At 32.0% G+C, this 461,373-nt stretch carries 428 protein-coding genes, 3 tRNA genes and 4 pseudogenes (2 of these 435 cut by a window edge); 209 read left to right on the top strand and 226 right to left on the bottom strand.

The features are described from left to right. A protein-coding gene (locus A5893_RS07895) for a class I SAM-dependent methyltransferase (protein WP_068821991.1) crosses the window boundary here: on the top strand, positions 1-264 show its 3' portion. It extends 429 nt beyond the left edge of the window; the window shows 264 of its 693 coding nt (coding positions 430-693); the start codon falls outside the window, past its left edge; its stop codon occupies positions 262-264. Positions 265-268: 4 nt separating this feature from the next. On the opposite strand, the gene A5893_RS07890 is transcribed toward A5893_RS07895, so the two are convergent. The 13 genes from A5893_RS07890 to A5893_RS07825 all read right to left on the bottom strand — a co-directional run bounded on the left by A5893_RS07890 (position 269) and on the right by A5893_RS07825 (position 13,672). Then, entirely contained in the window at positions 269-1,630 is a 1,362-nt protein-coding gene (locus tag A5893_RS07890; protein ID WP_068821990.1) for a GH1 family beta-glucosidase, read from the bottom strand. Positions 1,631-1,842: 212 nt separating this feature from the next. Continuing rightward, positions 1,843-2,187, bottom strand: a complete 345-nt coding sequence (locus A5893_RS07885; protein WP_068821989.1) for a HepT-like ribonuclease domain-containing protein — start codon at positions 2,185-2,187, stop codon at positions 1,843-1,845. After that, a complete protein-coding gene (locus A5893_RS07880; RefSeq protein WP_068821988.1) occupies positions 2,180-2,476 on the bottom strand; it encodes a nucleotidyltransferase family protein in 297 nt (98 codons plus the stop codon). Before A5893_RS07880 ends, A5893_RS07885 begins: the two co-directional genes overlap by 8 nt. Positions 2,477-2,508: 32 nt before the next feature. Continuing rightward, positions 2,509-3,375, bottom strand: coding sequence for an aldose 1-epimerase family protein (locus tag A5893_RS07875; protein WP_068821987.1), 867 nt, complete (start codon positions 3,373-3,375; stop codon positions 2,509-2,511). Positions 3,376-3,380: 5 nt separating this feature from the next. Then, positions 3,381-4,391 carry a 3'-5' exonuclease gene (locus A5893_RS07870; RefSeq protein ID WP_068821986.1) on the bottom strand — a complete coding sequence of 337 codons (1,011 nt, stop codon included), beginning with the start codon at positions 4,389-4,391 and terminating at the stop codon, positions 3,381-3,383. A 337-nt stretch (positions 4,392-4,728) separates the two neighbouring features. Further along, complete coding sequence (locus A5893_RS07860) at positions 4,729-5,340, bottom strand: redoxin domain-containing protein (protein ID WP_157687522.1); 612 nt, start codon at positions 5,338-5,340, stop codon at positions 4,729-4,731. Further along, positions 5,330-5,956 (bottom strand): thioredoxin family protein, encoded by a 627-nt coding sequence (locus A5893_RS07855; protein ID WP_068821983.1) that lies wholly within the window; start codon positions 5,954-5,956, stop codon positions 5,330-5,332. The genes A5893_RS07860 and A5893_RS07855 overlap by 11 nt, the downstream gene beginning before the upstream one ends. Before the next feature lie 2 nt (positions 5,957-5,958). Continuing rightward, on the bottom strand, positions 5,959-6,441 hold the full coding sequence (locus A5893_RS07850) for a TlpA disulfide reductase family protein (protein ID WP_068821982.1): 483 nt from the start codon (positions 6,439-6,441) through the stop codon (positions 5,959-5,961). Positions 6,442-6,485: 44 nt separating this feature from the next. Next, positions 6,486-7,022 (bottom strand): C40 family peptidase, encoded by a 537-nt coding sequence (locus A5893_RS07845; RefSeq protein WP_068821981.1) that lies wholly within the window; start codon positions 7,020-7,022, stop codon positions 6,486-6,488. A 109-nt stretch (positions 7,023-7,131) separates the two neighbouring features. Then, positions 7,132-10,515: an efflux RND transporter permease subunit gene (locus A5893_RS07840; RefSeq protein ID WP_068821980.1), complete on the bottom strand. Its 3,384-nt coding sequence runs from the start codon at positions 10,513-10,515 to the stop codon at positions 7,132-7,134. A 39-nt stretch (positions 10,516-10,554) separates the two neighbouring features. Further along, positions 10,555-11,646 carry an efflux RND transporter periplasmic adaptor subunit gene (locus A5893_RS07835; protein WP_068821979.1) on the bottom strand — a complete coding sequence of 364 codons (1,092 nt, stop codon included), beginning with the start codon at positions 11,644-11,646 and terminating at the stop codon, positions 10,555-10,557. 26 nt (positions 11,647-11,672) lie between these two features. Further along, positions 11,673-13,013, bottom strand: coding sequence for a TolC family protein (locus tag A5893_RS07830; protein WP_068821978.1), 1,341 nt, complete (start codon positions 13,011-13,013; stop codon positions 11,673-11,675). Then, positions 13,013-13,672, bottom strand: a complete 660-nt coding sequence (locus tag A5893_RS07825) for a TetR/AcrR family transcriptional regulator (RefSeq protein ID WP_068821977.1) — start codon at positions 13,670-13,672, stop codon at positions 13,013-13,015. The genes A5893_RS07830 and A5893_RS07825 overlap by 1 nt, the downstream gene beginning before the upstream one ends. Positions 13,673-13,808: 136 nt before the next feature. Here A5893_RS07825 and purB point away from each other — a divergent pair, with 136 nt between their 5' ends. Both purB and A5893_RS07815 read left to right on the top strand, forming a co-directional pair. Then, a complete protein-coding gene (gene purB / locus A5893_RS07820; RefSeq protein ID WP_068821976.1) occupies positions 13,809-15,152 on the top strand; it encodes an adenylosuccinate lyase in 1,344 nt (447 codons plus the stop codon). A gap of 81 nt (positions 15,153-15,233) precedes the next feature. Continuing rightward, positions 15,234-15,785, top strand: a complete 552-nt coding sequence (locus A5893_RS07815) for a NifU family protein (protein WP_068821975.1) — start codon at positions 15,234-15,236, stop codon at positions 15,783-15,785. 45 nt (positions 15,786-15,830) lie between these two features. On the opposite strand, the gene A5893_RS07810 is transcribed toward A5893_RS07815, so the two are convergent. From A5893_RS07810 to mce, 8 genes are all read right to left on the bottom strand, one after another. Continuing rightward, positions 15,831-16,172, bottom strand: coding sequence for a helix-turn-helix domain-containing protein (locus A5893_RS07810; protein WP_068821974.1), 342 nt, complete (start codon positions 16,170-16,172; stop codon positions 15,831-15,833). A gap of 61 nt (positions 16,173-16,233) precedes the next feature. After that, a complete protein-coding gene (locus tag A5893_RS07805; RefSeq protein ID WP_068821973.1) occupies positions 16,234-17,598 on the bottom strand; it encodes a UDP-N-acetylmuramate--L-alanine ligase in 1,365 nt (454 codons plus the stop codon). 6 nt (positions 17,599-17,604) lie between these two features. Continuing rightward, the gene (gene prmA, locus A5893_RS07800; RefSeq protein WP_068821972.1) at positions 17,605-18,441 is read right to left on the bottom strand and encodes a 50S ribosomal protein L11 methyltransferase; all 837 of its coding nucleotides are present in this window, start codon (positions 18,439-18,441) and stop codon (positions 17,605-17,607) included. A gap of 207 nt (positions 18,442-18,648) precedes the next feature. After that, positions 18,649-19,419 (bottom strand): triose-phosphate isomerase, encoded by a 771-nt coding sequence (tpiA, locus tag A5893_RS07795; RefSeq protein WP_068822120.1) that lies wholly within the window; start codon positions 19,417-19,419, stop codon positions 18,649-18,651. A gap of 10 nt (positions 19,420-19,429) precedes the next feature. Next, a complete protein-coding gene (locus tag A5893_RS07790) occupies positions 19,430-20,605 on the bottom strand; it encodes a GlmU family protein (RefSeq protein WP_068821971.1) in 1,176 nt (391 codons plus the stop codon). A gap of 69 nt (positions 20,606-20,674) precedes the next feature. Further along, the gene (locus A5893_RS07785; RefSeq protein ID WP_068821970.1) at positions 20,675-20,923 is read right to left on the bottom strand and encodes a type B 50S ribosomal protein L31; all 249 of its coding nucleotides are present in this window, start codon (positions 20,921-20,923) and stop codon (positions 20,675-20,677) included. A gap of 77 nt (positions 20,924-21,000) precedes the next feature. Further along, the gene (locus A5893_RS07780; RefSeq protein ID WP_068821969.1) at positions 21,001-21,687 is read right to left on the bottom strand and encodes a GAF domain-containing protein; all 687 of its coding nucleotides are present in this window, start codon (positions 21,685-21,687) and stop codon (positions 21,001-21,003) included. Positions 21,688-21,692: 5 nt separating this feature from the next. Further along, positions 21,693-22,097 (bottom strand): methylmalonyl-CoA epimerase, encoded by a 405-nt coding sequence (gene mce / locus A5893_RS07775; protein WP_068821968.1) that lies wholly within the window; start codon positions 22,095-22,097, stop codon positions 21,693-21,695. 118 nt (positions 22,098-22,215) lie between these two features. On the opposite strand from mce, the gene A5893_RS07770 reads away from it, so the two are divergent. From A5893_RS07770 to A5893_RS07745, 7 genes are all read left to right on the top strand, one after another. Then, positions 22,216-23,427 carry an IscS subfamily cysteine desulfurase gene (locus A5893_RS07770; protein WP_068822119.1) on the top strand — a complete coding sequence of 404 codons (1,212 nt, stop codon included), beginning with the start codon at positions 22,216-22,218 and terminating at the stop codon, positions 23,425-23,427. Between the two features lie 133 nt (positions 23,428-23,560). Continuing rightward, positions 23,561-23,974 (top strand): Fe-S cluster assembly scaffold IscU, encoded by a 414-nt coding sequence (iscU, locus tag A5893_RS07765; protein ID WP_068821967.1) that lies wholly within the window; start codon positions 23,561-23,563, stop codon positions 23,972-23,974. A gap of 82 nt (positions 23,975-24,056) precedes the next feature. Continuing rightward, entirely contained in the window at positions 24,057-24,383 is a 327-nt protein-coding gene (locus A5893_RS07760) for a HesB/IscA family protein (RefSeq protein ID WP_068821966.1), read from the top strand. A gap of 118 nt (positions 24,384-24,501) precedes the next feature. Continuing rightward, positions 24,502-26,415 carry an AMP-dependent synthetase/ligase gene (locus tag A5893_RS07755; protein WP_068821965.1) on the top strand — a complete coding sequence of 638 codons (1,914 nt, stop codon included), beginning with the start codon at positions 24,502-24,504 and terminating at the stop codon, positions 26,413-26,415. A gap of 219 nt (positions 26,416-26,634) precedes the next feature. After that, positions 26,635-27,774: an MFS transporter gene (locus tag A5893_RS07750; RefSeq protein WP_068821964.1), complete on the top strand. Its 1,140-nt coding sequence runs from the start codon at positions 26,635-26,637 to the stop codon at positions 27,772-27,774. Positions 27,775-27,783: 9 nt separating this feature from the next. Beyond that, positions 27,784-28,044, top strand: a complete 261-nt coding sequence (locus tag A5893_RS18245) for a DUF480 domain-containing protein (RefSeq protein ID WP_317040586.1) — start codon at positions 27,784-27,786, stop codon at positions 28,042-28,044. Beyond that, entirely contained in the window at positions 27,998-28,438 is a 441-nt protein-coding gene (locus tag A5893_RS07745; protein WP_317040585.1) for a DUF480 domain-containing protein, read from the top strand. Before A5893_RS18245 ends, A5893_RS07745 begins: the two co-directional genes overlap by 47 nt. On the opposite strand, the gene A5893_RS07740 is transcribed toward A5893_RS07745, so the two are convergent. Both A5893_RS07740 and A5893_RS07735 read right to left on the bottom strand, forming a co-directional pair. Continuing rightward, positions 28,435-28,737 carry a type II toxin-antitoxin system RelE/ParE family toxin gene (locus A5893_RS07740; RefSeq protein WP_068821963.1) on the bottom strand — a complete coding sequence of 101 codons (303 nt, stop codon included), beginning with the start codon at positions 28,735-28,737 and terminating at the stop codon, positions 28,435-28,437. The two genes, A5893_RS07745 and A5893_RS07740, sit on opposite strands and share 4 nt — an antisense overlap. Next, positions 28,722-28,955 carry a hypothetical protein gene (locus A5893_RS07735; protein WP_068821962.1) on the bottom strand — a complete coding sequence of 78 codons (234 nt, stop codon included), beginning with the start codon at positions 28,953-28,955 and terminating at the stop codon, positions 28,722-28,724. The genes A5893_RS07740 and A5893_RS07735 overlap by 16 nt, the downstream gene beginning before the upstream one ends. A 76-nt stretch (positions 28,956-29,031) precedes the next feature. Between A5893_RS07735 and A5893_RS07730 the strand changes: the two genes are divergently transcribed. After that, on the top strand, positions 29,032-29,778 hold the full coding sequence (locus A5893_RS07730) for a hypothetical protein (RefSeq protein ID WP_068821961.1): 747 nt from the start codon (positions 29,032-29,034) through the stop codon (positions 29,776-29,778). 64 nt (positions 29,779-29,842) lie between these two features. Here A5893_RS07730 and A5893_RS07725 read toward each other — a convergent pair whose 3' ends face one another. From A5893_RS07725 to A5893_RS07715, 3 genes are all read right to left on the bottom strand, one after another. Beyond that, entirely contained in the window at positions 29,843-30,826 is a 984-nt protein-coding gene (locus A5893_RS07725; protein WP_068821960.1) for an acyl-ACP desaturase, read from the bottom strand. A gap of 115 nt (positions 30,827-30,941) precedes the next feature. After that, positions 30,942-31,280 carry a DoxX family protein gene (locus A5893_RS07720; RefSeq protein WP_068821959.1) on the bottom strand — a complete coding sequence of 113 codons (339 nt, stop codon included), beginning with the start codon at positions 31,278-31,280 and terminating at the stop codon, positions 30,942-30,944. 313 nt (positions 31,281-31,593) lie between these two features. Further along, positions 31,594-32,616: a quinone-dependent dihydroorotate dehydrogenase gene (locus tag A5893_RS07715; protein ID WP_068821958.1), complete on the bottom strand. Its 1,023-nt coding sequence runs from the start codon at positions 32,614-32,616 to the stop codon at positions 31,594-31,596. A gap of 73 nt (positions 32,617-32,689) precedes the next feature. Between A5893_RS07715 and A5893_RS07710 the strand changes: the two genes are divergently transcribed. Continuing rightward, positions 32,690-33,151 carry a DUF4126 family protein gene (locus A5893_RS07710; RefSeq protein ID WP_157687521.1) on the top strand — a complete coding sequence of 154 codons (462 nt, stop codon included), beginning with the start codon at positions 32,690-32,692 and terminating at the stop codon, positions 33,149-33,151. Positions 33,152-33,183: 32 nt separating this feature from the next. Next, positions 33,184-33,348 carry a hypothetical protein gene (locus tag A5893_RS17690; protein WP_157687520.1) on the top strand — a complete coding sequence of 55 codons (165 nt, stop codon included), beginning with the start codon at positions 33,184-33,186 and terminating at the stop codon, positions 33,346-33,348. A 73-nt stretch (positions 33,349-33,421) separates the two neighbouring features. Here A5893_RS17690 and A5893_RS07705 read toward each other — a convergent pair whose 3' ends face one another. Next, positions 33,422-35,125 carry a DUF4394 domain-containing protein gene (locus A5893_RS07705; RefSeq protein WP_232456822.1) on the bottom strand — a complete coding sequence of 568 codons (1,704 nt, stop codon included), beginning with the start codon at positions 35,123-35,125 and terminating at the stop codon, positions 33,422-33,424. Positions 35,126-35,154: 29 nt separating this feature from the next. Next, on the bottom strand, positions 35,155-38,475 hold the full coding sequence (locus tag A5893_RS07700) for a TonB-dependent receptor (RefSeq protein ID WP_068821956.1): 3,321 nt from the start codon (positions 38,473-38,475) through the stop codon (positions 35,155-35,157). A gap of 199 nt (positions 38,476-38,674) precedes the next feature. On the opposite strand from A5893_RS07700, the pseudogene A5893_RS18060 reads away from it, so the two are divergent. The 4 genes and pseudogenes from A5893_RS18060 to A5893_RS07685 form a co-directional block, all read left to right on the top strand. After that, positions 38,675-39,582 (top strand): annotated as a pseudogene (locus A5893_RS18060) (FAD-dependent oxidoreductase); the annotation flags it as partial. 162 nt (positions 39,583-39,744) lie between these two features. Next, positions 39,745-40,062, top strand: coding sequence for an NAD(P)/FAD-dependent oxidoreductase (locus A5893_RS18295; protein WP_232456830.1), 318 nt, complete (start codon positions 39,745-39,747; stop codon positions 40,060-40,062). A gap of 147 nt (positions 40,063-40,209) precedes the next feature. Beyond that, complete coding sequence (locus A5893_RS17835) at positions 40,210-40,797, top strand: nucleotidyltransferase domain-containing protein (RefSeq protein WP_068821955.1); 588 nt, start codon at positions 40,210-40,212, stop codon at positions 40,795-40,797. Then, on the top strand, positions 40,790-41,134 hold the full coding sequence (locus tag A5893_RS07685) for a HepT-like ribonuclease domain-containing protein (RefSeq protein ID WP_068821954.1): 345 nt from the start codon (positions 40,790-40,792) through the stop codon (positions 41,132-41,134). Before A5893_RS17835 ends, A5893_RS07685 begins: the two co-directional genes overlap by 8 nt. Here A5893_RS07685 and A5893_RS07680 read toward each other — a convergent pair. From A5893_RS07680 to ubiE, 19 genes are all read right to left on the bottom strand, one after another. Next, positions 41,124-42,095, bottom strand: a complete 972-nt coding sequence (locus tag A5893_RS07680) for a YpdA family putative bacillithiol disulfide reductase (RefSeq protein ID WP_068821953.1) — start codon at positions 42,093-42,095, stop codon at positions 41,124-41,126. The two genes, A5893_RS07685 and A5893_RS07680, sit on opposite strands and share 11 nt — an antisense overlap. A gap of 153 nt (positions 42,096-42,248) precedes the next feature. Continuing rightward, positions 42,249-42,491 (bottom strand): Fe-S cluster assembly protein IscX, encoded by a 243-nt coding sequence (gene iscX, locus A5893_RS07675; RefSeq protein ID WP_068821952.1) that lies wholly within the window; start codon positions 42,489-42,491, stop codon positions 42,249-42,251. A gap of 10 nt (positions 42,492-42,501) precedes the next feature. Continuing rightward, positions 42,502-42,834, bottom strand: coding sequence for a 2Fe-2S iron-sulfur cluster-binding protein (locus tag A5893_RS07670; RefSeq protein WP_068821951.1), 333 nt, complete (start codon positions 42,832-42,834; stop codon positions 42,502-42,504). 20 nt (positions 42,835-42,854) lie between these two features. After that, positions 42,855-43,646 (bottom strand): Rossmann-like and DUF2520 domain-containing protein, encoded by a 792-nt coding sequence (locus A5893_RS07665; RefSeq protein ID WP_068821950.1) that lies wholly within the window; start codon positions 43,644-43,646, stop codon positions 42,855-42,857. Further along, on the bottom strand, positions 43,643-46,087 hold the full coding sequence (locus A5893_RS07660; protein ID WP_068821949.1) for a heme lyase CcmF/NrfE family subunit: 2,445 nt from the start codon (positions 46,085-46,087) through the stop codon (positions 43,643-43,645). The genes A5893_RS07665 and A5893_RS07660 overlap by 4 nt, the downstream gene beginning before the upstream one ends. Before the next feature lie 8 nt (positions 46,088-46,095). Further along, entirely contained in the window at positions 46,096-46,509 is a 414-nt protein-coding gene (locus A5893_RS07655; protein WP_068821948.1) for a cytochrome c maturation protein CcmE domain-containing protein, read from the bottom strand. A 212-nt stretch (positions 46,510-46,721) separates the two neighbouring features. Continuing rightward, positions 46,722-47,528 carry a glutamate racemase gene (gene murI, locus A5893_RS07650; protein WP_068821947.1) on the bottom strand — a complete coding sequence of 269 codons (807 nt, stop codon included), beginning with the start codon at positions 47,526-47,528 and terminating at the stop codon, positions 46,722-46,724. A 231-nt stretch (positions 47,529-47,759) separates the two neighbouring features. Beyond that, entirely contained in the window at positions 47,760-48,272 is a 513-nt protein-coding gene (locus A5893_RS07645) for an OmpH family outer membrane protein (RefSeq protein WP_068822117.1), read from the bottom strand. A 52-nt stretch (positions 48,273-48,324) separates the two neighbouring features. Continuing rightward, positions 48,325-48,852, bottom strand: coding sequence for an OmpH family outer membrane protein (locus A5893_RS07640; protein ID WP_068821946.1), 528 nt, complete (start codon positions 48,850-48,852; stop codon positions 48,325-48,327). 27 nt (positions 48,853-48,879) lie between these two features. Further along, positions 48,880-51,396 carry an outer membrane protein assembly factor BamA gene (gene bamA / locus A5893_RS07635; protein WP_068821945.1) on the bottom strand — a complete coding sequence of 839 codons (2,517 nt, stop codon included), beginning with the start codon at positions 51,394-51,396 and terminating at the stop codon, positions 48,880-48,882. Positions 51,397-51,456: 60 nt separating this feature from the next. Continuing rightward, entirely contained in the window at positions 51,457-52,197 is a 741-nt protein-coding gene (locus A5893_RS07630; RefSeq protein WP_068821944.1) for an isoprenyl transferase, read from the bottom strand. Between the two features lie 22 nt (positions 52,198-52,219). Beyond that, entirely contained in the window at positions 52,220-53,008 is a 789-nt protein-coding gene (gene porG, locus A5893_RS07625) for a type IX secretion system protein PorG (protein ID WP_068821943.1), read from the bottom strand. A 9-nt stretch (positions 53,009-53,017) separates the two neighbouring features. Beyond that, positions 53,018-53,899, bottom strand: coding sequence for an NAD kinase (locus tag A5893_RS07620; RefSeq protein ID WP_068821942.1), 882 nt, complete (start codon positions 53,897-53,899; stop codon positions 53,018-53,020). 9 nt (positions 53,900-53,908) lie between these two features. Beyond that, on the bottom strand, positions 53,909-54,571 hold the full coding sequence (locus tag A5893_RS07615) for a CBS domain-containing protein (RefSeq protein ID WP_068821941.1): 663 nt from the start codon (positions 54,569-54,571) through the stop codon (positions 53,909-53,911). After that, the gene (locus A5893_RS07610; protein WP_068821940.1) at positions 54,571-55,332 is read right to left on the bottom strand and encodes an alpha/beta fold hydrolase; all 762 of its coding nucleotides are present in this window, start codon (positions 55,330-55,332) and stop codon (positions 54,571-54,573) included. The genes A5893_RS07615 and A5893_RS07610 overlap by 1 nt, the downstream gene beginning before the upstream one ends. Before the next feature lie 123 nt (positions 55,333-55,455). Further along, positions 55,456-55,902: a GatB/YqeY domain-containing protein gene (locus A5893_RS07605; protein ID WP_068821939.1), complete on the bottom strand. Its 447-nt coding sequence runs from the start codon at positions 55,900-55,902 to the stop codon at positions 55,456-55,458. 122 nt (positions 55,903-56,024) lie between these two features. Then, positions 56,025-56,792: an SDR family NAD(P)-dependent oxidoreductase gene (locus tag A5893_RS07600; protein ID WP_068821938.1), complete on the bottom strand. Its 768-nt coding sequence runs from the start codon at positions 56,790-56,792 to the stop codon at positions 56,025-56,027. Positions 56,793-57,071: 279 nt separating this feature from the next. After that, positions 57,072-57,833: a type IX secretion/gliding motility protein PorT/SprT gene (gene porT, locus A5893_RS07595; protein ID WP_068821937.1), complete on the bottom strand. Its 762-nt coding sequence runs from the start codon at positions 57,831-57,833 to the stop codon at positions 57,072-57,074. After that, positions 57,830-58,561, bottom strand: a complete 732-nt coding sequence (gene ubiE, locus A5893_RS07590) for a bifunctional demethylmenaquinone methyltransferase/2-methoxy-6-polyprenyl-1,4-benzoquinol methylase UbiE (RefSeq protein ID WP_068821936.1) — start codon at positions 58,559-58,561, stop codon at positions 57,830-57,832. The genes porT and ubiE overlap by 4 nt, the downstream gene beginning before the upstream one ends. Before the next feature lie 357 nt (positions 58,562-58,918). On the opposite strand from ubiE, the gene A5893_RS07585 reads away from it, so the two are divergent. Beyond that, positions 58,919-60,751, top strand: coding sequence for a hypothetical protein (locus tag A5893_RS07585; protein WP_068821935.1), 1,833 nt, complete (start codon positions 58,919-58,921; stop codon positions 60,749-60,751). 62 nt (positions 60,752-60,813) lie between these two features. On the opposite strand, the gene A5893_RS07580 is transcribed toward A5893_RS07585, so the two are convergent. The 10 genes from A5893_RS07580 to A5893_RS07535 form a co-directional block, all read right to left on the bottom strand. Beyond that, on the bottom strand, positions 60,814-61,872 hold the full coding sequence (locus tag A5893_RS07580; protein ID WP_068821934.1) for a cytochrome-c peroxidase: 1,059 nt from the start codon (positions 61,870-61,872) through the stop codon (positions 60,814-60,816). Positions 61,873-62,171: 299 nt separating this feature from the next. Beyond that, the gene (locus tag A5893_RS07575; protein ID WP_068821933.1) at positions 62,172-63,578 is read right to left on the bottom strand and encodes a sialate O-acetylesterase; all 1,407 of its coding nucleotides are present in this window, start codon (positions 63,576-63,578) and stop codon (positions 62,172-62,174) included. 331 nt (positions 63,579-63,909) lie between these two features. After that, positions 63,910-65,166: an erythromycin esterase family protein gene (locus A5893_RS07570; RefSeq protein ID WP_068821932.1), complete on the bottom strand. Its 1,257-nt coding sequence runs from the start codon at positions 65,164-65,166 to the stop codon at positions 63,910-63,912. A gap of 127 nt (positions 65,167-65,293) precedes the next feature. Further along, positions 65,294-66,721 (bottom strand): arylsulfatase B, encoded by a 1,428-nt coding sequence (locus A5893_RS07565; protein WP_068821931.1) that lies wholly within the window; start codon positions 66,719-66,721, stop codon positions 65,294-65,296. Between the two features lie 581 nt (positions 66,722-67,302). Continuing rightward, positions 67,303-67,767, bottom strand: a complete 465-nt coding sequence (locus A5893_RS07560; protein ID WP_068821930.1) for a hypothetical protein — start codon at positions 67,765-67,767, stop codon at positions 67,303-67,305. A 357-nt stretch (positions 67,768-68,124) separates the two neighbouring features. Continuing rightward, complete coding sequence (locus tag A5893_RS07555) at positions 68,125-69,915, bottom strand: acyl-CoA dehydrogenase family protein (protein ID WP_068821929.1); 1,791 nt, start codon at positions 69,913-69,915, stop codon at positions 68,125-68,127. Positions 69,916-70,034: 119 nt separating this feature from the next. After that, positions 70,035-71,210 (bottom strand): acetyl-CoA C-acyltransferase, encoded by a 1,176-nt coding sequence (locus tag A5893_RS07550; RefSeq protein ID WP_068821928.1) that lies wholly within the window; start codon positions 71,208-71,210, stop codon positions 70,035-70,037. Between the two features lie 206 nt (positions 71,211-71,416). Further along, on the bottom strand, positions 71,417-71,770 hold the full coding sequence (locus A5893_RS07545; protein ID WP_068821927.1) for a four helix bundle protein: 354 nt from the start codon (positions 71,768-71,770) through the stop codon (positions 71,417-71,419). 63 nt (positions 71,771-71,833) lie between these two features. Continuing rightward, positions 71,834-74,239, bottom strand: a complete 2,406-nt coding sequence (locus tag A5893_RS07540; protein ID WP_068821926.1) for a 3-hydroxyacyl-CoA dehydrogenase/enoyl-CoA hydratase family protein — start codon at positions 74,237-74,239, stop codon at positions 71,834-71,836. Between the two features lie 14 nt (positions 74,240-74,253). After that, positions 74,254-74,685: a MarR family winged helix-turn-helix transcriptional regulator gene (locus A5893_RS07535; protein ID WP_068821925.1), complete on the bottom strand. Its 432-nt coding sequence runs from the start codon at positions 74,683-74,685 to the stop codon at positions 74,254-74,256. 169 nt (positions 74,686-74,854) lie between these two features. Between A5893_RS07535 and A5893_RS07530 the strand changes: the two genes are divergently transcribed. From A5893_RS07530 to A5893_RS07505, 6 genes are all read left to right on the top strand, one after another. Beyond that, entirely contained in the window at positions 74,855-76,321 is a 1,467-nt protein-coding gene (locus A5893_RS07530) for an ATP-binding protein (RefSeq protein WP_068821924.1), read from the top strand. 16 nt (positions 76,322-76,337) lie between these two features. Next, positions 76,338-79,901 (top strand): response regulator, encoded by a 3,564-nt coding sequence (locus A5893_RS07525; RefSeq protein WP_068821923.1) that lies wholly within the window; start codon positions 76,338-76,340, stop codon positions 79,899-79,901. Positions 79,902-79,903: 2 nt separating this feature from the next. Continuing rightward, a complete protein-coding gene (locus tag A5893_RS07520; protein ID WP_317040584.1) occupies positions 79,904-80,197 on the top strand; it encodes a response regulator in 294 nt (97 codons plus the stop codon). Positions 80,198-80,276: 79 nt separating this feature from the next. Then, entirely contained in the window at positions 80,277-81,101 is an 825-nt protein-coding gene (locus tag A5893_RS07515; RefSeq protein WP_068821922.1) for a CheR family methyltransferase, read from the top strand. Continuing rightward, on the top strand, positions 81,083-81,661 hold the full coding sequence (locus A5893_RS07510) for a chemotaxis protein CheB (RefSeq protein WP_068821921.1): 579 nt from the start codon (positions 81,083-81,085) through the stop codon (positions 81,659-81,661). Before A5893_RS07515 ends, A5893_RS07510 begins: the two co-directional genes overlap by 19 nt. A 12-nt stretch (positions 81,662-81,673) precedes the next feature. After that, positions 81,674-82,036, top strand: coding sequence for a response regulator (locus A5893_RS07505; RefSeq protein WP_068821920.1), 363 nt, complete (start codon positions 81,674-81,676; stop codon positions 82,034-82,036). Here the strand turns inward: A5893_RS07505 and A5893_RS07500 are convergent. The 3 genes from A5893_RS07500 to folP are packed head-to-tail and all read right to left on the bottom strand — an operon-like array spanning position 82,033 to position 84,440. Next, positions 82,033-82,701 carry a metallophosphoesterase gene (locus tag A5893_RS07500; protein ID WP_068821919.1) on the bottom strand — a complete coding sequence of 223 codons (669 nt, stop codon included), beginning with the start codon at positions 82,699-82,701 and terminating at the stop codon, positions 82,033-82,035. The two genes, A5893_RS07505 and A5893_RS07500, sit on opposite strands and share 4 nt — an antisense overlap. A gap of 54 nt (positions 82,702-82,755) precedes the next feature. Further along, positions 82,756-83,547: a diadenylate cyclase CdaA gene (gene cdaA, locus A5893_RS07495; protein ID WP_068821918.1), complete on the bottom strand. Its 792-nt coding sequence runs from the start codon at positions 83,545-83,547 to the stop codon at positions 82,756-82,758. A 35-nt stretch (positions 83,548-83,582) separates the two neighbouring features. Further along, on the bottom strand, positions 83,583-84,440 hold the full coding sequence (folP, locus tag A5893_RS07490) for a dihydropteroate synthase (RefSeq protein WP_068821917.1): 858 nt from the start codon (positions 84,438-84,440) through the stop codon (positions 83,583-83,585). 55 nt (positions 84,441-84,495) lie between these two features. On the opposite strand from folP, the gene A5893_RS07485 reads away from it, so the two are divergent. From A5893_RS07485 to A5893_RS07465, 5 genes are all read left to right on the top strand, one after another. Further along, positions 84,496-85,038: a DUF1599 domain-containing protein gene (locus A5893_RS07485; protein WP_068821916.1), complete on the top strand. Its 543-nt coding sequence runs from the start codon at positions 84,496-84,498 to the stop codon at positions 85,036-85,038. Position 85,039: 1 nt separating this feature from the next. Next, positions 85,040-86,200, top strand: a complete 1,161-nt coding sequence (locus tag A5893_RS07480; protein WP_068821915.1) for a BT_3928 family protein — start codon at positions 85,040-85,042, stop codon at positions 86,198-86,200. Further along, positions 86,200-87,255: an ABC transporter permease gene (locus tag A5893_RS07475; RefSeq protein WP_068821914.1), complete on the top strand. Its 1,056-nt coding sequence runs from the start codon at positions 86,200-86,202 to the stop codon at positions 87,253-87,255. The genes A5893_RS07480 and A5893_RS07475 overlap by 1 nt, the downstream gene beginning before the upstream one ends. A gap of 61 nt (positions 87,256-87,316) precedes the next feature. Beyond that, a complete protein-coding gene (locus A5893_RS07470) occupies positions 87,317-88,705 on the top strand; it encodes a DASH family cryptochrome (protein ID WP_068821913.1) in 1,389 nt (462 codons plus the stop codon). A 45-nt stretch (positions 88,706-88,750) separates the two neighbouring features. Beyond that, the gene (locus A5893_RS07465) at positions 88,751-89,275 is read left to right on the top strand and encodes a shikimate kinase (protein WP_082911366.1); all 525 of its coding nucleotides are present in this window, start codon (positions 88,751-88,753) and stop codon (positions 89,273-89,275) included. 44 nt (positions 89,276-89,319) lie between these two features. Here the strand turns inward: A5893_RS07465 and A5893_RS07460 are convergent, their stop codons facing one another. From A5893_RS07460 to A5893_RS07425, 8 genes are all read right to left on the bottom strand, one after another. Beyond that, positions 89,320-89,829, bottom strand: a complete 510-nt coding sequence (locus A5893_RS07460) for a phosphoribosyltransferase family protein (protein ID WP_068821912.1) — start codon at positions 89,827-89,829, stop codon at positions 89,320-89,322. Positions 89,830-89,971: 142 nt separating this feature from the next. Beyond that, positions 89,972-93,733: a S8 family serine peptidase gene (locus tag A5893_RS07455; protein WP_068821911.1), complete on the bottom strand. Its 3,762-nt coding sequence runs from the start codon at positions 93,731-93,733 to the stop codon at positions 89,972-89,974. A 107-nt stretch (positions 93,734-93,840) separates the two neighbouring features. Then, positions 93,841-94,692: an N-acetylglucosamine kinase gene (locus A5893_RS07450; RefSeq protein WP_068821910.1), complete on the bottom strand. Its 852-nt coding sequence runs from the start codon at positions 94,690-94,692 to the stop codon at positions 93,841-93,843. After that, positions 94,692-95,084, bottom strand: a complete 393-nt coding sequence (locus A5893_RS07445) for a response regulator (RefSeq protein ID WP_068821909.1) — start codon at positions 95,082-95,084, stop codon at positions 94,692-94,694. The genes A5893_RS07450 and A5893_RS07445 overlap by 1 nt, the downstream gene beginning before the upstream one ends. A 59-nt stretch (positions 95,085-95,143) precedes the next feature. After that, positions 95,144-96,454, bottom strand: coding sequence for a TolC family protein (locus A5893_RS07440; protein ID WP_068821908.1), 1,311 nt, complete (start codon positions 96,452-96,454; stop codon positions 95,144-95,146). A gap of 2 nt (positions 96,455-96,456) precedes the next feature. Further along, positions 96,457-99,555 carry an efflux RND transporter permease subunit gene (locus A5893_RS07435; protein WP_068821907.1) on the bottom strand — a complete coding sequence of 1,033 codons (3,099 nt, stop codon included), beginning with the start codon at positions 99,553-99,555 and terminating at the stop codon, positions 96,457-96,459. Positions 99,556-99,560: 5 nt separating this feature from the next. Beyond that, positions 99,561-100,634, bottom strand: a complete 1,074-nt coding sequence (locus tag A5893_RS07430) for an efflux RND transporter periplasmic adaptor subunit (RefSeq protein ID WP_068821906.1) — start codon at positions 100,632-100,634, stop codon at positions 99,561-99,563. Further along, a complete protein-coding gene (locus tag A5893_RS07425; protein WP_068821905.1) occupies positions 100,631-101,116 on the bottom strand; it encodes a MarR family winged helix-turn-helix transcriptional regulator in 486 nt (161 codons plus the stop codon). Before A5893_RS07425 ends, A5893_RS07430 begins: the two co-directional genes overlap by 4 nt. Before the next feature lie 158 nt (positions 101,117-101,274). Between A5893_RS07425 and A5893_RS07420 the strand changes: the two genes are divergently transcribed. The 3 genes from A5893_RS07420 to A5893_RS07410 all read left to right on the top strand — a co-directional run bounded on the left by A5893_RS07420 (position 101,275) and on the right by A5893_RS07410 (position 104,671). Continuing rightward, the gene (locus A5893_RS07420; protein WP_082911365.1) at positions 101,275-103,005 is read left to right on the top strand and encodes a M61 family metallopeptidase; all 1,731 of its coding nucleotides are present in this window, start codon (positions 101,275-101,277) and stop codon (positions 103,003-103,005) included. A gap of 81 nt (positions 103,006-103,086) precedes the next feature. Next, positions 103,087-104,037: a hypothetical protein gene (locus A5893_RS07415; RefSeq protein ID WP_068821903.1), complete on the top strand. Its 951-nt coding sequence runs from the start codon at positions 103,087-103,089 to the stop codon at positions 104,035-104,037. 139 nt (positions 104,038-104,176) lie between these two features. Next, complete coding sequence (locus tag A5893_RS07410) at positions 104,177-104,671, top strand: VOC family protein (RefSeq protein WP_068821902.1); 495 nt, start codon at positions 104,177-104,179, stop codon at positions 104,669-104,671. A 7-nt stretch (positions 104,672-104,678) separates the two neighbouring features. Here the strand turns inward: A5893_RS07410 and A5893_RS07405 are convergent, their stop codons facing one another. The 3 genes from A5893_RS07405 to folB form a co-directional block, all read right to left on the bottom strand. Then, the gene (locus tag A5893_RS07405; RefSeq protein WP_068821901.1) at positions 104,679-105,044 is read right to left on the bottom strand and encodes a methionine-R-sulfoxide reductase; all 366 of its coding nucleotides are present in this window, start codon (positions 105,042-105,044) and stop codon (positions 104,679-104,681) included. Positions 105,045-105,091: 47 nt separating this feature from the next. Next, on the bottom strand, positions 105,092-105,442 hold the full coding sequence (locus A5893_RS07400; protein ID WP_068821900.1) for a septal ring lytic transglycosylase RlpA family protein: 351 nt from the start codon (positions 105,440-105,442) through the stop codon (positions 105,092-105,094). Between the two features lie 167 nt (positions 105,443-105,609). Further along, positions 105,610-105,975, bottom strand: coding sequence for a dihydroneopterin aldolase (gene folB, locus A5893_RS07395; protein WP_068821899.1), 366 nt, complete (start codon positions 105,973-105,975; stop codon positions 105,610-105,612). Positions 105,976-106,258: 283 nt separating this feature from the next. Here folB and A5893_RS07390 point away from each other — a divergent pair, with 283 nt between their 5' ends. The 6 genes from A5893_RS07390 to A5893_RS18290 all read left to right on the top strand — a co-directional run bounded on the left by A5893_RS07390 (position 106,259) and on the right by A5893_RS18290 (position 109,765). Then, a complete protein-coding gene (locus A5893_RS07390; RefSeq protein WP_068821898.1) occupies positions 106,259-107,464 on the top strand; it encodes an acyl-CoA dehydrogenase family protein in 1,206 nt (401 codons plus the stop codon). Between the two features lie 21 nt (positions 107,465-107,485). Further along, complete coding sequence (locus A5893_RS07385; protein WP_068821897.1) at positions 107,486-108,295, top strand: hypothetical protein; 810 nt, start codon at positions 107,486-107,488, stop codon at positions 108,293-108,295. 82 nt (positions 108,296-108,377) lie between these two features. Further along, positions 108,378-108,590: a DUF3185 family protein gene (locus tag A5893_RS07380; protein WP_068821896.1), complete on the top strand. Its 213-nt coding sequence runs from the start codon at positions 108,378-108,380 to the stop codon at positions 108,588-108,590. 185 nt (positions 108,591-108,775) lie between these two features. After that, positions 108,776-109,165: an SRPBCC domain-containing protein gene (locus tag A5893_RS07375; RefSeq protein WP_068821895.1), complete on the top strand. Its 390-nt coding sequence runs from the start codon at positions 108,776-108,778 to the stop codon at positions 109,163-109,165. Positions 109,166-109,247: 82 nt separating this feature from the next. Continuing rightward, entirely contained in the window at positions 109,248-109,484 is a 237-nt protein-coding gene (locus A5893_RS07370; protein WP_068821894.1) for a hypothetical protein, read from the top strand. Continuing rightward, positions 109,469-109,765 carry a type II toxin-antitoxin system RelE/ParE family toxin gene (locus A5893_RS18290; protein ID WP_068821893.1) on the top strand — a complete coding sequence of 99 codons (297 nt, stop codon included), beginning with the start codon at positions 109,469-109,471 and terminating at the stop codon, positions 109,763-109,765. Before A5893_RS07370 ends, A5893_RS18290 begins: the two co-directional genes overlap by 16 nt. A gap of 5 nt (positions 109,766-109,770) precedes the next feature. On the opposite strand, the gene A5893_RS07360 is transcribed toward A5893_RS18290, so the two are convergent. The 11 genes from A5893_RS07360 to A5893_RS07310 form a co-directional block, all read right to left on the bottom strand. Then, positions 109,771-110,775 carry a glycosyltransferase gene (locus A5893_RS07360; RefSeq protein WP_068821892.1) on the bottom strand — a complete coding sequence of 335 codons (1,005 nt, stop codon included), beginning with the start codon at positions 110,773-110,775 and terminating at the stop codon, positions 109,771-109,773. After that, a complete protein-coding gene (gene lysA, locus A5893_RS07355) occupies positions 110,756-111,958 on the bottom strand; it encodes a diaminopimelate decarboxylase (protein WP_068822115.1) in 1,203 nt (400 codons plus the stop codon). Before lysA ends, A5893_RS07360 begins: the two co-directional genes overlap by 20 nt. 12 nt (positions 111,959-111,970) lie before the next feature. Next, entirely contained in the window at positions 111,971-113,284 is a 1,314-nt protein-coding gene (locus A5893_RS07350; protein WP_068821891.1) for an aspartate kinase, read from the bottom strand. A gap of 304 nt (positions 113,285-113,588) precedes the next feature. After that, the gene (locus A5893_RS07345) at positions 113,589-115,025 is read right to left on the bottom strand and encodes a Glu/Leu/Phe/Val family dehydrogenase (protein WP_068821890.1); all 1,437 of its coding nucleotides are present in this window, start codon (positions 115,023-115,025) and stop codon (positions 113,589-113,591) included. 154 nt (positions 115,026-115,179) lie between these two features. Beyond that, positions 115,180-115,386, bottom strand: coding sequence for a CcmD family protein (locus A5893_RS07340; RefSeq protein WP_068821889.1), 207 nt, complete (start codon positions 115,384-115,386; stop codon positions 115,180-115,182). Beyond that, positions 115,386-116,051, bottom strand: a complete 666-nt coding sequence (ccsA, locus tag A5893_RS07335; protein WP_068821888.1) for a cytochrome c biogenesis protein CcsA — start codon at positions 116,049-116,051, stop codon at positions 115,386-115,388. Before ccsA ends, A5893_RS07340 begins: the two co-directional genes overlap by 1 nt. A 13-nt stretch (positions 116,052-116,064) precedes the next feature. Then, complete coding sequence (locus A5893_RS07330) at positions 116,065-116,724, bottom strand: heme exporter protein CcmB (protein ID WP_068821887.1); 660 nt, start codon at positions 116,722-116,724, stop codon at positions 116,065-116,067. Between the two features lie 37 nt (positions 116,725-116,761). Further along, a complete protein-coding gene (locus tag A5893_RS07325) occupies positions 116,762-117,304 on the bottom strand; it encodes a transposase (RefSeq protein ID WP_068821886.1) in 543 nt (180 codons plus the stop codon). A gap of 88 nt (positions 117,305-117,392) precedes the next feature. Then, positions 117,393-117,725: a gliding motility protein GldC gene (gene gldC, locus A5893_RS07320; RefSeq protein ID WP_068821885.1), complete on the bottom strand. Its 333-nt coding sequence runs from the start codon at positions 117,723-117,725 to the stop codon at positions 117,393-117,395. 43 nt (positions 117,726-117,768) lie between these two features. Continuing rightward, a complete protein-coding gene (locus tag A5893_RS07315; RefSeq protein WP_068822114.1) occupies positions 117,769-118,035 on the bottom strand; it encodes a hypothetical protein in 267 nt (88 codons plus the stop codon). A gap of 4 nt (positions 118,036-118,039) precedes the next feature. Beyond that, positions 118,040-119,371: a DEAD/DEAH box helicase gene (locus A5893_RS07310; RefSeq protein ID WP_068821884.1), complete on the bottom strand. Its 1,332-nt coding sequence runs from the start codon at positions 119,369-119,371 to the stop codon at positions 118,040-118,042. A 229-nt stretch (positions 119,372-119,600) separates the two neighbouring features. On the opposite strand from A5893_RS07310, the gene A5893_RS07305 reads away from it, so the two are divergent. The 4 genes from A5893_RS07305 (at position 119,601) to pbpC (ending at position 126,420) form a co-directional block, all read left to right on the top strand. Next, the gene (locus A5893_RS07305; RefSeq protein WP_068821883.1) at positions 119,601-120,935 is read left to right on the top strand and encodes a dihydroorotase; all 1,335 of its coding nucleotides are present in this window, start codon (positions 119,601-119,603) and stop codon (positions 120,933-120,935) included. 76 nt (positions 120,936-121,011) lie between these two features. Then, positions 121,012-122,850: a Fe-S protein assembly chaperone HscA gene (gene hscA / locus A5893_RS07300; protein WP_068821882.1), complete on the top strand. Its 1,839-nt coding sequence runs from the start codon at positions 121,012-121,014 to the stop codon at positions 122,848-122,850. 326 nt (positions 122,851-123,176) lie between these two features. Further along, complete coding sequence (locus A5893_RS07295) at positions 123,177-123,740, top strand: hypothetical protein (protein ID WP_157687514.1); 564 nt, start codon at positions 123,177-123,179, stop codon at positions 123,738-123,740. Positions 123,741-124,095: 355 nt separating this feature from the next. After that, positions 124,096-126,420: a penicillin-binding protein 1C gene (gene pbpC, locus A5893_RS07290; protein WP_232456821.1), complete on the top strand. Its 2,325-nt coding sequence runs from the start codon at positions 124,096-124,098 to the stop codon at positions 126,418-126,420. 51 nt (positions 126,421-126,471) lie between these two features. Here the strand turns inward: pbpC and A5893_RS07285 are convergent, their stop codons facing one another. Together A5893_RS07285 and A5893_RS07280 are read right to left on the bottom strand one after the other, a co-directional pair. Next, entirely contained in the window at positions 126,472-127,020 is a 549-nt protein-coding gene (locus A5893_RS07285; RefSeq protein WP_068821880.1) for a DUF5606 family protein, read from the bottom strand. A gap of 10 nt (positions 127,021-127,030) precedes the next feature. Then, a complete protein-coding gene (locus A5893_RS07280; RefSeq protein WP_068821879.1) occupies positions 127,031-127,492 on the bottom strand; it encodes a peptidylprolyl isomerase in 462 nt (153 codons plus the stop codon). A 159-nt stretch (positions 127,493-127,651) separates the two neighbouring features. Here A5893_RS07280 and A5893_RS07275 point away from each other — a divergent pair. Continuing rightward, positions 127,652-128,832: pseudogene (locus tag A5893_RS07275) on the top strand (asparagine synthetase B). A 44-nt stretch (positions 128,833-128,876) separates the two neighbouring features. Next, positions 128,877-129,068 (top strand): hypothetical protein, encoded by a 192-nt coding sequence (locus tag A5893_RS07270; protein ID WP_068821878.1) that lies wholly within the window; start codon positions 128,877-128,879, stop codon positions 129,066-129,068. A gap of 6 nt (positions 129,069-129,074) precedes the next feature. Here A5893_RS07270 and A5893_RS07265 read toward each other — a convergent pair whose 3' ends face one another. Continuing rightward, positions 129,075-131,366, bottom strand: coding sequence for an efflux RND transporter permease subunit (locus A5893_RS07265; RefSeq protein ID WP_068821877.1), 2,292 nt, complete (start codon positions 131,364-131,366; stop codon positions 129,075-129,077). Between the two features lie 82 nt (positions 131,367-131,448). Here A5893_RS07265 and porZ point away from each other — a divergent pair, with 82 nt between their 5' ends. After that, positions 131,449-133,707 carry a type IX secretion system anionic LPS delivery protein PorZ gene (porZ, locus tag A5893_RS07260; protein ID WP_068821876.1) on the top strand — a complete coding sequence of 753 codons (2,259 nt, stop codon included), beginning with the start codon at positions 131,449-131,451 and terminating at the stop codon, positions 133,705-133,707. Next, the gene (gene recO, locus A5893_RS07255; protein WP_068821875.1) at positions 133,708-134,430 is read left to right on the top strand and encodes a DNA repair protein RecO; all 723 of its coding nucleotides are present in this window, start codon (positions 133,708-133,710) and stop codon (positions 134,428-134,430) included. 67 nt (positions 134,431-134,497) lie between these two features. On the opposite strand, the gene A5893_RS07250 is transcribed toward recO, so the two are convergent. Genes A5893_RS07250 through A5893_RS07235 form a run of 4 tightly spaced genes read right to left on the bottom strand, consistent with a single transcriptional unit; the run spans position 134,498 to position 139,505 of the window. Beyond that, on the bottom strand, positions 134,498-136,531 hold the full coding sequence (locus tag A5893_RS07250; protein ID WP_068821874.1) for an OmpA family protein: 2,034 nt from the start codon (positions 136,529-136,531) through the stop codon (positions 134,498-134,500). Between the two features lie 3 nt (positions 136,532-136,534). Beyond that, on the bottom strand, positions 136,535-137,518 hold the full coding sequence (locus A5893_RS07245) for a PorP/SprF family type IX secretion system membrane protein (protein ID WP_068821873.1): 984 nt from the start codon (positions 137,516-137,518) through the stop codon (positions 136,535-136,537). After that, positions 137,511-138,737, bottom strand: a complete 1,227-nt coding sequence (locus A5893_RS07240) for a gliding motility-associated C-terminal domain-containing protein (RefSeq protein ID WP_068821872.1) — start codon at positions 138,735-138,737, stop codon at positions 137,511-137,513. The genes A5893_RS07245 and A5893_RS07240 overlap by 8 nt, the downstream gene beginning before the upstream one ends. A gap of 9 nt (positions 138,738-138,746) precedes the next feature. After that, positions 138,747-139,505 (bottom strand): hypothetical protein, encoded by a 759-nt coding sequence (locus A5893_RS07235; RefSeq protein ID WP_068821871.1) that lies wholly within the window; start codon positions 139,503-139,505, stop codon positions 138,747-138,749. Between the two features lie 206 nt (positions 139,506-139,711). Between A5893_RS07235 and A5893_RS07230 the strand changes: the two genes are divergently transcribed. From A5893_RS07230 to A5893_RS07210, 5 genes and pseudogenes are all read left to right on the top strand, one after another. After that, entirely contained in the window at positions 139,712-140,557 is an 846-nt protein-coding gene (locus A5893_RS07230) for a transketolase (protein WP_068821870.1), read from the top strand. Between the two features lie 111 nt (positions 140,558-140,668). Further along, positions 140,669-141,624: pseudogene (locus A5893_RS07225) on the top strand (transketolase family protein). A gap of 58 nt (positions 141,625-141,682) precedes the next feature. Continuing rightward, the gene (locus tag A5893_RS07220; protein WP_068821869.1) at positions 141,683-142,231 is read left to right on the top strand and encodes an RNA polymerase sigma factor; all 549 of its coding nucleotides are present in this window, start codon (positions 141,683-141,685) and stop codon (positions 142,229-142,231) included. Positions 142,232-142,262: 31 nt separating this feature from the next. Beyond that, positions 142,263-142,877: a hypothetical protein gene (locus tag A5893_RS07215; RefSeq protein WP_068821868.1), complete on the top strand. Its 615-nt coding sequence runs from the start codon at positions 142,263-142,265 to the stop codon at positions 142,875-142,877. A gap of 3 nt (positions 142,878-142,880) precedes the next feature. After that, positions 142,881-143,315: a nucleoporin Nup88 family protein gene (locus tag A5893_RS07210; RefSeq protein ID WP_157687512.1), complete on the top strand. Its 435-nt coding sequence runs from the start codon at positions 142,881-142,883 to the stop codon at positions 143,313-143,315. 17 nt (positions 143,316-143,332) lie between these two features. On the opposite strand, the gene A5893_RS07205 is transcribed toward A5893_RS07210, so the two are convergent. Next, positions 143,333-144,106, bottom strand: coding sequence for a queuosine precursor transporter (locus A5893_RS07205; RefSeq protein ID WP_068821866.1), 774 nt, complete (start codon positions 144,104-144,106; stop codon positions 143,333-143,335). 120 nt (positions 144,107-144,226) lie between these two features. Between A5893_RS07205 and A5893_RS07200 the strand changes: the two genes are divergently transcribed. The 5 genes from A5893_RS07200 to msrB all read left to right on the top strand — a co-directional run bounded on the left by A5893_RS07200 (position 144,227) and on the right by msrB (position 152,705). Next, positions 144,227-145,372, top strand: a complete 1,146-nt coding sequence (locus A5893_RS07200) for a methionine aminotransferase (RefSeq protein ID WP_068821865.1) — start codon at positions 144,227-144,229, stop codon at positions 145,370-145,372. A gap of 20 nt (positions 145,373-145,392) precedes the next feature. Then, positions 145,393-146,169 (top strand): amidohydrolase, encoded by a 777-nt coding sequence (locus A5893_RS07195; RefSeq protein ID WP_068821864.1) that lies wholly within the window; start codon positions 145,393-145,395, stop codon positions 146,167-146,169. Positions 146,170-146,380: 211 nt separating this feature from the next. Continuing rightward, entirely contained in the window at positions 146,381-148,852 is a 2,472-nt protein-coding gene (locus A5893_RS07190) for a penicillin-binding protein 1A (RefSeq protein ID WP_068821863.1), read from the top strand. Between the two features lie 89 nt (positions 148,853-148,941). Beyond that, on the top strand, positions 148,942-152,115 hold the full coding sequence (locus A5893_RS07185) for a basic secretory protein-like protein (RefSeq protein ID WP_068821862.1): 3,174 nt from the start codon (positions 148,942-148,944) through the stop codon (positions 152,113-152,115). A gap of 80 nt (positions 152,116-152,195) precedes the next feature. Then, positions 152,196-152,705, top strand: coding sequence for a peptide-methionine (R)-S-oxide reductase MsrB (msrB, locus tag A5893_RS07180; protein ID WP_082911363.1), 510 nt, complete (start codon positions 152,196-152,198; stop codon positions 152,703-152,705). 77 nt (positions 152,706-152,782) lie between these two features. Here msrB and efp read toward each other — a convergent pair whose 3' ends face one another. Beyond that, the gene (gene efp, locus A5893_RS07175) at positions 152,783-153,343 is read right to left on the bottom strand and encodes an elongation factor P (protein WP_068821861.1); all 561 of its coding nucleotides are present in this window, start codon (positions 153,341-153,343) and stop codon (positions 152,783-152,785) included. A 152-nt stretch (positions 153,344-153,495) separates the two neighbouring features. Between efp and A5893_RS07170 the strand changes: the two genes are divergently transcribed. The 3 genes from A5893_RS07170 to A5893_RS07160 all read left to right on the top strand — a co-directional run bounded on the left by A5893_RS07170 (position 153,496) and on the right by A5893_RS07160 (position 157,848). Then, complete coding sequence (locus A5893_RS07170; protein ID WP_068821860.1) at positions 153,496-155,337, top strand: transketolase; 1,842 nt, start codon at positions 153,496-153,498, stop codon at positions 155,335-155,337. Between the two features lie 140 nt (positions 155,338-155,477). Beyond that, a complete protein-coding gene (locus A5893_RS07165) occupies positions 155,478-156,923 on the top strand; it encodes an MBOAT family O-acyltransferase (protein WP_068821859.1) in 1,446 nt (481 codons plus the stop codon). Positions 156,924-156,927: 4 nt separating this feature from the next. Beyond that, the gene (locus tag A5893_RS07160) at positions 156,928-157,848 is read left to right on the top strand and encodes a hypothetical protein (protein WP_157687510.1); all 921 of its coding nucleotides are present in this window, start codon (positions 156,928-156,930) and stop codon (positions 157,846-157,848) included. Between the two features lie 43 nt (positions 157,849-157,891). Here A5893_RS07160 and A5893_RS07155 read toward each other — a convergent pair whose 3' ends face one another. From A5893_RS07155 to A5893_RS17675, 4 genes are all read right to left on the bottom strand, one after another. Beyond that, entirely contained in the window at positions 157,892-159,262 is a 1,371-nt protein-coding gene (locus A5893_RS07155) for a dipeptidase (protein ID WP_068821857.1), read from the bottom strand. A 69-nt stretch (positions 159,263-159,331) separates the two neighbouring features. Continuing rightward, complete coding sequence (locus tag A5893_RS17685) at positions 159,332-159,487, bottom strand: hypothetical protein (protein WP_157687509.1); 156 nt, start codon at positions 159,485-159,487, stop codon at positions 159,332-159,334. A gap of 10 nt (positions 159,488-159,497) precedes the next feature. Further along, on the bottom strand, positions 159,498-159,659 hold the full coding sequence (locus A5893_RS17680; RefSeq protein ID WP_157687507.1) for a hypothetical protein: 162 nt from the start codon (positions 159,657-159,659) through the stop codon (positions 159,498-159,500). 10 nt (positions 159,660-159,669) lie between these two features. After that, complete coding sequence (locus A5893_RS17675) at positions 159,670-159,819, bottom strand: hypothetical protein (RefSeq protein ID WP_157687504.1); 150 nt, start codon at positions 159,817-159,819, stop codon at positions 159,670-159,672. Positions 159,820-160,033: 214 nt separating this feature from the next. Here A5893_RS17675 and A5893_RS07150 point away from each other — a divergent pair, with 214 nt between their 5' ends. The 7 genes from A5893_RS07150 (at position 160,034) to A5893_RS07120 (ending at position 168,548) form a co-directional block, all read left to right on the top strand. After that, a complete protein-coding gene (locus tag A5893_RS07150; protein WP_068821856.1) occupies positions 160,034-161,488 on the top strand; it encodes a tetratricopeptide repeat protein in 1,455 nt (484 codons plus the stop codon). Positions 161,489-161,568: 80 nt separating this feature from the next. After that, positions 161,569-163,869 (top strand): ATP-dependent helicase, encoded by a 2,301-nt coding sequence (locus tag A5893_RS07145; protein ID WP_068821855.1) that lies wholly within the window; start codon positions 161,569-161,571, stop codon positions 163,867-163,869. A gap of 236 nt (positions 163,870-164,105) precedes the next feature. Then, positions 164,106-165,890 carry a translation elongation factor 4 gene (gene lepA, locus A5893_RS07140; protein WP_068821854.1) on the top strand — a complete coding sequence of 595 codons (1,785 nt, stop codon included), beginning with the start codon at positions 164,106-164,108 and terminating at the stop codon, positions 165,888-165,890. Between the two features lie 77 nt (positions 165,891-165,967). Continuing rightward, the gene (locus tag A5893_RS07135) at positions 165,968-166,849 is read left to right on the top strand and encodes a bifunctional 5,10-methylenetetrahydrofolate dehydrogenase/5,10-methenyltetrahydrofolate cyclohydrolase (protein WP_068821853.1); all 882 of its coding nucleotides are present in this window, start codon (positions 165,968-165,970) and stop codon (positions 166,847-166,849) included. 67 nt (positions 166,850-166,916) lie between these two features. After that, the gene (locus A5893_RS07130; RefSeq protein ID WP_068821852.1) at positions 166,917-167,171 is read left to right on the top strand and encodes a DUF6364 family protein; all 255 of its coding nucleotides are present in this window, start codon (positions 166,917-166,919) and stop codon (positions 167,169-167,171) included. Then, positions 167,168-167,587 carry a PIN domain-containing protein gene (locus tag A5893_RS07125; protein ID WP_068821851.1) on the top strand — a complete coding sequence of 140 codons (420 nt, stop codon included), beginning with the start codon at positions 167,168-167,170 and terminating at the stop codon, positions 167,585-167,587. Before A5893_RS07130 ends, A5893_RS07125 begins: the two co-directional genes overlap by 4 nt. Before the next feature lie 70 nt (positions 167,588-167,657). Then, complete coding sequence (locus A5893_RS07120) at positions 167,658-168,548, top strand: DUF72 domain-containing protein (protein ID WP_068821850.1); 891 nt, start codon at positions 167,658-167,660, stop codon at positions 168,546-168,548. A 60-nt stretch (positions 168,549-168,608) separates the two neighbouring features. Here A5893_RS07120 and A5893_RS07115 read toward each other — a convergent pair whose 3' ends face one another. After that, a complete protein-coding gene (locus A5893_RS07115; protein ID WP_068821849.1) occupies positions 168,609-169,364 on the bottom strand; it encodes a lytic transglycosylase domain-containing protein in 756 nt (251 codons plus the stop codon). Positions 169,365-169,582: 218 nt separating this feature from the next. On the opposite strand from A5893_RS07115, the gene A5893_RS07110 reads away from it, so the two are divergent. Continuing rightward, entirely contained in the window at positions 169,583-171,319 is a 1,737-nt protein-coding gene (locus tag A5893_RS07110) for a pseudouridine synthase (protein WP_068821848.1), read from the top strand. Positions 171,320-171,353: 34 nt separating this feature from the next. Here A5893_RS07110 and A5893_RS07105 read toward each other — a convergent pair whose 3' ends face one another. Next, positions 171,354-172,340 carry a D-alanine--D-alanine ligase gene (locus A5893_RS07105; protein ID WP_068821847.1) on the bottom strand — a complete coding sequence of 329 codons (987 nt, stop codon included), beginning with the start codon at positions 172,338-172,340 and terminating at the stop codon, positions 171,354-171,356. 151 nt (positions 172,341-172,491) lie between these two features. Between A5893_RS07105 and A5893_RS07100 the strand changes: the two genes are divergently transcribed. Genes A5893_RS07100 through A5893_RS07080 form a run of 5 tightly spaced genes read left to right on the top strand, consistent with a single transcriptional unit; the run spans position 172,492 to position 176,060 of the window. Beyond that, the gene (locus tag A5893_RS07100; protein WP_068821846.1) at positions 172,492-173,259 is read left to right on the top strand and encodes a PASTA domain-containing protein; all 768 of its coding nucleotides are present in this window, start codon (positions 172,492-172,494) and stop codon (positions 173,257-173,259) included. Positions 173,260-173,261: 2 nt separating this feature from the next. Then, on the top strand, positions 173,262-173,570 hold the full coding sequence (locus A5893_RS07095; RefSeq protein ID WP_068821845.1) for a rhodanese-like domain-containing protein: 309 nt from the start codon (positions 173,262-173,264) through the stop codon (positions 173,568-173,570). A 47-nt stretch (positions 173,571-173,617) separates the two neighbouring features. Continuing rightward, the gene (gene mltG, locus A5893_RS07090) at positions 173,618-174,664 is read left to right on the top strand and encodes an endolytic transglycosylase MltG (protein ID WP_068821844.1); all 1,047 of its coding nucleotides are present in this window, start codon (positions 173,618-173,620) and stop codon (positions 174,662-174,664) included. Beyond that, positions 174,664-175,080 (top strand): acyl-CoA thioesterase, encoded by a 417-nt coding sequence (locus tag A5893_RS07085; RefSeq protein WP_068821843.1) that lies wholly within the window; start codon positions 174,664-174,666, stop codon positions 175,078-175,080. Before mltG ends, A5893_RS07085 begins: the two co-directional genes overlap by 1 nt. Next, a complete protein-coding gene (locus tag A5893_RS07080) occupies positions 175,080-176,060 on the top strand; it encodes a YihY/virulence factor BrkB family protein (protein ID WP_068821842.1) in 981 nt (326 codons plus the stop codon). The genes A5893_RS07085 and A5893_RS07080 overlap by 1 nt, the downstream gene beginning before the upstream one ends. A 52-nt stretch (positions 176,061-176,112) precedes the next feature. Here A5893_RS07080 and A5893_RS07075 read toward each other — a convergent pair whose 3' ends face one another. Together A5893_RS07075 and gyrA are read right to left on the bottom strand one after the other, a co-directional pair. Continuing rightward, a complete protein-coding gene (locus A5893_RS07075; RefSeq protein ID WP_068821841.1) occupies positions 176,113-177,291 on the bottom strand; it encodes a tetratricopeptide repeat protein in 1,179 nt (392 codons plus the stop codon). Positions 177,292-177,314: 23 nt separating this feature from the next. Further along, positions 177,315-179,936, bottom strand: coding sequence for a DNA gyrase subunit A (gyrA, locus tag A5893_RS07070; RefSeq protein ID WP_068821840.1), 2,622 nt, complete (start codon positions 179,934-179,936; stop codon positions 177,315-177,317). A 197-nt stretch (positions 179,937-180,133) separates the two neighbouring features. Between gyrA and A5893_RS07065 the strand changes: the two genes are divergently transcribed. After that, positions 180,134-180,595 carry a hypothetical protein gene (locus A5893_RS07065; protein WP_068821839.1) on the top strand — a complete coding sequence of 154 codons (462 nt, stop codon included), beginning with the start codon at positions 180,134-180,136 and terminating at the stop codon, positions 180,593-180,595. Here A5893_RS07065 and A5893_RS07060 read toward each other — a convergent pair. The 3 genes from A5893_RS07060 to accC form a co-directional block, all read right to left on the bottom strand. Then, entirely contained in the window at positions 180,592-181,764 is a 1,173-nt protein-coding gene (locus A5893_RS07060) for a hypothetical protein (RefSeq protein ID WP_232456829.1), read from the bottom strand. The genes A5893_RS07065 and A5893_RS07060 overlap by 4 nt on opposite strands. Before the next feature lie 171 nt (positions 181,765-181,935). Beyond that, positions 181,936-182,529 (bottom strand): riboflavin synthase, encoded by a 594-nt coding sequence (locus A5893_RS07055; RefSeq protein WP_068821838.1) that lies wholly within the window; start codon positions 182,527-182,529, stop codon positions 181,936-181,938. 12 nt (positions 182,530-182,541) lie between these two features. Next, entirely contained in the window at positions 182,542-184,029 is a 1,488-nt protein-coding gene (gene accC, locus A5893_RS07050) for an acetyl-CoA carboxylase biotin carboxylase subunit (protein ID WP_068821837.1), read from the bottom strand. Positions 184,030-184,187: 158 nt separating this feature from the next. Here accC and A5893_RS07045 point away from each other — a divergent pair, with 158 nt between their 5' ends. Beyond that, positions 184,188-185,474, top strand: coding sequence for a GAF domain-containing sensor histidine kinase (locus A5893_RS07045; RefSeq protein ID WP_068821836.1), 1,287 nt, complete (start codon positions 184,188-184,190; stop codon positions 185,472-185,474). Here the strand turns inward: A5893_RS07045 and A5893_RS07040 are convergent. Then, positions 185,457-186,476 carry a threonine aldolase family protein gene (locus tag A5893_RS07040; protein ID WP_068821835.1) on the bottom strand — a complete coding sequence of 340 codons (1,020 nt, stop codon included), beginning with the start codon at positions 186,474-186,476 and terminating at the stop codon, positions 185,457-185,459. The two genes, A5893_RS07045 and A5893_RS07040, sit on opposite strands and share 18 nt — an antisense overlap. Before the next feature lie 317 nt (positions 186,477-186,793). Here A5893_RS07040 and A5893_RS07035 point away from each other — a divergent pair, with 317 nt between their 5' ends. Further along, positions 186,794-187,636, top strand: coding sequence for a transglutaminase-like domain-containing protein (locus A5893_RS07035; RefSeq protein ID WP_068821834.1), 843 nt, complete (start codon positions 186,794-186,796; stop codon positions 187,634-187,636). Positions 187,637-187,803: 167 nt separating this feature from the next. Continuing rightward, positions 187,804-187,879: transfer RNA gene (locus tag A5893_RS07030), tRNA-Lys, on the top strand. Between the two features lie 105 nt (positions 187,880-187,984). On the opposite strand, the gene A5893_RS07025 is transcribed toward A5893_RS07030, so the two are convergent. The 4 genes from A5893_RS07025 to A5893_RS07010 all read right to left on the bottom strand — a co-directional run bounded on the left by A5893_RS07025 (position 187,985) and on the right by A5893_RS07010 (position 196,188). Next, the gene (locus A5893_RS07025) at positions 187,985-188,872 is read right to left on the bottom strand and encodes a DUF6999 family protein (RefSeq protein WP_068821833.1); all 888 of its coding nucleotides are present in this window, start codon (positions 188,870-188,872) and stop codon (positions 187,985-187,987) included. Between the two features lie 12 nt (positions 188,873-188,884). After that, positions 188,885-190,756, bottom strand: coding sequence for a beta-ketoacyl-ACP synthase III (locus A5893_RS07020; protein ID WP_068821832.1), 1,872 nt, complete (start codon positions 190,754-190,756; stop codon positions 188,885-188,887). 5 nt (positions 190,757-190,761) lie between these two features. Further along, positions 190,762-191,478 carry a sterol desaturase family protein gene (locus tag A5893_RS07015; protein WP_068821831.1) on the bottom strand — a complete coding sequence of 239 codons (717 nt, stop codon included), beginning with the start codon at positions 191,476-191,478 and terminating at the stop codon, positions 190,762-190,764. Between the two features lie 354 nt (positions 191,479-191,832). Further along, complete coding sequence (locus A5893_RS07010; protein WP_068821830.1) at positions 191,833-196,188, bottom strand: T9SS type A sorting domain-containing protein; 4,356 nt, start codon at positions 196,186-196,188, stop codon at positions 191,833-191,835. 152 nt (positions 196,189-196,340) lie between these two features. Here A5893_RS07010 and A5893_RS07005 point away from each other — a divergent pair, with 152 nt between their 5' ends. The 9 genes from A5893_RS07005 (at position 196,341) to A5893_RS06965 (ending at position 204,820) form a co-directional block, all read left to right on the top strand. Further along, positions 196,341-198,371 carry a tetratricopeptide repeat-containing sensor histidine kinase gene (locus A5893_RS07005; protein ID WP_068821829.1) on the top strand — a complete coding sequence of 677 codons (2,031 nt, stop codon included), beginning with the start codon at positions 196,341-196,343 and terminating at the stop codon, positions 198,369-198,371. A 38-nt stretch (positions 198,372-198,409) separates the two neighbouring features. Beyond that, complete coding sequence (locus A5893_RS07000; protein ID WP_068821828.1) at positions 198,410-199,048, top strand: response regulator; 639 nt, start codon at positions 198,410-198,412, stop codon at positions 199,046-199,048. 192 nt (positions 199,049-199,240) lie between these two features. Continuing rightward, positions 199,241-199,313, top strand: a tRNA-Lys gene (locus A5893_RS06995). A 170-nt stretch (positions 199,314-199,483) separates the two neighbouring features. Next, complete coding sequence (locus A5893_RS06990; RefSeq protein WP_068821827.1) at positions 199,484-200,290, top strand: lysophospholipid acyltransferase family protein; 807 nt, start codon at positions 199,484-199,486, stop codon at positions 200,288-200,290. 179 nt (positions 200,291-200,469) lie between these two features. Next, positions 200,470-200,799, top strand: coding sequence for a hypothetical protein (locus tag A5893_RS06985; protein ID WP_068821826.1), 330 nt, complete (start codon positions 200,470-200,472; stop codon positions 200,797-200,799). A gap of 37 nt (positions 200,800-200,836) precedes the next feature. Continuing rightward, positions 200,837-203,152: a TonB-dependent receptor gene (locus tag A5893_RS06980; RefSeq protein WP_068821825.1), complete on the top strand. Its 2,316-nt coding sequence runs from the start codon at positions 200,837-200,839 to the stop codon at positions 203,150-203,152. 35 nt (positions 203,153-203,187) lie between these two features. Further along, the gene (locus A5893_RS06975; protein WP_082911362.1) at positions 203,188-203,715 is read left to right on the top strand and encodes a hypothetical protein; all 528 of its coding nucleotides are present in this window, start codon (positions 203,188-203,190) and stop codon (positions 203,713-203,715) included. A gap of 454 nt (positions 203,716-204,169) precedes the next feature. Beyond that, positions 204,170-204,430, top strand: coding sequence for a hypothetical protein (locus A5893_RS06970; protein WP_068821824.1), 261 nt, complete (start codon positions 204,170-204,172; stop codon positions 204,428-204,430). An 87-nt stretch (positions 204,431-204,517) separates the two neighbouring features. Then, positions 204,518-204,820: an FtsB family cell division protein gene (locus tag A5893_RS06965; protein WP_068821823.1), complete on the top strand. Its 303-nt coding sequence runs from the start codon at positions 204,518-204,520 to the stop codon at positions 204,818-204,820. Between the two features lie 2 nt (positions 204,821-204,822). Here the strand turns inward: A5893_RS06965 and A5893_RS06960 are convergent, their stop codons facing one another. Continuing rightward, entirely contained in the window at positions 204,823-205,479 is a 657-nt protein-coding gene (locus A5893_RS06960) for a protein-L-isoaspartate(D-aspartate) O-methyltransferase (RefSeq protein WP_068821822.1), read from the bottom strand. Between the two features lie 95 nt (positions 205,480-205,574). Here A5893_RS06960 and A5893_RS06955 point away from each other — a divergent pair, with 95 nt between their 5' ends. Together A5893_RS06955 and A5893_RS06950 are read left to right on the top strand one after the other, a co-directional pair. Beyond that, entirely contained in the window at positions 205,575-206,942 is a 1,368-nt protein-coding gene (locus A5893_RS06955) for a sugar transferase (protein ID WP_068821821.1), read from the top strand. A gap of 23 nt (positions 206,943-206,965) precedes the next feature. Beyond that, positions 206,966-207,643: a hypothetical protein gene (locus A5893_RS06950; protein ID WP_068821820.1), complete on the top strand. Its 678-nt coding sequence runs from the start codon at positions 206,966-206,968 to the stop codon at positions 207,641-207,643. On the opposite strand, the gene priA is transcribed toward A5893_RS06950, so the two are convergent. Then, positions 207,640-210,117: a replication restart helicase PriA gene (priA, locus tag A5893_RS06945; protein WP_068821819.1), complete on the bottom strand. Its 2,478-nt coding sequence runs from the start codon at positions 210,115-210,117 to the stop codon at positions 207,640-207,642. The two genes, A5893_RS06950 and priA, sit on opposite strands and share 4 nt — an antisense overlap. Then, positions 210,118-210,501 (bottom strand): DUF423 domain-containing protein, encoded by a 384-nt coding sequence (locus A5893_RS06940; protein WP_068821818.1) that lies wholly within the window; start codon positions 210,499-210,501, stop codon positions 210,118-210,120. A gap of 97 nt (positions 210,502-210,598) precedes the next feature. Between A5893_RS06940 and A5893_RS06935 the strand changes: the two genes are divergently transcribed. Both A5893_RS06935 and A5893_RS06930 read left to right on the top strand, forming a co-directional pair. Beyond that, a complete protein-coding gene (locus tag A5893_RS06935) occupies positions 210,599-212,209 on the top strand; it encodes a hypothetical protein (RefSeq protein ID WP_068821817.1) in 1,611 nt (536 codons plus the stop codon). Between the two features lie 52 nt (positions 212,210-212,261). Next, positions 212,262-213,725: a DUF5723 family protein gene (locus A5893_RS06930; protein ID WP_068821816.1), complete on the top strand. Its 1,464-nt coding sequence runs from the start codon at positions 212,262-212,264 to the stop codon at positions 213,723-213,725. Here A5893_RS06930 and tsaB read toward each other — a convergent pair. From tsaB to mscL, 5 genes are all read right to left on the bottom strand, one after another. Further along, the gene (gene tsaB / locus A5893_RS06925; protein WP_068821815.1) at positions 213,722-214,411 is read right to left on the bottom strand and encodes a tRNA (adenosine(37)-N6)-threonylcarbamoyltransferase complex dimerization subunit type 1 TsaB; all 690 of its coding nucleotides are present in this window, start codon (positions 214,409-214,411) and stop codon (positions 213,722-213,724) included. The genes A5893_RS06930 and tsaB overlap by 4 nt on opposite strands. A 9-nt stretch (positions 214,412-214,420) precedes the next feature. Beyond that, entirely contained in the window at positions 214,421-214,651 is a 231-nt protein-coding gene (gene yidD, locus A5893_RS06920; RefSeq protein WP_068821814.1) for a membrane protein insertion efficiency factor YidD, read from the bottom strand. A 30-nt stretch (positions 214,652-214,681) separates the two neighbouring features. After that, positions 214,682-215,047, bottom strand: a complete 366-nt coding sequence (locus A5893_RS06915) for a ribonuclease P protein component (RefSeq protein ID WP_068821813.1) — start codon at positions 215,045-215,047, stop codon at positions 214,682-214,684. Positions 215,048-215,114: 67 nt separating this feature from the next. Beyond that, the gene (gene rpmH / locus A5893_RS06910) at positions 215,115-215,273 is read right to left on the bottom strand and encodes a 50S ribosomal protein L34 (RefSeq protein WP_017258626.1); all 159 of its coding nucleotides are present in this window, start codon (positions 215,271-215,273) and stop codon (positions 215,115-215,117) included. A 100-nt stretch (positions 215,274-215,373) separates the two neighbouring features. Further along, the gene (mscL, locus tag A5893_RS06905; RefSeq protein ID WP_068821812.1) at positions 215,374-215,769 is read right to left on the bottom strand and encodes a large conductance mechanosensitive channel protein MscL; all 396 of its coding nucleotides are present in this window, start codon (positions 215,767-215,769) and stop codon (positions 215,374-215,376) included. 149 nt (positions 215,770-215,918) lie between these two features. Between mscL and rpoN the strand changes: the two genes are divergently transcribed. After that, a complete protein-coding gene (gene rpoN / locus A5893_RS06900; protein WP_068821811.1) occupies positions 215,919-217,388 on the top strand; it encodes an RNA polymerase factor sigma-54 in 1,470 nt (489 codons plus the stop codon). Positions 217,389-217,415: 27 nt separating this feature from the next. On the opposite strand, the gene A5893_RS06895 is transcribed toward rpoN, so the two are convergent. Then, positions 217,416-217,880, bottom strand: a complete 465-nt coding sequence (locus tag A5893_RS06895) for a hypothetical protein (protein WP_068821810.1) — start codon at positions 217,878-217,880, stop codon at positions 217,416-217,418. Between the two features lie 122 nt (positions 217,881-218,002). Between A5893_RS06895 and A5893_RS06890 the strand changes: the two genes are divergently transcribed. Beyond that, positions 218,003-218,485 (top strand): ABC transporter ATPase, encoded by a 483-nt coding sequence (locus tag A5893_RS06890; protein ID WP_068821809.1) that lies wholly within the window; start codon positions 218,003-218,005, stop codon positions 218,483-218,485. On the opposite strand, the gene mtgA is transcribed toward A5893_RS06890, so the two are convergent. The 7 genes from mtgA to A5893_RS06855 form a co-directional block, all read right to left on the bottom strand. Further along, a complete protein-coding gene (gene mtgA, locus A5893_RS06885; protein WP_068821808.1) occupies positions 218,468-219,199 on the bottom strand; it encodes a monofunctional biosynthetic peptidoglycan transglycosylase in 732 nt (243 codons plus the stop codon). The two genes, A5893_RS06890 and mtgA, sit on opposite strands and share 18 nt — an antisense overlap. 65 nt (positions 219,200-219,264) lie before the next feature. Then, the gene (gene rplI, locus A5893_RS06880) at positions 219,265-219,708 is read right to left on the bottom strand and encodes a 50S ribosomal protein L9 (RefSeq protein WP_068821807.1); all 444 of its coding nucleotides are present in this window, start codon (positions 219,706-219,708) and stop codon (positions 219,265-219,267) included. Positions 219,709-219,721: 13 nt separating this feature from the next. Then, entirely contained in the window at positions 219,722-219,985 is a 264-nt protein-coding gene (rpsR, locus tag A5893_RS06875) for a 30S ribosomal protein S18 (RefSeq protein ID WP_068821806.1), read from the bottom strand. After that, positions 219,985-220,347 (bottom strand): 30S ribosomal protein S6, encoded by a 363-nt coding sequence (gene rpsF / locus A5893_RS06870; RefSeq protein WP_068821805.1) that lies wholly within the window; start codon positions 220,345-220,347, stop codon positions 219,985-219,987. The genes rpsR and rpsF overlap by 1 nt, the downstream gene beginning before the upstream one ends. 131 nt (positions 220,348-220,478) lie before the next feature. Beyond that, entirely contained in the window at positions 220,479-221,171 is a 693-nt protein-coding gene (locus tag A5893_RS06865; RefSeq protein ID WP_068821804.1) for a GNAT family N-acetyltransferase, read from the bottom strand. 33 nt (positions 221,172-221,204) lie between these two features. Beyond that, a complete protein-coding gene (gene tamL, locus A5893_RS06860; protein WP_068821803.1) occupies positions 221,205-223,496 on the bottom strand; it encodes a translocation and assembly module lipoprotein TamL in 2,292 nt (763 codons plus the stop codon). A 1-nt stretch (position 223,497) separates the two neighbouring features. Then, the gene (locus A5893_RS06855) at positions 223,498-228,525 is read right to left on the bottom strand and encodes a translocation/assembly module TamB domain-containing protein (protein ID WP_068822110.1); all 5,028 of its coding nucleotides are present in this window, start codon (positions 228,523-228,525) and stop codon (positions 223,498-223,500) included. 139 nt (positions 228,526-228,664) lie between these two features. Here A5893_RS06855 and trxA point away from each other — a divergent pair, with 139 nt between their 5' ends. The 4 genes from trxA (at position 228,665) to A5893_RS06835 (ending at position 231,329) form a co-directional block, all read left to right on the top strand. Beyond that, a complete protein-coding gene (gene trxA, locus A5893_RS06850; protein ID WP_068821802.1) occupies positions 228,665-228,985 on the top strand; it encodes a thioredoxin in 321 nt (106 codons plus the stop codon). Between the two features lie 111 nt (positions 228,986-229,096). Next, positions 229,097-229,708: an OmpH family outer membrane protein gene (locus A5893_RS06845; protein ID WP_068821801.1), complete on the top strand. Its 612-nt coding sequence runs from the start codon at positions 229,097-229,099 to the stop codon at positions 229,706-229,708. Between the two features lie 62 nt (positions 229,709-229,770). Beyond that, positions 229,771-230,244 carry a nucleoside deaminase gene (locus tag A5893_RS06840; protein ID WP_082911361.1) on the top strand — a complete coding sequence of 158 codons (474 nt, stop codon included), beginning with the start codon at positions 229,771-229,773 and terminating at the stop codon, positions 230,242-230,244. Between the two features lie 107 nt (positions 230,245-230,351). Continuing rightward, entirely contained in the window at positions 230,352-231,329 is a 978-nt protein-coding gene (locus A5893_RS06835; protein ID WP_068821800.1) for a Gfo/Idh/MocA family protein, read from the top strand. Between the two features lie 8 nt (positions 231,330-231,337). Here the strand turns inward: A5893_RS06835 and A5893_RS06830 are convergent, their stop codons facing one another. Further along, the gene (locus tag A5893_RS06830; protein ID WP_068822108.1) at positions 231,338-231,736 is read right to left on the bottom strand and encodes an RNA-binding S4 domain-containing protein; all 399 of its coding nucleotides are present in this window, start codon (positions 231,734-231,736) and stop codon (positions 231,338-231,340) included. A gap of 72 nt (positions 231,737-231,808) precedes the next feature. Here A5893_RS06830 and A5893_RS06825 point away from each other — a divergent pair, with 72 nt between their 5' ends. The 3 genes from A5893_RS06825 to A5893_RS06815 all read left to right on the top strand — a co-directional run bounded on the left by A5893_RS06825 (position 231,809) and on the right by A5893_RS06815 (position 235,274). Then, on the top strand, positions 231,809-232,627 hold the full coding sequence (locus A5893_RS06825) for a 2,3,4,5-tetrahydropyridine-2,6-dicarboxylate N-succinyltransferase (protein ID WP_068821799.1): 819 nt from the start codon (positions 231,809-231,811) through the stop codon (positions 232,625-232,627). 86 nt (positions 232,628-232,713) lie between these two features. Further along, positions 232,714-233,829, top strand: coding sequence for a glycosyltransferase family 4 protein (locus tag A5893_RS06820; protein ID WP_068821798.1), 1,116 nt, complete (start codon positions 232,714-232,716; stop codon positions 233,827-233,829). Positions 233,830-233,867: 38 nt separating this feature from the next. Continuing rightward, positions 233,868-235,274, top strand: a complete 1,407-nt coding sequence (locus A5893_RS06815; protein ID WP_068821797.1) for an MBL fold metallo-hydrolase — start codon at positions 233,868-233,870, stop codon at positions 235,272-235,274. A gap of 145 nt (positions 235,275-235,419) precedes the next feature. Here A5893_RS06815 and A5893_RS06810 read toward each other — a convergent pair whose 3' ends face one another. Further along, a complete protein-coding gene (locus tag A5893_RS06810) occupies positions 235,420-236,673 on the bottom strand; it encodes a DUF1015 domain-containing protein (RefSeq protein ID WP_082911360.1) in 1,254 nt (417 codons plus the stop codon). 81 nt (positions 236,674-236,754) lie between these two features. On the opposite strand from A5893_RS06810, the gene A5893_RS18050 reads away from it, so the two are divergent. From A5893_RS18050 to A5893_RS06785, 6 genes are all read left to right on the top strand, one after another. Further along, a complete protein-coding gene (locus tag A5893_RS18050; protein ID WP_232456819.1) occupies positions 236,755-237,342 on the top strand; it encodes a CobW family GTP-binding protein in 588 nt (195 codons plus the stop codon). A gap of 38 nt (positions 237,343-237,380) precedes the next feature. Next, positions 237,381-237,737 (top strand): GTP-binding protein, encoded by a 357-nt coding sequence (locus A5893_RS18045; protein WP_317040588.1) that lies wholly within the window; start codon positions 237,381-237,383, stop codon positions 237,735-237,737. Between the two features lie 134 nt (positions 237,738-237,871). Then, positions 237,872-238,726 (top strand): N-acetylglucosamine kinase, encoded by an 855-nt coding sequence (locus A5893_RS06800; protein ID WP_068821795.1) that lies wholly within the window; start codon positions 237,872-237,874, stop codon positions 238,724-238,726. Between the two features lie 222 nt (positions 238,727-238,948). Next, entirely contained in the window at positions 238,949-240,712 is a 1,764-nt protein-coding gene (locus tag A5893_RS06795) for an SLC13 family permease (protein ID WP_068821794.1), read from the top strand. Positions 240,713-240,930: 218 nt separating this feature from the next. Continuing rightward, complete coding sequence (locus A5893_RS06790) at positions 240,931-242,007, top strand: helix-turn-helix domain-containing protein (RefSeq protein WP_157687502.1); 1,077 nt, start codon at positions 240,931-240,933, stop codon at positions 242,005-242,007. 364 nt (positions 242,008-242,371) lie between these two features. Continuing rightward, on the top strand, positions 242,372-244,540 hold the full coding sequence (locus A5893_RS06785; RefSeq protein ID WP_068821792.1) for a TonB-dependent receptor domain-containing protein: 2,169 nt from the start codon (positions 242,372-242,374) through the stop codon (positions 244,538-244,540). 79 nt (positions 244,541-244,619) lie between these two features. Here the strand turns inward: A5893_RS06785 and A5893_RS06780 are convergent. Further along, positions 244,620-244,692 (bottom strand) — tRNA-Phe (locus A5893_RS06780). A 237-nt stretch (positions 244,693-244,929) separates the two neighbouring features. Here A5893_RS06780 and A5893_RS06775 point away from each other — a divergent pair. The 3 genes from A5893_RS06775 (at position 244,930) to A5893_RS06765 (ending at position 247,869) form a co-directional block, all read left to right on the top strand. Next, on the top strand, positions 244,930-246,231 hold the full coding sequence (locus A5893_RS06775; RefSeq protein ID WP_068821791.1) for a (Fe-S)-binding protein: 1,302 nt from the start codon (positions 244,930-244,932) through the stop codon (positions 246,229-246,231). 162 nt (positions 246,232-246,393) lie between these two features. Beyond that, complete coding sequence (locus A5893_RS06770; protein ID WP_068821790.1) at positions 246,394-247,188, top strand: (Fe-S)-binding protein; 795 nt, start codon at positions 246,394-246,396, stop codon at positions 247,186-247,188. A 48-nt stretch (positions 247,189-247,236) separates the two neighbouring features. Further along, positions 247,237-247,869: a response regulator transcription factor gene (locus A5893_RS06765; protein WP_068821789.1), complete on the top strand. Its 633-nt coding sequence runs from the start codon at positions 247,237-247,239 to the stop codon at positions 247,867-247,869. A gap of 66 nt (positions 247,870-247,935) precedes the next feature. On the opposite strand, the gene A5893_RS17670 is transcribed toward A5893_RS06765, so the two are convergent. The 7 genes from A5893_RS17670 to mdh all read right to left on the bottom strand — a co-directional run bounded on the left by A5893_RS17670 (position 247,936) and on the right by mdh (position 253,427). After that, positions 247,936-248,166 (bottom strand): hypothetical protein, encoded by a 231-nt coding sequence (locus A5893_RS17670; RefSeq protein WP_157687499.1) that lies wholly within the window; start codon positions 248,164-248,166, stop codon positions 247,936-247,938. An 85-nt stretch (positions 248,167-248,251) separates the two neighbouring features. Continuing rightward, positions 248,252-249,613: a pyridoxal-phosphate dependent enzyme gene (locus tag A5893_RS06760; RefSeq protein ID WP_068821788.1), complete on the bottom strand. Its 1,362-nt coding sequence runs from the start codon at positions 249,611-249,613 to the stop codon at positions 248,252-248,254. 233 nt (positions 249,614-249,846) lie between these two features. After that, positions 249,847-250,665 (bottom strand): hypothetical protein, encoded by an 819-nt coding sequence (locus A5893_RS06755; protein ID WP_068821787.1) that lies wholly within the window; start codon positions 250,663-250,665, stop codon positions 249,847-249,849. Positions 250,666-250,691: 26 nt separating this feature from the next. Then, positions 250,692-251,582 carry a hypothetical protein gene (locus A5893_RS06750; protein WP_068821786.1) on the bottom strand — a complete coding sequence of 297 codons (891 nt, stop codon included), beginning with the start codon at positions 251,580-251,582 and terminating at the stop codon, positions 250,692-250,694. 46 nt (positions 251,583-251,628) lie between these two features. Beyond that, positions 251,629-252,045 (bottom strand): group III truncated hemoglobin, encoded by a 417-nt coding sequence (locus A5893_RS06745; protein ID WP_232456818.1) that lies wholly within the window; start codon positions 252,043-252,045, stop codon positions 251,629-251,631. Between the two features lie 5 nt (positions 252,046-252,050). Continuing rightward, positions 252,051-252,482: an aspartyl protease family protein gene (locus A5893_RS06740; RefSeq protein WP_068821784.1), complete on the bottom strand. Its 432-nt coding sequence runs from the start codon at positions 252,480-252,482 to the stop codon at positions 252,051-252,053. A 6-nt stretch (positions 252,483-252,488) separates the two neighbouring features. Then, complete coding sequence (gene mdh, locus A5893_RS06735) at positions 252,489-253,427, bottom strand: malate dehydrogenase (protein WP_068821783.1); 939 nt, start codon at positions 253,425-253,427, stop codon at positions 252,489-252,491. A gap of 260 nt (positions 253,428-253,687) precedes the next feature. Here mdh and A5893_RS06730 point away from each other — a divergent pair, with 260 nt between their 5' ends. From A5893_RS06730 to A5893_RS06715, 4 genes are all read left to right on the top strand, one after another. Beyond that, positions 253,688-254,566, top strand: a complete 879-nt coding sequence (locus A5893_RS06730; protein WP_068821782.1) for a cupin-like domain-containing protein — start codon at positions 253,688-253,690, stop codon at positions 254,564-254,566. A gap of 116 nt (positions 254,567-254,682) precedes the next feature. Continuing rightward, a complete protein-coding gene (gene lipA / locus A5893_RS06725) occupies positions 254,683-255,561 on the top strand; it encodes a lipoyl synthase (protein WP_068821781.1) in 879 nt (292 codons plus the stop codon). Positions 255,562-255,588: 27 nt separating this feature from the next. Further along, positions 255,589-256,140 (top strand): RNA polymerase sigma factor, encoded by a 552-nt coding sequence (locus A5893_RS06720; RefSeq protein ID WP_068821780.1) that lies wholly within the window; start codon positions 255,589-255,591, stop codon positions 256,138-256,140. Between the two features lies 1 nt (position 256,141). Further along, positions 256,142-256,975 carry an anti-sigma factor gene (locus A5893_RS06715; protein WP_068822107.1) on the top strand — a complete coding sequence of 278 codons (834 nt, stop codon included), beginning with the start codon at positions 256,142-256,144 and terminating at the stop codon, positions 256,973-256,975. Here A5893_RS06715 and A5893_RS06710 read toward each other — a convergent pair. Next, the gene (locus A5893_RS06710; RefSeq protein ID WP_068821779.1) at positions 256,972-257,544 is read right to left on the bottom strand and encodes a pyridoxamine 5'-phosphate oxidase family protein; all 573 of its coding nucleotides are present in this window, start codon (positions 257,542-257,544) and stop codon (positions 256,972-256,974) included. The two genes, A5893_RS06715 and A5893_RS06710, sit on opposite strands and share 4 nt — an antisense overlap. A 141-nt stretch (positions 257,545-257,685) precedes the next feature. After that, the gene (locus A5893_RS06705) at positions 257,686-259,182 is read right to left on the bottom strand and encodes a bifunctional ADP-dependent NAD(P)H-hydrate dehydratase/NAD(P)H-hydrate epimerase (protein WP_068821778.1); all 1,497 of its coding nucleotides are present in this window, start codon (positions 259,180-259,182) and stop codon (positions 257,686-257,688) included. Positions 259,183-259,343: 161 nt separating this feature from the next. On the opposite strand from A5893_RS06705, the gene A5893_RS06700 reads away from it, so the two are divergent. Continuing rightward, positions 259,344-259,925 carry a YhcH/YjgK/YiaL family protein gene (locus A5893_RS06700; protein WP_068821777.1) on the top strand — a complete coding sequence of 194 codons (582 nt, stop codon included), beginning with the start codon at positions 259,344-259,346 and terminating at the stop codon, positions 259,923-259,925. A gap of 31 nt (positions 259,926-259,956) precedes the next feature. Here the strand turns inward: A5893_RS06700 and A5893_RS06695 are convergent, their stop codons facing one another. The 3 genes from A5893_RS06695 to eno all read right to left on the bottom strand — a co-directional run bounded on the left by A5893_RS06695 (position 259,957) and on the right by eno (position 262,893). Then, complete coding sequence (locus tag A5893_RS06695) at positions 259,957-260,337, bottom strand: septal ring lytic transglycosylase RlpA family protein (RefSeq protein WP_232456817.1); 381 nt, start codon at positions 260,335-260,337, stop codon at positions 259,957-259,959. 27 nt (positions 260,338-260,364) lie between these two features. Beyond that, positions 260,365-261,396, bottom strand: coding sequence for an LLM class flavin-dependent oxidoreductase (locus A5893_RS06690; RefSeq protein ID WP_068821776.1), 1,032 nt, complete (start codon positions 261,394-261,396; stop codon positions 260,365-260,367). 195 nt (positions 261,397-261,591) lie between these two features. Beyond that, entirely contained in the window at positions 261,592-262,893 is a 1,302-nt protein-coding gene (gene eno / locus A5893_RS06685; protein ID WP_068821775.1) for a phosphopyruvate hydratase, read from the bottom strand. Positions 262,894-263,233: 340 nt separating this feature from the next. Between eno and A5893_RS06680 the strand changes: the two genes are divergently transcribed. Together A5893_RS06680 and A5893_RS06675 are read left to right on the top strand one after the other, a co-directional pair. Beyond that, positions 263,234-263,776 (top strand): ferritin, encoded by a 543-nt coding sequence (locus A5893_RS06680; protein WP_068822105.1) that lies wholly within the window; start codon positions 263,234-263,236, stop codon positions 263,774-263,776. Between the two features lie 39 nt (positions 263,777-263,815). Beyond that, positions 263,816-264,229: an Ohr family peroxiredoxin gene (locus A5893_RS06675; protein ID WP_068821774.1), complete on the top strand. Its 414-nt coding sequence runs from the start codon at positions 263,816-263,818 to the stop codon at positions 264,227-264,229. 49 nt (positions 264,230-264,278) lie between these two features. Here A5893_RS06675 and A5893_RS06670 read toward each other — a convergent pair whose 3' ends face one another. The 12 genes from A5893_RS06670 to A5893_RS06615 all read right to left on the bottom strand — a co-directional run bounded on the left by A5893_RS06670 (position 264,279) and on the right by A5893_RS06615 (position 274,386). Beyond that, positions 264,279-264,707: an EamA family transporter gene (locus tag A5893_RS06670; protein WP_068821773.1), complete on the bottom strand. Its 429-nt coding sequence runs from the start codon at positions 264,705-264,707 to the stop codon at positions 264,279-264,281. 53 nt (positions 264,708-264,760) lie between these two features. Continuing rightward, positions 264,761-265,219 (bottom strand): hypothetical protein, encoded by a 459-nt coding sequence (locus A5893_RS06665; RefSeq protein ID WP_068821772.1) that lies wholly within the window; start codon positions 265,217-265,219, stop codon positions 264,761-264,763. 49 nt (positions 265,220-265,268) lie between these two features. Continuing rightward, positions 265,269-266,729: an NADH-quinone oxidoreductase subunit N gene (locus tag A5893_RS06660; protein WP_068821771.1), complete on the bottom strand. Its 1,461-nt coding sequence runs from the start codon at positions 266,727-266,729 to the stop codon at positions 265,269-265,271. Then, the gene (locus A5893_RS06655; RefSeq protein WP_068821770.1) at positions 266,730-268,325 is read right to left on the bottom strand and encodes a complex I subunit 4 family protein; all 1,596 of its coding nucleotides are present in this window, start codon (positions 268,323-268,325) and stop codon (positions 266,730-266,732) included. Beyond that, entirely contained in the window at positions 268,325-270,370 is a 2,046-nt protein-coding gene (gene nuoL, locus A5893_RS06650; protein WP_068821769.1) for an NADH-quinone oxidoreductase subunit L, read from the bottom strand. Before nuoL ends, A5893_RS06655 begins: the two co-directional genes overlap by 1 nt. Then, positions 270,370-270,675 (bottom strand): NADH-quinone oxidoreductase subunit NuoK, encoded by a 306-nt coding sequence (gene nuoK, locus A5893_RS06645; protein ID WP_068821768.1) that lies wholly within the window; start codon positions 270,673-270,675, stop codon positions 270,370-270,372. Before nuoK ends, nuoL begins: the two co-directional genes overlap by 1 nt. After that, positions 270,672-271,220: an NADH-quinone oxidoreductase subunit J family protein gene (locus A5893_RS06640; protein WP_068821767.1), complete on the bottom strand. Its 549-nt coding sequence runs from the start codon at positions 271,218-271,220 to the stop codon at positions 270,672-270,674. The genes nuoK and A5893_RS06640 overlap by 4 nt, the downstream gene beginning before the upstream one ends. After that, positions 271,220-271,807, bottom strand: a complete 588-nt coding sequence (locus A5893_RS06635) for a 4Fe-4S dicluster domain-containing protein (RefSeq protein ID WP_068821766.1) — start codon at positions 271,805-271,807, stop codon at positions 271,220-271,222. Before A5893_RS06635 ends, A5893_RS06640 begins: the two co-directional genes overlap by 1 nt. 249 nt (positions 271,808-272,056) lie before the next feature. Then, entirely contained in the window at positions 272,057-273,127 is a 1,071-nt protein-coding gene (locus tag A5893_RS06630) for a complex I subunit 1/NuoH family protein (protein ID WP_068821765.1), read from the bottom strand. A gap of 167 nt (positions 273,128-273,294) precedes the next feature. Continuing rightward, positions 273,295-273,600, bottom strand: coding sequence for a helix-turn-helix domain-containing protein (locus tag A5893_RS06625; protein ID WP_068821764.1), 306 nt, complete (start codon positions 273,598-273,600; stop codon positions 273,295-273,297). Position 273,601: 1 nt separating this feature from the next. After that, positions 273,602-273,802, bottom strand: a complete 201-nt coding sequence (locus A5893_RS06620; protein WP_068821763.1) for a hypothetical protein — start codon at positions 273,800-273,802, stop codon at positions 273,602-273,604. A gap of 53 nt (positions 273,803-273,855) precedes the next feature. Next, positions 273,856-274,386 carry a hypothetical protein gene (locus tag A5893_RS06615; protein ID WP_068821762.1) on the bottom strand — a complete coding sequence of 177 codons (531 nt, stop codon included), beginning with the start codon at positions 274,384-274,386 and terminating at the stop codon, positions 273,856-273,858. A gap of 343 nt (positions 274,387-274,729) precedes the next feature. Here A5893_RS06615 and A5893_RS17830 point away from each other — a divergent pair, with 343 nt between their 5' ends. Then, positions 274,730-274,903: a hypothetical protein gene (locus tag A5893_RS17830; RefSeq protein ID WP_198342286.1), complete on the top strand. Its 174-nt coding sequence runs from the start codon at positions 274,730-274,732 to the stop codon at positions 274,901-274,903. Next, complete coding sequence (locus A5893_RS06610; protein ID WP_068821761.1) at positions 274,897-275,184, top strand: type II toxin-antitoxin system RelE/ParE family toxin; 288 nt, start codon at positions 274,897-274,899, stop codon at positions 275,182-275,184. Before A5893_RS17830 ends, A5893_RS06610 begins: the two co-directional genes overlap by 7 nt. Here the strand turns inward: A5893_RS06610 and A5893_RS06605 are convergent. Next, positions 275,170-275,367 carry a hypothetical protein gene (locus A5893_RS06605; RefSeq protein ID WP_068821760.1) on the bottom strand — a complete coding sequence of 66 codons (198 nt, stop codon included), beginning with the start codon at positions 275,365-275,367 and terminating at the stop codon, positions 275,170-275,172. The genes A5893_RS06610 and A5893_RS06605 overlap by 15 nt on opposite strands. Before the next feature lie 177 nt (positions 275,368-275,544). On the opposite strand from A5893_RS06605, the gene A5893_RS06600 reads away from it, so the two are divergent. Then, positions 275,545-276,054 carry an RNA polymerase sigma factor gene (locus tag A5893_RS06600; protein WP_068821759.1) on the top strand — a complete coding sequence of 170 codons (510 nt, stop codon included), beginning with the start codon at positions 275,545-275,547 and terminating at the stop codon, positions 276,052-276,054. After that, on the top strand, positions 276,044-276,622 hold the full coding sequence (locus tag A5893_RS06595; protein WP_068821758.1) for a hypothetical protein: 579 nt from the start codon (positions 276,044-276,046) through the stop codon (positions 276,620-276,622). Before A5893_RS06600 ends, A5893_RS06595 begins: the two co-directional genes overlap by 11 nt. 194 nt (positions 276,623-276,816) lie before the next feature. On the opposite strand, the gene A5893_RS06590 is transcribed toward A5893_RS06595, so the two are convergent. The 3 genes from A5893_RS06590 to hemW form a co-directional block, all read right to left on the bottom strand. Further along, on the bottom strand, positions 276,817-277,374 hold the full coding sequence (locus A5893_RS06590; protein ID WP_068821757.1) for a fasciclin domain-containing protein: 558 nt from the start codon (positions 277,372-277,374) through the stop codon (positions 276,817-276,819). 379 nt (positions 277,375-277,753) lie between these two features. Continuing rightward, positions 277,754-278,548: an SDR family oxidoreductase gene (locus A5893_RS06585; RefSeq protein ID WP_068821756.1), complete on the bottom strand. Its 795-nt coding sequence runs from the start codon at positions 278,546-278,548 to the stop codon at positions 277,754-277,756. Then, positions 278,532-279,677, bottom strand: a complete 1,146-nt coding sequence (hemW, locus tag A5893_RS06580) for a radical SAM family heme chaperone HemW (RefSeq protein WP_068821755.1) — start codon at positions 279,675-279,677, stop codon at positions 278,532-278,534. The genes A5893_RS06585 and hemW overlap by 17 nt, the downstream gene beginning before the upstream one ends. Before the next feature lie 171 nt (positions 279,678-279,848). On the opposite strand from hemW, the gene A5893_RS06575 reads away from it, so the two are divergent. From A5893_RS06575 to porN, 8 genes are all read left to right on the top strand, one after another. Then, positions 279,849-281,882: a sensor histidine kinase gene (locus A5893_RS06575; RefSeq protein ID WP_068821754.1), complete on the top strand. Its 2,034-nt coding sequence runs from the start codon at positions 279,849-279,851 to the stop codon at positions 281,880-281,882. A gap of 86 nt (positions 281,883-281,968) precedes the next feature. Next, positions 281,969-283,681 (top strand): ShlB/FhaC/HecB family hemolysin secretion/activation protein, encoded by a 1,713-nt coding sequence (locus A5893_RS06570; RefSeq protein ID WP_068821753.1) that lies wholly within the window; start codon positions 281,969-281,971, stop codon positions 283,679-283,681. Next, a complete protein-coding gene (locus tag A5893_RS06565) occupies positions 283,682-284,656 on the top strand; it encodes a DUF4271 domain-containing protein (protein ID WP_068821752.1) in 975 nt (324 codons plus the stop codon). A gap of 5 nt (positions 284,657-284,661) precedes the next feature. Then, positions 284,662-285,429 (top strand): uroporphyrinogen-III synthase, encoded by a 768-nt coding sequence (locus tag A5893_RS06560; protein WP_068821751.1) that lies wholly within the window; start codon positions 284,662-284,664, stop codon positions 285,427-285,429. 273 nt (positions 285,430-285,702) lie between these two features. Beyond that, complete coding sequence (porK, locus tag A5893_RS06555) at positions 285,703-287,037, top strand: T9SS ring complex lipoprotein PorK/GldK (protein ID WP_068821750.1); 1,335 nt, start codon at positions 285,703-285,705, stop codon at positions 287,035-287,037. A 54-nt stretch (positions 287,038-287,091) separates the two neighbouring features. Continuing rightward, entirely contained in the window at positions 287,092-287,895 is an 804-nt protein-coding gene (porL, locus tag A5893_RS06550; protein WP_068821749.1) for a type IX secretion system motor protein PorL/GldL, read from the top strand. Positions 287,896-287,943: 48 nt separating this feature from the next. Further along, a complete protein-coding gene (porM, locus tag A5893_RS06545; protein WP_068821748.1) occupies positions 287,944-289,470 on the top strand; it encodes a type IX secretion system motor protein PorM/GldM in 1,527 nt (508 codons plus the stop codon). 2 nt (positions 289,471-289,472) lie between these two features. Then, a complete protein-coding gene (porN, locus tag A5893_RS06540; RefSeq protein WP_068821747.1) occupies positions 289,473-290,423 on the top strand; it encodes a type IX secretion system ring subunit PorN/GldN in 951 nt (316 codons plus the stop codon). A 28-nt stretch (positions 290,424-290,451) separates the two neighbouring features. On the opposite strand, the gene uvrC is transcribed toward porN, so the two are convergent. The 3 genes from uvrC to porW are packed head-to-tail and all read right to left on the bottom strand — an operon-like array spanning position 290,452 to position 297,448. Further along, on the bottom strand, positions 290,452-292,302 hold the full coding sequence (gene uvrC / locus A5893_RS06535; protein WP_198342285.1) for an excinuclease ABC subunit UvrC: 1,851 nt from the start codon (positions 292,300-292,302) through the stop codon (positions 290,452-290,454). A gap of 17 nt (positions 292,303-292,319) precedes the next feature. Next, the gene (locus A5893_RS06530) at positions 292,320-294,572 is read right to left on the bottom strand and encodes a penicillin-binding protein 1A (protein WP_068821746.1); all 2,253 of its coding nucleotides are present in this window, start codon (positions 294,570-294,572) and stop codon (positions 292,320-292,322) included. Continuing rightward, positions 294,572-297,448, bottom strand: coding sequence for a type IX secretion system periplasmic lipoprotein PorW/SprE (gene porW, locus A5893_RS06525; RefSeq protein WP_449421118.1), 2,877 nt, complete (start codon positions 297,446-297,448; stop codon positions 294,572-294,574). The genes A5893_RS06530 and porW overlap by 1 nt, the downstream gene beginning before the upstream one ends. A 143-nt stretch (positions 297,449-297,591) precedes the next feature. Here porW and A5893_RS06520 point away from each other — a divergent pair, with 143 nt between their 5' ends. The 10 genes from A5893_RS06520 to A5893_RS06470 all read left to right on the top strand — a co-directional run bounded on the left by A5893_RS06520 (position 297,592) and on the right by A5893_RS06470 (position 306,087). Then, positions 297,592-298,458: a M23 family metallopeptidase gene (locus tag A5893_RS06520; protein WP_068821744.1), complete on the top strand. Its 867-nt coding sequence runs from the start codon at positions 297,592-297,594 to the stop codon at positions 298,456-298,458. A 10-nt stretch (positions 298,459-298,468) separates the two neighbouring features. Then, a complete protein-coding gene (locus A5893_RS06515) occupies positions 298,469-298,897 on the top strand; it encodes a bactofilin family protein (RefSeq protein ID WP_068821743.1) in 429 nt (142 codons plus the stop codon). Beyond that, on the top strand, positions 298,860-299,078 hold the full coding sequence (locus A5893_RS06510) for an AtpZ/AtpI family protein (protein ID WP_068821742.1): 219 nt from the start codon (positions 298,860-298,862) through the stop codon (positions 299,076-299,078). Before A5893_RS06515 ends, A5893_RS06510 begins: the two co-directional genes overlap by 38 nt. Positions 299,079-299,478: 400 nt before the next feature. Further along, positions 299,479-300,594 carry a F0F1 ATP synthase subunit A gene (atpB, locus tag A5893_RS06500; RefSeq protein ID WP_068821740.1) on the top strand — a complete coding sequence of 372 codons (1,116 nt, stop codon included), beginning with the start codon at positions 299,479-299,481 and terminating at the stop codon, positions 300,592-300,594. Between the two features lie 43 nt (positions 300,595-300,637). After that, entirely contained in the window at positions 300,638-300,856 is a 219-nt protein-coding gene (atpE, locus tag A5893_RS06495) for an ATP synthase F0 subunit C (protein ID WP_017259479.1), read from the top strand. Between the two features lie 78 nt (positions 300,857-300,934). Next, entirely contained in the window at positions 300,935-301,429 is a 495-nt protein-coding gene (locus tag A5893_RS06490) for a F0F1 ATP synthase subunit B (RefSeq protein WP_068821739.1), read from the top strand. Between the two features lie 99 nt (positions 301,430-301,528). After that, positions 301,529-302,077: an ATP synthase F1 subunit delta gene (atpH, locus tag A5893_RS06485; RefSeq protein ID WP_068821738.1), complete on the top strand. Its 549-nt coding sequence runs from the start codon at positions 301,529-301,531 to the stop codon at positions 302,075-302,077. Positions 302,078-302,209: 132 nt separating this feature from the next. Further along, the gene (gene atpA, locus A5893_RS06480) at positions 302,210-303,790 is read left to right on the top strand and encodes a F0F1 ATP synthase subunit alpha (RefSeq protein ID WP_068821737.1); all 1,581 of its coding nucleotides are present in this window, start codon (positions 302,210-302,212) and stop codon (positions 303,788-303,790) included. A 93-nt stretch (positions 303,791-303,883) separates the two neighbouring features. Further along, entirely contained in the window at positions 303,884-304,768 is an 885-nt protein-coding gene (gene atpG / locus A5893_RS06475) for an ATP synthase F1 subunit gamma (RefSeq protein ID WP_068821736.1), read from the top strand. A gap of 224 nt (positions 304,769-304,992) precedes the next feature. Next, a complete protein-coding gene (locus tag A5893_RS06470; RefSeq protein WP_068821735.1) occupies positions 304,993-306,087 on the top strand; it encodes an ATP-binding protein in 1,095 nt (364 codons plus the stop codon). 236 nt (positions 306,088-306,323) lie between these two features. Here the strand turns inward: A5893_RS06470 and A5893_RS06465 are convergent, their stop codons facing one another. Continuing rightward, positions 306,324-306,788 (bottom strand): hypothetical protein, encoded by a 465-nt coding sequence (locus A5893_RS06465; RefSeq protein ID WP_068821734.1) that lies wholly within the window; start codon positions 306,786-306,788, stop codon positions 306,324-306,326. 134 nt (positions 306,789-306,922) lie between these two features. Here A5893_RS06465 and A5893_RS06460 point away from each other — a divergent pair, with 134 nt between their 5' ends. After that, positions 306,923-307,108 (top strand): hypothetical protein, encoded by a 186-nt coding sequence (locus tag A5893_RS06460; protein ID WP_068821733.1) that lies wholly within the window; start codon positions 306,923-306,925, stop codon positions 307,106-307,108. A 29-nt stretch (positions 307,109-307,137) separates the two neighbouring features. On the opposite strand, the gene A5893_RS06455 is transcribed toward A5893_RS06460, so the two are convergent. Continuing rightward, the gene (locus A5893_RS06455; protein ID WP_068821732.1) at positions 307,138-307,923 is read right to left on the bottom strand and encodes a patatin-like phospholipase family protein; all 786 of its coding nucleotides are present in this window, start codon (positions 307,921-307,923) and stop codon (positions 307,138-307,140) included. Positions 307,924-307,925: 2 nt separating this feature from the next. Then, complete coding sequence (gene gldB, locus A5893_RS06450) at positions 307,926-308,969, bottom strand: gliding motility lipoprotein GldB (protein ID WP_068821731.1); 1,044 nt, start codon at positions 308,967-308,969, stop codon at positions 307,926-307,928. Positions 308,970-309,002: 33 nt separating this feature from the next. Between gldB and A5893_RS06445 the strand changes: the two genes are divergently transcribed. Then, positions 309,003-309,641, top strand: coding sequence for a porin family protein (locus A5893_RS06445; RefSeq protein ID WP_068821730.1), 639 nt, complete (start codon positions 309,003-309,005; stop codon positions 309,639-309,641). 13 nt (positions 309,642-309,654) lie between these two features. After that, complete coding sequence (locus A5893_RS06440) at positions 309,655-311,295, top strand: NAD+ synthase (RefSeq protein ID WP_068821729.1); 1,641 nt, start codon at positions 309,655-309,657, stop codon at positions 311,293-311,295. On the opposite strand, the gene A5893_RS06435 is transcribed toward A5893_RS06440, so the two are convergent. From A5893_RS06435 to A5893_RS06415, 5 genes are read right to left on the bottom strand one after another with little or no spacing between them, the layout of a single operon-like run. After that, positions 311,292-311,942 (bottom strand): hypothetical protein, encoded by a 651-nt coding sequence (locus A5893_RS06435; protein WP_068821728.1) that lies wholly within the window; start codon positions 311,940-311,942, stop codon positions 311,292-311,294. The two genes, A5893_RS06440 and A5893_RS06435, sit on opposite strands and share 4 nt — an antisense overlap. Positions 311,943-311,948: 6 nt before the next feature. Further along, positions 311,949-312,617, bottom strand: a complete 669-nt coding sequence (locus A5893_RS06430) for a DUF1345 domain-containing protein (protein ID WP_082911357.1) — start codon at positions 312,615-312,617, stop codon at positions 311,949-311,951. A gap of 51 nt (positions 312,618-312,668) precedes the next feature. Continuing rightward, complete coding sequence (locus tag A5893_RS06425; RefSeq protein ID WP_068822103.1) at positions 312,669-313,355, bottom strand: response regulator transcription factor; 687 nt, start codon at positions 313,353-313,355, stop codon at positions 312,669-312,671. Position 313,356: 1 nt separating this feature from the next. Then, positions 313,357-315,027: a sensor histidine kinase gene (locus A5893_RS06420; protein WP_068821726.1), complete on the bottom strand. Its 1,671-nt coding sequence runs from the start codon at positions 315,025-315,027 to the stop codon at positions 313,357-313,359. Positions 315,028-315,030: 3 nt separating this feature from the next. After that, positions 315,031-316,926, bottom strand: a complete 1,896-nt coding sequence (locus A5893_RS06415) for a S9 family peptidase (protein WP_068821725.1) — start codon at positions 316,924-316,926, stop codon at positions 315,031-315,033. A 190-nt stretch (positions 316,927-317,116) separates the two neighbouring features. Between A5893_RS06415 and A5893_RS06410 the strand changes: the two genes are divergently transcribed. From A5893_RS06410 to rluF, 4 genes are read left to right on the top strand one after another with little or no spacing between them, the layout of a single operon-like run. Beyond that, positions 317,117-318,922 (top strand): tetratricopeptide repeat protein, encoded by a 1,806-nt coding sequence (locus tag A5893_RS06410; protein ID WP_082911356.1) that lies wholly within the window; start codon positions 317,117-317,119, stop codon positions 318,920-318,922. A gap of 27 nt (positions 318,923-318,949) precedes the next feature. Continuing rightward, the gene (locus A5893_RS06405; protein WP_068821724.1) at positions 318,950-319,249 is read left to right on the top strand and encodes a DUF4286 family protein; all 300 of its coding nucleotides are present in this window, start codon (positions 318,950-318,952) and stop codon (positions 319,247-319,249) included. Between the two features lie 9 nt (positions 319,250-319,258). Continuing rightward, positions 319,259-319,807, top strand: a complete 549-nt coding sequence (gene rfbC / locus A5893_RS06400) for a dTDP-4-dehydrorhamnose 3,5-epimerase (protein WP_068821723.1) — start codon at positions 319,259-319,261, stop codon at positions 319,805-319,807. Positions 319,808-319,810: 3 nt separating this feature from the next. Continuing rightward, the gene (rluF, locus tag A5893_RS06395) at positions 319,811-320,545 is read left to right on the top strand and encodes a 23S rRNA pseudouridine(2604) synthase RluF (RefSeq protein WP_068821722.1); all 735 of its coding nucleotides are present in this window, start codon (positions 319,811-319,813) and stop codon (positions 320,543-320,545) included. A 4-nt stretch (positions 320,546-320,549) separates the two neighbouring features. Here rluF and A5893_RS06390 read toward each other — a convergent pair whose 3' ends face one another. After that, positions 320,550-320,837: a TIGR03643 family protein gene (locus tag A5893_RS06390; protein WP_068821721.1), complete on the bottom strand. Its 288-nt coding sequence runs from the start codon at positions 320,835-320,837 to the stop codon at positions 320,550-320,552. Positions 320,838-321,069: 232 nt separating this feature from the next. Between A5893_RS06390 and A5893_RS17445 the strand changes: the two genes are divergently transcribed. From A5893_RS17445 to A5893_RS06350, 9 genes are all read left to right on the top strand, one after another. After that, a complete protein-coding gene (locus A5893_RS17445) occupies positions 321,070-321,222 on the top strand; it encodes a DUF2256 domain-containing protein (RefSeq protein ID WP_082911355.1) in 153 nt (50 codons plus the stop codon). Positions 321,223-321,258: 36 nt separating this feature from the next. Next, the gene (locus A5893_RS06385; RefSeq protein ID WP_068821720.1) at positions 321,259-322,560 is read left to right on the top strand and encodes a DASH family cryptochrome; all 1,302 of its coding nucleotides are present in this window, start codon (positions 321,259-321,261) and stop codon (positions 322,558-322,560) included. A gap of 77 nt (positions 322,561-322,637) precedes the next feature. Then, complete coding sequence (locus A5893_RS06380; protein WP_068821719.1) at positions 322,638-324,176, top strand: cryptochrome/photolyase family protein; 1,539 nt, start codon at positions 322,638-322,640, stop codon at positions 324,174-324,176. A 74-nt stretch (positions 324,177-324,250) separates the two neighbouring features. Continuing rightward, a complete protein-coding gene (locus tag A5893_RS06375) occupies positions 324,251-325,147 on the top strand; it encodes a MerR family transcriptional regulator (RefSeq protein WP_082911354.1) in 897 nt (298 codons plus the stop codon). Positions 325,148-325,250: 103 nt separating this feature from the next. Beyond that, positions 325,251-328,055 carry a 2-oxoglutarate dehydrogenase E1 component gene (locus A5893_RS06370; RefSeq protein WP_068821717.1) on the top strand — a complete coding sequence of 935 codons (2,805 nt, stop codon included), beginning with the start codon at positions 325,251-325,253 and terminating at the stop codon, positions 328,053-328,055. A 22-nt stretch (positions 328,056-328,077) separates the two neighbouring features. Next, the gene (gene odhB / locus A5893_RS06365) at positions 328,078-329,622 is read left to right on the top strand and encodes a 2-oxoglutarate dehydrogenase complex dihydrolipoyllysine-residue succinyltransferase (RefSeq protein WP_068821716.1); all 1,545 of its coding nucleotides are present in this window, start codon (positions 328,078-328,080) and stop codon (positions 329,620-329,622) included. A gap of 64 nt (positions 329,623-329,686) precedes the next feature. After that, positions 329,687-330,091: a GtrA family protein gene (locus A5893_RS06360; protein ID WP_068821715.1), complete on the top strand. Its 405-nt coding sequence runs from the start codon at positions 329,687-329,689 to the stop codon at positions 330,089-330,091. Beyond that, entirely contained in the window at positions 330,091-331,818 is a 1,728-nt protein-coding gene (locus A5893_RS06355; protein ID WP_068821714.1) for an ArnT family glycosyltransferase, read from the top strand. The genes A5893_RS06360 and A5893_RS06355 overlap by 1 nt, the downstream gene beginning before the upstream one ends. A gap of 2 nt (positions 331,819-331,820) precedes the next feature. After that, positions 331,821-332,849, top strand: a complete 1,029-nt coding sequence (locus A5893_RS06350; RefSeq protein ID WP_068821713.1) for a hypothetical protein — start codon at positions 331,821-331,823, stop codon at positions 332,847-332,849. Position 332,850: 1 nt separating this feature from the next. Here the strand turns inward: A5893_RS06350 and A5893_RS06345 are convergent, their stop codons facing one another. Both A5893_RS06345 and glyA read right to left on the bottom strand, forming a co-directional pair. Beyond that, positions 332,851-335,613, bottom strand: coding sequence for a PAS domain-containing hybrid sensor histidine kinase/response regulator (locus A5893_RS06345; RefSeq protein WP_068821712.1), 2,763 nt, complete (start codon positions 335,611-335,613; stop codon positions 332,851-332,853). A 24-nt stretch (positions 335,614-335,637) separates the two neighbouring features. After that, the gene (gene glyA / locus A5893_RS06340; RefSeq protein ID WP_068821711.1) at positions 335,638-336,909 is read right to left on the bottom strand and encodes a serine hydroxymethyltransferase; all 1,272 of its coding nucleotides are present in this window, start codon (positions 336,907-336,909) and stop codon (positions 335,638-335,640) included. A gap of 125 nt (positions 336,910-337,034) precedes the next feature. Between glyA and A5893_RS06335 the strand changes: the two genes are divergently transcribed. After that, a complete protein-coding gene (locus A5893_RS06335; RefSeq protein ID WP_068821710.1) occupies positions 337,035-338,057 on the top strand; it encodes a Gfo/Idh/MocA family protein in 1,023 nt (340 codons plus the stop codon). On the opposite strand, the gene A5893_RS06330 is transcribed toward A5893_RS06335, so the two are convergent. The 8 genes from A5893_RS06330 to A5893_RS06300 form a co-directional block, all read right to left on the bottom strand. Beyond that, positions 338,014-338,775 (bottom strand): segregation and condensation protein A, encoded by a 762-nt coding sequence (locus tag A5893_RS06330; protein ID WP_068821709.1) that lies wholly within the window; start codon positions 338,773-338,775, stop codon positions 338,014-338,016. The two genes, A5893_RS06335 and A5893_RS06330, sit on opposite strands and share 44 nt — an antisense overlap. Before the next feature lie 5 nt (positions 338,776-338,780). Next, on the bottom strand, positions 338,781-340,049 hold the full coding sequence (locus tag A5893_RS06325; protein WP_068821708.1) for an MFS transporter: 1,269 nt from the start codon (positions 340,047-340,049) through the stop codon (positions 338,781-338,783). A 7-nt stretch (positions 340,050-340,056) separates the two neighbouring features. Next, positions 340,057-341,451, bottom strand: a complete 1,395-nt coding sequence (locus A5893_RS06320; protein ID WP_068821707.1) for a M20/M25/M40 family metallo-hydrolase — start codon at positions 341,449-341,451, stop codon at positions 340,057-340,059. Positions 341,452-341,493: 42 nt separating this feature from the next. Further along, positions 341,494-343,599 carry an ATP-dependent DNA helicase RecG gene (gene recG / locus A5893_RS06315; RefSeq protein WP_068821706.1) on the bottom strand — a complete coding sequence of 702 codons (2,106 nt, stop codon included), beginning with the start codon at positions 343,597-343,599 and terminating at the stop codon, positions 341,494-341,496. Next, on the bottom strand, positions 343,592-344,527 hold the full coding sequence (locus A5893_RS06310) for an EamA family transporter (RefSeq protein ID WP_068821705.1): 936 nt from the start codon (positions 344,525-344,527) through the stop codon (positions 343,592-343,594). The genes recG and A5893_RS06310 overlap by 8 nt, the downstream gene beginning before the upstream one ends. Then, a complete protein-coding gene (locus A5893_RS06305) occupies positions 344,527-344,907 on the bottom strand; it encodes a RidA family protein (protein ID WP_068821704.1) in 381 nt (126 codons plus the stop codon). The genes A5893_RS06310 and A5893_RS06305 overlap by 1 nt, the downstream gene beginning before the upstream one ends. 3 nt (positions 344,908-344,910) lie before the next feature. Further along, positions 344,911-345,054: a DUF6728 family protein gene (locus tag A5893_RS18235; protein ID WP_317040580.1), complete on the bottom strand. Its 144-nt coding sequence runs from the start codon at positions 345,052-345,054 to the stop codon at positions 344,911-344,913. A 70-nt stretch (positions 345,055-345,124) separates the two neighbouring features. Then, the gene (locus A5893_RS06300; protein ID WP_394330781.1) at positions 345,125-346,570 is read right to left on the bottom strand and encodes an OmpA family protein; all 1,446 of its coding nucleotides are present in this window, start codon (positions 346,568-346,570) and stop codon (positions 345,125-345,127) included. Positions 346,571-346,723: 153 nt separating this feature from the next. Here A5893_RS06300 and A5893_RS06295 point away from each other — a divergent pair, with 153 nt between their 5' ends. Beyond that, positions 346,724-348,013 (top strand): aminopeptidase P family protein, encoded by a 1,290-nt coding sequence (locus A5893_RS06295; RefSeq protein WP_068821703.1) that lies wholly within the window; start codon positions 346,724-346,726, stop codon positions 348,011-348,013. Here the strand turns inward: A5893_RS06295 and meaB are convergent. Then, entirely contained in the window at positions 348,000-348,884 is an 885-nt protein-coding gene (gene meaB / locus A5893_RS06290; protein ID WP_068822100.1) for a methylmalonyl Co-A mutase-associated GTPase MeaB, read from the bottom strand. The two genes, A5893_RS06295 and meaB, sit on opposite strands and share 14 nt — an antisense overlap. A gap of 77 nt (positions 348,885-348,961) precedes the next feature. Between meaB and A5893_RS06285 the strand changes: the two genes are divergently transcribed. The 8 genes from A5893_RS06285 to A5893_RS06250 all read left to right on the top strand — a co-directional run bounded on the left by A5893_RS06285 (position 348,962) and on the right by A5893_RS06250 (position 357,752). Further along, positions 348,962-349,840 carry a glycosyl transferase gene (locus A5893_RS06285; RefSeq protein WP_068821702.1) on the top strand — a complete coding sequence of 293 codons (879 nt, stop codon included), beginning with the start codon at positions 348,962-348,964 and terminating at the stop codon, positions 349,838-349,840. Next, a complete protein-coding gene (locus tag A5893_RS06280; RefSeq protein ID WP_068821701.1) occupies positions 349,840-350,826 on the top strand; it encodes a glycosyltransferase family 2 protein in 987 nt (328 codons plus the stop codon). Before A5893_RS06285 ends, A5893_RS06280 begins: the two co-directional genes overlap by 1 nt. Positions 350,827-350,909: 83 nt before the next feature. Further along, on the top strand, positions 350,910-352,034 hold the full coding sequence (locus tag A5893_RS06275) for an O-antigen ligase family protein (RefSeq protein ID WP_068821700.1): 1,125 nt from the start codon (positions 350,910-350,912) through the stop codon (positions 352,032-352,034). A 28-nt stretch (positions 352,035-352,062) separates the two neighbouring features. Beyond that, positions 352,063-353,904 carry an ABC transporter ATP-binding protein gene (locus tag A5893_RS06270; RefSeq protein ID WP_068821699.1) on the top strand — a complete coding sequence of 614 codons (1,842 nt, stop codon included), beginning with the start codon at positions 352,063-352,065 and terminating at the stop codon, positions 353,902-353,904. 2 nt (positions 353,905-353,906) lie between these two features. Further along, positions 353,907-354,842, top strand: coding sequence for a glycosyltransferase family 2 protein (locus A5893_RS06265; protein ID WP_068821698.1), 936 nt, complete (start codon positions 353,907-353,909; stop codon positions 354,840-354,842). Positions 354,843-354,847: 5 nt separating this feature from the next. Then, on the top strand, positions 354,848-355,438 hold the full coding sequence (locus A5893_RS06260) for a class I SAM-dependent methyltransferase (RefSeq protein WP_082911353.1): 591 nt from the start codon (positions 354,848-354,850) through the stop codon (positions 355,436-355,438). A gap of 276 nt (positions 355,439-355,714) precedes the next feature. Continuing rightward, positions 355,715-356,801, top strand: a protein-coding gene (prfB, locus tag A5893_RS06255; RefSeq protein WP_157687491.1) for a peptide chain release factor 2 whose coding sequence is annotated in 2 segments (ribosomal slippage) — positions 355,715-355,774 and positions 355,776-356,801 — 1,086 coding nt in all. Because the reading frame shifts where the segments join, the coding sequence is not laid out codon by codon here. A 36-nt stretch (positions 356,802-356,837) separates the two neighbouring features. After that, on the top strand, positions 356,838-357,752 hold the full coding sequence (locus tag A5893_RS06250; protein WP_068821695.1) for an alpha/beta hydrolase: 915 nt from the start codon (positions 356,838-356,840) through the stop codon (positions 357,750-357,752). A gap of 82 nt (positions 357,753-357,834) precedes the next feature. Here the strand turns inward: A5893_RS06250 and A5893_RS06245 are convergent, their stop codons facing one another. Next, positions 357,835-358,695, bottom strand: coding sequence for a transglutaminase-like domain-containing protein (locus tag A5893_RS06245; protein WP_198342284.1), 861 nt, complete (start codon positions 358,693-358,695; stop codon positions 357,835-357,837). Positions 358,696-358,901: 206 nt separating this feature from the next. Here A5893_RS06245 and A5893_RS06240 point away from each other — a divergent pair, with 206 nt between their 5' ends. Further along, on the top strand, positions 358,902-359,687 hold the full coding sequence (locus A5893_RS06240; RefSeq protein WP_068821694.1) for an O-methyltransferase: 786 nt from the start codon (positions 358,902-358,904) through the stop codon (positions 359,685-359,687). 32 nt (positions 359,688-359,719) lie between these two features. Here A5893_RS06240 and A5893_RS06235 read toward each other — a convergent pair whose 3' ends face one another. The 12 genes from A5893_RS06235 to A5893_RS06185 all read right to left on the bottom strand — a co-directional run bounded on the left by A5893_RS06235 (position 359,720) and on the right by A5893_RS06185 (position 374,885). After that, positions 359,720-362,497 carry a DNA gyrase/topoisomerase IV subunit A gene (locus tag A5893_RS06235; protein WP_068821693.1) on the bottom strand — a complete coding sequence of 926 codons (2,778 nt, stop codon included), beginning with the start codon at positions 362,495-362,497 and terminating at the stop codon, positions 359,720-359,722. An 83-nt stretch (positions 362,498-362,580) separates the two neighbouring features. Continuing rightward, complete coding sequence (locus tag A5893_RS17665) at positions 362,581-362,736, bottom strand: hypothetical protein (RefSeq protein ID WP_157687488.1); 156 nt, start codon at positions 362,734-362,736, stop codon at positions 362,581-362,583. Between the two features lie 71 nt (positions 362,737-362,807). After that, positions 362,808-363,188, bottom strand: a complete 381-nt coding sequence (locus A5893_RS06230) for a GxxExxY protein (protein WP_068821692.1) — start codon at positions 363,186-363,188, stop codon at positions 362,808-362,810. A 75-nt stretch (positions 363,189-363,263) separates the two neighbouring features. Further along, positions 363,264-363,755, bottom strand: coding sequence for a cytidine deaminase (locus tag A5893_RS06225; RefSeq protein WP_068821691.1), 492 nt, complete (start codon positions 363,753-363,755; stop codon positions 363,264-363,266). A 226-nt stretch (positions 363,756-363,981) separates the two neighbouring features. Then, positions 363,982-365,886: a DNA topoisomerase IV subunit B gene (locus A5893_RS06220; protein WP_068821690.1), complete on the bottom strand. Its 1,905-nt coding sequence runs from the start codon at positions 365,884-365,886 to the stop codon at positions 363,982-363,984. Between the two features lie 412 nt (positions 365,887-366,298). Then, entirely contained in the window at positions 366,299-366,769 is a 471-nt protein-coding gene (locus A5893_RS06215; protein ID WP_068821689.1) for a hypothetical protein, read from the bottom strand. Between the two features lie 24 nt (positions 366,770-366,793). Further along, on the bottom strand, positions 366,794-368,047 hold the full coding sequence (locus A5893_RS06210; RefSeq protein WP_068821688.1) for a prephenate dehydrogenase: 1,254 nt from the start codon (positions 368,045-368,047) through the stop codon (positions 366,794-366,796). A gap of 60 nt (positions 368,048-368,107) precedes the next feature. After that, positions 368,108-368,359 (bottom strand): hypothetical protein, encoded by a 252-nt coding sequence (locus tag A5893_RS06205; RefSeq protein WP_068821687.1) that lies wholly within the window; start codon positions 368,357-368,359, stop codon positions 368,108-368,110. Positions 368,360-368,459: 100 nt separating this feature from the next. Continuing rightward, positions 368,460-369,137 (bottom strand): peptide-methionine (S)-S-oxide reductase MsrA, encoded by a 678-nt coding sequence (gene msrA, locus A5893_RS06200; protein ID WP_068821686.1) that lies wholly within the window; start codon positions 369,135-369,137, stop codon positions 368,460-368,462. Between the two features lie 268 nt (positions 369,138-369,405). Next, positions 369,406-370,947 carry a YifB family Mg chelatase-like AAA ATPase gene (locus A5893_RS06195; protein ID WP_068821685.1) on the bottom strand — a complete coding sequence of 514 codons (1,542 nt, stop codon included), beginning with the start codon at positions 370,945-370,947 and terminating at the stop codon, positions 369,406-369,408. Between the two features lie 98 nt (positions 370,948-371,045). Continuing rightward, complete coding sequence (locus tag A5893_RS06190; protein ID WP_068821684.1) at positions 371,046-372,683, bottom strand: amidase; 1,638 nt, start codon at positions 372,681-372,683, stop codon at positions 371,046-371,048. Between the two features lie 126 nt (positions 372,684-372,809). After that, positions 372,810-374,885, bottom strand: coding sequence for a carboxy terminal-processing peptidase (locus A5893_RS06185; protein ID WP_068821683.1), 2,076 nt, complete (start codon positions 374,883-374,885; stop codon positions 372,810-372,812). A 232-nt stretch (positions 374,886-375,117) separates the two neighbouring features. Between A5893_RS06185 and A5893_RS06180 the strand changes: the two genes are divergently transcribed. After that, positions 375,118-375,846, top strand: a complete 729-nt coding sequence (locus tag A5893_RS06180) for a tRNA (guanine(46)-N(7))-methyltransferase TrmB (RefSeq protein ID WP_068821682.1) — start codon at positions 375,118-375,120, stop codon at positions 375,844-375,846. Here the strand turns inward: A5893_RS06180 and A5893_RS06175 are convergent. From A5893_RS06175 to A5893_RS06155, 5 genes are all read right to left on the bottom strand, one after another. Beyond that, a complete protein-coding gene (locus A5893_RS06175; protein WP_068821681.1) occupies positions 375,843-376,220 on the bottom strand; it encodes a hypothetical protein in 378 nt (125 codons plus the stop codon). The genes A5893_RS06180 and A5893_RS06175 overlap by 4 nt on opposite strands. Before the next feature lie 3 nt (positions 376,221-376,223). After that, positions 376,224-377,897 carry a glycoside hydrolase family 13 protein gene (locus tag A5893_RS06170; protein ID WP_068821680.1) on the bottom strand — a complete coding sequence of 558 codons (1,674 nt, stop codon included), beginning with the start codon at positions 377,895-377,897 and terminating at the stop codon, positions 376,224-376,226. Between the two features lie 60 nt (positions 377,898-377,957). Further along, on the bottom strand, positions 377,958-378,920 hold the full coding sequence (locus tag A5893_RS06165) for an oxygenase MpaB family protein (RefSeq protein WP_068821679.1): 963 nt from the start codon (positions 378,918-378,920) through the stop codon (positions 377,958-377,960). 303 nt (positions 378,921-379,223) lie between these two features. Then, positions 379,224-380,666 (bottom strand): MFS transporter, encoded by a 1,443-nt coding sequence (locus tag A5893_RS06160; RefSeq protein ID WP_068821678.1) that lies wholly within the window; start codon positions 380,664-380,666, stop codon positions 379,224-379,226. A 6-nt stretch (positions 380,667-380,672) separates the two neighbouring features. After that, complete coding sequence (locus A5893_RS06155) at positions 380,673-381,332, bottom strand: beta/alpha barrel domain-containing protein (RefSeq protein ID WP_068821677.1); 660 nt, start codon at positions 381,330-381,332, stop codon at positions 380,673-380,675. Between the two features lie 209 nt (positions 381,333-381,541). Between A5893_RS06155 and A5893_RS06150 the strand changes: the two genes are divergently transcribed. The 3 genes from A5893_RS06150 (at position 381,542) to A5893_RS06140 (ending at position 384,095) form a co-directional block, all read left to right on the top strand. Then, on the top strand, positions 381,542-382,567 hold the full coding sequence (locus A5893_RS06150; protein ID WP_068821676.1) for a sugar kinase: 1,026 nt from the start codon (positions 381,542-381,544) through the stop codon (positions 382,565-382,567). 210 nt (positions 382,568-382,777) lie between these two features. Continuing rightward, positions 382,778-383,542 (top strand): type I methionyl aminopeptidase, encoded by a 765-nt coding sequence (map, locus tag A5893_RS06145; RefSeq protein ID WP_068821675.1) that lies wholly within the window; start codon positions 382,778-382,780, stop codon positions 383,540-383,542. A gap of 103 nt (positions 383,543-383,645) precedes the next feature. After that, positions 383,646-384,095, top strand: coding sequence for a YhcH/YjgK/YiaL family protein (locus tag A5893_RS06140; RefSeq protein WP_068821674.1), 450 nt, complete (start codon positions 383,646-383,648; stop codon positions 384,093-384,095). A gap of 60 nt (positions 384,096-384,155) precedes the next feature. Here the strand turns inward: A5893_RS06140 and A5893_RS06135 are convergent, their stop codons facing one another. After that, entirely contained in the window at positions 384,156-384,800 is a 645-nt protein-coding gene (locus A5893_RS06135) for a hypothetical protein (RefSeq protein WP_068821673.1), read from the bottom strand. A gap of 112 nt (positions 384,801-384,912) precedes the next feature. Between A5893_RS06135 and A5893_RS06130 the strand changes: the two genes are divergently transcribed. The 8 genes from A5893_RS06130 (at position 384,913) to A5893_RS06095 (ending at position 391,343) form a co-directional block, all read left to right on the top strand. Further along, entirely contained in the window at positions 384,913-385,692 is a 780-nt protein-coding gene (locus A5893_RS06130; RefSeq protein ID WP_068821672.1) for an ABC transporter ATP-binding protein, read from the top strand. Between the two features lie 61 nt (positions 385,693-385,753). After that, the gene (locus tag A5893_RS06125; RefSeq protein ID WP_068821671.1) at positions 385,754-387,445 is read left to right on the top strand and encodes a hypothetical protein; all 1,692 of its coding nucleotides are present in this window, start codon (positions 385,754-385,756) and stop codon (positions 387,443-387,445) included. Positions 387,446-387,534: 89 nt separating this feature from the next. Beyond that, the gene (locus tag A5893_RS06120; RefSeq protein WP_068821670.1) at positions 387,535-387,768 is read left to right on the top strand and encodes a hypothetical protein; all 234 of its coding nucleotides are present in this window, start codon (positions 387,535-387,537) and stop codon (positions 387,766-387,768) included. 5 nt (positions 387,769-387,773) lie between these two features. Continuing rightward, positions 387,774-388,145 carry a type II toxin-antitoxin system VapC family toxin gene (locus A5893_RS06115; protein WP_068821669.1) on the top strand — a complete coding sequence of 124 codons (372 nt, stop codon included), beginning with the start codon at positions 387,774-387,776 and terminating at the stop codon, positions 388,143-388,145. Positions 388,146-388,167: 22 nt separating this feature from the next. Beyond that, complete coding sequence (gene rimM / locus A5893_RS06110; RefSeq protein ID WP_068821668.1) at positions 388,168-388,686, top strand: ribosome maturation factor RimM; 519 nt, start codon at positions 388,168-388,170, stop codon at positions 388,684-388,686. A gap of 258 nt (positions 388,687-388,944) precedes the next feature. Beyond that, positions 388,945-389,619 (top strand): tRNA (guanosine(37)-N1)-methyltransferase TrmD, encoded by a 675-nt coding sequence (trmD, locus tag A5893_RS06105; RefSeq protein ID WP_068821667.1) that lies wholly within the window; start codon positions 388,945-388,947, stop codon positions 389,617-389,619. A 139-nt stretch (positions 389,620-389,758) separates the two neighbouring features. Then, the gene (gene rplS / locus A5893_RS06100; protein WP_068821666.1) at positions 389,759-390,106 is read left to right on the top strand and encodes a 50S ribosomal protein L19; all 348 of its coding nucleotides are present in this window, start codon (positions 389,759-389,761) and stop codon (positions 390,104-390,106) included. Between the two features lie 94 nt (positions 390,107-390,200). Next, on the top strand, positions 390,201-391,343 hold the full coding sequence (locus A5893_RS06095) for a mechanosensitive ion channel family protein (RefSeq protein WP_068821665.1): 1,143 nt from the start codon (positions 390,201-390,203) through the stop codon (positions 391,341-391,343). Between the two features lie 73 nt (positions 391,344-391,416). On the opposite strand, the gene A5893_RS18040 is transcribed toward A5893_RS06095, so the two are convergent. Both A5893_RS18040 and A5893_RS18035 read right to left on the bottom strand, forming a co-directional pair. Next, positions 391,417-391,863, bottom strand: coding sequence for a hypothetical protein (locus A5893_RS18040; RefSeq protein ID WP_232456816.1), 447 nt, complete (start codon positions 391,861-391,863; stop codon positions 391,417-391,419). 119 nt (positions 391,864-391,982) lie between these two features. Continuing rightward, positions 391,983-392,318: a hypothetical protein gene (locus A5893_RS18035; protein ID WP_232456815.1), complete on the bottom strand. Its 336-nt coding sequence runs from the start codon at positions 392,316-392,318 to the stop codon at positions 391,983-391,985. Positions 392,319-392,571: 253 nt separating this feature from the next. Here A5893_RS18035 and A5893_RS06085 point away from each other — a divergent pair, with 253 nt between their 5' ends. Then, positions 392,572-394,116 carry a glycoside hydrolase family 10 protein gene (locus A5893_RS06085; protein ID WP_068821664.1) on the top strand — a complete coding sequence of 515 codons (1,545 nt, stop codon included), beginning with the start codon at positions 392,572-392,574 and terminating at the stop codon, positions 394,114-394,116. A 9-nt stretch (positions 394,117-394,125) separates the two neighbouring features. Here the strand turns inward: A5893_RS06085 and A5893_RS06080 are convergent, their stop codons facing one another. From A5893_RS06080 to A5893_RS06050, 7 genes are all read right to left on the bottom strand, one after another. Next, entirely contained in the window at positions 394,126-395,178 is a 1,053-nt protein-coding gene (locus A5893_RS06080; RefSeq protein ID WP_068821663.1) for a hypothetical protein, read from the bottom strand. Between the two features lie 57 nt (positions 395,179-395,235). Then, the gene (locus A5893_RS06075; RefSeq protein WP_157687485.1) at positions 395,236-395,940 is read right to left on the bottom strand and encodes a phosphatase PAP2 family protein; all 705 of its coding nucleotides are present in this window, start codon (positions 395,938-395,940) and stop codon (positions 395,236-395,238) included. A gap of 101 nt (positions 395,941-396,041) precedes the next feature. Beyond that, complete coding sequence (gene floA / locus A5893_RS06070) at positions 396,042-397,025, bottom strand: flotillin-like protein FloA (RefSeq protein ID WP_068821661.1); 984 nt, start codon at positions 397,023-397,025, stop codon at positions 396,042-396,044. A 14-nt stretch (positions 397,026-397,039) separates the two neighbouring features. Then, on the bottom strand, positions 397,040-397,504 hold the full coding sequence (locus tag A5893_RS06065) for a redoxin domain-containing protein (protein ID WP_068821660.1): 465 nt from the start codon (positions 397,502-397,504) through the stop codon (positions 397,040-397,042). 26 nt (positions 397,505-397,530) lie between these two features. After that, positions 397,531-398,445, bottom strand: coding sequence for an SDR family oxidoreductase (locus A5893_RS06060; protein ID WP_068821659.1), 915 nt, complete (start codon positions 398,443-398,445; stop codon positions 397,531-397,533). A gap of 376 nt (positions 398,446-398,821) precedes the next feature. Continuing rightward, entirely contained in the window at positions 398,822-401,539 is a 2,718-nt protein-coding gene (locus A5893_RS06055) for a TonB-dependent receptor (RefSeq protein WP_082911352.1), read from the bottom strand. 140 nt (positions 401,540-401,679) lie between these two features. Next, positions 401,680-402,975: an SGNH/GDSL hydrolase family protein gene (locus tag A5893_RS06050; RefSeq protein ID WP_068821657.1), complete on the bottom strand. Its 1,296-nt coding sequence runs from the start codon at positions 402,973-402,975 to the stop codon at positions 401,680-401,682. A gap of 257 nt (positions 402,976-403,232) precedes the next feature. On the opposite strand from A5893_RS06050, the gene atpD reads away from it, so the two are divergent. From atpD to leuB, 13 genes are all read left to right on the top strand, one after another. Then, complete coding sequence (gene atpD / locus A5893_RS06045; protein ID WP_068821656.1) at positions 403,233-404,741, top strand: F0F1 ATP synthase subunit beta; 1,509 nt, start codon at positions 403,233-403,235, stop codon at positions 404,739-404,741. 74 nt (positions 404,742-404,815) lie between these two features. After that, positions 404,816-405,064 carry an ATP synthase F1 subunit epsilon gene (atpC, locus tag A5893_RS06040; protein WP_068821655.1) on the top strand — a complete coding sequence of 83 codons (249 nt, stop codon included), beginning with the start codon at positions 404,816-404,818 and terminating at the stop codon, positions 405,062-405,064. Between the two features lie 470 nt (positions 405,065-405,534). Continuing rightward, complete coding sequence (locus A5893_RS06035; RefSeq protein ID WP_068821654.1) at positions 405,535-406,422, top strand: aminotransferase class IV; 888 nt, start codon at positions 405,535-405,537, stop codon at positions 406,420-406,422. Beyond that, entirely contained in the window at positions 406,423-408,102 is a 1,680-nt protein-coding gene (ilvD, locus tag A5893_RS06030) for a dihydroxy-acid dehydratase (RefSeq protein WP_068821653.1), read from the top strand. Positions 408,103-408,222: 120 nt separating this feature from the next. Beyond that, positions 408,223-409,962, top strand: coding sequence for a biosynthetic-type acetolactate synthase large subunit (ilvB, locus tag A5893_RS06025; protein WP_068821652.1), 1,740 nt, complete (start codon positions 408,223-408,225; stop codon positions 409,960-409,962). Positions 409,963-410,025: 63 nt separating this feature from the next. Beyond that, complete coding sequence (gene ilvN / locus A5893_RS06020) at positions 410,026-410,628, top strand: acetolactate synthase small subunit (protein ID WP_068821651.1); 603 nt, start codon at positions 410,026-410,028, stop codon at positions 410,626-410,628. A gap of 48 nt (positions 410,629-410,676) precedes the next feature. Next, complete coding sequence (gene ilvC / locus A5893_RS06015; RefSeq protein ID WP_068821650.1) at positions 410,677-412,158, top strand: ketol-acid reductoisomerase; 1,482 nt, start codon at positions 410,677-410,679, stop codon at positions 412,156-412,158. Positions 412,159-412,304: 146 nt separating this feature from the next. Beyond that, positions 412,305-413,810, top strand: coding sequence for an ATP-binding cassette domain-containing protein (locus tag A5893_RS06010; RefSeq protein WP_068821649.1), 1,506 nt, complete (start codon positions 412,305-412,307; stop codon positions 413,808-413,810). Positions 413,811-413,882: 72 nt separating this feature from the next. Further along, positions 413,883-415,391: a 2-isopropylmalate synthase gene (locus A5893_RS06005; protein WP_068821648.1), complete on the top strand. Its 1,509-nt coding sequence runs from the start codon at positions 413,883-413,885 to the stop codon at positions 415,389-415,391. Between the two features lie 244 nt (positions 415,392-415,635). Beyond that, the gene (gene leuC / locus A5893_RS06000; protein ID WP_068822098.1) at positions 415,636-417,045 is read left to right on the top strand and encodes a 3-isopropylmalate dehydratase large subunit; all 1,410 of its coding nucleotides are present in this window, start codon (positions 415,636-415,638) and stop codon (positions 417,043-417,045) included. 167 nt (positions 417,046-417,212) lie between these two features. Next, positions 417,213-417,809: a 3-isopropylmalate dehydratase small subunit gene (gene leuD, locus A5893_RS05995; RefSeq protein ID WP_068821647.1), complete on the top strand. Its 597-nt coding sequence runs from the start codon at positions 417,213-417,215 to the stop codon at positions 417,807-417,809. A 19-nt stretch (positions 417,810-417,828) separates the two neighbouring features. Next, entirely contained in the window at positions 417,829-419,418 is a 1,590-nt protein-coding gene (locus A5893_RS05990; RefSeq protein WP_068821646.1) for an alpha-isopropylmalate synthase regulatory domain-containing protein, read from the top strand. A 94-nt stretch (positions 419,419-419,512) separates the two neighbouring features. Then, positions 419,513-420,571 (top strand): 3-isopropylmalate dehydrogenase, encoded by a 1,059-nt coding sequence (gene leuB / locus A5893_RS05985; RefSeq protein WP_068821645.1) that lies wholly within the window; start codon positions 419,513-419,515, stop codon positions 420,569-420,571. A 140-nt stretch (positions 420,572-420,711) separates the two neighbouring features. Here the strand turns inward: leuB and A5893_RS18170 are convergent, their stop codons facing one another. The 8 genes from A5893_RS18170 to A5893_RS05945 all read right to left on the bottom strand — a co-directional run bounded on the left by A5893_RS18170 (position 420,712) and on the right by A5893_RS05945 (position 426,344). After that, positions 420,712-421,029 (bottom strand): outer membrane beta-barrel protein, encoded by a 318-nt coding sequence (locus A5893_RS18170; protein WP_068821644.1) that lies wholly within the window; start codon positions 421,027-421,029, stop codon positions 420,712-420,714. Further along, positions 421,023-421,406 carry an outer membrane beta-barrel protein gene (locus tag A5893_RS18165; protein WP_068821643.1) on the bottom strand — a complete coding sequence of 128 codons (384 nt, stop codon included), beginning with the start codon at positions 421,404-421,406 and terminating at the stop codon, positions 421,023-421,025. The genes A5893_RS18170 and A5893_RS18165 overlap by 7 nt, the downstream gene beginning before the upstream one ends. A gap of 79 nt (positions 421,407-421,485) precedes the next feature. Beyond that, positions 421,486-421,881 (bottom strand): response regulator, encoded by a 396-nt coding sequence (locus A5893_RS05970; RefSeq protein WP_068821642.1) that lies wholly within the window; start codon positions 421,879-421,881, stop codon positions 421,486-421,488. 157 nt (positions 421,882-422,038) lie between these two features. Further along, positions 422,039-423,136: a signal peptidase I gene (lepB, locus tag A5893_RS05965; RefSeq protein WP_068821641.1), complete on the bottom strand. Its 1,098-nt coding sequence runs from the start codon at positions 423,134-423,136 to the stop codon at positions 422,039-422,041. Positions 423,137-423,142: 6 nt separating this feature from the next. Then, positions 423,143-423,886, bottom strand: coding sequence for a 4-hydroxy-tetrahydrodipicolinate reductase (dapB, locus tag A5893_RS05960; protein ID WP_068821640.1), 744 nt, complete (start codon positions 423,884-423,886; stop codon positions 423,143-423,145). A 51-nt stretch (positions 423,887-423,937) separates the two neighbouring features. After that, entirely contained in the window at positions 423,938-424,609 is a 672-nt protein-coding gene (locus A5893_RS05955) for a DUF5683 domain-containing protein (protein WP_068821639.1), read from the bottom strand. After that, positions 424,609-425,538, bottom strand: coding sequence for a ParB/RepB/Spo0J family partition protein (locus tag A5893_RS05950; protein ID WP_198342283.1), 930 nt, complete (start codon positions 425,536-425,538; stop codon positions 424,609-424,611). Before A5893_RS05950 ends, A5893_RS05955 begins: the two co-directional genes overlap by 1 nt. Further along, the gene (locus A5893_RS05945) at positions 425,538-426,344 is read right to left on the bottom strand and encodes a ParA family protein (RefSeq protein WP_068821637.1); all 807 of its coding nucleotides are present in this window, start codon (positions 426,342-426,344) and stop codon (positions 425,538-425,540) included. The genes A5893_RS05950 and A5893_RS05945 overlap by 1 nt, the downstream gene beginning before the upstream one ends. Before the next feature lie 163 nt (positions 426,345-426,507). On the opposite strand from A5893_RS05945, the gene A5893_RS05940 reads away from it, so the two are divergent. After that, complete coding sequence (locus A5893_RS05940) at positions 426,508-427,029, top strand: NADPH-dependent FMN reductase (protein ID WP_068821636.1); 522 nt, start codon at positions 426,508-426,510, stop codon at positions 427,027-427,029. A gap of 349 nt (positions 427,030-427,378) precedes the next feature. Here the strand turns inward: A5893_RS05940 and A5893_RS05930 are convergent, their stop codons facing one another. The 3 genes from A5893_RS05930 to A5893_RS05920 all read right to left on the bottom strand — a co-directional run bounded on the left by A5893_RS05930 (position 427,379) and on the right by A5893_RS05920 (position 432,706). After that, positions 427,379-427,933, bottom strand: coding sequence for an REP-associated tyrosine transposase (locus A5893_RS05930; RefSeq protein WP_068821634.1), 555 nt, complete (start codon positions 427,931-427,933; stop codon positions 427,379-427,381). Between the two features lie 96 nt (positions 427,934-428,029). Then, complete coding sequence (locus A5893_RS05925) at positions 428,030-430,486, bottom strand: DUF5686 and carboxypeptidase regulatory-like domain-containing protein (RefSeq protein WP_068821633.1); 2,457 nt, start codon at positions 430,484-430,486, stop codon at positions 428,030-428,032. Positions 430,487-430,552: 66 nt separating this feature from the next. Continuing rightward, positions 430,553-432,706: a DUF5686 family protein gene (locus tag A5893_RS05920; protein WP_157687482.1), complete on the bottom strand. Its 2,154-nt coding sequence runs from the start codon at positions 432,704-432,706 to the stop codon at positions 430,553-430,555. Positions 432,707-432,799: 93 nt separating this feature from the next. On the opposite strand from A5893_RS05920, the gene kbl reads away from it, so the two are divergent. From kbl to secG, 11 genes and pseudogenes are all read left to right on the top strand, one after another. Further along, entirely contained in the window at positions 432,800-433,990 is a 1,191-nt protein-coding gene (gene kbl / locus A5893_RS05915; protein WP_068821631.1) for a glycine C-acetyltransferase, read from the top strand. Positions 433,991-434,132: 142 nt separating this feature from the next. Beyond that, positions 434,133-435,275: a phenylalanine--tRNA ligase subunit alpha gene (gene pheS / locus A5893_RS05910; protein ID WP_068821630.1), complete on the top strand. Its 1,143-nt coding sequence runs from the start codon at positions 434,133-434,135 to the stop codon at positions 435,273-435,275. A 1-nt stretch (position 435,276) separates the two neighbouring features. Continuing rightward, positions 435,277-435,699, top strand: a complete 423-nt coding sequence (locus A5893_RS05905) for a Rieske (2Fe-2S) protein (RefSeq protein ID WP_068821629.1) — start codon at positions 435,277-435,279, stop codon at positions 435,697-435,699. Next, positions 435,699-436,274, top strand: a complete 576-nt coding sequence (locus A5893_RS05900; protein WP_068821628.1) for a TetR/AcrR family transcriptional regulator — start codon at positions 435,699-435,701, stop codon at positions 436,272-436,274. The genes A5893_RS05905 and A5893_RS05900 overlap by 1 nt, the downstream gene beginning before the upstream one ends. Positions 436,275-436,455: 181 nt before the next feature. Beyond that, the gene (epsC, locus tag A5893_RS05895; protein ID WP_068821627.1) at positions 436,456-437,271 is read left to right on the top strand and encodes a serine O-acetyltransferase EpsC; all 816 of its coding nucleotides are present in this window, start codon (positions 436,456-436,458) and stop codon (positions 437,269-437,271) included. Next, a complete protein-coding gene (gene cysM / locus A5893_RS05890; RefSeq protein WP_068821626.1) occupies positions 437,271-438,146 on the top strand; it encodes a cysteine synthase CysM in 876 nt (291 codons plus the stop codon). The genes epsC and cysM overlap by 1 nt, the downstream gene beginning before the upstream one ends. 200 nt (positions 438,147-438,346) lie before the next feature. Further along, a pseudogene (locus A5893_RS17440) lies at positions 438,347-439,863 on the top strand (MiaB/RimO family radical SAM methylthiotransferase). Positions 439,864-440,006: 143 nt separating this feature from the next. After that, the gene (locus A5893_RS05875; RefSeq protein ID WP_068821625.1) at positions 440,007-441,245 is read left to right on the top strand and encodes a sigma-54 interaction domain-containing protein; all 1,239 of its coding nucleotides are present in this window, start codon (positions 440,007-440,009) and stop codon (positions 441,243-441,245) included. Positions 441,246-441,247: 2 nt separating this feature from the next. Next, complete coding sequence (locus A5893_RS05870; protein WP_068821624.1) at positions 441,248-441,763, top strand: LptE family protein; 516 nt, start codon at positions 441,248-441,250, stop codon at positions 441,761-441,763. 45 nt (positions 441,764-441,808) lie between these two features. Further along, positions 441,809-443,920 carry a hypothetical protein gene (locus tag A5893_RS05865; protein WP_068821623.1) on the top strand — a complete coding sequence of 704 codons (2,112 nt, stop codon included), beginning with the start codon at positions 441,809-441,811 and terminating at the stop codon, positions 443,918-443,920. A gap of 9 nt (positions 443,921-443,929) precedes the next feature. Next, on the top strand, positions 443,930-444,262 hold the full coding sequence (gene secG, locus A5893_RS05860) for a preprotein translocase subunit SecG (RefSeq protein ID WP_068821622.1): 333 nt from the start codon (positions 443,930-443,932) through the stop codon (positions 444,260-444,262). 83 nt (positions 444,263-444,345) lie between these two features. Here the strand turns inward: secG and msrA (A5893_RS05855) are convergent, their stop codons facing one another. Continuing rightward, entirely contained in the window at positions 444,346-444,891 is a 546-nt protein-coding gene (gene msrA, locus A5893_RS05855; protein ID WP_068821621.1) for a peptide-methionine (S)-S-oxide reductase MsrA, read from the bottom strand. 124 nt (positions 444,892-445,015) lie between these two features. On the opposite strand from msrA (A5893_RS05855), the gene A5893_RS05850 reads away from it, so the two are divergent. After that, complete coding sequence (locus A5893_RS05850; RefSeq protein WP_068821620.1) at positions 445,016-446,035, top strand: aldose epimerase family protein; 1,020 nt, start codon at positions 445,016-445,018, stop codon at positions 446,033-446,035. 19 nt (positions 446,036-446,054) lie between these two features. After that, complete coding sequence (locus A5893_RS05845; RefSeq protein WP_068821619.1) at positions 446,055-446,771, top strand: hypothetical protein; 717 nt, start codon at positions 446,055-446,057, stop codon at positions 446,769-446,771. A gap of 19 nt (positions 446,772-446,790) precedes the next feature. On the opposite strand, the gene A5893_RS05840 is transcribed toward A5893_RS05845, so the two are convergent. Then, a complete protein-coding gene (locus tag A5893_RS05840) occupies positions 446,791-447,132 on the bottom strand; it encodes a HopJ type III effector protein (RefSeq protein WP_068821618.1) in 342 nt (113 codons plus the stop codon). Positions 447,133-447,284: 152 nt separating this feature from the next. After that, positions 447,285-448,925: a glucose-6-phosphate isomerase gene (pgi, locus tag A5893_RS05835; RefSeq protein WP_068822097.1), complete on the bottom strand. Its 1,641-nt coding sequence runs from the start codon at positions 448,923-448,925 to the stop codon at positions 447,285-447,287. 289 nt (positions 448,926-449,214) lie between these two features. Here pgi and A5893_RS05830 point away from each other — a divergent pair, with 289 nt between their 5' ends. The 3 genes from A5893_RS05830 (at position 449,215) to A5893_RS05820 (ending at position 452,838) form a co-directional block, all read left to right on the top strand. Further along, complete coding sequence (locus A5893_RS05830; protein ID WP_068821617.1) at positions 449,215-450,531, top strand: M16 family metallopeptidase; 1,317 nt, start codon at positions 449,215-449,217, stop codon at positions 450,529-450,531. 93 nt (positions 450,532-450,624) lie between these two features. Beyond that, positions 450,625-452,019: a M16 family metallopeptidase gene (locus tag A5893_RS05825; RefSeq protein ID WP_068821616.1), complete on the top strand. Its 1,395-nt coding sequence runs from the start codon at positions 450,625-450,627 to the stop codon at positions 452,017-452,019. Between the two features lie 390 nt (positions 452,020-452,409). After that, positions 452,410-452,838 (top strand): nuclear transport factor 2 family protein, encoded by a 429-nt coding sequence (locus A5893_RS05820; protein ID WP_068821615.1) that lies wholly within the window; start codon positions 452,410-452,412, stop codon positions 452,836-452,838. Between the two features lie 135 nt (positions 452,839-452,973). On the opposite strand, the gene A5893_RS05815 is transcribed toward A5893_RS05820, so the two are convergent. Together A5893_RS05815 and A5893_RS05810 are read right to left on the bottom strand one after the other, a co-directional pair. Further along, positions 452,974-453,720, bottom strand: coding sequence for a LytR/AlgR family response regulator transcription factor (locus tag A5893_RS05815; protein WP_068821614.1), 747 nt, complete (start codon positions 453,718-453,720; stop codon positions 452,974-452,976). Beyond that, positions 453,713-454,759 carry a sensor histidine kinase gene (locus A5893_RS05810; protein WP_068821613.1) on the bottom strand — a complete coding sequence of 349 codons (1,047 nt, stop codon included), beginning with the start codon at positions 454,757-454,759 and terminating at the stop codon, positions 453,713-453,715. Before A5893_RS05810 ends, A5893_RS05815 begins: the two co-directional genes overlap by 8 nt. A 249-nt stretch (positions 454,760-455,008) precedes the next feature. On the opposite strand from A5893_RS05810, the gene A5893_RS05805 reads away from it, so the two are divergent. Next, positions 455,009-455,506: a DUF2452 domain-containing protein gene (locus A5893_RS05805; RefSeq protein ID WP_068821612.1), complete on the top strand. Its 498-nt coding sequence runs from the start codon at positions 455,009-455,011 to the stop codon at positions 455,504-455,506. Here the strand turns inward: A5893_RS05805 and A5893_RS05800 are convergent. Further along, a complete protein-coding gene (locus tag A5893_RS05800; protein WP_068821611.1) occupies positions 455,457-456,293 on the bottom strand; it encodes a Rossmann-fold NAD(P)-binding domain-containing protein in 837 nt (278 codons plus the stop codon). The two genes, A5893_RS05805 and A5893_RS05800, sit on opposite strands and share 50 nt — an antisense overlap. A gap of 71 nt (positions 456,294-456,364) precedes the next feature. Between A5893_RS05800 and A5893_RS05795 the strand changes: the two genes are divergently transcribed. Continuing rightward, positions 456,365-457,051: an OmpA family protein gene (locus A5893_RS05795; RefSeq protein ID WP_068821610.1), complete on the top strand. Its 687-nt coding sequence runs from the start codon at positions 456,365-456,367 to the stop codon at positions 457,049-457,051. A 193-nt stretch (positions 457,052-457,244) separates the two neighbouring features. Beyond that, positions 457,245-457,691, top strand: coding sequence for a hypothetical protein (locus A5893_RS05790; protein WP_068821609.1), 447 nt, complete (start codon positions 457,245-457,247; stop codon positions 457,689-457,691). 69 nt (positions 457,692-457,760) lie between these two features. Here the strand turns inward: A5893_RS05790 and recA are convergent, their stop codons facing one another. From recA to A5893_RS05770, 4 genes are all read right to left on the bottom strand, one after another. Next, positions 457,761-458,780, bottom strand: a complete 1,020-nt coding sequence (recA, locus tag A5893_RS05785) for a recombinase RecA (RefSeq protein WP_068821608.1) — start codon at positions 458,778-458,780, stop codon at positions 457,761-457,763. A 136-nt stretch (positions 458,781-458,916) separates the two neighbouring features. Beyond that, the gene (gene nth, locus A5893_RS05780) at positions 458,917-459,669 is read right to left on the bottom strand and encodes an endonuclease III (protein WP_068821607.1); all 753 of its coding nucleotides are present in this window, start codon (positions 459,667-459,669) and stop codon (positions 458,917-458,919) included. 18 nt (positions 459,670-459,687) lie between these two features. After that, positions 459,688-460,308 (bottom strand): rhomboid family intramembrane serine protease, encoded by a 621-nt coding sequence (locus A5893_RS05775; RefSeq protein ID WP_068821606.1) that lies wholly within the window; start codon positions 460,306-460,308, stop codon positions 459,688-459,690. Next, positions 460,308-461,373, bottom strand: partial view of a M14 family zinc carboxypeptidase gene (locus A5893_RS05770; RefSeq protein ID WP_232456814.1) — the 3' portion only. Its footprint extends 635 nt past the window's final position; only the last 1,066 of its 1,701 coding nucleotides appear in the window; its start codon lies off the right edge, out of view; its stop codon occupies positions 460,308-460,310. Before A5893_RS05770 ends, A5893_RS05775 begins: the two co-directional genes overlap by 1 nt.

Here is a 461,373-nt window from a genome sequence, read left to right as displayed (position 1 = left end):
AATCTCCTTAAACCAAACGGTCAAATTGTATTTGATTCTTCAGATGTTTCCTATTTATATGAAGACGAGCAACCAGAAACTGATAGCTATTATGGTGAAATAGATTATCAGTACGAGTATAAAGGAGAAAGTGGTGAATGGTTTTCTTGGCTTTATGCCGATGAAAGCTTAATGGCAGATTTGGCAAAAGAATGCGGTTATCAATTGCAAATTATGTTTAGAGATGATGATAATGCTTATTTAGGAAAGCTGACTTTAATTTAAAGTATTATTTTAAAAAATCACCATACCATTTTCCTGAGTTTTTAACCGTTCTTTTTAGCGTTTCAAAATCAATATGAATTATGCCGAAACGAGGATGATAGCCTTCTGCCCATTCAAAATTATCAGTTAAAGTCCAAACAAAGTAACCATCAATTTTATAACCTTCTTTTTTGGCTTTTAAAAGTTGACCTAAATTATCCTGAATATATTTTGTTCTCTGTAAATCAATTATCTCGTCATTTATTAATTCATCCGGAAAGGCAGCGCCATTTTCAGTTATCATTAATTTTTTAATCTGTGGATATTGATTAAATTTTTTGATCATTTGATACATCGCCTCTGGATAAACCTCCCATTTCATTTCAGTAAGCGTAACATTCCTTTTTTCTGCTTTTACCAATGATGCTTTTACATAAGGAATGAGCCATGAGTTTTTAATGATTTCACGGGTATAATTTTGAATCCCAATAAAATCGAAATCAAAAACCATATTTTTTTCATCTTCTGGAAAGCTTATTTTCTTAATACCTTTTAAAATTGGCAATTCCTCATCGGGATAACCCAAACCCAACAAAGGTTCTATATATAAACGGTTTAAAAGTGCATCTACTCTTTTTACGGCTTTTTTATCTCTTTCTAAATTTCGATAAGGCTCTAAATAAGAACAAGAAAATGTAGTTCCTATATTTGCTTCTGGAATAATTTCTCGCAGTTTTCTTGCGCCAGTTGCAATTGCAAGTGTTGTATAATGGATAGCAGGAAGAAAATTTTTCATCCCTCTCCTACCTGGTGCATGTAATCCTAAAAAATAGCCCGCTCCAGTAAAAACAACAGGCTCATTCATTACCATCCAATTTTTTACTTTATCACCAAAATTTTTGGCACAAACAGATACAAATTCTTCAAACCAGGCAATCACATTTCTATTTGTCCAACCACCTTTTTTCTCTAATTCATGTGGTAAATCCCAATGATAAAGCGTTATCCAGGGTTCAATACCCTGTGATAAACAATAATCAATAACGTTTCTGTAAAAGTTAATCCCGGCAAGATTAATTTCTCCGGTTCCATCAGGTAAAATCCTAGACCAAGCAATAGAAAATCTAAAATTTGGGATATTTAATTTTTTGATTAAATCAATATCTTCTTGATATCGGCTGTAAAAATCAGTTGCGGTATTGCCATTATGATTATCCCTGATTTTTCCTTTTTTGTTGGTGAAAGTATCCCAGATCGATAATCCTTTGCCATCTGCGTCATGAGCCCCTTCAATTTGATAAGCCGCTACAGAAACTCCCCATTTAAAATTGGGACCAAATTCTTCTTTTGAAAAATATACAGATGAGGAAAGTTTGGCGTCAGTCATTTAAAGCAAGCAATTAAATAGCTTGCAAAGTACATGGAATTTAATTTTTATCAAATCTTAATGAGAGAATAAAGCCCTCATTCTGTTTAAAAATAAAAATTCTTTGATTTGATTTATAGATTTTCTGATGAATTGTAATGCTTTCATTTTCTTATCCTTTTTATAAAGATAAGGAGCTAATGTTAAGCTAGTGTTTAGTTTATGAGAAGTTTCTATTTAATCGTTTTAATTAGTTCTAATATATTCTGGTATAAATCTGGTAATCTAAATTTAATAGTATCCCATAAAATTTGATTATTGACCCCAAAATATTCGTGTATAATGAAATTTCTAAAATCTTTTAGAATCCTCCATTCTATATTTTGATTAAGATTTTTGAAATCTTCAGGAATACGAGAAGATGCTTCTCCAATAATCTCAAAATTTCTTTCTACAGCGTCCTTTGTCTTAGAATCAGATTCATAATCTTCGAAACTTAAGTTTTTTGTATAATCTAAAATTTTTTCAATTGAAAAGTTAATGTCTTGTAGAAGAAGGCGAGTATCTCGACTAGACATGTATCAGATTTTTTTCTATAAATGGAAGATATTTCTCTTTTACTCCACCTCTTGATACTAAATCAATTTTGTGTTTAAATGAATCTTCCAAATCATGAGCTAATTTGATATAGTCAAACCCATCTATGTGTTTATTAAAATCAACAAAAATATCAATATCACTTTTATTAGTATAAGTACCATTCGCAAATGATCCAAATAATCCTAATTCAGAAATTGGATATTTTTGTTGCAACAATGGTTTTAGTTGCGATAGTTGATGAATTATTTTTTGAGTATCGTAAACCATATTTCAAATATAAAGGATTGAATTAATTTTTACTAAACTGATATACAAAACATACTTTCAAAAACATGTCCTTTTTCTACACTTTGTATTCCTTCTTTTAGCTTAAACTCTTTTAATTCTCCATCATGATCAGAACATCCTAACCAGGGTTCTAAGCAAATAAATGGTGCATCTGCCTTAGTCCATAAACCTAAATAGTTAAAATGAGGGAATTCTACTTTAACTGTTTTTGTGCTGAATTTACTTTTCAAAGTAATAGCTCTTGATCTGATATTCTTAAAAACTAAAGCATCGTTTTCAAACAATGATTTAGTTAAACTTAATTCTTGATTATTTGTAGGAATTTCTGTTGTTACTCCATTAAATAAACCTTCGGGATTAATTTGATGAGCAATAAGTTTTTCATCGTATTGAAATTTTATGCTGTAATCTTCAAAATTTTCTCCTTTTACTAAGGGTACATTAAATGCTGGATGAGCACCAACAGAGAAATAAACTGTTTTATCATCCATATTAATGACTTTATACAGCGTTTCTAAAGTGCGACCTTTTAAATGGTAAACTACTTGAAATTCAAATTTATAAGGATAAACCTTTAAAAATTCTTCATCGTATCTAATCTCAAAAATGGCTTGTTGTGGTGCAGCTTCAATTTTCCGAAACGTAGAAGTGCGGGCAAAACCATGACGATTTAAATGATATTTTTCCCCATCAACTAATAAAGTATTGTCTTTTAAAGCCCCAACAATTGGAAAAAGATGTGGAGCGTTAAATCCCCAGATATCTTTACTACCACTCCAAATATATTCGGTATGATCGTTTTTATCAATTAAAGAGATAATTTCTGCACCTTTTGGATTAATGGTGACTTTTAATTCTTCGTTCTCTAAAACAATCATACTATTTATATTTTTTTAAATTTATCAGCCAACATTTTTAACATATCTTCATTTGCCGGCCCATTATCCTTTTTTGGTTTTTGTTGTTGATGTGGCTTTTGTTCTTGATTTATAGGCTTTTTAAAAGCTGGTTTTGTTGGCACATTTTGTATTGGTTGCTCCTCTTTAATTTCCTTTTCAACCGGCTTATGTTTTTGTCTTTCCTCATTTTTTTTATCACGATGTTGCTTCCAAAATTTGTCTAACCTGTTTTTGGTATACAAAGGGAAATCGCCATTCATAATCCAAGAATAATAACTTGGTTCGGTATCAAACACATCAAAAAGCGTTTTACCTTTATGCTTTCCAAAATTGAAGCAAGGATCGTCATTATCATTAAAAACCATTCTGCCGGCAAAATCTACAGGCTTATTTAAGTTTGTAAACTGATGCAAAGCCTCAACATCATTAACAACTGGTTGTGAGATATTACCTTTTTTATCCTCAAAATCTACTCCTTTATATTTATCTAATTGAGAAAGTAAAACTTCATAAGTAGCTCTAATATCTGCTTCGGCAGAATGTGCGTTTACAATTTCTTTACCACAGTAAAATTTATAAGCAGCTTTTAAAGTACGTTGCTCCATTTGATGGAAGATGTTTTGTACATCTACAAACTTTCTATTATCAATATCAAATTTAACTCCAGCTCTTAAAAATTCTTCTACCAACATCGGAATATCAAATTTATTAGAGTTGTATCCGGCCAAATCAGCGTCTCCTAAAAAAGCAATAATTTCTTGTGCTACATCTTTAAAGGTGGGTGCATCTTTAACATCTTCATCGTAAATACTGTGTATCAAAGAGGTCTCTAACGGAATAGGGATGTTTGGTTTAATTTTCATTGTTTTTATTTCTTCTGTTCCATTTGGCATGGCTTTAAGGATAGAAATTTCAACAATTCTGTCAGAAGCTACGTTAATTCCGGTGGCTTCTAGATCAAAAAATGCCAATGGACGTTTAAGGTTTAATTTCATTTAAATTTGATATAAGATTTTGATTGTAGATGTATATTATTTTGTCAATTTAACTAAAAATTAGAATCCCTAGCAAAATACCTACCACCATTATAACATAAAGCAGTATTTCGTTACTTGCAAATTGTTTGTATTTGCTCCAAAATGAATAATCATCTTTATTTTGATTCATTATGCATTGTTTTCTTCGAAAATGAAGGTCGGGATTTTTTAGGGGGATTAAAACTAAATTGTATTTAGTTGAAGAAATATTGATTACAAACAGCGTAGGATTTTGTGCTAATGATAAATGTGACATCATTATTCTCTTTTTCATAAATAATCAAACGCAGTCCTATTAACTTCTCATGGGATAAATAACATCCTTTTTATGATGAACTAATGCATCTAAAACATTTTGCACAAAATTGATTTTTTCTTTCTTTTTGTTCTCCATGTCATTATCAATTGGACCTTTGTATTTTAAAATCCAATCATTACCCTTTAATTGCAGTATATAGGCAGTTGGTGTGCTACGCAAACCATAATTCTTAGTAACTTCTTGAGTGGAATCTTGTAAATAAGGGAATTCGTAATTTTCCTTTATCGCATTTTTAACCATTTCTTGAGTAGTTTCTTCAAAAGCATAACTTGGGTTACTTGGATTTAAGGTAATTACCGGAAAACCATTTTTTGAGTTTTGGGTATGTAAATCTTTAATTCGTTGACGATATTTTATGCAATGGTAGCAACCATTAGTCATGAAGATAATTACCACGCCTTTTTGGCTTTTATAATCATCAAGGCTAACCATTTTAGCTTGATTAGGAACTGTATTAGGTAAATTGAAACCTGTAACTTTACTACCTAAATGCAAGGTATCAGTATTAAAAATACCCGCTTTAGATGAAAAACTAATCGCTAAAAAACAGATTACTAATATTTGGAATCTTATAAAATTATTTTTCATTTTTCCATTTAATTGAGCAGCCAATCGCTTTGGTTTGGGTAATTTTAGGTGTTTTGTTATTCGTTATAGCATCGACGGCATTTTCCGCATAACGTATTTTTCCATCAGGATTTACGTCTTCAGTATCATTATCAATTGCACCAATATAAGCTACCTCCAAACCTTTCTTGGTTTTCTGAAGTAAATAAACGTGAGGTGTTGCTTTTGCTCCATATACTTTGGCAACGTTTTGAGTTTCATCAAATAAATATGGGAAAGTATATTTTTTTTCTTCAGAACGCTTTATCATATTATCAAAAGAATCTTCTGAGTAAGCTTTTGGGTCGTTTGGGTTAATGGCAATTACTGGATAACCTTTTGCAGCATATTTTTTATCTAAATCCATAATCCTTTGTTCATATAGTTTTGCATAAGGACAATGGTTACAAGTAAAAACAACAAAAAAGCCTTTCGCATTTGGATAATTTGCTAACGATACCATTTTTCCATCAACATTATTTAGAGAAAAATCAGTTACGATTTCTCCTATTTGATAACCACTTTGTGCCTTTGCTAAACTTGTAAAGCCAACCAACAAAATGGTTAAAATTTTGATTTTTATACCGATGATTTTCATGTTTATTTATTTTCTAAATATACTTTTTCTAATTGCAGATAAGTAAATTCTTGTTCGTAAAATTTTCTTGTACCTTTTTGCTTATTTACGATTAAAGTTGCTGGTAAAGAACCTGTCCAATCCTTACTTATTTTATCGATATATAGTTGCTCAGATTCTTCATTGATTACATAAACTTCAGATTTTAAATTATTTCGCTTTACAAAAGGTATAACTGCTTTATCTAATTTTGATTTAAAATCAACACTTATTAAAATAACTTTTAAAGGTTGATTTCGATAGGTAACTCCAAGTTTTTCAAAATTTGGTATTTCTTTTACACAAGGCGCACACCAAGTTGCCCAAAAATTAATCACATAAATAGTGTCTTTTCCCTGGCCTATTCTTTCTTCTAACTGATCAATAGAAAGTAATTTTACCTGAGCAGACAATGATTTTGAAATAGTAAAAGTGAACAGAAATAAAATAATGTATTTAATTTTCATTGATTGTTAACGAATAAATTGAAGATACATTTTATTAATCAGATTCATTCTACAGTTCCACCTCGAGAAAAATATTTGTAGGTATATGGATTTTGTAACTTCTCAATCATTACTCCTTTTTTAGTGCTGGCATGTACGTAATAACCATTTTGGAGATACAAACCAACATGACTAAACTTTTTTCCATCATAATCAAAGAAGATTAAATCTCCTTCTTTAAACTGGTTTTCGTATTTTCTTTTGATAATTTCTACTTGCTGGCTGGTTATCCTGGGTATTTGTTTGTGATACACATCTTGATAAATCAGAAAAACCAATCCAGAGCAATCTATTCCGCTCTTGCTTAATCCTCCAAATTGATATTTTGTGCCTTCCCAATCGTCGATAAATTCATAGAGCTTTCCGTTTTTAATAGCTCCTTTAGAAACCCCCATTTCATCCGCATATTTAGAGGCGATTTTATTAGAAGGTTTTTCTAATTGATAATTTGAATGTCTAACTGCCCTCTTCTTAGATTTACAAGAAGTAAAAATCAATAAAGAACAGATAATTAAAAAGAAATAATAGATATTTTTATTCAAAATGAAAGGTTGATTTGTTTTTACACTCCCTAATTTAAAAAAATTAGGCTAAATAAAAAACCCCTGATTTTAAACAAAACAGGGGTTTTAAAAATTTATTACTAAAAAATTACTCGTTTTCTATCAACGGCATTTCTTTCTTTTTTCTGTTTGCCAATCTATTTTTAATTTTTGCTCTAATTAAATACATAGAAGGTACTAAAACCAATGTTAAGAAAGTACCAAAAATTAATCCGAATATCATGGTCCATGATAAAGGACCCCAGAAAGCTACGTTATCTCCTCCAAAATAAATATGAGGATTACCTTCTGTAAACAAAGTTGCGAAATCTAAATTTAAACCAATTGCTAACGGAATTAAACCCAACATTGTTGCAGTAGCGGTTAACAGAACTGGAGTCATCCGGGTTTTTCCTGCTTCTAATGCAGCTGCAAATGGCTCCATACCTTGCTCAATTAATAAATCGGCAAACTCTACCAATAATATCCCATTTCTTACTATAATACCAGCTAAAGCTAAAATACCAACACCCATCATTACAATAGACATTTCCATTTTAAAAATACTGATACCCAATAGTACCCCTATAATACTGAATATAACTTCTACCAAGATAATTAATGGTTTTCCAATAGAGTTAAACTGCATTACCAAAATAATTAACATTAAAAATCCAGCTATCATTAAAGCCGTAACCAAGAAAATCCCCGTTTCCTTTTGCTCTTCTTGCTCGCCAGCCATTTTAATTTGCACACCATCCGGAGCACTAAACTGATTAATTTCATTTTGAATATTGCCTACAACTTCATTTGGATTATAATCGCCTAAAACATTAGAAGATAAAATAATAATCCTTTTTTGTTGTTTACGCTTAATACCACCGTAGGTATTTACATAATCAATTTTTGCAAAAGCAGATATTGGAACTTGACGAATCATACCACCCATTCCCATATCGCGATAGGTGATTTTTAAGTTTCTTAAAGCTTCTAAACTGTTTCTTTGACTTTCAATAGCTCTAATATTGATCTCATAATCTTCATCTAAATCTCTAAACTTAGAAATTTCTTTACCATATAAAGCCGTCCTTAAAGACATTGCAATCTGACCACTAGAAATTCCTTCTCTATTAGCTCTTTCTCTATCAATATCAAAAATAATCTCTGGCTTATTGTTTTGAAAATCTGATTTTAACTCTTCAACACCATCAATTTTTTTAGATACCAGATAACTTTTTAACCTTTCTGATGTAGAAACTAAAGAATCTAAATCATCGCCTGTAATTTCTATACTAATTGGTTTTGATGTAGGTGGGCCACCTTGTTCTTGAGTTACAGAAATTTCTGCTCCGGGAATACCTTTAACTGCTTTTCTTATCTCTTCTAAATAAACGGTTGAGGGTTTGTCTTTACGTTTACCAAATTCAACGAAAGCAACGGTTACTTTCCCTCTATTTGGGTAATCTCCTTGATCTTCATCTTGTGGGTCTGTTACACCCTTTGTTACGTTAGAAATAATAGATGATACGTTTTGCTCTCCAATTTTATTAACTACTGAAGTAACCGTTTTTTCTACCTTTTTGGTTATCTCATAAGTGTAAGCCTGATCTGTACCTACAGGTAAATTGATATAAACATAAGCGAAATTAGGATCTGCTGTTGGGAAAAACACAAACTTTGGCTGCCTGATCATTGTGAAAATGACAGAAAAAACTAATAAACCCAAAGTACTTAATAACATTGTGTAAGGACGATGTAAAGCCCACTCTAAAAATCTACCATACTTATCTTGAAATTTAGGCCAGCTACTTTTTTGGAATTTTCTAATTACTTTTTCTAAGAAGAAATGCTGTAATAAATACAATAGAGCTGCTAAAACTACAAAATTGCCTAAACCGAAATTGATGAAATATGCAATAACAGCAATAACTCCCATGTACATCAAAACCTTCTTCACCTTTCTATCAAATTTCGGATCATATACTTCATCAGCATCATGAGATTCCATAAAATCGACGGCAAAAACCGGGTTGATAATATATGCAACTAGTAAAGAAGCTAATAAGGTAATGATTAAGGTAATCGGTAAAAAGAACATAAAATCACCAATAATACCTGGCCAAAACGCTAATGGTACAAATGGCGCTAATGTGGTTAATGTTCCTGATAATACGGGAAGAAACACCTCTCCTGCTGCCATTTTAGCTGCCTTTTTTATAGGTACCTTTCCATTATCAAAAATACGGTGTGTGTTTTCAATTACCACAATGGCATCATCCACTACTATACCTAATGCTAATAGGAAAGAAAACAGCACAATCATATTCATGGTAAAACCAATGCTTGGCATAATCATAAACGCAATACACATAGAAAGTGGAACGGATAGCGCCACAAAAAATGCGTTGGTTACGCCCATAAAAAACATCAAAATAATGGTTACTAAAACGAAACCAATGACGATGGTATTGATTAAATCATGTAAAGTGGTACGGGTTTGATCAGATTGATCTCCAGTTGTAACTATCTCTAATCCTTTTGGAAATTCTTTAGCTTTCATTTCGGCAATAATTTCTCTGATTTTATCAGATGCCTCAATTAAGTTTTCTCCAGAACGTTTTTTAACATTTAAAGTAATTACGTTTTTACCGTAAAGTGTAGAAAATGATTCTTGCTCTTTAAAACCATCTACAACGTTTGCAATGTCTCTTAAATAAACTGCTGCTCCAACTGGATTATTAATTACCACGTTTGAAATCTCTTCTGCAGATTTAAAATCTTTTTTAATGTTTAGCGTACGTCTAACACCATCAATTGGCACAGTACCACCAGAAGCCGATATGTTTTCATAACCAATAGCTCTTTCAATATCATCAAATGATATTTGCGTAGCGGCCATTTTATTTAAATCAACATTGATTTGTACTTCTGGATCTAAAGCACCAACAATATCAACTCCAGATATTTCTGTTAATGATTCTATTCTCTCTTGCAAATCATCCGCGTAACCTTTTAAAGTTTTTAAATCATAATCACCTGAAAGGTTTAAATACATAATTGGCAAATCGGCCAAATTAATATCCATCACATTCGGGTCATCGGGTAAATCATTTGGTAAATCTTGTTTGGCTTTATCTACCGCATCTTTAATTCTTTGCTTAGCATCTGTTAAATCAATACCCGAATTAAACTCTGCAGTGATGAAAGAGAAATCCTGATAAGAGTTTGACGTTATTTTTTTTAAACCCTGTACCCCTTTAATTTCTTTCTCTAATTGCTTGGTTACCAAATTTTCCATATTTGATGGTGATGTACCAGGATATATGGTAGAAACAAATATTTTAGATATTTTAATCTCCGGAAAATTTTCTTTTGGTAAGCTTACATAAGAAAAATATCCTATGAGCAAAAGCATTACAGTAAGCACATAAATAGCTGTTTTATTATCTATGGCCCAACTAGATGGTTTAAATTCTTTTTCTATGTCTTTCATCTTATATTTTTTTGATGATATTTATGACTATATTTCTTATTAAATCTTTTTTAACGAATCGCCTTCATTTAAACCACCAAAGCCCATTGTAACCACTTGGTCGCCAGCTTTTATTCCGCTTAAAATTTCTGCATTACCATCATAAACATTCCCTACTTTAATCACTGCTCTTTTAGCTTTCCCACCTTCAGAAATATAAACGTAATCGCCTTTTTCTGATTTTTGGATAGCTTTAATTGGAACTGTTAAAGCATTTTCTTTTTTATAATCAACAATTTTTAAAATGGCCAACATATTAGGTTGGAAAGATTTCTTACTTGGTAAATTAACTTCAATGTTAAAACTTCTAGAAGCAGGATCAATAGTTTTAGAAGCAAAAGAAAGTTTAGTTTTTAAAGAGTCGTTAGTATTTGGAAATAGAACCAATACTTCATCGCCTTTATCAATTCTCCCTGCATAAGTTTCAGAAACCATAGCTTTCGCTTTCAAATTGCTAGCATTTATTACTCTAATTCCAGGTATACCTGGCTGTACCGCTTGCCCAACCTTATAATCCATTTGATCTATAGTTCCAGAAATTGGCGATTTAATTTTATACATATCTGCTTGTTGCTTAACAACAGCCATTTGCTTTTCTAGTCCTTCTTTCTGAGATTTTGCGTTTAGATATTGAACCTCTGTACCAATTTTTTGATCCCACAAGTTTTTCTGTCTTTTAAAAAGATTAGTTGCAAGGTCTAATTGAGTTTGTATTTGGGCTACATTTTGGCGCAATACGGCATCATCAATTTGTGCTAATACTTGTCCTTTTGATACACTTTGACCTATAGAAACGTAAACTCTGGTTATAACCCCAGCAGCTTCGGCATTTACTTGTACATTTTCTTCCGCATCAACCTTACCCTGTATTTCTACATAGTTTTTAAAAGTTGAAGCTTTTACTTCATAAATAGAAACATCTTTGGTGATGAATTCTTCTTTAGCACCTATTTCGCTTTCTAATTTTGATATTTTAGAACTTAATTCAGCTTGTTCTTTTTTTAATTGAGCTAACTGTTCTTGTTTATTTTCCGGATTATTGCTACAAGCTGCTAAAAACAAAACAAGCGAAGCGATTAATAATTTTTTCATGATTTTATATTTGATAAGGTTTGCTTTTAATTAATTTTTCCTGTTGCTCTTTCAGTATCTACTTTACTTATTAAAGCATTATATAAAGCATTTATATAATTGTTTTCTGCTTCTTTTAATGATGTTTGCGCTTGTGTAACTTCTATAGACGAACCTACACCTTGCTCATATTTAATTTTAGAAACACGCAAAACCTCGTTTGCTAAGTCTAAGTTTCTTTGTTGGTTATCTAAAGAGTTAATGCTATTGGTATAAGTTGTAATGCTGTTTTTAATATCCAAATTCAAAGAGTTTTTGGTATTGAACAAATCATTTTTTGATTTTAAAACAGTGTATTCTGCTTGTCTTACCCTCTGTATTTTTTGAAATCCACTAAAAATTGGTACGTTCAATTGTAAACCAACAACTACAGTAGGGAAACTTTGATCATATAAATTAGAAAATTTATCATTTTGATATTGATAAGAGCCATTACCAAAAGCAGATAAACTTGGCAAAAACTGGGCTTTATATCTTTTTAAATCTAATTGATTTAGCTTAAGCTGAGTTTCTGATAACGCATACTCAACTCTATTTGCATAAGCTGTGCTATCTGTAGCAATATTTGTTTTATCTAATTTGACTTCTTCTATAGATCCATTTAAGGTTAAAGTTTTTTCAATTGGCATTCCCATCTGAAACTTTAACATGGTTATCCCTAACTCTAAAGAGCGCAATACATTCTCTTTTTCTGTTGTTAAATTATTATACAAAACCCTCAATCTATCTGCGTCAATCTTTTCGGCAAAGCCGTTATCAAATAAAGCTTGTGTTTGATCTAATTGCCCTTTCAATTGGGCAATGTTTGCGTCTAATAATTCTACTTGTTTATTACTTACTAATACCATGTAAAATGCCTTTGTAACAGCAACGTTGGTTTCAATTTTTGATCTGGTAAAAGCCCTTTGAGATAGTTCTTTAAATGTTTTAGATGCTTGCAATCCTACTATATAGCTACCATCAAATAATAATTGATTAATGGATGCTCCTACACTAGAATTGTACTTTACACCAAACTTAACAGGTATAAATGTACCTGGTTGGTTAAAAAACTCACCTGGTAAAAGAGAAGTAGGCACTTTTAAAAAGTCCCTAAAATCTGCAGTTCCATTTATTTGTGGTAAGCCAATTCCTATTGTTTCTTTTACCTTGGCATCTGCAATTTTTTGATCTAAAGCAGCATTTAATAAGGCTGTTTGATGCCCGTAAGCATATTCTATAGACTGTTCTAAGTTAAAATTATAAGTTTTTGCACTATCTGTTTGTGCCCATAAACTTCCAATTGTTAAACTTAAAAAAGCTGTTATCAGCATTGTTTTAGTTTTCATTATATGGTTTGTTTGACTTTGTTTGTATAATTATTTATTAAAATGTGGCCGCTTAAAGTACAAATCCCGAATAGGAAATGAATAGATAGCTCTTGTATAACTTCATATAGGCTATGCTTGCCACTTCTAATTAAATCAGATTCAAAAATCCAGTTAATCTGCGCTACTCTAGCTTGTGATAAAATTTCAGTATTAATATCTTCCCTAAAAACATTTTCCTTTATTCCTCTATCCAAGCAAATTTTTACATGCTCATAAATGTGGGTTTGATGAAAATCCATCATAATTTTATAGGCTTTATTATGATATTTCTCTAAATCGTAAAATATAACAGGATTGATATTTGATAGCATTTCCTTTAAGAAATCCATCATTAAAAAAATTTCCTGTACTGCATTTTCTGATTGAATGGTTCTTTCTTCCATACTACATTCATCATGTTGCATCATTTTAATAATCAATTTGGTAACTAATTCATCCTTATCTTTAAAATTAGCATAAATAGTTTTTTTAGACATGCCCAATTGCTTGGCAATATCATCCATTGTAATACTTCTTGTACCATATTTCATAAAAAGCTTCTCTGCTTCTTCTAAAATATATTCTTCCACGTTGTCCATATCTAAAATCGATTGCAAAACTAAGGAAACTTTAGTCATTTCCAAAGTTTCCAAAATAATTTTATGTTAATTTTAGGTTAATACATTTTTCTGACATTTTGTAAACAATGATGGAAAAAGAAATTTGATTACGCTAACCCACTCATTTTTGTATTTTTGCAGCAAAACAAAAAAAATGGATTATTCTAGTTTAAATGCCATCTCTCCAATTGATGGTAGATATCATAAACAAACCGAAAATTTACGTCCTTATTTTTCTGAAGCGGCCCTAATAAAATTTAGGGTTTTTGTAGAAATGGAATATTTTTTAGCATTATGTGAATTGCCCATTCCGGCTTTAAAAAGTTTAAACACCTATAATCTAGATGCGATAAAATCTCAAATCATCAATATGAACGATGATGACGTAATGAAAGTTAAAGAGATTGAAAAAACCACCAATCATGATGTGAAAGCTGTTGAATATTTTATTAAAGATAAATTTGACCAATTAAAACTTTCTCAATACAAAGAATATATACATTTTGGATTAACCTCTCAAGACATTAATAATACCGCCATTCCTTATTCTTTTAAGGCAGGGATGATGGTTGTTTATTATCCTCAATTACAGGAATTGATTAATATATTAAAAGATTTAGCCAAAGAATGGGAACATATTTCTATGTTAGCTCATACTCATGGTCAACCAGCGTCTCCTACCAGGTTAGGAAAAGAAATTATGGTTTTTGTAGAGCGGATAGAAAATCAACTAGAATTGTTAAAAGTTATCCCTTACGGCGCTAAATTTGGTGGTGCGACTGGTAATTTTAATGCGCATCATGTTGCATTTCCTCTAATCAATTGGAAAAAATTTGGTAATGATTTTGTAAATAATAAGTTGAAATTAAAACGCTTACAAAATACAACTCAGATAGAGCATTATGATTATTTAGCCGCTCAGTTTGACGGTATTAAACGTATCAATACTATCATTCTTGATTTAAATAGAGATTTTTGGACATATATTTCCATGAATTATTTTAAACAAAAAATTAAGGAAGGTGAGGTTGGTTCATCTGCAATGCCTCATAAAGTTAATCCTATTGATTTTGAAAATTCTGAAGGTAATATAGGAATTGCAAATGCTCTTTTAGAACATTTATCGGCAAAATTACCTGTAAGTAGATTACAAAGAGATTTAACTGATTCTACAGTTTTGAGGAATATTGGTGTTCCACTAGCTCATACTTTAATTGCAATGAAATCTACTGTTAAAGGGCTAAACAAATTATTGCTTAATCAAAAAGAGATTCAAAAAGACTTAGAAAACAATTGGGCGGTAGTTGCGGAGGCAATCCAAACAATTTTAAGAAGAGAAAATTATCCTAACCCTTATGAAGCTTTAAAAGATTTAACGCGTACTAATACAGAAATTAATGGCAACACTATGGCGCAATTTATTGATGGTTTAAAAATAAGCGACATTCTAAAGACAGAATTAAAAGCGATTAATCCTTCTAATTATACAGGAATTTAAAAGTCATGTTGAGGTAAAAACAAAACCACTAAGCCTACCTTAGTTTATTGATGATTACTTTTACAAAAAATAATTAAGGATATGAACATTACAGTATATACAGAATCTACCCCAAACCCGTCAACAATGAAGTTTATTGTAAACAAATTGTTGATAAACGGAAGTGTGGATTTTCCTACTAAAGCTAGTGCAGAGCATTCTAAATTTGCAACAGAATTATATAAATTCAATTTTGTTAATGGAGTTTTTTTTGCTAGTAACTTTGTTACTGTTACCAAAACAGAAGATGCAACTTGGGCAGATATAGAACCTATATTAAAAGAATTTGTTAAGGGAGCACTTGAGTCAGAATATGCTGTTCAAGAAAATGTGGAAGAAGAAAATTTGAATTTCACAGGTACAGAAACTGAAATTAAAATTCAGCAAATATTAAATGACTATGTTAGGCCAGCTGTAGAGCAAGATGGTGGAGCAATTAGTTACCGATCTTTTGCAGATGGGATTGTTACAGTAGAATTGAGAGGTTCTTGTAGTGGTTGTCCTTCTTCTACCATCACTTTAAAATCAGGAATTCAAAGCTTATTACAAAGAATGGTTCCCGAAGTTAAAGAAGTAGTTTCTGAGGCATTATAAATTTAAAAAGAATAAAGAAAGTCTTGAGAATTCAAGACTTTCTTATTAAACAAAACTTTTAACGCTTCTTATCTCTTCGTAAAGTTCAATAACTTTTTTCTGTAATTCTATAACTTCCACATCTTTTTCATGGAGTTTAATTGTCAACATTTCTAAATCAGAAGCATTTTTAATCTCTTGTTCAGGATCATTATAAGTTAATAATTGAACAACACTCAGATTAAATAAAGCAGAAATTTGCTCTAATCTTGATATATTAATATCTGTAATACCAGTTTCAATTTTTGAGAATGCTGGTATAGAAATATCTAGTTGCTTTGCTACATCTTCTTGGCTCCATCCTTTTTGATGTCTTAATAGCCTAATTTTTTTTCCTAAAAATTTCATCTCTTAACTTTTTAATAGTTTAAATATTCACAAGTTAATGTGTTAAAAATCAAAAAATAAATTAAATTTTTAGTATTGATTTAGCTAATGAAATTAAATCAATGCCTCCAAAAGTACCTGAACTCATCATCAATAAATTTGTATTTTTCATAGACAATGATTCTAAGTAAGTTTTTATTTTTTCTGATTGATTAAAAAACATTAATTTATCGGTACAAAATCCTTCAATAATTTTTTCCTTAGAGAAGGATTTTAAACTTTTTTGTAATAAAGTTTTCTCATCAATAAATACAATAGCAATATCTGCGCCATTCATTGTATTTTTATATTCACTTAAAAAGTCTTCATTTAAACTACTAAACGTATGTAATTCTATACAGGCAATTAAATTTCTATTTGGGTATTGCTCTTTAACTGCGTTTATTGTGGCTTGTAATTTTGAGGGAGAGTGCGCAAAATCCTTAAAAACTGCCGAATTATTGGTTTCTACTAGTAATTCTAAACGTTTTGCTGCCCCTTTGAAAGATGCTATTGCTTGATAAAAATCTTCACTACTTACATCAATTTTATTACAAACTAATCTTGCAGCATTCAAATTCATTAAGTTGTGTTTTCCAAAAACGTTAATTTTATATTCTTTAGGAACATTTTTTAAATAAGTCTTTCCATCTTCAATTCTATAATCAGGAGTTTGATAAGGAATTATTTCCAATTGATTTTTTATATCATGATCTTCAACCAGATTTTTCAAACTTTCATCTTCTTCACAATAAATCAAAGTTCCGTTGGGTTCAATAGTATCTATAAACAAACTAAATTGCTCTTTATAATTTTCAAAAGTTGGGAAAACATTAATATGATCCCAGGCAACACCGCTTATCACACCAATATTTGCTTTATATAAATGAAATTTAGGGCGTCTATCAATCGGCGAAGCCAAATATTCATCTCCTTCAATTACAATTATAGGTGCGTCCGATAGTTTAACCATAGTGTCAAAACCAGCAATCTGTGCACCAACCAAATAATCGAAATCCTTTTTATAATAATTTAAAACGTGAAGTATCATAGAAGTTATAGTGGTTTTCCCATGACTGCCTCCTATAACAATTCTAATCTTATCCTTTGATTGTTCGTAAATATATTCTGGGTAAGAATATACCTTTAACCCTAATTCTTGCGCCCTCAACAATTCAGGATTGTCAATCTTAGCATGCATACCTAAAATAATAGCATCAATTTCTTGGGTGATATTCTCTGGATGCCAACCCTCTTGTTTTGGTAATATTCCTTGATTTTTTAAACGAGTTTTTGATGGCTCGTAAACCACATCATCAGACCCAGTGATCTCAAAACCTTTTAAATGCAATGCAATTGCTAAGTTGTGCATAGCTGCACCGCCAATAGCTATAAAATGTACCCTCAATATTTTTTATTTAATAAATTTTGCCGCCACCCATAAATCTGTTTTTTTATGGCTAATGTATTTTAAATCAAACTTTGCTGCTTCTGTTTCAATAATATCTAAATCAGGTTCTTCATAAAAACCGCTAAAAAAAATCTCTCCATCAGTTTTCAAAACTTCCGCATAGCTTTCCATTTGGTCAACCAAAATATTTCTATTGATATTTGCCAAAATCACGTCATAAATTTCATCAGGAATTGCTTCTTTAGACCCGCATAAAGCTTTTATGTTTTTGATATTATTAATAGCAGAATTTTCTAAGGTGCTATCGTAACAAACATCATCATTATCAATTGCAACCAATTTTTTTGCGCCTAATTTACTAGATAAAATTCCCAAAATCCCAGTTCCACAACCCATATCTAACACAGTTTTGTCTTTTAAATCTGTTTCCAGAAGATATTCCATAATCATTGCGGTTGTTTGATGATGCCCTGTACCAAAAGCCATCTTAGGATCAATTATAATTTCATACTTAAAATCAGGTTTTGGCTGATGAAAATTTGCCCTCACATAAACTTGATCTTTAATTTGTATAGGCTCAAAATTGCTTTCCCAAACCTCATTCCAGTTTTTTTGAGGTATCAGATTAATCTCATAAGAAAAAGAAAATTGTTCGTGAAATGGTTTTAATACTTTGGTAATCTGTCCTTCATCTAATTTATCAGAACCTATGTAAGCCTTAAAACCGAAATCTGTCTCCTCAAAAGTATCAAACCCAATTTCTCCTAAAGCAGCAATTAATAAATCTTGATGATAATCCTGATCAGAAATGATTGTGAAAACTAATTCTTTATAATTCATAGCTAAGATTACTTAGTATATTAAAATAATAGGTAGGCCTTGTTTTTATTATTTTGGGCATTTTATCCGCCAGCTGGCGGATTCCGTTATATCTTTTTTTTAAATAAAAAAAGGATGCCACTTCAATCGTTAATGCACCTGTAATGGGTGAAATTTAAGAAGTATAATTATCTATAAATCGAAAACGAATTTTGACAATCCGAAAATTTATTTACTGTTGAAGGCTTTTGCTATATCTACAAAATCTCTTGATTTTAATGATGCACCTCCTATTAAACCACCATCAATATCTGCTTGAGAAAATAATTCATCAGCATTTTTAGGATTGCAACTACCGCCATATAAAATTGTTGTTTCATCTGCTACACTTTGACCGTATTTTGCGGCAATTTCCTTTCTTATAAAAGCATGTATTTCTTGTGCTTGAGCTGATGAGGCTGTTACTCCTGTACCTATTGCCCAAACTGGCTCATATGCAATCACTAATTTCGAAAACTCATCAGGAGATAAATGAAAAGTTCCTTCTGCTAACTGTGATTTTACAATATTAAAATATTCACCGCTTTCTCTTTCAGATAAAGTTTCTCCTATACAGAAAATTGGCTTTAATCCATGCTTTAAAGCTATGTCAGTTTTTTTAGCTAATAATGCATTATCCTCTCCAAAATATTGTCTTCTTTCAGAATGGCCCAAAATCACATATTCTACATTAATAGATTTTAACATTACAGCAGAAATCTCACCTGTATAAGCTCCAGATTCCTCTTGATGCGAATTTTGTGCACCAACACTTACTTTATCATATCCTTTCTTTAAGCCAAATAAACTATTTAAATGTATAAATGGAGCACAAACAACCACTTGTTGATTTCCAATTATTTCATCATTTACCATATTAATCACTTCAGAAAACAAAGATACGCCTTCGTTAAAATCCTTATTCATTTTCCAGTTTCCTGCAACAATTTTCTTTCTCATAATCTTATTCTTAAAATCTTCTATGTTTATTAGTTTGGTCAAATATTTCTGACAATATATCTTTTTCTATGTCATCAAAAACTTTATTTCTTCTTTCAAAAACTTTTTGTGTAGTGTCAAACATTTTATTTAAAGCATAAACTTCTAAACCTTGTGTGCCTCCCCAAGAAAAATCAGGAATAAAATTTCTAGGAAAACCAGCTCCAAAAACATTAGCGCCAACTCCAACTACAGTTCCTGTATTAAACATGGTATTAATTGCACATTTAGCATGATCTCCCATAATTAATCCACAAAATTGTAATCCTGTCTTCCTGAATCTTTCTGATTTATAATCCCAAAGTTTAACCTCGGCATAGTTATTCTTTAAATTAGAATTGTTAGAATCAGCGCCAAAATTGCACCATTCTCCCACAACTGCATTACCTAAATAACCATCATGCCCTTTTGCAGAGTTGCCCCACATCACAGCGTTATTAATTTCACCGCCAACTCTACAGTTTGGACCTATAGTAGTTGCTCCATATATTTTTGCTCCCATTTTCACTTGGGCATCATTACAAAGAGCAAAAGCTCCTCTAATATGTGAACCTTCCCATACTTGAGCATTTTTGCCTAAATAAATAGGTCCATATTTTGTATTGAAAGTACAGCACTCTGCTTCTACGCCTTCCTCAACAAAAATATCATTACCTATTACAGTATTTGTTGCACTTAATTTTTGAGAGACTCTGCCCTTGGTTATTAAATCAAAATCAGCTCTTAATTCAAAATCATTTAATTTAAAAATATCTTCTGGAAAGTTAATTTTAGTAAAATCTCCATTAAATTTAACTTGATGATAACTTACAGGATTTTCAAAATCGAAAGTCTTTTGATTGGTTTTTGCAGCTATAAAAAGATCCTCTTTAACTAATATCTCATTATCCTTAAGTTGTGTAATAGCATTCAATAAATCCAGATTTGGGCAAATGCTACCATTAACAAATAATTGCTGCTCACTATTTTTCAAAGGGAATTTTTTTTGTAGGTATTTTTCCGTTTGATAGGCAGGTTCTGCATTAAAATGATGCTGCCATTTCTCTGATATTTTTAAAATTCCGATGCGTAAATCGGCAGTTGGGCGGGTAAATGTTAAGGGATATAAAGTTTCCCTGCTTTTATCATCAAAAAAAATGATTATCATAGTGCAAAAAAACAAAAAAAGTCCCGACTATTAAGACGGGACTTCAAAATATTTTCAATTCTGTTAAGATTATTTCTTAGCGTAACGAGTTTTGAATTTATCAATACGTCCTGCAGTATCAACCAATTTCATTTTACCAGTGTAAAATGGATGAGAAGTATGAGAAATCTCTAATTTAACAAGTGGATACTCGTTACCATCTTCCCATTTAACAGTTTCATTAGTATTGATGCAAGATTTAGTCATGAAAGCATAATCGTTAGACATATCTTTAAAAACAACTAATCTATAATTTGATGGGTGCAATTCTTTTTTCATTATTATGATCTTTCTTCCCTAATTTTTAGAGGTGCAAATGTATATAAAAAAATATTGATTACAAAAGTTTTAAGTAATTAGTTACTAGTGTCAGTTATTATCTGATTTATAACTTCATCTAGTTGATTTGCTGATTTTTCTAATAGACTCAAATATTCTTTATTAAATTTATAATTATCCAATTTTATCAAATCTATCATTCCCAAAACTGATGTTAAAGGTCCTCTAAGATGGTGCGAGTGTACCCACGCAACTTGTGCTAATGTTTTGTTTTTCTTTACGGATAAGCTTAATTGTCTGTTTAACTCTAAAATATGATCTACTTGAGCAGCTAAAATTTTTAAATAACCTTTATCCTCTGCAGAAAATTGGTTAGGCTTAATATCATAAACACATAAGGTTCCAATTTTATAGCCATCGTTAGAGTTTAAATTTGCGCTGGCATAAAATCTAATATTAAAATCTCCGGTTACAGAAGGCAAATTTTTAAAGCGAATATCTTTTGTGGCATCTTCTACTACAATAATGTCATCAATTTCTAAAGCATGAGTACAAAAGGAAGTAGCCCTTTGCATCCTTTCTAAATTGATTCCTTCTCCTGCTAAAATAATCTGCTCGTCTTTATCCATCAAAGTAACTAATGCGATTGGCTTTTTTGTTATCACAGCAGCTAGTTTAGCTATTTGCCCAACTTCCTTTTTAACATCAAACATCAAATATTTGCTTACAGCTTTCAGCCGCTCTAACTCTTTGTTATCACTCATTTTAATTAAATAATTTCTTGACAGATTTCTATTAAAACTCCGTTTGTTGATTTAGGATGAACAAAGCAAATTAGCTTATTATCGGCACCTAATTTAGGAGTTTCATTTATCATTTTAAAACCCTCAGATTTCAAACGTTCTATTTCTTTATAAATATCATCAACTTCAAATGCAATATGATGCAACCCTTCTCCTTTTTTATCTAAAAACTTAGCAATTGCACTATCTTCATTAGTTGCTTGTAGTAGCTCTATTTTAGAATTGCCTATCTTAAAAAACTCTGTAATAACATTTTCTGAACTAACTTCTTCTTTTTTATAACTCCTAACACCCAGAATTTTTTCATAAATTATTGAAGATTCATTCAGATTTTTTACTGCAATACCTATATGCTCAATCTTATTTACCATACCCAAAATTGCATTTTAATGACGGTTAAACCTATACTTATGTAGACATAATCTATTACTGCTCCAAAACTTTTTTAGTATCTTTGTTGTATTAATTAAAACAATTCTAAATAAGATGTTGAAAACACCAATATACTTAGATAACAATGCAACTACACCAATGGATCCACGGGTATTAGAAGCTATGTTACCTTATTTTACTGAAAAATTTGGAAATGCAGCTAGCCGAAATCATCCTTTTGGTTGGGTTGCAGAAGAAGGTGTGGATTACGCTCGTGAACAAGTTGCTAAATTAATAGGTGCTACTGAAAAAGAGATTATTTTCACTTCTGGAGCAACAGAATCTGATAATCTAGCTATAAAGGGTGTTTATGAAATGTATAAAGACAAAGGTAATCACATCATTACCTTAACTACAGAGCATAAAGCTGTTTTAGATGCTTGTAAACATTTAGAGAAGTTAGGTGCAAACATTACTTATTTGGATGTTGAGTCTGATGGTTTAGTTGATTTAAATAAATTAGAGGCAGCCATGACGGATCAAACCATTTTGGTTGCCATTATGTATGCAAATAATGAAATTGGTGTTATACAGCCAGTTAAAGAAATTTCTGCAATTGCACATAAATATGGTGCTTTATACTTTACCGATGCCGTACAAGCTGTTGGAAAAATCCCAGTAGATGTTATTGCAGATGGAATTGATTTATTAGCACTTTCTGCGCATAAAATGTATGGACCAAAAGGTGTAGGCGCATTATATGTAAGAAGAAAAAATCCAAGGGTTAAAGTTACTTCTCAAATGGATGGCGGTGGTCATGAGCGTGGAATGCGTTCAGGAACGCTAAATGTTCCAGGTATTGTTGGTTTAGGTAAAGCTTGTGAGCTTTGTTATAATGAAATGGCAGAAGAAGCGGTAAGATTATCTGCTTTACGCGATAAATTAGAAAGTAGCTTAACCGTTTTAGAGGAATCTTACGTTAATGGTAATGCAAACCATCGTTTACCACATACTGCAAATATTTCTTTCAAATATGTTGAGGGTGAAGGCTTAATGATGGCTATGAAAGATATGGCAGTTTCTTCTGGCTCTGCTTGTACTTCTGCTTCATTAGAACCTTCTTATGTATTAAAAAGCCTAGGTTTGTCTGATGATTTAGCTCATTCATCTATCCGTTTTGGATTAGGAAGATTTAGCACAGAAGAAGAAGTAGATTTTGCAATTGAGAATACTATGAAAGCTGTAAATCATTTAAGAGAACTTTCTCCACTTTGGGAGATGTTTAAGGAAGGCATAGATCTTGATTCTATTGAGTGGGCAGAACATTAGCCCCATAATCCCCTGAAGGGGAAACCAACTTACAAGTTGTTTTTTACAACGTAAATAAATTCTCCATAATGGAGGTTAAAATAAAATTAAAACTAAAATAGTTCTCCCTTTAGGGAGACAAAAGGACAAAATTATGGCATATTCAGATAAAGTAATTGATCATTATAGTAATCCAAGAAACGTTGGAACGCTAGATAAATCTAAAAAAAGTGTAGGTACTGGTTTAGTAGGTGCACCAGAATGTGGAGACGTAATGCGTTTACAAATTGAAGTTGATGAAAATCACATGATAACAGATGCAAAGTTTAAAACCTTTGGTTGTGGTTCTGCAATTGCTTCTTCATCTTTAGCTACAGAATGGTTAAAAGGCAAATCTATTGATGATGCATTAACTATCGATAACATGGATATTGTAGAAGAATTGGCTTTACCACCAGTTAAAATTCACTGTTCAGTGTTAGCAGAAGATGCTATAAAATCTGCAATTAACGATTACCGTGTTAAAAACGGAATGGAAGCTATTGAGTTAGAGAAATCGCATCATTAATTGTATTGCGATGTAAGTATTGAGTATTGCGACTTTGGAAATTACTCAATACACTATACGCAAATCTCAATACTTTAAAACTATGGTTACAATAACAGATAAAGCAAAAAGCAAAATAGAAGAGTTAATGACAGGTTCGGGGTTAGATGAATCTTATTTCCTTCGTGTTTCTGTTAAGGGAGGTGGATGTTCTGGATTGTCTTACAATATGGATTTTGATAATGAAACCCAAAAAGGTGATCAAGATTTTGAAGATAAAGGATTAAAAATTGTTTTAGACATGAAATCATTCCTTTATTTAGCAGGAACAGAATTAGATTTTTCTGACGGATTAAATGGTAAAGGTTTTAATTTTATCAATCCTAATGCATCACGTACTTGTGGTTGCGGAGAAAGTTTCTCTGTTTAATAAAAACAAAAATATATCAGAAAGGGTATCTTTAATTAGATACCCTTTTTTGCGTTTTAGGCTTAAATAGTTTATAATTGTGAGCTAAGACCAATATAAATTCTTACGTTATTATAGAATGAGTTTAATAAACGAACATACTACCGTTCCGCAATTATTACGAAACGTTATTAAACATGTACATCCCGAAACGGATACTTTTTTGATTAGAAAGGTAAAAGAACAATGGGAAGAAATTTCTTATAAAGATACTTTAGCTAAAGCCGATGCTATTTCATCCTATTTTTTAGAAATTGGAATTAAAAAAGGTGATAGGTTAGCTTTTATAATAGAAAATTCTGTTGAATATGTTTATTACGATCAAGCATTACAACAAATTGGAGGAATTAATACTTCCATCTACCCTACCCTTTCTGAAGCTGAAATAGAATATATTTTAAATGATTCTGGTGCGAAAACTATTTTAGTTGGTAGTCCTTTTTTATTAAAAAAGATCATAAAAATTGCTAATTGCTGTGAAGAATTAATTCGCATCATTCCAGTATTTGAAGATTTTGAAAAAATTACTGAAAAAACCGCATTAAATGCTGGTATCGTTAGTTTGAACAGCGTTATTAAAGAAGGGAATTTGAAATTACCAAGCTTTATCAATGAGATTAATCAAATAAGAAGTCAAGTTCTACCTTCCGATATATCTGCACTCATTTATACTTCAGGAACTACAGGCGTTCCAAAAGGTGTAATGTTAACTCATTCTAACTTTGTAGAGAATGTTAAAGTTTGTCTTGAGCAAATACCAGTAATTGACCAAAACGATACTTTTCTTTCATTTTTGCCATTATCTCATGTTTTTGAACGCACCGCAACTTATCATGTTTGTTGTACTAAAGGCTGTAAAATAGCTTTTGCACAAAGTTTAGAATTGTTGGCGAAAAATATGGGAGAAGTGAGACCAACTGTAATGTCTTGTGTACCCAGATTATTAGAAAAAATTCATGACAAAGCTATTAAAGGCGGAACTGCGGCTGGAGGAACTAAAGCCAAAATATTTTTATGGGCATTAGAGATTGGACAAAAGCATCGAGAAATAAAAGAAGCCGGCAAAAATCCTTCATTTATATTAAATGCCCAACATGCAATTGCAGAGAAATTAGTTTTTAGTAAAATAAAAGAAAAAACTGGTGGCAGACTAAAATTCATGATTTCTGGCGGTGCAGCTTTACCAAAAAATGTGGGTGAATTCTTCGGCAACTTAGGAATCAAAATTTTAGAAGGTTTTGGTTTAACAGAAACTTCTCCGGTAATGGCTGTAACAGAATACCATCGACAAGTTTATGGAACCGTTGGAAGGGTTATACCAGGAATTGAAATTGGGATACAAGATGTGGAGACTAAAAAGTTTGTTTCCATACAAACTCATGAAACATTTAATCCTAATTTTACTTGTGATGAAGGTGAAATTTGCGTTCGTGGACATTGTGTAATGAAAGGATATTGGAACAAACCAGAAGAAACTGCAGAAGTAATAGATAGTGAAGGTTGGTTTCATACTGGCGATGTGGGTCGGTTTTTTAAAGGAAACTTACAAATTACTGATAGGATTAAAAACATGTTGGTAAATGCTTACGGCAAAAATATTTATCCAACACCTGTAGAAAACACCTATTTAAAAAGTCAAAAAATAGAAGCCGTTTTTTTAATTGGAGATAAAAAAGAGTATGTAACAGCAATCGTAACTCCAAATAGAGAAACATTACAAGAAACTTTTGAATTAAAAGATGTGTTTTTTGATTTACCAGATTTGTTTATAGAAGACGAACAAATTCTAGCTTGGATATCTGAAGATATTAAAAAATTCTCTCACGAATTGGCAAAGTTTGAACGCATTAAATCCTTCAAAATAAAACGAAATCCTTTTACTATCGAAGACGGAGAAATGACCCCGACAATGAAACCCAAAAGAAAAGTTATTGAAAAGAAATACGTTTTAGAAATAGAAGAAATGTATATGGGCGCCGTTGAGGCTGATTAGTATTTATCAAAACTGCTTACTAACTATATTTGCTCAAAATCAAGAATCTCTCAATTTAATAAGAATGCGTTAACGATTGAAACGGCATCCTTTTTTTATTTTTATAAAAAAAGATACAGTGAAAAGCGTGTTAAAACGCCCAAATTATTATTTGAATAATAAATCTCTTTTAAATTTATCTTCTTTTATAAAATCTTAAACAAGATATTTGCAGCCAAGATGGATTTGGGCTCATTACAATCAAAAAGATTTTACCTTAAAATATTTTTCTTCCTTTCGGGGATTTTATTCGCTTCCTGGGCTTCAAGAATTCCTACAATTAAAGGGCTTTTATCTTTAAATGATGCTGAATTAGGAAGTCTCTTGTTTATTTTACCAATAGGTTCTTTAGTTGGTTTACCAATTTCTGGTTATCTTATTGCGAAATTTAACAGCAAGGAATTAATTTTAGGATCTTGTATTTTACAAGCTATTGCTCTAACAGGAATCGGCTTTGCACAAAACATTTTTATTTTGGGCATTTTTCTCTTTTTGTTTGCGTTTGCAATGAGGCTAATAAATATTGCGGTAAATACCCAATCTGTTAATCTGCAAAAATTTTATGCTAAACCTATAATTGGAAGCTTTCATGGCATTTGGAGTATGGGAGGTATTGCAGGAGCCGGAATTACCTCTTTGCTATTATCATTAAATATTGATATTTCTTATCACTTCCTTGCTATTACCGCATTTGTATTTATCGGAGCTGCAATTTCTTATCGTAAATTATTGGGAAAAGATAGAGCTGATAAAGGGAACAAACTAATTTTTGGCAAGCCAGACCCATATATAATGCGATTAGGGTTCTTAGGTTTTTTCGCTGCAATTTGCGAGGGAGGTATGTTTGATTGGAGTGGGATTTATTTTAAAGAAGTACTACATACCCCCATATTTACTTATGGATATTTTACTTTCTTGGTTTTTATGGCCTCTTTTCGTTTCGTTTCTGACAAAGTAATAAGCAAAATAGGAATTCCTAACACCTATATTTTAAGTACTTGCTTAATTATTAGTGGTGTTTTATTATCAATAATTTTCCCTTACTTCTGGATTGCATTGATAGGTTTTGCATTAACAGGAATGGGAACAGCCTCAATTTTCCCTATGACTTTAGGCTTAGCAGGCAAGTCAACTAAATATTCTGCAGGAATGGGAATCTCAATTGTTGCAACATATTCTATTGTTGGGATGCTTTTGGGTCCGCCATTAATAGGTTATATTTCTCATCTTTTTAATTTACGTATTGCATTTATACTGTTTGCCCTATCGGGATTAATGTTTATACCAGTATCAAATAGTTTGTTTAAAATTAAATCCTAGTTTAACATCATGGAAGAAAATAAAAAATTACCAATTTTAAATGCAGAGGAAGTAAGGGTTTTAGGTTGTTTGATAGAGAAAAGCAAAACCACTCCAGATTATTATCCAATGACATTAAATGCTTTAACCGCAGCTTGTAATCAAAAAAGTTCAAGGAAACCAGTAGTTGAATATGATGAGCAAACTGTGGTATTAACTTTAGATGTTCTAAAGAAGAAAAGGATTGATTTCTACTGCAACAGGTGGTGGAAGCCGAGTAGTAAAATATAAACACAATTTTGCAATCGTATTTCCATTGGTTCCCTCGCAATTGTCAATCATCTGTTTGCTTTTATTGAGAGGTGCCCAAACTCCAGGCGAAATTAATACAAATTCTGGTCGGTTATATGAGTTTGAATCTTTAGATGAAGTAAATGAAGTTATAGAGCAACTATTAAATCCTGAGCTGCCTTATATTGTTCAGTTACCTAGAAAATCAGGTCAAAAGGAAGCTAGATTTACACATCTTTTAGCTGGTGAACCTTCTATAGAAGATGATGAGGAACCACAAGAGCCCGCTAGAAAATCAGTCTCTGAATTAGAAAATAGAATAGCTATTTTAGAAGAGAACTATACACAGCTTAAAGCTGATTTTGATCAATTGATGAAAGAGTTGATGGGTTAGGAAAGCCGTTTATTAGGTTTTTGCCTATTATCTATAAATGCAAGCAGTTCAATCAAGTTTGAATCATCCTTAACTCTATAAATAACAGATACTTGTTTAATTATTAAGCCATTATAAACATTATTCAATATTTGAGATTTCCTAAAAATAAGAGGATTATATTTTATGGTATTAAGAGTTTTTGACACTCTTTGAGTGAAATGGAAAATTTCTTTTTCATTAAAATGAATTTGTAAATATTCTATTCGATCATTAAAAGTAGTTAAAGCTTTTTTAGTCCAAATTATTTCAAATTCCATTTTTCAAATAATCTTATAGCTTCTTTGTGGGAAATAGTTTGATTGTTATCTGCATCGTTTATGCCTTCTGCTATTTCCTTTTTTTGCTCTTCATTTAATTCATCAAACCAATCTAATGACCTACTATTTAAAAAAGATTGAAGTTCTAAAATTAAAGATTGATCTTTTGTATTTACAATCGTTTCCAACAACTCTAATTTTTCTAATTGAATATTCATAGCGTTAAAATTTTAACTAATTTAATCATTTAAAATCCTCAAAACAATATCCTATAAATTATACGTTTTAGCCAATATGCAATTTAACATCTATAAGCTTCTTTTATTGCTCATTCCCTTTTCTATAAGCTCTTGCTCTTCAGTTTATATGCCAAATGTGCCAAACAGCCCAATGCTTACTAAAAAAAATGAGGTTCATGCTTCGGGACATATTTCATTAAAAGGTAATGTAAATATAAATACGGCTTATGCTGTTTCAGATCATGTTGGTGTTTTATTTAATGGTTCGTTTATCAATCAACAAAAAAATAGAAAAGATTTTAGGCAAGATTTAGTGGAAGCAGGAGCAGGTTATTTTACCACATTTGGTCCGGAAAACAGCAGAATTTTAGAATTTTATGGCGGCTTGGGCCGAGGAAGTACAGAACGGATTTATCGCAGTACAGATAAAAACGGAGTTACAACTTCTGATATCCAAAATTTGAATTTTAATAAACTTTTTTTTCAGGTTAATTATAGCTCTAAAGAACAAAAATCTTTAACGTTATTCTCTAAAAAGTATCCCTTAAACTATGGAACAATTTTTAGAATTAGTCATCTTACCATGACAGATTTTAAAAGGAATAATGTCAATCAGCCATTTGAAGATAATATTTTTATAGAACCTGTATTTTTTACACGTTTAAAACTGAACCAAAACATTCAGTTACAGTATACTTCTGGAAGTAATTTTGGTTTAAAAAATAGAGATTTTATGACGGCCGGAAACTCTGTTTTTACTTTAGGAATTGTGGTTAATGTTGGCGGGACAATTTTCAATTAATCGTAAAACAAGAAAAGCCCGAAAATTTATTTTCGGGCTTTTCTATATATTTTTAATTATGGATTTAACCGTAAATCCAACTAAACTTATATTCCATTTGTGGAACTTTAATTCTATCTGCTATTCTTATCAAACGATCTGGAAGCGCAACAATGTAATCTCTTGCTTTCTCGCCAGACTCGTTCAAGTCTTTCATACTTTCTATATTCCAATCCTCAATTAAATTTCTAAGGATATCTACATAATCAACAGCCGTATAAACGCCTAAACGTTGTGCTGCATCTGTAAAATGTCCAAAAGCACTACCAATTTTAGTCCCCATTTCACGTAAAAAATGAGCAGGCATTACAATCTTTTTACGCATCATATCTTCAAAAGCAAGCATCACCTCATTAGCATCAACTTCATAAGCTTTGCTTATAAAAGCTTTATAAGCTTTGGCGTGTCTCGCCTCGTCCGCTGCAATTAAACCACAAATTTTTGATAATAATTTATCTCCGCTTTGTTTAGCCAATTGGGCAACTCTTCTATGTGAAATATTGGTTGCAATTTCTTGAAAAGAAGTATAAATAAAGTTTCTATAAGGATCATGTCCGGTACCAATGTCAAAACCATCTTGAATTAAATATTGGGTAGATGCTTCCATTTCCCTCATATTTACTCTACCAGAAAGATATAGGTACTTGTTTAACAAATCTCCATGACGATTTTCTTCTGCTGTCCAAGCTCTTACCCACTTCATCCAACCGCCTTGCTCATTTCTAGAAACATCATTCACCATCATCAACCAAGATTCATAAGTTGGTAAAGCTTCTTCTGTAATTGTATCACCAATCAAAACAGCCATTAAATCGTAAGAAAGTTCTTTAGTACTTCCTTGTAAATCTCTAACCTCATCAAAAAAAGTTTCTTTACTAGCATCTGGCAAAAAATCTGCTGGCTGCCACATCTCTTCAACTGGCTTTAAATAATCAGCCATTTCATTAACCATAAACGGTTCTAAATAACTCATTACTTCTTTTCGCGATCCTACAGGTATTTCTATCATAAAAAATTTTAAAGTACAAATATAAGCATATACCTAAACAATAACGATAAATAGACTCATATTATGGTTTTATTCCTCAATTTTCATTACAAATACTAAACGCTTTATTTAATAATTAGATTGTTTGTTTAGTAAATAAGTATGCCCAATAAATTAATAAAAATTGAAATGGCAATCTTAAAATAGATAAGTAAAACATCAATCTTAAAAACTGATATTGGTCTATACTCATCTGGATGTTTGCAGGAAACACTGCAATTAGTAAACCAATTATTAACCAAGCACCAACCTTTCTTGTTTTATTAATTATTAATAAAATACCTGAAATAATTTCTAAAACCCCACTTAAGTAAATTAAAGTTAAAGGAAAGGGCAAATATGGCGGCATTATTTTCATATAAAATTGCGGCATCACAAAATGATTAATGCCTGCTATTAAATATACAATGCCCATTAGAATTGCGAAATGTTGCTTTTTCAATTTAGGATGAATTCTATTTTAATTAAATTGATAATATTTTGGGCGTTTATACGGGCTTTACACTATATCTTTTTTTTGCATATTCATAATGGTAAGAAAAGCAAAATAAGGATGCCATTTCAATCCCTAACGCAAAAATGTTTGAATCTTTATTAGCTCCCTTTTAAGATAAAAGGATTTCTTATTGATTCAATAAATCCATTAACATTATCAAATTTTGTGTTTTATTTTGCTTTTTGTGTGGTTTAAATCATACCGCTTTTTTAGACAATAGTTATTTAAATGATTATCGAATTAAGCTTTTTAAAATCTTTTTTACCAAACCAGGACCTTCGTATACAAAGCCTGTATATATTTGAATCAAACTTGCTCCTGCATCCAATTTTTCCTGAGCGTCTTTTGCAGAGTGAATTCCTCCTACCCCTATAATTGAAAAAGAATGATTTGATTTTTGTGATAAGTATTTAATTACTTCTGTAGAACGTTTAGTCAACGGTTTACCACTTAAACCTCCCATTTCACTTTTTTCTTTATCTGTCGCTATTAAATTATCACGAGAAATAGTAGTATTTGTTGCTATAACTCCGGCTATTTTTGTTTCCTGTACAATTTCAACGATATCATCCAATTGAGAATCCGTTAAATCTGGAGCAATTTTCAATAATATTGGCCGAGAAATATTATTTTTTAGATTTCGCTTTTGCAAAGTATTCAAAATGTTCATTAAAGGTTCTTTTTCTTGCAAATCCCTTAATCCAGGCGTATTTGGCGAGCTTACATTTACTACAAAATAATCTACCACATCAAATAAAACATCAAAACATTTAATATAGTCATTTACCGCATCTTGGTTTGGAGTGTTTTTATTCTTCCCTATGTTTCCACCAATTATTAATCCATCACGTTTAACGGTTTTTAATTTTCTAGCTAAAACTTCTACACCTTTATTGTTAAAACCCATTCTGTTAATCAGTGCATCATCGGCTTTAAGCCTAAACATTCTTGGCTTTTCATTTCCCGGTTGCGGTAAAGGGGTGACTGTACCAACCTCAATAAATCCAAAACCAAAATTTGAAAACTCTTCTATAAATTCCCCATTTTTATCAAAGCCAGCAGCTAAACCGACAGGATTTTTAAACTCTAATCCAAAAACAGTTTTTTTTAATGACGGATGTTTAAGATCATATACAGATTTCATCAACTTAGGGAATCCCCATACTTTCTGCATCAATTTTAAAGCATCAGTTACCGTATAGTGTATGCCTTCTGGATTAAATTTAAAAAGTATTTTTTTGATGAGTTTGTACATGAAACAAATTTAAAATCTATTTTCAATTAAAAGGGTAAGGTTTTTGATTTTGATGTTAAAACATCATGATGATATGAAAAGTCCACTTATAAAAACATTAGTATTAGGAATGAGTGCTGGAATGCGAACTATGGTTCCACTCTCTATTATGAGCACAAATTTCCATAAGAATAAGCAGATTAATCTCAAAAATTCTAAATTTAATTTTATCCAAACAGGGGTTGTTTCTACTTTATTGGATATGGCTGCTTTAGGTGAATTAGCAGGAGATAAAAACCCAAATATTCCTGATAGAACCGAAGCAATGGGTGTTATTGGTAGAGCCTTGTCAGGCGCATTTGTCGGTGCAACAATTTATAAAGCCTCATTTCGCAATCCGGTAAATGGTGCAGTTATAGGTGCAATATCTGCAGTTGCTTCAACTTTTATATTTTTTCATTTAAGAAAATCATTAGCAAAAAAAACACATAATGATAAAATTTTAGGCATGGCAGAAGATGCTTTAGCATTTACCGCAGGCAAAGTTCTTAAATAACTGATTTATTGATAAATTTTAAATTTACTATTATGACATTTCAAGACAGAAAAGACAAAGGAAAAAATTGGGAAAAGGTTAAAAAAAAAAGAGAAGAACTAAATGATGAGACTTTAGAAGAAGCAAATCATCCCAAATCAATTTATAAGCAAGTTGATGATGATTTACAAGAGAAGGAAGACAAAAAGTTGAAATAGTTATTAAAAATAAAACCCTCTTAGCAAATGGCTAAGAGGGTTTTTAAAATATTAATTTTTTATAATCTAAATTCTAGAAACCTAAACCAACTGTAAATGCTCTAACTTTTACAGGAAAAACTCCAACTTCAGTTGCGGAACCTAGAGATAAATTAATTGTATATATTTTAGTGGTAATACCTGTTGTTAATATAGCATAACCAACACCACTTACTGCGCCAATATCAAACCCATTAGATGCATCAGCATTTACTCTTAATTTACCAATTCTAGTTAATTTTCCGTCATTTGGTGTTGCTAATCTATACAAACTATCAGTTTTAACATTAATTGTATATAAAGTTGTACTTGTAGTTGTTGGATAAGAATTATAACTATAGGCTGCTGCTGTTTGTTCTACATCACCACCACTTATTGCAACATCAGCAGTGTTAACTCCAGTAGCTACTGCATACCTTAAGTTTTGACCCGTATTACTAGTAATTCTTATAGCGTCAGCTGTAGGATTAAAATCAAATCCAAAATTAGTTCCCGATAATAAAGGAATTAATGGTAAAGGAGTTACTGCTGTAGCTACTCCACTTGATGGATTAATTGTATAAATTCTACTTGTACTACCTAAAGCATATAATTGACCATTTAATGGTCTAAAATCTAAACCTACAATGTTCTCACCCGTTTGTAAACCAGTAATTGGTTTAGTAATTGGCTCTGGTTTAGTTAAGTTAAATATCATTAAACCATTAGTTTCGTTTACTGCATAAGCAACCGGTGCTGGTGCAATAGCTATTCCAATTAATGATGTAGCTGCAACCCCATTGTTTGGTGTTGGGAATGGAATTAAACCTAAATCTGTCGCTTTACCAGTTGTTAAATCAATTTGAAATAAAGTTGGAGTGCCAGCTACAGCATTCACAGCCGAAGATGGATTTGCTGGAGGACCAGTTACAATCCCTCCCACAGGAATAGCAGGAACAGAAGCATTATTAAAAACAACCAAAGCTTCACCAGTTGGAGCAATATCAAAACCACCAGGACGATTATTTGTAATATTTGCATTATAAGCAGCAGAATAAGTAGATAATGCTACTGGAATAGTTGGCACACCTAAAGAACCTATTAAAGTTAAAGTACCTACATTAGCATCTTGCTTATATAAATTTCCAGAATTGAAATCTACATCAAACAACTCTGTGGTAGTTACTCCACTGGTATTGTTAGTGTAAGCTACTTCTCCTAACACTGCATTGGTGCCACCATTAATGTTACCGTCTGTTGCAACTACAGTTCCATCCTCAGGATTTAACCTTAAATTTTGACCAGATTTTGTAACTAATCTAATTCTATCTACCGTAGGGTTAAAATCAAAGCCTGCAATACCACCAGAAATAGCTGGTGTAAAAGCTGTTGCGTTTACTGCTTTTGCAACTCCTGTAATTGGATTTAAAATATACAACCTACTTTGGCTACTTACTCCGTATAAAATACCAGTTGCAGGACGATAATCAATAGCTAAAATGCTTTCGCCAGTTATTAACCCTGTAATAGAAACTGCAGCGCCAACTAATTGGTTAGTATTATTTGCATTATATCTAATTAGTTGACCACCTGTACTTACAGTGTTTGTATTTGTTAGTCCAACAAATGCAATGTTAGGTTTTACACCAGTTGCATTAATTGAAAGGTCATCATCTTGCTTACAAGATGTGATAGAACCAATGATTAGAGCTATGAGCCCCATCATTTTTATGTTTGAATTTAAAAATCTCATTTTCATTTTTTTATTTTGATTAATAAGTAGATACATTAATTAAAAATATATCTTAATCCAAATTGCATACTGTATGTAGAACCAAATCCAACATTATCTCTTAAAATTGTTGGTGCTGGTATACTACCATCAAATTGTAATCTATACGTTGGCTTTGTTGCGCCGCCTGGAGTTAATAAAGCTTGATTAGTTGGAACTAATAACTGACTTCTAACTAATGATTGGCGAACTCCCCACTCTTTACTAATTAAGTTACCTAAATTCTGAACAGTCAAATTGAATTGAACAGTATTTCTTTTTTTACCAACATTAACAAATAAATCTTGCAATAAGTTGAAATCTACTGTACCTAACCAAGGTAAAAGTCCACCATTACGTTCTGCATATTTTCCTCTTCTAGAGTTTAAATAATCATCTTGTTGGATCAAGTTAAAAAACAAATCACTTTGTTGCTGTGCAGTGTAAGTAACTGCATTTGGCGCAGTACCTGCTGTAAACGGAGTAAATGTAATTTCACTTGGATCTCTTGGCACATAAATCAAATCTGCATTAGCACCATCTCTGTTCATGTCTAAAGAATAGGTATAAGAAACTCTTCCTTGAGAACTACCTTCGTAAATAAATGAAAGTGTAGTACCAAGGTTTTTTAAATATTCCTTTTTATAAGTTAAACCAGCAATAACTCTATCAGGTAAAAAACCATTATTGCTTAACTCTTTTGCATTAGAACCATTTACCGTTGCATTACCTAACCAAGAGCCTGATGGTTGGTCACCACCACCATCAAAATAATTTTTACCCTCTTGTTTTGTGTAAGCTAAAAATGCAGATAAACCATTATTAAACTGTTTATTTAAACTAGCAGTGATTGAATAATTGTAACCACCACTTGCATTATCTAAAACGTAAGTATTAAAAGCACCTGTTGCTGTAGTACTAGGTATTCCAGTTCCAGAAAGCTTATTAATAAATTTATCAGCATTTGCATTTGGATAGATTATTCTATTATCAGGATAACCTGCCACATTTAAAGGTGCTGCTTTATTTGGATCTAAATTAGGATTTCTAAAGAAAACCTGATTGATATCATAATTGTAAATACCTTCAATAGTTCCAACAAGCCCTAATGGTAATTTAGCATCGATAGCTAAACTTGTTTTAAATACTTGTGGTGACTTAACATTTGGACTCAGTAATGAAATTGCAGAAGGTACTGCAGTTCCAGCTAATGGTTGAGTTGCTGGTAAATAGAAATTAGGGTCTGGATTAAATGGAAAGGGCACACCACCAAAATTTGTTCCTTGCTCTATTTGAGAAAATTGTAATAATCCAGAATCTCCTGCTTGAGATACGATCCAAACTCTAGGTATACCGCCAGAATAAATTCCTGTTGAACCTCTAAATTGTAAAGTTCTATCACCATTAATATCATAGTTAAATCCAAATCTTGGAGAAACTAAAAGAGCGGATGATGGTAAAACTCCTGTATCTAGCTTTTCTCCATTTGCAAAAGTTAATGGTGTTACTAAAGGATGAGAAAGCAAATCTTGTGTATAGGTATATAAATCTCCCCTTACACCAAAAGATAAACGTAATTTATCATTTACTGTAAAATCATCCTGTGCATAAACTGAATATTTAGCATCTTTAAATGTAGGGAAAGCTTGTGCATAACCAGGTGTTAAAGAAAACGTTTTTGCATAAGCAAGAGGATTTGCTAGCGACTTAAAATCTTCAAAAGAATTATAAATATAATATGAAGTACCAAAACGTTGAAAACCGTTTTTAGTAACCGTACTTTCAAATTCTACACCACCTAACAAATTGTGATTTCCAATAGTAGTTTGTATATAATCAATAAAATTGTAAGCTTCTACGTCCCTAAGGTTACCAAATGTGAATGGTTCGTAACCAAAAGAAGTAAATGGACGACCATCCTTTAAAATATCTACTAATGGAAATTCAGAACTTTCTGATGTACGAGGTTCATTTTGATTTGAGTAAGAACCCCTAAATGTATTAGAATATTTTCCACCACCAAAAGATGTGTTTAATTCTGTTACTAAGGAATAATAATTATTATCAGTAAAATAATTTGAATTCTGGAAAGCTAAAGCATTATTATCAGTTCTATTTCCAGTTACTGGATATACGTTACCTTGTAATGGATTTGTAGAATTACTTAAGAAAGATGGAGTTTTACTTTCTAATTGGCTATACCTTACAGAAAATTTATTGTTTTTGTTGATATTCCAATCTAAACGACCTAAAATGTTTAATCGCTCACTTTCAAAACCATAACCATCATAAGCACCAGTTTCATATCCATAAGTGTCTCTTAGATATTGGCTAATCTCATCAAGTTCAGCTCTGGTTGGCCTGTTAGCCCTTGGATTTGAAGGAAAATCTGTTGGAACTATTGATGCTATTCTGCTTTGTCCGGGTCTAGCCTGTTTATCAGACTCCACACTACCAAAGAAAAATAATTTATCTTTAATTATAGGTCCACCAATTCTTGCCCCGTAAATTTTAACATCATTAGGATTAGGAATTAATTCATCGTATCCTTTTACCTTAGTTCCAACATTATTTTGATTTCTAAAATAAGTATAAGCAGAACCAGAAAATTCGTTAGTTCCTGATCTAGTAGTTGCATTAACTGCTCCACCTATAAAACCAGATTGTCTTACGTCAACAGGAGAAACATTTATTGAAATCTCTGCAAGAGCGTCTAAAACAATAGGATTAGCTCCATTTCCCGGTAAATTAGCGCCAATACCAAAACTATTATTAAAGTTTGCACCATCAACGGTAATATTATTTTGGCGATAATTACCACCACCAATTGATTGGCCTTGTGCTTGTGGAGTAACACGTGTGATGTCATTAATACTTCTACCAATTGTTGGTATAGTGTTAATTTCTCTAGTACCAACATTAGTCACTGCACCAGATCTATCAGAACTTAGTATAGAATTACCACCGGCAGTAACTACAACTTCATTTAATTGTGTACTTGTTTGAGAAAGCGTTACATTTAAAACGAAGGGTTCACCTAAAGTTAAATAGATGCCTTCTGCTGTTTTTGGTTGTAAACCAATAAAGGTAATTTCTACTTTGTATGGACCACCAGGTCTCATATTTAATAAATTATACCTTCCTTCTGAATTTGTGTTTGCTGCATATACAGTACCAGTAGGAAGGTGGGTTGCTTTTACTGTAGCGCCAATAATTGTTTCTTTCGAATCTTTTACTGTACCTGACATACTACCCGTTGTTACTTGAGCAAATGATGTTAATCCTGCAATTAACATCATTATCAATAACATAAAATTAATTTGTAATTTTCTTTTCATGTGTGTTAAGTGAAAAATGAATTTTGGACAAATGTAAATAGCAAATGTTATATATTATCAGATTCTATGTTAAATTAATGTTAACAATTGCATGTTATTATTAACATTTTTAGAAAATAATGTGGACATTAATTACATGTTTGTTAATTAATATTTGTTAGCTATTATTTTATTAAATTCGCAATTCAAATATAATCACATGAATTACGATTTAATAGTTATTGGCAGCGGCCCAGGAGGTTACGTTGCTGCAATTAGGGCGGCTCAATTAGGTTTAAAAACTGCTATTGTAGAAAAAGAATCTTTAGGTGGTGTTTGTTTAAATTGGGGTTGTATCCCAACTAAGGCATTATTAAAAAGCGCACAGGTTTTTGAGTATATACATCATGCTACCGAATATGGTATCAATGTTGGTGAATCTTCTGCAGATTTTGGTGCTGTAGTGAAGAGAAGTAGAGGTGTAGCTGATGGAATGAGTAAAGGAATTCAATTTTTGATGAAGAAAAACAAGATCGATGTGATCATGGGTATTGGAAAAATCAAAAAAGGTGGGCAGGTAGAAGTTAAATTAGAAGATGGTACCACCAAAGAATATGAGGCTAAAAATATTATTTTAGCTACTGGTGGGCGATCTAGAGAATTACCTCATATTAAACAAGATGGTAAAAAAGTAATTGGTTATAGAGAAGCAATGACTTTACCAAATCTTCCAAAATCAATGATTGTAATGGGTTCTGGCGCCATTGGTGTCGAGTTTGCTTATTTCTACGCAACCATGGGAACTAAAGTAACTATTGTAGAATTTTTAGATAATATTGTCCCTGTGGAAGATGAAGACGTTCGAAACAACTGAATCGTTCTTTCAAAAAAGTGGGTATCGACATCATGACTAAATCATCTGTTGAAAAAATTGATAGCACTGGAGATACTTGCAAAGTAACTGTTAAAACAGATGCGGGAGAAAAAGTTTTAGAGGCAGAAATAGTTTTATCTGCAGTTGGATATACTCCAAACTTGGAAAATTTAGGCTTAGAAGAATTAGGAATAAAAGTAGATAAAGGAAGAGTAGTTACCGATGCTTATTATAAAACTAATGTGGATGGTGTTTATGCCATAGGCGATATTGTAGGTGGACAAGCTTTAGCTCACGTTGCATCGGCAGAAGGAATAATTTGTGTGGAAAAAATTGCAGGTCATCATCCAGAACCTTTAAACTATGGAAACATTCCTGGTTGTACTTATTGCTCCCCAGAAATTGCTTCTGTTGGTATGACGGAAAAGAAAGCCAAAGAAGCTGGCTATGAATTAAAGATTGGTAAATTCCCTTTTTCAGCATCAGGTAAAGCGAGCGCTTCTGGAGCTAAAGATGGTTTTGTAAAACTTATTTTTGATGCAAAATATGGTGAATTACTAGGTGCACACATGATTGGAAATAATGTAACTGAAATGATTGCAGAATTAGTAGTTGCCCGTAAATTAGAAACTACAGGAATGGAGATCATTAAATCTGTTCATCCACACCCAACTATGAGTGAAGCAATTATGGAAGCTGCCGCTGATGCTTACGGCGAAGTGATACATTTATAGTATTTCTTTTTATTAAATTAAAAATCCTATTAATTAGAGGCATCTTACCTTCTATTTGATAGGATTTTTAGGTTAATCCAATTAAACAATCTTCTCTAAGATTTAAAAATTATTTTTGACTATTTTTGTCAAAAATAATTTTTCACCATGGAAAGTTTCGGAACTAAAATTAAAAACTTAAGAGAAAATAAAAATTTGCCGCTTAGGATAGTTTCTACCGATTTAAATATTGACCAAGCAATTCTTAGTAAAATTGAAAGAAACATTAGGAAGGCAAATAGAGAACTAGTGATAAAAATTTCTGATTATTTTAGAATAAATAGAGATGATTTGCTTATTGCCTGGTTGTCTGATAAACTTGCATTAGAGTTGGAGGATGAAGATAACGCAATAAAAGCTTTAAAAGTAGCTGAAGAAAAAGTGAACTATATAACTCGTTCAAAGAGGAAAATAAATCTTATAGAAACAATTAAGTCTGTTTTAAAAGCGGATGGAAGAGTTAATAATGCGTATCTGTTTGGTTCATTAGCAAGAGGGGAAGAAAATTTTGAAAGCGATATTGATTTATTAATTGAGCTTAATCAAGATAAAAAATATTCTATGTTCGATATTCTAGACCTAGAATACCTTTTAACAACATCCATTTATAGAAAAGTTGATTTAGTAGAAAAAGGTTTTTTAAAAGATTTCTCTGTAAAATCTGCACAAAAAGATATGATAAAAATTTATGGATAAACCATCAGATAAACAAAGAATTCTCCATATTCTAAAAGCTATTCATTTAATTGAGGATTTTGTATTAAATATTGACGAACCTGAATTTATAGAAGATATAAAATTGCAGAGTGCTATACAATATCAATTCTTAGTTATAGGCGAAGCCACGAAATATATAGATGATGCTATTTTAAAAAAATACAATTATCCTTGGCACATTCCAAAATCTTTCAGAAATTTTATTATTCACGAATATCACGGCGTAAAAATGGAAAGGATTTATTACGCATCAAAAGATTTAGAAAAACTTAAAACTCAAATCCAATTAATATTAAAGAATGAATTTAATTCTTAACTTTTTTCAAAATATCTTCTATAATCAAATCTGCATGGATTCTTGAGTTTTCTATAAACCATAAATGAGTATCCATTCCGCCGCAAACTACACCAGCTAAATAAATACCTTTTCTATTGGTTTCCATCGTCAAGAGATTATGCTCTGGATATTTATATTCATCATCGCTTAAAGCCACTCCCATTTTTTTAAGAAAATCAAAATTAGGTTCATAGCCTGTAAGTGCCAACACAAAATCATTATCTAAAATAATTTTATTCTCTGGGGTTTCAATCTCCACTTCTTGTTCGCTCACTTTCGATAATGAAGAATTAAAATATGCTTTAATACTTCCCTCTTCAATTCTGTTGATAATATCTGGGCGAACCCAATATTTTACCCGATCGTTTATCTTTTCTCCTCGTATCACCATCGTTACCTCTGCCCCTTTCCTATAACATTCTAAGGCAGCATCAACTGAAGAATTACTGGCCCCAACTACTAAAACTTTCTGCATAGCATAGAAATGTGGATTTTTATAATAGTGCTTTACTTTCGTCAATTCCTCTCCAGGAATATTCATTAGAGAAGGTAAATCATAAAAACCAGTAGAGATAATGATATTTTTTACGAGGTAAGATTTTTTAGATGTTTTTACAAGATATTCACCATTCTTATTTTCTAATCCATTTACACTTTCAAATAAATTGATATTTAACTCAAATTTTAAGGCAACTCTACGATAATATTCTAAAGCTTCTTCTCTGGTAGGTTTAGGGCTATTAGAAACAAAAGGAACTTCACCAATCTCCAGCTTTTCAGAGGTAGAAAAGAAAGTCATATTTTGCGGGTAATTGTAAAGTGAATTAACTAAACAACCTTTTTCTATGATGATATAAGAAAGCCCAGCAGCATTTGCCTTTATTCCACATACTAAACCAATGGGTCCTGCTCCAATAATTAAAATATCGTATTGTTCCATATCCTTAAATAACCTACATTTTAATCAATGGTTTGAATTGGTACTAAACACTTATTCAATTCTAAAATTTTCAAATATTTCGTTTCGTGATGATATGAATTGTGGAAATGATTATAACAAAAAAGGGCTCATTTTTATTGAACCCTTCATGTTTTATTGATTGTCTCTCCACTCGTAAACCCAAGCAGATTGTATCTGTTCCAGATGACCTTCATTACATTCTTCTTTTGTTCCTTTAAAATGAGGCAAGGTTAAAACCCAATCCATCATTTCTGTAAAACGAACCCTATATATTTTAGATTCACCAAACTCATCACCCATCTTTTCATACAAACCCATGGCAATATCTTCATAATCATTCCAATGGATGGGAAGTGCAAATTTATCTTGATTCATAATTTTTTATTTAATGTCCGAGGAATTGAGATTGATCTGGGATGGTAATTTCTAAATCTCCATCTATAAATACACATTGACAACCCAATCTTGAGGTAATATGTGGGTTTATAGCTCTATCAATAAAATCCTCTTCCTTATCAGAAATCTCTTGAATGTGTTCTTCACCTTTATTTACATAAACATGGCATGTGCTGCATCCACAAACTCCTCCACAATTATGCTGTAATTCTATTCCATTATCAAGGCAAACATCTAAAACCGACTCTCCTTCTGCAACAGGAAGTTCTATAGTTTCATGACCTTTTTCCTCAAAGTTTATTTTTACTTTATAAATATTCATGCGATTGCAAAAATAGCAATTTATTTATGGCTCAAATTAGAAGCTTGATACATTTTTACTATGTCTTGACTTACAACAGTATATATATTCTGGAGCTGGGGATAAGTGCTAAGTAATTGTAAATGTTTATTGATAGTGATTGCATCGTTTCTTTTAGCAGGACCCGTTTGTATCTTAATTGGTGAATTAAGCATCGCTTTTTGAGCTGTTTCTAAAATCAACGGTCTTAATAAATCAAAATTTAGATTAGAATCTTGAACCAATTTTTCTGCAATGGCATAAAAATGATTGGTAAAATTACAAGCAAAAACTGCTGAGATATGGATTAGCATCCTATTTTCTGAATCTACTTTTTCTACTTTTTGGGAAAGCTTTTTAGCAATCATTAACAGTTGCTCCTCTGATTGCAAATGATTGGCTTCGATCAAAAGAGGAATGGAAGAAAAATCAAGATTATGATGTTTAGAAAATGTCTGTAGTGGATATAAAACCCCGCAGTTTTGAGCGTATTTCTCTAAAATAGATATACTCGTAGAACCTGAAGTATGTAATATTAATTGCTGTTGATTGGAAATTGGAATCTGAGCTACCACACTTTCAATCGCATCATCGCTAACTGCAAGAATAATTACGTCAATTTGATTGCTTAAGTCAGCAATTTGAGGGATAGAATTTGCCCCAATCTCTAAAGCGAAATCAATTGCATTATTATGATTACGACTCCAAACTTGCTTTATTGGATAACCAGCTTTTATTATTGACTTAGATAAATGCGTAGCTACATTCCCTGAACCAAGAATTGCTACTTTCATGCAGTTTTAACATCTTTTGCCCTTCTAAAAATAGATAGCAAAAATCCAATAATCATAATAATAGTTCCTCCCCAAAATAAATTGATATATGGAAAAGTAATTGCTTTTAATACAATCCAATCTCTTTTATCTTCTTTTGGTTTTTCATAAACTGTAAGTTCCAATTTATCTTTTTCGGGCAAAATATTTGTAAATCGCAACTTTAATCCAGCTTCATCTACTTTTTTACCAAAATCAACTTTGGTATTGCCTTTAATTAAAAAGATAGGTTCCGCTTTGAATTTAGCATTATTAGCTTCTATTTCTAAATTCATTCCTATTGCAACATCTCCCTTTGTTAAAGGAATATCCTTAATAGTTGCATCTTTATTAATTGATTTAACTACTAAAAATCCCTGTCTAAACCTTACTGTGTCCCCAACAGAAACTTCATGAATAATTGGCTTTTGATAATTCTCATCATCAGAATGTCCTTCATGATCATCATGTTCATCTTCTTTTAAAGGAACACTACTAACGTGAGTATAAACATCATGCAATAAATAATGCTTGGTATCTGGTGAGGCAATAATCTGCTTCATCTTGGCATTTTGTTGTGCATTTGGATAAAGATTAAAATTCTCTTTTACCTTTCCTTCGGGATTAATTACCTTATAATTTACTCTATAATAAGTATTAACTCCTGATGTTGAATCTCCTAAATAAGTAACCGTATATTCAGCCATTTTAGTCGGCTCGTTTTTATATAAAATAATATTTTCACGGGGATTATTATTCTTTGCAAACTCATCTCCAAATCCTATTCCTGTATTGTTTGTAGAAATCACTTTATTATTTGCCGCAGCAATTAAAGCTCCTATCAATATAAATGCAAAGCCAATATGTGCTACTGCAGAGCCTGATAGTTTCCATTTCCCTTTAAAAGCATCTCCTAATAATCTTGCATTACATAAAATTGAAAAGATAGCGGCCCAAGTCATCAAAACATACATTACATTTTGATAAATTTGAGTAATGTAAACCACAATTGCAGTTAGTAAAATAGCCATTACGAAAGATACTCCCAAGCTGATTAAAAACTTACGAACATCAGTTTTCTTATATTTTAAAAATTGTGAAAAAGCAGATATAGTTGCTATCGCGAATGCAAAAGCAATTTGCCATTTATTGTAGTGCTGAATAACATTGATTGGAGGTGCAATTGAAGCACCAAATATCTTGTTATAAACAGGTATGGAAGTAGTTGCGATTATTTGGATACAAGAAACTACTAAAACAATAGCACCTATAAATAACCAAAACTCCCTGGAGTAAGTATCCTCATCTTTCTTTGTAATGGGAAGTTTTTTCCAGTTGATGATGATGAGTACGGTTGCTAAAATGATAAAAGCAAACATGTATATTAATAACTGTCCACTCATTCCTAAATCTGTAAAAGCGTGTACAGAAGTATCACCTAAAATTCCACTTCTTGTTAAAAAAGAAGCGTACAACACTAAAATAAAACTAATGATGATCAAGAAAATAGCTGTAAAATAAGAATGGCCAGAGTTTTTATAGGCGATCATTACATGTACGCCCGCAATCAGTGTAAGCCAAGGAATAATAGAAGCATTCTCTACTGGATCCCAAGCCCAAAAACCGCCAAAGTTTAAAGCTTCATAAGCCCAAAAAGAACCCATAATAATTCCAGTCCCTAAAACCATTACCGCAAACAATGCCCATGGTAAAGCTGGTTTAACCCAATCAGAATATCTTTTTTGCCATAAAGCAGCAATTCCATAAGAAAACGGAACAACCATAGATGCAAAACCCAAAAATAAAGTTGGTGGGTGTATCACCATCCAATAATTTTGCAATAACGGATTTAAACCATTACCATCTTGTATTAAGCTCAAGTAATCTGCTCTAGAGAAAATAGGTATGTCTATTGCTTGTCTTAACAATATGAAAGGTGAGGATCCTATCTTGACTCCCAAAATCTCGACGCCAAGTAACATGGTCGTGAGAAAAAATTGAGATAATGAGATGACTGTCATTACACTATTTTCCCAAGATTTGGCTTTAACAATTAGAATACAACCTAAAACGCCTTGCCAAAATGTCCATAACCAAAAACTTCCCTCCTGACCTTCCCAAAAACAAGAAATAATGTAATAGACAGGCAGAGTTTTGGAGGAATGTGCATAAGCATAATGATACTCGAAATAATGGCTGTATATAATATAGAACAAACAAACGCCAATACCTATTACCGCAAACAAGTTTAAACGATAAGCAAAACGAGCCAAATTATGCCAAGATAAATCTAGTTTATCTTTAGTAACCGTTGCAAAATAGTAACTAATTAAAGCGATTAAAGAAGTGCCAAAAGAAAGAACAATGAAGAACTGACCGATTCTACCCGGCAACAGGTGTTCGCCTGCGAATTGTATATCCATTAAATAAATTAAATATTAGCCTGTTTATTGGCTTTAAATTCTGTGACCTCAATTTTATCTTGAGTGTATTTAGAAGGGCATTTCATTAAAATTTTATTTGCCTGAAAAGAGCCACCGCTCATTTGCCCGGTTAAAACTATTTGTTCAGATTTTTCAAAATCCTGAGGTTTAGTTCCTGTAAATTCCACTTTACATTCTTTGCCTTTATTATCAATCATGTAAAAAGAAAAATAGTTGGCATCCTGTTGTGGATTATAAACCATTTCTTTAGACTTATTTAACTTACCTACAATGTGTAGCTCTTTTTGGGTTTCCTTGGCCTCAGAAAAAGAACCATAAGTACTACTATCAGCGTAGGTACTCACAATTACTCCAATAGCTATAGCTATAATGATCATCCCAATAATTGAACTTTTTTTCATAATGGTTTATCTTGGATACTTAATTATACAAAAATACGAAACCCTAATGGTAACAATAAATTATAACAAAAATGTTATCTATTAAGAAAACTTCTAAATAATAAATTATTTCCCTTAAAATTATTAAAAATAAATTTTTTTGATCTAAATAAATAAGTTGTTGGTAGAATCCTATTTAAGATGAGGTTTTTGATTAAATTTTCAAAATAAATTTATCTATCCCAAATATTCTTTTGTATTAAATTGATTTTATCTTCAAAAAAAAGTTGTGTGCTATTTTCAAAAGCACTTGTTTTATCTGATACGAAAAATTGATACTTTGGTGGTGAAGTATTAGTATTTAAAAGATTTAAATTAGAAAGTTTAAGTTTCACATCTTCTGCAACTATTTCTGCGGTATTTAAAATTTCGACTTTCCCTTTAAAAAATTCATTTATTTCATTTTTAACAAGTGGATAATGGGTACAAGCCAAAATAAGTGAATCAATTTTTTTAAGTTTTGGAGATGATAAATAAGCGTTAATAATAGTTTTACTAATATTATTTTCGAAAAAACCTTCCTCAATCATTGGTGCTAATAAAGGTGTAGCTAAAGATTGCACTTGTATGCCAGGAATACTTTCCTTTAACTTTTTGGCATAAATGTCCGACTTAATGGTAGCTTTTGTAGCAATTACCCCAATTCTCTTAAAATTAGGTTGAGATTTACAGAAAGAAACAACAGGATCAATCACATTTAAAATTGGTAACTCAGCGCCTAAAAATTCTTTTAAATCATTGTATCCTAAAGATGAGGCTGTATTACATGCAATAACAATTGCCTTACATCCTTGCGCTTGTAAAAACTTACCAATTTTTAAGCTATAATATTTTATGGCTTCAGCACTTTTATCACCATAAGGCATATGAGCTGTATCTCCGAAATACACCAAATTTTCATGTGGTAAAACTTGGCGTATTGCATTAGCTACGGTTAAACCACCAATTCCTGAATCGAAAATACCTATTGGACTTTGCATTATTTATTTGGTAAAAGCGGAAAGCTTAAAGCTGTTGAACGAAAGTAATGATTAAAATCGAAGTTGATTTATCAATATTTTTTTGAACTTATCCTCCAGACTTAAGAAGTTTTAAAAACTTCGTAAGTCTGAGAATTCGAACATGCCTAAAAATGAAAAATGCGAAATAGATTATTCATCTGCTTCGCATTAGCTTTTTTTTAGCTTTTAGCTTTATGCTTTTTTGATAGCTTATTTAAGTCCTAATTTAATTTTAACATCTGGCATAATGTTGATACCACCGTCAAAATAAACAATACCTGGTTGAGTTGTATCAAAAACATAAGCGTAACCTTTTTCTTTAGCTACAACTTTAACCGCATCTTCTGCTTTCTTTAAAATTGGATCATAAAGCTCACCTCTTTTCTTTTCAAAATCTTCACCAGCTTTTTGTTGAAACTCTTCAATACGCTTTTGTAAATCTTGTATTTCTTTTACTTTAGCATCTTTTAAGGCATCACTCAAAGTTTTTTCTGCACCTTGAAAAGCCTGTACTTTTGTTTGATACTCTGTATACATCGTTTTACCATCTGCATCTAGAGAAGCTTTAAAAGTTTCTAATTGTTTATCAGCATTTACCACTTCTGGCATAGCTTTAATTAATTCTGCAGAATTAATATGAGCAATTTTTTGTTGTGCACTTACTATATTACCAGCAAATAATAATCCTCCAGCTACTAATGCAATCTTAAATAATTTTTTCATTTTCGTTAATTGTGTGTATTTAATTTGATTTACTATTTTAAAATATTTTTTGCTAATTAGCAAATGTTCCTGGCTTATAACCCAATTTTGTAATGATATCATTGGTAGCGTTAAAGTTAGCTCTACCAAAAAGCAAATTTACAGAGCTTTTATCTAATATCATATCAATATTCTCTTTATTTGCATATTCCTCAATTGTTTTGCCAACTCTTTCCTGAATCGGCTTTATTAATCTTAGCTTTTGCTTATAAAGTTCTCCTTCAAACCCAAACTTAACTTGCTGTAGGTTCTTTGCCTCATTTTCTTTTTGTAGGATATCTGCTTCTCTTTTTTTCCTCATATCTTGAGTTAATAAAACCTGATCGGCTTGATATTCTTTTTGCATTTTATCTACTTCAGCAAACTTATCGTTAATCTCACTTTGCCATTTTTCTGACATTGCATTTAACTGTTTCTGTGCTGAGGAATACTCTGGAATATGTTGTAAAACGTATTCTGCATCTACAAAGGCTAAACGTTGTGCTTTTGCAGTAACGCTAGCAATAACGAGAAAAATACAAATACTGATACACTTTTTCATCTTTTTTACATTTTGATGTGGATGTATTTAATTAAACCCGCCTAGCTGTTGTGCAATACTAAAGTGAAACTGACCTTTATTTGCAGCCGCATTTCCAGGGATAGCATCAAAACCATACCCATAATCAATACCTAGCAAACCAAATATTGGTAAGAAGATTCTAGCACCAACACCCACAGATCTTTTAACATTAAACGGATTAAATTCACTAAACTTATTCCAGGTATTACCACCCTCGGCGAAAGCCAAAACAAATACAGTTGCTGATTGATTTAATGTAATTGGATGCCTTAATTCTAAAACATATTTGTTAAAAATTGGACTACCTGCAGTGGTAATCGAACCTTCTGGTATAATTGAATTATTAGAATAGCCTCTTAAACCTATCACTTCAGATCCCTGTAAAAAATCGAATCCTTGTAAACCATCACCACCTAATTTAAATCTACCAAAGGGAGCTTGTCCAACTTCTTTGTTATAGTATCCAATAAATCCAAATTGTGCTTGGGCTTTTAATATCAGTTTACCATATACTCTTTGGAAAAACTGAGACTCAAATTTCCATTTATGATATTCTGCAAACTTATACTTATCTGAAGTTGATATATTATTGTAATTCTTACCGTTAAAAGCCGAATATGGTAAAGTTGCTTGAACAGTAAATTTAATATTTGAACCTGTTGTTGGGAAAATTTGTTGATCTGTAGAAGCTCTGCTAAATACCTGGCTTAAACTTAAATCGTAAGAATCTCCATTTTCAAACAAATATCCTTGGTAATTATTTAACTTAAACTGTTGTAAGTTAGCAGCATAATCTACTCTAAAATAATCATCAGGCCATTTTAGTTGCTTACCTAAACTAAATGTTAAACCATTTAATCTAATCTTATTCAAGTTTGGGTCTCCTTTTGATAATCCATTACTTTGCAAAGATGTAAATGCACTAATTCCAAAATAAATTGGTTTTTTACCTCCAAACCAAGGTTCAGAGAAAGAGAAACTATAAGACTGATAGAATTTACCATTTGTTTGACCCCTAATACTCAATTTCTGTCCATCGCCCCTAGGCAAAGGCTTATACTCTTTTAGATTGAAAAGATTTTTTGCAGAGAAATTATTAAAGGTAAGTCCTAAAGTACCTACAACTCTTCCACCACCAAAACCACCAGAAAGTTCTATCTGATCGGAAGGTTTTTCTACAACAGTATATTGGATATCAACTGTTCCATCTGCGGGATTAGGAATTGGTTTAATATCAATCTTTTGCTCATCAAAATTACCTAATTGAGAGATTTGCCTTTGTGAACGTACCAATAAATCTTTAGAGAATTTTTGACCTGGCTTAGTTCTGATTTCTCTTAAAACAACTTTATCATTAGTTACATCATTACCTTTTAAGATAATTTTATTGATGGTGTATTGTGGGCCTTCATAAATCCTGATTTCTAAATCAACAGTATCATTATAAATACGAGTTTGAACAGGATCTGCATTAAATGTTAAATAACCATCATTTAAATAAACAGAAGAAACGTCATCACTTGATGGACTACTTCTTAAGGTTTTATCGAGTTTAGCTTCGCTAAAAACCTCTCCTTTTTCTATTTTAAGAATTTGTTTTAATAAAGTGGAAGGATATTTTGCATTACCGGCAAACGTTATATTACCAAAATAATATTTAGGTCCTTCATGTAATTTTATATCAATATTTACTGATTTGTCATTAAATTTATAAACAGAATCTGAAATAATCTCCGCATCACGATAGCCTTTTTCTCTCATCTTGGCAATCATAGATTCTTTATCTTCTTCGTATTTATCTCTTAAAAATTTCCCAGAACCAAAAACCTTGTAGAAGGCCATTTCATGTGTCTTTTTAAGAAACTTTTTCAGCTTGGCATCAGAAAAATCTTTATTGCCATCTATATTAATCGCATTAACTTTTACCTTGCTTTTCTTATCTACGGTAACATTTACAATTCTGCTATTTACATCTGAAGTATCATTTACAGGGTCGATTTTAACCGTAGTATATAAATATCCTTTTTCATAAAAATGCTTTGTAATGATACTTGTAATGTTATTTTTTAAATTTTCATTAACAATCTTACCTTTTTGTTTATTCAGCTTTTCTTGAATATCTGTGGTTTCACTTTTTGTTAACCCTTTTAAAACTAATCTAGATACCCTTGGACGTTCTATTAAATTAATATCAAAAAATATCGAATCTCCGCTAATATGATTAACGTCTAAAGAAACATCATCAAATAAACCTTGAGCCCAAAGATTTTTTACTGCTCCGGAAGTTGCATCCCCAGGAACCAAAATACGATCGCCAATTGCTAATTTTGTAATCGTTATTAAAACCGATTTATCCAGATATTTAACGCCGTTTACCTCTATACCACCAATAGTATATTCTTTAGGATTTAAATAATCTAAATCTTTAGATTTATTTTCAGTACTAGGTCTTAATGCTGGAAATTGTGCAAATCCTTTAACGCTTACCGTAATAAGGAATATGATTAATAAAAAATTCTTCATTTATTTAATTATGGCGGCTAAATTACTTCTATTCTTTGTTAAATTTTGTTAAAAGTAAATTTAGGTTAGCTGCTCGCTTGTTAGGCCAAAACGGCGTTCTCTTTGTTGATAATTATATATTGCTTCAAATAGGTCTTCTCTTCTAAAATCTGGCCATAGCTTAGATGTAAAGTATAATTCGGCGTAAGCCAACTGCCACAACAGATAGTTACTAATGCGATGCTCGCCGCTGGTTCTTATCATTAACTCTGGGTCTGGCAAATTATGTGTAGAGAGGTATTTTTCGAATAATTTTTCATCAATATCATCTGGTTTTATTTTACCACTTGCAGCGTCCTCAGCCAATAGTTTTGTGGCATTTAAAATTTCCCATCTGCTACTATAAGAAAGGGCTAAAGTTAATGTAAGACGGGTATTCCCAGCTGTTTTCGCCATAGCTTCTTGCAACTCTTTGTAACATCTTGATGGTAAAGATTGCAAATCTCCAATGGCATTTAAGCGCACATTGTTATCCATCAATGTTTTGGTTTCTTTATTAATAGTACTTACTAAAAGCTCCATTAAAGCAGTAACCTCTAACTTTGGACGGTTCCAATTCTCTGTAGAAAAAGCATACATTGTTAAATTTTCTACCCCTATTTCAGCCGCACCTTCTACAGTATCACGTACTGCCAATACCCCATTTTTATGACCAAAAACCCTCATCTTGCCTTTTTCTTTTGCCCATCTTCCGTTTCCATCCATAATGATAGCAACATGTTTAGGTAATTTATCAAGGCTTAATTTTTCTCTAAAACTCATTTAATTTGATCGATATTCCAATTTAAAAGTAACAATTTTGGCTCACAAAGGTATAAGATAAGGTTATACCCACAAACACATATCCATCCTTTTTTCTAAAATCACCTCTTTGACTTCCAGGAACTGCATTTTGATTGACGGAGCGGTCTGATAAAGATTGTCTTATGATTGTTTTTTGTGGAGTACTTTCTTGCAATTCGGCTGCTGTTGCATATAAACCACTCACATCATCTAAATAATCTGTATTTAAGTTTCTATAGCCAATCTCGCCAATAATATTAAAATACTTCCCGAAATTATATTTAACTCCAGCACCAAAAGGAATAGAGTAAGTAGTTGTTTTATAATCAAAACCTTCGGTATCGTAATATTTTAATTCGTAAGTACTGCCATTATAATCTGTTTTAGGATTAAATAAGGTTAATGCTACTCCAGTAAAAACGAAAGGAGTGATTCTTTTTTGCATAAATTCAAATCCATAATCTAAAAAATTAAATTCTACCGTTAAATTACCTTCTGATATTGGAGAGTAAAAGCTTAGATTTCTGTTTACTTCTTGCGCATATTTTGATTTAGAATCGTTGTAGCTTACTTTACCTTTTAACGCCGCAAGTTTTAAAGACCAATAGCTATCAAAATTTCTTTTGATTTGAAAGCCTAATGCTGGCTCGGTGATTTTAAGATAATTGTTTTGATTTAAGTCGCCAATATAGCCCATGCCACCACCTGTTACACCAATCTCCCAAGTTTGTGCTTGTGCAAAAGATATAGAAAGTATAAAAAGTATAAATACTTTATAAATTTTATTCATTAAGAAGGCTTAGTAATTTCTGGTATCTATACCCCAAAGCAATTTATTTCTTAACGTAGAGAGGTAAGTTTCATTGTTTAACCTTACCAAATTTATATCAAAATTTGCTCGTTTTAAATGAAGTCTAAAATTCGCATCTATTACCTCTGTCCTAGAATCGCAGCTTACCAGATATTTAGAACTTCTTCCTTCAATCTCAAAAGTTAGCTCATTTTCATCAGATAAAATTACTGGCCTTACGTTTAAGTTATGGGGAGAAATTGGCGTAATTACAAAATTACCTGATCTGGGAAAAATAATAGGACCACCACAGCTTAAAGAATATGCGGTTGATCCTGTTGGCGTTGCAACAATTAACCCATCTGCCCAGTAGGAATTTAAAAATTCTCCATTTAAAAAACAATGGATTAAAATCATGGCAGATGTGTCTCTTTTTAATATGGTAAAATCATTAAGGGCAAAATTTAAATCGCCAAATAAACCCGGTTGTGATTCTACTTTTAATAAACTTCTTGTATCTAGAGTGAACTTTTTATGTATAAGACTATCAATAGCTGTTTTAATTCCTTCTTTATTGATACTAGCTAAAAAACCTAATCTGCCAAAGTTGATACCTATCATCGGAATTCCAGAATCACGAACTAAAGTGACGGTATCCAGCATCGTTCCATCGCCGCCAAGGCTTATCATTACATCTACATTTCCAACTAAATCTTTATGGCTATTAAAGGATTTGAAAGCTTTTGGTAAAAAGAGTTTATCTTTTAGAAAATCGTAGAAATCACTATAAATGAGCACTTCTACTTCCCATTCTACCAAACAATCAAACACTTGCTGAACGTAAGGTAATACTGAATTATTGAACTTTCTGCCGTAAACGCCTAATTTCATTTTAGTATCTTAAAAACTTAGATAATTCATCAAAGCGTCAAACCTGTCAGAATTTCCATCATTTTGTATAGAAGAGTTATAGGTAGCCAAAATTGTATAGTTATATCTTAAAAAAGAGGCAACAATTTGACTGATGTCTGTTTTATTAATCTTCAATGTAACCACCATCTTTGTAGAATCTGGGAGTATGTCTGTATAAGAGCTAAGTACTTGTGCATTTTCAGATTCTATAATTTGAGAGATATGAGCTAAAGAATTATCTCTAGTCCCTATTTCTAAAAGGATTATCCCTCCAGGTTGAGAAACAGAAGTAATATTTGCCATATATTCTACCATTGTATTTATAGATATTAAGCCTATATAGTTAAGCTTATCATCCAATACGGGTAAAACTGTTAGCTTTTGCTCTGCAAAAATTCTGATGGCATCATAAATATGCTGGTTTTGTAAAATAAAAGAGTTGATGAGCGATAAGCTTAGATCCCCAACTGCAGTATTCTGATCTTCAACCTCAATTAAGTCGTCTTCGGCAATTAAGCCTAACAGTTGCTGCTGATTTACAATTGGCAAATGACTTATTTTAAATTCAGCCATTCGCTCAAAAACTTTCTGCACAGGATCAGAAATTTTTAATTCTGGTATTGCATATGAGATTAATTGGCTGGCAATCATTAAATATTGTTTTTCTGCAAAAATTTATTTAGAAAGATATTAAATTCTTTTGGTTGCTCCATCATTGGTGCATGCCCACATTTATCAACCCAATTTAATTCGCAATTGGGCAAAAGTTCATTAAATTCTACAGCAACTTCTGGCGGAGTGATTTTATCATTTTTTCCCCATATTAAAGATACTGGAATTTTAATATTATTTAAATCTTTACCCATATTGTGCCTTATGGCAGATTTAGCCATAGCCAAAATCCTAATTACTTTATGTCTATCGTTAACTGTTGCATAAACATCATCAATTAACTCTTTTGTTGCCGTTTCAGGATCATAAAATGTGAATTGTACCTTTTCTTTAATAAAATCATAGCTCTCTCTTTTAGGAAAAGAACCTCCAAAGGCATTTTCATATAAACCAGAACTTCCTGTTAAAACTAATGCCTTAACATACTCTTGATGGGATAAAGTATAGATTAAACCTACATGACCTCCCAAAGAATTACCTAATAAAGTTACTTGTTGATAGTCTTTAAACTTAATGAATTTATGAACATATTTAGATAAAGTTTTAACACCTGTTGTAAGTAACGGTAAATCGTAAATTGGCAACATAGGTATTACGATGGTATATCTATCTTTAAACTCCTCAATTACTTTTTCCCAATTACTTAAAGCTCCCATTAAACCATGAAGTAAAAGTAATACGTCTCCTTTGCCCTCTTCAATATATTTAAAACCTTTTTCTTCCTTAATTATATACTCCATAAAATGTTCACAAAATGATTGTGTGGTTGTAATGCTAAATTAATAGTCTATTTCTAATTTGAGTATAAAAACTAAATTAATTGCAGTAAAAGTACGATTTACAGCTTGGTTAAAGAACAAAAATTATCCTAATAAACTTTTAATGGTTTCTGAGATTGCTTTACCATCAGCTTTGCCAGAAAGTTCTTTATTAGCTACACCCATAATTTTACCCATTTCTTTTACAGAAGTAACATTTAATTTTTCAATTAACCCTTTTATATAGTCGTTTAATTCTTGCTGAGAGAGCTGCTGAGGTAAATATCTCTCAATAACCCCAATCTCATCGGCTTCTATTTGATAAAGGTCATCTCTGTTTTGTGCTTTGTAAATATCTGCAGACTCTTTTCTTTGTTTTACTAAACGTTGTAAAACTTTTATTTCTGCCTCTTCAGTAATATCTTGTGATGCTCCTTTCTCTGTTTTTGCTAAAAGGATTGCGGATTTTATAGCCCTTAAACTTCTTAATGAGGTTTCATCTTTTGCTAACATAGCCGTTTTAATATCTTGATTTATGGTATTTTCTAACATATTTTTAATTTTGAATGAGAGAATGATTGAATTTTGAATGAGTAAAAATAAAGAATGAGTTAAGGAATTTTGATTAATGAACCTATATCTTTAAAAACTCATTTAGCTACAAAACTACTAAACTAATTTTTAACCATATAATACGGAGAAGCTTGAGCAGTTGGCATAATAATTAAATCATTAATGTTTACATGAAAAGGGCGACTTGTTGCAAAATAAATAGTTTCCGCAATATCTAAAGCTTTTAAAGGTTCAAAACCATCATAAACTTTTTTAGCTTTTTCTTTATCTCCGTGAAAACGAACTTCAGAAAACTCTGTTTCTACTGCTCCTGGATTTATACCTGTAACTTTTATCCCATATTTTAACAAATCAATTCTCATTGACTGATTTAAAGCATCTACTGCATGTTTTGTAGCGCAATAGACATTTCCATTGGCGTAAACTTGTTTTCCAGCAATTGATCCTATATTAACAATATGTCCGGATTCTTCAGCAATCATCCAATTTGAGACAATTTTAGAAACATAAAGTAAGCCCTTAACATTGGTATCTATCATGATATCCCAATCAGAAATTTTTCCTTCTTGAATTGGATCTAAACCCTGACTTAAACCAGCATTATTAATTAAAATAGCGACTTTTTTTAATGCTATAGGTAAATTATTAAGGTGCTTTTCTACCTCATTTTTTTTGCTAACATCAAAACATAATGTTGTTACGTTTATATTAAAGTCATTTTCTAACTTAAGTTTTAAATTAGCCAATTTCTCTTCTCTCCTACCGGTGATAATCAAATCGAAATTCTTTGCTGCATATAATTCAGCACAGGCTTGGCCAATGCCAGATGTTGCTCCAGTAATTAAAACTATCTTATTTGTAATTGACATGATGTTTGTTGTTTTAAATATTTTAGAGAATAATAATTGTAAAATTAAAAAATATTAGGGCGTTTTAACGGGCTTTACACTGTATCTTTTTATTTTTCTTCCTTCCACTTCGTTCCGGATAAAAAATAAAAAGGATGCCGTTCCAATCCCTAACGCAACCTTTCAAATCGCCATTTTAGGGAGTGATTAAAAGGAAATCTCACCTGCAAATAAGAGACGAAATTTTATTTTAATGATAGGTTTATCTAATATAATATCTTTAGTTCTTACACAAGATTACTATTCAAAGTACAAACTAAAGACAAAATTTCTTAAAAAAAGTTTGTCTATTGGAGCAGAATATGGATGGTCTTCTCTGTTTAAAATACTTTTTACGCTGTTGCTTAATTTTATTTCTGGGGAGAGTTTAAAATACTCGAAGTATAAATCGAAGCCAATGCCCGCTTCATAAGAAAGGAAATTGCGTTTATTTTTTAATAATTTGGCTATCGCGATATCACCAACGTCATCAGCTTTTTTACCACTAATACCCAAACTGTATTTTGCCCCGCCAATTAAATAAGCCCTAAAATCTTTACGCCTGTCAGATTTCAGTTTTAAAGAGATTGGGAATTCTAAAGAAGTGGAAGTAACTGTTCTTCTGGTAAAACCATCTGGCGATTCAGAATCCGCTCGATCATAAGACGCACCATCATTAAATTGATAATCAATAATGCGATCTGTAAATATAAAAGTTGGGGTTATCCTAAAATTTAAATTTGGAGTAATAAAAATATCTGGTAATACAAACCCAATCCCGAAGCCAGGATTTTGTATAGAACGTATGCTTTTTAAACCTTGGGTAACCTGAACTCCATTTTCATAATAAGGAAGTTCCCAATCTTCAAACTTTTGAATTTTATATTCTGAACTGATGTATTGAAAACTAAAACCAAAATGTATATTTTTCTCATCTACGCCGCCTCCATAATTACCTTGAGAAAAGGCTTTTACAGAAAAAATAAACAATACAAAACTTAAAAGCGTTTTGGTTTTAATCATTTAGTACCTGTGTAAATAGAACAAATTCCAAACGCCAAAGGTTTACATTTGGTATTTTTATAGCCTACTTTATCCATTAAAGCTGTAAACTTTTCGCCATCAGGAAAAGCTGCCACAGACTCTGGCAAATAAGAATATGCACTTGCATCTTTAGAAAAAACCTTACCAACTGTTGGCGTGACATAATTAAAATAGAAATTATAAAGCTGTTTAACAGGAAATGCTTTAGGTTTTGAAAACTCCAAAATTACTGCCTTTCCATTAGGTTTTAACACTCTTAACATATCTGCAATACCCTTTTCTATATTTTCAAAATTTCTAACTCCATAAGCTACAGTGACTGCATCAAAAGAATCATTATCGAATAAAAGTTTTTCAGAATCTCCTAATTTAACCTCAAAAACATCGCTTTTGCCTCTTTTAATAATTTTTTCATCCGCTATATTTAACATGCCTTGCGAAATATCAACTCCTATAATTTTTTTAGGCTTTAATTTTTCCAGCGCTTCAAAAGCAAAATCTCCGGTACCTGTAGCAACATCTAATATTGTTTGGGGTTGGTCTTTTACCAATTCATTAATTGCTTGTTTTCTCCAAATAATATCAATACCTAAAGATAAGAAGTGATTTAAAAAGTCGTAAGTTTTAGAGATATTATTAAACATATTAGCTACCTGTTCTTTCTTGGTAAGCTCTTCGTTTTTATATGGAGTAACGTTTTCTGACATGATTATCGCAAAGATATATTTTTGTTATCGATTTGAAGATTTTGGATATTTAAGCTTAAAGGTATTACTACAGAAATTGTTTTTTTATGTTCTTAAATTCTACTTAGAATTTGATAACAACAAATTTGGTTTATAACCTTAAACCGATTTTATAGCCTTTTAATGATAAGAAATGGTGATTTTTTGACATCAGCTAATATTAAGTTAGCATTGTTGTATGACTCTAAATAGAAACCATAATTTGAATGAAACTAATAAAAAAGAAATCATAATATTTATTACAAATTTAATTCATAATATTATTCTCGTTTTTAAAAAATTGGGCATCATTATAGAATAAAAATAGAAATTAAAAATATGAAAAAATTTCTTCTCTGGTTTACCAGCATAGTATTAGTTCTCGCAATAGCTTTATACATAGGGAGCAAATATTTACAAAAAAATTGGAAGCCTTTATTAGAAGAACAGCTTAAAAAAGCGGTTATTAATTCTACAGATAGTTTGTATAAAATAGAATACAAAAATATAGATGTGAATCCTTTAAATGGGAATTTAAAATTAGTGGATTTTAAGCTAATTCCTGTTATGAGTATTTACCAAAAGTTAAAAGATGCAAAAAAAGCTCCTGACAATTTATACGAATTATCTGTTGATGCCCTGGTTATAAGAAATGCGAACGCAAAAGAAGCCGTTAAAACTAAAAAACTAAACATAGCAAATATTATTATTAACCATCCCCAGCTTAAAATTATTAACGATAGGCAATCTTATAATGATACGGTAAAAACTAGTAATAAAGAACGAAAAAATCCTTACGAATTAATTAAAGATATTTTTAAAGAGTTAAAAATCAATACAATAAAACTTCAAGAAATAGATTTTACTTTTGTAAATAAAAGCTACAAAACCGAAAAAAAAACATCCCTTAAAAACTTAAATATAGAAATTACAGACTTACTAATCGACTCACTATCTTCCCAAGATAGCAGCAGGGTTTATTATACAAAAAACGTTTTAATAGATATTAAGGATTATAAAATTGCCACCCCTGATAGCCTTTATTTTGTAAAGATGAACAACCTTAGCTTCTCTACATTAAAGAATGAATTACAACTAAAGGATGTAAAATTAGAACCTCGTTTAGATAAAGTGCCATTTTATAAAAAAGTTGGCTATGCAAAAGATAGGTTTGATTTAGATTTCAAAAATATTACCATTCAAGATATAGATTTTGATTTATTCTTAAAACAGCAAAGGCTTTTTGCACAAACCTTATCTATTGATAAAGCTAGGGTTGATGTTTACAACAACAACGCATATCCAAAACACAGATCAGATAAAACAGGTAAATTTCCTCATCAGCAACTTTTAAAATTAGCGCTAGATATGCGAATTGCGAAATTAAATCTAAATAATGTGGCAATTAGCTATTCTGAATTTGATGCTAAAAGTAAAAAAACGGGCCGTATAGATTTTAAAAATGTAAATGGAACCATCTATAATGTGACTAATGATAGTGCCTCTTTATCAAAAAACAGTGTGATGAAAGCAAATTTAAAAACCCAAGTTTTTGGTGTTATCCCTGCAGATTTAAACTTTAAATTTTATATGTTGAGCAAAGTTGGTGCTTTTGATTTTGGCGGAGTGATTGGTGCTTTTAATGGAAAGGCAGTGAATGAAATTGTAAAACCTTTAGGAATGGCAGAAATAAAATCTGCCAATATTAAAAAGATGATTTTTAATGCCACTGCCAATCAGAATAAAGCAAATGGAACAGTAAAGTTTTATTATGATGATTTGAGTGTTAACATTTTAACCAGAGAGGATAATGGAAATCTAAAGAGCATGGGATTTGCATCTTCATTAGCGAATAGATTTATTATCAATACTCAAAACCCATCAAAAAAAGGAGTATTTACAACTGGTCGTATTTATTACCAAAGACCAACTTATGCTTCATTTTTTAATTACCTATGGCAATCTTTATTTACCGGAATTAAAGAAAGTGTTGGCGTAAGCCGAGAAAAAGAAGAAAAGTTAAGAAATACTGCTGAAAGAATTGGAGGAATTGTTTCAGGAACTAAAGAAGCTTTTTCTTCTGTGAAAGAAGCTTTAAAAGAAAGAAAAGAGAAAAGACAATTAAAAAGGGAAGAGAAAAAGAAGCAGAAAGAATTAGAGAAACAAGAATAGTATTTCGTCTTACCTAACCCAAAACTGGTTTTATCTACAAAATATCAAAAAATAGTAAAGCTCTACTTAAAAGGATTCGAGAATTTAGGATCTGTATTAATGGTTTCATCTGTTAAGGTATTTAGAAAACTCATCATATCTTGTATATCCTGAGGTGCAATTGAGTGTTGAGGAATAGGTCTTAAATTTGTTCCTGGAGCACCGGCCATTAACATAGTTTGAACATTTAAAATACTTCCATTATGGAATAAATTTGTACGGTTTACAATATTCCTTAAACTACTTGATTTAAAACGGTTAGTTCCATTAATTCCTGAATCATTATTATCGGCTAAGCCAAATCCTTGTCCTGGATTACTGGTAATAAACATAGGTGGAGTATGGCAACTGGCACAAGTTTGAACACCTGGACCTCCTGCATTTAAGAATAATTGTTCCCCTCTTGCCTCGGAAGCAGTAAAATTCGATCTACCGTCTTTAATCAAATCGTACTTTGATTGATAAGTAACCAAACTTCTGATATACTGAGAAATAGCTTTCGATATTTTAACAGAGTCGATATTGGTAGAACCGTAGGCTTTCAAAAACAAATCTGGATAATAATCCATCGATTTTACTTTAGCTTCTAATTCATTTAATGTTAAACCCATTTCTACGTGATTTTGGATAGGTTGTAAAACTTGTGCCTCTAAAGAATTCGCTCTTTCATCCCAAAACATTTTACCATTTTGGTAAAAGCGTAAATTTAAAAGTGACATAGAATTTCTACTTGTTTTACCCCCATTAAATCCGATACTTAAAATTTCACTATCATCAAAAGAAAGTTCAGGTTTATGACAACTGGCGCAACTTATCGTATTGTTCTGGCTCAGATGCTTGTCATAAAATAAAACCCTGCCCAAGGTAGCACCATCATTTGTTAAGCGATTGTTGAAAGGAGTATTATCGGTACTCGCTAAAGCTGAAGCAACATGGTTTGGATAAGAAACGATATAATTATATGATGAAGTTGGCAAAGTAGGCGTTAATTTATCGGTATTAATAGCAGTATTATCTTTTGCGCAAAACTGAAATAAACAAACAGTACAGATTATTGCTGTTACAATTAATAATTTTCTCATGCTATCATTTAGTTTAGGATAAAAATATTTAGTGAAGCAATTTAAAACTTAAACTTTTAAATTTAAGTTTATTTTATTGCTTTAAATTATATCCGTTTAATGCTTAGCTTACCCTAAATAAATTTGCGATTATTTTTGAGAAGGGATAGAAGGGTGCTCTATTATGATTTTAACTGCGTTTTTAATATAAATATATAGTCAAACAAATTAATTTCCATATTAAGTGTAATCACAAAAAGTACTGTTAATTATGTATTAGTTGTTTGAATACATATACCGAAAAATTTAACTTATTATAATTAATCCCAATCATCTGTTCTAAATGATGAAGCTGGTAAACCTGCAGTATTAAATAAAGATCCTTTAACATAGTTTTTCCAACCATAACGCACTGCGACTGGGTTTGGCACTTCATCAGCAGTAAGTTCTAAAACACCATTTGGTAAAACTGCTTTTGCTGGATAAAATTTCTTATCAACACCGGCAATTTCAAAATCCGTTAACTCTTGACTAAAAGAACTTAAACCCATTTCAGCATAATCAAACGTGATAATGGCTTTATTCTTTACCACCTGCATAGATTTATAAACTGGTCCTCTGTAAGTAATCCCTTTAAAACCATAATCTTTGGCTAAAGCCCATAAAGCTAAGCGTTCGCTTACTTCAATTTTCTTTGGTGGGTGTATAAAATTATTAGCGCCAATATCTAAAAGAGAAACCATACCTGTGTTTTTAACAATTTGCATCGTTTTTAGCTGCGCTTCTCTTAAAAAAGCTGAGTTTCCGATATTATTATAGCTATAAGGTGCAATTTGTACAAAATAGAAAGGCATATTTTCTTGTATAAATTTAGCTCGCCAACTGTTAATTAAAGCAGGAAAAAGCTTTGAATATTGTAAAGCGTTGTTACGATTACCTTCTCCCTGATACCAAATAACACCTTTAAAAGTAAAAGGAATTAATGGATTAATCATGCCATTAAATAGTACTGTTGGTGTATTTTGATTTACATTTTTAGTAGTATCTACAGGTAATTTAATTTCACTAAACCCATCTTTTAAGGTTTGATTATCTGTCCAGGCTTGTGCAACAGTACCTCCCCATTCGCTGGTTACTAGCCCAATTGGTACGTTTAAGTTCTCATGCAATATTTTACCAAAAATATAAGCCACAGCACTAAAATTTGGTGTAGTTTCTGGCGAAGCATTTAACCATTTACCTTTGCAGCTATCTAATGGGGTTTTAGATATTTTATTTGCCACATCAAATAACCTGATTTGATTATTTTTACTTTTTAAAATTAATTGATTGCTATATTCTATAGGTTGACCTCTGAAGCCTTTAACAGGCATTTCCATATTAGATTGACCAGAACAAAGCCAAACTTCCCCTAATAAAACATCGTTAATATTTACAGTAGAACTTCCTGTTACTTTTATTTGATAAGGGCCTCCTTCTTTGTTGGTCACTAAAGTTGTTTTCCATTTTCCGTCCGCATTGGTAGTAGCCATTGCTTTCGCTCCCCATGTGGTTGTAATGGTCACCTTAGCGTTTGGCTTATCAAAACCGAAAATTGCAATTTGAGCATTGCGCTGTAAAACCATGTGATCGTCAAACAAAGAAGCTAATTTTGTTTGAGCCATTAATCGGCTAGCACAAAAAATCATTACAAAAGCCAGAATTAAATGGTTAATTTTTTTTCTCATTTTTTAAGGATTGTTATAATTGGTTACGATAAATCTAACCATTTAACTTTGAAATATGGACTAATTGACTAAAATCAAACTACTGTTTAGTTTTATTTAAAAGAACAATAATAATTCTAGTTTGAATGTGTGAAGATGTAGACCATAGAGAAAGATTACTAAAATTTGTATCAAAATTGGGGATTACGGATGAGGTGTTTTTGGATTGATTTAAGTTAGAGAATTTGAAGACTCATTTTTTGCTAATCCGATGAGACGCTTCGCTTAACTCTTCGGAAAGTAGGATTTAAGAGAGTTTGAAAACTATTTTCTATTTTAGAATAGTTTCAGACTAATTCTTATTAATCGCTGTTGACCTTTTCATATCCTTATTATAAATTATAGCATCAAAAAATTTGGGCCAACTGTTACTATATGGTACATAATCTCTACAGCGTAAAGATCTTATCTCATTTAACCATAATCCGTCCGACTTCTGACTTAAACTTCTTAAGTCGAAAAACAAATTATCAATTTTAGTTTTATAAAAAAGGTTTTCAAACGATGTTTGTGCAGGTCTTCGTATTTTTATCAAATCAGATCCATCAATCCAAGCGGATTCCCCTTCAAAAGCGACAAGACTTATACTATACATATTTTTCGAACTAATACTATCTGTAATATATTGCCCCATTGTTTTAAAGTTATTAACTATTTGAGATTTACTAATGTGAAAATTATGAGCCCAAATAATAATTTTATCGTTTGGATGCTGTTTGTTTATCAACCATAAAACATTTTGAGCCATTACAGAATCTCTAAGTTTATTTACACCTGCGACATCTAACTGTTCTAAAAGACCTTTAATATCGTTTTTAGAAGATACAAAATGTTGTAGCCAAAATTGTTTGTCTATTGTATTTAATTTTTCAATTTGACTAATTACTCTATCAATTGATTTCTTGAACAATGGTAAATCAAACTTATTTAAACTATCCTTAGTTTTGAAAACTAATCTATTATAGACACCATAAAAATTTTGCTTTTCATTTTCATTAGTAAAAACAATTTTATTATCATCAAAGAATTTTGAAACTTCTTTACCTGACTCCTTGATATAAACTCCATCATAATTAAATTGACAATCAAACCCTGTTAATACTAATGGATTTTCACTCGGCATTTCAGAAGCTATATACTGAAATAAAGGTTGCGCTTCATTGGAATGTCCCCATAATTGAAAAACCGACTCTCTTAATGGAATTAAGGGATTTTTAGATTTAAGAGCCTCCTGCCAACCTATTTCAGCGTTGTAAAAACTGCTTTCAAAAGCTATAACATTAAATCCCATTTTTTCATGAAGAAATTTAATTATTCTAGTTTTAGTTTCAAATGCAGTACCATCTCCATGAGATGATTCGCCCAACATAACTAAACGAGTATCACCTATATAATCTTTCAATTTCTCTAAGTCAGAAAAATCTTCATTGTTTGGATCGATAGAAATAGGAACTGCATTTTGTTTCAGGAAATCAACTTTATCTTGAGAAAAAGAACTTTTAAAAAAAAATAAGAAAAGAAAAATCGAAAGTAAGATTTTGAATTTCATAGTAATGTATTTTATTAAATATAGAGGCAAAAGAACCTTAAGAAGAATTTTGAGAATGTTTTTAACACTAATTAACAAAAAAGCCGTTCAAAATAACTTTGAACGGCTTTCAATTTTTAATAGATTATTATTTCTCTTTTGTAATCTTCCAATCTTTAGGAGCTTTAAATCCTTTTTTAGGACCTTTAGAAAGAATTTCTTCTTTTGCTTCTATTGCCTCATACGGAGCAACCTCTTTCAAAAGCTTTTTATACATCTCGGGATTGCTAGTTCGAAGATTTTCTTTTTCTGAATAATCTGGAGGTATATGACTTAATACATCACCATCAGTCATGCGCATCTTTTTAATTCCCAAATCTTTAATCAGCTTCCAATCTCCATCTATAATGGCTCCATGTCCAAGATAAAACTGTCTATCAATATGACTAGTCTTTCCACTTAATACAGGCCACATATTTATACCATCAAGTGGTAATTTTGATGGAGCCGTAACACCAGCGATTGCTTTAAATGTTGGTAACACATCTATATATCCCATTACCTGTTCTATTTGTTTTCCCCCAACTAAACCAGCAGATGGCCATTTCACGATTGCAGGAACACGAACTCCACCCTCCCACTCTTCAAATTTATAACCACGCAACTCCCCGTGAGAATTAACAGCACCATTACCCGCAGCACCGTTATCACTCATAAAAAGAATTAAAGTATTATCATCAATTTTTTGATCTTTTAAAGTTTTTAATACTCTTCCAATTCCTTTATCTAGGTTTGTAACCATGGCAGCATAGGTTTGCTTTGGCGTATTTCCATGACCTAAATTTCCACTCTCTGCGCTTTCATCACCACCTTCAGTTCCAGAAAATCTCCCTTTAGCAGGATCAAACCCATTCTGAATTAAATCCTCATCTGGTGCTTGAAGCGGACCATGAGGTGCATTATAAGCTAAATACATAAAGAAAGGTGCAGATTCTTTAGAATATTGTTTAATACATTTCACAGCTTCATCTGACAATAAATTTGTAGAATATCCCTTGTCTTTTGATGGTTCGTAATCATTATGCCAATCAACTTCTCCTTCACGTTTATGTGTGAAATAATCAATTGCACCATTTAAATGTCCATAAAAGTGTGTAAAACCTCTCCTCATCGGATGATATTGAAGCGTATTATGACCTAAATGCCATTTACCAATTATAGCTCTATTTGTATAACCCGCTTGAGTTAAAACGTCTGGCAAGGTCACTTCTTCGGTATCCAAACCAAAATCACTCCATGGTGGTATTGTAGTTTCACGAATTCCTACTCTATTTGGATACCTGCCTATTAAAAGTCCCGCCCGAGTTGGTGAGCAAATTGGCGCTGCATAAAAACGGTTAAGAATAACTCCATCTTTAGAAAGTTTATCAATATTTGGAGTCTTGATTGTACTACCGTGGTAACCAACATCTCCCCAGCCAAGATCATCAGCTAGTATGATGATGATGTTGGGTTTCTTGGTTTGTGCGAAACTTAAAAATGGCAGTAATAATAAAATATAAAGTATTTTTTTCATTTAAATTGGTTTTATTACTAGGACGGTGTTTGTTTATAATGGTTTAATTTTATCTATTGAAGATAATTATTGACTAATTTCTTATCTCACAAAAATAAATTATCAAACTTATACTGGCTAAAACTTTTGTTTAACAAACTATAATAATTGTATTATATGAAATGTTTATAAGGAATTTGAAATGTTGGTTAAAACCCAACCCTTTAGCTGTATAATAAATGATGGAATATGGGGGTCTAAAAAACAAAGATTTAATAAAATGGATTGGTAGTAAAAGCTATGTTTATACTCTGTTAATGGTAAAAGCCCTTTACACTAAAAATTACTAAAATTTGCATCAAAAACTTGGGATTCTGGCTGAGGTGTTTTTGGGTTAAGTTTTATTAGTGAGTTTAAAAACTCTTTTTTATCATTAAAAACATTTTATGCTAAGCTAAAGACTACGGATAGTAAGGTTTTCGGTCTGTGAGGACACAGACCGAGGAAAAACCACTTGCAAGCTATTAATCACATAAAATCTAACTTTCAGTTAATCAGTAATCATCACGCCTTTAAAAATACGCCCAAGTCGGACTTGAAACTTATTTCTTAAAAAACATTCTGGTAATAAAAATACCTCCTGGATCGTCTCCTCCCGCATGACTTTCTACTCCACTGGTAACATAAATTAACTTATATCCAAGCCCTTCTAATTCCATAATTCTTGCACCAATCATAGCATCATTAGATGCTATGTTTTGAAAATTAATACCTACAGCACTAAAAAAGTTTAATAATTTAGCTTCATCAAATTTCTCTATTTTTAATTCGCTTCTACTTACACTTCTTTGGTCAGATTTTTTACCATCTGTGCGGTTAGTACGAAATTGATCGGTGTTAACCTCTGTGGTGTTTTCAATCATTCTAGATCTACCTACACCCATAGGAACTATGGATTCTACAACGGTTACAATCTTCCACTCCGAAACCTTTTCAGGAGCGGTTTGGGCCAATGTAACTACATTTAAAGCCATAGCAATGGCAATTGCTAAAATCGACTTTTTCATACTATTTGAAATTAATTTTCTTAAAGATAAAAATAACTGAAAATATATTTATTAAGAATAATATTTTTTCAAATAATTTAAACTAAACAATTCACGAACTTTAAACGAGGTTTAACTAGAGATTAATAAATAATAGTTTTCAATTTCGCTAAAAACATACAGTCATATGCTGCATGACTAAGAATCCAACAGCCCCAACTGTTTCGTATCATTAAACGTAGCGTGATTACGGATTAACAAGATAAAAAAGAGTTATCAAACTCGTTAAACACAAAAAAGCCGTTCAAAATAACTTTGAATGGCTTTCACTTTTTTAAGACTTATGAAGTTTTTGAACCTTCGTAAGTCTGATTAAAATTAATAACAATATTTATTCGCTTCAATCAATTGCTTTGCAACACGCTGACGAGCATCTTTAATATTAAAAGGTTTCGCCTTTGTAAATCGGCGTAAGCCCATCAACATCATATTTAATTCATCGCCTTCGGCGAAAGAGTTTAAAGCTTCTTTACCGGCCAAGGCTGTTTGGTCAACTGCTTTTTGTAAGTAAATGCGCATCATATCCAACTGACCGGCACAAGCTTCTTCGCCACGCATCGAAACCAATTTCTGCACTCTTAAAATTGTGGATTCTGCAACATAAGCATAACCTATAATATCAGCAATGTTCATCAGAATTTCCTGCTCTTTAGAAAGCGTCATCATCAGTTTTTGAACAGTTGCTCCGGCAATCATTAAACCTGCTTTCTTCAAGTTCTTTAGGGTTTTCAATTCTGCTGCAAATAAAGAATCATCTTCGTCGCCAAATTCAGGAATCGACATTAACTCACCAGCAACAGCAGTGGCTGGAGTCATTAAATCTAACTCGCCTTTTAATGCTCTTTTCAAAAGCATATCAACAATCAATAAACGATTTATCTCATTTGTTCCTTCAAAAATACGGTTGATACGGCTATCGCGATAAGCTCTGTCCATTGGCGCATCGGCACTGTAACCCATTCCGCCATAAACCTGAACGCCTTCATCAACGATATAATCTAAAACCTCAGAACCCCAAACCTTAATAATTGCGCATTCTACAGCAAATTGTTCTGTCGATTTGAGCTTTGCTTTTCCGCTATCCATTCCACCTTCTATCAAAGCATCGTAAGCATCATCAATATTTTGACCAGCCCTGTAAGCTGCACTTTCAACAGCGAAATTACGGGTTGCCATTTCGGCAAGTTTATATCTTATTGCTCCAAATTTTGAGATGTTCAATCCAAACTGAACCCTTTCATTAGAATAATTAATCGCTTGGTCTAGTACTTTACGTGATGAACCAATTGCAGCAGCACCCAATTTAATACGACCAATATTTAAAATATTTACTGCGATTTTAAATCCATTTTCTCTTTCTGACAACAAATTTTCCTTAGGAACCGGGCAATCGTTAAAGAAAACCTGACGTGTTGATGAGCCTTTAATTCCCATTTTATGCTCTTCGGGATTCATGGTGATGCCTCCAAAATCTTTCTCTACTATAAATGCAGAGAGGTTTTTATCATCATCAATCTTTGCGAACACGATGAAAATATCGGCAAAACCACCATTGGTGATCCACATTTTTTGTCCAGTAATGATATAATGTGTTCCCTCAGGATTTAAAATTGCTTTAGTTTTTCCAGAATTTGCATCAGAGCCAGAATTTGGTTCAGTTAAACAATAGGAAGCTTTCCATTCACCTGAAGCCAGTTTTGGAATATATTTATCCTTTTGTTCTTTAGTACCATAATATAGAATCGGCAAAGTACCAATCCCTGTATGTGCAGAAAGTGCCACCGCAAATGAATGCCCGGCACCAATGGCATCAGTAACTAACATGGAAGTGTTAAAGTTTTTACCAAAACCTCCATATTCTTCTGGAATAGAAACAGCTAATAAACCCAGTTCTCCGGCTTTATCCATTAAGGATTCCATCAAACCTTCTTCTTGTTTATCTATTCTGTCTAGATTTGGAAAAACTTCAGCAGTTAAGAAATCCTCACATGTTTTTTGAATCATTAACTGTTCTTCATCAAATTCTTCTGGGATAAATACATCATTAAAATCCGTGTCGGAGATGATAAATTCTCCACCTTTTGTTGTTGTTTTCTCTGTTGTTTCCATTTTTTATCAGTATTGAGTAGAGCGTATTGGGTATTGAGACCTTGCTCTAGTTATTATCATTTCTCTATATATCAATTGGTTAGGTATCGCAATACTCAAATCGCAATACTCATTAATACTTATAACATTTCAAAAATCCCAGCTGCACCTTGTCCGCTGCCTACGCACATGGTTACCATGCCATATTTTTTATCTCTTCGTTTTAATTCATTGAATATTTGAACAGAAAGTTTTGCTCCTGTACAACCCAATGGATGTCCAAGTGCAATTGCACCTCCGTTTACATTCACTTTATCGGTATCTAGACCTAATTTTCTGATCACTGCTAAAGATTGTGATGCAAAAGCTTCATTTAGCTCAATCAAATCGATTTGTTCCAATTTCAAATCGGCTTGTTTTAAAGCTTTTGGAATTGCTTCGATTGGACCAATTCCCATAATTCTTGGTGGAACGCCAGCAACTGAATAGCTTACTAATCTTGCAATTGGCTCCACATTTAATTGCTTCAGCATTTTTTCTGAAACTACTAAAACGAATGCTGCACCGTCTGATGTTTGAGAAGAATTTCCTGCCGTAACAGAGCCGTCAGCAGCAAACACAGGTTTTAATTTGGCTAATGCCGATATTGAAGTATCTGCTCTAGGACCTTCATCTGTATCAACTACATATTCGCGAGTTTTCTTTTTCATGTTCTCGTCAAGGTAATTTTCCTTAACGGTGATTGGTAAAACACCATCTTTTAGATGACCATTTTTAATGGCTTCAATCGCTTTTTTATGAGATTTTAATGCAAACTCATCTTGATCCTCTCGATTAACATTATATTCTTTTGAAACAGCTTCGGCAGTTAAACCCATGCCCCAATACCAATCTGGATTTTTAATCGCCACCTCTGGGTTGGGAACAATTTTCCATCCTCCAAAAGGCATTCCGCTCATTACTTCTACCCCACCGGCAATAATGCAATCTGCCATACCGGCTTTGATTTTTGCTACTGCTGTAGCGATGGTTTCTAATCCTGAAGCACAATAACGATTTACCGTAACACCTGGGACTTTATCAGTATCCAATCCCATTAAAGAAACCATTCGGGCAATGTTTAAACCTTGTTCCGCTTCTGGTGTAGCGTTTCCGACAATCACATCGTCTATTTGCTCTTTATCCAAATTTGGAACTGACGCAACCAATTCACGAATTACTTCTGCAGCCAAATCATCTGCTCTGGTAAAACGAAATACTCCGCGTGGAGCTTTTCCAACTGCTGTTCTGTATCCTGCTATGATGTATGCTTCCATATTCTTATTAGTATTGAGTAGGGCGTATTGAGTATTGAGATGACTTGCTTACGTCCTTATTTAATTTTATTTTAGTATTGAGTAGGGTTTTATTTTAGTATTGAGTAGGGCGTATTGAGTAATGAGATGATTTATTGCATTTGAAATTATTTTCAAACGTTTTATAAGTTCTCAATACGCAATACTCACATCTAAATACTATCAATTTATTTACTTAATGATAATTGAAGTTTATAATTCATTTTTTGAATTTCATCGATGACCTCTAAAATCTCATTTGTAGATTTCTCATCAATAAAATTTAATTTATTTGCAATAATAATTTGAGTTTGCAATTCATAAGATGAACCATTGGCTATTCCAAGGAATTGTTTAAATTCTCCTTTTGTATTTCTCCCTGCTCCTTCTGAAATATTAGAAGGAATAGAAACAGCACATCTTCTTACCTGAGAAATTAAGTTAAACCTTTCATCTGGTGGAAATTTTGAAGATAGTTGATAAACTTGAACTGCTAAATCCATTGCTTTATTCCAAATTTTTAGTTCTTTGACGTTATGCATATTTTTATTCTTGTTTTTATCAAGTTTGAAAAGCTCTCAATACCCAATACTCATATCGCAATACTAATTACGCAACGGTTTCCCTTTAGTAATGATGCTCTGAATTCTCTCTAACGTCTTCTTCTCACCACACAAACTCAAAAAAGCCTCTCTTTCTAAATCCAATAAATATTGTTCGGTTACCAAAGTTGGAGCAGATAAATCGCCACCACACATTACATAACCTAATTTTTGAGATATTTTTTGATCATGGTCTGAAATGTAATTTCCAGAACGCATGGTATTAGCTCCGGCGTAAACCATTCCTAAACCATATTTTCCCAATACTTTGATATCTGTTCTTCTTACAGGCTGGGTATATCCGGCGTCGGCTAATTCTAAAGCTTTTTCTTTAGCATCAGCGATAAGCCTGCTTTTATTCATCGAAATGGAGAATTTATCTTTCAATAAATAACCTAAATCATAAGCTTCTAAACCGGAAGTGGAAACTTTTGCCATTCCGATGGTCAGAAATTTCTCCTTTAATACATTTTGTTCAATTTGCTCATTACCAAATTCATCAGATGCTCTTAAAGTCATTTCCTTTGTCCCACCACCACCGGGAATTAAACCGACTCCAAACTCAACTAAACCCATATAAGTTTCGGCACTTAGTTGTACGTGATCGGCATGTAAAGCAAACTCGCAACCGCCACCCAAAGTAAGGTTATGTGGAGCAACAACTACCGGAATAGATGAATAACGTAAACGCATGGATGTATTTTGGAACATTTTAATCGCCAAGTTCACTTCATCCCATTCTTGCTCAACCGCCATCATAAAAATCATCCCAACGTTTGCGCCGGCAGAGAAATTTGCACCATCATTTCCAATTACTAAACCTCTATAATCTTTTTCGGCAATATCAATGGCTTTGTTAATTCCAGCTAAAACTTCGCCACCAATGGTGTTCATTTTGGTGTGGAATTCTAAATTCAAAATGCCATCACCTAAATCTGTTAATGTAGTTCCTGCATTTTTCCAAATGGTTTTATTAGCTCTAATGTTATCTAAAACAATAAACGCATCCTGACCTGGAATTGCTTTGTAAGATTTTGATGGAATATCGTAATAAGTTTTATTACCGTTTTCAATTTTATAAAAAGATTGATTTTCGGCTTCTAGCATTTCAGTTACCCATTTTGCAGGAGTTTTTCCGCTTGCTTTCATCATCTCCACGCCTTCTTTCACATCCAAAGCATCCCAAACTTCAAATGGTCCAAGCTCCCAACCAAAACCAGCCCTCATGGCATCATCAATTCTATAAAGCTCATCTGAGATCTCTGGTATTCGATTCGACACATATTCAAATAATCCTGAAAATGAAATTCTGAAAAACTCGGCTGCTTTATCTTTTCCGGCAGCATAAACTTTCATTCTATCTTTTAAGTTTTCGATAGGTTTTGTGGCATCCAACGTTGCCGATTTTACTTTATTTTGAGTACGATATTCTAGCGTTTTAAGGTCTAAAGCTAAAATCTCCGTTTTACCATCTTTATCCTTTGTTTTTTTATAGAAACCCTGTGCAGTTTTATCGCCTAGCCACTTATTCTCTTGCATTTTTTTAACGTAATCAGGCAAAACAAACGCTTCTTTTTGCTCATCGTTAGGTACGTTTTCTGCTAAACCGTTAGCTACGTTAATCATGGTGTCTAAACCTACCACATCAGTAGTACGGAAAGTTGCAGATTTTGGTCGCCCTAAAGCCGGACCAGTAAATTTATCAACTTCTTCTACCGTTAAATCCATTTTCTCTACCAAGTGCAACAGTGCCATGATAGAATAAACTCCAACTCGATTTGCGATGAATGCTGGTGTATCTTTACATAAAACAGTGGTTTTACCTAAAAATTTATCTCCATAATGCATCAAGAAACCTATAACTTCTTTATCAGTTTCTGGAGTGGGGATAATCTCTAATAATCGTAAATATCTTGGTGGATTAAAGAAGTGTGTTCCACAGAAATGTTTTTTAAAATCTTCTGAACGTCCTTCCGCCATCATGTGAATTGGAATTCCAGATGTATTAGAAGTAATTAATGTGCCGGGTTTTCTAAACTGCTCTACTTGATCATATACTATTTTTTTGATTTTGAGGTTTTCAACTACTACTTCAATTGTCCAATCGCAAGTGGCAATTTCTGCCATGTTATCTTCAAAATTACCAGTTTTAATTTTGTTTAAAACCGCTTTATTGTAAACAGGAGAAGGATTAGATTTTGCTGCAAAAGCCAAAGCATCATTTACGATTCTATTTCTAACTAAAGGGCTTGATAATGTTAAACCTTTCGCCTGTTCTTTATCATTCAATTCTTTTGGAACGATATCCAAAAGCAATACCTCTAAACCAATATTTGCAAAGTGGCAGGCAATACGAGAACCCATAATTCCTGAACCTAAAACTGTCACTTTTCTGATTGTTCTTTTCATAAAATTGTATTTAACTATGGTTTGTAGTTGGTAGTTAATTCATTAATATTTTTTAAAGACTGGATAAGCTGTTCTCTTTGCTCAGTTGATAAGTGAGCATCTAAATGGTCATTAAATTTTCTTACAACTACCCTAGCCAAATGACGTTTTTCTTTTCCTAAATCTGTTAAATAAAGCTTTACAGATCGTTTATCAGTTAAATGACTTTCTCTATAAATTAAACCATCATGTTCTAAATTATTTAACATTCTGCTTAAACTAGTTGATTTTAAACCTAATAATGCAGCAACTTCAGAAACAGTAGTTCCATTAATTTCATCAATATTTATCAATAAATAACCAACAGATTGAGTTATGCCAAACTCCGATGCAAGCTGATTGTATCTATTTGCAATATTTTGCCACGTGATTTTTAAGAAATAATCAATGGTTTCTTGATGTTTCATTTATAAAAGTTTAATTAGGTGTTTCAAATGTAAGTAACTCAAATTTATTATGCAAGCATAATAAATTTTAATAAAATTAATTTATTTGTAAATTTTTTGGATTAATTTTTGCTAATAAAAAAAGGCAAAAAAAACCACCGAAACTTATAAGAATGAATAAACTTTATTAATGATTTTAGTTGTAGACGATAAAGAAGAGAACATTTATTCTCTCAAGAAATTGCTAGAATCAAAAGACTTTTTAGTGGATAGTGCATTATCTGGTGAAGAAGCATTAAAAAAAGTTTTAAATAATGATTACGCCCTGATTATCCTGGATGTGCAAATGCCTATCATGGATGGTTTTGAAGTTGCAGAAACACTTGCAGGCTTCAATAAAACAAAAGACATTCCAATTATTTTTTTATCTGCAGTAAATACCGACAAACAATTTATAGCTAAAGGATATGCCTCTGGTGGTATTGATTACGTAACTAAACCCGTAGATCCGGATATTTTACTCTTAAAAGTTAATACATTTTTAAAGCTTTATAAACAGAATACAGAGTTAAAGGAAATACAAAATGCCTTAAGGGCAGAAATTGACATTCGTAAAAGGGTACAAATAGAGTTAAAGGAAAAAGTAGAACAATTACATTATACTTTAGAAGCCCTCCCTTTAGTTGCTTTTACAGCAGATGAGAACGGAAAAATTGATTTTGTTAATCAAAAATGGATGCTGTTTTCTGATAGTGAGCATGTTTTTCCGAAATCTCATCCTGATGATAAAAATATTGAAGTAGAATTTATAAATACAGTTATCCAAAACAAAAAGCTTGAAATGGAAATAAGACTGCAAAAATTAGATTCTCAAGAATATTGCTATCATTTATTTAAAGCTATACCTATAAAAGAAAACGGTATTCAAAATAAGTGGATTGGGACATTTACAGATATTGATGCGCATAAACAAATCGAGAAAAAGAAAGATGATTTTTTAAGCATAGCTAGCCATGAGCTTAAAACCCCTTTAACTAGCATTAAAGCATACATTCAGCTTTTATCAAGGAGTTTGAAAAATCATGAATCTGTTCAAATTAAAACCTATATAGAAAAAGCCTATTTACAAGTCGGAAAGTTAAGCGAATTGATAGCAGACCTTTTAGATATTTCTAAAATTGAGAGTGGAGAATTAAAACTCAACAAAAAAGATACTGATATAAAAGACATCATAAAGAGTTGTGTAGATACTATTCATCAGACTCATTCTTCTGCAAATATTAAAGTTTTGGGTAATTTAAATTCAAGATTATTAAATATTGATGAGCACAGAATTGAACAAGTTTTACTTAATTATCTTACTAATGCCTTAAAATATTCCCCCAACAATCAAACAATAACTATTATTAGGGAAGATTTAGAAAACGAACTGTTGATAAAAGTTAAGGATAACGGAATTGGGATCCCGGAAGAGAAACAACAAAAAGTTTTTAGTAAGTTTTACAGGGTAGAAGAAACATCTTTGAAATTTCAAGGATTGGGCATTGGATTATATATTTGTGCGGATATCATCAAAAAACATCATGGTAGGTATGGGGTTAAAAGCGAACCAAATAAAGGATCAGCATTTTATTTCAGCTTACCTTATCATAATTAAGACAATAACTAAATAAATGAAATCTAACTTTTTAAGAAATCTTCAAATTGGTTTCTCAATTTCTTTTGTTTTATTGATTATCAGTTCCACAGCTTCATTTTTGTCGATAAAGAAGTTTAGGGATAACCAAAAATGGGTAGAGCATACCTTAAAAGTCTTAAACACATTAGATAATATCAATATTAATGTAAAAGATAAAATCATTGGGGTTAGAGGTAAATTATTATCTAAAGACAATAGATATTCTAAATCTTATTATAGCAGTCTTTTACCTGGTGATTCTTTAATTTCCAATCTTGAGGTTTTAGTAACCGATAATCCGTATCAAGTTAAAAATGCTGAAGAATTAAAACGGGCAACTAAACAATATTTTGCAATTACGCAAAATATAATGTCCATAATAGATAATGGAAACCCAGTTTCATTCTCTACAATGGAAAACGGCAGATTGCAAACTGAAGTTATTCAATCCATCATTAATAGGATGAAAAACTTAGAGCGTTTGCTTTTGAAAAAAAGAAACGATATCAGCACCCAATCTGCGGGTACAACTCCTGTTCTTTTGGTAATTACATCTTTACTTTCTCTATTGATAACTTTAGTATTTTATTTTAGGATTAGATCTGATTTTAAACAGCGAGAAGAACTTAAAAATCAGCTGATACAAAAAGATAAAGACACTATAGAAAGCATCATTAAAATAGCAGAAATTGCACATCAAATTTCTTTAGGAGATTTTAGTACAAGAGTAGATGCCGATGATTTTGGTTTATTAAGCAAGATTAGTAATTCTTTAAATTCCATGGCAGAATCTTTAGAAATATCTTTTGGTAAACTAAATGATGAAGAATGGTTGCAAAAAGGGATTGCATCGCTTAATGAGAATTTATTAGGGAATAAAACGGTGAATCAGATTTGTGAGGAGTCTTTAAAAGAATTAATAAATTATGGACAATGCCAATTAGGTAGTCTTTATATTTTAGAAGATGGTATAATTTCATTAAAAAGTACCTACAATAAAGAAGCGTTTATAAAAACATCTTTTAATGAGGGCGAAGGTTTAATTGGACAGGTATTTAAAGACGGGAATTTAAAATATATTGATGATTTAGGTCCGGATTATTTTATCACAACTGCTAGTGGAAAAATCAAATTAAACCATTTGTTATTGATTCCTATTAAAAATGACAACTTAACCATAGGTATTATCGAATTAGGATGTACTGTAAAATTTACAGATATAGATATTTTATATCATCAATCTAGTGGATTAAGCATTGGTTCTGCCTTAGCAAGTTCACAGTTTAGAAGGAGCATCCAAAACTTGTTAGAAGAAACGCAAACACAAACAGAAGAATTACAAGCACAACATAACGAGTTAGAAAACCTAAATGCAGAATTAGAAGCACAAACACATAAGCTGCAAGCTTCAGAAGAAGAGTTAAAGGTGCAACAAGAAGAATTATTACAATCTAACCAAGAATTAGAAGAACGCTCTAAGTTACTGGAGGAAAAGAATCATTTAATAACCGATAGAAATTTAGAGATCCAACAAAAGGCAGAAGAACTTGCATTAAGCACAAAATACAAATCGGAGTTTTTAGCAAACATGTCTCATGAATTGCGTACACCTTTAAATTCCATCCTCTTACTATCAAGACTATCTGCAGAAAATCTTGAAGGAAATTTAACCGAAGAACAGGTAGAATCTGCAAAAGTAATTCAAAGCTCTGGTAATGGTTTGCTTTCCTTAATAGATGAAATTTTAGATCTTTCTAAAATTGAGGCTGGTAAAATGGAAATTGATAATGAAAAAGTAGCTGTTAAAGTATTAAAAACTGAGCTTCAAAATTTATTTAAGCCGGTAGTTACCCAAAAAGGAATTGAACTTAAATTTAATATAGATAATGATGCTAATGAAATTGAAACCGATTACCTGCGTATTGGTCAAATTCTAAAAAATCTTCTCTCTAATGCGATTAAGTTTACTTCTAACGGAAATGTAACTTTAAGCATTTTCAAAAGAGCTGATCATTTTATTTTTGAAGTTAAGGATACAGGAATAGGCATTTCAAAAGACAAACAAAAATTAATTTTTGAAGCTTTTCAACAAGAAGATGGATCCACAAAACGAAAATTTGGGGGCACCGGTTTAGGTTTATCAATTAGTAGAGAGTTAGCAAAATTATTAGGCGGAAAAATTGAGCTAGAAAGCGAAACCGGAAAAGGAAGTAAATTTACCCTAATATTACCTCAAAACCCTCTTGCCGAAAGTTTTGAAAAGCAAGAAAGCTTAGATAAAGAAGAAATTATTGATGAAAAATTAGAAGAAAACTCATCCAGTTTTTTAAGCGAAAAAATTCCAGAACCTATTGAGGATGATAGAAATAATATCCAAAAAGGTGATAAGGTTATTTTAATTGTTGAGGATGATACCATATTTGCGAAAACATTAAGAAATTATGCACAAAAGCAGAATTTTAAAACTATTGTTGTTGTGCGTGGTGATTTAGCAGTACCTGCAGCGATAGAATTTAAGCCTTGGGCTATTTTATTAGACATTCAGCTCCCTGTTATAAATGGTTGGATGATTATGGATGCTTTAAAAACAAATTCGCAGACAAAGCATATTCCTGTACACATCATGTCTTCTTTACAAGCTAAAAAGGAAAGCATGTTAAAAGGAGCAGTAGATTTTATCAATAAACCTTTTGCTATTGAGAATATGAATGGAATATTCCAAAAGATAGAAAGTGCACTAAATAAATATCCAAAAAAAGTTTTAATTGTAGAAGAAAATGCAAAACACGCCAATGCTTTGTCTTACTTCTTAAGTAATTTTAAAATTTCTACTGAAATAAAAAACAGCGTAGAAGATAGTACCGCTACACTTCAAAATAATGATGTTGATTGTGTTATTTTAGACATGGGTGTACCTTATGAAAATGGTTATGAAACATTAGAAGCCATTAGACAAACCCCAGGTTTAGAAGATTTACCCATCATCATTTTTACTGGTAAAAACATTTCTAAAGTAGAAGAGCTAAAGATTAAAAAATATGCAGATTCTATTATCGTAAAAACGGCCCATTCATATCAAAGAGTTTTAGACGAAGTTGGGTTATTTTTGCATTTGGTTAATGATGATAAAATTGAGAAGCCAATCAGTTCGTTCAAAAAACTAGGACAACTTACAGAAGTAATCAAAAATAAAACAGTTTTGATTGCTGATGATGATGTAAGGAATATTTTCTCCTTATCAAAAGCCTTAGAAAATCATCAAATGAAAGTAGTTAGTGCTATTGATGGAAAAGAGGCATTACATAAATTAAATGAAAATCCAAACATAGATGTAGTTTTAATGGATATCATGATGCCTGAAATGGATGGTTACGATACCATCAAAGAAATTAGAAAACAAGCTAAATATAAAAATTTGCCAATTATTGCAGTTACCGCAAAAGCGATGACTGGTGATAGAGAGAAATGTATGCAGGTTGGTGCGTCAGATTACATCTCAAAACCAGTTGATATTGATCAATTATTATCTTTACTAAGAGTTTGGCTTTATCAAGGATAATTATGAATCAAAAAAACGCCATATTAATTGTCGATGACGATCCTCGAAATATTTTTGCCTTAAAAATGGTTTTAAAAGCTAGAGGATTTGATTGTGAAACTGCTACTAACTTTGAGGATGCGCATAAAATATTGATATCAAACCACAATGTTAAATTGGTTTTGATGGATATGATGATGCCAGATATAGACGGGTACGAATCTATCTCAAAATTAAAATCATCAGAAGAATTTAAAAATTTACCAATTATTGCCGTAACAGCACAAGCAATGATTGTGATAAAGAGAAATGTTTAGAAGCCGGTGCAGATGGATATGTATCTAAACCGATAAATATTGATCATTTATTGGTATTTACCGATAAGTTTTTATTGAAATGATAGCGATAGATATTGTAGGTGATGAGGATTTGGAGCTTTTATTAGAAGAGGTTGCTAGTGTTTATGGATATGATTTTACCGATTATAGTAAAGCCTCTATAAAACGAAGAATTAATAGAATTTGCTTAATAGATAAGCACAAAAGTTTTACAGAATTACGCTACAAAATTTTAAACGACCAATCTTACCTAAGTAGATTTATAGAAGAGGTTACGGTAAACGTAACAGAGATGTTTAGGGATCCTACATTTTACAAAACTTTAAAAGAAAAAATTATCCCACAGTTGGGTGTTAATTCATTTATAAAAGTTTGGATAGCAGGTTGCTCTACAGGTGAAGAGGTGTATTCAATTTCTATTTTACTTCATGAAGCTAAATTGGCACATAAAGCCATTATCTACGCCACAGATATTAACCCAACTGTTTTAGAAACAGCAAAAAAGGGGATTTATCCTATAAGTCAGATGAAACTTTACACAGAAAACTATCAAAATAGTAATGGAACAGAAGATTTTAGCACTTATTATTCTGCCAATTACGATCATGTTAAGTTTAAAGAGTATCTAAGAAAAAATGTTATTTTTTCTACCCATAATTTAGTTTCAGATAGATCATTTAATGAGTTTCAATTAGTGATTTGCAGAAATGTTTTAATTTATTTTGATAAGATTTTACAGGATAAAGTTTTTAATCTATTTGATGGGAGTTTAGAGTCACTAGGTTATTTAGCTTTGGGTTCAAAAGAAACCATAAGGTTTTCTGATTTAAATCTAACCTATAAACAAATAAATAAGGAGAAGATTTGGAAAAAAACAAGATAAATCCTAAAATAGAAATTTTAGTTATTGGAGGTTCTGCAGGTTCTTTTGAAGTGTTATTGCAAATTTTACCTAAGATAAAATTCGATATTGATTTTGTTGTATTAGTTGTTTTACATAGAAAACATAACTCTAATACATCTATTGCAGATTTATTTGGAAATAAAACAAGTATACCTGTTTATGAGTGCGAGGATAAGGATAGTCTTGTACCTGGTAACATCTATTTTGCTCCAGCAGATTATCATTTACTAATTGAAAAAGATAGGACAGTGAGTTTAGATTATTCTGAAAAAGAGAACTATTCCAGACCAGCAATTGATATTACTTTTAAATCCGCATCAGATGTTTTTAAAGAAAAAACTCTAGCTGTGTTACTATCAGGTGCTAATAGAGATGGTGCTAATGGTTTAAAATATATTTCCCAAAATTATGGAACAACTATTGTTCAAGACCCTAATGAAGCTGAGATTAGTACTATGCCTAATGAAGCTCTGAAAATTTTTGAACCAAATTATATTTTAGGGTTCAAAGAAATTATAAAATTAATTAACAGTTTGTAAACACGCTCTAAATTGAAAAAAAAGGTACTCATTTTTGATGATGACATAAATATTTTAGAATTATGTTCTTTAATTTTAATAGAATGTGGGTATGAAGTTGAAACCTCAGAAACTTCTCATGATATCATCGAAAAAGTTGAATTGATAAAGCCTGATGCTATTTTGATGGATAATTGGATTCCGGATATTGGTGGTATAGAAGCTACCCGATTATTAAAAAACAATCTTGATTTTAGACATATTCCAGTTATTTATTTTTCAGCTAATAATGATATTAAATCTTTAGCAGAATTGGCTGGTGCCGATGCTCATTTGGCAAAACCTTTTGATTTAGATGAGCTAGAAAACATGATGAAAAGTGTTTTAAAGGGCTAGATTAAGCATTCTTCTTGTGATTTAGGCAAATCTTTCTCTTGAGTTTCAATACTGATCAAGTCTTTAATTTCCCCTAATTTATTTATTAGTACTCCTGTTAATTTATTGCATTTATATGCTCCTGTATCAATATTAATTGCATTATAGGTTGCATCAAATAGTGCCTCTGATTTTGGCGTATGTCCATAAACTTGAATTTGAGGTAAATTTTGAATTTCATTTCTATGCCAAACTATGCCATCAATATTATTAGCATCAAATGGGTTTTCTGCCTTTGGCATTCCTGCATGTGATACAAAAATAGTCTCATCGCTAAAATGAACAGGAAATGTGGCAAACCATTTTGCATCATCAGAGATGTTTCTGCCTTCTGCTAAATATTGGCTAAATGTTTTCTCTCCAGATTTTTGAAACCAATCATCGTTATATTCATTTAAGCAATGATTTATTAATAATTGTTCGTGATTTCCACGAAGGATTATAGTATCTGGATTTTCATTCTGAATATCATTAATTAATGTTGCAACTTGTGGACTGTGATTTCCATGGTCAATAATATCACCAACAAAAATCAATTGTTGCTCTTCTTGATTCCAATTTTTTAATAAAGCCTTTAAAGTGTAAAAGCAGCCATGCACATCACCAATAACAAAATAATCCTTCATAGAAATTTAAAATGTTTTCTTTAGGGCAACCAAAAAATATTCCAGTTTTTAGATTTAGTTAAAATCTTTATTCAGTAACCTTTCTAAATCGGTAAAACTGATGTTCATTTTAACTCTACCTTGTTGTGCATATGAAATTTCCCCAGTCTCTTCAGATACAATTAGTGCAGTTGCATCACTAGATTCTGTAACTCCAATCCCTGCCCTATGCCTTAAACCAAACTGTGGAGGCAGTTTGTCATTTTCTGTTAAAGGTAAAATACAACTGGCAGATTTAATTTTATTTTCTGAGATAATAACAGCCCCATCATGCAACGGACTGTGTTTTTGAAATATACTCTCTAATAGTCTTTTAGATATTTTTGCATCCATCATTTCACCGCTGTTAACAAAAGCATCCTGATCAAAGTATTTTGCAAATACAATGAGCGCCCCAGTTCTTGTTTTTTTCATAGTTTTACAGGCATCAACAATAGGTTTAATCTTCGCCATATTATCTTTTTCTAATTCTTCTTTTTTAAAGATAAACTTTAGCCAGGTTCTATTTTTAAGAGAGATGTTTTTACCGATAGTTAATAAAAAACGTCTAATTTCCTGCTGAAAAACTACAATCAAAGCAATAAATCCTACACTCACAAAGCTTCCTAGTATTCCTGACAGAAGCTTCATATTTAAAGCGTCAGTCAAAAAATAGAGCACATAAATCAATAAAAAACCTATAAAAATATTGACTGCAATAGTACCTCTAATTAAATTATAGATATAATAGACGATGAAGGCAACCAAAACAATATCAATAACATCTAATACTGTTAACTTAAGGAAACTAAAATCTAAAAAATCCATCTAGCAAAATAATGAAAATGTTGTTAACAAACGGATTATTGTTTTAAATGATTTAATAAGCTTATAACTTCCCTTGCTTCCTTTACATCATGAACTCTTAAAATGTTGGCACCATTAAGTATCGCAATCGTATTTAAAATAGAGCTACCATTCAAGGCTTCTTCGGGTTTAATTTTTAAGGTTTTCCAAACCATTGATTTTCTCGATAAACCCGCTAAAATTGGCAATTCAAAAATTTTAAAGTCTGATAATTTATTAAGCAATTCAAAGTTTTGTTCTATGTTTTTTGCAAAACCGAATCCTGGATCAAGAATAATATCTTTTACTCCAGCTTTCTTTAAGGCTGCAATCTTTTCTGAAAAATAATAACAGATTTCTTGAAGCATATCATCATATTGATTTAAATTTTTCATGGTTTGTGGTGTACCTTTCATGTGCATCAAAATGTATGGTACTTTTAACTTACCAACAGTTTCAAACATTTTATTATCTAAATTACCGCCAGAAATATCATTGATGATATGAGCTCCGTTTTCAATTGCCTTTTCGGCGATGCTTGCCCTAAACGTATCTACAGAAATTATAGCATCAGGAAATTTTCTAACTATTGCGTTCAAGGCCAGTAATAATCTTCCTTCCTCTTCTTCTTCAGAAATGTCATCCGCATCCGGACGAGAAGAATATGCACCTAAATCTAAAATATCTGCTCCTTCTGAAAGCATCTTTTCGGCTTGGAGAATAATAGCTTTTTCAGTTTGAGTCCTACTTCCTTCAAAAAAAGAATCCGGAGTTATATTTAACACACCCATTACAATTGGTGAAGTTAAATCAAGCAGTTTTCCGCCTGCATTCAAGGTGGTGTTTATTTTAAAAAATGTATCTTTAGCCGTCATTTAACCGACAAATTAGGGATTAATTTATCAGTATTACAAAACAATAAAAAAAGATTTGGCACATAACACTTCCTCAGAGTACGACGCTATCGTTAAGATTTGTAAAGAACTTTTTATTAAAAAAACCAGGGATTATGGTACTGCATGGCGAATATTAAGACCATCTTCTATTACAGACCAAATTTTTATTAAAGCACAACGTATCCGCACCATAGAGGATAAAAAAATCAATAAAGTTGGCGATGATATTATTGGAGAATACGTTGGCATCATCAATTATTGCATCATTGCGATTATGCAATTAGAACTAACTGCTGATGCTCCTCAGGAGTTAAATCCAGATGATGTAGAAATTACTTTTAGTCAAAAAGTTAGAGAAACTAAAGATTTGATGTTAGATAAAAATCACGATTATGGAGAAGTTTGGCGAGATATGAGGGTAAGTTCTTTAACTGATTTAATTTTGATGAAGATTTTAAGAGTTAAACAAATTGAGGATAATGATGGTAAAACCTTAGCATCTGAAGGTGTAAAAGCAAATTATCAAGACATGGTTAATTATGCCATTTTTGCTTTGATAAAATTAGGAGTTGCATAGCATGAATAAGAAAAACATCGTAATAACTATTGCAAAAGTTTTAGTTGGCTTGTTATTTATATTTTCGGGTTTAATAAAACTGAATGATCCTTTAGGGTTTTCTTATAAACTAGAAGAATATTTTGAAGTTTTTCATATCACTTTTTTAAATCCTATTTCTGTTTTTGCTTCAATATTTTTATGTGCCCTAGAAGTAATTTTAGGTTTTTTTCTTTTAACAGGATTCTACGCTAAAAAAGTAATTTGGGGCTTACTCCTCCTCATTGTATTTTTCACTTTTTTAACATTTTATTCCGCTTTTTTTGATGTCGTTAAAACTTGTGGTTGCTTTGGTGATGCTATTCCATTAACTCCATGGCAATCATTTTCTAAAGATTTAGTTTTATTAATTCTAATTGTATTTCTATTTATAAAAAAACAGAATTTAAAACCAATTACAAATAATCAAAGCAATAGAAGAATTGCCAGTTTATTTATTGTGGGTTTTCCTTTAATTTTTGGTTTATACACTTATACATTTTTACCGATAATAGATTTTTTGCCTTACAAAATAGGTTCAAATATTAATGAATCGATGAAGATTCCAGAAGGTGCGCCGCAGGATGAATTTGAAATAACTTATACTCTGAAAAATAAAAAAACTGGTGAAGACAAAAAGATGAGTGACAAAGAATACCTATCCACTAAGATTTACGAAAATAAAGATTGGGAATTGGTTTCATCATCTGATCCTAAATTGATTAAAGCTGGTTATCAACCTAAAATTAAAGACTTAAATGTTTTCGACTCTCAAGGCGTTGGTTATACCAAAGAAATTTTTGAAAATCCGTATTATAATTTAGTTGCCGTTGGCTGGAAACTGTCAGATATAAACGAAAAATCTTTAGGTGATATTAATGCAATTGCCATCAATGCTGTCGATAATTTTAATATTAGAACAGTATTTTTAACATCAAATTCTGCACAAGATGCCAGCCGTTTATCAAAAAAACTTAATTTATTAACAGAGATATTTTATGCTGATGCTGTTCCTTTAAAAAGTATGGTTCGCTCTAATCCTGGTTTGATTTTGTTAAAAGATGGTGTTATTATTAATAAATGGCCATCTTCATCTTTACCAACCTATAACGAATTAGCAGATAAATACTTCAGCAAACAATAATGTTAAAATACCTACTTCAAAAAATTGGTTACGGATTAGCCGTTTTGCTTGGAGTAGTGATTGTCATTTTTTTTCTATTTAACATTTTACCCGCTGATCCAGCAAGGATGACACAGGGTCAACGTTCTGATGTACAATCCTTAGAAGCCGTAAGAAAAGAGTTTGGTTTGGATAAACCTATTCATATCCAATTTCTATATTATATTAATGATTTATCGCCTTTGGCAATTCATGATGCTGATTCTCTTTCCCAAAATAAATATCATTATCAAAAACTTTTTACCATTGGCAACCAAAAAGCTTTGGTTATAAAATTTCCATACCTGAGGCGCTCTTATCAAACAAAAAGAGAAGTTACTTCAATTTTATACGAAACCGTTCCAAACACATTGGTTTTAGCAATTTCAGCAATGATTTTTGCCACAATTTTAGGAATTGGATTAGGCGTTTTGGCTGCTGTTTATAAAGATACTTGGGTTGATCAGAGTGCAATTGCAGTTTCAATTTTAGGAATTTCTGCTCCATCTTTTTTTGCCGGGATAATTATAGCTTGGCTATTCGGCTTTCTTTTAAGCGATTATACAGATTTAAAAATGTCGGGTAGTTTATATGATTATGATCCATTTAACGGACAAGTTATTGTTTGGAAAAACTTGATTTTACCCATGTTCACTTTAGGATTGAGACCTTTGGCAATTATTATGCAATTAACAAGAAGTTCTATGTTAGATGTTTTGGGGCAAGATTTTATCCGAACTGCAAAAGCAAAAGGTTTAAATAATTATCAAATCATTATAAAACATGCTTTAAGAAATGCTTTAAATCCTGTTGTAACAGCAGTTTCGGGATGGTTTGCTTCTTTATTAGCAGGTTCTTTCTTTGTAGAATATATTTTCGGTTATAACGGTTTGGGTAAAGCAACCGTTGATGCTTTAGAAATGGCAGACTTACCTGTAGTGATGGGCGCAATTCTGTTTATTGCTTTTATGTTTGTAATCATTAATATTTTAGCTGATTTACTTTACGTTGTTTTAGACCCAAGAGTTAAACTGTAGAATTAATTTAGTGGAATTGTTTTTGTAAATAAGTCTTCACAAATTCTTTAAAACCTAATTTATGAAGCGAGGATTAGTTTGGTTCAAAAACGATTTAAGATTAAATGATAATGAATCCTTAGTAAGGGCAATTGAACAATGTGATGAATTAATATTTTGCTATTGTTTAGAAAGAAATCATTTTAGAGAGCTGGATTTAGGGTTTAAAAAAGCAGATATAAATAGATTTAAATTTTTAGAACAATCTGTTTTAGATTTAAAAAAAAACTTAGAAAATATTGGTGGGCATTTGATTATTAGCGATAAATCTGCAATTGAAACACTATCCAAAATAGTTGAAGATTTTAAAATTACCGATATTTATGCAGAAGAAGAATATGCAAGCGAAGAAATAAAATTAGTCGGCGATGTACAAAAAGTTTTAACAAAAATTAACTTTCATTTTTATTGGGGTAAGACGCTTTATCATAAAGATGATATCCCATTTGAAATATCCAGTATTCCTTTAACTAGCAAAGCTTACAGAATTCCAGCATCAAAAGAATCAGAACCCAGAAAAACATTAGGATTACCTAAAAAATTGGCAGGTTTTAAAGAGGCGAAAAGTACTCCGTTTCCTTCTTATAAAAAATATGGTTTTACAGAGGAAGAATATAAAAATACAAATCCATTATTAATGGGTGGCGAATCTTTAGCATTAGAGAGGCTGCAATATTATACTTTTAAATCTGAGCTTTTGACAGGTTATAGATGGAGCAGAAATAAATCTGATGGGTTGGATTACAGCTCTAAATTTTCCCCATATTTGGCTTTGGGTTGCATTTCTCCGAGAACTATTTACGAAACCGTAAAAGAATATGAACAACAAATCAAAAAAAACCAAAGTACTTGGTGGTTAGTTTTTGAATTGGTTTGGAGAGATTATTTCACATTTAAAGGAATGAGGTTTGGAGATAAAATCTTTAAAACTGAAGGTTATAAAAATAAAAAAATTGTTTTCGAAAATGACATTGATAAATTTAAAAGATGGTGTAAAGGAACTACAGGAATTCCTTTCATTGATGCGCACATGCGGCAATTGAATGAAACTGGTTACATTAGCAATAGAGGTCGAGTAAATTGTGCTAGTTATTTTGTTTTTGATTTGAATATTGATTGGACTTGGGGTGCTGCATATTTTGAAAGTCAATTAATAGATTATGATGTAAGTAGTAATTGGATGAACTGGCACATGCAGGCTTTTGAAATTTATTATACAAACCCAGTACATCAATCTAATAAATATAAAGCTCAAGATTATATAAGGAAATGGATTCCTGAATTAAACGACAAGAATGATATTGAAGTTTTAATTCCGTGGGAATATGAAGTTTCTGATTATCCAAAACCTATTGAAGTTTATCCAAAGTGGAATAGAGCCATCAATCTTATCAAGAAAATATTGGATTAATTATTAAAAATTCTAATATTCGTTGAAACGAGAACATCATTAATAATGAACGAGATAAACATCAATAAAAAGATATTTTTAGTAGGTTTTATGGGTTGTGGAAAAAGCAAAATGGGCAAAGCCTTAGCATCCAAATTAAACAAAACATTTATTGATTTAGATGATTTAATAGTTCTAAAAAACCAAATGAGTATTCCAGAGATGTTTGCAAATTTTGGAGAAAACGGATTTAGAGAAAAAGAAAAAGGAGTATTGCAGCAGTCTGCTTTTGCGGAAGATGTTGTTATTGCAACAGGCGGTGGAGCACCTTGTTTTTTTGAAAATATGGATTGGATGAACAACAATGGACTGACTATTTTTATTGATACACCTGTTAAAGTTTTAGCAGATAGATTAATTAATGCCCGAGTAGAAAGACCCTTAGTGAAAGGTAAAAGCTATGAAGAATTAACAACATTTATTGAAATGAAACTATCTGAAAGAAAGCCCTTCTATAATAAAGCTCAAATTATTTTAAAAGGTGTTGATTTAAATGTGGAAACGATTGTTGAAGCATTAGAGAATATTTAAAGGATTTTAAACAATATTTATACTATTCAAATAGCTTTTGAAAGCTATTTTAAATAAACCTCATCATCTTCTCGTTCCTCATCTAAGATAACAGAAACATGTTCTTTTAATATTGTTGAAAGTTCTAGTCCAACAAAATCTGGAGATACCGGAAAATTTTTATGACTTCTATCAATTAGAACTACTGACCTTAATTTTTTAAGAGGGATGTTTAAAAAAACACCTAAACCGTAGGCTAAAGTCCTGCCACTATTTAAAACATCATCAACTAAAATTATAACCTTATTCTCACATTCTTTTAAAGGGATATCAATCTTAGATTCTAATTTAGAACTGTCTTTTTCTAATTCTAACTTTACAATTGTTATTTTAAAATCGGCAATCTCTTTCAACACTTTCTCTAATCTTAAAGCTAGTTTATATCCTCTAATAACAACACCAGCTAAAATTATTTCTTTTTCGTCAAAATTATCTTCTAAAATTTGATGAGCAATACGGTTGATTTTTTGCTGTATTTGCTGGTGGTCTAATATTAATACTTTTTTTGCCGTCATAATTGTACGAAAATTTCAATGCTAAAATTAACTATTCTTATTTTAGAAAAAACTGAATCTTTCTCAAAAGTAAATTGTTTTAATAAAAAAAATGCGAATAGATTAATTAAAATCTACTCGCAATACATCAAAATCTAATTTTCTATTTTTCCAATATAAATTTTTGAGTATAATATTTAGATCCAATTTTTAATGATAAAACATAAGTTCCATCATTTAAGGTTTTTAAATCTAAAGCTTGATTAAATTTACCCGAAAAATTATTAAATGTTCTATTAAACATTTCTTGACCAACAATGTTATTCACTTTTATTTCTAAATTTTCCTTTTTAAGTACATCAAAAGAAAGATTTAAAACTCCTTTTGTAGGTATTGGATAAATGTTTAAACCAATTTCTGCGGCATCTGATGGTTTAATAGCAGACAATACGTAGTTAAAATCTGTAGATGTGGTTACACATCCAGAAGGGCTAACAATTTCTACTCTATAAACTCCAGACGTCGTAGGATTGTAAGTATTTGTTGTATTACTAGGATCAATAACTCCATTTACAAACCATTGATATTTTAACCCGTAACTAGAAACTAAAGAAGTACCACTTTGTGTAATTGTTGGTTTGCTTAAAATAACTGGTATTCTTACACCATTTGTACAGCCTAACGACTTAAAAAGCATGTTATAAAAATAGTAATAAGAAGTAGTAATGATACCAGTCGTAGATGAATAAGCTCCATTTAATGATATTAAATCGGTTCCGAGTTTTATAGGTATGTTATTAACCCCTGCATTACTCCTAAAAATTGTAGCACCGTTAAACTGTATGCCAACATAATATGTTCCAGCCGAAGGAAAAATTAAACCAATTTTATAAACTTTCCCAGGATCATTTAAATCATCGTCAATTAAATTATTAGTAATTACATCTGTAGTAGTTTTAGTTCTTGTTACATTTACTGTAGACGAACTTAAAACTTCTCCACTAGATGTTTCAACAGTAAAAATAAGTTGCCCTGTTTGACTTACGTAAAGTAAAGCACTATCTAAAACCATTGGAGATTTTACAGTAAAAATTGGTTTTGGCCCAAAATTACCTGAATAATTTCCACCACTATAAACTTTTTTATTTGCAGCACCAAAATAGGATTTGAAATCATTTAAACCTGCAAATAGTGTATTATTAGCTGGAAGCGAACTCACTAAAATATTCCCTGTTGTTATTGGAAGTGCATCATTAGCATTTGTATACCAAAATATGTTTCCATCTGCTTCTCCACTAAGTTGATAATTTCCTTTAGCATTGTCGCACTCTGCAATTATTGCATTTTTAATTCCCTGAGGAACAATTACACTAAAACTCTTACTAATAGCATTGTTATTTGAAATTGCATCACCAATTAATTCTGTTTTTGCATTTGCTGAATAAGTTTGACCTTTTACAACTACAAAATCAGCATTAATTTTCAAATCAGCCTCAAAATTGGGGTTTATGATACCCGTATAATTTTGAGTAATTGTTTTTATAATAGTAGTATTATTACTCAATGTAATGGTTATTGGAATGTTAGATATCACATTATTGCCAAAATTCTTAATCTTCACTGAAAAATTTAATCCATTCGTTTCGCAAATGTTGTCCTCGAAATTATTAAAAGCTATAATTCCAACATCATTAGACGGCTTTATAAAATTAATAGTATAGTCTTGAGTTTCTCCTTTTGTATAAGAGCCACAAGCTAAAATTAAATCTGAGCTATTGACTTCACTGGTTACAATTCTTATTACTGTAGTATTATTTATAACTACATTAGTCGGAACAGTGATAGTTCCTAAAAAATCTGAATTACTAGTAATTAAGCCTGATGTTGCAGCAATTTCTCCTAAATCATCAAAATCCCCATCTCCATTCCAATCTATAAATATCTTAGCAAATTTATTTTGAGTTGTTCCACATGAACCTAAACTCACTGTAAAGGGATTAGTTTTACCTGCTTCTAAACTGGTTGTAATTGATTTAAAATCAGAATATGTCCTGCAGGTGTTGGGCAAAGTATTATTAATTGTGTTCAACACAACCTTATCTATTCTTGAATCTGTAGAATTTGTTGGAGCAGAAATGCAATAAACATTTCCGCCAATACCCGATGCAATGATTGAATAAGCTTGTGGACCTTTGGTTAGTGTACCTTTATGAGAAATTCTAATAGTATAAATTTGACCAGGCACTGAATTTGGAACTGTAATCTGTTCAACATTGTCAACAATATTATCTGTCTGAACTGCTGCATTTGCGGGATTATTTGGGTCTAATTTCCAAGGGAAAAATGTGTTGGCATCCTTAATAATTCTTAAATCTAAATCATTCACCAATTTTGGCGTACGACTATTTAATGTACCAGTAACTCCTGGTGCTCCTTCAGGATCTGTCCAACAGATGGTAACTTTTAAAGGCCCATAGCCAGAGGTAGTGACTTGTAAATTATAAATCTCCCCTTGAGTTAAAGTCCTTTCTGCAATTAAACTTTTGGTTCCATTTAGCTTTATTAATTCACCTGCTCTTTCAACGTTTAATAATCCCCATCCATAAATATAATCTGGACCCAATGTTACTCCAGCCTCATCTGAAGTTTCAATTGCTAAACCTTTTAAACTTGCAGAACGCATAAAAGCCCCATTGTTTAATTTAGAATAATATTCTTGCAATAAGATCAGTGATCCACTAATATTTGGCGATGACATAGACGTACCAGAAAGTGTTGCATACGCTTTTGAACTTTCGTTACTTGTTGATGTAAGCTGAACTCCGTCTGCAACCAAATCCGGTTTTATTCTTCCATCATCAGTTGGACCCCAACTACTAAATGAAGATATGTTAATATCGTTGGTAGAATTTGAACCAAAAGGGAGACCATTAATGGCCCCAACCGTTAAAATATTTTTTGCAGTACCCGTTGTTGAAACTATATCATAGCTATCATTACTACTGATACTTGATGGCCTAGGACCTTTATTTACTAAATTGCTAGAGCCAGTATTAAATCCATAATATTCTGTTCCAACTGATGGGCCATTCTCGCTTCTATTATTACCTGCAGATTTTATTGGTAAATAGTAGGGTGCATTATAGCAAATTTTATCCCAGTCTCTTGCACTGTCATCGTAAAACCCAAATTTATAATCTTCTGTTGTATTAGGTGCACCATACCATTCCCACCTTGCCGGATTTGTGCTAGTATTATAATTCCATCCAGAAATATATCCATAAGAATGATTGGATATTATCATATTCTGAGAAGCTGCAGTGGTCATCTCTGAAACATCCGAATTAAAATCATAAGCATATAATTTTTTTAATCCCCATGCCATCCCTCTGGCAATTGGATTAATACCTGTAGCAATCATGGTACCGGCAACATGTGTAGCATGTTGACTTCCATTATTTGGATTATCTATTTGAACTATCCTACTTCCGTCAGCACCTTGAAATTCCTGATGTTCTGGTAAAATTATTCCTCCATCCCAAATTCCAATTTTTCCCACTAAATTATCACTAGAACCATTTAATGTTAATCCCAAGCTTCCTCCATCATAAAAACTATTCGTCCTTGTTGTGCCTGATGCTATAATATTATTTTCAGTCTTAAGATACAAGGGTAAACCTAAATCGTCAACACCTTGTAACGAAATAATTGTACCGTCTTTTTGAACCCTAAAAGTTACCCAATTATTTTTAGCTGCTAATGCAAAAGCCCTGTTTCGATTTTCATCTGATGTTTCTCTAAATTGAGAGGAAAGAATTTGTAATTTTTGAAATTGTATCTCGCTAACTAATTTATTCCCTTCTTGAGCAAAAGAAAAAGAAAAACTGAATACTAATAAATAGGCGAGTAGATACTTTTTAGTCATTTTTAAGAATTAACCTTAATCAATTTACTAAAAATTAAGTATTTAGGTTTTTAGCAAGATTAAAAATGAGAATTTTTATTCAGAAAACAATACATAAATCTTAAAATTTATAATTCTTCTCTGTTTTTAATCCAGGCAAAAAGTTCATCAATTGGTTTTTCTAAGATATTGCCAACATTTACTTGATGAATTTGGCAACGTTGTTTTAAAGCATCTTTAAAATGATAAGCTATAGATCCCACAAAATGAGCATAATAATCTTTATAATTTGGGTATGATTTTATATGAGTGATTATAAAATCATCAAATCCTTTTTTTAGTAAATTTTGGATATAAGGATGATCTAGGTGATTACTCATGAAATTAGTAAAAGAAGCAATAAAATAATTTGGAAAAGGTTTTTGATATAAATTTTTAATTACAACTTCTTTATTTAGTTTATAAGTCTCTTCAAATGACACTAAAATTTCTTGTGGGGCATTTTCATATAAAAAATCTGTAATTAATATTTTGCCGAAATAAGTTCCAGAACCTTCCTCTCCTAAAATATATCCTAATCCTAAATTACTTGGAAACACATTTTCACCATCATAAAAGGAGATATTAGATTCTGTTCCTAAAACACAGCTGAAACCCGGCTTATTTTTACAAGAGGCAATTGCAGAGCCTAGCGTATCGCTTTCTACACTTATAAATGCATTTTTAAATAAAACTGTAAGCGCATTAGAGATTACTTCTCTCCTATCTGGACTATTGCAACCTGCACCAAAAAAGTGTAATTCTGATATTTTATCCGCGATAATTTTAAAAGGAGCAAAATGATGCAAACTTTTAACGATTTCTTTTTCTGAAGTGAAAAAAGGATTTAATCCACCTGTATGAAATTTTTCTATTGATTGATCTTCGTGTAATAAAATCCAATCGGTTTTTGAAGATCCGCCATCCGCTACAAGTAACATTAAATTGATTTTATCAAAGCGGTAGTTAAGGGTTTACCCAAAAAATCAGTAACGTTATTAAATTCTATTACTTTTTTATGGTCTGTAGGATCTAAGGAAGATGAAAGCATAACAATTTTTATGGCCTCCTTATTAAAAGATTGAAGGTCTTGAAATTCTACAAGAAAATCAAATCCTGTTTTAACAGGCATTCTAATATCTAAAAAAATAACCTCAGGTAACTCCTCGTTATTTTTTTCCAGTTGTTGAAGATAACTTATAGCAGTTTCACAAGATAACTTAATAACAATTTCCTCAGCAAAATTATTAGCTTTTAAAATTTTTTCATTAATCATATTATCAATGAAATTATCATCAATTAAAAGTGCCTTTTTGTATTTGAATGATTGCATCCTGATTATCTATACTTTAAACAAATATATAAAAAGATTGTAAAAATAATTTTACATAGCTAAAAGCTTAAAGTACCTGTTAATTCTTTTATACTAACTTCAGAGATTTTAGTTTTATAAAGTGCATTGGCATATCTGGCATTGGCGTCAATATAATTTCTTTGCGCCTCTCTTAATTCTAAGGGAACAATACTGCCTAGTCTATACTTCTCTAGTGTGATGTCTAAATTTTCTTTTGCAACATCAATATTAGACTCTTCTAACATCAATAATTTTAGATTTGTTTGATAGTTTTGATAAGCTGTTAACAAACTTGCATTTACATCTTGCTTAATTCTTTCTAAATCATAATTGGCATTTTGCAATTCTAGTTTTGCGTTTTTTTCTAATCTCCCTTGCTGAAAACCATTAAAAATATTTATTGATGCTGTTAAACCATAATTAAATCCCCTGGTATTTGATCTTAATGAGAAACTAGTTGGAGGAGAAGTATTTTTTGAGAAATTATATCCAGAGGTTAATGCTAATGTAGGATATCGAGCTCCTTTTATTTGTCTGATGTATAATTCTACAATTTTTTGATTAACATTTGCAGTTTGAACATCCGGGCTATTGGTATCAACCATTGGTTTCAAATTTTCATACACTAGAGATTTATCAATCTCAATTTGCTTTTCAATATCAAAATCTATATTCAAATCTCTAGCTAAAAGCTGATTTAATTCTACTTTAATATTTTTGATTAAATCTTGTTGACGCAAAAGCAGGGTAGTATCAGTATTCAAATCAACTTTTGCTGCTAATAGTTCTAATTTTGAACCTCTGCCTAAAGTATATCTGCTATTTGCATTTTTCAATCTTACCTGAGATACTTCTAAAGCAGTTTTGGTAGATTCTAATTGTTTATATTGACTAATTAGATTATAATAAGTATCAATCACATTAGCTATCGTAGTTTGCACTACAAGTTGTGCGTTAAGTTCACCAAGTTTTTCAAGTTCTTTTAAACGATCATAATTTGCAAACATCGTAAAACCATCAAAAACCCTCCAATTTAAACCTACTCCGTAACTAAGATTATTTGACTTTGCATTATTTGCATTTCTTGTATCTCCAGATGCTAAATCAACCGTACTGGTTTGAATATTATTATTTTGAATTAAATCTCCAGTTACAGAAGGTAAAATTCCTGCGTTACCAAAGCTTACATCATTAGTACTGATCTCTTTTTGAGTTTTACTAATTTTTATACTGTAGTTATTTTCAAGAGCAATTGTTATGGCCTGTTGCAGACTCAATTTCTCCTGAGCATCCACACCCAACGATGAAATTAAGAATAGGATTAAAAAGTATTTAAGATAATTATTCATGATTAAACCTCCACCCCTTCTTTTATTAATTCTTTTTCTGCCTTAGCAGCTTCACTTTCTTTATATTCTTTAGACCAATAAGAATAAACCGATGGTATTACAAATAAAGTAAGTAGTAAAGAAAATAATGTACCACCAATAATAACGGTTCCCATACTCATCCTACTTTTAGATGCTGCACCAAATGCCATTGCAATTGGTAGTGCGCCTAATGCTATGGCTAAACTTGTCATTAAAATGGGTCTTAATCTAGATACTGATGCTTCTCTGATTGCTTCCGCAACGGGCATACCCTTTTCCTTTAATTGATTAGCAAACTCTACTATAAGAATTCCATTTTTTGTTACCAATCCAATTAACATAATCGTTCCTATCTGACTAAAAATATTCCAGCTTTGCCCTAGTAGCCATAAAGATAAAAATGCTCCTGCAACAGCCATGGGTACAGTAATAATGATGATAACCGGATCTATAAAACTTTCAAATTGTGCTGCTAATATTAAATAGACTAATAATAAAGCCAAACCAAAAGCAAAAATAGTATTAGAGTTACTCTCGCTAAAATCTCGAGATTCTCCTGCTAAATCCGTTGTAAAACTATCATCTAAAATTTTGGCTTTTGCTCTTTCCATAGCTTCAATACCATCACCAATGGTTTTTCCCTCAGTTAATGAGGCAGAAATTGTTGCGGAAGAAAAACGATTATTTCTATATAATTGCGGCGGACTACTTCTCTCTTCTACTTTTACTAAATTGTCTAATTGAATAAGAGAGCCTGCATCATTTCTTACAAAAATGGAGCTTAAATCATAAGGATCATTTCTTTTTTCTTTATTAAACTGTCCAATTACTTGATATTGGTTACCATTCATGGTGAAATAAGCAAACCTTTGAGCGGCTAAAGAAAGCTGCAAAGTTTGAGCAACATCCAAAATAGATACTCCTAAATCCTGAGATTTATTTCTATCAATGGTGACATTGAGCTCTGGTTTGTTAAATTTTAGGTTAACATCTGTATTTGCAAAAGTAGGATCTTTCGAAATTTCATCCATAAAGAGAGGAACCTTCTCTCTTAATTTTTCAAAATTTGGTGCTTGTATAATAAATTGAACGGGTAATCCTCTAGTACGCCCCACTGCAATTGTGGGTTGTTGCAATACGAAGCCTTTTGCCTCATTCATTTTTTTCAATTCACGTGTTAAGCTATTTGCTATTTCATCTTGAGATCTTACTCTATCACCTGCGTCTGATAATCTTAATCGATAAAAACCTGTGTTTGCAGCGCCGGAACCAGAATAACCTGGAGCAGTTAAAGAAAGACTTGCAATCACTTCAGGAACAGAATCTCTGATTAAATCTCCAACGTTAGAAATGTAATCATCGGTGTATTGGAACGATGCACCTTCTGGTGCAGTTACATTTAAGGACAGTACACTTCTGTCATCTAAAGGTGCCGTTTCTTTAGGCAACAAATTCCAGAAAAGAAATATTAAACCAACACATATCACTACAATTGGAAATGCCAACCACCTTCTTTTAAGAAACGATTCTAAAGACTCGTGATAGCTTTGATTCATTTTTACAAAAAATGGTTCAGTTTTATCATAAAACTTAGATTTTTTAGTGTTCTTCATCAAGTAAGCATTCAACATCGGCGTAAGCGTTAAAGAAACAAATGCCGAAATTAAAACCGCTGCACCAATTACGATCCCAAATTCCCTAAATAACCTTCCCACAAAGCCTTCTAAGAAAATAACTGGTAAAAAAACTGCTGCTAACGTAATGGATATAGATATCACCGCAAAGAATATTTCATTTGCACCCTTAATGGCTGCTTCAAAAGGGGACATCCCTTCTTCCACTTTTTTATAGATGTTTTCCGTAACTACAATTCCATCATCAACCACTAAACCTGTTGCTAAAACTATGGCCAATAAGGTTAACACATTGACTGAAAAACCTAATAAATACATGATGAAAAACGTAGCCACCAAAGAAACAGGAATGTCAATTAAAGGTCTAAAAGCGATGCTCCAATCTCTGAAAAAGAGATATATAATTATGATTACCAATAAGATAGAGATTCCTAATGTTTCAGCAACCTCTGTAACTGATTTTTTGATAAATACCGTATTATCTAATACGATATTCAATTTATAATCTGCTGGGAGTTCCTTTTTTAAGGCTTCATATCTTTTGTAAAACTCTTTAGCAATCTCTAAATAATTTGCGCCTGGTTGTGGTACAATTGCAGTAGCCACCATCGGATTACCTTCTGATCTTAAGGCAGTTTCTTCATTTTCCGGGCCTAAATCGGCATAACCAATATCTTTTAATCTTATAATATTTGTACCATCATTTTTTATGATCAAATTATTAAACTGATCAACAGTGGATAAATTTCCCGCAGTATTAACTGTTAATTCTGTTTTAGTTCCTGATATTTTTCCTGATGGTAATTCTACATTTTGCTCAACAAGAGCATCTCTAATATCTAATGGAGTTAATTTATATGATGCAAGTTTATCTGGATCTAACCACAAACGCATGGCAAATCTTTTTTCTCCCCAAATTTGCACTGCAGAAACTCCAGGAATGGTTTGCAATCTTTGTGAGATAACATTTTCGGCATAATCACTTACTTCCAAAATGCTTCTTTTATCGCTTTGGATAGTCATAGAAATTATAGACTCGGAGTTTGCATCGGCTTTAGAAACAACTGGCAATCCATCAATATCTTTTGGCAATGTCCTTGATGCTTGAGAAACTTTATCCCTCACATCATTTGCTGCTTCTTCTAAATTTTTACCCAATTCAAACTCGATGTTAATAGAGCTAGAGCCTTGGTTACTAGAAGATGAAATATTTTTTATACCATCTATTTGATTGATATACTTTTCTAAAGGTTCTGTAATTTGAGATTCAACAATATCAGAGTTTGCTCCAGGATAACTTGTACGTACTGAAACAACAGTAGGGTCAATTGATGGATATTCTCGAATACCTAAGAAAGTGTAGCCAATAATTCCAAATAATAATAAAATTAAATTGATAACTATGGCTAAAACAGGTCTTTTGATGCTAATGGTAGATATACTCATCAATCCTAATTTTTAGATTTTAAAATATTTACTTTAACTTTTGCACCTTCTTTAAGGGCCATAATTCCAGATATGATAACAGTATCGCCAACTGAAAGTCCGTCTGTAACAAGGATGTCCTGGTCGGTTCTTATATCAGAATTTACTACAATTGTTTTTGCCTTTCCGTCTTTACTAAGATAAATTTGCTTACCCTTTAATATTGGGATAACAGCCTCTGAAGGAATTAATATTGCATCCTTTATTTCTTCTAGAGGAAGATTTATGTTAGCGAAAGTGCCAGGTAATAAATCTCCATTATTATCGGCTTTAGCCCTAATCACTAAAGATCTTGTATCTACTGAAATTCCGGGTTCTTTTGCATAAACCTTGGCGGTGTATTTTTTACTGTTACCTGCTACCGTAAAAGTTATAGCGGCACCTACTTGTACTCTTTGCGCATATTTTTCAGGAACAGAAAAAGTAATTTTAATAGGGTTGATAGATACTAAATTTGTGATTTCTGTTGTTGGCGTTATGTAAGCACCATCAGATATATTTCTTAATCCTATTTTTCCAGAAAAAGGCGCTCTAATTTCTGTTCTTGCAAGTTGAGCCCTTATTAACTGACTTTGTGCTTTTAAAGATTTAAACTCTGCTAAAGTAGCGTCATACTCTTCCTGACTAATAGCTTCTGCTTTTAATAATTTTTGAGCCCTATTTTCTGTTTCGCTTGCTAATTTCTCTTTAGTTAAGGCTTGCACCAATTGTGCCTGCAACTCACTATCATCAATCTTAATCAATAAACTGCCTTTACTTACATTGCTTCCTTCGCTGAAGTTTATTTTTCTTACCAAGCCAGAAACTTCACTTCTTATTTGCACTTGCTCATTAGCATCTATACTTCCCGAAACGGCAATATCATTAGTAAATGTTTGGGTTTTAACAATCATTCCTTTTACAGAAATAGCTTGGTCTGCACCAGACTTGACTCCTTTACCCTCAGCGCCTTTAGACGAACTACTTTTTGTGATTCTATTATAGACCAAATAACAAAGTAATAAAGCTATAATTATGTAAATTATATGTTTCAGTTTCATATATCAGATTTCAAATTTTTATAATTTAATGTAATGTCGTTGATATTTGCACCACTTAGGTTTTGTTGTAAAGTGTTTAGAACTTCATAAAAACAGTCAATTTTATCCTGAGGTAAACCATTTAAAGCTTCTTTATTAATAGCACTAAAAATATTATTAATAGGTAACAAAATATTTTTCGCTTTATCAGTAAGTCTAATTAAATGTTGTCTTCTGTCTTTATTATTTGTCAATCTATTTACAAATCCGTTTTTTTCTAAATAATCAATCATGTTTACCATGAATGATTTATCAACCTGTAATAAATCGGCTAAATCTTTTTGTGTGAGCAATTCATTATTTTCATGGATCAATAAAAGTGTATAATGATACCTTTCTAATGAAATATGTTTTGATTGCTGTGCAAATTCGCCTAAATATTTTTTAGTTACTTGTATGAGCTGATGAGCTAAAGGCTCTTCATATTTATTAACTATAATCATTAACACAAAAATATCAGATAGTTTTAAATATAGTTGATAGTATCAACTATATTACATTTTAAAGAAAAGTTGCTGTATTAAAATATGGTTAATATTTTAACTTTGTTTTCCAAATCCATATTATGACTAAATTTTTTATACTATTCTCTTTCTTATTTATGAGTATCGCATTAAAAGCACAAACAACGGCCGATATTAATTTCGAAGTGTCTTTTACAGAACCACAAGCACATTACGCAGATGTAAAAATGACTATCAACAATATCAATAAAAACGATTTATTGGTTAAAATGCCAGTTTGGGCACCAGGATCTTATTTAGTAAGGGAGTTTTCTAAAAACGTAGAATCGTTTACCGCTAATACTTCATTTGAAAAGATTACTAAAAACACCTGGAAACTGAATACAAAAGGAAAAAAATCAGTTACCGTAAATTATAGGGTTTACTGTTTTGAGGTTTCTGTAAGAACAAGCCTTGTTGATAATACACATGCCTTTTTATCGCCAACAGGCATATTCTTATATGTTGATGGAAAGCTAGACCAACCTTCAACTGTCAGCATTATTCCATATAATGGATGGACAAAAGTATCAACAGGTTTAGAACCTGTTGCAGATAAGAAATTCACTTATTACGCCAAAAATTTTGATTGGTTATTTGATTCTCCGATAGAAGTTGGCAACCAGGATGTATTTGGTTTTGATGCTGTTGGCGTTAAATACGAAGTTGCCATGGTTGGCGGCGGGAATTATGATAAAGAGCGTTTAAAAACTGATATGACGAATGTTATAGAAAAAGAAACTGCTGTTTTTGGTGAAAATCCTAATAAGCACTATCTTTTTATTGTCCATAATTACTTTTCTGGCGGAGGTGGTTTAGAGCATTTAAATTCTACAGTTTTAGGAGCAACCAGAGATGGTTATCAAAATGAAAAAATCTATAAATCTTTCTTAGGATTAGTTGCACATGAACATTTTCACCTTTGGAATGTGAAAAGATTAAGACCAATTGCTTTGGGTCCGTTTAATTATGATCAAGAAAATTATACCACCAACTTATGGATTGCGGAAGGTTTTACAGCTTATTACGATAATTTAATTACTCAGCGTACAAAAATAATTAGTGTTGATGAGTATCTAAATATAATACAAGCTGATATTAATGCCATTGATAATTCTCAAGGTGGAAAAGTGCAATCTTTAAGCGATGCTAGTTTTGATGCCTGGATAAAATATTACCGTCCGAATGAGAATAGTGGGAATACAACGGTTTCTTATTATAACAAAGGATCTCTTATTGCCTTAATGTTAGATTTAGCGATTATTCATAAATCTGGAGGAAAGCAATCTTTAGATGATGCCATGAGATTTGCTTATAACGATTTTTATAAAAAGAAAGGCAGAGGCTATACTGATGCAGAGATGAAATTGGTTTTTGAAAATTATGTTGGAGAAAACTTAAATCAATTTTATGCAGATTATATTAATGGCACAAAAAGTTTAGACATCAATAAATATTTAAATTACGCTGGTTTAAAATTGGTTGATAGAACTGCAATTGCAAAACAACCTTATTTGGGAGCAACCATAAGCAGAACTAATAAAACAGAAATTGCAACAGTTTCTAGAAATAGCAGCGCCTGGGATAGCGGTTTAAATGTTAAAGATTTAGTTATAAGCATTAATGGTGTAAGCACAACAGATGTTTTAAAAGATGTTGCCAATTTAGACCCAAATAAAGTAGCCGAATTTTTGGTAGGCCGAGATGGAAATGTGATAAAGTTAATGGTGAAATTTAAACCTTCTACCAGCAAAAGCATGGTGATACAAGAAATTGAAAATGCTACTGAAGCACAAAAAGCTGTTATGGAGAAGTGGTTGAGTTTGTAGGATAACTTTATAATATATTAAGTTAGCGGCTATTAATGCGCCTGACTACAATGACAGATACATTAAAATAAATTTGACATAATGAAAAATCTAACAATCATCTTCACACTCACGGTTGCGACAGTATTTTTTGGCTGTAATAAATCATCCGTTGACAAAAGCCAATTGGTCAATCCAATACTTGGCGACATCAGTTATGAAAGCAAATTTGGACACAAGCCAGACGCAAAAACTAACAACGAACTTAGAATTAAAACGCATCTTGAGTATGTAGAAAATTTACTACGAAATAAAGATGTTTCTGAACTTTCGACTGACCTTCAAACAAAACGTAAACAACTTTTAGGCTTACTTCACGACTATTGGACGAAAGGATTATTTCCTAAAAATTATGACTATACTAACCAAAGAAAACCATGTTTCATTGACAAGGATGGAACTATTTGCGCCGTTGGCTATTTGGTCGAGCAAACTACAAGCAGACAAGCTGCAAACGACATCAATAGCAAACATAAATATGATGAATTATTAGCTATTAATAATCAAACGGTTGACAATTGGGTTTTGACAAGCGGATTAACGAAAGAAGAGTGTGCAATGATTCAGCCGACTTACGGACCAACACCAGTTAATTCATACAATTATATTTCACCAGCTTATGGTATTTCATCTTCCATAATTGGCGGACTAAATCTTTCGCTTAATACAGTAAACGGAATACAAATTGGAAAAGGCACAACCAACAAAACAGTTCCGATTATTGGCCTTATTACTGGTGCTGGACAAATTGCACTTGGCTCTGCATCGTTTCCAAAAGATATGAATAATTGGGGGACAAACTACACAAACGAAAGTCAGAAAACACTTTCAATGGTAAACATTGGACTTGGGACAACAACCATGATTTTGAGTGCTTGGAATTTAATTACTAACCGTAAACCAAAAGACAAATTAACAACATGGAACATTTACGGGTTTCCGACACAGGATAACAATACAAAAGTGGCATTCAGCTTTAAGCGAAGATTTTAATTGGCGCTAATAGCACCTAAATGGCAGTTTGAAGCTTTGTGTTTCGTATCTAACAAAAAATTTAAGAAATTAGTCTTTATTTAAAACACGTCAACTACATCCAATATTATTAACTTTCTATACCATAACAGAACTCCAAATGGATAACATTTATAAAATTCCCTCCCAAACAAGAATAGGTCATGTTCATTTGAAAGTTGGCGATTTGGAAAAATCTCTGGAGTTTTATAGAGATTTATTGGGTTTTGAGGTGACGATGTTATATGGAAATCAAGCGGCTTTTATTTCTGCTGGTGGTTATCATCATCATATTGGTTTAAATACCTGGCATAGTAAAGGTTTACCACCTGCACCTGTTAACAGTGTTGGCTTATATCACACGGCAATTTTATATCCCACAAGAAAAGATTTAGCAGCAATTTTTTGGCGTATTCACAATGCAAAATACCCATTGACTGGCGCAAGCGACCATGGAGTTTCAGAAGCATTATATTTAGATGATCCTGATGGAAATGGAGTAGAACTTTATTGGGATAAAGCAAAAGAACTTTGGTCAACAGATATTGATGGCTCTTTAACCATGTTTACCAAAGCTCTTGATTTAGAAGATTTATTGATGGAACTAGAAGATTAAAAATCTTCTAGCCTTCTTTCGGGATAAACTTCATGCTTAAAGAATTTACACAATGTCTGGTGTTTTTTTCTGTTAATCTTTCGCCTTCAAAAACATGACCTAAATGTCCGCCGCAATTAGCGCAAACTATTTCAACCCGTCTTCCATCTGCATCGGCAACTCTTTTAACCGCTCCTGGGATTTCATCATCAAAACTTGGCCATCCACAATGTGATTCAAATTTATCATCAGATTTATAAAGTGGGGTATCGCATTGGCGGCAAACATAAGTTCCGGCTTCTTTTAAACTGGTATATTCGCCTGTAAAAGGTCTTTCAGTACCTTTATTTTTGATAACGTATGCTTCTTCGGGGGTTAATTCATTCAATTTCATATATTAAAAACGAATTATTTCGTAGAAAGTTTATGTAGGGACAAATTTTATTGTAACTCGTATTCAATTTTACAATCAACAACACCTTTTTTATATAATCCTATTTCTTTAGCAGCAGATTGTGATAAATCTATCAGCATATTTTTTCCATACGGACCACGGTCATTAACAATTACAATAACAGATTTATCATTATCCAAATTGGTAACTTTTACTTGGGTGCCAAAAGGTAAAGTTTTATGGGCACAAGTAAATTTTGTATGCCTGTAAACTTCGCCACTAGTAGTTTTCCTGCCATTAAATTTACTTGCATAATAGGTTGCCCTACCAGTTTTAGTGACAATTTCTGATGTAAATAATGAACTTATTAAAAACAAACAACTGATTATCAATTTCATATCTTAATAGTTAGATTTTAAAGATGCAAAAAATCGAATAAAAAACAAGTATTTGTTGATAAATTTTTTACAGAAATGCGCTTATTATCATGAGAATTTAAAAAATTGGGTTATTAAAAGCAAGAAGATATTTTGACACAATTCACTTTAAAACCTTGATAGATATTTTATTTAAAATAATTTAACTCTACAAAAGAGTTTTGTATTTGGGCTTTTATTGGCGGGTTTAATTTTTTTATTTTGATGTTGATTTGCTCCAAAACAGGAAATTTGTTTTTGATGTTCTCTAAAATTTCTTGAGCAACAGTTTCAATTAAATTAGTTTCTTTTTCAAATGATAAAGCACAAATTTCATAAAGCGACACATAATTGATGGTGTTTTTCAAATCATCATCAATACTAGCTTTATCCTCAAAAGAAACAAAAACATCTACTAAAAAATTGTTTTTAAAAATACGTTCTTCTTTAAAATAGCCAATTGCAGCGTTAAATTTTACACCTTCTAAACCAATTTTCCTAATCGTTTTACCCATTATCCAAATATGATGGTAATTGAATGTAAATCAAAATAAAGGATTTTGTTTTTGTTGAATTATTTGAAGAATAATTGCATTATAATTTGAAGGCTTATTTGTGATTGAAACTTTAAATTCTTGATATTTTAATTTAGATCACAAATAAGTTTTTTAATCAGACTTACGAAGTTTTAAAAAAATCGTAAGTATTGCTTAACGAAAGGAAACGTTCAAATTATTTTCATTTGATTATGATTATTTAGCCTATATTTAGTTAGAACAGAAATTACTTATAACTTCTATGGAGCAAAAACCAATTCAGAAATCCAATAAAAAAGATTTATATCAACATCCGGATTATTATTTAATGGATGAATTATTATCTGAAGAACAAAAACTGATTAGAAAATCTGTTAGGGATTGGGTTAAGGCAGAAATTTCACCTGTTATTGAAAGTTACGCTCAAAATGCCGAATTCCCAAAACACTTGATAAAAGGATTAGGAGAAGTTGGTGCTTTCGGTCCAACTATTCCTACAAAATATGGGGGTGCCGGTTTAGACTATATTTCTTACGGCATCATTATGCAAGAAATAGAACGTGGCGATTCTGGGATTCGTTCTACGGCTTCTGTACAAGGTTCTTTAGTGATGTATCCAATTTATGCTTTTGGTTCTGAAGAGCAAAGAATAAAATATCTGCCAAAATTAGCAACCGGAGAATTGATGGGTTGTTTTGGTTTAACAGAACCTAATCATGGTTCTGATCCTGCTGGCATGACCACCAATATCAAAAAAGATGGAGATGATTTTATTTTAAACGGAGCAAAAATGTGGATTTCAAATTCTCCTCTTGCAGATATTGCAGTAGCTTGGGCAAAAGATGAAGAAGGAATTGTGAGAGGTGTTATTGTTGAAAGAGGGATGGAAGGTTTTACCACGCCAGAAACTCACAATAAATGGTCGCTAAGAGCATCAGCAACCGGCGAATTGGTTTTTGATAACGTTAAAATCCCTAAAGAAAATATTTTACCCAATGTTAAAGGATTAAAAGGTCCTCTGAGTTGTTTAAACCAAGCAAGATTTGGGATTGCTTGGGGCGCTTTGGGTGCAGCGATGGATTGTTATGATACGGCATTGCGTTACACCAAAGAGCGGGAACAATTTGGAAAACCCATTGCAGCCTTTCAATTGCAACAAAAAAAATTGGCAGAAATGATTACCGAAATCACCAAAGGACAATTATTGGCTTGGCGATTAGGAATCTTAAAAAATGAAGATAGAGCAACTCCTGCACAAATATCTATGGCAAAAAGAAACTCGGTAGAAACCGCAATAAAAATTGCCAGAGAAGCAAGGCAAATGCTTGGTGGAATGGGCATTACAGGAGAATATCCAATTATGCGCCACATGATGAATTTAGAATCTGTCATTACGTATGAAGGCACACATGATATTCATTTGCTAATAACAGGAATGGATATTACTGGGGAAAATGCTTTTAATTAAACATACCATAGAATTTAACTTATGAAAAATTCAAATTCATTATTTTTAATTATCCTTGCAATTTATACATCATCTTGTTCTAGCTACCTTACTCCAAACATGACTGGTGATAATAATATTGGTTATTTACCCAGACCAGTAAATGCAGAAGAGAAAAAATCAAAAATATACGTTTCTGGGGAATATAATTATAGTGCACCAAAAGGGGATTTAGAAATGAAATCAGGTTTAATTAGTTTGAGTAGAGGACATTCTTTAAAAAATCTAAACTTTGCCTATGGAGTCTTTGGTTTTTTTGGAGATGCAAATTATCAAGACACAACTACTCTTGAAAGAGGTGAATCCCGAACGATTGAAAATTTTAATAAATCATTTTACGGTTTTGGATTAAGAAGTACAATTGGTCTTCATTATGTTAGAAAAGATTTCACATTTAGATATATAAATTGGGAAAACGCTTTTTCAACGGAAAAGGGAGAATATGCAAATTATCGTAAAATACTTTTTGATGGACCAAACATGAGAGGTAATCAAAACATTGCTGTTTCTAAGGAAAAAGTTTTATATACAACTGGTTTATCAACAGAAATAATATGTAATAATGCTTTTAATGAAAATAACTCCCAGTTTGGTTTAAGGTTATTTGTTGGGTTTACACCAAACTTAAAAAACACTTTTAAGAGAATTAATAATGGAGCAATGGAAGAAACAGATAATAAATTTGCTATTAATGTGAGTACTTATTTTAAGGTTAAAAGGATATTTGCAAATGTGCAATTGGGCTCTGAAATCAATACAAGTTTAAAAGCAGGTTTGGGTTATTCTTTTTAAAATTTTAAAAAGTTTGATTATCAGGCTATTTAAATGGTACAAAGTTTGCCTCTTCAAAATAGTTAAACTAAAAAAATATATCATGAACAAGACAGTAGGAATTATTTTAATCGTTGTGGGAATAGCAATGTTGGTATGGGGAGGTTTCTCCTACACTAAGAAAGAAAAAGTAGTAGATGCTGGTCCAATACAAATCTCCGCAGATAAGAAAGAGTCTGTTAATTGGCCCCCTTATGTTGGCGGAATAATTTTAGTAGCTGGTGTAGTTGTATTAGTAACTGCTAAGAAAAGCTAAAAAAAGCTTAATGCGGAAAGCTAAATGCTAACGCACATAATTCTGATTTAAAATGTAGCACTCAGCTTTTTGCTTTTTGCCTTCAGCTTAAATAAATGTAATTTTGAGCATTCAAATTAATTTTTGGATGCTTTTTTTATTTTAATACTTCCAAAATTTTTACTTTTTACTTTTTACATAACAAAATGAAAGACTTTAAAAAATACTATACCATTCTAGCTCCTACAGAGGAGGTTTATCTGGCATTGACAAATCCTTTAAGTATTAAATTATGGAGTGGTGCAGAGGCAGAAATGAGTACTGAGGCAGAATCAGAATTTTCTTTATTTGATGGTGATGTGGTTGGTAAAAATTTAGAGTTTGTAGAAGGGAAAAAAATAGTTCAACAATGGTATTTTGAAGGTCAGGATGAGCCATCTATAGTAACTATAAAAATTCATGAAGGCAAAAGTAAAACTTCTTCTTCCGTAGAATTACAACATACAAATATCCCTGATGATGTTTATGAAGAATTTGTGGATGGATGGAATACTAGTTATTTTGGAGAATTGTATGAATTTTTTGATGGGGAGTAATAACATCTTAATTACCCTTTTGAAATGATTCTTATCTATTTTATAAAACAAATTATTTAGTTACTTTTAATAAAACATAATTATGTCGGTAGCAGAGTTAAAAGAACAAATTATATCTAATCTTAACAGAATTGAAGACGATTCACTTTTATCTGATGTACTAAATTTAATTAAGATGGGAGAAGAAATTAAACCTACCTACAAATTATCAACTGCAGAAAAATTAAATCTTGATCTTGCTTTGCAAGATGTTAAAGATGGAAAAATGTATTCTGATAGTGAAGCAAAAGATATAATGAAAAAATGGTTAAAAGAGTAGTTTGGACCGAAACTGCTTTGAAGGATAATTATAAGATTTATAAGTTTTGGACTAAACGTAATAAAAGTAAAACCTTCAGTAAAAAATTAGCGCTATTATTTGAACAAAAAATAAATTTATTGGCTAGTTTTCCTAAAATCGGATTAGAAACAGATTATAAAAATATTCATATAAAGTTTATAAGTAATTATTCGATTTTTTACAAAATTGAATCTGAACAATTAATTGTGTTAAGAATCTTCGATTCTAGTCAAGATCCTATTATAATTAAACCTTATTAGTTTTATCATTTAAAAGGCAAATACTTCTCTTCTTGTTTATTCAATAAAGTAGGTTGATGATCATTTAAAACTTCTCCATTCATCACTTTCTCATAAATTTTTAGATATTCTTTTGTCATTTTTATGGCTGAGAATTGCTCCTGAGCATATTCATGACAAGCTTTTTTATCAAAAGAATCTGAGGTTTTTAAAGCCTCAATCAAAACAGATTTTTGGTTAGATAAAACACCAACATTATTATTTACCAATTCTGGAAGCGCACCATAAGGAGTTGCAAACACAGGACAACCAAAATATAAACTTTCAATTACAGCTAATCCAAAAGGCTCGTCCCATAAAACAGGAAAAATTAAACCTTTGGACTCATTCAAAAATTTAGCTTTTTTTTGATTGTTTACCATTCCTTCAAAGCGCACATGGGTATCAAAAGTAAAACGCCAACCCATTCTAAAATTAAAACGATGTCCGCCTAAAACGACTAATTTTTGATTTGCTTCCTTTGTTAATTCTAAAGCACCCTTTAAATTTTTAACTTTCCACGCTGCATTAGCCAAAAAATGAAAACTATTTCTTTTAGATTTTAAATCAATAGTTGGATAATTGCTCCAATCTAATCCGTTGTAAACAAACACCTGAGAACCATGTCTTTCAGCGTGATTTTTACTTACAAAAACGCATTGCTTATCCAATTTCATCCCAAAAGGAATATTGCCATGAATAGTTACTAGATAAGGCTTTTTTATTTCCTCATTTGGAGAAAATTGAAGATGAACTAAATCTACATCTTCTGGAATTTGAGTATTTAAACTTTTTTGGGAATCATAAAAAAGAACATTGGCAAACGGGCAAACAGAACCTTCTGAGACTAAATAAGTTATTTGATGACCTAAATCATATAAGCACTTGCCTAAATCCCAAATTACCCGCTCAGTTCCACCGTAAAGTAAAGCTGGAATTTTTGCTGGTAAAACGATTAATATATGAAGCTTTTTAGTCTTCTGAATAAACATGTCGGATTGCTGGCCTTAAATTATAAGCCGATGCCATAACTTCGCCATAGGCACCTGCTGTACGCAAAGCTATTAAATCTCCACGTTTTGTTTCTGGCATTTCAATTTCTTTCCCAAAACAATCAGAAGATTCACAAATTGGGCCAACTACGTCATAAGATATGGGAGAATTGAGATGTGAGATGTGAGACTCTGCATCTTTTGACTTTTGACTTTCTACTTTTAACTTAGAAATATTTTCAATCTGATGATAAGCTTGATATAAAGCAGGTCTCATCAACTCAGTCATACCGGCATCAATAATCACAAAATTCTTTTTAATTCCGTTTTTGATGTATAAAACTTTAGAAATTAAACTACTGCATTGCGCAACCAACGCTCTTCCCAACTCAAAATGAACTTCTTGATGAGTTTTGATGTTTAAGAAATCGGCAAAAATCTTAAAGTAACTTTTAAAATCTGGAATGGCATTTTCATCTGGGTTCTGATAATCAACACCTAAACCACCACCAACATTCAAAATCTTAACCGGCATTCCACGCTCTTCAAACCATTGTTGCATTTCGTTTACTTTAATGCAAAGACTTTTAAAAACGTTCATATCCATAATTTGAGAACCCACATGAAAATGAATACCCAAAAATTCTAAATTCTTACATTTTTTTAAGGTTTCAGAAACTAGAGGTAAATCCCAAGAATTGATTCCAAATTTATTTTCATCTAAACCGGTGGTAATGTAATGGTGCGTATGCGCATCAACATTTGGATTAATCCGAATGGCAACCGAGGCTTTTTTACTTTTTGCACCAGCCAACTCATCAATAACTTCCAATTCTTGAACGGATTCTACATTAAAGGCGAAAATATCGTTATCCAAAGCAAAGTTTATTTCCGCATCAGATTTTCCAACTCCAGCAAAAACAATTTGATTTTTATCAAAACCAACCTCAATCGCTTTTTTCACTTCTCCCCCACTTACACAATCAGCACCAAAACCCTTGGCTTTAACAGCTGATAAAACTTTGTCATTAAAATTAGATTTTAAAGCAAAATGAACATAAAAATGATGCTCATCCGCAGCTAATTTACATTCACTTAAAGTTTGATTTAAAAGCTTTAAATCGTAATAATAAAATGGCGTTTCTTTATTATCAAAAGTGGAAACAACACGCTCATTAAACATTTTTCCCATCTCCTAATCAAATAAACGGTTATGTAAACTTCTCAACGTCTCCGTTTTGTCATCACCTTTAATCAAAAAAGAAAGATTATGCTCACTGCCTCCGTAAGAAATCATCCTTAAAGGAATATGCTTTATAGACTCTAAAATACGTGAACCAAAACCGTGTGAACTTGCAGACAAATCGCCAACCACGCAAACAATGGTTTGGTTAACATCAACTTCTACAATTCCAAAATCGCTTAAATCTTTAGTGATTTCACCTAAATATTTGGTGTCATCAATGGTCACGGAAACAGCAACTTCTGATGTGGTAATCATATCAATTGGTGTTTTATACCTTTCAAAAACTTCAAAAACCCGACGTAAAAACCCATAAGCCAATAACATTCGGCTACTTTGAATTTTAATTGCTGTGATACCATCTTTTGCTGCAATAGATTTAATTTTTCCTGTTTCGCTTTCGCTCGATATTAAAGTACCGAATGCAGAAGGTTCCATTGTATTTAGCAACCTTACTGGGATTTTATATTTTTGAGCAGGGAAAACCGATTGTGGATGCAAAATTTTAGCTCCAAAATAGGCTAACTCCGCAGCCTCATCAAATGAAAGGTGAGAAATAGGTTTTGTTCCTTTAACTATACGAGGGTCGTTATTGTGCATTCCATCAATATCCGTCCAGATTTGAACTTCTTCTGCTTTTATCCCCGCACCAATTAATGAAGCAGTATAATCACTACCTCCACGACGTAAATTATCAATCTCGCCGAAAGAATTTCTACAAATATAACCTTGGGTAATAAACAAATTATTTTTTGGCGAAGCTTCTAATAATGGAGTTAATTGTTCGGTAATATAATCTACAATTGGCTCATTATCAGCATCAATTTTCATGAAATCTAATGCTGGCAATAGTACTGATGGAACACCAATTTCTTTCAAATAAACATGATATAAAGTAGTGGAAAGTAACTCGCCTTGAGCAACAATTACTTTATCTTCAATTTGGGTAAATAAATCGTTGGCGAAAGCATAAAGTAAATCGAAATGATAATTAATCACTTCTTTTGCCTGGTCTAAATATTCTGCTTTGGCAAAAAGTTCGCTAATAAAAACTTCATATTTATCCTTCAAAGCTTTTATTAAAAGGGTAGCCTTTGGTTTATCAGACGCTAAATAGGCATGTCCAATTTCCACTAAATTATTAGTAGTACCAGAAACCGCTGATAAAACTACAATCTGCCTCTCGTTGGCGTTCACAATGTCCAACAGTTTTTTCATCCGCTCCGGACTACCAACTGATGTACCGCCAAATTTTAAAACCTTCATTTTTGATTAATATTAAGTCTTTTTATACTGTTTTTAAAAATTGGCTAAAAATAGCTAAAAGCTTGAGATTAGTAGAATTGAATTTGGTTTTTTATAATGCTGATTTTTGCTTCTAAAAATCAGTTTCCACCATTTGAGTGCATTAACGATTGAAGCGACATCCTTTTTTTCTTTTTCCGAAAAAAAGATATAGCGGAAAGCGTGTTAAAACGCCATAATTTAAATTTGGAAATACATCGTTTAACAAAAAGAGAGAATACAAATTGTATTCTCTCTTTTAAATTAATATTGATCAGGCTGAAAACTATGGCCAAATCCCCATATTCATATAAGAAACAGCAATTTTATCTACTGCGCCAACAAATGCAGCCGTTCTTAAGCTACCCGTATTCTTCTTTAATTTTATTTCCCTAATTTCATGATAAGAACGAATCATGGTATCTTCTAATCCAGAATTTACCAATTCTAATTCTGATGCCCCTTTAGAAACCATTAATCGTTGTTCGTTAGTGAGTGTGGTTCCGGTTGTTTTTTCAATAAGGTTCATGATATTGATATTCTCATTTTCGTCATATCTGCGTCCAATACGTCCAAAAGCTACATGAGAAAGATTCTTTAACCACTCAAAATAAGAAACTGTAACACCGCCAGCATTGGCATACATATCTGGAATAATAATTCCACCATTTTCAATAAATGCAGAAGCGGCAGCTGGAGTAGTAGGACCATTTGCTCCTTCAGCTATAATTTTTGCTTTAATTCTACCAATATTTTTTTCTGTAATTTGATTCTCTAATGCAGCGGGTACCAAAATATCGCATTCTTGCTCTAAACCTTCTGCAGAATTATTAAAATCCATTTGCGATTTGCTAAAGCCTAAAATAGATCCTGTCTGTTTTCTATGATTAAAAACTTCATCTAAATCAAATCCATTCTTACTGTATATAGCACCTTCAAACTCGCAGAAACCAACAATGATTGCTCCAAATTCTATTAAATATTTTGCTGAATGATAACCAACATTTCCTAAACCTTGTACAATTACTCTTTTTCCATCTAAACCTGATGAAAGTCCAAGCGCCTTCATATCATCAGCTACTGAAACGCACTCTCTTATTGCATAGGCAACACCTCGTCCGGTTGCTTCTTTTCTACCTGCAATACCATGTAATGCGATTGGTTTACCGGTTACGCAAGCCAATGCATCTAAAGAACCTGGATTCATAGTTAAATAAGTATCTGCAATCCATGACATTTCTCTTTCGCCAGATCCATAATCTGGAGCAGGAACATCTATACCAGGGCCAATAAAATTTTTCTTGATTAATTCTACAGTATATCTACGAGTAATAGTCTCCAACTCGGCTAATGTATAATCTTTAGGATTAATTTTGATACCACCTTTTGCGCCTCCAAAAGGAACGTTTACGATAGCACATTTATAAGTCATTAAAGCTGCCAAAGCCATCACTTCATCCTCATTAACCATTTCGCTATAGCGGATACCACCTTTTGTTGGAGACATATGATGAGAATGTTCAACTCTCCAAGCATGAATAATTTCGAAACTATTACCTCTTCTGATAGGAAATTGAAAACGATAAACACTATTACAAGCTTTTATCTGGTTTAATAAACCTTTATCGTGGTTTGTATATTTTGCTGCCTGATCTACATATTGGCATACATCATCGTAAAAATGGGGTTCTTCACTAAAAGCAATCTGATTATTATTGGCCATAACGCTTAATATTTTAATTATACGGATTTCATTTTATTGCAAATTTGACATAAAAAAAATCAATAAAACAAATCAAAAAATGATAGTGTGTTGTATACACCACCATTATATTGTTAAAAAAACAGCTCTAAATAATTTAAACATTGTTTTTAGACTATTTTCCTTTTTCGATTTTTTTTAATCTTTTATCGATAGTGAAAAGATAGATAATAAATGCTAAAAAAAGCAATAACATTACGGTCACCACTACATAAATCTTACCAGAGTTTCTTAACTCATCTGCCATTTCAATTTTGCTATCTTGTGCAAAAAGTATTGCAGAAATAAACATCATACTTAAAAACGAAATAAACTTTTTCATTAATTGATTTGATTATTTTTATTCTCTAAAATTCTAATCCTATATCTAATAGTCATTAACCAAGTAGATATTAAAGCCCATCCAATCATTGCTGGATATAATACAAGTTTCATATTGCTATCTAAGTCATAAGTCCCAAAAGCTGGATTACCGCCATTTCCTGGATGTAATGAATCTGTCAATCGAGGTAGAATAAATATGAGCACAACCATTATTGGAAATGCAAAAATATTGTATACTGCTGAAATTTTAGCCCGCTTTTGTTCTTCTTCTAAAGAACCTCTCAAAACCACATAAGCTAGATAAATTAAAGTAGCAATTGCGGAGCTATTTAATTTTGGGTCATTTGGCCAATAATCTCCCCAAGTAAAATTTGCCCAAGTCATGCCAGATGCAAATCCAACTAATGCAAAGACTAAACCTGTATTAACAGCCTCTATAGCCATAAGGTCATGGTTGATATTGTTGCTCTTAAGATATTTTACACTATAAATTACGGAGACCAAATAGGCTATGAACATACCGATCCACATCGGTACATGAAAATAAACTGTTCTTATACTTTCGTGTAATATCGGAAGTGCTGGTACTTTAATCAATAAGCCACCAACAACGGTGTAAAGAACTAATACGGATGCTAGTATTTTCCACCAGCTTTTATACATCATGGTCTAAAATTTAATCTCGCCAAAGGTAAGGAAATAGTAATAAAGAAATAACGATTACAATAGCGTTAATTGCACATAATACTCCAATTTCATTCAAAGAAACCGACCTGTCTAAACCGTCCATTGCGTTTTTTGATAATTTAATAATCAGCATCAACAATGGGATAATAACAGGAAAGCTTAATATAGCCATTAATGTACCGTTATTATTTGCTTTAGAAGCAATTGCAGATATCATTGTAAAGACTGTAGAAAAGCTGATTGCGCCTATTAATACTGCTAAATAATATAACCAAACATCGCCAATATTATTTTTAAAAACTACGCTATAAAACACTAAGGCAATGGTTGCCATTAAAATCATCAATAAAATATTGTAAATGATTTTTGCAATGATAATTGCTTGCGGACTTGCAATTTGATAGTAATATAATAACCTCCCTTTACTTTCTTGCATGAAACTTTTTGCAATGGCGTTAATTGCTGCAAAAAGTAAAATTATCCAAAAAAGAGCGTTCCAAACTAACGGAGGTACAACTCTAAAGGATAAATAGCAAACAAAAACTGTGGAAACCACATACAATAAAATACCATTCAGCGCATATTTAGAGCGCCATTCTAAAAGGATTTCCTTTTTTAAGAGATATTTTATTTGAGTGATGAGGTTCATATTTGCACTTACAAAGTTTTTAAAACCAATTTCAGACTTACGAAGTTTTAAAAACTTCGTAAGTCTTATCTTCTATTATTTTATGAGAATTTTTAAATCCTTCAATTCCACCAAACCATTTTAGCATTTCCTCTTTTTTAAATAATGTAATGTTGTTTGATAAATATGCAGTGTAAGATGAAAAACGATAATCCTGTAAATTATCGATACCAAAAGCTTCAATTGGATTTTGATGAATGTAAGTTATAATCCGTGTATAATAAGATTCCTTTTCAATTTCTTTACTTTTAAACCTACCTTGAAATAAGCTTCCTACTCGATTGTATTTCTTATTTATTGATTTAGAATATGAAATGAAAAAATTTTTGATGTTCTTATCGAACGATTGCTCATTAGTAATTTTAACAAAAAAATGAAAGTGATTCGGCATTAAGCAATAAGCCAAAACATCTAAAGATGGGGTTACATATTTTTTAAATTGATTTAAAAAATAAATATAATTCTCTTCCTCAAAAAAAACATTCTCTTTATTATTTCCTCTATTATAAATATGATAATAACAATCGTTAAAATATTTCATTGAAATTTAATCTTTGCCTTACAACAGACTTACGAAGTTTTTAAAACTTCGTAAGTCTTAACAAAGTTTGTTTTTTAACTTTAACCATTTATTTCTGTTCAATTTCCATTTTCTCGGCAAAATGGGCGCAATAATCTCTTAAATCTTCTACAATATTAGTCTCTCCGGTAGCTCTTAAAAAGCTATCGGCCATGGTTTGCAATGTTTCGTAAAAAAAGCGCTTCATTTCATCTACTGGCATATCTTTAGTCCATAAATCAATGCGCAAACTATTTTTAAAGTTATGGTCCCAAAGTGCCAACATCATAGATTTTACGGCAATTGCTTCTTTGTTCTCATTATCTGTTGATTCCCAAGTAATATTTTCAGGAACATTATTGTCATCTAATTCAATGGTCAATTTAATTTCTGCTTTTTTCATTTATTTTAATATGTTTTTTGTTATGAAGCAATCATGATGGTCTTCATAATTTTTGTGCAATTATCATCATCACTATAATCAACAACACAAACGAGCCTTGTATTAACCAAAGCCATTTAGTGTCTTTTATAAATCTTCTAAATAAAATATCGGTTAAAAAAAGTATCAACGTAAGCGCTAAAGAATAACCCACTTTTGCGGTTGTACTAATTGCAGAATTACCTCTATCAAAACCTAGCAAACAATAAAATGCATACGCCAAACATAGCGCAACGACAATATTTAAAGGAGTAAATTTGATTTTAGGCATTCTTCTATTTATACTTTTTCTTTTGGGCGGCACTCATTTTTACTCCACCTGCTTTAGCTCTTTTTGCTTTAAATTTCAGTTTTTGGTTAAGCGTTTTTTTCTCATGAAAAGCACCCTTAAAATCCGGATCGTCTTTCCTCTTTTGCTCATCAATCTGTTTGGCTAGCAATTGTTTTTCTTCATAATCCGTTTCTTCAATAAAAACCTTTTCAGGGATATTTAAAACTGGTATTTGTTGCCTAATTAAACTTTCTATTTTGTTGATGTAATGTTGCTCTGCTGGGTTACAAAAAGTAATGGCGTTTCCTAACTTATTTGCCCTCCCAGTTCTACCTATACGGTGAACGTAATCTTCGTAAATAATAGGGACATCAAAATTTATTACATGTGTAACTTCAGAAACATCAATACCACGGGCAGCTACATCGGTGGCAACCAAAATCCTAACCTCATCATTTTTAAATGCGTTAATAGAATTTATACGGGTATTTTGTCCTTTATTGGCATGTAAAACTTTTACATGTTTAGCGTTAAAACGTCTTAAAATAAATTTGTAAACGTTTTCTGCATTTGCCCTACTTCTGCAAAAAATGATGGCTTTTTTTACCTCGGGATCATCCTCAACAAATATTTTAAGCAAATTTATTTTTGTCTTAAAATTTGGAACGTGATATAAAACTTGAGTAACCGTTGTTGCAGGCGTTGCTTGCGGAGTCACTTCAATTTTAGTTGGCCAAAGTAAAAAGTTTTCTGCAAGAGTTTCTACCCTTTGATTCATGGTGGCAGAAAACAACATATTTTGCCTTTTGCGAGGAACAACTTCTAAGATTTTATTTATCTGTGGCATAAAGCCCATATCCATCATCTTATCAGCTTCGTCTAGAACTAAAACCTCTAATTTTTTAGTTACGATATGGCCTTCCAGATATAAATCCATAAATCTACCGGGAGTGGTAATTAAGATATCTAATCCTTTTTTTAAGATTTCTATTTGAGTTTTTGGACCTAAGCCCCCATAAATTACAGTAGAGCGTAAATCGGTATATTTTGAATATGTTTTTACATTTTCAGCAATTTGCATAGCCAATTCACGAGTTGGCGCAACAATTAATCCTCGGATATCATTTCCCTGAGCATATTTCAGCTTCATAATCATCGGTAAAACAAAAGCTGCGGTTTTACCCGTACCTGTTTGTGCAATGCCTAAAACATCTTGTCCATTTAAAATAGGGGGAATTGCTTTTTGCTGAATAGGAGTCGCTTCTTCATAACCAGCATCTGCAATGGCATTTAAAACCTGTTTATTAAAACCGAAATCCTCGAAATTTTTGGACATGGCGCAAAGATACGATTGTAAAATTAATTAATGAGGGAAGGATAGAAGGAATGAGTTTTGAAGTAAAGCATATTTGTCTGAATCTTGATTTTCAGGATTTTAGGATTGTCAGGATTAGCCTTTTAAATGCAGATTTGCAATATATTTATTAAACCCAGATTAGTGATTATTAGTGTAATTAGTGGCTAAAAATTATCAGTATTTCTACTTTATATCTTTACTTTGCTTTATGGCACAATATCTTATAAAAAACGCAACGATAGTTAACGAAGGCAAACAATTTGTTGGTGATATATATATCAAAAATCAAAGAATAGAAAAAATTGGAACTGGACTTTCTGTTAATGGCGTAAAAGAAATTAATGCGGAAGGCAAATATATTTTTCCTGGTTTTATTGATGACCAAGTACATTTTCGTGAGCCAGGATTAACACATAAAGCAGAAATTTATACCGAATCAAGAGCTGCTGTTGCCGGAGGAATTACCTCTTTTATGGAAATGCCAAATACTGTGCCCAATACATTAACCCAAGAATTATTAGCCGATAAATATGCTATTGGTGCTAAAAAATCATTAGCCAATTATTCTTTTTTCATGGGTGCCTCTAATGATAATTTAGAAGAAGTTTTAAAAACCGACGTTAAGAATGTTTGTGGAATTAAGGTTTTTATGGGTTCATCAACAGGTAATATGTTAGTTGATAATGAAAAAACTTTAGAAGGCATTTTTAAAAATGCTCCAACTTTGGTGTCCACGCATTGCGAAGATGAAACCACAATCAGAAGAAATCTAGAAATTTTTAAAGAAAAATATGGTGAAGATTTAACCATTGAAATGCATCCTTTAATTAGAAGTGAAGAAGCTTGTTATTTATCATCCTCATTTGCTGTTGATTTAGCTAAAAAGCACAATACTAGATTGCATATTCTTCATATTTCGACAGGTAAAGAGACTTTTTTATTTGATAATAAAACTCCATTAAAGGATAAAAGAATCACTGCTGAAGCTTGTATTCACCATCTTTGGTTTTCTGATGTAGATTATAAAACAAAAGGCAATTTAATAAAATGGAACCCAGCCGTAAAAACCTCATCAGATAAAAATCAAATTTTGAAAGCTGTTTTGGATGATCACATAGATGTTATTGCGACAGATCACGCTCCACATACCATCGAAGAAAAAGCTCAAAATTATTCAAATGCGCCATCCGGCGGACCTTTAGTTCAACATGCATTTAATGCCTTATTTGAAATGTATCATCAAGGAAAAATCAGTTTAGAGAAAATTGCCGAAAAAACCGCACATAATCTGGCCATCTGTTTTCAAATTAAAGACCGGGGTTTTATTCGCGAAGGCTATTATGCAGATTTAGTTTTAATAGATTTAAATGCATCATACGAAGTAAATAAAGCCAACATTTTAGCAAAATGCGGCTGGTCGCCATTTGAAGGGCAAACATTTAATTCTAAAATCACGCATACGTTTGTTAGCGGGCATTTGGCTTATGCCGATAGTGAGTTTGACGAAAGTATTTTGGGAGAGCGTTTGAAGTTTGATAGGTAAAATCAAAATCAAACCTATTACATTTTATTAACAAGCAATCCTTTAAAACATATTAACTTTGGCTTTTTAAAAAATTATGGCAAAAGTTTCAATAAACATAGCTACAGGCTCAATACAAAAGGAAGATATCATTGTTGGGATAGATTTAGGAACAACAAATTCTTTGGTTGCTTTCATCAATCCGGATGGAAACGCAAAAGTGATAAACGATACTGGTAAAGGTGTTTTAGTACCTTCTGTCATCCATTTTGATAAATCTGGAAGTGTTCTTGTTGGTAACGAAGCCAAAGATTTTCTAGTAACAGATCCTCAAAACACAATTTTTTCGGTAAAAAGATTATTAGGTCGCTCCTATCAAGATGTTCAAAAACACCAAGATTATTTTTCTTACAAAATTATCGATGATGAAAACGATGAAAGTTTGGTCAAGATTAAAGTTGGAGAAAGTTTTTATACACCAATAGATTTATCAGCACTCATTTTAAAAGAATTAAAAACCAGGGTAGAACACGCTTTAAAAACTACAGTTTCAAAAGCAGTCATAACCGTTCCTGCTTATTTTAATGATTCTCAGCGACAAGCAACACGTGATGCAGGAAAGTTAGCCGGCTTAGATGTTTTACGTATTGTTAACGAACCAACTGCCGCTTCCTTAGCTTACGGTATCGGGTTAAACCCTGAAGAAGAAAAAACTATTGCTGTTTACGATTTAGGTGGAGGAACTTTTGATGTTTCCATTTTAAAAATCCAGAATGGGATTTTTGAGGTTTTAGCAACCAACGGAAATACCTTTTTAGGTGGCGATGATTTTGACAGAGCAATTGTTGATTATTGGATTGCGCAAAACAAATTGGAAACCAATATTCCAATGCAAGAATTGCGTTTAAAAGCCGAAGAAGCTAAAATTGCATTGAGTCATCAGAATTTATTCAATGAAAAAATTGGAGAAATTTTCTGCACTATTGATAAACAAACTTTTGAAAATCTGATATCAGAAAAAGTACAAGAAACCATAAATGCCTGTCAAAATGCTTTAACCGATGCTGCTATTAATATTTCAGAAATTGATGAAGTAATTATGGTTGGTGGTTCTACTCGCACCGATTTAGTGAAGAAAAAGGTTTCTGAATTTTTTGGGAAACCAGTGAATGACACCATCAATCCTGATGAAGTTGTTGCTTTAGGCGCAGCTTTACAAGCCGATGTTTTATCTGGAAATAGAAAAGATATTTTATTGTTGGATGTTACGCCGCTTTCATTAGGCATAGAAACTATGGGCGGTTTAATGGATATTATTATCCCAAGAAATTCTAAAGTGCCCACAAAAGCCGGCCGACAGTATTCTACTTCTATTGATGGTCAGGTAAATATGAAGATTGCGGTTTACCAAGGCGAACGAGATTTGGTAAAAGAGAATAGAAAACTAGCGGAATTTGATTTAAAAGGCATTCCTTCCATGCCTGCTGGCTTACCAAAAGTGGATATAAATTTTTTGCTTAATGCTGATGGAATCCTCACCATCCAAGCGATTGAGTTGCGTTCTGGAGTAAAACAACACATAGAAGTGAAGCCAACTTACGGTTTAAAAGACGATGAAGTGGAGCAAATGTTATTGGATGCCGTTACTCACGCAAAAGATGATGTGGCCCAACGTATGATTGTAGAAGCCAAAACTGAAGGCGAACAAATGATTTATACCACAGAAAGGTTCATCAACAAAAATGGTGATTTCTTAAACGAAGAAGAAAAAATCCAAACAATAGAACTCATTACCAATCTAAAAACCAAAGTTTTTGAAGCAAATAAAGATGCTATTTTAAATGCTATCGATGCCTTAAACGATTATACCAGACCTTTTGCAGAAAGATTAATGGATGCAGCGGTTTCGCAAGCGATGAAAGGGAAAAATATTTAGAATAAACTTTTGGGCGTTTTAACACGCTGTCCGTTATATCTTTTTTGCCACTTGCGTAATGGCGAGAGGCAAAAAAGGATGCCACTTCCATCGTTAACGCACCTGTAAAGTGGAATAAAAATTTTAATAATTAAATTGTCTGAATCTTGATTTACAAGATTTTAGGATTATCCGAATTAAACTTTTCGAAAACACATTAAATAAATTTTATTTCATAGTTTTAAGCATCTACAAATGATTAAATAGCTATGCTTTTGATAAATCAAAATAAATTACCAAAATATATTTTGTTGATTCTTTTTTTTTCTATTAGTGTCAAAAACATATTGGCTTCTACACAAGACAGTATTATAAAAAGTAATCCTATAGTTTTCGCAGATTTATCTTTTGGGTATTCGGGAGGAAGAGCCGGTGGAATAGGCATTGGCTTAGAAACGAGTTATCAATTCAAAAATAATCTCTTATCTGCCAGATATATTGGAAATTCTAAAATTGATAATAATGGTTTTATTAGTCCATTTATTCCAATTCCAGATTTGGAAGCCCGATCAACAGCTGAAGAATTTTCTCTTTTATATGGCTATAGAAAAATCAAAGATGGTCATTCATTTAGTTTAAGCGGCGGTTTATCTAGAAATAAATATACATTTTATGGAGACGGTGGAAATAATCCATACAAAAGAGATTTTTATATAGGATTTCCATTTGAAGCAAATATTCAATTTTTTAATAAAAGAAAAAGACGAATTCGTTTATACGGCTTTATACCCATCGGAAAACCAACTGCATTAGGTAATGGTTTTGGTTTAAAAGCATTTGGTAATATATCCAGAAACTCTTATGCTGGTTTAAGCTTAAGTTTTGGATTTGGATATTTTAAAAAATATTAATTCGTTATCAAATAGAAAAATTAAAAATCCTAAAGCTAACTTGTCTTTAATTATAGATTATTCTTAATAAGAATTTCATTCACTTAACAGAGGATTATGCCACCTATCTCAAATTATGAAATTTATACATATTCAGATTAGTTTTCATTAGTGAAATTAGTGGCAAAAACACACCCAACTCTGTGGACTTGGCGCCCTTCACGATTAAAATTTACCGAACAAAGTCCAAAATTTAGTTTTCTTAATTTTACATTTGAGAATCCAAAAACATTTGCCGTAGAAACTCAAAATGCAATTCAATAAAATCAGTAAAAAAAGAAAAATTATCTTCCTTGCTATTTTTTCATTCTTGCTGATGTGGTTTTGGTTTTCTTTACCTAAACCACTTTTTAAATCTCCAACATCTTACGTTATCGAAGCTGATAATGGTGAGTTATTAAGCGCCTCCATTGCAAAAGACGGACAATGGAGATTTCCTTTAAACGATACCGTTCCGGATAAATTTATAAAATGCATCACCACATTTGAGGATAAAAGGTTCTTCTATCATCCCGGTGTAGATCCTTTTTCTTTTACAAGAGCAGTAATTCAAAATATCAAAAACAAGAAAGTAGTAAGTGGTGGAAGTACGCTTACGATGCAAGTCATCAGGTTAAGCAGAAATAAGAAAAGAACATTTTATCAAAAGGTAATAGAAATAATTTTGGCTTTTCGCTTAGAACTTACTTTTTCTAAGAAAGAAATCCTTTCTCTTTATGCTGCTAATGCACCTTTCGGGAGTAACGTTGTAGGTTTAGATGCAGCAGCTTGGCGATATTTTGGTAGAAATGCCAAACAATTATCATGGGCAGAAACGGCAACTCTTGCCGTTTTGCCAAATGCTCCTTCTTTAGTACATCCCGGAAAAAACAGAGAAATACTTCTTAGTAAAAGGAATTCATTATTGGAGAAGTTATTTCAAGAAAAAATCATTGATAAAAACACCAAAGATTTAGCGGAATTAGAACCTATTCCCTTAGAACCCGTTAGTTTACCAACCAACGCTCCGCATCTTTTAAATCGCTTTAAAGCAGATTTTAACGACAAGGATTTTAAAAGTACCAGAATAAAAACAACCTTAAAAGCCAACTTACAACTCAATGTTTCTTCTATTTTAAAAAGGTATCATCAACAATTTAAAGCAAACGGAATTAACAATGCGGCCGCTTTGGTTTTAGATGTTAAAACTGGAAATACTCTGGCTTATGTAGGGAATGTTTATGAACCTTCCGACCCAGAAATGGAAAGTCACGTAGATATGATTGGTGCATTAAGAAGTCCGGGAAGTACTTTAAAACCATTGCTTTATGCCAGCATGATGACCGATGGCTTTCTTTTGCCAAATACTTTAATTGCAGATGTTCCTACACAAATTGGAGGTTACACTCCTCAAAATTATGATTTAGGTTATGATGGTGCTGTTCCTGCATCAAAAGCTTTAAGCCGTTCTCTAAATATACCAGCAGTAAAAATGTTGCAGAAATATAAGTACGAAAGGTTTTATTCTCAACTAAAAAAAGTAGGCATCCATAGTTTAACTAACCCACCAGATTTTTATGGATTATCCATAATTTTAGGAGGTTGTGAAGTTTCTATATGGGAATTAGCAGGTGCGTACGCGAGTATTGCTCGTTCTTTAAATCATTATTCGCAGCATCCAAATCAATATGACCCAGCCGATTATCACGAACCAAATTACATCAAACAAAAGATTCAAAAAAAGGAGAATTTAGAAAAATCATCAGTGGCAGATTATGGCTCTTTGTATTACACTTTTATAGCAATGCAAGAAGTAATGCGACCAGGAGAGGAATTGCTGTGGGAACAATTTTCATCTTCCAAAAAAATAGCTTGGAAAACTGGGACTAGTTTTGGATTTAGAGATGGTTGGGCAATTGGTTTAACACCAGATTTTGTAGTTTGTGTTTGGGTAGGCAATGCCGATGGTGAAGGAAGACCAAATTTAACGGGCATCCAAACTGCCGCTCCTATCCTCTTTGACATTTTTGATTTATTGCCTGAAAAACGAGAATTTACTATCCCCTATAAAAATTTGGTAAAAACTGATGTTTGCAAAATCAGCGGATTTAGAGCTGGTGAATATTGTAAAAAGAAGACAACTTATATGCCTTTGACTGCTTTAAAAACAGAAATTTGCCCCTACCATCAACTCATCCATCTGGACCATTCTCAAAAATATCAGGTAACTTCCGCTTGTGAATCTCCAGAATTAATGGTGCATAAAAGTTGGTTTGTATTGCCGCCCTCCATGGAATATTATTACAAAGTCCGTAATAGAGATTATCAAACTTTGCCGCCAATAAGCCCAAATTGTATTAACGAAAGTGATAATTTAAGAACCATGGAACTCATTTATCCAAAAAATAATGCATTAGTTTATATCCCATTAGAAATAGATGGACAAAGAGGAAAAGTAATTTTTAACGCAGCGCATCGCAACCAAAAAAGTAAAATATATTGGTCGATAGATAATGAGTACATAACCACCACACAAGATTTTCATCAAATAGCAGTTTCGCCAAAGGCTGGAAAACACACTTTAACTTTAGTTGATGATGAAGGGAATAGATTAGTGCAGATATTTACAGTTTTGGATAAAATCAAAAAGTCTGTAAAATAAAAACGCTCCCAATAAATTGAAAGCGTTTCTTTAAAATGTTATAATTATAAACTATGGGTTTTTACTTCCTCCAGTTTTCTTAACAGCAGCACTTTTTGTATTAGCTACCTTTTGATTTTTTGGCTTAGCTGTTGTTCCTGCTTTTGGTTTTTCTAATTTAATTTCTTTTTTAGCTTCTTTATTATCAGAATCTTCCGCTCCTTCTGATGGTTTTGCTTCTTCTTCAGAAAACAAAGGCATATCCTTTAATATGTGAAACCAGGAAACAATCTTTTTAATATCAGAAGAGTAAACTCTTTCTTCATCATGCTCTGCGGCCACTTCAAAAAAGAAAGTCCTTAAAACTTTACCATCGGCTTTTGCATCAGGAACATTGGTTGATGCTTTCATTTTCTCGAAAACATCTTTCAATCTTAAATCCTCGTCATTGCCATAAACGGTAATATCATCTAGCGAAGCTAATTTAGCCGTAGATATGTTGACGATAGTTTTAGATTTTACATCGTCTAAACTTTCTAAAATATAGCCAGATTTGTTCTGACCAACTAATTTGTACAATCCTGGCTTGCCAGAAACGGCAACTAAACCTGCTAAATTCATATATTTTTTATTAATCTTCTATAAGGTCGATCGAAACAATTCTATCACCTTGTTTAATAGCATCGACAACATCAACATTTTCAATCACTTTACCAAAACAAGTATGGTTGCGGTCTAAATGTGCAGTATTGTTACGACTATGGCAAACAAAAAACTGAGAACCTCCAGTGTTTCTACCAGCATGTGCCATAGATAAAACTCCTCTATCATGGTATTGGTTTTCTCCGCTTAATTCGCAATCAATATGGTAACCTGGTCCACCAGAACCTGCTTTGTGTGCTGTTGCATCATCTTTAGAAAATGGGCAACCACCTTGTATTACAAAATCTGGAAGCACTCTATGGAAAGTTAATCCGTTATAAAATCCTTCTTTTGCTAATTTTTTAAAATTCTCTACTGTTTTAGGAGCGTCATTATCGTAAAATTCTACGGTCATATCGCCTTTGGCAGTTTTTATTATCGCTTTACTCATGTCTTTATCTTTTTGAAGGTGCAAAATTAACAAAATTTTTAGTGATGCTAAACGTTTTAATGCTTTATCCTTAAATTAGAGGAAATGAAAAAAACATCTTTACTCGTTATCATTCTTTTTTTATGCTTTAAAAGCTTTGCAGCATCTATTTTAATTAATATGGATGAAGAGCAACGAAACCATTTAAAGGCTTATGGAATTGCATTTTATGCTTTACAAAAAGGTATAACGGTTGATTGGCTTTTGAATTATAAAGGAGGCAGCTTCCTAATTGAATATAATCAAAATATAGAAAACGAACTGAAGATTAGGGGTGTAAGCTATAATGTGATTGCTGATGCAAAGTTACAGCAATTTTAACGGAAATAGGTAATCCGGAAGTGAATATGGATATCGTAAAACTGGAGAAAGTCCCAAAAATTGCGGTTTATTCTCCAAAAAGTAAGTTGCCTTGGGATGACGCTGTGACCATGGTTTTAAAATATGCAGAAATACCTTATGATGTAATTTATGATGAGGAAGTTGTAGGTGGGAAGTTACCAGAATATGATTGGTTGCATTTACATCACGAGGATTTTACAGGGCAATATGGGCGATTTTGGGCAAACTATCGTGGTGTAAGTTGGTATCAGGACGATGTCAGAAACCAGGAAGCAATGGCTAAGAAATTGGGATTCACTAAAGTTTCGCAAATGAAGTTGGCTGTTGCCGAGAAAATAAAAGCTTTTTGTAGCGGCGGCGGATTTTTATTTGCCATGTGTTCTGGAACCGATAGTTTTGATATTGCGCTTTCTGCATCAGGAATTGATATTTGCGAACGTATGTTTGATGGGGATGGGGTTACGCCAAATGCACCCTCTAAACTTGATTTTAGCCAAACATTTGCTTTCCAAGATTTTAAGTTAGACATGAACCCAATGAACTATGAGTTCTCTGATATTGATGTTACAAACAACAGGCAAATTGATAGAACAAGGGATTATTTTACGTTATTCGATTTTTCTGCCAAATGGGACGTGGTACCAACTATGCTTACGCAAGATCATGAAAAAGTAATTAAAGGTTTTATGGGACAAACAACTGCATTTAAAAAGTCGTTTATTAAGCCAGATGTGTTGGTTTTAGGAGAATTAAAATCTGCGGGTGAGGCAAGATATATTCATGGTGATATTGGTAAAGGTTCCTGGACTTTTTATGGCGGACATGACCCTGAAGATTATCAGCACATGGTTGGCGATCCTCCTACAGATTTAAATCTTTATCCAAATTCACCTGGCTACCGTTTAATCTTGAATAATATTTTATTTCCTGCTGCTAAGAAAAAGAAACAAAAAACTTAAAAATTTTTTGGTAAAGATTTTGCTATCAGTTATATAAATAAATTATGTTACGTAAATCTATTCCCACATTTAAAATTGGATTAATTATTACTGCAATTGGCTTAGCGCTCTATTTCTTTAATGATGATTATGGTAAGTTTATAATGGGAATCGGCATGTTTACAATCGCAATTGCCATGATACTTTATATGTTCTTTATGTTTAGAAGATATGGAGAAAAGAAAAAATCTACTTAAATAAATTTATTCTTTTTTGAAGCTATATAATAAAGCTGGTAAAAATATCAGATTAAATAACATAGAAAATACAAGTGTAATAGCCAATAAAACGCCCAAAGCTACAGTTCCTCCAAAGGTTGAGAAAGCAAAAACTCCAAAACCAAAAAATAATATTATCGCAGTGTAAATCATGCTTAAACCTGTTTCTTTAATAGTTTTTGATATGATTTCCATTTTAGAAACATCTCCTTTTAAAAATTCTTGTTGATAACGTGTTAAAAAATAAATGGTCTGGTCTGATGCGATTCCTAAAGCAATACTAAATATTAAAACTGTTGATGGTTTTAAAGCTAAGCCAAAATATCCCATTAAACCCGCTGTTATAAACAATGGAATTAAATTCGGGATTAAAGAAATAACAATCATTTTAAAGCTCCTAAATAACAAAAACATAATCACTGCAATTAAGAATATAGCCAAAAGCAGACTTTCCCTTAAATTTTTAATCAGATAATTTGTCCCTTTAACATACATGATCACAGGTCCAGTAATTTTTACATCATATCTATCAGGATTAAAAATAGCATCGACCTTAGGTTTTAAATCTTCTAATAATTGATTCACTTTTTCTGAGCCAATATCCTTCATTTGGAAAGTTAACCTTGTAGTTTGCTTATCTTCATCTAAAAAGTTATTCATCAAATTCCCTTGCTTCCCAGTATTTGCGGCGTATAGTAAAATGAAATTTTTCTCCATTTCATTTGGTAACCTATAAAATTGAGAATTACCATTATAAAAAGTTTGAGAGGTGTATTTTAGAACATTATTGATAGAAAATGATTTACCAAATGCTGGATATTGATGAATTAATTCATCCAGTTTTTCGATTTTCTTTAGATTGTTTAGCTTGAGAATTCCATTTTTCTTTTTTGAATCAATGCTAAATTCTAAAGGCAAAACTCCATTAAAGGTGTTCTCAAAAAACTTTAAATCTCGATAAACAGGATCATTTTTTGGCAAATCGTCAACTACAAAACCATTGGTGCTTAATTTAGAAACCCCAAAAGCGCCAAATACTATTAATAGTAAAACAGAGCTGTAGATTAACTTACGTTTACTCTGAACTAAATCAATAATCTTATTTAAAAAGCCATCAAAAATATTTGATTTATCTAAATTTGATTCATCAATTTTGATTGGTTTTATAAAAGATAAAATAATGGGCAACATCATCAAAAATATTAACCAAGTAAGCATTACTCCTATCGCTGCTGTTATTCCAAATTCCTTAAGCACATTACTATTTGTAAAATAAAGCACTCCAAATCCAATTGCAGTCGTCAAGTTTGCAATGAACGTTGTTAATGAAATTTTCTCTATAGTTATTTGTAAAGATTTCAGTTTATCATTCCCATTTTGAAGCTCGATTTTGTATTTATTAATTATTAAAATACTATTTGGAACTCCAATTATCACCATCAAAGGAGCAATAATTCCGGTAAGTAAGGTGATTTCAAAACCTAAAGTTGCCATTAAGCCAACGCTCCATATTACGCCAATTAGCACTAATAGAATCGGAAATAATACTAATAATACAAAGCGATAAAATAAAAACAATATAATAGCAGAAATCAAAACAGTTAATCCTAAAAACAAAACAAATTCTTTGGCTACTAAAGCGCTTAAAACTGTTTTAATATAAGGCAAACCAGACAAATGTACTTTTACATTTTCCTTCTTTTCAAAATCTTGAGCTAACTGTTGGATTTTTTTTATTAGTGGATTTCTTGCAGCAGTTAGCATAACGCCATCATCAAAAGTAATCGCCATAATGGTGGCATTTTTACTGATATTGAAAATCAGTCCCTCGTAAAAAGGCTGATTCTTCAAGAGATTTTTAATGCTATCTAACTGTAGTTGAGTTTGTAATGGTTTAGAAATTATCGGATTAAAAACAAACTTTTTATTAACAGTATCTTTTTCTAAAAGCGGCAAATTGCTAATTGATAATACTTTTTTAATTCCTTTTACTTTTTGTAGTTGATTGGTGAGTTTATCCCAATTATTAAAAAAATCTTTCTTAAATAGGTTTGGACTTTGCACTCCTAAAATCATGGCATTTCCATCTTCGCCAAATTTTTCTTTAAATTTTTGATAATCTAAATAAGTGGTATCCGTTGTTGGTAAAATTTTACCTGGGTTAAATGCTAATTTTACTTGACTTGCTTTATATCCAAAAAATAAGGTGATGAGTATAAAAATTGTTAAAATAAATTTCTTTTTTGAGAGTATAAACTTGGCCAAATTGGTCCACATAAATTATTTTCTAGATAAAACCAAAACTACTAATTTGCTTGATGTGCTTTGTAAATGAATTACGTATTTTAGTTGGCGATAGATGAAAAAAAATTTAATCTTCTTTTTGTTGCTATTTGCCTTAATTTCTAAAGCGCAACAAGTTCCGTTGGGGCAATGGAGAACACATTTACCCTATAACCAAGTATTAAGCATCGCTGAAAGTACAAATCAAACTTATTGCGCCACAAATGGTGGAGTTTTCACTATCGATAAAAATACTGGAGAGCTCAATAAACTTTCAACTATTGATGGTTTAGCCGATGTTCGTTCTACTTTGGTGGCCTATAATTCTACTACTCAACAAACGCTTATCACTTATCAAAATAGTAAAATCGATATTTTAAAAAACAATGAAATTATCCATTTGAATGAGATTTTTGACAAAAAAGGTTTGGGTAATAAAACAATAAATGCTGTAACTTTTAATAATCAGTTTGCTTATTTAAGCTGCGGGTTTGGAATTGTAGTTTATGATTTAGAACGAAAAGAAGTTAAGGACACCTACTTTATTGGAACAAATTCTAGCAATTTAGAGATTTATGAAATCGTAATAGAAAATCAAAATATTTACGCCGCTACCGCAGATGGAATTTACAGTAACACATTAAACAATCCTGCAATTGCTGATGCAAATTCATGGACAAAACAAGGTGTTTTGCAAAATTATCCGGGAGGAATATCTAAATCTATTACCTTATTTAACGGATTTATTTATGGAGTTTTTGACAATGGCATTTATAAATTCAAAAATAACAATTGGCAACTTACTGGTATTTTTGCACCAGATGTAAAAAAGGTTAAGACAAGCAATAATCAATTGTTAACCATTGCTCCATTCCGAATCATCAGTTATGATATCAATGAAAATATCATAAAAAATATTCAGAATACAAGCAATTTTTCTAATGCTAACGATGCAATTATTAATCAACAAAATGAGTTTTTGATTGCCGATGGTAATAAAGGTTTAGTAAAAACCAGCAACGGAAATTCTTTTAATTTCATTTTACCAAACGGACCAAATACTTCAAGCGTTCAGAATTTAGCTTACAAAAATGGTCAGATTATTTTGTCGCCTGGTACAATTTCACAAAATTTTTCTCCAGGTTTTAATAACGATGGCTTCTCTATTTTTGAAAATGAAACATGGAAAAGTTTCAGTTCCTTAAACACACCTGCCTTTTCGCCAATTAGAGATATTGTAATATCAGCGTCTTCCTCAACATCAAAAAACATTTTTTTAGGGTCGTTTTTAAATGGGGTTTTAGATTTTAATCCTGATAATCTTTCTTTAAAAATTTATAACCAAACCAATAGCAGTTTACAAACCACTATTGGCGACCCGACCAACATCCGCATTAGCGGTTTAGCTTATGATAGTGATGGTAAACTTTGGGTTTCACAATACGGTGTGGCAAAACCTTTATCGGTTAAAACAGAAAGTAACCAATGGACTTCTTACGGCTTCCCAAATGAAATTCCTAATCCTTTTGCAGCAATTACCAATTTATTGATTGATCAGGAAGATAATAAATGGTTAAGCATTAGAAATGATGGATTAGTAATTTTTAATGGAAGTATTTCTAAAAAATTAGGTTTTTCTATTAATAACGGTGCTATTCCAGGTTCAAATGTAAATTCGCTTACGCTAGATAAAGAGGGCGCAGTTTGGTTAGGAACTGACCAAGGTGTGGCCGTAGTGTATAATCCCCAAGATGCTTTTAGTGGACAAAAAGTGGAAATCCCAAACCTAATTGAAGGTCAGTTTTTAAGGCCTTTACTAGCAAATGAAAATATCAATTGTATTACTGTAGATGGCGCAAATCGGAAATGGATTGGAACTAATAATGGAGTTTGGCTTTTTAATAAAGATGGCTCAAAGCAGATTTTAAATTTTAATATCAATAACTCTCCATTGCTAAATAATGCAGTTTTAAGTATTGCAATTAACGATGAAACTGGAGAAGTTTTTATGGGAACAGCCAGCGGAATTATTTCTTATCGAGGAGATGCAACCGAGCCAACTGTTAAAATGAGCAAAGTAATAGCCTATCCAAATCCAGTAAGACCGGGTTACAACGGAACAATTGGGATAAAAGGTTTAGCAGATAATGCATCAGTTAAAATTACCGACATCAATGGAAATTTAGTTTATGAAACCACCGCAAACGGAGGTACAGCAACTTGGAATGGAAAAAATTTTAGTGGAGAAGTGGCGTCCTCTGGTGTTTATTTGATTTTAGTGGTTAATAATGACGGTAGCGATACGGCAGTTTCTAAAATATTAATTATTAGATAAATGCTGCACAAAACCCGTGGAATAGTTTTAAAAGTGACAGATTATTCTGAAAACAGTGTAGTTGCCAAAATTTACACAGCTAAGTTTGGTTTACAATCCTATCTGATTAACGGAGTTAAAAAGCCTAAGGCAAAAATTAGAATGAATATGTTGCAGCCTTTGCACTTATTAGATTTGGTGGTTTATCATAAACCAAATGGAAATATTCAGCGAATTTCTGATGCCCGTACCGAACCTGTTTTACAAAGTATTCCATATCATATTTCTAAAAGTGCAATTGTGATGTTTATGAATGAGATGATTTATAAATCGTTAAAGCAACAGCATGAAGACGAAGTAATGTTTCATTTTATAGAAAAAAGTATTGAATTATTAGACGAGAGCGAAAAAGGTTTTGTAAATTTTCATTTGATTTTTTTAATTAAGCTAACGCGATTTTTAGGCTTTTATCCAGATTTAAGCGATTCGCAATTTAAATTTTTCGATTTAATTGCAGGAAATTTCGTAGCAAATCAACCTCCTCACATCCATTTTATAGAAGAAAAATATATCAAATTCTGGCTGCAATTGCTCAGCAGTTCTATAGATAATTTTTACACTTTGCAACTAGGTACAGAAACCAGAAAATATCTCCTTCAAAAAATTATAGATTATTATACTTTACACATTGAAGATTTTGGACAGGTAAAATCTAATTTAATCTTAGAAGAGGTTTTGAGTTAGGCATAAAAAAAAGGGCAGCAATTAATTGCTGCCCTTGGGTTAATCTATGTTTTATTGTTGTGTTTTTTTATTTGGTTCCACTAATTGATGGAAACATTGACTCTAATTTAAAAGCAGGAACATAAGATATTGTAGGAGTTACTTTTACTACTTTAAACTCTGTTCTACGGTTTAATTGATGTTCTTCTTTAGAACATTTAACACCATCACTACATTTATTTAGCAATTGCGTTTCTCCAAAACCTTGGGCAGTTAGTTTCTCTTTATTAGCACCATTCTTTAATAAATATTGTTCTGCAGATTTTGCTCTTCTTTGAGATAAATCCATATTGTAAGCTGCATTACCTCTAGAATCTGTATGTGATCTTAACTCCACATTTACATTTGGAGTTGTGCTCATAAAGCTTAAAACCTTATTTAATTCTGGTTCGGCATCTTTACGGATGTTAGCTTTATTAAAATCATAATAAATATTATTCAATCTTACTAAATAAGCATCTTCTCCTTTTTCCACCTCAAATTTTACATTATAAACGGTAGATTCTTTTGCTCCCTTTGTCGTGATTTCACCTTGTTGGCGGCTAAAGTATTTATCCAAATCGCCACGAACAACATAATCAGTTTCTTTGTTCAAATCAAATTTGAAAGAACCTTCTTCATCAGAAAATAAACTAGTTTCTTTTCCTGTCTTTTTATCAACTAAGAAAATTTTAACACCAGCAATCGGATTACCTGTTCCTTTTTCAACAACTTCACCCTGTACCGCAAAAAACACAGGTTTTGGTTTGGTATCAAACTGATAAATATCATCAGAACCTTTACCTCCAAAACGGTTTGAAGATATGAAACCGGTTAAATTATCATCAAAATAATAGATTCCAAAATCATCTTTAGGTGAGTTGAAAGGTGCTTTTAAATTTTCAGGTTCGGTCCAGTTAGATTTATCTCCCGTTGAGGAAAAAATATCTAAACCACCAATAGTAATATGTCCTCTTGAAGAGAAAAACAACTTTCCATCTTTTCTCACGTAAGGAAATACTTCATCTTGTGCCGTATTAATTTCCGGACCGCAATTTTTAGGTTTAGACCATCCTGAACCTGTATTTTCAGAATAGAATAAATCCATTCCGCCTAATGTTCCAGGCATATCTGAAGCAAAATATAAGGTTTTGCCATCTGGACTTAAGGCTGGATGTTCTAAAGAATAATCATAAGGTTTGTTGTAAGGAAATGAAACTGCCTGAGTCCAAACCCCACCTTGTTTAACAGAATAATAAATGGCTTTTTTCATTACCAATCCTTTTATCTTCCTCTCATTAATATTAGGATCATTTACAATACCAGCTTTGGTAAAGTACATTACCCTACCATCAGAAGTTAAAGTAGCCGGTCCAGAATGATATAGATCGTTTATTTGCTCTGGCATCACTGTCAATTTTAGATTTCCATCTAAAGTATCGTTTTGGTTTTCTGCCTGATATAATTTTAAATATGGATTTCCTGTCCATCCATAAATTTTCTTCGATTTATTATCCTTATTTTTTATTGGTCTTAAAAATTCTCTATCGGATACAAAGATGAAACCCTTGTCGTAAGGAATTGGGGAGAAATCAGAATATTCAGTATTCATTCCACTTTCGTTTACCAATTTTACATTTAAATCTGGATTATCTAACCATAATCTAGCAGCATCACAACCATTAGCCAATTTTACTGATTCATCTGCTTTAGCAGGAACCCTCTCGGCGTAAATTAAATAATTGCGTTTTGCCTGATCAAATTTTCCATTCTGCTTTAAAACTTCGGCATAATAAATATAATTGATAGGATCAAAACCTGGAAAAGTTAAAACCGTTGCATATGCTTTTTCAGCTTCTACCGTATTGTTTATAAAACGATAACTATTTGCTAATTTTTGAGCTACTTCTAATGTTGGCTTATCACTTAAAAGCCTCTCATAAATTTCTATGGCGTATTTATAATCGTAACGCTCATAATATTTATTCGCTTTGCCCAAATCATCAGAAAATAATTTAAACGGTAAAAAATAAATGATTATGCCTAATGATAAAACGATGTAAAGTATCTTTTTTATTTTCATGGCTTAAAAATATCGTGGTGAAAGTATAGGTACCCTTCTTTTTGGACCAAACGTTATCCCTAAAGAAATTTCATGCGACCCATTATCAAAACCCTTTAAAGCTGATAAGCTATAATCATAAGCATATCCAATTCTTACGCCGTCAGCTGCAAAAATTTCTATCATTCCTACTAAAGCATCTGGTGATTTTACATTTCCTACAACTCCTTTTTTGTTCAATAGATTTACGGAAGTACGATAAGATGCACCCAGCCAAACTTTTTCTCCCAACAAGAAAAAATTATTAATATCTAAATTTGTAGGTCCTTTAGTGTCTTCCTTAATTAAAAAAGAAGGTTTAAATTTTACAAAACTCCCAAAATCTATTAAGTAACCAGCTGTTAAAAAGAAATGTCTTCCTTGTCTAACGATAGCATCCTTTGCGGTTTGCCCACTATTAATAACTGAAGAAATTAAATTAGTTGAAGAGAAACCTGCATAAAATTTATCGGTACTATAATGTACGCCTGCCCTTAAATCCGGGCTGATGAAAGAAGCACTTCCAATTGCTAAGGTTGGGTCGTTAGGATCATCATATTCTGCTTGCCCCCCGTTATATTTATATTGCCCAACACCAGCACCCATTCCAAAAGCCAAAGTTGCGCCATCACCTACAGTTAATTTATAGGCAAAATTCAAATAAGCTGTTGACTGTTCTTGTAAACCAATTTTATCCTTTACAACCGATAAACCTAAACCTATTTGATCATTAAAAAAGCTACCATCTAAAACTAAAGATTGTGTTATAGGTCCGCCTGGCACATCTAACCATTGGTTTCTATATAAACCACTTGCGTTCAAAGTTTCTTTATAGCCGGCATAAGCGGGATTGATAACCAAACTATTAAACATATACTGGCTATACTGAGGATCTTGTTGTGCCTCTGCATAAAAAGTACTTGCCAATAAAGCAAAGCCCAAAATCAAACTTTTCTTTATCCTAATCATGTCTTAACAGGGTTATAAAGCCTTTATAAACTTTAGGTTCGCTATTTACGTTGACTTTCAACAGGTAAAAATAAGTTCCGGTATTTAACCCTAAACCATCCCATGCATTTCCATTGGTGTAATTTTTAGCTTTAAAAACTTCACTACCCCATCTATTTAGGATTGTTAAATCATTATCCGGGAAAAGATCAATATTCTTGATTTCCCATCTATCATTCCTTCCATCCCCATCTGGAGAAAAACTATTAAAAAACGTAATTGGATCGTTATTGGCTAAAATATTTGATAATGCCATAGGCAAATTGCTTACCCTTCTTAATGAAGAAAACGTCATTACCTGATTAAGTTGAGCATTTCCACCTATAAAAGGTCTTGGATTAGAAATTCCTGCTTTTTCCCATAAATTAAAAGGAATCCAGTTTACCAATTGGTTAGCGTTTCCATCTAATGGGATATTGTAGAAAAAATCAAAATTAGCCAAACTCGCACCTTGCCTTTGATTTAAAATATGAAAGTAATTAGGATTAACTGCGTTTACGTCAAATCTTTTAGATTGTCTATCAAATCCTTCTGCAGTTGGATCATTATTAATAAAACTAACACCAAAGCTGTTAATAGCATTATCCAATGGTTTAATATTTACAGGTCTATAAAGAAATGTTGGTTTTAAATTTGATCCTAAAGGAAATACATAATCATCAGAAATATTAGTATTCCGGTATAAAAACCCTTTTCCATCTGTACTAATAAAACCTGTGGTAAATGTTATAGTTGTAATATCAGTTTTTAACACTGAAAGAATTTGAGCATCAACAGCCAATTCTCTGTCTTTTAAATCTAATGTTCCAGTTATATCGGTAGTGAATAAAAGTTTTTTAATACCTGTACCTCCTAAAAATACATTTGGGAAATTTGTTTTTTGGCTTCCGCCGATGCTTTGATCAGCACCGAAAAAATTAACATTACCTAAGTTTAGATTTGCAACAAAGTTAAAAGCACCTTGAGGATCATTATTCGTCCAATTACCAGTTAAGGTAATATCTCCCAAATTGGTAATGCTAGCATTATTTTGATTCACAAAATCTCCAGAAACAAATAAAGTAGCCCCGTTTTGGATAATTAGCGGACTACCATTATTAACAAATTGGGCATTACTAGATTTCCCGATTAAAATCAGAACTAAGAATGAGAAAAAAGGATAAGTAAACTTTATTTTCATCCGGTAATTTTAAAAGAATGCAATTTCATAAGCAGCAGCAGGTATAGCAATTGCAGTAGCAGTAGGATTATAAAATTTCACTTCTATAACTCCTGCGGCACTTACTCTTGCATAAGCCACAATAACGCCGTCTGGAAACCCATTTTTTGGAGAAAAAGCTACCGCATTAGTTACTGCCGCACCCGCATATGCAAATGTTTGCATACTAAAACCATTAGGTACACTAAAAGCCGCTTGGCTTATTTCCTGTCTATTAATATTTTTTAGATTAACAGAATTTGCTCCTCCAAATCTTACCCAGGTATTAGAAAAATCTTTAGAAAAAACATCTCCAGTTACTCCATCTAAATAAAAATCGCTTGTCTTACCCAAAGTATTTGAAGGCACACCTTGTCCGGCATACCAAATTGTACCGTCTGCACCAGTTGCTCCGGCACCAACATCATTCCATTGTGTTCCGTCCCAATAATTAAACCTTGTGGTTGTTGTATTATAAATCAATAATCCTGCAGAAGCAGTAGCATTATTTAAAAGGGGAGTTAAAGTGGTCCTTTGTGCGGCAGTTAAACGAGGAAAGAGTACACCCTTAGTAGTTGATGACACGTCTAATGCAGCATTTGAATACGGTGTTAAAGTACCAATGCCAACTGAGCCATTTGTTTGGGCTTGAGTAAAATGAGATAACATTAAAAAACCAGCCGCCCATCCCAACTTTTTTAAGTTTTGTAAAACATTAGGTAACTTATTTTTTTGTATTTTTTTTTCCATCGATTTTAAAAGTTATCAACGTAGAGTTATAAACATTCTTTACAATAATTAAATGATTGGATTATTGTTTAAACAAAGATTATTTATAAAATTATAAACAATTCTAAAAGTTTTCCACAATGTGTTGTTAACATCATGAATCTAAAAAGCCATTAGTCATTTACACTTATTTAGTTACTTTAGTGTTCGATTAACAATTATCAATTATGACACTTAACAATACTGATTTAAAACGCATGGCCTCTCAGGTTAGAAGAGACATTTTGCGTATGGTTTATGAATGTCAATCCGGACATCCCGGAGGATCTTTAGGCTGCACAGATTATTTAACAGCCTTATATTTTAAAATCATGAAGCATGACCCATCTTTTAATATGGATGGAAAAGGAGAAGATATTTTCTTTTTATCAAATGGGCATATTTCTCCTGTTTTTTATAGTATTTTAGCTAGATCGGGATATTTTGACATTGCAGAGTTAAAAACCTTTAGAAAAATAAATTCAAGAGTTCAAGGTCATCCAACCACACATGAAGGTTTACCAGGAATTAGAATTGCATCTGGTTCTTTAGGCCAAGGAATGTCAGTAGCAATTGGCGCTGCATTAGCAAAGAAAATGAATAAAGATCATTCTTTAGTTTTCTCTTTACACGGAGATGGCGAGTTGCAAGAAGGACAAAATTGGGAAGCTGCAATGTTTGCACCTTTCAATAAAGTAGATAATTTAATTTCTGCAGTTGATGTTAACGGACAACAAATTGATGGGCCAACTGATAAAGTTTTAGGTTTATTAGATTTACATGAAAAGTTCTCTGCTTTTGGTTGGGATGTCATGCATGCCGATGGAAATGATATGGAAGGAATTGTTAAAGCCTTAGAAGAAGCTAAAGACAGAAGTGGAAAAGGAAAACCTGTTATGATTTTAATGAAAACAGAAATGGGTAAAGGTGTTGATTTTATGGAAGGATCTCATAAATGGCATGGTGTTGCTCCAAATGAACAACAATTAGCAGAAGCATTAGGTCAGTTAGAAGAAACTTATGGCGATTTTTAATCTCAATTAAAGAAACAAAAACTACGAAGCAATTTTGAAAGCCAAAGTCAATATAAAAACTAATGAAAACTGCGTAGCAATCTTAAATGCTTCAATTCAAAATACTAAAAGATGAAAAAATATACATATACAGAAAAAAAAGATACCCGTTCTGGATTTGGTGCCGGACTATTGGCAGCGGGAAAAAAGAACCCAGAAGTTGTAGCTTTATGTGCTGATCTTGTTGGTTCTTTAAAAATGCAAGATTTTATCAATGAGTTTCCAGATCGTTTTATACAAATGGGAATAGCGGAAGCTAATATGATAGGTGTAGCTGCTGGATTAACAATTGGTGGTAAAATTCCTTTTACAGGAACTTTTGCAAATTTCTCTACTGGTCGGGTTTATGATCAAATCCGTCAATCTGTTGCCTATTCTGATAAAAACGTTAAAATTTGTGCCTCACATGCTGGTTTAACTTTAGGGGAAGACGGTGCAACACATCAAATTTTAGAAGATATTGGTTTAATGAAAATGTTGCCTGGCATGACGGTTATAAATCCTTGTGATTATAATCAGACTAAAGCAGCTACAGAAGCCATCGCAGAATTTCATGGTCCTGTTTATTTACGATTTGGGCGTCCGGTTGTACCTATTTTCACAGCTCCTGACCAAAAATTTGAAATTGGAAAGGCCTGGATGGTTAATGAGGGTGCGGATGTAAGTATTTTTGCAACAGGGCATTTAGTTTGGGAAGCTATCTTAGCTGGAGAAAAACTAGCAGAAGAAGGAATAGATGTAGAGATCATAAACATTCATACTATTAAACCTTTAGATGAAGAAGCGGTCTTAAAATCTGCTAGAAAAACTGGTTGCGTGGTAACTTGTGAAGAGCACAATAGATATGGTGGTTTGGGTGAAGTATTGCGCAATTATTGTCTACTAACACTCCTACCCCAATGGAATTTGTTGCAGTTAACGATACTTTTGGGGAAAGTGGTAAGCCAGAAGAATTAATGAAAAAATACGGCTTAGATAGCAGCAACATTGTTGAAGCTGTTAAAAAAGTGATGAAAAGAAAAAAGTAAGACTAAAAATAAGCATTTCATAAGCCGGAGCATTTAAACTTCGGCTTATTTATTTAAGATGATTGTAGAAGACTCGTTAATCCTCCAAAAGTTTGAAGATGAAAAGACCCGTAATGAGTCATTTTCATTGCTTTTAGAAAAATACCAGCAAAAGGTTTATTGGCATATCAGAAGAATGGTTTTAAATCACGATGATGCCGATGATTTGGTTCAAGATGTCTTTATAAAAGTTTGGAAAAACTTAATCAATTTTAGGCAAGATTCTCAGTTATACACTTGGATTTATCGTATTGCAACTAATGAGTGCATCACATTCTTAAAGAAAAAGCGACAAAAAAACAATGTTCCTATAGAGGATTTAACAGAACAGCTAAGCCAGAATTTAAATGAAGAAAATTATTTTAGTGGTGATGCCATTCAAAAAAAACTACAAGAAGCGTTACTCACTTTGCCGGAAAAACAAAAATTAGTTTTTAACATGAAGTATTTTGATGATTTAAAGTTTCAAGAAATTTCTGATATTTTGGGAACAAGCGTTGGCGCATTAAAAGCATCGTATCATTTGGCAGTTAAAAAAATAGAACATCATTTATTATCTCATGATTAAACCTTTTGTTAAATAATCTATCAATAAAACAATGAAAACAGAGGATACAAACATGAACTGGGAAAAAGACGCACCTCTTCTTGCATCTATTAAAAAGGATAATCCTTTTAAAGTGCCAACAAATTATTTTGAGGATCTTGATGAAAGGATTCAAAATGAATTATTTTTAGAAAATTTAAAATCAAATATTGATAATTTTAAAACTCCAAAGGGTTATTTTGAAAATTTGAGTCAACAAATAATCAATCAGATAAAATTGAATGAAATTATTTCAGAAGGTTTAGGATTTGCTACTCCTGAAAAATATTTTGAAAACACAAAGCAACAAATTCTTAAATCTGTAGAACCAAAGAAAGAAGGGATTACAAGAATTATTAATTTGAATTTAATTAGATATGCCGCTGCAGCTTGTATTTTAATGATGACTTCTTTCGGGATTTATTTTAACATCCATCAATCCAAAAATTTAAGTCATCAATTATCAGAGATTCCTGATGAAGAAATTGAAAGCTATTTACAGCAAAATGTTGATAATGGAGATGTTCCAGTAATCATTGAAAATTTATCTGATAAGGCAGTTTTTTCTACTGATAAATCTAAATTAACTGAAGAAGAATTGATCAAACTTTTAGATACTACCCCATAACAGATGAAAAACAAGATTTATATTCTTTTTATTGCCCTCGGGATGTTTTTTAGCTTACCCACTAATGCACAAAATGGCAGTAACCAAAATAAAGCTAAACAAATTGATGCTATTAAAATAGGATATTTAACACGTAGATTAGATTTATCAACGGAAGAATCGCAAAAATTTTGGCCAGTTTACAATCAATATCAGCAAGAAATGCAAGATATAAATCGCCAAAGAAAAGCAGCTAGAGCTCAAAATGGTGATGATGCAAATAAATTGGTAGATGATGATTTTAGATATGAAGATAAAATTCTTGACCTCAAGAAAAAATATCGCAATGAGTTTAAAAAAGTTTTATCGCCAGAAAAGATAAAAAGCCTTTATGTTGCAGAAAGAGATTTTAGGGAAGAATTGATTAAACAATTAAAGAATAGAAGAGAAAATAACTGATTTTAATTAGAAAAAATCTATTTTTCATTAGCAGCATTTTCCATCAACTGATGTGATAAATCTTTACCCAAATACCTATCAATTACCCCGTGAACCAGATAAAGTATAGGTGTCATTAACAGCGCAACAATAAATTTATAGGTGTAATTTACCAAACCAATAGCGGCAACCATTTGCCAACTCCAATGGTATTGTGGGTTTAAATAAAAAGCTATAAAAATCACCACAAAGCTATCTATCAATTGAGATACAAGCGTAGAACCTGTCGCTCGTAACCACAATTTATTCTCACCAGTTATTTTTTTTATGTTATGAAAAATGCTAACATCGGCTATTTGCCCAATTAAAAAAGCAGTTATTGAACCTGCAATAATCCACATTCCCTGACCAAAAATCCCACTAAAAGCATTATTCATATTTATGTTTGAGCCATTGATAGTTTGGTTAACCCAAAAATCTGCACCAACCAAATTCATGGATGCAAAAACAACGATAAATGCAAAAGCAATTAAAATGGCAGCTAAATAGGATAAAAATTTAACACCTTTAGCTCCATAATATTCATTGATGATATCTGTCATGATAAATACAATTGGCCAAGTAACAACCCCTGCAGACATATTAAAAGAAAGTCCTTTTACTCCAAATAGGTCAAGGTTAAATTTTGCAAAACCCAAAGATTTCTCGACAGAAAAAATTTTTACGCCTATAAATTCAGCTAAAATAGCATTGGCAATTAAAAAGGTACCCAGTATTAAAAAAAGCTTACTTTCTTTGGATTGATGGTTCATGAAAAATGATTTGACAAATTTCTATTACGTTAAAATAAAATTACAATTGTTTTAATAAATAGTTTCACAATACTTAAAAATTAAAGTTATTTTGAAAAAATAAAACAATCAAAAATTAAAGTGATCCATTTATCTTCAAAGCTCCCACAAGTTACTAATTCTATTTTTTCAGAAATGACGGCTCTTGCAGTTAAGCATAATGCCATTAATCTTTCGCAAGGTTTCCCTGATTTTGATATCGATTCAGAACTTATCAAAATGGTAAATAAGGAAATGAAAGATGGGCATAATCAATATGCTCCTATGCCTGGAATTTTGGGCTTAAGACATACCATTTCAAAATTTATAGAAAATAATTATCAGTCTTATTACTCACCAGAAGACGAGATAACCATTACTGCAGGAGGAACACAAGCAATTTATACCGCTATTGCCACTATTATTAAACCTAATGATGAAGCTATTATTTTTGAACCTGCTTACGATTGTTACGCCCCAACTGTAAAAGCTTTTGGTGGTTTGGTTAAGGCTTTTGAAATGCAACCTCCCCTTTTTGATATTGATTGGGATATGGTTAAAAAGTTAGTTACTGTAAATACTAAATTGATAATCATCAATTCTCCACAAAATCCAACAGGCAGATTATTAAAGCAAGAAGATATAGATCAATTAAAAATTATTACAAAAAATACAGATATATTTATAATCAGCGATGAAGTTTATGGACAAATTGTATTTGATAATCAGGAACATTTAAGTTTATCAAAATTTCCTGAACTTAAAGAACGCACATTTATCACTGCAAGTTTTGGAAAGATGTTGCATTGCACCGGATGGAAAATTGGATATTGTTTAGCGCCACAATACCTGATGAAAGAGTTTAGAAAAATCCATCAGTTCTTAGTTTTTAGTGTAAACACTCCAATTCAACATGCAATTGATAGTTATTTAAATAAGAATAATCTTGATTTAAGGCTTTCAGAATTTTATCAAAATAAAAGAGATCTTTTCAGAACCTTATTAAAGCAAACAAAGTTTACTTTGCTGCCATGTAAAGGCTCTTATTTTCAAAATGTGAGCTATCAAAATATAAGCGATGAAAAAGACGTTGAATTAGCTACAAGATTGGTCAAGGATTTTAAGGTTGCTTGTATCCCAAATTCTAGTTTTTATACCAAAAATAACGATTATAAAACCCTAAGGTTTTGTTTTGCCAAGAAAGATGAAACCTTAGAAAAGGCTGTTGATAATTTAATAAATGTTTAAATCTACATCAAAATTAATTTATGAATCCATTAAAAATCACTCTAGTTCAGGCTTATTTATTTTGGGAAAATATTGATAAAAACCTTCAAAATTTAGGATTAAAACTAGGCAGTATTAGAGAGAAAACAGATTTAATTATTTTGCCTGAAATGTTCAACACCGGTTTTAGCATGAATGCTGAAAATTTAGCGGAAGAAATGGATGGCAAAACTATAAAATGGATGCAAGAAAAGGCTTACAGATATGAGGCGGTTGTTGTTGGTTCATTAATCATAAAAGAAAATGAAAAATATTTCAATAGATTAATTTGGATGAGACCTGATGGCACTTTTGAGAAATACGATAAAAAGCACCTTTTTGGAATGGCAAAAGAGAATGAAGTCTTTACAGCTGGCAATGAAAGGTTAATTGTAGATTTAAATGGATGGAAAATTATGCCTGTAATATGTTATGATTTACGTTTTCCGGTTTGGTTAAGAAACACTGAAGATTATTATGATCTTTTATTAGTTATTGCAAATTGGCCAGAAAAACGCAGCCATCATTGGCAAACTTTAATACCAGCCAGAGCTATCGAAAATCAATCTTATATTATAGCTTTAAATAGAGTGGGACATGATGGAAACGAAATTTATTATAGTGGCGATACCACTTGCTTAAGTCCTCAAGGAAAAGTTATCTATTATAAAAAGGATGATGAAGACCTTTATACATTTACAATACAACACGATGAGGTTGAAAAAACCAGAAATGAAATGCCATTTTTAAAAGACGCCGATAGATTTAAAATTATGTGATAAAATAACTGTATAACACATTGTTAAAATTTGTTAAAATTTTATTTCCAAACCCTTATACAACAAAATAAAAGCTCAAAATCATCTGCTCAACCATCATTATCCAATTTATATTAAACACTTTTAAAAAACTAAGATTACATTTGTTTACCTCTTATAGTTATCAATACTAATTAACCGATTATAGCGTATCATAATCATTCAAAAATATATGTTTAGAGAAATACCCAATAAGTTTTTAAGATATTTCACCATTTTTGTTTACTTGATAATCGTCTTTATTTGTGCTGTAGAACTAAATTTTTTGGGATTATTTGGTTACTCACCATCAAAAAAAGACATTAAATTACCAACCTTAAATGTATCTTCAGAAGTTTACACAGCAGATAGTGTCTTAATTGGTAAATATTACACCGAAAATCGTACTCCAGTCAATTTTAATGAAATAGATAGTAATGTAATTAATGCTTTGGTTGCCACCGAGGATGTTAGATTTTACAAACATAGTGGGGTAGATTTTTTCTCATTAGTATCCGGAATTATTTCTACAGCAACTGGCGATAAAAGAGGTGGAAGTACTATTACACAGCAATTAGCAAAAAATTTATACAGTACTCGGTTAAAAAAATCTCAAGGCTTATTAAGAAAAGTACCTTTGGTAAGAACCTTAGTTTCTAAATTTAAAGAGTGGTTAACTGCCTTCAAATTAGAGTCTAACTATAAAAAAAATGATATTATCACGATGTATCTAAACACGGTACCTTTTGGAAATAACTCATACGGTATTAATACAGCAGCAAAACATTATTTTAATAAACCTGTCTCAAATATTGATGTTGATGAAGCGGCAATGTTAGTGGGAATGTTGAAAGCAACTTCTACTTACAACCCGATAAAAAATCCTGAAAATGCTGTAAAAAGAAGAAATGTTGTGCTTGCGCAGATGAATAAATATAAATTTCTGTCAGACAATCAATATCAAACTGCAGTTAAAAAACCTTTAAAATTAGATTTAGGAAAAGATACAGGTAAAAACGAAGGCGATTCTTACCTAAGATCTGCTGTTGCAAAATGGTTAGAAAAATGGTGTAAAGACAATGACTATAATCTTTATGAGGATGGATTAAAAATTTATACAACCATAGATTCAAAATTGCAAAAATATGCAGAAGAAGCAGTTCATGAACAGATGAGGACACTTCAAAAACGTTTTGATAATGTTTGGGGAAATGAGGAACCTTGGCGAGATTCTGAAGATAACATCATTCCGAATTTTATTGAAAACAGTATAGAACGCTTACCCTGGTTTTATGATTTTAAGAGAAAATATGCCAACAATCCAGATTCTATTGATATCATTTTAAATAAGAAAAAGCCAATGACTGTTTTTTCCTGGGATGGAGACAAAGAGGTTCAGTTTTCTACCATAGATTCAATTGAATATTATGCTAAAATATTGAACACAGGTATGATGACATTAGACCCATTTTCTGGAAAAATAAAAGTTTGGGTTGGTGGTGTTGATCATACTTATTTTAAATATGATCATGTGATACAATCTAAAAGACAAGCTGGTTCTACATTTAAACCTTTTGCCTATTTAGCTGCTTTAGAAAGCGGGATGAGTCCTTGTGATAAGTTTACAGATAAACCAGTCAGCATCAGTTATAAAGTAGGAAACAAAACAGAAACATGGGAGCCAAAAAATTCTGACTGGAATTTTAGTTATAGAGAAATGTCTTTAAGATGGGCAATGGCAAAATCAGTAAATTCTATTACTGCACAAGTAACAGAAAAAGTTGGTTGGGATAAAGTAGTAGAATTTGCGCATAAATGTGGTATCGAAAGTAAGTTACAATCCGTACCGTCTGTAAGTTTAGGTCCTAATGATGTTTCAGTTTATGAAATGGTGAGAGCTTACGGAACTTTTTTAAATAAGGGGAACAAAGTTGATCCTATTTTGGTGGAGCGAATTACAGATCAGGATAATAATTTGATCGAAGATTTTAAAGCTAAACAAACGCCAGTATTAAGTAAAGAAATTGCTTGGTTAATGCTTTATATGTTTAGAGGAGGTATGGAAGAACCTGGGGGAACTTCACAAGCTTTATGGGAATGGGATTTATGGAAAAAGAATAATCAAATTGGGGGTAAAACCGGTACTTCATCGGATTATGTTGATGGCTGGTATATGGGAATTACAAAAGATTTAGTAACAGGAGTTTGGGTAGGTGCCGATGATAGAAGTGTACATTTTAAAACTTCTCAAACAGGGGAAGGCTCTAGAACAGCTTTGCCAATCTTTGCGAAATTTATGGAAAAAGTTTATAAAGATCCATCTACTGGCATTACGCAAGGTCCTTTCCCAAAACCTGAGGTTGAAATAACACGTACTTATAATTGTGTATCTCCACGTATTGTAGTTGATACTTTTTCCGTTGATAGTGTTTTTTCTGATTCCTTAAATATAGAAAATCCAGAAGTAGACCTACAAGAAAACCAAAATGATGAAAACAGGGTTATTAAAGAAAATGGAAATCTAAAAAAAGAGCAAATCAAACCAAATAACTCAACTCCTAATAAAGAAGAGAGAAAACAAACACAACCGTTAAAAGAACCATTAACCAAACAAGAAGAAAGAAAACTAAAACGAGAGCAAAGAAAAAATACAAATGATAAGTAACTGATTATCTTTTTAATGTAAACGTTTTTTTGGTACAAATTTTAACGCTTACTTTTCTCGTTTATAAATTGTATTTCAAAATTTAAAATATGAAAGATATTATCCGCTTTTTTAATGCTAACAAATCTATTGGATTTTTAACGGCGTTAATTATTTTATGTTCCTTAGGCGCCCAAGCCCAATATTTTGGACAAAATAAGGTAAGGTATAAGAATTTGAAGTTTAAGGTTTATGAAACCCCTCACTTTAATCTTTATTATTATACAGAGAATGATAGTTTAATTAAAAATTTCGCTAAAGAAAGTGAGGCTTGGTATGCATTGCATCAACAAATATTTAGGGATACTTTTAAAAAACCAAATCCAATTATTCTTTACGGAAACTCACCAGAGTTTCAACAGACTACAGCCATTGGTGGCGAGATTGGAGTAGGAACTGGTGGTGTTACAGAAGGCTTAAAAAACAGGGTTGTAATGCCTTTTCAAGAAATAAACGCACAAACTCGTCACGTTTTAGGTCATGAATTGGTTCATGCATTTCAATATCATTCTTTAATTGAAGGAGATTCTACCCAATTAGAAAATTTAGGTAATCTGCCGCTTTGGATGATTGAAGGTATGGCAGAATACCTTTCTTTGGGAAAAGTTGATGCAAATACTGCAATGTGGATGAGGGACGCAGTTCTAAATAAGGATATACCAACTTTAGAAGACTTAACTACAAATAGCAAGTATTTTCCTTATCGTTATGGACAGGCTTTTTGGTCTTTCATAGGATCAACTTATGGCGATACAACTATTTTTCCATTTTTTAAATCGACCGCTAAATATGGTTACCAAGCAGCAATAAGACGAACTTTTGGTTATGATGAGAAAACACTTTCTGGATTATGGAAAAGCTCAATTGAGAATGCTTATAATCCTTATTTAAAAGACACCACTCAAACACCTATCGGCATTAAGATAGTGGACGAGACCAATGGAGGTAACATGAATGTAGCTCCCGCAATAAGCCCAGATGGCAATTATTTGGTTTATCTATCTGAACGGGATTTATTTTCAATAGATTTATACTTAGCAGATGCCGGTACAGGCAAAACCATCAGAAAACTTACCTCAAAGATAAAAAACGGACATATAGAAGAATTTAATTTTATTGAGTCTGCCGGAGCTTGGTCTCCAGATAGTAAAAGATTTGCAACCAGTGTTTTTTCTGAAGGTAGAAACAAATTGATTGTTGTAAATATAGATAACGGACGCACCGTTTTAGAAAAAGGCATGGGCGATGTTGAACAGTTTGGGAACTTAAGCTGGTCGCCTGACGGAGAAAATATTGCTTTTTCAGGGTTAAAAAATGGGCAAAGCGATGTGTTTTCTTATAACATGACTTCAGAAGAAGTAACTCAACTTACGAATGACAAATATTCTGAATATCAACCTTCGTATTCTGCAGACGGTACCAAACTAGTTTTCTCTACAGATAGATTTAGTGTGGAAAGTGATAACATTGCCGCTCAAATTCCAATGGGAATGGCAATTATGGATTTAAAAAATAAATCTGTTAAACAAATAAATGTATTTAATGGGGCAAATAATTTTAATCCACTTTTTGCAGAAAACGATTCTAAAATTTATTTTTTATCTAACAGAGACGGTTTTAGAAATCTTTACAAATACACTATCGCAGGTGGTAAAGTAGAACAGTTAACAGATTACTTTACTGGTATTAGTGGTATCACAGAAAATTCACCAGCATTAAGTATCTCAAATAAAAACGATATAGTTTATTCTTATTACAGAGCTCAAAAATATACTTTGTATAATGCTAAAAGCACTGATTTTAAGGGAAAAGTTATTGACCCAGGATACGTAAATTTAGCTGCCGCAACATTGCCACCTCCAAATTCTGTTGGTGTAAATATCATTAATAAAAACTTAGAGAATTTTCAAGTTTATAATGATTTGCCAGCAGATTCTGTAAAGTCAATTCCGTTTAAATCTAAATTTAAATTAGATTATATAGCAAATACTGGGGCTGGAGTATCTACTAGTCGTTTTGGAACCGGCCTTGCCGGAGGTGTACAGGCTATTTTTAGTGATATTTTAAGTAGAGATCAAATTTTTGCTGCTGCTAATGTAAATGGAGAAATTTACGATTTTGGTGCTCAGGTAGCTTATGTCAATCAACAAAGCAGATGGAATTGGGGTGGCGCATTATCCCATGTTCCTTATCAATTTGGTACTTATGGTATTCAACAAGAGAACTTACCAATTTCCGGAGGTGGAACCACCCCAACATTTAATCAGTTTTATGATATAATCAGGGTATTTGAAGAGTCTGCACAAGGTTTTACATCTTATCCTTTTTCTAGAATTACCAGAGCAGAGTTTGGAGCAGGTGTTTCTAGCTATTCTTATAGAGTAGATAGATATAGTACCTATTATCAAGATTTAGGCGGCGGTTTTGTTGGAAATCCAATTTATCAGGATAGAAATAAAATAAGCTTAGCAGAATATAACCAAAACAATGGCTTTGGGTATCAGCTTACTCCTTACACTATTTTTCAGTTAAATACAGCTTTGGTTGGCGATAATTCTTTTCAAGGTGTGGCATCACCCTTAGATGGTTTTAGATATAGAATTGGGATAGAGCAAAACTTCGGAACATTTACTTATACAGCACCAACAATAGATTTACGTAAATATGTTAGGACAAAACCAGTAACATTTGCAGGGAGATTATATGGTTATGGCCGAATAGGTGATACTAATAACCAACAATTATATCCACTTTTTATAGGATATCCATATTTAATTAGAGGTTATGAAGCTAACAGTTTTTATAAAAATGGAACTTCAGGAAATTCATCAAATGGTTTTGATATTAACCAATTAGTGGGTGATAGAATTGCAGTTGCAAATTTTGAAGTAAGATTACCATTTACAGGTCCAGAAAAATTATCTGTAGTTACTTCTAAATTCTTGTTTTCAGAACTAAACTTGTTTTTTGACGCTGGTTTAGCCTGGAGTAAAGGAGACGTTGTAAAAGTAGACCAGAAAGGTCCAGATCAAATTGGTACTTCTGGCCCAACTAATCTGCCAGTTTACGCTTCTAATGTAAAAGTTCCTGCCTTAAGTGCAGGTATATCTGCAAGGGTTAATGTATTTGGCTATTTTGTATTAGAACCTTATTTGGCTTTTCCATTTAACAGAAAGGATATAAGCAAACCAGTCTTCGGTTTAGCCTTTGCGCCAGGTTGGTAATTTCTTAACATAATTTAACAGATAAAAAACATCGTGAATTTATAAGACATCGTATGTTATATTAAACAAGAAAAATCATCATGAAAAAGAATATTTTATTCGCTATAATAATTGCAGCTACCTCTTTAACCGCTTGTGGACAAAACAAAGCTAAAGAAACTTCAGGAACAGAAAATGTAGATGCAAAAAAAGGGAAATTCCCTATTACAAAAACAGATGCAGAATGGAGATCTTCACTTTCTCCTGCAGCTTATGAAATCATGGTTAAAGAAGGTACCGAACCACCTTTTAAGAATGAGTTTTACAACAATCATAAAAAAGGAATTTATGTAAGTGCCGCTACCGGCGAACCTCTTTTTAGTTCTGAAGATAAATTTGATTCTGGTACTGGTTGGCCTAGTTTTACAAAACCGCTAAATGATAAAGCAGTTATTTGGGCTAAAGATACATCATTCGGTATGACTAGAGATGAAGTTGTTGATGCCAAAACAGGATTACATTTAGGTCATGTTTTTAATGATGGGCCAGCACCAACAGGCTTAAGATATTGTATTAATTCTGCAGCTTTAAAATTTATCCCATCAAAATAAATTTTTAATAATTTTGTTTTAATAAAAACGCTTTCAAGAATATCTCGAAAGCCGTTTTTATTAGATTCATTTTGTATTTATTTTACTCTTTCAATATACGCACCAGTAGCAGTATCAACTTTTACTTTATCACCTTGGTTAACAAATAAAGGCACTTTAATTTCAATTCCTGTTTCTACAGTTGCATTCTTGAAAGCATTAGTAGAAGTGTCACCTTTAACAGCAGGTTCGGTATAAACAATTTCTAATTCAACATTATTTGGAGCTTTTGCTATAATAGGCTCATCGCTTTCCATAGCAATCAAAACATTCATCCCTTCTTTTAAAAATCTCGCAGAGTTGCCAAATAACTCTTTAGGCACATTAAACTGCTCAAAAGAAATATTATCCATCACAACAAAAAAGTCTCCATCATCATATAAATATTGGTAGTCTTTTGTTTCTACCCTTGCTATATCAACCTCTTCATCAGTACGCATACGCAATTCTATAATTCTTCCAGATTTGATGCTACGCATTTTACCTGTATAAAAAGCTCCACCTTTTCCAGGTGTACGATGTATCAATTCATCAATAGTTACCAACTCTCCGTTAAAACGAATAATATTACCTGTTTTTAAATCTCCTGCCTTTGCCATAATTGTATTTATTTCGGACTGCAAAAATAGATATAAAACTGTATCATGCAAATGGTTTATTTTTTAGCTAACCAACTAATCATTCAATTTTTAAACCTTTATTATATATCTGTTAATAAAATCTAATGGCATATTTGTTGATTTAATTAGATATGAAAAACATAGAATTATTAAAAGAAAAAGCAAAATTAGTACGCAAATGGTGCATGGTTTCTACCACTGAAGCTAACTCAGGTCACCCAACCTCATGTCTATCAATAGCAGATATTACTACAGTTTTATTTGATAAGTATTTTACATTCGATTTAGCAGCCCCATTAAAGAAATACAACGATAGATTTGTTTTATCAAAAGGTCACGCTGCACCTTTACTTTATACCTTGTTTGGAATCGCAGGTGCTTATCCTCTAGAAAATTTAAAAACATTAAGAAAATTTGGAAGTCAATTTGAAGGGCATCCCGTTCCGAAATTTAAATATACTGAAGCTGCCACTGGATCTTTAGGCCAAGGTTTATCTGTTGGAGCTGGGTTGGCTTTAGTAGGAAAACGAGAAAAACTTCCTTTTAAAACTTATGTGGTTCTAGGTGATGGAGAGTTAGCAGAAGGTCAGGTTTGGGAGGCGGCAAATTTTGCATCTTATCATAAATTAGATAATTTGATTGCAATTTTAGATATTAATCGTTTAGCGCAAAGCGGAGAGACAATGTTCGGTCATCATTTAAATGAATACTCTGATAGATTTAAAGCCTTTGGGTTTGAAGTTATTGAAATAGATGGTCATAATTTAGAAGAAATAGATAAGGCATTAGAAAAAGCGCATAGAAATACAAATGGTAAGCCAGTTGCCATAATTGCAGAGACTATAAAGGGTAAGGGTATTTCTTTTTTAGAGGATAAAGCAGGTTGGCATGGAAAGCCTTTAAACTCTGAAGAACTGAAATCTGCTTTACAAGAATTAGGTGATATTGATGACAGCTTACGTTTTGAATTGCAAATGACTGAAAAAACTGAGTTAACAGACAACCCTCAGCAACAATCTTTTTCTAAATTAAAATTTGATAAAAATAAAGAATATGCCACAAGAGAAATTTTCGGACAGGTTTTTACAGAATTAGGTAAATCAAATTTTAACTTGTACGGTTTAGATGCCGATGTTAAAAATTCTACATATACCTTAGATTTTTTAAAAGCTTATCCAGAAAGATTTGTTGAATGCTTTATAGCAGAGCAAAATATGGTTTCTGTAGCCGTAGGTTTATCAAGGTTAGGCAAAATACCTTTTGTAGCAACCTTTGCCGCTTTCTTTACAAGAGCAGCTGACCAAATTAGAATGGCAAGAGTATCTGAAGCAAACATAAAATTTATAGGTTCACATGTGGGTGTTTCTATTGGCGAGGATGGACCTTCACAAATGGGTTTAGAGGATATTGCTTTTTTTGGTGCAGAACCCGATGTAATTATCCTGCAACCAAGTGATGCAGTATCTACAGATAAGCTTGTTCCTTTAATGGTTAACCATCAAGGGATTAGTTATATGAGAACATTACGTCCTAAAACTCCTATATTATATGGAGAAGACGAAACCTTTAAAATTGGTGGTTCTAAAATTGTTCAACAATCTAAGAATGATAATCTAACCATTGCAGCAACAGGAATTACGGTTATTGAAGCATTAAAAGCTGCAGAAGAATTAAAAAAAGATGATATAAAAGTTAGAATTGTTGATTGTTATTCTATTAATCCTATTGATGCCGAAACCCTAATAAAATGTGCTTCAGAAACTGATAAATCTATTATCATTACTGTAGAAGATCATTATGCACATGGTGGTTTTGGAGATTTCGTTGCTTCTGCATTAGCAAATGAAAAAATTGAAATAATTAAAATGGCAGTGACAAAAATATCATCTTCAGGAGAAAAAACTCAATTATTAAATGCCGCAGAGATTGATGCAAAGCATATCATTAAAAAAGTGAAGGAAATTTTAAAATAATTATAGCAATCATAAATAGTTAAAAATCTTGCTACGGCGAGATTTTTTTGTTTATTTTAATAAGCAGATAAAAAATTTGCTTTAAATCTTTATTTAATATATTTGAATCAAATCTCGTTCAAAGACATTTAAAAAAGGATATGCTTTTTAATTCATTTCATTTTCTATTCTTTTTTATTATTGTTACCTCACTTTATTTTGCAATTCCATACAGTAAAAGATGGATATTATTACTTGCAAGTAGCTGTTATTTTTATATGGCATTTGTGCCTATCTATATTTTAATCTTAGGTTTTACCATTGTCATAGATTATATAGCTGGTATTTATATAGAAAATTCTAAGGGAAAAAGGAGAAAGCTTTTTTTGGTGATTAGTTTAATTGCAAATATTGGAGTCTTGGCAATATTTAAATATTTCAATTTCTTAAATGATAATTTTTCTTTCTTAATGAAAGGATTTGGTTTGCAAGATCCAATACCCTATTTATCAATTCTATTACCTGTTGGATTATCGTTTCACACTTTTCAAGCTATGAGTTATACGATAGAAGTTTATCGTGGAAATCAAAAAGCAGAAAGGCATTTTGGAATTTATTCCCTTTATGTAATGTTTTACCCGCAATTAGTTGCAGGACCAATTGAGAGACCACAAAATTTGCTACACCAATTTAGAGAAAAATTTGATTTTGATTATGATAGGGTATCAAGCGGTTTAAGATTAATGATTTGGGGCCTTTTTAAGAAAGTGGTCATCGCCGATAGGCTAGCTATTTTAGTAGATACAGTCTATAATAACCCACAAAGCCATAAAGATTCAAGCTTAATTATAGCAACTGTATTTTTTGCCTTTCAAATATTTTGTGATTTTTCCGGATATTCTGATATGGCCATAGGGGCTGCAAGAGTTATGGGTTTTAAATTAATGACCAATTTTAGAAGTCCTTATCAATCTAAAAGTGTGCAGGAGTTTTGGACAAGATGGCATATTTCTCTGTCTACTTGGTTTAAAGATTATTTATATATTCCTCTAGGTGGTAATAGAGTAGCTATCCCAAGGTGGTACTTAAATATTTTTATTGTCTTTTTGGTGAGCGGATTATGGCATGGCGCAAGCTGGACATTTGTAATTTGGGGCGCTTTACATGGCATTTATATTATTTTCGGTACTATCACTTCAAAGTTTCGTAGCAAATGGAGCAAAAAAATGTACCTAGATAAGATTACTTTTTTACCTACAGTTATTACTTTCATTTTCGTAGCATTTGCATGGATATTTTTTAGAGCAGATAATTTCCCCATTGCTTTATACGTAATCACTCACTTTTGGAGTGGCTTTCAAGAAATCTATTTTAATCTTATCCATAGCTTACCTGTATTTGAATATTTAGGGATTTCAAAGTTTTTCGCTTTGGGCTTAATCATCTTTTTAGAAACAATTAATTATTTTAAAGACAAATATGATATCTCCCTTTGGTTTACATCAAAACCTTTGATATTTAGATGGACTACATATTTTATAGTTGCACTAACCATAATGGTTTGCGGAGTTTTTGATAACAGACAATTTATTTATTTCCAATTTTAAAGATTTGAAAAAATTTATCATTAAATCTGTTGTTTTTTTAGCCATCTTAAGTTTGGTTTTCTTTTCCCTATCCTTAACTTTTAAAAGAAAATACAGCCCAAAAACTGACTACCTGGGGGCGATGATAGATAAACATCGTCGTTTAAATGAAATAGATAGCAATAGATTGATTTTAATAGGTGGATCAAATTTGGCATTTGGATTAAATAGTCAATTGATAGTTGAAAAGTTAAATGTAAACGTAATTAATATGGGTTTACACGCTGCTTTAGGTTTAGAATTTATGCTGAATGAAGTTAAACCTTCTATAAAAAAGGGAGATATCATTGTTCTTTGTTTAGAGTATCCTATTTATTTAGATGATTTTAAAAAGGATATTGATTTAATTAGTTTTACACAACATTTATATCCTCCTTCAAAAGATTATTATCATTTAAATATCGAAGAAAAGTTTTTAGAAAACTATGCTAAATTCAAAAAGCATTTTGAAGAACAAACCTTAAAAATTGATCCCGTTTTTAATCGTCAAAAATTTAATATCTATGGAGATAATATTGGTCACCTCGGTTTACCAGGATTAAAAGAATTGAGAGATAAAGAGCGTATAGGGGAGTTGGAAATCGATAAAAGTGCTAAACTTATTAATCAGTTTGAAATAGAATGTAAACAAAAGGGAGCTAAACTTTTGATATCATTTGTATCCTATCCAAAATCAGAATATCAGAAAAACAAAATAGGGATTAATGATTTAAATGATCTTTTACATCAGAAGATTGATAAAGTTCCTTTTATAAACAAACCAGAAGATTATATTTTTAATGATAATTTATTCTACGATACTGTTTATCATTTAAACAGGGAAGGAAGAGAAAAGAGGACTAAGATTTTTATTCAAGATTTAAAACCATATTTTAATAAAAATTGAAGAATTTCTAATAGAATTAGAAATTCTTCAATTTAAAAAAATCTTATTTGCTCATTTCAGCAAAATATTTATGAAATAATGGGATGGTTTCTATTCCTTTATAATAATTAAAAACGTCATACTTCTCATTTGGAGAATGCAAACTATCGCTATCCAATCCAAAACCCATTAATACGGTTTTAATTCCTAATTCTTCTTCAAATAATGCAACAATAGGGATGCTTCCTCCTCCTCTAGTTGGCACAGGTTCTTTACCGAAGGACTCTTCTATTGCTCTATAAGCAGCTTTAAAAGCAATTGAATCTGTAGGAGTTACATAAGGAGTACCTCCATGATGTGCAGTAACTTTTATTTTAACAGATTTTGGTGCTAGGCTTTCAAAATGATTTTTAAATAGTTCTGATATTTTTTTCCAATCCTGGCCCGGAACAAGCCTCATTGAGATTTTGGCATTTGCCTTTGCAGGAAGTACTGTTTTAGCACCAGGACCAGTATAGCCACCCCAAATTCCGTTTACTTCTAAGGTTGGTCTTATGCCTGTCCTTTCAATTGTAGAATATCCCACTTCGCCCCAAACATCATCAATAGAAAGTTCTTTTTTATATTCTTCTAAATCAAAAGGTGCATCGTTTAAAGCTTTTCTTTCTTCTTCAGAAAGATTAATTACGCCATCATAAAAACCTGGAATAGTAATATGATTTTGATCATCATGTAATGAAGCTATCATTTGGCATAGAATGGTTGCGGGATTAGCAACTGCCCCTCCGTAAACGCCAGAGTGTAAATCTTTGCCTGGTCCGCTAACTTCTACTTCCATGTATGCAAGTCCACGGAGCCCAGTTTCGATACTAGGGTTTTCCATGCTAATCATAGATGTATCTGAAATTAAAACTACATCTGCTTTTAAGCGACTTTTGTTTTGAGAAACAAATTTCCCTAAATTATCAGATCCAACTTCTTCCTCCCCTTCTATCATAAATTTGATATTGCATGGCAAGGTATTAGTTTTCATCATCAGCTCAAATGCTTTAACATGCATATAAAACTGACCTTTATCATCACATGCACCTCTTGCGTAGATTTTTCCATCTCGCAGTGTGGGTTCAAATGGCGGTGTTTTCCAAAGCTCAATAGGGTCTGGTGGCTGAACATCGTAATGTCCATACACTAATACAGTGGGTAATGAAGAATCAATAATCTTCTCCCCATAAACAATAGGATAGCCATCGGTAGAGCAAATCTCAACTTTATCTGCTCCGGCTATTATTAATTTATCTGCAACAAAATCCGCTGTTTTTTGCATGTCATCCTTATATTTTGGATCTGCACTTACAGAAGGAAATCTTAACAGTTCAAATAATTCGTCAAGAAAACGCTGACGATTTTCTTCTACGTAATTTTTAATAATTTGCATAAAATAGGATTTATACAAATATATCAAATTATAGTTTAGCCTTTTGTTAAAGGCTTTTAAAGATTATTTTTAATCCCAAGTGGCTACACTTGCACTTTTTTGATTAACAGAATTATTAATAGGAAGCTTTGCTTCTTTAACTTCTTCTTTATTTTGCATACCTAAAGTTGCTGCACCAGCAATTCCTGAAACAGCTATTAAAGTAATTATGATTAACTTTTTCATGATTAATAATTTAATCCCAAGTACCTACATTAGATTTATCGATATTATCTTCATCGCCGTCGGTCATCTTTATTGTCTTATCATTTTTTGATGGCGCAACTTCAGATTCTTTTTTACATGAGGTTGCAGCTATCGCTGAAACTAAAAAGAACATTATCATTAACTTTTTCATATTTTATAGCTTAATCCCAAGTACCTACATTAGATTTATCAATATTATCTTCATCACCTTCAGTCATCTTTATTGTCTTATCATTTTTTGATGGAGCAACTTCAGATTCTTTTTTACATGAGGTTGCAGCTATTGCTGAAACTACAAATAACATTATCATTAATTTTTTCATATTTTTAATAATTTGTAACTATTTATCAATTGTACCGTACAAAATTGCTAGGTTTGATGTATTATTAGAAATAATTCTTTATAATTAAAAATTATATCTTTTAAATTATAATTGTATCATAAAATTTAATAAAAAGATAGTTTAATTTCTTTTTAAATTAATAATTTAACTCGATTGAACATCTTTACTGTAACGCTCAAAAATGAAATTTTTTTGTACTCTTTTATTTTTATTCATTTATAATATCTGTCAAGGCTATCAAAATGACATTTTAGACAAGAGTCTAAAAAAAGACACATCTACTGTAAATGCTCTTAATATAAAAGGTTATCAAAATAGATTAACTGATCCAGAACAAACTATTCTTACTGCAAAAAAATCCGCAAAAATAGCTAATCTAATTAATTACTATGAAGGTCTTGCCGAATCATATCGAGTAATTGGAATTGGTTTTTATTACCTCAATCAAAGAGATTCTGCTTTAAACTACTATCAAAAGGCACTAGAATTATTTAAATCCAAAAAGAATGAAATTGGAGAAACGAAAGTTTCTAACAATATTGGGAACTTATGGGCTGAGATTGATTATGATAAAGCATTAGAATATTATGAGAAAACGCTTGTTATAGCTAGAAAAAGAAATATTAAGGAATTAATTGCCGGATCTTATCTAAATATTGGAAATGCTTATTATAGAAAAAAAAACTATAGCGTTGCCTTAAATAATTATGAAAAGAGCAGCCAACTTTTTAATGAAATAAACAATCCAATTGGAATAACTCAAAGTTTACAAAATAGAGGTGTAATTTATTTTAGTACTAATCAATATGATAAAGCAGAAAAACTTTTATTAGAAGCTAATGAAAAAGCAAAAATTCATGAGTTAAATAGTAGTGTTGCTTCTATAAATTTAAATCTAACCTCTATATATATAGCAAAAAATAACTTTTTAAAAGCAGAGCAATATTTACAAGAGGGTAAAGCATTTGCTAAATTAGTTAGTGATGATAAAAGAATTTATGATTATACTTATACTAATTATGAATTGGAATTTAAAAAGAAAAATTATGAAAAAGCTTTAATTTATTTAAAAGAAGTTCATGATCAGGATAGCATTTTCTATAAAAGGAACATAACTTCAAACATCAATCTTATCCAACAAACCCTTAAACAACAACAACTACAAAAAGAAAGTGAACTTACGATTGAGCAACAGAAAAACGCAAAAAAATTATCTATAGCTACAGCAATTGTTGCCATTCTTGCTTTTTTTGTTATATTTTTATTAGTTAAAACAAATAAGAAATCTAAAAATTCTAATGATAAACTAAAGGTTTTAAATGAAGAGGTTTCCAGACAAAAAGATAATGTTGATAAGATAAACCATCGATTAGAAGAATTAATTGCTGAGCGCACCAAAGATCTAATTATCAAAAACCAAAAACTTTCAGAATATTCTAGTCACCTCTCTCATCAAATAAGAGGTCCTGTTGCTACACTTAAGGGTTTAATGCTTTTAATTGAAGACGATATGGTGGACAGCAACGAAATAACCCCTCAAATAGTTAAATGTGTAAATAAGATTGATGAACAGATAATGGACATCAACGAAGCCTTAAACGACCCAACCAGATATCATTTAAATAAAAATAATTAAAGTGGAAATCTTTAAATGGGGCAAGGTGAAAATCTCTGCCCCATTTTTTTTAATTTTGCTTTCTTATAAAAATTAAACATTTGGATTTTTTAGCAGGATTAAACACTTCACAAAAACAAGCGGTAGAACAAACAGAAGGACCAGTAATGATTATTGCTGGCGCAGGTTCGGGGAAAACAAGAGTAATTACTTATCGGGTAGCACATTTAATTAGAAAAGGAGTTGACCCATTTAATGTATTGGTATTAACTTTTACCAATAAAGCCGCAAAAGAAATGCGTAATCGTATTTCTTCAGTTGTAGGTTCTGAAGCTAAAAATATTTGGATGGGAACATTTCACTCTGTATTTGCCAAAATTCTGAGAGTAGAAGCTAATAAAATCGGTTACCCAAACAATTTTACCATTTACGATACCGATGATAGTAAAAGTCTGATAAAAACTATCTTAAAAGAAATGAGTCTTGATGATAAACTGTATCATCATAATTTTGTTTATGGGCGAATTTCAAATGCTAAAAACAATTTAATTTCTGTTCAAGAATATCAACAAAACGAAACCATACAGGCTGAAGATTTTACCAGTGGAAGAGGATTTTTAGGTAAAATATATGAAACCTATGTAAACCGTTGTTTTAAGGCGGGTGCAATGGATTTTGACGATTTATTGTTTAAAACAAATGTACTTTTAAAGGAGCATCCCGATGTTTTATATAAATACCAAAATAAATTTAAATATTTAATGGTTGATGAGTATCAGGATACTAACTTTTCTCAATATCTTATTGTTAAAAAGCTGGCTGCTATTAGAGAAAATTTATGTGTGGTTGGTGATGATGCACAAAGTATTTATGCCTTTAGAGGTGCCAATATTCAAAATATCCTCAACTTTCAAAAAGACTATCCAGATGTTAAGGTTTACAAGTTAGAGCAGAATTATCGTTCTACACAAAACATTGTAAATGTTGCAAATAGCATAATTGCCAATAATAAAAATCAATTAGAAAAAAATGTTTTTTCTGATAATGAGATTGGCGAAAAAATAAAAATAACTCGTTCCTTTTCTGATAATGAAGAAGGTAAATCTGTTGCAGAATCCATTATCCAAGAACGTGGAAACAATAATTTAGAATGGAAAAGTTTTGCCATTTTATATCGTACCAATGCGCAATCAAGATCCATGGAGGAAGGTTTGAGGAAATTGAATGTTCCTTATAAAATCTATGGTGGTTTATCATTTTATCAAAGAAAAGAAATTAAAGATTTAATTGCTTATTTCCGTTTAACATTTAATCCTAGTGATGAAGAAGCTTTTAAAAGAGTGATAAATTATCCAGCAAGAGGAATTGGAAAAACCACGTTAGACAGAATTATTTTAGCAGCTGATCAAAACCAAAAAACCTTGTTTGAGATTATTTGTGATGCTCCAAAATATTTAGAAAATCGCTCTGCAATGGCGGTAGAGAGTTTTGCGACTGCAATTCAAAGTTTTGCGGTAGTAGCAAAAAATAGCAATGCTTATGATACTGCTTTACACATTGCTCAACAATCCGGTCTTTTAAAAGATTTATATTCTGATAAATCAGTTGAAGGTTTAAATCGCTATGAAAATATTCAGGAGCTTTTAAATGGTATTAAAGAGTTTTCTGAACGTGAGGATATTGAAGAACGTAGTCTGGATATTTTTATGCAGGATATTGCATTATTGACTAACGACGATAACGATAAAGACCCAAATAAAGACACCGTATCTTTAATGACGATTCACTCTTCTAAAGGATTAGAATATCCTCAAGTTTATATTGTGGGTTTAGAAGAAAATCTATTCCCATCTCAGATGGCTTTAAACTCTAGGGCAGATTTAGAAGAAGAACGTCGCTTATTTTATGTGGCGATAACTAGAGCAGAAAAACGTCTACATTTAAGTTATGCAACATCAAGGTTTAGGTTTGGAACTTTAATTAATTGCGAGCCTTCTCGCTTTTTAGATGAAATTGATGCTAAATATTTAGAGCTGGAGTTTACTCAAAAAGCACCAAGGGAAAATACAAGTTTTGGTGATGAACGTAATAAATGGCAAAGTAAAACATCAGAAAAAACTGTTCAGGGAGATTTTTTCTCGAAACCAAAACCTCCAACAACTAAACCAATATCTACCACTTCATTATTGGCAAAAGCTCATGTACCAACACCAGGTTTTGCACCAAGTGATACTTCAAAATTACAAACTGGACAAGAAGTAGAGCATGAACGTTTTGGGTTTGGAAAAGTAATAAACTTAGAAGGTAGCAAGGGCGATATAAAAGCAACGGTGTTTTTCAAAGAAATTGGACAGAAACAGTTGTTATTGAAATATGCAAAATTGAGAATACTGGAAAATTGAATATAACCACAGAAAATACAAAGGTTTTAACATAGAAATAAAGATTTTTTTTTGCGCTAACGATTGAAACGACATCTCCGCCAGTAGTCGGACAAGCTTTTTTCATTTGCAAAAAAAATATATATCCTCCAGCTGGCGGAGTGTTAAAGCGCCAATATCGATAAATGTAGAATTGGCTATCTAAAATCTTTAAAATCTCAATAATTTCTCGTTAAAAATCTATCTTTGCGTTTCAAATGAAGCATATACGTAATTTTTGCATTATTGCACATATAGATCATGGTAAGAGTACTCTTGCCGATCGATTATTAGAATTTACTTCTACCGTTACCAAACGTGAGTCGCAGGCTCAACTGTTGGATAATATGGATTTGGAGCGTGAACGTGGAATCACTATAAAAAGTCATGCCATCCAAATGAATTATATCCATGAAGGTCAGGAATATATTTTGAACTTGATTGATACTCCGGGACACGTAGATTTTTCTTATGAAGTTTCTCGTTCCATTGCAGCTTGTGAAGGTGCATTATTAATTGTAGATGCTTCTCAAGGTATCCAAGCCCAAACTATTTCTAATTTATACCTGGCTTTAGAGCAAGATTTAATCATTATTCCTGTTTTAAATAAAATGGATTTGCCAGGGGCGATGCCCGAAGAAGTTAAAGATCAAATTGTAGATTTAATTGGCGGAGAAAGGTCTGATATTATTCCAGCATCCGGTAAAACAGGTTTAGGAATTCAAGATATTTTAACCGCGGTCATTGATAGAGTGCCACCTCCCGTTGGAGATCCTGACGCTCCATTACAAGCTTTGATTTTTGACTCTGTTTTTAATTCTTTTAGGGGAATTATTGCTTATTTTAAAGTTGTAAATGGACAAATCAAGAAAAACGACAGGGTAAAATTTGTTGCAACAGGTAAAGAATATATTGCTGATGAAGTTGGGATTTTGAAATTGAATCCTACCCCAAAAGATGTTGTCAAAACTGGCGATGTTGGTTATATTATTTCTGGAATTAAAGAAGCAAGAGAAGTAAAAGTTGGAGATACTATAGTTTTAAGAGACAGACCTGCACCAAGTATACAAGGTTTTGAAGAAGTTAAACCGATGGTTTTTGCAGGAATTTATCCTGTTGATACCGATGAGTTTGAAGAATTACGTGAAGCTATGCACAAGTTGCAATTAAATGATGCTTCTTTGGTTTTTGAGCCAGAATCTTCTGCGGCGTTGGGTTTCGGTTTCCGTTGTGGTTTCTTAGGGATGCTACATATGGAAATTATCCAAGAGCGATTAGAGCGTGAATTTGATATGACGGTAATTACAACCGTTCCTAACGTTTCTTACATTGCCCATACCACCAAAGGCGATCCTTTTACAGTAAATAATCCTTCCGAATTACCAGATCCTTCAAAACTAGAATTTGTTGAGGAGCCTTTTATAAAAGCAAATATCATTACCAAAGCAGAATTTGTTGGACCTGTAATGTCGCTTTGTATTCAAAAAAGAGGAATGATTATCAATCAGCACTATTTGACAGCTGATAGAGTGGAATTGGTTTTTGAGATGCCCATGGGCGAAATTGTCTTTGATTTTTACGATAAATTAAAAACCATATCTAAAGGTTATGCTTCTTTTGATTATCATCAAATAGGTTTTAAACAATCTGATTTGGTAAAATTAGATATCATGCTAAACGGTGAACATGTAGATGCTTTATCATCTTTAATCCACAGAAGTAATTCTTACGATTTTGGTAAACGCATTTGCGAAAAATTAAGGGAATTAATTCCAAGACAACAGTTTGATATCGCCATACAAGCTTCTATCGGAGCAAAAATTATTGCTCGTGAAAACGTAAAAGCATTGCGTAAAGATGTTACGGCTAAATGTTATGGTGGTGATATATCTCGTAAACGTAAATTATTAGAGAAACAGAAAAAAGGTAAAAAACGTATGCGCCAGGTTGGAAATGTAGAGATTCCACAAACAGCGTTTATGGCAGTTTTAAAATTGGATTAAGACCCCTTAATCCCCTTAAGGGGAAACTGGGTTTATTATATAAATATTAAATTTATCACCTTTAGGGGCTTGGGGTTATGAATCTACTCGACGGAAAACACGTTTCAGAAGAATTAAAGAAACAAATAGCAATTGAAGCAGCAGAAATGCTGGAAAAAACAGGACGAAAACCACATTTGGTTGCTGTTTTAGTGGGCAATGATGGCGGTAGTGAAACCTATGTTGCCAGTAAAATGCGAAACTGCGAAAAGGTAGGTTTTAAATCTTCTTTAATCAGATATGATGAAACCGTTACCGAAGTCGAATTGCTGAATAAAATTGAAGAGTTAAATCAGGATAAATCTATTGATGGATTTATTGTTCAATTGCCTTTACCAAACCATATCAATCCTGATAAAGTAACAGAAGCCATAGATTATAAAAAGGATGTTGATGGTTTTCATCCTATTAACTTAGGTAGAATGCAACGCAATCTTCCCTGTTTTTTACCCGCAACTCCTTTTGGAATTATGTTGATGCTAGAGTTTTACGGAATTGAAACCGCAGGTAAAAATTGTGTAGTTATTGGTAGAAGTAATATTGTGGGTAGTCCGATGAGTATTTTAATGGCTCGCAACTCAAACCCTGGAAATGCCACTGTTACCTTAACTCATAGTAAAACTAAAAATTTAACAGAAATTACGCTTAAAGCGGATATTATTATTGTAGCTATTGGTAAAAAAAATTACCTCACCGCAGATATGGTTAAAGATGGTGCTGTAATAATTGACGTGGGTATGAACAGAGAAACTTCTGAGAAAACAAAATCTGGTTACAAACTTTTTGGAGACGTAGATTTCGAAAATGTTGCTCCTAAATGTTCTTACATTACTCCCGTACCCGGAGGCGTTGGTTTAATGACCATTGTGAGTTTACTAAAAAACACTTTATCTGCAGCTAAAAAGGAATTTTATAATTAACACGTATAAGTTATTTTTTATTTACGTGTAAATAAGTATCTTTGGGTAATAAAAGATATTAATAGATATGGATACCAAATTAACATTAAGCTTTGATGAGGAGATTATCCAAAAGGCAAAGCGGTATGCCGATAGAAATAACATCAGCCTTTCCAGGATGATTGAACATTTGTTAACTAAGGTTGTAGAAAAACCTTATCAATCTTTAGAAGATTTTCCGATTTCTGATTGGGTGGGCATGGTTGCCGAAGGACCTGCAGAGTACAAAACCAAAAAATCAAAAAAAATAGATAAATCAGATTTTTTTGAATCTAAAAAATGAAAGTTTTTTTAGATGCCAACATCTTAGTTGCCATTTTAAATAAGAAATATCCTATTTTTTCTCTCGCTGCTAGAATTTTAAGTTTGGCCGACCAACCTAAATATACTTTTTACACTTCCCCTGTTTGCTTAGCTATCTCTTTTTATTTTGCCGAAAAGAAAACATCATCCTCGATAGCTAAAAATAAAATTAAAATCCTTTTAGAGCATATTCAAATTGCAGAAAATTTAAACAGTGCCATTCTTAAAACTTTAAATAATAAAAAAGTTCATGATTTTGAAGATGGGCTGGAATACTATGCTGCAGAAGAAGCTGGATGTAATTGCATCCTTACAGAAAATTTAAAAGACTTTTATTTTGCAGATTTAGAAGTTTTAGATTGTAAAGGATTTGCAGAAAAGTACCTTATAAAATAAATTTTAGTCTTTTATTTCAAATTCTTCATTTTAAGTATCGCATTTTCACTTTACATCTGTATTTTTAAAAATGCAATTTGGAAAAGTAGATAATCCCTCAGAAATAGATTTTAGCCTTCCGGCTGATGATAAACAAACTTTAAAAGTTTTAAACGAGAACAAATCGAATAAAAAATTTGAAGCTTATGTTGGTTGTGCAAAATGGAATAAAACTGATTTGAAAAGTTTTTATCCAAAAAAAACAAAAGATGAGTTAGAATATTACTCTACCCAATTTAATTCTATTGAATTGAACGCTACTTTCTATAAAATCCCTGATAGAGAACAAGTGATTACCTGGAAAGAGAAAACTCCAGCAGACTTTAAATTTTATCCAAAAATATCAAATACGATAAGTCATTTTAGACGATTAAGTAATGTTAAAGAACCATTAACTCAATATTGCGATGCCATAAGTAACTTTGAGGAAAAACTGGGAATGGTGTTTTTGCAATTGCATGATAACTTTAAACCAAAAGATTTTGATAGGTTAAAGACTTTAGTAACAGAATTTCCCAAGGCTATTCCATTAGCTATTGAGCTAAGAAATGAAGAATGGTTTACGGATGAGAATATCTCTGATGAAATTTTTGAACTGTTTCATCAGCATCAAATCTCAAATATAATAGTTGATACCGCAGGCAGAAGAGACATGTTACACATGAAATTGACTACTCCCCAGGCATTTATACGTTACGTTGGCGCAAATGATGAAAGTGATTATAAAAGATTAGATGATTGGGTTGTGAGAATTGCAAAATGGAAAAAAGAGGGCTTACAAGAACTCAATTTTTTTGTCCATCAAAATATTGAAAAAGCATCTCCCTTATTATCAGCATACTTTATCAAAAAACTTAACAAAGCATTGGATTTAAATTTACATGTGCCAGTAATGGCTGATGAAAATCCAACATTGTTTTAATAAAAAAAGCCTTCTAAAAAGATTAGAAGGCTTCAATATTGCTTTTTGAAATATTTATTTTTAATCCTTTAATGCCAATAACCTTCTGGCATTTTTAATTTTATAACCGTAATCTTCCGGATGTTCTATTACTTCTTTCATTGAAATTAAACTATAAACGTATTTACCCGTTTCTCTATTTAATTTCATTTTAAAATAATCATCTTGTTTTTGAGATTTAATTTGGCGCCAAAGTCTACCCTCACCTCCATTATAAGCAGCAGCAGCCAATGTCCAACTATTAAATTGCTTGTATAAATCTTTAATATATTTAGCAGCTGCAATTGTTGATAATCTAACGTTCATACGTTCATCAACATTACTGTTAACCGTTAAGCCATAATCTCTACCTGTTTGCGGCATAAATTGCCATAATCCTGCAGCTCCTTTTGGCGAATATTGACCTCTTTTCATTCCGCTTTCAATCAATGGAACGTATTTAAAATCTTCAGGAATTCCGTATTTTTTTAATATCGGTTCAATAATTGGAAACCAAACTTCTGCTCTTTGGTGCAATTGATGGGTTTGTAAATTTTTGAAAGAATTAGCATTAATAGCTAACTTCATTTTACCATCAATCCGCTTATTTCCTGTCGGTACAAGTTCATTAGCAAAATTTAGTGATGTAAAATCCTCATTCTTTAACTCTTGTTTTACATCTGGTAAATCCGTCTTAACAACGGGTTGATTTATGGATGAATTGCGGTAACCAAATATTTTTGTGAGTACACATAATACCAATACTAGGCTACAAGCAATCATGATTTTTTTCTTCATAATTTCTTGTTTAATTATTCATTTTAACAAAAAGCTTGGCAAAGGTAATATTTATATATCACATTTTCAAATAGTTATGATTAATACCAAAAATAGGATAGTTAAAACTGGCTTTAAATAGCATTAAATTCACCTATCATAAATCTGCTTAAGCTTCTGATTTATAAAGTTTTTTGTATCTTTGCACCCCTTAAAAGAGGTATATAAAAATACAAACCATGCCATTCAATAAAAATAGGAACAGTCGTGATGACAAATCCGGAAAAGACTTCAAAAAGTCTGATAGATCTGAATCTACCAATAGATCTAAATCCGAAAATCGCCCTTTCAATTCTTCTTCAGATTATAAAAAGAAAGACGATTCTAGCTTTAATACAGAAAGAAAGCCTTATGGAGAAAAAAGCGCTTCTGGAGAAAGAAAAGCTCCTTACGGTTCAAGAGAAGGAAGCAGCGGAGGTTCTTATAGAGACAAAAAACCTTACGGCACTCGTAGCGAAGGCAGTTACGGAGATAAAAAACCTTATGGCACCCGTAGTGAAGGAAGTAACGATAGAAAACCTTACGGAGATAGAAAAGAAAATTTTGGCGATAAAAAGCCATTTGGAAGCAGAGAAGGTTCTTATGGAGATAGAAAACCTTTCGGCGAAAAGAGAGAAGGAAGTAACGATAGAAAACCTTACGGAGATAGAAAAGAAAGCTCTTTTGGAGATAGAAAACCTTTCGGCGAAAAGAGAGAAGGAAGTAACGATAGAAAACCTTTTGGGGATAGAAAAGAAAGCTCTTTTGGAGATAGAAAACCTTTTGGGGATAGAAAAGAAAGCTCTTTTGGAGATAGAAAACCTTTTGGGGATAAAAGAGAAAGTTCTTTCGGTGATAGAAAACCTTTCGGTGATAAAAGAGAAGGCTCTTTCGGAGATAGAAAACCTTTCGGTGAAAGAGAAGGTGGAGATAGAAAACCTTACCAAAAAAAGGATACTTCTTTTGAAGGAAGAAAAGCTTATGGCGAGAAAAGAAACTTTAACAAGACTGATAGCGAAAGAAAGCCTTTTGTAAGTAGCGATAAAAGTTTTGGAGGAGAAAAAACTCCTTATGCAAACAGAGAAAATTATAATAATAGCGACGAAAATTCATTTAAAAGAAGATCTGATGATCTTAGAAGAGATTCGAATCAATTCAATGATGATCAGGTAAAGCTTAAAAGCAGAAGTAATAATAAAAGCTTTAGGAATGAAGATGATACTATAAGATTGAATAGATTTATTTCTAATGCTGGCATTTGTAGCAGAAGAAAAGCAGACGAATTAATTGCTGCAGGTGTGGTTTCCGTTAACGGAGAAGCGGTAACGGAATTAGGCACAAAAGTAAATCCAGCAATTGATCAAGTTAGGTACAATGGAGAGCTATTAAAAAGAGGTAAAATGGTTTATGTTTTGCTAAATAAGCCCAAAGATTATATCACCACTACTGATGATCCACAAGAACGTAAAACTGTGATGGATCTGGTAGATAAAGCTACGAGCGATCGCATTTATCCTGTCGGAAGATTAGATAGAAACACAACTGGTCTTCTTCTATTAACCAATGATGGCGATTTAGCCGACAAGCTTTCCCATCCAAAAAACAGCATTTCTAAAATCTACAATGTAGAACTTGATAAAGCGCTATCACAAGGAGATTTTAACAAAATTGCATTTGGTTTAGAACTAGAAGATGGTTTTATTAAACCGGATGATGTAAGATATGTAACTGGTGGTAGCAAAAGTGAAGTTGGAATTCAAATTCATAGCGGTAAAAACCGAATTGTAAGAAGAATTTTTGAAAGTTTGGGTTACGATGTAATAAAATTAGACCGTGTAATCTATGCAAATCTTACCAAAAAAGATTTAACTCGCGGACGCTGGAGATATTTAACAGAACAAGAAATTATCCAATTGAAACATTTTACAAAAGGATAATTTTTATAGCCCATGATTAAAATCATGGGCTATTTCATGTCAAAGCTTCTTCAATCAATAAAGAATAAAAATCTTTCACTTTCATACCGGCGGCCCTTACTTGTTGTGGTATAATACTGTTTTCTGATTGACCAGGAACAGTATTGATTTCTATAAAAAAGAATTCTTCTGTAAAATCCTGAAGAATAAAATCTACCCTAACCATTCCTTTACAGTTTAGTTTTGAATAAATAGACTTTACAATTTCCCCTACTTTTAAAGTTTGTTCCTCAGCGATTTCTGCTGGCGTAATTTCTTGGGTAACTCCCGCAGTATATTTTGCTTCATAATCAAAAAACTCTTTAGATGATTTTATCTCTGTAATGGGTAAAACCTTAATTTCCCCTTTCTCTAAATAAGCACCAACCGTAAATTCTCTTCCTTTGATAAACTCTTCTATTAAAATTTGATTGTCCTCGGCGAAAGCCTTATTTAAAGCCTCTTGTAGTTCATCCCAACTATTGACTTTAGACATTCCAATACTGCTACCACCGTTATTGGGTTTAATAAATAAAGGAAGCTTTAACTGGCTTTCTATCTCTTTTGTATTTGAATTTTCTTGTGTAAATAATTGAATAGAATTTGCGGTATTTAAACCATTAATATCTTTCACAACGGCCTTTGTGTAGGCCTTATTCATAGTTATCGCAGATGTTGTAGCATCACAAGTGGTATATGGAATTTGCAACAAATCAAAATAGCTTTGCATTTTACCGTCTTCTCCCGGCGAACCATGAACAATAATAAAAACCACATCGAAATTTATCTTATCTCCGTCCACTAATAAACTAAAATCGTTTTTATCAATTTGGATTTTTTGACCGCTTTTACTCTCGTAATACCATTCTGTTTTATTGATGATGATTTTATAAACTTCATATAAGTTTTCATCTAATTGATGTTCAATTTGTTGAGCACTGTTTAATGATACTACGTATTCTCCAGTATAACCGCCAGCAAGCAATGCGACCTTTTTCCTCATCTATTTTATGATTGATTTAATCCTAAAGGATCATTTTAAAATTTAACCAAATATAAATTTAATCTTTCAAGCATACATTTTTGTAGATAATTTAATTGATGCAATTTCTTTAAATTGGTTAAGTTTGCATAAAATGATGTACCTATTGTAAATGAGTAAATTCTTTAAATATTTAGCAACACCAGTTTTTCGTAAAAATTTAATTATTGCCTTTGCTGTAATCAGTATATTGATTTTTACGCTGTTTATAAGTTTGCGATTTTATACAAGACATGGTGAAGGGAAACCAGTTCCAGATCTTAAAGGTTTATCAATTGAAAAAGCTGTAGAAATTTTAGAAAACGAAGGATTTAGATATCAGGTAGATTCTGTTTTTATTTTGGATAAAGCACCCGGATTAGTTACGGAACAAGATCCGGATGCGAATACAAATGTGAAAGATAACAGGATGATTTATTTGACCATTGTAAGTTCACAAACTCCAGATGTTAATTTCCCTGATATAGAAAATAAAACATTTATTGAAGCACAAGCCATGTTAAGCAATTATGGTTTAAAAGTGGGTGATACCATTTATAGATCTGATATTGCGAGAGATGCAGTTTTAGAATTTACTTTTGCTGGGCAGCCTCTTAGAATAGGACAAAAAGTACCAAAAGGATCTAAGATAAATTTAGTTTTAGGTGATGGTTTTGGTGCAAGTGAAGTAGAGCTTCCAAATTTAGTAGGCTTAACTTTAAGCGAAGCAATGTTTTCTTTAAAAGGTGCATCGTTAACATTAGGTAGTATAACTTATGAAGGAGCTGTTAAAGATTCTTTAAGTGCAGTAATTAAATATCAAACTCCGCTTTACAATCCTGATTCCTTAATTAAGGTAAACATTGGTACCAATATTAATGTTGTTATATCTAACCAATAACAATGGAAGATATATTTGCAGAAGATTTTATAAAATTGAGAAAATTACAACCTAATCTTCAGATTATTGATGTTAGGGAAAAATTAGAGTTTTATACATTTAACATTGGCGGTATAAATATCCCATTAGGAGAATTACCAAATGCCATTAAAGAAGATGAATTAGATATCGACCAAAACAAACCAATTATAGTAATCTGCCAAAGAGGGTTGAGAAGTAAAACAGCTAAAATTATTTTACAAAATGCTGGCTTTAAAAAAACCCAAAATTTAATCGGTGGCTTACTTAAGCTACAAAGTATTTCTTCTTAATTGTATAATTTTTCAATCAAGATCGTTTTAAACATTTATTAAATTTAATGGATAATCATCAAAAAAAAGGAGGCTCAGTTGCCTTAATTTTAATAGTATTAATAGTTCTAGCTTGCGTTTTAATTTTGCCAGGTATTTATAGGAAATACTTAAAAGCCAATACAAACATCGATAGCAAGACTTATCTATATATCCCTACAAATGCCACTTACCAACAAGTTTTAGATTCTATTGATAAGCACCAATTATTAAAGGATAAAAAAACATTTTTAAATTTAGCACAAGACCGTGAGTATAGTTCTAAAATAAAATCAGGTAAATATCCTTTTAAAAAAGGAATGAATAATAGGCAAATATTAAATATGCTTATTGCAGGAAATCAGGAACCTGTACAGGTAGGTTTTAGAAACATCAGATTAAAAGAAAACTTCGCCGCCACTGCAGCAAAAAAACTAGAATTTGATTCTACATCCTTAATTAATTTAATTGATTCTGTAGATTTTATTAAAAATTACGGCTTTACAAAAGATAACATCTATACCCTGTTTATCCCAAACTCTTATGAGATGTATTGGAATATTTCTGCCAAAGATTTCTTTGAGAGAATGAACAAGGAATATGAAAAATTTTGGACAGATGAAAGAAGAAACAAAGCCAAAGAAATTGATTTGTCTCCTCAAGAGGTCACCGTTTTAGCTTCAATTGTAGATTCGGAAGCTTTAATGGATAAAGAAATGCCAACCATTGCCGGCTTATATTTAAATCGTTTAAAAAGAGGGATAAAATTAGAAGCAGATCCTACTGTTATATTTGCAAATAATGATTTTAGCATAAGGCGAGTATTAAATAAACAACTTAGAAAAGATTCTCCTTATAACACTTATTTATACAAAGGATTGCCACCAGGACCAATCATGATGCCTTCTATAGCAGCCATAGATGCTGTTTTGAATCATGAAAATCACAATTACATTTACATGTGTGCTAAAGAAGATTTTTCTGGTTATCATAATTTTGCTGATAATTTAAAAGATCATTTGGCCAATGCCAAAAGGTTTCAACAAGCTTTAAATGAAAGAAATATTAAAAAATAATGTTTGAGTTTGAAACCAGTTTAAGAGTAAGATATGCCGATACAGACCAAATGGGTTATGTATATTACGGTAATTATGCTTCTTATTTTGAAGTTGCCCGTACAGAAATGCTTCGCAGTTTAGGCTTAACCTACAGAGGTATGGAGCAAGATGGTGTGATGATGCCTGTTTTAGAGATGAAATCGAAATACATTAAACCAGCTTTGTATGATGAGGTATTGAAAATTAGGGTAACTATCAATCAAAAGCCAAGTGTAAGGATTATTTTCATCTATGAATTATTTAATGAAAAAGATGAACTTATCCATATTGGGGAAACAACTTTGGTTTTTGTGAATATGGAGAAGAACAAGCCTTGCCTCGCCCCAAAAAACTTTATGGAAAAGATTGAGACTTATTTTCCTAACTTAGATTAATGCTTTGGTTTCATCAATTTCTTCTAAGATTTAAATTTTACCAAACATTTATAGAATGGACAAAGGTAATTGTATTACCTGGTTTTAGTCCACTACCACTTTATACCGTTGCTTCATTTTTCTTTCAGGAAATACAAAAAGATTCTTTGGTTAACAAAGCTTCTTCTTTGGCCTATAATTTTATGATGGCTTTATTCCCGTCTATCATCTTTCTATTTACACTGATTCCTTATATTCCTATAGATAACTTTCAAAATCAGTTAATGGCACTCATCTCTATATTATTACCTGAGAATGCCTATTTAGCTTTTGAATCTACTTTAGAAGATATTGTGAAAAATCAAAATTCTAAATTATTGTCTTTAGGGTTTATCTTGGCTTTAATATTTGCTACTAATGGAATTGATACTTTAATGCAAGCTTTTAATAAATCATCTTTGATAGTAGAGACAAGATCTTGGATAAAACAAAGAATCGTTGCATTAGTACTTACTATACTCACTTCTTTTTCATTGATTCTTGGAGTGGCCGTAATGATAATTGGTGAATTTATAATCACTTTTATAAGAAACGAATTGCATTTAAAAGATGGCGCATTTTGGATATATTTAATTATGGTAAGCAGATGGTTAATCATCATAATTGTATATTTTGTTACAACATCATTATTATATCGATACGGTCCTGCCAATTCCAAAAAGTGGAAGTTTTTTAGTGCTGGTTCTTGGTTTGCAACAATACTTGCGATTTTAACTTCTTTAGGATTTACCTATTATATCAATAATTTTGGCACCTATAACAAGCTTTACGGTTCTATCGGTACACTGTTGGTAGTTATGCTTTGGCTTTATCTTAATTCTTTAATTTTATTGATAGGGTTTGAATTAAATGCCAGTTTAGATTTGTCTAAAAGAACTGTTAAAATCCACAGACCAAGATTTAACACTTTTAAATCTACCAACTCAGAAAAACTAGGATAAAAAAAAGTCCTGAATTTCTTCAGGACTTTCAATTCATTATTCTAATAAGAAATTACATTTGATCTAATGTCTTTTTAACTTCCGCAGCTTTATCTAATTTATTTAATTTAATGTAAACCTCTCTTAAAGTATTTAGGGTGTTTACATCCTTAGGATTAAGTTCTTGAGCTTTCTCTAATAATGGGACAGATTTACCCAATTCAGTTTCAAATTTTTTCTTAAGCTCGTTATATTTAACATCAGAAGCTTTGTTATTTGGTAATTTATTTGCTTGAGTAATATATTCATTACCTCTATTAATGTAAATTACCGCTAAATTATAAATCGCATCAGCATAACTTGGGTCAATTTCTAAAGCTTTATTATAAGATTCTTCTGCTTTATCTAATTGTTTATTAGCAGAGTAAGCAACACCAGCAACAAAATATAAAGTTTTGTTTTTTGGATCTTTAGCAATTGCATTTTCAATTTTAGAAATTTGCTTAGCAGCCTGACCACGATTTAAATAAATATTTAACTCATCATAAATCAAAGTCATAAATTCTGGGTGTTTGATCCTTCCTTCTTCTATTACTTTTAATGCGTTGGTAGTATCAGTTTTCGCTAAATAAACTTTAGCTAACTCATCATATAAAGCAGGATTTGTAGGATTTACATCAATTGTTTTCCTGTAATATTTTGCTGCTTCATCATACATTTGTGCACTATTTGCGGCAATTGCAGTATACATATTGAATAAAGAATCCTGAGGCTTAACGTCAGCAATAAATTTAAAAGAGCTATAAGCTTCTTGGTAATCTTTCTTGTTGAAAGCTGCAACACCTTTGTTTTGCATCATAATAGCCAAATTTTGCTCAGAACTATCAATATACCTTACATTTTCTTTTTTGGTATCCAATTCCTTTGCTTTAGCTAAAGCATCCTGTGCAGATTTAAATGCAGATTCTGAATTTGCTTTATTAACTGTATCTGTAACTGCAATTGAAGAAAAAATGATAGAACGATATGCCCATAATTCTGCATCATCTTTTGTTTTTGCATTTATTATAGCTTTATCTGTTGATTCTTTAGCCAAGTTTAAGAGCTCCAATTGTTTTTTCATCGGAGATTTAGTCTGTAATCCTACCTCGTACAAGGCATAATTTTGCTTGGCACTGGCAATTTCACTTTTTTGCGCAAAAGCAACAGAAAAGTAAGAAAGCATCATTAAACTTAAAATGGTCTTTTTCATTCTTTTAAATTGTTGTTTCTAATTTAGTTTTCTTCTTCGTTATTATCTTCTTCTGTATCTTCAGATGCATCATCTTCTGCTTCAGTCTCCTCATCTAAATCTTCTGGAGACTCTTCTTCTTCAACCACATCTAAAACTTCTCCATCAGTTACAATAACGCTTTCGTCTAAAACTTCTTCGTCATCATGTTCTACTTTTGCAACTGAGGCTATAGAATCTTTTCCTTTCAATGTTATCAATCTAACACCTTGGGTAGCTCTTCCCATTATCCTTAAACTGCTCATCGCAATTCTTATTACAATACCAGAACGATTAATTATCATTAAATCGTCTTTATCAGTTACATCTTTAATAGAAACTAACTTACCGGTTTTTTCTGTTACGTTTATGGTTTTAACTCCTTTTCCACCTCTGTTGGTTACTCTATAGTCATCAACGTCCGTACGCTTTCCGTAACCGTTTTCTGAAACTACCAAAATAGTACTCTCATTCGACTCAACACTTATCATACCAACAACCTCATCGTCTGGGGCTGATAAGGTAATTCCTCTTACACCAGTGGCAGTTCGTCCCATTGGCCTAACTTTAGATTCGTTAAACCTAATAGCCCTTCCGCTACGTAAAGCCATTACAATTTCAGAAGTACCAGAAGTTAAGTTTGCTTCTAATAATTCATCACCATCGTTAATATTAATGGCATTGATACCATTACTACGTGGGCGACTGTAAGCTGCTAAAGTTGTCTTCTTGATGGTACCTTTTTTGGTACACATAATAATACAATTGTTCTCTAGGTATTCTTTATCTTTTAGATTTACAACTTTTACATAAGCCCTAACTTTTTCTTCTTTATCGATATTGATAATATTCTGAAGTGCTCTTCCTTTACTGGTTCTTGTTCCTTCCGGAATTTCAAATACCCTTAACCAATAACATTTTCCTTTATCGGTAAAAAACAATAAATAATTATGGTTTGATGCAATGAAAATACGCTCAATAAAATCTTCATCTCTAGAATTAGAACCTAAACTACCTTTCCCTCCCCTGCCTTGAGTACGATATTCTGTTAAGGCTGTTCGTTTCATATAACCTTCCCTAGAAATGGTAATCACAACATCTTCATCTTCGATGAAATCTTCTGTCATCATTTCTGCTGCCGAGTGAACTATTTGGGTTCTACGTTCATCACCATACTTTTCTTTCATCTCTAGCAATTCATCCTTAATGATCTGCATCCTTAAACCTTCATCGTTTAAGATAGAGTTTAAGTATTCGATGGTTTTCATCAATTCTGCATATTCGTCTTTAATCTTATCTCTTTCAAGACCAGTTAAACGACGAAGCGTCATATCTAAAATTGCCCTAGCTTGGATATCAGATAATCCAAATTCAGAGATTAAACCTAGTCTAGCTTCTTCTGGAGTTTGAGAAGCTCTTATCAATTTAATTACTTCTTCAATATGATCTAGAGCAATTAATAAACCTTCTAAAATATGAGCTCTTTTCTCTGCTTCTGCTAATTCAAATTTGGTTCTTCTTACCACAACTTCATGGCGGTGCTCTACAAAATGACGAATCAAATCTTTAAGATTTAACATCATCGGGCGACCATGCACTAAAGCGATATTGTTAACACTAAAAGAAGTTTGTAAAGCAGTGTGTTTGTAAAGGTTATTTAAAACGATAGCAGCATTGGCATCACGCTTAATCTCATAAACAACACGCATTCCATCTCTGTCAGATTCATCCCTGATTTCAGAAATACCTTCAATTTTTTTATCGTTAACCAAATCAGCAGTACGCTCAATCATCATGGCTTTATTTACCTGATAAGGTATTTCGCTCACTATAATTCTTTCCCTATCGTTTGGTAAAGTTTCAATCTCGGCAACGGCTCGCATCATGATACGTCCACGACCAGTTTCAAAAGCATCTTTTACACCTTCATAACCGTAAATGATACCTCCGGTAGGGAAATCTGGTGCTTTTACATATTGCATCAACTCCGGAATCTCAATATCTCTGTTATCAATGTAAGCCATGATCCCATCAATACACTCCGTTAAATTATGTGGAGCCATATTGGTAGCCATACCTACTGCAATACCACTACCACCATTCACCAATAAATTAGGGAATTTACAAGGTAAAACTGTAGGCTCCTGTAAGGAATCATCAAAGTTTAAACGATAATCAATCGTATCTTTATTGATGTCAGCCAACATCTCTTCGGCCATTTTTTTGAAACGAGCCTCCGTATAACGCATTGCAGCCGGCGAATCTCCATCAATTGACCCAAAGTTACCTTGACCGTCTACTAATGGATAACGTAAGCTCCAGGGTTGTGCCATACGCACCATGGTATCATAAACAGAACTATCACCATGTGGGTGATATTTACCTAAAACCTCCCCAACAATACGGGCAGATTTTTTATAAGGCTTATTACTCGCTAAACCTAAATCCAGCATTCCGTACAAAACCCTGCGGTGTACGGGCTTTAATCCATCTCTCACATCGGGCAAAGCCCTCGAAACAATAACCGACATCGAATAATCGATGTACGCCGATTTCATTTCTTCCTCAATATTTATTTTTATGATTTTATCAAACTGTGCTTCGCCTGAATCGGTTTCTTCTGCCATAATTTAGTTTATTCAAAAATAAAGGGATTTACCCTTGAAAAATTGTATGCGAAGTTAATAAATTAAGGCTAATTGGATGCTTCAAAAGAGAATTTTTTATCCACTATTTTAAAGCATTTTATCATTCTAAATTGATGTCTTGAAAAGGGTTTTACAATTAAAAAATCTGTTTTTAATTGTATCACGTAATTTAATTTATGCAAAAAAGTAATTACTTTAAAATAATTAAGAATCCACTATTATTAATTTTTACGTTTATTTTCACTATAACTTCTTCTTGTAAAAAAGATGAAAATTCTGTTTCTGATTCCTCCAAATTACAAGGTTCCTGGAGTTTAGTTTCAACAAAATATAGCTCATTTATTAATGGGAATTTAACTGATGAAAATTTAGTAGATTCAATTGAAGAAACTTCTGTCACTTTTATTGATGGCTCCTATGTAATACGAAAAAACAAAAAAGTTTCCGAAACAGGAATCTACCTTTTTGCTGATAACGTGATCACATTAAAAAGTATAAAAGATTCTATTAATTTTTTAGAAATTAAAGTGCTTAACAATACCAGTTTAGTTACTACTACCGAAGAAAATTATAGGGATAATGAAGGGAGTGAAAGATATGTAATTGAGAATAATTATGCTAAAGGACTTAAAAATTAATTCTTGTTGCCAATAGGCAAATACTGATAAACAACTTGATATTCAACTTTTGATAATAAAGGATTTTGCTGCCCTAATTTCAAATCCTTTTTTTGCGGGGTAGGCTCGCAAACGTAATAATTTTGTCCCTTGTAAAAAATGGGGTTGCCTATAGCTTTATCAAAATTAACAGCCATGGTAATATGAGTTGGATACAACAAAGCAATCATTGGTAAATTATAAATCTCTTTTACCAAATAAAAAAATAAAGCAGCCCGATCATCGCAATCGCTATAATTATTGAACAAAGTTTGCTCTGGAGATAAACGTTTCTCTTTGCCAAAGTTTTCCTGATCACTTTCATACAAAAAAGCATTTCTGGTAAAACGCATCAGATAATCAACACCTTTTCTTTGGCTTAATCCCTTTAGGTTTCTTTTTAGGTATGGAATAATCGACTGATAGGTTTCCCTGCTTAAAGGGATATTAAAATAAGATTCAAAATCTACAACAGGATAATTCTTAAACAAAGTTTGAACCTCGTTATTCAGCTTTATATTAAAATGATAGTTCCTCTGTTTATAATCAAACTGAAGCGTTTTATCCTGGTAATCTTCAGTTTTAAAATCTGGGATTTGGGTTACTTTGTAAGAAAACATCACATTATTTTCTAGCAATTCGATAGCTACCGGATATAATTTATCCTTTTGATAATCTGCATTTGGATAATCATGAAAGTTTAAACAAACCAATTGCTTTTTACCGTCTTTGTAAAATGGGATATCACTGATATCATCATCACTCCAAACATAAAATAATAACTGATTTTTACCAACCGCCAGCCTTGTATCATAACCAGATTTTAATAAGAAAAACCATTTGTAAAGGGTATATCTTTCATAATTAACTTCCTTAGGGCTAATTTGCTGAACGGTTTTTCTAACCAATTGATAATAAAACCAATCGTTTAATTTCTCTTTATTTTTATAACTGATTAACTTATTTATTATGGGTTCAAAATCTTGTTTGCTGGCAGCCTGATAGAATTTGATCACAGATTCTTGGGTTAAAGAATCATTGAAAGGTATATTTAAGGCACTATCGATCTTGATATTGAATGTTTCATCATAAAATTGAAATGCAATATTTTGGGCATAAACAGGTCTATTAGAAAAGCAGATAAAGCTCACAATCAAGAAAAAAAATTTTATTAAGTTTTTGATTATCAATGCTAATTAGGTTTTATTAATTTTAAATTTACATAAAATTAATATTAAATTAACATTAGAACGGATATAATTATTTTAGGAAAATGAGGAAATTGATTTTTTAAATCGTTAAAGAAGAATTGGATTAGGATTTTATAAGGTTTTGACTCCCATCATCTTGGCTACATATTTCCCAATAATATCGAATTCTAGGTTTACTGTGTCGCCAGATTTAATATTTTGAAGATTGGTATGCTCATAAGTGTAGGGAATAATGGCGACAGAAAATGTATTTACACCAGAATTAACAACGGTTAAACTAATCCCATTTACACAAACAGAACCTTTTTCTACAGTTACGTTTCCTTTTGCAGCATCATATTCAAATGTAAAAACCCAACTTCCATTGGTCTCTTCCACGTTTTTACAAACAGCGGTTTGATCTACATGACCTTGAACAATATGCCCGTCCAAACGTCCGTTCATTTGCATACAACGTTCCAGGTTTACTAAATCGCCAACTTTAAAGAATCCAATATTAGATTTTTGCAAGGTTTCATCAATGGCAGTAACCGTATGCTCATCATCGGCGAAAGCCACAACCGTTAAACAAACCCCGTTGTGCGCCACCGATTGATCAACTTTTAAATCTCTAGAAAAAGCCGATTTAATGGTGATGTGTAAATTGCTTTGTTCCTTTACCAATTGGGTAACTGTGCCCAATGTTTCTATAATTCCTGTAAACAAAATTGTATAGTTTTATGAATAAATCTTCCTGTTCTTTTGCCAAGCAGAAGATGTTTGAGCAACTTTATTGATAACATTTTTGTTTTCTTTTTCTGATAATAATTTGGTAGCTAATATCGCAGCAATCATTGCTTCATCTTCATTCTGATGATCCAACATTTGTGGCTCAAAATATTTACCCACAAAATGCGTATCAAAATTACCAGACGTAAAAGCCTGATGTTGCATCACAAATTTACCAAAAGGCAAGGTGGTTTCAATCCCTGTAATCTCATATTCGTCAATCGCCCTTACCATTCTTTCTATTGCTTCTTCCCTATCTTTTCCGTAGGTGATCAATTTAGCAATCATAGGGTCGTAATAAATAGGGATTTCCATTCCTTGTTCAAAACCATCATCAACCCTTACACCGTTTCCTTTCGGAGTAATATAAGTTTGCAAAGTGCCAATATCAGGTAAAAAATTATTTTTTGGGTCTTCTGCATAAACCCTAAGTTCCATGGCATGCCCATTAATTTTTAAATCTTCTTGCTTAAAGCTGATGGCTTCTCCCCTGGCAATTTTAATCTGTTCTTTTACCAAATCTATTCCGGTAATCAATTCGCTAACAGGATGTTCTACTTGCAAACGGGTATTCATCTCTAAAAAGAAAAAATCCAGATTTTCATCTAAAATAAATTCTACTGTCCCTGCTCCCGTATAATTAACAGACCGGGCAACATCTACAGCACATTTCCCCATCTTAGTTCTAATTTCTTCGGTTAAAACTGATGATGGCGCTTCCTCAATCACCTTTTGATGGCGACGCTGAACTGAACATTCTCTTTCAAAAAGATGAACGATATTACCGTGTGTATCTCCTAATATTTGGATTTCTATGTGACGGGGAGAGGTAACATATCTTTCAATAAAAACCGCACCATCCCCAAAAGCAGAAACAGCTTCTGAAACCGCTAAATCCATTTGTTCAACAAAATCTTCGGATTTTTCTACTATTCTCATCCCTTTTCCGCCGCCGCCTGCAGCAGCCTTTATCAAAATCGGGAAACCTACTTCTATCGCTCTTCTTTTAGCATCAGCAACATCAGTAATGGCTTCTTCTGTACCAGGAACCATAGGAATATTGTATTTTAAGGCAGCAGCTTTCGCCGATAGTTTGTTACCCATTATTTCCATTGCCTCAGGAGATGGCCCGATTAATATTAAACCCGCATCTTTTACCCTTCTGGCAAATTCTGCATTTTCGGATAAAAATCCGTATCCAGGATGTATCCCTTGAGCACCTGTTAATTTGCAGGCATCAATTATTTTATCAATAACTAAATAAGATTGATTCGATGCAGCAGGACCAATAAAGACAGCTTCATCTGCATAACGAACATGAAGGGCATTTCTATCTGCTTCAGAAAAAACAGCAACTGTTTTAATTCCCATTTCTTTGGCGCTGCGCATTACCCTCAACGCAATTTCTCCTCTATTAGCTATCAATATTTTATCCATCAAAACAAATTTAAAATAATTATAGAAACATCCTTATTAAAAAATTTCCATCATATTTATTACGTAAGGCAGTTGATGGTGGCTTATTAATTTTTAATAATATTTATATATTGCATGATATTTAAAAATAGCGCACCACAAAGCAACTGTTATTTTTTATGAATCATACTCCACAAGAATATAAAAGTCGTTTGAACGAAATTTATAAACTCAGTTCTATTTTAATCAACGATAATGTAGAAAAACAAAATTCATTAAATGACATTTTAAAAGCTGCCTGTACTTTATTGAATTTAGAATTAGGGGTCATTTGTCTTATTAAAGACAATAAATATACCTTTAATGAATACTACAGCCTATCTAATCAAATATTTGATAAAAATGAATCCATTGATGTTAAGAACACTTTATGTGACGAGACCTTAAAAAAGGATGCCTTATTAGCGATAAATAACATTGCAAATTCTGATTATAGCAAAAATTTTAGTCATCAAAAAAACAATGTAAATTGTTACATAGGTACACCCATCAAATATAATGATGGGGAAGTAGGAACACTAAATTTCTCATCAACAAAGCCGAAAGAAAAAGAATTTTCTGTTGCCGATATAGATTTAGTGCATTATTTAGGGCAATGGGTAAGTCATTATTTAGATAGGCAATATTATAAAGACTCTCTCTACAATAAAAATTTAGAATTAGAAAAATTAAACATAGAACTTGAAAAAAAGAATGATGATTTAGAGAACATCATGGAAGAAAAAAACCAATTATTACAAATATTGGTTCATGATCTTAAATCTCCGTTAAGCAATATTAAAATGCTTTCCTATCTTTTTCAGGAATTTGCTACCAATGAGGAGAGCGAGGAATTAATAGGTATTTTTAATAAAAGTTTAGAATATGTTTTCCATTTGATAGAGCAAATGGAGACACTAAATAGCGTAGAGAATTTCCCTTTAAACGTTTATATAGAAGAATTTAATCTTGATGGTTTTATCAAAGAAACGGTTAAATCTTTCAGTTCTATCGCAGAAGCAAAATCTATTAAGATTTTTTACACGGCTAAATCTAAAGAAGAAATTATAAAGACAGACCTTAATTTTTTGAAAAGGGTTTTATATAATGTTATTTCCAACGCAGTAAAATTCTCGCCGTTTCAAAAAAATATAAATGTTGATTTAGAATTTGTGAAAAATAATTTTCTCATCAAAATCAAGGATGAGGGACCTGGAATATCTGAAGAAGATCAGAAAAAACTATTCGATAAATTTAATAAACTCAGAAATAAACCAACCAACAATGAAAGCTCTTCAGGCTTGGGTTTATTTATTGTTAAAGAGCTATTAAAAAATCTTAAAGGTCAAATTGACGTAGAAAGTGTTGTAGATTTAGGAACAACTTTTATAATCACATTACCTAAAAGTCTAATCGATAAGACTTAATATTTCAATAGTTTGTTCTATCTGCTGCTTACTAATATCTAGATGAGTAACAAATCTTATCGTTTGCTTACCAAAAGTTCCGGATAAAATGCCTTTTTCTTTAAGCTGATTTACTAATTTTTCTGCATCTCTGGAATCATCAATCTCAAAAATTACAATATTAGTTTGCACCGGCAAAACCCGCTTTACAAAAGGCAATTTTAATAAACAGCTTTCTAATTGTTTTGCATGCAAATGATCAGTCTGTAATCTATCGATATGATAGTCCAATGCATATATTCCAGCAGCAGCCAAAAAACCTGCCTGTCGCATTCCTCCTCCTAAAACCTTTCTTATCCTTTTTGCATATTGGATGGTTTGCTTACTACCCAACAAAACAGAACCTACTGGTGCACCTAAACCCTTGGATAGGCAAACAGAAATACCATCAAAATAATTACCGTATAATTTTGCCTCATCTTTAGTATAAGCCAGGGCATTAAAAATTCTTGCACCGTCTAAATGGAGCTTCAAATTTTTTAGTTTACACAAATGATATATTGGTTCAATATCCTTTAAAAAATAACAACTACCGCCACCACGGTTCACTGTATTTTCTAAAACAACTAAACTGGTATGCGGATGATGTACATTTCCTATCGGATTAATTTCCTCTTCAATCATTTCATCAGTGATTATGCCTCTATTTCCATTGAGTAATCTTACCGAAGCTCCAGAATTAAACATGATTCCACCACCTTCATACCTATAAACATGGGCAGTTTGATCGGTAATTACTTCATCTAAAGGCTGCGTAAAACATTTTATAGCGATTTGATTGGTCATGGTGCCAGAAGGGCAAAATAAACCAGCTTCCATCCCAAAAAGTGCAGCAGTTTTTTCTTCTAATGCATTTACGGTCTCATCTTCCCCAAAAACATCATCACCCACTTTTGCGGTAATCATAGCTGCCAACATGGCTTCGGTTGGTTTCGTTACCGTATCGCTTCTAAAATCTATCATGTTTAAATATTTATCGCAAAATCAATATTTTAATGCGGGCTGCAAAATGAATTTTTAAACCTTGGTTATAATTTATCATTAAGGCTTTAATTATTCTGATAAAATTATAATTATCGGCATCAAATTAGCTAGTAAAAAAAATGATTTTGCCAGTAATGGCATTTGTTGCCATCATAAAGTAAAACGCTGTTATTGCGTTCAAAATTCTTTTAAAATGTTATTAATCATACAAAAATCAAGCACTTCAATACATACCTTTATCCGTTAAAGTAAGAGGCTAATAATTTAGTTTTTGTATAATCTACTTGTCTTAATCTATGAAATTTAAAGTAAATGCTGATTTAAAATATAAAATCAATTCGGAAAGTTCCATCATCTTAAGTATCCATGCCTTAAAAACGGAACAAAAAATAATTTCCGAACAATTACTTATTTCACCAGAAACAGATTTCAAAGAACTATTATCCACTGCAGAAGCAAATAGATTAGTAAGCCTGGCTTTAAAACCCACAGAAAACTTATCAATAAGTTATGAGGCAACTGTAGAGAATGCCTTTATAATTAAAGAAATAGAAGCCTTTAGTGATGTTAATATTGCAAAATTGCCAGGTGATGTTTTAACTTATTTAAATCCCAGCAGGTATTGCCAATCGGATAAATTATATCGTTTAGCAAATAATATGTTTGGCTATAAAAAAGATGATTTTGAAAAAGTTCAGGCATTAACCTATTGGATTTATCTAAATGTAGAATATTTAAGCGGCTCTACTAATTCTGAAACCTCTGCTTATGACACGGTTACAGAACAAGCTGGTGTTTGCAGGGATTTTGCCCATTTAGGAATTGCTTTATGTAGGGCTTTAACCATACCGGCCAGATACTTTACTGGATATGCCTACCAACTTGTTCCTCAAGATTTTCATGCTTGTTTTGAAGCCTATATTAATGGTCAGTGGTTATTGTTTGATGCAACCAGATTAATCCCATTAAACGGAATGGTTAAAATAGCTATCGGACGTGATGCTGCCGACGCCGCTGTGGCCAATATCTTTGGTGATGTTTCCTTTATCTCTAGTGTAGTAACCTGTGGATTATTAGATAATGATTTTGAGCCTTTCTATCAACATCATGAAAACAGAATGGCAATTAGTTATTCATAAATATTAAAAACAAACGCCCCATTTTTAGGTTGTTAAGAAATAATTAATTTTTTTTTAGTTGATGTTAAGACGCTTAACAAACTGAATTTAAAAAAAGACAGAAACTATTTGCAAGGTTAAAGAGAAACTCTATCTTTGCACAACTTAAAAAAATTCGTTTTTTTAATGATTCCTTAGCTCAGCTGGTAGAGCATTACACTTTTAATGTAGTGGTCCTGGGTTCGAATCCCAGAGGGATCACCAGATAAACATCAAAAACAAAGAAAACCCTGTTCATATAATAAATGAACAGGGTTTTTAATTTTAGAAGAATATTGAATTAACAAAATCAAGCGAAATCATCCTACCCTAAGTACTTTCAATCTTTGCAAGCTTACCCTGCACCAATAATGCATGTAATACTTCCGTAGAAAATCCGTGTAGCAATAGCCTGAAAGCAGCCCCCGCAGTCGGTAGTGGAATCATAGGATGTTTGTTATTCAGCGCAGTAAGTTTCTCGGGGCAATCCATAATGGTTGCTGCATAAATCCCTATTACTTCATCAAGCTGTAAAGAATTGGTCGCTCTCCAAAAATCATTGTCTGTAAGATAAAACTGATATACTGGTGTGAAAATTTCTATAGCAGTACCTAAGTCGATAAAATTTGTCCATCCGTCTCTAAACTCTCTGAAAGGAATTTCTCCTGCAGTAATAGCGCTAAAATCAGGTTTTTCTTTCTTTGTTATTTTTAAACCCTTCTCTTCTATTGCCTTGTTTAGGTTGATAATGAAATTATAAAGGTTAAGGTCGTGTTCTAAAAAAAGATTGTCTTTCACGTCGCTCACTCCCAAAGGCTTTAACGGATTCATTGGAATATCGGTTGATCCGTCTACGTTGTCTTTGATAAAACGAAGCACTTCTGAACCGAGGTAAAAATGCCGAAGGATGATAAAGTTTGCTTCTGGTGTAATAAAATATTTCATTCCCCAAAACAGACTTTTATGCAGCATCTTTGGCGCATTGATTAGGTTCGGAATAAAAATCTTAAAAAATTGCATCAGCACAATTGAAAGTCTTGCAAAAACTTTAGCCACTGGATATAGAAACTGCCTGCTTTTTGTAGAAGAATCGTATAAAAATGCAGCCTTAGCATCTGCATTAAATGGAACACTTTTATCAAGAAACATCGCATGCCAATGGCTTGGGTTTCTCGGCTCGTTCACCATATTTTCGAAATATTCTTTTTTATGCAACATGCGATATTGTCCTTAAAAATTGTCTAATTCCTGTAATTGCAGCGTGTAAAGCTTGGCCACCACCTTCGCTGTCTTTACTATTTTTTCTGCCATTTCTTTGGTCAGCAATTCTGATTGGATGGCTTGCTCAAAACGTTCAAAATGATTATCGTTGCTATCACTGGATTCATGGTAGATAAAAAATGAAACCTGATCTTTATCTAAATTAAGCTGTTGCTGGATTGCTCTGCCCCACTTCCCAGAAACTCTGTTGCCTAATCCTTCAATGATAAACATGCCACCCAATAAATCGAAGGGGTTGGGCTGACTTGCCCGATGAAACATGTAGGCGCTGAGTGCTTCGCTTCCAATATTTTTATTACCTGTCAGAATTTCCTCTGACAATCCGCCACAATTAATATAGTTTTTCTCTAAAATCTGGTAATCTCTGTGTTCATCAGAAGAGTGTTTTATAAAAGCTGAACGAACCGGGAAATATTCCATACTTACGTTAGAAGCCGCTCTGGCTATCCATTGAGAACCATCAATTACTTGCTGACGTAGGTTGACCAACAAGCGTTTGTATTCTTCCAATGTCAAACTCCCGTTAAAGATTTTCTTCACAATTGGCACTTGTTGCAGACCGCGTTCGAAATCGAACCAAACCACAGAAAGCTGGCGCACCAACCATTCTTGGATTGGTTTATCCTGAACTCTGATTTCTGGAGGTTTAATTTCTGCGATATTCTCTGTGAATGCACTTCCGTTTTCTGGTCCTGTTACCGTAAGTAGCATATAACCAGTAATGAATCTGCCACTTTCGGGCACCATGCACAATACTTTTTGTCCAGCCTTTAGATTACCACTTTTAATTAAATCATCCAACATCACAAAAATAGAGGCTGAACCAATATTGCCGGTAGTATAAAGATTGGTAAACCATTTTTCTGCTGGTATTTCTACACCACCTTTTTTAAGCAATTCTACAATCTGAGGCCTAAAATGATGGGAAGAATAATGACAAACCAACCAATCAATTTCATCAGGATTGAACTGATTTTCATCCACCAATTCGAAAAAACGCTGAATACCCAGTTTCACGATATTATCAACTTGGCTCATATCCTGTTTCAGGTTTAGCGCCCCTGCAGCATTAGCTTGGCTGATGTTATCATAATCCAACCATGTTTTCCCAATTTCGCCAGCTTCTTTTTGCGTTCCGGTGTACATACACAATTCATGCGCATGTGCATAGGATTTTAAATCTACCCATTCTATCGCTAACGAAAGTTTTTGTCTACTCGGCTCATTTTGTAATAGCATAGCTCCTGCCCCATCGCTCAGCATCCAACGGAGAAAATCCGTTTCTAAAGGAAGCGCTGTTTCTCCATTTGCAAAAGCTTGCTGACCTTCAAAACGTTTTCCTTTAAACATTCTGCTGGGTAATTCTGCTGCACAGCAAACCGCATTGTTAACCGTGTTAGATTTTACCTGTAAATAGGCATTTTGTATAGCCATTAAACTTGCCGCACAAACACTTTGATGAGAGGCCAACCCACAGCGTCCAATTCCACTTTCTGCATGCACCATACTTGCAAAACCAGGTACAGGCAAATCGCTTTGGGTAGTTGCTGCACTTAACATTTCTACTTCACTAAAATCTAACGAACTAACATTGATACAGTTTCTTACAGCCAAAGCTGCCATTTCATAAGCTTTATGCGTGGTGTTTTGTTGACGGTCTAAAGCATAAAATCTAGTTTTTATTCCGTTTTTTCTTAGAAAAATTGCTCTTGTACGGGATGGAGTTTCGTTAATTAACCCTAAAAAATTTTCCATCTCGTCATTGTCAACCGGTTTATTTGGCAAATAACTACCTGTTGCCGTAATATAAACTTTAGTCATTTGTTCTACTTTGCTGTTGTTTTAAAAAGTTGATCTAGCCACGGTAATAAAAATCCTAAATTACCTTTTCCTCGCTTATGGTGCATGCTGTGGCGATATGAAAACTTAAGAATATGTTCTGGCTTGTTATTGCGAAACAAATCATAGTTGGAATGTCCCATTAGATTGATAATCAAACTCATTATCGGTAAAGAAAGTATTGCCCAAAGCTGAAAAGGAAAAATCAACAATGGAAAAAATATGACCGTACCCAATAAAAATGCTTCTAACCAGTGAAAACTAAACGTAGAAAACACAGTAGGTTCTTTTGATTGATGATGTACATGATGGATATTCTTCATCATGAATTTAGTATGTAAAAGAAAATGAACCAGGTAAAAATGAATTTCATTCCATAAAAAAAGAATAATGATTTGGGGTAAAAGCCACCAACTTAACGTTGTGCCAATATGAAACCAGCCATTTACAATTCCTTGTTGAATCAAGATACCCTGTAAACTAAAGATAAATATCGACCTCATAGATTGCAGAATTTCTTTTTTTTGTTGCCATGGATATAGAAAGTGATTATCTACTTGTACCAATTGTTTTTTGCGTTCGAAATACCGAAAAACAAGCTTAGCAGTAAGCGAGAATCCCCAATAAATAAGGTTAAAGAATAGGAACATGGCTATAAAAGCATGATACCAAGTTGCAAAAACGATTTCTGAAATAGCCTTCATTATTGTACAATGTATAAAAAATAAAATTTGCAATCCCTCCTTATTGAGCTTGATTTTTATATGATAGAAAGCTTAGAGTCTGAACTTACGGATATGAAAAAAATAACCCTTTCGAAATTAAATTGTTTATTAGATTTTGATTTAGTTAGCGTGTCTGCTATTGTATTTTAATATTTCTCATTATCCAATGCATCAAATAAATTAATAATAAACTGAGATTCCGTATTAAGATCGGATACTGAAGAGTCCGAAAAAATTTATTTAAGATTCAAAAAATAAACATCAAAAACAAAGAAAACCCTGCTTATTTAATAGATAAGCAGGGTTTTTAATTTTAGTTGAATACTGAAATAACTATTTCTTCATTACTTTTTCAACCACCATTCCATTTTTTGAAATCAACTTAACCAAATAGGTTGCTTTTGGTAACTCTCCTGTTAAAATAGCTATTTCGTTTAACCCTTTAACAACTTGGTAATTATGCTCTTTAATCATTCGCCCAGTTAAATCAATCAATTGAATTTTAATATTTTCCGATTCTGAGCTTTGATAATTTACCGTAAACCTATCTATAAAAGGATTCGGAGCTATTCTTACATCAGCTTTAGCCATTAAACCCTTAGTAGCTACACTTACCAAGTTGCTATATTTGAATTTCCCGTCAGCATCTATCATTTTTAAACGGTAATAATAAATAGTGTTATTCGTTAAATTGAAATCCTTGTAATCATAATTAATTAGTCCATTTGCTCCAATCCCATCAACCTTACCTATTTTTTCAAAAATTTTACCATCCACGCTTCTTTCTATTTCATAACCCGAAAAACTAATTTCGTGAGCTACCTGCCAATTAAGTTGCGCATATCTATCAATAATTTCGGCATTAAAGCGAATTAAATTAACAGGCAGTGTACCTGGATCTACATTTCCCAACACAAAGTCACCTAAAGTAGTAACTGCATCGCTACTCACCGTTTCCAAGGTTGCATTAGCACCAATATCAATCCAATTTACACCCTCATCTTTAACAATACGCAGGTTTGCTAAATCTGTAACTCCATCAGCAGTTTGATAATCTATAGTAACTGTCCCGTCAGAAAATCTTGAAGCACCACTAATGATATTTAATTTATGATACCATTGCTGATTAATTGAGTTGACGCCAATTGGCAATGTTCTGGAAGTTGGTACAGTTGGAAAAAGCTCAGCTTCATATTCTACAGAATTGTCAAAATCTGATTGGTTGGCTAATAATCCAATCTTTCTGTAAATGCCATTCTTTCCAACCGGAAATTGTAACGTATCTGAAGTAGGAAATGATTGTCGTCTTAATTTTCCATTAACATAGCTATTTGCTGAGCCACCTTTTAAAGATGATCCAAAACCCGATACCAATATGATGTAATTTCCATTTGATACATTTAAGAGTCCGTTTTGCAAATCTAACATCTTAGTAATTGATAAATTACCTGTTAAATTAACTCCATTAGGATTATTGACTTTTAACCTACTGATATTTGCACTCCCTAATGCAATAATGTTAGCTACCAATACATTAGGATTGACGACAACAGTATCAACATCGATACCTCCCGTAAGATTTAATGTTCCCATAAGAGCTATTTTACCATTTTGGGATTGATCTGATCTAATCTGTCCTCCCACATCTAAACCTCCATTTACAGAAAGATCGTAAGTTGTTCCGCCAGTATATATTAAAACACTTGCAGTAGCAGGTACTGTTAAAACACCCGCAGTTTCAACTATTGTTTGTCCTAAAGGAATAGTGGTATTTGTTGGCATTACTACAGCATGAGAAATACTAACCAAATCATCGCCTTTAAATGGCCTACGGGTTGCAGGAACATAATTTGCGGAAGCCGGAAGTTTACTTTCCCAAATAATAGGGTCGGTAAAAGAACCATTTGCTACAGATTTAAATTGCAATGGCTGTTCGCAGGTAATGCCTGCTAACCAACCCGAACTAGTTGAACTATTTGCTCTAAAAGTGATGGTAATAGCTCCATCAGCATTAGAAGCCATATACTCGCTTAAGCTGTTAGCAGAAAGCCTATCCAAGTTACCAATTAATGGTGCATTAACATCAGTGCCGTCATAAATTCTCATGCTCGAAAACTGCCCCAATATAATCGCATAAATACTTAATTTTAATTTAGCGCCAGCTGTTGCAGGAAAAAACGTTTTCGTAAAATTATCATTTCCATTATTCGGCCCAAAAGCATTTCCACTATCATAAAAATTAGTAGCACAAACGGTTTCTGGCGTATTGTTGTTCATTAAAATACCAGTCCCAAAAGATGTGGTAATATTTGCCGGGCTACTGCCACAAGCTGTTAAATTATTTCTATAATAGGCCGTATGATTTTCAGGATTTATCCCTCTAAAACCTTGTACAACGTAACCTAAACCTCCGTTAATCACAGTTCCATCTCCTATCCAATTAACGGTATGGTCTGAAAGGGCATCAATGGTTAGTGTTGTTTTAAATCCATTAGTATGGCTTAATACAACATCTCCTAAAATTACTGGCGTTGGTGGCAATCCTATTGATTTTACTTCTACTATTAAGCTGTCAGAAATTGCACATCCCCGATAATCAGTACCCCTAATTTTTACAACTGTTGTTACACTAGGATTTAGTGCTAAAGAAGTTACATTTGTTGTACTTCCATTAACTTCCCAAAGTAAATTATTAAAAATTCCACTTACTGCAGTTATTGTAATTGGCGTAAACGGACAAATTGGACCTTCAATAGATTTTGTGGTTTTAATACTATTTATAATTACATAGGTTAAACTATCGTTGCTTACTTCTGCATCATTTAATAGGTTGCTTTGTACCTGAAACCTATGACTTGCTCTTTGTGTAAAATCGTAATTTGGCAATACATCAACAGCAACACTTAAACCTGCCGCTAATGTTCCTGTATTTTTAACAACAGAAAATGGTGTACTTGTATTTGTAGTTTCATTTTTAATACTTCCGTTTACAGTTACTGGGTTGGCAACAAAATCATGAACAGAAGTAGAATAATTTCGCAATGAAACCGTAACCGGATTGGTACTGCTGTAGCTACAAGCTGGGTTGGTTACCGCAATAATACCTACATCAGCTAAATTATTTTCCTCCACTACTTTTAAAATAGGATGAAAAGGACTCCCTATAGTTTGCACAATAAAATTGCCTGAAAATCCATTATATATACGATTTAACACATTTGGACTTTGTAATGCAGCATTCCAGCCCATATTTACCGCTGTGTTCTGTCTGATTGAAATATAATAATCTCCTGTTACAGTAATGGGTGTGGTCAAATTAAAAATTGTTTCACCATCTGCGTTTGTAAAGCGAGCAGCACTGGTATGCAATACAGTTCCTGGGATATTGCCAACTCCATCATCATCCAAAATTTTTAAAGCTACGCTTACCAAATAGGTGCTGAAAGGGATTCTGATTTGTGAAATCCTTCTAGTACCTGTACCGTATTGTTTAATAGCTACCTCATTATTAGCTACACTATTAAACCCAATGGCTATTTGACTTTGTGAGTCAGGAAATATTTGAGCAAAACTATTAGTAACTAGTTGATTTTTAGTAACACTATTATTATCTATCCTTTCATCACCAGCAGTAGAAACTACAAATTGCACATTCTGACTGCCTATATTTGAAATATTATAATTTGAAAAGGCAACAACTTGATCTGCACCTGCTGCTAAAGTAGGAATATTGATAGTTTGGCTAAAAGTATTTGAACCCGTAATAGTCATGGTTACATCAATTGATGTCGCTGTGGTTGTACCTTCATTCTTTACCCTCACACTATTAAAATTTGATGCATTTGCAGTTTTGGCAACACTATAATCAACATAAGCTTTTGCAATGCCAACATCTAAAGTTTTTATTCCATAAAAAATAAAACCAAAACCAGTGGGTGGAGGCATGGTATTACGTATTGCCATTGATGAATTAAATATGGTGTGGGTTGCAGGATTAAAAAATTCGGTAAGATTAAATGGGTTAATACTACTGCTTCTTTTTGCCCCAATAAATGATGTGCTTGAAGCTTTTAAACCTACTTGTGCAAATTTACCAGCAATCCCATTTGTAGAAGGTAAAAAATTACCATATACAATTTGAATATCATTATTTGTCTCGAAAAGTTTGACTTGAAATTCTAGGTTTTCGAATTGGTTTAATGAGCTATTAGCTATATTGTCTTTCAAGTTTTTCCATTGGATAGTGGTTATTCTGTTTGGAGTTAATCCCTCTGTTAATACATGAAAAGTTGGCATGGCATTACCCTGAACCAAATCCATAAACAAAGCATATACTACATTTTGATAATTTAAATCTGTGGTAGTAAATGCTGAACCACTTTCTGTAACATTATCACTAAATAAACTTGAATGACTACCCGGGGCATCAGTTCCAAACCTTAATACACCATCAACATTAATCATACATTGAGTAAATGTTGTGCCGCTAAAATTGAAAGGAAAACCAATTTCAATTGGAGTAACTGAATTGCCGGAATTGAAATCTGACATGGTAATTACAGTACCTGTTGCGCTAATGTCCGTATAAATACTATTTATTTTACGAACATTTGTAAAGCTGTAATTTGATTGCGAATAGCTATTTAAGGCAATAATTAATGGCAAAATTAGAAGTAAGATTTTTTTCATAATACATTGATTTTAATGAGTATAAAATTCCACTTTAATATTCAGGTTTTATATTCCCAGAAATAGGTATTTATTTAACAGGTAAAATACCTGAATCCAGTTAGTTAAATTCTAAAAATGAATTACTATTTTCATACAAAAAATTATTATCCATGTTAAAAATATTTCATTTCAAAATTTGCATATCTATTTTTTCCAGCTTTTTGCTTTTATCATTTCAAACTAATGCGCAACAAGTAAATGTTGATAGTTTAAAAACAGTCATCCGAACCTCCAAGGTTGATAGCACAAAAATGCTGGCTATGCGCAAATTGGCATCTTATCAAATTCTTCATCAGGGTGAGGATGAGGAGGGATTGGCATTATTAAACAAAGCTGAAGCAATAGCCAGAAAAATAAATTTTCAGAAAGGAATTTGTGAGGTACTGTTAACAAAGGGCAATTACTATTTCAGAAAAAATGATTGGGCAAATTCCATAAAGTATTTTAGAGAATTAGAAAACCAAGCCCCTTCTATTCCTGATGAAACCTTAAAAAAATTGGTTAAAATGAAAGCATTAAATAATTTAGCGGGTATATATAGTAAAAACGCTGATTATACTACTGCCTTAGATTATTACTTTAAAAGCAGGGCTTTGTTAGAAAAAATGAAACCAGATGATAACGCCAAATGCATTATTTATGTTAACATAGCCAGTCATTACAGTATGCTTAAACAGCCTAAAAAAGCTGCGGAATATCTGGATTTATGCTATCCATTACTTAAATCATCTAAACCATACCTAACCTATTTGTATTGGTCGCAGCGGATGGATTTAGCACATGAAAAAGGAAATGCAAGCTTAGTAAAAGCTACAATAGATTCATTAGAAAACAACCTTTCAGATACTTCATTGAGTGACTATCAAAAAGATGATTACAAATTGGTGCTTTATGATATGAAAGCCCAATATGAACAAACATACTTAAAAAACATCCCTGCTGCATTAAATGCTTATCAGCAAAAGCTGAAATTAGCTTTAGATCTCAATAATAATGCGGAAATTTATCAAACCATGTGTCAACTTGGCGAAGTTTATAGTAAAAATAAACAGAATGCTATTGCTACAAAATATCTTCAAAATGCTTATCAAGGAGCTAAAAAAGATTCGATTAACCAGGTTGCTTACAGTGCCGCTAAACTACTAGGTCAAATTTATCAAAGTCAAAGCAGCTATGACAGTGCTTACTATTACACTCAGGCTGCTGCCGATTTGAATGAGAATATTACATCGCAACAAAACATGGAACAGCTTAATTTTTTAGAAGCGGGTTATCAAAATGAAAAGAAAGAAAAAACAATAGCACAGCTTAAACTTAGTGAGGCAGAGGCACAACTTACTGCGACCAAAAAAAATCGCTTATTATTGGCTGTTGGCATTTCGGCAGCAGCTTTAATTTTGGTTTTTGGTTTTGCATATAGAAATAACCACCAAAAAAGGATAATTGCCGAAAAAGATAAAGCGTTACAAAGCGAGCAAGTAAAGTTTTTAGAGAGACAACAGCAAGTAGTTTCGCTACAATCTATGCTTAACGGACAAGAAACAGAACGAACAAGGATTGCCAAAGACCTACATGATGGTTTGGGCGGATTATTTTCGACCATTAAAATGCAATTAAGTACCCTTAAACACGAAGAAAAAACTTTGGAGAATAATGAACTTTTCCAAAAAAGTTATGTGTTAGTTGATTCTGCCGCTGTGGAAGTCCGTAGAATTGCACATAATATGATGCCTGAGGTTTTAATTAAAATTGGATTGATCCCAGCCGTTCAAGAATTATGTAATAGTATAAATGCGGGGAAATTAATTGATGTTTCTATGCAACATTATGGAATGGAAGAGAGATTAAATCCATCGACAGAAATGATGTTGTTTCGCATTATTCAGGAACTATTAAACAACATTATCAAACATGCCTATGCCAGCAAAGCAATTATCCAATTTAACAGAGAAGATGAACGTTTGAGTATAACCGTAGAAGACAATGGCCGTGGCTTTGATATGAGCGACAATAATCTAAATACCGCCGGATTGGAATCGGTAAGAAGCAGGGTAAATTATTTAAAAGGTAAATTAGCTATAGATTCTGAACAAGAAATTGGCACTACCGTACTAATGGATTTTTTGTTAAATAAACAGTAATTTGCTTTCGTTAACAAAATCTATTTAACATATATTATATGATTACCCTGCTTATTATAGATGATCATCCTTTAGTTGGTGATGGGATTGCCAATATGATTAGTGGCGAAGCTAACCTTAAAGTTATTGGTATTTGCAGAACAGCAAATGCGGCTCTAGAAACTTTAAAAAATGTTGAACCATCCGTTATTTTATTAGATATTAGTTTGCCCGATATTAATGGATTAGAACTTTGTACAATTATTAGAGCTGAAAATAGTTTTTCAAAAATTATCGCCCTTACTTCTACCAATGAAGCGGGAATTATTAGCCAGTTTTTAGCCCGAGGCGGAAACGGTTATTTACTCAAAAACATGGAACGAGATGAATTACTTTGTGCAATTAACGAGGTGATGGACAATAAACTTTTTTTGAGCAAAGATGCAAACCAAAAAATTTTGGAGCAATTTAACTCTGTAAATCAAGCTTTAAAAAACACCCCCGTTTTAACAAGGAGAGAAAAGGAAATTCTACAGCTTTTGCATAATGGATTAAATGGCCCGCATATTGCAGAAAAACTATTTTTGAGTACTCATACCGTAGAAACTCACCGCAAAAACCTGATGCAGAAATTAAGCGCCAATAGCACACAATTATTGTTAAAGAACGCAAAAGAATTAAAGCTGATTTTGGATTAATGCCAACACAAAATTTTAAAAACAATATGTTTGTTAGGAAAGAAAATTGAACATATAAATTCAAAAATTGGATAAATAACTAGGTTTAAAAAAAAACGGAATTGTGAGGGTTTACAATGCTTTAATTAAATTATTTAAAAGAATTGGGCAAAAGATTTTAATTTCTATATTTGCCCCTCTTTATACAAAAACGATTCCTTAGCTCAGCTGGTAGAGCATTACACTTTTAATGTAGTGGTCCTGGGTTCGAATCCCAGAGGGATCACTAGATTTGTTAACCGTAAATTTATTTTTTTTAAGTTTACGGTTTTTTTGTGTCTGATAAAAAACCCTTTAAAACTCACCATATAAAATATTTCTCAGCTAACAAAAATAATTTAAGGATTAACAAGATTATAACAGTCGCAGAGTATATTAGCGAAATACATTTACCAAATGGCAATTATTTGTAAAGAAGATTTTAAAGCGGCAACGGGTACAAAAAGATTCCCAAGTTTGGCAAGTTTTTTAATGAAGGCGATGAAAATTAACGCCCTAAATAATATGTTGAGCGATGCAAAAGAATTAAAAGGACTAGAATTTGTAAAATTTGTTTTCCGCTATTTGAATATCAAAACTGAAGTAGATTCAACAGAATTAAAAAATATCCCCAAAACTGGTGCTTTTATCATAGTTGCTAATCACCCGTATGGAGCTGTAGAATCTTTGGCTTTGTTAGAGCTTTTGGTAACTCAAAGGCCCGATACGTTATTTATGGGTAATTTCCTTCTAAAAAAGATACCTCATTTGGCAGATCAAATTATTGCTGTTAATCCTTTTGAAAAAATAAAAGATAGTTCTAGCATCACCGGTTTAAAAACAACTTTGAGCAAATTAAAATCCGGTACTCCAGTAGCTATTTTTCCTGCCGGTGAAGTTTCTGCTTTTGACTTCCGTACATTAAAGGTTATCGATAGAAAATGGCATCAAGTGGTGGGTAAATTGATTGCAAAAGCTGGAGTACCTGTATTACCAGTGTATTTTCATGGACATAACAGATTTGTTTTTAGCTTATTGCGTTACGTTCATCCTTCGCTACAAACGGCAATGCTACCTTCCGAACTTTTTAATAAAAAAAACAAGACCCTTAAAATCAGTATTGGTAAATTACAGGGGACTGATGATTTGCCAATAACATTTAAAGACCCTCAATTTTTGGATTTTTTGCGTAAAAAAACCTATCAGTTGGCACATTTATCATAGAAAAAACAATTAATCTAAAACAATTTTTTTCTATTTATTAATTGCTCGATTACATTTATAAATAAAAGCTGAGGATGATTAATTGTTGATTTACTTCATTTATTGAAGTTTTTACATTAACTCGTTATTTTTGTTACAGCATTATTTAATTAATGATATTTAATTGATAATTTTACAGAGTGAGGATTTTAAAGAATAAGAAATTAAGAAATGGAGGGTTAGCATTTATATTGCTAGGTCTAGTTTTCGCATCTGTTCCGTTTTTTCAAATTTTCCATAATCACGCTTATTCTAACGATACCACCAAAGTTGCTCATATTAAAGATTACGAATCTAATTGTTGTAATCCAATTAAAATACAAAGCCATTTTAACGGTATTTTATTCCCTCAAGAAATTAAAATAAAGTTATCTTTTGTTGATACCTACAGCTTTACTTTCTACAATTATTCTTTCAAGAATTCCATCAGCTTTAATAATAAAGCTCCCCCTTTAAACCAGATAGTATAAATTTCTTTAACTATTAAGTTTCATTAAAATTTCTATTATGCTTTTTTTTAAACACTATTGGTGTTTGGCAATTTTTATATTGCTAAATATCAGTAATTTATATTCACAAGAATGTAATTCTATTATTTTTGGCTCCATCAAAGATGCCAATACAAAAGAAGTATTGCCAGGTGCCAGCATCAAATTATTTGATGCAAAAAAACAAACCATTACTGAGGTAGATGGGCATTTCCATTTGGATAATCTTTGTAATCAAATTTACAGTGTCGAAGTTTCTTTTATTGGCTATAACTCAAAAATTGTTAAAGTTAGTGTGCGAGGGAAAACAGAACTTAACGTTAACCTTTTAGCAGATGAAAAAGCACTTAACGAAGTTGTAGTTAAAACAGAAAAAGTCAAAGAAACTTCCATTCAAACCCGTTCTGTTTTAAGTGGCGTAGATTTAGAGCAAACAAAAGGTTTGAGTTTAGGGGAAGCTTTAAAAAAGATTCCTGGATTAAGTTCCTTACAAACTGGTCCATCTATTTCTAAACCGGCAATTCACGGGATGCACTCTAACCGTGTACTTATTTACAATGCTGGCGTAAGGCAAGAAGGGCAACAATGGGGAGCAGAACATGCACCAGAAATTGACCCATTAATCGCCAACCAAATTATTGTTTTAAAAGGAGCATCTGCGGTAGTTTATGGTTCTGATGCCATTGCTGGAGTTATTTTGGTAGAACCGAGCGAATTAAATTATGGAACTGGCATTAAAGGGGATATAAATTTAATTGGTGGCACCAATAACGGACAAGGTTTATTAAATTTTAATATAGAAAATGCAGGGTTAAAATCTGATAATTGGAGTTACAGAGCTTATTTTACTTCTCAAATTGCTGGCAATTCTAAAACCCCAAATTATTATCTTAAAAATACTGGTTACAATCAAATAAATGGTGCATTTATTTTAGGATACAAAAAAGGCAAGTTTAATACAGAACTCTATGCTAGTAGCTTTAATACAAAATTAGGGATTTTTACAGGTTCTCAGATTGGAAGTACGGAAGATTTACAAAATTCTATCGACGGTATTCGTATGGTTCCAAAAGCAGATTTTAGTTATAATATTGAAAGGCCGTACCAATCTGTTAGCCATAATATTATTAAACTAAAGAGTTTCTATAGTTTAAATCTGAATAATAAACTTGCCTTTCAATATAGTTTTCAGCAAAATAACAGGGAAGAGTTTGATCAAGTTAGAGGTGCTGCAGATAAAAGCTATCAACTTCGTTTTGAGTTATCTACCCATAATCTCGATTTACATCTAGAGCATAAAATTGGTAAATATATTTCTGGTAAAATAGGAACGAACACTATTTATCAGCAAAACTTTTACGATGGTAGGTTTTTGGTTCCATTCTTTAACAGCATAGCTCCAGGAGTTTATGCAATTGAAAAATATACCAACAACAAATTTCAGATTGAAGCTGGATTAAGATACGATTATAAATATATGAAAGCCCGTTTGAGAGAAAACCCAAGGGTGCAAACTTCTCCAGAAATTAGACCAGAATTTAATTTTAGTCAGTTTTCTGCAACCTTAGGTACAAACTATCAACTATCAAGTGATTTATTGGCAAACGCAACCATCAGCAAAGGTTGGAGACCTCCATCAATTAATGAACTATTTAGTTTTGGTACCCATCAAGGTAGCGGCACATTTGAGATTGGAGACAAAAACCTAACCCAAGAAAGTGCCTATAACTTTGCGACTGGAATTAAAAAAGAACAAGGTCTTTTCACTTTTGATGTAAGCGCTTACTATAATTTGATGAACAATTACATCTATCTAAAGCCAGGAAAAGAATTGGTGCTTACCATCCGCGGGGCGTACCCATCATTTAATTATGTACAGGTTGATGCCCGTTTCTCTGGTATTGATTTATCTGCCGCAGCACCATTGGTTAAAAATACAAGGTTGTTAGCAAAATACTCTACTGTTAGGGCTTATGATAGAAATACCGGCAAACATTTAGAATTTATCCCTTCGGATAAATACAGCTTAGATGCCATTTGGAATATCCCCGGTAAGGGAAAAATTAGAGAAACCAGTTTAGATTTTGGCGTTTCACATACGGCAAGGCAAAACAGGGTATCACAAACCCAAGATTATTCGCCGACTCCAGCAGCGTATACTTTATTTTCTTTTGATGCTAGAACTAATTTTTATATCAATAAAAAACCCATCGGCCTTAGCCTAACCGCCTTAAATATTACCAATAAAGTTTACAGAGATTACCTAAACAGATTTAGGTATTACGCTGATGATGTAGGTAGAAATTTTATTTTAAGAATACAAATACCCATTTAAAACAATTAACATAAATAATAACAATTAAATTAAAAATGATGTACAAAAACAAATTAAAATTTTTGATTCTTGCAGTAGCTGTAGGAACAATGACCTTTCAAGGATGTAAAAAAGACGATTTACCTGATGTGGACGACAATGAATTAATTACCACTATCAGACTAAAATTTGTTAACAATGCAAATTCTAACGACATCAAATTGGTTACTTGGAAAGATTTAGACGGAGATGGTGGTAAAGCCCCAGTTATTGATGTGTTAGCGTTAAAGCCAAGTTCTGTTTACTCTGTAAGTGTAGATGCCTTATTAGACGAATCTAAAACACCGATATTAGACGTAAGAGCAGATGTTTTAGCAGAAAATTTTGACCATCTTTTCGTTTATGCTCCTTCTACAGGGCTTAATCTAACTTTTAGCAATTTCGATAAAGACAAGAACAACCTTGCCGTTGGCTTAACCGCTACCGGTACAACTGCTGCTGCAAGTTCTGGAACTTTAAAAATTACTTTAAGGCACCAGCTGGTACAAAAAATGGAAGCTTTGCACCAGGAAGTACAGATTTAGAAGCAATTTTCCCTACTACCATTCAATAAAAATTTAGTGCTGGTTAGGGCTCGTCGCTCTTTTTATAGGGTGGCGAGTTTTTTACTTGATATAAAGCGATTCTTAAATATCAATAAAATTAATGCAACATAGTTGCAATTTTAAAAATGAAAAAGAATACCCTAAAATTTTAGCGCTGATCACGTTATCAGCATATTTTCTTCGTGTAAAAAAGATAATGATATATCTGCCGGTGTAGAGATAAAGGAAAATAAATATGAGATGTTATTATTTAGTGATGCAAACACAAACCAAATCACGTTATTAAATGCGGTTAATGGAGAGATTCAAACTTTGATGCAAAAAATCCAAAAGCGGTACTTTATTTATTTCAAAAAAAAACTGAAACTACGCTTTCGTCTTTCTATTTTTGGAGTAGTTTTTGAAATATCAATACCAACATAAATTAAGAAAAATGAAAATCTCTTCAAAATCAATCGCTTCTAAATTTAGTTTAACTGCATTTGCTTTAGTTTTGATGCAAACATTAAGCTTTGCGGCTGATAAAGTACCCGATGTTTACGTATCTAGGTCAGCTGTTAGCCATTTATCCGGACAACAATTATTAGATACCACTTGGTTTTGGATATTAATTACGATTGTAGTATTGGTTTTTATAACTGCATATTTTGCAGCAGGTACAGCAAAAAAAACTGGTCAACCTCATTTATTATAAGTAAATCAAGATAAAACAGGATTAATTGTTTATAAGTGTATAAAAAAAGGAATGATTGAAAATTTGTATTTTTATTTTTAAATCAATATGAAAAATTTGCTCAATCTACTTAGAAATAAATTTTTCCTTTCGGGGATAGCTTTTTTAGTGTGGATGTTTTTTTTCGATAGAAATGATGCTGCTTCCCAATATGAGTATAGAAATAAAGTAAATAAACTAGAAGAGGAAAAAGATTTTTATAACAAAGAGATCGCAAAAGCCGATAAGGAACTAAAAGAATTGACCACCAATGTGCAAAGTTTAGAAAAATTTGCCCGTGAGCGTTATCTGATGAAAAAAGAAAACGAAGATATTTTTGTGGTGGTTGATAATAAAAAAGAAGATCAATAATTTTACCAGGCCTGGTCTCCAAGTAAGGGTACAAATCTAAAAGTATCCAATACTATTTTATCAAAATCATTCTCGCTCACCCTAATTACCGTTACCATTTTTTGTTCTTTTTCATCCCCCACGGGGATCACCAAAATGCCTCCAATCTTAAGCTGTTTTAAAAGAATTTGCGGCACCAATGGCGCTCCTGCAGTAACTATTATTTTATCGTAAGGTGCATGTTCTGCAATTCCTTTAGACCCATCTCCTAAAAAAAACTTTGCTTTATAACCGATATGGGGTAATACCTTTAAAGTACGTTCGTATAATTTCTGTTGCCTTTCTATAGTAAAAACTTTAGCGCCCAGCTCTAACAAAACACAAGTTTGGTAACCGCAGCCCGTACCAATCTCTAAAACCTTATCGCCATTTTTAATGTGTAAAAGTTCGCTTTGATAAGCAACTGTGTAAGGATTAGAGATGGTTTGTCCCTCACCAATAGGAAAAGCTTTGTCTAAATAGGCTTGCGCCCAAAAAGTCTCATCAAAAAAATAATGCCTTTTTACCCTGCCTACCGCAGCTAAAACATTTTCATCGGTAATACCTTTAAGTTGTAATTCCTTTACAAGTTTTTTTCTTGCACCCTTTTCTCTATAATTATCTACAAACTTATAAGCCATTGCTCAAAAATATAATCTAAGAATTAATTATTAGCTTATTTCTTAGCTTTGCACAAAATTAAACAACTTAGTACTGATAAACAGCTACTTTATTTATGCCTAAGAAGATTACCTTATTATTTATTACCTGTAATTTTACTGGCTTAATATTTTTCTCATTTACTTTAAAAGCGGCCAATATTGTAAATCAGTTTTCTATCATAAACTTTATAGGTTTAATATTATTCTTTTTATTACTCTACGAATTTCTTGGACATTATGAAAAACCTTTAAGAAAATCCAGATATAAAGAGTTTATAGCTGTTTTAAATTTATCGGTAGTTTTATCAATAGCTTATATAATCTTAGAAAGTTTATACTATCAAGGTCAATCAAATCAAGAGCTTATAACAGCCGCTATTAAAATTGCATTTTATCATTTTATGATAATCTATTCTGTTAGATTAATTACCCTAACCATTTTAAAGAGACTATTGCAAAACAATGTTCTAGGCTTTAAAACTATAATAATTGGTAACAACACAAAAGCTTTCCAGCTCTATCAAGAAATACAAAGTCAAAAAAAATCTTTAGGTTTTCAAATCTTGGGCTTCATTGTTTTAGACAAAGAGAAACTTCCTTCAAAAATTGATAACCAATTATATCTTGGTGAACTAAACCAGCTTGACATAATTATTCAAAACCACCAAATTGAAGAAGTGATCATCGCTATAGAAACTTCACAACATCATCAACTTAAATCAATTTTAGATGATTTAGAAAATACTGATGTGTTTATAAATATCATCCCAGATATGTTTGATGTGGTATCGGGTTTTGTTAAAGTGAATTATCTTTTTGCATTACCATTAATAAGTTTAAATCGTGATTATATGCCTTTTTGGCAAAGAACCATCAAGAAAATTTTTGATTATGTTTTCAGCCTTTTTGTATTGATTATATTAAGTCCTTTATTTATTTTGATAGCCATCTTAATAAAGACAACATCCAAAGGCCCCATATTTTATATTCAAGAAAGAATTGGTAAAAAAGGGGTGCCTTTCCATATTTTAAAATTTAGAACGATGGTTGTTGATGCAGAGAAGGACGGCCCACAGTTATCATATAATAATGATAATAGATTGATAAGAATTGGTAGTTTTTTAAGAAAGTTAAGATTGGATGAATTACCCCAATTTCTTAATGTTTTAAAAGGAGAAATGTCTGTAGTTGGGCCAAGACCAGAAAGGGCATTTTATATAAATCAGATAAAGAAAATTGCGCCTCATTATTCATATTTACAAAAAGTTTTGCCTGGCATAACATCTTGGGGCCAAGTTAAATATGGATATGCAGAGAATATAGAACAAATGATTAAACGTTTGACATTTGACATCATATACATAGAGCATAGATCCTTAGCTTTAGATTTCAAGATTATGTTTTATACATTTATTATTATTTTTGAAGGAAGAGGAAAATAAAGCATACTTTTGCAGTACACACAATGAAAAAAACCTTACTATTAATAACGCTTTTAGCAATTTCTAAAATCACTTTTTGTCAATCTCAAAGTGATTTCAATTATTCTATTGGGATAAGCGCTTTAACCATACAAGAATATCCAAAGCTTTTAAATGAAGTGCGTAATGGAAATATTTTCTACACTTCTGGCTTTAACGGAATTACTGCTAAAGTAAATGATAACCAAATTAGTTACCGTTTCCAGGTTTCAAATGTAAAAGAAGATAACTACTCTTTTAAAAATGAATGTGAAAATTGTGAGGTTGTTATAGGAGATTATAAATCCTTTGATTTGAAAATGGGGTTTGAACGTAGTTTAATCTATAGTAAAATACAACCTTTTTACGGTATTGATCTTGGCTATAAAAGAGCAAATTTTGATGGTAAATCTAATAATGCTAATAATAACACGTTTTTATATAATGCTAATATAGAAAAGAACGGAGGTTTAATTTATCCTTTCTTAGGCGTTAAATATAATGTGATCCCTGCTATTACCATCAGTGCAGAAACAGGTATTGATTTTATTTATACCCATGATAAGGAAATAAAATCTGACAATACAAATGCTCCCACTTCTGTAAATAACTTTAGTAGGTGGCAATTTAATACCAAACCATTAGGCTTATTAAGTTTACAATTTAATTTTGGACGAGATTAATAAGGATCTACATCAACTATAACAAAAGTTCCTTTATTTGTTTTATTAGCTAAAAAATCACTAACCTGCTGTTTAAGCAGGTTTTTTATTTTAGTAATAGATTGATGTTTATAATCAATTTTTAAGGTTACGGTTTGTATATAATAATTACGAACCCTACCCACTAAAGGAGAATGTGGTCCTAAAACCATTTCTCCTAAATGTGATTTAATATGCTTAGCAAAATCTTCTGAAATAGCTAAAAGCTTCCCTAAATCTTTATGCTTGATATTAATTTGAATGATTTTATAAAACGGAGGATATTTAAATTGCTTTCTTTCGATTAATTCTTCACGATACATTCCCTCATAATCGTTATTTACAACCTGTTGGATTACCCTATGTTTAACATCATAAGTTTGTATGATAACTTTTCCTTGCTTAGTTCTTCTCCCTGCCCTACCTGCAACCTGAGATAACATTTGGAAACTTCTCTCATAAGCCCTAAAATCAGGAAATTGAATGATACTATCTGCGTTAATAATTCCTATTAAAGTAATATTATCAAAATCCAACCCTTTTGCTACCATTTGTGTGCCTACTAAAACATCTATTTTACGTTCCTCAAAATCATTTAAAATAATTTGGTGTGCATTTTTATTGCGAGTAGTATCATAATCCATTCTGGCAATTTTCACATCTGGAAGGATCACCTTTAAATCATCTTCTATTTTCTCTGTCCCTAAGCCTTTGTAAGAAATATGTTTAGAACCGCAAGCGGGGCATTCTGTAATGTTATCCTCTTTATAACCGCAATAATGACAATGCAATTTACCCGATGCCTTGTGGTAAGTAAGGCTCACATCGCAATTGATACATTTTGGAGTGTTACCACAAGTCTGGCAAATTAAAACGGGGACATAACCTCTTCTATTTTGAAAAAGAATAGCCTGTTCCTTATTTTCTAATGTTTGGTTTAATTTATCTAATAAAATACTGGTAAAATTTTCTTTTATCAATTTCCTGTTTCGCTCTTCAGAAATACTCACGACCTCAATTTCAGGAAGTTTAACACCACCAAATCTTGTGGTCAACTTCACTAATCCATATTTACCACTTAGGGCGTTAAAATAAGTTTCTAATGAAGGTGTTGCAGAACCTAATAACACTTTTGATTGCATCATTCCGCCTAAAACGATGGCTAAATCTCTTGCATTATATCTTGGTGCGGGCTCAAATTGTTTAAAACTTGCTTCATGCTCTTCATCAACAATGATGAAACCTAAATTATTAAACGGTAAAAATATTGCTGATCTGGCACCTAAAACTATGTTGACTTCCTTTTTTAAAACTTTCTGCCAAACCTCTGCCCTTTCATTGTCATTAAATTTACTGTGATAAACAATAATTTTATCGCCAAAATAAACCTTAAGGCGATCAATCATTTGACCGGTGAGTGCAATTTCTGGCAATAGATATAAAACTTGTTTATCTAAAGCAAGATATTCCTCAATTAACCGGATGTAAAGTTGGGTTTTACCCGATGAGGTTACGCCATGTAATAAAACAACTTGCTTTTCTTCAAAATCAGATTGGATTTCTTTTAGAGCACTATCTTGCTCTGCATTTAAAATAAAATCGGTTTCTAAAACATCTTCTGATGAGGAGAACCTACTCACAACTTTATTAGACTGAACAAAAATATCTTTATCAATTAAAGCCTTTATTATAGCCGAACTCACTCCTGCATCCTCAATAATTGCATTCTTTTTAACTTCACCTTTTTCTTTTTGAAGTTTAAGATATGCTAATAAAGCATCAGCCTGTTTGGGCGCTTTCTCTAATATTTCAAAAAGATGTTTTAAATTTTCCTTATCATCATAAAAAGAATTTAGTTTGATAGTTGCTACCTTTTTAGGGACAAACTTTTCGGCAATATCTTCTAAAATAAAAATGATTTTTTTTTGGAGTAGATCTTTTAGAATTGGAAAAACCGCTTTTTGATTTAGTATTTTAGTAATCTCTGTAATACTAAGTTCGTTCCTAATTTCTAAGGCATCTAAAATTAAAAACTCCTTTTCGGTTAATAAGCTCCTATCAAATTCTGAGGTGTTACTTAAAACTATCCTAGTCTCACTTGCTAATTTTAAGGCTGTTGGCAATGCTGCCGCCATCACTTCGCCAATGGTACACAAATAATAATCGGCAATCCATTGCCAAAAATTTAATTGCGTTGCAGTAACTATTGCTTCATCATCTAAAATATCCAACAAATATTTTGCTTCATATTTAGATGGTGCAAGATTAGAAATGGAACAGATAATTGCAGTATAAAGCTTGCTTTTTCCAAACTGTACAACCGCCCTTTTACCAATTGATAAATTATCGTTTAAATCTTGAGGAACTCTATAAGTATAAGTTTGCGGAATTGCTAAGGGTAAAATAACCTCTACAAAAAAAGTTTTTCTGTTATCACCTCCATCAAAATCTATCATTTATTTATCTTTAACAGCAGCTAAAAGTAAACTTAACCATCCTAAAATAAAGAATAAACCGCCTATAGGAGTTATTGGACCGAGCAAACTTGAATTTAAATTTAAAATAGAATTTATTGATAATAAATACAATGATCCACTAAAAAAAATGATACCTACAACAAAACACCATGCAGAAAAATTAATGATATTATTCTTAAACCTCCCAAAAGTAGATAAAAATAATAGGGCAAAAACATGATAAAAATGATACTGAACCGCTGTATGCCATGTTTCTAATTGACTTTCAGTAATAATTTTCTTTAAACTATGGGCTCCAAATGCTCCTAAAATTACTGCTAAAGCTCCAAATATTGCAGCCGCCATAATTATCCTTTTATTCATGTTTTTGTGTTTGATGGTTGCGCTAATTTAAGAAAGATGAATCCAATTTCGAGCCTTCAATGCAAAAATCTATTTTTGTAACTCAGGATTTTGTGAAATGAAGAAGATTATAATAATTGTTAGCTTACTTTTTTTAGGGATAATTGGCGTTACATGGCTCTACTTTAAGAACTTATCCTCATCAGAGTATTCTAATGAGAAAATTTTTAGTCTTGTCCCAAATGATGCTTCAATTGTATTTGAATATAAAAATGAAACGACTTTTTATGACATCTTTAAAGATTTTAACCTTTTTAGTGATATCCTGGGAAAAGAAACCATTTCTCATCTAAATGCAGTAAAACAAATTTTTGTTGATAATCAAAATCTGTCGCCGGCGTTTATTGGAAGCGATGTTTATTTTGCATTAGACCAGACTGAAAAAAATAATGCTCAGCTTTTATTATTGGCAAATCTAGCTAAAAATATAGATGCCGAAAATGATGTTTTAAGCATATTAAAAAGTAAATATAAAATTAACGTTAGCAATTATAAGGATGAAAAGATTTATAAGATTGCTTTTAGTAACCAATCAAAATTTAGGTTTTTTGTACATAAATCCATTTTTGTAGGAAGTTTTGACTCCTTATTATTGAATAAAAGCATCAATTTATTGACTGGCAAAAATATTGAGAATCAATTTAAAATTGATAATAACAGTGTTCGTAATAAAAATTCAATTGCTAATCTATATCTCAATTTTGATAAATTACCTGATTTTTTCAATAACTTTTCAAACAGAAAAAATCCAGAAGAAACATTTAATTTAAAAAATATAAAAGCCACAGCTTCATTAAATATCAATTATCAGAGCAATGCCTTTATGTTTAGTGGCATTACAAACCCACAGTTGGGCAATAATAATTATTTCAATCTCTTTTTATCTCAACAACCTGGCGCAAATACTTTAATAAATATTATTCCTTTTGATGTTGCTTCTTATAGTTTTTATTTTACATCTAATTATAGAAGCTTTAAAACAAAATTGCAGCAATTGCAGATTGAACAGAAAAAATGGGATAAACTTAAAAATCAATTAGACATCGTTTCAAAGAATCATGCAGTTAATCTTGATAAAGAATTAATCCCTGTTATTGGTAAAGAATTTGGGGTTTTTCAACTGGCTTCCGGAGATAAAATTGGTATTGTAAAAACCAGCAATACCAATAGATTAAGATTTTTATTATCAACAATCAGTTCAGAAATAAATGAAAATATACGTCATTTTGATGATTCTTATCTTTTAGAAGCCTACTTTGGACAACCGTTTGAAAATTTTAGAAGGCCTTATTTTGCATTTATAGAAAATCATTTAGTTTTTGCAAATAATACCACTGCGTTAAACAGGTTTTTAGAAAATTATAAAAATCAAAAATTTTTAAGCAGAACTGATAAACACCTAGATTTTCAACAATATTTATCCAACCAGGGAAACATTTTTTTCTTTGTACATAACAGTAATTCAAAAGCATTAATTAGATCTTTTTTAAGCGGAACATCTTACAATGATTTTAAAAGTGATAATTTTAATTGGAAAGATATTTATGGCTTTGCAATACAGTTTAGTGCAGATAAGGATAAATTTTTTACAAATATGTATATGAATAAAATGCCCTTATCAAATATTAAATTACCAAGCGTAGATAGCCTATTATTAGATAACAATTAGTTTTAAGAATTTATTCGGTTAACTTACGTTCAAGGTTTACTAAATTTAAGATATGAAAAAATGTTTATTATTAATTTTCATCATATTTTCTGTTTTTAAAATCTCAGCACAAAATTTCTCTTTAAATCATTCCGGCACTTTATATGATTCTTTTGAAAACCCTGTAGAACAAAGTTTTCAAAAAGATTTCAGCAGAAAATATGCAATAACCATTTTGCCCTCTTTATTTATGTTTGGGAATTTTGAAGGAGAAGCCCAAACTGCATTTAAAAAATATGCATTTACAAGAGTTTTTGGAGCATCGAGTTTTAGCGATTTCAGCAAAAAAAACAATTTAATTTATGATGCAAGTTTATACCTTTTCAGTTTTAAAATTTTTAAAACAACCAATTATAATAGGGAAATAGGTATATCCTTAAAATTTAAGGATGAAGGAAATATTAATATCAGTAACGGAACTTTCGCCTTATTAGATGATTTTTCAAATTTTAAACAAACTAATTATTCTAATATTTTAAACTCAGAAGGCATAAATCAATCTTACTGGCAGCTAGCATTAAATTATCGTGAAAATTACAATGAACGCTGGGGTTTTGGTGCAAAAATCTCTTTGTTAAATGGTTCATTATATAACAAATTAGACATCAATTCCTCAAAACTAACTATTGATAGTGACACAAGTTATACCGCTGGGTTACAAGGACAATACAAATCTAGTTTCGGTACAGATAATCTCTCATATTCTAAACTTCTTCCTAATCTTAAGAACTTTGGTACTGCAATTAGCGCTGGCGCATCTTACACCTCTAAAAATGGTATTTATTTAAGTTTAAATATCAGAGATTTAGGATTTATACACTGGAGCAAAAAAAGTTCGGTTTATAATTTTGATGACAATTTTACTGTTAATGGAGCTAATAGGTTAGGTGCAAATAATAGATTTTTCTCAAGCTTTGAAAAGATTTTAAATGTCTCTCAGAGCAATGAAAATTTTTATAGTTTAATTGATACCAAAACAACTTTTACTGCATCAAAGGATTTTGATTTTTACCAATCTACTTTTGTATTTAATAAAAGTACTTTTAATAAAGCCGGACAAATTGCTTTGGTTAATAATTTTAAGAAAAATGCCTTTAACATTAGTATTAATCCTGTTTACGATTTAGTTTCAGACTGGAATTTAGGTTCTCAGTTTATGATTAAATCACCTAATGCAGAATTTTATATTGGTTCTGATCAAGTTTTCCCTACCTATTATTTCTCAAAAGGTTTTATCACAAAAAACGAAAATATTGGGAATGGAAACCCAAGACTTTCCTTTTTTATTGGTTTAAACATGAAATTTGGGAAAAAGATGCAAGACATTGGTAATGCAGATGAAATACCAGGTTTAAACGATAAAGAAACAGGATTTGTAAGCAGATTAAGTCCTAGGGAATTAAGACGAGCTCAAAAACAGAATAGAGCTATAGAAAAGAGAGCAAGAAAATCAGATAAGAGAAATAGAAAGAATTAATTAGATTTTTTACCTGCAACAAAGTCTTTTAAATAAAAAGGCTCGAAATAAGCAACATCAACAAAATCTTTATTCTTAAATTTTTCTAATGCTAAAAATGTTAAATCATCAGCATTGCATAAATAATCATCAATAACTCTCGCATTTAAATTTAAGCCTAACACATCTTCGCATTTAGCGGCACCATCACCAAAAAAGTAGATTTTATTATCATGCAATAAATCATTAAAACTTTCCTGATCAATTATTTTAGCTGCCGTTTCTTCTATAATATTTAAATGATTATCAAAAATAGAATAATAAACTTCCATCCTTCTAGCATCAATCATTGGACAAAATAAAGTGTTGGCATTAACCGAAAAGCACTTTTGCTTAAAACCTGCAGCCATCGCTTCTAAAGAATTAATTGCTATTAATGGTTTATCTAATGCATAACATAATCCTTTTGCTGTAGAAACGCCAATTCGCAAACCAGTATAAGAGCCAGGTCCCATACTTACTGCAATGGCATCTAAATCTTTGTATGCTTTACCGCTCTGCTTTAAAATATCATCAATAAATAAAGTGATATGACTTGCATGAATGTTTTTCTCTGTTTTTTGAATGGTTCCCAAAACATTTCCATCTTTCGCCAAGGCAACAGAGCAGGTTTGTGTAGCAGTTTCTATTTGGAGTATTAAAGGCATTGTAAATAATTAAGGAACTGGATCATGACCGTGTTTACCCCAGGGATGGCATCTTCCAATTCGTTTTAAAGTTAACCATCCTCCTTTAAATGCACCATGCTTTTTTATGGCTTCTACTCCATATTGCGAACATGTAGGAGTAAATCTACAAGAAGAGCCTAATAAAGGGGATATCAAAAATTGATATATTTTTATGATAAGCAAAAAAATAAAACCAAAAATCTTATTTAGAATCTGCATTAGTTTTTAAAATCTCTATAAGTTGATCAATCATAGACACCATTTTTTTTGGATAAAAGCATAATCCAAAATTTCTTTACCTACGTAATTTAAACCTAGTATCAGATTAAAATTACTATCAATTAAATATGGATAAAGTTTCAGATTTTTATTTAAACGATATGCTTCTTTCATCCTCCTTTTCAAAAGATTTCTGTCAACGCTGTGGTTAAACCTTTTTTTAGGAACACCAATTACAATTTGTACAGGAAATAGACCTAAAGCAGACTTTGAGAATTGCCAGGTAACACGGTAAGGATATAATAAAAAAGAAGAACCATTATTAAAAAGAGTTGCAAGCAACTTTTTATTACATAATCGTTCTTCTTTCTTGAAACTGTTTATCTTATATGCCATTAAACCGATGTCTTAATATAAACGCCGGAATTATTTACCAAATAATGGTAATTAACAGCATATAAAATTATGCTTTATGACGACGCTCGTCAGAAACTGTTAGTCTTTTTCTGCCTTTTGCTCTTCTAGAAGCCAAAACTCTTCTACCATTTGCAGTAGACATTCTTTCTCTAAAACCATGTTTATTTCTTCTTTTTCTTTGAGAAGGCTGGAATGTTCTTTTCATGATGCTATATTGTAAATCTGTCTTTTAAAACAAGAATGCAAATATAGGCTTGTTTTTTTAAAATAGCAATCTTATTTTAAAAAAATAATATAGCCCAATTTTAGTTTTTTATACTGTTATTTTTAAGAAGATCTCTAATTTCAGTTAATAACACTTCCTCTTTAGAAATAGCTGCAGGTGCGGCTGGTGTTGCTATCTCTTTCTTTTTTAAAGCTGTAATTCCTTTGATAACTAAAAATAAAACCAATGCTATAATTATAAAACTAATAACAGCAGATAAAAAGCTACCATATTTTACATTACCCATCATCGTTAAATCTTCTATATTTTTGAGATTTGCAGCATCTAATGCCGGTTGTAAAATTAATGGTGTGATGATATCCGCAACAAACGAAGTAATAATTTTTCCAAATGCAGCACCTATTATTACTGCAACAGCTAAATCAACTACATTTCCTTTAACTGCAAAATCTTTAAAATCTCTAACAAAAGCCATAATATTTATTTTAAATACAAATATATTAATTGAAGTTAAAATAGAAATAATATCAGAAAATAATTGTAACCTTTAATAAACGAAGTGGTTTGATATTTGTTAAGGAGGTTTAAATAGATTTTTTTAACTTTGATTCACAATCAAAAATCATGCTAAGACAAAACCTTCAACAAAAGCTTCTACAAAAACTTTCTCCACAACAAATCCAATTTATTAAATTATTGCAAGTGCCAACGGTTTCGTTAGACACTCGTATTAAGGAAGAGTTAGAAGAAAATCCCGCTTTAGAAGATATTAGTCTAGCGGATATGAACGAACCTGTTGAAGAATATCCAGATAAGGATCCTGATGATTATTCTGAAAAAGAAACCGAAGAAAACTACGACGAATTTAACGTTGATGATTATTTACAAGATGATAATATAAACGATTACGGAAGTAAATATGATAACAACGATGATGATGATGATAAAAAAGAACTTCCATTCGCGGTAACTAACACATTTTTTGAAAATTTACAAGCACAACTGGATTTAGTTCATTTAGGTGATAACGATTATTTAATTGCACAACAAATTATAGGAAGTTTAGACGATGATGGATATTTACGTCGACCTATTCCTTCTTTAATTGATGACTTAGCTTTTTCTCAAAATGTTATGGCAGAAGAAGAAGAGGTTGAGGATTTGTTAAAAATTATCCAAACATTTGATCCCGCTGGAATTGGTGCTAGAGACTTGCAAGAATGTCTTTTAATTCAATTAAGAAAAAGAGATCAATCTAATCCAATAATTATAAAAGCTATTGAAGTTGTAGAGGATTATTTAGATGAATTTACAAAGAAACATTATGATAAACTTGAAAAATCTTTAAACGTTAGTCCAGAGGATTTAAAGGATATTGTTGGTGAGATTTTAAAACTAAATCCTAAACCAGGTGATTCTGGAGCTTCTAATGTGAAGCAGATGCAAGTTATCCCAGATTTTCATATTTCTAAGAATGATACCGTTTTAACATTAACACTTAATTCTAAAAATGCACCAGAATTGAGGGTAAGCAAATCTTATCAAGAAATGTTTCAACATTATGAAAAAACCTCTGATAAGGATAAAAAATTAAAAGAAGCAGTTCATTTTGTAAAGCAGAAATTAGATTCTGCAAAATGGTTTATAGATGCGATAAAGCAAAGGCAACAAACGCTTTTAAAAACCATGAATGCGATTATGAACTATCAATATGATTTCTTTTTATCTGATGGCGATGAAAGGAACTTAAAACCAATGATTTTAAAAGATATTGCAGATCGTATTGGTATGGATATTTCTACCGTATCAAGGGTTGCGAATTCTAAATATGTACAAACTGAATTTGGTACTTTTTTATTGAAATCTTTTTTCTCTGAAGCTATACAAACAGAAAGTGGCGAAGAAGTATCAAATAAAGAAGTTAAGAAAATTTTAGAAGAATGTATTGGCAAAGAAGATAAGTTAAAGCCTTTAGCCGATGAGAAACTAACTGAGATTTTAAAGGATAAAGGTTATAATATTGCCAGAAGAACGGTTGCTAAATATAGAGAACAATTGAGTATTCCGGTAGCCAGATTAAGGAAAGAACTTTAATCCTAATCCTTGTCTAATAACGGTTTTTTATTTCGTCAAAAATAAATTCTTGATTTCTTGAAAGTTTAGGCTGATGATGTTTAAACTTTCAATACCCGTATTTTTTAATGGTATTTTAATTTGGTCAACCATTTCATCCTCATTCCCGTTTTTATCATTATAAGTTTGAAAAATAATGCTTTCTTGTTTACAATTGATAATTAACCATCCCGCATTTTCATTCCCGAGATAATCTATATTTTGCAAATTTTCGATCTTTACACTGTAATATTCAACTTTCCCATTTGTATTTGTTTTTTTGTATCTTAAAAAACCCAAATCGCTAAATTCTAAATCTGTCTTCTTCGCATCAAATAAATTTTCTGCTTGGTGCAATTGATACTGTTCAATCAATTCTTTTTTGCAACTTTCAAATTTCACTTTATCAATATCATTGAGATGAACAGTGATTAAAAAATTAAAAATTGTTAAAATGCATAAAATCAAATTCATATATAAATTTATCGAGTGATAATAGCATAGAAGAAAATAGTTTTCAACTTATTCACTTTTAAGCTCAAAACAATGACATTTAGTTTATTGATGATAGCCCTTAATTTTTATAAATTTGTATCATGACAAATGATGCAGCAAGAGTTTGGATTTACCAATCTGATCGTGTTTTTAATACAGAGGAAATAGTCTCTTTAAATCAAATTTTAAAAGATTTCACTATCACTTGGACAGCACACAATCAACAATTGAAAGCAGATTTTGAGATAAAATACAATCGTTTTATAATTTTAATTGTAGATGAGCAACAAGCTGGCGCAAGCGGTTGTTCTATTGATAAATCTGTACATTTAATGCAAGAGATTGAGAAGCAATTTAATGTAAATCTATTTGATAGATTTCACATCGCCTGGAAAGAAAACGATGATGTAAAATCAGGTTCAAGAGATGAATTTGAGCATCAAATCAAAATTGGAAATATCAATCAGGAAACAATCGTATTTAACAATTTGGTTTCTAATTATGATCAGTTATATACTACTTGGGAAATCCCTTTTAAAAATAGTTGGCATTCTAAAGTTTTCAAATTAGAATCCGTTATTTAAAACTCCCAATCTTTCTAAATTCTTTATGTTTCTAAGAATAAGGTATTGCTTATGATAAATATAGTCTGTTGGTTGTGATGGAGACCATTTTAAGGGATTTGGCAATACCGCAACTATTAAAGCTGCTTGAGATTTGGTTAATTTATTGGCAGATTTATTAAAGTAAGTTTGAGAAGCTGTTTCTGCACCGTAAATCCCATCACCCATTTCAATAACATTAAGATAAACTTCTAATATTCTTTTTTTACTCCATAAAGTTTCCATCAAGAAAGTAAAATAAGCTTCAAAACATTTTCTGATGTAAGATCTGCCTGGCCACAGAAAAACATTTTTTGCCGTTTGTTGGCTAATCGTACTCCCACCCCTAACTTTATTGCCTTTTTGATTCTTAGAATAAGCCTTTTCAATGGCTTTAAAATCAAAACCGTGATGGGACATAAATGTAGCGTCTTCGCCTGCTATAGCGGCTTTTTTTAAATTCATGGATAGCTCGTCAAAATTTTTCCACTCTTTATCAATTTTCCAACTTTTATGATCTGCCTTTCGTTCAAAACCACGTTCTACCATTAAAAATGTGATTGATGGATTAATAAACTTATATAGCAAAACCCAAAAAATAGTGACAGCAAAAAACCAAAGTAAAGCTTTGCCAAACCCCCTAAGTATTTTTTTTAGCGTAAAACGATGATTTTTTCTTTTGGATTGTGAAGACATTTGCTAAAATAAAAAATGCTCCTTGAAAAAATTCAAGAAGCATTTAAATAATTTGTAAAAAAAACTTATTCTGCTACAACTGTAAAAGGAACTTGTACTTTAACTTCTTTGTGTAAGTTAAGATTAGCGATATAATCACCAACAAACTTCACATCAGTTTCAAAAGTAATTCTTCTTCTATCAACTTCAAAGCCTAATTTCTTTAATGCATCAGCAACCTGAATGGTATTTACTGCACCAAATATTTTTCCGCTTTCTCCAGCTTTTGCACCAATTGAAAGTGTAACACCTTCTAATTTACCTGCAATAGCATCAGCATCCATTTTAATTTTATCTTGTTTAAACTGAGCTTGTTTAATGTTCTCAGCTAAAACTTTCTTTGCCGAACTTGTAGCTAAAATAGCATGACCTTGTGGGATCAAAAAATTACGACCAAAACCAGGCTTTACATTGATGATATCATCCTTTTCGCCTAATTTCTTAACATCTTGTATTAATATTATTTCCATTATGTTTGCCTCCTTATTTTAAACCATCAGTTACAAACGGCAATACGCCAATATGACGAGCTCTTTTTACTGCTTGAGCTACTTTACGTTGGTATTTTAAAGAAGTACCTGTTAATCTTCTTGGTAAAATTTTACCTTGATCGTTAATAAACTTCAATAAAAAGTTAGCGTCCTTATAATCGATATACTTTATTCCGTTCTTTTTAAAACGGCAGTATTTCTTTCTGTTATCCTCCACCTTGGGAGCAGTAACGTATTGGATTTTGTCTTGTGCCATTAGTTTGCTACCTCCGCTGTGTCTTTTTTCTTGTTAAAAGCTCCGCCACGTTTTTTGTTATTGTACGCTACAGCATGCTTATTTAAACTAATTGTTAAAAATCTCATTACACGCTCATCACGTTTTAATTCAACTTCTAATTTGCCGATAACCTCTCCTGAGCATTTATATTCAGTTAAGTGATAGTATCCTGTCGATTTCTTTTGGATAGGATACGCCAGTTTTTTCAAACCCCAATTGTCTTCCATAACAATTTCGGCTGCGTTATCAGTTAGTAACTTAGAGAATTTTGCAATTACCTCTTTAGCAACTTCTTCTGATAACAACGGGGTAAGAATGATAGTGGTTTCGTATTGATTCATTTCTTACAATATTGTTTTTAAATTCCGCTTTTTTGCGGGACTGCAAAAGTATTGATTATTAAATTGAAAAACAATAGATTGAAGTTGTTTTTTGTTTGTTTATCATTATATAAAGATTGATAGCTAGGTTATTAATGAGGTTTAAGTTTAAATTTATTAATCACATAGGCTTTCATATTACACCTAGTTTTAAAACCCAACTTTTCATAAAGTTTAATTGCTCCAAAATTATCTTCCCTTACATGTAAAAAAGGAACTTGTTGTTTGTCTAAAATCCTTTTGATCTGCTCTCTAATTATCGCGTAAGCAAAACCTTTACCCAAATAATTTGGATGGCAACACACAGCGGAAACCTCTATATAATTAAGTGGACGAAAACGATGCCCTGCCATTGCAACCAATTTTTGGTCTTTGAAGATTCCTACATAATTACCTAAAGTTATGGTATTTAATAAAAAAGGACCTAGTTGGGTAAGATTTACCAAGTCTATCATTTCTGAAATATTTTCTTCCTTTAAATCTATAATTTCAATATCATCATCACCAATAGGAATATAATTTTCATTGTAAACCAATTGAAGCATTTCAATTTTCTTAACTAAATTGAAATTAAATGGTATAGATAAATTATTTGGAGAAAAAAGTATAAATAATTCAGGGTCTTGCTGATGAAGTTTTTTAAAACTTTCCTCATCATAAGTTTCCATCCCTGCAAATGCGGCTATATCGCGTTGATAATATTTAACTTGAGATGTACCTTCAGAAAATTGAGTATGGTTTGAGTTTAAAGAATTATAAATAGGATTATCTAATATATGGCTCATTAAAAAAAATAAAAACCAAAAATAAGAATAAACCTAAAAAGGATAACCAATTGCTAGGTTAAATACCAAATTTTCTTTTCTCCAAGCTTTATCCCCAAAGTTAATATCGTTGATAACCCATCTTTCTCCTCTTGGTAAATAAGGCTTTCTAATAGGGAATGCCAGATCTAAACGTAATATTAAAAATGATAAATCTAATCTTACACCAGCACCGGCATCAATAGCTAGTTCACTTAAAAATTCATTACTGAATTTAGCTCCTGGTTTTAGCGGGTCTCTGTTCAATAACCATATATTACCAGCATCCGTAAATAATGCACCTTTAAATATAGATGTGAAATCATAACGATACTCGGCATTTAGCTCTAATTTTAGATCACCTGATTGATCTGGCAAAAATGAATTTTCATCAACTTCTTTTTTAAAGTTACCTGGTCCAATTGATCTAGCCCTAAAACCTCTTAAACTATTTGTACCACCAATAAAAAATTGTTTGATAAATGGTAATTGTCCGGAATTAGCGTAAGGAAAACCTACTCCTGCAATTATTCTACTCGCAATGGTAGATTTATAACCAATTTTGAAATAATCCCTAAAATCGTTTTCAACTTTTACATATTGGCTAAAAGGGACTTGAAATACTCTTGCAGTATCACCATTTAAAACATCTCCTTTTTTAAATAAACCGAAAACCGTTCCTGCTAAATCTACCTGACCTTTATAATAAATGGTGTTTTTCTTTTGTGTTTCTGCAGTTGTTGTATAGGTAAAACTGTAAGAAGGTCCAAAAATTAATTGTTTATCAATTACACGTTGTAAGCTCTGGTTCTGACTTATTTGATCCATGTAAAGTTGTGAAACATTAGATGAATTGGTATAGGTAATCTCGGTTAATTTAAGTTGATGCTCTTTTCTTATATTCTCTTTCCACAAATATCCAAATGACCCTCTAAATGTATTTAAAGAATATAATTGAGACCTATCCTGGTATTCGAAACCTAAAGTTGCTACTGTTTTTGGAGTATAAGCGCCAACAGACTTCAAATTTATGAAAGGAACTACAAATTTAGGCCAGGTTAAACTTGCATCACCACCAAAACGCAGTACGTTAAACCCACCATTTTGACCTGAAACCTGTGTCTCTATTCCAGCGAAAGCTGTTAAAGTTAATTGTTCTGCCCCTCTAAAAGCATTTCTATTGGTCCAGTTTACGTTTACTTCTGATCCGGTATAATTCGCCGAATTAGTTTTACCTAATAACTCTACTCTAATAGATTTTTTTGGCAATGGCGTTAAATAATAATAAGCATCCAAAGCACTATTTAAAGAATCCGAAGGTTTAAACTCGTTTTTTACAAATTTAAATGTGCCGACATTTACCAATCTATTTAGAGAGAGGTTATGATCTGTTCTGTTATAAATATCTCCTTTATTAAATTGCAAAGCCCTATCAAAAATTGAAGGCTTAAATTTTCTTTTTGGATCAATTACTATTAAATCTTTATAAACTCTAGCAGAATCTAAACTTTTTTGGATGCTATCGTTGCCTAAACTATAATCTGGATAAACATAAATATTGCCTATACTGTAAATATTTTTAGCTTGGTTTGGAGTTTCATTTTTAATTTTGACAATGATATCTACCTGATGATTTCCTACTGTGCTATCTACTTGTGCAATCAGAAAATCTGGCCCAAAATAGAAGAAACCTTCTTCTTTCAATTTAGCATCAATTCTAGTTCGCTCTGCTTTTATTTTATCTAAATCATAAGGTTCGCCAGGTTTAAAATAAGTGCTTTCTTTTAAAGCAGCAATTGCCTTACTTAAATTACCAGAATCTGTAGGAAATTTTACTTCCCTAATTTTATATTGAAAATTGGGTTTAACTGTATAAATAGCGGTTGCTCTTTTATTTTTGGATATTGAATCGGCGGAAGCCCTACCTTTAAAATAACCACGATTATCCAATCTATTTTCAATCAGTTTTACGTTATAATCTAAATCTACCTTAGAAAAATACACTGGAGGCTCTCCAATTTTAGTATTTAAATAATGTTTTAAACCTTTAGTCTTATCGGTTTTAGTAATATTATAGATGTATAATTTTGGTTTTAATCCTAATATAGATGAATTTGGTCTAGGTCTTAAAATGCTTTCTAACTCTGCATCTAAAATGGATTTTTCTCTTTTAGTTACACTATCACCCTCAATCTTAATCTTTGCACCCATATAAAGCAACTCGCCTTTAGGCAAAAACTTAGTGTTGCTACAAGATGCAATAATTAAAGATATAGTTAGTAGATATATAAGATGCTTCAATTTCATATTATTTGCTCTCGGTATTTTGTTCTTTTTTATCTTGTTTTTTTTGTTTCGATTTCTCGAAAAGCTCTTTAAACTTATTGTAATCCATTGTAATGATAAAGCCTAATCCGGTTTCTATCACTTGCCCCTGCAAAGCAACTTGATATTGGTTTTTACGATATGCCCTTAATAAATATCTTCCATCTTTTGATAACGAATAATCAACAGCTACATCTCCAGCAATATTATTTGCCTGTTGGTTACTCTGTTGCGGACCTTCTAATCCAAAACTGCTACCAATAGTGACTTTCAACCTATCGTTCAATAATCGTTTTGATAAACCAACGTTTAAATCCGTACGGTTTTCACGGTTTCCTGTGGTATAATCATCTGTAGATTCTAAATCAAAATTAAGCTCGACACCAGAAATTAAATCTCCAGCAAAATCATTCAATTGCTGAGATATAATCTTACTCACACTCTGTCTTACTAAAGATTCGGCTCCGCCACCACCCGCTTCACTTGCAAAAGGATCTTCGCCAATAAACCTATTCAGTAATAGTAATGCAAAAACCTGCTTATTAAGTTCTGATGGTTGTTCTCTTAACTGTGCGAGTTTCGTTTTTGTAGTACTTAAAACATCTGTAGAAACATTATAGTTACCATCAGGCAAAGTCACATCAAATGAAATTTCGGGTTTTAATAACTCTCCATCCATATTTAACAATACATTAAATGGCAGTTTTTGCTTATAAGTATTTCTTACTGCAGCAGAACCTGATGCTAATTGATCACCTACCAAATCTATAGGGGCCGTGTTAGCAATGTAAATCGCAGTAACATTTAAAGTTGCTGATGACGGATCGCCTGTCCATAAAACGGTACTTCCTTTCTGAATTTGAAACTGACGTTTTATGAAATTGAAAGACATTTCATAGAAACCTTCTGCCAATTCATATTTACCAGTTAAACTTACTTTTCCAGATGGATCAATACCTGCACTTAATTCTGCTTCTCCTTTTAGTTTAACAAAATCTCCGTTTCCTTTGTCAATGACCATGGTCAATTCTGCCTCTGGATCCACCTCAATTGTCATGGCTAAACTCATCCCTTTAAATGGAGCTTGATTTAAAGAATCAGGTAAAATAAACGCTTTATTAAAAGCAGGATCATCCTGGTCTATAAACTCTACAATTCCTTCTCTATCTGCAATACCAGGATCTGATTGTGGTAAAACTAAAGTAAGTTTTGTGTCTTTGTTTATTTTTATACTTCCATCAATTATTGGATTATTTAAGTCTCCTTTAATACGCATCTTGGTATCAAATAAAAGCTTACCATAATAAAGTTCGTTGTCTTTTTCTGTAGAATTTACAGCCATAAAATTATCGGCATCTACTTCCAGATTAAACCTAAAATCTGTAAATGTTTTGGTATAAATAGCGCCATTTACAGACAGTTTATTATCAGCTGAATCTGATAAAGCAAATTCGTTGAATAAGATCCCATCACCATTAAAAACAATTTTATCAGACCCAACTTTAAAATAGGAATTTAAAGGGGTAACTCTAAAAGCCGCATCGTTAAACGCTAAATCTCCCCTTACTTGAGGTGCGGTTGCAGTTCCTTTTATAGTAAACGCTCCGTTTAAATAACCCTTCGCATCCGTCATATTACCCAAAGTAAACCCTTGAATACTTTTTAAATTTAGACGTTGCATATCTAAATTCATATCAAAACTACTGCTTGTAGTATTGTAAAGACCAGCAAGATTTACCTGATTTCCGTTTCCGGTGATAGCAACATCTGCATTAAAGATATTTGGAGTATTGTTATTCACTTTTACTGCAACATTTCCAACTGTATCTGTCATAAAGTTGAAATCCTTAATCGTCATATCTGCATTAAAAGTTGGCGTTGCTGATAAGTTTTTGGCAATTACATTTCCATTTATAACCCCACCTGCTAAAAGGGAATCCTTGGATAAAATATTAGTAATAGTCTCTATTTTAAAATTGCTAAAATCTATTGCCAAAGGCGAGTTTGCAGAAGTTTGCTGCGACTGAATTTTGATGGATTGCCCTGTGTTAGAGATTTCAAAATTATTAGCATAAATTCCATTTACACCAAACTTAATTAAGTTATCGTTACTTACTTGCCAAGGTTGATAGTTCAATTTTAAACCGTCAAGATTTAACCTAAATTCACTATCATTATTTTCTAAAGCTTTTAGGTTACCAGCAACTAAATATTGTTCTTTATCGGTTTTGTCTAAAACTCTTAGACGATAATCCAGCAGATTATTTTTTAACTGACCCGTTAAACTTGTTTTGTTCAATTGTAGGGATGCACTTTTAATCTGGTCTATTAATAAGCTGTATTTTAATGCCGAGCTATCCGTTTTTATATTTAATATACCATTAGTAATGGTATTGCCGGCGTAAACAATTTTTGGCAAAGTTCCGTTTACCACTAAAGAATCGCCATTACTATTATATCTACCTTTAATTGCGATAGGTTCGATTCTGGTTAAAGAGGGAACTAAAGTGTATAAAATTGGATCGTCAGAAACGTTTAATGCAAAATTAAAACGTTGTGTTTTTAAAGTATCGGGCTTGGTTGTGGAAGTACCTGTGTTGTAATATTTTGCAATTGTATTGCTTAAAGCAGTTCCAACTTCTGTTAATTGATATTTGCCATCTAAACTAGCAGACAGAATTTGTGAGGTTAATTTTAAACTGTTTTTTTCTGAGGTTGCTGTCGAGATTACTTTTACAGAATCTAATTGGTAACGTTCTTTAGAATCGGCAATTAATAATTTTGTTAAATAAATATTTCCGTTTAAATAATTGGGATCGGCAGTTTTAATATCGGCATCTAAAAATCCTCTAACTTTTAAAGGAGTTGCGTATAAATTTAAGGCATTTAAATCTACACTATCTAAATTCAATTTCATTTTAACGGCAGGATATTTATCTTTAAAACTTCCGTTAGCAGCAAGGTTAAAATAAAGATTTGGGTCTTTCATATCGGCGAAAGCCTTAAACAAACCATTTGCGATATTCCCCTTTAGATCTAAATTTCTATAAGTGTATTTATTATAAACGGCTTTGATTAGAGTACCATCTAAAGTTGCATTAGCAGTTTTTGGGTCAAGCCCGATGCCTTTTATGTTTGCTCTTAAACTGATTCTGCCAACCGAATCGTTTTTTATTAATTTACCAACGTTAAAATTATCAATTTCGGCTACAGCCTGATATCTTTCCTTATTTTTTACTCTTTGATCAAAACTTGCCTTAATTTTGGCAGCTCCATAACTGCTTGCCAAAGCTAAATTGGTATTAAAGTTATTGATGCCTCCTTTAAAAAATCCCTTTGCTCCAAATGTTGAAGGCAATTGTATGTTAGCTGGAATAGTTCCCTTTGAAATAAATGCATTGATATCTTTACTAGTAGATCTAAAATCTTTGATATTTAAATCGAAATAAGCTTTATCTACATTTGGCAAACCTTTAATATTTCCACTTGCAGCAATACGAGTATTTCCAATTCCAGAGATTTCAAGCTTAGGGATTTTAATGTCCTTAACTTGTCCAATCACTTTGCTATTGATATTCATAACCGCATTCGGCATGGTGTTAAAAGGTGCAGTTGTAGAAAGCGTAGGCACCAATAATAAAATATCTTTAAACCCTAATTTACTACCGTTAATATTTGCATCTATATATAATTCTCCAGGAGTTTTTGATAAAGCATCAATTGAGGGATATTTCACAATCACTTCATCCTTTAATAAAGTTTGCGGAGTTTTTAAATATAGATTTTTTAAAAAGGCATTTTTTGGTCCGTAAAAGAAGTTAGTTTTTAACTCTTGTACATTTAAGCCACTTTTATCCTGTAAAGTAAATTTATTGATATCGCCAGAAATGGTATCTAAACTATAAAAGAAATTATCTGCGTTTAAGCTGATATTTTTCATGTCTAAATGCATAAAATCCATTCCCTTTCTTTGGCGAGGAGCATTCATATCATCAAATGCAAAAGCTATATTATCGAAATCCGCATTTCTCAAATTCACTTTCCAATTGGCATTTTCTGAGGAAGATGAAGAATCTGTTGTTGTTGCTTTCTTTACGGCATCTTTTAATTCTTTGCCTATAACCAGGTTTCCTTTTGTATCTGCAAACTCTATTGATTTAATATCTACCAACTGTTTTTTAAGGTTAATTTCATTAAAATCAACCAAAAGTTTTCCTAAATTCAATTTGGTAACTAATTTACCATCACCATTGTTATAATCAACCGCTATTTTTTGAAGGTCTAATTTGCCGATTTCTAATTTTAAATCAGGGGAAGATGAAGCAGCATCTGCGTTAGCAACAGTATTTTTTGCAACTTCTTCTATTAGACCTTGCTTTAGTTTCACGTCTAATCCATTTAAAGTGATTTTTGGGATTTTGAAATCCATTTTATCTAAATCAAACTTTTTAATGTTGGTATCAAAATGATTTAAATAAACGTCAACATCATTTTTTGTAATGGCATCATTAAAGCGAACCCTTATTTTATCGAGGTTAATTTTACTGATAGAAAACTTCATGGCAGCAGAAGTATCTGTTGGCGTTGGTGGTTTTGCTTGATCGCTAACAAAAGCTTTAATCATGTAATCAAAATTGAAAACAGAATCTTGGCTTCGATTTATATTTGTTACAATTCCCTCTAAATCCAAAGAATTAATTTCAATTTGATTGTCTAGTATTTTAAACAACGAAATATCAACTGCCAATTTATCACCCGCTAGTAAAGTGTCTTTTGCTTGGCTTTCAAAGTAAAAACCACGTAAAACCAATTTTTTAGGTAAACCGATTTCTATTTTATCAATCTTAACAGGAGTTTTAAATTTGCCCTCTAAATAGGTTACAACCTTATTTTTTAGAATATTTTGTATTGCTGGAATTTGGATAAGAACAACAATTAATAAAAAAAGCCCAATTATGGATCCCACAATCCAGGCAAATATTTTCAGACTTAGTTTTAGGTATTTATTCAATGATATATGCTTTTTTTGATATTTTATCAAACCATAAGCCAAATTCAATATAAATTATAGCTATCTGCAAATTACATTTATCTATTTGTGAAATCGGTTACATGGCTTTATATTTGATAAATCATTATAAAAAAATATCATGGCATTAGAAATAACAGACGCTAACTTTGATGAGTTAGTATTAAAATCAGATAAACCAGTTTTAGTAGATTTTTGGGCAGAATGGTGTGGACCATGTAGAATGGTTGGACCAGTTGTTGAAGAATTAGCTAAAGAATATGAAGGTAAAGCAGTTATAGGAAAAGTAAACGTGGATAATAATCCTCAAATTTCTATGAATTACGGTATCAGAAATATACCTGCATTGTTATTCTTTAAAAACGGAGAAATTGTAGATAAACAAATTGGTGCAGTGCCAAAATCTGTTTTAGCAGGAAAATTGGATACTCAATTAGCATAAGTTTCAAAAAATTTAAAAAGGTCTTATCGAAAAATAAGACCTTTTTTTTGTGGATTTTGAATTAATGAACTATAAAACTAATCATTATATTTGCCGACAAAAAAATATCAAATGAATAAAATTTTTTCAAATGTTGTAAAGACTAGTATCGGATTAGCCTTAATTGTAGCTGTTTCTTCTTGCAACAATAAAACAGAGCCTAAAACTGCCGATTCTTCTTCTAAAGCTTTAAATACAGAAAATGCAGTTAATGCAACTGGAGGTATTGTTTATGTAAACTCTGATTCTTTATTAACTAACTACGAGTACTTTAAAGAAATCAAATCTAAATTTGAAGGTAAATCTAAAACAGCAGAATCTGATTTAAAAGATAAAGGTGCTGCTTTTCAACGTGAAGTTGCTGCTTATCAACAAGCCGCAAATACCATGAGTGCTGACCAAAGAGCACAAACAGAACAACGTTTAGCTAGAAAACAACAAGAATTACAAGCTTACCAACAAAATGCAGGTTCTGCTTTACAAGGTGAGGAAGCTAAAGAAAATGAAAAGTTATATAACAAAGTAGCTGAGTATTTAAAAGTTCACGCTAAGGATAAAGGCTATAAAATGGTTTTAACTTATTCTAAAGGAAATAGCGCAATTTTATTTGCTGATGAAAGTTTGGATGTTACAAAAGAAGTAATTGCTGGATTAAATGAAGCTTATAAAAAAGATCAGAAATAATTTAGCCGAAAAATAATTTTAAAAGTCTGGCTTTTAGCTAGACTTTTTTTTTGAACACTAATATGGAAAAACATCAAGAATTTATGAGATTGGCCATAGCATTATCTCACCAAAATGTAGAACAAGATTTAGGCGGACCATTTGGAGCGGTGATTGTGAAAGATGGAAAAATCATAGCTCAAAGTGCAAATACAGTAACAACAACAAATGATCCTACGGCACATGCAGAAGTAGCCACTATAAGATTAGCTTGTGCTAATTTAAATACTTTTAATTTAGAAGGTTGTGTAATTTACACCAGTTGCGAGCCTTGCCCAATGTGTTTAGGAGCAATTTATTGGGGCAGATTAGATAAAATGTATTATGGCAACACAAAAAAAGATGCTGCAAATATCGGTTTTGATGATGCTTTTATTTACCAAGAATTAGATTTAACACCAGAAAATAGAAAATTAAAATCCGAGCAAATTTTAGCTGATGAAGCTATTAAGGCTTTTAATTTGTGGGAGAAAAGTGAAAAAAGAATTGATTATTAAAATGAGTTTAAGGTAATAGGTAAATATTATTTTCACACCTAAATTTCAAATTGATATTTTATTTAGAACTTACTACTTAAAACCTAACAACTAAAACTTTAAAAAACATGAAAATTATAACTTGGGGAATATTAGGATGTGGCGATGTTACGGAAATAAAAAGTGGTCAAGCTTTTAACAAAGTTGCTCACTCTAAAATAGAAGCAGTAATGCGTCGTAATGCAGAAAAAGCTGCAGATTATGCAAAAAGGCATCAAATAGAAAAGTGGTATGCTTCAGCAGATGATTTAATAAAGGATCCAAATATTAATTCGATTTATATTGCCACTCCTCCTGCTTTTCATAAAGATTATGCCATACAGGCAATGAAGGCAAGGAAAAATGTCTACATAGAAAAACCAGTAACATTAACAGTTGATGAGTGTGAAGAGTTAATTGAAGTCGAAAAACAGACCAATCAAAAAGTTACTGTCGCTCATTATCGCAGAGCCTTACCGCTATTTGTGAAATTAAAGGAATTGATAGAAAGTGGGATAATTGGAGAAATAAGAATTATCGATTTAAAGTTATTACAACAACCAAATTCTGATATGATTGCTAAAAGCGACGAGAACTGGCGATTGAATCCAGTAATTTCAGGTGGAGGATTATTTTATGATTTAGCGCCTCATCAACTAGATATACTAGTTCATATTTTAGGTGCTCCGATATTTAGTCAGGGATTTTCAAAAAATCAAGCTCAAAATAGCGAGGCTGATGATATGACAGTAGGACAAATTTTATTTAAAAATAATATCACATTTAGTGGGATATGGAATTTTAACGCTTATCCAAATAATGAAATAGAACAATGCGAAATTATTGGAAGCCAAGGAAAAATTATCTTTTCTTTTTTCAGTAATGAAATGGCATTGATAAAAAACGGACAAACAGAGGTTTTTAATTTTGAGAATCCTTTCCATGTACAACAAAACATGATTGAGAAAACAGTGAATTATTTTTTAGATAAAGAAGAAAATCCTTGTTCTTTAAGCGATGCATTGTTAAGTTTAAAGGTAATGGAGAGTTTTATAAAAACTAACTAACTAACTAACTACTCCTCCTCAACATCAAAAAAACTATCACTTAAATCATCAATTTCCCTACGGTCTTTTTTTGTTGGTCTTCCTGCGCCTTTATCTCGTGTTAGAACTGGCGAATGGAACATAGATTTATATTTTGCCGTTTCTTCTGGTGGCGTTAAATCGGCATAAGCTAAAACTGCTTTTTTTGCATCTACACGGCTTGGTAAAAGTTCTAAAACCTTGATAATCTTTTTTTCGATGGCTTTAGAAACCTGATAAACCTCTCCTATTTTAACCTCATGGCTGGGCTTTATATTTGTTCCTTCCTTTTTAACCCTACCTGCTTTACAGGCATCAGTTGCTAGAGAACGCGTTTTAAACAAACGTATTGACCATAGATATTTATCAATTCTTAACTTATCTGCCATCGTATTCAAAAATAAAGCAAAATTCCCTTGTGTTGCAAAAAAACCTTTAATTTGCACAAAAACAAAATTAGAATGATAACCGAATTTAAAAAAGCCGTAGAAGAAGCCTGGGACGACAGAAACCTGCTTAATTTTAAAGAATATAAAGATATTATTGAACGTATTATACACCGTTTAGATTCAGGTGAAATACGTATTGCAGAAAAAGTGGGGACCATATGGCATGTTAATGATTGGATAAAAAAGGCAGTAATCATGTATTTCCCAATCAGGGAAATGGAAGAAATAAAGGCTGGCCCTTTTGTTTTTCATGATAAAATGAAGTTAAAAACCGATTTCAAAAAAACCGGAGTTAGGGTTGTACCTCACGGATTAGCCCGTTATGGTTCTTATTTAGCTAAAGGAGTTATTTTGATGCCATCATATGTAAATATTGGCGCCTATGTAGATAGTGGAACTATGGTTGATACTTGGGCAACAGTTGGCTCTTGTGCGCAAATAGGAAAAGATGTTCATTTAAGTGGTGGCGTTGGTATTGGAGGCGTTTTAGAACCAGTTCAAGCTGCTCCGGTAATTATAGAAGATGGCTGTTTTTTAGGTTCTAGAGCAATAGTTGTTGAAGGAGTTAGGTTAGAAAAAGAGGTGGTTTTAGGTGCAAATGTTGTGCTTACGGCTTCAACAAAAATTATTGATGTAACAGGTCCAGAACCAGTTGAGCATAAAATGGTTGTACCAGAGCGTTCTGTTGTAATTCCAGGTTCATATACTAAAAAGTTCCCTGCCGGTGAATTTCAGGTTCCTTGTGCTTTAATTATCGGAAAAAGAAAAGAATCAACAGATAAAAAAACTTCTTTAAACGATGCTTTGAGAGATCATAGCGTTGCTGTTTAATTGAGTTGTAAGTGATAAGTTATAGGTTCTAAGTATTTACTTAGTAACCTGTAACTTAAAACCTAAAACCTACAACTCTTAAAAACATGAAAATCGGATTCGAAGCAAAAAGAGCATTTCAAAACTTTACAGGTTTAGGAAATTATGCTCGTTTTGTAATTAGAATTTTATCCGAAAATCAGCCACAAAATCAATATTTTCTTTACGCACCAAAAGCGGCAAAAAATCCTCGGACAAATTTTTTATTTCATTTAAAAAATGTTTCTATTGTAACTGCACCAAAAACTTTTTTAAAATCTTCTTGGCGATCAAGAGGAGTTGTAAGAAATTTAAAGAATGATGGGATAGCAATTTATCATGGATTAAGCCATGAGTTACCAATTGGATTAAAAAAAGCAAAAATCAAATCTGTAGTTACTATTCACGATTTAATTTATCTGCACTATCCCCAATATTTTAAATGGTTAGATAGAAAAATTTACGATTATAAATTTCGTTCGGCTTGTAAAAACGCAGACAAAATCATCGCGATAAGTGAGCAAACCAAAAGAGATATTATTCAATTCTTTGAGGTTGATGCTGAGAAAATAGAAGTAATTTACCAAGGATGTGATGCTTCTTTTAGTAAAAAAGTTTCTGATGATGAGAAAGCAAAAAGCAAAGCAAAATATAATTTGGCAGATGAGTTTTTACTTTGTGTTGGGAGTATAGAAACTCGTAAAAACCAAGTACTTATTTTAAAAGCTTTGGTTCAATTACCATCAAATATCAATTTAGTTTTGGTAGGTAAAAAAACTAAATATGTTGATCAACTAAATGATTTTATACTTAAAAACGATTTAAAAAGCAGAGTTATAATTTTATCTGATGTTTCTTTTCAAGATTTGCCGGCTATTTACCAATTAGCAAAAATCTTCGTTTATCCTTCCAGATTTGAAGGTTTTGGAATACCCATTTTAGAAGCTTTAACTTCTGGTATTCCTGTAATTGCTGCAAGTGGTTCCTGTTTAGAAGAAGCTGGCGGACCTAACTCAGTATATATTTCTCCAGATAATGAAGAAGAATTAGCACAAACTATTTTAAAAGTTTGGGATAACAACTCTTTACAAAATGAAATGATTTTAAAAGGTAAAGAATATGCTGAGAATTTTGAAGATGAAAAAATTGCTGCTGATTTAATAGAATTATATCAAAACATTTAATTTTCAACATCGTTGTATTCTTTTTCAAAGACTTGTAAATGAAATTAACCATTTGGGGTGCTGCAGAACAGGTAACTGGTAGTATGCATCTTTTAGAGATAGATAATTATAAGATTTTAGTTGATTGCGGACTAAATTATGAGGGCGGTGTAGAATTAAGCCAAAACGAAAATTTTCCATTTAATCCTTCTGATATTGATGTCGTGATTTTAACTCATGCTCATATTGATCACAGCGGAAACTTGCCAACTTTGGTTAAAAACGGTTTTGAGGGTCAAATTTTGTGTACTTATCCAACTGCAGATTTAACTCAATTGTTGCTATCAGATTCTGTGAACATTTTCATGGGAAAACAAAATAAATCTAGGCGACATAAAAAGTTTCATCGTAATAAAAACAAGGCTTATAATAATGTACAGCCGCTTTATCTTCAAAAACATGTAAACGATACAGCGGATAGAATTGTTCCAATCTCCTTTCATCAGGATTTTAAAATAACAAATAATATTACGCTTTGGCTGATACCAACCGGACACTTATTAGGTGCAGCGGCCGCTCATTTCACTATTTTAGAAAATGGAGAGAATAAAACCATTGCTTTTACCGGCGATATCGGTCGTAAAAATTATCCCGTTTTAAATGACCCAGAATATTTACCAGAAACTCAATATTTGGTATGCGAATCAACGTATGGTGGGCGTTTACATTCCGATAAAGAATCCTTAAAAAATGTGTTGATTAAAGCGATAAGGGAAGCTTGTATTGAGCAACCCGGACGTTTAATTATTCCTGCCTTTTCTGTGGGACGGACTCAATCTTTGGTGTTTTCTTTAAATAAGATTTTTACCGATCATGAACTCCCTCCTATTCCCGTATTTGTTGATAGCCCAATGGCAACCATGGCCACTCAAATATATAGGAAACACCATAAATATGTAAGTGAAGAGGCTCGTTCTTTTTATAATGCCAAAGGCGATGGATTTGAATTTGATAATTTGAGTTACGTTAAAGAATTAAAAGAAAGCAAAGAAATATCCGACCATTTTGAGCCTTGTATCATCATTTCTTCTGCCGGGATGTTAGAAGGCGGGAGGATTCAAGACCATTTATTTTACAACATCCAGAATTTTTACGCCACAATTTTCTTTATTGGCTACTGCGCAAAAGGAACTTTAGGACACAGATTATTAAGAGGAGATTCTATTGTAAATATCAAAGGAAGAGAGCTTTCAGTTTTTGCAACAATCAAAAAAACAGATTTATTAAGTGGCCACGGAGACCATCAAGATTTGTTGGATTATATTATGGCAATCCCAAGTCTTTCTCTTAGAACAGTATTTTTAGTACACGGCGAGCGTGAAAGTATGGATGCTTTAAAAAACAGTTTAAAAGAGAAAAACATTGCAGTAGCTATCCCCAAAAAGGGAATGGTATTTGAATTATAATTTTTATGAAAACCTTTTTTAAAGCTATTAATAACCTAAACAAGAGGCTCTTACCTTCATTACATAAAAAAGATCCTCTAAAACTAACAAAGTTTGAGCAAGCACTAACTGCTTTTAGATATTGGATTTTGTTGAAAGCATTAGATTAATCCATCTCATGAGTTATTAAACCCGCTAAAAATTTAGGTTCAAACCAGGTAGATTTTGGTGGCATGGTTTCTCCTAAGTCTGCTATTTTCATTAAATCTTTAATCGAAGTTGGATAAAGAAAAAAAGCGATATCAAATTTCCCAAGATCAATCATATTCAAATTTAACTCTAAATCTATTTCACCACCAATAAAATATAGCTTTTCATCTTCTCGAGGATCATTAACATTAAATAATGGTTTTAAGATATTTTTTTGCAGAAGGCTAACATCCAAATCATGTAAAATATTGCTATTTAAAAAATCATTAAAATCTATTTGATAAGCTTTATTTTGGTAATAAAATCCAATAAAATGTTCTTTGGTTGGAATTAAATCTTTTCTTTCAATCTCTTTAATTTTAAAATTATCCATTAAAAATTCTAAAATTTCTACATGATCAAATAGATGGTTAAGTTTTAAAAAACGATGAAATGGAAGTATTTCTAATTGATCAGCACTTATATAGACTGAGGAAAAGTAATTATATTCCTCGCTCCCATTATGCTTTAGGTTTAATAGTCTACGTTCAACTCCGTAGCTACAAGCTGCTGCAGCCCTATGATGGCCATCTGCAATGTAGGTATTTGGCATTTTCCTAAAAATTGCTTGAATATTGTGATTAACTATCTCGTCAGTCACCTTCCAAATTTGATGTTGTTCATCAGCAATATTAAAATCTAAATGTGCAGGCTTTAATTTTTCATTTTTAATGATTTTTTCCAAATCATCATTTTTCTCAAAAGTGATTAAAACCGGATTGGCATCTAAACCTGTTTGTTGCAGATATTCTACAAGTCCTTTCTCTCTTTCTAAACGTGTTAGTTCGTGTTTTTTGATTTGATTAGATAAGTAATCATGAATATTAGAAACTGTCCAGATACCAGTTTTAACATTTCCATTTTTTGATTTTGTATAAATGTAAATAGCTTCTTGCTTGTCTTTAACTAAAATTTCTTGTTGAATAAAATCATCAAAATTTTCTGCAATCTTTTTAAATGCAATTTCTTGCTTAGAACCTCGTAGATAATAATTTTCGATTTTAGGAACTAGCAAATGCACAAAACTGAAAGGATTTGCATTTCCTATTGCTTTTGCAGAAGAAATTGATAGATTTTCTAAGCCTACAACCACATTAGAAGCCTTAGCTTGTGAGGGTAAAATTGCTTTGAAAGGTTTTATATTAGGCATGTTTACTAAAAGCGATATCATCAAATGTAAAGAATTTTTATTTCAACATATTTCCATTTTAACCATAAATAATCACAATTGATTATTGTGCTATATTTGTGAATGGCCATAAAACAAGTCCCTGTAACCATTTTAACAGGATTTTTGGGTGCAGGTAAAACAACTTTGCTCAATCATATCATCAAAGAAAATCCTGATATAAAGTTTGCGATTATAGAAAACGAGTTTGGAGAGATAAATATTGATAGTGAATTAGTCATTAAGACAGATGAGAATATTTTTGAGCTTTCTAACGGATGTATCTGCTGCTCTTTAAACGGCGATTTGTTTGAAGTATTAAACAAACTGGTAACTGGAAGTTATGATTACGACCATTTAATTATTGAAACTACGGGCATTGCAGACCCAAGTGCAGTTGCTGCAACTTTCATGACAGATTATAATGTACAAACTGCATTTAAATTGGATGGAACGGTTTGCTTGGTTGATGTTAAAAATGTTTTAGATGTTTTAGGAATTGATGAGGAAGCTAATAAACAAATTGCTTTCTCAGATTATATCATATTTAATAAATGTGAGGGTTATGATAAAGAATACATTAAAAATGTAAAGGAAATTGTAAATAAGATTAACCCTTTTGCCCATTTGAATTTACTGATTTTGCAAAAGCAGACACCAAACAACTATTAAATTTAAAGTCTTATGAAAAAGTTAAAAATCCGTTTAGAATAGTTTCTGGTAAAACACCTGCATCAAATTCTTTACTTCTAAAACCAGAAAATCATCATCATGATATTACTTCACAAAGTTTTATTTATAACAAAAGCTTTGATTTAATTAAATTACGGCATTATCTAACTGTCATGTTATTTATTCAAGGAGCCTCATTTTACCGGATAAAAGGAATTTTAAACATAGAGGGTTTAACAAAAAAATTAATTGTACAATCTGTTAAATCAAGTCCGGTTTTTATTGATGGTGAAGAATGGCAACCATATGAAATCAGGGAAACCAAAATTGTTTTTATAGGTAAAAAACTGAAAAGGGAAATTTTAGAAAAGGGCTTGAAACAATGCCTGTTTTAGGCTTAGAATTTGTATATCATATTAAATTGATGAATACAAATGTTATTGTTTATTCAAGGATAAATACTACATACATAGTGTGATTTGTACAATAAGAAGATTTTACTAATTTAGCCAATCCTAAAAAATATATAATGATTTTAATTGCAGACGGTGGATCAACTAAAACTAGTTGGTGTTTAATTGAAGATAGTGGTAAAAAAATAATGTTCAATACAGAAGGATATAATCCATATTTTTCTGATACAGAATATATTATAGAATCTATGCATAAGAATATGCCTGGAGATTTACCTGTCGATAAAATTAAAGAAGTCCATTATTATGGAGCTGGTGTACACAACGACGAGAAAGCTGAGGTAGTTGAAAATGCTATGAAAGTTATTTTTAGCAAAGCAAAAGTTCATGTCGATCATGATTTAATGGCTGCCGCCAGAGCATTATTAGGAGATAATAGAGGCTTTGCCGCAATTTTAGGAACTGGAACCAATACTTGTATTTACGATGGTGAAGGCCTAGAAATGAATATTGATTCTTTAGCTTATATTTTAGGTGATGAGGGTAGTGGATGTTATATTGGTAAAAAATTACTAAGCGATTATGTAAGGGGTTATATGCCAAAAAATGTGAGGGATTCTTTTTGGGAAACTTTTAAATTAACACCTGATGATATTTTAGAAGCTATTTATAAAAAACCTTTGCCAAATAGATTTTGCGCTAGTTTTAGCAAATTTGTCTATGATATTACTGTTAATATCGAGTATTCTAGAAATTTGGTAAAAACTTCATTTAAAGATTTCTTCGAGAATTTAGTAAGCCATTATCCAAACTATCAAGATTACGAATTTAATTGTATAGGTTCTGTTGCTTATAATTTTAGAAACGTTCTTGAAGAAACTGCTCTAGAATATGGAATGAAAATGGGTAAAATTTTACGCTCCCCTATTGATGATTTGGTGCTTTATCATCAAAACCATAAAATAAAATAAACTTTTTTGAATTGTATCATAATATTTAAAACTGAGTAATTTAACTGATTTAATAAATTTAAACAGTACTAAAATTGTATTCAAGATTATCAGCTTCTTGATCTTATTTTCTCTAAAAATATATAATACATTTAAAATCAATAATTTAAATAAACTCGCAAGATTTTAAGAATTTGTGGATTATAAATTGATAAGTGGAAAATCAGAAACTTATCAATTTATATGAGCATTGCCATTGTTTTAGGATTGCTATTATTAGCAATCATCCTTTTTGCTGTAGAGATTTTTACAGTTGATGTTATCACCGTCTTTATCCTTATTTGTCTTTGTTTATTTAAAATTATTACACCAAAAGAGGCTTTTGATGGATTTTCAAGTGATTTTATCATTATCCTTGCAGCTATTTTCATAATGGTTGGTGCACTCAAAAAAACCGGAGTGATTGATACTTTTATAGCAAATTTGGTCAATATCAAAAAGCATCCACCTAAAGTAATTCTCTTTTTTGTGATGATAATTTCTGCATTAACCTCTGGTTTTATGAATAATACCACAGTTACTGCATTAATGCTAAATCCAACAATTGGGATGTCTAAACAATCTGGAACAGCGCCCTCTAAAATGTTAATGCCCCTTTCTTTTGCTTCCATACTTGGCGGAACATGTACTTTAATTGGCACTTCTACAAATGTTGCAGTGAGCGGTTACATAGCTCAACAAGGTTTAACACGTATCGGCATGTTTGATTTTCTTCCAATTGGCTTGATACTTTTGGGAGTAGGAATGCTATACATGATGACGATAGGTCAACTATTATTACCAGTTAATTCTAAGGAAGATTTAGAAGAAGATTATAGTGTAAGAAAATATTTAAGCGAGGCTGTGATTTTAGAAAATTCACCAATGATTGGACAAAAAATTGCTGATTCTGATATTTCAAAACAAGGATTTTCAATTGTCTCTATCATCAGAAACAAACAAAATTTTGTCCCAAATATGTTTACCAAGATTCAGCTGGATGATGTTGTGCTTATAAAAGGAAATGTAGACGATCTTTTAAAGATTAAAGATTTAGATGGGGTAGAAATTAAAGCTGATTTATTAAAACTAGATAGCGAAGAAAATGAATTACATCTTGCCGAATTGATGGTAATTGGCGGTTCAGAGACTCTTAGAAATACGGTGGAACGAATCAATTTTAGACAAAAATATAGACTGGGTATCATTGCAATTTATAGAAAAGGAAAAACCATCAGCGAAAAGATTGGAAAGCTAAGATTAAAAGTAGGCGATTTAATATTAGTACAAGGAGAAAAAGAAAGTATAGATTTAATACGAACTAATGAGAATGATTTTATTATTCTAGAAGACTACAAACCCAATCTCCATTTAAAGCGAAAAGGAATTTTCACTATAGGATGCTTTGCTCTTTCTGTTATTTTGGGTAGTACTGGAATTTTGCCATTATCTATCGCATTTTTATTAGGCGCACTTTTAACAGTTGCATTTAAGTGTATAAATCCTGAAGAAATGTACGATGAGATAGATTGGAGATTACTTGTCTTAATTGGAGGAATGAGTGCTTTCGGAATAGCAATGACCAAAACTGGAGCCGATAAATTTGTAGCAGAATATATTGTTAAAATTTTTGAACCAATGGGTGCTTACGGAATTCTCGGAGGTTTTATTTTGCTCACCGTTTTATTGACCCAACCTTTAAGTAACGCCGCTGCAGCTCTCGTTGTGTTACCAATAGGTTTGCAAACCGCAAGTCAATTAGCCGTTAACCCGCTTACATTTGCAATTGCAATTATGTTGTCAGCTTCTGTATCTATGCTCACCCCTTTTGAACCATCATGTATCCTGGTTTATGGTCCCGGGAAATACAAATTTTTAGATTTTGTGAAAGTTGGAGGATTGTTAACCTTTATTTTGATGGGGATTTTAGTAATGATTATACCTTTCTTTTTTCCTTTTAAGGTTTAAAAATTTTAAGAGTAAATAAATATTTAAAGTTTGTAATTTATTGCCATATTTAAGGTGCAAAAATTTTAGTATGATAATTTTTTCCTTAAATCAATTGAATGCGCTTTGAGTTTAGTCTTTATAGCTGCCTTCCGCTAATTTTCTTTTTTCATATCCTTGTTTACAGCATTTTATTCTTTCTTAGGAGTAAGAAACAAGAAAATTATGCTGATAAATTAATGGGTTGGTTTCTTGTAATTAGTGCTTTTATTATTTTTCCTTGGATGGTTGGCTTTGCTGGTTGGTATGATAATCAACCTTATAGAGACATTTTATTTTTTACACCTTTTGTAAATACGCTTGCCATTGGACCTTTACTTTATTTATACGTAAAGTCTTTAACAGATTTTAATTTTAGGATAAAAGGTAAAATATATCTTCATCTTGTTCCAGCATGCTTATATCTCATATATAGAGTGGCCTCAAGTTTATTGGATATTTTTATTTTTGATAAATATAATTTAACCAATGAGTATGAAGACCCTGATTTTGCCTCTTGGTATTCGGCAATATCTACATTAAGTATTTTAATTTACTTATTTCTTTCTATTAAACATTTTAGAAATTATAAAAAATATACAGAGCTTACCACTTCTTTTGCTGATTTGGCCAGTTTAAAATGGTTAAGGAATTTTCTTTATGCATTTGGAATATTAACTATATTACCCATCATTAGAGACTTACTTTCAAATTTTGATTTCTTTGCAAAATTAAGATATTATGGTCCTTGGTATTATTATGTAGCATTTGCAATAGTTGTTTATTATATAGCGATTAATGCCTATCAAGCGGTTTATATGCATCTAAGGAAAATTGAATTCCAACCTCAGTTACTTTTGGCTTTTCAGGATTCTAACATTACTTTGAATGATAAGGAATTAGCTGAAAAAGAAAATGAACCTGTAATTTTACCTGTTGACCAAAAATTAACTTACCTGAAAAATGAATTATTGTCCTTGATGGAGGTAGAACTATTATTTGAACGTTCCGATCTTACATTAAACGAAGTTGCCATAAAACTAAAGACCAATGCTGTAATTTTAAGTAAGGTGGTTAACCAGCAATTTGCTTTAAATTTTAATGATTTCATCAATCAATATCGGGTAAATGCAGTAATTGAAAGACTTAAAGACCCAAAATTTAAAAACCAGACGTTATTGGCCATTGCTTTTGATGCCGGGTTTAACTCTAAAGCTACTTTTAATAGGGCATTCAAAAAATTTACCAATAAAAATCCGAAAGAATTCTTGACTTAGCATTTTGCTTCTTGAGGGCAATCTCACCGAATTGAGGATTTTCTCTCATACTCGTCATGTCGAGGCAACGAGACATCTCATTTGCAAGATTGCCATTTTACAAGATAATTCTTTTTGAGCTTACTGAATACCTATTAGTGAGATGTTTTCTACGCTAGCTAGCGGATCAACATGACGAAATCTTTAAAAATAAGATTGCCAAAAAGGAATTCTCTCCTGCAAATGCAAAACCACTAAATCCTGTTTATCTCTACTAATTAGTCTCATATTATAATTTGAAACTTATTTGCAGGTCTCAAATTATGATTTGAAGCGATGCGCCTTTGTTTTAGATACACCTTTGTGGAAACAAAAGAAAAGCATCATGAAAAAATTATTTACTTTAATTCTAATCATCGTTTCTGCAAGCGGATTTGCTCAGCAAAAAGACAGCATCGTTTTTAAAAAGGATAGCATTAAAACTCAAGCTTTAATGGAAGTAGTGGTTAAAACTACAATTCCTTTAGTACAGGTAAAAACAGATAAGATTTTATTAAATGTTGAGGCAATGCCTAATGCAGCTGGTGCTAACGCATTAGAATTATTAAGACAAGCTCCCGGAATTTCTATAGACGGGCAAGATAATATAAAATTGAGTGGTAAAAGCGGAATTCAGGTTTTGTTAGATGGCAGGTTGCAAACCTTAAGTTCACAACAAATTACCTCTTTGTTAAAAAGTACCGATGCAGCAAACATCAAAACCATTGAGGTGATTGCAAATCCATCATCTAAATATGATGCTGCCGGAAATGCTGGAATCATAAACATCATCTTTAAAAAATCAAATCAATATGGTACCAATGGAAGCCTGACTTATGGTTATCAAAAAATGGAACATTTTAGACAGAATTCTGCATTTAACATCAATACAAAAGGCAAAAATTTTAATGCATTTGCAAACGGTAATTATGATAATAGCTTACAATTTACCACGGTTAGTGATAATAGATATGTAGGCGATAAAACTTTTTTACAAAAAGGAATAGAAAAGCAAGGTTATAAAAACCCAGGTTTAAGAGCTGGAATAGATTATAATTTAAACTCGAAAAATAAAATAGGTGCAATTTTAAACTATAACAGAATATGGGACGATTTCCCTTCAGATGCTTCTACAACCATACAAAATGGAAATAGCAATAATCAGTTAAACACAATTACCACAGCTAATTTAACCGAAAACAGATTAGGTTCTAATTTAAACTATCAGTTTAAAGATACTAGTGGTACCACTTTAAATATTGATGCTGACTATTTAAATTATAAATCAAACTTGGGCAATTTGGTAAACAACACTTTTAGCAATAATGCTACATTAAATATATTTGATAATAATACCAAAACCAGTATTAATTTATTATCGGCAAAAGCCGATTTAAGTTTAAAAATTTTTAAAGACGGCACTTTAGAAAGCGGTATTAAATTTTCTTCTAGTAAAACAGCTAATCATTTAAAAACTACTCAAAATGATGGTAATCAAATTTTAAATCAGCTTAATGATTATAATTACAACGAAAAAATTTATGCAGCTTATTCCAGTTTCAATAAAACTTATAAAAAATGGAATTTACAAGCAGGTTTAAGAGCAGAGTTTACAAATAATAAGGGATTATCAACAAGTGGACAGCAAAATCAATCCGTTTTATCTGATAGTTCTTACCTAAATATGTTCCCGACTTTATTTTTAAGATACCAAGCTAATGAAAATCATTCTTTCGGTTTTTCTTATACCAAAAGGTTAAACCGCCCTTCATTTCAAGACCAAAATCCTTACGTTTACCGTACAGATTTTTATTATTCTGAACAAGGAAATCCTTATTTGCAACCAGCGTACACTCAAAGTTTTGGTTTAGATTTTACCTGGAAAGGGCAAACTCAAATCAAGTTAAATTATAATCAAACTAAAGATTTAAATGAAGAAATTATCACTCAAACTGGAGACCAAACTCTGGCAAAATGGGTAAATGCAGGTACAAGAAGTTTTGTAAATATTAATGTTAGTTCTCCATTTCAAATCAACAAAATATGGTCAGGATATTTATCTGTAGAACCTTATTATCAATTTTATAAAGCTGATTTAAGCAAATATGCAGGCTTAGCAAATATCAATAATGGCGGTTTCGGTTTCAATTCTTACATCAGTAATAACTTTGATTTAGGTAAAAATTGGAGTGGTACTTTAAGCAACTGGTTTAATTATGCAAGTCGCTCATCTATTTATAAAACCAAAGCAATTACCAGTGTAGATATTGCCTTTAAAAAGCAATTAACAGATAACAAATTAACTTTAAACTTTGCTTATCGCGATATTTTTAATACACAAAGATGGGCTCAAACTGCATTGATAGGAAGCATTAATCAATCAAGTGTTCGTAAATGGGAAAGTAGTGGAGCTTATGTTGGAATTAGTTATCGTTTTGGAAATCAAAAATTGAAAGCTGCTAGAAGCAGAGATTTAAAAACTGACGAACAAGAAAGAATTAAATCTAGGAATTAAAAAAATTTTTGAGTTAAGTCATTCTTAAAACATCCCAAAACCAAAAAAGCTTCACATTTCTGTGAAGCTTTTTCTTATGTGGTGCCTGCTGGGATCGAACCAGCGACACAAGGATTTTCAGTCCTTTGCTCTACCGACTGAGCTAAGGCACCCTACCATTCCCTTATTTGGTAATTGTTAGGGATTGCAAATGTAGGCTCTTTTTGTTAAAAAGCAAATTCTTTTAAAAAAAATCAGCATCATAAATCAATCTAACCGTCAAATATTTAAAAATCAGCAAATTAAATTTTAATTTAAGCTGCATGACTAATAAATTAAAAATATTATGCTTGCATAGCATATTTTTTAATCCTGTTTCTTTACCTTAGCTAATCACAAAACCAATTTAAATGATAAGTCAAATTATTTTTTCTTTAGCATTTATTGCCGCAGTAATTTTTTTTACGCTGCAAGTCAGAAAAATCATTCGCAATATAAATTTGGGTAAAGATGTTAATCGCTCAGATCGTCCTCAAGAAAGATGGGCAATTATGGTAAAAGTTGCTTTAGGCCAGAGCAAAATGGTGGTTCGCCCTGTTGCAGGTATCATGCATATTTTTGTTTATGTCGGCTTTGTAATTATCAATCTTGAAGTTTTAGAAATTATCATTGATGGTATTTTTGGTACACACCGTATATTTTCATTTTTAGGAAGCTTTTATAATTTCTTAATCGGTTCTTTTGAAATCTTAGCACTATTAGTTTTAGTTGGCGTTTTAGTTTTTTTAGCAAGAAGATTAATCATTGGCTTAAAAAGATTTTCAGGTGTAGAAATGACTGCCTGGCCAAAATCAGATGCACTTTACATTTTATTAATTGAAGTTTTATTAATGTCTGCATTTTTAACAATGAATGCTGCAGATTATAAACTCCAAATGCTAGGATATTCACATTATATCAATGCTGGTAGCTTTCCTATCTCAGGATTTTTAATAGGTTTATTACCTAATTCAACATCAGCATTAGAAATCATAGAAAGAAGCTGTTGGTGGTTTCATATTCTCGGAATTTTAGCTTTCCTAAATTACCTTCCATTCTCAAAACATTTCCATATTATTTTAGCTTTCCCAAATACCTGGTACAGCAACCTTAACAATAAAGGTAAATTCACTAATATGGATTCGGTGACTAACGAAGTTAAAGCCATGTTAGATCCATCATTTACTCCTCCCTCAACAGATGCAATTGGGCGTTTCGGGGCAAAGGATGTTCAAGATTTAAATTGGGTACAACTCATGAACTCCTATTCGTGTACAGAGTGCGGCAGATGTACGTCAGTTTGCCCGGCCAATCAAACTGGCAAATTACTCTCCCCTCGTAAAATAATGATGGATACTCGAGATCGTTTAGAAGAAGTTGGAGATCATAAAGCGAAAAATGGGAAAGATTATGACGACGGAAAATCTTTGTTAGATGATTACATTTCTCGGGAAGAAATTTGGGCTTGCACTACTTGTAATGCCTGTGTAGAAGCTTGTCCTATAAATATTGATCCACTTTCTATCATTGTAGATTTAAGGAGATACGCCGTAATGGAAGAATCTAATGTAACAGTAAGCCTAAATGCGATGTTTTCTAACGTAGAAAATAATGGCGCACCTTGGAAATATTCTCCCGCAGACAGGTTAAATTGGGCAGAGAAAGAGAACTGAGAATTGAAGAGATTAGATTCAAGAAATTTTTAAAATAATTTGGGCGTTTTAACACGCTATCCGCTATATCTTTTTTGAGAAAAACAAAAAAGGATGTCGCTACTATCGTTAACGCAATTGAACTAATGAACTCATTTTACTAATGAATATTGAACTAATTAAATGGAAATAACAGATATAAAAATCCCAACCATGGCCGAAATGACGGCTGCCGGAGAAAAACCAGAAATATTATTTTGGGTGGGTTGTGCAGGCAGTTATGATGAAAGGGCTCAAAGAATTACCAGAGCTTTCGCTAAAATACTAATTCATGTCGGGATAAAGTTTGCGGTATTAGGAACTGAAGAAAGTTGTACCGGCGATCCTGCAAAAAGAGCGGGCAATGAGTTTTTATTCCAAATGCAGGCCATGGTAAATATCCAGGTTTTAGATGGATATGATATTAAAAAAATTGTAACCGCATGTCCGCATTGTTTTAATACTATAAAAAATGAGTATCCTGGTTTAGGCGGCAATTATGAAGTTATCCATCATACCCAACTGATACAAGATTTAATTAATGAAGGTAGACTAAATGCAGAAGGCGGGCATTTTAAAGGAAAAAAAATAACATTCCATGATCCCTGCTATTTAGGACGTGGAAATGGTGTTTATGAAGCGCCGCGTAAAGCTTTAGAAATTTTAGATGCAGATTTAGTTGAACTTAAAAGATGTAAATCAAACGGATTATGTTGTGGCGCAGGCGGTGCACAAATGTTTAAAGAACCAGAAAAAGGGAAAAAAGACGTAAACATTGAGCGTATGGAAGATGTATTAGAATCTAATGCAAACGTTTTAGCTGTTAGTTGTCCTTTTTGCATGACCATGATGAATGATGGTATAAAACATTTCAATAAGGAGCAAGAAATTGAGGTTTTAGATATAGCAGAAATTACGGCAAAAGAAAATAATTTGTAACTATGCATCGATAAGGTTAAGTTTATATCATATAACCTTAATGTCGATATGATTAATATAGTTATTGCAGATGATCATAAATTATTTGCACAAGGTTTAGCTAACATTCTTGCAGAAGAACAAGATTTTACCATCAAAGCTATATTTAATGATGGAAGATCTATGATAGATTATCTAAGTAATCAATCTGCTCATGTAGCCATTATTGATTTGAACATGCCTCAATTTGATGGGAAAAGCACATTACTTAAACTTCATGAGAAGAAAATAGAGGTTAAAAAGCTGGTGCTATCAATGTACGCAGAGAAGAAACTTCTGGATGAGTGCATTAAAATTGGGATTGATGGCTATCTTTTAAAAGATGTAGAACCAGAAACCCTGATAGAAACTATTAAAAAGCTGGCCATAGGTAATTATGATTTTGATACCACAAGCGTTTTTAACAAAGACACTTCTAGCCTGTACTTTAAAGATGATTTTATTAATAAGTATAAGTTATCTAAAAGAGAAATTGAAGTTTTAAAATTAATTACAAATGGCTTAACCAATCATAAAATTGCTGAAAAACTATTTTTATCAACTTTTACAGTAGATACCCATAGAAAAAACATCATTCAAAAAATTGGAGTTAAAAATACCGCCGAGCTTGTTAAGTTTGCCTTTGAGCAAAACCTGGAGTAATGGAAAGGCTCACATAAAACTTATTAAAACGATTAAATCTTAAATTGTTTAATGTGAGCCAGTATCTTATTTAATCACAAAATCTTTATTAGTGAACCTATTTATCTTTAAAGATGAATCAGAATAAATACGATTAACAGGATACAATTTTATATTTCGTTTATCAAAAAAATCATTACTAATTTTATTTGCTTGATTAGCCTTTTCTTTTCCTTCATTTGTTAACATCCAACCCATAATTAAGGTGTGAGTTAACAATATCAAAAACATCCCAAATAAATAATATGTTTTACGCATTTAATGTAGAAGTTTAGAACAACTAAGATATTAAATATAGCTTGAAAAACAAATAGCTTAAACTGCTATTTAAAATTCAATTTTATCAATAAGAAATAGCTCCAATAATATCGTATTGGGTTATAATTTCAATTTTTCCGTTACTGTCTTCTACTAAGACAGCAGAATTTTCTTTATTTATTAATCCGGAGATTTTATCTATAGATGTGTTTAAGTCTACAAAAGGAAAAGACGCTGTCTGGATAGTAGACACTTTTGAAGATTTAATAGAAGGATTTTCTAATAAAGCTGTTAAAATATCGCTTTCTGTAACACGTCCAACAACCATCCCTTTTTGAGTTACAGGTATTTGAGAAATGTATAAAGCTTTCATGGTATTAATTGCTTCTAAAACAGTTTTTTCACTATCGATAGTTACCATTTCTTGAGGCTCTCTTTTTGATAGTATAGATTTAGCGGTTAGTTTTTCATCTTCTAAAAAACCTCTCTCTCTTAACCAATCATCATTGTACATTTTACCCATGTAACGTGTACCATGATCGTGAAAAATAACCACCACCACATCTTCTGGCTTTAAATGTTCTTTTAACTGAAGCAATCCTGCAATAGCTGCTCCGGCAGAGTTACCTGCGAAAATTCCTTCTTTACGGGCAATTTCTCTTGTCATTAATGCAGCATCTTTATCCGTTACTTTTTCAAAACGGTCTATCAAATCAAAATTCACGTTTTTAGGTAAAAAATCCTCTCCAATACCTTCTGTGATGTAAGGATAAATTTCTTTCTCATCCATTATACCTGTCTCTTTATATTTTTTAAAGACAGATCCATAAGTATCAATTCCCCATAGCTTAATATTTGGATTTTTCTCTTTCAAATATTTGCCCGCACCAGAGATTGTTCCTCCTGTGCCAACACCAACTACTAAATGAGTGATTTTACCTTCTGTTTGCTCCCAAATTTCCGGACCTGTTTGTTCGTAATGAGCGGCAGAATTAGAAAGATTATCATATTGATTAGGCTTCCAGGAATTAGGAGTTTCTTTTTCTAATCTTGTAGATACAGAATAATAAGACCGTGGGTCTTCTGGTTCTACATCTGTTGGGCAAACAATTACCTCTGCACCAAATGCTTTTAGCGCATCTACCTTTTCCTTAGATTGCTTATCTGTAGTGGTAAAAATACATTTATAGCCTTTTATAACTGCTGCAATGGCCAATCCCATTCCGGTATTTCCAGATGTTCCTTCAATAATAGTTCCTCCGGGTTTAAGCTTACCGCTTTTTTCTGCATCGGCAATCATTTTAATTGCCATACGGTCTTTAATAGAATTACCAGGATTGGTTGTTTCTATTTTGGCAAGCACTGTTGCTTCAATGTCTTTTGTGAGTTTATTCAACTTTACTAAAGGTGTATTGCCTATAGTTTCTAAAATATTATTGTACCACATAGTTGTAAAGTTAATCAAATAAAGAATTTTGATTGTTCAAAATAAGGTAAGGATTTGCAAAGCAAACATTATTTTTATTTTTTCTGAATAATGAAATTATGTTCTTTAAGGCTTTAAAAAAAATCCCTAAATCAAAATTTTAATTAAGTAGAATATAAATAGTTTCTAATCCTAAGAGTAGTGGACATCTTAAATTAGGTTAAAATATATTGATGTTTCTAAAACTTATAGTTTTATGGAGAATATTTAATATAAATAAGTGCGGATGTTTGTAAATTAGATGTAATGTAAACTTTTTGCTGATTTACGCCGTCATCTACCTCCATCAAACAGGTATTTGGAGGTATTTTGCCAAGGTTATGGGCATATACAATTAACTCATTTACACTTACAAAGGGGCTTAGTTCTATTTCTTTTAGTTTAGGTTTACTTTTAATTCTAGTTCGCTCAATAATTGGGAATCTGTTTAAATAAACAGAAATAATATCACCATCTGTCACTTCATAATCATGTATCCTTAAAGTGATTTTCTTGCTTTTGACATATATTAATGAGGGTTTACTCAAATTGGTATTAAGAAATAAATCATCAACAGCACCCTGTGATTTTATTTCTTTAATAATTTCTTTAGAAAGTAAAGAACTGGATAAGTCATTGATTTTATTTAAGTAAACAATTCCTGGTTCGCAATTTACTCCAGGTTCAACATCTCCTAACCAAGGCCCTTTAAGTTTGTTAATGGAATCTTTTGAAGATAACTCTAAAACCATTTCTTTTATGCAAAAAGATTCATTAGTAATAGGCTTATTATTTATGAGCAATTTTAATTCAGTAAGTTTTAGCTTATTTTGTTCTACCGAACCCACAAAATTCATTTTTCCAAGAAATTGCAAGAATTCGCTTCCAAATAAAAATGCATTTCCTGTTACAATTCCATCCTTATCATCCCGTACATCTAATACGTAATTGGAGTTAAGTTCTTTGCCTTCTGCTGTGATGTAACCAACCCATATCCCTTTAAATTGTGCCAACACAATTGTTGGGCAAATCATTATTATGAATAAGAGTAAGCGAATCACTATTTGTGTCCTTTAAAATTAAAATAAATAGCACCTGTATATTTAAAATCTGAAGAAAGATAAATAACATGAGTTTTATCGCCATCAATAACTGTAATAGAGCAGGTATTTGGAGGAATGCGACCTAAATTCTCAGCATAAATCAATAACTCATTATTAATAAATTGTTTACTTAGTTCTAAAGTGAATGTCTCAGGATTTTTTCTTACCATTACCTTTTCTGCAATGGTATCCCCATTAAATATAATGGTAATTTTGTCTCCATCTACTTTTTCATAATCATTAATCGCAATTTGTATAACCTGATTTTCTACATCAACTTCTTCTATTAGGTTTACTTTAGTTTGATTTAGAGAATCAGCGAAAGCTTGATATTGAGTAGGTACTGTTGTTTGAATATGCAGGGAATCGTTTTTAGACAAAGATATTAACCCAGGCACACATTCTAAAACCTCTCTTTTATCTCCAAAAACATCGGTAAAGAGCTCATCAATCCCCAATTCGTCTTTAGCATATGTGCTTCCGTCCCACCTACCTGTTAATGTTTCTAAACCGACAGTATTTTTATATTTTAAAATGAAGTTTTTAATACAAAGAAAATAATCTGGAGGGAGGATTTTTTCTATAACTCCGTATCTAAATTCGCTTAAATAAATAGAATCTTTCTCAAAATAACCCGAAAAACTTAATTTACCAACTACAACATTTCCTAAATAAGCATTAGATACCCCAGTAATCTTCTTATTTTTTTGAGTGATATTAAGTTCTAAAACATATTGAGGAGCATAACCACCACTATCCTGAGTTAGTTTTCCTTTCCAAAAACCGGTTAAATCCTGGGCGTTTAATATAAAGGGAAAGAAGAATAAGAGTAGTATTAGTTTTCTCATATTGGTTATTTAAATCAAGTTACTGATTTATAACTTTATAGAGAAATTAGATTTTATTTTTTTCTTTAGCAACTCCAGGAGCGTTGTAATAGTTATTTATTTTATAAAACATTAAATCTGCTATACTCACTGCTCTTTGTTTGGCATCATTTGCAATTTCACCTTCAAAATTTTCATCAACGGTTTCAATAAATAAATATTTCCATTGATTAAACATTTCAGGAGTTAACTTAATTTTTTGGTTCAATTTAAAATGGGCATCCATAGGGTTTCCTTTGTAGCCAATTTTTCCTAATAAAGTAGATTCCCAAAACGCATACATAATTGGTAAATGATGGCTCCAGTTTACTTTTGCAACATCATTAAACACATGTCCTAAATCTTTATCAGCAATAGCCTTATCATAAAAAGAATCTACCAATAACTTTATATCACTATGGTTTTCAATATCCTTTTTCATCATAAACTTTATTTGCTTAATGTTAAAGTTAGGTTTTTATAATCTATTAAGGCATTATAATCCATTAAAATATCTCCGCCTAAAACACCAATTACTGGCGGTAAATTTAATTTTTCATAAGCAAACTTGATAGATGATAAATCGAAAACTGGAGCTTCGTAATTTTCAATAATTAATTTACCTAATTTTAATTCATGACAAATCACATAATATCTTTCCATAGTAGTTGTACCTAAACCAATTGCATGATGATCAGGAATATGTATAATCTGATCTTCAGAAGCAAAACCAGAAACAATCTCCATATCAAAAGCAGATTTTGAAGCACCTGTGTCTAAAACAGCTTTGAAAATTTGCCCGAAAACAAAAACTTCCACCAAAAGGTGGAAGCCGTCTCCTTGTAAGTCAATTAACTCTAAGGGTAATTTATATTTTTTCATTTCTGATTAAATCAGATTAGAATCTGTCAGAACATTATTCATATTTCTAACCGCATCCGCACTTTTATTAAATTGTGCTTGTTCATCATCAGATAATTTATAATCGATAATTTTTTCCCAACCATTTTTACCCAATACAACCGGCACAACTAAAGAAATATCTTTTTGGCCGTATTCACCATCTAAAGCAACACCGCAAGAAATTAATTTTTTCTCATCTCTAACAATAGATTCTACCATTGCAGCCGTCCCTGCTCCTGGTGCATACCATGCAGAAGTTCCAATTAATTTGGTTAATGTAGCTCCACCAACCATTGTATCTGCCACTACTTTATCTTGTTGTTCTTTACTCAATAATTGCGTTACCGGAATACTATTCCATGTAGCGTGATGAATTAAAGGAATCATGGTTGTATCTCCATGGCCACCTATTACTACGGCATTTAAATCTGAAGGAGAACATCCTAATTCCTGACTTAAATAATATTTAAAACGAGCTGAATCTAATGCACCCCCCATACCTAAAATTCTTTCTTTAGGTAAACCTGATGTTTTTAAAGTCAAATAATTCATGGTATCCATTGGATTAGAAACCACAATGATGATAGTATTTGGAGAATATTTTAAAATGTTTTCTGTTACTGATTTTACGATACCTGCATTAGTACCAATCAATTCTTCACGAGTCATTCCTGGTTTACGAGGCAAGCCGGATGTAATCACAACAACTTCAGAATCTGCGGTAGCAGCATAATCATTAGTTACACCTTTTATTTGAGTGTCAAAACCACAATAAGATGCCGTTTGCATCATATCCATTGCTTTACCTTCGGCAAAACCTTCTTTAATATCTAACAAAATTAACTCTCTTGCTAATTCTCTTCTTGCAATGTTATCAGCACAAGTTGCGCCTACTGCACCTGCCCCAACTACGGTAATTTTCATGATTTATATCGTTTTTATGTTATAATTAATAAACTTCCCGAAGTTAAGTAAACCAACTTTTAAATAAAATTTTTAAATGGATTGATTGTAAATTTATTACTGGTTTAACATTGGAAACAAATGAATTTTAATTTTTAATTAATTCAGATTGTCATGCAATGGCAATACAAATCATTTTAAAACTAATTTTTATAAAATCTATTAATTTTGCCTTGCGATGGTAAAGTCATTAATCATATAAAACTATCTCCTTAAAGTTTATGGGTTTCATTTTAAATAAAGTTGATACGGTTGACACGATAAGTCCTGCAGATTTTAAAAAAAATTATTTGGATAAACGCCGACCAGTTGTGATTAAGAATTTAACCAAAGATTGGCCAGCTCGTGAAAAATGGACAACTGATTATTTTAAATCTATTGCTGGAGATTTAGAAGTACCTCTTTATGATAACTCCAAAGCTGATCCATCAAAACCCATCAATGCAACTGCTGCAAAAATGAAATTAAAGGATTATTTAGATTTGATTAAAAGTGAACCTACAGAATTACGTATTTTCTTTTTTAACTTTTTTAAACATGTACCTAGCTTAATTAATGACATCATCATCCCTAAAGATTTAATGGGTGGCTTTATAGAAAGTATGCCAGCTATGTTTTTTGGCGGTTCTAATTCGGTAACATTTTTACATTACGATATAGATTTACCTCATATTTTTCATACTCATTTTGGAGGCAAAAAACATGTTATCCTTTTTGAAAATAAATGGAAAAGACGCTTATATTGCTTGCCGAATGCTACTTATGCTTTAGAAGATTATGATGTTTTAAATCCTGATTTCGAAAAATTCCCTGCTTTAAAAGGTGTACAAGGAGAAGAAGTTTTTCTAGAACATGGTGATACTTTGTTTATGCCAACAGGTTATTGGCATTGGATGAAATATATTGATGGGTCTTTTTCTTTAAGTTTAAGGGCTTGGGACGCATCTATAAGTAGGAAGGCGCAAAGTGTGTTTAACTTGGTTACGAAAGGTGGTATTGATAGTGTTATTAAAATGCTTTTTAAAGAAAAATATGCTCAATATCGTGAAAAAGTAGCCATCAAAAGAGCTGAAAAAGCTTATAAAGCAGGGAAATTATAATTTTTTTATTAATCAATAAAATTTGCATAAGGCGGATTTTTTTGCTCCATTTTTACCCAAACAAATTACAGTCTAAAAACATTAAGTTTAATTAGCATTATGTATTTTTGTGCAATATGATAGAACTTCCTGTTATACCGGTAAATCAAAAGCAGCGTAAACCAGATTGGTTAAGGGTAAAACTCCCGATAGGTAAAGAATATGCCCATGTGCGTGGTTTAGTTGACGAGCATAAACTTCATACCATTTGTGAAAGTGGTAATTGCCCAAATATGGGCGAATGTTGGGGTGCTGGAACGGCAACTTTTATGATTTTAGGTAATATTTGTACTCGTTCTTGTTCTTTTTGTGCGGTTGCAACAGGCAGGCCTTTAGCTGTAGATTTAGATGAACCAAATCGGGTTGCTAATTCTATCAAATTAATGAATGTTAAACACGCCGTAATTACTTCTGTAGATAGGGATGATATTAAAGATGGGGGTTCTATAATTTGGGCAGAAACTATAGAAGCAATAAGAAGAGAAAGCCCACAAACAACCATGGAAACTTTGATTCCGGATTTCAGGGGGATTTGGGATAATCTTTATCGTGTTTGCGAAGAGAAACCTGAAGTAATTTCTCATAATATTGAAACTGTAAGAAGATTAACCAAAGAGGTAAGGATACAAGCCAAATATGATAGAAGTATGGAGTGCTTAAACCGTATTTCTGAATTTGGTTTAAGAACAAAATCTGGTATCATGTTAGGATTAGGAGAAACCGAAGCAGATGTTTTAGAAACGATGGCAGATTTAAAAGAAGCTGGGGTACATGTACTAACCATAGGACAATACTTGCAACCATCTAAAAATCACCATCCGGTAATGGATTGGATACACCCGGACCAGTTTGCATTTTATAAAGAAAAGGGAAGGGAAATGGGTTTTAAATATGTGGAAAGCGGACCTTTGGTACGGTCTTCGTATCATGCTGAAAAGCATCTATTTGATTTTTAAAAATTCCTATTTACCTTAGACCAAATTGTGATAAATACCAAAAGAAAATTTTTAGAAGAACCCGATTTAATTCTTGCTTTACAAGAAAGAAAAAAAATTGGTGCCGACGCTTTATACGAAATGTATTCCGGCTCATTAATGGGTATTGTACAGCGAGTAATTGAAGATAAGGAAATTGCAGAAGATGTTTTACAAGAAGGATTGATCAAAATCTGGAATGGCATCCAACAATATGATCCTACAAAAGGGCGCTTATTTACTTGGATGGTAAATGTAATGCGTAATCTGGCGATAGATAAAGTAAGGTCTAAAGATTATAGAAATCATTCTAAAAACCAAGACATAGAAAACCACGTAAATTCGATAGACGAGCGTAGAAACTCTGAATACAAACCTGAGCATCTTGGTGTTAAAGATCTTCTCCAAAAGTTAAGACCTGAACAAAAAGTGATTGTAGATATGATCTATTTTCAAGGTTTTACACATGTAGAAGTTTCTGACGAATTAGCAATTCCATTAGGAACTGTTAAAACACGTTTGAGAATGGGAATTATTGAATTACGTAAATATTTTAAATAAATTGGAAAATATTAAATCATACATCGAATCGGGCATTTTAGAACTTTATGTTTTAGGAGACCTTAACGCTGATGAAAGATCAGAAGTTGAGGCGATGTCTAAGCTGCATTCTGAGGTGAGAGACGAATTGGAGCAGATTGAGATTGATTTGGGCAATATTGCAGAAAGTTTGCAAGTAATGCCTTCTGATAATGTGAGAGAAGGATTTTTTAATTCTATTAAATTTTCTGATGAGGAAATTATTAATCCTATAGCATCAAAGCAAGAAGCAAAAGTTGTCTCTATTACACAAAAACCTACAAACTTTTATAAATATGCCTTTGCAGCGAGTTTAGCTTTATTAGTGGTTAGCATTATTGCATTGGTTAATGTAAATAACAGTTTAAATAATACCAAACAACAAATTATTGCCTTACAATCTAGTAATCAAAACTTTGCAAACAGAGTAAATTATTTAAATCAAGAAGTAACAAAAACTACTAGTGCTTTAGATATTTATAGTAATACCGATTATAAAATGGTAAAACTTGATGGTACTGATAATGCCAAGGGCGCTAAAATAATGGTTGCATTTAATTCTAAAATGCAAAAGGTTGGATTGGATATGAAATCTATGAATATGCCAAAAAATGATTCGGAACATCAGTATCAATTATGGGCTTTAGTAGATGGTAAACCAGTAGATTTAGGTGTTTTTGATATGGATGGAAATCAGATTGGATTTAAAGAAATGAAAAACATTGGTCAAGCTCAAACTTTTGCAGTAACTCTTGAACCTAGAGGTGGAAGCGTTAATCCAACATTAGAAAAATTAATGGTTATCGGTAATATTTAAGGCGTTAACCATTCTCCTATAAAGCCAGATTTTTGTATAAAAAATCTGGCTCTTTTATTTAATTCCTTATTTATAATTAACCAATCAATTTCTAATATTTCATTATAAACAACTGCAAAATTTTGATAAAAATCTTCAGTATGGTTTATCCAATCTTCCTCTAAATAAGTGGAAAAATCGATTGATGCTGATGATGGAGATTGTTTTGCTGCATAATCCCTTCTATTTTCTGGTTTTATCTTTTCCCAATATTTTAAACTGATATCATCATGATGATGAATAGTAGATTTAGTCTTTATCCTTAACTGCTCTTTTAAAACTCCATCATAAAACATAAAGGAAACTGTTGGATTATTTTTTATTTGGTCTATTTTAGGTGAACGAAAGTCTGTGTAAAATACTAAAGTGTTATTATTTTCATTAAAATCTCTTAAAACAACTGTCCTTAACTCTACTTCATTTTCATTTATAGATCCAATAACTGGGAGATGAAAATTGCTTTTGTTAGACGTAGCTTCCTTAAGATGATTTAAACAATCTTGAAATATCTTATTTAGTTCTTTTTGCATTTTTAAGATTTATAAGGCGTTAACGATAGAAACGGCATCCTTTTTTTGCTGTTGCCACAATGCAAGTTGCAAAAAAAGATATAGTGGATAGCGTGTATAAACGCACAAAATATTTTAATTATTTGATGCTTGAAGATTAGTTTACTTTCCAGCTAATAATTCCCTCATCACATAAGGTAAACTTTTAATCAAATTTGTAGCCGGCACTACATACATTTTTTGGGCTAGTTGCTCTCCGGCAAAACCATGAGTAAATACGGCTAACTGTACCGCCTTTTCAATTGGGTAACCTTGGGAAATCATGCTGGTGATAATTCCTGTTAAAGCATCTCCCATACCTCCGCTAGCCATTGCTGGTGAACCTGTAGAGTTGAAATAACAAATTCCTTCTGGTGTAAAAATCATGGTATATCTGTTTTTTAAAACGATATAAACTTTATATTCTACAGCTTTTTTTAAAGCTTTTTCTATCCTTTCCCACCAGCTATTATGCGTTCCAAATAACCTATCAAACTCTTTCATGTGCGGTGTAAAAACAGAATTTTCTGGAACTAGTTTTAACAATTCCTGATTTTCTCCAATCATATTAATGGCATCCGCATCAATAACCATTGGTTTCTTATAATTATTTAAAACAGTTTTTAAAATCTGTAAACTATTTTCGTTATTCCCTAAACCTGGTCCAATTCCAACCACTTTAAACTTCTCCCAATCTAAATCGTCTAGAGTTGCTCTATTGGTAAACATTGCTTCTGGAATTCTAACATTTAAGGCTTTTAAGCCCGACTCTGGAATCATTGAAGAAGTTAAACCTGCTCCGCATTTAACACAAGCTTCACTAGCAATTAAAGCAGCTCCCATCGTTTCATCATCGCCTGCAATAATTAATGCATGACCAAGCATTCCTTTATGCTCAAAAGGTTGGCGGGCTTTAATGTAATGTTGAATATCACCTTTCCAAAACCAATAATAAGGGGAAGAGGTGCTTTGGATATAATTTTCATCTAAACCAATATTTACTACTTTCCATTCTTTGATGTAAGGACTAGAAATTGGAAGTAAAAAATTAAGTTTCGGCCGTTGAAAAGTAACGGTCCAATCAGATTTTATAATAACATCATTAAACAATTCTCCTTCGCAAGGCATTCCTGTGGGTACATCAACAGAAACTTTATAACCTGAAAATTGATTGATCTTTTTAACTACTTTTTCCCATTCTTTTTCTAAAGGCTTATTTAAACCCGAACCAAATAAAGCATCAATCAAAATATCACATTCTTGATATTCTATTTCTTCTGCCGATTTAAAATAGAAAATGGAAGTATCTTTTTGTTGTAAACGCTCTAAATTAAGTTCAAAATCTTCAGACGATTTATCGGAAATATCTGCAATAAAAACTTTTATTTGTGAATAGCTTTCGTCAATCAACATCCTTGCAATGGCTAAACCATCACCACCGTTATTGCCTTTTCCGCAAAAAATTAAGATCTGCTTTTTACGGTCGGGTAGTTTTTCGATAAAAATTTTTACGAATGCTTTTGAAGCCCGTTCCATTAGTTCCGATGATCGGATGGGCTCGTTAATTACTGTATAATGATCGGCTTCTTTTGTTTGTGATGCGGTAAGTAATTTAAGCATATAAAATTGTTATTTGACTGTAAAACAGCAAATTCTGTGCTAATGTTTTTTATACATAAGAGTTTTAGGTATAATCTTACAGCATATAGAATAATATTATAAATTAAAACATAAATAATATTAATATTGTGAATCTTTAACGACGATTTTCAATCTTTAAAATGAAAAAAATAATTCCTGCCTTAATCATTTGTTTATTTGTAATAAACGGTTGTAAGGTTCAAAATGAGAGTAGTAAATGGTTTCAAAAACAACCTATTTCTACAGGATTAATACCACAAGTTTCTCATTTAACAGATCAAAAAGAATTTGAAAAACAATACCAAGCAAATAAAGCAGTTTGGGATAAATCGTTTGAGTTTATGAAAAATAACGATTTAGAGAAAATGGCACCCGGCAAATATCCTATTGATGGAGAAAATGCGTATGCAAGCATCACAGAAATAGTAGATAAACCTATTGAAAAAACAAATTGGGAATCACATAAAAAATACATCGATTTACAATATATTATCTCTGGAACGGAAAAAATTGGTTTAGCGCCATCTGCAACTGCAACAATTACTAAACCTTATAATTCAGAAAAGGATGTTGCTAATTATAAAATTGATGATGGAATTTTTGATATAGCGACTCCTAAAGTCTTTTATCTATTTTTTCCAAGTAATGCTCATAGACCTAATATTATGGTAAATGAGGAAAAAGTTAAGAAACTAGTAATAAAAATAAAGGTGGCGGAGTAGGCTTTATACTTATTTCTTATCTAACCATATTTTAATGAGGCTTTTTGTAGGAAATCTTTACATTTCCTATACCTTCTTTATCCATATTGATTTTATGTGCAGCTTTTTTAGAAAGATCTATAATTCTACCAGCTACAAACGGACCTCTGTCATTAATCTTCACCTTTACAGATTTTCCATTTCTTAAATTAGTGACCTTCACTTTTGTACCAAAAGGCAAAGTCTTATGTGCTGCTGTGAGTTTTGAGTTTCTAAACTTTTCTCCCGATGCCGTTTTTCTGCCGTTAAATTTATCGGCATAAAAAGAAGCTTTGCAAGTTTGCGATATTTTTGGAGTACAAGATGAAAAGATAACTAGAACGAATATTACACCATATTTAAGCATCCTCAAATTTGATAAAATTGATTGCATTCACAAAATCAATTTTACCAATTAGCTTTAATAAGCCAATTCTAACTCATTCTTATTGAGATTAAAAGCCTCTGCCAATAATCTGTAAGAATTAAAACGATCTTCTTTAGTTTCTGTGAAAGTGGACATCAAAATTTCTTCGGTGTCAAAATCCTGAGCGATTTGATTTAATTTTTCCACCATTTCAACAGGGTTACCAACAGCCATTCTTTGTCTGTTATGTAAAACTCTTTGCCATTCTTGAGCATCATATTCTTCATCCTTAATATCATCATAAGAATAAATAGAATTAAACTGTCCTCTCTCAAAACTCAGTAAACGATAATCCATCAATGCTTGAGCTCTTTTCACCTTTTCCTCGTCATCAGAACAAAAAGCGAATATGCCAACACTGGTTTGTGGTTGACTCAACTCATTAGAAGGTTTAAATTTTTCTTTATAATTTTTGATTGCCGCCGCTGCTCCTACAGGATTTATAAATTGTGCAAAAGAAAGAGACATTCCAAAATGGGCTGCTAATAACGCACTCTCACCGCTTGAAGTTAAAATCCAAAGATTTGGAGCTGTCTCGATAATAGGAATCGCTTTAACATTAGATTCTCCAATGCCTTCTAAAGGTTCATCGTTTAATAAACTTTTTAAATCCCTTAATTGCTGAATATAATTTTGAGGATTAAAATCATTTGATGGATTTAATAAATGGGCCGTTAACCTATCTCCTCCAGGTGCTCTTCCCATTCCTAAATCTACCCTGCCTGGATAAAGTGCTTCTAAAACCCTAAAGTTTTCTGCAACCCGAAGCGTACTATGATTAGGCATCATCATGCCACCAGAACCTAATTTTATTCTTTTGGTTTCTGCTCCTAAACGGGCAATCATAATTTCTGGTGAACCTGTTGCTAATGTTTTTGAGTTATGGTGTTCACTCAACCAATATCGGGTATAACCCAACTCATCGGCAAGTTTTGCTAATTCTATGGTTTCTTGTAAAGATTCTTGAGCATTGCTTCCTTTACGGATTGGCGTTTGATCAAGAATACTAAGTTTTATGTTTTTCATTATATATCAAATATAAAGAACATAAACACTAGCTAAAAAGCAATAAAGATTTGTTACTTTTTATTGACTGATAAATGAGTTTGTAAAGATAAATGAACAAAAACGATGTGATTTAAAATAAAAAAACCACTTCCCGAATAAGGAAGCGGTTTTTTTTATTTGCAAAGTCTTTGTTCTTTGCTCTTTTATCTCAGATTATTTTCTGTTTTTAAAATATTTAAAGTCTTTACCGATAAATTTGGCTGTCTTACCTAATTCTTCCTCAATACGTAATAGCTGATTATATTTTGCAATCCTATCGGAACGTGAAGCAGAACCTGTTTTAATTTGTCCGCAATTTAAAGCAACAGCTAAATCTGCTATGGTTACATCTTCTGTTTCACCAGATCTGTGAGACATTACAGTGGTATAGTTAGCTTGTTGAGCCATCGCAACCGCATTGATAGTTTCTGTTAAAGAACCAATTTGGTTTACCTTAACCAAGATTGAATTCGCAGTATCGTTATCAATACCTTGTTTCAATTTTTTAACGTTAGTTACAAAAAGATCATCACCAACTAACTGAACTTTATCGCCCAATCTTTCTGTTAATAATTTCCAACCGTCCCAATCGTTTTCGTCCATACCATCCTCAATAGAAATGATTGGATATTTATCGGCTAAAGAAGCTAGATAGTCAACTTGTTCTGCACTGGTACGTTTTACACCTTTTACACCTTCAAATTTAGAATAATCGTAAATTCCATCCTTATAAAACTCAGAAGAAGCACAATCAAAAGCTAAGCAAATATCAACACCTGGTTTGTAACCAGCTTTTTCAATCGCTTTCATAATGGTTTCAACACCATCTTCGGTTCCTTCAAAAGTTGGCGCAAAACCACCTTCATCACCTACTGCAGTAGAAAGACCTCTATCATGTAATATCGCTTTTAGGTTATGGAAAACTTCTGTTCCCCAACGTAATGCTTCAGAAAAAGAAGAAGCACCAACTGGCATGATCATAAATTCCTGGAAAGCGATAGGCGCATCAGAGTGCGAACCACCGTTTACAATATTCATCATTGGAATAGGAAGTGTATTAGCATTTACACCACCAATATAACGGTACAAAGGCTGACGGCTTTCTTGTGCTGCCGCTTTAGCAACCGCTAGAGAAACACCTAGAATAGCGTTAGCTCCTAAATTTCCTTTATTTTCTGTCCCATCAAGATCTATCATTAACTGATCAATAGCGTTTTGTTCAAAAACATCTACTCCTCTTAAAGCTTCAGCAATTTTTTCATTTACGTTTGCAACAGCTTTTAAAACGCCTTTGCCCATATAAACAGATTTATCTTTATCTCTCAGTTCAACAGCTTCCCATTGCCCTGTAGAAGCGCCAGAAGGCACTGCTGCTCTTCCTAAAATTCCGTTTTCAGTTATTACATCTACCTCAATGGTAGGGTTTCCTCGGCTATCAAGGATCTGTCTTGCATGTACATCAAGAATTAAACTCATGTTATTATATTTTTGAAATGATCTGGTTTACACTTAGTGTTAAAATTACACTAAATTACAAAATTTTGTTCGTTGCGCAAATATAATAATTGTTTTAAAGGCTTAAGATTAACAATTTATTAAGTTATTTTTTTTGAAAAGGTGCTGTTTCTTAATAAACAATGTCAGTCCCGCTTTCCACTTATACTGCACAAGGCATTAGCCACAGGCCGGTATCCGCTGCTATCGGGTTTAATAATTCTGGTTTACCATAATTTATCAACACCTATTTTTGGTGCTATTTTTGACTCCAATTAACATCAACTATAAAAAATTATCAAATCACGCAAAATTTATAAAAATGGGAAGAAAAAGAATTTCAGAAAAAATAGAAATAGCATTAAACGATCAAATGACAAGAGAAGCCTATCAAGCACAAGTTTATCTTTCTTATGCGTCTTGGGCAGAAATTAACAGCTATACTGGAATAGCAACTTTTTTATACAAACATGCCCATGAAGAACGTGAGCATATGTTTAAGTTCATAAAATATATTAACGGTCGTGGAGGAGAAACAAAAATTGAGGCTATAAAAGCACCACCTGCAAATCCTGCAAACATAGGGGATTGTTTAAACAAAGTTCTTGATCATGAGATTGGTAATTCTACTCACATAGACAATATTGTGAATTTGGCACACGAAGAAAAGGATTGGGCAACTTTTAATTTCGGCCAATATTTTGTTAAGGAACAAATTGAAGAAGAAGCTTTAATTAACAGTTTATTAGATAAATATAGCCTAGCTTCAACAGATAAAAGTCACAATGTTAATTTTTATGATTTAGATAAAGATTTGAGTAGTGCATCACAGGAAGGAACATTGCCAAGAGAAGAAACATTTTAGTAAAAAAATTCTTGGTCCTTTATTTGGAGTAATTTAATCATGGAAAAGTTATATACAGCGGTAGTTACTGCAAAAGGTGGTCGTGATGGTCATATAAAATCTGATGACGGCGTTATAGATATGGATTTAAAAGCGCCAAAAGCAATGGGTGGTGAGGATGGTTTTCCAAATCCAGAATTATTATTTGCTGGTGCATGGGGAAGTTGCTATTTAGGTGCATTAGGTTCTGTAGGGAAAAGAGATGGTGTTGATGTTAAAGAAGCAACAGCAGAAGTTCATGTTTCTTTTAATCAAGAAAGTGAAACTTCTTATCAATTATCTGCTCAATTAGATGTTCACATTCCGGGTGTTGATTTAGAAAAAGCTCAAAAAATGGCTGATGCGGCACATAAAGGTTGTCCGTATTCTAAAGCAACAAAAGGAAATATACAGGTTGTTGTAAAAGCAGTCTAAATTTTATAAAGATTTTAGAGCCAAAGATTAAAAATCATTGGCTCTTTTTTTATGATTTAGATTCAGAAAAAGCAATTAAAACAGCACCTGCAACCATTATGGATGCACCTACCACTAATTGCCAGGTCAGTTTTTCTTTTAAAAAAATAACCGACAAAATTATGGCAAAAACAAGTGCTAACCTTTCAATGGTCATTACATAAGAAGCTGGCCCCATAGAAAGTGCTTTATAAGAAAACATAGTTGCAAGTGTTGTAGTAATACCAGCTCCAATTAAAAGCATCCAAGCTTTATTATCTATTTCTTTTATTTCAGAAAATAGATTTTGAAATGCTACAAAGCCCCAAGTAATACAAATAATAAATACAGCTTGAATGGCAAATGCCAAATTAGAATCTACGTTTTTAAGACCTGCTTTTGTTAAAACAATAGTTAAGCCAGCACATACTGCCGCTAATAATGCCCAAATTACCCACATAAGTTTTTCAATAGATATAGTAGAAATAATTATAAATAAATCAATTGATTAATTTATTTACAATCTGCTGGTTCAAAAACAAAGCCATTTTTGAAAATGATGGGTACACTTTTCTTAAAATACGTTCTACCAACATAAACCTCTAATTCTCCCGCCCCTTGTAATAAGTTATTTCCTTGCATCAAAAAAACCTGAGGATTTTTATATTCGGTTCCTTTCAATTTAAAAGTATAATCAACAAATAAAGTGTCACCTTTAAATTCTCCTATAACTGTACCGCTTGTGTTTTCTTTATCTTTAAACTTGAAGGTCAGCTCACCTACCACTTTTTTCCCGTTTTGATCATAGTTTAATGTTGCAGTATCCGTATTACTAATAGCTCTAAAGCAACTTGCGTTCTTCATCGTAAAAGTTTCAACAGAATCTTTGGATTCTGCTTTTTTAGAATTTGAGTTGCAGCTTGATAAAATTATTAAACTTACTACTCCAACTGTTAAAAATGGATTTTTCATGATGATTGATTAAATGATGGGTTAATATTCTAAATTAAACCTTTTAATCTTAAAAAGAGATTAAGGAAGGAAATAATCCAAACACAATTATTGCTAACGCAATTAAACCAGTTAAAACAATCAAGAAATTTGAAGTTGGTTTTTCTTTGAATTCGATTTCCGACTTTTTTATGAATAAATATAAAGGGATTTTTAGATAATAGAAAAGTGAAATCACGGTGGTGATAGCTGCAATGATTAATAAAACAGCAATCCAAATATCGGCGGAAGCCAGATTGATTAAAGACGAAAATACTAAGAATTTAGCAATAAACCCTGCTGTTGGAGGTAAACCGATTAAGGAAACCATTAAGATTACTAGTGCTATTGAGATTGACTGAACAAATTTTCCTAAACCTTTGTAATCTGAAATAAGAGTCGCTCTAAATTTATTTTCTAAATGAGCAAAAGACATTAAAGTTCCAACGTTCATCAACAAATAAATGGCTAGATAGAATAGCAGAGCATTCAAAATCATCATCTGCGGCAGTAAAAACAACATTAAAATAAAACCTGTATGCCCAATGGAAGAATAAGCCATCATCCTTTTTGGATTGTCTTGAAATATTGCAATGGTATTTCCTAAAATCATTGATGCAGCCGCAACCATTAAGATTAATTGATTAAAAACCGAATTGTTTAGACCTTGAAAAGTAGGTAGAATCAAAAACAAAAATCCAAAGACCGCGATTTTTGGAGCTGTAGTTAAAAATGAAGTCACTGAAGTTGGGGCTTCTTGATAAGCATCCGGCGTCCAAAAATGAAAGGGAACAAAAGAAAGTTTAAAGCCAATTCCCACCATAAATAAAACGATTGCCAAAGTTGTCCCAGCAGCACCAATTTGGTTTAAACCGTTTACCATTTCGTTTCCGTAAAGGTTAATAGTTCCGGTAAAACCGTAAATTAAGCTGATGCCATAAAGCATAATTGCCGAAGCCACTGCTCCAAACAAAACATATTTCATCCCCGCTTCGGCTTGTTTGTTTTGATAGGCGTTATAGTTTACCATTAGGTAAGATGCTAAAGAAATCATCTCAATAGACAAAAAAACCATCAATAAATTTGCCGACGAAATCAGTAAGAACATTCCTAAAACTCCACCCAAAAATATGCTGTAAAAATCATTTATGCCTTTCGGATGATTTTTTAATCTTTCATCCTGACTAAAAAACAATAGCGATAAAATAGACGCTAATAAAACCAATAATTTAAAAAGATTACCTGCTTTTGAAATGGCAAACATCGCGTTAAAAAGTATTTGGCTTTCGCCCATGTTTTGCATTTTTAAAACCAAAAAAGTTCCACTTATTAATAGCGAAAGTATCGCAATAGCAAAAACAAGTTTTTCCGATTTTTTAAGAAATAAATCGACGACAATTACCAATAAAAATCCAATAACTATTGTCGATTCTGCTTTTAACTGCGGAATGGAGTTTAAGATATCATTGGTGGATTGGGTAATGTTTTGCATTTATTTAAACAACATTAAAAACTGATTTACAGAACTACTCATCACATTAAAAACCAATGAAGGCATAATCCCTAAAACCAAGGCTAAAACTGCTAAAGGTGTTAAGGTTAAAATCTCCCTAAAGTTTAAATCTTTTAATTGCGATTGCCATTCTTCCTTTTTTAACCTTAATGTGCCAAAGAACATTCTTTGTAAAGTCCATAATAAATACCCGGCGCCCAACAAAATCCCAAAAGCAGCAACCATAGCCATCCATCTTGGTAACAAACCATTTATGGCTTGCGAACTAAATGCTCCAATTAAAGTAAAGGCTTCTGCTATAAAAGCGGAGAAACCTGGTAAGCCCAAGGACGCAAAAAAAGCAATCATTACAAACCCTGTGAAAACCGGCATTTGATTAGCCAAACCTCTAAAATTATAAATATCTCTGTCGTGGACGCGATTATAAATAACACCAACAATAAAGAACAACATCACCGAAAGAAATCCATGCGAAATCATTTGCATCATGGCTCCGTTTAATCCTTCGGCGGTTAAAGAGGCAATCCCGAGTAAAACAAAACCCATGTGAGAAACCGAAGAATAAGCGATTAATCTTTTTAAATCCCTTTGAGCCAAAGCATTCATTGCACCATAGATGATAGATATTACTCCTAACAATCCCATCCAAAAAGAAAGAGAAACGGCTACTTCGGGGAAAATTCCGTAGGCGATTCTGATAATTCCATATCCCCCAACCTTTAACAAAATCCCGGCAAGGATTATAGAAATTGGGGTCGGTGCTTCTACGTGGGCATCGGGCAACCAAGTGTGAAAAGGAAAAACAGGAACTTTAATAGCGAAGGCGATAAATACCACTATAAAACTTATTGACCGGGCAGAAAAACCTAATATTTGGACGTTGGCTGCAGCCGATAAAATGAAACCTGCCGAATAATTAGCCGGATTCATGGCATAAACCATATTAAAAGTGTGGTTTCCTGTTGTTGGGTCGGTAACTGAAAGGTATAAACCCGCTATCACCAGCAACATAAATATTGATCCAAACAAGGTGTATAAAAAGAATTTAATGGCTGCATATTCTCTTCTAACGCCGCCCCACATACCAATTAAAAAATACAAAGGCAGCAACATCAACTCATAAAAAATGTAGAAAAGAAATAAATCTAATGAGCAAAAAACACCGATAATTGCGGTATCAAGCAGTAGAAATAAAGCAAAATATCCTTTAAGATTTGTTTTTATCTCCCAGGAAGAAAGTGCAGCTATCAGCATTACCAAGGCAGAAAGCCAAACCAAACCGATGGAAAAACCATCAACACCTAATAAATAATCTATTTGCAATGTTCCAAAAGAGCCGACATCCAATCTTATCCAATCCAGTTTTTCTATCCATTGATATTGAGAGAGATTGCTAACACCGGCAAAATTAACTCCAGTTTTGAACTGATAAAACAACCACGATGCAATAATCAGTTGAGCTAAAGAAACTGCTACCGTTAAATATTTAAAATAAGCAGTTAGTGATTTTGGCATCAATAAAATAACGACACCGAAAACCAAAGGAAGAAATATTAAAATGGTTAAAATGCCCATTAAATCACAATTTTAAAAATCATAAAAGATAAAAACAAAATCAGCATCCAAATAAAATAATGCTGCAATTTCCCGCTCAGCATCCCACGTAACCAAAGCCCTAATCTACTAACCAACCACGCCGAACCATTGACCAATCCATCAATGATATTTCTATCAAACCAGTCTGCTGTTTTAGAGATTCTAAGAATAAAAATTCCGGAAAAATTTACAGCTCCGTCAATGATATTTCTATCAAACCAATAAAAAGTTTGTGCTTTAAATAATACCATTTTCATTAAAAAGACATCGTAAAAAGCATTAAAATACCACTGATTATAAGATAATTTATAATACCAAGTCTGCTCAAAGTTGATGGAGATTTTCTTTTTGGCATAAATTAAATGAGCTAAAAAGATTAAAGCCAAACTCATTACATTAATATAAAGAGGAACCATTAAATGATAAATCCCTTCGTTATGTTGTTGCAAATTAAACCCGTGGTAAACCCAGGAACTATCCAAATTAAGAGGATTATATGCAAAGAAAACTCCAAAGCAAAACACAGCTAAAATAATTACTGGGACGGTCATCCAATAATTTGGATCATGGATATGCATTTGTTCTTTAGTTTTTGCTATCACTTTTTCTAGCCTCAATTTACCGAAGAAAACTTTATAAACTACCCTGAAAATGTAAAAAGTAGTCAACCAAGATGTGATGGAAACTACAAACGGAAAAAGCCAAAATATTCCGCCACGTAAGTCTGCCCATTCAAAAACGCTGACTAAAATTGCATCTTTAGAAAGATAACCTGAAGTAAAAGGCAAACCCGAAAGTGCCATTGCCGCAATAAAAAACACGATTCCGGTAATAGGCATCAGCTTACGCAAACCACCCATATTATCCATGTTTTGCTCATCAAAATCGACATTAGATTTTTCTTTGATATGGTGCAATTGATGGATAACAATTCCGGCTCCTAAAAACAACAAACATTTAAAAAAAGCGTGGGTTATTAAATGAAAAACCGCCGCTGCATTATCTTGAACGCCAACTGCTAAAACCATAAAACCCAATTGTGAGATGGTAGAAAATGCTAAAACTTTCTTAATATCATTTTGCGTTAAAGCGATACTTGCGGCCATAAAAGCAGTAAACAAACCTATGCTTGCCATACTTACCAACACAACATCATTAAATAATGGAGCAATTCTCAACAACAGAAAAACACCAGCAGCAACCATGGTAGCAGCATGTATTAATGACGAAACTGCTGTTGGACCTTCCATGGCGTCGGGAAGCCAAGTATGTAACGGAAATTGAGCCGATTTTGCGATTGCACCTGCGAAAAAACAAAAACCTGCGATGCTTAACCAGTAACCGGGCATGGTGCTAAATGGTGTAACCCATAATCCGTTTTGCACAAAAGAAGAATCAATTAAACTGCCCGATCCAAAAAGCGCATCGATATCTAAAGTATGAAACTGGGAAAGCATAATCATGATCCCGATAAGGAAACCAATATCCCCTATCCTATTCATAATCATGGCTTTTTTATTGGCTTGCACTGCTTTTTCTTTGGTAAACCAAAAGCCAATCAGTAGATAAGAGGAAAAACCAACCAATTCCCAAAAAGCATAAAGAATAAAAAAATTATCGGCCATTACCACACACATCATGGCAAAACAAAACAAACTTAAATAAGCAAAATACCGATATTTAAGAATTTCTTTTCGCATATATTCTACCGAATAAATATGAACTAATAAAGCAATCAAGCTGATCAAAACCAGCATAATTACACTTAAATCGTTCAGTAAAATACCGACATCTATTTTAACGTTTCCGATGTGAATCCACTGAAAAGAATAATGTAAAGTTTGTTTTTTCCAGAGGTGTAAAAACAGAATTACAGATGAAATTAAGGAAATAGAAATACTTAAAATCCCTAAAGCAGCCGCAATTTTTTTAAAAATCAAGGATAAAATAAAAGCCAAAAACGGAGCGGTAATGGCCAAAATGGCGATTAAAAAAAGCTGATAAGGATTTAAAAATTGCTCCATTAGCCTTTTAAAAGATTGGTTTGATTAGGGTCGATGGTTTTTACCCTTTTGTATAAATTCATGATGATAACCAATGCCACAGCAACCGCCGCAGCAGCCAAAACTATAATGAACAAGCCAAAAACCTGACCTGTGTTGTCAATTTTATCATACTTGCCAAAAGCCACTATATTTAAAATAGAAGCATTAATCATCAACTCAATTCCCATTAAAATTTGGATAGCATTTTTGCGGGTAATTATCGCAAATAATCCTAAACTGAATAATGCTGCGCTAATAAAAAGGAAATGTTGTAATGGAATCATAAATTTGGTTCCCTCCTTGCAATATGTGCTGCGCCAACCAAAACCATCAGCAACAAAATCGAAACCATTTCTAAAGGCAATAAATATTTGCTCATCAAATTTATACCGATGTTCCTTATCGTGTTATCTGTTACTAAAATTACGTTTTCTTTGGCTTTCGCCGATGTGATCCAAGATAGATTTTCAAAATCGATTTGAAAAAAAACAAAGCACAACAAAAACAGAAAAGCCAAAGAAATAATCGCCGCCGGCAAACGATGAGCGGATAATAATCCCGAAGGAATTTTCTCCATTCCTTCCAAAGATTGCTTAGACGAAAGTAAAAAAGCGAACAGCAATAACACCAAAACCCCTCCAACATAAATAACTACTTGCGTTAAAGCCACAAAATCTGCCAAAGCAAAAACATATAATCCGGCAACGGCAAAAAGCGTTACAAAAAACATAAAAACCGAGCGTACCAAATGCTGGCTCAACACCACAAAAGCCCCGCTTGCTAAAGCAATAAAAGCCAAAAAGTAAAATATTATGGTTTCTATATTCATTAATTATCTTCCTGCATTTTCTTCATTGCAGCTAATTTTGCAGCTTGTCGTTCTGCTAATTGCTTTTCTTGTTCCAACCTTTTTTCCACCGCTTCGACTTCCGTCATGGTGGCAAATTTATAATTCAAATCAGAAATATGGGTCACACTTTTATCGTATTGAGGCGTCATGATGATACATTCTGTCGGGCAAACCGTAGTGCATAAACCACAATACATACATTTAGCCATGTCAATATCAAACTTGGGCGCATATAAACGTTTAACAGAACCATCCGAAGTTTTCCCAATTGCCTCCGTAGCCTTAATACTCTCAATATCAATGCAATCAACCGGACAAATTTTGGCACATAAATCACAAACTATACAATCGTCAATCACCACTTCTAACTGGTATCTGCCAACTTCTGGTACTGGCAATTTCTGATGCGGATATTGAACCGTAGCTATGCCATTTTGCTGCTCAAAATAATTTGCCTCTGCAATTCCTTTCACTTTTTTAGCTTCCGTTGCGCCACCAAAATGCTTCAGCGTAAGCGCTAAACCCTTCCAAGCAGTCCGTAATCCGTTAAAAGCTTCTTTAATCATTTAATATTATTTTCAATTATTTATCTGAATCTTGATTTACAAGATTTCAGGATTAACTTAATTTTAAACTTAGAATGTCAATCATACTTTGTTTCCTCTGTGAAAAAACTCTGTGTTCTCCGTGGTTAATTTTTCTGAATCTTGATTTACAGGATTTCATGATTAACCAGATTTATAAAATAATTAACATTTAAATATCCAACTCTGTTTACTCTGTGAAAAAACTCTGTTCCTCCGTGGTTAAAAAACTCAAAACAACAGCAACCTCCATAATCCAGAAATTACTAAACAAGCAAAAGCTATAGGCGTCAATACCTTCCAACATAAAGTCATCAACTGATCCACGCGTAAACGGGGCAAAGTCCATCTGATCCACATTTGTACTGCTACCACCAATAAACATTTTCCCATCACCCAAAAAATACCCCAAAAAATTCCGGTAGTATATTCTGCTAATTTAAAACTTCCAAAATTAGGTAAAGGCGTGTTCCAACCTCCTAAAAATAAAGTAACGCCTAACATCGCTACCAAAAACATCATGGCATATTCTGCCAAAAATATAAAAGCAAAACGCAAACCTGTATATTCTGTATGAAAACCGCCAATTAATTCCGATTCTGCCTCGGGTAAATCAAAAGGAGCTCGATTACATTCGGCCAACGAAGCGATAAAATAAATCACATAAGCCAACAACAAATGTGGCGCTTGAAAAACATTCCAAGCCAAAAAACCACCAACATGGTTTACATTGATGAAACCTAAAAACAAGATATCTTGTTTGGCTAAAATCCCTTGATTATAATTGATGAGTTGTAAATCCAACGTTTGGGAAATCATCACTGCCGAAATAATAACAAAACCGATTGGGATTTCATAAGAAACCATTTGCGCCACCGAGCGCACTGCGCCCAACAAACTATATTTATTGTTAGAACCCCAACCTGCCATTAAAATGCCTAAAGCTTCAATGGATATGATTGCAAAAACGTAGAAAACGCCTAGATTCATGTTTGCAGGCACTAAACCTGGCGCCCATGGCAAAGCCACAAAGCCCAAATAAACAGCCACAAAAATAATGACTGGAGCTATCGTAAATAATACTTTATCGGCTAAAGCGGGAACAATGTATTCTTTTTGGATGAGTTTCAGAATATCTGCGAAGGTTTGCAGCAAACCATATTTCCCAACTTCCATTGGCCCTAAACGGTCTTGTATAAATGCCGAAATCTTCCGCTCTGCATAAACACTAACCAGCGAAAACACGGCAATAAACCCAAAAATGGAAATGGCAACCAGAAAATATAGAAGGTAAAAATTCAATCCCTAAGCCTTTGTTTTGAGGTGCAAATCTAATGATTTTGAGTGGGGATTTTAGAATGTATAGTAAATTGGTAGGGATTTGGTTTGGAAAATTTATTCCATCTTATAATTATGTCCAATCATAATCTATAAACAAAAAGAATATGATTGGACAAAAAGATTTACTTTTAAATGTTTGTATATGATTTATCAATGTCATCCAACAAAATTTCTTTTATTGCGGTATTCAATGAATTAAAGGTTTTCCGTTTATCCTCAGGAATGTCTTCATCGTTTATAGAGAAAAACAAAAGATAGGAAACTGGAATATTTAATTTTTCACAGATTAATTTAATAGTATTCTTTTGAGGAAATGAACTGTTAATTTCAATTTGGCAAAGAGCATTCACTGAAAGTCCACATTCAATTGCAAAATCTTTTTGAGAGAATCCTCTTTCCTTTCTTATACTTTTTATTGCTGATCCAATATTCATGTTAAAATAAATCTTTGATAAAGTGGCCTATATCTATATCAAAAGCATTGAGAAATTCTTTACTTATTCCAAAAACTTTGATAGTTGTAATAATAAACCCTTCAATATTTCCTTTGTTTAAATCATTTATTAGAGTTAATTTATCATCTTCAGATAGATTACTCTTACTAATATTTTCAATTAATAAATTTTTATTTTTCATTTTAAAGCCTTTACGTTAATAATTAGTTTGGAGGCTTTACTGAATACTTCAAGTTAATCAGCAGCCAATCTATAATAAAATTGGCTACTATCTTCCTCATCCGTAAATGTGAAAAACAAATTTGGTGTCACTATAGTAGAAAATAATCTCTTAAAGTTAATTATTACTACAATTATTTTGAGTTTATAAAATCTAAATAAATTAGAAAATCTTATAACAGGTTTTGAGTCTGATATTTCAATGTATCTGAAAAAATATCTTTGTATTAACTCATTATTTAATTCATAACCTTCTAAATCTTGCCCATAAATTTCGAAAAAATCTTGATTTAAAAAGTTTGAAAAAAAACTTTTTGCCTTTTTTTTCTCAATCTCATTCAAGAGAACATAATCTGATTTAACTCTCCTAAAATATTGATGAACAGAATCCTTATAAGCATAGCTTAGAACTGTCAATTGCTTTTTTGAAAGAGTAGTAAATTCTTTATTTTCTATTGAAAACCCATAATCATTAATAATTGCAATAATTCTTTCTTTTGATACACCAAGTTTACTGGCTAAATCTCTTATCCTAAAATTTTTCATTTTAATTTAATATATTCAAAATTAGTATTAATAAAGATAAAATACAAGTATTAAATGTATTTTATCTTTAAAAAAATATTTTTACCCATCGAAATGTTGGCTTAGTGAATTATAAATCTACCTGCTGTTTGTGATGTTAGTTTTTGAGCATCTCGAATTTTCCAAGCAGGGTCTCCAAACTTAATAACTAAACTAATGAAAACTTTTTTGTGAGACCTTTCCTTTCGTCGAGGTGACGCTCCCATTATCGTTATGGTGAGTGATAGTGAAACATCACACCAGCAAATCAAAACTCATTTTAATTCAATCACGAAAATTCGTATTTTAGAGCAAAAGAAAAATAATGAAAAAGGTAAATGCAATAGAAGCAATCAATGAAATGCCCAATGATTTCGATTTGGAACTATTGATTGAAAAATTAGTATTCATTGAAAAAGTAGAGGCCGGATTGTCTCAATTAGAAGAAGGCGAAACCAAAACCCATGAAGAAGTAAAAGAATTGATTAAAGGATGGTAAAGATTATCTGGACAGATTTAGCTAGTAAAGATTTGAAATCAATTCATAATTACATTGCCCAAGATTCAAAATTTTATGCTTCTAGATACATTCAAAAACTCATTTCAAGAGTTGACCAATTAGAAAAATTTCCATCCTCGGGGAAAATAGTGCCTGAATTTAACGATGAGAACATAAGGGAGCTAATTGAAGGTAATTATAGATTGGTTTATAAAATCAACTCTGACTACATTGGTATTTTAAGAATTCATCATTCTGCAAGAATTCTAAGAACAATTTAATAACTGTGATTCTACTTGAAAAACTGCTTTTATCCATTCTAAAAGCGCAACAGGGATGGTAATTAAAATTTTGAAAAAATTTGTGCGCAGCACCGCCGCGCTAGCGGAGTAATGGACAGCCCAGCCGTTGCCCAAATTAAAATTATCTAAAACATAAAAACCGTTTATTTCTTGGCTGTTCATGATGCTAACTTTTGCGCATTTCGAAATTTAAATAAGATTGATTTGCAATCCGCATTAACTATTTTGAGGCTTTACTTTTAATTATTATTCCGATAATCCTTTTCCAACTATTTAATTCTTTTTCAGCTTTGTAATAAAAAAGTCTCTATAAGGTACTAACATTATAAAAAATAAAACTTGAAAGAGAAAATACAACAACAGATTTTTGATGAGTGGCTTAAAAAGCATAAAGGACTTATTTTCAAAATATTAAGAGCTTATGCGTTTACACCAATGGATAGAGAAGATCTGTTCCAAGACATCACTATACAGTTGTGGCATTCCATTCCAAAATTTAGAGGTGATAGTGCTGTGGCCACCTGGATATACCGTGTTGCGCTTAATATTGCTATAAAATGGATAAAAAAAGAGCAAAAAACTCCCCGTCCCGAATCATTAGAGAAAGCTGAGCATTTACTTTATGAAAATGATTTTAAAATGGATGATCGCTTGGTTTGGTTATACGAACAAATATCTCAACTCAGTGAAATAGACAGGTCGATTACCTTATTGCTTTTAGATGATTTCAGTTACAAAGAAATGGCCAACATTCTTGGAATTACCGAATCGAATATTGGTGTTAAAATAAATAGGATTAAGAAGCAATTGATAGTTAAATCAAAAAAATATGAACACGATGGAATTTGATGAAATGAGGAAAATTTGGGACACACAGAATAATGAGTCCATCTACGTTATTAATGAGCAAGGATTATATAATCGTATCCTGAACAAGAAAAAACAGGCTTTTCATATCACAAATGTGAGCGAAATGATGTCCATACTTGTAAACTTAGCTTCAGGTAGTTTTATTATTGCATATAATATTCAGAAAAGTGGAGACAATTTGTTCTTATACCTATTAGGCGTTTGGATGTTGCTCTGTTCTTTATATATAACTATTTATAGAGTTAGGAGACTAAAAGGTAATAAAAAGTTTGATAGGACGCTGAGAGGCGATCTTGCTTTTTCCATATCGGTTACCGCTTATCAAGTAAGGTTATCACAATTTATGAGGTGGAATATTTTTCCTCTTTCTTTATTGATGTTATTAAGTATGTGGGACGGTGCGAAATCTCTTTGGCTTGTTTCTGGTACTATTATATTTTTATCGATAGTCTATTATTTAAGTGGTCTTGAACATAATTTTTATAAGAAGCTTAATGAAGAATTAGAAATCTTAAGAGATAAATTGGAGAATGAAGATGTTCTATAAATTGGCCCATATTTAATATTAACCCTCTATCTTACATTTTAGCTTAACGCAATTTGAACAATGAATGACTACGGATTTGTAATGCTAGCGAAATAATTTTCAACCAGCCTTTTGCCAAATAAAAATTATTTAAATAAAAAAACCGTTTCCCTAATTAGGAAACGGCTCTTAAAATTAATTGTTAAATTAAAATCTTATTTCGGCATTAAAACCGTATCAATTACGTGGATAACACCATTTTTTTGGTTAACATCTGCAATGGTTACATAAGATGTTCCGCCTTTTGCATCCCAAAGTTTTACTTTTTTACCGTCCATAGAAGCGTATAACATTTCGCCTTGTACAGTTGTGAAAGTTGCTTTACCATTTCCTTTTTTAATGGCAGCCATAATATCTTTTGCACTATATTTTCCTGCTAAAACATGGTACGTTAAAATTTTAGTTAAAGTAGCTTTGTTTTCTGGCTTAACTAAAGTTCCAACAGTTCCGGCTGGTAATTTATCAAAAGCTTCGTTTGTTGGTGCAAATACGGTAAACGGACCAGCACTTTTTAAAGTTTCTACTAAACCTGCAGCTTGTACAGCGGCAACTAAAGTGGTGTGGTCTTTCGAATTTACGGCATTGTCAACAATATCTTTTGTTGGATACATTTCTGCGCCACCTACCATTGGGTTTGACATTTTTTGTGCGAAAGCTTGGGGTGCAAATGCGATAGCTACTAAGGCAAATGCTACTACGAATAATTTTTTCATTTTTTTAGTTTTTCTGTTATTTGGGTTAACTAACGGCAGTAATTAAACCTTGGATTTTAGAATTATGAAAAAAGTTTAAGTTTAACAATTTCTTAAGCATTAATTAATGCATGAAAGGATAATCCGATTCAAAAAATTATAAAGATTTTAATTTGGGCATCCGGGCGGACTTTTCGTTGCAATCTTTTGTAAGGAATAAAAAGCCATTTCGACTACTGGCGGAGATTTTCATTGCAATCCCTGATGCTAAAATCATTAACAAACCATAACACAAAAGACTAACTAACTAACTAACTAACTAACTAACTAACTAACTAACTAACTAACTAACTAACTAACTAACTAACTAACAACCTAAAATCCTAACCAACTAAAAAAATTAAACAACATTCCTTTTCCTAATCATCTTAGAAAAATAACCTGGGAAAAATCTTTTAATGGTCACACCAAAAGTCTCTTTACCACCAATTAAAACCTCTTCTTTATTTTTATGGATGGCTTTTAAAATTTGATTTGCACATTCAATAGCGCTCATTCCATTTTCTTGATTTTGGTCCATCTTGTTGTATTTATCACCTTTTTCCATAACGGAATTAATAGTAATATTTGTTTTGATAAATCCTGGACGGATGATGTTTACAGAAACCCCTTTATCATAAACTTCGTAACGTAAAGATTCGAAATAGCCTTCTAAAGCGTGTTTAGAAGCTGCATAACTACTGCGGAATTGTGTTCCAAAAACCCCAACTAAAGAGCTTAATATTACTAAATTTCCATTGCCTTGATTAATCATTTTTGGAAGTAAGGCTTTGCTTAGGTTTACTGTTCCCCAGTAATTGATGTTCATTATTTTTTGCTCTACAGCTGTTTCAGTTTCTAGAACATTACTCCGCTGACTAATCCCGCCGGCATTTATTAAAATATCAATTTTGCTGTAAATTTTCCAGGCATCTTCTGCTTTGGCAAAAAGAGTTTCAGATTGCTCTAAATCCAGAGGCAAAACATGAACGTCTAAAGGATTTTTCTTGCATTTTTGTTTTACCTGATAAAGTGCATCGGCTCTTCTTGAAGAAATAATCAGTTTAGCTCCTTGTTCATTTAATAAATAAACCAAAGCTTCGCCAATGCCAGAAGAAGCGCCAGTAATCCAAACAATTTTATTCTTGAAATCCATTTTCTGTAATAAATAATTCTGATGCAATTTTATCAGCGTAAAGCTTCCCTTTGATGGTTAAAACCAATTTATCATCGGCTAAAGCCAACCAATCTTTACCCAAATATTCCTCGGCGGCAGCCAAAAGATTCTTTTTTTGCCTTTCGCTAAAATCTTGTTCAATTTTAAACAAATCTACTCCCCATTGGGTGCGTAAACTTGTCATAATGTATTCGTTATACTTATTTTCCAGGGATAATTTTTCTAACTCAAAAGGAATTTTACCTTTCAGTAACTCTGCTAAATATTTTGCGTTATTAGCTACGTTCCATTGTCTGGTTTCTCCGTTAAAAGAATGGGCAGATGGACCAATTCCTAAATAATTTATTCCTCGCCAATAGTTTGTATTATGTTTTGAGTATTGATTTGGTTTGGCAAAATTAGAGATTTCGTAATGCTCAAATCCATTTGAGATAAGTTCTTCAATTAAGATTTGAAACTGATTAGCACTTTGCGCCTCATCCATTTGCTTTTGTTTTCCTTTATCGATAAAAGATGCCAAAGCAGTTTGGGGTTCAACCGTCATGCTGTAAGACGAAATATGAGGGATTTGAAAATCAATTGCTTTTGAGATGTTTTGTTTCCATTTATCATCATTTAACAATGGGTAGCCATAAATTAAATCGATAGTTATGTTTTCTAAACCAAAATCCTGTGCTCTTTTAATTGCCGATTCTGCTTCATTTGCGTAATGCGCCCGGTTCATCCATTTTAAATCCTCATCAAAAAAAGACTGAACGCCAATGCTTAAACGGTTGACTTCAGTATTTCTTAGATCCTTTAGTTTTTCAATGTTTAAATCATCAGGATTAGCTTCTAAGGTAATTTCTGGGTGATTAATTACTTCAAAAGTAGTTTGGATTTTAGCTATCAATAAAGAAATTTCGTCTGCACTTAATAAAGACGGCGTTCCCCCGCCAAAATAAATGGTTTCAATTTTCTGGTTTTCTAAATAGCTTTTTTGAAGTGTTATTTCCTTATGGATTGCAGTTAGCATTTCATCTTTATATTTTAATGAGGTGCTGAAATGGAAATCGCAGTAATGGCAAGCTTGTTTACAAAATGGGATGTGAATATAAATGCCTGCCATTTGGCAAAAGTAAATAATTAGGTGCAATTACTTAGTCATACTAATTATAAAGATGATTTGTAATAAAATATAAAATTGTAAATAATTAAAGTCTTTTTAGATAAGTTTACCTATTAGATAAAACTTATATTTTTTCTATTTAAAATGTTTACATAAACACTTATTTATTTGATGAAAAGTTTATTTTCAATCTTTAATTTTTTTATATCCACTCTTTTTCTTTTGCTAATTACTTCTTGTCAAAAAAGAACGGTAGATAAATACGATCATTTAAAAAATGAGCTTAATAAAGTTGATAGCTTATTACTTAAGGGAGAAAATACCACGATAAAATCGATTTATAATAAAATTGATAAAAATAAAATTTCTAGTAAAGCCCAATTAGCAAAATATTATGTTTTAGGATCTATAATGGAGGGGCAAAATTTAGAAAAGAAAATTATTTTAGCTAAAAATGCTTTAAAAGTTTTTGACAGCCCAGACCTTATTAAAAATGAAGAAGATTTATATTTTAGAACACTTATTACTAACGGTGATGCCCAATTTTTTTCTAAAAGATATCTTTATGCACTAAATTATTATTTTGAGGCAAGTGATTTAATTAAAAAAGATTTTGATAAAGAAAATTACCTAGCATCTAAATTTGCTTCTATATATTTTAAACAAAATAATTTCGCTAAAGCCGCAAAATATTATCTGGATTCTTATGATTTTGATACTAAAAGCGCTATTAAAAGTATGTTAAAAAGTGACTTTTACAGGCCAGAGATGAAAGTTAATAATGCGGCTTTTTGCTTTTATAAAAATAATCAATTAGATAGTGGGGCAAAATATTATCAATTATTTGAACAATTAATTGATAAGGCAAACATTAAAAAAGAAATTTCCACAAAATATACAAACACTTTAAGAGCCATTTTATACGATAATTTAGCTGGATTAAATATCAAAACTGGCAAGCTAGATTCTGCATTAAATTATGCCAATAAGAGCATTTTTTTGTTAAGCAAAGAAGAGGAAGAGATGAATTTGACGCCCTTATTAAAAATTGCAGAAATTTCTATAAAAACTAATCAACTTAAAAACGCAAAAAAAGCTCTAGACCAAAGCAATTATCTAATATTCAAATATTTTCAAAATTATGAGGCATACTATCCTATCTGGCTAAAACAAAATACCGCCTACCTTTATAAAACCAATCAAATAAACAGTGCTTATTTTTACCAGAATAAATATATAAATCTAATAGATTCAATAAATCTTTTTAAACAAGATGTTAACTCAGTAGATATTGCAAAAGAGTCTCAACTTATCAATCAGCGGATAGAATTAAACGAGCTTAAGTACAATAATAATATTAGAAAAATCTACATCATTGCACTTATTCAATTTATGGTGTTGGTATTGATTATTATAATAATTGTTTACAGAAATTTACAGCGACTAAAGATTGCACATCATAAGGCAAATGAACAAAATGCAATCATCTTTAAAAATTCAGTTGAAATAGAAAAAGCAAATAAAAACTATTTAAGAATAATGAGAGTAATGGCACATGACCTTAGAAACCCATTATCTGGAATGACTGGTTTAGCTTCTGTTTTATTGCATGAAACTCAAATTGATGAAGAAAACAAAAAGATGTTAAAGCTAATTGAGACAACAGGAATGCACTCTATTGAAATGATAAACGAGCTTTTAAAAACAGGTTTAGCAAATGAAAATGAAGTTTTGGAGGCACAAAAATTAGATTTAAAAGCCTTATTAATTGATTCTGTAGAACTTTTGCAGTTTAAGGCAAAGGAAAAACAACAACATATTATTATTGAAAATAAAGATTTAGATACCCCAGTATTTGCCAAAGTAAATTATGAAAAAGTTTGGAGGGTAATAAATAATCTAGTTGTTAACGCTATTAAATTTAGCTTAATTGGGGGTGAAATAAGAACAGGAGTAAAAGAATATAAAACCAGTGTTGTTATATATGTTTCTGATGATGGTGTTGGAATTCCAGAAAAGAATAAAGAAACCGTTTTCGATATGTTTACAGAAGCAAAAAAAACTGGTACAAATGGCGAGCAGCCTTTTGGTTTAGGGTTGTCAATTTCTAAAAAAATTATGGAAAAACATCAAGGGAAAATTTGGTTTGAAGATGGGATAAATGGTGGAACTATATTTTATCTTGAATTCCCGAAAGAGCAATAGTTAAAGAGAACATCTGATTCTTAAATTTTTGACTTAAGTTATAAAGCTTAAACCTATTTACAAAAATTATCGTTTCTTTTGTTGATATGCTTAGGTTAAGGTTTATAGCTTTATTTGTGTTTTTGGGTCAAATCGGTGTAAGCCAAACCAAAAAAGTTAACCTAAAAATTGAAGGATTTCCAAAGCAATTTAAATACACCACACAATTTCCAGATTCTTCTTCAGCAAATAAAGAGCTTAAAAATCAGATTGATTTTTTAAAATTAAAAGGTTATTTCAATATTGAATTGACGGATTATCATTTTAATAATGAAACTTTATCAGCTCAAATTATAACTGGAAAACTTTATAAAGGCATTTATCTAGAGAACGGGAATATTCCTCCAGACTTGATTTATCAACTAGGTTTAAAAGAACAATTAAGAAAAGAAAAACCGTTAGAACTTAAAGGTTTTCAAAGATTTTATAGTGATATTTTAGCCTATTATGAGAATAATGGATATCCTTTTGCCTCTTTATATTTAGACAGCTTACAAGCTATTAATGATAATTTTAAAGCAAAAATATTTATTCAACCTAACAAAAACATCTTTATTGATACCTTACGTTTAGTGGGTTCTGTAAAAGTTAGCAACAATTTCATCAATTCTTATTTAGGATTAAAAAATGGGCAAAATTATAATGAGGAGAAAATCAGAAATATTGATAAAAGATTAAGGGATTTAAGTTTTGTAAGCGTCCCAAAAACAGCTGAAGTGGTTTTTAATGGAGAAAGAGCAAGTATCAATTTATTTTTAGATAAACAAAATGCCAATCAGTTTGATGGAATTATTGGATTTTTACCAAACTCGCAAACCGGCAAGCTGCAAATAACCGGAGATTTTAAACTGAATTTAAAAAATGCTTTAAAAAGTGGAGAAACTATAGATTTTAATTACCGAGGCTTACCTTCACAATCTCAAGAATTAGCTTTAAAACTTGCTTATCCATATATATTTAAAAGTCAATTAGGGGTTAGCGGAGATTTTCAATTGTTTAAGAGAGATAGCAGTTTTTTAAACTTAAACACCAAATTGGGTTTTGATTATAATTTTACAACTACTCAAAAGTTAAGTTTTTATATCGAAAATTTTAATGGAAATCAAGTTGCCACTGATAATGCTTCAATTTCAACCATACCAAATTTTGCTAATATAAAATCAATATTTTATGGAATTTCTGGTTCTTACATTAAGCTCGATAATAAAATAACACCTCTAAAAGGTTATGATTTAACTTTACAAGCTGCTGCTGGAAGCAGAAAAATAAATCCATCTGAGAATTTTAAGCCCGAAGATTTTTTTGAAAGCAAATCAAGTCAGCAATTTAAATTACAAGCAGATTTAAAGTATTATTTAAAAACCGGTTCACGGTCAGTAATTTATATTCATAATTATTCGGCAATTTTAACTGGAAAAAATCTTTTTGAAAATGAAGCTTTTAGGATTGGAGGAGCCAAAACACTAAGAGGATTTGATGAACAATCTTTAAACGTAAACAGTTTTGCAATACAAACATTAGAATTTAGGTATTTGATTGAGCAAAACTCATATATCAATATTTTTTACGATCAATCTTACATTAGCCAGCAGTTTGTTAATAAAAACGCAACTGATTATCCCTTAGGAGTTGGAGTTGGTATTACGTTTCAAACCAAGGTTGGGATTGCATCTTTGAGTTATGCTTTGGGTAAACAAAAGAATAATCCATTAGATTTGCAAAAAGGAAAAATCCATTTCGGTATCGTTAGCTATTTTTAAATGAAGCAACTCTACATCTTTATTATATTTTGTTTATTTGCACATCAAAATCTTTTCGCACAAAACGCAAAAGATTCTATACAGGTAATAATAGATACAACAAAAGCTAAAGCCAGATTTTATCCTATTATTGATTCTGCAGCATTGGCTAAAAAGAAATTCACTAGAGATTCTATTATCAATTATTTTTTAAATCCTGACCCAAAACGAGAAAATCCCTTTTTTGACAAGTTAATAGAAGATAATTTAGTTTCGGATCAATATTTACTCTCATTACCTAAAAATGTTAAAATTATCAAGTCTAATTATGGATTAGGAAAGTTCTTAATTAAAGACCCGCTTTGGTTTTTAATATGCATTTTATCGATATTGTTATTATTCGGAATATTGAAGATTATTTTTTCTAAGGAGATTTCACTTTTATTAAGAGCTTTCTTTGATACCAGAACATTAATTCAAATTAATAAAGAAGATAATGCACTAGTTTCGTGGCATTTTTTTTTCCTATATGTGCTTTTTTCTTTAACCTTAGGATTATTTATAAGTATTGTACTTCTCAAACTTAAAGGGTTTGCAGCGGCAAAAAATATCGATAATTATCTTATCATTTCTGGTTTGGTTTTTCTATTTTTTGGATTAAAAATTTTCTTGCTAAGATTTATTGGATTCCTCTTTCAAATCCAAAAATTGATTAGAGATTATTTAAATCTTATCTATCTAACCTATTTTAATACACTTTTTTTATTATTGCCAACTACACTATATTTAATATTATCCAAAATTACTTATGGAAACCTATTTTCTAATATATTTTTAGTAGCCTTTTTAGGAATAATTGGTGTGCAATTTATCAGAATAACATTTAATATTTTATTAAACTACAGGCTATCAAAATTTTATTTAATTCTTTATCTTTGCACTCTTGAAATTTGTCCGATAATTTTATTTGCAAAAACCATCAGTAATAGTTTATAGTGTATATGGAAATTAATTTGGAAGAGAGAAAAACTAAAGTAAAAAGTATACTGGTAACCTTGCCAGAACCAGAGGGAGAAAAGTCACCTTATTATGATATTGCGGTATCATTAAATTTAAAGATAGATTTTAGATCTTTTATACATGTTGCAGGTATCCCAGGTAAAGAAATTAGAAAGGATAAAATTAATCTACCAGATTTTTCGGCGGTTATTTTAACTAGCAGAAATGCTGTAGACCATTATTTTAGAGTTTGTGAAGAATTAAGATACGAAGTACCAACAGATATGAAATATTTTTGTCTTTCAGAATCTATTGCTCTTTATCTTCAAAAATATATTCAATATAGAAAACGTAAAATATTTTTTGGAAAACAAACAGCCAGAGACTTAGCCGATGTATTAAAAAAACACAGTACAGAAAAGTTTTTATACCCTTGTTCTGATGTAGCTGCAGAAGCAACTGACACTTTCTTAAAAACACAGGCAATAGATTTTACCCCTGCTGTACTTTTTAAAACTGTTGTATCTGATTTATCTGATTTAGCCGAGGTATTTTACGATGTAATTGTTTTCTTTAGCCCATCTAGTGTGCAATCACTTTTTGTAAACTTTCCTAACTTCAAACAAAATAATACCAGAATAGCAGCGTTTGGAAAAACAACACAGCAAGCAATTTTAGACGCAAACCTTATTTTAGATATTCCAGCTCCATTACCAGAAGCTCCATCAATGACAATGGCAATTGAGCAGTATATAAAATCTATAAAGTAAATGTAAACAACTAAAATAAAGCGATCTGTTTAAATAGGTCGCTTTTTTTTTGAAACTTTTTATAAAACCTAATCGTAATAGAATAGAAATTCGGCAAAAAAATACCTAGTAGTTGGTATTGAATTTAAAATTTTGAGGTTGTATTTTTAAAAGTTTTATAAACAAATGGATAAAAAATTTACAATTGAAAAATAATTTAGTTGAAAATGTTGAATTTCTGTATATTACACACGTTTTTTACACAAGAAAAACACAATAAAACTTGTATAGCACATGAAGAATTTATACGTATCAGCCCTGATATTGATTTCTATTGCCTTTTCTAGTTGTGGAAAAGGAGATGGAAGAGGAGAATTAGTAGGGGTTACAAACAAAACAGTTAAGCAAGAATTGCCGTATGGCATGGTTTATATTCCTGCTGGAACTTTCGTAATGGGTCAGGTTGATCAAGATATCACCATTTCCCAATTCCCTCAAAATAAACAAGTTACTATTTCTGCATTTTACATGGATGAAACAGAAATTTCTAACAGTGAATACAAGCAATTTGTAAACTGGGTTAGAGATTCGATTGCCTTTTATCAAGTTGGTAAACCTGCAAAATATCTTCTAAAAACTAAAGGAAAAGCAAGCACCTACATAAATTGGAAGGCTGTTAATTCTAAAAAAGGTTTATGGGGCGATAAAACTTTAAAAGATAAACTAGAAAAATCCATGTATTATGATGGAAATGAAAAGTTTTTCAATAAAAAAGAATTAAAAGTAGAGCAATTAAAATATGATTACGCTTGGGTAGATTACAAAAAAGCAGCTGCTTACAGAGGAGCTAGAGATCCTAATCTAAATAAAAACGGCATTTCAGTTAGTAGAGAAGAATTTATCGTAAAAGAAGAAACCTTCATATATCCTGATACGCTAGTTTGGATTTCAGATTTTACATACGCTCAAAATGATCCAATGGCTAAAGGATATTTTTCACATCCATCTTTTGCCAACTATCCTGTTGTTGGTGTTAATTGGGAACAAGCAAATGCTTTTAATATTTGGAGATCAAGATTAAACGAATCTTATAAAGACTCCAAAAAAATGACTAATAAAAGGTTAGACTACGAATTACCAACAGAGGCGCAGTTTGAATATGCAGCAAGAGGTGGAAGAGTTCAAACAAGCTATCCTTGGGGTGGTCCTTACATAAGAAATGCAAAAGGATGTCTTTTGGCAAACTTTAAACCAGGTAGAGGAAATTATATCGATGATGGAGGTGCCTTTACAGTTTATGTTAAATCTTATTTTCCAAATGATTATGGCCTTTACAATATGGCAGGAAACGTTGCTGAATGGACAAGTTCTATTTATAGCGATGCTGCAACTGCTTATGTGAGTACCATTAATCCATCTTTTAATAAAGCTGTTAAAAAAGGAGATCCAGATTATAACAAAAAGAGAGTTGTTAAAGGTGGCTCTTGGAAAGACATTGGATATTTCTTGCAAAATTCAGCAAAATCTTATGAATATCCTGACTCAGCAAGATCTTCAGTTGGTTTTAGATGTGTAACGCCTTTCGTAGGAAGAGACATTAAGGACAAACCAGGCAGAATGAAACCATAAGCACAATTTAAAACACAATAAAACAAATCCTAAAACTAAAAACGTTCAAAAAAAATGGCTCAAAAAAAGAAATTTAAAATAACTCTTGATGCAATTATATCATGGGGTGCAACAGTAGTAATTATTGGGGCAATGTTTAAAATCCTACATTTACCTTATGGTGAAATCATCATCGGTGTAGGTTTAGGAACCGAAGCATTATTATTTTTTATCATGGGTTTTGTACCTCCTCATAAAGATCCACATTGGGAAAAAGTATATCCTCAATTATCAGAAGATTTTGCAGGTAACCAAATTGACATGAATAAGCCAGTTAAATTGAACGAATTAGAAATCAAAGGATCTGCAGGTGGTGGTGGTTTACCTGATTTAAAAATTGGAGATGATGCTATTGCCCAAATAAAAGCAGGTCTAGAAAATTTTACAAATAAAGTTGGTGCAATATCTAATGCAGCAGATGCTACATTAGCGACTAACGAGTTTGCCACAAATGTAAAAACAGCCTCTGTAAAAGCTTCTGGTTTAAGTTCTGCATTTGATCAAGCAACTGCAGGAGTTACAGAAATTGCCAATGCATCTTCTGGTTCAAAAGAATACCATAATCAAATTAATAGTTTAGGTAAAAATATATCTGCTTTAAATGCAGTTTATGAATTAGAATTACAAGATTCTAGTGCACACCTAAAGTCAATGAATAAGTTCTATGCCAACTTATCTCAAACCATGTCAAATTTTAATGAATCAATGGATGATTCTAAGCAATTTAAAGATGAAGTTGCTAAATTATCAAGGAATCTATCTAGTTTAAATGCTGTTTATGGCAACATGTTATCAGCCATGAACCAGCCTAGAGCATAATTATTCATTTAAGAAATTTAATTTAAACAGCGCTTTAAAAATTAAGATATGGCAGGCGGTAAGGAAACCCCAAGGCAAAAAATGATCGGTATTATGTACTTAGTGCTAATGGCAATGTTGGCATTAAACGTAAGTAATACCGTGTTAGATGCTTTTAAAACAGTACGTGATGGCTTAGAAACGAGTAATGAAAACATGAACGATCGTTTAAAGTTTATCATGACTCTTTTCAAAAATTATTATGATAATGCTCCTAAAAAAGCAGAGGTTAATTATAACAAAGCTCAAGAAGCTAAAAAAATTGGTGATGGATTAGTTGCAGAAATTGAAAAATTAAAGCAAGAACTAATTACAGAAACTGACGGTTTAGATGACAACGGAGATTTAAAAAAGAGAGATGATTTAGGAATCTCTCATAAAGAATTAGTAGAAGAAAAAAAGGCAGATGTTTTACAGGGTAAAATTAATGAAGCGGCTAAAAAATTGGCATCATTAATCGGACAAACTCCAAAAGCAATTGGGTTAGAATTACAATGGCCAAAAACAAATAAGAGCACCGGAACCCAACAATCTTGGGCAGATTATAATTTTGGTGAAGGTAAGCCTTTAACATCTACAATTACTTTATTATCTAAGTTTCAAAATGATGCTAAAAATGCAGAGGCTTATGTAATTAATAAATTATACCAAGAAACAACTGGTGGTGGTGTAGTAGATTCTTATAGAGCAGTTGCAGTAGCAAAAAGTAGTTATATTTTAGCAGGACAGACTTACGAAGCTGATGTGTTTTTAACAGCGGGTAGTTCAAATATTCAGATCGATGCTAAAGTTAATGGATCATTATTACCAAATGTAGGCGGTGTAGGTAAATATAAATCTGGAGGTACTAAAGAAGGTGTTTATAAATGGACTGGTACAGTTTCATTTAAAGATCCAACTAGTGGTGAGATTAAATCTTTCACTACAGATCCTATAGAATATCAAGTTGCAAGACCATCTGCGGTAGTTTCTCCAGATAAAATGAATGTATTTTATATGGGCGTTGCTAATCCGGTATCGGTTTCTGCTCCAGGTATAGCGAAAGAAAAATTAAGAGTGAATGTTAGCGGCGGCTCAATTAGTGGGGCGAATGGAAACTATGTAGTTAGGGTAACCGGTGGAAGCGAGGCAACAGTTACTGTTTCTGCAGAGATAGAAAAAGGCAAAACACAAGTTTTAGGTGCAACTAAATTTAGGGTTAAAAAAGTACCTGATCCAATTGCTACTTTTGCTAATAAAGTTTCTGGTAGGGTTGCACTTTCAACTATAAAATCAACCAATAGATTAGAGGCAGAATTAAAAGATTTTGATTTTGACTTAAAGTTCACGGTTACAAAATTTACAGTGGTATTTGGTAAATACAGACAAGATCCTATTATTATGCAATCTTCAGATGGTAGCTTTACGAGCGATATCAAGAGGATAATGGGTTCTTTAGCTGCTGGAGATATAGTAACTTTCCAAAATATTGAAGCTTATGGCGAGGATAAAACCACCAGAAAGCTTGAAAATGTAGTATCAGTTTCAGCCAATTAATTATGAAAAAGATTCAAATTTTTTTATTGCTGATGTTTGTTACAGGTTTTGTGTTTGCGCAAAACCCAACAGTAACTCCAGCTCCAGCCGCAACAACAGACACCATTAAAAGGAAGGTAAAACCAATTTATTCTATTTTTCAACAATCTGAAGAGAATAAACTGAGTAAAGAAAAGGAAATGGGCAAAGAAGAAAAAAATTGCGCTCCTGATTTACCAAGAGTAAAAAGTGATGATGTAATCTTTGCAAAAAGAATTATTAGAGATGTTTATTTTGCAGATCCTGCAAATAGATACCTTGTTCCTGCAGATGCCGGCAAAAACTTTATCGATGTTTTAATGAAAGGTGTGGAAGGTAATAAAATTGAAGCTTATCAACAGTGGGATAAAAACATAGGTCAATTATTAGAGCCAATACCTCAAGAAGCAGGTGCTTTAAAAGGAATTTTAGATAGCAAAGTTGGTTCTTTTGGACCAAGACAATATGGTGATTCTAAAGTAACTTCTAAACTTGCTTTAAGAATAATTGAAGATTGGTATTTTGATACAAACAGATCAGAATTTAAATCATTCATTATTGCTATGTCAATTGTTTATCCTGGTAATAATATTCTAGTTTCTTTAAGTCCAGAAAACAAAAATTTAGCTGATCCTCAAATTAAATTAGGCGAGGTTGGAGCTGATATGACACCATTATTCTATCTTAATTATCCAACAATTAGAGATTACTTGTGCAAATTCACAGTTTACCATCCAAACGAAAAAATCAGATATACATTTGATGATGTATTTCAGTTAAGATATTTCTCAAGTATTATTGTTGAAGAGTCTAACCCACAAGGCAATAGCTTGGCTACAGACCCAGATTTAAAATCTGGCTTAGATAAATTGTTAGAAGCTGATAGGATTAAGAAATCTTTGATTCAATATGAACAAGACATGTGGGACCACTAAATCCAACAAAAAAACAAAAAAGCCCTTTCTAATTGGAAGGGCTTTTTTGTTGGAAAAAATCTAATATCGATTTTGCCTGCTTGGTGTTAATTATTTCTAATAATTCCCTTTCATTTGCTTCTTTGATCTTTTTAACAGATTTAAAATGAGTCAGCAGCTTTTGGGCAGAAGTTTTTCCTATTCCTCCAATCAATTCAAGTTCTGTTTTAAGTGTCCCTTGATCGCGTTTTTTTCTATGAAACGTAATACCAAAACGATGGGCCTCATCCCGCAACTGTTGAATAATTTTTAAAGTTTCTGATTTCTTATCTAAGTATAAAGGATATTGATCGCCAGGATAATATAATTCTTCTAATCTTTTGGCAATGCCGATGATGGCAACCTTATCATAAATGCCCAATAATTTTAAACTCTTTACTGCAGATGATAACTGACCTTTACCACCATCAATTATAATTAATTGAGGTAACGGAGATGTTTCTTCTAACATTCTTCTGTATCGTCTAAAAACGGCCTCTTCCATAGTAGCAAAATCATTTGGACCTTCTACAGTTTTCACGTTAAAATGCCTATAGTCTTTTTTTGATGGTTTCGCATCCCTAAATACTACAATTGCAGATACCGGATATTTACCTTGGAAATTTGAGTTATCAAAACATTCTATATGGCGTGGTAATTCGCTTAAACGTAAATCCTTTTGCATCTGCGTAAGCAAACGGTCTGTTCTTAAATCTGGATTTAGCTTTTCATATTGCTCAATCTTATCCCTTTTAAAGAACAAAACATTTTTTTGTGAAAGTTCTAAAAGCTTCTTCTTCTCCCCTTGTTTAGGAACTGTGAATTTTACGTTTTCATCCTCAATATCCATTTCAAAAGGAACAATGATTTCTTTTGATTCGCTTTGAAATCGAGTACGGAATTCAGAAATAGCTATCGATAGCAATTCCTCATCAGATTCATCCAGTTTTTTCTTTATCTCAATGGTTTGAGTTTGGATAATAGTGCCATGCATCACTTTTAAATAGTTAACAAAGCCAAATTTTTCATCAGCAGCAATGCTAAAAACATCAACTTCAGTTATAGAAGAATTTACTACTGTAGATTTACTTTGATATTTCTCTAAAAGCTCATACTTTCTTTGCAAACGATGAGCTAATTCAAAATTCATTTCGGCAGCACACTGATTAATCCTATCTTTTAATCCTTTTAAAACATTTCCTATTTTTCCACTTAAAATGTCTTTTATTTCTTCTATAGATTGATTATAATCTTCTTCACTTTGATAATTTTCACAAGGTCCTTTACAATTTCCTATTTGATATTCTAAGCAAACCTTAAATTTCCCGGCATTGATACTTGCTTCATTTAATGGCAAACTGCATGTTCTTAATTGATAAGTTTCTTTTATCAAACCTAAAATAGAGTGCATCATACTTACAGATGGGTAAGGCCCTAGATACTTAGAACCATCTTTCACCAATCTTCTTGTCCATTGTATGCGAGGAAATTTTTCGTTTTTGATCACTATCCAAGGGTACGTTTTATCATCTTTTAACATGATATTATACCTTGGCTGGTGCTTTTTAATCAAGCTATTCTCTAATAACCAAGCATCAATCTCAGTATCAACAATAGTAAAGGTGATATTATTTATTTTACTTATTAATACTTTTGTTTTGGCGTTTACCTTATAAGTATCATTATTAAAATAAGAAGCAACTCTATTTCTTAAGTCTTTGGCTTTGCCGATATAAATTAACTCGTTATGCGAATCATAATATTGATATACACCTGGTTTGTGAGGAATATTTTTTAAGGCTGCTTTATAATCGAACATAAGAAATACAAAAATAAAAAAACCACCCAAAAGGTGGTTCATTTTAATATCCTATTATTTTAAAATCCTAAACGTTCATCCAAATCAGAACCTGAATTATTTTTACCAGATCCTTGGTTTTGATTAGGCGCTTGATATTGATTACAATCTAAAGTTATTGTAGAGCCTCCCCTTGGAGGTTCAAAATCTCCTTTTTTAATTCCTAAAGTATTATCTGCATAAACTTTCTTCATAAATAGTGCAAAAATCGGCAATGCTGTATTTGCACCTTCACCTAAATTTGTACTTCTAAAATGGATAGCCCGGTCCTCGCAACCTGTCCAAATACCAGCGACTAATTGAGGGGTTATACCCATAAACCAACCATCAGAATTATTATTTGTAGTGCCTGTTTTTCCTCCAATTGGATTATTTAATCCGTATTTATATCTTAATCTTACACCTGTACCCTGTTCCACCACTCCTTTTAACATATATGTCATTACATATGCATGCTGATCATTTAATGCTTGTACAACTTTGGGTTTACGGCTATAAAGCTCATTGCCGTTTTTATCTTCAATCCTAGTTAAGTAAATAGGTTCGGTCCAAACACCATGATTAACAAAAGCACTATAAGCACCTGTCATATCATATACAGATGCCTCAAAAGAACCCAAAGCTATTGATGGATATGGGGGAACAGGAGAAGTAACACCCATTCTTTTAATTAAATTTGCTACTGCAGTTGGCCCAACTTGTTGCATGAGCCAAGCTGTGATAAAGTTTTGAGAATTTGCCATCGCTTTCCTCAATGTCAATATTCCAGGTATAGATCCATAGCCATTTGGTGTCCAAGGTTCACCGTAACCAGTAACTGTAAAAGGAACATTATTTACTTCGTAGCAAGGAGAATAACCATTTTGAATACCAACAGCATAAGTAAAAGGTTTTGCAGTAGAACCTACCTGCCTTGTTCCCATTTTAACTTGATCATATTTAAAATGCTCGTAATCTATCCCTCCTACCCAAGCTTTTACATCTCCATTATTAGGATCCATAGCCATCATAGAGTTACGTAAAATCATTTTATAATACTTGATAGAGTCCATTGGTTTCATGGTAGTATCAATATCTCCTTTCCAAGTAAAAAGGCTCATTTTAGTTGGTGTATTAAAACTTTCAGCAATTTCATCATCAGATTTTCCAGCTTCTTTTAATGCGATATAACGATCTGATCTATGCATTCCCTGGATTAGCAAAGGTTCATTTCCTTTAAAAGGATTCATGCCTTTCCAATGTGCATTAAACTGCTTCTGCAAATCTTTCATATACTCACGCTGCGCTTCCTCTGCATATTTTTGCATTTTAGAATCAATGGTAGTATAAATTTTTAATCCGTCTCTATCTAAATCATAAGGAGTTCCATCTGCCTTTGTAATAGAAAGTTCATTAAAAGTTTTTTGGATATCTTGTTTTAAAATTGTTCTAAAGTAAGTTGCTAAACCCTGACTGTGACTTGTTGGTCTAAAATGAAGATCTAAGGGTAAAGCTTTAGATGTTTGATAAATTTCTGGAGTGATGTAATCCTCATCAGCCATTTTGCTTAAAATCAAATTTCTACGTCCAAGAGAACGTTCAGGGTTTCTGGTTGGAGAATATAAGGTAACTCCTTTTAAAATGCCTACTAAAGTTGCAGCTTGAGATGCGCTTAATTTTGATGGCGAGGTATTAAAATAAGTTTGAGCTGCAGATTTTATCCCGTAAGAATTATTACCAAAATCAACTGTATTTAAATACATGGTGATAATTTCCTCTTTGGTATAATTTCTTTCTAATTTAATGGCAACTATTAGTTCCCTTAATTTTTGAGGAATTCGTTTAAAGGCAGATTTTGCTCTAGGCTCACCTGAAAATAAATTTAAAGCCAGTTGCTGGGTAATGGTACTTCCACCTTGTTTCTTTCCCATTAAGTTATAAAAAAAAATAGTGAAAGTTCTTTTAAAGTCAATTCCAGAATGCTCCTTAAATCTTACGTCTTCAGTAGAGATTAATGCATTGATCACATTTGGTGAAATATCTTGATAACGAACATTAGAACGATTTTGAACAAAGTAATTTCCAAGTTCAGTTTTATCTGCTGTATATATTATTGAGGCCTGGTTACTTTTTGGATTCTCTAAGTCTCTAAAAGATGGTAATTCTCCAAATAATCCAAAACTTGTTGCCAGAATAATAAAAACAAAAAAGAGAAAAAATCCTAAAATAGTTTTCCAAAAAATCTTTGTATATCTCTTTACATCACTAATAGATAGTGTTTCTTTACGTTGCATTATTTGTTAATAAATTTTAAATATTGATCAACAGCTTCTTTACTAACCAAAAGTTTAAGATTATCTTCCGAGACGATAAACTTCTGATATAACTTTGTTTGACCTTCCATAATTTGAGGCAAACTATTATTCAACTCATCAGAAACCGTTTGAACTTCGTCTTTAGTGTAAAAATCTCCACTAATGATTACAAATTTTTCTGTCCCCCCAACAACTCTTATCACTAATTTCACTGAAGAAGGGTCAAATTTAGAATAAAAATATTGGGAAAGTTTAGAAAATGGTTGAGCAATATTTTGTTTAGGATCAGAAATATCAATAACAATTAAATATTTTTGCCTACTATCCTCACTAAAAACAATTCCTTTTGGTTTTTCAGGCACAACTACTTTTGGTATTTCTGCAACTGGTGCTTCTATAATTGGTTCAGGTTTTATTGGCTCTGGCACAATAGGATTTTCTACAATCTTTTCTTTTACAGGTTCAATAACAACTGGCTTTTCTACAACTGCAACTTGCTTTATAGGTTCCGGCTCTACTATCTTTATTGGTTCTTCTTTTGGTAGTTCTTGTTTTTTTGGAGCTTCCTTTTTTTGCTCAACAACTATTGGCGGCTCAATTATAGTTATTGGCTCAGGTTTTTTTTGTTCTATTTTAGGAATATCAACAAAAACAGGTTGAGTGATTAAATAATCGTTCGTATCATAATCAATTAGGGCGGTAGGTCTTAAATTGAAAGCTGTTTTATTTGCTTCAATAAAACTAATTTGTTGCTGAACCCTAGGAGTAACCTCAATATCATTTGGATATGCTGTTGCAATTTCATTTAAATTTGCTAAGAATATAGGTGCTTTTTGGGTATGTCCAATAGCTAAAGATTTTAAATAAGCATACTGAGCATCCAATCCTTTAAAATCTCCCAGATTAATTTTTAATTCTGAAATTTTGTTTAAGACATCTTGATATTTTTTTTGTTTGTAAAGTGTATAAACAGAACCATAATAATCCTTAACTTTTTGCCTTAACGTTTCTTCATCTTTTCCAAAACTTGGGTCTAAAATAGTTTTAGCATAAATAGAACCGGGATATTTCTCTAATAGTTGTTGCTTATAATCTTCTGATATGTTTTTATCCATTGAGGCAGTTAACCTATATAATTGATAATAAATACTAGCAGCATTTTCTTGGTTTGGATAATTTAAAACAATCGCATCATAAGCTTCAATAGCTTCTAAATTATCTTTTAATACATCTTTATAAAAAACAGCAATTTCATATAATGATTGCGCTATTTTGTTATTTGCCTGAGATTTTTGATAAGGACTATAAGGAATCGTTTTAACAAATCTGGCTTTAAGTGTATCGATATTTTCACCAACTGTTGTTAAATCTGCATCAATACCAGTTCCTAAATTACCTGGAAAATTCACGTTTTTAGCGACTTCAATTGGCAAACCAGTGCTACTAGTTCTCCAATTATCAGCTAACTTCCTGTTTCCCCATTTCTGTTTAAAAGAGGATAATCCTTGACTGATTGCTGCATTATTATAAAAATAAAATGTACCAGCAGTTTTATTTGATAAAGAAAAATCTTGGATGCTAGTTAATGCTCCATTATCTACAATGCTATTTTGGCTTGGGTCTATTGCGGTTTTAGCTACAAAACGTTCATCTAATTCCTTTTTTAAATCATCTTCAGAAAGATTAGAAAACTTTAATAATTCTTTTTGATCATCAATAACATTCAACCTATTTGCTAAATATTGTAGGTTATTTGCTTTTATAGCTATATCGTTATAACCTGGGTAAGATTTTGGAAGATATTGTAAGGTACTGTCATAATACAGCTGAGATTGTTTGTAATTTTTTAACTGCTCAAAATTAATTTGAGCTAATTTCAAATAACTCAATCCCTTTTGCTTTACAGTACCGGGGACAGTGCGTGTAGAAATAGAATAAAAAGATGAAGCGTTTGTTAAATCATTTTTATCTGCGTAGGCATTGCCAATCTGATAGTATATCTGCTCTTTAAATTCTCTATTTTTATCTTCTTTTAATAGTCTTTTTAAAGTTGCGATTTTATCAAATTCTTTTCCTTGTTGACTTTCTGAAATTCTAATCTTTGAAAGATTTGCATTAAATGAAATCTCAAAAGCAGCATTACTTTTAGCAATCTTATCATAGTTATCGATGGCTTTTTGAGGTTCATTATTTTTTTCTTGCAATTGAGCTAAAATATATCGCCAACGTATTTTTAAATATCTCTCTTTTGTTTGATCAATCGCATTTGATAAATGATCAATTGCTTCAGGTAGGTTATTTTTTCTCAATGCCAACTCGGCTTGTGAAGCTTTTAGATCATCTTTTTGATATTTTGAATTTAGACCAATAGCTAATTTTAAAACAGAATCTGCTTCTTCATTTAAATCCAGTGCCAAATCACTTTTAACTTGACCTAAATAAGCAGCTAATTTATTTTCATTTTCTTTAGGGAAAGTGAGACTTACATAACTATCGTATTCAATAGCATTGTAAAAATCTCTTTTTAAATATTCCGCATCAGCCAACAAAAGATAGGCGTCATCAAGCCAGTTGCTATCATATTTTTCTATTGCAATTTTGTTTACTTTGGAAATAACCGTATTTAAATTCTCTTCTTCATTTGCAGATGATGATTCATCTGGTAAAGGATAAATTAATAAAATTTGGTTAAAATCATCCTCATTAGAATTCCTTATGGTATTAATACTTTCGTTTAACTGCTCACGAGCATTAAAATAAATGTTATAGTGCGCCGTTACGTTTTTCATAAATTTAGTTTTCTTGCCACCTTCCCTTTTTGTAGAACAACCAAGAATAGTAATGCTTAAAAACAAACTTAAAAAAACAAGAAATCCCTTATTTGATATTTTCAATATTTTAATTTTAGGAGTTGTAAATTAATACGGGCAAAATTATTTTATATTGCCGATAATAACGAAATAAAGATATAATTAAGAAAAGATTTATAGATATATAAATGAGTAAAAGTAAAAGACTCATAGACAAACTTAAAGAAAAGTATAAGCTTGTAATTTTAAATGATGATACATTTGAGGAAAAAGCATCTTTTAATGCTTCCTTATGGTATTTAATTATTGGTACTGCCTCTTTTGCAATACTGTTCGTTTTTTTAACAATCGCAACCATAAAATTTACTCCATTAAGAGAGTATTTAACAGGCAATACTGAAGCTAGTTCTAAAAAAGAAATTATAGCAGCTTTTTCTAAGGCCGATTCTTTACAAGAATTAGCCAAAGCAAATGAAATGTATTTAAACAACTTAAAAAATGTTATGAATGGAACTATTGATCAAAAGCAATCAAAAAAGCCCATTAATAATAACTCAAAAGCTTCAGATAGCATCGTCTTAAATCAAAAAATAACGAAGGAAGAAAAAGATCTACGAAAAATGATTGAATCTGAAGGGAAATTTGATTTAAATGAAGAAGAAAACAAACCTAAAACAGGAATCTCTTCTTACACGTTCTTTAGTCCTTTAAGGGGTCAGATTACTGAGGATTTTGATTCGAAAAAGCAACATTTAGGTGTGGATATAGCTACAAGAAAAAATGAAAATATTAAAGCAACTTTGGAAGGGACGGTTGTGTTTTCTAATTTTACATCAGAAACTGGTTATGTTATCGCTATACAGCATAGCAATAATTTACTATCGTTTTATAAACATTGTTCTGTATTATTGAAAAAAGCTGGAAGTTTTGTGCGTGTGGGCGAAGTGATTGCAGTTGTAGGAAATACAGGTGAATACTCTACAGGACCACATCTTCATTTTGAACTTTGGTTTAATGGTACAGCAATCAATCCAAAAAATTATATGACCTTTTAAAATAATTCAAATGTTTGGACAAAAAAAAACAGAAAGTTTAGCTAGAGATCTAAAAGCTAACTCTATAAACATAATAGGTTTAGGCACAGAAATTAGTGGAGATTTAATTACCAAAGGGGATATTAGAATTGACGGTAAAATTGTTGGTAATATTCAATCTAAAGCAAAAGTGGTAATTGGAAATACCGGAGAAGTAATAGGAGATATTAATGCTGAAAGTGCTGAAATAAATGGTGTTGTAAAAGGAAATATCAATACTATAGAAACTTTATTTTTAAAAGCTTCAGCAAATTTAATTGGCGATGTATCTTCAAATAAATTAGTGGTAGAAAATGGAGCCAATTTAACAGGACATTGCCAAACTGGAATTTCCCAAACAGCAAAACAAATATCTATCAATGATGGAAAAGGAACCGGAAAAAGGGAAGCAACCGCTTAATTCTTATGTTAAATATTCGTCAATGGGTTTCCAAATGATTGGGATTATTGGTGTTTTCACATTTATTGGTTATAAATTAGACCAAAATCAACAAACACAAACCCCTTATTATACTGCTGGTTTAAGTCTGATTGGTGTTGCTATTTCTTTATATTTTATTTTCAAAACTATAAAAGAATGACATTAAAAAGTTTTTCCTTCTTTTATACCTTGTTAGTCATAATAGCTGGTTTGGGATATTGGACAATTGAATACTTATACTTTCCACAGCATTTTTTGATTCCTCATTTTTGGGTCGTATATTTTTATATGGCTTTTATCACCTTATTTGTTTATCTGTTTTCTTATTATGGATTAAAAAAAAGTGGCGATCATCAAAGTGGGATCTTATTAGGATCAATAGTGATAAGGCTATTGCTAACCCTCGCATTCATTCTTATTTATACTCAAAAAATCAAGGTGGATAGTGTTTTATTTATGCTAAATTTTTTTTCTATTTATTTATTGTTTACAACCTTTGAAATTTATTGTTTGTTACGTAACTTGCGCCACCAAATAAAAAAGTAAAAAACACGTAGTAAATGGATTTTAGCCACTTTTTAAATTTTAAAAATTCATCGATAAAGGCTGTATTCGCTTTTTTCTTGATTTTTTTATCATTTAATTCTTTCGCAAGACAGGAAAATGAGAGCGTTCAAGATGTTGTTAAAGATGAAGTGACGCAGGATTCTCATCAAGCTAAAGAAGAAAAATTTGACCCTACAGTTATAATTTTGGAGCATATTGGTGATGCTCATAGTTGGCATTTATGGGGTCATACTTCTATTCCCTTACCAGTTATTTTATATACTCCCTCTGGTTTAGAACTTTTTTCTTCTGCAAATCTTTTAAATGAGCATCACGAAGCGATTCCTTTTAAAGGAAAATATTATACCTATTTAAATGAAGAAGAACACATAGTTGTTTTAGATAGCAATGGTAAAGTTGATGAAACTGTATCTTCTAAAATCATAGATTTTTCTATTACTAAAAATGTAGCTGCATTATTTATTTCTGTAATTGTAATACTAGTAATTTTTTCAAGTGTTGCAGGTTCATATAAAAAACGTGTAGGTAAAGCACCTAAAGGTTTACAATCCTGGGTTGAACCAATTGTTGTTTTTGTGAGGGATGATATTGCCAGACCTAATATTGGTTATAAATTTGAAAGGTTTATGCCTCTTTTATTAACTGTATTTTTCTTTATCTGGATAAATAACATGATGGGTTTAATCCCGATATTTCCAGGTAGTGCAAATGTAACTGGTAATATTGCCGTAACAATGGTTCTTTCTTTTATAGTATTAGTTATCGTTAACGTTAATGGTAATAAATATTACTGGAGCCATATTTTTAAACCTGATGTACCTTTTTGGTTATTACCAATTATGTGGATAGTAGAGATTATTGGCGTTTTCTCTAAGCCTTTTGCATTGATGATTCGTTTATTTGCGAACATTACTGCGGGGCATATTATTGTTTTAAGTTTAATATCCTTGATATTTATTTTTAAAACCTTGGCTATTGCACCGGTTTCAATAGCATTCGTATTGTTTATGGATGTTTTAGAATTATTGGTTGCATTTTTACAGGCCTTTATTTTCACGATGTTAACCGCTTTATTTATTGGAACTGCGGTAGAAGAACATCATCATTAATTAGAAACATTTTGTTTAAAAATCATATATTAAAATTACAGTTATGGTAGGTTCAATCGCTGCAATTGGTGCAGGTTTAGCAGTTATCGGTGCAGGTATCGGTATTGGTCAAATTGGTGGAAAAGCAATGGAAGGTATTGCTCGTCAGCCTGAGGCTGCTTCAAAAATTCAAACCGCAATGATCATCGCAGCAGCTCTTGTAGAAGGTGTTGCTTTGTTTGGTGTGGTAGTGGCTCTTTTAGGTAACAACGTAGGAGCTTAAGAATTACAAAATCAGAAATGTAACGATTGGTTGCATTTCTGATTTTTAAAAATGATTAACATTAAATTATTATAGCAAATGGATTTAGTAACCCCCAGTATTGGATTAGTTTTTTGGACCGCACTTTCATTCTTGATACTTTTAGTATTGTTGAAAAGATTGGCTTGGAAACCTATGTTAGGTGCCATTCATGAGCGTGAGCGTTCTATTGAAGAAGCTTTAAATAAAGCCGATTTAGCTAGAGAAGAAATGGCTCGTTTATCAAGTGAAAACGAAACCTTATTAAAACAAGCTAGAGTTGAGCGTGATGAGATCTTAAAAGAAGCAAAAGAAATTAAAGACCAGATTATTGCAGAAGCTAAAAATGCAGCGCAAGAAGAAGGAAATAAAATGATTGAGAAAGCAAAAGTTGAAATCAATAACCAAAAGGTTGCTGCTTTAAGAGAGGTTAAAAACCAAGTAGCTTCTTTATCATTAAATATTGCAGAAAAGGTATTGCGCAAGCAGTTTAATGATAAACAAAAACAAGATGCTTTAGTTAGTGACTTGTTAAATGATGTTAAATTGAATTAGGTTTAGGTTATAGGTGATAAGTTGTAAGTAATTGGTGAAGAGATGTGGGGAAAACCTAGAACTTAATACCTAAAACCTACCACTTTAAACTCAAAAAATATGTCAGAAATTAAAGTAGCATCACGATACGCAAAGTCTCTTTTAGATTTAGCTTTAGAGCAAAAAGCTTTGGAGGAAATAAAAGGCGATATGCAACTTTTTGTGGATACATTAAAGAAAAATCCAGAATTACAGGCGGTTGTAAAAAATCCTATTATTCCATTGGGTAAAAAGAATGCTATACTAAAGGCTATTTTTGGAGATAAAATGCATAAAATAACCTCTGCTTTTTTAAAGATAGTTATTGATAAAGGTAGGGCTGAAATTATATATGGGGTTGCAAAAGAATTTTTAAGAGAGTACAACATTTACAAAAATATAGTTACTGCCAAAATTATATCGGCAGCGCCTTTAAGTGATGAAGCTAGAAATGAAATCATTAATAAAGTAAAAGCAGTAACTGGTGGAGAAGTAAAATTAAAGGAATCTGTAGATGCAGATTTAATTGGAGGATTTATTTTAACCGTTGGCGATAAGCAATTTGATACCAGTATTGCTGCAAGTTTAGCAAGGGTTAAAAAAGAATTTTCTAAAAAGATAATAGCCTAAATTTATAAACGGGATGGCAATGGATACCGGCTTGTGGCTAAGGCCCTGAGCTGTATAAATGAACAGCCCGACTGCATTAAATTAAAAGATGCGGAATAAAGTTTTTCAAAAAATAATAAAAAAAATAATAAAATGGTAGAAGTAAGACCAGATGAAGTTTCGGCAATTTTACGTCAGCAATTATCAGGCTTTAAGTCAGAAACTGAATTAGAAGAGGTTGGTACAGTGCTCCAAGTGGGTGACGGTATTGCCCGTGTTTATGGTTTAACAAAGGTACAGGCTGGTGAGCTGGTTGAATTTGAATCGGGCTTACAAGGTATCGTTTTAAACTTAGAAGAAGATAACGTTGGTGTGGTTTTGTTAGGTCAATCTGACGAGATTAAAGAAGGTGATACCATTAAACGTACAAAGCGTATTGCATCTATTAATGTAGGTGAAGGTATGTGCGGACGTGTAGTTAACACTTTGGGACAACCAATTGATGGTAAAGGACCAATTGCTGGACAGACTTACGAAATGCCTTTAGAGCGTAAAGCTCCAGGAGTTATCTACCGTCAGCCAGTTACTGAGCCGTTACAAACTGGTATCAAAGCAATTGATGCGATGATTCCAATAGGACGTGGACAACGTGAGTTGGTTATTGGTGATCGCCAGACTGGAAAATCTGCGGTTTGTATTGATACAATTATCAACCAAAAAGAATTTTATGATGCAGGTGAACCTGTATTTTGTATATATGTTGCTATTGGGCAAAAAGCGAGTACAGTTGCTAACGTTGTTAAAGCGTTAGAAGAAAAAGGAGCTATGGCTTACACTGTTATTGTTGCCGCTTCTGCTGCTGAACCTGCTCCAATGCAGTTTTACGCTCCATTTGCCGGTGCTGCAATAGGTGAATTTTTCCGTGATACAGGCAGACCAGCTTTAATTGTTTATGATGATTTATCAAAACAAGCAGTTGCTTATCGCGAGGTTTCGTTACTATTAAAACGTCCTCCAGGACGTGAGGCTTACCCTGGTGATGTATTTTACTTACACAGTCGTTTATTGGAAAGAGCTGCAAAAATCAATCAAAATGATTCTATTGCTCAACAAATGAATGATTTACCAGAATCCATTAGGAGTATTGTAAAAGGTGGTGGTTCTTTAACTGCATTGCCAATTATTGAAACTCAAGCTGGTGACGTTTCTGCTTATATCCCAACCAATGTAATTTCAATCACTGATGGTCAGATATTCTTAGAATCTAATTTATTTAATGCGGGTGTACGTCCGGCTATTAACGTAGGTATTTCTGTATCTCGTGTAGGTGGTAACGCCCAAATTAAATCAATGAAGAAAGTTGCTGGTACATTAAAATTAGACCAAGCGGGTTACCGCGAATTAGAAGCTTTTTCTAAATTTGGTTCTGATTTAGATGCTTCAACTAAATTGGTTTTAGATAAAGGTGCTAGAAACGTAGAGATTTTAAAACAAGGTCAGTTTTCACCAGTATCAGTAGAAAAACAAGTTGCAATTATCTATGCAGGAGTTAAAAACTTGATGAGAAATGTTCCTGTTAATAAAGTAAGAGAATTTGAAGCAGAATACACTACACAATTAGAGTTACGTCATCCAGAAGTTTTAGCAGCACTTAAAGCTGGTAAATTTGATGATAGTTTAACCAGTGTTTTAGAAACTGTTGCGAAAGAATTATCTGATAAATACGTGAAATAAGATTTGAGTATTGAGATATGAGTATTGAGGCTTACAGAGACTACCAAAAGTTATCTCTATACTCAATACTCACATCTCACATCTAAATAAAAAATGGCAAATTTAAAAGAAGTAAGAATCAGGATATCTTCGGTAAGCTCTACACAACAGATTACCAAAGCAATGAAGATGGTTTCGGCTGCTAAACTAAAAAGAGCAACCAATGCTATTGTTCAATTACGTCCTTATGCCAATAAGCTAAAAGAAATTTTAGCAAATTTATCTGCCAGTTTAGAAGACGGTGTTTCTATTTATACTCAAGAACGTGAGGTAAAAAATGTACTTATTGTTGTCGTAACATCAAATCGCGGTTTAGCAGGGGCTTTTAACATGAACGCCATTAAAACTGCAAATAATTTAATTGCCAATAAATATAGCGATTATCAAAAAAGCGGGAATTTACAAATTGTAGCAATTGGTAAAAAATCTCAGGATTACTTTGAAAAACGTAAATACAATGTTATTGGCAACAATAACGAAGTATTTGCTGCTTTAAACTTTGAGAATGTTTCTTTAATTACTGAATCAATTATGAAAGGTTTTGTTGATGGGAAATATGATAAAGTAGAAGTAATTTATAATCAGTTTAAAAATGCAGCAATGCAAATTTTGACTACCGAGCAGTTATTGCCTGTTCCAAAAACGGAAAAGAAATCTAATGTTTCTGCCAATCAGGTTGATTACATTTTAGAGCCTTCAAAAGAAGAAATAGTTGAGGAATTAATTCCTAAAAACATTAAAATACAACTTTATAAAGCAGTTTTGGATTCTCACGCTTCTGAGCATGGCGCTAGAATGACAGCGATGGATAAAGCAACAGATAATGCTGGTGATTTATTAAAGAAGTTAAAGCTAGCTTATAATCAAGCTCGTCAGGCTGCAATTACTACAGAACTTTCTGAGATTGTAAGTGGAGCTGCGGCTTTGTCTAACGGATAAATTTAAAAGCTTAATGCTGAAAGCTTAATGCTGAAAGCTTGAAACCTCAATCATGATAAATGATTGAGGTTTTTTATTGTATCCTATTTTATATAATCCAAAATTATTATATTTATTTTAGATTACAATCCAAAATTATTATGTTTTCATTGGATTGCAATCCAAAATTATTATATATTTGAAATGTGATTGAACGATTTCAAATAGATTATGCCCTTAAAAGAATGTTTAAAAATAAAGCGTTTCTTGTTTTTGGACCTAGGCAAGCAGGTAAAACTACTTTTGTAGAAACGCTATTGCAAAAAATCGACAAAAATACTTTAAGCTTAAACGGAGATGATGCCGATGTAAGGGAAATGTTGGCGAAACCTAATACTGCGCAAATTACGCAGTTATTAGTCGGCTACGAAGTTTTATTTATTGATGAAGCACAAAGGATAAACGAGATAGGTTTATTGTTAAAAATAATTGTAGATCGCTTTAAAAGTGTACAGGTTATTGCAACTGGCTCTTCTGCTTTTGAATTATCTGGTAAGGTAAACGAATCTTTAACTGGCAGAAAGTATGAAATGATGTTGTTGCCATTTTCTTACAGCGAATTGGTTAACGCAACTGATTATTTAACGGAAGAAAGATTGATTGAGCAGAGAATAATATATGGTTCTTATCCAGAAGTTGTTACTGATACGGCTAATGCCGAAGAACATTTAAAACTTTTATCAGATAGCTATTTGTATAAGGATTTATTCACCTTAGAACAAATTAGTAAACCTTTATTGTTTCAGAAAATTGTAAAAGCATTGGCATTGCAAGTTGGGAGCGAAGTTAATTTTTCTGAATTGGCACAATTGGTAAAAGCTGATCAAAAAACAGTTGAAAAATATATTGATTTGCTTGAGAAAGCTTTCGTGGTTTTTTCTTTAACAGCTTATTCTGGTAATGTAAGAAATGAGATTAAGAAAAATAGGAAAATTTATTTTTATGATAACGGAATTATCAACGCTGTAACAAGAAATTTTAATGCTTTAGCAAATAGAAACGATGTTGGTGCGCTATGGGAAAATTATATCATTAGCGAAAGGATAAAATTTTTACTCCAAAACCAAATAGATGCTGAAACTTTTTTTTGGAGAACCACACAGCAACAAGAAGTTGATTATATTGAGAGAACTGCTAATAAAATGCTAGCTGTAGAGTTTAAGTGGAGTCCCACTGCTAAAGCTAAAATTCCTATTACATTTATTAAAGCTTATCAAGAAGCAGAAACAAAAATTATTTCAAAGAATGATAGAGCATCATTCTTAACAAATTTGAAATAATTATTTTTTATAACCCACTAGCTTGATATTCTTATAGCTATTGACTGTTATTTCAATAATATTGTAGCAGAGATATTTTAATCTTTACTTTGTTAAATTCATCCATTTCCCCCGATTAACCTTCTGCTTTTTCAGAATATTTTGGAATGATAAATTCAAAGGAAAAATAATACCCATAAAAAAACACTCTAAGCCGAAGCATTAGAGTGTTTTGGGATTAATCAATTGTTTAGGTGTTATATTTTTATGATGATGATGTTAGAATTATTATAAGCAATTGCTGAATTAGCATTAGTGCTTGCAAAGCCAGCTAATTCTAAAGTTCCACAACAATCTGATTTTGTATATTTTGTTTCAACTTTCAAAACATCTACTTTTATTTTCGCTAAAGAAATTGTGAATTCATCAGAAGAATTAGAAACAAAAAGAATTGAGCTATTTTTTACATTAGAGCCATCAATTTTAAATTCTACCTCTTTTTTTAATCTTGAACTATAAATGCTAATATCGTTTAAACCATATTTCTTATTTAATCCAAAAAGCAAATCATTCCCTGTTCTACTATCTTCAAACCTTAATCTTAATATTATAGACGGAGATTCACATTTAACATTAGCACAATTATTTAATTTTTCTTCTTGCTTACAACCGCAGCTAAAAATTATGAATCCAATTAAAAAAAATGATAATATCCTTAACATCATTATTTATTACGTACTTAATTGGGCATCTGATACACATACAATACATAATTTTTATTTTAAAGATTTTGGGATTTAGTAGGGTTATTTCAACAATAGTTTTATTTTTGTACCATATAAAAAAACATATTACAATGGTAAACGCTAATAACCCGTCACATTATAAAGTAATTATCTTAGGAGTTTTTGTTGGCTTGTTTGGAATATACATCAAACAATTTATTTATCACTCTATGGTGGTTGATTTAATTGGCTGGGCAATTACCTTTATTGGTGCAGCTATAGCAATTAGCGGAGTAATGAAGGTATTAAAAGACTAAAATATATTTTATAATAATTTAAAAAGGTGTTATTTAGCGATAATACCTTTTTCTTTTGCTTCCATTTTGGTCTTGAGGTGATCAATCTGCTTTAAAGTTTCTTCATGTGCTAACCAAAAAATTTCTTCAGCTCTTTTGGTATCAAATAAACTAGTTTGTCCTAAACCGTAAGGCTCTACCAAAAAATCTACACATTTTAATTTTTCTTCCATATCAGAATTTATGGAAAGTACGGCAGCCCTTTCAAAAACGTGTTTAATGTTTCTAAATTTATCTATCTCTGGTAAGTGATTACAACTAGACCCAATAATAAAATCACAATTATTCAATAAAGGTTCTATTGGGAAATTATTTAAAACTCCTCCATCTACATAAAATTCTCCGTCAATCATTAAAGGATTAAACACTCCAGGAATACAACTTGAAGCTAATACTTTTCTAATTAAATCTCCTTTTTGAAAATACACTAATTTGCCTTTATTAAAATTTGTTGATGTAATGATTAAGGGGATTTTTAGGTTTTCAAAGGAATCATGGGGTAAATATCTTTTAAACAAAGGAATGGTAGATTCTAAACTTAATAAGGCGGGAGAAAGAAAAGCTGGTCTTAAAAACCTTAGAATTCTGGTTTCTTGAAATATCTGAAGAGCTGAGTAAGGATCAATACCATTTGCAAATAAGGCACCAACAATAGCTCCAGCACTTGTTCCAGTTATCATAGAAATCGTAATTTTTTGATCTTGAAGCGCTTTCAAAACCCCTAAATGTGCTATTCCCCTAATTCCGCCACCGCTTAATACAATCCCTATCTTCATTATTAATTTTGTTTATTAGAAGGACGATATTTTGATCCTTTTAGTATTTTTTGAGCATCACGTTCTAACATTAATTCTTTCAATGCTATTTTAGGATTTTCCTTCATATAATTATTAACAATCTGCCATCCAATAAATAAACCAAGTTTAGGTGCTGATTCATTTTTTTCTCCCAAGCCTGGAGTAAATGGTGCTTCCGAAATATATTTTTGAATTTTAAAATAATCCGTTTCATATAATAAGTCTTGATCAAGAAAATAAGCATAACAATCAGACTCATAATCATTAGCCCATTTCATTTGTTTTTCAGAATAACCGATGATTGTACTATCTGCAGTTTCTGGTTGAATTTGTTTCATAAAATAAAGAAGCTTACCATTATAAACCATTTTAGCTAATAATGTTTTATCATTATCCAATTCTGGAAACAAATCTTCTCTGGTAATTACTTCAACAACTCTTGGCGTTATATTTTCTGGAGTGAATCTTCTGCTGATATATCTGGGGATAGTTTCTACCAATGCGGGATAAAATTTAGAATTTTTACCTAAAAACATATCCAGCCCAATACCAACATAACCAGATCCAATTGGTGTTTGTACTTGAAAACCAGAAATGTAGGTTATTATTTTTGGCACTTTCCATTCAGGATAATAATATTTTATTCTTTTAAAAGCTTCTGTTATTTCTGGTTTTATTTTATCTATATCAGGATAAACCTGATTAGTTTCCTGCTGCAAATCCTGAAAAGGTTTTCCTTCTAATATTTGAGAAACTGTGGCTTTATAATCATCATTATTTGTTGGACCAACATTTAATATCTTTTGAAAATAATCGTTATAAAAACTACCATATTTCTCGCTTAATTGCGGTAATTTTTCATTTAAATTACTTGGGTTAATTTTTGATAAATCTTGGTCGAACCTTTCAATTTTTAAATTTATCCTGATATTACTGGTATCAATCTTATTTTCTTGATTACAAGCTAATGTTAGAAATGATATTATAAAAAAAAGAGTAATTTTGGCGTAATCAGTAGTTTTCATCTATACAAATTAACAATTTATTAAACTCAATTTATGAAAAAGATATTAATAGCAGCTATATTATGCTTTAGCACCTCTATTATTTTTGCCCAACAAGAAGACACATTTAAAGGCTTTAAATTAGGCCTTACTGCGCATCCAACTTTTGGCTATATTAAATCTGATATACAAGGTACAGAAGGCGATGGTTTAAGGGCAGGATTTACATATGGCTTGTTAGGCGATTTCTATTTTGCCCAAAATTATGCTTTTAGTACTGCTTTAAAATTAACTACCATTAACGGACAAACAAAAGCAAACTCAACCAACGAGCAAAAAGTTTATAAACTACAATATATAGAAATACCGGCTACTGTTAAGCTATGTACTTCTGAAAATAATGGACTCAAATTTTTTGGTCAGTTTGGTTTAGGGAATGGCTTTAATGTTAGAGCAAAACAAGATATTAAAGGTTTAAGTAGCACTCCTATCCAAGAAGACATAGATATCTATAAAACTACATCGTTTTACAGAGCTTCTTTAATTATAGGTGCGGGTGCCGAATTTACAGTTGGTGAAAAAACAAAATTAGCGGGTGGTTTAACTTTTGATAATGGCTTTACTGATATACAATCTGGTGCTGGTACACTTAAAAATTCATATTTAGGTTTAAACTTAGCTGTTTACTTTTAAAGTATTTTTTCACATGAAAATAGCTTTAGCACAACTAAATTATCACATCGGTAATTTTGAGGCAAATACAAAAAAAATAATCGATACAATTAATCAGCAAAAAGCAAATGGCGTTGATTTAGTCGTTTTTGCTGAGCTTTGTATTTCCGGTTATCCGCCTAGGGATTTTTTGGAGTATCCAGAATTTATAGAATTGTGTAAAGCTTCCGCCGATGAAATTGCTAAAGCTACAAGTAGTATTGCTTGTATCATTGGATTGCCAATCGTAAATCCTGTTATAGAAGGCAAAGATTTATACAATTCAGCACTTTTTATTGCTGATGGTGAGATAAAACAAACCGTTAAAAAAGCTTTACTGCCCACTTACGATGTGTTTGACGAATATCGATATTTTGAACCCGCTCATGAGTTTAAATGTATCAACTACAAAGGACATAAAATTGCATTAACGGTTTGTGAAGACCTTTGGAATTTGGGTAATAATCCGCTTTATAAAACTTGTCCAATGGATGAGTTGATTAAAGAGGAGCCGGATTTTATGATTAATATAGCTGCATCTCCTTTTGCTTATAATCATGATGAAGAGCGGATTTTTATCCTTTCACAAAATTGCAGAAAATATAATCTGCCTCTTTTTTATGTAAACCACGTTGGCGCACAAACAGAATTAATTTTTGATGGTGGATCGTTAGTTTTTGATAAAGCCGGAGATTTAGTATCTGAATTAAAATATTTTGAAGAAGATATTCAGGTTTTTGATGTGGAGCAGATACAAAGTGCTATCATTTTAAATAAAGAAAACAAAAGAGCAACTGATACTGAACAAGTATATCAGGCTTTGATTTTAGGAATTAAGGATTATTTCAAAAAATCGGGATTTGAAAAAGCAACTTTAGGTTTATCCGGAGGAATTGATTCCGCTTTAGTTTGTGCTTTAGCTTGTGAAGCTTTAGGCGCAGAAAACGTGATGGCTGTTTTAATGCCTTCTAAATATTCATCAGACCATTCTATTAAAGATGCAGAAGATTTAGTGAAAAATTTAGGTTGCAAAAGTACAATTATCCCCATAAAAAATGTTGCTGATGCTTTTGATGAAACCTTAAAGCAAGAATTTTCTGGTTTAGAAGCAAATCTCACCGAAGAAAATATACAAGCCAGATCTCGTGGAGTAATTTTAATGGCGATGTCTAATAAATTTGGATATATCTTATTAAATACTTCAAATAAAAGTGAATCTGCAGTAGGCTATGGAACTTTATATGGTGATATTTGCGGAGCAATTTCTGTAATTGGTGATTGTTATAAGACCCAAGTTTATCAGCTGTGTAATTATATCAATAGAGAAAAAGAAATAATTCCCATCAATACGATTGTAAAACCACCTTCTGCAGAATTAAGACCAGACCAAAAAGATTCTGATTCTTTGCCAGATTACGATGTTTTGGATAAAATTTTATTTGAATACATTGAAATGAAGAAAAGCTCTAAAGCTATAATTGCAGATGGTTATGATGAAACTTTAGTTAATCGGATTTTAAAAATGGTAAACAAAGCAGAGTTTAAACGCTACCAAACCCCTCCTATTTTAAGGGTTTCTCCAAAGGCATTTGGTATGGGGAGAAGAATGCCAATTGTTGGAAAATATTTGAGTTAGTTAATCAAATTGAGAACATTTTCAAGATTTTCAGCATCTCCAATAAAATAATATGCTAATAATTTATTCTTAGTAGATAGGGTCAATTTACTAGTTTCATTATCCATTTTTAAAAGACCTCCATCTTCAGTTTTAAATAAAATGGAATAATTATTAGTTGATAAAATCAATTTCTGGTTTTTAAATTTATAGGATTTGTCTCTCAGTTTTTTTCCTTTAGAGTCAGAAAATTTCTGATTATTATCCAATTTAAATCCTAAAACATTACAACTATCATTAATTGAAACATTATCATTAACAAAAAAAAGCTTTTCTGTTAGCGATTTATATTTTATAGAAAAATCAAGTTTGTTAATGATAATCAACAGGGAATCTGTCTGCATAAAAATATCATCCAAATTTTGTGTTACCCTCACATAAATGCTTTTATTAGTTTTTAAAATCGGATTTGCTTCTGGCAAAGTTGAAAAATTCACTTTAATTACATCAGGTTTAAGGGCTGTTAAACAAATTACACCTTTTTCAGAGTATACTTTTAAACTGTTTTCTTCTAATTTTTTGTGATCATATATCTTAAATGGTTCTAAATTTTGAGCCTCAACAAAAATCGGTAAAGAAAAAAGAAGAAGAAAAAGGTATAACTTCATTTTAGTCTATAGTAAATTTGAGATTACAGATATACTTAACGCGATGATCACTGTATTGAAAACAAAAGAAATTAAGCTATGGAGAAGGCATAACCTTCTTATTGCTTTAGATTGGATTTGGACATCAGAAACTTGAAATGTCATGCCTATAATAAATGAAAAATATGCAAAATCAAGATAGTCTGGGTTATCTTCTTCAGGAAAATCTAAGCCTTTAACAAATCCAGTTTTATTAACTGATAATGGTTGATAGTATAAATGAGTATATCTAAATGCGAACACTGTATGAAGTATCCACCAGGAAGAAATAACAGAGCAAATAGAAAGCAAAGTATATTCAACTAATTCTTCTCCAATTAGTGATTTTGATGAACCCAATAATAAAACTACTGAAAACAAACCCGCTAATGCTGCAGCTATAACAAAAACAAATATAAAACTCTTGCTAGCATCTTGTATTGATGCTGTTTTTTCAGCATCTAAAGGATGAGTAAATAAAATGGTTATCCAGGAAAGCAAAAGATGACAAACAGAATAAGATAACCAAACAATCAGAAAAGATCTGGGAGTAAAACCTCCCTTGCTTATCAAAAAATAGCTACTTAGCGCAACAATTAAAGAAATGATTAACCTATGATGGGCGTCTAATTGATTAATATGCTTTAAGTATTTCAAGCTTATTTTTTACTTTGTTTCAATGAGTTTATAATATTAAAATTATTCTTTCTATTCCTCATTAAAACGATAGCCTACGCCCCTAACTGTTTGCAAAAATTCAGGTCTATCCGCATTAGATTCAATTTTTTTCCTTAACCTAACAATGTGCATATCCAAAGTTCTGGTGTTTACATCAGAGTTATATCCCCATACTTCCATCATCAAATCATCACGACTAATTACTTTATTTTTATTCTCCAAAAAGTAAAGTAGTATGCGATTTTCTAAAATCGTCAATTCTGTTTTTTTACCATCCTTAATCAAAGAATGGATATTTGGCTGATGTTCCATATTCCCAAACTTGCTAAAATCGGGTTTTTCATTTAGTATATATTTCACCTTACTTTCTAACATGGCAACCAAAACATCCATATTGAATGGTTTTGTTACATAATCAGACACACCAAAATTGTAGGCATCAATTTTATCCAAATCTTGCGATTTGGCCGTCATCATAATAATGATATTTTCAAATCCCTTAGAACGTAGTTCGGTACAAACTTCAGAACCTTCTTTGCCTGGCATCATCCAGTCTAAAAGCACAATATTGGGTTGTTCTGCTAAAACTAAATCAATGGCTTGCTGGCCATCACTTGCTTCCACAATTTTATAACCTTCTTTTTCCAATCTGTTACTCACCAAAAATCTTAGGTTTTCATCATCTTCAATTACTGCAATCTTTATGTCTTTTTGCATATTATTTATCATAAGGTAAAATCACCTCAAACTCAGATCCTTTTCCAATCTTGCTCTTTACAGTAATTTTTCCATTCATAAAATTAACTAGTTCTTTACAGAATGCCAAACCTAAACCTACACTACCTTGTTGATTATATCTACTTTGTATCCTATAAAATTTCTTAAAAATATTATCTAATTCACTGGCCTCAATACCAATTCCACGATCTTTAAAAGAAAATGCAACTTCTTTTTTAAGCCTATAAATTTTAATCTTTAATTTCTTTTCACCAGCACTAGCATATTTGTATGCGTTTTCAATCAGATTGTGAAATATACTATTTAATAAAACCGGATCCGTAGAAAAAGTATTTAATCCTATTATTTCCAATTCAATAACGTAATCAGGATATTTCATTTGAAAAGTATCAATCATATTTTGAGCAAAAATCTCTAAATTGATATCCTGATAATTAATCTTTATGGCTTTATTCTCTATTTGAGTAAACGAAAGTAGCTTATTCATCAAATCATTAAGTCTATCGGCCTCTTCATCTAAGATCCTTCCGTAATGATTTTTTTCTTTTTCGGAAAGTTCTTTTGCATTCATAATATTATTCCCAGCAATTTTTATAACCGAAACTGGCGTTTTGAACTCATGAGTGAGGTTATTGATAAAATCATACTGCAAACTAAATAACTTCTGATTGATATTTAGGTTACGATAAATTAGAAAAGTGATAAATGCCAAAACTAAATAAACAACAAAAACTGCTAATGCAATTGGAAAAAACCTGCGATTTACTTCTTTGTTAAGAAACTCCTGTTCACTACCAAAATAAATTTTATAATCAGAAAATGGCCCTGGCAACGCTATATCGGTATTAATTAATTTTGGTTTTTCTAAAATAGGATCGTAAGAAAGCGGTTTAATGCTGATGTATCTGTAAAGCTGTGGATGATTATTTATTATCTTTAATTTTGATGGATTAAGCTCAAAAGAAAATACATCCTGCTCATAAACCGGAGATGTATTGCCACTTTTAAACATCAGATCTTGATATATTTTTATATCATCTCTTCTAGGGATATTCATATAGCTAATTTTATTATTTACTATGCTATAAAAAATCCTGAATATTTGCTCGCTATTTAAAGGCTTGGTAGTATCCGCAGTTTCAATGTAACTAGCAATTTTTAAGCTTATTTTATTAAATTCATCACCACTTTGTAAGGATAATGAACCTGGTTTTTTACCATCAAAAATTACTTTATCCTTTTGATTGATATTTAGCCCAAATTGATATAATTTTTTTATCCCGACAGAAAAATTTCCAATACGTAAGCCATCTTCAATAGGATGATTACTAACCTGAGCATCATAAAACAAAACTTTCTCTACAAATGGATAGCTTTTTAAAATTGTATCCGCATATTTTTCTGCAGATGCTGAATCTAAAAAACCTTGGTAAAAAGAAATCTCTGGTATTTTATTTTGGAATAAAGTGTTGTAAGGTGCAATTGTTTTTTCTAAAACATCAATTTTTAAAGCTGAAAACTCATTTTCAATATATTTTTTTGTAAGGTTATATCCTAATATTAGCGCTAAAACTAAAGAAATAGAGATCAACACCATAAAGGAAATGATGAGGGCAAAATTTTTCCTGTAGCTATCAGTTTTAGCCTTCATCTTCTATTTTTCAAAACCTAATTGCTTTTCAAAAAAATCGCCAAGTTGTTTGTAAAACGCTACCCTATTTTCCATATCTCTAAATTGATGATTTTCACTTTCGTGGAGTATATAAGTAACATCAATTTGCCTTTTTCTTAATTCTTTAACAAACTGATTTGTTTCATTAACATTTACCCTACTGTCTCTCCCACCTTGCGCAATTAGTAATGGTAATTTTATTTTGTCTGTTTGAAAAATAGGAGATGAATATTTAAGATAATCAATATCACTTTCTGGGTTGCCTACTATTTCATTCATCATTTGCTGATAAGGCTTATAGTAAGCAGGAAAGCCTTTTAAGTAGGTAAATATGTTGATGTAACCTGAGTATGAAGCTGCACATTTATATAATTTTTGATTATAAATAATCTGATTTAGAGCAGAAAAACCTCCAAAACCATAACCATAAACACCAATTTTATCAGGATTGGCAACCTCTTCGCTAATTAACCAATTAACACCATCAGCAATATCGTCCTGAATTTTTTTGCCCCATTCTTTATATCCTGCATTTTTAAATGATTTACCATAACCAATAGATCCACGGTAATTTATTTGCAAAACTGCGAAACCTCTATTTGCTAAATACTGGACCTCATTATTATAACCCCAAGAGTTTCTTTGCGATGGACCAGAATGCGGGAAAACAATACAAGGTAAATCTTTTTCTTTTTTCCCTTTCGGGATTGTTAAATATCCATGAATTGTTAAACCATCTCTACTTTTAAAACTGATTGGTTTCATTTCACACATATCATCCTCATTAATTTGAGGATTTATATCTGCAAGTCTTTGCAATTTATTGGTGTTTGATTGATATAAATAATAAGCTCCAGGATTTTTATCTGTAAAAGTTCTTACAATAAACTTATTTTCATATTGATCATTATCTAGTATTTTAATTTCTTGGTTGGGTATTAAAGTACGTATTTGACCATACATTTCTTTATACCCGTCATCTAAGAAGTGGTTTTGCCTTTTGTTGATTTCGTAGGTTACATAAGCTAACTTTTTTAATGTTTTAGAGTAAACGACATCCATAATATCGGCATCAGGATTTTCATAAATAACCTTTGATTCTTTACCGGTTTTACAATCAAAATCCACTAATGCTAATTTATCTCTGTTTAAATTTGATAGGGCATAAACATGATTAGGCTGGTTGGTAAAACCAAAAGGCGATAAAGAACTTTTAAAATTGTTGGTAATAACAGGTTTAAATTTTTGATTATTATCAGATCTAAAGTAGATTGTTTCATTAACACCATCGCTACCAACAGCTAAGTTAATATTGCCATTATCATCAGAAATCCACCGAATTATGTTTCCAGGATTTTCTATAAAAAGCTTTCTTTCACCTGTGTTAATATTCAATTTATAAACATCAAAATACTCTGCAACTCTATCGTTTACAGCTATCAAAATGCTATTGTTGTTTTTTATAACCTGATCAATTACTTCTACTTTAGTTTTAGGAGGGGTTTTTACTAATAAATTATTAATCCCATCCTTATCAACTATAAATGACTGATAATTATCTAAACTATCCTTTTCTTGCATATAGAAAAGCTTATCATTACCAGCCCAAAAATAATATTTAATAGACTTGTTGTTTAGCTTTGTAATCTGTGTTACTTTATTATCACTTAAAGATTGTACAAAAATATTAAGCTGCCCGTTAGTAGGTTTGAGATAAGAAAGATATTTACCATCTGATGAAATATGATAAAAAGATTGTTGTGGGTCTTTGAAAAAAGTATCTATAGAAACCTGTTTAACTTTTGTTGTTTTTACGCAACCCGCCACACTCACAATAAAGCAAACAACTAAAATATATCTTTTGCAACAATCCAACATCGGTTTAATTTATCGTTTTATAAAATTTACAATAAGCGATTAAAATCTGTGTTTTTATACTTTCACCAAAATAACTATTTCTATTTTACTTGCATCAAATAATATGGTAACATTTAAAATACACGTGTAATCCTAACGTATTTAATATAAATTAAGCTTAGTATCATTAAAATTTCTAATTTTATTATCAATGATAAAAAGATTTCTCTTAACCTGTTTAACCATTTTTGCTGTTTTGTTTAATACTGCAAAAGCGCAAATAAGTGATCAAGATGCAGTAGCCAACCAATTTTATAGTAATGGCGAATATGATAAAGCTTTAATCATTTTTAAACAACTTTATCAGGCAAAAAATGGTTCTTCAATATATTATAAAGAATATCTAAATACTTTATTAAAGCTTAAACTTTATGATGATGCGGAGAAAATTATCATTAAAGAAATCAAACAAAACCCTGTTGCCCGATTAGATTTAGGTGCGTTATATCAGGAAAAAGGTGATTTAGCTTCTGCCGATAAAATATACAATTCAGTTATCCAACAAATGCAACCAGATCAGTTTTCTATAAATGATGTTGCAAATGCTTTCTATGGAACTGGAAATTTTGATTATTCAATTAAAACTTTTTTAGTTGGGCGTAAATTGTTGGAGGATGATAATATTTTTTCTTACGAGCTCATCAATCTTTATCGATATAAAAAAATGAAAGATGAGCTGACACAAGAATCATTAAAATTGATTGAAAACCAACCAGAACTGCTTCCTATGATTAAAGGGAGCTTGTCTCGCACTTATGAAAATAACGAAGACTATAATATCCTTAAAGTTTTACTCTTAAAAAAAATTCAAAAAGATCCTCAAAATATCAATTATATAGATTTATTGGCTTGGCAATACATACAGCAGCAACAATATGATTTAGCTTTAATTCAATTAATAGCATTAGACAAACGTACAAATGGAAATGGCGTAAAAGTTTTTTCTTTAGGCGATTTATTATTTGAGAACAAAGCTTATGAAACAGCAAACAAAGCTTACAATTATTTGATTGAAAAAGGACAAAATAGCACTTATTATATTCCGGCAAGGGTTGCGATTTTACGTAGTAAGAATAAACAGATTTTAGATGAAAAATATAGTAAAGAAGACATTACAAATCTGGTAAATGATTACGAAATTTTATTAAAAGAGTTTGGAAGCAGTGCCCAAACCATATTTGCCATCAGGCAATTAGCAAACCTAAAAGCTTTTTATTTGAATCAATTAGATGAAGCAGAAAAACTTTTAGAGAGTACTTTAAACTTCCCAAACAGCAGGCCTCAAACTTTAGCAGAGGTAAAATTAGACTTAGCAGATATTTACATTTTAAATAACGAACGATGGGAAGCTGCACTACTTTATGGTCAGGTAGAAAAATCTTTCTCAAATGAGCCATTAGGGCAAGAAGCAAAATTTAAAAACGCAAAATTATCTTTTTATAATGGAGATTTTACTTGGGCAAAAGCGCAATTAGATGTCTTAAAAGCATCAACATCACAACTAATTGCAAACGACGCATTGGATTTAAGCTTACTTATTCAAGATAATTTAGCTTTTGATACGACCGGAAATGCTTTAAAAATTTATGCAAAAGCAGATTTATTGCAATTCAAAAATTTGGATAATCAATCATTAACAACATTAGACAGCATTGCTTTACTTTATCCTCAAACAGATTTATTGGATGATATTTTAATGTTAAAATCAAAGATATACACCAAACAAAACGACTTTGTAAAAGCTGCCGATACTTACAAAAATATCATTACAAATTACGATGATAGCATTTGGTCTGATGACGCTTTATTTCAATTAGGGGTTTTGGAAGAAGATAAATTAGAAGATAAAATAAATGCGCAAAAACATTATCAACAACTGATAGAAAAATTTCCCGGCAGTTTATACGTGATAGAAGCAAGAAAAAGATTTAGAAATTTAAGGGGCGATGCACTTTAGAAATTTTTCAATTACTACATTTGCCAAATGATAATTTACAACGTTACCAGCATCGTAGAACAAGAAATAAAAGATGATTTTTTAGCTTTTATGCAAGAAATTCACATTCCAGAAGTAATGGCAACTGGTAAATTTAGCTCCTCAAATTTATATCAATTAACAGAACCAGAAAACGAGGGTTTTACGTATTGCGCACAATATATTACAGAAAAAGCTCAAAACTTAATTGATTATAGAGAAATTTATGCGCCAATCTTACAGAAAGATGTGCAGCAAAAATTTGGTGATAAAGTAGTTTCTTTTAGGAGCGTATTAGAAAAAATTTAAATCCATTACATGAATATTATTGAAACCCCAATTAAAGATTTGATCATTATCGAACCTAAAATCTGGAAAGATGATAGAGGATATTTCTTTGAAAGTTATAATAAAAAGGCTTTCGCCGATGCTGGTATAAATGCAGAATTTGTTCAGGATAATCAATCTTTTTCTCATAAGGGAGCTTTAAGAGGACTTCATGCGCAAGCAAATCCTAATGCTCAAGGAAAATTGGTGAGAGTTGTACAAGGTAAAGTGATAGATGTTGCTGTAGATATTAGAAAAAAATCACCAACTTTTGGTCAGCATTATAGCATAGAATTAAGTGGAGAAAACAACAAAATGTTTTGGGTTCCGCCAGGTTTTTTACATGGATTTGTAACCTTAGAAAACAATACAATTTTCAGCTATAAATGCACTAATCTTTATCATAAAGATGCAGAAGTTGGTGTAATTTGGAACGATAAAGACTTAGGAATTAATTGGGGAATTAAAGAATCAGAAGCTTTAGTGTCACCTAAAGATGTTATTCTTCCTAATTTTTCAGCAATAGAAAGTCCATTTTAAACAATGCAAAATCCTAAAGAAGGACTTCGATTAAACAAAACTATCAGCGATACAGGGTTTTGCTCCCGGCGAGAAGCAGACCGAGTTATTGAGGAAGGAAGAGTAACCATTAATGGAAAAGAAGCCGTTTTAGGCGATAGAGTTTTATCAACTGATGATGTAAGGGTTGATGGAAGGCGTATAAAATTTAAAAATCAGGAAGATTCAATTTACATCGCATTTAATAAACCTCGAGGAGTTACCTGCACAACCGACAGGCAAATTGATGGTAACATAATTGATTACATCCGCCATCCAAAACGAATATTCCCGATTGGCAGATTAGATAAACCATCAGAAGGATTGATATTTTTGACCAGCGATGGAGATATCGTAAACAAGATTTTAAGAGCGGGTAACAATCATGAAAAAGAATATATTGTTACTGTAAATAAACCCATCACCCAACATTTTTTAAAAAAGATGGCTAATGGAGTTCCTGTTTTAGATACTGTTACCCAAAAATGTTTTATCAAACAAGAAAGTGAAACTGTTTTTAAAATTATCCTTACTCAAGGTTTAAACCGCCAAATTAGGAGAATGTGCGAATATTTAGATTATGAAGTCAAAAAACTTAAACGCACCCGCATTATGAATGTTTCTTTAAATAACTTACCGCTTGGTAAATGGCGAGATTTAACCAAAGATGAACTCAATGAAATTATGAGAATGGTGGCAGATTCTAGTAAAACAGCTTAAAAATTTATCTTTTAGAGATTTTATTCATCGTAATTTGCCTTTGTAAATTACATTTAAAACGATCTATATCTTCACTTCTCTTTTTTAAATGTTTGTGAGAAATTTGATGTGCTCTTTCCCTCCAAAGTCGCCAACTACTAGGTTTTAATTCCCTTCGCATTAGCTTTATCACATCCTGCTCAGCTAAACCAAATTGCAATTCTATCACTTCAAAAGGTGTACGGTCCTCCCAAGCCATCTCAATAATCCTGTCGGTTTCCCTTTCTGTTAAATTCTGAAACTGCTTTTTCATCCTTTCAAAACATCTTTCAATGCTTATTGTTTAATAATTGTTGGTTTGATAAATACTATTAATTTAAATTTTTATTAATTAATGTAGTTTATTAAAAATTGTTGTTATAAAAATATTTATTTGTGCGTTTTAACGGGCTATCCGCTAAATCTTTTTTATGAAAATTAAAAAAGGATATCGCTGCTATCCCTAACGCAAAACCTATTTATCGCAAATTGATAAATTTCAACTCATGATCAATAAAAACGGGAAAATAATTGAAAAGAATAATCTCCCACAAAAAATTTGTATCACTTGTAAAAAACCTTTCGCTTGGCGTAAAAAATGGGAAAAATGTTGGGACGACGTAAAATATTGTTCAAATAATTGCCGAAACATTAAATAATGAGCAATATTGTAAAAAGAAATTGAGGATTTTAAAATGAGTGAAAAAATAATATTGGTTTGGTTTAGAAACGATTTACGGGTTCATGATAATGAAATATTATTAGAAGCTACTCAAAAAGCAACAACCATTTTACCAGTATTTATTTTCGATCCTCGCTATTTTAGTGAGACTATTTTTAAAACTCAAAAAACAGGAAGTTTTAGAGCACAGTTTATTTTAGAGAGCGTTGCTGATTTAAAAAAATCATTACAGAAATTAGGTGGAGATTTATTGGTTACCCAAGGCCATCCTGAAGAAATTCTTCCTCAAATTTGCGAAAAATATAACGTTAACGAGGTTTATCACCATCGAGAAGTTGCTTCCGAAGAAACAGATATTTCCTCTAAAGTTGAAGATGTCCTTTGGAAAAAACAAATCAACTTAAAACACTTTATTGGTCATACCATGTACCATAAAGAAGATTTGCCATTTCCTATCAAAGATATTCCAGATGTATTTACCACTTTCCGTAAAAAAGCCGAACGTGAAGGTGTAATCCGCTCATCTTTTGAAACTCCTACAAAAATTGATATCCCACTTAATTTAGAACAATCAATATTACCTTCTTTAAAAGATTTAGGTGTAGAATATGAGAAAATTGATATTCGTAAGGCAATTGATTTTAAAGGTGGAGAAACTGAAGGGTTAGCAAGATTAAAATACTATTTATGGGATACAGATTTGTTGAAAACATATAAAAAAACCCGTAATGGCTTAATAGGTGCCGATTATAGTTCTAAACTTTCTCCATGGCTTTCTGCAGGTTGCCTTTCTCCGAGAGAAATTTATTGGGAAATAAAAAAATATGAGCAAGAACGTGGCGCAAACGACAGCACTTATTGGCTAATTTTTGAATTGCTTTGGCGAGATTATTTTCGCTTTATGTTTAAGAAACACGGCACCCAATTTTTTATGGAAGGTGGTTTTAAAGGTAAAGATAACGAACATGCCGAAAATCAAGAAGAACTTTTTGAGAAATGGAAAAATGCAAAAACTGGCGTTCCGTTTATTGATGCTAACATGAAAGAGCTTAATTTAACTGGCTTTATGAGCAACCGTGGTCGTCAGAATGTAGCTTCATACTTAGTAAAAGATTTAAAAGTAAATTGGACCTGGGGCGCTGCTTATTTTGAAGAAAAACTGATTGATTATAACCCTGCAAGTAATTGGGGAAATTGGTCTTATGTTGCAGGCGTTGGTAACGATCCTCGTGAAAACCGCCATTTTAATATAGAAAAACAAGCTAATGATTATGATCCGAAAGGAGAATATAGAAAGCTTTGGTTAGAGGGGTAATTCCTTTACTCATTAATACGATTTATTCATCGCCTAAATTATAAAAACAGAATTCTATCTTTTACTGTTTATAAGAAATGGCAAAAACACTCCGACTTATTCTCGGCGATCAACTTAGTCACCAACATTCTTGGTTCAGTAAAAAAGATGATGATATTATTTATATTATCATGGAAGTGATACAAGAGCAATCTTACGTGAAGCATCACATCCAAAAGATTGTCGGCTTTTTTATGGCGATGAGAAACTTTGCTGAAGAACTTAAAAAAGAAGATCATCAAATAATTTATTACAAATTAGATGATAAAAGCAACCTTCAAAGCTTTAAAGAAAATATCCAACAAGAAATCAAAAAACTTTCGGCACAAAAATTTGAATATCAATTACCTGATGAATATCGATTAGATGAACAGCTAAAAGAGATTTGTAAAGAGTTAGAAATCAGATATTCTGTTATCGATACTGAACATTTCTATACTAACCGAGAAGATGTAAAGGATTTTTTTAGTGGTAAAAAGCAATATTTAATGGAAACTTTTTACCGGGATATGAGAAAGAAACATCATATTTTAGTAAACAAAAATTTAGAACCTTTCGGCGATAAATGGAATTTTGATCATGAGAACAGAAAAAAATACGATGGTAAATATCCGCTTAAAGCTCCCCTATTATTTAAAAAAGAAGTATCAGAAATTGTAAAATTATTGAATGATAAAAAAGTCCAATATTTTGGAAATATAAAACCAAAAGAATTTCCGTATCCAACATCAAGAAAAGAAGCCTTAGAAATACTATATTACTTTTGTGAAGAGCTACTTCCAAACTTTGGCAGGTATGAAGATGCCATGCTAAAGGAACATCATACCTTATTTCATTCTTGTCTTTCGTTTTCTTTAAATCTAAAAATGATCTCACCAAAAGAGGTTGTAGAACAGGTTATAAATACTTGGCAAGCAAATAAAGAAGAGATTGATATAGCACAAGTGGAGGGTTTTGTTAGACAGGTAATTGGTTGGCGAGAATATATGCGAGGGATTTATTGGGATCAAATGCCTGATTTTGCAACAAAAAATTATTTAAATAATGATAGGGATTTACCACCATGGTTTTGGGATGGTAAAGTAAAAATGAATTGCTTAAAATATTGTATAAATAACTCTCTAGATCATTCTTATGCACATCATATTCAACGTTTAATGGTAATCGGGAATTTTGCCTTATTAATTGGAGCAAAACCTGATGAAGTAGATAATTGGTATTTAGGTGTATATGCTGATGCAGTTGAGTGGGTTCAGATTACAAACACCAGAGGAATGAGTCAGTTTGCAGATGGGGGATTAATAGGTTCTAAACCATACGTTGCCTCCGCAAATTATATCAATAAAATGAGTAATTATTGCAAAGGTTGCAGTTACGATAAGGATAAACGCCATGGAGAAAATGCCTGCCCTTTTAACAGCCTTTACTGGAATTTTTACATTAAACATGAAGATCAATTAAAGAAAAACCCAAGGATTGGGATGATGTATCGTTTAATAGATAAAATGGAAAAATCGGAAATAGATGCAATCTTAAAACAATCCGATATTTATTTATCAAATTTACCCTCGTTATAATAATAAACAATGCATTGTTAATTTTGTTAACAATACATACAATCTAAATTCAATACATTTAAAAGAACATAAAAGTGCGGAAATTCTCTATAAGTGATATTGAAAATTTAACAGGCATCAAAGCACATACCATAAGAATTTGGGAGCAGCGATATAACTTTTGCACTCCAAAGCGAACTGAAACCAACATTCGCTATTATGATGATCAAGACTTATGTACATTCCTAAACATTGCTGTTTTAAATGAAAACGGATATAAGATTAGTAAAATTTCCCAAATGGAAGTTTTAGAAATTAATCAATTGGTTAAAAAACTCCAGGAAGATCATTATAATATAAATGTACAGGTACAAATGCTATCAAACGCCATGTTAAAAATGGATGATGAGGAATTTGACGAAGTTTTAAATGGCTGTGTCTCTGATTTAGGAATGGAAAAAGCAATATGCGAAATAGTGTTCCCTTTTATGAGAAAAGTAGGCTTTATGTGGCAAGTGGGTAGCATAAATGCTGCTCATGAACATTTTGCAACACAAAAAATAGAGCAAAAGCTAATCCACGATACCTTTAAATTAAATGGGCTAAAAAACAAAAATTCTAAACGATTTATATTGTTTTTACCTCCTCATGAACATCATGAAATTGGACTACTTTTCGCACAATTTATACTTAAAAGCAAAGGGCATTTTACACTATATCTTGGGCAAGATTTACCTTTTGAAAGTTTAAGCGAAGTTGTTAATTATTACGAACCTGATTTTGTTTTTACTGTTCTTACAATTGCAAATTCTGAAATGAAAATAGAAGATGCAATATCCAAAATCAGGGAAAATATTGGAAATATAAGTTTGATCTTAGCAGGAGCTCAAATTGCTATCAATCAACTTTTAGACAAGCCAAATACGATGTACATAAAAAATATTCAAGAATTTATAGATCAAGTTAACATGCTTAACCTTTCTATAGCCTAAAAATTACACTAAGCTTCTAAATTAAATTTAATTAATACCATTAAATTAATGGTTTACGAACCTATTTTTTTACTTTTGCAGCTAATAAAAAATATTTTTTTTGATGGATAGTTTATCTTATCTCAGTAATGCCGATTCGGCTTATATAGATTCTTTATATCAGTCTTACCAACAAGATCCTTCTTCTGTTGATTTTGGCTGGCAAAAATTTTTTGAGGGTTTTGATTTTGGACAACAATCTGACACTGATTTCTCTTCACAAAACACTACCTCTAGTACCCCAGAACATGTTTTAAAAGAAATTAATGCCTTAAACATGATAAATGGTTATAGGGATCGTGGGCATTTATTTACTAAAACAAATCCTGTTAGGGAGCGTAGGCAATATTTCCCAGGTAAAGAATTAGAGACTTTTGGTTTTACCGATGCTGATTTAGATACTGTTTTTAAAGCAGGTTTAGAAGTTGGTTTGGGTTCAAACGCAACCTTAAGAGAAATTAAGCAACTTTTAGAAGATACTTATTGCCAATCTTTAGGTATAGAGTATAGGTACATGCGTAATCCTATCAAACTAAAATGGTTTGAAGATCGCATGGAAAAATCTAGAAATAAACCAGATTTTGATGTTGAGACAAAGAAAAGGATTCTTTTAAAATTAAATCAAGCGGTAGCTTTTGAGAACTTTTTGGGGACTAAATTCTTAGGACAAAAAAGATTTTCTTTGGAGGGTGCAGAAGCATTAATCCCTGCCTTAGATTCTGTAATTGAAAAAGGTGCTGAGTTAGGTATCGAAGAATTTGTTATCGGAATGGCTCACAGAGGGCGCTTAAATGTTTTGACCAATATAATGGGCAAAACATATAAAGATATTTTCTCTGAATTTGATGGAAAATATAATAAAGATCTTCCTTTTGGTGGTGATGTTAAATACCATTTAGGCTTTTCTAGCGATGTGGAAACCTCACATAATAAAAAAGTTCATCTAAGTCTTTGTCCAAATCCCTCCCATTTAGAAACAGTTTCTGCTGTTGTAGAAGGTATTACCAGATCTAAAATGGATTTAAAATATGATAGCGATTATAAACGAATTGCTCCTATTTTATTACATGGTGACGCTTCTGTAGCTGGGCAAGGAATTGTTTATGAAGTTTTACAGATGTCTAAATTAGATGCCTATTCTACTGGAGGAACAATCCATTTAGTGATTAATAATCAAATTGGTTTTACTACCAATTATAAAGATGCAAGGTCATCAACTTATTGTACTGATATTGCCAAAGTAACATTATCGCCTGTTTTTCATGTGAATGGCGATGATGTTGAAGAATTGGTTTATGCCATTAATATGGCGATGGAATACCGTCAGCGTTTCCATAACGATGTTTTTATAGATATTTTATGCTACCGTAGATATGGTCATAATGAATCTGATGAGCCTCGTTTTACTCAACCTATGCTTTATAAAACCATAGAAAGCCATCCAAATCCAAGAGAAATTTATGTAGAAAAACTGCTTTCTTCTGGTACGGTTGATAATAATTTGGCAAAGCAAATGGAAAAAGAGTTTAAGGCTCTTTTACAAGAAAGATTAAATGAATCTAAAGAAGATAAAGGTGCACCATCTAATCCTGCTTTTTCAGGAGCCTGGACAGCCATGCGCTTTTCTAAACCTTCAGATTTTGAATATTCTCCTGATACATCTATCGATAAAGAAACTTTTTTAAGGCTTGCAACAAGTATTTCTACACTTCCTGAAGGTAAAAAGTTCTTATCAAAAATAGATCGTTTGTTTAAAGAGCGGTTAAAAATGGCTCAAGAAACCCATATTTTTGATTGGGCAATGGGTGAATTGGTTGCCTATGCTAGTGTTATTAATGATGGAAAAAGAGTAAGAATGAGCGGACAGGATGTAGAAAGAGGAACATTTTCTCATCGCCATGCTGTAGTTAAAGTAGAAGATTCTGAAGAAGAATATACTCCTATATCTAATATTGCTAAAAAGCAGCCTCCTTTTGAAATTTATAATTCACACCTGTCAGAATATGGCGTTTTAGGTTTTGAATATGGATATGCAATGGCCAATCCTAATGCTTTAACCATTTGGGAAGCTCAATTTGGAGACTTTTTTAATGGCGCACAAATTATCTTAGATCAATATATTTCAGCAGCAGAAACTAAATGGCAAAGAGCCAATGGTTTAGTAGTTTTGCTTCCTCACGGTTATGAAGGTCAAGGACCAGAACATTCATCTGCAAGGATTGAACGTTTCTTAGAACTTTGTGCTGAATTTAATATGCAAATTGTTAATTGTACTACTCCAGCACAGTTTTTCCATGCTTTACGTCGTCAATTAAAAAGAGATATTCGTAAACCATTAGTGGTTTTCTCTCCAAAAAGTTTATTGAGATTTCCAAAATGCGTTTCTCCATTAAAAGATTTTACCGAAAATAAATTTCAAGAGGTAATTGACGACCCCAACGTGAAAGCTGCAAATGTTAAACGTGTTTTAATGTCGTTTGGTAAAATCTATTATGATTTATTGGATGAACAAGAAATAAGTAAAAAACAGGACGTTGCTATCGTAAGGTTAGAACAAGTATATCCAATACCTTATGAGCAATTAGATAAAATAAGAAAAAAATATAAAAATGCTGAGTTTATATGGGTACAAGAAGAACCAGAAAACATGGGGGCTTGGCCATTTATATCTAGGGTTTTTAGAAAATCAGATTTTAATTTTGATGTGATTTCAAGAAAGCCATCAAGCAGTCCGGCAACTGGTTTTGCTAAACAACATTTAGAAGAGCAGGCGGCGATTGTTGCAAAAGCTTTTGAAATAAAAAACGTTGAAAAAGTTAAAGAAGTAATCAAAAAATCAACTATAGCTAACACACCTAGAGTAGATTAACAAATTATCATATTTAAAATTTATGAGCTTAGAAATAAAAGTCCCTTCAGTAGGAGAATCAATTACAGAAGTTGTTTTAGCTAAATGGTTAAAAAAAGATGGTGACCATGTAGAAATGGATGAAGTGATTGCTGAATTAGAATCTGATAAAGCAACCTTTGAATTGCCTGCAGAAGCATCTGGGACATTAAAATTAATTGCAAAAGAAGGTGATACCTTAGCAGTTGGAGCAATAGTTTGCAGTATTGAAGAAAGTGGTGCAACATCCTCAAAACAAGATACACCTGCAAAAGAAGAGAAAGAAGAAATTAAAGAAGAGGTAAGTAAAACTGATGATAAATCATCTGCAAATACTGAAACCAAAGAAATTAAAGTTCCATCTGTTGGAGAGTCTATCACTGAAGTAACATTAACTAAGTGGTTAAAACAAGAAGGTGATTTTGTAGAAATGGATGAAGTAATTGCTGAGTTAGAATCTGATAAAGCAACTTTTGAATTACCCGCAGAAGCTGCTGGTATTTTGAGCTTAGTTGCAAAAGAAGGTGACACTTTAGAAATTGGGGCTGTTGTAGCAACAATTGCTTCGGGTCAGGCTCAAAGCCCAAAGCCTAAAGCTGAAAGCGATTCTATTGAACAAAAAGAGAAATCTTCAAGTTCTTATGCAGATAAATCTCCATCACCTGCAGCAGCAAAAATTTTAGCAGAAAAAGGGATTGAAGCAAAAGATGTGAAAAGCTCTGGTGTAGATGGTCGCATTACGAAAGAAGATGCAATGAATGCTCAAAAAGCTGAAACTCAAAAGCCGAAAGCAGAAAATTCACCTAAAACTACTAATACTGAATCAACTCCTGCTCAATCTTCTGGAAACAGAGAAGAACGTAGAGAAAAGATGACTTCTTTAAGGAAAACGATTGCTAAGCGTTTAGTTACTGTAAAGAATGAAACCGCCATGTTAACTACTTTTAACGAATTAAACATGGGTCCGGTTATGGATTTAAGGAAAAAATATAAAGATCAATTTAAAGAAAAACATGGCGTTGGCTTAGGCTTTATGTCATTTTTTACCAAAGCAGTTACAGAAGCTTTAAAAGATTTCCCTGCAGTTGGAGCTAGGATTGATGGTGAAGAATTTGTTTACAGCAATTTTGCTGATATTTCTATTGCCGTATCAGCACCTAAAGGATTGGTTGTTCCGGTTATTAGAAATGCTGATAGCATGACTTTAGCTCAAATTGAAAAAGAGGTAATTACTTTAGCCACCAAAGCGAGAGACGGTAAATTAAGTTTAGAAGAAATGACAGGCGGAACTTTTACAATCACAAACGGTGGTGTTTTTGGTTCTATGATGTCAACTCCAATTATAAATGCACCACAGTCTGCAATTTTAGGAATGCATAACATTGTTGAGCGTCCAATGGCTGTTAACGGACAGGTTGTTATTCTTCCGATGATGTATTTGGCTCTTTCTTATGATCATAGAGTTATTGATGGAAGAGAATCGGTAGGATTCTTAGTTCGTGTTAAACAATTACTGGAAGATCCAGCGAGATTGTTGCTGGGTGTTTAAATTCAATTTAAAAATATATTAAAACCTCTAATTACTTAGAGGTTTTTCTTTTTATAATTGCTTAATGGATTTTGTTTTACCTTTTTCAAGAACATTTCTTTACAAATTTATTAGGTTTGCCCTGGTAGGTGTTTCTGGTATTTTTGTTGACTTTGGTACTACCTGGATACTTAAAGAAAAATTTAAAATCCATAAATATATAGCAAACTCTTGTGGCTTTTTATTGGCAACAATAACCAACTATCTGTTAAACAGATATTGGACTTTTCAAAGCAATGATCCAAAGGCATTTCAACAATTCGGTAAATTCTTTGCCATTGCTTTAGTAGGTTTAATATTTAATAACATCATCATCTATATCTTAAATGATAGATTAAAAATCAATTTTTACTTATCTAAAGCTTTTGCCATTGCAGCCGTTTCTATCTGGAACTTTTTTGCAAACTATATTTATACTTTTGCAACGTAATGGAAAAATTAGCAAACCGAAATTTTTTAGATTTAAACAGTAAGAATCTATTTGCTTTTTTTCTTTGCTTAACATTCGTTTTAAATCTATTACAATCATATTTTACCGGTTTACATCCTGATGAGGCCTATTATTGGGTGTATTCAAAATTTTTAGATTGGGGATATTTTGATCATCCACCAATGGTAGCATTATTTATTAAAGCAGGTTATTCTCTATTTCAAAATACTTTAGGACTTAGGCTTTTAACAGTTATAAGCAACTTAGTGGCTATTATCATTCTTTATCAAATTGTAAAGAAATACACGCCAAACGTTCCATTGTTTATCATTATGATAAGCTCGGTATTGTTATTTCACGTTTACGCTTTTATAACCACTCCGGATGTTCCGTTATTTTTCTTTAGCGTATTGTTTTTATACCTCTATCAAATCTATTTAAAAGAAGACAAGATTTATTGGGCCTTTATGCTTGGACTATGTTGTGGAGCATTGATGATGAGCAAATACCACGGCATTCTTTTAATTATTTTGATATTGATATCAAACCTTCAACTATTTAAAAGGAAATCTTTTTATTTGGTTATCATTTTGGGGATATTGATGTGTTTACCACATTTATATTGGCAATATCAGAATGGCTTTCCATCTTTTTATTATCATATCATAGATCGTTCTGCTACCCCTTATCGATTTGATTATACTTCTCAATATTTCTTAGACCAACTTTTAATGATGGGACCATTAGTTGGTTGGCTGTTATTTTATTATGGATTTAAGCAGAAAACAAATCAAGATGAATTCTTAAAATCTTTGAAGTTTGTTTTATACGGAGTGTTTGTTTTCTTCTTCTTGAGCACATTTAAAGGAAGAGTGCAAGCGCAATGGCCATTGATAGAATTTATAGCTCTTTTTATATTAGCTTACATTTACGCAGCTAAAAATATTTATCACTTTTATAAATTTAAATGGTTATTTGGGATAAATATATTCTTGATCATTTTAGCTCGTTTTATAATTATGGGTTTTATACCTGCAGCAAAAAAAATTAAATTTGTAGCAAGTTTTCAAGATTATAATGTTTGGGCGAATCAATTAAAAAACGCAACCGAAGGGAAAAGCGTCATTTTTAAAGATGGTTTTCAGGAAGCTTCATATTATAATTTTTATACAAATTCTTTAAATGCTGTGGCTTATAATTCGATTAATTATAGACAAACACAATATGATCTTTGGCCTATAGAAAATAAAATACAGGGGAAAAATATTTATTTAATTGAGGAAGGCAAAGCCGATTATAACGGACAAAAATTGATTGAAACCAGTAAGAGTTTCTATCATCTTACTTTAATTGATGATGTTAGATTTTATCCTAAGATTTATTTTAATCCTATCAATTTTCCAAAAGATTGGAATAAAAACGAAACAAAATCCATTACTTTTACATTAAAAAATCCCTATTCAAAAACCATCTCTTTTTCTAATGATAACGAAAAATGGGAATGCAATTTTCAATATGGTTTTATGGAAAATGGAGAAATTAAAAGTCTTACACCACTTTCAAAATCGCTAAAAAGCATAAGATTAAAATCTAATGAAACAAAAGTATTAAGTTTAAATATTACTTCTCCTAATCAATCAGGAGATTTCAAATTATTTTTATCCATAAAAACAGAACCTTTTGCTGGCACAAGAAACAGTAAAATGATTTCATTGAGCGTAAAATAAACATGAATACTAAAAAATTAAGTTTTATAATTTTATCGTTTTTAACGATAATAAATCTTAAAGTAAAATCACAAACTATTGAGGCTAACCTTAATTATTTTGGCTTTATGGATAACAGAGAATACGCCAGATCCTTCAGGTATTCACAAACTATTTTTGGTAATCGCATCTCTCCGGAAGTAGGATTAAAACTTGATAGTTTTAATAGGTTTAGAATAGGTTTTAATGCACTTTATGAATTTGGATCTCAAAAAAACACTTTCATTGACAAAATTGATCCAGTAATTTATTACGAACATGAAAAAAATAACTGGCAATTTTTTATAGGCTCATTTCCTCGTTTGAATTTAGTCGATAATTATCCAAGAGGACTAATACGAGACACTTTAAATTATTATCGTCCTAATATTGAAGGGATGTTGGTAAAATATCAAACTAAAAAATTTAAAGAAACGGTTTGGTTAGATTGGACAAGCAGACAAACTGCAAATGATAAGGAAACTTTTCTTTTTGGATTTTCTGGTAAATACCAACCTGGCATTTTCTTCTTATCACATTATGCCTTTATGTTTCATAATGCTGGCGCTGGAATTCCTATTCCTGGAGATTTTTTGCAAGATAACGGAGGTTTACAAGCAGAAATAGGAATGGATTTATCAAGAAAAACATTTTTAGATTCACTAACCTTAAGCGGAGGCGTAATGTTTTCAATCGAGAGAACAAGAGCAATTTCATCGTCTTTTGATACACCTGCAGGTTTTGTCTCCAACCTTTATGCATCATACAGAAAATTTAGTGTTCAAAACACATTTTATGCAGGTGAAGGCCATCACATTATCTATGGTGATTCTTTTTACACCTCAAAAAGTTATGACCGAATTGATTTAGGTTATACTCCTATAAAATATAAAAATTTAGAAGGGAAGTTTGTTTTTAGCTATCATATTGTTGATGGTGCTTTGGATAATCAACAAGCTTTCTTTTTACGTTACAACATTTCGGGGAAGAAAGATATAAGAAAAAAGCAATAGTTTATTTTTTTATATGCTTAATAATTTTAGCATAAAGCTCGTCTGGTTTAAATGGCTTTAATTGATAATCAATCATTCCACTTTCATTAATTTCTCCAATATCATCCTTTAAAATAGATGCTGTTAAGGCTATAATTGGCAGGTTATTAAAATAATCGTCGTTATTCTCTCTTAATTTTTTAACAGTTTCATATCCAGATAACTCAGGCATGTGGATATCCATTAACACCAAATCAAAATCTTTAGATTGTAATAATGCTATGGCCTCAAAACCATTATCAGCACAAACAACTTCTAACCCAAATTTTGCCAAAACTCTTGTAGCTAAAATTCTATTAATTTCATTATCATCAACAACTAATATCTTAGCATTTAAATATTCTTTCAATTGAGTTTTTTCTTCGGTAATTACGTTTTCATTTTCAACAAAGTTATTAAACCTCAGCTCAAATTCAAACGTTGATCCTTTACCCAATTCGCTACTCACTTTTATAGACCCATGGTAAAGTTCAATCAACTTTTTCGTTATTGTAAGCCCTAATCCCGAGCCTCCATATTTCCTTGTTGTATTTGCAGCGGCTTGTGTAAAAGACTCAAAAATGTAATCAAATTTATCTTCTGGAATGCCAATGCCTGTATCAATAACCTGAAATTTTAAATAGGTATAGTTGCTATCAACACTAATTAAACTTACAACAATTTCTACAAATCCTGATTCAGTAAACTTTATACCATTATTAATTAGATTGATTAAAATCTGATAAAGTCTTGTTTTATCACCTCTTACTTGATCAGGAATATTAGAATCAACTTTGTATTTCAGTTCAATTCCTTTTTCTTTAATCTTAAAAGTTAAAGAATCTGCAATGTCTTTTATCAATTCATAAATTGATAATCTTTTGTTTTCCAATTCCATCTTACCAATCTCAATTTTAGAAAAATCTAATATATCATTGATTAAATTTAATAGGTTATCAGAAGAAAATTTAAGCAGTTTAATACTTTGCTTTTGATCTTCCAATTGCTCTTCATCACTTAAAATATTGGTTAAACCAATTATTGCATTTAATGGCGTTCTTATTTCATGACTCATTACAGAAAGAAACATTTCTTTTGCTTTACTCAATTGTATAGCTTGTTCTTTCGCTTCTATCAATTGAAATTCTGCTTGTTTCTTTTGTGTAATATCTGATATAATTTCTATCTGTTTAATGGTTTTCTGTTTCTCGTCTTTGATAGGAGTATTAGAAATAGAAAGCCAAATTTCTGACCCGTCTTTTTTATAAACTTTAATTTCTATGCTAAAAGGAATCAAATTTATTGCGTGTTTTCTTGCTGTTACTAATAATGGTAAATCAGTATCATCACCTTTTACAACATCTCCAATTCTTTTACCTTGAAGTTCATTCAATTCAAAACCTAATAAGTTTATTAATGAATCATTTATCCAATTTACATTTCCATTTTCATCACTAATACAAACACCTATCTCAGTTTTACTTGCCACTAAAGAAAGCAACTCTAATTTTTCTTCCGATTGTTTTCTTTCTGTAATATCAACTACAATTTCTATTAAGCTTTCTATCTCATCTTTATCATCTAAAATGATAGTATTAAAAATAGAAAGCCATATCGGTTTTCCATCTTTTCTTTTGGCAAGTAATTCAACAGAAAAAGATTGCTTATTTCTTGTGGCTCTTCTAGCTTCTTCAACACTCGCTTGAGAACTTTCAGAACTCAAAATTATGTCTCCAAGTTTTTGATTTGATACATCATCTAAATTAAATCCCGTTATTTTTGTAAATGCATCATTTACCCATATAACTTCACTATCTCTGTTACTGATTGCAACACCATTATTAATTTTACTAGCAACTGTAGATAGCTGATTTAAACTTTTTATTATTTGTTTTTGCTTGGTTATTTCTCTGCCTATTATAAACCAAATTCGGTTTTTAGTTACAGCATTCCAACTTATCCATTTAGTTTCTCCGCATTTAGATACTAAACGAGTTTCTACCTCGAAATTTTTCTGCTTATTTAACAGTGCTTCATTAGCAGTCTTTAGAACATGTATTCTATCTTCTGGAAAAACGAATTTAGAAATATTTAAACCTAAGCTTTCTGCAGGTGAAATGCCCAATATAGTTTCAGAAGCATTATTGATATTTAAAATCCGCTGATTTTCATCCAATATGCAAATAAGATCTGGCGATGAATTAAATAAAATCTTAAAATCTTCTTTCTCTTCTTTATTATGAGTACCCTCTAAATTCTTTTTCTTTAAATCTAAAATATTAATAATTTGATTTGAAACATCTTTTAAAGCTTCAATTTGAACTGAAGTTAGAATTTTAGAAGTCTCATCAAAAAGACATAATGTGCCTTTCAGATCAATATCATTAGTAATAAAACTTAATCCCGCAAAAAAGTTAAAAGTTAAATGATGCTCTTGTTCTAAATCCTTAAGTCTTGTATCTTTTTGCAATTGTGGGATCTGAATAAATCCTCCATTTTGGATAGTGTATTTACAAAGTGATTTAGAGAGGTTTAAAACTTTAGGTTCAATATTACCTTTTGTATAGGTGATAATCTGTAAATTATCCTTAACAAATGTAATTGCCGCATTATTACACTCACCAATATAACATGCCAACTTTAATATCGACATGAAATCCTTTTCAGAATTTTCATTAAACAAATCATACAAAGCCATATTGGCTATAGTATCATCTGTTTGTTGATTTGGCTCTTCTAAAATCAATTTATTTAACCGTTTGGTTTGAATTTATTTATATAATGGATGCTTAGCCATTAGATTATTCACTTTAGTACGCAATTCTTCTAATAAAGATTCATTAGCATTGTTAATCAACGCATCATCTATTAAATCAACAATTAAAAGCATATCACTTTCTTTCAATCCTCTTGAAGTAATCGCAGCAGTACCGACTCTTATACCAGAAGTTACAAATGGAGATCTTTTATCAAATGGAACCATATTCTTGTTAACTGTAATATCAGCTTTTCCAAGAGTTTCTTCTGCTAGCTTTCCTGTAATATTTTTATTTGTTAAATCAATTAACATCAAATGATTATCTGTTCCTCCAGAAATTAACTTATAGCCTTTAGCCACTAAAGCATCAGCCATTGCATTTGCATTTTTCTTTACCTGAACTATATAATCCATATATTCATCGCTTAAAGCTTCACCAAAAGCAATTGCCTTAGCGGCGATAATATGTTCTAAAGGACCACCTTGCGTTCCCGGAAAAACAGCACTATCCAAAATAGAGGACATCATCCTTATTTCTCCTTTTGGAGTTTTTAATCCCCAAGGATTTTCAAAATCCGTACCCATCATAATTAAACCTCCTCTAGGACCTCTTAATGTTTTATGAGTAGTTGTAGTAACAATATGACAATGTGGAAGGGGATCTTTTAATAAACCTCTTGCAATTAATCCCGAAGGATGAGAAATATCAGCTAAAACTAAAGCACCAATTTTATCTGCAACTGCTCTGATAAATGCGTAATCCCAGTCTCTTGAGTAAGCAGACGCACCGCAAATAATTAATTTTGGTTTTTCTCTTAATGCAACTTCTTCTAATTGCTGATAATTGATTAATCCTGTTTGTTCTTCTACGCCATAAAAAAACGGTTTGTATAATTTACCAGAAAAATTAACTGGAGATCCATGCGTTAAATGACCACCGTGAGAAAGATCAAAACCTAATATTTTATCTCCAGTATTTAAAACCGCCAACAAAACTGCTGCATTAGCTTGTGCACCAGAATGTGGCTGTACATTTGCCCAAGCTGCATTAAATAATTCTTTAGCCCTTTCAATAGCAATAGTTTCAATTTCATCAACAACTTCGCAACCCCCATAATATCTTTTATACGGCAACCCTTCTGCGTATTTATTTGTTAATACAGAACCGGCGGCTTCCATAACTTGCTTACTAACAAAGTTTTCTGAAGCAATTAACTCAATTCCGTTTTCTTGTCTTTGTTCTTCTTTATTTATAAGGTCGAAAATAACTTGATCTTTTTTCATTTAATTTTTTTAATGTTAATTTTATTACGTTTATTAGAGTCTTAAACCTAAATGTCTTAAATCTTACAGAATTAAATCACTGCTCTAAATTAAAAATTTAAAGCTAGTATTTGAATAAATCATCCATGAATAAAATAAAATTTGTAATTATTGGTGCAGGTAATATTGGCTCTAAATATGTTTCATTATTAAATGAGTTACCTGATTCTGAATTAATTGCTGTAGTCGACTCTAATTTTGGTAGACGAAAATTCATAGATAAATTAGTTCCATTTTTCACTTCATTAGAAGATTTTTTTACATCAAAAATACAAGCTGATGTAATATGTATATGTACGCCAAATGGTTTACATCCATCACAAACAATTGATTGCTTAAATGCTGGCTATCATGTAATTTGCGAAAAACCAGTTGCGCTAAAGGCAGATGACGTTTTGAAGATGATGGAGGCTGAAAAAATATCAGGTAAAAAAGTATTTGCTGTAATGCAAAATAGATATAGCCCTGTAGCAATTTGGCTTAAGAAATTAATGTCGCTAAAACTAGTTGGTGAAATTAGATTATTACAGATTAATTGCTTCTGGAATAGAAATAATAAATATTATAATGATTCGCCTTGGAGAGCAACTAGAGAATTGGGAGGCGGTCCTCTATATTCGCAGTTTAGTCATTTTATTGATTTGATGATTTGGATTTGTGGTAATCCTAAAGAAATTAGAAGCGAATTTTTTACCTTAAATAAAGAAATAAACACTCAATTTCAGGATAGTGGTATCATTAATTTTAAGTTAGGAAAAAATGGAAAGGGAGTTTTTAATTTTACCAATGCTGCTTTTGAAACTAATATTGAAAGTAGTTTAACTATAATTGGTTCCAAAGGAAATGTTAAGGTTGGTGGGCAATATATGGAAAAACTTGATTTTGTAAACTTAGAACAGGTTTTTGAAATTCCCGTTTTTGAAAATGTTACCAAAGCAAATAATTATACTTATTATAAAGGATCTGCAGATAAACATGATGTTTTTCTTAAAAAAGTAATTGATTGTATTAAAAATAATCAAGAGCCAGAAATTGGCTTAGCAGACGAGTTAAATGTTATCCATTTTATTGAACAGGCTGTTCTTTTTGCTGAAGCCAAAAGTTATTAAATCCTATTCCAACCTCAATTTTTAATAATTGTTGTTGTAGCATCTCTAACATCGCTAAAAAATTATAAACAAACTGAACTTTATCTTTAGAAATTTTTAGCAAATCTTGAAAATCTAGCTTTTTATTAATAGTTATTAAACTAGAAATTTGATTTTTCTGTTCCTCTATATTGTAAGGATACTGAATTACAGTATGTTTAACATCGATAGATTTTATTTCATGATTTTTCATCACTTTTAAATAGGCTTTCAAAAGCTTATATAAATCTAAAGATGAAAAATCTTCTAGATTTGATTTTGAATTATCAAGTAAACTTTTTAAATCTTCACTGATATTACCACGCTTGCTTTTGGCAAAGCGAGTATCCTCTAAAGTTTTAAATTGTGTAACAACATCCTTATATCTTTTATATTCTATTAATCTTTGAATTAAATCTCCTTTTAAATCTATCTCTTCTCCATCTTCATTTAATTCTGGTCGTGGTAAAAGCATCTTAGCTTTTATGCGCATTAAAGTAGATGCAACATAAATAAACTCACTTGCTAACTCTATGTTTAGTGCGGTAAGCTTATGTAAATATGCCAGAAAATCATTTGTGATTTTTGCAATTGGAATATTATAAATATCTAATTCATCCTTTTCTATAAAAAATAAAAGTAAATCAAATGGACCTTCAAAAATTGGAAGTTTAATAGAAAACTCTTCCGATTGCTCCATTTACTTTATAATTTATTAATATCATCGAGTGTTAAAGATACTAGTTTTTTGGTCTTAAGCCACGTAACCCCAGCCACCAATAAAGTCATTGAACCTCCAAAAACAACTGCTGGTACAGTTCGCATTAACTTAGCAGTTAAGCCAGATTCAAACTGACCAATTTCATTTGATGAACCTATAAACATAGAATTTACGGCAGAAACGCGGCCACGCATATCGTCAGGGGTTAAAAGCTGTAAAATAGTAGATCTTATAATTACGCTTACACTATCAAAAGCTCCTTCTAAAAATAAAAAGAAAAGGGTGAGATAAAAATTTGTTGATAAACCATAACAAATTATAGATATACCGAAACCAGTTACCGCAAAAAGTAGATTTCTCCACGGTTTTCCCATTGGCGAAAACCTTGTCATTAATAACATGGTAACAACCGCTCCTACTGCTGGTGCCGCTCTTAAAAATCCAAATTCCGTTGCTCCCACATGTAGAATCTCCGTTGCAATTACTGGTATTAAGGCTACTGCTCCTCCAAAAAATACAGAAAATAAATCAAGGCTTAAAGCGCCTAATAGCATTTTTGATTTAAATACAAATCTTAATCCTTCAGATAAACTTTGTAAAATATTAGTAGTTTGTACGTAAGTTGACGGCCTACTTTTGAAAAAGAAGGTTGATATAAAAGCAATTGATAAGCAAACTAAAATGAAAAAGAAAGTATGATTTATACCAGCAAATCCATATAATAAACCTCCAATTGCCGGACCTCCAATAGAGGCAATTTGCCAAGCAGAACTATTCCATGTTGATGAATTTGGATAATGCTCTCTTGGGATAATCATCGCCATTAAAGAGAAAGCAGTTGGCGCATAAAAACCCCTTGCTATTCCATTAACAAAAATCATTACATAAATAAGGGAGATTAACAATGATTCACCCAACCTCACTGTTACAGATGGCAAAGTGATGATAAATAAAACTGTTGACGATAATAAAATTAAACCAACAACCTTTTGTAATAAAGATTTTTTGTTTGATTTATCTGCAATATAACCACCATACAAAGCAATTCCAATAGCTGGTACAGCTTCGGCTAAACCAATCAATCCTAAAGAAAGAGGGTCTTTTGTAATACTATAAATATACCAGCCTATAACAACTCCTTGAACTTGGTAGCCTATTGTTAAGAAAAATCGCATTAATAAATAAGATCTAAATTCTTTAAATCTTAATGCGATATATGGGTCTTTTTTTTGAACTTCAGAATTTAATTCCAATTTATCACTAATGAGAAATACCGTAATTATCTATTAAATACACCAAAGAAGCCATTGATGCAGCACCTAGCTCTAACTCTCTCTTGTTTACATTTTCAAAAACATCATTTGGAGTATGATGGATATCAAAATATCTTTGAGAATCTGCTTTAAAACCTATTAAAACTGCATTTTTAAATACTGAAAGTGGCTCAATATCACTTCCACTACCTCCATTTGTTAAACGTTCACTAAAATATGGTACAAATAACTCTTTCCAGTCAGAATTTATTTTTATCATACCCTCTTTAGAAACATCTTGAAATGTAAAACCTCTTGGTGTAAAGCCACCGCCATCAGATTCTATAGCGGCAATATGGTTTTCTTTTTTGACTGCTGCTAATTCAGCGTATTTATCTCCACCTCTTCCACCATTTTCTTCATTCATAAACATTACAGCTCTTATAGAGTGTTTTGGTTTTAAACCTAATGATTTATAGATTCTTAAAACCTCCAATCCTTGTACAACTCCAGTTCCATCATCATGTGCTCCTTCTGCTAAATCCCAAGAATCTAAATGTCCTCCTACTGTTATAAATTCGTCTGGTTTTTCGCTTCCTGTTATCTCTCCAACTACATTATAGGATTTTACATCCGGTAATAATTGACAATTTTGTTTAAAATAAAACTCAATTTGTGGCAGTTTTTTTAATTTTAATAAATTACTTAGCTGATTTGCCGCTTTGGTAGAGATTGCCGCAGCAGGAATTTTTTTAGCACCATCAGGAAAAACTGTAGTTCCAGTATGTGGGTAATCATCTAACGTACTTGAAAGTGACCTTACGATAACTCCAACTGCACCATATTTTGCCGCCTCAGCTGGGCCAGCAAATCTTTGGTCACCAGCAGCTCCATAAGCTCTTCCTGTTTCAATAAATTTTTGATCAAAAGGGCGATTAAAAAAAACAATCTTACCTTTTATTTGGCTTTCGCCGACATTTGCTAATTCTGCCAAACTCCTAACTTCAATTATTTTTGCTTTAATTCCATTTACAGGCGTTCCAGGAGACATCCCGAGTGCACATATATTTACATTAATCTCGGTTTTTCCATTGATGATTTTACCAATCTCCTTTTGTCCCCTTACCCAATGAGGAACCATACACTCTTGTAAAAAAACTTTATCAAAACCATATGAATCCATCAATTTTTTACCCCAATCAACAGATTTTTGCGCATTTGCAGAACCACTTAACCTTGGACCTATTTGTTTACATAAATACCTAAGATTCTCATAACATTGTCCGTTAACTAAAGATTCATCATAAATTTTCCTCAGCATTAAAGAATCCTGTGCTTTTGATATTTGATAAAATAGAATAAATGTTATTGTAAATAATATGGTTTTGTAAAATTTCATCATTTAAATAATTTAAGATTGTAAATGTATTGAATTATTAAAATATCAGGATATTTTATTTAGCATGATTCCTGTTACAGAGTTGAAATTTTGGGTTTTCAAAACTTGATGCTCTTCCATTTCTAGATTTGGGTCTTTTTCAAATATTTCTAAAACACTTAACCTTGCTTCATGCAAAATGGCCTGATCAGTAGTTAAATCTGCTAATTTTAAATCCATAATTCCACTCTGCTGCTTGCCTTCAATATTTCCTGGACCACGTAGTTGTAAATCTATCTCCGCTATTTCAAAACCATCATTACTTCTTACCATAGTCTCTAATCTTATTCTGCCATCTTTGCTCAATTTTTCTCCAGACATTAAAATACAATAAGATTGCTCTGCACCTCTACCTACTCGGCCTCGTAATTGATGTAATTGGGATAAACCAAATCGTTCAGCATTTTCAATAATCATCACAGAAGCATTTGGCACATTTACACCAACTTCAATCACTGTAGTTGCAACCATTATTTGAGTTTCACCCCTAACAAAACGCTGCATTTCAAATTCTTTCTCAGATGGTTTTAACTGCCCATGTACGATACTAATTCTATAATCGGGCAAAGGAAATTCTCTACTCATTGTATCCACACCATCCATTAAGTTTTTTAAATCAAGCTTAGCACTTTCTTGTATTAAAGGATAAACGATATAAACTTGCCTTCCTTTAGCTATTTCTTGTTTCATAAAACCAAACATTCTCAATCTTTGGTTTTCAAAAAGATGTCTAGTTTCAATTGGTTTTCTTCCAGCAGGCAATTCATCAATTACAGAAACATCTAAATCACCATAAAGAGTCATTGCTAATGTGCGTGGAATAGGAGTAGCAGTCATTACCAAAATATGAGGAGGAATAATATTCTTCTTCCAAAGTTTTGCTCTTTGCTCCACACCAAATCTATGTTGCTCATCAATAACTGCAAAACCTAAATTCTTAAACTTTACTGGGTCTTCAATTAAAGCGTGAGTGCCGATTAAAATTAAAAGATGACCCGATTCTAAATTTTCTGAAATTACTCTCCTTTCTTTTTTCTTTGTTGAGCCCGTTAACAAAGCAATAGAAACAAAATCATCTCTTAATAAAGATTTTAAAGAATGATAATGCTGAGTTGCTAAAATTTCTGTTGGAGCCATTAAACAGGTTTGATATCCGTTATCAATTGCTAATAACATTGTCATTAACGCAACAATAGTTTTTCCAGAACCTACGTCACCTTGTACCAACCTATTCATTTGAATACCTCTTTGAGTATCCAATCTAATCTCTTTAATTACTTTTTTTTGTGCATTTGTTAAATCAAAAGGTAACAAATTAGTGTAGAAATAATTGAACTTATCTCCTACATTATTAAAAATGTTTCCTTTAAATTTTTGAGTTCTTAACATTTTTGCTTTTAACATTCTAAATTGAATATTAAATAATTCCTCAAACTTTAAAGTGGCTTGTGCTTTTTTTAGATAGTTATTATCTTTTGGGAAATGAATATGTTGAATAGCTTGATGCCTATTAAAAAGTTTATACTTTTCAAGTAAATAAGAAGGCAATTGATCTTGTACTTGAGGAATACAAATGTCAAATAATCCTGTAATTATTTTCTGAATTCCTTTACTATCTAAACTATATTGTTTGAGTTTTTCTGTAGAAGAATATATTGGTTGTAATGTTAAGTTTCCTTTGTTTAAAGCATTTTTATTGTAAATCTCAAGTTCTGGATGGGCCATCTGAGTCTTTCCATTAAAAAAGGTAGCTTTTCCAAAGATTGTATATACATGATTTAGTTTAAGATTTTTTTGAACCCATGATATACCTTGAAACCAAACTAATTCAATTTCGCCAGTATCATCATTAGCTTGAGCTATTAACCTTTTTGTTCTCTTTTCTCCAATTACTTCAAATGATTTTAACCGAACTAATATTTGTATAGAAGGTAAGTCTAGATTGACTTCATTAATTTTATAAAATTTTGTTCTATCAATATACCTAAATGGATAATGATTTAATAAATCAGAATAATTATAAATCCCTAATTCCTTCTTAAGAATTTCTGCCCTTTGAGGTCCAACTCCTTTTAAATACTCAATTGGACTTGTAAGTATTTGGTCATTCAAGGGTGGCAGTTTTTTTATTTAAATTATAATTTCTGATTTTATTAAAGCCTTGTAAAAGGATTTTAGAATTGAATAACAGAACGGCAAAAATTAAAAGTAAATATGCAAATACCTGATATAATTTTACACTTTCATCAAAATAAAAAAAAGCAATACTAAATGAGACAACTGGGTTAATATAAATTAAAATACCTACCGTAGCTGATGGTAAACTTTCTAATGCGAACAGGCTTAATAATAGAGGTAGAATTGTAAATACAATTGCAATTATAACGATGCTGAACCAAAATATTGGATCAATTGGAAAAGGTTGAGGAAATATTATCAATAAAGGTATGATAATAATTAGTGCAATGATAAGCTGAAAAAACAGCATATTTATTTTGTTAATACCTTGTATCTTCCTTTGAATAATAAGGAAAAATGCGTAAAAAAACGCAGTTAACACAGCCCACAAAGTATCTGTTACTGATGCATTCGATAATAGTATAATTGATATAATTGCAATACCAATTCCGGTAAATTTTATTGTACTTAAATGCTCTTTTAAAATAAAATAAGCCCCTAATGCTGTTATTAACGGACAAACCATATAAGCAAATGCAGCTGATTTAACATTAATATTATTTACTACATAAATAAATGTAAACCAATTTAAAGTGATAAATACACCAGAAAGCAAAATTAGTATTAAAGTAAATCTAAGATTTTTGGAATCTAGCTGCTTAATATTATTAATATCCTTTCTAAAATCGTTACTATTAAAAGCGAACGTATAAATCAAGCATATTACAAAACAGGTTATAATTCTATAGTATAGAATTTGATCTGCATGATGAGTTTTAATTAACCTTAAAGGTATGGACATAAAAGCCCAAATAACATTTGCAGATAATGCTGATATTAAACCTAAAGCTTTTTTACTCATTAGAATTTTACAGCAATTGCAGAAATTTCTACGTTAACATTTTTTGGTAAAGTTTTTACTGCTAAAGTTTCTCTAGCCGGAAATTCACCGTCAAAATATTGTCCATAAACTTGATTAACGCCTGTAAAGAAATCCATATCACTCAAAAAAATAGAAGTTTTTACTATGTTATTAAATGAATAACCCGTTGATTCTAACACAGCTTTGAGATTTTTCATCACTTGATGTGTTTCTTCTTCTATCGATTTATCGATTATTTTTCCTGATACTGGATCGATAGCAATTTGACCAGATATATATAATGTATCATGAGCTAAAACTGCTTGGCTGTAGGGACCAATTGGGGCGGGAGAATTTTCTGTTGTTATAATTTTTTTCATGATTTAATTTTTTAGAATTAAAATATCTATCAATTTCCATATTACACCTATTAAAAAAACTACAATTGCTAGTTTGTTGATAAAGTGCATTGCCCTTAAATTAAAATTATCCGGTCTAGCTGGATCTTTCTTTCTAAAAAAATACATACTATAAATTTATAAATAAAAAAAGGGAGTCCGAAAACGGACTCCCTTAAATATAGATTAAAAAATCTAATTAATTTTGTCTAAACTCTACACGACGGTTAGCTTGACGACCTTCTTCAGTAGCATTTGAAGCAACCGGACGAGTTTCGCCATAACCTTTAGTAGCAATTTTCTTAGCATCAACTCCTGAATTAACTAGGTAAGTTTTTACTGCATTTGCTCTATCTAATGATAATTGCATGTTGTAAGCATCAGTTCCTTCTGCAGAAGCATGACCATCTAATTGTAACATCATTGCATTATCAGCTCTCATTGAAGAGGAAACTTGATCTAATGTTGAATAAGAAGAAGTTCTTAACACTGAAGAATTAAATTCGAATTGGATGTTATTAACACCATTCATTGTTGCAGTTCCCATTGCAGGACAACCATTTAATTCTACAGTTCCTTTTTCTACTGGACATTTGTCTTTCCAATCTGGAACACCATCACCATCAGTATCTAATTCACATCCAGCACCATCAACTTTAGCACCTGCTGGAGTATTAGGACATTTGTCTAAATAATCAGCAACACCATCGCCATCAGTATCTTTCTTCATATCTTGAACAGCTTGTTCAACATTAGTAACACGACCTTTTAAAGCTTCAACTTCTTGACGTAATGTAGGATCTTTTAATTCATCATACATCATTGCGATTGGGTTAGACCAAGTTAAATCTGGTTTTGAAGCAGATCCTAAAGAAAATTCTAAACCTGCATGAGCAAGAGAAAATTTATCTTTAGAAGTTCCACCAGCATAAACTCCATCAAAATTATCACCATCAATAAAGTTAGCTTGGTATCCTAGGTCTAAAGCAACTCTATCGCTTAATTTAAACTTAACGCCAGCTCCAACAGGAATATAAGCTTCTCTGATGTAATCATTATTATCACCAGCTGAACCATATTTACCTTTATTGTCTATAGAACCAGCAGCAACATCATAACTTCTATAAGTTACTGGGTTATAAGCAATAATTCCATAACCCAAAGTTCCGTAAAAATTAATAACGTTTTTTCTTTGTAAAAAATCTATAGAACCTAATGTAAATACACCAGCTAAATTAGCGTCATACTGTACCTTTGTTTTTGTAGAGCTATAAGGACCGGATCCACCAAATAAACCAGTACCAGAATTTTTATTATAAGAAACTACATGACCTCTGTAGATATTACCTTGTAAACCAAAAACATGACCTAATTGCTTTCTTAAGCTAAGTCCGTAATAAGCACCAACTGTATATTCACCAAACTCAACGTTTCTTCCGAAATCGTTTGTACCGCCAGTAACAACAACTGGAACTGTACCACCGCCGTTAATACCTAATGTCCAAGTTCGGTATTGAGATCTCCCACCAAACATTTTGGCAGAACTTGTTGTAGTTGGCATTGTGTCTTGTGCATTTGCTGCTACAGCAAAAGCAGTAGCAAGAGACAAAGCAACTGTTTTTTTTAATGTAGAATAATTCATCATTTTTTTTTTTAAGGTTAACAATTCTTAATTGCGTAATTATTTGTAAAATTAACTATAAGTTTGACTTCAGCAAATATTCAAACTTCGTTCCAAACTTACAATCATCGCAAAAATACTTTAAAATAATTAAAGTAAAAATAAAAATCTATTATAATGAAAGTAAAAATAACAAATGATCAATTGTTTAAACATAACAGGAAGAACTTTTCGAGTAAAATAAAAAATAATGGACTAGCTATAATCAATACAAATGATGAATATCCTAGAAGTGGTGATCAGATATATAATTTTAAGCAAAATCCAGATTTTTTTTACCTTACTGGCTTAGATCAAGAACAATGTTTACTTCTTATTTTTCCTGATTGTCCTAATCCGTTATACAAAGAAGTCCTGTTTTTAAGACAGACAAATGAGCACATAGCGGTTTGGGAGGGTCATAAGTTTACAAAAGAAGAAGCAAGGGCAATATCAGGTATAGAAAATATTTTTTGGATAGATGAATTTTGGAACATATTTTCTTCAATAATCCATTATGCTACTTTCATATATATTAATACCAATGAAAATGATAGATATGCCCCAATTGTACCCTATAAAGATTTAAGATTTATTGATGAAATAAAATCTAAATATCCTTTGCATAAATATGAAAGAGCTGCTCTAATTTTTAGAGAATTAAGACCAATAAAATCAGAAATTGAAATTTTTTATACCCAAAAAGCTTGTGATATTACAAATGATGCTTTCAAAAGGGTATTAAAATTTGTAAAACCTGGCGTAAATGAATATGAAATTGAAGCAGAAATAATTCATGAATTCTTAAAACAACAGGCAACCGGGCATGCTTATTCTCCTATCATAGCCTCGGGCAAAAATGCTTGTATACTCCATTATAATGATAATCAAGAAAAATGTAATGATGGTGACGTAATATTATTTGATTTTGGAGCTGAGTATGCTAACTATAATGCTGATTTAAGCCGTAGTATTCCTGTAAATGGAAAATTTACTAAAAGACAGAAAGATGTGTATAATTCTGTTTTATATGTAATGAAGGAATCTACCAAAATGCTAGTTTCTGGAACCATTTGGAACAACTACCATGAAGAAGTTGGGAAAATAATGACTGCTGAATTGTTAAAATTAGGACTTTTAGATAAACATGATGTAGAAAAACAAGATTCAAAATTGCCTGCCTATAAAAAATTCTTTATGCATGGTACTTCTCATCATTTGGGTTTAGATGTACATGATTTTGCTAGCAGATATGAATCATTTGCAGTTGGAAATATTTTGACTTGTGAACCTGGTATATATATAAGGAGCGAAGGTTTAGGAATAAGATTAGAAAACGATATTTTAATTACAGATAATGGCCCGATAGATTTAATGGCTAAAATCCCTATAGAAGCTGATGAAATTGAGGAAATTATGAATTCTTAAATTTTTCTATAAACTGATAGAAATTAAAATTTAACTCCAACGAAGCTTCAGCAATTTCTTGCTGAAGCTTTTCTTTTTTAATACTTTTCATCTTTTCATTTTGAATTAACCGCCAGGCTTTCTCCATTAATAAATAAGGTTTTCTATTATTTTTTTTGATTTTAAATTGTTTAATTTCTTTAACTAAATCTTCTAAACCTTTATTTTGATGTGCAACAGTACAAATTACAGGAATGTTATACGTTTGTTGATGCACCATTTTTTTTAAATGATTGGCAAAAGTTTGCGCCCCTTCTCTATCAGATTTATTAACAACAAAAATATCTGCAATCTCCATCAAACCAGATTTGATACTTTGAATATCATCTCCAGCTTCTGGCACTAAAACTACTATACTAATATCTGCTAATCCAGCCACTTCCACTTCCGATTGCCCCACACCAACAGTTTCTATAAAAATATAGTCAAAATCAGCAGCTTTTAAGACATCTACCATCTCAATTGTTTTTACAGATAAGCCGCCTAAAGAACCTCGAGTAGCAATTGAACGGATATAGACATTAGGATTATTAAATTGAGAAACCATCCTAATCCTGTCTCCCAGTAATGATCCTAAATTAAAAGGAGAAGTAGGATCAATAGCTAGAATGGCAATTTTATATTTTTGAGCTAACTCAATTAATAAAGCATTCACTAATGTGCTTTTACCTGCTCCTGGCGGCCCTGTAATTCCAATTACTGGAGTGTTTTTGATTTTTAAAGATTTTAGATACTCATCGGCGAAAGCCAAATTATTTTCTACAATTGTTAAAAGCCTAGCTAAAGATTTTACATCTCCATTTTTAAGCTTTGTAAGCAATTGATTATTCATTTTCAACATTAACAGTATCTTTGTTACAAATAAACGTATTTATTATCTTTTCAAATTTAATTCTTTTATCCCCTTAAATGAAAGTTAGCGGTTTTACTTTTATTAGAAACGCATCTCAAAATGATTATCCTATTGTAGAGGCTATTTCTTCTGTATTGCCACTATGCGATGAATTCATAGTTGCTCATGGAAATTCTAACGATGATACTTTAGATTTAATTAGAGGCATAAAATCTTATAAAATTAAAATTATTGATACGGTTTGGGAAGATGATTTACGTGAAGGAGGAAAAGTTTTTGCGTTAGAAACTGATAAAGCTTTTATGGCTATAGCCGATAATAGCGATTGGGCCATTTACATTCAAGGCGATGAGGTTATCCATGAGAAATATCATGCTACTTTAAGAAAGGAGATGGAACAAAACCTAAACGATGAAAAAGTAGAGGGTTTGCTTTTAAAATACATCCATTTTTATGCTTCTTATGATTTCTTTGCCTCTTCCAGGCGTTGGTATAGAAAAGAAATTAGAGTCATAAAAAATTTAAAAGACATTCATTCCTATCGTGATGCACAAGGTTTTAGATTAAATGATAGGAAAATAAAAGTGAAAGAAATTGACGCTTATATTTATCATTATGGTTGGGTAAAACCTCCAATTGGTTTAAAAAATAAGGTTCGTAACTTCAATAAATATTATCATGATGATGAATGGATTAATGAAAATCATCCTGTCTCAACAGATTTTGATTTTGGCAATGCAGATGAATTGAAACGCTTTGAAGGCACACATCCTGCAGTTATGTTATCTAGAATAGAAAAAACAAATTGGAAGTTTGATAAAGACCCATCTTTATTAAAAAAGCAAATGCCTTTAAGAAGAAAATTTTTGAAATGGATTGAGGAACTAACAGGTTACAGATTGTTTGAATATAAAAATTATAAAAAAATCAATTAATGGATGGACTTTCAATCATCTTACCTAATTATAATGGAAAGCATCTATTTGAGAAATACTTTGAGAAAAATTTAGAAATTTTTAAAAGTTTAAAATGTAAGTATGAAATTATCATTGTTGATGATGCTTCTACAGATAATTCCGTGTCTTTTTTAAAAAAAAATTATAATGACAAAATAACAATTATAGAAAAAAAGGAAAACGGTGGTTTTTCTAAAACTTGTAATATTGGTATACATGCATCAAAATTTGAAATCATTTTTTTGCTAAATACCGATGTTTTATTAACTCCAAACTATTTCCAGACCATATTTAAATGCTTTGAAAAAGAGGATACTTTTGGCGTAATGGGTAGGATTATTGGAATGAATGACGATATAATTCAAGATTCAGCGAGGTTACCAATAATATCTGGAAAAAAAATAAAACCTAGTCATTTCTTTTATATAGATGATAAAGACTTTTTAACTCCTACTCTATATTTAAGCGGTGCAATTGCTTTAATTGATTCAAAAAAATTAAAAGAATTAAAAGGATTTAACGAACTGTTTAGTCCTTTTTATGGAGAAGATTTTGAATTATCATTAAGGGCGTGGCGATTAGGCTGGAAATGCTATTATCACCACGAATCAGTTTGTAAACATGAAATTTCTGGGAGTACAAAAAACTATGAAAAAAAATATTGGATAAAAAACATCTATTTTAGGAATAAGTATTTTGCTCATTATTTACATTATGATGGATTTGATTTATTTCTTTGGCTTATTCAAATCATTATAACAGATCTAATCCCTTCTGTATTTTGTTTTAATCGTTATAAAATAAAAGCCTATAAAAGTTTAATTAAAAAAAAGATAGAGTTGGATAAATACAAATCTGATTTTAGAGAGCTAATGGCAATTCACCACTCAAATAAAACTGTTTCAGATGTATTTTTAGAAATTAGAGAAATGATTAAAGGGCAAAAAATTGAGACCATCAATTGAAAGATTCATTCAAGAAAAATAAGTCTATAATAATCTCGGTAATCTTGCTGATTATTGTCATTGGGTTATATTTTTCGAGAGCAATGATTAGTATTGGTACCGGCCTTTTGGCTTTTATAGCTTTAGTCGATTTTCAAAAAGACAAACTCAAAAATTTAATAAAACCACAGTATTTAATTTATTTATTTACTTATTTACTTTTCCTAATAAGTTTTTTTTTCACCCAAAACTTCTCTGTTTTAAAACAATTACTTTTTTTACAGCTATCCTTTATTATCATCCCTTTTTTCTTTTCTCAACACCAAACCTCAAAAAAGCATATAGATTTTATATTAAAAGCATTTGTAATCGTAACAAGTTTAGTTTGCTTAGGGACGTTAATCACTTTTTTTAATAATTATGAGTTTAACAAACAATTGATAATTAATGCAAAAGCAATACCTGCAATTACTGGAGTTGTTCATTATCAATTTGCTTATTTGATCGTTGTTGCAATAATATGTTCATACGTTTTAACACAAACCAAAGAAGAACTCAAACCACTTTGGATAGCCTTATTCGTTTTTCTAATTGCCACAATACATATCTTAGCTTACAGAACTGGTGTTTTCTGTTTTTACATACTTGTTTGCTATCATATTATTAAACTATTAATTACAGTAAAAAATAAGTCGCAGGTTTTAGGGTTTGGAGTATTATTTATTCTAGTTTTCAGTTTGTGCTGTTTATTTATAAAACCTTTAAACCTAAAAATAGAATCTACTAAATCAGACATCTCGCGTATCATTAATCATGAAAATTATAACGATCACTCTATTGCACAACGTTATGCGGCAACCTTAAACAATTTGAAGATCATCAAAAAAAATTTCTGGTTAGGAGTTGCCCCAGCAGATTTAGGCGATGAAATGAAAAAACAATACGAGATTGAAGCTTATTTGCTAATGCCAGAAAATCGGGTTTTTGTACACAATCAATATCTATTTTATCTTACTTCCTTTGGGATTTTTTCATTTTCAATATGGGCGTTTTTATGGTTTAAAAATTTATTTCAATCCATAAAAGACGATCAATTTTTAACTTATTTATTAATTACAACTAGCACAGTTTTTTTAATTGACGATTTTTTTCAATTACAAATTGGCTTTACCAGTTTTTTACTCTTTTATTACTTGCTTCATCAAAGGGAAAGTGTTGATGTTTTATAAAATCGGTACATTTGGCATTTTAAAATAAATGAAAACCTACTTCAGACTTTTATCATTTGCAAAACCAATTGGAAGATTTGCTTTTCCTTATTTCATATTTACGCTTTTGTATGCCATTTTTAATACCTTAGTTTTCTCTCTATTAATGCCGGTTTTAAATGTGCTTTTCCAACCTGCTGATAAAAATCTTACAACTCAAATCACTCAACTACCACGTTTTGATGGCACTTTTCAATATTTTTCTGATGTTTTTCATTATTATTTAAATGCATTTACACAACAAAATGGAGAAAAAGGAGCCTTAATTTTTGTAGCTATAACTTTAGTGGTTTGCGTTTTCTTTAGTAATGTTTTTAGATATCTATCTCAAAGGATTATGGAAGATTTAAGAATTTTCACGCTACAAAATTTGAGGAAAAGAGTTTTTGATTCTGTAACCATTTTACATCTTCATTTTTTTAATAGCGAAAGAAAAGGAGATATTATTGCAAAAATCACCTCAGATGTACAAGTAGTTCAATTTTGCATTACAAATACGCTTCAAGTTATTTTTAGAGAGCCTTTTTTAATTATTGGCTACATGATTTTGTTGTTCTCGATCTCGGCAAAATTGACATTATTTACTTTACTGCTTCTACCTGTTTCTGGATTTGTAATTGCCAGAATTGTTAAAAAATTAAAAGCTCAAGCTTCAGAAGCCCAAAACTCTTTCGGTGTAATGGTAAGTCAGGTTGATGAAGCGATAAGTGGAATGAGGATAGTTAAGGCTTTTAATGCTTTACCATATATCCAAAATAAATTTAATCAAGAAAATACAAAATATTCTAATATCAATCGCTCTATAGCTAGGCGACAACAATTAGCTTCTCCCACTTCTGAATTTTTAGGTGTTTTAACCCTTGCGGGGATTTTAATTTATGGAGGTTCTTTGGTATTGGATAAAGACGCCAGTATAACAGCAGCTGGCTTTATCACTTACATAGGTGCGTTTTCACAATTAATGCGACCGGCGAAAGCCATTTCAGATTCTTTCAGCAACATTAATCAAGGTTTAGCCGCTGGCGAAAGAGTATTAAATTTAATTGACACCAAACCTTTAGTTAATGATATTGCAAAACCAGAGTTTATAAATGATTTTAAATCGGAAGTGAAATTTAAAGATGTTGACTTTTTTTATGGCGATAAAAAAATCTTGAATAATATAAACTTAGATATTAAAAAAGGTAAAACCATTGCTTTGGTAGGTCCATCAGGTGGAGGAAAATCTACTTTATTAGATTTGATTCCTCGTTTTTCCGATCCATCTGCAGGCGAAATTCTTATTGATGGCATAAATATTAAAAACCTTTCTCAGCATAATTTAAGGGATTTAATGGGGATAGTTAATCAGGAATCTATTCTTTTTAATGATACCATTTATAATAATATCGTTTTTGGTCGGGAAGGTTTTGGCAAAGCCGATGTTGAAAATGCGGCAAAAATTGCAAATGCACATGAATTCATTTTAAAAACCGATGAAGGATATGTAACTAATATCGGCGACAGAGGAATTAAACTTTCGGGCGGACAAAAACAACGTATTTGTATTGCTAGAGCTGTTTTAGGTAATCCTCCAATTATGTTGTTAGATGAGGCCACTTCTGCCTTAGACACAGAATCAGAGAAGTTAGTTCAAGAAGCTTTAGACCATTTAATGGAAAATAGAACAACTTTGGTCATTGCACATAGATTAACAACTATTCAAAACGCTGATGTGATTATTGTATTAGAAAATGGAGAAATTGTAGAACAAGGCAACCATGAAAGTTTAATGAATAAAGGCGGTTTGTACCAAAAACTGATTGCCATGCAAAGTTTTGAAAAGGATTAAAAATGATAGAAATATATGAACCTCTATTATCGATAGCATTATGTAGCTATAATGGGGACGAGTTTATTTCTGAACAAGTCCATTCTATATTAAAACAGACCTATAAAAACTTTGAACTCATAATTTCTGACGATTGTTCGACTGATAAGACTTTAGCAATTCTTGAAAATTTTGCTCAGAAAGACAAAAGAATAATATTGTTAAAAAACAATACTAATCAAGGTTACATCAGAAACTTTGAAAAAGCAATATCACACTGTAAAGGCGAAATTATCTTTTTAAGTGATCAAGATGATGTTTGGGATGAAAATAAGCTTTCTAAAGTTTCTCAAACATATAAAAATGATGTAGAACTTGTTTTTCACGATTCACTATTTATTAATCAAAACGGTGAATCTTTAAATAGAAAAGCAAGTGATAGATTTACTTTATCAGAGCAAGTTACTCCATTGTCTTTCTTGTTATTTAATGGAATTTCAGGTCACGCTTTAGCATTTAAAAAGTCTTTAAAAAGTTTCATTTTACCCCTTCCTGAAATTGTTCATCATGATTGTTGGATTAGTTATGTAGCTGCTTGTAAAGGAAAAATTGTTTATGAACCATCTATATTGGTTAATTATAGACAACATCATAAATCTGAAACAGATTTGTTAAAACTGAAAGTAAAAGAAAAAACAAAATCAAATTCAATTTTAAAGAATCAGAATTTAATAAATAGAACAAAGAAGCTTAGTGAAATTGAATACAATAATCATCTATTTGAGTTTGAAAAATTTAAATCCTTACTAGAAAAAAGAAAGAAACAATATTTTTCATTTAAGTTATTTTATTTTATCATTAAATACAATCAAAAAATTTTTAGCTTTAAACGAAAAAAAGGAAGCTTAAGACTTTTATATGCTATACCTTATTTATTCGGCTTAAAAATAAAAGATTAATATTTATGATGTGGTTACCAACTTTATTAAGAAAGAGAGAGAGTGCTATTCCTTTTATACCTAAGGATTTTGCATATCTTCCAAATGATAAATATTTACTATATGATTCGGCTTGGAGAGGACTTGACGCCTTAATTCCAGAATTGATTCAAAAATTTAACATCCCAACAAATAAATGTTTAGAATTTGGAGTTGAGTTTGGCTTTTCTACTACAGTTTTTGCCAATTATTTTAAAGATGTTGTGGGAGTAGATATTTTTACTGGAGACTCTCATGCTGGTTTACATGATGATGATTATAAAGATATGATTGATAAAGTTAAGCCATGGCCAAATATAAAATTGATTAAAGCAGATTATAAAGATTATATAAAGAATAATAATGAAAAATTTGATTTAATTCATGTTGATATAATTCATAATTATAAAGAAACATTTGAATGTGGATTGTGGGCCGCGGAACACAGCAAAATGGCGATTTTCCATGATACAAAAAGTTTTAAAGGAGTTAAACACGCTGTACAGGATATTGCGACAAAAACTGGAAAGACTTTCCACAATTACCAATATAATAATGGATTGGGTATTTTAGTTTAAACTAACTGCCATTATAACTATTTCCAAAAACTTTAAAAGTAAATCAAAGCTTTAAGATTAGTATTGCGTTAACGATTGAAGCGGCATCCCCGCCAGTAGTTGGGCAGGTTTTTTTCTTTTTCAAGAAAAAAGATATAGCGTAATCCGCCAGCTGGCGGATAAAACGCCCAAATAATTATTAATCATATATTATGATAAATCTATCCTAAAATAAACGCAGTCATTAAATTTATAATCTTCTACTTTTAAATTACCTACATTTAATATCTTTGCCGCATGACAAAAGAACAACTTCAGGATTTGAGAGACAGGGTAACGTCTCTGAGGAGGCATCTTTGACGTAGATGCGAAATTATTATCATTAAAAGAAGAACAAGAAAAAACGCTACAACCCAGTTTTTGGGATGATCCTAAAGCGGCAGAAAAACTTTTACATGCTATCAAATTAAAAAAAAGCTGGACAGATGCTTATGAAAAAGCTGATGCCGCAGTTGAGGATAGTGCTGTAATGCTAGAATTTTTACAGGGCGGAGAAGCAACTGAAGAGGAAATGAAGGCTCAATATGAGCAAACATTAGCAGCTTTGGATGATTTGGAATTCAAAAATATGCTTTCTGCAGAAGAAGATCAATTGAGTGCGGTTTTACAAATAACTTCTGGTGCGGGCGGTACAGAAAGTTGCGATTGGGCAGCCATGTTGATGCGGATGTATACCATGTGGGGCCAAAAAAACGGCTACAAAGTCACCGAACAAGATTACCAAGTAGGTGATGTAGCGGGTATAAAAACAGTTACCCTACAATTTGACGGTGATTTCTCGTACGGATATTTAAAGGGAGAAAATGGGGTGCATCGTTTGGTACGAATCTCGCCTTTTGATGCCAATGCTAAACGCCATACTTCTTTTGCTTCGGTTTATGTTTACCCTTTGGTGGATGACACAATAGAGATTGACATTAACCCTGCAGATGTGGAATTTGAAACTTTTAGATCTGGCGGTGCAGGTGGACAAAATGTAAATAAGGTAGAAACGGCGGTACGGTTATACCATAAACCATCCGGAATTATCATAAAAAACCAAGAATCCCGTTCTCAATTACAAAATAAAGAAAATGCGTTACGCTTACTGAAATCTCAACTTTATGAAATTGAATTGCGCAAAAAAATGGAAATTACCAATGCCATTGAAGGTAGTAAAATGAAAATTGAGTGGGGAAGCCAAATTAGAAATTACGTTTTGCATCCTTATAAAATGGTTAAAGATGTGAGGACAAACCATGAAACTTCTAACGCACAAGCTGTTTTAGATGGTGAAATTGATGAGTTTTTAAAGGCTTATTTAATGGAGTTTGGAGGGGAGTAGTTTGTTAAGTGGTTAGGTATTGTAGAAATAATAAAAATGAAAAAGTTATTAATCATATTTTTTTTGATATTCATGTTTGGTAAAACTGAAGCACAGCAAATAATGGATTTGTATTCTGGAGAGGTGCCAAATTCTAAAACTAATAGCGATTATATTGAAAGGAGCGATACCTCTAAAGCTGATGGAAAAATTAGAGTGAGTAAGGTATCTAAACCGCAGTTAATTGCATTTTATCCTGAGAAAGGAAAGGCAAATGGAACCTCCGTTATTATTTGCCCAGGTGGTGGTTATGCTATTTTAGCTATCGCACATGAAGGTTATGATATTGCTAAAGAATTTAATAAATACGGAGTTACGGCATTTGTGTTAAAATACCGTTTGCCATCTGATGATATCATGATTGATAAAGCAATTGGTCCGTTACAAGATGCACAGCAAGCCACGAAAATGGTTAAGGAGAATGCTTTAACATGGAATTTAGACACCGCCAAAATTGGTATTATGGGCTTTTCTGCTGGTGGACATTTGGCATCTACTTTAGAAACGCATTATAAAAAATCTTTAGTCGATAATCCTAAAAAAACCAATTTACGCCCTGATTTTGCTATTTTAGGTTATCCAGTTGTTACGATGGGAAAATTTGGACACAAGGGTTCCAGGGAAAATCTTTTAGGTAAAACTGCTGCTCAAGATCAAATAGATTATTATTCTAACGAGCTTCAGGTTAATCAAAATACACCCCCAACTTTTATTTTTCAGGCAAATGATGATAAGTCGGTTCCGTCTGAAAATAGTTTAGATTTAACCAAGGCATTAAAACAAGCGGGAGTAAAAGTAGAATTACATTTGTACCAAAATGGCGGACATGGTTATGGTTTGATAAATCCTACTACAAAAGAGTCGTGGTTTGTTACGATGATTAACTGGATGAAAGAGAATAAATTTTTATAGTCTGATATTCTTGATTAAAAGATGAGAAGAAATTAGAATTTTTTTGATTTTAATCCTGTTAATCAAGATTGAGACAATTTTATCAATCTTTTAAAACCTCTAAAAGCTGAACTAATTCTTCAGACTTTTCTATTGCACCAGCCTTTTCGTAAGAACTGATTAAATTTCTTATGACTCGTTTTAAAATTTCTGTATTTGAGCAAGGTTCATAAAATAATTTCTCAGCATTTATGTTTAGCTGTTTTAAAAACAAATCAATATCTTTTTTGCCGAAAACATAGCCTTTATTAAATACATTGATATAAAACAAAATACCGTTTTCTTCATCATATTTTGTTAAATTATCGGCGTAAGCCAAAATAAAATGTTGTGGAAGATTTACACCATAAATGGGGATATCCAGTTTTTGGGCAATGATAGAATAAATAATGGCTAAAGAAATTTGATTCCCTTTTTTGCTTTCTAAAACCTCACTTAAATAAGAATTTTTTGGATCTTGATGGTTTGCTGTATTTCCGCTAAAGCCGTAAATATTGTAGAAAACGTGGTTTATTAATTTTACTTTTTCAATCGGACTCCCTTCCTGCATCATCTGCAACCAAATGTCTCTCTTAATTGCCTCAATTTGATTAATGATTTTTTGTTCGTTCAAATCCGGATACTGATATTTATTGATGATGATAAAACCTCTTAATAAGTCGAAACCACCGCTTTGGTACCATAGTGATAAATCTTCTTTTACATTAATAAATTGAATTTTATGTATTAGATTTTCAATACGCTCTTGCAAAAGTGCATCAAAAGATTTTTCCCAGGCACCTTCCAAATAACCTATTACTTCGTTGCCATAAGAAAGTAATTCGCCTTCTATTTGCGAGAATATCTGAGGGTCAGGGTCATCTAACAAAGTTATTAAAGAGGCTATCTTAGTTTCGTTAATCATTATTAGTAGTTAGTGGCTAGTAGTAAGTAATAAGATTATCAATAATTTGGGTGGTTGAATTTTTTAATTTAAATATATTTAATATGTTGTGATTATTTGTCTGGATACTTACATCTCGATACTTGTGTTTTGATACATAATACTTGTGTCTTGATACTTGCATCTCCCTACTTGTGTCTTAATACTTTTTCCATATTTTCGCAGCTATGTTTAACACTACTCTTGTTATCAATTACATCAAACATTTAGCCAAAGCCAAAACGCGTCATGGCGTACATTCTCCTTTTGTTTATAAATTAATTGATGAGGTAATTTACGATTTTAAAGAAAAACCTGAGTATAAAAATATCGAGAATTTAAGAAAGAAATTATTAGCTGACGATCGGTTTATTACGATTACAGATTTGGGAGCAGGTTCACTTGTAAATAATCAACAAAAAAAACAAGTTAAACAATTGGCTAAAAATGCTTTAAAGCCTAAGAAATTAGCACAGTTGCTATTTAGATTAGCTAAAGAGTTTAAGCCTAAAAATATCATTGAACTGGGAACTTGCTTAGGAATAACGTCTGCTTATTTTGCTGAGGCTGTTCCAAATGCCAAGGTGATTACTTTAGAAGGTTGTCCTCAAACTGCTGCTGTTGCAAAAGAGAATTTTGATTATTTAGGGTTAAAAAATCTAAATATTAACATCGGGAATTTTGATGAAACACTTCCCCCGATTATTGAAAAAGAATCAAGCTTAGATTTAATTTTCATTGATGGAAATCATCGTAAAGATGCCACCATAAATTACTTCAATTGGTGTTTGCCTCATCTTAATGAAAACTCTGTAATGATATTTGATGATATTTATTGGAGCGAAGGAATGAAAGAAGCCTGGGAAATGATTAAAGCGCATCCTAACGTAACCGTTACTATAGATTTATTTTGGATTGGTTTAGTTTTTTTTAGAAAAGGCCAAGCTAAAGAAGATTTTAGAGTAAGGTTTTAGCTACATCACCAAAACCTTATTTCCTATATTATTTAAAACAACTTCGTTTGTCCCTTATCATCTAATTTAATATCATCTGGATTGGTGATTTCAAAATCTATCTTTTTTTCTTGCTTTGGAGTTGATGTGAATTTAGGTTTAATCTCCTCGGGCTTAATGGTTTCCTTTTTCTCTTCTTCTTTTTTTGTTATCTCTTCTTCAAAAGTTTTTGATTCAACTTTTAAAAGTTCGCTTTTGATAGCATCCTCATCAGTTATTTCTTCTTCTTCATCGATACAAATTTCTTCAATCTCCTCTTCTTGTACTTCTTCTCTATCGTTAATCTCAGAAATCAATTCTATTTTCTGCACATCATTTTGACTCAGTTTATTTCCCTGAGCCTTGATTCCTTTTACATCAATAGCTTCTGATAAATCGAGTTCTTGTTCGTCAAAAAGTTGTGATTTTCCTTTTAAGGATTCTATCTTTATTATCGGATGGTCTGCGCTACTAAGTAATATCATTTTAGAATTAGGTTCTTCGCTGATAAATCCGCTACGCTTTCCAATAGCCAAATCCTCAAAAATAAACCTTTTGATAAAATAGTTTTTAGATTTTCCATCAAAATGGATACAAGAGAAAACTTTTTGGGTATCTAATTTTTCTATCCTCAACATTTTATCATCAAAATGATTTGTTAAATCAAAACTTGAAAGCTCATAACTACCATCAATAAAAACACAAAGTATTTTATCTTCTGCCTGGAATTCACCTAAATATCTTCCATGTCCATTTTCATTTAATCGTTTTACGATAGGATCATACCAGATTTTTCTGCCCGCCAAAGTAGAAACACCTTTAGATTTCAAGGTGACTTTTTTGATGGCGTATTTGCTTAAAATATTTCCTTGTGATGCTCTTCCTTTAATAGAAGTTTCGGCAAAATCAATATCAAAAGAAAGTTTCTTTAGCTTTGATAAAGGCTTTAAAGCCACATTAATAACTTCAGCTTCTCCATTAGGATTTGCTGTAAAATAAAGAATTTTACTGCCCTTACTACCTTTTGTCAAATCATATTCTTTATCACGGGTAACGCCACCAATTGCAAAACGCTTGATATAGGCAACACCAGTTTTACCATCTTTATAAACCATATTATAAATGGTGCGTTCATCGTTTTTCTTGAAAACACCAACATGCAATAAGTTTTTCCCTACAAATGTCTTATCCTGAACTTTAGTTACCAAGCAAACGCCGTCTTCCCTAAAAACAACAATATCATCTAAATCCGAACAATCGAAAATATACTCATCCTTCTTCAATCCTGTACCTATAAAACCGTCCTCTCGGTTTACATAAAACTTAGTATTTGCTAAAGCAACTTGTGCCGCTTCTACCTTATCAAAGGTTCTAATCTCCGTTTTACGCTCTCTTCCCTTTCCAAATTTTTCTTTTAAACGATTAAAATAAGCAATCGCATAATCGGTTAAATGCCTTAAATCGTGTTTAACATTTTTGATTTCTTTTTCCAATGCCGCCATTTGTTCATCTGCTTTTTTAACATCAAAGCGGGTGATGCTACTCATTGGTTTATCAATCAGTTTCTTAAAATCCTCTGGTAATATTTCTCGATATAAACTTGGTTTAAATTGGTCAAATAATCGGTGTAAAACGATTAAAACTTCCTCAAAATTGGTAGAATTTTCATAATCAGGATGTTTATACATCCCTTCCTGAATAAATATTTTTAATAAAGAGCTAAAGAAAATTCGCTCCATTAAATCATGGAGTTTAATCTCTAATTCTCTCTTTAAAAGATTTTTGGTGTAATGAGTACTCTCAACTAAAATATCGTTAACACTCATAAAATGAGGTTTATCTCCTTTGATGATACAAGTATTAGGCGATATAGAAACCTCGCAATTGGTAAAGGCGTAAAGTGCATCAATAGTCACATCCGGAGAAATTCCTGGAGCCAAATGAATAACTATTTCTACATCTTTTGCGGTGTTGTCCTCAATTTTCTTGATTTTTATTTTACCCTTATCATTAGCAGAAATAATGCTATCAATCAAGTTAAGTGTTGTAGTAGAAAAAGGGATTTCGGTAATCACCAAAGTCTTTTTATCTAATTCTGAAATTTTTGCCCTAACTCTGATTTTTCCACCTCGCTGACCTTCATTATAGTTAGAAAAATCGGCCATCCCGCCCATTAAAAAATCAGGGACAATATCTGGACGGTTACCTTTTAAAATTTCTATGGAAGCATCAATCAGCTCAATAAAATTATGCGGCATTACTTTAGTTGCCAAACCAACAGCAATACCTTCCGCACCTTGAGCTAATAAAAGCGGGAATTTTACAGGTAATGTAATTGGTTCTCTATTTCTTCCATCGTAAGACGATTGCCATTCGGTAGTATCAGGATTAAAAACAACTTCTAATGCAAATTTGGATAATCTAGCTTCAATATATCTGGGTGCCGCAGCAGAATCTCCGGTTACTGGGTCACCCCAGTTTCCTTGGGTATCAATCAACAAATTCTTTTGACCAATTTGTACCATGGCATCGCCAATTGAAGCATCGCCATGAGGATGGTATTTCATGGTATTTCCAATTACGTTGGCCGCTTTATTAAAGCGTCCATCATCCATTTCTTTTAATGAATGCAAAATACGACGTTGTACAGGCTTCAATCCATCATGGATATGAGGAACCGCTCTATCTAAAATTACATAGGATGCATAGTCTAAAAACCAGTTTTCGTATAAACCGCTAAGAGGTGTTATATTGTGTAGGGTTTCTTCGTTTTTGTAATTGTTTTCGTTCATTGTTTGTTTTTAACCGCTCAGTTTTTTTCTGGATGGCTAGATTTTTAACCGCAAAGGACGCAGAGGTCACAGAGCTGAGGTTATTATTTTTTTTCTTTCCATTCTGAAATTTTCTGTTTTAAATATTTCATGGAATGAAACTTTCCTTTCTCTGCTTTCTCAATCATTTCCTTAATATCTTCTTTAGTAAAATCACAAACTTTAATACCTTTGAGATTAGATGTTTTTATAATATTCATATATTAAAATCATTATTGAACTTTATTTCGTTAAGTCTTAGCAATACGCATCAAATACTTAAATATTTATTTTAATACTCGTTGATGACTCTTTTTAATCCATCTTTCAACAATAAAACATTAAAATTTATTAACAAACCTAATTTGCAATCTGCTAATTTCAAATAGGTTAATAATTGAGCAAGATAAATATCATTCATTTCCTTAACAGATTTAACTTCAATAATAACTTTATTTGCCACATAAATATCTAATCTATAACCACAATCTAGTCTAACATTATCATAAATTATTGGTAAAGGTTTCTCTTTTTCAACAAATAAACCATTTTTCTTTAATTCATAGGCCAAACATTCTTTGTAAACAGATTCTAATAAACCAGGTCCTAATTCTTTATGTACTTTAATAGCGAAACCTATTATTTTAGTCGCTAAAGAATTTTCTATTTCCATTTTTTATTGACTCTTTCTCATCCAACTCTGTGAACTTTGCGCACTCTGTGGTTAAAATTAAAAAATTCTCTGTTGTTATGCTCTTCCCAATCTCTCCTCAAAAAACATAAAAGGCAAGAAACTATTAACACCTTTCGCTTTCCAAATTGACCCATTAATGCAATACAATAAAACTTCAATTTCTTTCAATTGCTTTTTTTCTGATTCTGCCATCACTTGTAAACATGCTCCACAAGGAGTTACTGGTTTTAAGATTTCAAATTCATTGGTTTTGGCTGTAATTGCTATCGATATAATTTCATCATTAGGATAATTTGCACCAATTGTAAAAAGCGCAACCCTTTCTGCACATAAACCAGATGGATAAGCCACATTTTCTTGGTTACTACCATAAACAATCTTTCCGGAAGCTAATTTCACAGCGGCTCCAACCTTAAATTTAGAATAGGGAGAATGAGAATTTTCCATCGCTTTTACAGCTTCTAAACATAATTCTCTGTCGGCTTTATTCAATTCTTCTATGCTTTCAAAATCCTCAAAAGCAATATTAATTTCTTTTTTTATCAATGATATTAATTAATTTTTAGGTTATGTAGTAATTATAAATCGATAATTTTTAACGATTTTATTTTGGGCGTTTTAACACGCTATCCACTATAGTTTTTTTGCTATTTGCAAAATGACTATTGCAAAAAAAGCTGCCGTTTCTATTGTTAACGCAAAAAGTCAGTAAAATCAGTTTGTACTTTTAATCTCAGTTTATCTGCATTAAGCTTTTTGTCTTTAGCTCTCTTTAAGCTGCCGATTCTTCCAATGCTTCAGCAGCTAATTTAGCATCAGCTATAATATCTGCATCGTCTTTTTCTACCCTTAAATTTTGTACAATATGTTGTTGCCTATCCATGGTGTTTTTACCCATATAATATTCTAATAGGTTTTTAATTTTTGTTTCTCCTTGCAAAATCACCGGATCTAGACGAATATCCTCACCAATGAAATTCTCAAATTCATCTGGCGAAATCTCTCCTAAACCTTTAAATCTTGTGATTTCTGGCTTTCCGCCAAGTTTATCAATCGCTAAAACACGTTCTTCATCGCTGTAGCAATAAATAGTCTCCTTTTTATTTCGAACCCTAAACAATGGAGTCTGCAAAATAAAAACATGCCCGGTTTTTACCAAATCTGGGAAAAATTGCAAAAAGAAAGTCATCAGCAATAAACGGATGTGCATTCCATCTACATCAGCATCTGTCGCAACCACAATATTATTGTATCTGAGTCCTTCTAATCCATCCTCAATATTTAAAGCGTGTTGCAAAAGATTAAATTCTTCGTTTTCATAAACCACTTTTTTGGTTAAACCATAAGCATTTAAAGGTTTTCCTTTAAGAGAGAAAACTGCTTGCGTTTTAACCTCACGGGCTTTTGTAATAGAACCAGAAGCCGAATCTCCCTCGGTAATAAACAGCGTTGTTCTTTTACGTTCTTCTTCGCTTAATTTATCATCATCTAAATGCCACTTGCAATCACGTAGTTTACGATTGTGTAAACTCGCTTTTTTAGCTCTATCATTTGCCAGTTTCTTAATGCCGGCAATATCTTTACGCTCCCTTTCAGATTGCAGAATTCGTTTTAATAAAGCATCTGCAGTTTGTGGATTTTGGTGCAGGTAATTATCTAATTCTTTTTTAATAAAATCATTGATAAACGTTTTTACGGTTGGTCCGTCTGGCCCAATGTTTAATGATCCTAATTTGGTTTTGGTTTGAGATTCAAAAACTGGTTCTTGTACCCTAATAGAAATTGCCGCAACAACAGATGCCCTGATGTCTGAAGAATCAAATTCTTTCTTGTAAAATTCTCTTACCGTTTTTACTAAAGCTTCCCTAAAAGCTTGTTGGTGCGTTCCGCCTTGTGTAGTATGCTGTCCGTTTACAAAAGAATAATATTCCTCGCCATATTGTTGTCCATGCGTCATGGCAATTTCAATATCTTCTCCTTTTAAATGGATAATTGGATAACGATTAGCTTCGGCATCAGTGTTTCTTGCTAATAAATCATATAAACCTCTCTCAGAAAAAAACTTTTGTCCATTAAAATTGATAGTTAAACCAGCATTTAAGAAAACATAATTCCAAATCATGTTCTCAATAAACTCAGGAATGTATCTATAATTCCTGAAAATACTTTCATCAGGAATAAAAATTACTGCCGTTCCGTTACGCTGTGTGGTTTCTATATCAGGGTTATCTTTTACCAGTTCTCCTTGTTCAAATTCGGCTTTTTTGGTTTTTCCATCGCGATAAGATTGAACTGTAAAACTCCCCGAAAGGGCATTTACTGCTTTTGTACCAACTCCGTTTAATCCTACCGATTTTTGGAAAGCTTTAGAGTCATATTTACCACCAGTGTTAATTTTAGAAACGCAATCGATAACTTTTCCTAAAGGAATTCCACGTCCATAATCACGGATAGAGACTTTATGGTCGCTTACGGTAATATCGATTGTTCGTCCTGCTCCCATTACAAACTCATCAATAGAGTTATCCATGATTTCTTTCAGGAGCACATAAACGCCATCATCATATGCAGAACCATCACCCAACTTCCCAATATACATCCCAGGACGAAGCCTAATATGTTCTTTCCAATCGAGCGACCGGATGCTATCATCATTATAATTTACTTCTTCAGCCATTGTTTAGATTTGAGTATGAAGATTTGAGGTATGAGACTCAACAAATCAATCAACCTTTACAAAGCTAAAATTTTGCGCAAAATAGGCAAGAGGAAGATTTCAACATATTAGGAAATTCATCAAAAGTAGTTGTGTACGTAAACTTATTTTTTCCTTATCAAGTATATTATTACCACATAGTATTTATAGCAAGGCCAATGCGAATGATTAGTGTTGTTTTAAACTTTTAAGAGTCGACTTCTGCATAATAGCTACACGTTGTTAAATGGGTGATATTTTTCTTTACATAAAGATAAGACCATGGTCTATCAATCTTTAGTTTAACAGGCATTAATATGAATTCTTTTTTATTCGACTCAAGCATCGGGCAATTAACCCTAAAATTGATTAAATCAAATTTATTATGAGGTTGTTATTTATCTTTTTTTTTAAACTTTAAAGAATATTCTGCATCTGTTCCACCAAGCGTAAGTGTATCATTAGAAATGCTTAAATGATAGCAGCTTTTTTCTGGAGAAATATAAAGATACATATCACTCTTAGAAAACCTTGAACTACCAGATTCAGAGCTTACACAGCTATTTTGAATATTAAAATCCTTAAACTTCAAGGGCCCTACTAATCCTTCCTCTGTTAATTTAACCTGACTATTTTTAAATTCGTAAATAGAAAAAGGATAATCTACTCTCACCCATTTACCTTGAAGTTCATCAATTACTGATTTTTTGTCGTTTTCAGAATTATCTACTATTTCTTCTTTATCGATATGCTGTTGTGATGTATCTTTTATAACTATACTGTCATGTTTATTACCTGTTTTTGAATCACTGTTACAAGAAAATAAAAAAATGGTTATTGTTAATAAAGAAATAATGTTTTTCATGATGTGAATTTGAATATGTAAAATTTAAGATAGTCTTCTAATTAATTCTGCACTTTGCTCCCTTCCCTTTTCTAACAAAGGTTCAAAAAATGTTTTGGCTTGAGCAAAATGTTCTTTGTAGCCATTCATATCTTTATATTTGATAATAGATGCCCATTCCCTTACTGCGGTATGAAATTCTAAATCGTCACCACGGATGCTTTTATCAAATAATGCGGTTTGGATAGTTTCTTCTAATAGATCATCATTTTTAAAAAGATATTCTACAATGCCTAATCGAAGTTTAAAAGGTGGCGTTTGCCCAACTAAATTATCATAAGGATTTATTTTTAATTGATGCCAGGCATCAACCATTGCCAAAAGGCTTAAATGTGAATTGGATTTTGCTAAAGCACTATTGCTGCCAATGCTGAATTCTTTCATAATGGCATCATCAAATAAAATAAGATTATGCTGACCATGGAAACAAAATTCCCTTGCTTCATAAATTCTTTTTCTAAAATTCGCTTCATCTTCCTGAATCATCATTTTAAACAATGCGGATTCTGATTGTGCGTATACTTCAATTTGCTTAGAAGCGTAAGGGTTTAGGATAGCCAAACCGGCGTAAATGTGTGCTTTGTAACTAAAAATCCTGAGGGTTGTTAAAATTTTTACATTATCAATTCCAGAAACATATGCGCCACTTTCCCAAGGATAAGTTCCGGCATTCTTCCAGGCAGTTCCCATGCTTTCAAAACCCATGTGCGTAACAGCTTGAGTATCGGCCATTATTTGATCATGCTGATGATAATCTTTCAATTCTATGATTTCAGATTCTAACTTTTTTAGGATTGCGAAGGCCTTTTGATAACTTTCTTTACTAATTCGATGTGGCGCAACAATTAATTTTTGACCTTTAGTTTCAAATCCAGGACCATGTAATGCGTGTGTTAAAATGATTTCGCAATCTTCTGGAAGGTATTTTTCAAAGGCAGAGACTTCTGGAGTTTTCACAGATGTCATCCCGGTAACTATTGCCCCAGCTTTTGTAGCATCTCCTGAGTAGGCAACCACTTCGTTAATTTTCTCAGCTTCAACAGCATAAAAAATAAAATCGCAAGTATTTGAGACTTCTTTGGCATCGTTTAAAATGGTAATACCAAGTGGAGAAAGCTCTTCTTCTAAAGCTAACTTTCTATCGATTAAATCACATCCAGAAACTTCTAAGCCTGCTTTTGCAAAAGTACGGGCATATAATTTACCCATATCGCCTAAACCGATAATACCAATTTTCATATTGGCTAAGATAGTTTAATTAAGAAAATTGAGAGGAATATTTATGATGGGATTTTGAAATTAGGGTTTTCCTAAATTATCTAATTTATCAAGCATTTGTTCATTAAAAATTTGTTGTTTTTCGAATTGAGTAATAGAAATATCAAGAAGACTTTTCAGAGTTGAGCCCATCTCCTCAAAGTTTTTAGTGTGCATATTCAATATCTCAGAATGATGATTCAAAATTTTTGTCTGGTTACTTAATATTTCGGAATGTTGATCTTGTTTTCTCAACATTTCAGATATAACAACTAACAAATCTTTATCACTCATAAAAATAAATTTTAAGCAATTTACATATTATCTTAATAATAAAAAATCCATTCCAAAAACGAAAAAAGGGCTTTGATACTATCAAAACCCTTTTCAAATATTAAGCTCCAGGCTTTAATTTGCCTTTATAAGTTTTCTTAAATTTTTCATATCGAGGAATTGAAACACTTTTTACATAAGGATTCATGCTTCCTTTACCTCCGTTAACATAATCTTGGTGATATTCTTCTGCTTTATAAAAAGCATCTAATTTTTTTAATTGTGTAACCAGCGGATTAGAAAACATATTAGATGCACTTATCTTTTTTATTTCATCCATTGCAATTTGCTTTTCTGCATCTGTTTGATAAAATAAAATGGAACGATAAGAAGTACCTCTATCCGGTCCTTGTTGATTTGGCGTAGTTGGGTCATGAGATGCAAAAAACACTTTTACCAATTCGGCATAACTAATTACGTTTGGATCGTAATAAACCAAAACACTTTCTGCATGACCTGTAGTTTCTGTATTCACTAAATCATAAGTTGGGTTTAAGGTAGTACCGCCTGCATATCCAGAAATTACGTCTTTTACCCCAACCACTGCTTCAAAAACATGTTCGCTACACCAAAAACAACCTTCTGCAAATGCTGCGACTTTTTCTCCTTTTGGTGGAGTTAAATCCATTTTTAAATCTTTTTGATTTGCTTGTTTTGAAGAACCTGTTTGCCCATTACTGTTACAAGCACTTATAGCAATTGCGAACAAACTCAAACTCAATAATTTTAAATATTTCATGATGATTTTTCTTTGTGATTTTGTATGAATAAACGGGAAATTAGGATTAAAAGTTTTAGCGCTTTTAACAGTTAAAAGTCATGAATAATTTGATAATTAGCCTATAATTAATTTTTAATCAGAAACTTAATTAACTATTTTTTTCTGCGTTAACGATTGAAACGGCATCCTTTTTTTGCTCTTACCATATTGCAAACAGCAAAAAAAGATACAGTGAAATCCGCCAGCTGGCGGATAAAACGCCCAAATCAATTTATGAACAAAATAACTAACCGGCCCAATTTTCCCTATCTAAACTTCTAAAATGAATAGCTTCGGCTAAATGTTCAATTCCAATTTGTTCGCTTTCTGATAAATCTGCAATGGTACGGGCAACTTTTAAAATACGATCATAAGCTCTTGCGGATAAACCCAATTTTTCCATTGCTTTTTTAAGAAGAATTTGTCCTGCATCGGTGATTTTGCAAATAGCTCTAACCATTTGTGGACTCATTTGGGCATTGCAATAAACGTTTTCAGTTTCTTCAAAACGCTTGGTTTGCATTTCTCTAGCTTTTATAACTCGCTCTCTTACAATCTCACTTTTTTCAGCTTTTCTTTCTGATGATAGCTCATCAAAATTAACTGGGGTAACTTCCACATGTAAATCAATTCTATCCAATAATGGGCCACTAACCTTACTTAAATATTTTTGAACAACACCTGGTCCGCAAACACATTCCTTTTCAGGATGGTTATAATAACCGCATGGGCAAGGATTCATAGCTGCAATTAGCATAAAACTTGCAGGATATTCTACCGACATTCTTGCTCTTGCAATGGTTACCTTTCGTTCTTCTAAAGGTTGGCGCATTACTTCTAAAACCGTTCTTTTAAACTCTGGTAACTCGTCTAAAAATAAAACTCCGTTATGTGCTAAAGATATTTCTCCAGGTTGCGGATTGCCACCACCACCAACTAGAGCAACATCTGAAACTGTGTGATGTGGTGAGCGGAATGGTCTGCGTGTTATTAAGGCATCTGTTGTTGATAATTTACCTGCAACAGAATGGATTTTTGTGGTTTCTAATGCCTCATGTAAGTTTAATGGAGGTAAAATTGTGGGTAATCTTTTGGCTAGCATGGTTTTACCTGCCCCAGGAGGACCAATTAAAATAGCATTATGACCGCCCGCTGCTGCAATTTCTAAAGAACGTTTGATATTTTCTTGTCCTTTTACATCAGCAAAATCTGCATCGTAATTATTGATGGCATGATAAAATTCATCACGAGTGTCAACAATTGTTGGTTTTGGCTTTATTCCGTTCTGGAAAAAATCCACAATTTCTGAAATGTGGCTAATTCCATATACGTCAATTCCGCTTACTATTGCAGCTTCTCTGGCATTTTGTTGTGGTAAAATGAAACCCTTAAATTTGTCTTTTTTTGCCTGGATTGAAATTGGAAGTGCACCTCTTAAAGCCTGAACTTGTCCGTCTAAAGATAGCTCTCCCATTATCAAATAATCGCCAATTTCTTCACTAGGAATTTGACCAGAATCTGCCAGAATACCTGTAGCAATACTTAAATCGTAAGCCGATCCTTCTTTTCTAATATCGGCTGGAGCCATATTTACCACAATTTTCATCCGTGGCATACGCAAACCGCTATTAGTTAAAGCACTTTCTATACGGAGCATACTTTCTTTAACCGCATTGTCTGGTAGCCCAACAATAAAATATTTAGAGATGCCTTTAGAAATATCAACCTCAATGGTAATAGGTATGGCTTCTACACCATAAACTGCACTTCCAAATATTTTTACCGGCATATAGATTTACAATTGTGAACAAAATAACTGATAAGTAAATCTAAATTTATTTTTCGTTTTCTCAATTTATCGTTTGTAAAAACAAGTGATAAAATTTTTTATACTACGCTTTGAATAGCTGTAGGAATAAATTTTGGTGCTTTTCTCATTTTTGTTGCTTGTTCAAAAGCATAGGTAATCTTAATTAATTCTGCTTCTTGATAAGCATTTGCAATAAATGAAATTCCTATTGGCAATTGATGCAGCATGCCCATTGGTAAAGTGATATGAGGGTAACCGGCTGTGGCTGCAGGGCCAGAAAAAGAAAAGCCAGTGCCGTAATCACCATTAATATTGTCAATACATGCAGCTGGCCCATTAGAAATACCGCAGATTGCATCCAATTGGCTATCCTTTAATATACTGCTAATGATCTTTCTTGAGCTTGTGGATTTTATTAAAGCATCTTTATAAGGTTTAGAACTTAAGTCTTCTTTTGCATTGCTACTTTCTAAGGTTTCTTGTTTAAAGTAAGGCATTACAGTTTTTTCGTTGGCTTTGTTAAAGGAAATTACTTCTGCCAGGGTTTTTACTTTTGTATTAGCAGTTGCCAGGTATTTGTTCAAGCCATCTTTAAACTCATATTGTAAAACTTCAAATTCTCCATTATCGCCACCTTCATTAATTTTTTTCAATAATTCAACTTCAATAATTATTGCTCCTTTATCTTTTAAAATTTGAATTGAATCTTTAAAAATGTTAATCACTTCTTGATTCCCACGTCTAAAAAAAGATTTTTCTACACCAATTCTTTTCCCTTTTAAACCTTCAAGAGATAATCCCAAAGTATAATCTGTTTTTGCTTTTCCTTTACTTTCTAAAGTTACTGGGTCGTTGGCATCTAACCCTGCTAAAACACCTAAAAAAATAGCAGCATCTTTAACGGTTCGCCCCATTGGTCCGGCAGTATCTTGTGTTGCAGAAATAGGGATAATTCCTGTTCTGCTTAATAAACCTACCGTAGGTTTAATCCCAACTAATCCGTTCATAGAAGATGGAGAAGTTATAGAGCCATCTGTTTCGGTACCAATACCTATCACACAAAAATTTGCAGCAACTGCGGCACCCGTTCCTGCACTAGATCCTGATGGATTTCTATCTAAAATATAAGGCATTCTGGTTTGCCCGCCACGGCTGCTCCATCCGCTAGTAGATTTTGAGGATTTAAAATTTGCCCATTCGCTTAAGTTTGTTTTACCTAATAAAACCGCACCAGCATTTCTTAATTGTTGAACTATAAATGCATCTTTACTAGCTATGTTCCCTATCAATGCTGTTGCGCCAGCAGTTGTCATCATCTTATCTCCTGTATCAATATTATCTTTTATCAAGACAGGAATTCCATGCATTCTACTTCTTATTTTACCGTTTTTACGCTCATCATCCATTTGTTTGGCAATTTTTATGGCATCTGGATTAAGTTCTATTACCGCATTTAATAAAGGTCCTTTTTTATCCATTTTGGCAATCCTTTTTAAATACATCTCGGTAATGGTTTTGGATGTCAGTTTACCTTTCTCCATTTTTTCTTGTAGTTGATCTATCGTGATTTCATTGAGTTCGAAATCATCTGCAAATACATCATCAGAAGCTTGATTAACTTTCTCCTTTGCCTGTAATAAGAATGATGTTGAGGCTAAAGCGGTACTGGCTGCTGCTGCAACTGAAGTACTAAATATAAATTTTCTTCTATTCATTAATAACTTAGTTAAATTTTGCCAAAATAAATTTCAATTTAAGTATTTTCAAACATTTTACAGATGATAAAACAAAAAAAAGCCCGAATAAATTCGAGCTTTTCTATTTTATGGGAATTTTAAGATTTAAAATTTCACATTTTTCACAATTTTTGGGTCAGCAATATAATCAGTCAAAATTTTCATTGATTCATCTTGCATAAAATCAAAATTATCTTCTTTAGTTGGTTTTGATGCCCCTTTAACTAAAGCTGGTAAGCCTCTTAATTTTCTTAAATCGTTGTCACGTTTAAAATTTTTATCTTCTTGCTCATCACGTTGTTTTTTCAAAGCAACCTCATTTAATGGCAAAGCTGTTTCTGTCTCTCTCTTTTTAAACTCTTGAATATCTTGCAATAGATATTCATAATCTTTACTGGTTTTCATCCTAAGGTTATGCAATTGATTTAATTCTGAAATTGTAGTTTTTAAATCTGCAATCTTAGTATAGTTACTGCTTTTAATGGTATCAAATGGTAAAGCAGACGGCTCTGAACTCTCTCCATATTTATCTGCAGGGAAAACAGTTGGAAATAAAATATCAGGTATTACTCCTTTATGTTGTGTTGAATTACCATTAATGCGATAAAACTTGCCCATAGTTAAATTAATCTGATCGTTCTTATCGGCAAATTTAGAATCTATCCTTTTCATGGCAATGGCAGATTGAACTGTTCCTTTTCCATAAGTTGTATTTCCAATAATTACACCTCTTCCGTAATCCTGAATTGCACCTGCAAAAATCTCGGAAGCAGAAGCGCTAAATCTATCAGTCATGATGGCTAATGGTCCGCTCCAACTTACGGATGCGTCTTCATCAGAATCTACCTCAACTTTACCCCTATAATCTTTAACTTGCACAACAGGACCTTTAGTTATAAATAAACCTGTTAAATCTATTGCTTCTGTTAATGAACCACCACCATTAGTTCTTAAATCAATAATAACTCCATCAACATTTTCTTTTTTCAATGAATCTAAAATTAATCTCACATCTCTAGTGGTAGATTTATAATTAGGATCTCCGGCTTGCATTGCCGCCCAATCAGCGTAAAAAGCGGGGATTTCAATAATGCCATAGTTATAAGTTTTCCCATCCTTTGTTACTGATTTTATTTTTTTCTGTACAGATTGATCCTCAAGAATTATTTTATCGCGAACAATAGAAACTAATTTTGGAGTTGCAGATAAATCTTGGTCTTTAGATAGAATTTTTAATCTAACTGTAGTTCCTTTTTTTCCTCTAATCAATTCAATGGCATTGTCAATCCTCCATCCTACTATATCCACAAAATCTTCTGTTCCTTGAGCAACACCAATAATTTTATCATCAATTTTTAATTGTTTTATTTTATCTGCTGGCCCACCTGGCACTACACTTTTTATAGTAACAAATTCATTTTCAGATGCTAAAGTTGCTCCAATTCCTTCTAATGACCTTGCCATATCAATTGTGAAATTAGCGGCATTTGCTGGATTAAAATAACTGGTATGCGGATCAATTGCGCTTGTAAAGGCAGTCATAATGACTTGAAAAGCATCCTGATTATTGATTTTTTTTGATTGAGATATAAGGTTATCGTACCTTTTTTTAAGTGTTGCATTAATAAGTGAATCTTTTTGCTTAGAAAGTTTCAGGTTCAAAACATCATACTTCACTTTATTTTCCCAGGATTGGTTGCTTTCTTCCAAATTCTTGAAATAATCAAGCTTTTCCCGATCATATACGTAAGAATCATTTTTGGTGTAGTCAAAATTCTTTTCCAATTCCTTTAAAGAAAATGCCATTCTTTCATTATATCGTTTTTGATAAACATTAAACATATAAAATGCAGCAGTTAAATCTCCACTTTTCATATCATCATCAAAAGTTTTACGATATTTTTCAAAGTCTTGAACATCAGAAGCTAGGAAGTAACTTTTATTTCCATCCAATCCCTTTAAGTAATTGTTAAAAATAACTGACCCAATTGAATCATTAAGCGTTATTTTTTTATATCCTAAATTGGCCACCAAATCTGCAATTTCTTTGGTTACCTGAGACTGACGCGGATCTGGTTTTAAGTTGTTAGAACCTGGAACATCTATTCCTACAACTCTTGGTGCTGCAGAACACGCAATAGTGGCTGCTATAAATATTCCTAAAAAAACTTTTTTTAACATAATCTTAAATTTTTCAAACTCTATACTCACGGTTTAGGTAACGTTAATTGTATGCAAATAATACTCCAATAAATAAAAAAAGACAGTTAATTACTGCCTTTTCATGTAACAAGTTTAACTATAAAAAAGATTTAATCAAATGAATAAATCTTTTTATCATTAAACTTACCAAAACTTAACAAATCTGCTTTGATTGTTAATTTTATTGAATGAATATTCTTAAAATTTATTGATGATAAAAAATTATTTAAAAAATTTAATACCAAAAGGATTGCTGCATTTCATTTATGATCTGAAAAACAAAGGAAAGTCGGCAGAAAATATCTTTACAAAAATTTATGATAACAATTATTGGGGCAAAGCTGAGAATGGAAGAAAATATTATTCTGGATCAGGATCTTCAGATGAAAATATTAAATTATATACTAACTTTTTAATCGATTTTATAATTGAAAAAAAATTAAAAACCGTTTTTGAGATTGGTTGTGGTGATTTTACAATAATGGAGAAAGTGCTTAAAGAAACGGATGTAAATTATATTGGTGCAGATGTTGTTAAAAAGTTGATAACCGATTTAAATGACCAAAATCAAAAAGAAAATATTCATTTTATTCATATCAATGCAGTAAATGATAATTATCCTATTGCTGATTTATGTATAATTAGACAGGTTTTACAGCATTTAAATAATCATCAAATTTCAATTATTTTACAAAAAGCCAAAAAGTTTAAATACGTTTTAATTACTGAACATTTACCTTTAAATCCGATGGTTAAAAACGGCAATAAAAATATGGGAGGCTATATTAGACTTCAAAATAAAAAAACTTCAGGTGTTTATTTAGAATCAAATCCTTTTAGTTTGACTGCAAAAACAGTTTTAATCTATGCAAGCGACGAATTAGATTTTAGAGAAAGAATTATACCGGCAATTATGCGAACAAGTTTAATTGAAAATTAGCTTGGAATAAATAAAAACAGAAACAATAACTGCTTTTCATTATCAAGTTCAAAGTCGAAAATTTCGTGTTTTATTAAATCCTTTTTAATTGCAGAACAGCCCCATTCTAATTTTAATTCATAAGCGAAGTTTACTTTACCTTTTTTAAAATCATCAATAAAATGCGCTTCTAAAGTTTTTAGATTTGCAATTGGTCCACCTCCATCTTTATCGTTTAAATCCACTAATATTTGTGAAATGATTTTGTTGTTTTCTGGATTATCAATAAAATTTTTAGTCATTAAATTATTCAAATCTTTAGAATTACCATTCTTGAAAGTTTGATAATCCTTGTTAAAAATTGATATCCCATTCTGAATAATTGAGGTTTTCATGCTCTAAAATTTATAAATACAAGCTTGGTAAGGCTTTAAAATAGCTCCCATATCCATATATAAATAGTTGGATAAAATCAGTTCGGAATTATTTAAGTCATAATCTGTATCAAATTTAGCGTCCACGGAAGTGAAATTTAACAGAACCAGAAACGTTCCATTTTCATCATTTCTGCTGTAAGCGTAAACCGATTTATTGGTAGCATCCAAAAGTTGATACTCCCCATAAATTAAAGTTTTATTATTTTTCCGTAAAGCAATTAAAGATTTAAAATAGCTTAAAATGCTGTCCTTATCATTTTCTTGATATTTTACATTTACTTCTTTGTGATTTGGATTAACCTTCAACCAAGGTTCGCCATCCGTAAAACCTGCATTTTGGCTATCATCCCATTGAAAAGGCGTACGTCCGTTATCTCTGGCTGTGATTTTCTGTGCTGACATAAATCTTTGCAAATCGCCGCCATTAGATGATAAATAATGGTGCATGTTAATACTTTCAATATCTCTGTAATCGGTTATATCATCAAATTTGATATTGGCCATCCCAATTTCATCACCATGAAAAATGAAAGGAGTAGCCCGCATGGTCAATAAAAAAGTGTGCAACATTTTAGCTGATAAATCCCTAAACTCTGGTGCATCATTTCCCCATCTTGTTAACATTCTTGGCTGGTCATGATTTCCCAAATAAATTGTTCCCCAGCCTTTTTCAAAAGCTTTATCCCATTTAGTATAAACTTGTTTAAACTCCAACAAGCTGTAACCATCTGGATGTGGCTCTTTAAAACCATCGGGTGTAAACCCAATTCCCATCCCATCAAAATGGTAAAGCATATCTAATTCTTTTCTATCCGGATTAACAAAAAGATGAACATCTTCAGTATTTACACCAACTCCCTCAGCAATACTTACCCCATTGTATTTGCTTAAAACCTCGCGGTTCATTTCTTTTAAATAATCATGTAGAAATGGTCCATTAGCGTAATAATCTCCAAAACTTCCGTTAAATCTTGCAGGAATTGGAGGGAAAGAAACATCTTTAGAAATAAATGGAACTACATCCATCCTAAAACCATCCACTCCTTTATCAAACCAAAAGCTAAGTACATCATACATTTCTTGACGAAGTTTTGGATTTTCCCAGTTTAAATCTGGTTGTTTAATAGAAAAGTAATGGAGATAATATGCGTCGGTTTTTTCATCGTACCTCCAAGCGTCTCGGTTTACATCAAAAAAACTGAACCTTTCATTTGGTTTACCATTTTCTGCAGGCCACCAATGGTAATAATCCCGGTAAGGATTATCTCTGGATTTTCTAGATTCCTGAAACCAAAAATGCTCATCGCTGCTATGGTTTGGAACTAAATCTAAAATAAGCTTCAATTCTTTTTGATGCATTTGTTTTAGCAATTCATCAAAATCTGACATGGTGCCAAAGTCGGTCATAATGCTTCTATAATCAGAAATATCATAGCCATTATCATCATTAGGGGAAGTGAAAATTGGATTGAGCCAAACCGCATCTACACCTAAACTTTTAATATAATCTAATTTAGAGATAATACCCTGCAAATCGCCAATTCCATCGCCATTGCTGTCTTTAAAGCTTCTTGGATATATCTGATAAATTACGGCTTCTTTCCACCAAGTACTTTCCGAATTATTGCTCATCATGATTTTATGATTTTAAAATATGTTAACCCTTAAAATCCATGCCGCAACTTAATTTGATAATCAGGAGAAACTGGTCTTTAGTTTTAAGAGTTTTCTTTTTGATTCTGAGAAAACTGAAGGAGGTAGGTCAAGAATATTAGCAATTTCATCGCCCAATAAAAATCGCATATAACCAGCAATTTCATCGTTTTTCATTATTTTTTGATCATTTAAGCTATAAAAGCAATCCAATAAAGATTGTGTTAAATGTTTGCCTTCCGGCGAGGATTTGAATTGTCGTTCACTTATTTTTTTGTCGATTACTCTTGCTTCGTCACCGTTTTGGGGTAAGAGTTTTGTGTCGACACCTAGCATCGCACCTACATAACTCCAATATTTAATGTAATCCATTTGCTCTTGATAGCTAACAGAGAAACCCATTTTTCTTAAGCCACGGATTACGATTAAAGAAAATGAAAGGTTGGTGCCTGCCATATCTTCTTGATTTACAGGATAGCCTAAAGAATAATCCCAATCTTGTTTTTTAAGATAAAACCTGGCGGCAGCATGCATTACCCTTACTTTAAAAGCTTGTACTTTACCAGAACCAGATTCTTCCAAAGCATCTTTGTGCATCATTGCGCTTATAAACTCTGCGGTTTCTTCCAAACGTTTATGTACATCTTTGTACATTCTTTCAGTTTGATATAACACCTTTGCACCATCTGCAGCAGCATAGCAATAAGGTAAAGAAAGTAAGCCTAAAAGTTGGAGTATATATTGATTTTTATCGTTGAAAAACTTTTTAGCATTTTCAATTTCTTTTTTAGATGGGGGAATAATTTTATTGAATTCTACATCGAAAAAGGAAGCTTCTGGAATTTGAGATAAGAATAAATCCCAATTGCTGTTTTTAGTGAGTTTTTTGAGCTCAATATTTAATTTCTCACGTTTATTAATATCTGAAAAATAAAGATTTACAAAATCATCAGCAGGTAAATCTCCTTTAGTTCTTAAAAATTCTAAATCTTTATCTGCAACCATATTTTAAATTAATTACTTTCTATTTAAAAGAATAAAAGACGATAAATGTTTCAATTGAATTTACCTTTTAGAATAGTCTTTATCTTAGTTTAAACTAAAGCAATTTTCAGCGATAAATTATTTTAATGTGTTGCGTTAGGGATAGAAGCGGCATCCTTTTTTTGCTTTACTCTCCACCATGCAAATTGCAAAAAAAGATATAGTGTTCCGCCAGCTGGCGTATTAAACGCCCAAATTGTTTTAAACAAAAAAGGAGATTCCTTAACAGAAATCCCCTTTAAGAAAAATATTAATGATAAAAAATTATAAGGTTGTAATAGGTTTATATACGGGAACCAATGCTTTCATCACTACCCAGCCTATTAAATAACAAACAGAACAAATAGAGAAAACAATGAAATATCCTGCTTCTATACCGTGAAAACCCATAAAGGACATTTCTGAGTTTTTACTGTAATCGAATAATAAACCAGCCCCTTTTTGAATAAATGTAGAACCGATACCTCCTGCTAAACCACCAATTCCAACGATTGTTGCTATAGCTTTTTTAGGAAACATGTCTCCTACTGTGGTAAAAATATTAGCTGACCAAGCCTGATGAGCTGCCCCTGCTATACCAATAATAATTATGGGTAACCAATAAGTTAAATGACCTAAAGGTTGTGCAACCATAGCTAATAGAGGGAAAAATGCAAAGATAAGCATGGATCTCATACGACCCACATACGGATTCATCCCTTTCTTTTCTACAAAGTAGGTAGGCAACCAACCTCCAATTATTGATAGCAAAGTGATGGCATAAAGAATAAATAAGGGAAATGCAGCATCTGCTGAGCTTAAATTATATACAGAACTTAAATAAGCTGGAGTCCAAAATAAGAAGAACCACCAAACACCATCAGTCATAAATTTACCAAAAGCAAAAGCCCAAGTTTGTTTGTATTTAAAACATTCTGCAAAAGAAACCTTGTCTGTTGTTTCAGGGATGTAGCCTACAATTTTACTATCGGCAGTAATATCTTGTTGAATATACTCCAATTCTTCTTTAGTAACTCTTTTATGTTTCTCTGGTTTTTCATACATAAAAACCCAAAATCCCATCCATACAAAACCCAATGCTCCAATCACTAAAAAAGCCATTTCCCAACCATAAGCTTCTGCAATAAACGGAACGGTAATAGGTGCGGCTAAAGCGCCGACTGTTGCGCCTGCATTAAAAATACTGGTAGAAAAAGCCCTGTCTTTTTTTGGAAAATACTCGGCGGTGGCTTTTATTGCAGCAGGAAAGTTCCCTGCTTCACCTAAGGCCAAAACAAACCTGGCGAATATGAATAAAGTAACACTAGTAGAAGCCACTAAAGCTGTATTATTAATGCCTTTGATTGTTTCTTTAGCACCTTCAAACCCTACAAACCAATCTCCCGCAATAATTCCTGAAGTTGCAATTCCACAAAAAGCATGTAAACAAGCGCCAACAGACCAAATACCAATTGCCCACAAAAAGCCCTTTTTAGTATCTAGCCAATCTACAAATCTGCCTGCAAACAATAATGAAACTGCATAAAATATTGAGAATAGCGCCGTAATATTACCATAGTCGTTATTTGTCCAACCAAATTCAGGCGCTATAAAATCTTTCCAGGTTAAAGAAAGAACCTGTCTATCTAAATAATTGATAGTTGTGGCAAAAAATAGTAATCCGCAAATGGTCCATCTATATTTACCTACCTTTTCGTTTAATGTCATTATTGGTTATTTAATTGATTGTATTACCGCTAATACCTCTTTGGTATTTTTAGCCAGTTGTTCGTAATCTCCATTATCCATAATGTCTTTGCTAATGAGCTTGCTCCCCATACCCACAGCGCAAACACCGGCTTTAAACCAGCTACTGATATTTTCTTTACTTAAATCTACACCACCTGTTGGCATAAATAACTGACCCCTAAATAAATCTTTAATTGAAGAAATAAATTCTTGTCCTAAAATATTGGCTGGGAAAATCTTGATTAAACCAGCTCCATGTTTTTGGGCTATAGAAATTTCTGTAGGTGTCATACAGCCAGGTATCCAAAGCATATCTGCTTTTTTACAAACCTCTGCAACTTCTGGCGTTACAATTGGGCAAACAATAAAATCTGTTCCGGCATCTATAAAATCTTGTGCTTCTTGTGCTGTTTTAATAGTACCAATACCTAGTTTTAACTCGGGCATAGATTTTTTTGCCACTTCCTTTAACTTCTTAAAGTTAGCTAATGCTTCCTTTCCACGGTTTGTATATTCTATTACTCTTACTCCAGCATCATAAACTGCTTGTGTTATGTCAATACTTTTTTGTTCATCGGCATGAAAAAATAAAGGCAGCATACCTTGATCTGTAATCGCTTTTAAAAGCTGTGATTTGTTATCCATTTTATAATTGGTTTTTATTAAGAGGTAACTAAAATAGGCATTTATAAAAGGTAAAACTACAATAATACACCAATAATCTACGCAATCGTTACCGATGATTTTTTTCCATAAACCTCCATTTTGTTTACATTAAAGTTTAATTTTGAGTAATTTATGTAGCTTGTTATCTACGATAAAACCAATTTTTCATAAAAAATTAAACGAATAAGATGTCTAAAAAAGTAGTAACCCTAGGGGAAATCATGATGAGATTATCTACCCCAGATTTTAAAAGATTTGTACAAAGCGATAGTTTTGATGTAACCTACGGAGGTGGCGAAGCAAACGTTGCCGCTGCTCTTTGTAATTATGGCTTAAACGGAGTTTTTGTTTCTAAAGTGCCAGATACAGCTATTGGACAAGCAGCAATTAACCATTTACGCCGATATGGTGTTGACACTAAATTTGTTGCCAGAGGCGGTAAAAGACTAGGGATTTATTTCCTGGAAACCGGTGCTTCTATGAGGGCTTCTCAAGTAGTTTATGATAGAGCAGATGCTTCTATTTCTGAATGCGATGCTTCTGAATTTGATTGGGATGCAATTTTTGAAGGTGCAGATTGGTTTCATACTACTGGAATTACTCCAGCTTTAAGCGATAGGTCTGCTGCTTTAACTTTAGCTGCCTTAAAAGCTGCAAAAGATAGAGGAATTACTACAAGTATTGATTTAAACTTTCGTAAAAAACTTTGGAGCAAGCAAAAAGCACAACAAGTAATGACAGAACTTTGCCAATATGTTGATGTTTGTATAGGTAACGAGGAAGATGCTGAAACTTGTTTAGGTTTTGTGAGTGCAGGTACAGATGTTACCAAAGGCGAGTTAAATTTAGACGGATTTAAAGATGTTTGTAAGCAAATGAAAGCGAAATTTAATTTCAAATACATTGCTTCTACCTTAAGAGAAAGCCATAGCGCATCTGATAATGGATGGAGTGCATTAGTTTACGATGGCACAGATTTCCATCATACCAAAGAATATAACGTACGTATTGTAGACCGCGTTGGTAGTGGAGATTCATTTGCAAGTGGTTTTATTTATGGTTTAGTAACCGGCAAATCTATGAAAGACGCAGCAGAATTTGGTGTTGCAGCTTCAGCATTAAAACATACAATTCCTGGAGATTTAAATCACGCTACACTTTCTGACGTGGAAGGTTTAGTTGGTGGCGATGGTTCTGGTAGAGTGCAACGTTAATTAGAAGTTCATTGATTCATCAGTCATTAGTTAATGGCAAATAGTCAATGTAGATTAGTAAATATTATGGCGTTTAAACACGCTATCCGCTCATACTGCACAAGGCATTAGCCACAAGCCGGTATCCGCTGCTATCGTTAACGCAAACAAAGTCCATGTTCAATTTTTATTGTTCATGGACTTTTTAGATATTGAGGAAAAATAAAAATTATGTCAATCACAAACGATGCAGAATTAATTGGAATGCAAAAAGTAAGTGAAGCTGTTGCTATCACTTTAAAAGAAATGCGGCATTTTGCTAAGCCAGGTATTTCTACAAAAGAATTGGATAATTATGGTGGACAAATCCTAAATGATTTAGGTGCTAAATCAGCACCATTTTTAACTTATAATTTCCCGGGCTTCACATGTATTAGCGTGGATCATGAGTTTTGCCATGGCATACCATCTGACAAAAGAATACTCAAAGAAGGAGAGTTAATAAATATTGATGTATCAGCAGAATTAAATGGGTTTTGGTCTGATAACGGAGGCTCATTTATTTTAGGAAAAGACATTCATCAACACCAAAAATTAATTGATGCCTCAAAAGAAATCCTATTTAAAACGATAAATAATATTAAGGGTGGCGTTAAAATATCTGATATTGGCTTTTTGATGGAAACTGAGGCAAAGAAACGAGGTTATAAAGTCATCAAGAACCTTACTGGCCATGGCGTAGGAAGAAGTCTTCATGAAGAGCCACATGAAATAGCGAACTATAAAGACAGATTTAACCTAGCCAGATTTAGGAAAAATTCAGTAGTTGCGATAGAAACATTTATTTCAACTGCTTCAACTATTGCAGAAACTTTAGAAGACGGCTGGACAATGGTTGGTAATAAAGGTGGTTTTATGGCACAACATGAACACACAATTATAGTAACAGATGTCAAACCTATTATCTTAACAGAGATGAATGAAATTTGGAATTAGAACCACCAAATCCTAACCATATTTATTAAATAACCCCATAACTAATAAACAAAATTACCACAAATCAAATACATTAACAATCTAACCAATTAACAAAAAAGACATGATCATAGATAAACTAGCGAACGCTGAAAAATACACATCACTTCATCCGCTTTTCTCAAAAGCTTTAGAATACATCAACTCTACAGATTTAGATGCCATTGAAGATGGAAAATATGAAATTTCTGAAGGATTAAAATCCATTGTTTCCACCAAAATCGGAATGACAGCACAAGAATCTGAAGCGAAATTTGAATGCCACAACAATAACATTGATATTCAAATTTGTATTAAAGGAAATGAAACTTTTGGATGGAAATCTAGAAACGATTGTACCAAACCAAAAGGCGATTACAATCCAGAAAAAGACGTATTGTTCTTTAATGATGAACCATCTATGCATTTTACTTTAAACAGCGGAGAATTTGTGATTTTTTATCCAGAAGATGTTCATGCGCCAATGATTGGGGAAGATGAAATAAAAAAAATGGTGATTAAGGTTAAGAAGTAATTCTCCTAAAGCAAAAAGAACTTCTAAATTTAGAAGCTCTTTTTGTTTAGATTTAATGGCTTAAATACTATAAGGGAAGTTTCTGCTAATTTTTCTCATCATTCTTTCGACCAAATCATCAGTTGATGACATAATATTATCATCCATCGTTTTAAAGAATCTCCAAAGTAATTCTCCATCTTTCCCATTGTTTAATGTTAAAACAGAAGTTCCAGATCCTGTTTTTCCTCCTAAACCACCTAATAAAACTGCAGAAGCAATTGCTCCGCCTTCAGATTTTGATTGCTCGGATTCAAATGTTCCTCCAATAACAGCATCGACACCCAAAACTTTTGCAATTTCATCTTTAGTAAATTCATCTAGCTTATCAAGCATTCCAGCCTTTCTCAAAAGAATATTAGTTTTGTCAACGTCTTGAAAGTCAACAGTATATTTTCCGCCTTTTCTTAAAAGGAAAGTATACATACTACTTTGAATTGATGTTGACATTGATTTCTCTTGATCTCTATTTGCTTCTACATTAAAGTTTTTAGGTTGTTTTCTATATTTAATAGAAACTTTAAAAGGTAAAATCGCAACTATTTTATGCTTGCTAATTTCCTCTTTTAATTTTGGACTTTCAAAAACTTGTTTTGCAGATTCTTGGGCGTTTGAGGTTAAAGCTATACCTAGTATAACTGTTAACATAAATAAATATTTTTTCATTCTGTTTGTGGTTCGGTGAAAGTATGGAAATAATAATTAAGAAGAAAAAAATACCTATAATTACGTTACTGATTAACGTTTAATCTTTAAATTTAAACCTTTAAATCAACTTATGGAAAATACGCAGCAGCCCATTATCAGTATAAAGAATCTTAGAAAAAACTATGGGGAGAAACAGGTTTTAAAAGGTATTAATTTGGATATTTATCCCGGACAAGTGATTGGATATATTGGTCCTAATGGAGCAGGAAAATCTACTACAGTCAAAATTTTAACGGGTTTGATCAGCGAATTTGAAGGTGATGTTTTTATGTATGATCAAAATATCAAAGATGATATCATCAGCATAAAAAGCCAAATTGGTTACGTACCAGAAAATGCCGAGATATATGATGTGCTTACTCCTTTAGAATATTTAGATTTTATTGGCAAACTGTACGGAATGGAGGAGGATGAAATCGCTACAAGAGCTACTAAACTTTTAACAGCATTTGGAATTGGTGCTAATGCAGACCAACGTATGGACACTTTCTCTAAAGGGATGCGCCAAAAGGTTTTATTGATTTCTGGAATTATCCATAATCCAAAAATCATCATTTTAGATGAACCACTTTCTGGATTAGATGCCAATGCGGTAATTATGGTTAAAGAACTCATTTCTTTAATGGCCAAAGAAGGTAAAACGATCTTTTATTGCTCGCACATGATGGACGTTGTGGAAAAAGTTTCTGACAGAATATTATTAATTAATAATGGAGAAATTGTTGCAAACGGCACTTTCGAAGAATTAAAAGCTGGCGGTGACCAAACTCTAGAAAAGATTTTTGCTAAGCTTACCGGCAAAGAAGAAGGCAATAAAGATGCAGCAGATGTATTGAGTGCATTGAATTAAATTAGATTTACACTCCTGTAACTTTTTACTTTCTACTTTAAACTTTTTACTTCTAAAAAAAATGTTCAATAGATATATCATCAACTTTGTTCTTCTGTTTAAACCCTTATTTAAAAAATTTGGAGTTGACCCAGAGCAATTAAGAATTATTTTAACCATCAAGATGAAAATGGACGATCGCCGTCCGAATGTTTATAACCAACAAAGGCAAAAAAAGAAAAAAGAGGTTAATAATGCCAGCTGGTTAGTCATGTTTTTTCTTGGATTAACAGGTTTGTTTTTCACGTTTTTATTGGCATCGTTAAAACAACCTTTCTTGGCACATACCATATATTTTTCAGCCTTTATGGTGATGTTGGCCGTTACGCTAATCTCAGATTTTACCAATGTATTGATTGATGTTAGGGATAATTACATCATTTTGCCCCGCCCGGTTTCTGATAGAACTTTTACCATTTCACGTATTTTACACATTGGTATCCATACCGCTAAAATGGCTTTTGCGATTTCTATTTCTGGTGTAATCTATTCTTTTATTGGCGAAGGAATTATCTCGGGTTTAGTATTTATAATTGAAGTCTTAATCGCCACAACGCTCAGTATATTTTTCGTAAACATTACTTATTTAATCGTTTTAAAAATAACGAGTCCACAAAAGTTTAAAGATTTCATCTCCTACTTTCAAATCTTTTTATCTATACTGATTTTTGCAGCATATTATACATTACCACGTTTAATAGAATCTAGCATCTTAAAAGGTATTGACCTCACCCAAGCTAGAATATTAATGGTTGTCCCATCATATTGGTTGGCTGCACTGCATGAGTTGGTTGTTAATATAAAAGCTGCTCAAATAGCTACTTATATTTATGCAGCTTTGGCAATTTTATCTCCGGTAATTTCACTGTATTTAGTTGTAAAAGTTTTAGCTCCAGGTTTTAATCAAAAATTATCTTCTATAAGTGCCAGCGGCGATGATGGTGTAATTGTAACATCAGAGGGAAAAGGCGCATCAAAAGGTTTCATGAATTCTATTGCTAAAAAAATCGCTCCTCATCCTTTAGAAAATGCTGGATTTAAAATTACCTGGTTATTATCTTCACGCTACCGCGATTTTAAGGTAAAAGTTTATCCATCTTTTGCTTATGTACCTGTGTATTTTGTGTACTTCGGGTTTATTAATAAAAAAGGTGGAAGCTTATCTGAAAATTGGAATAATTTATTGGAAGGAAGGATGTATATTTTACTGATGTATTTAACAAGTTTTGTATTAACCACTGTTTTGCAACACATTAGCATGACGGAGAAATATAAAGCTTCTTGGGTGTTTTTTACTACACCGCATAACGAGCCGGGAAGAATATTAGCTGGAATGTTTAAAGCAGTTGTTGTGAAATATTACCTCCCGTATTTTACTGCAATAGGGGCTTTTAGTATATTTTTTTGGGGGCCAGCCGTAATTAACGATTTAATATTAGTTTTTATGGTGGGTACACTATACGGTTTGTTAGTAGCACTTTTTCAAGTAAAAGGATTTCCATTCTCACAACCTCCCAACAATCAAAAAGGAGGGAAAATGTTTATCACATTTTTAATTATGGCAGTACCTGCAGCCTTAGGTTTTTTACATTATTGGGCTGCACAATGGGAAATTGCCATTTGGATAGCCGCCTCAATTATGACTATTATTACTCTGGTTTCCTTTAACTATTACCGTAAAGAAAGTTGGGAAAGTATGGAATTGGCTGATTAAACGGTTTATATCTGTTATAACCAAAACAATTTTTAATGATATATTTACAAATAATATCTAGTAGAAAAAATCATTTAATCTGATTAGCAATGATAAAAACTATAATAATTCCAAAAGATAATCACATAGATTTGATCGTTCCTGATAACTACATTGGTAAAGAAATTGAAATTTTGCTTTACAGTAAAGAAGAAGTGACAAGTGAGAAGTCAAATAAAAGCATGAAAGATTTTTGGGGAAAGTTAAGTGACACAACTAGTATTGATTTACAAAAGCAAGTTGTTAATGGCAGAGATGAATGGCAGAAAAAATTTGAGAATTAAAATTGATGTATTTATTAGATACCAATACAGTTATAGATTTTTGTAATTCTAAATTACCAGAAAAATCTAAAAATTTACTTTTTGAAATACAGCCAAATCTATCTGTTATTACCCAAATAGAACTTTTTGCCAGTACCAAAATCTCTGAAAAAGAGAGAAATATATTAACTGATTTTGTAAATTTTTCTAACGTTTACAGTAATATAGATACTTCAATTGTTGATAAAACTATAGAAATTAGGCAACTTTATAAAACAAAGCTACCAGATGCAATTATTGCGGCAACAGCTATAATTAATAATTTGATTTTGATTACTAGAAATATTGAGGATTTTAAAGGAATTAATAAGTTGCAAATACTAAACCCTCATCAATAATTCTATTACCTCTTCTTATAAAATGGATAATTATTTTGAGATTGGTTACATCACTAAAACACGTGGTTTAAAAGGTGAGGTTCAGGTTTCCTTTACTTTTGATGAACCTGAAAAACTGAAGATTAAATCTGTGTTTATTGAGATAAATAAAAAACTAGTGCCTTATTTTGTAGATAATTTTAAGATCCCTATGCCGCAAATTGGCTATTTCAATTTTGAGGATATTGATCATATTGAAAAAGCGCAATTGCTCACTAAAAAGAAAATATTTTTACCAAATAGGCTAAAACCTAAGCGTGAAAAAGGAGCTTTTTTTTATTCAGATTTAATTGGCTTTACAGCCGAGGATTTGCAGAAAGGGAAAATAGGAGAGATTTTAGAAGTACAAGAATTTCCACAACAGTTTTTGGCTACCATTCATTATCAAGAAAAAGATATTTTGATTCCTTTAAATGAAGCTTTTATTTTAGATATAGATATGAAAAAGAAATTAATGAAGCTTGATTTACCAGATGGTTTATTGGAATTATACTTGGATTAGATAGGTTACAATTAGCATTTAGATATTAAATTTATAATAAGTCCCAAATCCTATTAATCTAAAATCTTGTAAATCAAGATTCAGAAATTTATTTATCATTATAGGTTTTACGTTAGGGATTGAAGCGGCAGCTTTTTTATTTTTCACAAAAAACTATATCCGCCAGCTGGCGGACCGACCCTTGCGAAGCTTGGGGAACGTCCAAATATTAAATTACGAATAATAATTACTCATCAACAAATAAATTCATAAAATAAAATGCGTTTCGATATCATTACTGTTTTACCTGGCTTGTTAGAAAGTCCTTTTGCACATTCAATTTTGCAACGGGCGCAAAAAAAAGGTATTGCAGAAATTGTTGTCCATAATTTACGAGAATACTCTACACAAAAGCAACGCAGCGTAGATGATTATCCTTACGGTGGTGGCAGTGGAATGGTAATGCAGATTGCTCCTTTTGCAGCCTGTATTGAAAAACTGAAGAGTGAGAGAGATTATGATGAGGTTATTTTCATGTCGCCTGATGGGAAAACTTTAAACCAAGCCATGGCAAATCAGCTTTCGGGCTTAACAAATGTGATTATACTTTGCGGGCATTATAAAGGAATTGACCAGCGCATTAGAGATATTTTTGTTACCAAAGAGATTTCTGTAGGAGATTATGTGCTTTCTGGAGGCGAATTACCCTCAGCAATTGTTGTTGATGCTGTTGTAAGATTGATTCCTGGCGTTTTAAACGATGAAACTTCTGCCCTTTCGGATTCTTTTCAGGATGATTTATTGGATGCACCTGTTTACACTCGCCCTGCAGATTGGAATGGACATAAAGTTCCTGATATTTTATTGAGCGGCGACCAGGCAAAAATTGAAATCTGGCGGCATGATGAAGCATTAAAAAGAACGCAGGATCGAAGACCAGATTTATTAGAATAATAGCTCCTGAGAAAAAATATTTATAAGATTTTTATAATTTTCAAATTTGACTTTCATTTGTAAAAATTATTCCCTAATATTGCACTCCGAAATTTAAGGAACGATAATCATTTTTTTATCGTTTAAATCTCAAGAAATCATGGATTTAGTAAAATTTGTAGAAGAACAAACCATCGCAAAACCATCTCACCCTTCATTTAAGGCTGGAGATACTATTACTGTACATTATAAAATTAAAGAGGGTGTTAAAGAGCGTATTCAGCTTTACCAAGGTGTTGTAATTCAAAGAAATAGTCAAAACGCTACCGAAACTTTTACAGTTCGTAAAATGTCTAACGGTATTGGTGTTGAACGTATTTTTCCTTTCAACTCTCCAAACATTGCAAAAATAGATGTGAATAGTGTTGGTAAAGTAAGAAGAGCAAAATTGTTTTACTTACGTGAACTTACCGGAAAAGCTGCTCGTATTAAATCTAAAAGAGTTTAATAAAATCAAAATATTTTCAAAAGCCTTCCGATTATCCTCGGGAGGTTTTTTTGTTTAATGATTTTTAAATAAATTAGAACATAACAATTTAATTATGGATTCATCCTTTCTTAATCAAATAGTTTTAGGTAACAGCATTAAAAATTATTTATTATTTATAAGCATTATCTTATTTGGTCTGTTCTTAAAAAAGATAGTTTCTAAGATGCTTAGTAAATTAATTTTTACATTATTTAAAAACTTCGCAAAACAAAGTAAGGCTAATAAATTTGTTGAGTTATTATTTGGCCCGCTACAGCTTCTTATTATGGTTATTGTTTTTTACGTAGCCGTAAATCAGCTTGATTATCCATTAAACGAGATAATCTTTAAAAGAACCATTAACAAATCAGTCTACACAATAACCATTATTAATGTTTTAGACAAGATTTTCATTTTCCTAATCATCTATTCTGCGTTTAAAATTTTATTGAGGGTAATTGACTTTGTATCCCACGTTTTTGAATATAGAGCGAGTTTAACCGAATCTAAAACAGATGACCAATTAGTTCCATTTTTAAGAGAGCTTTTCAAAATTATTACCATCATTTTTGGAGTTTTCTTTGTGATGGGTGCCGTATTTGATTTAAACGTTGCCACAATAATTGCTGGTTTAGGGATTGGAGGCTTGGCTATTGCATTAGCAGCCCAAGATACCTTGCAAAACTTATTAGGCTCATTTACAATTTTTGCGGATAAACCTTTTATAGTGGGTGATTTGGTACATGTTGCCGGCTATGATGCTGTGGTAGAAAAAGTGGGCTTTAGAAGTACTGTTGTGCGCACCTTAGATAAAACTTTAGTAATTATCCCAAATAAAAAAATGATAGATAGCCCTTTAGAAAACTTAACATTAAGAAATTTAAGAAGGGTAAAATTTAATGTGGGCGTTTTATATGGAACATCAGAAGCTAAATTAAGGACTATAACCGAGCAAATTAAAGGCTATATTGATGAACACCATGAAACCAGTATGGACACCTTGGTTACATTTGATGCTTTTGGAGATTCGTCCTTAAACATACAAGTACTCTATTATATTGAAATTGTGGATTATGCCATTTATATGAAAATTAAAGAAGAGATTAATTATAAGGTGATGGAAATTATATTAAATAATGGAGCAGATTTCGCCTTCCCTTCCAGAACTCTTTATCATAAATTTAATGATGAGGGCATAAGAATAAATAAAGAGTAAGATTAAATGGTATAAAAAAAAGCCAATCAGAATATGATTTCTGATTGGCTTTTTTATGTTTTTTAAAATAATGCTATCTCAAATTAAATGAGCTTCTGCCCATTGTATAACCATCTGCATATAAAATTACAGAGTAAGTACCTATTTCAAAATTATTTCTGTTAGTCCAATCTAAAGTAAAAGTTTTAGCTTCTCCATTAAATTCTACCGCAGTTTTATAAGTATACTGCAAATCCTGGCCGTTTGCATTAAATGATCCGCCTTCACCAATAATTAAATTGCCAGCCGGATCTAAAACCCTCATGTAAATATCATGATTTCCTTTTTCTGCAATAGGATTTGTACTTATGGTAAACATCACTTTAATTTTTTGAGCAGTATTTGCCTTTGTTACATCGGTTTCTTTTCCACTGCTTTTAATTCTGAAAGCACCAATCTGTATCTGAGAGGTTTTTAAAGCTGCCCCAGCTTTTACTTTTGTATATAAAGAATCGTTAGTCCTGCTTAAATTATCAGCCAATTGTTTAACATTACTTACTGTAGTTTTTAAACTATCCCTTTCACCTGTTAAAGCTGCATTTCTCTTTGTTAATTCGTCAATATCGTTTGTGTATTTGCCTACAAAATATCTTAATTGTTTTACATCTTCTCTGGCTTTAGAAAGTTGCCGGCGGTTAAGGTTCCTTTACTTAATGCGATTTTTAATTGAGCGATTTTTGCTTTTAGTTCATCATCTTTCGCTTTAAGATCCGTAGAAAGTTCTGTGGTAGAATTATTAGCCTGCTCTAACTCCGTCTCTAGTTTTTCTAATTCTGTAGTAAGTGCAGTTTTTTCATCGCTTACGGTAACAATTCTCTGGTCCGATTTATTTTTTTGAAAGTATAAATAAACATTAGTACCTAGCAATGCAACGATAACTGCTATCAAAAAATAAATTTTATTAGTATCTCTTTTCTTTTGTTCTTGATTTTCCATTTTAGTTATTTGGTGTAAAATTTAAAAATTTTGATAATAAAAATAATTCAATCACGATATTATATAAAATTTACTGAAAAGTAATAAAATTTAATTTTAATGTCTTATTAAAAACCGATATTTCTAAAACGCTCATAAATCAATTATCATATTAATATCACAAATAAAAAACTGTTACCAACTATACACATCACCATTACCTCTACAAAGAAAAACTATCTTTGCAGTTTCATTATAAATTGATATTCTATTCATGAAAAAACATTTTTTTTTATACGCATTAATCTTATCATTAATTGCAAATGTTAATGCTCAAACCATCAATTCTCCTAAAAGAGAGTTTAGGGGCGTGTGGGTTGCAACAGTTGTAAATATTGATTGGCCAAGTAAACAAGGCTTAACCACCGCCCAGCAAAAGCAAGAATTTGTAACTTTATTAGATAAGCATAAACAAGAAGGGATTAATGCCATCATGTTTCAAATAAGACCTGCCACCGATGCTTTTTATGCGAAAACAGACGAACCTTGGTCGCAATATTTAACCGGTAAACAAGGTCAAGCGCCTAATCCTTTTTACGATCCTTTGCAGTTTGCAATAGAAGAATGCCACAAAAGAGGAATGGAATTACATGCATGGTTTAATCCCTATCGGGCAACTTTTGATGGCAATGAAGCTAAGATAGTTTTTAATCACATTACTAAAACTAAACCCGAATGGTTTTTTAAATACGATGGAAAAAAACTTTTTAATCCTGGAATACCAGAGGTAAGGACATATATTAATAAAGTAATTACCAATGTAGTTGATAATTATGACATTGATGGAGTACATTTTGATGATTATTTCTATCCTTATGCAGTTAAAGGTCAGTATATTAATGATGTTGAAACATTCAACAAATATAATAATGGCATAGCCGATATTAAAGATTGGAGACGTTATAATGTTGATGAATTAATTAAAGAATTAAACGATAGTATTCATGCTCACAAAAAATACGTGAAATTTGGAGTGAGTCCTTTCGGTATTTGGAAAAATAAAAGCCAAGACCCAGAAGGTTCAATTAGTTATGGGGGAGATTCTTATTATGGTATTTATGCCGATGCTAGAAAATGGGTTAAAGAAGGTTGGGTAGATTATTTAAATCCCCAAATTTATTGGGCTTTTGAAACTAAGGCGGCACCCTACGGCAATTTAGTAGATTGGTGGAGCAATAATACTTATGGTAGACATTTGTATATTGGACATGGGGCTTATAAGGTTAATGCAACAAATGAATTGGTTTGGAAAAATCCTCAACAATTAGGTCGTCAGATTAAATATAACAGAAATAATCCTAGAGTGCAGGGGAGTGTTTTCTTTAGTTCTAAATCATTAACTAATAACCCATTAGGCATAAGCGATACCTTATCAAATAACTATTATAAAAATCCTGCTTTACCTCCACTAATGCTTTGGTTAGATTCAGTTGCACCAAATCCGCCACAAAATTTATTAGCTATCCAAGATGATAAGGGTGTTTTATTAAGCTGGAAATTACCTTTAAAAGCTAAAGATGGAGATAGGGCTTATGGCTTTGTAATCTATCGTTTTGAAAAAGATATGGAAGTGGATATTACTCAGACTAGTAATATTAAAAAAGTATATTATGGAGATATTACTTCTTTTGAAGATACAACTGTAGAAAAAAACAAAACTTATAATTATGTAATTACTACACTGGATAGGGTTAAAAATGAGAGTGAGCCTTCAATAGCTGCAACCATAACTTTAAAACAGAATATTTTTACCAACTAAATAAGTTTATTAATTTTTTTTATTCTCTAAGCAAGAATATATATGAGCTTTTACCAATCTGCCCATGTGCCTAATTTTATTAAATTTTTTGTCGTTGTGGTAAATAGCTAATTCTTTTCCTAAGGCTATTGTTTTCTCTATTGGTGATATTTCATCAGTTAAAGAAGCTTCAAAAAGTTCTTTTAAACGATAGCGAGCCAATTTAACCCTATGACTAATGATGCTCCGCTCCTCTTGTTGATATTGTTTCATAGTTTTTTCATTAATGGATTCCATTCCTAAAAAAACCAGATTGTTATTTTCTTTAAAATATTGTGGTAAATAAAGTTTTAATTTGCCTTCATAAGATTGCTGATCAAAATCTATTGCCCTTATCCTGTACTGATTACCTTCTATGTCTGGGGTAATATCTACTACAAAATTATAAGATCGCATGTCACCTAAAAGTCGTACAAAACAACGTTCATTAAATTTCACAAACTCTTTGCTAATGCGGGTTTGATTAAATTTAATATCATTGATGTATTCATCAACAAAAACATCACCTGGTAAACCAGGAATGTGTTCTTCTATTAAAGTTTCTGTATCTGTAATATAATTGATTCTGTTAGGAGATAAAATATGCTCCAATTCTAAACCGTAAACTCTTGAAGCATCTGCCCTCTTTACATAAAAATGATCATAATTGTCATTTAGACGGTTTATGATACGAACCCTAAATGGTTTAGAATTTCCAAAAGAACAATAATCTATTCTGGAAACTGAAAGATGATCCATTACTTCTAACCTTCCAGAAGCATTCATCAAAGCGTAAATGTATTTTAAACCAGGATACAATTCGGCCATTTCAGCCTCATCATAATAAACAGTTTTCCATAAAGTGTCTTTATCGTTTTTATCTAGCAAAGGTGTTGAAAGATTAAAACGCAGCATATCTGAGTATTTAACTGGAATTTCAATTTCACGGTCGTATTTAAGAAGATATTCTTTAAGTGGTTTTTTTACGCTGTAAAAAATTTTCTTTTTTGAAGGAACATCATTTCTATCTTCTAAAATAGTCATATTCAAATCTAACTCTTTTTATGAATTAAATTTTGGTAGAAGTTCTTTTAAAAGATTTTAGCGTTTACGTTTATGAGAATTGAAAAATTTATTGTTTAGCCAATAAGCTCCTTTCGTAGTTAAAATCCCAATTCCTGCCCCAGCTAAAACATCGCTTAAATAATGTTTGTTATTTAACATACGTAGTGAACCAGTTGCAGATGCGGCTACATAACCACTATAACTCAATAAAACCGAAGATTTTTTAAATTCCTGGTGCATAAACTCTGCAGCCGCAAATGCAGTAGCTGTGTGTCCGGAAGGAAATGAATTATTACCACTAAAATCTGGTCTTTGCTCGCCGGTAATACTTTTTAAGGCAAAAACAGTACCTGCCATTAATAAACTAGAGGTCGCATAAATTTTGGCAGATGTCCACATATTGTTTTGGCCTTTAAAACCCGAAGCTTTTAAGGCAAATGTGATTGCTGCAGGAGAAAATTGAAGATAATTATCAGCCTTTGTATGAAAATTTGGATGGTCTTCCATAATTTCAGCTCTGATTTCAGAATTCCATTCTTTAGTTTCTGTATTGGTCAATGATAAAAATCCATATGAAATTAATGCAGCAGGGATGATTAGATTTTTTTGAGTATTGAGGTTAAATCCAGTTTTAGGAAATTGATAAATCCTATCACTAGATTTTGGGAAATTGATGTTTTGCGCATTAGAAACATTCCCTAATACCAATGAAAATGCAATAAAAAACAATAACTTTTTCAAAACTAATTTTCTTACAAACTAGCATTTAATTCTGAAGAAAATCTGTATCAAAAAAAGCACCCGTTTACAAACGGATGCTTTTATAATATTAAATAAAGCGACTATTTTTTATCCTTATTTCCGTTGGTTGGCTTAGAAATAGATTCTCTCATATCTGTATCTGCCTGGATATTTTGCATTTTATAATAGTCCATAATGCCTAAATTTCCGCTTCTAAAAGATTCGGCAATGGCCAAAGGAATTTGAGATTCTGCCTCAATTACCTTTGCTCTTGCATCTTGGGCTTTTGCTCTCATCTCCTGTTCGTAAGCCACGGCAAATGCTCTACGCTCTTCTGCTTTTGCATTTGCTACTTTTAAATCAGCTTCTGCCTGATCTGTTTGTAATTTCGCACCAATATTATCACCAATATCAATATCAGCAATATCTATGGATAAAATTTCGAAAGCGGTACCAGAATCTAATCCTTTTGATAAAACTACTTTAGATATTTTATCTGGGTTTTCTAAAACTTCTTTGTGGCTAACTGCAGATCCAATTGTAGTAACAATACCTTCACCAACCCTAGCCAAAATTGTTTCTTCGCCAGCACCACCCACCAATTGGTTAATGTTTGCCCTAACGGTTACCCTTGCTTTTGCTATTAATTGTATACCATCTTTTGCAACAGCGGCAACGGGAGGAGTATTAATTACCCTCGGGTTTACCGATAGCTGAACAGCTTCAAAAACATCTCTACCTGCTAAATCTATTGCCGTAGCTAATTTAAAATCTAACGGAATATTTGCTTTATCAGCAGATATGAGCGATTTAATAACATTGTTAACATGTCCTCCTGCTAAGTAATGTGTTTCAATTTCATTTGATGTAAGATTAAGGCCAGCCTTTGTTGATGTAATTAATGCATTAACAACCAAAGATGGTGGAACTCTTCTCAATCTCATTAAAACTAAATTGAGTAAGTTAATTTTAACACCCGATAATTGTGCAGTAAACCAAAGGTTTACGGGCAAAACATATAACAGAAAAAAAAGTGCAACTATGCTGCCGATAATGATAAAAATGATGCTATAAGAGCCATCCATATTTTAGGTTTTAATTATGATTTGACAATATCGTCAATTGCTTTGAAATTAGGAAGATCACCTGCAGACTCTAATACTTCTGCGTAGATTATTTTTTGATTTTCATCGATAACAAATGCCGCTCTTTTAGAAACACCTTTCAAATTGAAAACAAATTCATTATAAAAAGCCCCGTAGGCTTGTGAAACCTCTTTATTAAAATCGGATAATAAAGGAAATTGATAATTATTTTCTTCTTTAAATTTGGCCAATGTAAAAGGAGAATCTACTGAAATACCTAAAACCTGTGCTCCTAATCCCTCATAAAAACCAAAATTATCTCTCATTGTACAAAGTTGTGTTGTACAAACACCTGTAAAGGCCATTGGGAAAAAATGTAATATTATTTTTTTCCCTGCAAAATCTTTTAAGGAAACTTCTTTTAACTCTGAACTGAAAAGTGTAAAATCTGGGGCTTTATCGCCAACTTTTAATGCCATAATATTGATAATTGATTTGTATAAAATTAATTGGTTTGTAATTTTTCTACTTGTTGTTGCATAATTTTCATCCCTTCATAAAAAGAACGGGGATTATAACCTAATTCCTTAATTGATTTATCTAAAATAAAACCTGTTTTTACAGGTCTTTTTGCAGCTTGGTTTAAAGAAGAAGAACTAATAGGATTAATTAAAGTTTTATCTAATTGATAAAAATCAGCAACTTGTTCTACCATTTCAATTATGCTTAACATATCTTTTCCAGAAGCATTAAAAATTCCTTGTGCTTTCTTCTCGGCTGCTAAAAGACAAATATCAGCCAAGTCTTCAGCTAGGGTTGGCATACGCCACTGATCGTTAACTACATTAATAGTATTGCCTTTTTCTAAAGCTCCTTTAGCCCATAAAACGATATTGCTCCTGCTCATATCATTTACAATCCCATAAACAATAATCGTTCTTAATATTGTCCAATTAATATCAGATTTTTTTAATAAATTTTCTGCAGCAAGTTTAGATTCTCCATAATAAGAAACCGGACAAGGCGACGCATCTTCCAAATATGGGCCCGCTAAACCATCAAAAATAAAATCGGTAGAAAGATGGATCAGTTGTACATCATGTTTTTTGCAAACCTTAATCAGGTTTTCTACAGCAGTAACGTTTAAAGCCCAACAAGCTTCTCTTTCTGTCTCACAAGTATCCACGTTAGTCATTGCAGCAGTATTTATAACTGCATTTGGTAAAAATTTACCTATAACATTATCTAAACTATCATATTCGAGGATATCCATTTCTTCATAAGTATATCCTTCTTTTACAGAAAATCTATTTTCGCCCTTGGCTGTAGCAACTAACTCAAAATCATTTTCTTTTAAAATTCTTTCCGTTAGTTTTTGTCCTAATAAGCCATTGCTTCCTGTTACCAATACTTTTTTCATCTGTCCGAAAATACTTTATTTATCGAGTATCGCAAAGATTATATTTAATTGGAGACAATAATTTTTAAATAGGAATATTCTTTAATATTATATAATAATGTATTAATATACATCTGCTTATTGTTTATGAGCTTTATTCCTTTTTCTCAATCCCAAATAAAATTAAATTGTTTAAAAAATTAGTAAAAAACATTTGAGAATAAATTGAAATTCAAAATTGAATATAAAAAAAATGGCGCAAGTAATAAGCTTGCACCATTCTATAAACAAATCATGATCAGTTAAATGATTATGATTTGTTTTATTATTCTATTTGTGTCACCACAATAAAAAATTTAACTATTTAATACCTATTAAATACTCAATAAACTATTTTTTACTTCAAATCAACTAAAATCCCTGCAAAAATCATTCGTCCTAATTGCGGTCCACCCCAAATTTGTGTATTGTAAGAGTTAGTTAAATTGGTACCACCAATTTGAATAGTTGATTTTTGCTTCACAAATTTATAGCTTAAAGATGCATCTAAAGTTCCAATATTATCTATCGGACCGATATCAAATGGAAACTCATAAGTAAAACGTTCTTGCCATCTGTAATTTACATTATAACTAATTTTCTTTTTTAGCTCACCATCTATCCCTAAATTAAATTTATTTTCTGGTGTATTGTAAAATGCTAAGAATCCAGTTGGTACGTCTCCAATTTTATTATAACTGTAATTACCACTAAAATTTAGTTCTCTTTTATAGTTATAATTTAACCCTAAACTTACACCTTGTGTAGTAACTTCTTGCTCATTATTATACCAAACTTGTATAATTCTGGTAGGACTAGCTGGGTCACTTAATCTATTTCTAAGTTGAGTGTCTGGACCCGGTGCTGCTCCTACTGCAACTGCTAATTGTCCGGCGTTTGGACGTGTGCCATCTGTATTTCCAACAAATGGTTGCGCTCCAATAAAGTTATTATATTTACTATTGTAATAAGCTACATCAAAAAATAACTTATCCATTAAAATAGTTTTATATCCAACTTCAAAAGTGTTTACTTGTTCTAAATCTAACTTGTTTGCATTGTAATTAAATGCAGTTGAGCCACCTGCCACAGCCCCTATATTAACTGCTGGGTTGCCTTGCGTTAATAAGGTAGTATTATATCCCTGAAAACCATTTCTTACGTTACCTAATAATAAAGCACTACCTATATCTAATTTAATAAACTGATCAATTTGAGTTGGGCTTCTAAAAGCTGTACCATAACTTGCCCTAAAGTTATTTTCTCTTTGATTGCCAAAAGTATATACTGCAGATGCTCTTGGAGAAACTTTAGAATCAAAGTTTTTAAAATTATCTAAACGGGCAGCAACCTGTATTTTTAAAGCGTCTTTAAATAAGGTTTTTGCAGCTTGGCTATAAAAACCGTACTCATAATTTTGAATTCTATCTCCACCAGCTACATCTTCAAAAACTGCACCTTGAGAGGCTAAACCAAATGAACGGTAGGCTCCACCCACAATTAAATCTACAGGCTTAAATTTAAAATTATATTGCCCACTTACATCAGACATGATAGAGTTAACAGGCAAACGAGAGCCTGCTGGCTGGTTTAATTCTGCATTATATTTCTTCAAAGCATTAAAAGCAGTACTGCCTTCCTTTGGCCAAGTTGCTTCGGCTGTTGCATAAGCTTGCACTGGGGTTTGCCCTCCTTGCAAAGCTGCTCCATAGGTTCCGAAAAATAAAGCAGTGTAACTAGTTGCTCCACCAGGCAATGCAGGTTGACCAACTGTGGTAGGGTTAGTTGTAGCCATTCTAGCACCTAAAAAGCTTAAATCATAAGAATCAGAACCATTATCTTCTGTCCTAAATCCACGGATAAACCAATTATCAGATTTCAATTCAGCTTTAAATTGGTCTACATATAAATTCTTTAAACGATATCTACTGGTAGACTGGTAAGTTGTTGTTCCGCCTGCTCTTTTATAATCTAAAGTGGCTTTTAACTTATCAGTAATTAAATAAGAAATGCTTGGATTAATACGGAAAGATGTAGTCTTATTATCATCGCCGATTAAACCAGCTTCGCTCCATCCTGGCGTATAAATCACCTCGTTTGGTACTATGCTTACCCCAGCTTGTGTAGTTGTAATTTCTCCATATTTATTTAAAGCATCGTATCCAAATCCAGAGCCGGGCTGGTAGTTTTTACCTGAAGTTATACGCTTTGGTGCAAAATTATCCGCCATCCAATCATCGGCGGTAAAGTATGAGCCATTAATTTTAAAGGCTAATTTATCGTTGATTTTTTTGGCATACCTAACTTGGCCGTCAAATAAACTTCTATTACCACCTTTTAATTTAAGAGATAGTCCTTCTGTATAAAATGGATCTTTAGAATTTGTTAAAATAACTCCATTAAATGCATTTGCGCCATAAAGTGCTGAAGCAGGTCCGTGAATAATTTCTACATTACTAATATCAAGCTCGGCAACACCCAACATATTACCAGCATTTAAGTTTAAACTAGGTACTTGAATATCAACATAATCTGCTAGTTGAATAATTCTTTCAGATTTTGGACTGTTAAAACCCCTTGTTGATACTGAGGTTAGCAACATTGATGAGCTATTAATATCAATTCCTTGGTATTTACTCAAGTTAGCATATAAATCTGTACCTCCACTGTTTAACAATTGTTGACTGGTGATTTTAGTAACCGTAACGGGAGCTTCTAAAATTCGCTCTTCCACTCTAGAGGCAGAAACTATTATCTCGTTAAAAGAAAAAACCTTTTCTGCTAACACAACATTAAGAGATGATGTAGGTGCTTTAAGGGTTAGCTTTTGCGTCTCATAACCTAGGTAAGATATTTCTAATACCAATGGGGAGCCATCAAAATTTAAATTTAAAGCAAACTCACCCTTAACATTGGTTGTCGTACCTATAAATTTGCCCTGTAAAACAATACTTGCTCCAATAATTGGACTATTATCTTTAGCGGTTACTTTACCTTTGACGTTTTGTGCAAACGAATTAAAAGCAAAAGATATAAGGCATAGCATTAGCATGCCCAATAGTATTAATTTTCTCATTAGTTTTTATTTTAGTTATTGATTTGGTTTACTTTAGTAATATGGTTCTATGAATTAAATCAAAATTTCTAACAAAATTTTAAGTTTCCATTTTATAAAAAAAAGAACAATGCCATTTTGATTTAGGGTAAAAATTAATTTTAATTAAACCTTAAAAAGGTATAATTTCCTAAATTTACTTTAGGCAATGTAGACCCGTATTTTAAATTTATTTGTGTCATCATTTCATTTGCAACCACTGCATAGCCCATTGGTGTCAAATGTACACCGTCTAAAGAAAATACTTTACCTTGTATGAAAGAGCTATTTAAGGTAACACCGTCTATAATTCTGCCCGTTCCTTTCAATGTGTTTAAATATTCAAAAGCGTCAAAAATAGCTAGGCCTTTTGCATTTGCTAATGTTTTAATACTGGTATTATAGCTACCAACAAAATCCCTTACAATTGCAACTTCGTCTTTATCTAAAACATACTTGCTTTCTATAGGATTTAAAGGTGATAATCCATAGAATGTAAGCGGACTAATTAAGCTTGTAGGAAAAGGTAAAATTATTAAATCCTCACTAGTTGCAGCTCTTGCGCCAGTGCTAGTGGCTATATATAAGGCAGTTACAGTTGGAGCTTGTGCTTTCACGCCTGCTAAAACAGCCGCAACGGTAACAGTATTAAAATAAGGTATTGAAGATACATCAGGTATCGTAGCAACAATTCCTTTTGCTCCTTTAGCAGTTAATTTATCTAATAGCTCTGCATACATATTGTTAAAATCAGCTTTTGGAGTTAAAAAATCACCTACACCACCGGTAGTAGCATAAGCCAAAACATCATTGTTACCTAACCAATTAGAAAAAAAAGTAAAATCTTTGGCGGTAGCAAAATCTAAGTAAGTAGTAGAATTTGTTCCAGCATTACCCGGCAATAAACGTTCGTAAAAACCATTCACGTTTCCGTAAACTGCTAGTTTAATGTCACGTAGCTTTATTCCTGGTACTCCATAATTGTTAATATCTGTAGTATATTTTGTGTATAAAGTTACGCTTCCAAAGCCAGGAATAGTAGTAGTTCCTCTAACACCTAAATCAGTTGTTACAGGAATCAAATTAGGAGATCCGGATGCAGATAAACCACCATATTTTAAATAACCCGAACCATTTTTTTGTGCGGTACTGAATAGAGGTTGTAAAAATTCCCCTCCTCCTGCCAATTTCATTTGTTGAGCAATTATAGATGGGAAAGAATTTAACTGCCCAGCCAGGTATAAACCATTATCAGCATATCCAGCTGTCAATGAGTTTCCTAACGAAATGTATCTGGTAAAATTTGCTGATCCTGCTTGTGGCGCTATCTCTACATCGCTATTGGTATTAGATTTGCAGCCAATATTCAAGGCCAAAATTAGCGCAAAAAAGCATTTAATAATGTTTTTAGTTCTCATTTTATAATTTATTTAATAGTTTAATAATTGGTTTAGAGCAATTTAGGAATTGCTTTGTTATTATGCAAGCATAGCAAATATATTACTTCTTTTCAAATTATAACAAAAAATTAAAATTCATTTAGTTAATAAATCTTTAAAACAAATAATAATTATGTATTTGAAATTTGAGTTATAAAATGTAATTTTGCACACTCCTTTTAGAGGGCCTTAAATAGCTTAAAAACAAAGGATTTTAAATAAAATACCATTCATATATGCCAAATATTGGAAAAATAGCCCAGATCATTGGTCCGGTTATCGATGTAAGTTTTGCAGCAGAAGATGCAAAACTTCCAAAAATTTTTGACGCTTTAGTTATCACTAAAGAAAATGGACAAAAAATAGTTCTTGAAGTTCAACAACATTTAGGTGAAGATAGAGTAAGGGCTGTTGCCATGGATTCTACAGATGGTTTAGTAAGAGGAATGGACGTTGTAGACAGTGGATTTCCAATTAAAATGCCTGTTGGTGAAGCTATTAAAGGCCGCGTTTTTAATGTTGTAGGTGATGCTATTGACGGTATAGAAAACGTTGATAAATCTGAAGGAAAATCTATCCATAACTTGCCTCCAAGATTTGAAGACTTATCTACAGAAAATGAAATTCTTTTTACAGGTATTAAAGTAATCGACTTATTAGAGCCTTATGCAAAAGGTGGTAAAATTGGATTATTTGGTGGTGCTGGGGTTGGTAAAACTGTATTAATTCAAGAATTAATTAACAATATAGCTAAAGCTTACGATGGTTTATCAGTATTTGCTGGTGTAGGTGAGCGTACCCGTGAAGGAAACGATCTTTTACGTGAAATGATTGAGGCCGGCATTATTAAATATGGTGAGAAATTTAAGCATTCTATGGAAGAAGGCGGTTGGGATATATCATTAATCGATAAAGAAGAACTGAAAGACTCTAAAGCAACGTTTGTATTTGGTCAAATGAATGAGCCTCCTGGTGCTAGAGCTAGGGTTGCATTATCTGGGTTAACCATTGCAGAATATTATAGAGATGGGGAAGCAGACGGACAAGGTAAAGATATTCTTTTCTTTATCGATAATATCTTCCGTTTCACTCAAGCAGGTTCAGAGGTTTCGGCCCTACTAGGTCGTATGCCATCAGCTGTAGGTTATCAACCAACATTGGCAACAGAAATGGGAACCATGCAAGAACGTATAACTTCAACAAAAAGAGGTTCTATTACATCTGTACAAGCGGTTTATGTTCCTGCAGATGATTTGACCGATCCCGCTCCAGCAACAACATTTGCTCACTTAGATGCTACAACTGTACTTTCTCGTAAAATTGCTGAATTAGGTATTTATCCAGCGGTAGATCCTTTGGATTCTACTTCAAGAATTTTATCTCCTGCCGTTGTTGGAGATGAGCACTATGATTGTGCACAAAATGTTAAAGAAATTTTACAACGTTACAAAGAGTTACAAGATATTATTGCCATTTTAGGTATGGATGAGTTATCTGAAGAAGATAAATTAACTGTTTCTAGAGCTAGAAGGGTACAACGTTTTCTATCTCAACCTTTCCACGTAGCAGAACAGTTTACAGGTTTAAAAGGTGTTTTAGTTGATATTAAAGATACTATCAAAGGTTTTAACATGATTATGGCTGGTGAGGTTGATGAATATCCTGAAGGATCCTTTAACTTAGTTGGTAATATTGAAGAAGCTATAGAAAAAGGTAAAAAATTATTAGCTGAAGCAAACGCTTAGAAGACGTTAGATTTAAGTATTGCGTATTGAGATTAATACTCATTACTAAATACTTACTACTCAATACTGAAATAATGAATTTAGAAATATTAACGCCAGATAAAAAAGTTTTTGAAGGTGAAGTGACTTCTGTTACTGTACCAGGTGCGCAAGGTTCTTTTGAAATTTTAAACAATCATGCTCCTATTATATCTATTTTAGATGATGGTAAAGTAATAGTTAGAAGTGCAGGAAAAGAACAAAAATTTTATACTAAAGGTGGTGTTGTAGAAGTGATTGATAATAAAGTTATTGTACTAGCAGAAGGCGTAAAAGAAAAATAATAAACATCATTAAAAAGATTTTGAACCAGCCCATAAAGCTGGTTTTTTTATGACTTATTTTTCAAAATATTTAAACGTCACATAAAGTTTAGGCAGAAAACTAACGATTACTATGCTAGCATAATAAAGTATACCGAAAACCAATTCGTTGTTTAGTCTAAATAATTGGAAATATAAGCGCAAACAAAGAAAATTATAAGAAATTATATTTTGTCAATCCTTAATAAATAAAATTATATTTTTTTTGAGATTTATTTTATAAAGTATAGGATGATATAATTACATCCACTATATTGAGTATATCAAATTATAAAAAACCAAAAAATGCAAAACGTCACCATTATTAGAATTATTAATTTGCTACTGATTAGCAAAAATATGAAGGCGTGTATAAAATAAAACATTAAATATTTTCTAAACGCCTTCCCAAAAAGAAGGCGTTTTTTATATAAAAGATATCCATTTTTAAAATGAAAATATCACAAAGTAAAATCATATATCTTAACGGTTCATTTATAAATGATACTGAAAACATAATCGACTTTAAAAGCCAAACTACACAATATGGTTATGGTGCTTTTGAAGGGTTAAGATCTTATACAACCTCCAATGGAACAAAGATTTTTAAAGCCAAAGAACATTTTGAAAGATTAAAAAAATCTTGTGAAAAAATAAATCTGGATTTTGATTGGGACGTTACAACATTGATTAAAGATGCTTACCAATTATTAGAGGAAAATAATTTAAAAAACGCATACATAAGACCTCTTGTTTTTGCTAATGAGGGTATGGATATGGTAAGTGATGCAAAATCTCATTTGGTGATGATTGCTTGGGAATGGAATAGCTTTTATGGAGATGATTTGCTTAAAACTTGCGTTTCTTCTTATGAAAAGCCAAATCCTAATTCAACACCAATTGATGTTAAAATAACTGGAAATTATTTGAATTCTGTTTTAGCAATTAACGAAGCTAAAATAAGAGGGTTTGATGAAGCTATTTTACTAGATATGAATGGTTTTGTTGCCGAATCTACCTCAGCAAATGTCTTTATAGAAAAAGCAGGAAAACTTTACACGCCACAAAAAGGAAATATAATGGCAGGGATTACTAGAAACTCTGTGGTGCAAATTGCAAATCAATTAGATATAGAGGTGATAGAGAAAAATATTTCACTTGAAGAATTTAAAGCTGCTGATGCTGCATTTCTGTGTGGAACTGCTGTAGAAATTATAGGTATCAAATCAATAGATGAAACTATATTTCAATTATTATTTCAAGATAGCATCGGCGCAAGCATACAAAGGGTTTACAAAAGTCTAGTATTAGATAAATTAAGTTTTGAAGTTTTTATATAAATGGAATTAAATAAATACAGTAAAACATTTACACAAGATAAAACCCAACCGGCTACTCAAGCTATGTTGTACGGTATTGGGTTAACTACTGAAGACTTAAAAAAACCTCAGGTAGGCATTGCAAGTATGGGTTATGATGGTAACACTTGTAATATGCACCTAAATGATTTAGCAGCAATCGTTAAAAAAGGGGTTTGGAATAAAAACTTAGTCGGATTAACTTTCAATACCATTGGCATAAGTGATGGCTTAACAAACGGGACGGAAGGGATGCGTTACTCTTTAGTTTCTCGTGATTTAATTGCAGATTCTATCGAGGCAGTTTGCGCTGGACATTATTATGATGGATTAATTGCAATTCCTGGTTGCGATAAAAATATGCCCGGTTCTATTATGGCAATGGGAAGATTGAACCGTCCAAGTATTATGGTTTACGGCGGAAGCATCCACCCTGGTCATTATAAAGGAGAAGAATTAAATATCGTTTCTGCATTTGAAGCTTTAGGTAAAAAACTAGCCGGGAATATTTCTGATGAAGATTATCAAGGTGTAATTGAAAACTCTTGTCCGGGTGCGGGTGCTTGTGGAGGAATGTACACTGCAAATACAATGGCATCTGCAATAGAAGCAATGGGAATGAGTTTGCCATATAGTTCTTCTTATCCCGCTTTAAGCGAAGAGAAAAAGAACGAATGTTTAGAAGCTGGTAAATACATCAAGATTTTATTAGAAAAAGACATTAAGCCAAAAGACATCATGACCCAAAAAGCATTTCATAATGCTTTGATTATCGTAATGGTTTTGGGCGGTTCTACCAATGCGGTATTGCACTTAATTGCAATGGCAAAATCTGTAGGATTGAGTTTAACATTAAAAGATTTCCAAGATATAAGTGATAAAACCCCTGTAATTGCAGATTTAAAACCAAGCGGTAAATACTTAATGGAAGATGTGCATAACATGGGTGGTATGCCAGCTATTATGAAATATCTTTTGAAAAAAGGTTTGCTTCATGGCGATTGTATAACTGTTACTGGTAAAACAATGGCAGAAAATGTTGCTGAAGCTAAAGATTTAGATTTTGAAGAACAAGATATTATTCGTCCGTTAGAAAAGCCTATAAAAGCGACTGGGCATTTACAAATGCTTTATGGAAACATTGCAACTTTAGGTTCAGTAGCTAAAATCAGTGGAAAAGAAGGTGAATCATTTACAGGTCCAGCCCGTGTTTTTGATGGAGAGTTTGAACTGATTGCTGGAATATCATCTGGAAAAGTAAAAGCTGGAGATGTGGTAGTTATCAAAAACTCTGGACCAAAAGGCGCACCGGGAATGCCAGAAATGTTAAAACCAACCTCAGCGATTTATGGCGCAGGTTTAGGTGCTTCGGTTGCTTTGATTACAGATGGTCGTTTTTCTGGTGGAACACATGGTTTTGTAGTTGGACACATTACTCCAGAAGCTGTAGAAGGTGGAAATATTGGAATTATTGAGGATAATGACATCATTGAAATAAGTGCGACAACCAACACTATTAATTTAATAGTGAGTGAGGAAGAAATTGCTAAAAGAAGAGCTGCTTGGATTAAACCGGGACCAAAAGTAAAAAGTGGTGTTTTGTACAAATATTATAAACTGGTAAAAAATGCAACGGAAGGTTGTGTTACTGATGAGGATTAGTTTTTGCGTTAACGATAGAAGCGGCATCCTTTTTTGCCTATAGCCATAATGCAAAATGGCAAAAAAGATAAAGTGGATAGCGTGTTAAAACGCCCAAAAATATTTAAAAATAAATAAGTGATGGATACACTTGAAATAAACGATAAACAAACAAAAGAATCAGTTGCTACTGAGGAATTATCAGGTTCTCAAATTTTGCTAAAAGGTTTGATTGAAGAAGGTGTAGATACTATTTTCGGTTACCCGGGAGGTGCTATTATGCCTATTTATGATGCGCTTTATGATTTCAAAAAAGAGCTAAATCATATTTTAGTACGTCATGAGCAAGGCGCAACACATGCTGCACAAGGTTATGCTCGTTCATCTGGAAGAGTTGGAGTTGTGTTTGCAACTAGCGGACCAGGTGCCACAAATTTAATTACCGGAATTGCAGATGCGCAAATTGACAGTACGCCAATGGTGTGTATTACAGGGCAAGTTTTTGCTTCACTTTTAGGTACTGATGCTTTTCAAGAAACTGATGTGATTAATATCACTACGCCAATCACCAAATGGAATTATCAGGTTACTGATGCTTCGGAAATCCCTGAAGTTTTGGCTAAAGCATTTTATATCGCCAAATCTGGTCGCCCAGGTCCGGTTTTGATTGATATTACTAAAAATGCTCAAATTCAAAAAGTTGAAGTTGAAGCTTATCAGAAATGTGAGCACATTAGAAGTTACCGCCCTTATCCAATTGTTCGTCAAAATTATATTGAAAAGGCTGCTGCTTTAATCAATAGCGCTAAAAAACCTTTCGTTTTATTTGGACAAGGTATTCTATTAGGTAATGCAGAAAAAGAGTTTCAAGCTTTTGTAGAAAAAGCTGGAATACCTTCTGCTTGGACTATTTTAGGTGCTGGAGCAATTGCTACCGACCATCCTTTAAATGTTGGAATGTTGGGTATGCATGGCAATTATGGACCTAATGTTTTAACCAATGAATGCGATGTTTTAATTGCCATTGGGATGCGTTTTGATGACCGTGTTACAGGCCGTTTAGACAAATACGCAAGGCAAGCGAAAGTTATCCATTTGGATATTGACCCTGCTGAAATTGATAAAAATGTAAAAGCAGAAGTTCCGGTTTGGGGCGATTGTAAGGAAACCTTACCTCTGTTAACTGCTTTAGTTGAGGAAAAATCTCACGACGAATGGTTAGCAAAATTTAGGGATTTTACACAAAAAGAAATTGACCAAGTAATTGATGCAGAATGTAACCCAACAAGTGGTGAATTAACCATGGGCGAGGTCATCAATCAATTAAATATTTTGACTAAAGGTGATGCCATTATTGTTACTGATGTTGGTCAGCACCAAATGGTGGCTTGCCGATACGCTAAATTTAATCATACTCGTAGTAATATTACCAGTGGCGGTTTAGGAACGATGGGATTTGCCTTACCTGCAGCTATCGGCGCTAAATTTGGCGCCCCTGATAAAACAGTAGTAGCGGTTATTGGTGATGGCGGTTTCCAAATGACCATCCAAGAATTAGGCACCATTATGCAAAGTGGTATTGATGTTAAAATCATGATTTTAAATAATCAATTTTTAGGCATGGTACGCCAATGGCAAGAATTGTTTAACGATAAAAGATATTCTTTTGTCGATATCACTAGTCCTGATTTTGTAGCCGTTGCAAAAGGTTATTACATTGAAGGGCAAAAAGTATCAGAAAGAGAAAACTTAGTTGGAGCTTTAGAAACGATGCTTAACCATAAAGGCTCATACCTTTTAGAAGTGATGGTAACCAAAGAAAACAACGTTTTCCCAATGGTGCCTCAAGGTTGCAGCGTTTCAGAAATTAGACTTAAATAATCCATCCCGCCCCTCATTCCCCTAAAAGGGGATGACATAAGGGAAACAAAAAATTGATTTAAAATGGATTCAAATATAGAAAAGAAGGAATATAACATCACAGTTTATACCGAAAACCAAATTGGTTTATTAAACAGAATCGCTATTATCTTTAGCAGGAGAAAGCTAAATGTAGAAAGTTTGAATACTTCTCCGTCTGAAGTTGAAAGTATTCACAGATTCAATATCGTGATAAACGAAACGGAAGATGTAGTAAAGAAAGTTGCCCGCCAGTTAGAAAAGCAAGTGGAGGTTTTGAAAGTATATTTCAACACTAACGAAGATGTAATTTGGCAAGAATTGGCACTTTATAAAGTACCAACAGATATAATTGCCGAACATGTAAGTGTGGAACGTTTACTGCGTGAATATGGCGCAAGGGCTGTAGTTATCCGTAAAGATTATACGGTTTTTGAAACTACCGGACACCGAGAAGAAACAGATGCTTTAGTAGAAGTTTTACAACAATATGGATTGATAGAATTTGTAAGGAGTGCAAGAGTAGCTATTATTAAAGATAGTGATGGCTTTCATGCTAAACTACGTGAATTTGAAAGATTAGAACCTGGAGAGGATGTAATTGAAAACGAATATTTAAACAAAGGACAAAAAGTATTTACAATGTAAAAGTCCAAAACTATGGACAATAGATTATAAACGATTTAACAAAAAACAATGTCAAACTATTTTAACACATTACCACTTAGAGAGCAATTAAACCAATTAGGAGTTTGTGAATTTATGGATATCAGCGAGTTTGCTGATGGAGTAGAAGCATTAAAAGGAAAAAAATTAGTAATAATTGGTTGCGGAGCGCAAGGATTAAATCAAGGTTTAAACTTACGTGATAGCGGTTTAGATGTAAGTTACACTTTACGTAAAGAAGCAATAGAAGGTAAAAGGGATTCTTGGAAAAATGCTACCGAAAACAATTTCAAGGTTGGTACTTATGAAGAATTAATTCCAACAGCTGATATTTTAATCAATCTAACTCCTGATAAACAGCACACTTCAGTTGTGAATGCGGTGATGCCATTAATGAAAAAAGATGCAACGCTTTCTTATTCTCATGGTTTCAATATTGTTGAAGAAGGAATGCAAATCCGTAAAGATATTACTGTTATTATGGTTGCGCCAAAATGCCCAGGTTCTGAAGTTAGAGCAGAATATGTAAGAGGTTTTGGAGTTCCCACTTTAATTGCAGTTCACCCAGAAAACGACCCACAAGGAAAAGGTTTAGCGCAAGCAAAAGCTTATGCAGTAGGTACAGGCGGGCATAAAGCTGGTGTTTTATTGTCTTCTTTTGTTGCTGAGGTAAAATCAGATTTAATGGGCGAGCAAACCATTCTTTGTGGTTTATTGCAAACAGGTTCTATTTTATCATTTGATAAAATGATAGAAAAAGGAATTGATGCTGGTTATGCTTCTAAATTGGTTCAATATGGAGTAGAAGTAACTACTGAAGCTTTAAAGCAAGGTGGTATCACTGCGATGATGGATAGATTAAGTAATCCTGCAAAAATCAAAGCTTTCGAAATTTCTGAGGAAATGAAAGACATCATGCGTCCTTTATTCCAAAAACATCAGGATGATATCATGAGTGGTGAGTTCAGCAAAACCATGATGGAAGATTGGGCAAATGGCGATAAAAATTTATTGAAATGGAGAGCCGAAACTGGCGAAACTGCATTCGAAAAAACTCCTGCAGGCGATGTGAAGATTTCAGAGCAAGAATATTTTGATAACTATACTTTAATGGTTGCTTTCATCAGAGCAGGTGTTGAATTGGCTTTTGAAACGATGGTTCAGGCTGGCATTAAACCAGAATCTGCTTATTATGAATCTTTACATGAAGCACCGCTAATCGCGAATACCATTGCTAGAAAGAAATTGTTTGAGATGAATCGTGTAATTTCTGATACTGCAGAATATGGTTGCTATTTGTTCGACCAGGCTTGTAAACCATTATTAGCTGACTTCATGAAAAAAGTTGATACTGATTTAGTAGGTAAAAACTTTAATGAAGGTAAAGATGGCGGTGTGGATAACAGAAAATTAATTGAAGTGAACGAAGCTATCAGAACGCATCAAGTAGAAAAAGTTGGAGCGGTTTTGCGCCAAGCGATGACTGCCATGAAAGCGATTAAAACGAATTAAGAGCCTTACCCCTTTAATTCCCCTCTCCGAAAGAGAGGGGGGCTTTATGGAAAAGTAAACGGCAAAAATTAAATAATAATAATAATACACAAAACATTCAAGCTCTAATTCCCTCTCCTTTGGAGAGGGTTAGGGTGAGGCCAAAAATGCAGAGACCCAAAGTCCATATCGAAAATTTAAATTTCAAATACCAAAGCAATTCGGTGTTTGATGATTTGAGCTGGACTATCCAAAAAGGAGAACAATGGGTTTTATCTGGCATCAGCGGAAGCGGAAAAACAACCTTAGCGAAAGCGATTACTGGCTTAGCAGATTATGCTGGAAAAATTGAAATCAATTTTGATAACGAGATTCAATTGCCTGCAAAAGTTTCATTGGTCGAAAGTTGGTATCAATTCAAAAATGTGGAAGGTGTTGCTAATTTCTATTATCAACAGCGATATACTTCACAGCAAGCTAAAGAAACTTTAACCGTAAAAGCAGAATTGGCTCATTACGGTAAAGAAAATCATTTGGCTTTCGCCGATGTGGAACCGATTTTAAATGCTTTAGGCTTTGCCGGATTAAAGAATTCTCAATTGATAGAATTATCAAGTGGCGAACATAAAAAATTACAGTTGGTAAAAGCTTTGTGGTTAAAACCTCAGTTGTTAATTATCGACCAGCCTTACACAGGTTTGGATGTTAAATCCAGAGAAAGTTTAAATGCTTTGTTAAATGATGTTTGCGCAGAAGGTGTTTCTTTAATCATCATTTCTAATGATGAAGAATTACCAATATGTATCAATCGTTTTGCAAAAATTACAGGTGGAAAATTAGAAGAAATTTCTGCTCTAGAAAAAGCTTTTACAAACTCAAATTATGAATTGGGAGAAATTCCCGAATTTTTAAAACAAGCTCCTATTTATTCTTCCGGTTTAATCGCAAAAATGGTTGATGTAAATATCAGCTATGGCGAAAAGGAAGTGTTAAAAAACATCAATTGGGAAGTGAGAGCTGGTGAAAGATGGTTACTACAAGGGCCAAATGGTTCCGGAAAATCTACTTTGTTAAGTTTAATTAATGGCGACCATCCACAATCTTATGCCAACGAATTGTATTTATTCGGCAACAAAAGAGGAAGTGGTGAAAGCATATGGGATATTAAACAACATATCGGTTTAATATCTCCAGAGTTTCATTGGTATTTTGATGCAAACTCCACCGTTTTGGAAAGTGTAGCGTCAGGCTTGTATGATTCGGTAGGTTTATTTAAAACTTTACCCTACTCTAAAAAAGCACAAGTAGATGAATTAATTAATTTTTTCGGTTTAACCGAAAACAATAACGACTTATTAAATACGCTGCCTTTAGGCAAACAACGCCTGGTTTTATTAGCCAGAACCATCATCAAAAATCCAGAATTATTGGTTTTGGATGAACCTTGCCAGGGATTAGATAATCAGCAAACTGCTTATTTTAATCAGTTGATAGATAAAGTTTGTTCGAATGGGATGACTGTGATTTATGTCGGTCATTTTGAATCACAATTGCCGTCTTGTCTAGAGAAGAGAATGGTTTTGGAAAACGGAGAAGTGAAAGAAATTTCAGAAATAAAAAATAAAAATTTAACACTCAAAGAAACTATAAAAGACTTTGAGTTAACAATATAAATTTAACAACAAATAAAATCCACCCAGTCTCCCTTCTCCTTTTGGAGAGGGGGCTGGGGGGTGAGGCTAAACATGTTACACGATCCAAATAGAATTTATATTTTCGACACCACTTTACGTGATGGAGAACAAGTGCCCGGTTGCCAGTTAACAACTTCTGAAAAAGTAGAAATTGCACTGCGACTGGAAGCTTTGGGTGTGGATGTAATTGAAGCAGGATTTCCGGTATCTAGTCCTGGAGATTTTAATAGTGTTGTAGAACTTTCCAAAGCGATAACAGAACCTATTATTTGTGCTTTAACCAGAGCTAATAAAAATGATATAGATGTAGCCGCAGATTCTTTAAAATATGCCAAAAGACCACGTATTCATACGGGTATTGGCGCCTCGGATATGCATATCAAATATAAATTTAACAGCACCCGAGAAGATATTTTACAACGTGGAGTTGATGCTGTTAAATACGCCAAAAAGTATGTAGAAGATATTGAGTTTTATGCAGAAGATGCCGGAAGAGCGGACAATGAATTTTTAGCGCAAATGGTGGAAGCGGTAATTGCCGCCGGTGCGACGGTGGTAAATATTCCGGATACCAATGGTTATTGCTTACCCGACCAATATGGCGCAAAAATCAAATATTTGATGGATCATGTTTCCAATATTGATAAAGCGATCATTTCTGTGCATTGCCATAACGATTTAGGTTTGGCTACTGCAAATACCATTGCGGGTATCCAAAATGGTGCTCGCCAGGCAGAATGTACCATTAACGGAATTGGAGAAAGAGCCGGAAATACTTCTTTAGAGGAAGTGGCAATGATTTTAAGAACACATCAAACTTTAAATAAGCATACCAATATCAACTCTAAACATTTTTACGAGTTGAGCGGAATGGTGAGCAGAATGATGAGAATGCCAGTTCAACCTAACAAAGCAATTGTAGGTAAAAACGCTTTCGCACATAGTTCTGGAATTCATCAGGATGGTGTTTTAAAACATCGTGAAAACTATGAAATCATCAATCCAGAAGATGTTGGAATTGACCAATCTGAGATTATTTTAACCGCAAGAAGCGGCCGACATGCTTTAAAACACCATTTAGAAAGATTAGGATATGTGATTGATAAAATCAATTTAGATGATGTTTATGAACGGTTTTTAACGGTTGCAGATAAGAAGAAAGAAATAAAAGACGACGACCTGCTATTATTAATGAGCGATGGCACTGAGCGTAATTACAAAGCAGGTGTTACCGTGAAATTGTTACAAGTAATGTGTGGTGATCCACTGATTCCAACTTCAATTATCAAATTAGATATTAAGGGCGTAATGTATGAAGCAACTTCATCAGGAAACGGCCCTGTTGATGCAACAATTAAAGCCATCAATTCTATTTTAGAGAAAGAAATTGCCATTAAAACATTCAATATTGAAGCAATTGAAGGCGGTAGCGATGATGTGAGTAAAGTAAATATGAGAATTAAGTATTTGGATAAAAACTATAACGGTTACGGTTTCAGTACAGATATTGTGCAGGCATCGGCAAACGCTTATTTAGATGCGGTGAATAAGTTTATTTAAGTAGTTGGTTAGTTATTAGTTCGTTAGGTGGTTAGTACTTAGCAATTTTAAAAAATTGAAATCTTATTGGGGCGTTCGGGCGGGCTTTACACTATAGTTTTTTGCTGAAAAGCAAAAAAAGCTGCCGCTTCAATCCCTAACGCAAATCAACCTCGGTCTGTGTGTTTCACAGTTCGAAACAAAAAAATAAATGGTCTGTGAGGACACAGACCATGGAAAATATAAAAGAGTAAAAACAAATAAAATGAGTAATACATTATTTGACAAAGTGTGGGACGGCCACGTAGTTAAAAAGATTAAAGGAGGACCAGATGTGCTTTTCATTGACCGTCACATGATTCACGAGGTAACCAGTCCGGTTGCATTTTTGGGGCTAAAAAGCAGAGGAATTAAGGTTTTATATCCCGAGCTTACTTTCGCAACGGCAGATCATAATACGCCAACTATTAATCAGCATTTACCGGTAGAAGACCCGCTTTCAGCTAATCAGTTAAAAGCTCTGGAATCAAATTCTAATGAATACGGAATTTCTCATTGGGGCTTAGGTCATCAAAAAAATGGAATTGTACATGTTGTAGGTCCAGAATATGGCATTACACAACCCGGTGCAACCATTGTTTGCGGTGATTCTCATACTTCTACTCATGGCGCTTTTGGAGCGATTGCTTTTGGAATTGGTACTTCTGAAGTAGAAATGGTTTTGGCAACACAATGTATTATGCAGCCTAAACCGCAAAAAATGCGTATCAATATCACTGGTGATTTAGGCTTTGGGGTAACACCAAAAGATGTGGCTTTATTTATTATTTCTAAACTTTCTACTTCTGGCGCAACGGGATATTTTGTTGAATATGCAGGAAAAGTTTTTGAAGAAATGACAATGGAAGGCCGTATGACGGTTTGTAACCTTTCGATAGAAATGGGCGCAAGAGGTGGTATGATTGCTCCGGATGAAACTACTTTTGAATATGTAAAAGGTAGAGAATTCACTCCAAAAGGAGAAGCTTGGGATAAAGCTTTAGCTTATTACAAAACTTTAAAAACTGATGATGATGCAGTTTTTGATAAGGAATATACATTTGCAGGTTCTGAAATTGAGCCCATGATTACTTACGGTACAAACCCAGGAATGGGAATCGGAATTTCACAAGATATTCCAGATGCCGATGCTATTGAAGGTGGAGTTGCTACTTATGAGAAGTCATTAAATTATATGGGCTTTAACCAAGGCGACCATATGATTGGCAAACCTGTAGATTATGTATTTATTGGGAGTTGCACAAACGGACGTATTGAAGATTTTAGAGCTTTTGCTTCTATTGTAAAAGGTCGCCATAAAGCTGATAATGTAACTGCTTGGTTAGTTCCAGGTTCTCATATTGTAGAAGCTGCGATTAAGGACGAAGGTTTATTAGATATTTTCACAGAAGCAGGTTTTGTATTGCGTCAGCCTGGCTGTTCTGCTTGTTTAGCCATGAATGACGATAAAATTCCGGCTGGTAAATATGCAGTAAGTACTTCAAACAGAAACTTTGAAGGCAGACAAGGTCCTGGTTCTAGAACTTTATTGGCAAGCCCACTAGTTGCAGCAGCAGCAGCAGTAACCGGAAAAGTAACAGACCCGAGGGAATTAATGGAAGAATTAGTTAGTTAGATGGTTGGGTTGTTAGTTGGTTAGGCTGTTAGGGCCGAACACACTAAATAACCTGACAAACTAACAATAATATATAATTTAGAATTTAGTTGACGGTTTAGTTAGCCACTTAAAAAGCCTAACAAACCAACAAACCAACAAACTAAAACCTAACAAACTAAAATAAAATGGCATACGATAAATTCACAATATTAAAAACTACAGCGGTTCCACTTCCTATAGAAAATGTAGATACCGACCAAATCATCCCAGCTCGTTTTTTAAAAGCAACAGAGCGTGTGGGTTTTGGAGATAATTTATTTAGAGATTGGAGATACAATACAGATGGTTCGCCTAAAGCGGATTTTGTTTTAAACAATCCAATTTATAAAGGGAAAATTCTTTTAGGAGGGAAAAACTTTGGCTCGGGTTCTTCAAGAGAACATGCAGCTTGGGCAATTTACGATTACGGTTTTAGAGCGGTAGTTTCCAGTTTCTTTGCAGATATTTTTAGAGGTAATTGCTTAAATATCGGTGTTTTGCCAGTTCAAATCAGTCCAGAATTTATGGAGACCATTTTTTCTGCAGTTCATAAAAATCCCGAAACTGAAATAGAAATTGATTTAGCAGCACAAACCATTTCATTAGTAGCAACTGGAGAAAAGGAAAGTTTTGAAATCAGTTCTTACAAAAAAGACAATATGATAAACGGCTTTGATGATATCGATTATCTTCAAAACATAAAATCTGATATACAAGAATTTGCATCGGCTTTGCCAATTTAATTTTTAAAACATTTTTAAAATGAAAGCAAGAAAGATAGAAATAATGGATACTACGCTGAGGGATGGCGAACAAACCTCTGGTGTCTCTTTTTCCATTGCCGAAAAGCTGACAATTTCTCAACTTTTGCTAGAGGAATTGAATGTGGATCGGATTGAAATTGCTTCTGCAAGGGTTTCTGAAGGGGAACTTGGCGCCGTAAAAGCAGTTACTAAATGGGCTGCCAACAACGGACATTTACAAAAAGTGGAAGTTTTAACTTTTGTAGATAATGGCGTTTCTATTGATTGGATGTTGCAAGCAGGTGTTAAAGTTCAAAATTTATTAACAAAAGGTTCATTAAATCACTTAAAACATCAGCTTAAAAAAACACCCGAAAAACATTTTGCAGAAATTAAAAATGTTATTGATTCAGCATCAAAAGAAGGAATCAAAACCAATGTATATTTAGAAGATTGGAGTAATGGAATGCGAAATTCTCAAGCTTATGTTTTTCAATACCTTGATTTTTTAGTTACCCAACCCATAGAAAGAATTTTATTGCCTGATACTTTAGGCGTTTTAACTCCTGATGAAACTTATGTTTTCTTAAAAGATATTAAAGAAAAATATCCCAATACACATTTCGATTTTCACGCTCATAATGATTATGATTTGGGCACTGCAAATGCTTTAGAAGCTGTAAAAGCAGGGATTGATGGTTTACATTTAACGGTAAATGGAATGGGAGAAAGAGCTGGAAATGCCCCAATGGCAAGCGTAATAGCGGTAATTAATGATTTTTTACCCGAAGTACAAATTGGATTAAAAGAGTCTTCCATTTATAAAGTAAGTAAATTGGTTGAGACATTTTCTGGAGTTCGCATTCCGGCGAATAAACCAATTGTTGGTGAGAATGTATTCACACAAACTGCTGGTATCCATGCAGATGGTGACAATAAAAAGAATCTTTATTTTAACGATTTGTTGCCAGAACGTTTTGGTAGGAAACGCACTTATGCTTTAGGTAAAACTTCTGGAAAAGCTAATATCGAGAAGAATCTTCAAGAATTAGGTTTAAAATTGAATGAAGCTGATTTAAAGAAAGTTACCCAAAGAGTAATTGAATTGGGCGATTTAAAAGAAACGGTAACCCAAGATGATTTACCTTATATTATTTCTGATGTTTTAGCTAGCCATACCCATCAGGATAAAGTAAAAGTGGAGTCTTATGTGCTTTCTCACTCTAAAGGATTACGCCCTTCAGCCACTATTGCTATAAATTTTAACGGTCAAATTTTTGAAGAACATGCCCAAGGCGATGGACAATTTGATGCTTTTATGTTAGCATTAAGCTATATCTATAAAGCTCAAGGAAGAATTCTTCCTGCCCTTATTGATTATGTGGTACATATTGCTCCAGGTAGTAGTTCAGATGCACTTTGCGAAACTACCATCACTTGGCAAACAAATAAAAAAACTTTTAAAACTCGTGGTTTAGACTCTGATCAAACTGTTTGTGCTATAAAAGCAACTGAAAAAATGTTGAATATTATGGAGGGAAAGATGCAAGAGCCAAGTAGCAAGAATCAAGATGATTTGCAGAAACAAGAAGAAGTATCTAGTAGCTAGTATCAAGAACCTATAAAAGTTGGTTAGGTTGTTAGTTGGTTGGACCGACTAAATCTAACAAACCAACAAACTAAATACTAAAAAACTAAAAAAAATGAAACTAAACATTGCCCTGCTTGCAGGAGACGGAATTGGACCAGAAGTAATAGCACAAGCAGTGAAAGTTTGTGATGCCATTGCAGTAAAATATAACCACGAAATTAATTGGACTTCCGCATTAACTGGTGCTTGCGCCATTGATGATTGCGGAGAACCTTATCCAGACTCAACTCATGAAGTTTGTTTGGCTGCAGATGCTGTTCTTTTTGGTGCAATTGGTCATCCAAAGTATGATAACGACCCAAAAGCAAAGATACGTCCGGAGCAAGGATTATTAAAGATGCGTCAGAAATTGGGATTATTTGCCAATGTACGTCCAACTTTTACTTTCCCTTCTTTAATTGATAATTCTCCTTTAAAAAGAGAAAGAATTGAAGGAACTGACTTAATCATTTTACGTGAATTAACAGGCGGAATTTACTTCGGCGAAAGAGGAAGAAAAGACGATGGTAATACCGCTTTTGATACTTGTACCTATACTCGTTTTGAAATACAACGTTTGGCAAAAATGGGTTTTGAAATTGCAATGACTCGTGGTAAAAAACTATGCTGTGTAGATAAAGCCAACGTTTTAGAAACCTCTCGTTTATGGAGAGAAACCGTACAGGATATGGAAAAAGATTATCCAGAAGTTACTGTTTCTTATGAGTTTGTGGATGCAGTAGCAATGCGATTGGTACAATGGCCAAATTCTTATGATGTTTTAATAACAGAAAACCTTTTCGGTGATATTTTAACGGATGAAGCTTCTGTGATTTCAGGTTCTATGGGATTAATGCCATCGGCTTCTAAAGGTTTACATACTTCTTTGTACGAACCAATTCACGGTTCCTATCCACAAGCAACAGGAAAAGATATAGCAAATCCTTTGGCAACAGTTTTATCTGCTGCAATGATGTTTGAAGATGCTTTTGGCTTACAAGCAGAAGCTGATGCAATTAGAGAGGTTGTGAATAAATCTTTGGCTGAAGGAATTGTAACCGAAGATTTGTCTGGAAAAAACAAAGCTTACGGAACCAATGCAGTTGGTGATTGGTTAGCCAAAAATATTTAAAATCTTAATACCAACCAACCTAAGTTAGAAAGGCCGGCGATTTATCGCCGGTTTTTTTGTGAGGCTTAAGATGATTCCAATACAGCTCAATCATTCAAAAAAGAGTTAAGGAAATATGTTAAATCCTTAAAATTTGCAGATTAAAACTCGTAACCTAAACAAATCTGAAAAGCCCCATTAATTGCTTTAATTTCATTAACTCTTTGCTTCTTTGGTAAAATATTAGCTATACCTTGAGAGTAATTAAAGTTCAAAAGCCAACCTTTTTTTATTTGATATCCCACTAAAAAATTTAAACCTAAATCAAATGGACTAAAATCATCTGACATTTCATTTCCATAATTAATGTCTCTTTTTTCTCTATCTTCGACAAAAGAATTTACGTTTGTAATGGTACTAGTGTATATTTCTGCATTACCTGCAATCGCATAAGCTAAATATGGCCCTCCTCCTAACAAAACCTTTCCATTACACTTAGTGGTAATTTTAACACTGCGTTGAGCGGTAATTCTATATATGATATTCTTACAGCCGTTAATCTATAAGAATAAAAAAAACTTCCACCTGTATTATCCGACATTTCTTCAATTGAAATAACCCCCTTACTAAGGTAAGATAAGCCAGATTGAAAATTTAATTTTTCGTTTATTGAATAATTTAAAAAAGCAGAAATAACATCAGAATTATTAGCTGAAAGCGAAGCATTTGTTGTTTTATTATAAGCTACTGTAGCCTTTCCTATGCCTATTTTAAAACCAAAACCCAACGTTTTTTCGCTTTGAGCAAAAGAGTTGACTGTGAGGAATATGAAAATTAAAAAAATAACATTTTTCATAAAATTGAGCTTATTAAAATACCTTTTTTAAAATAAGAAAGAATATTGGATTTTTAAACTATTTGGAGTTGGGCACAACCTAAGAAAAAACTTCTTTCAGCTCATCGAAGGTAATTGGCTTAAATATATATTTTATAATCATTGGTATTTCTTTTGCTTTTTTTACATCTCTAGGATCAATGGAAGAGCTTACCATAAACAGTTTAGTGTCTTTGGTTAAATTAACATCCATTTTTTGAAACTCTTCTATAAATCCCCAACCATCTAAAACTGGCATATTCACATCAATTAAAATCAAATCAGGCATTGGAGTACCATCACTTTTATGTTCTAATAAATAATCTACCGCTTGTTGTCCGTCAGTAAAAACGAACAAATCCTCACATAAATTCTGAATTTTAATTAGCCTTTTAATTGCATAAATGTACACCTCATCGTCATCAATAATAAACGCCCTTTGTACTTTTTTAATCATGTAAAATATAATATTGGAGAGATAAAAATTTAAATTGAATCAAAGATAAACTCTTATTTTAAAATATTTACTATTATGAAATTTTATGGTAATCATATCTCTAAAATAAAAAAGCACTTGTGATAATCAAGTACTTTTTATTTCATTTATTTAATAATTAATGTATCCCCATAAATAATCGGTTCCATCTAATCTTATCGAAGAAAGTACCATTTTCGTTCCAACTCATCCAAACAAATAGCGCTTTACCTACAATATGATCTTCGGGTACAAAACCCCAATATCTAGAATCTAATGAATTATGACGGTTATCGCCCATCATCCAATAATAATTCATTTTAAAAGTATAGGTGTTTGCTTTTTGTCCATTGATATAAAAACTGTTACCTCTAACTTCTAATTTATTACCCTCATAAACTGTAATTGCCCTTTGGTAAAGTGGATAAGTTAAACTATCCAATTTAACTGTCCATCCTTTTTTAGGGATAATTAATGGACCAAAATTATCTTGATTCCATTTATAATGAGGGTCTGAAGGGAAAACTTGCTGCTCAAAGGTATTTTGTTCTGCAATAACTGGTGCTACGCTTTTAACATTAGAAAATGCCTTGATTTTATCAACCTCGCCTTTAGGCATGGTAATGACATATTCATCAGCGGTAACGCGTTCTACATCTGCTTTAATATCTTCTAAAGCTTTTGGATTAAAATCTGTACCATCAGTTTTAACATAATATTGAGTCTGACTCATCTCAGGTAATTCAGCAGGTTTACCGTTAATATATACCTTGGCATCAATTATTTTTAAGGTATCGCCAGAAATAGCCATACACCTTTTAATATAGTTTTCTCTTTTATCAACAGGTCTGCTTAAAGGTGCATCGGCATCCATAGGATAATTAAAAACTACAACATCATAACGCTCTACATTTCCAAATCCCGGTAAACGGTAATAAGGTAGTTGAATACCATCCCAATATGCCTTTGTGTTGATAACTGGCATGGTATGATGTGCAAAGGGGAACGCAACTGGTGTAATTGGAGTACGAGCTCCGTAACTCATTTTGCTTACAAAAAGAAAATCGCCAACAAGTAGCGAACGCTCCATTGATCCTGTTGGAATTGTATAAGCCTCAATAAATAAACCTCTAATAATAGTTGCAGCTATAACGGCAAACACAATTGCATCTAACCATTCTCTACCAGCACTTTTTTTCTTTTTAGGTTTATCCTTATTCCAAAATCTCCAATTCATATATATCTAAGCTTTAAAATCGTACATTTCTTTTACGGAGTAAAATCCGCTTTTATCTTTTAGCCATTCGGCAGCTATTACAGCCCCTAATGCAAAACCTTGCCTTCCATGGGCAATATGTTTTAGTTCTATGCGGTCAACATCAGAATCATAAATTACGGCATGTGTACCTGGAACTTCTCCTTCGCGGTATGACTCGATGATTAGATGCTCTGGTTTATGATTTGTTACAGGATCATCACTTTTTACATCCACCCATTCATTTTTATGATCAAACTCATGGATTATGTCCTCTGCAATAGTAATTGCTGTTCCGCTTGGCGAATCCAACTTATGGATATGATGAATTTCTTCCATACCAACATCATATTGGTCAGAAAATTTGTTCATCATCTTAGCCACCTGTTGGTTTATTTGAAAGAATATATTCACTCCAACACTAAAGTTTGAACCATACATTACAGTAGAGCCTGTAGAAATACAATTATCTTTTACTTCTTGCAAATGGCCATACCAGCCCGTTGTACCAACAATTAAAGGCACTTTTGCTTTTATTGCAGTTTCAAGGTTCTGTAATACTGTTTGAGGTGTGCTAAATTCTATGGCAACGTCTGCTTTTTGTAGATTTTCTATAGTTAAATCTTGTGCATTAGCTTGGTCTATTACCAAAACTATTTCATGATTTCTGTCTAAAGCGATAGACTCGATCATTTTCCCCATTTTTCCATAACCGATAAGGGCAATCTTCATATCAAATATTTAAGCTGAAATCTTTTGTTTAAGGTGCGCTAATGTAAGTATTTATTTAAAATTAAATTTTAAACTTAACATGGGGACTGCAGTTTTGAAACCTAAACTACCATAAGTTGGCGAGTAAATTGAAGGTGAAACCTTTAGTGTCAAATCATCACTAACATCAAATGTGGCAAGCTTAGCATCAATATAAGCATCAACCATTTGTAATCCCCAAAAACCAACCATACTATATAAAGAAAGGTCCCTATTTCTACGGTAAAAATCTTTGGCTCCAAAAATTTGATTATCTGGTATTCCTCTATATTGAGAAAAGAGAAATGAAGAATCTCTGCCTAGATTTGGATTGGCTTTTCTAAACTGACTTTCTGCAAGGGTTTCTTTATAAAACTTATTATTGAAATTATAAATTAAACCTAAACCTACAAAACCGCCGTAAACTAAAGGCACTTTCCACCATTTGCGGTTACGGGCTTGCCCCCAACCTGGTAAAATTGCAGACCGTAAAACTGCTTTTCTAGGGTTTTGTAATTTGGTGCTATCCTTAAAAAGCAGTCCAATTTCTTTGGTGATGCCTCTTGCTTTTTCTTTGAAACCTATTTCTTTGGCTGCGTCTTTTACTGTGATGGTATCTTTATTTGTAGAAACAGAATCTTTACGTTGCGCATAGGTATTGGCAACAATAAAAATGAAAAGTATAAAAAACAGCGATTTTAACATTACCAATCTAGCAATTCCAAGATGCGGTTTAAATCATCATCAGAAAGAAAAGGAATTTCTATACTTCCCTTACCTCCATCTTGCACCTTCATTTTAATTCTAGTCGCAAATTTTGAAGACAAATCATCTTGTATTTTTTGATACTGAAACGAAAAAACATCTTGTTTCTTTTCTTTGGCAGCAGGATTAATTCCTCTTTGCTTAATAGAGCGTACTAATTCTTCTACTTTTCTTACCGATAAATCTTTATCCAGTATTTCTTGATAAATATAAAGCTGAGCTGTTGGATCAGAAACATTGATTAATGCCCTCGCATGACCCATAGAAATTTTATTATCCCTAATAGCAGCCTGAATAGTTGGCGGCAATTTTAATAACCTAAGATAATTGGTAACCGTAGATCTATTTTTTGAAACACGGTCTCCTAATTCTTCTTGGTTAATCTCGCATTCTTCAATCATCCTCTGGAAACTTAAGGCCACTTCAATGGCATTTAAATTTTCTCTTTGGATGTTTTCTATCAACGCCATTTCTAGCATCTGCTGATCATCGGCAGTGCGTATATAAGCTGGTATTTCTGTAATTCCCGCTAATTTAGATGCTCTTAATCTACGTTCACCAGAAATTAATTGATAACTATTATGACCCATTTGCCTTACGGTGATGGGTTGTATCAATCCTTGCAAAATGATTGATTCTGAAAGTTCTTTTAATGCAACTTCATCAAACTCAAAACGAGGTTGATATGGATTTACCTGAACTTGATTTACTTTCACGTGGCTAATAGAACCTAAAGCCGCAGATGGATTTTCTGAAACTGAAGAATTGCTGTTTGTATTTGTTTGGTTTCTTTCTCTTGTATATTCTGGAGAATCTGTTAATAATGCTCCTAAACCTCTACCTAAACCAAATTTCCTATCCTTACTCATTATTTAATCACCTCCGTTCTATCTGTTGCACTTTCCTTTTCCATTCCATTTTTGGTAACAATCTCTCTCGCCAAATTAAGATAATTGATTGCGCCTTTAGAATTTGCATCATGCATAATTACTGATACACCAAAACTTGGCGCTTCACTTAAACGGGTATTTCTGGCGATAATGGTATTGAAAACCAGGTTCTCGAAATGGGAACGAACTTCTTCTACAACTTGGTTTGATAATCTTAAACGAACATCGTACATCGTTAATAAAATCCCTTCAATCTGCAATTCTGGATTTAATCTATTTTGAACAATTTTTATGGTATTTAATAATTTGCCTAAACCTTCTAAAGCAAAATATTCGCATTGTACAGGAATAATTACAGAATCTGCAGCGGTTAAAGCGTTAATCGTAATTAAACCCAAAGACGGAGAACAATCTACAATGATAAAATCATAATCATCATTTATTTGTTCCAATACCGCTTTCATTTTATACTCACGGTTCTGAAGATTGATCATTTCAATCTCTGCGCCTACTAAATCAATATGTGCAGGTAATAAATCTAAGTTTGGAGTGTCGGTTTTTTGGATAGCTTCTTTGGCTGTTATATCATTAATGATGCACTCATAAATACTATTTTTTATAGTACGAGGGTCAAACCCGATACCAGAAGTAGAATTTGCCTGTGGATCTGCATCAACAATTAAGGTTTTATATTCTAAAACCGCTAAACTAGCTGCTAAATTAATTGATGTGGTGGTTTTACCCACTCCGCCTTTTTGATTGGCAATTGCTATGATTTTACTCATTAAATGATTTAATTTTATGATGCTTCCTATTTTGGCGAATGTTAAAAAAATAGCCGTTTTTTAGTATTTTCGACCAATTATCTCTCTTTTTAACAGGGCGGCAAGATACAAATATAAACAATATCAATTTCCACACGTTAATGCAATTTATAAACAAATCAACATGACATTAATTGTTTCAGGAACTAATCGCCCTGATAGTAACACTAATAAAATCGCTAAGTATTATCAAAAAATTTTAGCTCAAAAAGGCGAAAAAGCTGATATTCTATCTCTAACTAAATTACCTCAAGATTTAATTTCTGGAGGTTATTATGGAAAATCTTTGCCAGATTTTGAAGCCATACAACATCAAGTTTCTAAAGCAGATAAATTTATTTTTATTGTGCCAGAGTACAATGGAAGCTTTCCTGGCATCTTAAAATTATTTATTGATTCCTGTAAATTCCCTATATCTTTTATGGATAAAAAAGCAGCCTTGGTTGGTCACTCTACTGGTAAATATGGGAATATTAGAGGCATAGAGCATTTAACTGGTGTTTGTAATTATATTGGTTTACACGTGTTGCCTTTAAAGTTGCACATCCCAAATATCAGTTCTGAAATAAATGAAGATGGTGACTTATTTAAAGAAGACACTTTGAGGTTTACTGAAATGCAGATGGATAAGTTTTTGATTTTTTGAGTCTGTAGACTCTATTTTATTGCAAATCCGTAGAAACGCTTACGCTTAACTATACGGATAGAAATAATAAGCAACTTTTTTATCATGAATAACAAGAAAAGAAATTTTAAAAAAATTGAAGAAAAAGATGTCAGTGTTTTAACAAAAATAATAGTTCTTATAGCGATAATTTTTTTTCTTTACTTAATGTACAGATTTGGAGGGCCTGGTCAAACTTGGTATCCTGGGAAACCTTATTATGAAGATAATTCTTTCTGGTTTTTTAATAACCTGTTCTATCTTTAGTCTTTAGCGAAGCGATGACTAAAGATGCATAAATAAAAAAGAGTCTTCAGACTCGCTGTAATGATTAAACAAAATCAATTTTCAACAATCCTTCTTCATCTCCAAAATAATCAATACCAGAAGAAAGTAAATAATCTTTTTCTTCTTTAACTAATCCGACTTTAACCGGATTATAGTGCAAATAGTTTATTTTAGAATTGAAAATTTCTTCTGAATCCAATTCAATCGGATGATTATCTTGTTGCCAAAACTGATATTCCTTATTCCTATTATTCGCTTCTCCTGCTTTTTTAAAAATCCAAATCATCCAGTTTTTTCTACTTTCAGTAGTTGAGTTTTCAATTTCCTTAATAATTTTTACAGAAGTGAATTTTTTAAAATCCCTTAACACATCAGACAATTTATTTTTTTCATCCGTTGATATAATCAAATGGATATGATTACTCATTAAACACCAAGCATGAATTTTCAATCCTTTATTTTCCTGACAAAATTTTAAACTATCGATAATGATATCAGAATAGATTTTTCTTGTAAAAACATCAACCCATTGCACAACCGCAAACGTTATAAAATGGATAGAATGCTGGTTATGAATTAAATATCCTCCTTCTGACATAATTTATCTTTTTGAGTCTGTAGACTCATTTCTATAACAAATCCGTAGAGAGCACTTCGCTAAACTCTACGGATAGAGAGTCAATCCCTAACGCATTTAAAACCCATATGCTATTTTAAATCCAGAATGCATTTGTTTATTACCATCAAAAGCAAAACCATAAAAAACTTTTATTCCTGTATAAGCCAAACCGAAATATAATTCCTTATAATCTGTTAAATGCGGCGTACTTAAATAATTAAAACCTACCAATTCTTGAAGTTTCAATTTTCTTAACAACGGGATTTTATTAGTAAAAAATCCTTTGAAATTTTGCTCGGCGTGGCCTTCAATATAACTTTGGTTGGTGCTTTCTAAATAATAATCTAAAAATAAAAATTGGTTTTGTCCTGGCGTAAAAGATAAAGCCTTGTTTCCTCTAAAATGATTAAAATCTGGAAACTGTAAATTTTTAGAAGTCAAAAACTTTCCTGTTTCTGCACTAAAGTCAAACTCTCCGTAAAAGCCTAATTTGATATTAGATTTACGAATACCTAAACTTAAAAAGTCATAATTAGCATCCGAACCTACTATGTTTTTTATAGCCTTTTCATATTTTAAAGTTAAAACTGGCCACTTTGACGGCAAATAGAATTTTCCTGTTGGATAGGTTACGTATTTACTGCTGAAATTATAACTTAAAGAAGCATTGATGTTAAAATTTTGATATTCATTAAATAGCAAGAAATCAGACTGTGGAACGTAAGGATTATTAGAAGTATAATCAGATTCTGGATCATTACGGAAAGCGTAACTTGAACTATTTGGCAACCATTTATTATTTTGATAAGCTAAACCAACATTCGCAGAAAGGCCAAATGGCAAGCGAGATGAAAGATTAGCTTCTCCATATTTCTTTTGATAAAACTTTGAATAATTACGTTCGTAAAATAAAGAGTTAATGGTATTTCCGAAAGTGCTCAATGTGCCATTATCATTTAAATCCAAAACATCAGAACCTAAACGTAAGCCTAAGTTCAATTTTTTACCTATCGGAATGTTTGCAGAAGTATTGGCGTTGAATAGTTTGTTAGAGAATCCGTACCTGATATTCCCCTTTAAGGATAAAGATCTATTATTTATAGTATCAATCCTTTTGGTATAACTAGCGCCATAATTAATACCAAAACCTTCTACCGTATTAAAAAATATGGCAGGCAAAAGTGGGTCAATGTGATAAAATTCTTTCTTAAATCTATTTCTTGGATTGTATCCACCCAAAAATATTTTACCAAACTTTAGGTTATTATTCACTTTGTCTAAGCTATCTAAGTAAGGTTTTGATTCCCTCCTTTTGGCAATGCTATCTTTTTTTATGTAGTTGCTTGTTTCTTCTTTAGTGAGTGGAATTGGCCTGGCATTAGACCAGTATATAGAATCTTTTTTATTTACTTCTTTAGTGATTTTTACAACCTCTTTAAAATCTTTAGGATTTAGTTTTGGGTTTAAAACGTAATTACTGTAAACGCCAACATAATATCCTCCAAATCGGAAACCAAGAAAACCTCCTGTAAACTCTAGCTTTACATTTGACGGCATCCAGGTTTTTCTAGTAACAGGTATATAAGTTTGGTTTATTTTCAAAGTATCTAATAAATTGATGTTAGATTCTTTACTCATCAATAAATCAGTACTATAAATTCGCCAACTATCTTCTACAATATAAATGAATCCGCGGTAAGCAGGATCATATTTTCTCTTTGGCAAAATTTGTATTTTATTTATAAACTCACCGTTTTCTACGGTGGTTCCAATCAGTTTATAATCGTAATAAAACAAAGCATTATCTGCAATTGGAGAAACAAATGGACGGTTACTTAATCCATTCCATTCCTGGGTATTTTCATAAAAGTTTAACAATAATTCGGTTGCTCTATTAAAACTGAAAGATCGATTTCCACCTGCAACTTTAGAAGAAATCATTTCCTCGTGATAACTATTTGGCGGCAAAAAACTTAATATAGACTGAGATTCTGATTGATAAAGTATTCCTGTCCGATTAGAATCTAAGCCTATTTCCTGACCTGCTTTTTTAATATCCCTTCCCAAAAATTTCTCTGGGGCTTTTAATAATTTTTGTATTCCTTTAAGATAAACCTCACATGTGTAAGGTGGGGTTTCCTTTAGATATTTTTTGCGCTGTTTGATGGCTTTTCTAATGATGGCGTAAGCAGGATCTTCTCCTCCTGATTTTACTACCACATCCTTAAGTTCAAAAACCTCATCACTTAAAATAACATTTAGCTCGATGTTTTTATCTATTTCTACAGATTTTACTAACTGTTTAAAACCAATTGCGCTAAAGGCTAAATCATATTTTCCTTTATTAACCTTTAAAACAAACTCACCTTCCTTATTTGCGGATGTGCCTTTTGTGGTTCCTTTTATAAATATAGTAGTAAAAGGAATAACTTGTTTTTGATTGTCAGTTATTTTTCCCTTAATGATGAATTGTTGGGCGAAAGTTGACGATATAAAGGAGATAAATAATAAGAGAATAAATATTTTTTTCATACTAATGATTTTCTCAAAGATGAAAAATTTTAAGAAAAGGTTACAGGTATTAATCCTTAAAATATGTTAAAAAGCAAATGATATCCTAAATCCTTGGTTTAGCAATCCAAACTTATCGAAAGACCAGGCATAATCTGCTCTGAAAGCCCATCTTCTTAAACCTATATAAGCTTCAAAATAATCTCCCCTGTCCGGCTGGGTTAAATATCCCCCACCTAATAATTCCTCTAGTTTTAATTTTCTGATCACTGGGATCCTGGCAGAAAACTTTTGGTTAAAATTATGTTCAAAATGTGCTTCCATAAAAAACCTGCTAGTGCTATAGGTATAAAAATCTAACAAATGGAAACTCTTTAAACCAGGATTAAAAACCAAGGCAGAGTTACCGCTAAAATGTCTCCATTCTGGGAAATATACAGTTTTTGCATCTAAGAATTTCCCGGCAGAAACAGAATAAGAACCATAGCCCCATAAACCCATATCTAGTTTTTCATGTTGAATTTCTCCCTCTAAATAATTGTAATTTGATTCGGAATGGAAAATCCCATTAACACCTTTTCTATAATTAACGATAAAACGAGGACCTAAGGGTAATTTATAAATTTTAACCCCATCCTTTAAAATATAAGGCTGCCTTAAAGTATAGATTAAAGAACTGTTAATAAAAAATGCAGTATAATTAGGGAAAATCTTGTCGCCAAAATTTGGAGCTATTGGATTGTTAGAGCTAAAACCTCTATCTCTAATATTTCTAAAGGCATAATCTCTGGTATTGTTAGCTGCATAATTTCTAGAAATTTCGGTACCTATAGAAAGATAAAAATTACCTACTAATTCTCTCCCAATTCCCATACTCAAATACTCTTTTCTGTAAAGCTTCATAAAGTTTTGCTCAAAAAACAGCGTATTTAAAGTGTTCTGCAAAGTACCTATGGTTCCGTTTGGGTTTAAATCTCTATAAGTACTACCAGCACTAAAATTTACCAATCCCCTACTTTTAGGTTTATAAAGCCATGATAATGAGACATCCGAGTTTAACTCGTTATTGCTTAAACCGTATCTAACCCTTGGCTTTATCGACCAATACTTGCCATCTTTAGAAAATGAAAGAAAATTTACACCGTAGCTTAAACCAGCACCTTCTACTGTGTTATAAAAAAACGCAGGGAAAATCGGATCAAATAGAATCAAGTTTTTCTTACTCTTACTTTTCCAAACTAAATCAGAGAAAAATAAAGGGAATAGTCTAACTTTTTTTGATAAGCCTGATAAAGAATCTGATTCAATTTCATCTTTTCTAAATTGGTTTAAAGAGTCTTCATAGGCATAAGAAAGTCGTTCTTGTAAAGTGAGAAATATGCTTCTGTCTTTTACAAGTTTGTTAGAATGGTAAGCGGATGAATCATCCTTTACTATTTCGTTTTTACCAAAGGTTTTTAGAGAATCTGGATTTACTCCGGTCTTAAAGTTATTGAATATTGCTTCACTTTTGCCGGTGAAAATAAACCTCAAAAAATCGCCATTATAATTTAAAACTGTATGTGTTGGCTTAAAATCTTTATACGTTTGCAATACCTGTAGTGTATCTATAAAGTCAATTCCCTTAGTACCAGTAGTTTTTAAATCAACATCTTTAAGAGCATAATTTTTAATGTTAATAGTAATATTTCCTGTAAATGTGGGAGCGTATTTATGTTTGGGTACTACATTGATTTTTGCCGTAAAACTATCTTTTTCAATTAAATAAAAATTATAGTCTTTAAAAGCATTTTTTTCTAATGGGGATATAAAACTTTTATCACTCAATGCTTCAAATTTTACTAAATCGTCAGCAAAATTAACTTGTAATTGAGCAGGACTTTTAAAATCCCAAGATGGATATTTACCATAAGTTTTGGTAGCTTTTACCAATTCCTTAAAACCTAAATTCTTATCGCTATATAATTTTGAAGAGGTTTCATACAGCCAAATTAATTGACGATTCTTTAAATTACTCCTGATTTGGATTTTCTTTCCTAAAATTGTTTTTGGTATGTTTTCTAGAATTAAATTACTTTTTAAATAAGCATCCGACTCAAAATTTTGAACCCTGTTTAATTTTTGAACCTCAATAACTTTTCTCATAAACTGTTTTACCCATGTTGTAGAATCAGTTAAAACTGCCCCTTTAGCTATAAAAGGCAATAAAAACATCATGAAACACAAATAAATTTTATTCATAAAAACAATTTTCAAAGGCTTTTATTCTTAATAGATAAGAACGAAATTCTTACATCCAAAAATGATTCCTTATTTTTACTTTAAAAAATAAATATGTACAAAACATTGAAACCAGTTCTTGAGAAAGAATTAAACGATATTAAATCTGCAGGATTATACAAGAAAGAAAGAATAATAGTTTCGCCACAAGGGGCAGATATAAAAGTTGATAACGGAAACGATGTTCTTAATTTTTGCGCTAATAATTACTTAGGACTTTCTTCACATCCAAAGGTAATTGAGGCCGCTAAAAGCGCTATTGATACTCACGGTTATGGTATGTCATCAGTACGCTTTATATGTGGCACTCAAGATATACATAAAGAGTTAGAGAAAAAGATTTCTGAGTTTTTAGGAATGGAAGATACCATTCTATATGCTGCAGCTTTTGATGCAAACGGAGGTCTTTTTGAACCTTTATTTGATGCACAAGATGCGATCATTTCCGATGAATTAAATCACGCTTCTATTATTGATGGCGTTCGTTTATGTAAAGCACAACGTTATCGTTATAAACACGATGATATGGAGGATTTAGAAAAGCAATTACAAGAAACCCAAAATTTACGCCATAGAATTGTTGTAACCGATGGTGCTTTTTCCATGGATGGTACCATCGCACAATTAGATAAAATTTGCGATTTAGCCGATAAGTACAACGCTTTGGTAATGATTGATGAATGCCATTGCAGTGGTTTTATGGGCAAAAACGGACGTGGAACTCATGAGCATCATAATGTAATGGGAAGAGTTGATATCATTACCGGAACTCTAGGAAAAGCTTTAGGCGGTGCATCAGGCGGTTTTACATCAGGCCCAAAAGAAGTAATTGATATTTTACGTCAACGTTCTCGTCCGTATTTATTTTCTAACACCTTGGCTCCTTCTATTGTAGGCGCATCTATTGCGGTTTTAGACATGCTTACAGAAACCACAGAACTAAGAGATAAATTAGAAGAAAACACTAAATATTTTAGAAATAAAATGACTGAAGCTGGTTTTGACATCAAAGCTGGTGTGCATCCAATTGTACCTGTTATGCTTTATGATGCGCAATTATCGCAAGATTTTGCAGCAAAGATGCTAGAAGAAGGCATTTATGTAATTGGGTTTTACTATCCTGTTGTCCCAAAAGATAAAGCTAGGATTAGAGTGCAAATGTCTGCAGGACATGATAGGAATCACTTGGATAAAGCAATTACTGCTTTTGTAAAAGTTGGTAAAGAGTTGGGAGTGATTAAATAAAATTATTTGGGCGTTTTTACGGGCTATCCACTATATCTTTTTTGTGAAAACCAAAAAAGGATGTCGTTTCTATCCCTAACGCAAATAAATAACATGGTTAAGTCCCAAATTATCGGGACTTTTTTTATTAAATTTGTGGCTTATGCAGTCTAAAATCAATCAATATACTAGTGAAATCGAAGCTTTTGAACCCAAGTCGGCAGAAGAGTTAGAGCAATTTCGTATTAAATTTTTAGGTACAAAAGGTATTATCAAAGATTTATTTGATGAATTTAAAGCGGTATCGCCAGAAGAAAAACGTGTTTTAGGCAAAGTATTAAATCAGTTTAAGCAATTAGCAGAAGCAAAATTTAACGACTATAAAGATAATTTCAACACCGGAACACATGATGCTGCAGCTTCAGAAGATTTAACGTTACCTGGAGAAGGTTTTGAAATTGGTGGCAGGCATCCTTTAAATTTAGTAAGAAAAGAAATTGTCGAGATTTTTAAAAGACTAGGATTTGTTTTAGCAGAAGGACCTGAAATTGAAGACGATTGGCATAATTTTTCTGCTTTAAACTTCCCAGAAGAGCATCCAGCAAGAGATATGCAGGACACCTTTTTTGTAGCCTCCCCCTCAATCCCCCTCCAAGAGGAGAGGGAAGCGCATGGTTACTCTTCAAATGAAAAAAATATAAATGTTGCAAATCAAGCAGGACAGGCATCTCCCCAATTAGGGGGGGAGAACGAGAGGGGGGCTTATGCATTAAGAACTCATACTTCTTCAGTTCAGGTAAGATTGATGGAACAAGGAAAACCTCCTTTTAGAGCTTTAATGCCAGGTAGGGTTTATCGCAATGAGGCAATTTCTGCAAGAGCACATTGTTTCTTCCACCAGGTAGAAGGATTATATGTTGATGAAAATGTTTCGTTTGCAGATTTAAAGCAAACGCTTTATTATTTTGTACAAGAATTATATGGCGAGGGAACAAAAGTAAGATTTAGACCTTCTTATTTTCCTTTTACAGAACCTTCTGCAGAAATGGATATTTCTTGTACCATTTGCAAAGGTGCAGGCTGCCAAATGTGTAAATATAGCGGTTGGGTAGAAATTTTAGGTTGCGGAATGATAGATCCTAACGTTTTGGATAATGTCAATATCGATTCTAAAAAATTTACTGGTTTTGCCTTTGGGATGGGAATTGAAAGAATTACCAATTTAAAATATCAGATTAAAGATTTGCGTTTATTTTCTGAAAACGATGTTCGTTTCTTAAAACAATTCCAAACGGAAGTCATATAAAATGAAAAAACTAATCTTCTCCCTATTCGCCATTTTTTGTTTTATTAACCTGTCTTGTAGCAAAGATGATATTGATCGTGTACCAGACGTTCCAGTAAATTATTCTGCATCATTATCATTTCAACTACCTAAATTAAATCAGACTGGTGGCGTGGAAGTTGTTAATAATGCAAGTGTAGGCGTTGCGGGGCTGGTTTTATATAACAGTGGGAATGGGATTTTGGCCTATGACCGTTGTAGTACCGTAAACCCAATACAAAGAAATCCGGTTTTTCAAATCAACCAAACACCTTTGGTAGAGGATAAGGTATCTGGAGCATATTTTAATTTAAGTGATGGCTCTGCATCTAAAGCACCTGCAACAAGGCCACTTAAGCAATACAGTGTAAGTATAAATGGCGATTTACTCACAGTTATAAACTAATGGAAATAGATAAGATTAAAGAAAGTATTAAGAAGGCGGCGCAAGATCTATTTCGCAAATACGGCTATCATAAAACAAGTGTAAATGAAATTGCCAAAAAAGCAAAAATCGCAAAGGCAACCATTTATAAATATTTTGAGAGTAAGGAATTAGTGCTTCATGCCATTTTAATGGATTATCTTAAAATCAGTTTAAACGAGGTAATTCAAAAAGACACCAGAAGTATTGACAAAGAACAGCACTTAACAGCTTTGATATTAAAAGTCAGCAAACTTTCTTATACCGTTTGCAATGAGTTTATAGGTTGGGATTTTATTCGAGAATCTACCAATGCTCAAGGATTTTTGAAAGACCTTTCAGACGAATTAGAAAATCTACTTTATACGGAATTCATCGCTATAGAAGAATTAAATGATGATGAAACTTATCCAGAAAGGTTAAGATTTTTAATCAAAGCCAGTAAAAGTATCATTTTCTCTTTTGCCTTTACATCTGTAAGTGATGCCGATGTAAGAAAGAATTTCATATCCTTCCAAAAGGAAATTTTACCTTATTTAGTGAAGGCTGCTTTGTAGATACTATTTTAATTATTAATTCATTTGATTCTGCAAAAGCAATAAATGACGCTATAAAATAATTATAGTTCATAATATTTAAAGGCGATGAGAAAACTCATCGCCTTTTTTGTGTAATCCGAATCACAAAATTGATTTAAAGCCTATTAAACTTATATACTTTAATTTACATTTGCTGTAGATGAATAAAGATTTCATAAAAACTCTTTTTGATAGGCAACAAAGGGCGCAGGCTATTCCAACCAATCAATCAATTGCAGATTGGGCATTAGAAATTATTGGTTTAATGTTTCCAGAAGCTTCTGATAAAATTTTTAATTCTGATGAAGAGATTTCACAAGAATTTACAAACCTCCAGCATCAGTTAAATAATCTTTTAGATGCAACCCAAGCCTGTAAGGATTGCAATAATGATATTATAGCTGCTCAGTTTTTTGATGATATTCCAAATCTTTATCAAAAATTAAAAAAAGATGTAACCGCATTAAATGACGGCGATCCGGCAGCAAATAACGAATTTGAAGTCATTAGAACTTATCCTGGTTTTTGGGCAATTGCTTTTTACAGGATTGCACATCAATTATTAAAATTAAATACTCCACTTATTCCTAGAATATTAACTGAATTTGCTCACTCAAAAACAGGAATTGACATTCATCCCGGAGCGCAAATTGGTGATTATTTCTGTATTGATCATGGAACAGGCATCGTAATTGGCGAAACTGCCATCATTGGAAAAAATGTAAAATTATATCAAGGTGTTACTTTAGGTGCATTAAGTGTGAGCAAGAATTTAGCTGGTGTTAAAAGACATCCTACGGTAGAAGATGGAGTTGTAATTTATAGCAATGCTACTATTTTAGGCGGGGAAACTACACTTGGTCAAAATAGCATCATCGGCGGTAATGTTTGGTTGACTAAAAGCGTCCCTTCAAATGCCACCGTTTACCACACTCCATCTATAAAAGTTATCGAAAATTCAAATCATCCAATATAATGGCTACCATCATAGATTTAGTTGGAAACACTCCTTTAGTTGAGATTCAGAAATTAAACACTAATCCAAAAGTTAAGATTTATGCAAAATTAGAAGGGAATAACCCTGGAGGAAGTGTTAAAGACCGAGCTGCCTTAAATATGATTAAAAGTGCTGTTGAACGTGGGGAGATTAAGTCTGGAGTTAAATTAATAGAAGCTACCAGTGGAAATACCGGAATTGCTTTGGCGATGATTGCCAGACTTTTCGATTTGGAAATTGAAATTGTGATGCCAAAAAACTCTACGAAAGAGCGCCTACAAACAATGGAAGCTTACGGAGCGACAGTAATTTTATTGGATGATATTGAGAAATGCCGTGATTATGCGGATGAGAAAGGTGCATCTGGTGATTATTTTTTGTTAAATCAGTTTGCTAACGCTGACAATTATTTAGCGCATTATAAAAATACTGGTCCAGAAATTTGGAAAGATACCAACCATAAAATTACCCATTTTGTAAGTTCAATGGGAACAACAGGAACCATTATGGGCACTTCCATGTTTTTAAAAGAGCAAAATAAAAATATTCAAATTGTGGGTTGCCAACCAACAGAAAATTCATCCATACCTGGAATTAGAAGATGGCCAAAAGCTTATTTACCTAAAATATTTGATGCATCGAGAGTTGATAAAATCATTGATATTTCTGAAGAAAATGCCATTCAAACTACTCGCCTGTTGGCTAAAAAAGAGGGAATATTTGCTGGAATGAGCAGTGGCGGAGCTTGTTATGCTGCTTTAAAACTAGCTGCAGAACTAGAAGAAGGATTAATTGTTTTTATTGCTTGCGATAGAGGTGATCGGTATTTGAGTAGTGATTTATTTTCTTCTTGATTAGTCTCGTGATTTTAAAGATTAAAATATTACACAGATTTATTGAGTTTTCAAATACGTAGAGATAGCACTTGGGCTATCCGACATGTTTTAATTTTAATCCTTCCAAAAATCATTAAACCATCATTTTTAAATTTACTGTCTGCCAAACTGTCATTTACCACAAAATTCCTTAGTTTTGCATTCCAAATAAATAGCGAATGTTAGAATTAGATTTACCTTCTAAACAACACGATGAAAATCGCCAAGGAGAAGCCTTAATCTTAGAAAAAAAACAAGGGAAAAATGGAGTAGAACGAAAACTATACATTGAAAGTTATGGCTGTGCTATGAATTTCTCTGATAGTGAGATTGTAGCGTCTATTTTAAGTGAGGAAGGTTTTACTACTACTTCAGAATATGAAGAAGCAGATGTTATTTTCATCAATACTTGCTCTATCCGTGAAAACGCAGAAACAAGGGTACGCAATAGGCTGAAACAGTTTAAAGCTATCAAAAGACAAAATAAAGATTTAGTGATTGGTGTTTTAGGCTGCATGGCTGAAAGATTAAAATCTAAATTTTTAGAAGAAGAAAAATTAGTTGACGTAGTTGTTGGCCCAGATGCTTATCGCGATTTACCCAACTTAATTGCTCAAGTAAACAGCGGACAAAAAGCAATCAATGTTTTATTATCAAGAGAAGAAACCTATGCAGATTTAAGTCCGATCAGATTAAATTCTAATGGAATAAGTGCTTATGTTTCCATTATGCGAGGTTGCGATAATATGTGCTCTTTTTGTGTTGTTCCATTTACAAGAGGAAGAGAACGCAGCAGAGATGCCTATTCAATTGTAAAAGAAGTTCAAGATTTATATAATGAGGGTTACAAGGAAGTAACGCTATTAGGTCAAAATGTGGATTCTTATAAATGGTCGCCTCATCCTCGGTCCTTCTCCAAAGGAAAAGGAAGCGCAGGGCTAGAAAGCGAGCAACAGAACAACAATGCAAATAACTCCCTCTCCTTTGGAGAGGGTTGGGGCGAGCTCCTGTCAACTTCGCCAATCTTTTAGAAATGGTTGCAAAGGTAAGTCCTGAAGTAAGGGTTAGGTTTTCTACCTCGCATCCAAAAGATATTACTGATGAGGTTTTAGAAACCATTGCTAAATATGATAACATCTGTAATTATATCCATTTGCCTGTACAATCAGGAAATTCTAGGGTGTTAGATTTAATGAACAGAACTTATACCAGAGAATGGTATTTAAATAGGATTGATGCCATTAGAAGAATTATTCCAACTTGTTCCATTTCAACAGATGTTATATCTGGGTTTTGTAGTGAAACTGTAGAAGATCATCAAGATACTTTGAGCATGATGGAATTGGTTAAATATGAGTTTGCTTATATGTATTCATATTCTGAAAGACCAGGAACGCCCGCAGCTAAGAAGTTTGCAGATGATATCCCAGAAGAAGAAAAACAACGCAGGTTAAGGGAAATCATCGATTTACAGCAAGAAAATAGTTTTTATAGAGCTCAAAAAAGAGTTGGGAAAACTGAAAGGGTATTAATAGAAGGGTTATCAAAAAAATCCAAATCAGATTTTTGTGGCAGAAGCGATCATAACCACATGGTGATATTTCCTGTTAAAGAAGGATTTAAGCCAGGTGATTATGTGGATGTTTTAATAGAAAGAACAACTACCGCAGTTTTGATTGGAGTAATTGTAGGATAGTATTTAGATTTGAGTAGTGAGTATTGAGACCTATCAAAATTTCAAAAAAGCTTCTCATTTATAATATTTCAATTATAAAAAAATAAAAGACGATTTGCAGATTCTCAATACTCAAATCTCAATACTCATATCTTAAAAAAAATATGGACGTACAAGAAATTAAACAAAGGTTCGGGATTATTGGAGGTTCGCCGCTAATAAACAGAGCAATTGATATAGCCCGACAAGTGGCACCAACCGATATCACCGTAATGATTACTGGAGAAAGTGGTTCGGGAAAAGAAGTTTTCTCACATATTATCCATCAATTAAGTGCTAGAAAACACGGTCCGTTCATTGCGGTAAACTGTGGCGCAATCCCCGAAGGAACTATTGATTCTGAATTATTTGGACATGAAAAAGGATCATTTACAGGTGCGCATGAAGCCAGAAAAGGATATTTTGAAGTTGTAAACGGCGGAACCATATTTTTAGATGAAGTAGGCGAATTGCCTTTAGGCACACAAGCCAGATTGTTACGTGTAATAGAATCTGGAGAATATATTCGTGTAGGTTCTTCTAAAGTTCAAAAAACGGATGTAAGGGTTATTGCAGCTACAAACGTTGATATGTTTGATGCCGTAAAAGCTGGAAAGTTTAGAGAAGATTTATATTACAGATTAAATACCGTCCCTCTTAAAATCCCGCCATTGCGAGACAGAAAAGAAGATATCCATCTTATTTTTAGAAAATTTGTCGCCGATTTCTCTGATAAATATCGTTCTCCAAATGTAACATTAGATGATGGCGCAATACAAGTTTTAATCAATTATAATTGGCCCGGAAATGTTAGACAATTAAAAAATATTGCTGAGCAAATTGCCGTTTTAGAAAAGGACAGAAACATTACGGCTCAATCAATTATCAATTATATTCCAAACGATAATAGAAGTTCTTTCCCAATGCGAGTGAACCAAAACGGTTCAAAAGAAGATTTTTCTGAAAGAGATATCCTTTATAAGGTTCTTTTTGATATGAAAAAGGACATGGTAGAGCTTAAAAAATTGGTGATAGATATTATTAATCATGGTGGCAACGTTTCTAATTATGCAGAGAATAATCCGCAAGTAATTAATTCTTTGTATGAAGATGTGGAAATGCCTGTTAATGAATCTACTTTAACCATTCAGCAGCCTGTAAATTATAACCGCCCAGATGATTATCATATCAACCATCAAGATGTGGAAGAAGTTGAAGAATCACTTTCTTTAATTGATAAAGAGGCTGACATGATTAAAAAAGCATTAAAAAAACATAAAGGAAAAAGAAAGGCCGCTTCAGAAGAATTGGGCATTTCAGAACGTACTTTGTACAGAAAAATTAAAGAGTTAAACCTCAATTAAGCATGAAATTTAAAACATTATTCTTCTTATTTATTCCATTTTTGATGCTACAAAGTGGTTGTGGAGTGTATTCATTTACCGGAGGTTCTATTTCTGCAGGGATGAAAACCGTTTCTGTTATAGTTTTCGAGAATACGGCACAACTGGTTAATCCTAATTTGAGCCAGGCTTTTACAGAAGATTTAAAAAGTCGTATCCGTTCTCAAACCAGCCTAAGTTTTGTTAGGGTAGATGGTGATGCGAATTTTCAAGGAAGAATTACTGATTATACCATTCAGCCAGTCGCTATCCAGGCAAATCAGCAGCAAACTGCGGGTTTAACACGTTTAACAATTACTGTTCAGGTAAAATATGCTAATAAAATTGAGGTTGATAAAAGCTTCGACCAAACTTTTACCCGTTTTAAAGATTTTAATTCTCAGGGCGCTCCATTTACTACACAAGAAACTGCTTTGGTAAAAGATATCAATCAGCAATTAACAGAAGATATATATAACAAGGCTTTTGCCAATTGGTAGGCTTTTTATTACCTTCACCCGTAAATAACTACAAACGTCAATAAAGTGAGTAAACATTTAACCGAAGCAGATAACTTTCTGATTTTTCATTCTAATCCAATAGAAGTTAGAAAAAACCAGCTATCGGAAATCAATTCTTTGATTAATAAATACCCTTATTGCCAAAGTTTACATTTTTTATCAGCAAAAGCTGCCAATGAAACTTCAGAAAAATCTGATTATTTGGCAAATGCCGCAGCTTTCGCATCTTCTAGAGAAACGCTTTTTAATTTTTTAGAAAACACAGCATCATTTGTAAGTTCTATTGTTGATGAATTAGAAGTAATTGAGCCTCAAATTGAAGAAAAAGAAACCATAAACAAAGATTTCGGACAAGCGTTTGGTGTCGATTTAAACCAAATGATTGTAAAAGAGCAGCCTTTAGAAAGAGAGGAAGCTGAAAATTTAGAGGAAGAAACAAGATTTGAGTTAATTTCTGACGAACCAAATGAATTAGAAATAGCAGCAGAAAATAATTTGGCTTTCGCCGATGATGATAATGATATCGAAGTTTCTAATCAAGAAGAATTAGCCGAAACTATAGAAGAAGAAAACGAGACTTTACAAAGAGTGGAAAATGTTGGAATCGAAGATGAAGACATTTTAAGTGAAGAAAATAATCAGGCTTTCACCGAGATTGACGATCAAAATAATTTTTCTGAACCTTTTATCGAAAATGAAATTTCAGAAGAAAATCATCATGATTTAAATAATGATGAAATTAATGTTTTAATTACTGAAAAGATTGAGCATGAAACAACTGATGAAAATATCGGTAATTTAAATCAGGAAGAAAATAATCAAGCTTTCGCAGATATTGAGCAAGAACAAAATACAGAACCTGAAACTATAAGAGAAACATCTGCGGCAGCAAATGACAATGAAAATGAACTGGTTGAAGAAGGGATTAATAAAAATAATCAGGCTTTAGCCGATGTTGAGCCAGTAGAAGATATTGAAGTTGAAACGGCAGAGGAATCATCTGACATCGCAAATAATTATGAGAATGATTTGGTGGAAGATGAGAATGAGGAAAATGAGATAGTTACAAATCAAAATAAATATAATAGCGTTTCCACTGATGCTGAGCCGGTAGAAAATATTGAGTTTGAAATTGCAGAACAACCTTCGGAGAATTCAAATGGTTATAAAGATGATTTGGTAGAGGATGAACCTAAAGAAAATGAAGATGTTGTAAATCAAGAACAAAATATCGAACCTGAAACTATAGAGGAAACAGCTGAACTAGAAAATAAATATGAAAATGATTTAGTTGAAGAAGAGACTAAAGAAAATGAAGTTGTTGTAGATCAAGATGAAAATAATCAGGCTTTAGCAGAAGTAGAACAAAGTGAAGATATTGAACAACAAACTGAAGAAGAAATAGCAGAGATTGAAAATGAAATTGAGCCAATTACAGATGAAACTGGAGTTGATGAAAATAATCAAATCAAAAATAAACCTGAACGGAAATCTTTAGAAGAAATATTATTTGATAGCCCAGTTCAATCAGATTTCTTTGCATTTACAAAAGAAAAAACTCAGGTTAAAGAAACCATTCAAGAAAATATTAAGGAAGAAGAGGCGACAACAGTTTCTCAATACAACGATGATTCTTTGCCTTACACCTTTTTATGGTGGCTAAATAAAACCAGAAAAGAACATTCTTTAAATAATAATCAGCCTTATGTTGTTGCAAAACCTTCCCTACAAAAAAAAGAAAATAAACCTTTTTCTACCGATCCTTTAAATCATCAAATTGCAGAAAATATTTTCCATTTACGTAGTGTAGAAGACGTGGAAAAAAACAAACAAAGTACAAACTTCACAGTTCCTTATGATTTTAGGCAAAAAGAGCATAAAATTATTGAGAAATTTATAAAAGAAGAGCCACAAATAAAACCTCCTGCTGCAAATAAAATTGATACAGAAAATAAGGCTAAAAAGAGTTCTGAAGATGCAAATGAGGTAGTTTCTGAAACTTTAGCAAAAATTTATGTAGAGCAAATGTTATATCATAAAGCATTGGATGTTTATAAAAAATTAAGTTTGAAATATCCAGAAAAAAGCACTTACTTTGCCAGCCAAATAAAATATTTAGAATTAAAAGTTAATTAAATAAAAGTTATGATTACGTTTTTAGTGATATTGGGAATTTTAGTTTGTATTATTTTAATATTACTTATTTTAATACAAAACCCAAAAGGTGGAGGTCTTTCATCAGGATTTTCTTCTTCTAACAATATTATCGGTGTGCAACGTACTGGCGATTTTTTAGAAAATGGAACTTGGGGTTTAGCAATTACCATTATGGTCATCGCCATCTTAATTAACATTTCTGCACCAAAAACTGGCGCAGCCGTAAATTCAGATTCTAAAATTCAAGAACAAATTGATAAAACTGCAGCTCCTGGTGCTTTACCTCAAATGCCAGCAGCAACAGATACTACTAAAAAATAATTAGGTTTATTCCTAAATTAAAAAAGTCCTTTTAGCAAACGCTAAAAGGACTTTTTTATGAGATTTAATTTCTATACTGAATTTTACAATAGTTCAGGTTTAATCTTATCTCTAAAATTTGCAGCAAACTTTTGAAGTTTAGGTTCTATAACCGCCATGCAATATCCCTGACTCCTGTTATTTAAAAAATAATCCTGATGATAATTTTCTGCTGGATAAAACTCTGCTACAGCAGAAACTTCTGTTACTATATCTCTGGAAAAAATTTTCTCAGCATTTAGCTGCTCAATCATTTCTTCTGCTTGTTGCTTTTGTTCATCGCTTTCATAAAAAACAACAGATCTATATTGCGTTCCTCTGTCTGCACCTTGTTGATTTAAAGTGGTGGGATCATGAGTTTTAAAAAAGATAAGTAATAATTCCTGAAAGGAAACCAAATCAGCATTATAACTGATTTGTATAATTTCTGCATGACCAGTTTTGCCAGTACAAACTTGTTCATAGGTTGGGTTTTCTATTTGCCCGCCCATATATCCAGATATTGCACTTTTCACTCCGTTAACTGCGGTAAAAATTGCTTCTGTACACCAAAAACAGCCTCCACCAAAATTTGCCTTTTTAATATTCATAATTTATAAACGATACATTTTAAATTTAGTTTTAATGATTTATCCTAAATAATCATGCCCAATAATATAATAATTTTTACAATTTTGTTTCTTTATAATTCTTAATTGTTCAATAATCTAAATAATGGAAAACAAGCTTTTTACCCTAACTAATAATACAAACATAAAAGTGACCATCACTAATTTTGGTGGCAGAGTGGTTAGTATTTTAGTGAGTGACAAAGAGGGTAATATGATTGACGTAGCTTTGGGTTATGATGATTTAACTAGCTATCAAAAAGAAAATGAGCCTTATTTTGGAGCTATAATAGGTAGATATGGAAATAGAATTGCTAAAGGAAAATTTAGTTTAGATGGAAAAGAATATCAATTAGAAATAAATAATGGCCCAAATGCTTTACATGGCGGAAGCGATGGTTTTCATAATAAATTTTGGAATGCAGAACAGCCAAATAATCATACTTTAATCCTTACTTGTTTCTCTGCCGATGGTGAAGGTGGTTTTCCGGGAAATTTACATGTGAAAGTAGTTTATTCTTTAACTGATAATAATGGTTTACAAATTGATTATTCTGCTAAAAGCGATAAAAAAACAATCATCAATCTTACCAACCACACTTATTTTAATTTAAATGGAGTAGATAGTAATACAGATATTTTAAACCATATTCTTGAAATTGATGCGGATAATATTGTAGAAATTGATGAGACTTCTATTGCTACCGGAAATTTGTTACCTGTTCTTAGTACTGCTTTTGACTTCAAAAACCCAATGGAAATTGGCAGCAGAATTGAAGAAAATCATGAGCAGTTAACATTTGGAAATGGTTATGATCATACTTATGTTTTTAATAAACGAGAAGGCACTTTAGAAAAAGTTGCTTATGTATACAGTCGACAAACAGGAATAAGTTTAGCTGTTTTTACCGAAGAACCTGGAATGCAATTTTATACTGGCAATTTTTTAACAGGAGAAGATAACGATGGAAAGAATGGAAATGCTTATCCGTTTCGATCTGGATTCTGTTTAGAAACCCAACATTTTCCAGATTCTCCAAACCATCCCAATTTCCCTTCTACAGTTTTAAATGTTGGGGAGGTTTACGAAAGTACAACCATTTATGAATTTGGGATTCAGAAATAAAATACTCTAAATTCATAAAATGGAAGAACGACTAGAAAAGTTATTTGAATTTATTTCAAATAACCGCCAATATAATAAAGCTCTCCAGGAACGATTTTACAGTTCTACTATTCTTTCAAACATAAGTAAACAAGATAAAATTATTTCGTTGTTATATGGAGTTGCAAATACTCAAAGCAAACCCAATATTGATAAACTCGCTGAATTTTTTAAGTCAATTTTCATAGACCTAGATTGCTTATCTTCATTCAAAGGATTTATAGGAAAAATTGCCCCTGGAAAACCAATTAATTTTAAAAGTCTTTTTGAAGGAATGAATAATCAGAACGGTTGGGGAAAGAAAACTTCTGCTTTATTTTCTAAAAGCATTTTTCATCTGCATAATGGAGAGTATAATAGAGAATTAAAAATCTGGGATGATGTGCCAGAGGACATAGATAATTTTTATTTACCAGTAGATGCGGTTATAATTGCAATATTTAATAAAATAAAAAAATCAAATTGGGATTTTAATAATATAAATGCTGTTTTAAATAAAAATTACACCGGATATCAAATTGAAATTTGGGATGATTTATGGTTTTGGGGATTTATAACACAAAAAGGTTCTGGAAATGATAGAAAATTTGAATGGAATGTAAATAAATATTGGGCTTTAAAAGACACCGAAAAGGACGAAATTAAAATTGAAGAAATAAGATTAAAAGCCACAGAATTCTTAAAAATTATAGCATAAATTTATTATTGAATTATACTTACTTCGCGACCAAAGCCTCACCTTCAAACTCAATACCTTCCCAACCACTTTCCATAAACTGACGAATGTTTTGATGGTCAATATCATTTGGTGTATTTAAAACAGATTGATAATGTTCTGCAAATAAAGATAAAGTGTCTTCTTTAGTTAAGCCATTCATTTTTGCAAATGTGAATACTTTTGCACTTCCTTGGTTTTGGCTAGGCTCATTAAAAGCATCCCCGTTTTTAAAAGCCGTTGCTGTGTGATTATAATTTTCATCAATGAAAGAAATCACTTCTGAAAATTGTGTTTGGTTATCTTTAAAATTTTTCAATAATGTTTGAATTTTGGGTTTCATTAAATAGTGTTTTTTAAAGTTTTGAATTTATATGTTGTTTTGGGTTAGGGATTGAAGCGGCACCCCGGATTGCCAGCAATTTTAGCTAGCAAACGGAGTATAGCGTAAAGCCCGACCCGCTTTTTTTTTCAGCGGGTAACCCTCAAATTATTCTATCTCCACTCTTTGTATAAATTAATCAAACCGTTTGTAGAGCTATCGTGAGAGTTTACTTCATTATTTTCCTTTAATTCAGGAAGGATTTTACCTGCTAATTGTTTACCCAATTCAACTCCCCATTGGTCAAAACTAAAGATGTTCCAGATGATTCCTTGAACGAAAATCTTGTGCTCATACATGACAATTAACGACCCTAAAGTTTTTGGCGTTATCAGTTTTACCAGAATTGAATTAGTTGAACGGTTACCTTCAAAAACTTTAAATGGAGCAATTTTATCTCTCGATTCTTGATTCTTATCTCCCATCTCTTCTAAAACTTCTTCCTCAGTTTTACCATTCATTAAAGCTTCGGTTTGTGCAAAAAAGTTAGACAAAAGCATTTTATGATGTTCGCCAAGCGGATTATGAGATTTTGCAGGAGCAATAAAATCACAAGGGATTAATTTTGTGCCTTGGTGTATCAATTGATAAAAAGCATGTTGCCCGTTTGTACCCGGCTCGCCCCAAATAACAGGACCAGTTTGGTAATTAACCTCATCGCCATTTCTATCTACATGCTTTCCATTACTTTCCATATCGCCTTGTTGAAAGTAAGCTGCAAAGCGATGCATATATTGATCGTAAGGAAGAATTGCCTCAGTTTCTGCCTCGAAAAAATTGTTATACCAAATTCCTATTAAAGCTAAAATAACCGGCATATTCTGTTCGAACTCGGCAGTTCTGAAATGGTTATCCATTTCATGTGCACCGGTTAATAATTCTTCAAAGTTTTCAAACCCTATAGAAAGCGCAATAGGCAAACCAATGGCACTCCATAAAGAATAACGTCCACCTACCCAATCCCAAAACTCAAACATGTTTTCGGTATCTATACCGAACTTGCTAACTCCATCAGAATTTGTAGATAAAGCCGCAAAATGTTTTGCAACATCAGCATCGGCAGCACCACTTTCCAAAAACCAATTTCTCGCACTATGTGCGTTAGTCATGGTTTCTTGAGTGGTAAAAGTTTTGGAAGCCACCAAAAACAAGGTAGTTTCTGGGTTTACTTTTTTCAAGGTTTCTACAATATGCGTTCCGTCTACATTAGAAACAAAGTGCATTTGTAAGTGATTTTTATATGATTTTAAGCCCTCGGTAACCATAACAGGTCCCAAATCAGAACCACCGATACCAATATTCACCACATCAGTTATCACTTTACCTGTATATCCTTTCCAGGAACCAGAAATAATGGCTTCTGAGAATTTTTTCATCTTTGCTAAAACCCCATTTACTTCTGGCATTACATCTTTACCTTCAAAAATCACAGGCGTATTGCTCCTGTTTCTCAACGCAGTATGTAAAACAGCTCTATCCTCAGTCTCATTGATTTTTTCACCATTAAACATGGAGTTGATTGCATTTTCTAGCTCACATTCTTTCGCCAATTGCATCAATAAAGCCATTGTTTTTTCGTTGATACGGTTCTTAGAATAATCTAAAAATATATCGTTAAAAAGGATAGAGAATTTTTGAAAACGCTCTGGATCTTTGGCAAATAAATCTTTCATGTGCATATCAGCCATATCCACTAAATGGTTTGATAGATACTCGTAAGCTTGCGTTTGGGTAAAATTGATTTTAGAAAGCATGTTTTTTGTTTTTTGGTAAAGATAAAATTTTATTGTCTGAATCTTGATAAAAAGGATTTTAGGATTTTCAGGATGGCTTTCAAACGGCAAATTAAAAATGTTGCAAATAATCCTTTTTATCCAATAATCCTGAAAATCAAGATTCTGATAAAAAGGTTGTAATAATCTTTAATCCTGTAAATCGAGATTCAAACAATTGTCCTTAATAATAAAAATAATCCTATCAATCCTGATACAGATTCAATAAACTCCTATATTTCATTAAATTGCATATCTCTAAATATAAAATATGATAAAGAAACTAATTACAGCTTTATTATTGGTGACAAGTACACAGCTTTTTGCCCAAAATAAAGTTGATGATGTAAAAACATTTACTTTAAAAAACGGAATGAAATTTTTGGTATTGGAGGATAATTCTATTCCAAATGCTAACATGTATTTATTTTATAGCGTTGGCTCCAGAAACGAGCATCCAGGGATTACAGGTTTATCTCACTTTTTTGAGCACATGATGTTTAATGGTGCTAAAAAGTATGGACCTAAAATGTTTGATAGGAAAATGGAATTTAATGGCGGGGCAAATAACGCTTACACCACAGAAAACGTAACTGTTTATACGGATTGGTTTCCTGCAAATGCTTTAGAAACCATGTTCGATTTGGAGAGTGATAGAATTGAAAACCTCAGCATCAACCCGAAATATGTACAATCTGAAAGAGAGGTGGTACTTTCTGAACGCAGTACAGGTTTAGAAAATTCACCTTGGCGCACTTTAGGCGAGCAAGTTAATGCTACAGCTTTTCAAGAACATCCTTACCATTGGAGCGTTATTGGTTACGAGGAAGACATTAAAAACTGGACAAAGGAAGATTTAGAAAACTATTTTAAAACTTATTACGCACCAAATAATTGTACGGTAGTTATTTCTGGAAATGTAAAATTAGCAGATGTTAAAAAATTTGCAGACCAATATATGGCGCCAATTCCCGCTCAAAAACCAGGTCCAAAAGTGCATTTGGTAGAACCCATTCAAACCGGTGAACGTAGGATTACGGTACAAAAAGAAGTAAGTTCTCCTTATATGATAATTGGCTATCATGTTCCTAATTCGAAAGATAAAGATTATTATGCTTTAGACATTTTGAGTTCGATTTTAAGTAGTGGAAATTCTTCAAGATTGTATTCCTCTTTGGTTGATCAGCAACAATTAGCAACCAATATTTTTACAGGTTACGGAGAAAGTTTTGATCCTACCTTATTTCAAATTTATATATCAGCTAACAAAGGAAAATCTACAGATTCTATTGAAAATGCCGTTTATAAAGTTTTAGATAATATCCAAAAAGAAGGTATTACAGATAAAGAATTGGAGAAAATTAAGAATCAGAAATTAATGGAATTTTACAGTTCTATAGAAACCATTAATGGAAAAGCCAACAGTTTAGGAACTTACGAGCTATTTTTTGGCGATTATAAAAAAATGTTTACCGCACCAGACGAGTATGCAAATGTTACTAAAGAAGACGTTAAACGAGTAGCTACTCAATATTTTAAAAAATTTAACAGAACCGTTGGTATTTTGAAAGCAAGCGTAGAAGAGTAAAGTTTAAAGTGAAAAGGTTAAAGTAATAGGTAATAAGTTACAGGTAATAAGAATAAAAGGTTATCAATATTTCTACTCAAATCTAAAATAAAAATGAAGAAAATATTATCAATAACGATGTTGGCAATCTTGATGTTAGCCACATCGATACAAAAAACAAATGCCCAGGCTGCTTTTAAAGTCCCGGTTTATGAAAAATTTACTTTAAAAAATGGTTTAACAGTTTACTTAATGGAGCAGCATGAAGTGCCAACAATTAGTATTTCTATGGTGATACCTGCTGGTGCAATTTATGACGGTGATAAAAATGGTTTAGCTTCTTTTACAGCAAACGGATTAAAATACGGAACTAAAAACTTTACCAAACCGCAAATAGAAGAGCAATTAGATTTTTTAGGTGCTTCATTAAATACTTACAGCAGCAAAGAATTTGCTGGTTTATCATCAAAATTTGCAAAAAATGATCAAGATAAAGTGCTTCCAATTATCAAAGAAGTTTTGCTTTATCCAGTTTTTAATCAAGAAGAATTTGATAAAGAGAAAGCCAGGGCTTTACAAAATTTAGTGAGAGCAAAAGAAAGCCCGCGAAATGTGATTAACAATTATTGGGATAAATTTATATATGGCGACCATCCTTATGCAAATCCTATTGGGGGGAAAACCAGTACTTTAAAAGATATTACAACTACGGATTTAAAATCTTTTTATGCTAAAAACTACGTTCCAAATGGTTCTGCAATTGCCATAGTTGGCGATTTTAATCCTAAAACCATGAAGGATAAAATCTCTGATTTATTTAAAGATTGGAAAAAAGGAGAGGCAAACAGTTTAAAAATCGCCGAGCCAGAAGCATTATCTAATAAAGCTAGGGTTTTATTGATTAATAAAGACGATGCCCGTGAAACTACCATGTTAATTGGTGGCAAAGGTATTAAAAGAGATAACCCAGATTTTGTTGCCATTGAGGTTATCAACACTGTTTTAGGAGGCAGATTTACATCAATGCTTAACGATGAATTAAGAGTTAATTCTGGTTTAACTTATGGCGCTAGAAGTAGTTTTTCTTCCTTAAAAAACGCAGGAACTTTTAATGTATCAACTTTTACAGCAACTAAAACTACCGAGCCCACAATAGATAAAGCTTTAGAAGTTTTAAAGAAAATACATGATAAAGGGATTGATGACGAAACTTTAACTTCTGCAAAAAATTATGTGAATGGACAGTTTCCTCCAGATTATGAAACCTCTGGCCAATTAGCGGGTTTACTTACGCAAATGTTTTGGTATGGCTTTGATGAATCTTTTATAAATAATTTCCAGGCTAATGTAAACGGTTTAACATCAGCGAAAGCCAAAGAAATAATTACCAAATATTTCCCTTATGAAAACCTGCAATTTTTATTTGTTGGCAAAGCCGATGATATTAAAAAAATTGTAGAAAAATTGGGACCGGTAACAGTTAAAGAAATTAAGGCCGATGGTTTTTAAACTCTAATTTTATAAAAAAAAGATAAGCCTACGATAAAAATCGTAGGCTTTTTTGTTGGTTGTTTTGTTAATTATTTTGTCTGAATCTTGATTTTCAAGATTAAAGGATAAAAGGATTTCTATATAAGCTGATAAATATTATAACTAGCATACTGAAAATCCTAAAATCCATTTAATCGAGATTCAGACAAATTTACCACCTTGAAATCCTAAAATCCTTTCTATCAAGACTTAGATTAATGAAAATTTTTTAAAATCCTGTTTTCATAAAACAATTATAAACTTGATTTACAATTAATTACAAACTATTTTTATATACTTCTGTAACTTATAGTAAAACAAATGCGTCTATTAAGAAAAACAATTAGAAACTTTTAAAATTTAAAAATCATGAAAACTTTAACCATCAAAACCATTCTTTTAGCATTTGTTGCCATTGTAGGATTTAGCTCATTAACCAAAGCCGACGATTTAAAAGACAGAAACATTCAGTACAGTGTTAACAGCTTTGTAAACAAAATCAAAACTGGTAAATCTGCAGATTTAGCTTCTATTTTATCAGAAGATGTAAAATTTAACATGAGCCGTAACGGAAAAATTATGACTCACGGAAAGAAGGAAGAATTAGATTTCAACAAAAAAAATGCAAACGTTATCCAACAATGTAAAGTTGAAACTGCCACATTAGTAAACACAGAAAATTACAGTTTAGTTAAGGTAAGTTCAATTTATGAAGGCTTTACTAGAGAAGATTTTGTTACCCTAATCAAAACAAAAAATGATTGGAAAATAACAGATGTTACTACCAACTTCAAATAAATAAAATATAACGATTAACCTTAAAAAAGCGGTCTCGAATTAAATTTCGAGGCCGCTTTTTTATTTAAACGTTTTTAAAACTCAGCTTAATTTTTCTTAATTCCTTAATGGTTAAGACAACTTGTTTTGCAAAACCTAAATATCAAATCGTTCTCTCAAAGCTTCAGAATTACTTCTACTACTTGTAAATTTCTGATTTTCTTTATTATCCATTACAAAAACCAAAGCGCCATTAAAACTTTTTCTAATCTCTTTAATATGATTGGTATTAATAATTGAGCTTCTATGAATTCTGCAAAAATTATCTGGAAGTTTCTCTTCTAAATTACTCAAAGTAAAATCTGTTAGATGTTTGCTGCCATCCTCGGTATGCAAAAAAACATATTTATCTTCCGCTTCAATGGCAATAATTTTATCCAAGGCAATCAATAATATCTTATCACCAATTTTAACGGTTAAGGTTTTAATCTCTTTCTTCGGTTTTAACTGATCAAGCAATTCTTGCAAAGGCAAAGCCATTGGTTTGTGAGTTTCCTGCAACTTTTCCATGCTTTTTTCTAAACGCTCTTTTTCTATCGGCTTTAGCAAATAATCTAAAGAATTTTCTTCAAAAGCCTTAATTGCATACTGATCGTAAGCAGTTGTAAAAATAACTTTTGGTTGTTTTTTAATTTTTGAAAGCATCTCAAAGCCATTCATTACAGGCATTTCGATATCTAAAAAAATCATATCAGGTTGGTGTTCTTCAATCAATTTCAAACCTTCCTTCCCATTGCTGGCTTCGGCTATAATATCTACAAAATCATAAGGTTTTAAAAGCCTAATCAAACGTTGGCGAGCTAATTCTTCATCGTCAATTATTATACAAGAAATTTTATTCATATGATGTTGGGATAGTTATTTTTATCAATTTTTCTGGTTCGTTAATAATCTGGAGCGCATATTTATCTCTATATAAAAGTTGCAATTTCTCATAAGTACTTTGTAAACCATAACCCGAGTTTAATTCTGTTGGGAAAGGTGTACCATTATCAGAAACAATTAAAACAATTTCCTTTTCTTGCTTATAGATAATCAAAGTAATTTCTCCACCATCAATTTTATCATTTAAACCATGCTTTATAGCATTTTCTATTAAAGGTTGTAAAATAAATCGAGGAATTTGTTGGTTTAAAGTATCCTCAGCAACATCCAAATTAAAATTTATTCGGTTGCCAAAACGTACCTTTTCAATATCCAAATAAGTGTTCACAATCTCTACTTCTTCCTTTACAGAAGTTAAATTTTCATTTTGAGTATTAATGCTATACCTAAACAATTTAAAGAGTTTCAAAGTCATATCCTCTGCCCTATCTGCATCAATATGTATTAAACTCGCTATCGAATTTAAAGAATTATATAAAAAATGTGGATTTATCCGAGATTGCAAAGTTTGCAATTCCGCCTGGGTTTTCAATTGGCTCAATTTTACAATATCAAGCTCCTTTTCCTTTAACCTTACTTCTAAATTAGTTCTTTGACTTTGATAAACACCAACAATTGTGGTTACCACTAAAGAAATAATCAAATTAGTTAAAAGCTGCCTGGGCTCTGCAGAAACATGATAATGAATCTTTAAAATGTAAGTGTAAAGAATAAAATAACAAATCTCACTGGCAATCGTCATCCCTACCAATGCAGCAAAATAATAAGAAAGCCAAATCAAATAAAAGTTTTTAGGGTTATATTTTGCTCGGTAATTATCTACCAGTTTAATTAAAAATGAAATAAAAGTAGCAATGGTAACACTAAACATAAATGTAATTCCAATATTATTCCATTCTATTTTATTAGTAGAACCTAGATAGAATATGACTAATACAAATGCAACTATAAGTCCTAATTTAATTCCATTAATTGCACATTTAAAAAAATCTTTCATGTTTATTATCTTACCGCTAATTTAAAGCTTATTTTATTTTTAAACTCAAATATCCGCTCAACTGCAAAATAACAAGACGAATGGAATTATTTATTAGACCAATGGAAAACTAAAATTTAAATTAGGGGTTTATAAAAATAATTTGGGCGTTCGGGCAGGCTTTACATTCATACTGCACAAGGCATTAGCCACAGGCCGGTATCCATTGCAATCCCTAACGCAGCAATTAACAATGTTATCATAAAAATTATGACAGAAAATTCTACAACAAATCCTCAGCATAAATCAGAATACTACATAGGCGAAGCCAAATTTTCTCCAATCCCTATGTCTGTGAGTTCACCTGTTATCAAATTAATTGATAAAAATAAAGTAAGGGCAAACGCTGTAGAAGCCATGCACATGCAGGCTCACCAACAAATTGGGATGTTACGTAAACAAGCAGAGTTAATTATGCAACAGGTAAAAGAAATTGAAGAACGCTTAAAAATTTCTGAATTAATTTACAAAGCAGAAATGCGCTTTAAACCTGTTATGGGGCAAATTTATCATCTTTATGAAAAAGAAGAAAAGGGAACATTTTTAGTGAGTATGATTGCACCAAACGAATGGGGACGTTCAAAAGCATTTAGCCGCTTTCTTTCTACCATTCGTTTATTATCAGATTCTACTTGGGATGTTTTAGATAAAGCCTCGTTTAATTTTGAGGAGTTTGAAGAAGCCATTCCATTAAATCAGGATGTTTAAATTGATAACCTTCATTCATTATTTTTGATGAATCAACAATTTTATAATTTCCTTTTTCGGCTATAAACTTTGCCTCTTTACCATATAATTGCTGACTAGCTAAATCATAAAATTCCATCTTTGTGGGATGAGTTGGCGCCGAACCATTAAAAGTTTGATTCCATAAATCATGGTTAATCACATGCTCAATTATACCAATACAATCATCTAAAAGAATTAAATTTACAGGAACCAGCCCATCAGGAATGTTTTCCTTTCCAGCAAAAAATCTTCCCGGATGCCTTTTTGGTCCAATTAATCCAGCCATTCTTATAATCGTTGTCTCAATATTAATAAGATTTTTAAAGATATTTTCTGCCGCAATCATCCTCTTACCAGATTCATCGTTTGATAATTTAAGTGTCTTTTCATCTACCTTATCATTACACTCTTCATAAACCGAAGTTGATGAAATAAATATTATCTTTTTTAAACTAGATTGAGATATAGCTTTAGCCAGAATTTGCATTTTATCGCTATAGTCATTTACATTATCTTTATTTCTGCCAGGAGGAACATTAATAATCAATAATTGAGATTCTAAAAAGGATGAAAAATTGTCATTATCATTTTCCCCAAGTTGTACTAAAAACGGGGCGATTGAATTTACTTTTAACAGATCTAATTTTTCTATTGAGGTAGTCGAACCTTTAATTTTAAACCCCTTATTTATTAAAGAAATAGCTAACGGCAAACCCAACCAACCACAACCCAATATTGAAATTCTTTTAATTGTAAATGTTTCCATATGGCAAAAGTACAAATTAGATTTTTTGGCATTTACTTTGACTATTAAATTGAAATCACAAAAAATAAATTATGAAAACTAATAAATTAAAAATAACAGCATTAGGTTTAGTGGCAGCATTTGGAGTAACGGCAATTATGCCAGCTTGTAATTCACTAACTAAAACTCAAAAAGGTGCAGGTATTGGTGCAGTAGCAGGTGGTACAATTGGCGCTTTAATTGGTAAAAAAGCAGGTAATACTGCAGTAGGTGCTATTATTGGAGGTGCTATTGGTGGTACTGCAGGTGCTTACATCGGTAGAAATATGGATAAGCAAGCTAAAGAAATTGAACAAACAGTTCCTGGAGCAGAAGTTATTCCAGCTGGTGAGGGTATAATTGTAAAATTTGATTCAGGTTTATTATTTGAGTTTGGTAAAGCAACCTTATCTGCTGATGCTAAGCAAAATATAAATAATCTTGCATCATCATTAAATAAATATCCAAATACTAATATTATGGTTATTGGGCATACAGATAATGTAGGTTCAGATCCTTTTAATATGAATCTATCTAGAGATAGAGCAGCATCTGTAAGAACTTATGCAATGGCTCAGGGTGTTGATGCATCTAGATTAAAAACTGAAGGTAAGGGTGAAACTGAACCAATCGCATCTAACGATACTGATGACGGTAGAACACAAAATAGAAGAGTAGAAATAGTAATTGTTGCTAATGATGCCATGAAAGCTGAAGCAAAATCAGCAGCTGGAAATTAATTAAATCAACATAAATTAAAAAAGGAATCTATTTAATTATAAGATTCCTTTTTTTAGCTTCATAGTTTAGAAATTGTCAACGGATTATAAGTTTTAATAAAATTAACAAAATTTATGTTCTTATAATTTGCAATTGTAATACTAAATTACCTTTTTTGTATCAAATTTATTAATCATTATAAATTCATTAATCATGTTTGGAAAATTAAATCAAATAGTAAAAGAAAATGCTACAAAAGATGTTTTCTTAACTGCTGGGATAGCAGAAGGTTCTTTAGAGGCTGCAGTTAATGAAGCGTCTGGAGTAATGGTTGATGTTTTAAAGAATCAGGTTGATGCTGGTAAGGCAAAGGATGTTTTAACTTTCTTTAAATCTAAAAAAATTGGTCGTGAATCTATCGTAAATTTAATGGTTAAGAAATATGCAAATCGCCTAAATAAATATTACGGAATAAGTTCTATTGATGCTCATTATTTATCTACCTCAATTATCCCAATAGTTATGGATAAATTTATTATTGAGATTGCTGAAGAGAAAAAAGATGGTAATAGTATTTTCCCTCTATTGAATTGGTTAAGCGGAAATACAGTAAATTTTGAAAACTTCTTTTTAAGAACAAATCAGTTCAAAATAGCTTAATAAATAAATTAAATATATAAAAAAAGGTGTTGAGAAATCAACACCTTTTTTGTTTAACAGAAACAGCAATTAATCCTCTGGTTCTATAATAATATTATCACCTGTAACAATTGTTTTTATTTTAGCTTCTATTTCATCAGCAAGTTCTTGATTATCCAATAACAATTGCTTTACACCGTCTCTTCCTTGTCCTAGCTTGGTATCGCCATAGCTAAACCAAGAACCCGCTTTTTTTACGACTCCGTATTCTACACCTAAATCTATAATTTCACCAACTTTTGAAATCCCTTGACCAAACATGACATCAAACTCAGCAATCCTGAAAGGTGGTGCGACTTTATTTTTAACAATCTTTACTTTCACACGGTTTCCAGAAACTTCATCGCTATCCTTAATCTGTGCAATTCTTCTAATATCCAAACGAACAGAAGCATAAAATTTTAATGCATTACCACCTGTTGTAGTTTCTGGACTACCAAACATTACCCCAATTTTATCACGTAATTGATTAATAAAAATACAGCAACAGTTAGTTTTACTGATAGTACCAGTCAGTTTTCTTAAGGCTTGAGACATTAACCTGGCATGAAGACCCATTTTAGAATCTCCCATTTCGCCTTCAATCTCACTTTTTGGCACTAATGCGGCAACTGAGTCAATTACAATTACATCAATAGCTCCAGAACGAATTAGATTATCTGCAATCTCTAAAGCTTGCTCACCATTATCTGGCTGAGAAATCAATAAGTTCTCTATATCAACCCCTAATTTTTTAGCATAAAATTGATCAAAAGCATGTTCTGCATCAATAAAAGCAGCTATGCCACCTTTCTTTTGTGCTTCTGCTATAATATGGGTTGCCAAAGTAGTTTTACCAGAAGATTCTGGTCCGTATATTTCTATAACCCTGCCTTTTGGCACTCCACCAATTCCCAAAGCAATATCTAAACCTAAGGATCCTGTAGAAATAAATTCCATGGGCTCAACAGGAGCATCTCCCAATTTCATCACAGTTCCTTTTCCGTAAGATTTTTCTAACTTATCTAAGGTTAATTGTAAGGCTTTTAGTTTATCGTCTTTAACACTCATGTATAATATTTTTAGTATTTATTGTAATTATCGAATTTGTGAATGCAAAATTGCTAAAAAAATTGGTAAAATAAAATTTTATATTTTAAACTTAATCAAGCCGATTGAGATTTCAAATTAATGTGAATAAAAAGCTTTATTTAACTGCTCGTTTTTTTAACTCTTTAGCAATTTTATCCTTCTTTAATTTAATAGATTTCTGTTTTGCTTTCTTAATTTCTTGTTCTTCTTTTCGCTTTAAAGCTGATGGTGTGTTTTGCTGCTCATAATATTTACAAAAATGACTTATGGCACAAATCTCGCATTTAGGATTTCTCGCTACACAAACATAACGTCCGTGTAAAATAATCCAATGATGTGCAATATGAATTTTATCTTGAGGCAAGTATTTTACCAATTGTTTTTCTACAGCTAGTGGAGTTTTTGCAGCAGTAGTCAACCCTAAACGATTTGAAACTCTAAAAACATGAGTATCAACTGCCATTGCAGGTGCGTTATAAATTACGGATGCAATTACGTTAGCAGTTTTACGTCCAACCCCTGGCATTTTCTGTAAATCATCAATATCTTCTGGGACGGTGCCGCCAAACTCGTTCAATAATATTTTAGCCATCCCAACTAAATGTTTAGCTTTATTATTTGGATAACTTACAGAACGGATATAAGTAAAAACTTCATCAACTTCAGATTCTGCTAAAGATTGAGGACTTGGATAACGCTCAAATAATTTCGGAGTAATTTGATTGATGCGTTTATCGGTACATTGAGCGGACAATATTACTGCAATTAGTAATTCAAAAGGATTATTATAATTAAGCTCAGTTTCTGCCTCTGGCTGTTTATCAGAAAAATATTCAACAAAAGCTTGGTAACGATCTTTTTTTAGCATTTATATCAAATAATAGAATCAAAACCATTTGGCTTGTATGCTAGCAACAAAAATCTTTATTGCTTCTGGATAAAGCGCTATCGTAATAAAAACTCCTGCTAAAGCTCCATAAAAATGGGCATCATGGTTAATGCCATCATTAGATTTGCGGCCTGCATAAGAAGTATAAATCAGAAATAGAAATCCATAAATTACAGATGGGATTGGGAACGGAATTGGAAATATAATTAAGGTTGTTAAAGGCGAAAACATTATGAAGCTAAATAAAACTGCACAAACTGCTCCGGACGCTCCTAGACTATTATAATTGAAATTATTCCTGTGTTTAAAAACGGAAGGTATATCACTAATAATCAAACTCAAAAAGTATAATAACCCAAATTGCCAATGGCCTAGCTGTCTTTCTAAATCAAAAGCAAAGAAAAAATAGGAAAGCATATTAAAGATTAAATGAGACCAATCTTTATGGATAAAACCACTTGTGATTAACTGATAAACGTTTTTTCCTCTGGCAACGCTGTAAGGATGCAACATAAATTTGCCATAGGTTTCTTCATTATAAAAAGCGTAAACGCTTGTAACAATGGTAAATATAAATATGATGGATGAAACAGGTGAAGTGTTAAGTATTTCGAACATTATTTCAATTTTAATTCTGTGGTGTTGTTTAATCTGGTAATTGGATACCTTAAATAGGTAGGTTCAAAATAAGGTGAATTTTCATAAACCCAATTTAGTTGTGCTTGTCCGTTATCATTTAACTTGCTATCAGCTTTTTTAGCATCCTCTAAACGCTTTCTTAATTCTGGATTTTTATTTAACAAATCGGCAGCTAAATCTTCGAATACATAATCGGAAAAATGTTCTTTTTGACCTAAAATGCTATCAAAAAAGTTCCATGCAAGAAAAGAATCAGGTGCTTGTGGTTCTAAAGTTTCCATAATGTATCTATTGCTTTTTTGGTCTACTAAAACAACCACATCGCCCTCATAATAGTTAATTTTTGTTTTAACTTTTCTCAAAACAACTTTACTATGCAAATAATGACCTTCAAAAGGTTTAGGAACAGTTTGATAATCATCAATATAACTAGCCTCAACTTCTAAAGTAAAATCTTTAGCCAATTGTTGAGTTTTTACTCCGTTTAGTTTTAATAAATCGATTACTTTTTCCCAAGCTTGAGGTATGATGTAGGCGTAAGGTTTTTCAACTTCTTGGGTAACATCAAACTGATTAAACTGTTTAATATCTTTTGTGAAAGATTTGGTACGATCGTAATATAATCGGCTTTTGCCACTTACTTCACTTGGTTTATGGCCTGCTTCAAAACCTTTAAACGAAATCATATTAAAACTATCTTTATTCAATTTCCAATTGATAGGAAAAGTCTTCTGATTTTGGACTTGAAGATCGGCTTTTGCCTTATTTTCTTTAATCAATTTGGCATCTTTAGTCACCTTATCAATAACAATTTTCATAAAAGCATGAGTCGCTTTTTCACGATCTGCAAATGGTTTTAGCATGTGGGTTTCTGGCATAAAGCCGATGGTATTGTGCAAAGCTGCATAACCGGTGCTGTATCTGGCAATCTCTAAAAATCCTTCAATTCCCCCATCTGGAGTTTCTGTAGGATGATCTACGTATGGAATCATTTCAAAACCCGCTTTTTTCATCTGTTGATACAGATAAGGAACGAATTCTTTG

Source organism: Pedobacter psychrophilus, from assembly GCF_001652725.1.
GTDB classification, from domain to species: Bacteria; Bacteroidota; Bacteroidia; order Sphingobacteriales; family Sphingobacteriaceae; genus Pseudopedobacter; species Pseudopedobacter psychrophilus.
Note: the sequence above shows the minus strand (reverse complement) of the source record. Positions and strands in the feature narration are given on the sequence as shown.

Excerpts from the sequence above, each read along its gene's own strand:
- A5893_RS07890 (WP_068821990.1), bottom strand. The coding sequence starts at position 1,630 with ATGACTGACGCCAAACTTTCCTCATCTGTATATTTTTCAAAAGAAGAA.
- A5893_RS07885 (WP_068821989.1), bottom strand. The coding sequence starts at position 2,187 with ATGTCTAGTCGAGATACTCGCCTTCTTCTACAAGACATTAACTTTTCA.
- A5893_RS07880 (WP_068821988.1), bottom strand. The coding sequence starts at position 2,476 with ATGGTTTACGATACTCAAAAAATAATTCATCAACTATCGCAACTAAAA.
- A5893_RS07875 (WP_068821987.1), bottom strand. The coding sequence starts at position 3,375 with ATGATTGTTTTAGAGAACGAAGAATTAAAAGTCACCATTAATCCAAAA.
- A5893_RS07870 (WP_068821986.1), bottom strand. The coding sequence starts at position 4,391 with ATGAAATTAAACCTTAAACGTCCATTGGCATTTTTTGATCTAGAAGCC.
- A5893_RS07860 (WP_157687522.1), bottom strand. The coding sequence starts at position 5,340 with ATGAAAAATAATTTTATAAGATTCCAAATATTAGTAATCTGTTTTTTA.
- A5893_RS07855 (WP_068821983.1), bottom strand. The coding sequence starts at position 5,956 with ATGAAAATCATCGGTATAAAAATCAAAATTTTAACCATTTTGTTGGTT.
- A5893_RS07850 (WP_068821982.1), bottom strand. The coding sequence starts at position 6,441 with ATGAAAATTAAATACATTATTTTATTTCTGTTCACTTTTACTATTTCA.
- A5893_RS07840 (WP_068821980.1), bottom strand. The coding sequence starts at position 10,515 with ATGAAAGACATAGAAAAAGAATTTAAACCATCTAGTTGGGCCATAGAT.
- A5893_RS07835 (WP_068821979.1), bottom strand. The coding sequence starts at position 11,646 with ATGAAAAAATTATTAATCGCTTCGCTTGTTTTGTTTTTAGCAGCTTGT.
- A5893_RS07830 (WP_068821978.1), bottom strand. The coding sequence starts at position 13,013 with ATGAAAACTAAAACAATGCTGATAACAGCTTTTTTAAGTTTAACAATT.
- A5893_RS07825 (WP_068821977.1), bottom strand. The coding sequence starts at position 13,672 with ATGACTAAAGTTTCCTTAGTTTTGCAATCGATTTTAGATATGGACAAC.
- purB (WP_068821976.1), top strand. The coding sequence starts at position 13,809 with ATGGATTATTCTAGTTTAAATGCCATCTCTCCAATTGATGGTAGATAT.
- A5893_RS07815 (WP_068821975.1), top strand. The coding sequence starts at position 15,234 with ATGAACATTACAGTATATACAGAATCTACCCCAAACCCGTCAACAATG.
- A5893_RS07810 (WP_068821974.1), bottom strand. The coding sequence starts at position 16,172 with ATGAAATTTTTAGGAAAAAAAATTAGGCTATTAAGACATCAAAAAGGA.
- prmA (WP_068821972.1), bottom strand. The coding sequence starts at position 18,441 with ATGAATTATAAAGAATTAGTTTTCACAATCATTTCTGATCAGGATTAT.
- tpiA (WP_068822120.1), bottom strand. The coding sequence starts at position 19,419 with ATGAGAAAGAAAATTGTTGCAGGAAACTGGAAAATGAATAAGGATTTT.
- A5893_RS07790 (WP_068821971.1), bottom strand. The coding sequence starts at position 20,605 with ATGATAATCATTTTTTTTGATGATAAAAGCAGGGAAACTTTATATCCC.
- A5893_RS07785 (WP_068821970.1), bottom strand. The coding sequence starts at position 20,923 with ATGAAAAAAGAATTGCACCCATCAAATTATAGATTAGTTGTTTTTAAA.
- A5893_RS07780 (WP_068821969.1), bottom strand. The coding sequence starts at position 21,687 with ATGAGTGATAACAAAGAGTTAGAGCGGCTGAAAGCTGTAAGCAAATAT.
- mce (WP_068821968.1), bottom strand. The coding sequence starts at position 22,097 with ATGGTAAATAAGATTGAGCATATAGGTATTGCAGTAAAAAATCTGAAT.
- iscU (WP_068821967.1), top strand. The coding sequence starts at position 23,561 with ATGGCATATTCAGATAAAGTAATTGATCATTATAGTAATCCAAGAAAC.
- A5893_RS07760 (WP_068821966.1), top strand. The coding sequence starts at position 24,057 with ATGGTTACAATAACAGATAAAGCAAAAAGCAAAATAGAAGAGTTAATG.
- A5893_RS07755 (WP_068821965.1), top strand. The coding sequence starts at position 24,502 with ATGAGTTTAATAAACGAACATACTACCGTTCCGCAATTATTACGAAAC.
- A5893_RS07750 (WP_068821964.1), top strand. The coding sequence starts at position 26,635 with ATGGATTTGGGCTCATTACAATCAAAAAGATTTTACCTTAAAATATTT.
- A5893_RS18245 (WP_317040586.1), top strand. The coding sequence starts at position 27,784 with ATGGAAGAAAATAAAAAATTACCAATTTTAAATGCAGAGGAAGTAAGG.
- A5893_RS07740 (WP_068821963.1), bottom strand. The coding sequence starts at position 28,737 with ATGGAATTTGAAATAATTTGGACTAAAAAAGCTTTAACTACTTTTAAT.
- A5893_RS07735 (WP_068821962.1), bottom strand. The coding sequence starts at position 28,955 with ATGAATATTCAATTAGAAAAATTAGAGTTGTTGGAAACGATTGTAAAT.
- A5893_RS07730 (WP_068821961.1), top strand. The coding sequence starts at position 29,032 with ATGCAATTTAACATCTATAAGCTTCTTTTATTGCTCATTCCCTTTTCT.
- A5893_RS07725 (WP_068821960.1), bottom strand. The coding sequence starts at position 30,826 with ATGATAGAAATACCTGTAGGATCGCGAAAAGAAGTAATGAGTTATTTA.
- A5893_RS07720 (WP_068821959.1), bottom strand. The coding sequence starts at position 31,280 with ATGGGCATTGTATATTTAATAGCAGGCATTAATCATTTTGTGATGCCG.
- A5893_RS07715 (WP_068821958.1), bottom strand. The coding sequence starts at position 32,616 with ATGTACAAACTCATCAAAAAAATACTTTTTAAATTTAATCCAGAAGGC.
- A5893_RS07710 (WP_157687521.1), top strand. The coding sequence starts at position 32,690 with ATGAAAAGTCCACTTATAAAAACATTAGTATTAGGAATGAGTGCTGGA.
- A5893_RS17690 (WP_157687520.1), top strand. The coding sequence starts at position 33,184 with ATGACATTTCAAGACAGAAAAGACAAAGGAAAAAATTGGGAAAAGGTT.
- A5893_RS07705 (WP_232456822.1), bottom strand. The coding sequence starts at position 35,125 with ATGAAAATGAGATTTTTAAATTCAAACATAAAAATGATGGGGCTCATA.
- A5893_RS07700 (WP_068821956.1), bottom strand. The coding sequence starts at position 38,475 with ATGAAAAGAAAATTACAAATTAATTTTATGTTATTGATAATGATGTTA.
- A5893_RS18295 (WP_232456830.1), top strand. The coding sequence starts at position 39,745 with ATGACGGAAAAGAAAGCCAAAGAAGCTGGCTATGAATTAAAGATTGGT.
- A5893_RS17835 (WP_068821955.1), top strand. The coding sequence starts at position 40,210 with ATGGAAAGTTTCGGAACTAAAATTAAAAACTTAAGAGAAAATAAAAAT.
- A5893_RS07685 (WP_068821954.1), top strand. The coding sequence starts at position 40,790 with ATGGATAAACCATCAGATAAACAAAGAATTCTCCATATTCTAAAAGCT.
- A5893_RS07680 (WP_068821953.1), bottom strand. The coding sequence starts at position 42,095 with ATGGAACAATACGATATTTTAATTATTGGAGCAGGACCCATTGGTTTA.
- iscX (WP_068821952.1), bottom strand. The coding sequence starts at position 42,491 with ATGAATCAAGATAAATTTGCACTTCCCATCCATTGGAATGATTATGAA.
- A5893_RS07670 (WP_068821951.1), bottom strand. The coding sequence starts at position 42,834 with ATGAATATTTATAAAGTAAAAATAAACTTTGAGGAAAAAGGTCATGAA.
- A5893_RS07665 (WP_068821950.1), bottom strand. The coding sequence starts at position 43,646 with ATGAAAGTAGCAATTCTTGGTTCAGGGAATGTAGCTACGCATTTATCT.
- A5893_RS07660 (WP_068821949.1), bottom strand. The coding sequence starts at position 46,087 with ATGGATATACAATTCGCAGGCGAACACCTGTTGCCGGGTAGAATCGGT.
- A5893_RS07655 (WP_068821948.1), bottom strand. The coding sequence starts at position 46,509 with ATGAAAAAAAGTTCAATTATTGGGATGATCATTATAGCTATAGCTATT.
- murI (WP_068821947.1), bottom strand. The coding sequence starts at position 47,528 with ATGCAAAGTCCAATAGGTATTTTCGATTCAGGAATTGGTGGTTTAACC.
- A5893_RS07645 (WP_068822117.1), bottom strand. The coding sequence starts at position 48,272 with ATGAAAAAATTATTTAAGATTGCATTAGTAGCTGGAGGATTATTATTT.
- A5893_RS07640 (WP_068821946.1), bottom strand. The coding sequence starts at position 48,852 with ATGAAAAAGTGTATCAGTATTTGTATTTTTCTCGTTATTGCTAGCGTT.
- bamA (WP_068821945.1), bottom strand. The coding sequence starts at position 51,396 with ATGAAGAATTTTTTATTAATCATATTCCTTATTACGGTAAGCGTTAAA.
- A5893_RS07630 (WP_068821944.1), bottom strand. The coding sequence starts at position 52,197 with ATGAGTTTTAGAGAAAAATTAAGCCTTGATAAATTACCTAAACATGTT.
- porG (WP_068821943.1), bottom strand. The coding sequence starts at position 53,008 with ATGAATAAAATTTATAAAGTATTTATACTTTTTATACTTTCTATATCT.
- A5893_RS07620 (WP_068821942.1), bottom strand. The coding sequence starts at position 53,899 with ATGAAATTAGGCGTTTACGGCAGAAAGTTCAATAATTCAGTATTACCT.
- A5893_RS07615 (WP_068821941.1), bottom strand. The coding sequence starts at position 54,571 with ATGATTGCCAGCCAATTAATCTCATATGCAATACCAGAATTAAAAATT.
- A5893_RS07610 (WP_068821940.1), bottom strand. The coding sequence starts at position 55,332 with ATGGAGTATATAATTAAGGAAGAAAAAGGTTTTAAATATATTGAAGAG.
- A5893_RS07605 (WP_068821939.1), bottom strand. The coding sequence starts at position 55,902 with ATGTTAGAAAATACCATAAATCAAGATATTAAAACGGCTATGTTAGCA.
- A5893_RS07600 (WP_068821938.1), bottom strand. The coding sequence starts at position 56,792 with ATGTCAATTACAAATAAGATAGTTTTAATTACTGGAGCAACATCTGGC.
- porT (WP_068821937.1), bottom strand. The coding sequence starts at position 57,833 with ATGATTAAAACCAAAACGCTTTTAAGTTTTGTATTGTTTATTTTTTCT.
- ubiE (WP_068821936.1), bottom strand. The coding sequence starts at position 58,561 with ATGTCAGAAAACGTTACTCCATATAAAAACGAAGAGCTTACCAAGAAA.
- A5893_RS07585 (WP_068821935.1), top strand. The coding sequence starts at position 58,919 with ATGAAAAAATTTCTTCTCTGGTTTACCAGCATAGTATTAGTTCTCGCA.
- A5893_RS07580 (WP_068821934.1), bottom strand. The coding sequence starts at position 61,872 with ATGAGAAAATTATTAATTGTAACAGCAATAATCTGTACTGTTTGTTTA.
- A5893_RS07575 (WP_068821933.1), bottom strand. The coding sequence starts at position 63,578 with ATGAGAAAAAAAATTAACCATTTAATTCTGGCTTTTGTAATGATTTTT.
- A5893_RS07570 (WP_068821932.1), bottom strand. The coding sequence starts at position 65,166 with ATGAAATTCAAAATCTTACTTTCGATTTTTCTTTTCTTATTTTTTTTT.
- A5893_RS07565 (WP_068821931.1), bottom strand. The coding sequence starts at position 66,721 with ATGAAAAAAATACTTTATATTTTATTATTACTGCCATTTTTAAGTTTC.
- A5893_RS07560 (WP_068821930.1), bottom strand. The coding sequence starts at position 67,767 with ATGAAAAAGTCGATTTTAGCAATTGCCATTGCTATGGCTTTAAATGTA.
- A5893_RS07555 (WP_068821929.1), bottom strand. The coding sequence starts at position 69,915 with ATGGAAACAACAGAGAAAACAACAACAAAAGGTGGAGAATTTATCATC.
- A5893_RS07550 (WP_068821928.1), bottom strand. The coding sequence starts at position 71,210 with ATGGAAGCATACATCATAGCAGGATACAGAACAGCAGTTGGAAAAGCT.
- A5893_RS07545 (WP_068821927.1), bottom strand. The coding sequence starts at position 71,770 with ATGCATAACGTCAAAGAACTAAAAATTTGGAATAAAGCAATGGATTTA.
- A5893_RS07540 (WP_068821926.1), bottom strand. The coding sequence starts at position 74,239 with ATGAAAAGAACAATCAGAAAAGTGACAGTTTTAGGTTCAGGAATTATG.
- A5893_RS07535 (WP_068821925.1), bottom strand. The coding sequence starts at position 74,685 with ATGAAACATCAAGAAACCATTGATTATTTCTTAAAAATCACGTGGCAA.
- A5893_RS07530 (WP_068821924.1), top strand. The coding sequence starts at position 74,855 with ATGATTTTAGTTGTAGACGATAAAGAAGAGAACATTTATTCTCTCAAG.
- A5893_RS07525 (WP_068821923.1), top strand. The coding sequence starts at position 76,338 with ATGAAATCTAACTTTTTAAGAAATCTTCAAATTGGTTTCTCAATTTCT.
- A5893_RS07520 (WP_317040584.1), top strand. The coding sequence starts at position 79,904 with ATGAATCAAAAAAACGCCATATTAATTGTCGATGACGATCCTCGAAAT.
- A5893_RS07515 (WP_068821922.1), top strand. The coding sequence starts at position 80,277 with ATGATAGCGATAGATATTGTAGGTGATGAGGATTTGGAGCTTTTATTA.
- A5893_RS07500 (WP_068821919.1), bottom strand. The coding sequence starts at position 82,701 with ATGAAGGATTATTTTGTTATTGGTGATGTGCATGGCTGCTTTTACACT.
- cdaA (WP_068821918.1), bottom strand. The coding sequence starts at position 83,547 with ATGGATTTTTTAGATTTTAGTTTCCTTAAGTTAACAGTATTAGATGTT.
- folP (WP_068821917.1), bottom strand. The coding sequence starts at position 84,440 with ATGACGGCTAAAGATACATTTTTTAAAATAAACACCACCTTGAATGCA.
- A5893_RS07480 (WP_068821915.1), top strand. The coding sequence starts at position 85,040 with ATGAATAAGAAAAACATCGTAATAACTATTGCAAAAGTTTTAGTTGGC.
- A5893_RS07475 (WP_068821914.1), top strand. The coding sequence starts at position 86,200 with ATGTTAAAATACCTACTTCAAAAAATTGGTTACGGATTAGCCGTTTTG.
- A5893_RS07470 (WP_068821913.1), top strand. The coding sequence starts at position 87,317 with ATGAAGCGAGGATTAGTTTGGTTCAAAAACGATTTAAGATTAAATGAT.
- A5893_RS07465 (WP_082911366.1), top strand. The coding sequence starts at position 88,751 with ATGAACGAGATAAACATCAATAAAAAGATATTTTTAGTAGGTTTTATG.
- A5893_RS07460 (WP_068821912.1), bottom strand. The coding sequence starts at position 89,829 with ATGACGGCAAAAAAAGTATTAATATTAGACCACCAGCAAATACAGCAA.
- A5893_RS07455 (WP_068821911.1), bottom strand. The coding sequence starts at position 93,733 with ATGACTAAAAAGTATCTACTCGCCTATTTATTAGTATTCAGTTTTTCT.
- A5893_RS07450 (WP_068821910.1), bottom strand. The coding sequence starts at position 94,692 with ATGTTACTTGTAGCGGATGGCGGATCTTCAAAAACCGATTGGATTTTA.
- A5893_RS07445 (WP_068821909.1), bottom strand. The coding sequence starts at position 95,084 with ATGCAATCATTCAAATACAAAAAGGCACTTTTAATTGATGATAATTTC.
- A5893_RS07440 (WP_068821908.1), bottom strand. The coding sequence starts at position 96,454 with ATGAATAATTATCTTAAATACTTTTTAATCCTATTCTTAATTTCATCG.
- A5893_RS07435 (WP_068821907.1), bottom strand. The coding sequence starts at position 99,555 with ATGAGTATATCTACCATTAGCATCAAAAGACCTGTTTTAGCCATAGTT.
- A5893_RS07430 (WP_068821906.1), bottom strand. The coding sequence starts at position 100,634 with ATGAAACTGAAACATATAATTTACATAATTATAGCTTTATTACTTTGT.
- A5893_RS07425 (WP_068821905.1), bottom strand. The coding sequence starts at position 101,116 with ATGATTATAGTTAATAAATATGAAGAGCCTTTAGCTCATCAGCTCATA.
- A5893_RS07420 (WP_082911365.1), top strand. The coding sequence starts at position 101,275 with ATGAGTATCGCATTAAAAGCACAAACAACGGCCGATATTAATTTCGAA.
- A5893_RS07415 (WP_068821903.1), top strand. The coding sequence starts at position 103,087 with ATGAAAAATCTAACAATCATCTTCACACTCACGGTTGCGACAGTATTT.
- A5893_RS07410 (WP_068821902.1), top strand. The coding sequence starts at position 104,177 with ATGGATAACATTTATAAAATTCCCTCCCAAACAAGAATAGGTCATGTT.
- A5893_RS07405 (WP_068821901.1), bottom strand. The coding sequence starts at position 105,044 with ATGAAATTGAATGAATTAACCCCCGAAGAAGCATACGTTATCAAAAAT.
- A5893_RS07400 (WP_068821900.1), bottom strand. The coding sequence starts at position 105,442 with ATGAAATTGATAATCAGTTGTTTGTTTTTAATAAGTTCATTATTTACA.
- folB (WP_068821899.1), bottom strand. The coding sequence starts at position 105,975 with ATGGGTAAAACGATTAGGAAAATTGGTTTAGAAGGTGTAAAATTTAAC.
- A5893_RS07390 (WP_068821898.1), top strand. The coding sequence starts at position 106,259 with ATGGAGCAAAAACCAATTCAGAAATCCAATAAAAAAGATTTATATCAA.
- A5893_RS07385 (WP_068821897.1), top strand. The coding sequence starts at position 107,486 with ATGAAAAATTCAAATTCATTATTTTTAATTATCCTTGCAATTTATACA.
- A5893_RS07380 (WP_068821896.1), top strand. The coding sequence starts at position 108,378 with ATGAACAAGACAGTAGGAATTATTTTAATCGTTGTGGGAATAGCAATG.
- A5893_RS07375 (WP_068821895.1), top strand. The coding sequence starts at position 108,776 with ATGAAAGACTTTAAAAAATACTATACCATTCTAGCTCCTACAGAGGAG.
- A5893_RS07370 (WP_068821894.1), top strand. The coding sequence starts at position 109,248 with ATGTCGGTAGCAGAGTTAAAAGAACAAATTATATCTAATCTTAACAGA.
- A5893_RS18290 (WP_068821893.1), top strand. The coding sequence starts at position 109,469 with ATGGTTAAAAGAGTAGTTTGGACCGAAACTGCTTTGAAGGATAATTAT.
- A5893_RS07360 (WP_068821892.1), bottom strand. The coding sequence starts at position 110,775 with ATGTTTATTCAGAAGACTAAAAAGCTTCATATATTAATCGTTTTACCA.
- lysA (WP_068822115.1), bottom strand. The coding sequence starts at position 111,958 with ATGTTTAATGAGCGTGTTGTTTCCACTTTTGATAATAAAGAAACGCCA.
- A5893_RS07350 (WP_068821891.1), bottom strand. The coding sequence starts at position 113,284 with ATGAAGGTTTTAAAATTTGGCGGTACATCAGTTGGTAGTCCGGAGCGG.
- A5893_RS07345 (WP_068821890.1), bottom strand. The coding sequence starts at position 115,025 with ATGGCCAATAATAATCAGATTGCTTTTAGTGAAGAACCCCATTTTTAC.
- A5893_RS07340 (WP_068821889.1), bottom strand. The coding sequence starts at position 115,386 with ATGAAAAAGTTTATTTCGTTTTTAAGTATGATGTTTATTTCTGCAATA.
- ccsA (WP_068821888.1), bottom strand. The coding sequence starts at position 116,051 with ATGTATAAAAGCTGGTGGAAAATACTAGCATCCGTATTAGTTCTTTAC.
- A5893_RS07330 (WP_068821887.1), bottom strand. The coding sequence starts at position 116,724 with ATGAACCTCATCACTCAAATAAAATATCTCTTAAAAAAGGAAATCCTT.
- A5893_RS07325 (WP_068821886.1), bottom strand. The coding sequence starts at position 117,304 with ATGAAATATTTTAACGATTGTTATTATCATATTTATAATAGAGGAAAT.
- gldC (WP_068821885.1), bottom strand. The coding sequence starts at position 117,725 with ATGAAAAAAGCAGAAATTAAATTGACCATTGAATTAGATGACAATAAT.
- A5893_RS07315 (WP_068822114.1), bottom strand. The coding sequence starts at position 118,035 with ATGCCTAAAATCAAATTTACTCCTTTAAATATTGTCGTTGCGCTATGT.
- A5893_RS07310 (WP_068821884.1), bottom strand. The coding sequence starts at position 119,371 with ATGTCCAAAAATTTCGAGGATTTCGGTTTTAATAAACAGGTTTTAAAT.
- A5893_RS07305 (WP_068821883.1), top strand. The coding sequence starts at position 119,601 with ATGGCACAATATCTTATAAAAAACGCAACGATAGTTAACGAAGGCAAA.
- hscA (WP_068821882.1), top strand. The coding sequence starts at position 121,012 with ATGGCAAAAGTTTCAATAAACATAGCTACAGGCTCAATACAAAAGGAA.
- pbpC (WP_232456821.1), top strand. The coding sequence starts at position 124,096 with ATGTGGTTTTGGTTTTCTTTACCTAAACCACTTTTTAAATCTCCAACA.
- A5893_RS07285 (WP_068821880.1), bottom strand. The coding sequence starts at position 127,020 with ATGAATTTAGCAGGTTTAGTTGCCGTTTCTGGCAAGCCAGGATTGTAC.
- A5893_RS07280 (WP_068821879.1), bottom strand. The coding sequence starts at position 127,492 with ATGAGTAAAGCGATAATAAAAACTGCCAAAGGCGATATGACCGTAGAA.
- A5893_RS07270 (WP_068821878.1), top strand. The coding sequence starts at position 128,877 with ATGTTACGTAAATCTATTCCCACATTTAAAATTGGATTAATTATTACT.
- A5893_RS07265 (WP_068821877.1), bottom strand. The coding sequence starts at position 131,366 with ATGTGGACCAATTTGGCCAAGTTTATACTCTCAAAAAAGAAATTTATT.
- porZ (WP_068821876.1), top strand. The coding sequence starts at position 131,449 with ATGAAAAAAAATTTAATCTTCTTTTTGTTGCTATTTGCCTTAATTTCT.
- recO (WP_068821875.1), top strand. The coding sequence starts at position 133,708 with ATGCTGCACAAAACCCGTGGAATAGTTTTAAAAGTGACAGATTATTCT.
- A5893_RS07250 (WP_068821874.1), bottom strand. The coding sequence starts at position 136,531 with ATGAAAATAAAAAAGATACTTTACATCGTTTTATCATTAGGCATAATC.
- A5893_RS07245 (WP_068821873.1), bottom strand. The coding sequence starts at position 137,518 with ATGATTAGGATAAAGAAAAGTTTGATTTTGGGCTTTGCTTTATTGGCA.
- A5893_RS07240 (WP_068821872.1), bottom strand. The coding sequence starts at position 138,737 with ATGAAAATAAAGTTTACTTATCCTTTTTTCTCATTCTTAGTTCTGATT.
- A5893_RS07235 (WP_068821871.1), bottom strand. The coding sequence starts at position 139,505 with ATGGAAAAAAAAATACAAAAAAATAAGTTACCTAATGTTTTACAAAAC.
- A5893_RS07230 (WP_068821870.1), top strand. The coding sequence starts at position 139,712 with ATGACACTTAACAATACTGATTTAAAACGCATGGCCTCTCAGGTTAGA.
- A5893_RS07220 (WP_068821869.1), top strand. The coding sequence starts at position 141,683 with ATGATTGTAGAAGACTCGTTAATCCTCCAAAAGTTTGAAGATGAAAAG.
- A5893_RS07215 (WP_068821868.1), top strand. The coding sequence starts at position 142,263 with ATGAAAACAGAGGATACAAACATGAACTGGGAAAAAGACGCACCTCTT.
- A5893_RS07210 (WP_157687512.1), top strand. The coding sequence starts at position 142,881 with ATGAAAAACAAGATTTATATTCTTTTTATTGCCCTCGGGATGTTTTTT.
- A5893_RS07205 (WP_068821866.1), bottom strand. The coding sequence starts at position 144,106 with ATGAACCATCAATCCAAAGAAAGTAAGCTTTTTTTAATACTGGGTACC.
- A5893_RS07195 (WP_068821864.1), top strand. The coding sequence starts at position 145,393 with ATGAATCCATTAAAAATCACTCTAGTTCAGGCTTATTTATTTTGGGAA.
- A5893_RS07190 (WP_068821863.1), top strand. The coding sequence starts at position 146,381 with ATGTTTAGAGAAATACCCAATAAGTTTTTAAGATATTTCACCATTTTT.
- A5893_RS07185 (WP_068821862.1), top strand. The coding sequence starts at position 148,942 with ATGAAAGATATTATCCGCTTTTTTAATGCTAACAAATCTATTGGATTT.
- msrB (WP_082911363.1), top strand. The coding sequence starts at position 152,196 with ATGAAAAAGAATATTTTATTCGCTATAATAATTGCAGCTACCTCTTTA.
- efp (WP_068821861.1), bottom strand. The coding sequence starts at position 153,343 with ATGGCAAAGGCAGGAGATTTAAAAACAGGTAATATTATTCGTTTTAAC.
- A5893_RS07170 (WP_068821860.1), top strand. The coding sequence starts at position 153,496 with ATGAAAAACATAGAATTATTAAAAGAAAAAGCAAAATTAGTACGCAAA.
- A5893_RS07165 (WP_068821859.1), top strand. The coding sequence starts at position 155,478 with ATGCTTTTTAATTCATTTCATTTTCTATTCTTTTTTATTATTGTTACC.
- A5893_RS07155 (WP_068821857.1), bottom strand. The coding sequence starts at position 159,262 with ATGCAAATTATTAAAAATTACGTAGAAGAAAATCGTCAGCGTTTTCTT.
- A5893_RS17685 (WP_157687509.1), bottom strand. The coding sequence starts at position 159,487 with ATGAAAAAGTTAATCATAATTACTTTAATAGCTGTTTCAGGAATTGCT.
- A5893_RS17680 (WP_157687507.1), bottom strand. The coding sequence starts at position 159,659 with ATGAAAAAGTTAATGATAATGTTCTTTTTAGTTTCAGCGATAGCTGCA.
- A5893_RS17675 (WP_157687504.1), bottom strand. The coding sequence starts at position 159,819 with ATGATAATGTTATTTGTAGTTTCAGCAATAGCTGCAACCTCATGTAAA.
- A5893_RS07150 (WP_068821856.1), top strand. The coding sequence starts at position 160,034 with ATGAAATTTTTTTGTACTCTTTTATTTTTATTCATTTATAATATCTGT.
- lepA (WP_068821854.1), top strand. The coding sequence starts at position 164,106 with ATGAAGCATATACGTAATTTTTGCATTATTGCACATATAGATCATGGT.
- A5893_RS07135 (WP_068821853.1), top strand. The coding sequence starts at position 165,968 with ATGAATCTACTCGACGGAAAACACGTTTCAGAAGAATTAAAGAAACAA.
- A5893_RS07130 (WP_068821852.1), top strand. The coding sequence starts at position 166,917 with ATGGATACCAAATTAACATTAAGCTTTGATGAGGAGATTATCCAAAAG.
- A5893_RS07125 (WP_068821851.1), top strand. The coding sequence starts at position 167,168 with ATGAAAGTTTTTTTAGATGCCAACATCTTAGTTGCCATTTTAAATAAG.
- A5893_RS07120 (WP_068821850.1), top strand. The coding sequence starts at position 167,658 with ATGCAATTTGGAAAAGTAGATAATCCCTCAGAAATAGATTTTAGCCTT.
- A5893_RS07115 (WP_068821849.1), bottom strand. The coding sequence starts at position 169,364 with ATGAAGAAAAAAATCATGATTGCTTGTAGCCTAGTATTGGTATTATGT.
- A5893_RS07110 (WP_068821848.1), top strand. The coding sequence starts at position 169,583 with ATGCCATTCAATAAAAATAGGAACAGTCGTGATGACAAATCCGGAAAA.
- A5893_RS07105 (WP_068821847.1), bottom strand. The coding sequence starts at position 172,340 with ATGAGGAAAAAGGTCGCATTGCTTGCTGGCGGTTATACTGGAGAATAC.
- A5893_RS07100 (WP_068821846.1), top strand. The coding sequence starts at position 172,492 with ATGAGTAAATTCTTTAAATATTTAGCAACACCAGTTTTTCGTAAAAAT.
- A5893_RS07095 (WP_068821845.1), top strand. The coding sequence starts at position 173,262 with ATGGAAGATATATTTGCAGAAGATTTTATAAAATTGAGAAAATTACAA.
- mltG (WP_068821844.1), top strand. The coding sequence starts at position 173,618 with ATGGATAATCATCAAAAAAAAGGAGGCTCAGTTGCCTTAATTTTAATA.
- A5893_RS07085 (WP_068821843.1), top strand. The coding sequence starts at position 174,664 with ATGTTTGAGTTTGAAACCAGTTTAAGAGTAAGATATGCCGATACAGAC.
- A5893_RS07080 (WP_068821842.1), top strand. The coding sequence starts at position 175,080 with ATGCTTTGGTTTCATCAATTTCTTCTAAGATTTAAATTTTACCAAACA.
- A5893_RS07075 (WP_068821841.1), bottom strand. The coding sequence starts at position 177,291 with ATGAAAAAGACCATTTTAAGTTTAATGATGCTTTCTTACTTTTCTGTT.
- gyrA (WP_068821840.1), bottom strand. The coding sequence starts at position 179,936 with ATGGCAGAAGAAACCGATTCAGGCGAAGCACAGTTTGATAAAATCATA.
- A5893_RS07065 (WP_068821839.1), top strand. The coding sequence starts at position 180,134 with ATGCAAAAAAGTAATTACTTTAAAATAATTAAGAATCCACTATTATTA.
- accC (WP_068821837.1), bottom strand. The coding sequence starts at position 184,029 with ATGGATAAAATATTGATAGCTAATAGAGGAGAAATTGCGTTGAGGGTA.
- A5893_RS07045 (WP_068821836.1), top strand. The coding sequence starts at position 184,188 with ATGAATCATACTCCACAAGAATATAAAAGTCGTTTGAACGAAATTTAT.
- A5893_RS07040 (WP_068821835.1), bottom strand. The coding sequence starts at position 186,476 with ATGATAGATTTTAGAAGCGATACGGTAACGAAACCAACCGAAGCCATG.
- A5893_RS07035 (WP_068821834.1), top strand. The coding sequence starts at position 186,794 with ATGAAATTTAAAGTAAATGCTGATTTAAAATATAAAATCAATTCGGAA.
- A5893_RS07025 (WP_068821833.1), bottom strand. The coding sequence starts at position 188,872 with ATGTTGCATAAAAAAGAATATTTCGAAAATATGGTGAACGAGCCGAGA.
- A5893_RS07020 (WP_068821832.1), bottom strand. The coding sequence starts at position 190,756 with ATGACTAAAGTTTATATTACGGCAACAGGTAGTTATTTGCCAAATAAA.
- A5893_RS07015 (WP_068821831.1), bottom strand. The coding sequence starts at position 191,478 with ATGAAGGCTATTTCAGAAATCGTTTTTGCAACTTGGTATCATGCTTTT.
- A5893_RS07010 (WP_068821830.1), bottom strand. The coding sequence starts at position 196,188 with ATGAAAAAAATCTTACTTCTAATTTTGCCATTAATTATTGCCTTAAAT.
- A5893_RS07005 (WP_068821829.1), top strand. The coding sequence starts at position 196,341 with ATGTTAAAAATATTTCATTTCAAAATTTGCATATCTATTTTTTCCAGC.
- A5893_RS07000 (WP_068821828.1), top strand. The coding sequence starts at position 198,410 with ATGATTACCCTGCTTATTATAGATGATCATCCTTTAGTTGGTGATGGG.
- A5893_RS06990 (WP_068821827.1), top strand. The coding sequence starts at position 199,484 with ATGGCAATTATTTGTAAAGAAGATTTTAAAGCGGCAACGGGTACAAAA.
- A5893_RS06980 (WP_068821825.1), top strand. The coding sequence starts at position 200,837 with ATGCTTTTTTTTAAACACTATTGGTGTTTGGCAATTTTTATATTGCTA.
- A5893_RS06975 (WP_082911362.1), top strand. The coding sequence starts at position 203,188 with ATGATGTACAAAAACAAATTAAAATTTTTGATTCTTGCAGTAGCTGTA.
- A5893_RS06970 (WP_068821824.1), top strand. The coding sequence starts at position 204,170 with ATGAAAATCTCTTCAAAATCAATCGCTTCTAAATTTAGTTTAACTGCA.
- A5893_RS06965 (WP_068821823.1), top strand. The coding sequence starts at position 204,518 with ATGAAAAATTTGCTCAATCTACTTAGAAATAAATTTTTCCTTTCGGGG.
- A5893_RS06960 (WP_068821822.1), bottom strand. The coding sequence starts at position 205,479 with ATGGCTTATAAGTTTGTAGATAATTATAGAGAAAAGGGTGCAAGAAAA.
- A5893_RS06955 (WP_068821821.1), top strand. The coding sequence starts at position 205,575 with ATGCCTAAGAAGATTACCTTATTATTTATTACCTGTAATTTTACTGGC.
- A5893_RS06950 (WP_068821820.1), top strand. The coding sequence starts at position 206,966 with ATGAAAAAAACCTTACTATTAATAACGCTTTTAGCAATTTCTAAAATC.
- priA (WP_068821819.1), bottom strand. The coding sequence starts at position 210,117 with ATGATAGATTTTGATGGAGGTGATAACAGAAAAACTTTTTTTGTAGAG.
- A5893_RS06940 (WP_068821818.1), bottom strand. The coding sequence starts at position 210,501 with ATGAATAAAAGGATAATTATGGCGGCTGCAATATTTGGAGCTTTAGCA.
- A5893_RS06935 (WP_068821817.1), top strand. The coding sequence starts at position 210,599 with ATGAAGAAGATTATAATAATTGTTAGCTTACTTTTTTTAGGGATAATT.
- A5893_RS06930 (WP_068821816.1), top strand. The coding sequence starts at position 212,262 with ATGAAAAAATGTTTATTATTAATTTTCATCATATTTTCTGTTTTTAAA.
- tsaB (WP_068821815.1), bottom strand. The coding sequence starts at position 214,411 with ATGCCTTTAATACTCCAAATAGAAACTGCTACACAAACCTGCTCTGTT.
- yidD (WP_068821814.1), bottom strand. The coding sequence starts at position 214,651 with ATGCAGATTCTAAATAAGATTTTTGGTTTTATTTTTTTGCTTATCATA.
- A5893_RS06915 (WP_068821813.1), bottom strand. The coding sequence starts at position 215,047 with ATGGCATATAAGATAAACAGTTTCAAGAAAGAAGAACGATTATGTAAT.
- rpmH (WP_017258626.1), bottom strand. The coding sequence starts at position 215,273 with ATGAAAAGAACATTCCAGCCTTCTCAAAGAAAAAGAAGAAATAAACAT.
- mscL (WP_068821812.1), bottom strand. The coding sequence starts at position 215,769 with ATGGCTTTTGTTAGAGATTTTAAAGATTTTGCAGTTAAAGGAAATGTA.
- rpoN (WP_068821811.1), top strand. The coding sequence starts at position 215,919 with ATGCTAAGACAAAACCTTCAACAAAAGCTTCTACAAAAACTTTCTCCA.
- A5893_RS06895 (WP_068821810.1), bottom strand. The coding sequence starts at position 217,880 with ATGAATTTGATTTTATGCATTTTAACAATTTTTAATTTTTTAATCACT.
- A5893_RS06890 (WP_068821809.1), top strand. The coding sequence starts at position 218,003 with ATGACAAATGATGCAGCAAGAGTTTGGATTTACCAATCTGATCGTGTT.
- mtgA (WP_068821808.1), bottom strand. The coding sequence starts at position 219,199 with ATGTCTTCACAATCCAAAAGAAAAAATCATCGTTTTACGCTAAAAAAA.
- rplI (WP_068821807.1), bottom strand. The coding sequence starts at position 219,708 with ATGGAAATAATATTAATACAAGATGTTAAGAAATTAGGCGAAAAGGAT.
- rpsR (WP_068821806.1), bottom strand. The coding sequence starts at position 219,985 with ATGGCACAAGACAAAATCCAATACGTTACTGCTCCCAAGGTGGAGGAT.
- rpsF (WP_068821805.1), bottom strand. The coding sequence starts at position 220,347 with ATGAATCAATACGAAACCACTATCATTCTTACCCCGTTGTTATCAGAA.
- A5893_RS06865 (WP_068821804.1), bottom strand. The coding sequence starts at position 221,171 with ATGAGCCATATATTAGATAATCCTATTTATAATTCTTTAAACTCAAAC.
- tamL (WP_068821803.1), bottom strand. The coding sequence starts at position 223,496 with ATGAAATTGAAGCATCTTATATATCTACTAACTATATCTTTAATTATT.
- trxA (WP_068821802.1), top strand. The coding sequence starts at position 228,665 with ATGGCATTAGAAATAACAGACGCTAACTTTGATGAGTTAGTATTAAAA.
- A5893_RS06845 (WP_068821801.1), top strand. The coding sequence starts at position 229,097 with ATGAATAAAATTTTTTCAAATGTTGTAAAGACTAGTATCGGATTAGCC.
- A5893_RS06840 (WP_082911361.1), top strand. The coding sequence starts at position 229,771 with ATGGAAAAACATCAAGAATTTATGAGATTGGCCATAGCATTATCTCAC.
- A5893_RS06835 (WP_068821800.1), top strand. The coding sequence starts at position 230,352 with ATGAAAATTATAACTTGGGGAATATTAGGATGTGGCGATGTTACGGAA.
- A5893_RS06830 (WP_068822108.1), bottom strand. The coding sequence starts at position 231,736 with ATGGCAGATAAGTTAAGAATTGATAAATATCTATGGTCAATACGTTTG.
- A5893_RS06825 (WP_068821799.1), top strand. The coding sequence starts at position 231,809 with ATGATAACCGAATTTAAAAAAGCCGTAGAAGAAGCCTGGGACGACAGA.
- A5893_RS06820 (WP_068821798.1), top strand. The coding sequence starts at position 232,714 with ATGAAAATCGGATTCGAAGCAAAAAGAGCATTTCAAAACTTTACAGGT.
- A5893_RS06815 (WP_068821797.1), top strand. The coding sequence starts at position 233,868 with ATGAAATTAACCATTTGGGGTGCTGCAGAACAGGTAACTGGTAGTATG.
- A5893_RS06810 (WP_082911360.1), bottom strand. The coding sequence starts at position 236,673 with ATGATATCGCTTTTAGTAAACATGCCTAATATAAAACCTTTCAAAGCA.
- A5893_RS18050 (WP_232456819.1), top strand. The coding sequence starts at position 236,755 with ATGGCCATAAAACAAGTCCCTGTAACCATTTTAACAGGATTTTTGGGT.
- A5893_RS06800 (WP_068821795.1), top strand. The coding sequence starts at position 237,872 with ATGATTTTAATTGCAGACGGTGGATCAACTAAAACTAGTTGGTGTTTA.
- A5893_RS06795 (WP_068821794.1), top strand. The coding sequence starts at position 238,949 with ATGAGCATTGCCATTGTTTTAGGATTGCTATTATTAGCAATCATCCTT.
- A5893_RS06790 (WP_157687502.1), top strand. The coding sequence starts at position 240,931 with ATGGGTTGGTTTCTTGTAATTAGTGCTTTTATTATTTTTCCTTGGATG.
- A5893_RS06785 (WP_068821792.1), top strand. The coding sequence starts at position 242,372 with ATGAAAAAATTATTTACTTTAATTCTAATCATCGTTTCTGCAAGCGGA.
- A5893_RS06775 (WP_068821791.1), top strand. The coding sequence starts at position 244,930 with ATGATAAGTCAAATTATTTTTTCTTTAGCATTTATTGCCGCAGTAATT.
- A5893_RS06770 (WP_068821790.1), top strand. The coding sequence starts at position 246,394 with ATGGAAATAACAGATATAAAAATCCCAACCATGGCCGAAATGACGGCT.
- A5893_RS06765 (WP_068821789.1), top strand. The coding sequence starts at position 247,237 with ATGATTAATATAGTTATTGCAGATGATCATAAATTATTTGCACAAGGT.
- A5893_RS17670 (WP_157687499.1), bottom strand. The coding sequence starts at position 248,166 with ATGCGTAAAACATATTATTTATTTGGGATGTTTTTGATATTGTTAACT.
- A5893_RS06760 (WP_068821788.1), bottom strand. The coding sequence starts at position 249,613 with ATGTGGTACAATAATATTTTAGAAACTATAGGCAATACACCTTTAGTA.
- A5893_RS06755 (WP_068821787.1), bottom strand. The coding sequence starts at position 250,665 with ATGATTTGCCCAACAATTGTGTTGGCACAATTTAAAGGGATATGGGTT.
- A5893_RS06750 (WP_068821786.1), bottom strand. The coding sequence starts at position 251,582 with ATGAGAAAACTAATACTACTCTTATTCTTCTTTCCCTTTATATTAAAC.
- A5893_RS06745 (WP_232456818.1), bottom strand. The coding sequence starts at position 252,045 with ATGATGAAAAAGGATATTGAAAACCATAGTGATATAAAGTTATTGGTA.
- A5893_RS06740 (WP_068821784.1), bottom strand. The coding sequence starts at position 252,482 with ATGAAAAAATATAAATTACCCTTAGAGTTAATTGACTTACAAGGAGAC.
- mdh (WP_068821783.1), bottom strand. The coding sequence starts at position 253,427 with ATGAAAATTACCGTAGTTGGGGCAGGTGCAGTAGGCGCAACTTGTGCT.
- A5893_RS06730 (WP_068821782.1), top strand. The coding sequence starts at position 253,688 with ATGGGTTTCATTTTAAATAAAGTTGATACGGTTGACACGATAAGTCCT.
- lipA (WP_068821781.1), top strand. The coding sequence starts at position 254,683 with ATGATAGAACTTCCTGTTATACCGGTAAATCAAAAGCAGCGTAAACCA.
- A5893_RS06710 (WP_068821779.1), bottom strand. The coding sequence starts at position 257,544 with ATGCAAAAAGAACTAAATAAGATATTTCAAGATTGTTTAAATCATCTT.
- A5893_RS06705 (WP_068821778.1), bottom strand. The coding sequence starts at position 259,182 with ATGCTTAAATTACTTACCGCATCACAAACAAAAGAAGCCGATCATTAT.
- A5893_RS06700 (WP_068821777.1), top strand. The coding sequence starts at position 259,344 with ATGAAAAAAATAATTCCTGCCTTAATCATTTGTTTATTTGTAATAAAC.
- A5893_RS06695 (WP_232456817.1), bottom strand. The coding sequence starts at position 260,337 with ATGCAATCAATTTTATCAAATTTGAGGATGCTTAAATATGGTGTAATA.
- A5893_RS06690 (WP_068821776.1), bottom strand. The coding sequence starts at position 261,396 with ATGAAAAACATAAAACTTAGTATTCTTGATCAAACGCCAATCCGTAAA.
- eno (WP_068821775.1), bottom strand. The coding sequence starts at position 262,893 with ATGAGTTTAATTCTTGATGTACATGCAAGACAGATCCTTGATAGCCGA.
- A5893_RS06680 (WP_068822105.1), top strand. The coding sequence starts at position 263,234 with ATGGGAAGAAAAAGAATTTCAGAAAAAATAGAAATAGCATTAAACGAT.
- A5893_RS06675 (WP_068821774.1), top strand. The coding sequence starts at position 263,816 with ATGGAAAAGTTATATACAGCGGTAGTTACTGCAAAAGGTGGTCGTGAT.
- A5893_RS06670 (WP_068821773.1), bottom strand. The coding sequence starts at position 264,707 with ATGTGGGTAATTTGGGCATTATTAGCGGCAGTATGTGCTGGCTTAACT.
- A5893_RS06665 (WP_068821772.1), bottom strand. The coding sequence starts at position 265,219 with ATGAAAAATCCATTTTTAACAGTTGGAGTAGTAAGTTTAATAATTTTA.
- A5893_RS06660 (WP_068821771.1), bottom strand. The coding sequence starts at position 266,729 with ATGCAAAACATTACCCAATCCACCAATGATATCTTAAACTCCATTCCG.
- A5893_RS06655 (WP_068821770.1), bottom strand. The coding sequence starts at position 268,325 with ATGGGCATTTTAACCATTTTAATATTTCTTCCTTTGGTTTTCGGTGTC.
- nuoL (WP_068821769.1), bottom strand. The coding sequence starts at position 270,370 with ATGGAGCAATTTTTAAATCCTTATCAGCTTTTTTTAATCGCCATTTTG.
- nuoK (WP_068821768.1), bottom strand. The coding sequence starts at position 270,675 with ATGATTCCATTACAACATTTCCTTTTTATTAGCGCAGCATTATTCAGT.
- A5893_RS06640 (WP_068821767.1), bottom strand. The coding sequence starts at position 271,220 with ATGAATATAGAAACCATAATATTTTACTTTTTGGCTTTTATTGCTTTA.
- A5893_RS06635 (WP_068821766.1), bottom strand. The coding sequence starts at position 271,807 with ATGATTAAAGAAGCTTTTAACGGATTACGGACTGCTTGGAAGGGTTTA.
- A5893_RS06625 (WP_068821764.1), bottom strand. The coding sequence starts at position 273,600 with ATGAATATTGGATCAGCAATAAAAAGTATAAGAAAGGAAAGAGGATTC.
- A5893_RS06620 (WP_068821763.1), bottom strand. The coding sequence starts at position 273,802 with ATGAAAAATAAAAATTTATTAATTGAAAATATTAGTAAGAGTAATCTA.
- A5893_RS06615 (WP_068821762.1), bottom strand. The coding sequence starts at position 274,386 with ATGAAAAATTTTAGGATAAGAGATTTAGCCAGTAAACTTGGTGTATCA.
- A5893_RS17830 (WP_198342286.1), top strand. The coding sequence starts at position 274,730 with ATGAAAAAGGTAAATGCAATAGAAGCAATCAATGAAATGCCCAATGAT.
- A5893_RS06610 (WP_068821761.1), top strand. The coding sequence starts at position 274,897 with ATGGTAAAGATTATCTGGACAGATTTAGCTAGTAAAGATTTGAAATCA.
- A5893_RS06605 (WP_068821760.1), bottom strand. The coding sequence starts at position 275,367 with ATGAACAGCCAAGAAATAAACGGTTTTTATGTTTTAGATAATTTTAAT.
- A5893_RS06595 (WP_068821758.1), top strand. The coding sequence starts at position 276,044 with ATGGAATTTGATGAAATGAGGAAAATTTGGGACACACAGAATAATGAG.
- A5893_RS06590 (WP_068821757.1), bottom strand. The coding sequence starts at position 277,374 with ATGAAAAAATTATTCGTAGTAGCATTTGCCTTAGTAGCTATCGCATTT.
- A5893_RS06585 (WP_068821756.1), bottom strand. The coding sequence starts at position 278,548 with ATGGATTTCAAGAATAAAATTGTTTGGATTACTGGCGCTTCTTCTGGC.
- hemW (WP_068821755.1), bottom strand. The coding sequence starts at position 279,677 with ATGGCAGGCATTTATATTCACATCCCATTTTGTAAACAAGCTTGCCAT.
- A5893_RS06575 (WP_068821754.1), top strand. The coding sequence starts at position 279,849 with ATGAAAAGTTTATTTTCAATCTTTAATTTTTTTATATCCACTCTTTTT.
- A5893_RS06570 (WP_068821753.1), top strand. The coding sequence starts at position 281,969 with ATGCTTAGGTTAAGGTTTATAGCTTTATTTGTGTTTTTGGGTCAAATC.
- A5893_RS06565 (WP_068821752.1), top strand. The coding sequence starts at position 283,682 with ATGAAGCAACTCTACATCTTTATTATATTTTGTTTATTTGCACATCAA.
- A5893_RS06560 (WP_068821751.1), top strand. The coding sequence starts at position 284,662 with ATGGAAATTAATTTGGAAGAGAGAAAAACTAAAGTAAAAAGTATACTG.
- porK (WP_068821750.1), top strand. The coding sequence starts at position 285,703 with ATGAAGAATTTATACGTATCAGCCCTGATATTGATTTCTATTGCCTTT.
- porL (WP_068821749.1), top strand. The coding sequence starts at position 287,092 with ATGGCTCAAAAAAAGAAATTTAAAATAACTCTTGATGCAATTATATCA.
- porM (WP_068821748.1), top strand. The coding sequence starts at position 287,944 with ATGGCAGGCGGTAAGGAAACCCCAAGGCAAAAAATGATCGGTATTATG.
- porN (WP_068821747.1), top strand. The coding sequence starts at position 289,473 with ATGAAAAAGATTCAAATTTTTTTATTGCTGATGTTTGTTACAGGTTTT.
- uvrC (WP_198342285.1), bottom strand. The coding sequence starts at position 292,302 with ATGAACCACCTTTTGGGTGGTTTTTTTATTTTTGTATTTCTTATGTTC.
- A5893_RS06530 (WP_068821746.1), bottom strand. The coding sequence starts at position 294,572 with ATGCAACGTAAAGAAACACTATCTATTAGTGATGTAAAGAGATATACA.
- A5893_RS06520 (WP_068821744.1), top strand. The coding sequence starts at position 297,592 with ATGAGTAAAAGTAAAAGACTCATAGACAAACTTAAAGAAAAGTATAAG.
- A5893_RS06515 (WP_068821743.1), top strand. The coding sequence starts at position 298,469 with ATGTTTGGACAAAAAAAAACAGAAAGTTTAGCTAGAGATCTAAAAGCT.
- A5893_RS06510 (WP_068821742.1), top strand. The coding sequence starts at position 298,860 with ATGGAAAAGGAACCGGAAAAAGGGAAGCAACCGCTTAATTCTTATGTT.
- atpB (WP_068821740.1), top strand. The coding sequence starts at position 299,479 with ATGGATTTTAGCCACTTTTTAAATTTTAAAAATTCATCGATAAAGGCT.
- atpE (WP_017259479.1), top strand. The coding sequence starts at position 300,638 with ATGGTAGGTTCAATCGCTGCAATTGGTGCAGGTTTAGCAGTTATCGGT.
- A5893_RS06490 (WP_068821739.1), top strand. The coding sequence starts at position 300,935 with ATGGATTTAGTAACCCCCAGTATTGGATTAGTTTTTTGGACCGCACTT.
- atpH (WP_068821738.1), top strand. The coding sequence starts at position 301,529 with ATGTCAGAAATTAAAGTAGCATCACGATACGCAAAGTCTCTTTTAGAT.
- atpA (WP_068821737.1), top strand. The coding sequence starts at position 302,210 with ATGGTAGAAGTAAGACCAGATGAAGTTTCGGCAATTTTACGTCAGCAA.
- atpG (WP_068821736.1), top strand. The coding sequence starts at position 303,884 with ATGGCAAATTTAAAAGAAGTAAGAATCAGGATATCTTCGGTAAGCTCT.
- A5893_RS06470 (WP_068821735.1), top strand. The coding sequence starts at position 304,993 with ATGTTTAAAAATAAAGCGTTTCTTGTTTTTGGACCTAGGCAAGCAGGT.
- A5893_RS06465 (WP_068821734.1), bottom strand. The coding sequence starts at position 306,788 with ATGTTAAGGATATTATCATTTTTTTTAATTGGATTCATAATTTTTAGC.
- A5893_RS06460 (WP_068821733.1), top strand. The coding sequence starts at position 306,923 with ATGGTAAACGCTAATAACCCGTCACATTATAAAGTAATTATCTTAGGA.
- A5893_RS06455 (WP_068821732.1), bottom strand. The coding sequence starts at position 307,923 with ATGAAGATAGGGATTGTATTAAGCGGTGGCGGAATTAGGGGAATAGCA.
- gldB (WP_068821731.1), bottom strand. The coding sequence starts at position 308,969 with ATGAAAACTACTGATTACGCCAAAATTACTCTTTTTTTTATAATATCA.
- A5893_RS06445 (WP_068821730.1), top strand. The coding sequence starts at position 309,003 with ATGAAAAAGATATTAATAGCAGCTATATTATGCTTTAGCACCTCTATT.
- A5893_RS06440 (WP_068821729.1), top strand. The coding sequence starts at position 309,655 with ATGAAAATAGCTTTAGCACAACTAAATTATCACATCGGTAATTTTGAG.
- A5893_RS06435 (WP_068821728.1), bottom strand. The coding sequence starts at position 311,942 with ATGAAGTTATACCTTTTTCTTCTTCTTTTTTCTTTACCGATTTTTGTT.
- A5893_RS06425 (WP_068822103.1), bottom strand. The coding sequence starts at position 313,355 with ATGCAAAAAGACATAAAGATTGCAGTAATTGAAGATGATGAAAACCTA.
- A5893_RS06420 (WP_068821726.1), bottom strand. The coding sequence starts at position 315,027 with ATGAAGGCTAAAACTGATAGCTACAGGAAAAATTTTGCCCTCATCATT.
- A5893_RS06415 (WP_068821725.1), bottom strand. The coding sequence starts at position 316,926 with ATGTTGGATTGTTGCAAAAGATATATTTTAGTTGTTTGCTTTATTGTG.
- A5893_RS06410 (WP_082911356.1), top strand. The coding sequence starts at position 317,117 with ATGATAAAAAGATTTCTCTTAACCTGTTTAACCATTTTTGCTGTTTTG.
- A5893_RS06405 (WP_068821724.1), top strand. The coding sequence starts at position 318,950 with ATGATAATTTACAACGTTACCAGCATCGTAGAACAAGAAATAAAAGAT.
- rfbC (WP_068821723.1), top strand. The coding sequence starts at position 319,259 with ATGAATATTATTGAAACCCCAATTAAAGATTTGATCATTATCGAACCT.
- rluF (WP_068821722.1), top strand. The coding sequence starts at position 319,811 with ATGCAAAATCCTAAAGAAGGACTTCGATTAAACAAAACTATCAGCGAT.
- A5893_RS06390 (WP_068821721.1), bottom strand. The coding sequence starts at position 320,837 with ATGAAAAAGCAGTTTCAGAATTTAACAGAAAGGGAAACCGACAGGATT.
- A5893_RS17445 (WP_082911355.1), top strand. The coding sequence starts at position 321,070 with ATGATCAATAAAAACGGGAAAATAATTGAAAAGAATAATCTCCCACAA.
- A5893_RS06385 (WP_068821720.1), top strand. The coding sequence starts at position 321,259 with ATGAGTGAAAAAATAATATTGGTTTGGTTTAGAAACGATTTACGGGTT.
- A5893_RS06380 (WP_068821719.1), top strand. The coding sequence starts at position 322,638 with ATGGCAAAAACACTCCGACTTATTCTCGGCGATCAACTTAGTCACCAA.
- A5893_RS06370 (WP_068821717.1), top strand. The coding sequence starts at position 325,251 with ATGGATAGTTTATCTTATCTCAGTAATGCCGATTCGGCTTATATAGAT.
- odhB (WP_068821716.1), top strand. The coding sequence starts at position 328,078 with ATGAGCTTAGAAATAAAAGTCCCTTCAGTAGGAGAATCAATTACAGAA.
- A5893_RS06360 (WP_068821715.1), top strand. The coding sequence starts at position 329,687 with ATGGATTTTGTTTTACCTTTTTCAAGAACATTTCTTTACAAATTTATT.
- A5893_RS06355 (WP_068821714.1), top strand. The coding sequence starts at position 330,091 with ATGGAAAAATTAGCAAACCGAAATTTTTTAGATTTAAACAGTAAGAAT.
- A5893_RS06350 (WP_068821713.1), top strand. The coding sequence starts at position 331,821 with ATGAATACTAAAAAATTAAGTTTTATAATTTTATCGTTTTTAACGATA.
- glyA (WP_068821711.1), bottom strand. The coding sequence starts at position 336,909 with ATGAAAAAAGATCAAGTTATTTTCGACCTTATAAATAAAGAAGAACAA.
- A5893_RS06335 (WP_068821710.1), top strand. The coding sequence starts at position 337,035 with ATGAATAAAATAAAATTTGTAATTATTGGTGCAGGTAATATTGGCTCT.
- A5893_RS06330 (WP_068821709.1), bottom strand. The coding sequence starts at position 338,775 with ATGGAGCAATCGGAAGAGTTTTCTATTAAACTTCCAATTTTTGAAGGT.
- A5893_RS06320 (WP_068821707.1), bottom strand. The coding sequence starts at position 341,451 with ATGATGAAATTTTACAAAACCATATTATTTACAATAACATTTATTCTA.
- A5893_RS06310 (WP_068821705.1), bottom strand. The coding sequence starts at position 344,527 with ATGAGTAAAAAAGCTTTAGGTTTAATATCAGCATTATCTGCAAATGTT.
- A5893_RS06305 (WP_068821704.1), bottom strand. The coding sequence starts at position 344,907 with ATGAAAAAAATTATAACAACAGAAAATTCTCCCGCCCCAATTGGTCCC.
- A5893_RS18235 (WP_317040580.1), bottom strand. The coding sequence starts at position 345,054 with ATGTATTTTTTTAGAAAGAAAGATCCAGCTAGACCGGATAATTTTAAT.
- A5893_RS06300 (WP_394330781.1), bottom strand. The coding sequence starts at position 346,570 with ATGATGAATTATTCTACATTAAAAAAAACAGTTGCTTTGTCTCTTGCT.
- A5893_RS06295 (WP_068821703.1), top strand. The coding sequence starts at position 346,724 with ATGAAAGTAAAAATAACAAATGATCAATTGTTTAAACATAACAGGAAG.
- meaB (WP_068822100.1), bottom strand. The coding sequence starts at position 348,884 with ATGAATAATCAATTGCTTACAAAGCTTAAAAATGGAGATGTAAAATCT.
- A5893_RS06285 (WP_068821702.1), top strand. The coding sequence starts at position 348,962 with ATGAAAGTTAGCGGTTTTACTTTTATTAGAAACGCATCTCAAAATGAT.
- A5893_RS06280 (WP_068821701.1), top strand. The coding sequence starts at position 349,840 with ATGGATGGACTTTCAATCATCTTACCTAATTATAATGGAAAGCATCTA.
- A5893_RS06275 (WP_068821700.1), top strand. The coding sequence starts at position 350,910 with ATGATTAGTATTGGTACCGGCCTTTTGGCTTTTATAGCTTTAGTCGAT.
- A5893_RS06270 (WP_068821699.1), top strand. The coding sequence starts at position 352,063 with ATGAAAACCTACTTCAGACTTTTATCATTTGCAAAACCAATTGGAAGA.
- A5893_RS06265 (WP_068821698.1), top strand. The coding sequence starts at position 353,907 with ATGATAGAAATATATGAACCTCTATTATCGATAGCATTATGTAGCTAT.
- A5893_RS06260 (WP_082911353.1), top strand. The coding sequence starts at position 354,848 with ATGATGTGGTTACCAACTTTATTAAGAAAGAGAGAGAGTGCTATTCCT.
- A5893_RS06250 (WP_068821695.1), top strand. The coding sequence starts at position 356,838 with ATGAAAAAGTTATTAATCATATTTTTTTTGATATTCATGTTTGGTAAA.
- A5893_RS06245 (WP_198342284.1), bottom strand. The coding sequence starts at position 358,695 with ATGATTAACGAAACTAAGATAGCCTCTTTAATAACTTTGTTAGATGAC.
- A5893_RS06240 (WP_068821694.1), top strand. The coding sequence starts at position 358,902 with ATGTTTAACACTACTCTTGTTATCAATTACATCAAACATTTAGCCAAA.
- A5893_RS06235 (WP_068821693.1), bottom strand. The coding sequence starts at position 362,497 with ATGAACGAAAACAATTACAAAAACGAAGAAACCCTACACAATATAACA.
- A5893_RS17665 (WP_157687488.1), bottom strand. The coding sequence starts at position 362,736 with ATGAATATTATAAAAACATCTAATCTCAAAGGTATTAAAGTTTGTGAT.
- A5893_RS06230 (WP_068821692.1), bottom strand. The coding sequence starts at position 363,188 with ATGGAAATAGAAAATTCTTTAGCGACTAAAATAATAGGTTTCGCTATT.
- A5893_RS06220 (WP_068821690.1), bottom strand. The coding sequence starts at position 365,886 with ATGGCTGAAGAAGTAAATTATAATGATGATAGCATCCGGTCGCTCGAT.
- A5893_RS06215 (WP_068821689.1), bottom strand. The coding sequence starts at position 366,769 with ATGAAAAACATTATTTCTTTATTAACAATAACCATTTTTTTATTTTCT.
- A5893_RS06210 (WP_068821688.1), bottom strand. The coding sequence starts at position 368,047 with ATGAAAATTGGTATTATCGGTTTAGGCGATATGGGTAAATTATATGCC.
- A5893_RS06205 (WP_068821687.1), bottom strand. The coding sequence starts at position 368,359 with ATGAGTGATAAAGATTTGTTAGTTGTTATATCTGAAATGTTGAGAAAA.
- msrA (WP_068821686.1), bottom strand. The coding sequence starts at position 369,137 with ATGAAATATTTAAAATTATTGAGTTTGAGTTTGTTCGCAATTGCTATA.
- A5893_RS06195 (WP_068821685.1), bottom strand. The coding sequence starts at position 370,947 with ATGCCGGTAAAAATATTTGGAAGTGCAGTTTATGGTGTAGAAGCCATA.
- A5893_RS06190 (WP_068821684.1), bottom strand. The coding sequence starts at position 372,683 with ATGAATAGAAGAAAATTTATATTTAGTACTTCAGTTGCAGCAGCAGCC.
- A5893_RS06185 (WP_068821683.1), bottom strand. The coding sequence starts at position 374,885 with ATGTTAAAAAAAGTTTTTTTAGGAATATTTATAGCAGCCACTATTGCG.
- A5893_RS06180 (WP_068821682.1), top strand. The coding sequence starts at position 375,118 with ATGATAAAAAATTATTTAAAAAATTTAATACCAAAAGGATTGCTGCAT.
- A5893_RS06175 (WP_068821681.1), bottom strand. The coding sequence starts at position 376,220 with ATGAAAACCTCAATTATTCAGAATGGGATATCAATTTTTAACAAGGAT.
- A5893_RS06170 (WP_068821680.1), bottom strand. The coding sequence starts at position 377,897 with ATGATGAGCAATAATTCGGAAAGTACTTGGTGGAAAGAAGCCGTAATT.
- A5893_RS06165 (WP_068821679.1), bottom strand. The coding sequence starts at position 378,920 with ATGGTTGCAGATAAAGATTTAGAATTTTTAAGAACTAAAGGAGATTTA.
- A5893_RS06160 (WP_068821678.1), bottom strand. The coding sequence starts at position 380,666 with ATGACATTAAACGAAAAGGTAGGTAAATATAGATGGACCATTTGCGGA.
- A5893_RS06155 (WP_068821677.1), bottom strand. The coding sequence starts at position 381,332 with ATGGATAACAAATCACAGCTTTTAAAAGCGATTACAGATCAAGGTATG.
- A5893_RS06150 (WP_068821676.1), top strand. The coding sequence starts at position 381,542 with ATGTCTAAAAAAGTAGTAACCCTAGGGGAAATCATGATGAGATTATCT.
- map (WP_068821675.1), top strand. The coding sequence starts at position 382,778 with ATGTCAATCACAAACGATGCAGAATTAATTGGAATGCAAAAAGTAAGT.
- A5893_RS06140 (WP_068821674.1), top strand. The coding sequence starts at position 383,646 with ATGATCATAGATAAACTAGCGAACGCTGAAAAATACACATCACTTCAT.
- A5893_RS06135 (WP_068821673.1), bottom strand. The coding sequence starts at position 384,800 with ATGAAAAAATATTTATTTATGTTAACAGTTATACTAGGTATAGCTTTA.
- A5893_RS06130 (WP_068821672.1), top strand. The coding sequence starts at position 384,913 with ATGGAAAATACGCAGCAGCCCATTATCAGTATAAAGAATCTTAGAAAA.
- A5893_RS06125 (WP_068821671.1), top strand. The coding sequence starts at position 385,754 with ATGTTCAATAGATATATCATCAACTTTGTTCTTCTGTTTAAACCCTTA.
- A5893_RS06120 (WP_068821670.1), top strand. The coding sequence starts at position 387,535 with ATGATAAAAACTATAATAATTCCAAAAGATAATCACATAGATTTGATC.
- A5893_RS06115 (WP_068821669.1), top strand. The coding sequence starts at position 387,774 with ATGTATTTATTAGATACCAATACAGTTATAGATTTTTGTAATTCTAAA.
- rimM (WP_068821668.1), top strand. The coding sequence starts at position 388,168 with ATGGATAATTATTTTGAGATTGGTTACATCACTAAAACACGTGGTTTA.
- trmD (WP_068821667.1), top strand. The coding sequence starts at position 388,945 with ATGCGTTTCGATATCATTACTGTTTTACCTGGCTTGTTAGAAAGTCCT.
- rplS (WP_068821666.1), top strand. The coding sequence starts at position 389,759 with ATGGATTTAGTAAAATTTGTAGAAGAACAAACCATCGCAAAACCATCT.
- A5893_RS06095 (WP_068821665.1), top strand. The coding sequence starts at position 390,201 with ATGGATTCATCCTTTCTTAATCAAATAGTTTTAGGTAACAGCATTAAA.
- A5893_RS18035 (WP_232456815.1), bottom strand. The coding sequence starts at position 392,318 with ATGGAAAATCAAGAACAAAAGAAAAGAGATACTAATAAAATTTATTTT.
- A5893_RS06085 (WP_068821664.1), top strand. The coding sequence starts at position 392,572 with ATGAAAAAACATTTTTTTTTATACGCATTAATCTTATCATTAATTGCA.
- A5893_RS06080 (WP_068821663.1), bottom strand. The coding sequence starts at position 395,178 with ATGACTATTTTAGAAGATAGAAATGATGTTCCTTCAAAAAAGAAAATT.
- floA (WP_068821661.1), bottom strand. The coding sequence starts at position 397,025 with ATGGATGGCTCTTATAGCATCATTTTTATCATTATCGGCAGCATAGTT.
- A5893_RS06065 (WP_068821660.1), bottom strand. The coding sequence starts at position 397,504 with ATGGCATTAAAAGTTGGCGATAAAGCCCCAGATTTTACACTTTTCAGT.
- A5893_RS06060 (WP_068821659.1), bottom strand. The coding sequence starts at position 398,445 with ATGAAAAAAGTATTGGTAACAGGAAGCAATGGCTTATTAGGACAAAAA.
- A5893_RS06055 (WP_082911352.1), bottom strand. The coding sequence starts at position 401,539 with ATGAGAAAATTAATACTATTGGGCATGCTAATGCTATGCCTTATATCT.
- A5893_RS06050 (WP_068821657.1), bottom strand. The coding sequence starts at position 402,975 with ATGAGAACTAAAAACATTATTAAATGCTTTTTTGCGCTAATTTTGGCC.
- atpD (WP_068821656.1), top strand. The coding sequence starts at position 403,233 with ATGCCAAATATTGGAAAAATAGCCCAGATCATTGGTCCGGTTATCGAT.
- atpC (WP_068821655.1), top strand. The coding sequence starts at position 404,816 with ATGAATTTAGAAATATTAACGCCAGATAAAAAAGTTTTTGAAGGTGAA.
- A5893_RS06035 (WP_068821654.1), top strand. The coding sequence starts at position 405,535 with ATGAAAATATCACAAAGTAAAATCATATATCTTAACGGTTCATTTATA.
- ilvD (WP_068821653.1), top strand. The coding sequence starts at position 406,423 with ATGGAATTAAATAAATACAGTAAAACATTTACACAAGATAAAACCCAA.
- ilvB (WP_068821652.1), top strand. The coding sequence starts at position 408,223 with ATGGATACACTTGAAATAAACGATAAACAAACAAAAGAATCAGTTGCT.
- ilvN (WP_068821651.1), top strand. The coding sequence starts at position 410,026 with ATGGATTCAAATATAGAAAAGAAGGAATATAACATCACAGTTTATACC.
- ilvC (WP_068821650.1), top strand. The coding sequence starts at position 410,677 with ATGTCAAACTATTTTAACACATTACCACTTAGAGAGCAATTAAACCAA.
- A5893_RS06010 (WP_068821649.1), top strand. The coding sequence starts at position 412,305 with ATGCAGAGACCCAAAGTCCATATCGAAAATTTAAATTTCAAATACCAA.
- A5893_RS06005 (WP_068821648.1), top strand. The coding sequence starts at position 413,883 with ATGTTACACGATCCAAATAGAATTTATATTTTCGACACCACTTTACGT.
- leuC (WP_068822098.1), top strand. The coding sequence starts at position 415,636 with ATGAGTAATACATTATTTGACAAAGTGTGGGACGGCCACGTAGTTAAA.
- leuD (WP_068821647.1), top strand. The coding sequence starts at position 417,213 with ATGGCATACGATAAATTCACAATATTAAAAACTACAGCGGTTCCACTT.
- A5893_RS05990 (WP_068821646.1), top strand. The coding sequence starts at position 417,829 with ATGAAAGCAAGAAAGATAGAAATAATGGATACTACGCTGAGGGATGGC.
- leuB (WP_068821645.1), top strand. The coding sequence starts at position 419,513 with ATGAAACTAAACATTGCCCTGCTTGCAGGAGACGGAATTGGACCAGAA.
- A5893_RS18165 (WP_068821643.1), bottom strand. The coding sequence starts at position 421,406 with ATGAAAAATGTTATTTTTTTAATTTTCATATTCCTCACAGTCAACTCT.
- A5893_RS05970 (WP_068821642.1), bottom strand. The coding sequence starts at position 421,881 with ATGATTAAAAAAGTACAAAGGGCGTTTATTATTGATGACGATGAGGTG.
- lepB (WP_068821641.1), bottom strand. The coding sequence starts at position 423,136 with ATGAATTGGAGATTTTGGAATAAGGATAAACCTAAAAAGAAAAAAAGT.
- dapB (WP_068821640.1), bottom strand. The coding sequence starts at position 423,886 with ATGAAGATTGCCCTTATCGGTTATGGAAAAATGGGGAAAATGATCGAG.
- A5893_RS05955 (WP_068821639.1), bottom strand. The coding sequence starts at position 424,609 with ATGTTAAAATCGCTGTTTTTTATACTTTTCATTTTTATTGTTGCCAAT.
- A5893_RS05950 (WP_198342283.1), bottom strand. The coding sequence starts at position 425,538 with ATGAGTAAGGATAGGAAATTTGGTTTAGGTAGAGGTTTAGGAGCATTA.
- A5893_RS05945 (WP_068821637.1), bottom strand. The coding sequence starts at position 426,344 with ATGAGTAAAATCATAGCAATTGCCAATCAAAAAGGCGGAGTGGGTAAA.
- A5893_RS05940 (WP_068821636.1), top strand. The coding sequence starts at position 426,508 with ATGACATTAATTGTTTCAGGAACTAATCGCCCTGATAGTAACACTAAT.
- A5893_RS05930 (WP_068821634.1), bottom strand. The coding sequence starts at position 427,933 with ATGTCAGAAGGAGGATATTTAATTCATAACCAGCATTCTATCCATTTT.
- A5893_RS05925 (WP_068821633.1), bottom strand. The coding sequence starts at position 430,486 with ATGAAAAAAATATTTATTCTCTTATTATTTATCTCCTTTATATCGTCA.
- A5893_RS05920 (WP_157687482.1), bottom strand. The coding sequence starts at position 432,706 with ATGAATAAAATTTATTTGTGTTTCATGATGTTTTTATTGCCTTTTATA.
- kbl (WP_068821631.1), top strand. The coding sequence starts at position 432,800 with ATGTACAAAACATTGAAACCAGTTCTTGAGAAAGAATTAAACGATATT.
- pheS (WP_068821630.1), top strand. The coding sequence starts at position 434,133 with ATGCAGTCTAAAATCAATCAATATACTAGTGAAATCGAAGCTTTTGAA.
- A5893_RS05905 (WP_068821629.1), top strand. The coding sequence starts at position 435,277 with ATGAAAAAACTAATCTTCTCCCTATTCGCCATTTTTTGTTTTATTAAC.
- A5893_RS05900 (WP_068821628.1), top strand. The coding sequence starts at position 435,699 with ATGGAAATAGATAAGATTAAAGAAAGTATTAAGAAGGCGGCGCAAGAT.
- epsC (WP_068821627.1), top strand. The coding sequence starts at position 436,456 with ATGAATAAAGATTTCATAAAAACTCTTTTTGATAGGCAACAAAGGGCG.
- cysM (WP_068821626.1), top strand. The coding sequence starts at position 437,271 with ATGGCTACCATCATAGATTTAGTTGGAAACACTCCTTTAGTTGAGATT.
- A5893_RS05875 (WP_068821625.1), top strand. The coding sequence starts at position 440,007 with ATGGACGTACAAGAAATTAAACAAAGGTTCGGGATTATTGGAGGTTCG.
- A5893_RS05870 (WP_068821624.1), top strand. The coding sequence starts at position 441,248 with ATGAAATTTAAAACATTATTCTTCTTATTTATTCCATTTTTGATGCTA.
- secG (WP_068821622.1), top strand. The coding sequence starts at position 443,930 with ATGATTACGTTTTTAGTGATATTGGGAATTTTAGTTTGTATTATTTTA.
- msrA (WP_068821621.1), bottom strand. The coding sequence starts at position 444,891 with ATGAATATTAAAAAGGCAAATTTTGGTGGAGGCTGTTTTTGGTGTACA.
- A5893_RS05850 (WP_068821620.1), top strand. The coding sequence starts at position 445,016 with ATGGAAAACAAGCTTTTTACCCTAACTAATAATACAAACATAAAAGTG.
- A5893_RS05845 (WP_068821619.1), top strand. The coding sequence starts at position 446,055 with ATGGAAGAACGACTAGAAAAGTTATTTGAATTTATTTCAAATAACCGC.
- A5893_RS05840 (WP_068821618.1), bottom strand. The coding sequence starts at position 447,132 with ATGAAACCCAAAATTCAAACATTATTGAAAAATTTTAAAGATAACCAA.
- pgi (WP_068822097.1), bottom strand. The coding sequence starts at position 448,925 with ATGCTTTCTAAAATCAATTTTACCCAAACGCAAGCTTACGAGTATCTA.
- A5893_RS05830 (WP_068821617.1), top strand. The coding sequence starts at position 449,215 with ATGATAAAGAAACTAATTACAGCTTTATTATTGGTGACAAGTACACAG.
- A5893_RS05825 (WP_068821616.1), top strand. The coding sequence starts at position 450,625 with ATGAAGAAAATATTATCAATAACGATGTTGGCAATCTTGATGTTAGCC.
- A5893_RS05820 (WP_068821615.1), top strand. The coding sequence starts at position 452,410 with ATGAAAACTTTAACCATCAAAACCATTCTTTTAGCATTTGTTGCCATT.
- A5893_RS05815 (WP_068821614.1), bottom strand. The coding sequence starts at position 453,720 with ATGAATAAAATTTCTTGTATAATAATTGACGATGAAGAATTAGCTCGC.
- A5893_RS05810 (WP_068821613.1), bottom strand. The coding sequence starts at position 454,759 with ATGAAAGATTTTTTTAAATGTGCAATTAATGGAATTAAATTAGGACTT.
- A5893_RS05805 (WP_068821612.1), top strand. The coding sequence starts at position 455,009 with ATGACAGAAAATTCTACAACAAATCCTCAGCATAAATCAGAATACTAC.
- A5893_RS05800 (WP_068821611.1), bottom strand. The coding sequence starts at position 456,293 with ATGGAAACATTTACAATTAAAAGAATTTCAATATTGGGTTGTGGTTGG.
- A5893_RS05795 (WP_068821610.1), top strand. The coding sequence starts at position 456,365 with ATGAAAACTAATAAATTAAAAATAACAGCATTAGGTTTAGTGGCAGCA.
- A5893_RS05790 (WP_068821609.1), top strand. The coding sequence starts at position 457,245 with ATGTTTGGAAAATTAAATCAAATAGTAAAAGAAAATGCTACAAAAGAT.
- recA (WP_068821608.1), bottom strand. The coding sequence starts at position 458,780 with ATGAGTGTTAAAGACGATAAACTAAAAGCCTTACAATTAACCTTAGAT.
- nth (WP_068821607.1), bottom strand. The coding sequence starts at position 459,669 with ATGCTAAAAAAAGATCGTTACCAAGCTTTTGTTGAATATTTTTCTGAT.
- A5893_RS05775 (WP_068821606.1), bottom strand. The coding sequence starts at position 460,308 with ATGTTCGAAATACTTAACACTTCACCTGTTTCATCCATCATATTTATA.